Consider the following 453,984-nt stretch of genomic DNA (forward strand, 5'->3'; position numbering starts at 1 on the left):
CCCTTCACCACATGGCCACGCATCGACGGGCGGTCATACACATCGTCACCCGACAGGTCGGCCACGGTGCCGATGTCCTTGTCACCCCGGCCGGAGAGATTCACCAGTACCGATTGGTCCGGGCGCATGGTCTTGGCCAGCTTCATGCCGTAGGCCACGGCGTGGCTGGATTCGAGCGCGGGGATGATGCCCTCGGTCCGGCACAGGTAGTGGAAGGCCTCCAGTGCCTCCTTGTCGGTGATGCCCACGTACTCGGCACGGCCGATGTCGCCCAGGAACGCGTGCTCCGGGCCCACGCCGGGGTAGTCCAGGCCGGCGCTTATGCTGTGCGTCTCGGTCACCTGGCCGTTGTCATCCTGCAGCACATAGGTGCGGTTGCCGTGCAACACACCGGCGCTGCCGCGTTGAATAGAGGCAGAGTGCTTGCCAGAGTCCAGACCTTCACCGGCCGCTTCCACGCCAATCAGGCGGGTCTTCTCGTGCTGGATGTAGGGGTAGAAGATGCCCATGGCATTCGACCCACCGCCCACACAGGCGATCACCGCGTCGGGCTGCTCGGTCTTGCAACCGGCGGCTGCCAGCATCTCGGGCATCTGCACCAGGCATTCGTTGCCGATGACGCTCTGGAAGTCGCGCACCATCATCGGGTAGGGGTGCGGGCCGGCCACGGTGCCGATGATGTAGAAGGTGTTGTCCACATTGGCAACCCAGTCGCGCATGGCTTCGTTCAGGGCGTCCTTGAGCGTCTTGCTGCCGCTGGTCACGGGCACCACGGTGGCGCCCAGCAGCTTCATGCGGTAGACGTTGGGGCTCTGGCGTTTGACATCTTCGCTGCCCATGTAGACCACGCATTCCAGCCCGTATCGGGCGCAGATGGTGGCCGTGGCCACGCCGTGCTGGCCGGCGCCGGTCTCGGCAATGATGCGCGGCTTGCCCATGCGCTTGGCAAGCATGGCCTGGCCGATGGTGTTGTTCACCTTGTGCGCGCCGGTGTGGTTCAGGTCTTCGCGCTTCAGGAAGATTTGCGCGCCGCCCATCTCGCGGCTCATGCGGTCCGCGTGGTAGATGGGGGAGGGGCGGCCCACATAGTGGGCCAGCTCGGACTTGAATTCGGCGAGGAAGGCCGGGTCGTGCTGGTACTTGGCGTAGGCGTCTTTGAGCTCATTGATCGCGTGGGTCAGTGTCTCGGAGACAAAGCTGCCGCCGTATTTGCCAAAGTGGCCAGTGGCATCGGGTTGTTGGTAGTCGTACATGGTGGTCCATCCGTGGGGACGGAGCGGGCGCTAAAGGCCGTTCCGTACCGGGTTATTGAAGTTGCAGGTCCGCAGCGCGCACGGCGGCTACGAACTCGAAAATCTTTGCGGGGTCTTTGATGCCCTTGAGGGGCTTGCCCTGAGCGTCTGCGGCTTCTACGCCGGAGCTCACGTCGACGGCCAGCGTCTTACAGCGCGGCCGCAGCTGCGCGATCCCATCGCCCACGTTTACAGGTGTGAGTCCACCACTCAAGACGAGGTGAGCGTCGACGCTTGGAGGAAGAAGTGACCAATTGAATGTTTTGCCCCCACCACCGTACCCGTCCACATGGGCGTCCAGCAAAATGGCCTGGGCTTTTGAAAAGTCCTGCGCAAATTGTACGAGGTCGAAGCGGGGTGCGTCATCCCCCAGCGGAATGCGGGCGGCACGCAGGTAGGGGCGGGTGCCGTGGCCGGTCGCATCCAGGCAGTCCTGTGGCATCTCATCACCATGAAATTGGACGGTAGCCCCCGGAATCATTGCGCAAGCAGCTCCTATTTCTGTAGCAGATGCGTTGACGAAGAGCAGCACGGGGGTGATGAAGGGGGGCAGACGTTTGGCCAGTTCGGCCGCGCGCTGCGCAGTTACCGCGCGTGGGCTCTTGGGGTACAGCACGAATCCCACCGCATCCGCACCGGCTGCCACGACGGCATCCACATCCTGCTCACGGGTCAGGCCGCAGATCTTGATTCGGGTTCTAGTGAGCGTGCCCAATCCGCCGCTGGGCCGTCCCAAGGCGGATTGCGCCCCCTCGGGGGGCAGCGCGGCAGACGAAGTCGCAAGCGTGGGGGTAGTCATCATGGCAGCGAATCATACGCAGCCGTGCGGTCCGGCATGCCCCAGTGGGCGTCGTAGCGCGGGCCCAGAAAGTACAGGCCGTCGGGCGAGAAGGTGGGGGCGGCCGCGCGGCGGTCCCGGGCGGCCAGTACCTCTGCCATCCACTCAGCGGGCTTTTTGCCCTGGCCAATCTGTACCAGGCAGCCCATGATGTTGCGGATCATGTGGTGCAGGAAGGCATTGGCCTCGAACTCGATACGCCAGTAGGCGCCACGCTGGTGCAGCGCAATTTCCAGTAGGTTTTTTACCGGCGTCAGGGATTGGCACTGCGACGCGCGGAACGAGGTGAAGTCGTGCTCACCGATCAGAATGTCGGCGGCCTGGCGCATGGCGGCGAAGTCGAGGTTGCCGAAGGTCCAGCCCACACGGCCATATTCCACGCTGGGGCGGATCTGGGATTCCAGCAGCACATAGGCGTAGCGGCGCGAGACAGCCGATGCGCGGCAATGGAATCCTTCGGGGGTTTTCATGGCCCACTGCACGGCAATGTCGCGCGGCAGGTTGGCGTTGGTGCCGCGCACCCAGGAGTAGGTGTCGCGTTCCAGCTCGGTGTCAAAGTGCACCACCTGCATGAGGCCGTGTACACCGGCATCGGTGCGGCCGGCGCACAAAGTGGAAACGCGCTGGGCGGTGAACTTGCCCAGCGCGGTTTCTAACTTGTCTTGGATGGTGAGGCCGGAGGGCTGGCTTTGCCAGCCCTGGTAGGCCCCGCCGTTGTAGCTAACGCCTAAGGCAATCCGCACAAACTCAGAATCCTGCGATAGGCCAAGCTCCCCAGAACGAGGGCTTAGCTCAGTTTGGCCAAGGCACGTTGGGCCTTGGCGCGTACTTCACCGCTGGCTTCGGACACGACTTCCTCGATCAGTGCGCGGGCACCGTCCTCGTCACCAATGGAGATGAATTCTTCGGCCAGTGCCAGCTTGGTTTCCAGGGGGTCTTCGCTCAGGCTGGCGGGAGCTTCAGCCGGGGTTTCTGCGGGACCGTCCAAATCCATGGACAGCGAGCCCAAGTCAAACTCCATCAGACCGGTGCTCGCCGCCTGGGACGCTGAGAGTTCGGGCGTCACAGGCAGGGGGCCAGTGGCTTCGAACTTCAGCGCCGATCCTGCCGCGTCTTCGGGCATGGGCGTTTCCAAGTCGTCCAGGGACAGGGAGATTTCCGGCATGGACGCCGCGATGGGCTCCATGGCTGGCTTGGCCGCAGGCGTTTCCTCCGGCAGGGGCAGGTCGAAATCCATGTCCATGGAGTTGTCGTCCTGCGCCGGTTGCGCGTCCAGCTTGACCGTCCGGTCGCTGGTGCTCACCGTGCCGCCGGTGACATCGCTGATCGCACTGGCTGCGGGCTCGTCGTCCAGAGAGAAGTCTAGATCCAGATCCAGGTCTACGCCAGAGCCGCCTCCATCGGCCAGTTCTGCATGGGCAGGCTGGGCCACGGTGCTGTTACCAAAGCTCGATTGGGGTGCCGCAGCAGCCGAACCGCCGGCAGGGGCGCCGCCGGGCTGATACAGGGGGTTGCTGGGGTCAATCGCCTGGCCCATTTCGCAGATGCGTGTCCAGTCGGGGCTGGCGGCGCCTGTCAGTTTGTAGGCTTGCGAGGCCGTGCTCTCGAAGCTGCGCGTGTCGCGGCGCTTGCTGAAGATTTCCAGCAGCTTGGTGTGGATGGCCAAGCGTCCGGGGTTGGTGCGCACGGCCTCTTTGAGGATTTCCTCGGCCTGCAGGTCGCGGCCATAGGCCAGATACACATCCGCCTCGGCCACCGGATCCACGTCGTCTGCGGCATCCAATTGGCTGGCGGAATACACCATCGAGGACGCGCTGGACGGACCGTTCTGGTTGGTGTCAACGCGCTGACCACCACTGGCGCCAAAGAAGGAATCGGGTTGCAGTCGGCTTTCCAGGAAAGCGCTGTCCACCTGGGCGGAGTTCTTCTTGCGCTGGCGCACACGGTAGGCGGCATAGCCACCCAGCAGAACCAGCAGGCCAGCCGCGCCGGCGGGCACCAGCGGATCAGCCAGCAGTTCGTCCAGCAGGCCCGGTTCTTCAGGCGCGGGCATGGGCACAGGTGCCGCAGCCTTGGGCTTGGGGGCGGGCGATGCGGCAGGTTCGGAGGCGGCGACGGCGGGAGTGGGCGCCGGAACTGCAGCGGGTGTCGACGCGGCGGCGGCCGGTGCGGGGGCTGGCGCCGCAGGGGCAGGAACGCCGGCAACAGCCACAGCGGGAGCAGGGGTTGCAGCAGGCTTGGGTGCAGAGCTGGCAGCAGCAGGTGTTGCCGCGCCAATCTTGCTCAGCTCGCTGATGTTCTTGGTGATTTCCGCGGCGCGGGCGGCAGCATCCTTCGCTTCGCGTTCCTTGGCGAGCTTGGCGTCGTCGGCCTTGCCTTGCACCGATCCCTTGGACAGCGTGAGCTTGTCGGGCGCGGGTGCACTGGGCTTCTTGTCTTCAACCTTGGCTTCCACGGAGCCGCTGGCCTTGCGGTCTGCAGCAGTGACGGCGGCAGTGGGGGCGTTGGTGGCCAGGTTGCGACGGAAGTCGTTGAAGTCCTTGCTCTGCGCGACCACGATCTTGGAGGCTTCGGCCGGAGACACGCTTTGTGCGGCCTCAGCCTTGGGAACCTGCAGCACGGCACCAGCGCGGATGCGGTTGAGGTTGTCGTGCACAAAGGCGTCGGGGTTGCTGCGCAGCATGGCGACCAGCATCTGGTCCAGCGAGACGCCGGCAGGCTTGATGCTGTTGGCAATCTTGCTGGCGGTGTCACCCTTCTTGACGGTCAACTGGTCGCCAGTGACTTCCACGGCAGCTGGTTTGGCAGCCGCTGCGACAGCAGCGGGAGCTGTGGCACGCGCGGTGGCGGGTTTGGCATTGCCAGCCGGTTTGGCCGCAGGTTCAGAGGGAGCTGGTGCTGGCGCGGGGGCTGCGGCCTTGGGGGGCAGATTCGTCACCACGGGTGCCGTGCTGGACGTCTGGGGCAGCGTCGGCGCGGGCGGGGCCTTGCGCAGTGTTGGGGGGTCGAACAGCAGCGTGTAGTCGCGCACGATGCGGCCCTGGGCCCAGGTGGCTTCCAGGATCAGGTCGACAAAGGGGTCGTTGACGGTGCGGTCGCTGCTCAGGCGCAGGTAGGCACGGCCATCAGGGCGGCGTTGCAGCGTGGCTTGCAGCGTCGACAGGGCCGCGCTGTATTCCAGGCCGGCCGCTGTGAAGGCATCAGGCAGTGCGACGCCGGCCTTGAACGAGGCGGCTTCTTCGGCACTGATTTCGGGGACTTCGATCTCGGCACGCAGAGGCTCTCCCAGCGCTGACTGAACCGTGAGCCGACCGAGCGAAAGCGCGTATGCCCCGGTTCCCGATAAGCCGAGTAGCGCCATGGCTGCAGCCGCCAAAGCGGTCCTCTGCCAACGATGTGACTTTGCGATCAATTTATTAGCCTCCGGTGCTCACGCGAGCGGCAATTTACTTGTCTGTTTTCGGACGATAAAGCCCGACTATCAAAACGTAAAAAGTACCATAACATCAATGTCTTAGGCTGACAAGCTAAGAAAGCTTTTAACTTTCAAAGCCTGCCCCGATCGCGTTCCACCCACGGCGGATATGTTGCCTTGCGGCAACGACCTGTAACGGTCTGTTACGCGTCCAGCAGGATGCGCAACATGCGGCGCAGCGGCTCGGCCGCGCCCCACAGAAGCTGGTCGCCAATGGTGAAGGCGCCCACGTATTCTGGGCCCATGGCGAGCTTGCGGATGCGACCCACGGGGATGCTCATCGTGCCGGTCACGGCCACGGGAGTCAGGTCCTTGACGGTGGCTTCGCGCGTGTTGGGCACGACCTTGACCCATTCGTTGTCGGCGGCGATCAGGGCCTCGATGTCGGCCACGGGCACGTCCTTCTTGAGCTTGAGGGTCAAGGCTTGGCTGTGGCAGCGCATTGCGCCCACGCGCACGCAGAAACCGTCCACGGGAATGGCGCTGGAGCCAAAGCCCTCGCCCATGCCCAGGATCTTGTTGGTCTCGGCCATGCCCTTCCATTCTTCCTTGGACATGCCGTTGCCCAGGTCCTTGTCGATCCAGGGGATCAGGCTACCGCCCAGGGGCACGCCAAAGTTTGCCGTTTCAGCACCGGTCAGGGCGCGTTGTTTGGCGATGACCTTGCGGTCGATTTCCAGGATAGCGCTCTTGGGGTCGTCCAGCAGGGCCTTCACTTCGGCGTTGAGCGTGCCGTACTGGGTCAGCAGCTCGCGCATGTGCTGGGCACCACCGCCGGAGGCTGCCTGATAGGTCTGGGTGCTCATCCACTCGACCAAGCCGGCCTTGTAAAGCGCGCCCACGCCCATGAGCATGCAGCTCACGGTGCAGTTACCGCCCACCCAGTTCTTGCCGCCCTTGGCCAACGCATCCTTGATGACGGGCAGGTTGACCGGGTCCAGGATGATGACGGCGTCCTTGTCCATGCGCAGGGTGGAGGCGGCATCGATCCAGTGGCCGTTCCAGCCGGCAGCGCGTAGCTTGGGGAAAACTTCGCTGGTGTAGTCGCCGCCCTGGGCGGTGATGATGATGTCGCAGCGCTTGAGGGCGTCAATATTGAAGGCGTCTTGCAGCGTTGTTTCGTTCTTGGCCTCGGCCGGGGCCTTGCCGCCGGCGTTGCTGGTCGAGAAGAACAGGGGTTCGATCAGGTCGAAATCCTTCTCCTGCACCATGCGGTCCATCAACACCGAGCCGACCATGCCGCGCCAGCCGACCAAACCTACCAACTTGCTCATATCAACGCCCTTTCAATGTAAACAAACAATGCTTGACCAAGACTGTTTGCCCGGCTCGTCTGGCCGGGGAGGGCGCACGACGAACCAGGCGGAATCAGCCTTTAATGGTCGTGGTTTTGGTGATGGTTGCGCGCACAGCCTTGCCTGCCGTGGCGGCAGAAGCAATGGTCAGGGAGACGGGGATGGCGGCAAACATGAAGGTATTGTAGCCCAAAAGCGGAAATTTTTTACTCCGCGCGGACTGAAATGATTTTCGGAAGTCGGGCCGTGGCAATGCCGCCACAGCCCGTTCTTCCTGGTCAGCCGAGGGCTTTGAGCACGGCGTCGCCCATCTGGGCGGTGCCGACCTTGGTCGTGCCTTCGCTGTAGATGTCGGGCGTGCGGTAGCCCTGGGCCAGCACCTTTTGCACGGCGGCCTCGATGCGTTGTGCAGCGGCTTCCTGGTTCAAGCTGAAGCGCAACATCATGGCCGCGGACAGGATGGTGGCCAGGGGGTTGGCCACGCCCTTGCCGGCGATGTCGGGTGCGCTGCCGTGGCTGGGCTCGTAGAGGCCCTGGTTGGCGCTGTTGAGGCTGGCCGAGGGCAGCATGCCGATGGAGCCGGTCAGCATGGAGGCTTCATCGCTCAAGATGTCGCCAAACATGTTGCCGGTCACCAGCACGTCGAACTTCTTGGGTGCCTTGACGAGCTGCATGGCGGCGTTGTCCACCAGCATGTGGTCGAGTTCCACATCGGGGTATTGCTGGCCGATCTCGACCATGACGTCCTTCCACAACTGCGAGGTTTCCAGCACATTGTTCTTGTCCACGCTGGTCACGCGCTTGCTGCGCTTTTGCGCGGCCTGGAAGGCCACGTGGGCGATGCGCTCGATTTCGGGGCGGCTGTAGCGCATGGTGTCGAACGCTTCCTCCGCACCGGGGAAGTGGCCGTCGGTGGCCACACGGCGGCCGCGGGGCTGGCCGAAGTAGATGTCGCCGGTCAGCTCGCGGATGATAAGGATGTCCAGGCCGGCAATCAGCTCGGGCTTCAGGCTGGAGGCACCGACCAGTTGTTCGTAGCAGATGGCGGGGCGGAAGTTGGCGAACAGGCCCAGGTTCTTGCGCAGGCCCAGGATGGCCTGTTCGGGGCGGAACTGGCGCTCCAGCTTGTCGTACTTCCAGTCCCCCACGGCGCCGAACAGCACGGCATCGGCTTCCTTGGCGAGCTTCAGCGTGGCTTCGGGCAGGGGGTGGCCGTGCGCGTCGTAGGCCACGCCGCCGACCAGCGCGGTCTCCATCTCCAGGGGGAGGTCCAGGGCCTTGAGTACCTTGACGGCCTCGGCCACGATTTCAGTGCCAATGCCGTCACCCGGCAAAACTGCAATCTTCATGATGTCCTTGAAATACTATGAATTTGGTAGCTGCTCACGCAGACATGGTGCGGGCTAGCCACGGTTTTTGCTTCAAACGTTCGGTTTCGAAGGCGCGGATCTTGTCGGCATGGCACAGGGTCAGGCCGATGTCGTCAAAGCCGTTGAGCAGGCAGTACTTGCGGAAGGCCTGTACATCGAACGGAATCTCTTCACTCTGGGGCTTGACGATGACCTGGCGCTCCAGATCAATGGTCAGGCTGTAGCCGGGGAAGGCCAGGGCTTCGTTGAACAACTGGTCGACCAATGCTTCACTGAGCACGATGGGCAGCAGGCCGTTCTTGAAGCAGTTGTTGAAGAAGATGTCGGCAAAGCTGGGCGCGATGACGGCGCGGAAGCCGTACTGGTCGATGGCCCAGGGTGCGTGCTCGCGGCTGGAGCCGCAGCCGAAATTCTTGCGGGCCAGCAGGATGCTGGCGCCCGCATAGCGCGGCTGGTTGAGCACGAAGTCCGGGTTGGGCTTGCGGCTGGCCGGATCCTGGCCGGGGTAGCCCGCGTCCAGGTAGCGCCATTCGTCGAACAGGTTGGGGCCGAAGCCCGTCTTGCGGATGGACTTGAGGAATTGCTTGGGGATGATGGCGTCGGTGTCGACGTTCTCACGGTCCATGGGCGCAACCAGGCCCTGGTGGATGGTGAACTGTCTCATTTCTTGGCAGCGTCTTCGAGTTTCTCACCAGCCTTCTGGATGTCCTGGCCCACACCCTTGACGGTGTTGCAGGCGCTGAGCATCAGCAGGGCGGCGGTGCAGGCGGCGCAAATGATGGTTTTCATGACGGAGTCCTTATGGTTGTGGTGGGTTAACAGAACTTGCGGATATCGACAAAGTGGCCGTGGATGGCGGCGGCAGCGGCCATGGCCGGGCTGACCAGGTGGGTGCGGCCACCGGCGCCCTGGCGGCCTTCGAAGTTGCGGTTGCTGGTGGAGGCGCAGCGTTCGCCGGGCTCCAGGCGGTCGGCGTTCATGGCCAGGCACATGGAGCAGCCGGGCTCGCGCCACTCAAAGCCGGCGGCCTTGAAGATTTCGTGCAGGCCTTCGCGCTCGGCCTGTTCCTTCACCAGGCCGGAGCCGGGTACCACCATGGCGAGCTTGATGTTCTTGGCGACTTTCTGCCCCAGGTTTTTGACCACGGCGGCAGCTTCGCGCATGTCTTCGATGCGGCTATTGGTACAGGAGCCGATGAAGACCTTGTCCACGAACAAATCGTCCAGCGCCTTGCCGGGCTCCAGTGCCATGTAGGTGAGTGCGCGCTCAATCGCGCCGCGCTTGTTGGCGTCTTTTTCCTTGTCGGGATCGGGCACGCGGGCGTCAATGCCCAGCACCATCTCCGGCGAGGTGCCCCAAGTGACTTGCGGCACGATCTGGGTCGCGTCCAGTTCCACCACGGCGTCGAAATGGGCGCCAGCGTCGGAGTGCAGGGTCTTCCAGAAGGTGACGGCCTGGTCCCATTCCACGGCTGCCGCTGCGGCGTTGGCAGCATCAAAGCCGGGCGCCAGAGGGCGGCCCTTGACGTAGTCGATGGTTTTCTCGTCCACGGCCACCAGGCCCGCGCGGGCGCCGGCTTCGATGGCCATGTTACAGACCGTCATGCGGCCTTCCATGGAGAGCGCGCGGATGGCCGAACCACCGAACTCGATGGTGTAGCCGGTGCCGCCGGCCGTGCCGATCTTGCCGATGATGGCCAGCACAATGTCCTTGGCCGTGATGCCCTTCGCCGCGGTGCCTTCCACCTTGACCAGCATGTTCTTGGCTTTCTTGGCCAAGAGCGTTTGTGTGGCCATCACATGCTCCACCTCGCTGGTGCCAATGCCATGGGCCAGCGCGCCAAAAGCGCCATGGGTGGAGGTGTGGCTGTCGCCGCAGACCACGGTCATGCCGGGCAGCGTGGCGCCGTTTTCGGGCCCGATGACGTGCACGATGCCCTGGCGCTTGCTCATGAAGGGGAAGAAGGCGGCCGAGCCGAACTCCTTGATATTGGTGTCCAGCGTGGTGATCTGTTCCTTACTGATCGGGTCGGCAATGCCGTCGTAGCCCTGTTCCCAGCCGGTGGTGGGCGTGTTGTGGTCGGCGGTGGCCACGATGGAGCTGATGCGCCAGACCTTGCGGCCCGCTTCGCGCAGGCCTTCAAAGGCCTGGGGACTGGTGACTTCGTGCACCAGGTGGCGGTCGATATAGAGGATGGCGGTGCCGTCCTCTTCGGTGTGGACGACGTGGTCGTCCCAGAGTTTGTCGTAAAGCGTGCGGGCTGCAGCGGTCATGGGGGTCTTCCTTCCGAAATTCAATTCTAGGCCTTGGTCCCTTGTGGGGCCATCGCGGCGAGGTGGTCTACGAGAAGCCGCGCGCTGCGCGGCAGGGTGGAGAAATCGCGCGCCACCAGCTCGATCTGGCGGCTGGCCCAGGCGTCGCTGAGCGCCACTGCGCGCAGCGGGCCAGCGCTGTGCATGAGGGTGAAGGCGCGCAGCGGCATCACGCCCACCCCCAGCCCGTTGTGGATCATGCGGCCCATGGCGTCCAGGCCCGAGACCTGGATGCGCAGCCGAATGTTCTGTCCCAGCGTGGCAGCGGCCTGGCGCATGGCCACATAGATGGAGCTGTTGGACTGCAGGCCCACGTGGTCAAAGGCCAGGGTGTCTTCAAACGCCACCGTTGTCTGGGCGGCCAGTGCATGGTCGGCGGGCACCACCAATACCAGCTGGTCTTGCCGGTAGGGCCGGGTTTGCAGTTCGCCCACGCCGTCGGCCGTGTTGCAGACGCCGAGGTCTGCCGCGCCCTCTTGCACCGCGCGGATCACTTCGCTGCTGAGGTGTTCTTCCAGGTCGATCTTGATGCCCTGGTGGGTGCGGATGAATGCTCCAAGGTCTTCAGGCAGGAACTGCACTGTGGCCGAGATGCTGGCATGCATGCGCACTTGGCCACGCTGGCCGTCGGCATATTCGCTGAGTTCGGCCTGCATGCGCTCCAGGCTGAACAGCACGCTGCGCGCGTGGTGCAGCAGGTTTTGTCCGGCTGGGGTGAGGTGCACGCCGCGGGAATGCCGGTGCAGCAGAGCGCTGCCCAGGGTGGCTTCGAGGTCGCTGAGGCGTTTGCTCAGGGCCGAGGGAGCGATGAATTCACGCTGGGCCGCCTTGCCGATGCTGCCGAGCTCGCAGACGGCCACGAAGAGCTGCAGGGAGCTCAGATCGAGGCGGCGGGCGAGGTTGGGGGTGGAGGGCAGCATGGGGCGAAGGCCATCGCATTTTGCGATTGCGTTCGCTATTTTCCTACCTATTTGATGGTTTTGACATCGTGCTTTGCGATGACTGACCTCGATTCATGCCAAGAGGTGCTTGCTATGAAAAAAGTAGCTGCTTGCGCACTTTCCACCGGGGCTGGATGGTTATTTGGTATGAAAAAAGCCCCGGACTCTTGACGAGTGCGGGGCTTTGGCGCTTGGCGGCCCGTGCGGCCGCAGCGAATCAACGTTGGCCGATGGGCTTGACGTCGCGCTTGACCGAGCCGGTGAACAGCTGACGGGGACGGCCGATCTTGTACTCGGGGTCACCAATCATTTCGTTCAGCTGGGCGATCCAGCCCACGGTACGGGCCAGGGCGAAGATGCCGGTGAACAGGTTTACCGGGATGCCCATGGCGCGCTGGACGATGCCAGAGTAGAAGTCCACGTTGGGGTAGAGCTTGCGCTGCACGAAGTAGTCGTCTTCCAGAGCAATCTTTTCGAGCGACTTGGCGAGCTTGAACAGGGGGTCGTTTTCCAGGCCCAGTTCGGCCAGAACTTCGTTGCAAGTCTCTTGCATGAGCTTGGCGCGGGGATCGTAGTTCTTGTAGACGCGGTGGCCAAAGCCCATAAGCTTGACGCCGGAGGACTTGTCCTTGACCTTTTCCATGAACTCGCCGACCTTGGCCACGCCGCCCATGGCCTGGATTTCTTCCAGCATGTTCAGGCAGGCTTCGTTGGCGCCGCCGTGGGCAGGGCCCCAGAGGCAGGCCACGCCAGCCGAGATGGCGGCGAAGGGGTTGGTACCGGAGGAGCCGCACAGACGCACGGTGGAGGTGGAGGCGTTTTGCTCGTGGTCAGCGTGCAGGATGAAGATGCGATCCAGCGCGCGTTCCAGCACGGGGTTGACCTTGTACTCTTCGCAGGGCGTACCGAACATCATGCGCAGGAAGTTGCCTGCGTAGCTCAGATCATTCTTGGGGTACATGAAGGGCTGGCCGACACCGTACTTGTAGGCCATGGCGACCAGCGTGGGCAGCTTGGCGATCAGGCGGATGGCCGAAATGTCGCGGTGCTCGGGGTTATTGATATCGGTGCTGTCGTGGTAGAAGGCCGACAGAGCACCCACCAGACCGGTCAGCACGGCCATGGGGTGGGCGTCACGGCGGAAGCCGCGCAGGAAAAATTGCATCTGCTCGTTGACCATGGTGTGGTTAGTCACGCGCGAAGTGAAGTCCACCTTTTGGGCGGCGTTGGGCAGCTCACCGTACAGCAGCAGGTGGCAGGTTTCCAGGAAGTCGCAGTTGGTGGCGAGTTGCTCGATGGGGTAGCCGCGGTACAGCAGCTCGCCCTTGTCGCCGTCGATATAGGTGATGGCGGACTGGCAGGAAGCGGTGGAGAGGAAACCCGGGTCGTAGGTGAACATGCCGGTTTGTGCGTAGAGCTTGCGGATGTCCACGACGTCCGGGCCCACATTGCCGTGGTACACCGGCAGCTCAACGCTGGGACTGCCGTTACTGAACGACAGGGTGGCTTTGTTGTCAGCTAGTTTCATCTTTCACCTTTCAGAGAGGGTCTCTCAACATTTTCAAAACTTCATGCACGTCCGCATGGTCCAGCGTCGCGTCCACCTGGGCCAGCGACTTGCGCGCCAGATGCAAGTCCAGCAGATCGTTGTCGCTCAGGTTCATGAGTGCGGTCAGTGCGTCCGCCTGACGCATGGTCAGACTGGCGCTGAAACGCTGGAAGAAACGCTGGATGAACAGGTCGTTTTCCAGCAGGCCGCGGCGGCAACGCCACTGCAGCTTGCTCATGCTACGTTCGTCGATCAGCGCCTCGCTCATGCTCCTGCTCTTTCGCTCGTTCAGACGGTGCGCAGCACCATCATTTCCTTGATCTTGCCGATAGCCTTGGTGGGGTTCAGCCCCTTGGGACAGACATCGACGCAGTTCATGATGGTGTGGCAGCGGAACAGGCGGTAGGGGTCTTCCAAGTTGTCCAGGCGCTGTGAGGTGGCGTCATCGCGGCTGTCGGCAATGAAGCGGTAGGCCTGCAGCAGACCGGCGGGGCCGACGAACTTGTCGGGGTTCCACCAGAAGCTGGGGCAGGAGGTGGAGCAGCTCGCGCACAGAATGCACTCGTAGAGGCCGTTGAGCTCTTCGCGCTCTTCGGGGCTCTGCAGACGCTCGCGCTCGGGCGCGGGGGTGTCGCTGATCAGGTAGGGCTTGATCGAGTGGTACTGCTTGAAGAAGTCCGTCATGTCCACGATCAGGTCGCGCACCACGGGCAGGCCGGGCAGCGGCTTGAGGACGATGGGGTCCTTCAGGGTCTTGAGGTTGGTCAGGCAGGCCAGGCCGTTCTTGCCGTTGATGTTCATCGCGTCGGAGCCGCACACGCCTTCACGGCAGGAGCGGCGGTAGGACAGCGTGGGGTCCACGGCCTTGAGCTTGACCAGCGCGTCCAGCAGCATGCGCTCGGAGCCGTCGAGTTCGACCTCGATGGTCTGCATATAGGGCTTGGCGTCCTTGTCCGGATCGTAGCGGTAGATGGAGAAAGTGCGTTTTGCCATGTTCGGATTCCTTGGGTCTCTCGCTATCGATCAGAAAGTGCGGGGCTTGGGTGGCACGGTTTCGGCCGTGAGCGGCTTCATGCGCACCGGCTTGTAAGCCAGGTTGTTGCCTTCGCTGTACCAGAGGGTGTGCTTCATCCACTCGGCATCGTTGCGGCCCAGCGGGCAGGTGGGGTGGTTCACATCGTGTTCGTAGTCACGCACCAGGTGGGCGCCACGGCATTCGGTGCGGGCGGCGGCACTGGTCATGGTGGCCTGGGCGGCTTCCATCAGGTTTTCAACTTCCAGCGCTTCGATGCGGGCGGTGTTGAAAACCTTGGAGTTGTCCTTCAGGCCAATCTTGCCCACGCGCTCGCGCAGGGCGTTGATCTTCGCCACGCCTTCGTTCATGGTTTCCTGGCTGCGGAACACGCCGGCGTGGGCCTGCATGATGGCGCGCATGTCGTTGGCCACGTCCTGGCAGTACTCGCCGTCCTTCTGGTTGTCCAGGCGTTCCAAACGTGCGATGGTGGCCGCAGCTGCGTCAGCGGGCAGGGGCTTGTGGGCCGCCCCCGGCTTGACGTTGGCGATGATGTGGTCACCGGCGGCCTTGCCGAAGACCAGCAAGTCCAGCAGGGAGTTGGTACCCAGGCGGTTGGCGCCGTGCACCGACACGCAGGAGCATTCACCCACGGCGTACAGACCGTTGATGGGCTTGTCCTGGCCGTTGACCTGTTGCACCACCTGGCCATTGATGTTGGTCGGGATGCCGCCCATCTGGTAGTGGATGGTGGGCACCACAGGGATGGGTTCCTTGGTGATGTCGACGTTGGCGAAGTTGTGGCCGATTTCTTCCACCGAGGGCAGGCGCTTGCGGATGGTGTCGGCGCCCAGGTGGTCCAGCTTCATGTGGATGTAATCCTTGTTCGGGCCGCAGCCGCGGCCTTCGAGGATTTCCTGGCCCATGCAGCGGGACACGAAGTCACGCGGTGCCAAGTCCTTCAGCGTGGGTGCATAGCGCTCCATGAAGCGCTCGCCATTGCTGTTGAGCAAGATGGCGCCTTCGCCGCGGCAGCCTTCGGTCAGCAGCACGCCAGCGCCGGCCACGCCCGTGGGGTGGAACTGCCAGAACTCCATGTCCTGCAGCGGGATGCCGGCGCGTGCGGCCATGCCCAGGCCATCACCAGTGTTGATGAAGGCATTGGTAGAGGACTGGAAGATACGGCCGGCGCCGCCAGTGGCCAGCAGCACGGTCTTGGCTTCCAGGGTGTAGAGGTCGCCGGTTTCCATTTCGAGGGCGGTCACGCCGACCACATCACCTTCGTCGTCACGGATCAGGTCCAGCGCCATCCATTCGACGAAGAAGCTGGTCTTGGCCGAGACGTTGGCCTGGTACAGCGTGTGCAGCATGGCATGGCCGGTACGGTCGGCTGCGGCGCAGGCACGTTGCACGGGTTTTTCACCGTAGTTGGCAGTGTGGCCGCCAAAGGGGCGCTGGTAAATGGTGCCGTCCGCGTTGCGGTCAAAGGGCATGCCCATGTGTTCCAGGTCGTACACGACCTTGGGGGCTTCACGGCACATGAACTCGATGGCGTCCTGGTCGCCGAGCCAGTCGGAGCCCTTGACGGTGTCGTAGAAGTGGAATTCCCAGCTGTCTTCGCTCATGTTGCCCAGCGAGGCAGACACGCCGCCTTGGGCTGCCACGGTGTGGGAGCGGGTGGGGAAGACTTTGGAGAGCACGGCCACATTGAGGCCGGCGCGGGCCAGTTGCAGCGAGGCGCGCATGCCGGAGCCACCGGCGCCGACGATGACAACGTCGAATTTGCGTTTGGAAACAGGGTAGGACATGGTGAGAGTTTGTTCGTTGGGTGGGATCAGAGACGCCACAGGACCTGGATGGCCCAGCCGGCGCAGCCGACCAGCCAGACAATGGAGAACACCTGCAGGGACAGGCGGACGGAGACGGGCTTGACGTAGTCCATCCAGATGTCACGCACGCCCACCCACACGTGGTAGAGCATGGCGACGATGACCGAGAAGGTCAGGACCTTCATCCATTGCGAGGAAAAAATGCCAGCCCATTTGTCATAGCCAATGGGGCCTTTGGAGAAGATCACCTGGGCCAGCACCACCAGGGTGAACAAAGCCATCAGCACGGCGGTCACGCGTTGGGCCAGCCAGTCGCGCAGACCATAGTGCGCGCCAACGACGACACGCTTGGAACCGTAATTCACTGCCATTTTGATTTCCTTTTTCTTGTTTAGTACAGGCCAAACAGCTTGGCAGCCAGCACCAGCGTGAGGGCGGTGCCCAGGCTCAGCGTGACGATGGCGGACGAGCGGCCGAACTCTTTGCTGACGGCGTGGTTGATGTCCATCCAGAGGTGGCGCACGCCGGCAATGAAGTGGTGCAAATAGGCCCAGATGATGGCCAGTGCCACCAGCTTGAAGAACCAGCCGGGCACGAAGCCCACACCAGCATTGAATGAGCTGGCGAACTTTGCAAATGAGATTTCCGAGGATACGGAGGTGTCGAACATCCAGATAATGAAAGGCATCAGGATGAACATGATGGCGCCGCTGATGCGGTGCAGGATGGACACCCAGCCGGCCGGGGGCAGACGGTAGGTGGGCAGGTCCTTGAGGGCGTTGATGTTGCGGAATTCAGGCCGAGGGCGTTTGCTAGCTTGGGCGAGCTCAGTCATGGATGGGCTTTCTCTTTTGGTAACTGGTTTGTAATTTTGGCGCAGCCAGCCAAAATTCTATTGCACCGCACCAATCTGACATTGGTCTTGCGCGGGCAAGTTGATCAATTTAGCTCATTTCGATAGTAGTGTGTATCGGTCAGGTACAGGCCGCGGCGCAGTTCCATGGGCGTGTCGTTGTATGTGTAGGCAGTGCGTTCCACGCTGAGCAACGGCGTCTGCGGCGGCGTGTTCAGCAGCACGCATTGCTCGGTATCGGGCAGCACGGCGCGGATCTTTTCTTCGGCACGCACCATGCGCACGCCGAACTCGGTTTCAAACAGCGCGTACATGGGGCCGCTGTACTCGGCCAGGCGCTCGGCCGTCAGGCCTTTGAAAGGCGCGCCGGGGAGCCACAGGTCTTCAAGAATGGTGGGCACGCCGGCGAAGGACAGCACGCGGCGCACCTGCAGCACGGCATCAGCCGGGCGCAGTGCGAGCGCGCGGGCCACGTCGGCGGTGGCGCGCAGGCGCTTGCAGTCGATGATCTGGCGTTGGGCCGGGCCCTCGCTCTTGGGCGTGCCGCTGTCGGGGAAGAGGCGCAGAAAGCGGTACTGCACATGGCGCTCGGCATGGGTGGCCACAAAGGTGCCCTTGCCTTGGCGGCGAACCAGCAGATTCTCGGCGGCGAGTTCGTCAATCGCCTTGCGGACCGTACCTTGGCTGACCTTGAAGCGGCCTGCGAGTTCCTGTTCGCTGGGAATGGCTGCGCTGGGCTTCCATTCGCCGCTTTGCAGGCTCTGCAGCATCAGTACCTTGATCTGCTGGTAAAGCGGACTGAAGGCTGGCGTGACGCTGGGGCTGCTGGCCGCGCCAGAGTCCACGTCCGCAGCTGCGGTGGTGTCGCTGGAGGAGGGGGTGTGGGCAGCCATGGCGTGGGCGGAGTGCGCGTCGGATTGGTAATGAAAACTGGTGCAATCATATCTTATATAAGACATAAGACAAATTGACGCGGCGCGGGATTCGAGAGTAAACTCCAAGTCGTTTTGCAGCGCAGCGGAAATGCCCGTTTGTGCTCCTCTCTCGCCGCTTTCACAACCTTCCTGGAGTTTTTACCATGAGCAAGAAACCCGTCCGCGTTGCCGTTACCGGCGCTGCTGGCCAAATCGGTTACGCCATTCTGTTCCGCATCGCTTCCGGCGAAATGCTGGGCAAGGACCAGCCCGTGGTGCTGAGCCTGCTCGAAGTTCCCGTGGAAAAAGCCCAGCAAGCACTGCAAGGCGTGATCATGGAGCTGCAAGACTGCGCATTCCCCCTGCTGGTGGGCATCGAAGCGCACAGCGACCCCATGGCGGCGTTCAAGGACGTGGACTACGCACTGCTGATTGGCTCTCGCCCCCGCGGCCCCGGCATGGAGCGTGCCGAACTGCTGGCCGTCAACGCCGAAATCTTCACTGCCCAAGGCAAGGCGCTCAACGCCGTGGCCAGCCGCAACGTGAAGGTGCTGGTGGTGGGTAACCCTGCCAACACCAACGCCTACATCGCCATGAAGAGCGCACCCGATCTGCCGCGCAAGAACTTCACCGCCATGCTGCGTCTGGACCACAACCGCGCCCTGAGCCAGCTGGCTGCCAAGACCGGCAAGGCCGTGGCAGACATTGAGAAGATGACCGTGTGGGGCAACCACTCGCCCACCATGTACGCCGACTACCGCTTCGCCACCGTCAACGGTCAGAGCGTCAAGACCCTGATCAACGACGAAGTCTGGAACAAGGATACCTTCCTGCCCACCGTGGGCAAGCGCGGCGCGGCCATCATCGCTGCACGCGGCGTGTCCTCCGCTGCTTCCGCCGCCAACGCGGCCATTGACCACATGCGCGACTGGGCCCTGGGCACCAACGGCAAGTGGGTCACCATGGGTATTCCTTCGGATGGCCAGTACGGCATCCCCAAGGACACCATGTTCGGCTTTGCCGTGACCTGCGAAGGCGGCGAATACAAGCTGGTCGAAGGCCTGGAAGTGGACGCGTTCTCGCAAGAGCGCATCAACATCACGCTGAAAGAACTGCAAGACGAGCAGGCTGGTGTTGCCCACCTGCTGAAGTAAAAAGCGAAGGGGCCATGCATCCGCGCGACGTACTCCTAGGCGCCCAGGGCGCGGCAGGTTTGTTGCCTGTCTGCGACCACTACAGCGGCGTGGAGGCGCGGATGGTCAAGAGCCTACAACTGCAGGCCGAGATGACTCAGGAGTTCGGGGCTTGCGTTTTTGACGTGACCCTGGACTGCGAGGATGGTGCCCCTGTGGGCGGAGAGCTGGACCATGCAAATATGGTCGCAGCCCTCGCCAATACTGCGCAAAAAGCTCCTGAATTAATAGCAAAAGGCTTGCACCGCCGTGTTGGCGTGCGCGTGCACGCGGCGGACCATCTGGCCTTTGCGCAGGATGTGGAACTGCTGCTGGGCCAAGCCGCTGGTGCCTTGAGCTACGTGATGCTCCCGAAGGTGGAGTCGCTAGCCGATGTGCAGCGCGCCGTTGCTGCCATGGATGCTGCAACCCCCGCTGGCGTCGCTCCGGTTCCCCTGCATGTGCTCATTGAATCTCCGGCTGCGGTGCAACAGGCCTTTGCGATTGCGGCACACCCGCGCGTGCAGTCGCTGAGCTTTGGCCTGATGGACTTTGTCTCGGCGCATGGCGGGGCGATCCCCGCTTCGGCCATGGGTGTGTGTGCTGCTGGTGACATCAGCACGCTGGACCAGTTTCACCACCCGCTGGTGCTGCGCGCCAAGACCGAGATTGCCAGTGCCTGCCATGCCTTCGGCAAGGTGCCTTCGCATTGCGTGGTGACCGAGTTCAAGGATACGGCAGCCCTGCAGCGCGCGGCGCGCACAGCGTCCCGCGCGTTGGGCTACACCCGCATGTGGAGCATCCATCCCGACCAGATCCGTCCCATCCTTGAAGCTATGGCGCCCGAGGCGCAGGAAGTGGCCTTGGCTGCGCACATCGTGCAGGAAGCGCAGCGGCAGGAGTGGGCGCCCATTTCGGTAGAAGGGCGCTTGCATGACCGCGCCAGCTACCGCTATTTCTGGCAGGTCCTGGAGCGTGCGCACCAGACCGGCCGTGCGTTGCCGCCCTCGGCAGCGCCGTATTTTTCTCCAACCGTGCATTGATGCAGGAGCACCGTATGTGGAAGCCATTGGTCATCGGATTCTCGGCAGCTTGTGTGTGCTTGGCCGCGCAGGCGCAGACCCCGTCCAAGGGCGTCAAGGCCTCCAAGGCGCGTCTTGCGCCTGTGGTGGCTCCGGTCGAAGAAGCCCCGTTGCCCCTGTCGGACGCGCACTTGGCTCTGGCCCAACGCGTGGTGCTGGGTCAAGTGCCCTGCGAGCTGGGTGCACATGTGCTGGTTTCCGCCCACCCCACGGCGCCGGGCTACTTTGTGCTGGAGCTGGGCAAGCAGAAATTCCGCATGGCGCCGGTGCCGACCAGCACGGGTGCCATTCGCCTGGAAGACGCAGCGGGCGGCGCCACCTGGCTGCAACTTGCCAACAAATCCATGCTGTTGGACCAGAAGCAGGGCCGTCGCTTGGCCGATGCCTGCATGAACGCTGACCAGGTGGTGGTGGCAGACAACCTAGCGCGCAACCCGGCACCGCATTTGCTTGAACCCTTGCCGACCCCGGCGCCTGCCCCGGTGGTTGCCACACCCCCTGTGGCTGCGACCGTGGCTGCTACAAATTAAAGAGCTAGTCGCGCATATTCCATGAGGCTTTGCGCGGCATTTGATTGTTATTGAAGGAGAAGATGATGTTGCAAGCCTACCGAGACCATGTGGCCGAACGCGCCGCGTTGGGCATCCCCCCGCTGCCCCTGGACGCCAAGCAGGTGGCCGCGCTGATCGAACTGATCAAGAACCCGCCCGCCGGCGAAGACGCGTTCCTGCTGGACCTGCTGACGCATCGCGTGCCCCCGGGCGTGGATGACGCCGCCAAGGTCAAGGCCAGCTTCCTGGCGGCTGTGGCCCATGGTGATATCGCGGTCGGCCTGATCTCCAAGGCCAAGGCGACCGAACTGCTGGGCACTATGGTGGGTGGCTACAACGTACACCCCCTGATCGAGCTGCTCGATGACGCCGAAGTGGCCGGTGTGGCCGCTGCTGCGCTGAAGAAGACGCTGCTGATGTTCGACTTCTTCAATGATGTGGCCGACAAGGCCAAGGCTGGCAACGCCCATGCCAAGGACGTGATGCAAAGCTGGGCCGATGCCGAGTGGTTCACCAGCCGCCCCGAAGTCGAGAAGAAGATCACTGTCACCGTGTTCAAGGTGCCCGGTGAAACCAATACCGATGACCTGTCGCCCGCGCCCGATGCCTGGAGCCGTCCCGACATCCCGCTGCACTACCTGGCCATGCTCAAGAACACCCGTCCTGACGCGGCGTTCAAGCCCGAGGAAGATGGCAAGCGCGGCCCCATGCAGTTCATCGACGACCTGAAGAAGAAGGGCCATCTGGTCGCCTACGTGGGCGACGTGGTGGGCACTGGTTCTTCGCGCAAGTCGGCCACCAACAGCATCGTCTGGGCCACTGGCCAGGACATCCCCTTTGTGCCCAACAAGCGCTTTGGTGGCGTGACCCTGGGCGGCAAGATTGCCCCCATCTTCTTCAACACGCAGGAAGACTCCGGTTCCCTGCCCATCGAAGTGGACGTGTCCAAGCTCGAAATGGGCGATGTGATCGACGTGCTGCCCTACGACGGCAAGATCGTCAAGAACGGCGCCACGGTGGCGGAGTTCCAACTCAAGAGCGATGTGCTGTTCGACGAAGTGCGTGCCGGCGGCCGTATCAACCTGATCATTGGCCGCTCGCTTACCAGCAAGGCGCGTGAGTTCCTGGGCCTGGCTGCGTCCACCGTGTTCCGCTTGCCCACGGCGCCCGCCGCAAGCAAGGCCGGCTTCACGCTGGCGCAGAAGATGGTCGGCCGTGCCGTCGGTTTGCCCGAAGGCCAGGGCGTGCGCCCCGGTACCTACTGCGAACCCAAGATGACCACTGTGGGCTCGCAAGACACCACCGGTCCGATGACGCGCGACGAACTGAAGGATCTGGCCTGCCTGGGTTTCAGCGCTGACATGGTGATGCAGTCCTTCTGCCACACTGCGGCCTACCCCAAGCCCGTGGACGTGAAGACGCACCGCGAACTGCCTGCCTTCATCAGCAACCGCGGTGGCGTGGCTCTGCGTCCCGGTGACGGTGTGATCCACAGCTGGCTCAACCGCCTGCTGCTGCCTGACACCGTGGGTACTGGCGGCGACAGTCACACGCGCTTCCCCATCGGTATCTCCTTCCCCGCAGGCTCCGGTCTGGTGGCCTTCGGCGCTGCTACGGGCGTGATGCCGCTGGACATGCCCGAATCCATCCTGGTGCGCTTCAAGGGTGAAATGCAGCCCGGCGTGACGCTGCGTGACCTGGTGCACGCCATCCCCCTGTACGCCATCAAGCAGGGCCTGCTGACGGTGGCCAAGGCCGGCAAGATCAACGCCTTCTCGGGCCGCATTCTGGAAATCGAAGGTCTGCCAGACCTCAAGGTCGAGCAAGCGTTCGAGCTGTCCGACGCCTCGGCGGAGCGCTCTGCCGCCGGTTGCACGATCAAGCTCAACCCCGAGCCGATCAAGGAGTACCTGACTTCCAACATCGTTCTGATGAAGAACATGATTGCAGACGGTTACGCCGACGCCAAGACGCTGGCTCGCCGTATCGAGAAGGTCGAAGCCTGGCTGGCCAAGCCCGAACTGCTCGAAGCCGACAAGGACGCCGAGTACGCTGCCGTGATCGAGATCGATCTGGCCGATATCAAGGAGCCCATCGTCTGCTGCCCCAACGACCCGGATGACGCCAAGTTCATGTCCGAAGTCGCTGGCACCAAGATTGACGAAGCCTTCATCGGTTCGTGCATGACCAACATCGGTCACTTCCGCGCCGCAGCCAAGCTGCTGGGCGGCCAGCGCGACATCCCTGTCAAGCTCTGGGTGGCACCGCCCACCAAGATGGACGAGAGCGAGCTGATCAAGGAAGGCCATTACGCCGCATTCGGTACCGCCGGTGCGCGTACGGAAATGCCGGGCTGTTCGCTGTGCATGGGCAACCAGGCCCAGGTGCGCGAAGGTGCGACGGTGATCTCCACCTCGACCCGCAACTTCCCCAACCGTCTGGGCAAGAACACCAATGTGTTCCTGGGCTCGGCCGAGCTGGCGGCCATCGCGTCCAAGCTGGGCAAGATCCCCACCGTGGCCGAATACCACGAAGCTATGGGCGTGGTGAACAAGGATGGTGCATCGATCTACAAGTACATGAACTTCGACCAGATCGAGGAGTACGCGGACGTGGCCAAGGGCGTGACTGCCTGAGTTCCGTCCTCGGACATGGAGAGCGGCCTGCGGGCCGCTTTTTTTATGCCCGGATAATCCGGGCATGACTTTTCTCTCGTCCATCCCCCTGTCCTGGCAGACCATTCTGCTGCTGGTCGCCAGCAATGTGTTCATGACCTTTGCCTGGTACGGCCACCTCAAGAGCCTGGCCACCGTGCCCTGGTATACCGCCGCCCTCATCAGCTGGGGCATTGCCTTGTTCGAGTACCTGCTGCAGGTGCCGGCCAACCGCATCGGCTTTCAGCAGGCCGGCTTCTCGGTGGCGCAGCTCAAAATCATCCAGGAGGTGATCACGCTGACCGTGTTCCTGCCCTTTGCCATGGTCTACCTCAAGCAGCCCTTCAAGATGGATTTCGTCTGGGCAGGCCTGTGCATGGTGGGGGCGGTGTACTTTATTTTCCGCAGCCCCTGATGACCGGAATTACCGTCCGATAACGGGCGGTTACACTCCGCGCAGTTCAAAACTGTCATACGACTGTCATATTTTCGTTAGGAGCCCGCCATGCTGTTTGGTAAGTTGTTGCCCCGTGAAGGCAATTTTTTCGAGATGTTCAACCAGCATGCAGACCGCATCGTCGAGGCGGCCCAGGCCTTCTCCAAGTTGGTGGCCAATTACAACGACCTGGATCTTCGCGCCAAGTACAACCAGGAAGTGGACGATGCCGAGCGCGCCGCCGACCGTGTCACCCACGAGTGCAACAAGGCCATCCACATCACCTTCATCACGCCCATCGACCGTGAGCAGATTCACTCCTTGATCAACACCATGGACGACGTGGCCGACCTGATCCAGGACTCGGCCGAAACCATGGCGCTCTACGACGTGCGCCACATGACGGAAGAAATCTCCCGCCTGACCGATCTGAGCGTACGCTGCTGCGAACGCCTGCGCGACGCCGTCAAGCTGCTGGGCAATATCGCCGACCAGCACACCGCCGAAGCTGCACTCAAGACCTGCGAAGAAATCGACAAGCTCGAGTCCGATGCCGACCGCGTGATGCGCACCGCCATGAGCAAGCTGTTCCGTGAGGAGCCCGATGTGCGCGAAGTTATCAAGCTCAAGGCCATCTACGAGTTGCTCGAAACCATTACCGACAAGTGCGAAGACGTGGCCAATGTGATCGAGGGCATCATCCTCGAGAACTCCTGATCAGCGCGCGGGTAGCAGGATATGGAACACGTACAGGCAGCCCTGTGGGTGGTGGTGGTGCTGGTGGCGCTGGCACTGCTGTTCGACTTCATGAATGGCTTTCATGACGCCGCCAACTCGATCGCCACGGTGGTTTCCACCGGGGTGCTCAAGCCCGGTCAGGCTGTCATTTTTGCGGCCTTCTTCAACTTCATTGCCATCTTCATCTTCCACCTCAGCGTGGCCGCCACCGTGGGCAAGGGCATCGTTCAGCCCGGTGTGGTGGATGTGCATGTGGTATTTGGTGCACTGGTGGGTGCTATTACCTGGAACGTCATCACCTGGTTCTACGGCATTCCGAGCAGCTCCTCGCACGCCCTGATTGGCGGCATCGTGGGTGCGGTGATTGCCAAGGCCGGTGCCAGTGCTCTGGTTTCGGCCGGTATTCTCAAGACCGTGGCCTTCATCTTCGTCTCGCCACTACTGGGCTTTACGCTGGGTTCGGTGATGATGGTTATCGTGGCCTGGCTGTTCCGCCGTACCCGGCCCTCGCGCGTGGACAAATGGTTCCGTCGCTTGCAGTTGCTCTCGGCCGGTGCCTACAGCCTGGGCCACGGCGGCAATGACGCTCAAAAGACCATCGGCATCATCTGGATGCTGCTGATCGCGACTGGTTATGTGTCTGCCAGCGAAACCGCGCCCCCGACCTGGACCATCGTCTCCTGCTACATGGCCATTGGCGCGGGCACCATGTTTGGCGGCTGGCGTATCGTCAAGACCATGGGCCAGAAGATCACCAAACTCAAGCCCGTGGGCGGCTTCTGTGCCGAAACTGGTGGGGCCATGACCCTGTTCATTGCCACTGCCTTGGGCGTGCCGGTTTCCACCACCCACACCATCACCGGCGCCATCGTCGGCGTGGGCTCCACACAGCGCGCCAGCGCAGTGCGCTGGGGCGTGGCGGGCAATATCGTCTGGGCCTGGGTGCTGACCATTCCGGCGGCCGCTTTTGTGGCCGCCATTGCCTATTGGGTCAGCCTCCAGATTTTCTGAGCGGGATGGATTGGGACAGGCTGCGCGCCTGTTCCACTTGGTACTCGAAATAGTGCTGAATGCTGAAGGCCAGGCTGGCCATCAGCATCGTGGTGCCCAGCATCAGCGCTGTACCCAGGCCCAGCACCGTGAGCCAGTTGCTCGCGCCTGCCTGGGCTTCAGCGGGCGCGCCGGGGTTGAAGCGCTGGTTCCAGCGCTCTGCTGGCATGAGTCCGTAGACAATGGCCGTGAGTGCACAGCCCGCCAGCGTAAAGCCCAGCAGAGGCATCAACACCCAGCTCAGCATATCGTCCACACCCAGGCTGAGCGCGCGCAACACACCGTAGAAACCCAGCATCGTGGGGATGGGTAGAGCCAGGGCGAGCGCATCAAAGCGGCCTAGCAGGTAGCGCCGATGCAGGCCCAGTGGGCCTAGCACCAGCGTGAGCCAGACCGCCAGCGTCTTGTTCTTCATGCTGTGACGTCCGTCGCTGGCGTGCTGTTGCCTGCGCCGATGGCACACTCCATGAGCACCACATCGAGCCAGCGCTCGAACTTCCAGCCGCAGGAGGCGAGCACGCCGACCTGCTGGAAGCCGCAGCTCCGGTGCACGCCGATGGAGCCCTTGTTGCCCGAGTCGCCGATCACGGCGATAAGCTTGCGCACGCCCACGCGTTCGGCTTGGGCCATGAGCTCCTGCATCAGCAGGCGCCCCAGGCCGCGGCCGGCTGCGCTGGGTGCCAGGTAAATGGAGTCCTCGGCCGAGAAACGGTAGGCCGGGCGCGGCTTGAACCAGTTGCAATAGGCAAAGCCCAGCACGCCGGAGTCGTCTTCCAGCACCAGATAGGGCAGGTTCTTGGACACTACATCGGCGCGGCGGGTCGCCATATCGGCTTCGGTGGGGGGCGTGATCTCGAAAGTTCCGGTGCCGTGCAGCACGTGGTGGGTGTAAATCGCGGTGATGGCGGGGAGGTCTGCGTCTGTGCTGGGACGAATTTTTGTCATTGGAGCGGAAAACGTTATAATGGAAGGCTATTTAGCGTGTCACTGGCCGGGTGGCCAGTTGCGTGTCTCAACGCTGAATTTCTTGGCTGAATTGATTTCAGTCACCCAAAGGATAAATCATGGTCGTCATTCGACTCGCTCGCGGTGGTGCAAAAGCACGCCCGTTTTTCAATATTGTTGTGGCCGACAAGCGCACCCGTCGTGACGGCCGCTTCATCGAGCGCATCGGGTTCTACAACCCCATCGCTACTGCCAACGAAGAAAGCATCCGCATTGCGCAGGATCGCCTGACCTACTGGAAGGGCGTTGGCGCCCAGGCTTCCCCCACCGTGGAACGCCTGATCAACCAAGCCGCCAAGAAGGCCGCTTAATGGCCTAGCCGGAGTGGCGGATTGCCCGCGACCCCGGCTTCTCTTGCATACCATGCTGCCCGGTCTTGACGTTGCTGAATTGCCAGAGGACGCCATAGAGGTCGGGCGCATCGCGGATGCATGGGGTATCAAGGGCTGGTTCAAAGTCCTGCCCTACAGCGCCTCGCCCGAGGCGCTGTTTGCTTCCAAGCGCTGGTTTCTGCAGCCCTCTGAAAAAGGTGCGAAAACCTTTGCCGGAACAGCGTCGCTTTCCATCAAGGAAGCCAAGGAACATTCCGACTCCATCGTCGCCTGCGCCACTGGCGTGGCCGATCGTAACGCCGCCGAGGCCTTGCGCGGCGCGCGCATCTTTGTCTCCCGTGCCAGCTTCCCCGCCGCCGCCGAAGGCGAGTACTACTGGGTAGACCTGTTGGGTCTGGCTGTGCGCAACCGCGAAGACCAGCTGCTGGGTACGGTGCGTGAGCTCATGTCCACCGGCCCGCAGACCGTGCTGGTGCTCGAATACGAGGAAGAGGGTAAGACGAAGGAACGCATGATTCCCTTTGTCTCGGCCTATGTCGACTCCGTGGATGTGGCGGGCAAAAGCATCCGCGTGGACTGGCAAGCTGACTACTAGAAAGATTTGGCGTCCATGCGCTTTGACGTCATCACGCTGTTCCCCGAACTGTTCGAACCCTTTCTAAAGGTGGGCATCACGCGTCGCGCCTATGAGTCCGGCCAGGTCGAAGTGCAGCTCACCAACCCGCGTGACTTTGCCAGCGGCAACTATCGCCGCGTCGACGACCGCCCCTTTGGCGGTGGCCCTGGAATGGTCATGATGGCCGAGCCGCTGGAACAGGCCGTGCTGGCCGTGCGCTCACGTCGCCCCGACCCAGACGCCCCCGTCGTCCTGTTCTCCCCCATAGGCCAAGCGCTCACCCATGCAGCGGTCGAGCGCTGGTCGGCCAGCCAGGGTGCCATCCTGCTCTGTGGCCGCTATGAGGGGTTGGATCAGCGTTTCATCGACCGCTATGTGGACGTGCAGATCAGCCTGGGTGACTTCATCCTCTCGGGCGGCGAACTGGCCGCCATGGCGCTGCTGGACTCCGTGGCGCGCCTGCAACCCGGCGTGCTGTCTGACGCCGACAGCCACCACCAGGACAGTTTCAACCCCGCGCTGGACGGCCTGCTGGACTGCCCGCACTACACGCGCCCCGAGACCTGGGCTGGAGAGGGCGTGCCTGAAGTGCTGCTGTCGGGGCATCATGAAAACATTCAGCGCTGGCGGCGCGAGCAGCGCCTGGCGCTGACCGCACAGCACCGTCCCGACCTGCTGCAGGCCGCGCGCAGTCTGGGGCTGCTCGACAAGCGCGATGAGCAGTATTTGGCTGGCAAGGCCTAGCCTGCTATAATGGCGGGCTAACCGATCCTCTGCCTGGCCAGGCCAAGCTTCTCGTGAAGCCCTTGGTTGGCGCCAATTCCGGTGCCGGCGCTTGCATGATCACGAAGGAAATCATGAACCTGATCCAAACTCTTGAGCAAGAAGAAATTGCTCGTCTGGGCAAGACCATCCCCGAGTTCGCTCCGGGCGACACCGTGGTGGTGAACGTCAACGTCGTTGAAGGCAACCGCAAGCGCGTGCAGGCCTACGAAGGCGTGGTGATTGCCAAGCGTAACCGTGGACTCAACAGCGGCTTCATCGTGCGCAAGATCTCCAGTGGCGAAGGCGTGGAACGTACGTTCCAGACCTACAGCCCTCTGATCGCCAGCATCGAAGTCAAGCGCCGTGGTGACGTGCGCCGTGCCAAGCTGTACTACCTGCGTGACCGCAGCGGCAAGTCGGCACGTATCAAGGAAAAGCTGCCCGCAAAGAAAACAGCCGCGTAATCCAACGCCCTGTTTTTCGCAAGAAAGCCGCCCCAGCATCTGCCTGAGGCGGCTTTTTTCATGGGCCCGCGTTTTGGGCTACGCTGTCACGGTTTTTCTGATCGCCAACACTGTGAGCAATCCCCCCCTCTTTGACCCGCGCCAGGTACCCGTGACGGGTACGGATGGACATCTGCCCGCCGTGCCACAGGCGACCCTGGAGGCCCAAGCCTTGCGCCAGCGCTTTGCCGCACCGCCGCGATGGAAGCCCGAGCTGCGCACTGAGCCCGCCTTCTCCAGCCGCGCGCCGACCCAGGCCTCGGTGCTGGTGCCGCTGGTGATGCGTGAGGTGCTGACCGTGTTGCTGACGCACCGTACCAGCCACCTCTCTAGCCATTCAGGCCAGGTGGCCTTTCCCGGTGGCAAGGCCGATCCTGAGGATATGGATGCAGTGGACACCGCTTTGCGTGAGGCTCAGGAAGAAGTTGGTTTAGAGCGCGACTATGTGGAGGTGCTGGGTAGTTTGCCCACTTACACGACCGGCAGCGCCTTTGTGGTGACGCCGGTGGTGGCGCTGGTGCAGCCCGGCATGCAAATCGAGGCCAACCCGCACGAGGTGGCGCAGGTATTCGAGGTGCCGCTGCATTTCCTCATGGACCCGGCCCACCACCGCCGCCACCAGGTGCAGTGGGAGGGCCACACGCGCGAGTGGCTGTCCATGCCCTTTCACGATGGGCAACAGGAACACTTCATCTGGGGCGCCACCGCGGGCATGCTGCGCAACCTCTACCGCTTTCTGTCAGCGCACTGATTATGATTGCCGCATGAGTTTTATCTCCATTCTTCTGGCGCTGCTGTTGGAGCAGGCTAAGCCCCTGCCGCAGATAAACCCTGTGCACAACCTGGTGCGCAACTGGGTGCGTTGGGTGGTGCGCAATTTCGACGCCGGCAAGCCCCGCCATGGCTGGCTGACCTGGTCGCTGGCGGTGCTGGTGCCCAGCCTGCTGGTGTTGGCCGTGCACTGGTTGCTGGTGTGGCAGCTCGGTTGGGCGGCGGCGGTGCTGTGGAACGTGGCCATCCTCTACGCGACGCTGGGCTTTCGCCAGTTCAGCCACCACTTCACGCTGGTGCGTGATGCGCTGCACGCGGGCGACGAAGCCGCCGCGCGCACAGCGCTGGCGCAATGGATGCGCATAGACACCAGTGACCTGCCGCGCAGTGACGTGGTGCGCCATGTGATCGAGCACTCAGTGCTGAGCGCGCACCGCCATGTGTTTGGCGTGTTTGCCTGGTACTCGCTATTGACCGCGCTGGGCCTAGGCCCAGCCGGCGCGGTGTTCTACCGCGTCAGCGAGTATGTGGCGGTGTTTGCCAAACGCACACCCCGGCCCGAGGCTGCACCTGTGAGCGACGCTGTGCGCAGCCGAGCCCAGCACGCGTGGGCGGTCATCGACTGGCTACCCGCGCGCGTGACCGCGCTGAGCTTTGCCTTTGTGGGCAGCTTTGAGGAGGCCGTGGACAGCTGGCGCCGCCACGAGGCGATCCACCCGCTGGACAATGACGGTGTAGTGCTGGCCGCTACAGCCGGCGCCGTCAATGTGCGCTTGGGCGAGAACGACCCGGCGGCCAGTGGTCAGATGCCCGAACCAGCCCACTTGCGTGCCGTGGTGGGGCTGGTCTGGCGCACTGTCGTGATGTGGATGGTATTCCTCGCGCTACTTTCCGTGGCGCGCTTGATTGGCTAGCCTAGTAGCGGCGCTGTGATAGCTCTTCAAACAGGTCGCTATATATTTTGTAGCGGTTTGCGCTTATTCCATGGGGGCTGGAGCCCAATTTTGCCGTCGATATGACCCCGCAGCCTGGCTCGTGCAGATGGCTGCAGTTGTAGAACTTGCAGTCCTGTGCGTGGGCGCGGATGTCGGGCATGAGGCTGGCCAGGTGCATGGGGTCAATGTGGTTGAGGCCGAATTCCTGGAACCCTGGTGAATCGATCACTGCCGTGGTTTTGGCCGCGTCCACCCAGTACAGACTCGTGCTCGTGGTGGTGTGCTTGCCCGAGTTCAGCGCAGTGGAGATTTCATTGGTGAGCACCTGGGCCTCGGGGATGAGGCGGTTGATCAGCGTGCTCTTGCCCGAACCCGAGGGGCCCAGCACCAGCGTGGTCTTACCCTGCATCAGGGGCATGAGCACATCCAGGTCGGTGGCGACCACGTCCTCAGCTTTTGGTTTGAGTGCGAGTGGCACCACCGCATAGCCCATGGCGCGGTACACGCCCATGCGCTCCCAGGCGCGGCCAAAGGGCTCGGTCAGATCACTCTTGTTGAGCGCAATGACGGGGCGGATTTTCTCGGCCTCGGCAGCGATCAGGGCGCGGCTGAGCTGGCTTTCCGAAAACTCTGGCTCTGCGGCGATGAGGATGAGCACCTGGTCCAGATTCGCCGCGAAGGACTTGGTGCGGATCTCATCCTGGCGGTAGAACAGATTGCGCCGGGGCTGCACTTTCTCAATCGTGCCCTCGTCCTGGCTGGCCTGCCATAGCACTTGGTCGCCCACTACGGTCTGGCTTTTCTTGCCGCGCGGGTGGCAGATCAGGCGGTGGCCGTCGGGTGTTTCCACCCAGACGTGGCGGCCGTGGCCTGCGACCACGAGTCCGGGTTGCAACGCTTTGTCCAAGGGCTCAGGCTCCAACGGTCAACATGCGGCCCAAGCGTTCGGTGGCGGGAGGGTGCGAGTAGTAGAACTTCACGTAGATCGGGTCGGGCGTGAGAGTGGATGCATTGTCCTTATAGAGCTTGAGCAGGGCTGAGGACAGGTCGGCGCCACTGGTCTGGGCCACGGCGTAAGCGTCGGCTTCAAACTCATGCTTTCTGGACAGTTGCGAGAACAGCGGTCCCACAAAGGCGCCCGGCAGCGGCAGCACCATCATGAACAGCAGCAGGGCCAGGGCGTCGTTGGCGCCCGTCATGCTGGGCATCACGCCCAGGCCGGTGTAGAACCAGACCTGCTGGCTGAGCCAGCCCAGCAGCGCAAAGCCCAGCAGGCTCAGGGCAAACAGACTGACCATGCGCTTGGCAATGTGCTTGTGCTTGAAGTGGCCCAGCTCGTGGGCCAACACTGCGTCTACCTCTGCCGGGCTTAGCTGGGCCAGAAGTGTGTCGTAGAAGACTACGCGTTTGCTCGCGCCAAAGCCGGTGAAGTAGGCATTCGCATGGGCGCTGCGGCGGCTGCCATCCATCACGTAAAAGCCTTTGGAGGTGAAACCGCAGCGCGCCATCAGGGCGCTCACGCGGTCCTTGAGTTGGGCATCGTCCAGCGGCTTGAACTGGTTGAACAGCGGCGCGATCCAGGTCGGGTAGACCAGCATCATGAGCAGGTTGAAGCCCATCCATACGGCCCAAGTCCACAGCCACCAGTAGCTGCCGGTGGCGCCCATCATCCACAGCACCAGGGCTGCCAGCGGCAGGCCCAGCAGGGCGCCCACCAGGATGGACTTGAGCAGGTCCTGCAGCCACAGCGCCGGCGTGGTCTTGTTGAAGCCAAAGCGTTGCTCCAGCACAAAGGTGCGGTACAGCGTGAAGGGCAGGTCCAGCACCGAGCCGATGACGACAAAGGCGACCAGCAGCGCCACCTGTTGCCAGACGCCGGGCGTGAGCCATTGCAGCAGCAGTTGGTCCAGCCAGGACAGGCCGCCCAGCAGCGTCCAGCCCAGCAGCACGGCCGTGCCGAAGGCCAGCTCCAGTAGGCCCAGGCGGCCCTGGGCGACGGCGTAGTCGGCCGCCTTCTGGTGGGCCTCCAGGCTGATCTGTTCGGTAAAGGCGGCGGGCACGGCATGGCGGTGTTGCGCCACGTGGCGGATCTGGCGTGTGGAGAGCCAAAGCTTGAGCAGCACGCTGGCGACGAGGGTGAGCGCAAAGGCAGCCGTCATCAGCAGGGAAGGGGAGAGCACGAAAGCGGCATCGGTCATGGCGCGAGAGTGTAGGCCATCGGCGACAATGGCGGCATGGCTGAATCCAACACCCCCGCTGCGCCCGCATTGGCAAAATCCGACAAAAACCTGGTCTGGCTGGACTGCGAGATGACGGGGCTTAACCCTGAGGATGACCGCCTCATCGAGATCGCCGTCATCGTGACCGACCCGCATCTGGGCAACCGCATCGAAGGCCCGGTCTTCGTGATCCACCAGACCGACGCCCAGCTCGACAAGATGGACGCCTGGAACAAGGGCACGCATGGCAAGAGCGGGCTGATCGACAAGGTCAAGGCGTCCACGACGACTGAAGCCGAAGCCGAAGCGGCGTTGATCGCCTTCTTGAGCCAGTACGTGCCCGCCAACGGCTCGCCCATGTGTGGCAACAGCATTGGCCAGGACCGCCGCTTCCTCGTGAAGTACATGCCCAAGCTCGAAGCCTTCTTCCACTACCGCAACCTGGACGTCAGTACGCTCAAGGAACTGGCCAAGCGCTGGAAACCGGGTGTGGCCGAGTCGTTCAAGAAGCAGCAAAAGCACACGGCGCTGGCCGATGTGCACGAGTCCATCGACGAGCTGGCACACTACCGCGCCCACTTTTTGAAATTGGATTAGGTAGAAACCCGAATTCGTGTCATAATTGAGGGCTTCGCAGGTAACGCCATGTGGCGGCCAGCGATTTTGTACATCTCCCTTCATTCACCGGGCTCGCTTTTTCAAGCGATATACGCCCCCAGCACTGAGACCCCCACGGCGGGGCAGAGCAGGTTCCGTTTGATGGTTGATGTTTTTTAACCATTGACGGAGCAGCCGCACACCCTGCGGCGCTCGCGTGTGAGAAAAAATATGACTGACGCTTTTGAAGTGACAGGCGAATTCGCGCCTGCCGAAAACATTTCCATGCCCGCAAACACCGTGGATTCCATCGGTGAAACCGCCGGGCTGGATGCTGCCGACGCTGCAGAGACCATCGAGGCCCCCAACGGCTTCGTCGAGCTGGGCTTGGCCCCTGAACTGGTGCAAGCCTGTAAAGACCTGGGTTACACCCAACCCACCGTGGTGCAACAGAAGGCTATCCCTTTGGCCATGGGTTCCGGTGCGACCAAAGACCAAGCCGCCAAGTACATCGACCTGATGGTGTCCAGCCAGACCGGCTCCGGCAAGACCGCAGCCTTCCTGCTGCCTGTGTTGCACACCCTGTTGACGCAAATCGCCCAAGCTGAAGCCGACGAACGCGCCGAGTTTGAGCGCCTGACTGCTGAAGCCTTGGCCAAGGGCGAACCCGCCCCCAAGCGTCCCAAGCGCAAGGACCCCACCAATGCCCGCAACTTCAAGGCCCCGTCTCCTGGCGCCCTGATCGTTTGCCCCACCCGCGAACTGGCCCAGCAAGTGGCGCACGACGCGATTGACCTGGTGCAGCACTGCCGTGGTCTGCGCGTGGCCAATATCGTCGGTGGCATGCCTTACCAGTTACAAATCGCCAAGTTGCAAAACGCCAATTTGGTCGTGGCAACGCCTGGCCGCCTGCTGGACCTGCAACGCTCCATGCAAATCAAGCTGGATCAGGTGCAGTTCCTCGTGGTGGACGAAGCCGACCGCATGCTGGACCTGGGCTTCTCCGATGACCTGGCTGAAATCAACCAGCTGACCATCGCCCGCAAACAGACCATGATGTTCAGCGCCACCTTCGCACCCCGCATCCAGCAGCTGGCTGCCCGCGTGATGCGCGAACCCCAGCGTGTGACCATCGATAGCCCGCAGGAAAAGCACGCCAATATCAAGCAAGTGCTGTTCTGGGCTGACAACATGGTGCACAAGCGCAAGCTGCTGGACCACTGGCTGCGTGACACCACCATCAACCAGGCCGTGGTCTTTGCCAGCACCCAGATCGAGTGCGACGGCTTGGCTAACGACCTGCAACAGGATGGTTTCTCCGCCGTGGCTCTGCATGGCGCCCTGAGCCAGGGCCTGCGCAACCGCCGCCTCATGGCGCTGCGCAACGGCCAGGTGCAGATCCTGGTAGCCACCGATGTGGCCGCACGCGGCATCGACGTGCCTACCATCACCCACGTGTTCAACTTCGGCCTGCCCATGAAGGCCGAGGACTACACCCACCGCATTGGCCGCACCGGCCGTGCCGGTCGCGACGGTATCGCCGTGACCTTTGCCGAATTCCGCGACCGCCGCAAGATCTTCGACATCGAAGCCTACAGCCGTCAGCCGATCAAAGCTGAGACTGTGCCCGGTCTGGAGCCTCAGCAGCGCGCGCCTGAATCGCGCCCCAGCTTCGGCGGCCGTGGCCGCGGTGGCGACTTCCAGCAGCGCGATCGCAAGTTTGGCGGTCCGCGTGAAGGTGGCTTTGGCGGTGGCAACCGCGAAGGCTACGGCCCCGCACGTGGTTTCGGTGGTCGCCCTGAAGGCGGCAACCGTGACTTCGGCCATAACTCCCGCGACTTCAGCCCCGCAGCGCGCGAAGGTTTCAGCTACGAGCGCAAGGGTGGTTTCAATGACCGTTTTGCCGGTCAGGGCGCTCCGCGTGGTGACCGTCCCCAACGCGGTGACTTCCAACCGCGTGGCGACTTTCAGCCTCGCGGCGATTTCCAGGCCCCGCGCGGTGACTTCGGTGCTCCGCGTGGCGACTTCGGCGCTCGCAAGCCTGGCTTTGCTGGCAAGCCCAGCGGTTTTGCCAAGCCTGGCAACGGCGGCAAGGTGTTTGTGCCGCGCGACGCCAAGAAGCGTCCCTCGCGTAACGCGGACTAAGTTCGCTTCGCCCCATCAAAAAAGGCCTCGCAAGAGGCCTTTTTTTCGTCTGTGCGAGAAGTAGGGGCTCAGGCCATGCCGTTGCGGCTGGCCAACTCCACAAACAGGCCGGCGTGGTCCAGGTCGGCCAGGCCATGGTCTATGCCTTGGGCGTAGAGCTGCTCGAAGAGGGCGGTGATAGGGGCGTCAAAGCCGACCTCGCTGGCTGTTGCCAGCGCGTTGCGCAGGTCCTTGATCTGCACTGTCATGCGCGCGCGCGGAGCAAAGTCGCGCTCCACCATGCGCTGGCCGTGCACCTGCAGGATGCGGCTGTCGGCAAAGCCGCCAGTGATCGCCTCCTTGGCCTTGCCCATGTCGGCACCGCCGCGCTCGCACAGTAGCAGGGCCTCGGCAATCACGCCGATGGTGGCGCCCACGATCATCTGGTTGGCCAGCTTGGTGAGCTGGCCGGAGCCGATCGGGCCCACATGGGTGGGTCGACCAAAGACCTTGAAGATGGGCACGGCGCGTTCGAAATTGCTGGCCTTGCCGCCCACCATGATGGCCAGCGTGCCATGCTCGGCGCCCACTGTGCCGCCCGAGACGGGCGCATCCAGATAGTCCACACCGAGCTCGCTCAGGCGTGCTGCATGGTCTTTGGCTTCAATGGGTTTGATGGAGGACATGTCCACCAGCAGCGTGCCGGGGGCGATGCCGGCGGCCGCGCCCAGTTCGAACAGCACATGGCCAACCACACCTCCGTGGTCCAGCATGAGGATGACGATGTCTGCGTCTTTGACAGCCAGGGCTGGCGTGGTGTGCACGGTGGCGCCCAGGGGAATGAGTTGCTCTGCCTTGTGCCGGGTGCGGTTCCAGACATGGACCGTGTGGCCGGCCTCGCAGAGCCGGCGCCCCATGGGCAGGCCCATCAGGCCTATGCCAAGTAGTGCAATTTTCATGGTCATTCTTGTGCTCCTCTGCACAAGAATAGCGCCGCCCATGGGGCGGCGCATGACAGGGGGCCTTCAAAGGCTGTCGAAAGGCTGACAGCCCCGCAGCGCCTGATTTACATCAAGAGGTGTTCGCCCGCGTTGTCGCCGCCCAGGGTCACGTAGTTGACCTTGCGAATGTCCATGAGTTTCTTGCCGCCCGCGTAGCTGATGGAGCTTTGCACGTCCTGCTCCATCTCGACCAGCGTGTCGGCCAGCTTGCCCTTGACGGGTTCGAGGATGCGCTTACCCTCGACGTGCTTGTACTCGCCCTTGTTGAAGTCGCTGGCCGAGCCGTAGTACTCCTTGTAGAGCGCGCCATCGACTTCCACGGTCTTGCCGGGCGATTCTTCGTGGCCTGCGAATAGCGAGCCGATCATCACCATGCTGGCGCCGAAGCGGATGCTTTTGGCGATGTCGCCGTGGCTGCGGATGCCGCCATCGGCAATGATGGGTTTGGTCGCCACACGGGCACACCATTTCACGGCGCTGAGCTGCCAGCCGCCGGTGCCAAAACCGGTCTTGAGTTTGGTGATGCACACCTTGCCCGGGCCTACACCTACCTTGGTCGCGTCCGCACCCCAGTTTTCCAGGTCGATCACGGCCTCGGGCGTGGCCACGTTGCCGGCGATGACGAAGCTGCCGGGCAGGTGCTTCTTCAAGTAAATGATCATGTCGCGCACGCTGTCGGCGTGACCGTGGGCGATATCGATGGTGATGTACTCGGGCGTCACGCCCAGGGCCACCAGCTTGTCCACAGTCGCGTAATCGGGCTGCTTGACGCCCAGCGAGATGGAGGCAAACAGGCCCTTGGCGTGCATGGCCTGAGTGAACTTCACGTTGTCCAAGTCAAAGCGGTGCATGACGTAGAAGTAGTTGTTCTTCGCCAGCCATTCGCAGATGGACTCATCCACCACGGTTTTCATGTTGGCGGGGACGACGGGAAGGCGGAATTTGCGGCTGCCCAGCTCCACGCCGGCATCGCATTCAGAACGGCTCTCCACCCGGCATTTGCGGGGCAGCAAGAGGATGTTGTCGTAGTCAAAAATTTCCATGGCCCAAGCTCCTATCCAAAGTTTTCAGGTTCAAAAACACTGGGCGCTTGGACTGACACCGGCCATAAAAAAACCGGGTGCCAATTGCTTGGGCCCGGTGATTGATTCTAGGCGGGTTGGCGGGGGGGCGGTATATGGTTTTTTATATGGCCCCCAAACAGTGCAGGTCTTGGGCCTTTCTACAATCGGGGCATGCATTCCCCCGCCGCCGCTGGCACCTCTTCCCCTTTGCTACACAACCTGAACCCCGAGCAGCTCGCTGCCGTCACACTGCCGGCCGAGCACGCGCTGATTCTGGCCGGTGCAGGCTCGGGCAAGACGCGGGTGCTGACCACGCGCATCGCCTGGTTGCTGCAGAACGGCTACGTCTCGCCCGGCGGCATTCTCGCGGTTACCTTCACCAACAAGGCGGCCAAGGAGATGATGACGCGTCTCTCCGCCATGCTGCCGGTCAATGTGCGCGGCATGTGGATTGGTACCTTCCACGGCCTGTGCAACCGTTTTCTGCGCGCGCACTACAAGAATGCCGGCCTGCCGCAGGCCTTCCAGATTCTGGACACGCAGGACCAGCTCAGCGCCATCAAGCGCTTGTGCAAGCAGTACAACATCGACAGTGAGCGCTTCCCGCCCAAGCAGCTGGGGTGGTTCATCGGCAACTGCAAGGAAGAGGGGCTGCGCCCCAAGGACGTGGTGGCCAGCGATCCGGACACGCGCAAGAAAATCGAGATCTACCAGCTCTACGAGGAGCAATGCCAGCGCGAAGGCGTGGTGGACTTTGGCGAACTCATGCTGCGCAGCTACGAGCTCTTGCGTGACAACAAGCCGATCCGGGAGCATTACCAGCGCCGCTTCCGCCACATCCTGATCGACGAGTTCCAGGACACCAACAAGCTGCAGTACGCCTGGATCAAGATGATTGCGGGGCAGGGCAACGACGGCCTGCTGGGCCGTGACGGCGGTGGCGCCGTGCTGGCCGTGGGCGATGATGACCAGAGCATCTACGCCTTCCGCGGCGCGCGCGTGGGCAATATGACGGACTTCGTGCGCGAGTTCGAGGTGCGCCAGCAGATCAAGCTGGAAGAAAACTACCGCAGCTTCAGCAACATCCTGGACAGCGCCAACGCGCTGATCAGCCACAACAGCCGGCGCTTGGGCAAGAACCTGCGCACCGCGCAGGGGGCGGGTGAGCCAGTGCGCGTCTACGAGGCGCCCAGCGATTTTGCCGAAGCCACGTGGATGGTGGACGAGATCAAGCAATTGATCCGCGATGACGTGGAGCGCAAGGAAATCGCCGTGCTCTACCGCAGCAATGCACAAAGCCGGGTGATTGAAACCGGCCTGTTCAACGCAGCCATTCCTTACCGCGTGTACGGCGGTCTGCGCTTTTTCGAGCGTGCCGAGATCAAGCACGCACTGGCCTACCTGCGCCTGCTGGAGAACCCCAACGACGACACCAGCTTTCTGCGCGTCGTGAATTTTCCTGCGCGCGGCATAGGTGCGCGCAGCATTGAGCAACTGCAGGACCAGGCCAAGGCTACGGGCTGCTCGTTGCACGATGCGGTGAGCCTGTTGCCGGGCCGCCCGGGTGCGCTTATTGGTGGCTTTGTGGCCAAGATCGACGTGTTGCGGGAGCAGACCGCAGACAAAAACCTCAAAGACATCGTCAAGCTCATGCTCGACAGCAGCGGCCTGCTGGAGTACTACCGCAATGACCGCGAGGGCGAAGACCGCATCGAGAACTTGGACGAACTCGTCAATGCAGCCGAGAGCTTTGTGATGCAGGAAGGCTTTGGTCGCGAGGCACCGGGCATGACGCCTCTGGTCAGCTCGGCCGCCGCGCTGAGCCAGAGTCCGGCCAGCCAAGGTTTGAGTGGCGAGGCCCTGGCTGCGGCCGCGGACGAGTTCGGTGAAACCGGCGAGACCTTGTCACCCCTGCAGGCCTTTCTGAGCCATGCTGCACTGGAAGCTGGCGACAACATGGCTGCCGCCGGGCAGGACGCCATCCAGCTCATGACGGTGCACAGCGCCAAGGGGCTGGAGTTTGACTGCGTGTTCATCACCGGCATGGAGGAGGGCCTGTTCCCGCACGAGAACTCCATGAGCGACCACGAGGGCCTGGAGGAAGAACGACGCCTTGCCTATGTGGCCATTACGCGTGCACGCAAGCGCCTGTACCTGAGCCACTCGCAGACGCGCATGCTGCACGGGCAGACACGCTACAACCTCAAGAGCCGCTTCTTTGACGAGCTGCCTGAGGAGTGCCTCAAATACCTTACGCCCAAGCAGCAACCCATGCCGGCTGGCGGTGGTTTTGGCGGGAGCTGGGGCGGCGGCGGATATGCTACTAATTCAGGAGCTGCTCGCGCATATTTCACGGGGGCTGGAAGCGGATTTGGCTCTTATCCTGCGCCCCAGAAAGAAGTACCCCGCAAGGAAGAGCCTACGGGGCTGCGCAAGGGCCAGAAAGTGTTCCACGCCAAGTTTGGCGAGGGCACGGTGCTCACACTGGAAGGTGCGGGCGACGATGCGCGCGCGCAGATCAATTTCCCCCGCCACGGCACCAAGTGGCTGGCCCTCAGCGTGGCCAAACTGACCCCTGTACCCTGACCCGATTTGGAGACACGCCATGAGCCTGGACATTGCCAACACCCCACCCGCCCCGTACTACGCGGTCATCTTCACCAGCCTGCGCACCGCCGTCGATGAAGGCTATGGCGAGATGGCTGAAAAAATGCTGGCCCTGGCGGCCCAGCAACCCGGCTACCTGGGCGTGGAGTCGGCCCGTGACGGCTTGGGCATCACCGTTTCCTACTGGAAAGACCTGGAGTCCATCCGCGCCTGGAAGGCGAATGCCGAGCACCAGGTGGCGCAGCAACTCGGTCACGCCAAGTGGTATGCGGCGTTCAAGACGCGTATTGCCAAGGTGGAGCGCGATTACAGCCTCTGAAAGCAAAAAGGCCTGTTCGAGAGAACAGGCCTTTTTTCTGGAGGACGGGAAGCTTACGCTGCCTTGTTCTGCTTGCGGCGACGTGCCACCGTAGCCATCAGGCCCAGGCCGGCGAGCATCAGGGCGTAGGTTTCGGGTTCGGGCACAGCGGTCACCGAGATGTTGTCCAAGGCCACGCCGGCCGGGCCGTTTACTGTGCTGGTGAAGCTCAGCACGGTCTGCGTGCTTTGCGCCACAAACTGGCCGCTGTAATGGGTCCAACCCATGTTGAGGTTGGAGTGGCCGGTGGGGTCAGCCTTGTAGATGTTGGGAGTGATCAGGCTGACAGACACACCTTTCAAGGCAGTGCCCGCATTGGTGTTGGCTGCCAGATCAAAGGACAGGGTATAGAGCTGACCGACCACGGTACTCAATACTTGGCTGATCTTTCCCTTGTTCAGGCCATTCAAGTCCAGACTATTGTTGCCAGAGGCTGCGGTCCAGTAGGCATTGCTGACCAGATCCACGGAGGCATTGGGCAAGCTGACAGTCCAGCCCACGAGGCCTTGGGAGACGGTGCTGAAGGTGTCAAATTTCTTAACTGTGTCCTGCACGGTTTGGGCTTCAAAGCCGCCGTTCACCACCAGATTGGTGGCTGCGCCAGCTTGGCTTGCACCCGCTGCCAAGGCAGCAGCGAGGGCGATTGCGTGAATGGTTTTCATTGTGAGATTCCCTGCTTTAGTTCATTGCGCGGCGGTCTTGCGCTTGCGGCGTGCCAGCGCACCCACCACACCCAGGCCAGCCAGGAGCATGGCGTAGGTTTCGGGTTCGGGTACGGCAGTCACGGAGATGTTGTCCAGTGCCACGCCATAGGGGGAGCTTTGCCATCCGGTGAAGCTCAGTTGGGTTTGGCTGGTGACTGCCTGGTATACAAAGCTCTTGGTGATCCAGCCCATATTGCTGTGGCTCTTCCCAGTTGTGTCGAAGCTGTAGTCGACATCCTGATTCAGACCTACTATCAAGTACTTTGCGGGATCAACATTCCGGTCATCAGGGTTGCCTGCGATATCGAAAGACACCAAATACTTCTGACCAATCACTGTCGCAAAAGTTTGGGAAATCACACCATCCTCGTTGCCGCTCAGGTCCAGGCTGTAGTTCCCTTGGGATGGCTGCCAGTAGTGGTTGATCAGGTCTACGCTGCCGAAATCGATGGTCCAGCCGGTCAGGCCGGTGGAACCAGCGCCGAAGGTCGTGAAGCTGCCGTTGAAGGTCGAGCTTTCAAAGCTGCCGTTCACGATCAGGTTGGGGGTGGCGTTGGCCAGTGGGGCGAGGGCTGCGAAAGCCAGGCCGGCGAGCCATTTTTTGGAAATTTTCATAGTGATCCCTGAAGAATATGCGCGCGCCAAGGTACCTTGGTGCAGATGTAACGAATTGTGAAGGGTTTGCCCTCGTAGCGCGATAGTCTGGTCGGACTAGTTTGGCGGCGGTCTATAGTCCTGCCAGCCCATGTTCAGCCGTCCCGACCCCTCCACCCGCACCGCCTCCCGCCCCTCGCTGCAGCTCGTGGCTGGGCGTTACCAGCTGCTCCGCAAGATCGGCAGTGGCGGCATGGGGGCGGTCTACCTGGCCAAGCAGCTGGGTGTGGGCAAGCAGGTGGCGCTGAAGTTCCTGCCAGCCCATCTCTCGGACGATCCGCAGCTGCGCAAGCGTTTTGAGCGCGAGGCGGCCATGACGCTGGAGGTGAGCCACCCCGGCGCGGCCCAGCTGCTGGACACGGGTGTGGACGAAGACGGTCACCTGTTTCTGGCGTTTGAGTATGTGGAAGGTGAGGATCTGTCCTCCCTGCTGGACCGCGAGGGCGCGCTGCCATTTGCCGATGCGCAGGCGATTATCTGCAAGGTGGCGGAGACACTGGCCTTTGCCCATGCGCGGGGTGTGGTGCACCGGGACATCAAGCCCGAGAACATCCGCGTGCGCCGGGACATTGCAGGCTGGCATGTGAAGGTGCTGGACTTTGGCATTGCCCGCGTGACCGACGAGATGGCCACACGCCTGACCATGGAGGGCGGCGTGGCCGGCACGCCGCGCTACATGGCGCCCGAGCAGATCAGCGCCGGCACCATCGACGCGCGGGCCGACATCTATGCGCTGGGGCTGGTGCTGTTCGAGACGTTGAGCGGGCGGGAGGCTTTCGACCGGGAGAACACCTCGCAATTGCTGTGGGCCCAGCTCAATGACCCGGTGCCCGCGCTGGTCGATGTGCAGCCGTTGCGTGATTACCCCGCACTGGACACCCTGATTGCCCAGGCCAGCGCCAAGGACCCGGCTGCGCGCCTGCAGACCATGCAGGCGTTGGTGACCGAGTTGCAGGCGCTGCAGTCGCCGCCCTGGTGGGGCCAGCCGGTGCCGGTACGCCGGCGCCCCCGGCCCAGCGGTGCGGGTTCGCTGGAGGAATCCACGGGCCGCGACCCGGTGCAACTGCCGCGCCCGCCGGGGCGCAAGACGTTTTTGCAGATGCGCAGCAGCGTCTGGTTGGCAGGTGCCGCCGGCGTTCTGGCGCTGGGGCTGGCGGCTACGGCGCTGTGGGTGGCGCTGGACCTGCGCCCGCAGGTGGCGCAGCTGCCTGCTGCGGCGCCTGTGGCTCCCCCGACGGCTGTGCCTGCTGCGCCACCGGCGGCGCAGCCCGCCAGCAGCGTGGTGGTGGCCGTCGCGCCAACAGTTGTGCCCCCGGTGGTACCGGCGAAACCCGTGCAGGCACAGCCTGCCCAAGCTGCGGCTTCTTCGACGCAGCCCAAACCCATTGCCGTCGCACCCGCCGAGCCCACGGGAGAAATGCCCGAGTGCGTGCAGCTCTCGGTTTACGAGCCGCCCATGACCCGCATGACGGTGGCTCAGCTGGAGCAGCGCGCGCGCGCCGTGAAGTACATGGCGCCCTCGGCGATTGCCAACCAGCTGCAGTCGATCAAGGCCAGCGCCGATTCCTTCCATCCCGATTCGCGGGAGTGCCTGTACCGCTCTATGCTGATCCGCATGGTGCTCAACGAGAAAGTGGTGTTGGCCTCCACGCCGGCGCTGTGGGGCCATACGCGCGATGTGCCCGAACTGGAACGTCTGTTTCTGGAGCAGCCCTTGCAGCAGGACTGGACGCTGGCCCAGCGCAAGGATGTGCTGCGCCAGGTGGAGACGCTGTTCATCGCCAACCTGCAGAAGGACGCACCGGGCGACGATGTCTACTGGCGCCGCATGTACTACGGCATGCTGTTCGCGTGCGAAGCCACGGATGAAGCCCGTAGCAAGGCAGGCGCCAAGCGCATTCCCGAGAACAACTGCCTCAAGCTCAAGCCCTCCATCTGATTTCAGCACTAGATTGGTTTCCAGCCCCCGTGGAATGTGCGCAAGCAGCTATCAAAAAAATAGCGGGCTGCATTGCTGCAGCCCGCCATCAGTTCAGCCCAAGGGGACTCAGGTTCCGATCACGCCGCCGTCGGCCTTGCGGATGACGACTGTGGCCGAGCGTGGACGGCCGGTAGCCTTCTTCTCGGGCCAGTTGGACACCGCGCGCGGGTTCTTGGGGTCGCTGGTTTCGTCCGCGGGCTCACCCGGGTGCTGGATGTTGATGAACATGGTCTTGCCGTCCGGGGTGCCGGTGGCGCCAGTGATTTCGCAACCCGCGGGGCCAACCAGGAAGCGGCGTGCTTCGCCTGTGCGGGTGTCGGCGGCCAGCATCATGTTGTTGCCGAAGTTCTTCAGGTCACCCTTGCCCATGGCAGAGGTGGACATGTCGCACTGGATCCACAGAACGCCACGGCCATCCACCCAGAGGCCATCCGGGCAGGAGAACATGTCGCCCTTGATGCTGCCCTTGGCGTCGGCACGTTCCAGCGAGGGGTCGCCAGCCATGATGAAGTGGTTCCAGGCGAAGGTGGTGGCGCCATGGTCGCCGTCTTCCTTCCAGCGGATGATGTTGCCCTGCGTGTTGTTCACACGCGGGTTGGCTGCGTCCACGCCAGGTTGCTTGGCGGCACCGCGGTTGCTGTTGTTGGTTAGCGTGGTGTAGACCCAGCCTTGCTGGTCCACGGCAATCCACTCGGGGCGGTCCATCTTGGTGGCTCCCAGCAGGTCGCTGGCCTGGCGGGATTTGATCAACACCTCGCCCTGATCCGCAAAGCCGTTGGCCGCCGTCAGCGGGCCCTGGCCGTGGGTCAGCGCAATCCAGCGGCCCTTGCCGTCAGCATTGAACTGGGCCACATACAGCGTGCCGTGGTCCAGGAGCGTGGCATTGGCGGCAGCGCCACCTTCTTTGATCGCGTCGCGGCTGACGAACTTGTAGATGTACTCAAAACGCGAGTCTTCACCCATGTAGACCACGGCGCGCTTGTCCTTGGTCACGGCAACCGTGGCGCCTTCGTGAGCGGCACGGCCCATCGCGGTGCGCTTGATGGGGGTGGAGCTGGGGTTAAAGGGGTCGATTTCCACAATCCAGCCAAAGCGGTTGGGTTCGTTGGGGTTCTTGGCCGCATCAAAGCGTGCGTCATGCTCATGCCAGCGGTAGCCGGCGCCACCCTTCTTCAGGCCCCAGCGCTTGTCGTGTTCGCTGAGGTTGTCGCTGCCGCTGAAGTAGTTGATGAAGTTTTCTTCCGAGGTCAGGTAGGTGCCCCAGGGCGTGATGCCGCTGGCGCAGTTGTTGACCGTGCCCAGCACCACGCGCCCGGATGGGTCGGCAGCGGTCTTGAGCAGGGCGTGACCGGCGGCGGGGCCGCTGAGCTCCATGCGGGTGTTGGAGGTGATGCGGCGGGCCCAGGGGGAGGGCTTGACCACTTCCCACTTGCCGCCTTTTTCTTCCACTTCGAAGATGGACACGCCGTGGGCCGCCTGCGACTTGCGCACCTTCTCCAGGCTCCAGTTGTCCACGCCGTCCGTGAACAGCAGGCCATTGTCCACGTACTCGTGGTTCATCGCCAGCAGACCACTCTTGGATCCGTTCTGGGCAAAGTAGTGGATGCCGTCGTGGTGCATGCCGAACTGGGTTTCCTGCTGGGCGGCGGTGTTGCTGGCGTCGTCCTTGAAGGCGTTGTTTTCGCCGGACATGCCGACCGGGTCACCCCAGGGGGCAATGACCTGCACGGTGTAGCCCTCGGGTACGGTCACGGTGTCGGCGGTGGAGATGGCCACGCTCTTGAAACCCAGCAGCGCGCCAGTGTGCGTCATGGTGGAGGCGCAGCCGGTCAGCGTCGTGGCCGCACCGGCAGCACCCAGGGCGCCCAGGGGCGACAGCAGGCTGCTGGCGAGGCCACCCAGGCCACCACGCAGCACGGTGCGGCGCGAGGGGAGGGAGACGTCATGAATGCTGGGGTTGGAAGAGCGGTTGCTGTCTTCCATCTGGGAAAAGTCTTTTGCCATCGTGGTGCTCGCTGAAAGGGGAGTGAACGGCTCTGCCGGGTGGCAGGCTTAGCCCGAGTTTTTAGCTTTTGTATGTGACAGATGAGTGACAAAACCTTGACCCCAACGGCAGGCTACATCCGCTAACCTGTGGGGAGCGTTGGAGAATTCACCATGAAACCTGCCGTTCTTGTGCTGGCCTGCAGCCTGGCCCTTCCGGCTCTGGCTGTCGACCTGCCCGCCGTCATTCCGTCCAGTGTCAGTGAGCGCATGGCCTCGGCCCGCGAGGCGATCGGGCGCAAGGGCTGGAGCCGTGCGCAGTACGACCTGAAAGCGGCCCTGCACGACGATCCGGGCAACGCCGATGCCCACAACCTGCTGGCCTACACCTACCGCAAGCAGGACAAGCCGGATCTGCCCAAGGCCTTTGAACACTACAGCATGGCGCTGCAGCTGGACCCGCGCCACAAGGGCGCACACGAGTACATCGGCGAGGCGTATCTGATGGTCCGCAAACCGGAGATGGCCGAGCGCCACCTGGCGGAACTGGAAAAGATCTGCGGCAACCGGGAGTGTGAGGAGTACGAGGACCTGGCCAAGGCGATTGCGGCATTCCGCAAGGCCAGCCCGAAATAAAAAAGGGAGGCCGTGTGGCCTCCCTGTCCGGGTGATATCGCAGCGCCGCAACGGGTGGCGCTGCCGCTGGCTATGGCTCAGGAATTGGGCTTCGCCGCCGGGTGCGGCTGGTCCGGTTTTTCTTCCATGTAGCCCTTGCCGTCCTTCACACCCTTCTTGCCCAGGATTTGCCAGGCCGTACGCTGGTCGACCAGCGCGGCCAAGTACTCCAGCTCCTCGTCGGTGTGGTTGATGGCCTTGGCTGGTGTCAGCAGGCGGCCTTCTTTGGGCTGCACTTCGCCCCAAAAGGCTTGGTGGTAGTCGGAGCGGCTTACGGTCTTGTCGCGGCCGGCGGCCATGTCCACCGTGCCGTAGCAGTTGCAGAAGTAACTGCGCCCGCCCTGGTTCTCAAAGATTTCGGTGTACACGCCGGTGCCACGGATGCCAGCGGTCAGCGTGGGGGTGACGATCTGGCGGCTGCTGCCTTTGCCCCAGACGCTGACCACCGCGCCGGTGACCAAGCGCAGCAGACTGACCGCATTGAGGGTGGCGCCGCGCTCTACTGTCATGCGCGAGTTTTGGCGCACATGGAAGGCCGAGTTGCCGATCACGAAAACCAGGCGCGAGTCCGGGCCGGTGACGATCTCATCGCCGGTCTGGATGGGCTGCTGTGTCAGCAGGCGGCGGCCGTTGACGGTGGCGTCGCCCACGAGTTCGACCACATTGCTGCGCGACTGGGCGTGCGCGGTGGCAAAGCCCCCCATGCTGGTCCACGCGGCAGCGGCCTGCAAGAAGCCGCGGCGCTGGAACCACAGAACTTCATTGTCGCTGCGGCCTTCAAGGGTGTGCTGTGTCATTCGTGTCTCCTGGAGGGGCTTCAAAACAGTCGTCGAACGAGAAATACAGGGAGGCAAAAAACATGGCCGCAGAGATCATGCCGAATGGCATGAGCACCACGCCCAGCATCTGCGGGCTGCCCAGCAGGATGGCTACGCTGCTGACCGCCAGGCCCGCAGTGATCATGAGCAATGCCCAGCTGACTCCGAAGACGGTAAAGGCCCAAAAGTTCCGCATGCAGGCCACCAGGCTGAAAAACAGGCTTTTGACCGGAGGGACCTGGTGCCAGTGCACCAGGGCCGGCGCATGCCAGAACAGCAGCGACACGGGGATATAGAGCACGGTCGCCAGCATGAAGGCGTTTTGGAACGCCTGCTGTTGCACCATCTCTTCGCTCAGGCCGCCGCCGCCCAGGTAGAGGCGGGCAAATTGGCCGCCATCCACCGCTGCGGAAAGGCCCAGCACGACAAACAGCGCCACGGCATAGAGCAGGCCTAGCAGCAGCATCGCGCGCAATTGCTGGCGTCCGGCCCGAAAGGCGGCGAGCAGCACCGTGGGCATGGGAAAGTTGCCTTTGTTGATTTCGCGGGTTGCAGCCATCAACCCCAATGTGGCGGCGGGCAGCAGGGTGAGTGCCACGATGCTGCCCAGTACGGGCAGCAGGCTCAACAGCGTCATGCTCCCCATGAAGAGAAACAGCAGGCCGAGCAGGGCCAGGGGTTGCTTGAAGAAGGCAGCAATGCCCTGTTTGACCCAGGTGGCGCCCTGGCGGGCGGGAACCAGACGCAGCTTCATGCGAGCACCGCCTCTCCGGCTTCCAGCGGGGCCATGCCCAGCGGATGGTTGGCACGTTCGCGCAGCACGCGTTCGAAATGGGTGGGGTCGTGGGGTTTGAGCATGCTGGCTTCGCGCGGCAGGTACCAGTCCCACAAGCGTGAGATCCAGAAGCGCAGGGCGCCGGCGCGCAGCAGGGCGGGCAACAGTTCGCGCTCCTGCGCCGTGAGCGGGCGCACGCTGGCGTAGGCCTGCACAAAGGCGCGCGAGCGCTCCAGGTCAGCCACGCCGGTGGGAAGGTCGATGCACCAGTCGTTGAGGCAGACGGCCAGGTCGAACAACCAGGTGTCCACGCCGGCGAAATAGAAGTCGAAGAAACCACTCAGTTGCGGCGCACCGTCTACCGTTTCGAACATCACGTTGTCGCGGAACAGGTCGGCATGGATGGCGCCGCGCGGCAGGCCGGTGTAGGCGCTGCTGGCGGCCACATGGTTCTGGTACGCCAGTTCGGTTTGCAGCAGCTGGGCTTGGGCGGCTTCCAGGTGCGGCAGTACCACGGGTACGGTTTCGTTCCACCAGGGCAGGCCGCGCAGATTGGGTTGCTGCATGCCAAAGTCGCGCCCGGCCAGGTGCATGCGCGCCAGCATGGCGCCCACCTGGCGGCAGTGTTCCACGCCCGGGGCCAGTTCGCTGCGGCCCTTGAGGCGGTTGACCACGGCGGCGGGCTTGCCGTTCAGGCTGTGCAGCACATCGCCGTCGCGGTTGGCGGCCGGGTCGGGCACTGGCACGCCGTGAAAGGCCAGGTGCTTCATGAGCCGCAGGTAGAACGGCAACTGCTCAAAGCTCAGGCGCTCGAACAGGGTCAGCACATAGGGCGCCTGGTCGGTGGTGACGAAGTAGTTGGTGTTCTCAATGCCGCCGGAGCAACCTTCCAGGGTCTGAAGGTCGCCGAGCTTGAGGGATGCAAGGAATGTGCTGGCCTCGTCGAAGGAGACCTCTGTGTATACAGCCATGTGGTAATTGTAGGGGCGGCTTCCTCGCAGCGACGCAGCGTGGGGGCACAATACCTTTTATGACCGAACCCCGTAAAACCCTGCTGCTGGTCGATGGCTCCAGCTACCTGTACCGCGCCTTTTTTGCCGGTGGCGAGACCATGAGCATCACGCTGCCCGATGGTACGGTGCAGAAGACTGGCGCCATCCGCATCATGATCAACATGATGAACAGTCTGCGCAAGGAGTACCCGGCTGCTTACGTGGCCTGCGTGTTCGATGCCAAGGGCCCGACCTTCCGCGACACCATCTACCCCGAGTACAAGGCGCACCGCGACCCCATGCCCGACGATCTGCGCAGCCAGATTGCGCCCATCCACGAGGTGGTGCGCCACCTGGGCTGGGCCGTGCTGGACGTGCCCGGCGTGGAAGCGGATGACGTGATCGGCACCCTGGCGGTCACCGCAGCAAAGCAGGGCATTGAGGTCATTGTGAGCAGCGGCGACAAGGACCTGGCGCAACTGGTCAACGAACACATCACCATCATCGACACCATGAACGGCAAGCGCCGCGATCTGGCAGGCGTGGAGGCTGAGTTTGGCGTGCCCGCGCACCTGATGCTGGACTACCAGACTCTGGTGGGCGACGCCGTGGACAACGTGCCCGGTGTGCCCAAGGTGGGGCCCAAGACGGCCGTGAAGTGGCTGCAGCAATATGGTTCGCTGCAGGGCGTGGTGGACAACGCGGCCAACATCACCGGCGTGGTGGGCGAGAACCTGCGCAAGTCGCTGGACTGGCTGCCCACGGGGCGCAGCCTGCTCACCATCAAGACAGATTGCGATCTGGCCGGATGGGTGGATGGCCTGCCTGCTATGGATTCGATAGCTGTTCGCGCACAGGATACGGGGGCTCTGCGCACTTTTTACGAAAAATATGGCTTCAAGGGCCTGGCCAAGTCGCTGGGCTCCGATGCGGGTGATACCGCGCCCGCAGCGGCTCCGGCCGCTGCTTCAGCGGCGAGTCCGGGCCTGTTTGATGAACCTGCAGCCGATGCGGCTCCGGCACGCAGAAGCGTGGCCTACGACACGGTGCTGACCTGGGAGGCCTTTGACAGCTGGCTGGCCCGTGTGGAGGCGGCCGATCTGGTGGCGCTGGATACGGAAACCACCTCCATCGATGAAATGGTGGCCGAGGTGGTGGGCGTGTCCTTCAGCGTGGCGCCGGGTGCCGCGGCCTATATTCCGCTGGCGCACCGCTACCCCGGCGCGCCCGACCAGCTGCCGCGCGACGAGGTGCTGGCCCGGCTCAAGCCCTGGCTGGAAAACCCGGCAGCGAAGAAGCTGGGGCAGCACGTCAAGTACGACCGCCATGTGCTGGCCAACCACGGCATTGAAGTGCAGGGCTATGTGCACGACACCATGCTGCAAAGCTATGTGCTGGAGGCGCACAAGCCGCATAACCTCTCCAGCCTGGCGGAACGCCACCTGGGGCGTAGCGGCATCAGCTACGAAGACCTGTGCGGCAAGGGTGCCAACCAGATTCCGTTTGACCAGGTCGACATCGAGAAGGCGGCCGAGTATTCCTGTGAGGATTCGGACCAGACGCTGGATGTGCACCTGGCCCTGTGGCCCCAGATCGAGTCCGACGCCAAGCTGCGCACCATCTACGAGCTGGAGATCGCCAGCAGCGAAACCCTGTACCGCATCGAACGCAACGGCGTGCTGATCGACGCGCCCACGCTGGCCGCGCAAAGCCACGAACTCGGCCAGCGCATCCTGCAGCTGGAGACTGAGGCCTACGAGATCGCCGGCCAACCCTTCAACCTCAGCAGCCCCAAGCAGCTGGGCGAAATCTTCTTCGACAAGCTGGGCATGCCCGTGGTCAAGAAAACGGCCACCGGTGCGCGCAGTACGGACGAAGAGGTGCTGGAAAAGCTGGCCGAGGACTATCCCCTGCCGGCCAAGTTGCTGGAGCACCGCAGCCTCTCCAAGCTCAAAGGAACCTACACCGACAAGCTGGCCCAGCTGGCGCTGCCGCGCACGGGCCGGGTGCACACGCATTACTCGCAGGCAGTGGCGGTGACCGGGCGCCTGTCGAGCAACGACCCCAACCTGCAGAACATCCCGATCCGCACGGCAGAAGGCCGCCGCGTGCGTGAGGCCTTTGTGGCGGCGCCGGGCTGCGTGATCGCCAGCGCCGACTACTCGCAGATCGAGCTGCGCATCATGGCCCACATCAGCGACGATGCGGCCCTGCTCAAGGCCTTCCACGACGGCCTGGACGTGCACCGGGCCACGGCTGCCGAGGTGTTTGGCGTGGCGGTGGACCAGGTGAGCAGCGAGCAGCGCCGCTATGCCAAGGTCATCAACTTCGGCCTGATCTACGGCATGAGCGCCTTCGGCCTGGCGCGCAACCTGGGCATCGACAACACGGCGGCCAAGAACTACATCGCGCGCTATTTCGAGCGCTACCCCGGTGTGAAGCAGTACATGGAGAGCACGCGGGCGATTGCACGGGAAAAAGGCTATGTGGAGACCGTGTTTGGCCGCCGCCTGCAGCTCGCCGGCATCCAGACGGCCAAGGGAGCACTACTGGCAGGGCTGGAGCGTGCGGCCATCAACGCGCCCATGCAGGGCACGGCAGCAGACCTCATCAAGTTCAGCATGAACGCGGTGCAGGCGGTGCTGGACAAGGAGAAAAAAGCCACCAAAATGATCATGCAGGTGCATGATGAACTGGTGTTTGAAGTGCCCGAAGCCGAGGTGGACTGGCTGCGCACCGAGATTCCCCGCCTCATGGCCGGTGTGGCTGCGCTCAAGGTGCCGCTACTGGCAGAAGTTGGGGTTGGCCCTAATTGGGACAAGGCGCATTAAGGTAGACGATGCACTGCTGAACGCAGTGCAGCATAACTAGAAAAGGAGTCAAGCCATGGGACTCAACGGACTCAAGATCGCTACCAAGTTGTGGGCATTTATTGTGCTGGTCATCGCGGCTATCTGCGCGGTGGCGATTGTGGGATTGCTGCGCAGCGCCAGCATCCTCGCGGAAGGGCGGGAACACCAGGCGCTGGTCGAGGAGCTGGTGCAGATCAGCACGGAATGGAATGGTCTGACCATGACCAATGCCGCCCGCAACCAGGCCATCCTGCTGGCCGAGGGCAACGCGGTCAACGACTCCTTCAAGGAACCCATCAACGCCACCAGTGCCCAGATTGGCGAGCTGCAGAAGAAGATCGAGGCCATGCCGCTGACCGATGCGGACAAGGCGCAGATGAAGAAGATCGGCGACCTGCGTAAGGCCGTGATTGACCTGCGCACCAAGGCGCGTGATGCCAAGGCGGGTGGCAATGTCGAGCAGGCCATGCAGATCATGAATGCGCAGTACCTGCCTACCATGGCGGCCTATATCGCGGCCCAGAAGGAAATGGTGGAGCTGCAGAAGAAGCAGCTTGTCGAGGTCAAGACGCAGACCGAAGCCCGCCGCATGGGCAACACCATGGGCATTCTGGTGGGGCTGGCGGTCATCATTGCCGCCATTTTTGCAGGCACGGCCTGGCTGGTCCGTTCCATCCGCGAACCGCTGGCCCAGGCCAACGATCTGGCGGCCCGTATCGCACAGGGGGACTTGAGTTCGGTCATCTCCACCGACCGGGCGGACGAATTTGGAACCCTGCTGGTGTCGCTGCGCGCCATGAACGAATCATTGGCCAGCATGGTGGCGCAGGTGCGCAGCAGCACAGACAGCATCGCCACTGCCAGCGCCGAGATAGCCACTGGCAACAACGACCTGGCCCAGCGCACCGAGCAGACGTCCAGCAACCTGCAGGCTACCGCCTCCAGTATGGACAACCTCACCAATACCGTGCAGCAAAGCGCGGACAACGCACGTCAGGCCAGCTCCCTTGCGGCCAGCGCTTCCAGCGTGGCGCAGCGTGGCGGTGAAGTGGTGACCCAAGTGGTCAGCACCATGCAGGAAATCGACGCCAGCAGCAAGAAGATCAACGACATCATCAGCGTGATCGACGGCATCGCCTTCCAGACCAACATCCTGGCGCTGAATGCCGCGGTGGAAGCCGCCCGTGCGGGCGAGCAGGGCCGTGGTTTCGCCGTGGTGGCCTCTGAGGTCCGTTCACTGGCGGGCCGGTCTGCCGAGGCGGCCAAGGAGATCAAGGGCTTGATCGGTACCTCGGTGGAAAAGGTCGAGTCCGGTACGAAGCTGGTGACGGACGCAGGCGCCACCATGCAGGAGATCGTGCAGAGCGTGCGCCGCGTGGCCGACGTGATTGGTGAAATCACGGCGGCAGCCAATGAACAAAGCTCGGGCATTGCCGGTGTCAACACTGCCATCGCCAATCTGGACCAGATGACGCAGCAGAACGCTGCGTTGGTGGAAGAAAGCGCCGCCGCCGCAGAGAGCCTGCGCGAACAGGCCGACCGCATGAAGCAGGCTGTTGCCGTATTCAAGGTGGCGCCCCGTACAGAGCCCGGCGTGGCGCTGGCCGCTGCGCCGGTGCGTTCGGCAGCACCCAAGGCACCGCCCTTCAAGGGCACGGAGCGCCGCACCGGGCCGGACAACGGCCCCGGCGCGCGTACCTCACCCCCGCCAAAACCAACCACCAAGCCCGCAGCTGCCAAGGCTGCAGCCACTGCGTCCACCGTCAAGCCCGCCGCTCCAAAAACTACCCCCAGACCCCCCACGCCCGCAGGCGGCGATGAGGACTGGGAAACCTTCTAATCAGTCAATAACAAACCGGAGGCTCTATGGGCTCTTTCCTTAATAATCTCTCAATCCGCAAGCGCCTCGGTCTGGCTTTTGCCTTGATTCTGGCGCTCTCCTTGGTCGTCATTTTGGTCAGCATTGCGCGTCTGAATTCGGTGGCTGATGCCACAGAGCTGATGGTCCAGGACCCGATCAAGACGGAGCGTCTGGTGGGCGACTGGTACCGCAACATCCATACGGGTGTGCGCCGTACTGCAGCGATTGCCCGTAGTGCCGACCCCGCGCTGGCCGAGTACTTTGCCGAAGACCAGGCGGCGTCCAGCAAATCTTCGTCCGAGTTCCAGAAAGCCCTGGAGCCGCTGATGACTTCCGACGAGGAGAAGACGCTGTACAAGGAAATCGCTGAGCAGCGCAAGATCTATATCGCGGCCCGGGACGAGACAGTGGCTTTGAAGAAAGAAGGCAAGGCCGAGGAGGCCAACAAGGTGCTGGACGAGAAATTCACGCCGGCTTCCAAGGTGTACCTGGCCAAGATGGATGCGATGCTGCAAAGCCAGCGCAATGCCATAGACCAACTGGCCAAAGAGATTCAGGACAACCACACCAGCAGCCGTCGCCTCTTGATTGCGCTGGGTGCTGTGAGTTTGCTGTTAAGCGTGGTGCTGGCCTGGCTGCTATCGGCCTCCATCACCGGTCCGTTGGGCGAGGCCACGGTGGTGGCGCGCAAAGTGGCTGATGGAGACCTGACCGGGGAAATCCGCCACGGTCGCACCGACGAAGTGGGCCAACTGCTCACCACGCTGCACGACATGCAGAGCAACCTGGTGAACGTGGTGAGCAATGTGCGCCGCGGCTCCGAATCGGTGGCGACTGCCAGCTCCGAAATCGCCCAAGGCAACCATGATTTAAGCGCCCGCACCGAACAGCAGGCCAGCGCACTGGAAGAAACCGCTGCGTCCATGGAGGAGCTTAGCTCCACCGTGAAACAGAACGCGGACAACGCCCGCCAGGCCAACCAGCTGGCGATGAATGCTTCTACGGTAGCCGTGCAGGGCGGCGAGGTGGTCGGCCAGGTGGTCGAAACCATGAAAGGCATCAACGAGTCCAGCCGCAAGATTGCCGACATCATTAGCGTCATCGACGGGATCGCCTTCCAGACCAACATCCTGGCCCTCAATGCGGCGGTGGAAGCCGCGCGTGCGGGCGAGCAAGGCCGTGGCTTTGCGGTGGTGGCTTCTGAAGTGCGCAGCCTGGCGGGCCGCTCCGCCGAAGCCGCCAAGGAAATCAAGGCCCTGATTGGCGCCAGCGTAGAACGTGTGGAGCAGGGCACCACGCTGGTCGACAAGGCCGGCGCCACCATGACCGAAGTGGTGAGCAGCATCCGCCGGGTGACTGACATCATGGGCGAAATCAGTGCGGCCAGTGCCGAACAGAGTACCGGTGTGGGCCAGGTGGGCGAGGCTGTGACCCAGATGGACCAGGCTACGCAGCAAAACGCGGCGTTGGTGGAAGAGATGGCCGCAGCCGCCAGCAGCCTCAAGAGCCAGGCGCAGGACCTGGTGCAGGTGGTGGCCGTGTTCAAGCTGGGCAACGAGTCTGCGGGCCATGCTCCGGTGGCGCATCTGCCCGCCAAGGTGCGTTCCAGCGCCCCGGTCGCCCAGCCCTTCAAGGGCACCGAACGGCGCCTGGGCGCCAGCCCGGCCAAACCGGCAGCGCCCAAGCCAGCCGCCGCATCTGCCGCTGCTGCTCCCAAGAAGCCCGTCCCGGCGGCGACCCCCGTGGCGCACGCCAAGCCGGCCGCTGCACCCCAGACTTCCAAGGTGAATACCCCTGCGGGTGGCGACGACGACTGGGAAACTTTCTGAACCCCGGCGGGTCTTTCAAAGCCCCGCCCCAACCGGCAGGAATGTGTTGTGCATACACTTCCTGCTGTTTTTGTTTTCAACCCAGATTCAACCAAGGAGATGGATGTGCTTGATGCCCTGAAAAACGAAGTCAATTCCCTGTTGCCCGGCAAGACCACCGAAGACGGCGCCACCCGCCGCACTGCGCTCAAAGCCGCGCTGGGTGTGGGCTATGCGGCTACGGCCATGCCCATCATGGCCCAGACGGCCATCAAGACGCCGGACACCGGCCTGATCACCGGCACCCCGGTCTACGAGGTCGACAACTACCCCGTGCCTTTCTACTACGCGGCCCCGGCTGGCAAGAAGAACCTGCCTGTGGTCATCGTGGTGCAGGAAATCTTTGGCGTGCACGAGTACATCGCCGACACCTGCCGCCGCTTTGCCAAGGCCGGCTACCTCGCCATCGCGCCCGACCTCTACGCGCGCCAGGGCGATGCCAGCAAGTACACCGACATTGGCAAGCTCATGGCCGAAGTGGTTTCCAAGGTGCCCGATGCCCAGGTGTTGGCCGATATCGACGGCGCCGTGCAATGGGCCAAGGCCAATGGTGGCAACACCCACAAGCTCGCCATCACCGGCTTTTGCTGGGGTGGTCGCATCACCTGGCTGTACGCCGCCCATAACAAGGCGGTCAAGGCCGGTGTGGCTTGGTATGGACGCCTGGTCGGCGCCACCAATGCGCTCACACCCAAGCAGCCCATCGAACTCGCGGCTTCGCTCAAGGCGCCCGTGCTGGGCCTTTACGGCGGACAGGACGGCGGCATTCCGCTGACCACCGTCAACGAGATGAAGGACGCGCTGGCTGCGGCTAAAGGCAATGCGGCAGCGCAGGCTTCCGAGTTTGTGGTCTACCCGCAGGCCCCCCATGCCTTCCACGCGGATTACCGCCCCAGCTACCGCAAGGACGCGGCCGAAGACGGCTTTGCGCGCGCGCTGGCCTGGTTCAAAGCGAAGGGTGTGGCTTGATTCTGGTTGCGATCCTGATTGGAACCCTGGCGGCCGGCATTGGAAGCGTCTGGCTGGCCGCCGCCCTGAGTTTTGGTGCGCTGGGGCGCTACACCCAGCACATGCTGAGTTTGGCAGCCGGGGCCTTGCTGGCTACGGCCTTCATGCACCTGTTGCCCGAGGCCTTTGAGAGCCAGGCTGGCGCACGCGAGCTGTTTTTGCTGCTGCTGCTGGGCTTGGTGTTTTTCTTTCTGCTGGACAAGGCCGAGCTCTGGCACCACGGCCATGAGCACCACCATGGAGAAGATGCGCATGACCATGGCCATGCACACCACCACCATGGTCACGCCCACCATGACCACGCGCATGGCCACGCACCCAGCCGCCCGGCCGGCGCATGGGCCGTTCTGGCCGGTGACAGCGTGCATTGCTTTGGCGATGGCGTGCTGATTGCCTCGGCCTTCATGGCCGATATGCGCCTGGGCGTCATTGCGTCCCTGGCTGTGCTGGCGCACGAGGTGCCGCACCACATGGGTGACCTGGTGGTACTGCGTGCCGGTACGGCCAGCCGTCGCGCGGCGCTCACCAAGGTGTCTTTGGCCGGCGCCGTCACGGCGCTGGGCGGCCTGATGGGCTTCTGGCTGGTGGAGCAGCTGGAGGAATACCTGCCCTTCTTCCTGGTCGTGGCCTCCAGCAGCTTCATCTATGTGGCGCTGGCCGATCTGATTCCGCAACTGCAAAAACGCCTGAGCGCGCGCGAGACCGCCGCCCAAGTGGCTTGGCTGGTTGCGGGCATGGCTTTGGTCACGGCCGTCAGCGGCCTGGCCCACGCGCACTGATGTGGGAATGCCAGCTCGCCGATAGCGAGGTGGCAGTGCTGCAGGCGCAGGGCGTGCAGTTCACGCTGCGCTTTTCGGCCTTGAGCGCGCGAGCCGTGGCAGCGGGGCAGCCCGCGTCGGACTGGGGCTATGCGCTGGGCGTCCTTTTGTGCCTCGAAGGGGCGGAGCTGACGCAGCAAGACCCGCATGCACTGGGCCGGATTGCAAAAGGGCGGCTGGAGCAGGGCGGCGTTGTCGTCCCTGCCTGGGCCTTGCCGGCGCAGCACACCGGGCCGGTTGCGCTGCAGCTGCGTTTTGCCAACGGCGGTCGGCTGGTGGTGCAGGCCCGCAGCTGGCGCAGCGACTTTGTGGATGGCCCCCGTTTTCGCGAGTCCTACGCCTGCTGACTGCCTGAAAACCCCCGCCGCGCGCAAGGTTTCGCACCTTAGTTAAATCAAACGTTTGATTTAACTAGCTAGAATGCGCGGCATGTCCTATGCCCTGAATTCGCCTTCCCCCGTGCCCGTGGCGCCCAAGCCCCTGCGCAGCGACGGGCTGGAAGCCCGCACCCGCCTGCTGGATGCTGCGCTGGTGCTGTTTGCCGACAAGGGCTACGCCAAGACCTCCACGCGCGAGATTGCGCTGGCAGCGCAGGTCAATGTGGCCTCCATCAGCTACTACTTTGGCGACAAGGCCGGCCTGTACCGCGCCGTGTTTTCCGATCCGCGCAGCAACCCTCGCATCGAACCGAACGACATTTGCCGGCCCGACCAGGCGTTGCAAGAGTCCCTGCGGGTGCTACTGTCCGGCTTTACCGAGCCGCTCAAGCAGGGCGCGCAGATGCAGAGCTGCATGAAGCTGCATTTCCGTGAGCTGCTGGAGCCCACCGGCTTGTGGGAGGCGGAAATTGACGACAACATCCGCCCGGCCCATATGGCGTTGGTCGACGTGCTGTGCCGTGAACTGGGCATTGCTGTACCGGACGACGCCGTCCACCGGCTGGCGTTTTCCATCTCTGGCTTGGCCATGATCCTGCACGTCGGAACCGACGTGGTGCAGGCGATTCGCCCAGCGTTGATCGACGGTCCCGCTGCGATTGACACCTATACCGACCATTTGGTGGCCATGGCCATGGCCATGGTGGAGGCTGAAGGCCGCCGCCGCAAGGAATCCCCCTCAGCAACCCTCTGAGTTTTCACTTTGTATTTGTCTATCCACACCATGCATTTGCCAACTTCCCGCCGCATTTCCGGGCTGGCCACGCTGTCGGTCCTGTCCCTGGCGCTTACGGGCTGCGCCATCACCATGCCCGCCACCAAAGTGGATGCCCCGGTTACACCGCAATGGCAGGCGCCCCTGCCGCACCAGGGCACTATCAGCAGCCTCACCCAGTGGTGGCAGCAGCAGGGCGATCCGCTGCTGGTGGAGTTGATTGAAGCGGCGCAGGCCGTCAGCCCCTCCGTGGCGCAGGCGGTGGCCCGTGTCGAATCTGTGCGTGCCCAGCGCACCACGGCCAACGCGGCGCTCTTGCCCAAGGTGGATGCGTCCATCGCCGCCAGCCGCGGCGTGAGCCAGCCGGCCGTGCCGGTGGCGACCACGCAGACCGTGGGCCTGCAGGCCAGCTGGGAGCTGGACCTGGTGGGCGCCAATCGCGCCGTGAGCAAAGCGGCCGATGCGCAGTTCCAGGGCTCGCAGGCCCAGTGGCACGACGCACGCGTCTCTGTGGCGGCCGAAGTGGCCAGCACCTACTACAGCCTCTCCACCTGCCAGCAACTGCTGGACGTGGCGCGCAAGGACTCGGCCTCTCGCCAGGAAACGGCGCGTCTGGCCGATATCAGCACCAGGGCCGGCTTTGCTGCGCCATCGGTGGCCGCATTGGCCCGTGCCAGCGCGGCCGACGGCAGCAGCCGCGTCACCCAGCAAGCCGCCGCTTGCGAGATTGACACCAAGGCCCTGGTGGCCCTGACCGGCCTGGCTGAAGCAGAGTTGAAGCAAAAACTGGCGGTAGCCCTCGCCAAACCTGCGCAAGCAGCTCCTTTTTCTGTAGCGGCCGTGCCGGCCCAGACGCTGACCCAGCGCCCCGATGTGTTTGCTGCGGAGCGCGATGTGGTGGTGGCCAGCGCCCAGGTGGGCAGCGCCAAGGCCCAGCGTTACCCGCGCCTGACCTTGAGCGGCAACGTGGGCGCCATGCGTTACAGCAGCATGGGCACTGAAACGAACCTGGACACCTGGTCCTTCGGCCCGCTGGCCTTGACCCTGCCCATCTTTGACGGCGGTGTGCGCAAGGCCAATGTGGTGGCGGCCGAAGCGGCCTATACCCAGGCCGTGGCCGTGTACCGCGCCAAGGTGCGCCAAGCCGTGCGCGAGGTGGAAGAGGCCCTGGTCAACCTGCAGAGCACGGACGCCCGCAAGCAGGACGCCGAAGTCTCCACCCAGGGCTACGCCGAATCGCTGGCAGCCACGCAGTCGCGCTATGCGCAAGGGTTGGCCAGCCTGGTGGAATTGGAAGATGCCCGCCGCACGGCGCTGGCTTCGCAGTCGGCCCAGCTTTCTTTGGCCCTGGAGCGCAACCGCGCCTGGGTCTCCCTGTACCGCGCCTTGGGTGGCGGCTTCGAGCCCAGCCAGGAATGACGCAGCCCACTCTGTCTGATTGATTTTTAGCGAGATCCTCACCATGAACCGTCTTTTGAACCGCCTTCCCTTTCAGCCCCTGACACTGGGCCTCATGGCCGCCGGCCTGCTGACTCTGGCCGGCCTGGGCCTGCTGGCCACGCGCAGCGAGGCCGCTGATGCGCCCAAGGCTGCCGCCAGTGCCGCAGGCAAGCCCTCGCTCACCGTGACCACCACCACCGCCCAAAGCGGCATGCTGCCCATCAAGCTGGCTGCCAACGGCAGCGTGGCCGCCTGGCAGGAAGCCAGCGTGGGCACCGAGGTGAGCGGCCTGCGTGTGCAGGAGCTGCATGCCGCCGTGGGTGACCATGTGGTGCGCGGCCAGGTGCTGGCCACCTTTGCGGCCGAGAGCGTGCAGGCCGATGTGGCCCTGGCCCGCGCCGCTGTGGCCGAGGCCCAGGCCAATGCCGCCGAAGCCCTGGCCAACGCTGACCGCGCCCGCGCCGTACAGGGCACCGGCGCCCTGAGTGCGCAACAGATCAACCAGTACCTGACTCAGGAGCAGACCGCCAAGGCCCGCGTCGAATCCGCCAAGGCCCAGCTCGATTCGCAGCTGCTGCGCCTCAAGCACACCCAGCTGCTGGCACCTGACAGCGGCACCATCTCGGCGCGTAGCGCCTCGGTGGGTTCGGTGGTGGGCGCCGGGACCGAGATGTTCAAGCTGATCCGCCAGGGACGCCTGGAGTGGCGCGGTGAAGTGACCTCGGCCGAGCTGGGCCGCATCACCGTGGGCACCAATGTGTTGGTGACTTCGCCCACCGGCGCTCAGCTCAAGGGTCGCGTGCGCATGCTGGCCCCCACGGTGGACGCCGCCACGCGCAATGGCCTGGTCTATGTGGACCTGACCGGTGCGGCCACGGGTGGCAAGGCTGCCGCTGGCGCCTTCAAGCCCGGCATGTATGCGCGCGGCGAATTCGAGCTGGGTAGCTCGGGTGCGCTGACGGTGCCGCAAACCGCCGTGGTGGTGCGCGATGGCTTCAGCTATGTGTACCGCGTGGGTGCGGACAACCGCATCGCCCAGCTCAAGGTGCAGACCGGCCGCGTGGTGGGTGACCAGATCGAAGTGCAGAGCGGCGTGAAGCCCGAGGACAAGCTGGTCGCCGTGGGCGGCAGCTTCCTGAGCGAGGGTGACCTCGTCAAGGTGGTGGATGCACCCAAGGCAGATTCCAAGCAAAAACCGACTGCAGCCCCCGCCAAAGCTGCGCAAGAAGCTACGAAATAAGGAGCAAGCCAGATGAATGTTTCTGCTTGGTCAATCAAGAACCCGATACCGGCGGTCATGCTGTTTGTGCTGCTGACGCTGGCGGGCATCATGTCCTTCAACGCCATGAAGGTGCAGCAGTTCCCTGACCTGGAACTGCCCACCGTCTCGGTGTCTGCCAGCCTGCCCGGTGCCGCGCCGGCGCAGCTGGAGACCGAGGTGGCACGCAAGCTGGAGAACGCCATTGCGCCACTGCAAGGCCTGAAGAACATCTACACGCGCGTCTATGACGGCAACGTGTCGGTGACCGCCGAGTTCCGCCTGGAAAAGCCCACGCAGGAAGCGGTGGACGATGTGCGCAGTGCGGTGCAAAGCGTGCGCAGCGATTTGCCCAGCGATGTGCGTGACCCCATTGTCAGCAAGATGAACCTCTCGGGTGCGCCCATCCTGGCGTTCACCATACGCTCCAGCAATATGGACGACGAAGCCCTGAGCTGGTACGTGGACAACACCATCTCGCGCGCCCTGCTGGGTGTACGCGGCGTAGGCTCTGTAGCCCGCGTGGGTGGGGTGACGCGTGAAGTGCAAGTAGCATTGGACCCGCTCAAGCTGCAGGCGCTGGGCGCCACGGCGGCGGACATCTCGCGCCAGCTCAAGCAGGTGCAGACCGAAAGCGCCGGCGGCCGTGCCGACCTGGGTGGCTCCGAGCAACCCATGCGCACCCTGGCCACGGTGGCCACGGTGGAAGAGCTGTCGCGCCTGGAGTTGAGCCTGTCCAGCGGCAAGCGCGTGCGCCTGGACGAGGTCGCCACCGTCAAGGACACGGTGGCCGAGCAACGCAGCATGGCCTTGCTCAATGGCAAGTCCGTGGTGGGCTTTGAAATTACCCGCAGCAAGGGCGCCAGTGAAGTGGAAGTGGGCGCGGCCGTGCACAAGGCGCTGGAAGACCTGAAGGCCCAGCACCCCGACCTGGAACTGACCCAGGCCTTTGACTTTGTGACGCCGGTGCAGGAGGAGTTCGATGCCTCCATGACCATGCTGTACGAAGGCGCGGTGCTGGCCGTGATCGTGGTGTGGTTCTTCCTGCGCAGCTGGCGTGCCACGCTGGTGTCTGCCGTGGCACTGCCGCTGTCGGCCATACCGGCCTTTATTGGCATGAACTACATGGGCTTCACGACCAACATTGTGACGCTGCTGGCGCTCTCGCTGGTGATCGGCATTCTGGTTGACGACGCGATTGTGGAAGTGGAAAACATCGAGCGTCACTTGCGCATGGGCAAGACGCCGTACCAGGCCGCCATGGAAGCGGCGGACGAGATCGGCCTGGCGGTGATCGCCACCACCTTTGCGCTGATCGCCGTGTTCCTGCCCACCGCCTTCATGAGCGGCGTGGTCGGCAAGTTCTTCAAGCAGTTCGGCTGGACCGCCGTGTTCGCGGTGTTCGCCTCACTGGTGGTAGCGCGGGTGCTTACGCCCATGATGGCTGCCTACATCATGAAGCCGTCCACCCATGTCCACGAAGAGCCGACCTGGATGCCGCTGTACCTGCGCATCACGCGCTGGACGCTGAACCACCGCTGGATCACCATGCTCTCGGCCGTAGCCTTCTTTATCGGCTCGCTGATGTTGGTGCCCCTGATTCCGAGTGGCTTCATTCCGCCCGATGACAACTCGCAAACCCAGGTCTATGTGGAACTGCCCCCGGGCAGCACGCTGAGCCAGACCCATGTGGCCGCGGAGCGGGCACGCGAGCTGATCGGCAAGGTGCCCCATGTGAAGAGCGTCTACACCACCATTGGCGGTGGCGCTGTGGGCTCCGACCCCTTCCAGGGGGGTGCCACGGCCGAAGTGCGCAAGGCCACGCTGACGGTGCTGTTGGACGAGCGTGGTGCACGCCCGGTCAAACAGGTGATTGAAGGCGAAATGCGCAGTGCGCTGGCGGAGTTGCCGGGTGCCCGCTTCAAGGTGGGCCTGGGTGGTTCGGGTGAGAAGTACCAGTTGGCTCTGAAGGGTGAAGACCCCGTAGCGCTGGCGCAAGCCGCCGCCGCGGTGGAACGCGACCTGCGCAAGATCCCGGGCCTGGGCAATATCTCGTCCAGCGCCAGCCTGACGCGTGCCGAGATCGCCATTCGCCCAGACTTTGCCAAGGCTGCCGACATGGGCGTGACCAGCAATGCGATTGCCGAAACGCTGCGCATTGCCACCGTGGGTGACTACGAGTCGGCCCTCTCCAAGCTGAACCTGAGCCAGCGCCAGGTACCCATCGTCGTCAAGCTCGACACCGATGCGCGCCAGGACCTGGAGCTGCTGGGCCGCCTGATGGTGCCCGGCGTGAAGGGCCCGGTCATGCTGAGCCAGGTGGCCGCGCTGGAAATGTCGGGTGGCCCCGCCGTGATCAGCCGCCTCAACCGCGTGCGCAACGTGAACTTTGAAGTGGAGCTTTCCGGCGTGCCGCTGGGCGAGGTGACCGAGGCCGTGGCCAAGCTGCCCAGCATCGTGAACATGCCCGCTGGCGTGCAGCAGCTTGAAGTGGGTGATGCCGAAGTGCAGGCTGAAATGGTGGCCGGCTTTGGCTTGGCCATGTTGACCGGCGTGCTGTGTATCTACATCGTGCTGGTGTTGCTGTTCAAGGACTTCCTGCACCCCATCTCCATCATCCCGGCGGTGATCCTGTCCTTTGGTGGTGCCTTCCTGGGCCTGCTGATCACCGGCAAGATGCTGTCCATGCCATCTTTCATCGGGCTGGTGATGCTGATTGGCGTGTCTACCAAGAACTCGATCCTGCTGGTGGAGTACGCCATCATGGCGCAGCGTGAGCATGGCCTGAGTCGTTTTGATGCGCTGATAGACGCCTGCCACAAGCGTGCGCGCCCGATCATCATGACCACCATCGCCATGGTGGCCGGCATGCTGCCGCTGGTGATTGGCCTGGGCCATGCTGACAACAGCTTCCGCGCGCCCATGGCGGCAGCGGTGATCGGCGGACTCATCACCTCCACCGTGTTGAGCCTGCTGGTGACACCGAGCTTCTTCACCATCGTGGACGATATCGAGCACTTCTGGGGCCGCATCAAGGCCAAGGTGTTGCGCCGGCCGCCGGCGGCAACTGCCGTGACCGAGGCACACTGAGCGACATGTTGAAACGGGGCCACAAGGCACCGTTTTTTCAATCGTCGCTGCTGCGTGCCGGCTCCGGCGCCACGCGTGGCAGGGTGATAGTGATGGTGGTGCCTTCGCCAAGCACCGAAGCCACGCTGAGGCGTCCGCCCAGCGTGCGCTTGACCAGGTTGTCCACGATGGACATGCCTAGCCCGGTGCCTCCGCTGCCGATGCGGGTGCTGAAGAAGGGCTGGAACATCTTCTCCAGAATGTCCGGCGCAATGCCGCGCCCGTTGTCACGGCAGACCAGGGTGATTTCCTGTTCGCTGGCTTGCACCTGCAGTTCCACCGTGCCCTGCGCCATGCCTTCAAAGGCGTGCAGGTAGGCGTTGTTCACCAGATTGATGACCACCTGGCCCAGCGGGCCGGGGTAGCTGTCCATGGCAATGCCTTCGGGCACATCCAGCGTGACGTTGTGCGTCTCGCGCTTGAGGCTGGGCGCCAGCGTGTGCAGCACTTCGGCCAGCACCTGGCGCAGGTCGAACTGGCGGCGCTGCTCGCTGGCCTGGTCGGCCGCGACCTGGCGGAAGTTCTTGAGCAGGGCCACGGCGCGCTCCAGGTTGCGCATCAGTAGCGCATTGCCATCGCGCACCTGTTCCACAAACTGTTGCAACGCTGACTTTCGCAGCGTGCCGCTTTCCAGTTGCTGCTGGAAATGGCGGGCCTGGTCGGCCAGGGTGCTGGCCGTCATCAGGCTGTTGCCCATGGGCGTGCCCATCTCGTGGGAGACGCTGGCAATCAGCGTGCCCAGCGTGGCACGGGCCTCACTGCGCGCGGCCTCTTCCTGCATGCGCTGCGAGAGCGAGGCGTTGAGTTCGAGGATGCGGGCCTCGGCTTCTTTGCGCGCGGTGATTTCCAGGTTGGTGCCGGCGAGCAGCCGGGGCTTGCCATCGGCGCTGCGCTCCATGAGGCGGCCACGCGCGCCTATCCAGATCCAGTGGCCATCGCGGTGGCGCAGGCGGTATTCATACTCGACGTGGCTGGTTTTGCCGTCGAAGTGGTCTTGCAGCGCAGCGAAGAAGCCCCGCAGGTCTTCGGGGTGGGTCAGCTCCAGCCAGCGCTCATAAGTGTTGCGCTGCAGCTCGTCCTGAGAGAAGCCCGAGAGGGTGCCCCAGCGCTCGCTGACCTTGAGCGTGCGCTGCTGGTAATCGAACTCCCAGGTGGCCACGCCGGTGCCGTCGATCACGCTTTGCAACTGTTTTTGCTCGCGATAGAGCTGTTCGCGCGCGGCGCGCTCGCGCCGCTGCGAGGCCTCGATGCGCCGGCGGTAGCGCTGCGCGCGCCACAGCGCGGCGGTAATCATCAGCGTGAGTGTGCAACCCGCCAGCAGCAGATAGAGCGCGTAGCTGGCGGCCAGCTCGCGGTAGAAGCTGGGGTGTGGGTGCATCACCAGTTGCCAGGGGCGGGTGGCCATGTCCACTTCCAGCGCCATGTCGTCATGCTCGGCATTGGGCTGGTGTGCTGCCATGGGGTGGTCGCTGCTTTCCATCTGTGCAAACAGCAGGGGCGCGGGCTTGAGTGGTTCGCCGCCCAGGTCAAACACCATGAGGTCCACGCCCAGTGCCTCAGCACGCTGGGCTGCCTCCTGCAGCAGGCGTGGCAGCAACACCGTGGCCTCCACAAAGCCAAGATGGCGCTGCGCCGTATCCACACCGGCCTGGCGTTCGAACACCGGCGCATAGATACGCACCGCCGGTATGTCCCCCTCGTTTTGCGCGGGCAGCAAGCCTGAGGCAACCGGCTTGCCGATCACGCGCGCCTGCAGCTCTTCGGTCGATTCGGACACCTGGGCCGGTTGCCAGCGTAGCTCACCCAGCAGGGGCAGATCGGCCAGCACGCGGCGGCGCAAGCCCTCGAACTGCGGGCTGCGCAGCTGGGGCTGACTTTCCAGCACCAGACTCAACGTGTGGGCGGCTTCGACGGCGCGGCGTATGTCCTGGCGGAGCACATCCTGCACCGTGCGCGCGCTGCTGGCGTGCACGTTCTGCAGGCGCAGCGACTCGGTGGCGCGCAGTGTCAGAAAGGCCAGGGTGCTGCACAGCCCCCCCGCCAGCAGCACGCTGGCCAGCACCAAGCCGTCGCGCAGTGACTTGCTCTGCGCGGGGGCTGCGGGGTCGGTGGGGGTGGGCATCGCAGCGCAGTGTAGCCGCGCTGCGATGCTATGGGGATGGGGGAATCAGCCTTGCGCGACGGGGCGCGAACTGTCGCTGCACCACTCGCTCCAGCTGCCGGCAAACAGGGCCGCGCGGCCCAGGCCGGCAATCTCCATGGCCAGCACATTGGGCACCGCCGTCACGCCGCTGCCGCAGTGGTGCACCACGGCTTGCGCTTCGCGCTGGCCCAGCAGCGCCTCGAACTCGGCGCGCAGCTGGGCAGCGGGCTTGAACTTGCCGTCCGCACCCAGGTTGTTGGTGAACGGGCGGTTCAGCGCGCCGGGAATATGGCCAGCCACCGGGTCCAGCGTCTCCACCTCGCCCTTGAAGCGCGGCAGCGCGCGCGCGTCGATGATGTGCTGGGCCTTACCCAGTTGCTGTTGGACTTCTGTCACGGTGACCAGCCGCGCCGCGGGCGCACCCAGCGCAAAGCTGGTGGCAGCGCGTGGCGTAGGCGCCTCGGTCTGCACCGCACCACCCGCGGCCTGCCATGCCGGAAAGCCGCCATCCAGCACGGCTACGGCTTCATGCCCCAGCCACTTCAGCATCCACCACAGCCGGCCGCAGTAGTGCGCACCCTGGCGGTCATAGACCACCGCTTGCATGCCATTGGCAAACCCCACGCTGCCCAGCCAGGCGGCAAAGGTCTCCCGCGAAGGCAGCGGGTGGCGGCCACCAGATGCCGCAGTCGGGTCACCCTTGGCGCTCAGGTGCTTGTCCAGATGCGCATAGACCGCACCAGGGATGTGCCCCTGGTCGTAGAGGCCAGAGCCCGCAGCCGGGTTGCCCAGGTCAAAGCTGCAGTCAAACACCATCAGGGGCGCGGCGCTGGCCTGGAGGGACTGGAGTTGTTCTACGGAGATGAGGGTGGTATAGGTCATGGTGGTGAGATTATCCATTTGCCTCTGTTGTTTCGTTCGCCGGTTCGTGTAGCCGTGTTCGGCGGCCTCATCGTTCCACCAGACGGTCATCAAATTGGCTGGCGACTACGCATGTAAAGTACGTGCGAAATACCAATGCCACTAGAGGAAAAGCCGCATGCCAATTCGACAAATATTCTCTTTTGCGCTCATCTTGTCCGCTCTCTTGCACTCCGTTGTCTCTCAAGCGCAAAGCACCCCACAGTCGCTGTTAAATGGGGCTTGGCGTCACACAGTTTTGATCCGAAAAATCGGCGATCAATCGCTGGAGCCGCAACAGGTAGCCACTGGTGCGGTACTCGAGTTCAAGTCCGATGGAACATGGGTACTTACGTCGTCACGTTACAAGTCAGCGGGCACGTACATATGGCTGGACAAGGAAAGAATCGAATCTACGGTAGTAGCGTCTGACTTTCTGATGCAAGTCGGTCTTGTCTCCGTCAAGCAAGTTCGAGTGGATGAGAATAGATTGAACTTGATAACGGTTCAGACTGCCGACGATTCAGCAAAATACTTGCCTCCGCTGAAACCAGGATCACCACCATTTCCGAACGTTACTCTGACATCAGTTTTCACACGAGTTGTTGACTGACGTTTGGAAAGATCGACTGATTTGCGCCTGTAGAGAATTTAGCCTTGGCATTTTTCAATAAGCTGAATGTCGAATGTTTTCTGCCCTTGGCTATTCAATGCTCTTCCGCCGGCGTACCCGGCAGCGCCCTGGCCCGCAGAATGGTCGCGATGACTCCGCTGACGACGATCACGCCGATGCCGGCCCAGCCCATGGGGGCGATGTGGTCGCCGAACAGCAGCAGGCTGAAGACGGCGGCAAATACGATGCCCGAGTACTGCATGCTGGCCACGACCAGGGTGGCGCCCTGGCGGTAGGCGCGGGTCATGCACCATTGGCCCAGTGAGGCGAGGATGCCGATGGGGATGACCCAGATGGCGTCTTGCCAGGCCACCTCGCTCCAGGGGGTGACCTGGGTAAACAGCATGCCGGTGCCGCCGACGATGGCGGTGCCGACCGAGAAATAGAACACCGTGCGCTCCTCGGGCTCACCCACCTTGCCCAGCGCCGTGACCTGCATATAGGCCAGCGCCGCGCCCATGCCCGAGAGCAGGCCGACCACGCCGGCAAACAGCTGGTTTTGGTCCATGGTGGGACGCAGCGTCATGATGACGCCGACAAAGCCCATGAGCACCGAGCCGATGAGTGCGCCCTGGGGCTGGTCCTTGCCATAGAGCAGGGCGCCGCCCACCACAAACGCTGCCACCCAGACGCCGCTCATGTAGTTCAGCGTCATGGCGGTGGCCAGGGGCAGGTGGGCGATGGCGTAGAACCACGAGCTCAGCGAGATGACGCCGATGAAGCTGCGCCATACGTGCATCAATGGCACCGGCGTGCTCAGCGTGGCACCGCGCGCGCGCACCACGATGGCCATGAAGATGATGCTGACGATGCCGCGGTAGAACACCAACTCAAAGGTGCCAAAGCTGCTGGATGCGTACTTGATGCCCACGGCCATGAGCGCAAACCAGAACGAGGCCAGAACCATCCAGAGAGCTTGCATCGTTTTTACCTGTCAAATGGGGCTCCAGCCCCCGTCAATACTGCGCAAGCAGCTATGAATTGTATAGCGGTCAGAGGCCGAGCCTGGAGAAGTCGACCTTGCCGCGGTACCACTCATGGAAGTGCTGCATGCCGTCTTCCATGGGGCTTTGGTAGGGGCCAACCTCGTTGTCGCCGCGCGCCAGCAGGGCGGCGCGGCCGGCGTCCATGCGTTCGGCGATCTCGTCATCCTCGATGCAGGTTTCCATATAGGCAGCCTGCTGGGCTTCGACGAATTCGCGCTCGAAGGCGGCGATCTCTTCGGGGTAATAGAACTCCACCATGTTCATGGTCTTGTCCGGTCCCATGGGGTGCAGGGTGGACACGGTCAGCACATGCGGGTACCACTCCACCATGATGTGGGGGTAGTAGGTGAGCCAGATGGCGCCGTACTGCGGGGGCACGCCGCTGCGGTAGTCCAGCAGGGCCTTGTGCCAGCGTTCGTACACCGGGCTGCCGGCCTTGCCCAAGCGGTTGGCCACGCCCACGGTCTGCACCGAGTAGTTGTCCTTGAACTCCCAGCGCAGGTCGTCGCAGGTGACGAACTGGCCCAGCCCGGGGTGGAAGGGGCCAACGTGGTAGTCCTCCAAATAGACCTCAATAAAGGTCTTCCAGTTGTAGTTGCACTCGTGCATCTCGACTTTGTCGAGCACATAACCTTCAAAGCTCAGGTCCGTGCGCGGGCCCATGTGGGCCAGTTGGGCCGCCACATCGATGCCATTGCGTTCGAACAGCAGGCCGTTCCATTCCTGCAGCTTGTAGTTGTTGAGGTTGAGGCAGGGGTCTTGCGCAAAGTGGGGCGCACCGATCAGGGTGCCGCTTTGCGTGCCATTGCCACCCGCGTGGGCGCCGCTGTAGGTCCAGCGGTGCAGGGGGCAGACGATGTTGCCGCTTTGCATGCCCTTGTCATCGTGCGTGAGCGAGCCGCGGCCCTTGAGCATGACGGCCTGGCGGTGGCGGCAGACGTTGGAGATGAGTTCGATGCCGGCGGCGTTGCGCACCAGCGCGCGGCCCTCGTTTTCCTGGGGCAGGGCGTAGTAGTCCCCCACGTTGGGGACGCTCAGGGAGTGCCCCACGTAGCGGGGCCCTTGCTGAAAGATACTTTGCATTTCAAGCGCGTAAAGCGCCGGGTCAAAGTAGCTCGAAACTGGTAGTTGGCTGTTCGCCTGCTGCAGTTGAAGACTTAAATCAGACATGGGTGACCTGACCTAAAGACTCCCCACAGGGGGATGCACCAAAGTGCGCGGTAAAAGGGGGCCGTCCATCCCAGAAGCGGGAGGCCGGAAGCGGGAGGGGCGATTGTACCCGTTTGGGGGCAGATGCCCACATGGCAGGTCGGGGCTTGGGCCTAAAATCGCGGTTTGCTTTTTGAACCCCAGTTCAACCCTACCCATGCCCAAGGCCACCCCCCCGTCCCCCAGCCCAGCTCCCTTGCCCACCAGCTACGAGGCGGCCATGCAGGAGCTCGAAGGTTTGGTCGGGCGTCTGGAGTCGGGCGAGATGCCGCTGGAGCAGCTGCTGGGCGGATACCAGCGCGGTGCGGCGCTGCTGCAGTACTGCCGCGAGCAGCTGCAGGCGGTGGAAGACCAAATCAAGGTGCTGGACGACGGTGCCCTCAAAGCCTGGAAAGCCTGATGCACGCAGCCCTCGCCCCCGAACCCGTGACTTCGTTTGACTTGGACCGCTGGAGCCGCGAACGCCTGAGCCAAGTGGAGCGCGCTCTGGAAACCTGGATCACCGCCGACGCCCCCCAGGGTGCCGACCATGGCGCGCCTGCTGCGCTGGTGGAGGCCATGCGCTACTCCGTGCTCGATGGTGGCAAGCGCCTGCGTCCGCTGCTGGTGCTGGCGGCACACGAGGCGGTGGCCACGGCCGGCCATGGCTGCCCGGCTGCCGCCCTGCGCGCGGCCTGCGCGGTAGAGCTGATCCACGCCTACTCGCTGGTGCACGACGACATGCCCTGCATGGACAACGACGTGCTGCGCCGCGGCAAGCCCACCGTGCATGTGAAGTTTGGCGAAGCCAGTGCCCTGCTGGCCGGTGATGCCCTGCAGGCCCTGGCCTTTGAATTCCTTACGCCCGAGGACGGCTCCGTGCCCGCCGCCGTGCAGGCCCGGCTCTGCGGCCTGCTGGCCCGCGCCGCGGGCAGCGCTGGCATGGCCGGCGGCCAGGCGATTGACCTGGCCAGCGTGGGCCTGCCGCTCACCGAGAGCCAGCTGCGCGAGATGCACCAGCGCAAGACGGGTGCCTTGTTGCAGGGCAGCGTGGTCATGGGCGCCCACTGTGCCCAGCCCGGCCCGCAGGTGCTGGCTGCGCTGGAAGCCTACGGCGCCGCCATCGGCCTGGCCTTCCAGGTGGTGGACGACATCCTCGATGTGACCGCCGACTCGGCCACCCTGGGCAAGACCGCTGGCAAGGACGCCGACAACGACAAGCCCACCTATGTGTCCCTCATGGGGCTGGATGCGAGCAAGGCCTACGCCCAACGCCTGTTGGCCGAAGCCCTGGCCGCTTTGCGGTCCAGCGGTTTGCCAGACACCGCCGCGCTGGAAGCGCTGGCCGGCATGGTGGTGAATCGCGCCAGCTAGTTTTATGGCGAAAAGGCCCCCTAGCCCCCGAATACTATGCGCAAGCAGCTACTAAAAAGATAGCATATGGCTTCCAACGATATCTCCACCACGTCACTGCTTTTCACCATTGACGACCCCGCGGCCCTGCGCCAGTTGCCACGCGCGCAGTTGCGTACGTTGGCCGACGAGCTGCGCCAGTTCCTGCTGCACAGCGTGGCACGCACGGGCGGCCACTTGAGCTCCAACCTGGGCACGGTGGAGCTGACTGTGGCGCTGCACTATGTGTTCAACACGCCCGAAGACCGCGTGGTCTGGGACGTGGGCCACCAGACCTACCCGCACAAGATCCTGACCGGCCGTCGCGACCGCATGGACACGCTGCGCCAGTTCGGCGGCCTCTCCGGCTTCCCGCGCCGCGACGAAAGCGAATACGACACCTTCGGCACCGCCCACTCCAGCACTTCCATCTCGGCCGCGCTGGGCATGGCGTTGGGCGCGCGCATCAAGGGCGAGGACCGCTATTCTGTCGCCGTGATCGGCGATGGCGCCATGACGGCCGGCATGGCCTTTGAGGCGCTGAATAATGCCGGTGTGGAAGACTGCAAGCTGCTGGTCATCCTCAACGACAACGACATGAGCATCAGCCCGCCCGTGGGCGCGCTGAACCGCTACCTGGCCCAGCTGATGAGCGGCCAGTTCTACGCCGCGGCCAAGAACGTGGGCAAGACCGTGCTCAAGGGCGCGCCCCCGCTGTTTGCGCTGGCCAAGCGCATCGAAGAGCAGGCCAAGGGCATGGTGGTGCCGGCGACGCTGTTCGAGAAATTCGGCTTCAACTACATCGGCCCCATCGACGGTCACGACCTCGATTCGCTGATTCCCACGCTGGAGAACATCAAGCAGCTCAAGGGCCCGCAGTTCCTGCACGTGGTCACCAAGAAGGGCCAGGGCTACAAGCTGGCTGAAGCTGACCCCGTGGCCTACCATGGCCCCGGCAAGTTCGATCCGGCCGTGGGCCTGGTCAAGCCCAGCGCGCCTGCCAAGCAGACCTTCACCCAGGTGTTCGGCCAGTGGCTGTGCGACCAGGCGGCCGCTGACGAGCGTTTGGTAGGCATTACGCCTGCCATGCGCGAGGGTTCGGGCATGGTGGAGTTTGAAAAGCGCTTTCCTGCGCGCTATTTCGATGTGGGCATTGCCGAGCAGCATGCGGTTACCTTCGCCGGTGGCCTGGCCTGCGAGGGCCTCAAGCCTGTGGTGGCCATTTACTCCACCTTCCTGCAGCGCGCCTACGACCAGCTCATCCACGACGTGGCATTGCAAAACCTGCCTGTGGTGTTTGCGCTGGACCGCGCGGGTCTGGTGGGCGCAGACGGCGCCACGCATGCGGGTGCGTACGACATTCCCTTCTTGCGTTGCATCCCGAACATGAGCGTGGCCTGCCCGGCGGACGAAAACGAATGCCGCCAGCTGCTGAGTACTGCGTTTGCGCAAAACCACCCGGTGGCCGTGCGCTACCCGCGGGGCAGTGGCGCTGGTGTGGCGGTGCAAAGCAGCCTGGAAGGCTTGCCCTTTGGCAAGGGCGAGATTCGCCGCCAGGGCCGTGGCATTGCCATTCTGGCCTTTGGCACGCTGCTGCAGCCTGCGCTGGTGGCTGCGGAGGCCCTGGGCGCCACCGTGGTCAACATGCGCTGGGCCAAGCCGTTGGATACCGAGCTGTTACAGCAGATGGCGCGCAGCCACCAGGCGCTGGTGACGGTGGAAGAGGGCGCCTTGCAGGGCGGCGCGGGCAGTGCCGTGCTGGAAGCGCTGCAGGCGGCCAACCTCACGCTGCCGGTGTTGCAGCTGGGTCTGAGCGATACCTTCATCGAGCATGGTGACCCTGCCTATCTGCTCAAGCTGCAGGGGCTGGATGCGCAAGGCATTCAGGCTTCCATCACGCAACGTTTTGGTGCATTGCTGGCACCTGCGGCGCGGGCGGCCTGAGCCGCTTTTTTGCTGGCTGGCGGCGACTTCGGGCGCTGGCTTGCAGAATCCTGAACGTCCCGGTTTGTGACGCCCGTGTCGAGGGAAAACCCGCACGGTAGCGGTGTTGTGCGTTCCTACAATCGCGCTTGACTCAATGCAGTCCTTGCGGCTTGGGAGCTCTGTGCCGCGAGATGGTTACAACACAATTACCGGAGTACACCGAATGGATCGTCGTTCAATCATCAAAAACGCGGGTATCGCTGGCGTCCTGGCTGCAGGTGCCGCACCTGCTGTGCATGCACAGGCTGCTGTGCGCTGGCGTCTGGCTTCCAGCTTCCCCAAAGCGCTGGACACCATCTTTGGCGCGGCCGAAACGTTTGCCAAGCACGTGAAGGAAATGTCGGGCGGCAAGTTCGAAATCTCCGTCCACGCTGCTGGTGAAATCGCCCCGGCCTTCGGTGTGGTGGATGCCGTGCAACAGGGTTCCCTGGAATGCGCGCACACCGCTCCCTACTACTTCTTCGGCAAGAACGAAACCTTCGCTCTGGGCTGCGCCATCCCCTTCGGCCTGAACAGCCGCCAGATGACCGCCTGGATGTACCAAGGCAACGGCCTCAAGCTGATGCGCGAGTTCTACGCCAAGTACAACATCGTCAACTTCCCCATGGGCAACACCGGTGCGCAAATGGGCGGCTGGTATCGCAAGGAGATCAAGACCCTGAAGGATCTGCAAGGCCTGAAGTTCCGCACCGGCGGCTTCCCCGGCAAGGTGATGGAAAAGCTGGGTGTTGTGCCCCAGAACATCCCCGGCGGTGAAATCTACACCGCCCTGGAAAAAGGCACCATCGACGCGGCCGAATGGATCGGACCGTATGACGACCAGAAGCTGGGCTTCAACAAGGTTGCTCCCTTCTACTACTACCCCGGCTGGTGGGAAGGCGGCCCGCAACTGGACCTGTTCGTCAACAACAAGGCGTATGACGCCCTGTCGCCCGAGAACAAGGCCATCCTGGAAAACGCTGCGGCCTACGCCCACGTCGACATGCAAGCCAAGTACGATGCCCGTAACCCCGCTGCGCTGAAGCAGCTGGTGGGCAGCGGCACCAAGCTGCGTCCCTTCCCCAACGACGTGCTGGCTGCCGCTTTCAAGGCCGCAGAACAGACCTATGCCGAACTGAACGACAAGAACGAAGACTGGAAGAAGATTTACGCGGACTACGCCAAGTTCCGCGCCGAGTCCAACCTCTGGTTCCGTTTCACCGAAGCCAAGTTCGACAGCTTCATGCAATCGCAAAAGCTGTAAGCCTCGCGCTTGCTGCACAAAAAACCGCGCCTCGGCGCGGTTTTTTTATGGATGTTTCACATCTGCCTTACGAAGGATTGCGCAAAGCTGCCAGCGTCTGTTCCAGTCGCTTGAACTCATCCAGCATGGCCGGGCTGGCTGCGTAGAAGACGAAGATCTTGTTGCTGAAGGTGCGGGTGTACAGGCGTGGCGCAATCAGCCATTCCAGCCCACGGATGCGGATGAGCTTGGCGTAGGCCAGGTCCTTGTAGTCCACACGCTTGCGCCACATCCAGGACTGCTCAATGCCTTGTGCATTGAAGCGCGTGACGCCCAGCACCACAAAGCCCACGGTGTAGGCCATCAAGCCCCAGGGTGCCCACAGCCAGAAGGGGTGTTGGGCCTCGGCCTGCTGCAAGTTCCAGCGGTGCATCTGCCAGGCCCAGAGGCCGGCCGCCGCCAACAGCGCCAGAGCCAGGGCCTTGAAGGCCATGCTGTAGGCTGGACTAACCTGTTCACCACCTTCTGGTGTGAATTCCAGGGCGGCAGTCTTGGGTGGGGAGTTGGACGTGCTGGCTTCAGTGGGAGATTCGGTACTCATGCGAGGGTTCCTGAAAACAAAAAAGGCCCCGTCCGGTAAGGCGGGGCCTGGGGCGGGCAGTGGCTGGGCCACCGCCTGCGGGCTTACTTCTTGAACAGTTCGTCGATTTTCTTCTGTTCGTCTTCGGCTGCCTTGTCGGCGGCGGCATTGGCGTCGGCAGGGGCCTCGCCAGCCTTGAGTTCGGTAGGCACTTGGGGTGGTGCGTCTTCGGGCGGCATTTCGATGACCACCTTGTCGATGTCGACCTTCACCTCTTCGTCCAGGAACATGGTGACCGACTGGGGCAAGAAGATCACGACGACCACCAGAATGATCTGCATCACCACCCAAGGGATGGAGCCGAGGTAAATGTCATTGGAGAGCACGGGCTTGGCGATGCGCTTGTCCTTGAACAGGGTGTCGGCAATGCCGCGCAGGTAGAACAGTGCAAAGCCGAAGGGCGGGTGCATGAAGCTGGTCTGCAGGTTCACGCACAGCAGCACGCCGAACCAGATCAGGTTGATGCCCATCTTGTCAGCCACGGGGGCGAGCATGGGCACGATGATGAAGGCGATCTCGAAGAAGTCCAGGAAGAAGGCCAGGAAGAACACGAAGATGTTCACCACCACCAGGAAGCCGATCTGGCCGCCGGGCAGGCCGGTCAGCAGATGCTCCACCCACTTGGCGCCGTCCACGCCCTGGAAGACCTGGCTGAATACGCGGGAGCCGATCAGGATGAACACCACCATGGCGGTCAGGCGCATGGTGCCGGCCATGGCGTCCCAGATCAGGGCGGGGGTGAGGCGCTTGGACATGGCGGCCAGGATCAGCGCACCGACAACGCCCATGGCACCGGCTTCGGTGGGGGTGGCTATGGCACTGTTCTGGAAAGGCAGGCCGCCCATGGAGCCCAGCACGGCGAAGATCAGGATGGCCGAGGGAATGATGCCGCGCAGGCACTTGGACCACAGAGCCCAACCGTCCAGCGTGCGTTCGCTGCGGGGGATGCCGGGCAGGTAGTCGGGCTTGATGCGGGCAAGCATGAAGGTATAGGCCGCGAACATCAGCACTTGCAGGATGGAAGGTCCCCAGGCGCCCTTGTACATGTCGCCCACGGGCTTGCCGAGCTGGTCGGCCAGCACCACCAGCACCAGCGAAGGCGGCACCAGCTGCGTGATGGTGCCCGAGGCCGCCAGCACGCCGGTGGCGTAGCGCATGTTGTAGTTGTACTTCATCATCACGGGCAGCGAGATGAGGGCCATGGCGATCACCTGGCCAGCCACGGTGCCGGTGATGGCGCCGAGGATGAAGCCCACGATGATGACCGAGTAGCCCACGCCGCCGCGCACCGGGCCAAACAGCTGGCCCATGGAGTCCAGCATGTCCTCAGCCAGGCCACACTTCTCCAGGATGGTGCCCATGAAGGTGAAGAAGGGGATGGCCAGCAGCAGCTCGTTGTTCAGGATGGAGAACAGCGAGATGGGCAGGTTGCCCATGAAGGCGGCGGGGAACCAACCCATTTCAATGGCGTAGAAGCCGCTGGCCAGGCCGAGCGCGGCCAGCGAAAAGGCGACCGGAAAACCGATCAGCATGATGATGACCAAGCCCGCGAACATCAGCGGGGGGAAATGTTCCATTTGCATAGGGAATCCTGGGTATCGGGAGTAGGGTGGGCCGGTGTGTGCAGCGAGGCGTTTACTGCAGGGGCTTCTCGTAGTGCGTGTCCATCTGGTACTTGCCTTGCAGGTAGGCCACGCGCTTGATGATTTCAGCCACGCCCTGGAGCCAGACCATGGCGAATCCCAGGGGCATGGCCAGCACCACGGGCCAGCGGATCAGGCCACCGGCGTTCTGCGACATTTCCTTGGAGACATAGATGCCCCAGAAGTACTGCGAGCACAGGTAGGTCAGCAGGGTGATGACGGGCAGCAGGAAGAACACCAGGCCGAACAGGTCCACATAAACCGGCTTGTTGCCCTTGAGCTTGCCATAGATTAGGTCCACGCGTACGTGTTCGTTGAGTTTGAGCACGATGGGGGCACCCACCATCACGGTGTAGGCAAACAGGTACCACTGGATCTCGATCCAGCCGTTGGACGTGATGTCGAATCCGTAGCGGATAAAGGCATTGCCCGCGCTGATGAGCGCTGCCAGTAGCACCGTCCAGGAGGCGAAGGTGCCCAGCTTGGCGCTGATCCAGTCCACGCCAGCGGCGAGTTTCAATAAAGCATTCACAGGGAGTCTCCAGTAGTCTTGTAGGAAAACGCGGGCGCAGCAAAGGCGCTGGATTCAAGACGTGGATGGTGCCCCAAAACCCCTGTAGAAAGCCTGACGCAATGGCCTAGTGTTTACCCTTAAGTCGTCATGACGGCGTCACGTGGGGCCGCGAACATCCGCGGCACTAGGAGGGAAAACATGGCATGGCTGACAGGGTTGCAGATTCGGTTCCGTTTGGTCTTGTTGCTGCTGTTCGCGGTACTGGCTCTGGCGGGGGTCGGCGGGTTTGCGGCCTGGACAATTGACCGGGAGGCAGACCGCTCCACCGCCTTCATCGATACCGAGTTCGAATCCCTGCAGCTGCTGGGGGCCCTGCGGGCCCATGTGGGGGACGCCAGGCGCCATGAAAAGGACCTGATGCTGAACTTGGGGGATGAGGCCCAGACCGAGCATTTCCAGCAGCAGTGGACCCGCTCCCTGCAGGCCACGCGGCAAACCTTGCAGGAGGTGCAAGCGATTGCCCAGGGCCCCGAAGCACAAACCCTGCAGACGGTGCAGCAGCGCCTGCAGGCCTACGAGGCGGGCTTTAGCGATGTCTTGGGCAAGCTGGCGCGCGGCGAGCTGCACGACCCCTGGGCTGCCAATGCCGCCATGGCGCCGGCTGCGGCTGACATGGGCGCTGCCGAGCAGGCGCTGGCACAGGTCTCACAGGCGATTGCGGGGCGCGCCATACAGCGCCGTGCAGCCCTGGCCCAGACGGCTGGGCAGGCGCCCTGGGTGGTACTGGCGGCGACCGCTGCGGTGGCCGTGGTGGCTGCGGTCCTGGCGCTGGCCATTGTGCGCTCCATTCTCCGGCCCATGCAGGCCCTGCAACGCACGGCGCGGGCCTGGGCCCAGGGTGATTTGCGCCACACAGTGCAGGCCACAGGGCGCGACGAGATCGCCCAGGTGCAGCAGGATCTGGGCCGCATGCACAGTGCGCTATCCGGCTTGCTGCAGCAGGTGCGCTCGGGTGTTGAAGTGGTGAGTGACAACACGGCTGAAATTGCCGGTGCCAATGGCGAGTTGTCGGAGCGTACCGAGCGCGCGGCGGCGGCGCTGCAGCGCACGGCGGTGTCCATTGAGCAGCTCACCCTGTCCGTGCGCCGCACCGCAGACTCGGCCACCCATGCCAGCGGTGCAGCCGATGCCGCCCAGCAGGTAGCCCACCGCGGTGGTGTGGTGGTGGGGCAGGTGGTGCAGACCATGCAGGACATCCATGGTGCCTCGCGCCAGATCGCCGAAATCATTGCCGTCATCGACAGCATTGCCTTCCAGACGAACATTCTCGCGCTCAACGCTGCGGTGGAGGCAGCCCGCGCGGGCGAGCAGGGGCGGGGTTTTGCCGTGGTGGCTAGCGAGGTGCGCAGCCTGGCCGGGCGCTCGGCCCGTGCAGCCCAAGAGATCAAGGCCATCATCCACGCCTCGGTGGAGTCCATCGACCGCGGCGCCACGCTGGTGAACCAGGCAGGACTGACCATGCGCGAGATCGTCGATGGTGTGGGGCACGTGGCACAGGGCATGGAGGCGATCCGCGTTGCGGCGCAGACGCAGCTGGAGGGTATTGGTGCGATTCACACGGCCATGGGCGGCATTGACCAAGCCACGCAGCACAACGCGGCGATGGTGGAAGAGTCGGCGGCTGGCGCCTTGAGCCTGGCGCAGGAAACACAGCACTTGCGCGCAGCGCTGCAGGTGTTTCAGCTGGAGCTCGTGCCCCCGGGTTTGATGAAAAACAAGCCCTTAGCCCTGATAAATTAAGCGCGAGCAGCTATAAAAAGGCTAGCAGACCACATGCCGGCCATGGTCAGAAGCAATGAGCCCAGTAGATGGATGGCCGAGGTTCCCAGCGCCAGTGCATAGCGCTGCTGGCCCAGCATGGTGACCACCTCGGCGGAGAAGCTGGAGAAGGTGGTGAGCGCGCCCAGAAAACCGGTGACCAGTGCCAGCCGCCATGCCGGGTCCAGCTGGGGCAGCGCCTGGAACACTGCCACGCACACGCCGACGAGGTAGCCCCCAATCAGGTTGGCCGCCAGTGTGCCCAGGGGCAGTGTGGTGCCCGCTGCGGCGTTCGCCGGGTTGAGCCACAAGGCCAACTGCCAGCGCGCCAGTGCGCCAGCGGAAGCCCCTGCACAAATGGCCAGGACCGGCAGCATCAGGGTACCGTCCCGAGGTACGCCGCGCCGCTTACGGTCAGCCCTTGGGCTGATAGTTTGGTTGCGGTGGGGGCCTTGATGCGTTTGACGCGGGCCATGAAATCGGCCCAGTCCTTGAACGGCCCGGCCTCGCGCGCCTGCAGGATGCGCGCGGTTTGGCTGGGGCCCAGGCCGCGCAGGCCGTCGAGCTGCGCCTCGGTCGCGTTGTTCACCTCCAGCGCCCAGCCGGACAGGCTCAGCAACAGACCGCTGGTCAGCAGGAACAGGGCGCGTGCGCGGCGCATGGCGTTCAGGCCTTGCGCTTGGCCAGCCACTGCACGTACTTGCCCACGCCTGTTTGCACGTCCACAAACTGGTGGTCGCAGCCGGTGGCGCGCAGGGCCGTCAGGTCGGCCTGGGTGTAGCACTGGTACTTGCCGCGTAGCGCATCGGGGAAGGGCACGTACTCCACCAGGCCCTGGCTGGCAATGTCGGCCAGCGGCAGCGGGGCTTCGCCCTTGAGGCCGCGCATGGCGTTGACCACTGAGCTGGCGACGTCGTTGAAGGGCTGGGCGCGGCCCGAGCCCAGGTTGAAAATGCCGCTCTGGCCGGGGTGGTCAAAGAACCAGAGGTTCACGGCGACCACGTCGTCAATGAAAACGAAGTCGCGCATCTGGCCGCCTTGGGGGTAGCCGCCGTATTCACCAAACAGCTTGACCTTGCCTTCAGCGTTGAACTGGTGGTACTGGTGGAAGGCCACGCTGGCCATGCGGCCCTTGTGCTGCTCGCGCGGGCCATAGACGTTGAAGTAACGGAAGCCCACCACCTGCATGGTCTTGCCGGCCTTGGTGCGTTGGAAGTCGTTGCCGCACTCGCGGCGCATGCGCTGGTCGAACAACAGCTTGGAGTAGCCGTAGACGTTGAGCGGGGCTTCGAAGGCCGGATCCTCGCTGAAGGTGTCGGAGCCGCCATAGGTGGCTGCGCTGGAGGCGTACAGCAGGCGCGCGCCGCGCTTCTGGCAGGCCTGGAACAGGTGCCAGGACAGCGTGTAGTTGTTGGCCATCATGTACTTGCCGTCCTGCTCCATGGTGTCACTGCAGGCGCCTTCGTGGAACACGGCTTCGATCTGGCCGTAGTGACCGCCGGCGAACTCGTCGTAGAAGGTGTCGGCGTCTACATAGTCGGCAATCTGCAGGTCGGCCAGGTTGCGGAACTTGTCGCCCTGCTTGAGGTCGTCCACCGCAATGATGTCGGAGAGGCCGCGGGCGTTGAGGCCGGCGATGATGTTGCTGCCAATGAAACCGGCGGCGCCGGTGACCACAATGCGTGTCATGCAAATAGCTCCTCGTAAGACACCGTAGCGGTGCCGAATTTGCCAACCACCAGGCCACCGGCGCGGTTGGCCAAGGGGACGGCTTCGCGCAGGCTCAGGCCCGCGCCCACCAGGGCGGCCATGGTGGCAATGACGGTGTCGCCTGCGCCGGTCACATCAAACACTTCGCGTGCCTGCGCGCTGACGTGCAGTTGGCCCTCTGCGTCAAACAGGGTCATGCCTTCCTCGCTGCGGGTCAGCAGCACGGCGTCCAATTGCAGCTCGGCGCGCAGGGCTTGCACCTTGGTACGCAGATCATCCTCGCTGCTCCAGCCGCCAATCACCTGTTGCAGTTCTGCGCGGTTGGGCGTGATGACGGTGGCCTGCTGGTAGCGCGAATAGTCGCTGCCCTTGGGGTCGATCAGGATGGGTTTGCCTGCCGCACGGGCACGGGCAATCATGTCGCTCACATGGGCCAGACCGCCCTTGCCGTAGTCGGAGAACAGGACCGCTTCGTGTTGTTCCAGCAGTTGGGCAAAGGTGGCAGTCTGTGTAGCCAGTACTTCGTTCTTGGGGGTGTTCTCGAAGTCCAGGCGAATCAGTTGCTGCTGGCGGCCGATGACGCGCAGCTTCACAGTGGTCTTGAGGTCCGCATCACGGCCAAAGTGGGTGCGGATACCGGTGGTGGCCACCAGCGCTTCGAGCTTGTGGCTGGCTTCATCGTCGCCCACCACGGTCAGCAGCGAAGCCTGGGCACCCAGTGTGGCGGCGTTGAAAGCCACGTTGGCCGCGCCACCGCAGCGTTCTTCCTCGCGCGTAATGCGCACCACGGGCACGGGTGCCTCGGGGCTGATGCGGTCCACGGCGCCGTACCAGTAGCGGTCCAGCATCACATCGCCGACCACCAGCACACGGGCCTGGGCCAATCGTTCTTTTGCAATCGTCATCGTTGTCATCTTAGCGGGCGGTGTTCAGAGTTCTTCGACCCGGCGTGCGGGGTAGCTGTCCCAGGCCTGGCAGCCGGGGCATTGCCAGAAGTGCTGCTTGGCCTCAAAGCCGCAGGCGGCGCAGCGGTAGCGTGTAAGCGGTTTGACGGCATGGTCCAGCGCTCGCTGCACCTGCGGATGGAAAGCCTCGTGTTCGAGCTTCTCGCCGGCAATCCATTTGGCGGCTGCCACCAGCGAGGGTTCGGCCTCCAGATGGCGCGCATACCATTCGCGCGCGGTAGGGCCGGGCTGGGTGCCTGCAGCCTCCAGCGCCACGATGGCGTCCAGCACATCCAGCGAGCGGTTGCCGGCATACACCTCTTGCAGCAGGTGCAAGACCGCTTCGCCCTGGCCGCAGGCCAAGGCCTGCTTGGCCAGCAGCGGGGCAATCAAGCCTACGGCGCCGGGTGCCGCATGCAGGGCAGTGATCAGTGTGGCGCAGGCTTTGGCCGGCTGGCCGGTGCCCGCTTGCAGCGAGGCCAGGTCCATGCGCGGGCGCGGGGCCTCGGGCGCAGTCTCCATGGCCTCGTCCAGCAAGGCATGGGCCTGCTCGGTCTGGCCAGCCGCTTGCAGGGTGGCGGCCTGTTCGCAGAGGTAATGCGCCAGCCGACCCTTGAAGCTGCCCTGGCCGCTGTTTTCCAGCTTTTCGGCCACCAGTGCTGCATGCTCCCAGTCGCGCGAGCGTTCGTAGTTGGCCAGTAGAGCCAGGCGGGCTTGGGCTTCGAAGCGCGTGCCTTCGAGTTTCAGCAGCGCCTCTTCGGCGCGGTCCAGCAGGCCGGCCTTGAGGTAGTCCAGCGCCAAGGCATGTTGGGCCCGGTGGCGGTCGTCTTCGCTGAGATCGCCGCGGGACAGCAGGTGTTCGTGCACGCGCACGGCACGCTCGTACTCGCCGCGGCGGCGGAACAGATTGCCCAGTGCGAAGTGCAGTTCGGAGGTGTCGGGGTCGTTCTGTACGGCTTCGATGAAGGCATCAATCGCCTGGTCCTGCTGTTCGTTCAGCAGGAAGTTCAGGCCCTTGAAGTAGGCCTTGGGCGCCTGGCGGTTTTCCAGGCGCAGCTGGCGCAGGTCCAGGCGCGATGCCAGCCACCCCAGTACAAAGGCCACGGGCAGGCCCATGAGGATGAGGGTGATGTCAAAGTCCATGCGGTGGGGGAGTGGGGGTTTTGTCGATCTCTGCGGCCACAGTGGCCAGCGCGTTGGCGGCCTGGTGGCGCGCTTGCTTGGCGGCGCGGCGGTGGCGCCACCAGCGCGGCACCATGCCTAGCACACCGATGGCCACGCCAGCGGCAAAAGTGATCAGCACGATCAGCACCATGGGAGCGGTCCAGCGCGTGCCAAAGAAAAAGTGGACTGTCACGTCACCCTGGTTGTTCAGGGCAAAGGCGAACAGGGTAAAAAAAATGGCCGCTTTAAGTAGCCACTTAAAGAGCCATGCGAGCTGTTTCATTGATCTCCTCGGTGGCGAGGAATTCTAAATCTATTAGTAGCCCCTCACGCAGGGCCGCACCCATGGTGCTCAATCAGCCTTGGGAGTGGATTCCAGCTCGGCGGTGCGTTGGTCTACGGCTTCCCGCAAAGCCTTGCCGGGTTTGAAATGGGGGACACGCTTTTCGGGGATGGCTACGCTTTCGCCGCTGCGCGGATTGCGGCCCATGCGGGGCGGGCGGCGGTTGATGGAGAAGCTGCCAAAGCCGCGAATTTCAATGCGATGGCCTCGGACCAAGGCGTCGTTCATCGCGTCCAAGATGGCCTTCACGGCGAACTCGGCGTCGCGGTGGGTCAGTTGGCTGAAACGGTTGGCCAGTTCTTCAACGAGGTCGGAGCGGGTCATGGCATCAAAAGGTAAGAGAGAAGAAAAAACGACCGGCGCAAGGCTGCAGCCGGTCGTTCGTTCAGGTCAGCAACAACAGATTAGTTGTTGTTGTCCAGCTTGGCGCGCAGCAGGGCGCCCAGGCTGGTGGTGCCTGCATTGCCGGTGCTTTGGTTCAGGCTGGCCATGGCTTCGTTTTGGTCTGCCATGTCCTTGGCCTTGATGGACAACTGGATATTGCGGGTCTTGCGATCCACGTTCACCACTACGGCAGTCACTTCGTCGCCTTCCTTCAGCACGTTGCGTGCGTCTTCGACGCGGTCACGGCTGATTTCGGAGGCGCGCAGGTAGCCAATCACGTCTTCGCCCAGGTCGATTTCAGCGCCCTTGGCATCCACGGTCTTGACCTTGCCGGTCACGGTCTGGCCCTTGTCGTTCACGGACACGAAGGTCGTGAAGGGGTCGGAGTCCAGTTGCTTGATGCCCAGGGAGATGCGCTCGCGGTCCACGTCCACGGCCAGCACGATGGCTTCCACTTCCTGGCCCTTCTTGAACTCGCGCACCGCGGTTTCGCCGGATTCGTTCCAGGACAGGTCGGACAGGTGCACCAAGCCGTCGATACCGGCAGCCAGACCCACGAACACGCCGAAGTCGGTGATGCTCTTGATCGGGCCCTTCACGCGGTCGCCGCGCTTGGTGTTCTGGGCGAATTCTTGCCAGGGGTTGGCCTTGCACTGCTTCATGCCCAGGGAGATACGACGCTTGTCTTCGTCGATTTCCAGAACCATGACTTCGACTTCGTCACCCAGGGCAACGATCTTCGAGGGAGCCACGTTCTTGTTGGTCCAGTCCATTTCGGACACGTGCACCAGACCTTCGATACCGGGTTCCAGTTCCACAAACGCGCCGTAGTCGGCGATGTTGGTGATCTTGCCGAACATGCGGGTACCTTGGGGGTAGCGGCGGTTGACGCCCATCCAGGGGTCGTCGCCCATTTGCTTCAGACCCAGGGACACGCGGTTCTTTTCGGTGTCGAACTTCAGGATCTTGGCAGTGATTTCCTGACCAGCGGTCACCACTTCAGAGGGGTGACGGACGCGGCGCCATGCCATGTCGGTGATGTGCAGCAGGCCGTCGATACCGCCCAGGTCCACGAACGCACCGTATTCGGTGATGTTCTTGACCACGCCTTGCACCACAGAACCTTCTTTCAGGGTGTGCATCAGCTTGGCGCGTTCTTCGCCCATGGAGGCTTCCACCACAGCGCGGCGGCTCAGCACCACGTTGTTGCGCTTGCGGTCCAGCTTGATTACCTTGAATTCCAGGGTCTTGTTTTCATAGGGAGACAGGTCCTTGGTAGGACGTGTGTCGACCAGCGAACCGGGCAGGAAGGCACGGATGCCGTTGACCAGAACGGTCAGGCCGCCCTTGACCTTGCCGGAAGTGGTACCGGTCACGAATTCGCCGGATTCCAGGGCCTTTTCCAGGCTCATCCAGGAAGCCAGACGCTTGGCCTTGTCGCGGGACAGGATGGTGTCGCCATAGCCGTTTTCCACGGAGTCAATGGCCACGGACACGAAGTCACCCACTTGGACTTCGATTTCGCCCTTGTCGCTCTTGAATTCTTCGATTGGCACGTAGGCTTCGGACTTGAGGCCGGCGTTGACAACGACGAAGCTGTGCTCGATGCGGACGACTTCAGCGGTGATGACTTCACCGGTGCGCATTTCCGAGCGTTGTAGCGATTCTTCAAATAGGGCTGCGAAAGATTCAGACATGAGGTTTGCGATTTGCATCGCGGGTTAAGTTATTGAACCCCACCACCAGTGCGCAGACGCGCGAGAGGAGCGATGGGGACCAGTTTGCCCAGCTAGCCGGGGCTAGAAAGGCTGTTTGCCTTGCCACCAGGCCAGCACGGTGTCGACCGACGAAGCGACGGTCAAATCCGAGTTGTCCAGCAGCTGGGCATCTTCTGCAGGCTTCAAGGGCGCAACGGGTCGGGACGAGTCCCGAGCGTCGCGCGCCTCCAAATCGGCACGAAGACTGTCGAGTGTAGCGGGAATTTCCTTTGAAATCAACTGCTTATGGCGCCGTTCGGCGCGGCAGGCGGCGCTGGCCGTCAAATAGACCTTGAGCGGAGCGTCCGGAAAGATCACCGTGCCCATGTCGCGTCCGTCGGCCACCAGGCCGGGCAGCTTGCGAAAACCGCGCTGCAGGTCGATCAGGGCGGCACGCACGGCCGGGAAGGCCGATACCTTGGAGGCGTTCATGCCTGCTTCTTCCGTGCGGATGGCATCGCTCACGTCCTCGTTGGCCAGCCAGATATGGCTGCCTTCGAAGTGGATGGGCAGGCTTTGCAGCAGGCGGACGATGGCGGCTTCATTCGCCACGTCCAGCGCGATGCCGGCGCGGGTCGCGGCCAGCCCGGTGATGCGGTAGAGCGAGCCGGAATCCAGGAAGTGGTAGCCCAATTGCTCTGCCAGCACGGCCGCCAGAGTGCCCTTGCCGGAAGCGGTGGGTCCGTCCACACAGATCACGGGGATGGCATTGGCGGGGGCGGTGGCGACCGAAAACAGGGTTTCGAAGTAGTCCGGGAAGGTCTTGGCCACACACTTGGGATCTTCGATGCGGATGGGCAGGCCGGCCGGATTGAAGGTGGCCAGCGAAAAGCACATGGCGACGCGGTGGTCGTCGTAGGTGTGGATGCTGCCGGTCGTCCAGGCCTCGACGGAGGCGGGCGGTGTCACGCTGATGAAGTCTGTGCCCTCAATCACTGTGGCGCCCAGCTTGCGCAGCTCGGTGGCCATGGCGACGATGCGGTCGGTTTCCTTGACGCGCCAGCTGGCGATGTTGCGCAGCGTGGTGGTGCCCTCGGCGTACAGGGCCATCACGGCCAGCGTCATGGCCGCGTCGGGGATGTGGTTGCAGTCCAGGTCGATGGCCTTGAGCGGCCAGGCACCGCGTTGCACCTGCAACCAGTTGGGGCCGCTCTCGATCTGGGCGCCCATGGCTTGGGCGGCCTCCATGAAGCGGATATCGCCCTGGATGGAGTCGGCGCCCACGCCCTGAATTTTTATGCCATTCTGGCCACTAGCCCCCGTGGAAATTGCGCCAAGCGCTATGAAATAGCTAGCGCTGGAGGCGTCGGCCTCGACATGGATGTCGCCGGGCGACTGCAGCCGCGAGCCTGCGGGAATGGTGAAGCGCTGCCAGCCGTCGCGCTGCACCTGCACGCCAAAGCGCGCCAGCAGGTTCAGCGTGATTTCGATGTAGGGCTTGGAGATCAGCTCACCCACTACCTCGATCACGATGTCCTTGGCGGCCACCAAGGGCAGGGCCATGAGCAGGGCGGTGAGGAACTGGCTGGAGACATCGCCGCGCACCTGGATGGGGGTATCCAGCTTGGGCTGGGCCGTGCCGATGCGCAGGGGCGGGTAGCCCTCATTGCCCAAGTAGTCAATGCCGCAGCCCAATTGGCGCAGCGCGTCCACCAGGTCGCCGATGGGGCGCTCATGCATGCGGGGCACGCCGCTGAGCTCGAAGTCGCCACCCAACACGGCTAGCGCCGCGGTCAGTGGGCGCATCGCGGTGCCCGCGTTGCCCAGGAAGAGCTTGGCCGACGGGTTAGGCAGTTGGCCGCCCAGACCGGTGATGCGCACGACGGCGCCGGATTCTTCCACGCCACAGCCCAAGGTGCGCAGGGCCACCAGCATCACGCGGGTGTCGTCCGAATCCAGCAGGTCGTGGATGGTGGTGGTGCCGGCGCTCATGGCGGCCAGCAGCAGCACGCGGTTGGAAATGCTCTTGGAGCCAGGGAGGGTGACTGCGCCCGCAGCGTGGGCGAGTGGCGGGAGGTCCAGGAAGGCGGTGGAGAACATTATTTGTTGTGCTTGGACGCCATGGTCCAGTTGGCGCGGGTGTTGCTGGCCTGCTCGATGAGGCCCTCGAGGGCATCGCCGTTGCCGCTGGAAATCATCAGCTCCATGGCCTGCAGGGTGCGCTGGAAGACTTTGCTTTGCTCCAGCAGCTCTTCGCGGTTGGAGATCATGATGTCGCGCCAGATCTTGGGGTCGCCGGCTGCAATGCGTGTGAAATCGCGAAAGCCCGGGCCGGCCAGCGAGAGGTAGTCCTTGCCCTGGGGTTGGCTGGAGATGGCGTTCATCAGCGCAAACGCAATCAGGTGCGGCAAGTGGCTGACGGCGGCGAAGGCCGCGTCGTGCTGCTCGGGCGACATCTTGAGCACGCGGCAGCCCAGCGCGGTCCAGACGTCCACGGCCTTTTGCAGCTGGGCGGTCAGGGTGCGCTCGATGGGGGTCAGGATGATCTGCTTGCCGGTGTAGAGGTCGGCGTCAGCGTGCTCCACGCCGGCCAGCTCCTTGCCGGCGATGGGGTGCGCCGGCACAAAGGAGCCAATGTGCTCGCGCAGGCCGCGCCGGCCTGCGTCGATGACGTCACGCTTGGTCGATCCCACATCCATGATCAGCATATTGGGCGTGACCAGGTGTTTGATAGCCTTGAACGTGGATTCTGTGGCGGACACGGGCACGGCCACCAGCACGATGTCGGCACCGGAGACGGCCAGCAGGGCTGAAGGGGCTTCGATGTCAATAACACCCAGCTGGCGTGCGCGTTCGGTGGTGGAGGGCGACTTGCTGTAGCCCACCACGCGCTTGACGAGACCGGCCCGTTTGAGGGCCAGGGCGAACGAGCCGCCCATCAAGCCGCATCCAATCAAGCCAAGCTGTTCAAACATAAGGTGTCCTGGTGTGCATCAATCAGTCGGCCAGCGGGTAGGTACCCAGCACCTTGTAGAAGGCGCAGAGGCTGGACAAGTCCTTGAGGGCCGCCGCCACATGGGGCTGCGACGGGTGGCCCTGCAGGTCGATGTAGAAATAGTATTCCCATTGGCCAGAGCGTGCCGGGCGGGATTCAAAACGGGTCATGGAGACGCCGTGCTGTTTGAGCGGCACCAGCATGTCGTGCACGGCGCCGGGCTTGTTGGGCACGGAGACCACCAGGCTGGTGCAATCCTTGCCCGAAGCCTCGGGGGCGGGCAGCACGCTGGGCAGGCAGACCACCACAAACCGGGTGCGGTTGAAGGCCTCGTCCTGGATGGCGTGCGACGCAATGTGCAGGCCGAATTCGGAGCCTGCACGTTCGCTGGCAATGCCGGCCCAGGCTGGGTTGCTGGCCGCGAGGCGCGCGCCTTCGGCGTTGCTGGAGACCGCGCGGCGTTCGGCGTGGGGCAGGTGGGTGGTGAGCCACTGCTGGCACTGGGCCAGCGCCTGCGGGTGGGCCAGTACCACTTCAATGCCGTCCAGCGAGGCGCTGCTGCGCAGCAAGTGGTGGCGCACCAGCAGGCTGATCTCGCCCACGATGTGCAGCGGAGAGTTGAGCAGCAGGTCCAGCGAGCGGGTCACCACGCCCTCGGTGCTGTTCTCCACGGGAATCACGCCAAATTCGGCGGATCCGGCGGTGGCGGCGTGGAATACCTCGTCGAAGTTGGCGCAAGGCACATGGGTGATGCTGGAGCCAAAGAAGCGCAAGGAGGCTTCTTCGCTGAAGGTGCCTTTGGGGCCCAGGTAGGCCACGCGTTGCGGCGCTTCCAGGGCTCGGCAGGCGGACATGATTTCACGCCAGATGACGGCCACGCTCTCGCTTTTCAGTGCGCCCTGGTTGGCCTGTTGCAGGTTGGAGATGACCTGGGCTTCACGCTCGGGGCGGAAGACAGCCGAGCCTTCTACCTTCTTGATTTCGCCCACCTCGTTGGCGAGCGCCGCGCGGCGGGAGAGCAGGGTCAGCAATTCCTGGTCGACGGCGTCGATCAGGACTCGGAGTTCAGGGAGTGTGCGTGCCATGTGCGAAATAGGGGGTCAGCCGTTGGTGCGCTCAAACTCTTGCATGTAGGCCACCAGGGCCTGCACGCCTTCGAGGGGGATGGCGTTGTAGATGCTGGCGCGCATGCCGCCTACCGACTTGTGGCCCTTGAGCTGCAGCAGTCCGGCGGCCTTGGCGCCCGCAAGGAAGGCGTCGTTGAGCGATTCGTCGCGCAGGTAAAAGGGCACGTTCATGCGCGAGCGCGCGCCGCGGGCGACGCCGTTCATGTAGAAGCCGGTGGAGTCAATCGCTTCGTACAGCAACTCGGCCTTGGCGATGTTGCGCGCTTCCATGGCTGCCACGCCGCCTTGGCGCTTGAGCCACTGGAACACGAGGCCGGCCATGTAGATACTGTAGGTGGGCGGGGTGTTGTACATGGAGCCGTTGTCGGCTACGGTCTTGTAGTCAAAGGCGCTGGGGCAGATCGGCAGGGCGTGGCCCAGCAAGTCTTCGCGCACCACCACCAGCGTCACGCCAGCCGGGCCCAGGTTCTTCTGGGCGCCGCCAAAGGCCAGGCCCACCTTGCTCCAGTCGACCGTGCGCGAAGCGACGTGGGAGGAGAAGTCGATCACCAGCGCGGCGTCGGAGCCCAGTGCCTTGAGGTCGGGCAGGCTCTGGAACTCCACGCCGTTGATGGTTTCGTTGGTGCAAATGTGCACATAGCTGGCCCGGTCGCTGAGTTGCCACGAGGCTGGCGCTGGAATGGCCGTGTAGTTGTCGGCCTTGCCTGAGGCTGCGGTGTGGATCTGGCAGTACTTGCCGGCTTCCTTCAGCGACTTTTCGCTCCAGCTCCCGGTGAGCACAAAGTCCGCCGTGCCGTTGCCACCCGCTGGCGCACGCAGGGCGCTGAGGTTGAGCGGAACGATGGCGTTTTCAGCAAGACCGCCGCCCTGCATGAACAGGATCTTGAAGTTGGCGGGCACCGCCAGCAGCTCGCGCAGATCGGCCTCTGCCTGTTCATAGATGGACAGAAACTCCTTGCCGCGGTGGCTCATCTCCATCACGCCCATGCCACTGCCATGCCAGTCCAGCATCTCGGCGGCGGCTTGTTCCAGCACTTCAGCGGGCATGGCGGCCGGTCCGGCCGAGAAGTTGTAGGGGCGTTGCATGGAGCAGTTTATGTATGAAATATGGCTGTAGCCCTCGTGGAATATGCGCGAGCAGCTATCAAATCAGTAGTAATCAGGCCTTTCCGTCGGCGCTGTCGTCGGCGGCATCGGCTTCGCCTTCGGTCGCATTGGCATCGTTTTCCACGATGCGCTGCAGGCCGCTGAGCTTGGAGCCTTCGTCCAGACCGATCAGCGTCACGCCCTGGGTCGCACGGCCGAGTTCGCGGATCTCGGACACGCGGGTACGCACCAGCACGCCCTTGTCGGTGATCAGCATGATCTCGTCGTCGGCATGTACCAGGGTGGCCGCCACGACCTTGCCGTTGCGCTCGGATTGCTGGATGGCAATCATGCCCTTGGTGCCGCGGCCGTGGCGCGTGTATTCGACGATGGAGGTGCGCTTGCCGTAGCCGTTTTCGGTGGCGGTCAGCACGCTTTGCTGCTCGTCTTCGGCCACCAGCATGGCGATCACGCCCTGGCCTTCGTCGAGCATCATGCCGCGCACACCGCGGGCATTGCGGCCCATGGGGCGCACGTCGTTTTCGTCAAAGCGCACAGCCTTGCCGCCATCGCTGAACAGCATCACATCGTGCTTGCCATCTGTCAGCGCGGCGCCTATCAGGTAGTCGCCCTCGTCCAGGTCCACGGCAATGATGCCGGCCTTGCGCGGGTTGCTGAATTCGTCCAGTGCAGTCTTCTTGACGGTGCCCATGCTGGTCGCCATGAACACGTATTGGTCGGCCGGGAAGGTGCGCTTCTCTCCGGTGAGTGCCAGCACGACGGTGATCTTCTCGCCCTCTTGCAAGGGGAACATGTTGACGATGGGGCGGCCGCGCGAACCGCGCGAACCTGCAGGCACTTCCCAGACTTTGAGCCAGTACAGGCGGCCGCGGTTGGAGAAGCACAAGAGGTAATCGTGGGTGTTGGCCACGAAGAGCTGGTCGACCCAGTCGTCTTCCTTGGTGGCCGTGGCCTGCTTGCCGCGTCCGCCACGCTTCTGCGCGCGGTATTCGTTGAGGGGCTGGCTCTTGATGTAGCCGCTGTGGCTCATGGTCACCACCATGTCGGTGGGGGTGATCAGGTCCTCGGTGGACAGGTCGAAGGAGGAGTGTTCCACCAGGCTGCGGCGCGCACCGATCTTGTTCTGGCCGAACTCCTGCTTCACATGGCCCAGCTCTTCGCCAATGATGGTGGCCACGCGGGCGGGCTTGGCCAGGATATCGAGCAGGTCCTCGATCTCGGCCATCACGTCCTTGTACTCGGCGACGATCTTGTCCTGCTCCAGTCCGGTCAGGCGTTGCAGGCGCATCTGCAGGATTTCCTGGGCCTGGGTCTCGGACAGGCGGTACAGGCCGTCGTTGCCCATGCCGAATTCCTTCTCCAGGCCTTCGGGGCGGTAATCGTCCGCGTTGACCACGCCACCGTCGGCGCGGGTACGGGTGAGCATCTCGCGCACCAGCTTGCTGTCCCAGGGGCGGTTCATCAGCTCCAGCTTGGCCACAGGGGGCGTGGGCGACTCGCGGATGATGCGGATGAAGTCGTCGATATTGGCCAACGCCACAGCCAGGCCTTCCAGTACATGGCCGCGCTCGCGGGCCTTGCGCAGGTTGAAGATGGTGCGGCGGGTCACCACTTCGCGGCGGTGGTCCAGGAAGACCTCGATCAGGTCCTTCAGGTTGCACAGCTTGGGCTGGCCGTTGACCAGCGCCACCATGTTGATGCCGAAGGTGTCCTGCAGCTGGGTCTGCTTGTACAGGTTGTTGAGCACCACCTCGGGCACTTCGCCGCGCTTGAGCTCGATCACCAGACGCATGCCGGACTTGTCCGACTCGTCCTGGATGTGGCTGATGCCTTCGATCTTCTTTTCGTGCACCAGCTCGGCCATGCGCTCCTGCAAGGTCTTCTTGTTCACCTGGTAGGGCAGCTCGTCGACGATGATGGCTTGGCGCTGGCCCTTGTCGATGTCTTCGAAATGGCATTTGGCGCGCATCACCACGCGGCCACGACCGGTGCGGTAGCCATCCTTGACGCCATTGATGCCGTAGATGATGCCGGCGGTGGGGAAGTCGGGTGCCGGAATGATCTCCATGAGATCGTCAATCGACGCCTCCGGGTGTTTGAGCAGGTGCAGGCAGGCGTCCACCACTTCATTCAGGTTGTGTGGCGGAATGTTGGTGGCCATACCCACGGCGATACCGCCCGAGCCGTTGACCAGCAGGTTGGGGATGCGTGTAGGCAGGACCAGCGGTTCTTTTTCGGAACCGTCGTAGTTGGGGCCGAAATCGACGGTTTCCTTGTCCAGATCGGCCAGCAGCTCGTGGGCGATCTTGGCCAGGCGGATTTCGGTGTAACGCATCGCGGCCGCGTTGTCGCCGTCGACCGAGCCGAAGTTGCCCTGGCCGTCCACCAGCATGTGGCGCATGGAGAAATCCTGCGCCATGCGCACGATGGTGTCGTAGACCGACTGGTCACCGTGTGGGTGGTACTTACCGATCACATCCCCTACGATACGTGCGGACTTTTTGTACGCGCGATTCCAGTCGTTGTTGAGTTCGTGCATCGCGAACAGCACGCGGCGGTGCACCGGCTTCAAGCCGTCCCGCGCATCGGGCAGCGCACGCCCGACGATCACGCTCATGGCGTAGTCCAGGTAGCTGCGGCGCATCTCCTCTTCGAGGCTGATGGGCAGGGTTTCTTTGGCGAACTGGGTCATGGGTAGGACAGGGCTATGTCAGGGACAACCTTTGATTCTACGGCTGCCTTGCTGTGGCTTGAGAGCAACAGAGCAAATGCGGCAGAAAGTCACAGTTTTAAGAACGTATATAGATGTTTGAGAAGTGTTGTCCCGCTCTGTGGCACAATCATGTGAACGTCTTTGGTGCGCAAGACTTAGGCGTCACACAATTAGTCGCAGCTTGGCTGCTTGTCCCGATAAAGGAAGGTCTCATGAAGCAATTGAACAAAGTAGCAATCCTGATCGCTACAGCCGCTCTGGCTACCGCCGCTGGTGCCCAAGAAATCCATAACTGGCGCAGTGCTGCCGGCGACGTCTGGAAGAACGCTTCCGGCGAATGCTGGCGTGATGCTAGCTGGACGCCCGCTACGGCCGCTGCCGGCTGCGACGGCGCTCTGGCTGCCAAGCCCGCTGCTGCCGCGCCCGCCGCTGCTCCCGCGCCCGCCGCTGCTCCCGCACCCGCCGCCGCTCCCGCAGCTGCTGCCCCCGCCGCCGCCGCTGCCAGCAAGGTGACCTACGCTGCCGACGCCTTCTTCGACTTCGACAAGTCTGTGCTGAAGCCCGAAGGCAAGGCCAAGCTGGACGACCTGGTGAGCAAGGTCAAGGGAATCAACCTGGAAGTCATCATTGCTGTGGGTCACACCGACGCAACTGGCGCTGACGCTTACAACCAGAAGTTGTCTGTGGCACGTTCCGAAGCCGTCAAGGCTTACCTGGTGTCCAAGGGCATCGAAAAGAACCGCGTCTACACTGAAGGCAAGGGCGAAAAGCAACCCGTTGCTGACAACAAGACCAAGGAAGGCCGCGCCAAGAACCGTCGCGTTGAAATCGAAGTGGTTGGCACACGCGCCAACTAATCTGACGATTTAACGTCTTCGAAAAAACCCGCTTCGGCGGGTTTTTTCATGCCTACGGTTGCCATTGACCATGACTCACACCACAAACGTTGACCCTTCCGAAATCGCGAAATTCTCTGAACTGGCCCACCGCTGGTGGGACGAGGACAGCGAATTTCGCCCCTTGCACCAGATCAACCCCCTGCGCTTGGGCTGGATTCAGTCCTTTGTGCCTCTGCAGGGCCTGCGTGCGCTCGATGTGGGTTGCGGTGGTGGCATCCTGGCTGACTCCATGGCACGTCAGGGCGCTGATGTGACCGGGATAGACCTCTCCGCCAAGGCCTTGCGTGTGGCGCAACTCCATGCGATGGAGGCGGAAACACCACGCATTGCCTACCGTGAAATCAGCGCCGAAGCGTTGGCGGAGGAGTCGCCTGCAGTCTTTGATGTGGTGACTTGCATGGAAATGCTGGAGCATGTGCCAGATCCGGCCTCTGTGGTGCAGGCCTGTTCCACCCTGGTCAAGCCCGGCGGCTGGGTGTTCTTTTCCACGATTAACCGCAATGCCATGGCTTTTTTGCAAGCCATTGTGGGCGCGGAGTATGTGTTGGGCATGCTGCCGCGCGGCACCCATGAGTACGCGAAGATGATCCGCCCCAGCGAGCTCGCCAGTTTCTGCCGCAGTGCCGGGCTGGACCTCTGTGGCAGCAGCGGTCTGGGCTACAACCCGCTGACCCGATACTACGCCCTCAACAACAGTACCCAGGTCAACTACCTCATCGCAACCCGCAAACCGCCAATCCAAGCCTGATGCCTACATTCACCAATATTCAGGCGGTACTGTTCGATCTGGATGGCACGCTGATTGACAGCGCTCCGGACTTGGGCGCTGCCGCCGACAGGATGCGTGTGGACCGGGGCATGCCCTCGCTGCCTGCGGAGCTCTATCGCCCCATGGCTGGGGCTGGTGCGCGTGGCATGTTGCAGATCGCCTTTGGCATGACGCCGCAGGATCCTGATTTTTCCGTCATGCGCGAGGAGTTTTTTGTCAATTATGAGCGCTGCATGACGCAGAGCACCTATGCCTTTGAGGGCGTACCGGCCCTGTTGCAGACCCTGGAGCAGCGTGGTTTGCCCTGGGGCGTGGTCACCAACAAGTCCGAGCGCTTTACCTTGCCACTGACGCGTTCCATGCCTTTGTTTGCGCGTGCGGGCGCAGTGGTCAGCGGTGATACCACCCCGCACGCCAAACCCCACCCGGAACCATTGCTGGAGGCGGCGCGGCGCATGGGTGTGGATCCGGAGGCCTGTGTCTATGTCGGTGATGACGAGCGCGACATCGTGGCCGGACGGGCAGCCGGCATGCGCACGGTCGCTGCGGTGTATGGCTATCTGGGGGCCCAGCACGACACGGCGGCCTGGCAGGCCGATGCAGAAATTAAATCCCCGGCGGCACTCTTGCAATTGCTGGCAGACGCCTAAAATAGAGGGTCTGGGGCTGCACTGGTTTCGACGTGGATTCGGACGCGCAGCAGGGCATGTCGAGCTGAATGCGCTCGTAAAACAGATTCAAACAAACTAACTGCAAACGACGAACGTTTCGCACTCGCTGCTTAATTGCTAGTGAGGCTCACAACAGCAAGCCGATAGGCTGGGCAAGGGCAACGCAAGTTGTCCCGGCTGTGGGCTAATTTCATTCGGCTGGGCCTGCCTTGGGTGACTTAGGGCAGGTCGAGAAAATAGGTTGCTGGCGTCTTGCATAGCGTGCCACTGCGCGATGTAGGAAGCGAGACTCAAATCAGATGGCTACACATGTAGAACTGTTCGAAGAAGGTTTGCGGACGGGGGTTCAAATCCCCCCAGCTCCACCACCATAAAAGGCAAAAGCCGCCCACTAGCAATAGTGGGCGGCTTTTTTCTCGCCTGCTTGGCCCTGATTAGGCTGCCGCGAGGACTTCGCTGTACCGCGGGGGCTGGCAACCGGCACGTTCGCAGTTGATGGCGGCGGCCCTCATGGCATGTTGCAGGGTTTGGGCAACGCGCTTGTCTGAGTCTTCAGGGTGGAGTACCCAGTCGCCCAGGCAGTTGCCCCAGAAGGTATCACCTGCGCCCACCGTATCCACCACCTTGGTAGGTGGGACGTCGGCTTGCGCCGTGCTGCCGTCGACGCTGAGCCAAGCGCCTTCTGCGCCAAAAGTCAGGGCAATGCGGCGCGTACCCTGCGCAACAAAGTGGGCCGCGATAGTGCTGCCGTTGGCGCGGCTGGGATTGGCAAAACCGAGCAACTCCAGGTCTTCGTCGCTGGCTTTGAGCCAGTCTGCATGCTTGGCAACCTCTTGTACGGCTTGTACATAGTGCGCCAGATTGGCGGCAAGCTTGGGACGCAAGTTGATATCCACACTGATGGTCCACCCCAAGGCCTTGGCGCCCTGCAGTACGCCTAGCACTTTGTCATGTTCTGGGGGTACCAGCAGCAGGGAGCCGGTGTGGAGCACGCCCGGTGCGTGACCTTGCAGTCTTTGCAGGACCGCGTCCACGGTGTAATCGCGGTCTGCAATGCCTTCGCGATAAAAGCCGTAACTGGGCTGCCCCTGGTGGATTTGTACGACTGCCAGTGAGGTGGGCAGGGGGGACGCGGGTGCCAATGGGGTGACGCCATCGCGCTGCAGTTGCTGCTGCATGGCTTGCCCGAACTGGTCGGTGGACAAGGGGTTGACGTAGCCTACAGGGGCTCCGCGCAGAGCTGCAGCCCGCGCCATATTGAAGGGGCTGCCGCCCATGAAGGGGCGCAGAGATCCGTCAGGCTGCGCGACGCAGTCCATCAAGGCTTCGCCCAATACCCATATAGATGCTGTCATATCTCTCTCGTTATCTGGTTTTCGCAGCTTAAACCAGCCTGCCTGGCAGAAGTGTGCACGCTGGGGCGAATGTTGATACCTGCTTGCGCCGCCAGGGTATATGGGCCGCGCCGCATTCTGCAAACGTGTATTACATCAGAAAAATTTTTATTAAATCAAGTGGTTTTACTAATATGGTTGGGACGCGAATTCTGGCATGCTCACCGTATCGCTCCAAAGTTCATTCCATGCTTTCATCCTGTTTATCACGCAACTTCTGCTTACCACTGTTATTTCTGTTTCTATTTAATTCTTTGGAGCTTATCGCATGCTAAAAGGTATTGATCCCCTGTTGACGCCAGAGCTGCTCATGCATCTTTCGGCGATGGGGCATGGGGAATGGGTTGCCGTGGTGGATGCCAATTTCACGGCAGACTATTTGAGCGCAGGCAAGCCCTTGGTGCGCCTGCCCGGCAATTCACTGGAGCGGGTAAGTCGCGCCGTGCTCTCGGTTATCCCTCTGGCGGAAGATGTGCAGCGTCCCGCTGCGTACATGCAGGTGTGCCACCAGCCAGAAAGCCACCGGACCGATGCGCAACTGGCGGTTTTGCGCCAGCTGGCGGCTGACGGCTTGCCGGCTGAACGGGTAGAGCCGATTGAGCGCTTTGCTTTTTACGACAAGGTGCGTGGCGCCAGTGTCATTGTGCAGAGTGGTGAGGCCACGGCCTACGGCAACGCCATGTTCTGTAAGGGCGTGATCCTGTGAAGGTAGCGGCATGAAGATTTATCTGGATTCCGCCCAGGTCGGTGCTTGGAAGCTGCCAGCCGGCTGCCCCAAGGTGGCGGGGGTGACCACCAACCCCAGCCTGGTTCATCAGGCCGGGCTGCCAGTCAGTCTCGCCGCGTACCAGGACCTTGTGCGTGCAGCCGCCGACCACGGCTTTGCCGAACTCATGCTGCAGCTACCCAGCTCCGATGTGACGCAGGCAAAAGAGTGGGTGGAGCCCTTGCGGGCGCTGTCGCAACAGCTGTCGGTGCAGCTCACCATCAAGCTGCCATGCATGCCGGACTGGGAAGCGTGCATTCGCTGGCTGCGTTCACAGGATCAGGACATCTTGCTCACCGGCCTGTCCAACCCTGTGCAACTGCTGTGGGCGCGTGACATGCAGGCCCAGTATGTGGCGCCGTACGTGGGGCGCCTTGTCAATGACGGGCGCAATGTCTGGGCTCTGATGCAAGCCTGTGTGGCCCAGCAGGCGCAGGGGCCTCAGCTGCTGGCGGCCAGCATCAAGTCGGCGGATGTGCTGGCGCAACTGATGGCGATGGGGGCTGCGGCGGTGACCCTGCCACCTGCCAGCCTGATTGCCTGGAGCGAAGATGCCTTGACGCAGGCGGCTGTCCAGCAATTCGAGAGAGATATTCAAGCCAGCCTGCGTAGCGCCTGAACGGATTGCCTCAGTCGTTGCGGCTGTCCAGGGGCGTTACGAAAGAGTTCAGCTCCCAGCCCGAGGCCAGCCGGCTCTCGGGGAATTCCGAGGCGAGTGGCGTGAGCCCGGAGGGTGTTGTGCCCTCGGCTTCCTTGCTTTGACGTCGGCGGGTGACCACGGCGTGCAGGTGTTCACGCATGTCCTGGAAGCGCGAGTCCAGCGGTTGGCTGGCGGTGGTGTGGGCGGCTTGCTCGCCCAGAAAGGCTGCGCGAATCTGGCTCAGGTGGGGCAGGTTGGCGGGGTCCACCACCCAGTAGCGGATGCTGCATTGGTCCAGCAGGCTGTGTTTGAGGGTCTGGTTACCGAGGGACAGGCCGTTGGGGCCGGGGACATCCACGCAGCCGATGACTTTGCCATCCAGGCTGCAGATGGTGAATGTGCAATAGACACCGTTGAGCAGCTTGTACCAGTGCGTGGCTTCAGCCTGGTTGGAGGGAGCGGTGAAGCGGGTGACGGGGAGCTTGATCAGGATCTGCTGGTCAAACATGACCTTGGTCAGCCAGATCCAGACTTTGCGCTCCTGGGTGTTGACCAGTGGGCGGGTTTTCAGGGGCCAGCTTGCCGGGATGCGGCGGCGTTGTCGTTCCATGTAGCGGTTGCGCCAGAAGAGCAGGGCGGCACCCAGCAACACCCCCAGTACAAAAGAAAGGAACAGCATCGACACCACCCTGTAAATGAGGCCATCTTTGCGTGGCTTCGTTATTCCAAGGCAGTTTACATGTCGGTGCGCTTTGCGTATATAGCCTCAATGGCCTCCTTGCGCGTCTGCAGCAGTGCAATAAGCTGGGGGTCGAAATGGGTGCCGGCGCCAGCTTGCAGGTAGTCCAGCGCCGCCTCCACGGTCCAGGCCACAGGCTTGTAGCTGCTGGTGTTAACCAGGGCATCGAGCACATCGGCTACCGCAGCGATGCGCCCGGGCAGGCTGATGGCTGTGCCTGCCAGGCCTTGGGGGTAGCCGCTGCCATCCCAGCGCTCATGGTGCTCCAGCGCCATCTGGGCGCCCAAGGTGTGGATGCGGAAGCGCGAGGGTGCCAGCAGGTCATGGCCCGAGCGGGCGTGGGTTTTCATGACGTCCCACTCCTGAGGCGTAAGCGAGCCAGGTTTGGTGAGGATGGCGTCAGGAGTGCTGACCTTGCCCACGTCGTGCAAGGTGGCGGCCACGCGCATCAGCTCGGCATCTTCTTCGCTGCTACCCATGCCAGCAGCCAGCAGCGCGACCACATCGCCCACGCGTTGCAGCGTGAGGGAAGGTTCGCCACTGCGCTGCTCGATGGCGTGCCCCAGCATACCAATGGTGGCGCGCAGGGCCTGCTCGGTGTCCTCGCGCAGCAGCAGGCCGTCGTAGGTGATGGCCACGTTGCGTGCAAATAGCTCCAGCAGCTCATGTGCCTGGCTGCTGACCGCTTCGGCAAACTCCATATAGATCAGGCTTTCACTGCCGGCTTTGGTGCGGAAGTAGCCCGCGTAGTAGCGCTCGCCGTGGTGGCTGGTTTTTTCCTGCAGCGCGCGGGTAATGGCCTCCTGCACGCTATCGGGCAGCTTGCTGACCTCATCATCCACCATGAGCTTGGAGTAGGCCTCGGTGGCAGCCAGCACCTTGAGCTGGCCTTGCGAGGAGGTGTTGGCGGTGTAGGCGGAGACGCGGCTGGCGCACAGGCCCTCGCCATTGAGATCCAGCAGGTAGTTGACCTGCTCCAGCACGGCCGAGGCAAAGCTGCGCAGGTTGCGCGAGTCGCAGACCTCGCTGATGGCTTCGATGGAGCGGCGCAGGCCCTGGCTGGCCTGCTCGATGCGCATGAGGTCGCGGTAGGCGCGCAGCCCAGCGTAGAACACGGTGATGAGCTTGCGCCGTGTGAGGTCGGTCTTTTCCTTGTAGTCGTTGATGTCGTAGTCGCGGATGACCTGTTCTTCGGGGGCTTGGCCGGGTTGGCCGGTGCGCAGGATGATGCGCACATTGAGGTTGCCCAGCTCTTCGCGGATGTGGCGGGCCAGGTCCAGCCCGGCATGTTCGGACTCCATCACCACGTCCAGCAGGATCAGCGCAATGTCATCGCGCTCGGCCAGTACGGTGCGCGCCTCGGCTGCGCTGTAGCAGTGGGTGAAGTGCAGGCTGCGCCCGTCCATCTCGAAGTCCGACATGACCAGCTTGGTGACTTCGTGCACGGCAGGCTCGTCATCCACTACCAGGATCTGCCATGGCGGCAGCGCCTTGCGGTGGCTGGGTTCAACTTGCTCGTCACTAAACACCAAATCATCAGACATGAGGCGGTCTTTCGTTGGGCGGGAACGATTGACAGTCTATCGGATTGTGGCTGCGATACTAGGGCCCATGCAGCTCCAGGAAATACTCTATTCGCAAGGCTTTGGCACACGCCGCGTGTGTGCCGGACTCATCCAGCAGGGCCACGTTCACGTTTATATGCCGGATGGCGATCCAGCCCCCGTGGTTGTTGCGCAAGCAGCTACTGAATTTGTAGCGGAAGGCCTGCGTTTCCGGGTCCAGGGCGTGGAGTGGCAGTACTTCGAAAAGGCCTATCTGGTGTTGCACAAACCCGCGGGCACCGAATGCTCGCAAAAGCCGTCCACCTACCCCAGCATCTACACGCTGTTGCCCTCGCCCTTGCGCATGCGGCCACAGAAGGCTGCCGTGCAGGGTGTGCAGGCGGTGGGGCGGCTGGACCAGGACACGACGGGCATGCTGCTGCTCACTGATGACGGCAAGTTCATCCACAAGATGAGCTCGCCGCGCCACCATGTGCCCAAGGTGTACGAGGTCACTGTCAAGCACGCGCTGGACGACAAGCAGGTGCAGAAGCTGCTGGCCGGTGTGGTGCTGGACGACGACCCGGCGCCCGTGCGTGCTGCGGCCTGCGAGGCGGTGAGCGAGTTCCACCTGCGCCTGACGCTGACGGAAGGCAAGTACCACCAGGTCAAGCGCATGCTGGCCGCCGTGGGCAACCGCGTCGAAGGGCTGCACCGCTCCCGCATCGGTGGCGTGTCATTGCCCTCGGATCTGGCGCCCGGGCAATGGCGCTGGTTGAGTGCGGCCGAGCTGGCCGCGGTACAAGCCAAGGAGTGACCCCATGAATGCCATGCTCGACGCCTTCTGGCGCTCCGTCGCCTATTGCCTGCACCCCAAGGTCATCGGCCTCTCGCTGCTGCCTCTGCTGCTGGTCATCGGCCTGATAGCGGGCTTGGGCTACTTCTATATGGACCCGGCGCTGGCCGCGGTGCAGCGCCTGCTGGAGGCGTCGGACGTGCTCAACCAGATCTGGGCCTGGCTCGAATCGGTGGGCGCCGGCAAGCTCAAGACCGTGCTGGTGCCGCTCATCGTGATCGCGTTGGCCACGCCCGTCATCGTGGTGGCCAGCCTGCTGGTGGTCGCCACGCTGATGACGCCCATGATTGTTCGTCTGGTCACACAGCGCCGCTTTCCTGCCCTGGAGCGTACTGGCGGTGCTTCTTACCTGGTCAGCGTGGTCTGGGGGCTGGTATCCAGTGTTGGCGCCCTGTTCCTGCTGTTGCTGTCCATGCCGCTGTGGCTGTTGCCGCCCCTGGTGCTGGTGCTGCCGCCGCTGATCTGGGGTTGGCTGACCTACCGCGTGCTGGCCTTTGACGCGCTGGCAGACCACGCCACAGCCGATGAGCGTCACGCCCTGATGCGCCGCCATCGCTGGTGGCTGCTTGGCATGGGGGTGTTCACTGGCTACCTGGGCGCGGCGCCCAGCCTGATCTGGTCGGTGGGCTTTGTGGCGGTGGCGCTGGCACCGGTGCTGGTGCCGCTCTCCATCTGGCTCTACACCCTGATCTTCGCTTTCTCTTCCCTGTGGTTCACCCACTACTGCCTGGCGGCCTTGCAGCAAATGCGCTGCGAGCAGGCCACGGCTGCCACCCCCGATCCCGTGGAGCCGGCCATGCTGGAGCCTTCTGCCGAACACCTGGAGCTGCCATGAACTTTGGTCTGCTCATCATCGGAGACGAAATCCTCTCCGGCAAGCGCGCCGACAAGCACCTTGCCAAGGCCATCGAACTACTGGGGGAGCGTGGCCTGCAGGTCGCCTACGCTGACTATGTGGGAGACGACCCGGCGCGCATCACGCAAACCCTGAAGCGAGCCTTTGACTCCGGTGATGTGGTGTTTTCTTTTGGCGGCATAGGTGCGACGCCCGATGACCACACCCGCCAGTGTGCTGCGAGGGCGCTGGGCTTGCCCCTAGTGCTGCACCCGCAGGCCGAAGCCCTGATCTACGAACGCATGCAGGACGTGGCGCGCGAGCAGGGCTTGCCTTATGAGCCCAACCGCGCAGACAACCAGCACCGGCTCAATATGGGCGTGTTTCCGCAGGGGGCCGAGATCATTGCCAACCCGTACAACAAGATTCCCGGTTTCAGCTGCGTGGGCGAGGGAGGAGGGCATGTGCACTTTGTGCCGGGCTTCCCCGTCATGGCCTGGCCCATGGTGGCCTCGGTGCTGGATCGCCGCTATTCCCACCTGTTTGTGCGCGAGGCGCATCTGGAGCGTTCCGTGATCATCTTTGGTGCCATTGAGTCCGCGCTCACGCCCTTGATGGAAGCACTGGAGCGCGAGCACCCGATCAAGGTCTTCAGCCTCCCCAGTGTGGACCACCCCGAATGGGGGCGCCATATTGAGCTGGGCGTCAAGGGGGCGCCGGCGGCGGTGGAGGCGGCTTTCGGGGCGCTGCGCGCGGCTCTTGCAGGTATGGACTTGTCGTTGGGCCCGAACTTGGTGCGCTCTTGAAATTGCATCAATTTGGTGCGTCATTGGATTGCACTTGTTTGGTGCATTCTGGGTGTGTGGCGGGTTACCAGTGCGCTTCTTTACGGTGCGCACCGGAAAATGCCGGCTTTATCGGGGCAAAATAGCCCCGTTTGCCGAAACGCCAGAGCCCTGTGCTTTGGCACAAAAGCTGCATTGTGAGCAGGGCAATTCTTTTTACAACCGTGCAACAGGAGTATTTGATGGCCAAGACCGTCGCAGACGTGATGAAACTGGTGAAAGAGAATGAAGTCAAGTTCGTTGACTTCCGTTTCACCGATACCCGCGGTAAAGAACAGCACGTGACCGTGCCGATTTCCGCTTTCGACGAAGACAAGTTCACATCCGGCCATGCCTTCGACGGTTCCTCCATCGCTGGCTGGAAGGGCATTGAAGCCTCCGACATGCAGTTGATGCCTGACCCCAACACGGCCAACATTGACCCCTTCTTCGAAGAAACCACTCTGTTCCTGCAGTGCGACGTGGTTGAGCCTTCCGACGGCAAGGCCTACGATCGTGACCCCCGCTCCATTGCCAAGCGCGCTGAAGCCTACCTGAAGGCCTCCGGCATGGGTGACACCGCCTACTTCGGACCCGAGCCTGAGTTCTTCCTGTTCGACGGTGTGCGCTGGTCCAACGAACCCGGCAAGGTTGGCTTCGAAATCGAAGAATACGAAGCACCCTGGAACTCCGGCAAACAGCTCGAAGGCGGCAACCGCGGCCACCGTCCCACCACCAAGGGCGGCTACTTCCCCGTTCCTCCCGTCGACAGCACGCAAGACATGCGCGCCGAAATGTCCCTGATCCTCGAATCCCTGGGCATTCCGGTTGAAGTGTTCCACCACGAAGTGGCGGGCGCTGGCCAGAACGAAATCGGCACCAAGTTCTCCACCCTGGTGGAGCGCGCCGACTGGACCCAGAACCTGAAGTACGTGGTCTGGAACGTGGCCAATGCCTACGGCAAGACCGCCACCTTTATGCCCAAGCCCTACGCTGGCGACAACGGTTCCGGCATGCACGTGCACCAATCCATCTGGAAAGACGGCAAGAACCTGTTCGCAGGCGACGGCTACGCTGGCCTGTCTGATTTCGCCCTGTACTACATCGGCGGCATCATCAAGCACGCCCGTGCCCTGAATGCCATCACCAACCCCGGCACCAACAGCTACAAGCGCCTGGTTCCCGGTTTCGAAGCGCCCGTGAAGCTGGCTTACTCTGCCCGCAACCGCTCCGCCTCCATCCGTATTCCCTTTGTGGCAAACCCCAAGGGCCGTCGTATCGAAGCGCGCTTCCCCGATCCATCTGCCAACCCCTACCTCGCTTTCTCTGCACTGATGATGGCCGGTCTGGATGGCGTGGAAAACAAGATCCACCCCGGCGAAGCTGCCACCAAGGACCTCTACCATCTGCCTCCCGAGGAAGATGCAAAGGTGCCGACCGTGTGCCACAGCCTCGACCAGGCCCTGGAATATCTCGACAAGGACCGCGGCTTCCTGACCAAGGGTGGCGTATTCACTGACTCCATGCTCGATGCCTACATCGAACTGAAGATGTCTGAAGTGACCCGTTTCCGCATGGCTCCCCACCCTGTCGAATACGATATGTACTACTCCCTGTAATGTCTGCTGCCTACCCGGCAGCGCTACAGGCAAAAAGGACGGCGCAAGCCGTCCTTTTTTTTGCAAACAAAGTGACACAGATTCCGGTCCAATGCGAATGGATACTGGGGCACTTTTTGTTTTTGGGCACTTTTTGGCGCATACTGAAACAGGCGCCTAGGCTCTGTTGGCGCGGACACTGCATGAAAACCTCTCTTCTCTTTTCCCTGATGGCCTTGGCGTGCGCCGGCAATGCGCTGGCGCAGGACCGCATTTACCGTTGCGGCAACGAGTACACCAACACCGTCAGTGAAGCCCAGGCCAAGAACTGCAAGCTGGTGTCGGGAGGGAACGTGACCGTGGTGCAGGGGACCAAGCCTGCAGCCAATACCGGTGTCAAGGTGGCGTCTAGCGGGAGCACTTCCAGCGCGCCCCGCATTGACTCCGCCGACCAGCGCGCAAAAGACTCCGATGCCCGCCTGATTCTTGAAGCTGAGCTCAAGAAGGCCGAGGCCAAACAGATCGAGTTGCTCAAGGAATACAACAACGGTGAGCCCGAAAAACTGGGCCCCGAAACCCGCAACCACCAGAAATACCTTGACCGTGTTGCTGAACTCAAGGCGGCGATTGCCCGCAACGAGAGCGACATCGCAGGCATTCGCCGTGAGCTGGGCCGTGTGCCTGCCGCAACGACGCCGGTGTCTGTGGCCAAGTAAGCCCACCGCAGCGCGCCTATGGCGCGCCATCCAATCAAGTAGTCACCAGCCGTGAACCGAGCCGAACCTGTTTCTGAACGTTTTGCCAGCTTTGATCTGCTGGCGACACTTGTGGCAGTCGTCCAGGCTGATGCCAGCGTGCTGTTCTCCAATGCCGCGCTCGAAGATGCGCTGGGCACTTCGCGCCGGACCATCATGGGCTCCAGCTTTGCCGAGATGTTCACCGAACCGGCCGTGCTGCAAAGTGCGTTGGAAGGCGCTTCCGAGAATGCCTTTGCCGCGCTGCGTTACGACGCTTGGCTCAAGCGTGCGGGGCTGGAGCCGATGCCGGTCCACGTGATCGTGACGCGTACCGAATTTTCCGAAGACATCATCGTCGAGATGGTGCCGCTGGAGCAGCAGACCCGGCAGGACCGCGAAGAGCGCCTGGCCGAACAGGCCCAGACCAACAAGGAGCTGATCCGCAATCTGGCGCATGAGATTAAGAACCCGCTGGGCGGCATTCGCGGTGCGGCACAGTTGCTTGAGATGGAGATGGAGTCCCCCGAGCTGACCGAGTACACGCAGGTCATCATCCACGAGGCCGACCGCCTGCAAAGTCTGGTGGACCGCCTGCTCGCGCCACACCGTCGCCCGCACCTGGTGGGTGACGTGAACATCCACGAAGTCTGCGAGCGTGTGCGCTCCCTCATCTTGGCGGAGTTCCCCAAGGGACTTCGCGTCGTGCGCGATTACGACATCTCCATTCCCGAGTTCCGTGGCGATCGCGAGCAGTTGATCCAGACCGTGCTCAACATTGCCCACAACGCCTGCCAGGCCCTGGCCGAACGCATCGCGGCAGGGGATGCGAATCTGACATTCCGTACACGTGTGACGCGGCAGGTTACCTTTGGTAAACAGCGCTATCGGTTGGCATTGGAATTGCATGTGATCGACAACGGACCTGGCGTGCCAGATTCGATCAGAGACCGCATTTTTTATCCGCTGGTGTCGGGCAGAGAGGGCGGTTCGGGGCTGGGGCTGACATTGGCGCAAACCTTTGTTCAACAACACCACGGACTGATCGAAGTGGACAGCGTGCCGGGCCGTACGGACTTCAAGATCCTGATTCCGTTACCGTAAACACAAGAACACAAGGGTGCGCCACGACATGAAGCCGATTTGGATCGTAGATGATGACCAGTCCATCCGCTTCGTGCTGGAGAAGGCGCTGTTGCGCGAGCATTTGCCCACGCGCAGCTTTTCCAATCCACGCGATGTATTGAGTGCGCTGGCTACGGCCGCGGACGATGAAGGCCCGCAGATCCTGGTCAGCGACATTCGCATGCCCGGTGGTTCGGGTCTGGACCTGCTCGAAAAAGTCAAAGCCAAACACCCCGGCCTGCCTGTCATCATCATGACGGCCTTCTCGGATCTGGACAGTGCGGTCAGCGCCTTCCAGGGCGGCGCGTTCGAGTACCTGCCCAAGCCCTTCGATCTGCCCAAGGCGGTGGAGCTGATCCGCCGCGCGGTGGAAGAAAGCCAGCGCGAAGAGGTGAGCGAAGAGCGCATGGCCGAGTCGCCCGAGATGCTGGGCCAGGCGCCCGCCATGCAGGACGTATTCCGTGCCATTGGCCGCCTCAGCCAGAGCAATGTCACCGTCATGATCACCGGCGAGTCCGGCTCCGGCAAAGAGCTGGTCGCCCGTGCGCTGCACAAGCACTCGCCGCGCTCCGATGGCCCCTTTGTGGCGATCAACACCGCCGCCATCCCGAAAGACCTGCTGGAGAGCGAGCTGTTCGGCCATGAGCGCGGCGCCTTCACCGGTGCGCAGACCATGCGTCGCGGCCGCTTTGAGCAGGCCGATGGCGGCACGCTGTTTCTCGACGAAATTGGCGACATGCCGTTTGAGTTGCAAACGCGCCTGCTGCGCGTGCTGTCTGACGGGCACTTCTACCGTGTGGGCGGCCACAGTGCCGTCAAGTCGAATGTGCGTGTCATCGCGGCCACCCACCAGAACCTTGAGCAGCGCGTCAAGGACGGGGTCTTCCGTGAAGACTTGTTCCATCGCCTCAACGTGATCCGTCTGCGTCTGCCGGCCCTGCGTGAGCGCAAGGAAGACGTGGCCATGCTGACACGCCATTTCCTGCAACAAAGCGCCAAGCAGCTCGGCGTGGAGCCCAAGCGCATTTCCGACCCGGCCTTGGCCTGGCTGGAAGGCTTTGGCTTCCCTGGCAATGTGCGCCAGCTGGAAAACATCTGCCACTGGCTCACCGTCATGGCACCAGCCCAGGTGATCGAGCGCAAGGACTTGCCGCCCGAAGTCAGCACCGGCCGCGCGGAAAACGGAGAGTCCATTCCGGCCAAGCCTGTGCTTACGGCGGCGCCCGAAGCCCAGCTCAAGGACGTGCCGCTGGAAGCCCACCCGTTGGTCGCTGGCGCTGGCGAACCGGAAGACCTGTCACATGTGCTGGCCCGCGCTGCGGCAGCCCATGGCCCGCTGGAAGGTTGGGAGGCCGAGCTGGAGACCGAAGCGGTCGCCTTGCTGGGTTCCGGCCAGCCCGAGGTGTGGGATACGCTCACGCGCCGTTTCGAGTCGCGCCTGATTCTGGCGGCGCTGGCCAATACCAAGGGCCGCCGCATTGAGGCCGCGCACAAGCTGGGTATTGGTCGCAACACCATTACCCGCAAGATCCAGGAGCTGGGCCTGGAGTAGTTGTTGGTTTTTTTGGCCCTAGCCCCCGTGGAATCTGCGCAAGCAGCTTCTGAAACCATAGCAAAAAGCCGACGCATGCGTCGGCTTTTTTGTGTCAGTTGGCGGGGGCTATTTCCACCACCACCGGCGCGTGGTCACTGGGGCGTTCGTTCTTGCGCGGGGTCTTGTCGATTTCGCAGGAAGTGACACGCGGGCGCAGGGCTTCGCTCACCAGGATGTGGTCGATGCGCAAACCGCGGTTGCGCCGGAAGCCTGCGTCACGGTAGTCCCACCAGCTGAAGCTTTTGGGCGGATGCTCAAACAGGCGGTGGCTGTCGTGCAGGCCCAAGGCGATGAGGGCGCGCAGGTGGTAGCGCTCCTCTTCCGTGCAGTGGATGGTCTCGAACAGGCCTTCGGGGTCCCACACGTCGTCGTCATCAAAGGTGATGTTGTAGTCGCCCATGATGACCAGTTGGGGATGCCGCGTCAGTTCGTCCTTGACCCAGCGGCGCAAGGCAGCCAGCCACTCCATCTTGTACTCAAACTTGTCGCTGCCGGGCTCCTGCCCGTTGGGGAAGTAGGCGCCTATGACGCGAACGCCGTCTACCGTGCCGGTGATGACTCGGGCCATTTCGTCGTCAAAACCGGGGATGTTCTTGAGTACGTCGGTGGCTGGCGTGCGGGTGAGCAGGGCTACGCCGTTGTAGGTTTTCTGGCCAAACCATTGGGCCTGGTAGCCGGCGGCGGCAAAGGCATCTGCGGGGAACTTGTCGTCGGTGAGCTTGAGTTCCTGCAGCGCCAGCACGTCCACCGGATTGGTGGCCAGCCAGTCCAGCACCTGTGGCAGGCGCACGCCCAAAGAGTTCACGTTCCAGGTGGCAAGTTTCATGGGGAGGATGGTGTTAGGCGGGTGGGGCGCACCCGTGGCGAATGCCACAATGGGTGTCCGATACGGTTGCGGCGCATTTTCGCATCTTGCGCCGCAGCCACCGCCTGACTGGTCTTCGTTTTTCCGGATTCCTTTCCCCATGCAAGCCATGTCTCCCGCTTTGTCCCAGTGCCCCGGCTGCCAGCAGGCGTTGCACCATGCTGTTCTGGAAGGACATTACGGCAAGTCGGTGGAGGTGGACTTGTGCACCACCTGCCATCTGGTCTGGTTCGATGTGTTTGAGTCGGTGCGACTGTCCGGCCTTGGCTGGCTGCAGTTGCTGCGGGACATGCTGGATCCAGCGAGCACCTCGGCGGTTTTGCCTGCCCGCATGGCCTGTGTGCGCTGCAGCGCCGCGCTGGTGCCCGTGCGCAACCAGACGCGCTTTGGCCGCACGGCAGCGCTGGAGTGCCGCGTGGGGCATGGGCAGTTGCAAACCCTGACCCACCTGCTGGCGGAGCGTGGCCTGTTGCGCGCCGTGCTGCCTGCGGATCGCAGTGCCCTGGCCCGGCAGGGTCGGTCGCTGGTGTGCATGCAATGCGGCGCTGGCGACCATGCTGCTGGCGCCGAACAGTGCGCGTATTGCACCAGTCCGCTGTTGATGGTGGATCTGCCCCGGCTGGTCTCGGCCTTGCTGGTGCGCCACGGCAGCACGGTGGTGGGTGTTGAGGGCGTCAAGCCGCTGGCGCTGGCCTGCCAGGGCTGCGGCCAGCCGCTGGACCCTGCGGGGCAGGCCCACTGTCCGCGCTGCCACCACGCCGTGGTGTGGACCGAGCTGCGCAGCATTCGGCCCCTGCTGGATGCGGTAGAGCCCTTGTTGCGGGCGACGCCTGCCCGCAAGCCGCTGGGGCCCTGGATGGGGCGTAAATCGGGGGATTACCGCGCCACCCAATTCCACCGCACGCTGGGGCTTTTCAAATCCGCGTTTGGCAAGGCAGACAGCACGCCGGAAGACGACTTGCCGGAAAGCTTGCCGAGGCATCTGGCCAAGCTGGTGTTTGGGCTGGTGCTGATGTGGCTGCTGTTTGGAGGCTGGCGCTAGCCTCGGGGCCGGACAGTGTTGCGCGCCAGGTAACTGGCATGCCAGGCCAGAAAGTCTTCTGCCGGCATGGGCTTGGCAATGAGGTAACCCTGCGCGATGTCGCAGCCCAGCGCGACCAACTGGTCCCACTGGGCCTGGGTTTCCACACCCTCGGCCACGGTCTTGCGGCCCAGGTCGTGGGCTAGGTCGATGGTGGAGCGCACGATCAGTGCAGAGTCCTTGTCGTGGTCGAGATGGCGCACAAAGGACTGGTCAATCTTGATGTACTCCACCGGCAGTTTCTGCAGGTAACTCAGCGAGGAGTAGCCGGTGCCGAAGTCGTCGATGTAGAGGGATATGCCGCTTTCGCGCAGGCTGTGCAGCACGCGCAGCGCCAGCTCGGCGTCTGCCATGACGGCGCTTTCGGTGATCTCCAGCTCCAGCCAACTGGCCTGGGTACCCAGGGTGGTTTGCCAGTCGCGAATCTTGCCCAACAGGCTTTCGTCGTGCAGATTGCGGGCCGAGAGGTTCACCGCGATCGGTAGCGGGTGATTCTGGCGCTCCCACTCCTGCGTCTGGCGCATGGCGGTTTCGATCACCCATTCGGTCAGCGGCTGGATCAGGCCGGTGTGTTCGGCCAGCTCGATGAACTCGCCCGGGGGTACCAGGCCGCGCGTAGGGTGCTGCCAGCGCACCAGGCCTTCGGCGCCGCAGACCTCGCCGCTGTGGAAGGAGACCTTGGGCTGCACGTACAGGCGCAGCTCGCCCGACCGGATGGCGTGCTGCAGCTCGCCGGCCATGTTCAGGCGGTAGGAGCGGTTGGGGTTGTTCACCGGGTCGAAGACGACCAGCGCCACGCCACGTTTCTTGGCCTGGTGCATGGCGATGTCCGTGTGGCGGTACAGATCGTGCGTGGTACGCCCGTGGTCGGGGAACAGGCTCAGCCCCATCTTGGCCGACACCTGCAATGAAATGCCGGCTACCGGGAAGGGCTGTGACAGCTGGGTCTCCAGCTGCTGGGCGGTCTCCAGTGCGGCAGCCAGGTCGCAGCCGGGCAGCAGCATGGCGAACTCATCGCCGCGCAGGCGTGCCACCTGGGCTTGCAGAGGGGCAGCGGCCACCACGCGCGCGCCAAAGTCGCGCAGGATCTGGTCTCCCTGGCTGAAGCCCAGCGCGTCGTTGATCTCGCTCAAGCGCTCCACATTCGCCTGTATCACGGCAAAACGCCGGGGCTGGTGCGTACTGGCCTCGATGGCGGCATTGAGCAGCTCGGTGAAATGGAATTCGTTGGGCAGGCCGGTTAGCGCGTCGGAGCGCGTCATGCGGTACATGGTGTCCTGGAACTCCTGCTGCGCTGCGCGGGCGCGCAGCGTGGCGATGCCGAAGGCCAGATCATCGGCCGACTCACCCAGCAGCGCGATTTCTTCCTTCTCGAAGTCCAGCGCCCGCGCGTCATGGATGAACAGTGCACCAGTCAGAACGCCATCGATGCGTATGGGGCAGGCAATGCCGGCCTGGTGGACGCCGGGCAGGGCAGATATGGTGCAGTGCCCGCGCATGCGCAGTTCGTCCATACGCTGGCTGGCCTCGGCGCTGTCGGCGCTCCAGTGCACTTGCAGCGCCGATAGGGCGGTCTCCAGGCCGCTGTGGGCCATGGCGCGCAGGGAGCGGCCGGCGTCGTCCAGATAGGCGACCACTGCCGCGCTGTAGCCTCCGGTATTGACGATGGCATCGCACATGCTTTGCAGCAGCCCGTGTTCATGCGTGGCACGCAACATGGTGCGGTTGCCGGCGCTCAGGGTGCGCAGGCCGCGCGTGGCCTGTTCCAGCTCTTCCACGCGCTGGGCCAGTTCCCGGTTCAGGCCCTGGATCTGTTCTTCGTTGCGCTTGCGCTCGGTGATGTCGGTCCCCAGCATGTAGTAACCGACCACGGTGCCTGCCGCGTCGCGCTTGGGGGTGTATTCGATGGCCTGCCAGACCTCGGGCGAAGGGTGCCAGTCGTAGCTCTGTTTTTCGCCCTTCAGCGCCTGGGTGATCAGCGGTGCAGCGACGGCATAGCGCTCGTCGCCCAGAATCTCCTGCACCGTGCAGCCCACGATGTCGTTGCGTCCTGGGGCAAAGCGTGCGTGGTACTGCTGGTTGACGTACACATAGCGCTGCTGCGCGTTTACGTAGGCAATCATGGCTGGCATGGTGCTGATCACGCCTTGCAGGTGCTCCTGCGTTTCGCGCAATTGGCTAGTGCGCTGCTGCACGCGCAACTCCAGTTCGGCATTCTGCTGCTGCACGGCCCGCCGCGCCTGACGCGGCAGGGTTTCATCGCGAAACACCAGCACCACCCCGGTGATGGTGCCGTCGGCATCGCGGATAGGGGCGGCACTGTCGGCAATCGGGCATTGCGAGCCATCGCGGTGCAGCAGCGCGGTGTGGTTGGCCAGCTCCTGCACCTGGCCCGTGGCGAGGGCGCGCGCCACAGGTAGCTCCATAGGCATGTGGGTACCCTCGTGCACGATGCGGAACACCTCTTCGATCAGGCGCCCCCGGGCTTCGGCCAGCGGCCAGCCGGTGAGCTGCTCGGCCACCATGTTCATGCGGGTGACGCGCCCCTCGGTGTCGGTGGCCAGCACGCCGTCGCCAATCGAGTGCAGGGTGGTGGCCAGGCTTTGCTCGCTCAGCGCCAGTGCGCGTTGGCTGGCCTGAGTCAGTTGCAGTTGGCGGCGGATGAGGATATAGGTGGTGGATAGCAGGGCCAGCAGTAGGAGTGCCACCACGGCGCCCACGCCAATCAGGGTGCTGCGGGTATGGGCCTGGGCCAGGTCGCGTTCGGTGAGTAGCCGGTTTTCCTCCCTCTCCATGTCCGCCAGCAGCCTGTAGGTGCGTTCGCGGGTTGCCTGGATAGGCGCGGCAGCGACGTAGGCGTTGGCAGCCTCTGCCCCCTGTGTCTTGCGCAGGGCTTCCACCTCGCGCGAGATGCGCATGCGTTCATTGAGCACTTCGCGCAGTTGGGCCCAGTTGTGCTGCTGCAGCGGGTTGTCGCTGGTCAGCCGCAGCAGCTCGCGCATCTGTTCTTCGCGCATGGCGGTGCGGGTGTTGCGATCCACCAGGAAGTTGTTGTTCCCGGTGACGCGGTAGTTCTGGGTGCTGATTTCGATCTGCAGGGTGTCGCCCCGGACCTGGGCCAGCCGGCTGATCACCTCATGGGTGTGGCCGACCATGTGGGCGGCCTCGCCAGCATCGCCGGCCAGTTTCCAGGTCGCACTGAACAACCCGGCCACCACCACAGCGGCAGCCACGAAAGCCGCCAGCACCTTGGTTTCGAAGCTGGAATATGTGCGCACAGAGTCCCTGGGTCCCTGACATGTGACGCATCAATTCTGCACCAGTCGGCGTGAATGTTCTACTGCTGCATTCCTGGCGGCAAGAGGTCCAAAAAAAGCCCCGCATGCGGGGACGCGTGCGGGGCGGGGCGTGGGAGGACATCAAGGTCCCTGGGTCGCTCAAGGGCGGACGGCGATCTCATTCTTCACCGCTTTGACGCCCTTCACACCGCGAGCAATCGTTTCGGCAGTGGACTTCTCATTGGCGTTCTTGGCAAAGCCCGAAAGCATCACCGTACCGTTGAGCGTCTCGACGCTTATCGCTGCGGCGTCCACGGACTTGTTCTCGACAAAACGGCTCTTAACCGTGGTGGTGATGGCCGCATCGTCCACATAGGCGCCCACGGTTTGCTGGTCGCGGGTGACGGCGCAGCCTGCCGTGAAGAGCAGGGCGAGGGTGGTGAAAATAATGGCAAGGGTTGCGCGCATGTCCATGGTGAATCTCCGGTTGAAGTGGAAGAAATGGGAAAAACAGAAGCAGTGACGAGCCCCACTGCCGGTGGGCGGAACGGTGGCACTTCGCCGCGCTACAGCGTTACGAGGCAAGGCCCCGCGTCATTTGAGAATGCCAAACAGGGCACTGACGACGGCCAGGACCAGAAAGATGAAGAACAGGATTTTTGCGATGCCAATGGCACTGGCGGCAATACCGCCAAAACCAAACAGGGCCGCAATCAGGGCGATGACAAAAAAGACGACGGCGTAGTGCAACATATGCAGCTCCTCCAGGGGGCGCACCCGGTGTGGATGCGATGGAGCCAGTGTCGTGCGCCGGGCTGCTGAAGGCGATAGGGCAGCTTGCCGTATGCCTGTGGGGAAAGTGCGCGAGTGCGTGTAGGACTGTGCTGACAGCCCGGCATGAATGGCCGAGGGACTACTCCGCGGCTGGTGACGACTCCGGAATGCGGGCCTGGATGCGCGTACCTTGGCCCGGTGCGGACACCAGCCGCAGGGTGCCACCTTCGGCTTCCACGCGGAAACGCATGCCAACCAGGCCGTGCGCCGACAGAGGTTGTTGGCGGGTATCAAAACCCACGCCATCGTCGCGCACGGTGATCTCCACCATGCCGTCCTGGCCCCGCAGGCTGACCCACACATGGCTGGCGCGCGCGTACTTCGTGATGTTGGTAATGGCCTCCTGGACCAGGCGATACACCGTTAGCTCGGCCGCGGCCGACAGCTCTACGGGTTCCAGGTCGGCATGCACTTCCACCCCCGACCGCTCCGCGTACTCGCGCACCAGGATGTCGAGCGCAGCCACCAGTCCCAAGTTGCTCAGGGAGGAGGGGCGCAGGTCTTCAATGATGCGGCGACCCAGTGCGATGCCGCTGTTGAGCGTGTCCACCAGATGGGCCAGCAGCGCCAGCGTTTCTGCCGGTGCTTGCGACAGCCGGGAGCGGATGCGCGCGGCGTCCAGCTTGGCGGAGGTGAGCAGGGATCCCAGGTCGTCGTGCAGGTCGCGTGCCAGCCGGTGGCGTTCATCTTCGCGGGCCGTTTGCAGGTGGCGCGTCAGCCGGGTCAGGTCGTTGGTGCGCTGCATCACTTCCACCTCCAGCCGGTCGCGCTCCTGCTGCACGGCGCGCTGGTGCTCCTGTTGCTGGAGTTTCAGGGCCATCAGCTGGCGCAGGTAAAAGATCAGCCCGATCAGGCTCAGGGCACTCAGCAGGGCCACGCCAATGCGCCCCAGCATCAGGGTCTGGAACAGCTCGGCGCGCCGCGCGACCACCGTTTGGGTCTGGTAGGCCAACAGCTCGGTGCTGACGGCGCGTACGGCATCCATCTTCTCCCGGCCAATGTCGGTGAGCAGGATTTCCTTGCCTGCCTGGCCATTGCCTTTCTCGAACAGCTCCAGGGTCAGTGCCAGTTCCGACAGTTTGGTGTCAGTCAGCTCGTGCAGGCGCTTGAGCAGCGCGCGCGATTCGGTGTCGGCGCCGTAGTAGCTGTCGAGCTGGTGGTAGGCCTCGTCAATGCGCACCAGTGCTTTTTCATAGGGCTGCAGGTATTCCTTGCGGCGCGTCAGCAGGTAGCCGCGCTGGCCTGTTTCGGCATCCAGCATGCTGCGCTCCAGATTCTGGATCTGGGTACGCGCAGCGCCCATGGCGTTCAGGCTTTCCAGGGTGGCGATGGACTGGGAGTACGAACCCTCGCTGACAAAGATCATGGCCGCCGCCGCTGCGCAGGCAAGCGCGAGCACCACGGGGTGGCGTTGGAGGATGGCGAGGGCTCTCATGCGGTAGGTGCTTGGTAAATTATGGGATCATTCAGCATGAAACTTCGTTGCACCCCATGATCCGAATCGCCATTGTGGATGACCATGCCATGGTCCGTGCCGGGCTGCGGCAGTTCTTTGCGGATGAGCAGGACTTTTCCGTGGTGGCCGAGGCCGCCAACGGCCGCGAGGCGCTGGACGTGGTGCGCCAAGGCGAACTGGACGTGATGGTGATGGATATTTCCATGCCCGATCAAAGCGGGGTTGACGCCCTGGTAGCGATCAAGGCCCGCGCGCCGGACTTGCCGGTGCTGATCCTGAGCGGCTTTTCCGAGGTGCATTACGCCACAACCATGTTGCGCCACGGTGCCAGTGGCTACCTGAACAAGGACTGCGACCCGGCTGACATCATCACGGCCATCCGCACCGTGTACCGGGGGCGCAAATACATCACTCCGGGCGTGGCCGAACTGCTGGCCGAGGGGTTGGGCGGCAACAGCGACAAGCTGCCGCACGAGCAACTGTCGGAGCGCGAGCTGCAGGTCTTCCTGCGGCTGGCCCGCGGAGAAACCGTGGGGAATATTGCCGAGAGCATGTCACTGAGCATGAAGACGGTGAGCACCTACCGCACCCGGGTCATGGAGAAAATGGGGCTGGAGTCCAACAGCGACCTGACTTACTACGGGCTGAAGAACGGGCTGATCCAATAGGGCGCCCATCAGCGCGCTCACGTGCCCAGTGCGGCAGGGCCCGTGGTGCCATGCCCCATCGCCAGGTCACTGCAATACTGGATCAGCGCATCGATCTCGGTGGATTTGTCAAACACCCGCTTGGCGCCCAAGGCCAGGCATTTGGCGCGCATGTCCTTGGTCGCGTAATTGCTCAGTACCACCATGGCGCAGTCCGGCTCCAGCTGTTGCGCAGCCTGCAATACGCCCAGGCCCGATCCGCGTTTGAGGAAGAGGTCAACGATGACCAACTGCACGGCATGGTCCGGCTGCGCGAGCCATTGCTTGGCGTGCCACTCGTCCTCAGCCATTCCAACCACCTGTACCGGCGTGAGTTCCTCCAGCGTGGCGACCAGGTTTTGCTGGATTACCGGGCTGTCTTCGACGAGAAAAGTCCTGAGCGCGGGCATGGATGGATTGTGTGGTGGCAGATTGATAGCTAGTGTGCACGCAAGTGCCCGTACTTGCTATGGGTGGGGAGCGCGATTTGGTGTCGGACCAATCCTACAAAAAGTGGCGGCCTCGTCCGCTAGTACCCTGGCGCCGCATTTCTGATACTGGAGCCATCAGACATCGCCGATGTCGATCACACGAGGTGCTTCCATGAAACATTCCACAACATCCACGCTTTCCACTGCGGTGCTCGCTCTGGTCCTGTTGGGCCTGGGCGGCTGCTCGGGCATGACAGCCCGTGAAAGAAGCACGGCCACCGGTGCCGTGATTGGCGGTGCCGTCGGCGCTGTCACGGGCGGTGGTGCCCTGGGCACGGCCGCCGGCGCTGCGGCCGGCGGCGTGATCGGTCATGAACTGGGCAAGAAGTAAACCGGAGGCTGGCTCTGGCGGCGCATGCGCCGCTAGGGTCAGATGTGGAGTACGGCGAGGGCGCCCACCAGCACCCCAAGGCCGCCTGCGCCAAACATGGCGTATTCCAGCCACTTCTTCTTGGTCAGCAGGGCAATTGCCGCCAGCGCGATGGCGATCTGCAGCACCGTGGTGGCCTGGGCCCAACGGTGGTGCAGATGCATCTGTGCTTCGCTCTGGTGGTCCCACTCGCTGGCCTCTGCTTCCAGAGCGTCAGCCTTGTCCTTGATCTCGCCTTTTTCCTTTTCGTAGCGGTCTACCTTGGCTTGGTACTTGGTCTTGTCCTCTTCCTTGGGGGCCAGGTCGCGGGCCAGTTCGGCCAGGGACTGCTTGGTGCTCTTGGCCTGGAAGAAATTCCATTGGTTGGAGGCTTCGGTCTTCTTGATGGCCGCGTTGTTCTTGTAAAGGCCCGCATTGGCCTGGGTGGCGCCGCCCATGTAGCCAAACAGGGCGCCTACGGTGGCGATGATGGCGGTGAACAGCGCGATCTGGTTGATCATCCCGCCGTTGCCATGGCCACCATGCGAGTCACCATGGCCGCCGCCTTGCGTGGCGTGCTCCAGCTCATGGTCGTGGGGGCCGTGGACGTGAAAACCTGCACCTGACATGTCTCAAACTTCTCCTGTACGTGTATAGGTCACAAAACTGAAGGGCAGGCCACTGGCCGCCACATGCGATTCGCGGGCAGTCTCCTGCCACGCAGTCCCCAAGGTGGGGGCGAAGGCATCGCCTTCAAAGTCTTTGTCAATTTCCGTGACGACTGCGCTGTGGGCCAAGGGCTCGGCCAGTGTGTAGAGCTGGGCGCCTCCAATCACCCACACATCGGGCGATTGCTCGCAAAGTTGTAGCGCCTCGCTCAGATTCTGAGCGGGCTGGGCCCCATTTTCTTGCCAATCTGTCTGGCGTGTGACGACGATGTTGGCGCGTCCGGGCAGGGGGCGAAATTTGGGTGGGAGCGAGTCCCAGGTCTTGCGCCCCATGATGACGGGGCAGCCCAGCGTGGTCCGCTTGAAGTGCGCCAGGTCTTCGGGCAAATGCCAGGGCAGGGTGCCGTTGATGCCAATGACACCATTGGCCGCACGGGCGTAGATGAGGTGCAGGCGTGGGCTGGTGGTCGTGGACATAGGTTGAGGATTATCGGTGCTGGACGGGCGCGGTCTGCACCTGGCTGGCAGACAGCGCAAACTCTTCCAGCAGCCAGCTACGCAGTGTCTCCAGCGCTGGCCAATCGCGCAATTCGCTGGGGTGTACCAACCACAGTGCGCGGCGCGAGTTCTCCACCAATTCCACGGGTGACAGTTGAATCAATCGGCCGGCCCGCAGCGCGTCCGCGGCCATGAGCTGGCGCCCCAGGGCGATGCCCATGCCTTGCTCTGCTGCTTGCAGCATCATGCCCATGTCGTTGAACGAGGCGACTGGCGTGGCATGGCAGGGATGCCCAGCCTGTGCAAACCACTGCTCCCAAGTTTCACTGTCACCCAGCAGAGGTTCTTGCAGCAAGGCTTCAGGGGCGCAGTTGAGCAGACGCTGGGCAAAGGTCGGGGCTGCCACCACCACCACGGGCGATTGCACCAGCCGGATGCTCTCCAGTCCGGGCCAGGGTCCGGGGCCTTGGCGCAGGGCAGCGTGAAAGCCTTCGCGTTTCAAATCGACCAATTGCAGGGAGGTGTGTAGATCGAGGGTGATGTCGGGATGCCGGGCTTGCCAGCGTGCCATGCGCGGCAGCAACCAACGCTGGGCAAACGAAGGCAGAACGGTGATGCGCAACTGCTGTGCTGTGCCTTGGGCAAGAGTGGCTGCCACGCGTGCCCCCTCGGCAATTTGTGCCAGCGCGGGTTCGACAGCGCGCAGGAAGCCGGTACCTGCCGCATTCAGAACCAGTCGGCGTCCGCGCCGCTCAAAGAGAGAAAACCCGAGTTGCTCCTCCAAGAGCTTGATCTGCTGGCTCACGGCGCTGTGCGTCAGGTGCAGTTGTTCGGCGGTGGCGCGCAGGCTGGGCAATTGGGCTGCAGCCTGGAAAGTGGGCAGCAGTTGCAGAGAAATGCGACTCATATTGGTAAGTATATCTTTCCAATATGGTCGGAAACTATCGCTTTTTGACCTTGGTATGGATGGTTAGGCTTACCAGTTATCTGATGCTGGAGTTAGGCCATGGAAAAAACGTCTGTTCCCTTTGTTGTGCAAGTTCCGCCCTACCGGGCTGCTACCAATCCCGCCCTGGGTCTCCGTGGGTTGGCCGCCATGTTGGGCGGGCTGCTCGCCAAACTCAGCCAGCGGTGGCGCGCACAGCCGCTGGACGTGTCCACCCTAGGTACCCATATGCAGCGCGATTTGAACTTGCATGACGCCTGTGACGGCGGGCTGCAGGCGCAAAAAGCATGGCAGACGTACGAGCACTACCGTGATTCCCGCTCTTGGCGGAATCCCTTGTAGACGAGATCAGCGAACGGTTGGGCGCGTGGCAGGGGCAATCACACGGCCACTGGCGCTTTGATGGCGGCGTGGCTCTCGTAGCCCAGCACCTCAAAGTCCTCAAACTGGTAGTCGAAGATGCTTTCGGGTTTGCGTTTGATATGCAGCGTGGGGTAGGCCAGCGGCGCGCGGCTCAGTTGCAGCTCCACCTGCTCGTGGTGGTTGCTGTAGATGTGGCAGTCGCCACCGGTCCAGATGAAGTCACCCACGTCCAGGTCGCATTGTTGCGCGACCATGTGAGTGAGCAGGGCGTAGCTGGCGATGTTGAAGGGCACACCCAGGAAAATGTCGGCACTGCGCTGATACAGCTGGCAGCTAAGCTTGCCGCGTCCGCCCTCTGTCTCGGCCGGGGCCACATAAAACTGGAAGAAGGCATGGCAGGGCATGAGCGCCATTTTGGAGAGCTCGGCCACGTTCCAGGCGCTGACGATGATGCGGCGGCTGTCGGGGTTGGACTTGAGCGTCTTGATGACGTCGGCGATCTGGTCAATATGGCCGCCGTCCGGCGTGGGCCAGCTGCGCCACTGCACGCCATACACCGGGCCCAGGTCGCCGGTTTCGGGATTGGCCCACTCGTCCCAAATGGAGACATTGCGTTCCTTGAGCCAGTTGTTGTTGCTGGAACCGGTCAGGAACCACAGAAGCTCCTGGATGATGGAGCGCAGGTGCACCTTCTTGGTGGTCACCAGCGGGAAGCCCTCGTTGAGGTCAAATCGCATCTGGTAGCCAAACACGCTCTTGGTGCCGGTACCCGTGCGGTCGGATTTGGTCACGCCTGTGGTGTACACGTGGCGCATGAAGTCTTCGTACTGGCTGCGCACGGGGCGCGGTGCGGTGGCTTGGGTCATGCCGCCATTTTAGGGACTCAGGTGAGGCGATCCAGCCAGCCGGTAATCAGCAGCAAACCGATCAGCAGAACCACCACTACCGGCATCACGGCGGACAGGCCCGCCCAGGTGGCCAGCAGGCCAAAGGCCGCGGGAATGATGGAGCCACCCACGTAGGAGAAGGTCATCTGCCGTCCGATCACGGTGCGGGCCACATCGTCGGGGAAGCGGCGTGCTGTTTCATGCATCAGGGAGGGGAAGATGGGCGCGCAGCCCAGGCCCATGAGCACCAGACCGATTTGCGAGACGGCGCCCAGCAGGCTGTGCGCGGCAAACACCGCGGCACCCACGGTCGCCAGGCCCAGCCCCAAGCGCACCAGGCGGCGGTTGCCCAAGCGGTTGGCAATCAGGCCTACGCCAAAGCGGCCTGCGGTGATGGAGCCAAAGTAGACCGACACCCAGACCCCGGCCTCGGCCTGCGCCACGCCCCGGCTGTTGACCAGAATGCTGGCGGCCCACAGGCCGGTGCCCATTTCAGCGGCGACGTAAAACAGAAAGCTTACCGGCGCCAGCCACAGGGCCAGGGTGCTTTGCGGCTTGAAGGTGGCCGCGCCGTGCTCGCCATCTTCCTTGGGCGGGGTGGCGTGTTCCTTGGCCCAGAGCGACAGGGTGCACCACAGCACCACGGCCAGGCTCAGCTGCATGAAGCCGATGGTCTGCACGCCAGCCGCCCAGCCGCTGGTGGCCAGGGCCAGGCCCATGATGAGCGGGCCGGTGGTGGCGCCAACGCCCCAGAAACCGTGCAGCCAGTTCATGTGGCGCGAGGAATAGTGGGCGGCGACAAAGTGGTTCAGGCTGGCGTCCACTGCGCCGGCGCCCAGGCCCAGCGGAATGCCCAGGGCCACCAGCCAACCAAAGCTGGGCGCATGGGCAAAGCCCAGCAGTGCCAGCGCGGTCATCAGGCAGCTGGTGGCCACCACGGCCCCGGTTCCAATGCGCTTGGCAATGGCGCCCGCAAAAAAGCTGGCGGTGGCCGAGCACACCGTCATGGTGATGGTGATGGCGCCCACCGCGGCCAGGGGCTGGCCCATGTCGGTGCGGATGGCCGGCCAGGCCACGCCCAGGATGCCGTCGGGCAGGCCCAGGCTGATGAAGGACACGTAGACGATGCCCAGAAGGATGAGGTGTGCCACGACGGGATCCTGAAAATTGAAGGGTGAAGGATGGCCTCAGTTTATATAAATGGGGCCTCTATCCGGCGTGGGATATGTGCAAGCAGCTACTCAATTGATAGCACTCTGCCTGGATTCATCAGATTTTTCGGGTCTAACGCCCCCTTGATGGCGCGCATGACGTTCAGGGCCACAGGCGATTTGTGGTGTGTCAGCTTCTCGCGCTTGAGGCTGCCAATGCCGTGTTCGGCCGAGATGGAGCCGCGGTAGCGGTCCACCACCTCGTACACCAAGGTGTTGATGGGGCCTTCCTGATCGCGCAGAAAGGTCTCGGCATCGGTGCCGGCCGGGGCCTGCACGTTGTAGTGCAGGTTGCCGTCGCCCAAGTGGCCGTAGTTGACCAAGCGTGCGCCGGGGAAGTGTTGCTCCAGCAGGGCATCGGTCTCGCGCACAAAGGCGGGAATGCGCGACACCGCAATCGAGATGTCGTGCTTGATGTTGAGCCCTTCTTGCGCCTGCGCCAGCGGAATGCTCTCGCGGATGTGCCATAGCGCGCGGGCCTGAGCGATGTTTTCTGCCACCACGGTGTCGAGCACGCAGCCCTGTTCCAGCGCGGCTTCCAGCAGGCGCTCGAACTGCTCACGGGCATGGCTTTCGGATTCGTGGTCGGAGTTCTCCAAAACAACGCAGTAGGGCGACATGCCGCCAAAGGGCACGTTCTGCTGCGGGAAGTGCTTGCGCACCAGGCCCAGTGCAAAGTCCCCCATGACCTCAAAACCGGTCAGCCCCGCGTTGAGGTGCTGGTGTGCCAGGCCCAGCAGTTCCACGGCCGCTTCCAGCGAGGGCACGGCGGCAAAGGCGGTGAGCTGGGCGGCGGGCAGGGGGTAGATGCGCAGCGTGGCTGCCGTGATCACGCCCAGCGTACCTTCCGAGCCGATGAACAGGTGTCGCAGGTCGTAGCCGGTGTTGTCCTTGCGCAGGCCGCTCAGGCCGTCCCACACCTCGCCTTGTGCCGTCACCACTTCCAGGCCCAGGCACAGCTCGCGGGTGTTGCCGTAGCGGACGACCTGGGTGCCGCCCGCATTGGTAGCCAGGTTGCCGCCTATGGTGCAGCTGCCTTCGGCGGCCAGGCTCAGGGGGAAGAGAAAGCCTTCCTTCTCGCAGGCCTCCTGCAGGGTTTGTAGCACGCAGCCGGCTTCCACGGTGACGGTGAGGTTGGCAGCGTCGATGGTGCGGATGCGATTGAGGCGCTGCAGGCTCAGCAGCACCTGGGTGCCGCTGGCATCGGGGATGGAACCCACCACCATGCCGGTGTTGCCACCTTGGGGCACCAGGCTCACGCCCGCAGAGGCGCAGGCCTGCACCACGGCGGCGACTTCGGCGGTGGTGCCGGGGCGCACCACGGCCAGGGCGCGGCCGCGTTCGCGCTTGCGCCAGTCTTGTTCGTAGGCGGTGAGGTCGCCTTCGGTGAGCACATGGGCATCGCCCACGATGGCGCGCAGCGCATCGCGCAAAGTGTCGTGTGAGGTCATGGGGTGTCGGTCGCGGGTTGGGCCTTGGCGTGCTTGAGCCGCAGGCGGATGTGGACAGTGCAGGCCACAAACAGCAGCAGGCACAGCAGAATTTCAAGCAATGCCAGCCAGTTGCCGGGCGCGCGGTCGCTCCAGGCGCGCACCACACCTTCGGTGAAGTACAGCCACACCATCAGGCTGAGCCAGCGGTAGGTGTACATGCGGTTTTTGAGCAAACCGGCCAGCGGCAAGCACAGGGGCAGCACTTTGAGGGCCAGCGTGCCGCTGCCGGTAGGGGCCAGCCAGAGCTCCCAGGCCAAGCCCAGAAGGATGAGGGCCAGGGTGCTGGCCACTGCGATCTGGCGGCTGTAGCGGACGGCGAAGAGGGGGTGTGGAGAAGGAGATGCGGACATGGTCAGCCATGGAGCTTAAAACAAAAGGCCATCGCGCCGGTATTCGCCCTCTTGCGGTACCAAGGCCATGAGGATAGATTGCCTCAATATTGCTATTACTACTGTCGACACGGAGGTCTTGCCATGGCATGGAACCGGTCTGGTCGTTGGATGGTGGTCGGCGCCTGCATGGCGCTGGCAGCCTTGGGTGTGCGGGCAGAGTGTTCGCGCGTGGTCATATCCTCAGACCCTGCGTACCCGCCGCTGCACTGGTATGACGGTGAAACCCTGCAGGGCGCCAGCATCGAAATCGCCAAGCGCGTTCTGAGCGATCTGAAAATTCCCTACGAGGTGCGCTACCTGGGGCCTTTCCCGCGCGTGATGGCCCTGGCCGAGCGCGGAGAGGTGGATATGGTGGTCACCCTGAAGAAAACGCCCGAGCGCGAGGCCTTTCTGCTCTATCCCAAGACCCCGGCGCTTTCCAACCCGGTGGCGGTGTTTGGCTTCCGCGAGCGGCCGTTCGTGTTCAGGGAGCGCAGTGACCTGGTCGGCTTGCGCGGAGGCATCACACGCGGCAATGTGTTTGGCAATGGTTTGGACGAGTACATCCGCGAATGGCTGAAGGTGGAGGAGTCCAGCAGCCCTGAGAGCAATTTCGACAAGCTGGCCTTGGGCCGGTTGGACTACTTCATCACCGGCTTTTATACGGGCATGGCCCTGCTGCTCAAGCGGGGGGACGAGGAACGCTTCGCGGTCAAGGAGCCATTTCTGAGCGACTCGCCCAACTTTGTGGCCCTGACACGCAATGGCAAGTGCGCTGGAAAGATTGAACAGGTGGATGCCCAACTGGCGATGATGAAGAAGAACGGCGTGCTGGAAGACCTGATCCGCAAGAGCTTCCAGCTCTGGAAGGCGCGTCCCCAGATGGTGGACAGGTAGCGCCCCGCCGCTGGTGACGGTGGCATGATGGCGGGATGCAATGGATTGACCGTATCAAGCCTTGGCTGCAGGATGTAGCGAGCTTCCCCTGGCGGGATGCCGCCGTCATTCTGCGCGAGCGCTTCCGCGAAGACCGGTTGGGGCTGACGGCCAGCAGCCTGACCTTCACCACCACCATCGCGCTGGTGCCCCTGATCACCGTAGCGCTGGCCATCTTCACGGCCTTCCCGATGTTCGCCAAGTTCCAGGATGTGCTGCAGAAGTGGTTGATCGAGAGCCTGGTGCCGGACAACATCGCCCGACAAGTGCTGGGCTATCTCAACCAGTTTGCCGGCAAGGCAAGTCGCCTGGGTGTGGCGGGTTTAGCCATCCTGCTGGGCACGGCGTTGGCGCTGATCTTCACGATCGACCGCACGCTCAACAGCATCTGGCGCGTGCGCAAGCCGCGGCCCTTTGCCCAGCGCGTGCTGATCTACTGGGCAGCCATGACGCTGGGTCCGCTGCTGCTGGGCGCCAGCCTGTCCATGACCTCTTATGCCATCAGCGCGTCCAAGGGCGTGGTGGGGGGCTTGCCTGGCGGCGTGAGCCTGCTGCTGGACAGCCTGCAGTTCGTGCTGGTGGCGGCGGGCATGGCCGCCATGTTCCACTTCGTCCCCAACACGCAGGTGCGCTGGGGCCATGCCTGGATGGGCGGGGTGTTTGTGGCCGCCGGCATGGAGCTGGCGCGCAAGGGGCTGGCGCTGTACCTGAGCAAGGTGCCCACTTACTCGGTCGTGTACGGCGCCTTTGCCACGGTGCCCATCCTGCTGGTCTGGATCTACGTGGCTTGGGTCATCGTGCTGCTAGGGGCCGCGCTGACGGCCTATGTGCCCAGCCTGCTGGCCGGCGTGCCGCGGCGTAAATTGGCACATGGCTGGCAATTCCAGCTCGCGTTGGAGGCGCTGCAACAGCTGGATCGGGCGCGCGGGCGCGGGGACAAGGGCCTGACGCTGACCCAGTTGCGGATTGCGCTGGAGGTGGACCCTTTGCGGCTGGAGCCGGTGCTGCGCAAGCTGGTGGAGCTGGACTGGCTGGGGCAGCTCGACGAAGCCAATGGCCCCTACGCCCAGGCGCGCTATGTGCTGCTGGCCGACCCGGAGACCGCCACGCTGGAGCCGGTCATGCGGGCCCTGTTGCTGAGCCCGGATGCCGTGACCGAGAATTTATGGCGAATCGGCCGCTGGCCCTCTACAACACTGCGCGAGGCACTACAAAAAGCCTAGCGTTGGGTGCGTGTTTGGGGGCTCGCTATTTTGGGGAGCTGTCCCTGCTTGCTGTCTGGCCTGTCCAGGTATTACGCACTTTCATCCCATCTCAGGTGGGTCATCGGCTCATAGGCTTATCGTTTTGAATTGAGCATCAGCTGTCGCAGTAAAGAACTCTTTAGTGAGAGCTTCTTCAGCGTTCCGATCTATGGCAGGCGCAGTTGGCGTCGCCCAGCCCTTGCACATTGCCTCTGGCAACGTGCTCTTGCGCTGGATTAGATCGTGCTTGGCAAACAACTCTGCAATCCAGTCTACAAATACGCGCACTTTGTTGCTCAAGTGCCGGTTGGGGGGATAGACAACGTACATGGGCTTGGCTTCAGTGCACCAACCTGTAAAGAGCGGCTCCAGCCTGCCATTGCTGATGTGGTCTTGAATCAGGAAGGTCGCGGTGTACAACACACCCAAGCCCGCAAGCGCCGCCGTCACGCCCGCGTTCGAGTCGTTGACCGAGAGTTGGTGTTTGCCGTGGATCTCGATCGAGCCGCCTTCGCTGTGCAGCGTGAAGGCGTACAGCTTGCCGTCGCGCGGCGACGCATAGCGGATCATCGTGTGCTGGGTTTCCAGCTCGCTGGGGTGCTGGGGTACACCTGCGCGCTTCAGGTACTCCGGTGATGCGCAGGTCATCATGTAGAACTCGCCGATGCGGCGCGCCACCAGCGACTGGTCGGTGATCTCGCCGCCGCGCACGACGCAGTCCACGTTCTCGGCAATGAGGTCGATCGGCCTGTCACTCACTCCCAGGTCGAGCTGGATGTCGGGGTAGCGCGCATAGAAATCTGGCAGCGCCGGAATGATGATGGCCAAGCCCAGCGACGAGGGAACATCCACCTTCAACTTGCCGCGCGGGCTGGCCTTGGCGCGCGACATGCTCGACTCCAGCTCCTCCACCTCACCGAGCAAACGGCTGGCCTGTTCGTAATACGCCGCGCCGTCCACCGTCACCGTGACCATGCGGGTTGTGCGGTTCAGCAGCTTGGTGTCCAGCTCCTTTTCCAGGTCCTGGATCAGGCGGGTCACGGAGGCTTTGGGCACGCCCATCGAGTCCGCAGCCTTGGTAAAGGTGCCAGCTTCGACGACGCGCACAAAGGCCTGCATGGCGGAAAACTTGTCCATAGGAATCCTGTGAAATAGGGGTGATGCCGGCTCATTGTTTCACTGGTGAAATAAAGTTTATCGAAAAACGCTATTTATTGCTGAAGCAATGATCCCTACATTCTGCTGCATCGCAACAAAGTGGAGCCGATTTCCGGCCCGGCAAGATGCAAAGCCCCCAACAACCCACCGCTACTGCAGGCCATTCCGCCGCGGCATGGGTTGAAAAACAGATCCCGACCGGCCTGGTCCCGCCGGCCAGCCCACTGTTGAGAGTGCGGTTTTACGGCCAGCATGACCCTTCGGCCACCGGTCCCGCGCCCTTGGTGGTGCACTTCCACGCCGGGGCGTTTGTCGCCGGCTCGCTGGAAGAGGGCGGTTGCGTGCCCCGTTTGCTGGCGGCGTCTGGTGCGGTCGTCATGTCGCTGGACTATCCGCTGGCCCCGACCAACCCGTTTCCCCAGGCGATTGAGACCGGTTACGCCGCGCTGGCCTGGGCCTTCAAATCCCGGCAACGGTTGGCCGGCAAGGGCGCTCCCGTGTTTCTCGCGGGCGAAGAGGCCGGCGGCAATCTGGCTGCGGCGGTGGCGCTGATGGCGCGGGATCGGCATGGCCCCGAGCTGGCCGGGCAGATTCTGCTGTCGCCGATGTTGGACCCATGCATGGCAACCGCATCCCTGCGCGATGCCGATGCCGGCCCGGTCGGGTGCGTCTGGACCGATGGCTGGAACCAGTACCTCGCCCGTGTCGACAACGCAGGCCACCCCTACGCCGCGCCCGGCAATGCGATGCGCCTGAACGGCCTGCCTCCAACCCTGTTGCTGACCGCACAAGATGATCCGCTGCGCGACGAAGCGCTGGCCTACGCCGATCGCCTGCGCGTGTTTGGTCGCCTGGTGCATGCGGCCGTGCTGCCCGGCCCCACAAGTTGGCCCAGCAGCTATCTGGAGCCCGCCGATGAGGCCCGCGAACAGTGCGCGTGGTCGGCGGGCGTGCAACAGCAGTTCCAGGGCTTCTTTGCCGCGTTCAGCGAAGGCAGCGCAGCCATCGCAGCAGACGCGCCAATGCACTAGCCCACCGCATTTCACCGCTCCCAATTTCATTCGTTATTTTTTGAAGGACTGACCACCATGCAAACCATCCGTCTCCACACCCCCCGCCGCCGCCTGCTGGCGATTGCCGCCGCCGTACTGGCCTTGGGCGGTGGTGCCGCTGGCATCCTGGGCGCTAGCAGTTCGCGCGCACAAGCTCCTGCCGCAGAGGCGCCTGCCACGCCGGTATCGGTCGCCACCGTGGTGCAAAGCGAGGTCGCTGCGTGGGAAGAGTTCTCCGGGCGTCTCGAAGCCGTCGAGCGTGTGGATATTCGCCCGCGTGTCGCCGGCACGCTGCAGGCCGTGCACTTCCGCGAAGGCGCCCTCGTCAAGAAGGGGGACCTGCTGCTGACGATTGATCCCGCACCCTATGCTGCGGATGTGCAGCGTGCCGAAGCGCAAGTCGCCGCCGCACAAGCCAAGGCCGCGCAGGCCAAGGGCGAGCAGGAACGCGCGCAGCGCCTGTGGAGCGAGCAGGCCATCTCCCGACGCGATTTCGAAGAGCGCGGCAATGGCCAGCGCGAGGCCGATGCCAACCTGCGCGCCGCCCAAGCCGCGCTGCAATCTGCGCAGCTCAACCTGGACTACACCCAAGTCCGTGCGCCGGTCTCCGGTCGCGTTGGCAAGCTGGAGTTGACCGTGGGCAACCTGGTCGCTGCAGGCCCGGGCGCGCCGGTGTTGACGACGCTGGTATCCGTCAGCCCGATCTACGCCAGTTTCGATGCTGATGAGCAAGTTGTTGCCAAGGCCCTGAAAGACGTCAACGCTGGCGGTGACCGCAAGCTGGAGCGCATCCCCGTGCAGATGGGCACCTCCGCCAGCAGCGATACACCGTTCAACGGCAAGCTGCAATTGGTCGACAACCAGGTCGATGCCAAGAGCGGCACCGTGCGCGCACGCGCTGTGTTCGACAACAAAGATGGGCAACTGATGCCCGGCCAGTTCGCGCGTATCCGGATGGGGCAGGCGACGAAGGCCATGGCACTGCTGATCAACGAGCGCGCGGTGGGCACTGACCAGAACAAGAAATTCGTGATGGTTGTGGGTGCAGACAACAAGGCGCAGTACCGTGAAGTCACGTTGGGTGCATCGGTAAATGGCTTGCGCGTCATCAAGAGTGGACTGGCTGCCAATGAGCGCATCGTCGTCAACGGTTTGCAGCGCATTCGCCCCGGCGCGCTGGTCGCACCCCAGGTGGTCGAAATGGCGGCCAAGGGTGAGCTCGCAAACGGCGACAAGGTCATAAAAGTCGCGCAGCAGTAAGTCTGGACCCGTTCCTTCTCGTCCCATCGAACAAAAAGAACTGCCATGAATCTTTCCAAATTTTTCATTGACCGGCCGATCTTTGCCGGCGTGCTGTCACTGCTGATGCTGATAGCTGGTCTGGTCGCGTTGCGCGGCCTGCCGATTTCCGAATACCCGGAAGTCGCGCCGCCCACCATCGTCGTGCGGGCCCAGTACCCCGGCGCCAACCCCAAGGTGATCGCCGAGACGGTGGCTACGCCGCTGGAGGAATCCATCAACGGCGTCGAAGGCATGCTCTACATGAACAGCCAGGCCACGACCGATGGCGTGATGACACTGTCTGTGACCTTCAAGCTGGGAACCGACCCCGACAAGGCGCAACAGATGGTGCAAAACCGCGTCTCGCAAGCCGAGCCGCGTCTGCCCGAAGAAGTGCGCCGCTTGGGTGTCAACACCGTCAAGAGCTCGCCCAACATCACGATGGTGGTGCACCTGGTGTCGCCCAATGACCGCTACGACATCAACTACCTGCGCAACTACGCAGTGCTGAACGTCAAAGACCGCCTCGCCCGCATCCAGGGCGTGGGTCAGGTGCAAGTCTTCGGTGGTGGCGACTATTCCATGCGCGTCTGGCTCGATCCGCAAAAGGTCGCGCAGCGCGGTCTGTCGGCGAGCGACGTAGTGGCTGCCATCCGCGGTCAAAATGTGCAGGCCGCTGCCGGCGTGGTTGGCGCATCGCCTGGCTTGGCCGGTGTGGACATGCAGTTGTCCATCAACGCGCAAGGCCGTTTGCAAAATGAAGAAGAGTTTGGCGACATCATCGTCAAGACCGGTGCGGATGGTGCCATCACCCGCCTGCGCGACATCGGTCGCCTGGAGCTGGGCGCTGCTGACTACGCACTGCGCTCACTGCTGAACAACAAGCCTGCGGTTGGCATGGGCGTGTTTCAGGCGCCCGGCTCCAACTCGCTTGAAATCTCCAGCGCAGTGCGCAAGACCATGGACGAGTTGTCGAAGAGCATGCCTGAAGGCGTGGAGTACCGCATTGCGTATGACCCGACGCAGTTTGTACGGGCCTCCATCAGCTCGGTGATCCACACCCTGTTGGAAGCGATCGCGCTGGTGGTGCTGGTGGTTATCTTGTTCCTGCAGACTTGGCGCGCCTCCATCATCCCGCTTCTGGCAGTTCCGGTGTCCGTCGTCGGTACCTTTGCGGTGTTGCATCTGCTGGGCTTCTCCATCAATGCCTTGAGTCTCTTTGGCCTGGTGCTGGCGATTGGTATCGTCGTCGATGACGCCATCGTCGTGGTCGAAAACGTCGAGCGCAATATCGGCGACGGCCTGAGCCCGCGTGAGGCGACCTACCGCGCGATGCGCGAAGTCTCTGGTCCCATCATCGCCATTGCACTGGTGCTGGTGGCCGTGTTTGTGCCGCTGGCCTTCATCAGCGGCCTCACCGGTCAGTTCTACCGCCAGTTCGCGGTGACGATTGCGATCTCGACCGTGATCTCGGCCATCAACTCGCTGACGCTGTCGCCCGCATTGGCTGCTTTGCTGCTCAAGGGCCACGACGCGCCGAAAGACGCGCTGACACGCGGCATGGACAAGGTCTTCGGTCGCTTCTTCGCCGCTTTTAACCGCATGTTCAGCCGCGGTGCCAATGGCTACAGCAACGGCGTCAAAACCGCCATCTCGCGCAAAACTGCCATGCTGGCTGTCTACCTGATGCTGGCCGCTGCGACGGTGGGCTTGTTCAAGATGGTGCCGGGTGGCTTTGTGCCATCGCAAGACAAGCAATACCTGATCGGTTTTGCGCAGCTGCCCGACGGCGCCACGCTGGACCGCACCGAAGACGTGATCCAGCGCATGGGCGACATCATGAAGAAGAACCCCAACGTCGAAGACGCGATCGCCTTCCCGGGCCTGTCGATCAACGGCTTCACCAACAGCTCCAACTCGGGCATCGTGTTTGCCACGCTCAAGCCGTTTGCCGAACGTACGCACAAGGATCAGAGCGGCGGCGCTGTCGCTGGCCAGCTGAACCAGGCCTTTGGTGGCATCCAGGACGCCTTCATCGTGATGTTCCCGCCGCCACCGGTAGAGGGCTTGGGTACGACGGGCGGCTTCAAGCTCCAACTGGAAGACCGTGCATCGCTGGGCTACGACGCCATGGACGTGGCCGTGAAGGCCTTCATGGGCAAGGTGTACCAGTCGCCTGAACTGGCGGGCGCCTTCACCAGTTGGCAGGTCAATGTGCCGCAGCTGTATGCCGACATCGACCGCGCCAAGGCACGCCAGCTCAATGTGCCGGTGACGGACATTTTCGACACCATGCAGATTTACCTCGGCAGCCTGTACGCCAACGACTTCAACAAGTTTGGTCGCACCTACAGCGTTCGGGTGCAAGCCGATGCAGCCTATCGCGCACGGGCTGAAGACGTAGGTCTGCTCAAAGTACGTTCGACGACCGGCGAGATGGTCCCCCTGTCGGCGCTGATGAAGGTGCAGTCCAGCTTTGGCCCCGAGCGTGCCATGCGCTACAACGGTTACCTCTCTGCTGATGTGAGCGGTGGTCCCGCTCCTGGCTATTCTTCCGGCCAGGCCCAGGCAGCGATCGAGCGCATCGCTGCGGAGACCTTGCCCAAAGGCATCAGCTTCGAATGGACTGAACTGACCTACCAGGAAATATTGGCAGGTAACTCCGCGGTGCTCGTGTTTCCATTGGCAATTTTGCTGGTCTTCCTGGTGCTGGCTGCACAGTATGAGAGCCTGACGCTGCCCATCGCCATCATCCTGATCGTGCCCATGGGTCTGCTCGCTGCGATGACTGGCGTATGGATCTCTGGCGGTGAGAACAACGTCTTTACACAGATAGGACTCATGGTTTTGGTGGGCTTGTCAGCAAAGAACGCGATTCTCATCGTTGAATTTGCACGGGAACTGGAGTTTGCCGGTCGCACACCGCTACAAGCGGCTGTTGAAGCCAGTCGCCTGCGACTGCGCCCCATTCTGATGACCTCTTTGGCTTTTGTGATGGGGGTACTGCCGCTGGTGCTGTCGACTGGCGCAGGTGCCGAAATGCGCTCCGCCATGGGTGTGGCGGTGTTCTCGGGAATGATTGGTGTGACGGCCTTTGGTCTCTTTCTGACACCGGTGTTCTACGTTGCCCTGCGCGCCATGGCGGGTAACCGTCCACTTAAGTTGCACGGCGAAGTGCCCCACATCGCAGAAGCGATCGGCTCTGGTGGTGGTACCAGCGGTACCTTGCACCCGCTGCCCGCAGCACCGCTCAAGCTGCATGAATAACAAAAGCAGTCGAATTGAAAGCCAAAAGAGTTCCTTATGACCCACACCTACAAAAAATTGCGCACGTCGCTGGCACCGCTTGCCATGTCCTTGGTTCTGGCCGGTTGCGCAAGTTCTGCCAAAGTCGATACATCGAGAGTGCTTGCCGCACCTGCTGCTTTCAAGGAAAGCGCTAGTGTGGTGACGACCACCAGGGCTACCCCTCAAGTTGAGGGGCAGTGGTGGCTGGTCTTTGCCGATCCGGTGCTCGACGGCTTGATCGCCAAGGCCAACGGCAACAACAGCAGCATTCAAGTGGCCGCAGGGAGGCTGTCGCAGGCGCGGGCGCTAGCGGGCCAAGTGGATTCCAATCGCTCACCGCAAATTGGTGTTGGCGTTGGGGCCACCCGTCAAAGCGACTTAACGACGAAAAACCTGCCGCAGACCGCAGTGAGCGTTGGAGCCAATCTGTCGTACGAGGTGGATTTATTAGGCAAACTCTCAGGTAGCGCGAATGCCGCGTCGCTGGACGCGGCTTCGCGTGAGGCACTGCTGCGTAGCACGCAGCTGTTGGTCCAGGCCGACGTTGCGCAGACCTACCTGAGCCTGCGTGCGCTGGATACCGAACGTGAGTTGGTACGCAGCACCTTGCAGGCCTACCAAAACACTGTGCGCCTGACGGAAGTGCGCTTCAAGGAGGGGGATGTGTCCGAACTGGACCTCGCCCGCGTGCGTAGCGAAGCCGCATCAACAGAATCCGAGGCACTGACGCTGGACCAGCGTCGCGCAGTTCTCGAACATGCGCTTGCCGTACTGGTAGGAGAAGTCGCGTCGAGTTTTGAGCTCGCGCCTACCACCTGGTCTAGCGCCTTGCCCGAGATACCTGCTGGCGTACCCAGCACTGTGCTGACGCGCAGGCCCGATATTGTCGCCGCACAAAAAGGCCTTGAGGCCGCGCAAGCCCGGGTAGGTGTGGCCGAGGCGGCATGGTTTCCGACATTCTCGTTAACGGCCAACGCTGGCTCCGCGTCGCCCGAAATCCAGGACCTTTTCAAACTCTCTACCCAAGCCTGGGGAGTGGGAGCGCTGCTATCGTTACCCATCTTCGACGGTGGTAAACGCAAGGCCGTCGTGCAGGGCGCCAATGCAGACCTGACCATCGCACTCTCAAACTACCGTGAGCAAGTACTTGTAGCCTTCCGAGATGTCGAAGACCAACTCGCGACGCTGCGTCTGCTGGCGGACCAGTTCGATGCCCAATCTCGCTCGGTCGCATCCAGCAGTCGAGCCACTTTGCTTTCTGGCTCCCGCTATCGCAATGGCCTTACCAGCCAGCTCGATCTGCTGGATGCGCAACGCAGTGAATTGCGCAACCGCCGGCAGGCTTTACAGGTGAAAGCGGCGCAATACATGGCGACTGTCGGCCTGATACGGGCTATGGGTGGGGGGTGGGTTTAGGGCTCAACACGTGACTGACCAGCCAGGGGACAACAAGTCCGTGACTTTTTTAACCTAATGCCGTCGCCGGCTTTTGAAGCGGACCGGCTCGCATTCTTCACTATTGGCTGGTGTGTTTGCGCTGCATCTTTTGGATGCGACTCCCCTTTAGACCTCAGCTATCAAGTCAACGAAAAAATCGAGAACGAGACGTTTGCGCGCACCATGGGTTGCAGCGCGAAATAGGCGCCTCAAGCGACCACGACCTTATTGCGCCCTCCCGCTTTAGCTGCATACAGGGCCGCGTCGGCCCGCAGCAGCACGGTTTGCCAGTCTGCGTCCAGCTCCGAGGCCATGGCCAGCCCCAAGCTTGCGGTGACAGGGATGGCCTGGCCTTGGTCTTTGCATTCCAGTGTTTCAACGCCCCGGCGGAGTCGGTTTGCCACCGCCAGTGCTTCTGGTGCAGAGGTTTCGGGCAGTAAAAGTGCAAATTCCTCGCCACCGTAGCGCGCAAAAACGTCGTGCTCACGCAGCATGCCCTGGATGTATTGCGCGCAGGTCACCAAGACTTCATCGCCCATGGCGTGACCGTGGCGGTCGTTGATGCTTTTGAAGTGGTCCAGGTCGATGAGTACCAAGGCTGCCCGCGGTCCAGGGTGTCGGGGCAACTCCGACAAGAACCAGCGCCGGTTGCCTATCCCCGTGAGCGGATCGGTCTGAGCCTGGCGCTGCAGCCGCCGCTGTGCGCGTTCGTTTACCAGCGTGACAGTGAGTAGGGCGATCCCGAAATTGCTCAGTATTTCCAGAAAGAATACGTCTGCCACGCTGAATAGCAAATCACTACCGTTCAGCAGGCTGGCGAGACGCACGGCAAAGAAAAGCGCACCCAACAATATGCAAAAGGCCAGTGGCTTGCGCGAAGGCAGGTACTCGACGCGTGCATTGCGCTGCACCTTGTAGGCTGTGAGAGCCAAGCCCATGGTGGCGTATGCGTAATAGACGAGTCCACGCATTTTTGCCTCATACGGGAAGCCCGTGGCCAGCCCTGTTAATGCCAGACCCAAAGGCAGTATCAGTAGCCAGCGCGTCTGTCGCCATCGCCAGCGCCCGGCAAGCTCGGAGAATCCGGCCCACAGTAGGGTGTACCCCAGAGTAGCGCAGAGGAGGCTGATGTGTGGACGGATTGGTGCTGGCAACTGGATCTGGCCAGGGTGTGTGCCAGTCGGCGTGAAGGTATATCCGCCCGCCAGGAAGACGAAGGCTAACGCCAGCATGCCAATGCCACGTGTGCCGAAGGATTGCCTGCGCAATTGCACAAATACCAGAGCACCCAGGACGAAGGATATCTGGTGCAGGAACAAAACCGTGGGGAGGTGAATGTTTGCCGCCATCTACCTAGGCCTTTGCGGTTTGCGCGTTGCCATGCAACTGCACGCCATTGCGTCCAGCCGCTTTAGCGGCATACATTGCTTGGTCGGCGTTTTGCAACAAAGCCTGCCAGGTGCAGCCTGTTTCTGGCGTTATTGCCACACCCATGCTGGCCGTCACGGTGATGCGCTGGCCCTCATGCGCACATTCCAGCTCGGTGATGCGCAGGCGCAAGCGTTCTGCGGTCTCCACTGCCTCTTTACGCTGAACATCTGGCAGGTAGAGGACGAATTCCTCACCACCAAAGCGCGCAAAAACTGCGTCGGTTGGGGCCTCGGCTTGCACCAACTGCGCACTGGCGACGAGAACAGTATCGCCCCCAGCATGGCCGAATTCGTCGTTAATGCGTTTGAAATGGTCGAGATCAATCAGTACCACTGCAGCGTTCGGCGGAGGAAGCGAGGGCAATTGGGCAAGAAAGCCGCGACGGTTGCCAACACCGGTCAGGGGATCGGTGTCGGCAATCAGCCGCAGGTGGCGCTGGGCCCTGTCGTTAACCAGCGCGATGGTCAGGAGGCTGATTGCAAAGTGACAAATGATTCCGAAAAAGAAAGCATTGGCTACCTTGCGCACAGTGTCTGTGTCCTGGTGCAGGTTGACCAGGTTCAGCAGATAGATGGCCGCGCTAAGCACTAGGCTGCACGCCAGCAGGGGGCGCGTCGGCAAGGGTTCTGCGCGGCTTTGTCGCTGAATGGCGTGCGCGGCCGACAACAGCGCTGCGATCGCGTAGCTGTGAAAAACAGTGGCTCTGACCTGGTTATCCAGTGGAAAACCGGTTGCCAGACCTAGCAACGCAATGACCGCCGGCAGAAGCAGCGTCCACCGACTCTGGTGCCAGTCCATCGTGCCGGCCAGTGCGTTGAAGCCGGTCCATAACAGGGTGTAGCCCAACGTGCCCAGCAGCAGGCTGAGATGGGGCCACAGCCCAAGATTTGCGGGAAGGTGGTCCGTCAGGCTCGCGATCGTGCTGCCTCCCGCCAAGCAGGCAAAGCTCAGCGCCAGCAGACCCAAGCCCATTGGTTTCTCGGATTGATGGCGCACATGCAGGAATACCAGCGCGCCGATGATCAGGCCAGTGGTATTGAGCAGCAAGACCGTCGGTAATTCAATTTCAAACGCCATGTCGTCGTGTTGACCCCTGCTGGGCAGGTTGGTCTTGTGTGCTGCAAAGTTTGAATGGGGTGAATCCGGCCGGTGGGTCTGATGCAACCGATTCTAGAAGTTGATTGTGAAATGCCTTGAACTGGTGTCACTCCCCCCGCGCCCTATGTGGTGCCGATGCAGCCTGGCCGAAATGCAAGACTGACTGATGCATCGGTGGCTCCTGCTGTCTTCACCATCCCAGACGTTCAATGACAGCTTTGAATAGTTCACTTCAAAAGGACTTTGGCTAAAACTTTATGGACTTTAGGGCGTATTGCATCCGGTTTGGTCTGCGTATCGTTCACCCCATCGCAACCAACCTACTGGAATTTCCATGAAAACTGTCCTCATCACCGGCGCCTCGTCTGGCTACGGCCTGCAAACCGCCTTGCATTTCCACGCCAAGGGCTGGAACGTCATTGCCACCATGCGCAAGCCACAAGCAGGCATCTTGCCCGCATCGGACCGCATGCACGTCCTGGCACTCGATGTCACACAAGCCGAGAGCATTGCCGCAACGGTACAGGCCACCGGCCCGATCGACCTGCTGGTCAATAACGCCGGCATCGGCGCCATGGGCGCACTGGAGGCCACGCCCCTGTCGACGGTCCGCGAGCTGTTCGAGACCAACACCTTTGGCGTCATCGCCATGATGCAGGCAGTCATTCCCCAGTTCCGGCAACGCCAGGCTGGTGCCATCGTGAATGTGACATCAAGCACCACGCTGGCATCGTTCCCTTTGGCAAGTGCGTACACCGCCAGCAAAACGGCGATCGATGGGCTCACTGGCTCCGTGGCGCACGAGCTCGCCGCCTTCAATATCCGGATCAAGCTGGTCGAGCCGGGCTACGGCCCCGGCACCCGCTTCACCGAAAACGGCGGTGACCGCATGCAGGGCCTCATTCCTGCGGCATACCAATCGTTTGCGGCGTCCATCTTTGCTGCATTCGCCAAGCCGGGCCCGGTCACCACGGCACAAGATGTGGCGAAAGTCGTTTGGGAGGCCGCGCACGACACATCGCCACGGCTGCATTTTGCCGCTGGCGCAGACGCCATCGCGCTTGCCAACGCCCAGCGTAAATAAGTACAGAGGCCGCCATGAACCGCTTCAACACCCTGCACCTGCGCGCCGTCTGCTTGGCTCTGCTGACACCGTTGGGTCTGGCTGGCTGTGCCGGCAGCGCCACACACGCCGACCTGGCGCCTCGCACCCTTGCAGACGTCCAGCGCAGTGTGTCCCGCAAGCCAGTGGCAACGGGCAAGCCCAGTATCTCCCTCGTACTGGGTGGCGGCGGTTTGCGCGGCTTTGCACATCTGGGTGTGCTTCGTGCCCTTGACGAAGCGGGCATAGAACCCGATATCGTGGTGGGTACCTCGGCAGGCGCGGTGGTCGGTGCGGCCTATGCCAGCGGCATACCGGTTCGGCAGATTGAGTCCATTGCACGTGAAGTGAAGCTCTCTTCATTGATCGACTTCACATTCAGCAAAAGCGGACTCATGCGCGGCGACAACATTGCGAGTTGGGTCAATACCATGACCTCCAACGTGCCCATAGAAAAGTTTCCACGACGGTTTGCCGCCGTGGCCACTGACCTGGACAGCGGCCAAGCGATGCTGTTGGACCGGGGGCAGGCTGGCATCGCCGTGCAGGCTTCCGCAGCGGTACCAGGGCCCACGGTTCCCATTGCGTACAAAAATGGCCATTTGGTGGATGGCGGTATCAGCAGCCTTGTTCCAGTGCGGTTCGCACGCGCTATGGGCGCAGATTTCGTGATCGCCGTGGACATCTACTGCACAGGCCCTGCCAGCAACGGCCTGGCAGTGCCGTCGATTCTGCTGCGCGTCACGCGCGTGCAGAGCTGCGCGGTGGCTGCGCCGGAAATGGCTGAGGCCGACATCCTCATTGCACCGCCTGTCAGTGTGCCTGGCATGTCTGCCAAAGACGATCAGGAGCAGGCTATCGCGGCTGGGTACAAGGCTACGGTAAAGGCACTTGCGGGCATGAAGTCGGCACAACTCGGTGCGTACTAACCTAAAGCGCCATCCCGGTTTTCCTGCGTGATAGAGTGATTTTTTGTTCAGCAAACGACCGGACACCACGATGAGCGACCCATTGACCGAAGTCGTCAGGCTGCTGCAGCCCCATGCCGTGTTTGCCAACCCCATCAGTGGCAAGGGAGACTGGGCCATTCGGTATTCCGAGTACGGCCAGCCCAGTTTTTGCATCATGCTGGAAGGCAACTGCCTCCTTGCGGTAGACGGTCATGAGCCCATCACCATCTGCGCGGGCGACTTCGTGCTGCTGCCGAGCACGCCGGCCTTCACGATCTCAAGCGCCAATCCTGCCCCCTGCGTGCACATTGATCCGAAGACCATGCCGGCCGGCGCGGAAGAGAAACGCTACGGTGCGCAAGGTGGCCAAGCTGACATGCGTTCACTGGGCGGAGCCTTCTTGTTCGACAACGCGGACCCCAAGCTGCTGGTCTCCTTGCTGCCCGGGGTGGTGCATGTTCAAAACTCGCCTCGCTTGGCGCAGCTGGTGCAGATGTTGGGCGAGGAGTACATGGGCCAGAAACCGGGCTGTGAATTCATGCTCTCGCGGCTCATTGGGATGATGCTGGTGGAAGCAATGCGCTCTACCACCACAGGCAGCGCACCACCCGGGCTGTTGCGCGGCTTGGGGGACGTACGGCTGGCACCCGCCCTGAAACAGCTGCATGCCCGGGTGGACCATGGGTGGACGGTGGGTGAGCTCGCGCATGCCGCGGCGCTATCCAGGTCTGCTTTCTTCGACCGCTTTACCAGGGCAGTCGGTGTCGCACCGATGGAGTACCTGCTTTCGTGGCGTATGGAAATTGCCAAGGACCTGCTGCGTAGGGAGGGACTGGGTGTATCTGCCGTGGCCGAGCGCGTGGGCTACGGGTCCACCAGCACATTCAGCGTGGCCTTCAGCCGCCATGTCGGGCAATCGCCGAGTCGCTACGCCTTACATCGTGACCTGACAGCAGCCACTTTCCAATGACTTATCCTGGTCCCAAGTGAATCTTGTTCGCCAATCGCTGAAGCAGCTGCGCACGCTTTGAAGAAAAAGTCAATTGGCCCTCATGAAATATCCGCGAGCAGCTACTAAATAGATAGCGCTTCTCGGTTTCAAGCCTGCTCAGGCTACCGTCTCAAAATCGGATCTTCCCCGTCCATAGGTCTTTGTACATGCACCAGTCGCCCATGAAGCTGTAGAGCGGACGCTTGAAGCTGGCGGGCTTGTTCTTCTCGAAGCCGAAGTGGCCCACCCAGGCAAAACCGTAGCCGCAGAGCAGGCCGTAGAGCAGGTACTGCGGCTTGCCGGTGGCTAGCAGCATGGCCAGGCACACCAGCGTGAGCGTGGAGCCCACAAAGTGCAGGCGTCGGCAGGTGCGGTTGCTATGTTCGCCCAGGTAGAAGGGGTAGAACTCCGCGAAGCTGTGGAAGCTGCGCGGGTCAACGGTGGCCGGCGCGGAGGCAGGGTTGCTGGCGTTCATGGACACTCTCCTGATGGGGAATGCGCCATGGTCAGGCTGTGGACCCGCGCTGGCAAGCGCGTTTGCCCTAGGGCCTTGCCAGAAACTGTCGCATGGCGGACAGGGTCTGCTCCGGCGCCTCCGTCATCTGGTGGTGGCCCACGGGCAGGGTTTGCAGCTCGGTACGGGTCGGCCGCTGGCGTGCGGCGGTCAGCAGGGTCTGCGCGGCCTTGGGCGTGGTCATCTGGTCCTGTGCGCCCAACACAAACAGCACGGGGCACTGCACCTGCGCCATGGCCTCTTCACCATGGGCGTAGCGGTCGCAGGCGGCAAAGCCGCGGTGGAACACATTGACTGCCGGGTTGCTGGCCAGCACACGCCGGCCCAGCGCCATGCCGCTGCCAAAGACCCAGGTGCCCGGCCCCAATGCGGAGGGAGGGGCCGCCAGCGTGCTGCGCGAGAACACATTGATCATGGTCAGCGCCTTCTCGGGTTCGTTCAGCGAACTCTCCAGCAGTGCGGGCGACACCTTCATGGGATAGGCCGTGCCCACCAGGATCAGGTGGGTGGCGCGTTCCTTCAAACGCGAGGCGGCCTCCAGCGCGATTAGCGAGCCCCAGCTATGGCCCACCAGTGCAGCTTTTTCTATGCCCGCTGCATCCAGCAACGCGACGATGAAGTCTGCGGCCTGCTCCACGGTGTCGGGCGCCTCACCGCCGCTACGGCAGTGGCCGGGCAGGTCCACGGCCAGCACGTTGTAGCCGTGGTGGGCCAGGTAGCGGCTCTGCAGAATCCACACGCTGTGGTCGTTGAGCACGCCGTGGATAAAGACGACGGTGGGCTTGGCGGCATCGAAGGGCTTGCCACCGGTGTAGCAGTAGGCGGTGGTGCCGTTGACGGTGACGTTCATGCTGCTTTCTCCGCCGCCTTGAGGGCACGCTTGAGGTCGTCAATCAGGTCGTCTGCGTCTTCCAACCCGATGGACAGGCGAATGGTGCCCTGGGTGATGCCTGCGCCGGCCAGGGCCTCGTCGGTCATGCGGAAGTGGGTGGTGCTGGCCGGGTGGATCACCAGGCTGCGGCAGTCCCCCACATTGGCCAGGTGGCTGAACACCTTCAGGGTTTCGATGAACTTCTTGCCTTGCTCGCGGTTGCCCTTCAGGTCAAAGCTGAACACCGAACCCGCGCCTTTGGGCAAGAGTTTTTGCGCCAGCGCATGGCTAGGGTGGCTCTCCAGCAGTGGGTGGCCCACGCGGCCCACAAACGGCTGGCTGGCCAAAAATTGCACTACTTTTTCGGTGTTGCGCATGTGGCGCTCCATGCGCAGGCTCAGGGTTTCGATGCCTTGCAGGATCAGCCAAGCCGTGTGCGGGCTCATGCAGGCGCCAAAGTCGCGCAGGCCCTCGCGCCGCGCGCGCAGCAGGAAGGCACCCACGGTGCTTTCCTCGCTGAAATTCATGTTGTGAAAGCCCTCATAGGGCGCGGCCAGCTCGGCAAACTTGCCACTGGTCTCAAACGCGCGTGCCCAATCAAAGCTGCCGCTGTCCACCACCACGCCGCCAATGACGGTGCCGTGGCCGCTGAGGAACTTGGTGGCCGAGTGGTAAACCAGATCGGCACCTTGCGAGAGCGGCTGCACCAGCCAAGGCGAGGTGAGGGTGGAGTCCACCAGCAGCGGTACGCCGGCCTCGTGCGCAATCTGCGCGATGGTGGGCGTGTCCAGCACGTCCAGTCCGGGGTTGCCCACGGTCTCGCCAAAGAAAAGGCGCGTGTTGGGCCGCACGGCGGCGCGCCAGCCATCCACATCGCCGGGTTTCACAAAGGTGGTGTCGATGCCGAAGCGGCGCAGCGTGTAGTGCAGCAGGTTTTGCGATCCGCCGTAGAGCGCGGTGCTGGCGACGATGTGGCCGCCCGCGCCCATGAGCGTGGCCACGGCCAGGTGCAGCGCGGCCTGGCCGCTGGCCGTGGCAATGGCACCTATGCCACCTTCCAGCGCGGCCATGCGCTGCTCGAACACCGCGTTGGTGGGGTTGCTGATGCGGCTGTAGACATGGCCCGCGCGCTCCAGATTGAACAGCGACTGCGCATGCTCGCTGGACTCGAACACAAACGAGGTGGTGAGGTGGATGGGCACCGCACGGGCGCCCGTGGTGGGGTCGGGCGCGGCACCGGCGTGCAGGGCCAGGGTGTCAAAGCCGGGGTCAGCGTAACCAGGCATGGGGTTCTCCGGTGAAAGTCACTTGGTAATCGGGATGAAACTGCGGCATTGTGGGCTATATTTGATGTTCAGTTTCAACCCCAGTGTCACGAGGAAGTCCCCATGAAAGTCAGCGATATCCTGCGCGTTAAAGGCGGTACGCTTTTCACCACCACGCCGGAAGACACTCTGGCCGATGCCGCCCAGCTCATGGCCGAAAAGGACATTGGCTCACTGGTCGTGATTTCCCACGGGTTGGTGGTGGGCATGCTGACCTTCCGCGAAGTGATCCAGGCCGTGGTCAAGAACGGTGGCAGCTTTGGCACCACCACCGTCTACCGTGCCATGGACCCCGGCCCGCTGACCTGCACCATGGAAACCGAAATGGACGAGGTGCGCCGCATGATGCTGGACCGCCACGCGCGCTACATGCCCGTCATCGACAATCGCATGCTCATGGGCGTGATCAGCTTCTACGACGTGGCCCGCGCCGTGGTGGACAGCCAGAACTTCGAGAACAAGATGCTCAAGGCCTACATCCGCGATTGGCCCGAAGGCGAAAACGAGAAGCCCGAGGCTGAGAACACTTAGCCTTCGCTAGAGTGGATCATGTCCCGCACCCGCGGGTAGATCTGCTGGTTCCACTTGCGCCCGCTGAACACACCATAGTGCCCCACACCGGTTTGCACATGGTGTGTTTTTCTATAGGGGCGTACGCTGCTGCAGAGGTCTTGCGCAGCTACCGTCTGGCCGACTGAACAGATATCGTCGCGTTCGCCTTCCACCGTCATCAGCGCGGTGCGGCGGATGGCGGCCGGATTTACGGTGCGGCCCCGGTACTGCAGCTTGCCCAGCGGCAGGTCGTAGGTCTGAAACACCTTCTCCACGGTCTCCAGGTAGAACTCGGCGGGCAGGTCGTTCACCGCCAGGTACTCGTCGTAGAACACGCGGATCACGTTCGCTTTTTCCAGCTCACCGTTGACCAGGTGTTCGTACAGATCCTTGAAGGATTGCTTGTGCCGGTCCAGGTTCATGCTAAGAAAGGCGCTGAGCTGTACAAAGCCCGGATACACGCGACGCATGTAGCCCGCATGCGGCAGCGGCACATGGCTGATGAGGTTTTTCTCAAACCAGTCGATCGGTTTGCTGGTAGCCAGCTTGTTCACTTCGGTGGGGTTGACGCGGCAGTCCACCGGCCCAGCCATGAGTGTGAGGCTGCGGGGCTGGGCTGGGTCGTCATCCTCGGCCATGATGGCCGTGGCCGCCAGCGCCGCCACGCAGGGCTGGCAGACCGCCATCACATGCGTGCCAAGCCCAATGGTCTGGGTGAAGCGGATCATGTGGTCGATGTAGTCGTCCAGCCCGAAGGGGCCGTGACGCAGCGCCACGTCGCGGGCGTTGTGCCAGTCGGTGATGTACACGTCATGGTCTTGCAGCAGGGTGCGCGCGGTTTCGCGCAACAGGGTGGCAAAGTGGCCCGAGAGCGGCGCCACGAGCAGCACGCGCGGCTGCGGCTCGCCTCCTTCCTTGCGAAAGTGCAGCAGCGTGCCAAAGGGCAGGCTCAGCACTGCTTCCTCAGTGACAGGCACCTCTTGTGCGCCCACCGTGACGCTGTGGATGCCGTAGGCCGGGCGCGTGTGGGTCAGGCGCATGCGTGAGAACACCTCCATGCCAGCGGCCATCTTGCGCAACATGCTGCCTTCGGTCTGGTTCATCCACAGGGAGGCGCCCAGACTTTGCGCGATCAGGCGCAGCGGGGAGCTCAGGTCGGACTGGGTTTGGTAGGCCTGGTACAGCATGGTGGTCCTGCAGTGGGGCGGCTTGTGGCCGGATGGACTAATGCAGGCAAGTTACGGGCCAGGCTTGTTGGCACAAGGCTTGCAGCGTTGCGGCTCTTACGTCCCCTGCAGGAGCACCTTCCATGGCCACCAAAGCGGTTTTGACCATTAGCAGCAAAAACTACGGCGCCTGGGCGCTGCGCGGTTGGTTGATGGCCAAGCTGGCGGGGCTGGACTTCACTGAAAAGGTGATCTCCCCGGAAGATCCGGCCATGCGGGCCGAAATGCTGCTGCTCTCCAGCAGCATGCTGGTGCCTTTTCTGCAGCACAACGGCGTCACCGTCTGGGACACGCTGGCGATTGGCGAGTACCTCAACGAGATCAAGCCCAAGGCCCAGTTGCTGCCAGCCGACGTCAAAGCCCGCGCCCACTGCCGCGCGGTGTGTGGCGAGATGCATTCTGGCTTTGCGTCCATGCGCGGCTCGCTGCCCATGAACATCAAGGCGCATTTTCCCAAGTTCAAGGTCTGGTCGCGCGCCCAGGCCGATATCGATCGTGTGCTCGCCATCTGGAAGGACTGCCTGCAGCACTATGGTGGCCCCTACCTTTTTGGCAAACAGCCCTGCCTGGCCGACGCCATGTACGCGCCGGTGGTGACGCGTTTCATGACCTACGACGTCGCCATTGACAAGGAGGCGGCCGCCTATTGCAAACGCATCCTAGCGCTGCCTGCCATGCAGGAGTGGATTGCCGCTGCGAAGGCCGAGCCCGAGGAAATCGACGAGCTCGACGCTGAATTCTGACAACTATTTCCAGGGTGTAGGCGCCGGTACGGCGCAGACCGGGTCTACATCAATGGACTTGAAGTCCGCTGGCGAGACGATTTCCAGGTACTCCATGTCGGGTGAGTAGTCGAACAGAAAGTGGCGTATGCCTGGCCGTTGGTGCACCACGTCGCCGGCCTGGACCAGGGTTTCCTTATCCTCGTACATGAACTTGGCCCAGCCCTTGGTCATGATCACGATCTGGAAGTCCGCCTCATGACGGTGCCAGCCGGTGCCTGTTTCTGGTGCCATGTTGGCCTTGACAAGGTGTGCAATCACCTTGCCGTGCGTGGCCTCGGCCACGCCGAGGTCGCGGTACAAGAAAAAATCGCGCAGTCCGCCGGAGACAAATTCGGTGTCAGTGGGCTTGACGTGGGAAAACTGCGTGCTGGTGCGGTCTAGCATGGCTCACTCCTGTTCAAAACGGGCGGTTCACACTGAAATGGTGCGCTGCAGCATCATGCATAAACCATTCCAGTTACCACCCGGGCACAGAGTGGGCCGTGCCCGTCTGGGATAATCTGGTTCCATGAGCGGCAACACCTTCGGACACACCTTCACCGTCACCAACTTTGGTGAATCCCACGGCCCGGCCATTGGCTGCATCATTGACGGCTGTCCCCCCGGCATGGAGCTGTCCGAAGCCGACATCCAGATCGACCTGGACCGTCGTCGCCCTGGCACCAGCCGCCATGTGACGCAGCGCAACGAGCCCGATGCGGTGCAAATCCTCAGTGGCGTGTATGAAGGCAAGACCACGGGCACGCCGATTGCGCTGCTGATCCAGAACACCGACCAGCGCAGCAAGGACTACGGCAACATACTGCAGAGCTTCCGCCCCGGCCACGCCGACTACAGCTACTTCCAGAAATACGGCATCCGCGACCCACGTGGCGGTGGCCGCTCCAGCGCCCGCTTGACCGCCCCCATGGTGGCAGCTGGCGCGGTGGCCAAGAAGTGGCTCAAGGAAAAGTTTGGTACCGAGTTCCGCGGCTGCATGACCCAAGTTGGCGAGCTGCCGATTGCCTTCGAGAGCTGGGACCACGTGCCTAACAACCCCTTCTTCGCCCCAGTGGCCGACGTGCAGGCCCTGGAGGACTATATGGACGCGCTGCGCAAGGCGGGAGACTCCTGCGGCGCCAAGGTGCGCGTGACCGCGACCAACGTGCCCGTGGGGCTGGGTGAGCCGCTGTTTGACAAGATGGACGCCGACATTGCCTACGCCATGATGGGTATCAACGCCGTGAAAGGCGTGGAAATTGGCGCCGGCTTTGCCAGCGTGGCCCAGCGCGGCACGACGCATGGCGACAGCCTGACCCCTAACGGTTTTGCCAGCAATAACGCCGGCGGCGTGCTGGGTGGCATCACCACCGGGCAAGACCTGGAGGTGAGCATTGCCATCAAGCCCACCAGCTCCATCATCACGCCGCGCGCCTCGATTGATGTGGAGGGCAACCCCACCGAAGTCATCACCAAGGGCCGCCACGACCCTTGCGTGGGCATTCGTGCTACCCCCATTGCCGAGGCCATGCTGGCCCTGGTGGTGATGGACCATGCCTTGCGCCACCGTGCGCAGTGCGGGGACGTGGTGCCCGCGCTCACACCTATCTCAAGCAGCGTGTGAGCGCTGCGGCGCAAGCCGCGGCCCCGGTCAGCGGGCGCCGCAACATCCTGCCCTACGCCGCGTTGACGGCGGCCTACAGCACGCATGCGGGCTTCTTCACGCCGTTTCTGCCGCTGTGGCTCAAGAGCCTGGGCCTGAGCATCGCCATCATCAGCGTGCTCACCTCCATCCAGGCCGCCACGCGCATGTTTGCGCCCTATGCCTGGGGCGCGCTCAGCGACCGTACCGGTGAACGTGCCAGGTTGCTGCGCTGGGGTTCCCTGATCGCACTGATCGCCTCCGCCGGGCTCTGGTTTCCTGGTGGTGGTGTGGCTTGGCTGGCAGTGGTGATGCTGGTGATGTTTGCGCAGACCAGCGGCATGATGCCCATGACGGAGGCCGCAGTGGCGCAGGTGGTGAGCCAGGGCGGGGTGTTTGATACCAAACTCTATGGCCGGGTGCGCCTGTGGGGCTCGCTGGGTTTCATGCTGGCCGTATTGGGTGCGGGTGCGCTGTTCGAGCGTGTGGGCATGGGTAGTTTTCCGCTGATCGTGACCATCAGCCTCGTGGTGCTGGTGGTGTTTACCCACCGCCTGCCGGACGTGAAGGAAGCCCACCACGCAAGCGCGGCGCGTGAGTCTGCCCCCATAGGCCCCGTGCTGGCACAGCCGGCGGTGCGCTGGTTCTTTGCCTCGGCCTTCTTCCACGTGCTCTCCCACATGGGCATCTACACCTTCTTCTCGCTCTATATGGACTCGCTGGGTTACAGCAAGACCATGATCGGGCTGCTGTGGGCCGTATCGGTCACGGTGGAGATTGGCTGGTTCTTCACCCAGAGCCGCTGGATGCCGCGCCTGAGTCTGCCGGGCTGGCTGGTGCTGTGCGCGGGCGTCATGATTGCGCGCATGGGCGTAACAGCCTCGCTGGCTTCCACGCTGTGGGTGCTGGTGATTGCGCAGGCCTTTCACGCACTGACTTTTGCCGCCCACCACAGCACCTGTATCGCGCTGGTGTCACAGCATTTCCCTGGTAGCCTGCGCGGCCGTGGGCAGGCGCTGTACATCATCATCGGTTACGGCATTCCCGGCGTGCTCGGTGGTCTGCTGGGCGGGCAGTTGAGCCAGCACCTGGGGCTGGCCAGCGTGTTCTGGGGCACCTCTGCCATGGCGGTGCTGGCCATGGCCTGCGCCTGGCAGGTCTGGCGCCTGCATGCTGTGGGTGATCATGTTGCAAGCCCCGAAGCCGGATAGTTTTTTGACAAGGACATACCCATGAAAACCGCTTTCATCCTGAACGGCCCCAACCTCAACCTGCTGGGTACCCGCGAGCCCCAGGTCTACGGCTCGGCCACGCTGGCCGATGTGCAGGTGCTGTGCGAGCGCGCCTGCCTGGAACAGGGCTTCAAGCTCGACTTCCGCCAAAGCAACCACGAAGGCACGCTGGTGGACTGGCTGCAGGAAGCCGGTCGCCTGCACGCCAAGGGTGAGCTGGCGGGCGTGATCCTGAACGCCGGCGCCTACACCCACACCAGCGTCGCGCTGCATGACGCCATCAAGGGCACCGGCATCACGCTGATCGAGCTGCACATCAGCAATGTGCACGCCCGCGAAGCCTTCCGCCACCACTCCTACATCTCGCCTGCGGCCAAGGCGGTGATGGCGGGTTTTGGGGTGAACGGTTACCCCTTGGCAGTAGCTGCGCTGGCTGGCATGCAATAAGGGTGGGTTGCAGGCCTTTCAGGCCTCCAGCCCCCATGAAATATGCGCGAGAAGCTATAAAAACAATAGTGTCTGACGCGCGCTGAAGCGCTAAATCGTGGATCTTTCTACGGCGCCGTGAGCACCGAAACCCCCAGGTTCCGAAACCCGCGCACGGTTGCCGCAGCCGTTCCTGCTGGCACCACCAGCGCCGCCAGTGTGGTCACTGGTGCAATCACAAAGGCAGACGCTGCCATCAGCTTCTCACTGGATGCCAGCACCACGGTCTCCGCAGCGCGCGCACTCAGCGCGCGTTTCACATCCGCTTCTTCCCCGTCTCCCGTGCTCAAGCCCGCTTCCGGGTGCACGCCGGTCACGCCCATGAAAAACAGGTCGGCGCGGTAGCGTGCCGCGGCTTCCATGACCGCAGTGCCCATGTTGACCATGGAGTGGCGGTACAGCCGCCCGCCTAGCATGATGATGTCCACGTGGGCGTGTTGCGCCAGTGCCACGGCCACCGTGGGGCTGTGGGTGACGATGGTGGCGCGCAGGTCTGGCGCCAGGTGGCGTGCCACCTGCAGGGCGGTGGTACCGCCGTCCAGCAGCACCAGTTGCCCGGGCTTGACCATGGCGGCCCCGGCGCGGCCCAACGCCACCTTGTCGGCGGGGGATACGGCGCTGCGCGTGTTCAGGTCGGCCACTGCGGCGGAGGCGGGCAGGGCGCCGCCGTGCACGCGTAGCAGCTTGCCTTCCTGTGCCAGTTCGCGCAGGTCACGCCGGATGGTGTCTTCCGAGGTGCCCAGTTCGGTGGCGAGTGTCTTGGCCAGGATTTGTCCTTCTGCGGCGAGGCGCGAGAGGATCAGTTGCTTGCGTTGGGTGGTCAGCATCGGGGCATTGTAATTGCATGAAATTACTTGATAATGCACGATATTGCATATTCGGGAAGTAAACATGAGCACAGCAGATTTACAGCTCGCCGCTGCACCGGCGGTGCGCATCGTCGGGAGCGAGCTGCTTTCGGACAACTGGTACACGCTGAAGAAAACCACTTTCGACTTCCAGCGCCGCGACGGCAGCTGGCAGCGCCTGAGCCGCGAAACCTATGACCGTGGCAATGGAGCGGTGCTGTTGCTGTTCAACGCCGAGCGCGGCACAGTCATCCTCACGCGCCAGTTCCGCTTGCCGGCCTTTGTGAATGGCTGCGCGGACGGAATGCTGATCGAGGCCTGCGCCGGTTTACTCGATGGCGATGACCCGGAGGCCTGCATACGGCGTGAGGTGGAAGAGGAGACGGGCTTTCGCATCGAATCCCCGCGTAAGCTGTTTGCGGCGTACATGAGCCCTGGCTCGGTGACCGAGAAGCTGCACTTCTTCGTCGCGCACTACGAGCCGCACCAGCAGACCGGGGAAGGCGGTGGTCTGGCGCAGGAGGGGGAGGACATTGAGGTGCTGGAACTCCCGCTGGCGCAGGCGCTGGCCATGGTGCGGAGTGGTGCCATCGAGGATGGCAAGACCATCATGCTGCTGCAGCACGCAGCGCTGACGGGGCTGGAAAGCTTGGGCTAGTGCCAGGCCGGCGTGGCGAAGGCCTGCGCCAGAAAGTCCACCATGGCGCGCACCTTGCCCGGCAGGTGCTTGCGGCTGGGGTAGACCGCATGCACGCCCAGTGTGGGGCCGCGCAGCTCGGGCAGCACGCGCACCAGTCGGCCGGTGCGCAGGTCGGCACCGACCAGAAAGCCGGGCTGGAAGATCAGGCCCTGATCGGCCAGTGCCGTAGCGCGGCAGGTGTCGCCGCTGTTGGCGCGCAGGCGCGGGTGAGTGTGCACGCTGTGCGCCTGGCCCTGGGCGTCCTGCAAGGTCCAGACATCACCGCCCGACCACCAGGAATAGGCCATGACACTGTGTTGGGCCACATCGTCCAGCGTCTGGATGGGCGGGGCCTTGCGCAGATAGGCTGGTGATGCGCACATCACAACCTCATCCTGCGCCAGCGTGCGCGAGACCAGAGAGGAGTTGGCCATGAGCGCAATGCGCACGGCCATGTCATAGCCTTCGTCGACCAGGTCGACCACGCGGTCGGTGAGCGTGATGTCCAGCTCCACCTGCGGGTGCAGTTTCAGGAATTCACCCCACAACGGCGCCAGATGCAGATTGCCAAAGGTCAGCGGCGCGTTGATCTTGAGCCGGCCACTGGCCACGCCCGCGCCTGCGCTCACCGCGGCATTGGCATCACCCAGGTCTTCGAGGATCTGGCGGCAGCGCTCCACATAGTCGCTGCCCGCGTCGGTCAGCGAAAGGCGGCGTGTGGTGCGGTTGAGCAGGCGGGTGCCCAGGCTGGCTTCCAGCTCCAGCACCAGGCGGGAGACCACGGCCTTGGAGGTGTCGAGCCGCTGCGCCGCCTGCACAAAGCTGCCGGCCTGCACCACAGCCACAAAGGCCTGCATCTGTCGGAACTGGTCCATGGCGGCAGGCCTTGTGCGTCAGGGCACGACGGTGGTGAACAGATAAGTCGCCAGCAGCACCAGGTGCACCGTGCCCTGCAGCACGGTGGTTCGCCCGGTACTGAGCGACAGCGTGCTCACGAACAAGGAGAGCAGCAACAGCACGCTGGCTTTGATGTCCAGGCCCAGCGTCAGCGTCCAGCCGGTGGCGAGCGACACGATGGCCACGGCCGGGATGGTCAGGCCGATGCTGGCCAGGGCCGAACCCAGCGCCAGGTTTAGGCTGGTCTGCAGGCGGTTGGCGCGCGCCGCGCGGAAGGCGGCCAGCCCTTCGGGCAACAGCACGACCATGGCGATGATGATCCCGACTACCGCCTTGGGCGCGCCGGCGCTGGCGACTGCGCCTTCGATGGTAGGGGCCAGGGCCTTCGCCAACAGCACCACGGCCACCAGCGCCAGCAGCAGCAGGCCCGCGCTGGCAGCCGCCAGCTTGCCTTGCGGCGGCGCGGCATGGGCGTCTTCGTCGGCCTTGGCCTCGGGGGGTAAAAAGTAGTCGCGGTGGCGCACCGCCTGCACCAGCACAAAGGTGCCATAGAGCACCAGCGAAACCACGGCCACAAAGGCCAGCTGGCTGGGGCTGTACATGGGGCCGGGCGTGGTGGTGGTGTAGTTCGGCAGCACCAGCGTCAGCACCGCAATGGCGGCCAGCGTGGTCAGCGAGGCGCTCACACCGAGCTGGCCAAAGGTCTGCTCCCGGTAGCGGCTGCCGCCCACCAGCAGGCACATGCCCACGATGCCGTTGAGGATGAGCATGACGGCGGCAAACACGGTGTCGCGCGCCAGTGCCGTGGTCTCGGGGCCGCCGGCCAGCATCATGGAAACGATGAGCGCCACCTCAATGACGGTGATGGCCAGCGCCAGCACCAGCGTACCGTAGGGCTCGCCCACCTTGTGCGCCACCACCTCCGCATGGTGCACGGCGGAGAGCACGGTACCCACCAGTGTGGCTGCCAGCAGCAGCACCCACCAGCCGCCAGTGGGACCTAGCAGGCTGGCGCCCAGCAAGGCCCAACCCGCCAGGGGCCAGGCAACGGACCAGAGGGGCAGGGGAGCGTGTTGGGCCATGGGCAGCTTTCTGAAGTCAATGAACAAGGGCTTAGGGGCCTATTGTCAACAAAACAGAGACATTGAATCAATGTCTTCCTTATTTATCTTTGAATTGTGGGCTTTTACAGTGAAGCCATTGTGATTCACCCTTGAGAAATTAGCCATGACATCCTTGCCCAGCCTTTTTGTTTCCCATGGTGCGCCCTTGTTTGCGGTGGAGCCCGGCACAACCGGCCCGGCCCTGCAAGCCTGGGGCACCACGCTGCCCACAGCGCTGCGCGGCATCGTCATCATGTCCCCGCACTGGATGGCGCGCAGCCCAGCCGTCATGACCACGGCCCAGCCCGAGACCTGGCACGACTTCGGCGGCTTTCCGCCTGCGCTTTATGCCTTGCAGTACCCGGCACCGGGCAACCCGGCTTTGGGGCAGGAAGTAATGGGCCTGCTGCAGGCGGCCGGCATCACCGCCAAGGCGGATGACACCCGCCCGCTGGACCACGGCACCTGGGTGCCGCTGATGCACATGCTGCCGCAGGCCCAGGTGCCCGTGGTGCAGGTCGCGTTGCCGCTGGGCTGGGGGCCGCGCGAGGTGTATGCCATGGGTGCCGCCCTGGCGGGCCTGCGCGAGCAGGGCGTGCTGGTCATGGGCTCCGGCTCCATGACGCACAACCTTTCCGAGTTCTTTGGCGGGGAACGCGCCGTGGCGCCCTACGTGACCGAGTTCAGCCGCTGGATCGAGGCGCGCCTCAGTGCGGGCGATCTGGAATCCCTGTTCCAGTACCGCAGCCTGGCGCCACATGCCAGCCGCGCCCACCCGACGGAAGACCACTTCCTGCCCCTGTTCTTTGCGCTGGGCGCGGCGGGCAAGGAGGCGCGGCCGGACTACCTGAGTCGCGAGGTGATGTACAGCATGCTGGCCATGGATAGCTTTACTTTGCAATAACGGAAAAATCGAAAAATAGCGTTTTATTTTCGATTATTTCGATTATTGGAGGTTTTTTGGCGACAATGGAGGCCTGACCACTTGTGAGCAGCCCTGCGCTGAATCGCCATGCTTGCCTCTGTTGCCACCCCCGCCGCGCCCTACCGGCTGCCCGCACTGGACGGCCTGTTTGAACAGTTCAAAACCACGTTCGCGCAGCATGTGGAGGTGGAAGACGGTGCGCAGGGCCGGGTGCTCCGGGTGGCGGGGCAGGAGTTGTGGGTGCGCGAGCCCGACGGGAGCGCCCAGGCCTTGCAGACCACGGTGTGCGAGCGCCTGGCCGAGGTCGCGGCCTACGGCATGGCCACCGCCCTGAGCGATGCCTCTGCCCAGGGCCGCAGCCAGCGCATGGAGTTGATCAGCGCCCTGGCCATGCTGGAGGTGACGGCAGGCGGCGCACAGGCGCAGGCTGCTCATCGCCGGGGCGAACATGCAGGCGATTTGCTTACCACTGCCGAAGTGGCCGCCCAACTGGGCATGAGCCGGCCCTATGTCTCCATGCTCTGTGACCAGGGCAAGCTGGGTGAGGTCACCCGTTCCGAGGGCGGCCACCGCCGCATTACCAAACTGGCGGTGGAAGAGTATGTACGCCAGCACGGCACTCCCGCTCGCCCCCGCGCCGCGCCCTGAGACAGGAGTCCTGCCGTGCACCACTCGATTAGTTTGATTACCACCTTGGCCGCCGGTTTCGGGCTGGCGCTGGTGCTGGGTTTTGTGGCTGCCCGCCTCAAGCTGCCGGCCCTGGTGGGCTACCTGCTGGCCGGCATCGTGATCGGTCCGGCCACGCCGGGCTTTGTGGCCGACGCGCAGATTGCTTCGCAACTGGCCGAGGTGGGCGTGATGTTGCTGATGTTCGGTGTGGGCCTGCACTTCTCCATCGACGACCTCATGGCCGTGCGCAAGATCGCGCTGCCCGGCGCCATCGTGCAGATTCTGGTCGCCACGGCGCTGGGTGCGGGCGTGGCGCTGTTCTGGGGCTGGTCCATCGGAGCGGCGCTGGTGTTTGGCATTTCGCTGTCGGTGGCCAGTACGGTGGTGCTGCTCAAGGCGCTGGAAAGCCAAGGCCTGACCGACGCAGCCGATGGCCGCATCGCCATCGGCTGGCTGGTGGTGGAAGACCTGGCCATGGTGCTGGTGCTGGTGCTCTTGCCAGCGCTGGCCCCTTCGCTGGGCGGTGCCGCATCCACCTCCGAACGTAGCACCACCATGACCATCCTGATTACCCTGGCCCAGGTGGGTGGTTTTGTCGCCTTCATGCTGGTGGTGGGGCGGCGCCTGTTCCCGTGGATCCTCTGGCAGGTGACCAAGACCGGTTCGCGCGAGCTGTTCACGCTGTGCGTGGTGGCGGCTGCGGTGAGCATTGCCTATGGCTCGGCAGCATTGTTCGGCGTGTCCTTCGCGCTGGGGGCTTTCTTTGCCGGCATGGTGATGCGCGAGTCGGAATTCAGTGCGCGCGCGGCCGAGCAGACGCTGCCGTTGCAAGACGCGTTTGCGGTGTTGTTCTTCGTGTCGGTGGGCATGTTGTTCGACCCCATGGTGCTGGTCGAAGAACCGCTGCATGTATTGGCCACCGTGGCCGTCATCGTGTTTGGCAAGACGCTGGCGGCCGCGCTGCTGGTACTGGCCCTGGGGTACCCGGCGCGCACGGCGTTGGTGGTGGCGGCCAGCCTGGCGCAGGTGGGGGAGTTCTCCTTCATCCTGGCCGGCCTGGGCATGGCGTTGGACCTGCTGCCCAAGGAGGGCAACAGCCTGATCCTGGCCGGCGCGCTGATCTCCATTGCGCTCAACCCCGTGGTGTTTGGCACGGTGCAGCCCTTGTTGCAATGGTTGCAACGCCACCCGAAGCTGGCGGCGCGGTTGGAGCTGGCTTCCAACCCGCTGGCCGAGCTGCCCATGAGTACCGAGGCCAAGTACCTGGCCAACCAGGTGGTCATCGTCGGTTGGGGCCGCGTGGGCAAGCTAATTGCCCGCGCCCTGACCAAGCAAGGCGTGCCCTTTGTGGTGGCCGAGTCCAACCGCGAGTCGGTCGAGTCCCTGCGGACCAAGGGCATTCCCGCTGTTTGGGGCGACGCCACCGAGCCCGCAGTGCTCATCCAGGCCCATATCCGCGACGCGCACGCACTGGTCATCGCCACGCCCGACACGGTGCAAGTGCGCGGCATGGTGGAGACGGCCCGTGCGCTGAACCCCGACATCCATGTCGTGGTGCGCAGCCACAACGCCGAAGAAGCCGAGCGCCTGGAGCAGGACGGAGCGGGTACGGTGTTCGTGGGGGAAACCGAGCTGGCCAAGTCCATGACGGCGCATGTGATGGAGCTGGTGGTGCCGGCGGCGTCAGCTTCGCGTCACTAAATTGCAGGGGCTTTGTTTTTCAAGTGCGTTTTAGGCCTTTAGCCCCCATGGAATATGCGCAAGTAGCTATTATTTTGATAGCTATCTGCGTCGGAAAAGAGCCGGGTAGCCGGGGTTATTGAGGGTTTGTCCCGAGGGCGGGCTGGGCTACACTGGTTCGGGCCAGCGTACCAGCGCTCCATCAATCTCTACCCCGGGATGCGTATGCAGTTCTTCAAATCCATGTCGGTCGCCACGCGTTTGTGTCTGACCTCTTCCATCGTTCTCCTGCTGCTGCTGGGGGTGTTGTTCACGGGGCATAGTGCCCTGGGCCGGGTCGCCGCGCAGGCTCGCCAGTTCGAGACGGTCGTGTCGGAAGCCCAGACCACCATGGTGGTGCTGGCCGTGGCGGCGGTGGTGGTGGGTATCGTGTCCACGCTCAACCAGGTGCGCAGCATTTCAGCGCCGCTGGCCGATGCCATCCTGATTGCGGAGACTGTGGCCTCGGGCGATTTGAGCCACGATTTCGAGAACTCCCGTGGTGGCGAATTCGGGCGATTGCTCGACGCCATGGGCACCATGGAAGACACCTTGACCGATCTGGTCACCCAGATCAAGGAGAGTACGGAGCCGCTAGGGGCGTCGTCCCAGGACATTGTGCAGAGCAGCAACGACTTGCTGCAACACACCCGTATGCAGTCGGACGCCCTGAGCTCCACCGCCACCAGCATGTCGGAACTCACCTCCACCGTGCAGGAAAATGCCCAGCGCGCCCAAAGCGCCAGCACCCTGGCCGTCAATGCGTCCGACATCGCTCAGCGTGGCGGCCAGGTGGTGGATGAGGTGGTGCACACCATGCACGCCATTACCGACAGTTCGCGCAAGGTGGTGGATATCATTGCCGTGATCGAAGGCATCTCGTTCCAGACCAACATCCTGGCGCTGAACGCGGCCGTGGAAGCGGCCCGTGCTGGCGAGCAGGGCCGCGGCTTTGCCGTGGTGGCCAGCGAAGTGCGCAGCCTGGCCGGGCGCAGCGCCGAGGCCGCCAAGGAAATCCGCGAACTCATCAGCCATTCCGCCCAGCAGGTGGAGAGCGGCTCGCAGTTGGTGGGCCGTGCCGGCAACACCATGCAGGACATCGTGGGCGCGGTGCGCCAGGTGACGGACATCCTGGGTGAAATCTCTGCCGCTTCGCTGCAGCAAAGCCAGAGCGTGCAGCAGGTCGCGCAGGCCGTGGTGCAGATGCAGGCCGAAACCAGCCACAACACGCAGCAAGTGGGCCACGCGGCCTCTGCCGCCACGGCCATGAGCGAGCGCGTCAGCGACTTGCAGAAGGCTGTGGATCAGTTCAAGGTTTGAGGGCGGATTCCGGCGCGTTCAGCAGCTTCTGAAAGCGCCCGTCGGCCTTCATGGCTTTGAGCACCGCGTCAAAGCGAGGCGCCAGCTCTGCGTTGCGCCGGTGCAGTACATGGTAGGAATAGCTGTTTGTAAGCACCGGCCCCACGCGCTCCACGCCCTCCAGTTGCAGCCCGTTTTGCGGCAGCAGCTGGGTACTGGTGACCAGGGCCACCTCAAAGCGGTCTGCAGCCAGCATCTTGAGCAGGGTGTCCGCAGAGTTGGCCGCCGTGGCCTGCCAGCCACGTGCCTGCACGAATTCCTCCGCCAGCTTGGAGCCCCGCGTGAAACCCAAGGCACGCTGCTTGAGTTCGTCCACGCCTTTGAAGCCCAGGCCTGAGCCCCGCTTCACATAGGCAAAGAGTTCGGTACGGCGTATGGGCTCGGTGGTGCAGAGCAGATTGGGGTACATCTTCTCCACCCCCTCGACGCGCATCACGTCGGCATCAAAGCGGCCCGCATTGGCCTCCACAATCGCCCGTTCGGACGGCAACAACTCAAAGACGGGTGTGATTCCCAGCTCGGCATAGACAGCGCGCACCAGTGGCACCAAGGACGCGGTGGCCTCGTTGCAGGCGATGCGGTAAACCGCTTGCGCATGCACACGCGGGACCAGACAGGTCACAGACAGCGCAGTGAACAGGCGTCTTTTCATGGCATGCAGCCCTCCATCCCTGAAGAAAGCGCATGGTAGCGCTTGTGTGCAGGAATGGTTGTAACAAAGCTACAGCGATGCAGCCACCAGGTAGCGCTGCCCACCGGCCTGTTTGGCCTGGTACATGGCATGGTCGGCGGCCAGTTGCAGGGGGTGGGGCGACGCCGTGCCATCACCGAGCGCAATGCCAATGGAGGCACCCAGTATGTGGGTCTGCCCCTCCAGGGTCATGGGCAGTGCAATGGTGGCCAGGCATTTCGTAGCGACCGAGATGGCCGCTTGTCGCGCGATTTCCGGGTCCGCATCCAGGTCTGCCAGCAGTACCGCAAATTCATCGCCACCGATGCGTGCCAGGGTATCGGACTCCCGCACCGTCGCGTTCAGGCGCCGTGCCACTTCCACCAATGCCTGGTCGCCTGCGGCGTGCCCCTGTTGGTCATTGATGGGCTTGAAACGGTCCAGGTCAATACACAAAAATGCCACGCGGCCGCCATTGCGGTGCGCACGGGCCAAGGCCTGGACAAGCCTGTCGGCCAGGAGCGCGCGGTTGGGCAAGTCGGTCAGCACATCGTGGTGGGCCATGTGCACCATGTGAGACTGGCTGCTCTGCAACTTGGCCAGCAGGCGGTTGAAGGCCTCTGTCAAATGCCCCACCTCGTCATGTCGCGCCACCGCAAGCGGGGCCAGCGGCACCTCACCGCGGGTCATGCGGTCGGCTTCCTGGGCTGCCCGCAGCAGGGGCCGCAGGGCGTAGTACAGCAAAGTGCTGGCAACCGCAATGAAGAGTAGAAGCGCCAGACCACCGTGCAATGCCATGAATTGCTTGGTACGCGCAAGGACGGACAGGGCCTCCGTGGTGGGCAGGCGGGCCACCACAAACCAGCCGGTGCTGGGCACGGAGGCTATGGCCGATATTTCTTCCACCCCAAACGCGTTGACGGTCGTGCCCGTGCCCCGGTAGCCCTGCATGGCCCGGTCATGCAAAAGGTTGGCGCCGGTCTGTGGCGTGGGCTTGAGCACCATGCCGGGCACGGTGGACGCGATGAACTGCTTGTCGCGCGGGGAGATCAACAAAAAGCCTCCCTGTTTGCCAATACGGTCCTGATCCGTGAACGAGAGAAACCCCGGAGCCGCCAGCGCAGTCACACCCATCAGCACGGCGCGTACCTTGCCCGAGGCGTCCTTGACCGGGGCCGACATCGGGAGGACGGCATCTTGGTCGCCGGCGTTGCGTATGGGGTGTCCCACGGTCCAAGCGCCGAATCGCACGGCCTCGAACAGATCCGTCTTTCCACTGCCTTGCAGCATCGTGTTGTCGGGGGCAGTTGAACTGGCCAGTACCTTGCCGCCAGGCGTGTAGGCGACAAAACCATGCGAGAACAGCGGCTGATACTGCTGACGCATTGCCAGCCAGGCTTGCAGGGCCGCAGGGCGCTGCAGCAAGTCCAGTGGCAGCGTACTGGCCATCTGGATCAACATGTTCCGTCGTTCAAGCACCTTCTGGTCCACTTCGCGGGCCACATAGTTGGCCAGGGTGAGCTGCTGCGTGGACATCACTGCGGTGATGTCTTCCCGCAGGTAGCTGGTCAGGGCCAGGTAACGCGCCAGATTGCCAACGACCAGAAGACAAATGCCAAAGAAAATAATGCGAGTCGCAATGCTGTTGGCGAAGCGGGGGAAGGTCATGCGGCCATGATAATTGGCTCAGCACTCCACAATGTTGACCGCCAGCCCGCCGCGCGCCGTTTCCTTGTACTTGGTCTTCATGTCGGCGCCGGTTTCGCGCATGGTCTTGATGACCTTGTCCAGGCTGACGAAGTGGCTGCCGTCGCCGCGCAGGGCCATGCGGGCGGCGTTGATGGCCTTGACGGAGGCGATGGCGTTGCGTTCGATGCAGGGGATCTGCACCAAGCCGCCCACCGGGTCGCAGGTCAGGCCCAGGTGGTGCTCCATGCCGATCTCGGCCGCGTTTTCCACCTGTTGCGGCGTGCCGCCCATCACAGCGCATAGCGCGGCAGCGGCCATGCTGCAGGCCACGCCCACCTCGCCCTGGCAGCCGACCTCGGCGCCGCTGATACTGGCGTTCTCCTTGTAGAGGATGCCGATGGCAGCGGCGGTGAGCAGGAAGTCGATGACGCCCGCGTCGTTGGCTCCCGGAACAAAGCGCGTGTAGTAGTGCAGCACGGCGGGGATGATGCCGGCCGCGCCATTGGTGGGCGCGGTGACCACGCGGCCGCCAGCGGCGTTTTCCTCGTTCACCGCCAGGGCGTAGAGGTTGACCCAGTCCAGCACCTGCAGCGGGTCGCGCAGGGCTTCCTCGGGCTTGGCGACGAGCGCATCGCGCAGCGCCTTGGCGCGGCGCTTGACCTTGAAACCACCGGGCAGCACGCCCTCGGTGGCGCAGCCGCGCTGTACGCAGGCCTGCATCACCTGCCAGATGCGTAGCAGGCCTGCGTCGATCTCGGCGTCGCTGCGCCAGTGCTGTTCGTTGCGGCGCATCACTTGCGCAATGCTGAGGCCATGCTGCCCGGTGAGCTGCAGCAGTTGCTCGCCGCTGGTGAAGGGCAGGGGCAGCACGGTGGCATCGGGCGCAATCACTTTCTGCCGCGTGCCATCGGCCGCCACCTCGTCACTGACGATGAAACCGCCGCCCACCGAGTAGTAGATGCGCTCGGACAGTTGATTGCCCGCCGCGTCCAGCGCCACAAAGCGCATGCCATTGGCGTGGAAGGGCAGGGGCGCGCGCATGAAGAGCAGGTCGTCCTTCTCTTGGAAGTCAATCGCATGCTCGCCGCCCAGCGTAATGCGCTTGCCGGCGCGGATCTGTGCCAGCGTGGGCGCAATCTGTTCCACCTCTACCGTGTCGGGTTCGTGTCCGCACAGACCTAGCAGCACCGCCACATCGCTGGCGTGGCCCTTGCCGGTGGCGCCCAGCGAGCCATGCAGCCAGCATCGCACCGTGGTGGTCTGCGCCAGCAGCCCGCTGTGCTGCAGACGCCCCACAAACTGCCGCGCCGCCCGCATGGGCCCCACGGTGTGGGAGCTGCTGGGGCCGATGCCGATCTTGAACAGGTCAAATACAGAGACTGCCATGGGGGCTCCTATTGCGGTGAGTGTGAAACGATTGCGTCAGGCTGCCAAGTGCTGTTGCACATGGCCCGCCAGCTGGTGTGCGGTGATGGCGGAGAGCGTCCAGCCCAGGTGGCCGTGGCCGGTGTTGTAGAACACGTTGGCGCGGCGGCCGCGGCCCACGCGTGGCAGCATGTTGGGCATCATGGGGCGCAGGCCGGCCCAGGGCTCAGCGCGGCGCGTGCTCACGCCAGGGAAGCACTGGTTCACCCAGTTCACCAGCGGGCGGATGCGGTCGGCGCGGATGTCGTGGTTGATGCCGTTGAACTCGGCCGTGCCCGCCACGCGGAAACGGTCTTGCCCCAAGCGGCTGGTGACCAGCTTGGTTTCGTCGTCCAACAGGCTCACCTGTGGCGCGGCTTGCTGGCTGGCCTCGTCCGTCATGTGCACGGTGATCGAGTAGCCCTTGACCGGGTAGACGTTCAGGCTGTCCCCCAGTTGCGCGGCAATGCCACGTCCATACACCCCGGCGCAGACCACCAGGCCGTCGAACACGCGGGTCTCCACGCCATCGGCGTGACGCAGCGTGAGCTGGGCGCTGTGGCCATCGGCATAGGCGCTTTGCACTTCATGGCCGTAAAGGAACTTCACGCCATGCCGCACGCAGGCCTGGGCCAGCCCCTGGGTGTACTTGTGAATGTCGCCAGTGGAATCGCTCTCGGTGTAGTAGCCGCCAAAGTACTGGCCTTGCAGCGTGGGCTCGATGGTGCGCATTTCCTCGGGTGTAACGGCACGGCGCGTGAGGCCGCCTGCGGCCAGCAGCGTGGAGACCTTGCCCGCGTGTTCGAAGCTCGCCTTGTTGCGGTAAATGTGCAGGATGCCTTTGCGCTTGTGGTCGAAGTCAATGCCTTCCTTCTCCGCCCAGCCAAACAGGTGCTCACGCGCTGCAATGGCCAGGCGTGTAGTGGCCTCGGTGTTGTCGCGGTACTTGGGTATGGCGGCCACAAACTCGGCCATCCAGCGCAGCTTGTGCCAGCTGGGCTTGGGGTTCATGAGCAGGGGCGCGTCGTTCTTGAACATCCACTTCAGCCCTTTGACCAGGGTGCTGGGGTGGGTCCAGACCTCGGCGTTGGAGGCCGACAGCTGGCCGCCGTTGGCATAGGACGTTTCCATGCCCGCATAGCGGTTCTTCTCGATCAGGGTGACCTGGTAGCCGGCCTGGGCCAGGGTGTAGGCGCTGGTGACGCCGGTGATGCCGCCGCCGATGATGGCTATGTGTTTCATAAAGCACTCTCTTCAAGAACAGTCGCAAACAAAGAAGTCGCCGACCCACACACCGTGTGCAGGTGACGACCCCCTCTGTTTGAGACCTGAGAGATTCGCCGCAGGCCTTTTGGGCCCGTGGCTTGCTCCTGCGGTGTGCCGCGGGACTGTCCGCAGCAGCTCTTCAGAGTGCTCAGGGATTCGAGATCCCTACCGCAGCGGTCCTGGGTGCCTGAGAGTTTCCGGGGTGGTTGCTCCTTCGGCGCTGGTGCTTTTGACGGCACCAGGCTCTCCCGCTACGGTGCCAGGTCTGGCCTGGCCAGGGTGGCTGCACGCAATGCAGTGCCGCCCTGATATTTCCAACTTAGCTTTCCGCGTATTCCGTCAACGGCACGCAGCTGCAGAACAGGTTGCGGTCACCATAGACGTTGTCCACACGGCCCACGCTGGGCCAGTACTTGCCGGCCTTGAGGCTGGCCACCGGGAAGGCGCCCACTTCGCGGCTGTAGGGGCGGTTCCATTCGGCGCCCATCAAGCTGGCGGCGGTATGGGGAGCATGCTTCAAGGGGTTGTTGTCTTGTGGCCAGCTTCCGGCTTCGACTTGTGCAATTTCGCCACGGATGGCGATCATGGCGCTGATAAAGCGGTCCAGCTCGGCCAGGGTCTCGCTCTCGGTGGGCTCCACCATCAGCGTGTTGGGCACCGGGAAGCTCAGTGTCGGCGCGTGGAAGCCATAGTCCATCAAACGCTTGGCCACGTCTTCGGCCATCACGCCGCAGGTGTCCTTGAAGCCGCGCAGGTCCAAGATGCATTCGTGCGCCACATGGCCGTTGGCCGATGCGTACAGCGTGGGGTAGTGGTCCGCCAGGCGTGCGCTGATGTAGTTGGCGGCCAGGATGGCGGCTTCGGTGGCGTGCTGCAGGCCGTCCGGGCCCATCATGCGGCAGTACATCCAGCTGATGGGCAGCACGGCCGCATTGCCCAGGGGCGCCGCGGATACCGCGCCGGTGCCAGGCACACCGCCGGTGGCGTGACCGGGCAGGAAGGGCACCAGATCTTCAACCACGCACACGGGGCCGACACCGGGGCCGCCACCGCCATGGGGAATGCAGAAGGTCTTGTGCAGGTTCAGGTGGCTCACGTCGCCGCCAAACTCGCCGGGCGCAGCCACACCCACCAGGGCGTTCATGTTGGCGCCGTCCACATAGACGCGGCCGCCATGCTGGTGCACCAGGGCGCACAGGTCTTTCACCTGCGTTTCGAACACGCCGTGCGTGCTGGGGTAGGTGATCATCACGCAGGCCAGGTTGGCGCTGTGCTGCTCGCATTTGGCGCGCAGGTCGTCCAGGTCCACATTGCCCATGTCGTCGCACTTGGTCACCACCACGGTCATGCCCACCATCTGCGCGCTGGCCGGGTTGGTGCCATGCGCGCTGCTGGGGATCAGGCAGATGTTGCGGTGCGCGTTGCCCTTGCTGGCGTGGAAAGCCTGGATGGCCAGCAGGCCGGCATATTCACCTTGCGAACCCGCATTGGGCTGCAGGCTGATGCCGGCGTAGCCCGTGGCGGCGCACAGCCAGGCGCGCAGTTGTGCGTCCAGCTCGGTGTAGCCCAGGCGCTGGTCGGCGGGGGCAAAGGGATGGATGTTCGCAAACTCGGGCCAGGTGATGGGGATCATCTCGCTGGTCGCGTTGAGCTTCATGGTGCAGGAACCCAGCGGGATCATGCTGCGGTCCAGCGCCAGGTCCTTGTCGCTCAGTGCGCGGATGTAGCGCAGCATGCCGGTCTCACTGTGGTGGGTGTTGAACACCGGGTGGGTCAGGAACTTGGATTTGCGGCGCAGCGCTGCGGGGATCAGCGAGTCCACGCTGCCTTCCAACGCTTCCACGCTGGGCAGGGCCTGGCCGTCTTTGGCAAACAGGCTCCAGACCAGAGCCAGATCGTCACGCGTGGTGGTTTCGTCCAGGCTGATGCAGAGGTAGTCTTCAAAGTAAATCCGCAGGTTAGCCCCCGCAGAAACTGCGCGAGCAGCTATGGTTTTGGTAGCGCCGTCAGTCTTCAGTGTGACCGTGTCAAAGGTGGCCTGGGCGCGCACCGGGGCTCCCAGTTGCTCCAGACCCTTGGCCAGAATGGCGGTGAACTTGGCCACACGCTGGGCGATGCGTGTCAGGCCTTCGGGGCCGTGGTACACGGCGTACATGCTGGCGATGACGGCCGGCAACACCTGCGCGGTACAGATGTTGGAGGTGGCTTTTTCGCGGCGGATGTGCTGCTCGCGCGTCTGTAGCGCCAGACGGTAGGCGGGATTGCCGTGGGTGTCGATGCTGACACCGACGATGCGGCCGGGCAGGGAGCGCTTGTATTCGTCGCGGCAAGCCATGTAGGCGGCGTGCGGGCCACCGTTGCACAGCGGCATGCCAAAGCGTTGGGTGGTGCCGACCACAATGTCGGCGTCAAATTCGCCGGGCGGTGTCAGCAGTGTGAGCGCCAGCAGGTCGGCCGCCACGATGAAGGCGGCTTGCTTGCCGTGCACCAGTGCCACATCGGCGCGCAGGTCGTCGATGCGGCCGCTGGTGGCGGGGTACTGGGCCAGCACGGCGAAGTAGTCGCCAGCCAGCGCAGCTTCCCACTCGGCGGCCGAGTTGGCCAGTTGCACGGTGATGCCCAGCGGCTTGGCGCGGGTCTGGATCACTTCAATGGTTTGCGGGTGGCAGTCGCCAGCCACCACAAAGATGTTGCTCTTGCTTTTGACCGAGCGCTTGGCCAGCGTCATGGCTTCGGCGGCGGCGGTGGCTTCGTCCAACATGGAGGCGTTGGCCATGGGCATGCCGGTCAGGTCGCAGACCATGGTCTGGAAGTTGACCAGCGCTTCCATGCGGCCCTGCGAAATCTCGGCCTGGTAGGGCGTGTAGGCCGTGTACCAGGCGGGGTTTTCCAGGATGTTGCGCAGGATCACGCCGGGTGTGTGCGTGCCGTAGTAGCCCTGGCCGATAAAGCTCTTGAGCACCTTGTTCTTGCCTGCCAGCACCTTGATCTCGGCCAGCGCTTGCGCCTCGGTGATGGCCGCGGGAATGGCCATTTGGCTGGAGCGCGCAATCGCACGCGGCACGATGCTGTCGATCAGCGTACGGCGAGAGGTCTCGCCGATGGCCTTGAGCATCAGCGCTTCGTCGGTCGCGTCGATGCCGATGTGGCGTGCGTGGAATTCGCTGGCGTTTTCCAGCTGGGCGAGAGTGGGGGCAGAGGTCGTGGGCATGGTGTTCAGCTTCGGTAGGGCAGGCGGGGCAATCGAAACCGGGGCCGCTGAGGTTGCGGCCCCGTACAAGTCTTAACTTGCAGAGAATGCGTTGTAGCTGGTCTCGTCCATCAGAGCGTCCAGCTCGGAGGCGTTGGACAGCTTGACCTTGAAGAACCAGCCGGCGCCCAGCGGGTCGGTGTTGGCCAGAGCAGGGTCGGCGCGCAGGGCTTCGTTGACTTCGGTGATCTCGCCAGTCACGGGCATGTAGACGTCGGCGGCGGCCTTGACGGACTCCACCACGCCGGCCACGGCCTTGGCGTCGATGGCGGCGCCCACTTCGGGCAGGTCCACAAACACCACGTCGCCCAGCGCGTCCTGCGCGTGGTGGGTGATGCCGACGGTGGCGATGTCGCCGTCAATCTTGAGCCATTCGTGGTCGGGGGTGTATTTGATGGTCATGGGGAACTCCTGAAAACGTGAAATGCGGTGAATAAAAACCAAAAACTGACACTGCCAACAGCGACTGTAGCCGCTGCCGGCGACGGATTAGCCGTGTTTAGCCACGGTAGTAGCGCGTGGGCACAAAGGGCATGGCGCTGACTTCCATGGGAACGGGCTTGCCGCGCACGATGGCCACCACCTTGCTGCCTATAGCCGCCCAGGCAGCGTCCACATAGCCCATGGCGACGGGTTTGTCGATGGTGGGGCCCAGCAGGCCGCTGGTGACTTCGCCAATTTTGTTGCCTGCACCGTCTTGCAGCTCGGTGTGGTCCCGCACGGGAATGCGCTCCAAGGCGATCAGTCCTACGCGCTTTCTCGTTCCTTTTTGGGTTGTAGCCCCCGTGGAATCTGCGAGAGCAGCTAGTATTTTTGTAGCACCCGGGAAGCCACCCTCGCGTGCACCACCGGCGCGTCGCACCTTCTGCATAGCCCACAGCAGGCTGGCCTCCACTGGATTGGTGGTGGTGTCGATGTCATTGCCATAGAGGCACAGCCCGGCTTCCAGACGCAGGGAATTGCGTGCGCCCAAGCCGATGGGCTTGACTTCGGGTTGGGCCAGCAGGGCGCGGGCCAGCGCCTCGGCGTGATCGTTGTGGACGGAGATCTCGAACCCGTCTTCGCCGGTGTAGCCGCTGCGGGTCAAAAACACGTCAATCTTCTGGGTACCGGTGTCGACCGTGAAGTTGCCGCCGGTCATGAACACCAGCTTTTCCACACCCGGCGCCAGGCGGGAGAGGGCGGTGACGGCTTGCGGGCCTTGCAGCGCCAGCAGCGCGTAGTCGGGCAGGGGGACGACCTGGCAACGGTTGCCGATTTTGGCCTGGATGTGGGCAATGTCGCCCACCTTGCAGGCGCCGTTGACGATGACGAAGAGCTCGTTGTTGCCCTTGTTGAAAAACATCAAGTCGTCAATGATGGTGCCTTCGTCGGTCAGTAGCAGGCCGTAGCGTTGCTTGCCAACGGGCAGATCGATCACGTCCACTGGCATCAGGGTTTCGAAGGCTGCCGCAGCGTCCGGGCCGACCAGGCGCAGCTGGCCCATGTGCGAGACGTCGAACAGACCGGCGGCATTGCGCGTGTGGTGATGCTCGGCCATCAGGCCGACGGGGTATTGCACGGGCATGGAGTAGCCGGCAAAGGGCACCATGCGGGCGCCGAGTTCGATGTGCAGGGCGTTGAGCGGGGTGGTCAGCAAAGAGGTGTCGGTGGCGGACATGCAATTCCTTGGGGGCAACTGGGTTTCCGGGGCTGATGCAAATTCCGCACCCGTGCCCTGGGCTGCCCCTACTGTCCGCTTTACCTGAGAGATTCGCCGGGCCTGCGTGCAAGGTGTTGCGAAACACGGTGCACCGACTGCGGTTTGCTCCTTCGGTGGACTGCAAAGCCTGCAGCCTCTCTCCAGTGGGGTGTCGCTGGTGGCCAAGCCGCCAGCGGATGTCAGTCCTTTTGCCTGAGCGTTCTGACCGCTGCAATCAGCCGTCCTGCGCCTTCGGCGGCTTCCGCGCGGGAAGCTCTCTCCTGACTAGGCGGAATTCTAAACCACGCCGTGTCCAGAAGGCTTGAAACCGGTGCCTAGGGAGCGTCGCGCAGCTTGTAGGGCACCCGTTTTGCGTGGCGCGTATAGAGCAGTGCGATGGCTTGCTGCACCTGTGGCACGGTGCGCGCAATCGCTTCCAGCTCCTGCGCCAGCGCGGGGTCGGCGGCACAGCCCTCCAAGTAGACCACCCGGCCTTGCACCGTGACCCACAGCGTGGATCTGTCAGTGATGCTCGGCCGTTGCAAGGCGGTCTTCAGGGCCTCAGCGATGGCCGGATCGTTGGCGTAGGCATTGGGTTGGTCGCACTGGCCCGACAGCCAGCAGGTGGTACCGCGCTCTGCGCGGTGATGGCTTTGTGCGCGCTTTTCTGCCTCGGTGATGAAGGGGCCGGCGGGCAAGGGGCAATGCGGGACGGCGCTGGACACCTGGAAGAACGGGTCCTCGAACCAATTCTGGCGGTCTTGCGCGCTGCAGATCTGCCAATTGGCGGCCAAGAGCAGCAAGGCCCAGAGATGCCTGGGGCGGGCGGGATGGAAAAGGGGCTGGGACAACATGGCCGGTGCTTGCGGATTACCGGTTGACCCACCGCAAGAGCGCCATGCCTTGTGCTCCTCTACACTGCCCTGCTTCATTGCTGGATTTTGTCTGCGACATGCTTCTTGTGCTCCGACTCGCCGTGCTGGGTGGGTATTTTCTGGTGGCTTCGGCCATCAACTTCGTCATCTGTCTGGCCCGCCCCTTCAACCCAGACAACTCGCGGCTGTGCGGCTGGCTGTATTCCGCGCCGGCGCTGCGCATTCTGGGGCTTGAGGTCAGGCTGGACACGGCGGATATGTTGGCGCAACCGAACCCTTTCGTCATCGTGGCCAACCACCAGTCCAACTGGGACCTGTTTGTGCTGGGCTGCGCCGTTCCGCGACGCACTGTTTCGCTGGGCAAGAAGAGCCTCAAATGGATTCCCATCTTCGGGCAGATCTACTGGCAGGCCGGCAACATTCTCATTGACCGGGGCAATGCTTTCAAGGCCAAGCAGGCGATGCTGAGAACTACGGACGTGATGCTGAACGAAGACACCTCCATCTGGGTGTTCCCGGAAGGCACGCGCAACCTGGGGCGGGGGCTGCTGCCCTTCAAAAAAGGGGCTTTCCAGATGGCCATCAATGCGGGTGTGCCCATCGTCCCTTTGTGCTGTAGCAACTACAAGGCCGGCATGCGTCTGAACCGCTGGCGCAGTGGCCGAATCGTCATCAAGACCCTGCCACCCATCCCCACTGCAGGGCTCACGCTGGCTGATATGCCTGCCCTTATGGAGCGTTGCCGCGCCGGCATGCTGGCCTGTTTGGAAACACTGGACACCGCTACACAGAACTGAGTGCTGCAATAGCGGCACGATCCCCTGTCTTTTTGCGGCCTGTGCGCAACGTGTCAGCCCGGAACTAACTGGACTGCGTTGTATCCCAAGGCATATACTGAATTTGAGTGAGTGCAGGTTAGTTGGTTTGTAGGTTCCTGTGTCGTTATCACTAGCAGGGGGTCTTATGGACGCGATTGGTAACTATGTAGCCCGCTACGCGTGCAGCCGCGAAGAGGAGCTCAGCCTGGACGAGTATCTGGCGGAGTGCAAACGCAATCCGCTGGCCTACGCCACTGCGGCAGAGCGCATGCTGCACGCCATCGGCGAGCCCGAGCTGGTGGACACACGCAAGGAGCCGCGCCTCTCGCGCATCTTTGCCAACAAACTCATCAAGGTCTATCCGGCTTTCTCGGAGTTCTACGGCATGGAGGACGCCATCGAGCAGGTGGTGAGCTACTTCCGCCACGCTGCGCAAGGTCTGGAAGAACGCAAACAGATTCTGTATCTGCTGGGCCCGGTGGGCGGCGGCAAGAGCTCTCTGGCTGAGCGGCTCAAATACCTCATGCAGCAGGTGCCTTTCTATGCGATCAAGGGATCGCCCGTGAACGAAAGCCCGCTGGGCCTGTTTGATGCGGGTGAAGACGGCCCCGTGCTGCGTGACAACTTCGGCATTCCCATCCGCTACCTGCAGCGCATTCTGTCGCCCTGGGCGGTCAAGCGTCTGGACGAGTTTGGCGGCGACATCCGCAAATTCCGCGTAGTCAAGCGCTACCCCAGCACGCTCAAGCAGATTGGTGTGGCCAAGACCGAGCCCGGGGACGAAAACAACCAGGACATTTCTTCGCTGGTCGGCAAGGTCGATATCCGCAAGCTGGAAAATTTTTCGCAGGACGACCCCGACGCCTACAGCTTCTCCGGCGGCCTGTGCTTGGCCAACCAGGGTTTGCTGGAGTTTGTGGAAATGTTCAAGGCGCCCATCAAGGTACTGCACCCGCTGCTGACGGCCACGCAAGAAGGTAATTTCAAGGGTACCGAGGGCTTTGGTGCGATCCCGTTCGACGGCGTGGTGCTGGCGCACAGCAACGAGAGCGAATGGAAAGCCTTTCGCAACAACAAGCACAACGAGGCTTTTCTGGACCGCATCTACATCGTCAAGGTGCCGTATTGCCTGCGCGTGAGCGAGGAAGTGAAGATCTATGAAAAGCTGATCCGCGAGTCGTCCTTGGGTGAGGCCAAGTGCGCACCCGGAACGCTCAAGATGATGAGCCAGTTCGCCGTGCTCACGCGCCTGAAGGAACCGGAGAACTCCAGCCTGTTCAGCAAGATGGAGGTCTACGACGGCGAAAGCCTCAAGGACACCGACCCACGCGCCAAGAGCTACCATGAGTACCGGGACTACGCGGGCATGGACGAGGGCATGACAGGCGTGTCCACGCGCTTTGCGTTCAAGATCCTCTCCAAGGTCTTCAACTTCGACAGCGCCGAGGTCGCCGCCAATCCGGTGCACCTTATGTATGTGCTGGAGCAGCAGATCGAGCGCGAGCAGTTTCCCGGCGAGCTGGAGCAGAAATACACAGGCTTCATCAAGGAGCTGCTGGCGCCACGGTATGCGGAGTTCATCGGGAAGGAGATTCAGACTGCCTATCTGGAGAGCTACAGCGAGTACGGTCAGAACATCTTTGACCGCTACGTGATCTACGCCGACTACTGGATCCAGGACAACGAGTACCGCGACTCCGACACCGGCGAGGTGTTTGACCGCGCCGCTCTCAACGCCGAGCTGGAGAAGATCGAAAAGCCCGCGGGCATTGCCAACCCCAAGGACTTTCGCAACGAGATTGTCAACTTCGTGCTTCGCGCACGCGCCAACAACCAGGGCAAGAACCCGGCCTGGACCAGCTACGAGAAGCTGCGCCAGGTGATAGAGAAGAAGATGTTCTCCAACACCGAGGAGCTGCTGCCCGTCATCAGCTTCAACGCCAAGGCCAGTGCCGAAGACGCCAAGAAGCACGAAGATTTTGTGACCCGCATGGTTGAGAAGGGCTACACGGCCAAACAGGTCCGCCTGCTGTGCGAGTGGTACCTGCGCGTGCGCAAGAGTTCCTAAGGAGTCTGTGACGAACGCCTGATCAGAAAGGTTGTATGGCCCTGCACATCGTTGACCGCCGGCTGGCGGGCAAGAACAAGTCCATTGGCAACCGGGAGCGCTTTTTGCGTCGCCACCAGGACCAGATCCGCGAGGCGGTGCGCAAGGCAGTCACCGGGCGCGGCATCCGCGACATGGAGCAGGCCGAGAACGTCAGTATTCCCAAGAAGGACATCAACGAGCCCTTCTTTCACCATGGCCAGGGAGGCGTGCACGACACGGTGCACCCGGGCAACACCGACTACCTGCGCGGCGACCGCATCCAGCGCCCGCAGGGCGGCGGCCAGGGCCGTGGCAAGGGCCAGGCGAGTGACAGCGGGGAGGGCGAAGACGACTTTGTCTTCACGCTGAGCAAGGAAGAGTTCATGCAGGTCTTCTTCGAAGGCCTGGCGCTGCCCCATCTGTTGCGCACCCAGCTTGGTGAAACGCCCGAGTGGAAGACCCACCGCGCCGGCTACACGCGTGACGGTACACCCAACAACCTTCACATCGTGCGCTCCATGCGTGGCGCACTGGGCCGGCGCCTAGCCCTGGGGGCAGGCGTGCGGCGCGAGCTGGCCGACAAGCGCGCCCAGCTGCAGGCGCTGGAGCGCGCACCCGATGGCCATGTGGTGGAGATACGCACGATGCGTGCGGAGATTTTGGCGCTGGAGTTGCGCTTGCGCAGCATTCCCTATCTGGACCCGCTGGATTTGCGTTTCCGGGGCCGCGTGAAGACGCCCGTGCCCACGGCCAAAGCGGTGATGTTTTGCCTCATGGATGTGTCGGGTTCCATGGACGAGGAACGCAAGGGCTTGTCCAAGCAGTTCTTCATCCTGCTTTACCTGTTTCTCACGCGGCATTACGAACGCATTGACATCGTCTTCATCCGCCACCACACCCAGGCGCAGGAAGTGGATGAAGACACCTTCTTCCACGCCACCGAGAGCGGTGGCACTGTGGTCAGCAGCGCGCTGGAGCTGATGCAGAAGATCCAGGAGCAACGCTACCCGCCCGGCGAGTGGAACATCTATGGCGCCCAGGCCAGCGACGGCGACAACTTCACCAATGACAGCGGACGCTGCCGCGAGCTGCTGGAAGACGGCTTGCTCTCCAAGTGCCGCTACTTTGCCTATGTGCAGGTGGCCGAGATTGAGCAAAACTTGTGGGAAGAATATGCTGAGGTGGCCGAGCGCCATGCCAACTTCGCCATGCGCAAGGTGATCACGCCGTCGGATATTTATCCCGTGTTCCGCGACCTGTTCAAGAAGGAAGGAGCCACGGCATGAGCGATTCCTTGCCCATCCTGGCGCCGCGCACCGTGGAGCACCGTCATCTGGACAACCCTGCGCGCATTCCACCCGGTGGTGAGCGGCGCGCACGCACCGTGCTGCAGCAGCCCGGGCCCGCACCCGCGCGCCCGGAGCGGCCCTTGCCCGACCCCAGCGACTGGACCTTCGAGCTGCTGGAGCGCTACCACGACGTGATCCGCGATACGGCGGCGCGCTTTGGCCTGGATACCTATGCCAACCAGCTCGAAATCATCACCGCCGAGCAGATGATGGATGCCTATGCCAGCGTGGGCATGCCCATCCACTACCGGCACTGGAGCTATGGCAAGGAATTCATTGCGACGGACAAGCGTTACCGGCGCGGCCACATGGGGCTGGCCTACGAGATCGTCATCAATTCCGACCCTTGCATCAGTTATCTGATGGAAGAGAACACCACGGCGATGCAGGCCCTGGTGATTGCGCATGCGGCTTATGGGCACAACAGCTTCTTCAAGGGCAACTACCTGTTCCGCATGTGGACCGATGCCTCCAGCATCATCGACTACCTGGTGTTTGCGCGCCGCTTCATTAGCGAATGCGAGGAGCGTCACGGGTTGGAGACGGTGGAGCTGTTCCTGGATTCCTGCCACGCGCTGGCCGGCTTTGGCGTGGACCACTATCGTCGGCCCAGCAAGAAAAGCCTGGCCCAGGAGCTCAGCGAGCGGCGCGCGCGCGAGGCCTACGCGCAGCAGCAGGTCAACGACCTCTGGCGCACGCTGCCCAAGGCCGCCGACAAGCCCGGCGATGCACCGGAGAATCAGCGCTTCCCGGCCGAGCCGCAGGAGAACCTGCTTTATTTCATTGAGAAAAACGCGCCGCTGCTGGAGCCCTGGCAGCGCGAGGTGATACGGCTGGTGCGCAAGATCGCGCAGTATTTCTATCCGCAGCGCCAGACCCAGGTGATGAACGAGGGCTGGGCCACCTTCTGGCACCACAAGCTGCTCAACACCATGTACGACGACGGTTTCCTGTCAGACGGCATCATGATGGAGTGGCTGAGCTCGCACACCAATGTGATCTACCAGCCACCCGTGGGCCACCGTGCCTACAGCGGTATCAACCCCTATGCGCTGGGCTTTGCGATGTACACCGACATTCAGCGCATCTGTGTGGCACCCACCGACGAAGACCGCCACTGGTTCCCCGACATTGCGGGCCGCCCCTGGTTGCCCACGCTGGACCATGCCATGCGCAACTTCAAGGACGAGAGCTTCATCGGCCAGTACCTCAGCCCCAAGCTCATGCGCGACCTGCGCCTGTTTGCCATCCACGATGACGAAAAAGCCAGCGAGCTGCAGGTCGCCGCCATCCACGACGACACGGGTTACCAGGCACTGCGCCAGACCCTGTCGCAGCAGTACGACCGCGGCACGCGTGAGCCCAATATCCAGGTCTGGAACGTGAACCTGCGCGGCGACCGCACGCTGACTCTGCGTCACACCCAGTTCCAGAACCGGCCGCTGAGCGATGGCACCCTGGAGGTGCTCAAGCACGCGGCGCGGCTGTGGGGCTTTGGCGTGGCGCTGGAGAGCGTGAATGCGGCGGGTAACGTCACGCAGCAATGGAGCGTGGCTGCGCCAGCGTGAGGGAACGGTGGGGCTCAAAAGAAAACGGGGCCGATGGCCCCGCTTTCTTTTTACATCCCCGCGTAGTTGGGGCCGCCGCCACCTTCCGGTGTGACCCAGACGATGTTCTGGGTCGGATCCTTGATGTCACAGGTCTTGCAGTGCACGCAGTTCTGCGCGTTGATCTGCAGGCGGTCGGTGTTGTCCTCATTCTTCACGAACTCGTAGACGCCGGCCGGGCAGTAGCGGGCTTCGGGGCCAGCGTACTTGGCGAGGTTGATGCTCACGGGCACCGAGGCGTCCTTGAGTGTCAAATGGGCAGGTTGTTGTTCCTCGTGGTTGGTGTTGCTGATGAACACGCTGGAGAGGCGGTCGAAGGTCAGCTTGCCATCGGGCTTGGGGTAGACGATGGGCTTGCATTCGACAGCTGGCTTGAGGTACTGGTGATCGGCTTTGTCCCGGCGCAGGGTCCAGGGAATGTGGCCGCGCAGGATCAGCTGTTCGAAGCCGTTCATGACGGTGGCCACGGTCAGGCCGTACTTGAACCAGTTCTTGAAGTTGCGGTCCTTGTTCAGCTCGGTGTGCAGCCAGCTCTTCTCGAAGGCTTCGGGGTAGGCGCCCAGCTCGTCGTGCTGGCGGCCGCCGACTACAGCTTCATAGGCTGCCTCTGCGGCCAGCATGCCGGTCTTGATGGCGGCATGGCTGCCTTTGATGCGGCCCACGTTCAGATAGCCCGCGTTGCAACCCACCAGGCAGCCACCCGGGAACACGGTCTTGGGCAGGGCGTTGATGCCGCTGGCATTGATGGCCCGTGCGCCGTAGGAGAGGCGCTTGGCGGTGATCTCGCCCTTCTCGTTTTCGAAGTAGTAGCGGATGTTGGGATGGGTCTTCCAGCGCTGGAATTCTTCGAACGGGCTCAGGTAGGGGTTGGAATAGCCCAGGCCGGTGACAAAGCCCAGCGCGACCTTGTTGCCCTCCAGGTGGTAGAGAAAGGCGCCGCCGTAGGTGTCGGACTCCATGGGCCAGCCGGCCGTGTGCATCACAAAGCCGGGCTTGTGGCGGCTGGGATCGATTTCCCAGAGTTCCTTGATGCCGATACCGAAGCTTTGCGGATCACGGCCCTCGTCGAGCTTGAACTTGGCGATGAGCTGCTTGCCCAGGTGGCCGCGCGCGCCTTCGGCAAAGACGGTGTACTTGCCCAGCAATTCCATGCCGAGTTGGAAGTTGTCGGTCGGCTCGCCGTCCTTGCCTACGCCCATATTGCCGGTGGCCACGCCTTTGACCGAGCCGTCGTCGTTGTAGAGCACTTCGGCGCCAGTAAAGCCGGGGAAGATTTCCACGCCCAAGGCTTCAGCCTGCTCGGCGAGCCATTTGGTCACGGCACCCAGGCTCACGATGTAGTTGCCGTGGTTTTGCGCAAACGGGGGCAGGAACAGATTGGGGGCGCGGAAGGATGCTTTCTCGCCCAAGAAGATGTAGGCGTCATCGGTGACGGGCTGGTTCAGCGGTGCGCCGCGTTCCTTCCAGTCGGGGAACAATTCGCTCAGGGCCTTGGGATCCATGATGGCGCCCGAGAGAATGTGCGCGCCGGGCTCGGAACCCTTCTCCAGCACCACCACGGACACATCGGTGCCCTTCTCGGCGGCGAGCTGTTTGAGGCGTATCGCCGTGGCCAGACCACCGGGGCCGCCGCCGACGATGACGACGTCGTACTCCATGGATTCACGGGGGCCGAACTGGGCCAGAATTTCCTGGTTTGTCATGGGTTGTCTCGCTTGATAATGGGTGGTGTGCGAAGCCTTCGGTGCTTGCAGGGGCGTACCGCCTCGGTGCCCGATTTTATTCGCGGAATTTACAAAAAAGAACGATCGTTCTTTTTATTTCGAGGAGGCACTCTAAATGGCATACAGCATTGATCTTTCAGGGCGTGTGGCGTTCATCACGGGCGCTTCCAGCGGATTGGGCGCGCAGTTTGCCAAAACGCTGGCGGCAGCGGGCGCTGCTGTGGTGCTGGCCAGCCGCCGGGTGGACAGACTCAAGGATCTGCGCGCGCAGATTGAAGGCGCGGGCGGAGACGCCCACGTGGTGGAGCTGGACGTTACCGACCAGGATTCCATCAAGGCTGCCGTGGCGCGGGCGGAAACAGAAGTCGGGTCCATCGACATCCTCGTCAACAACTCCGGTGTCAGCACCACCCAGCGCTTGCAGGATGTGTCGTCGGAAGATTACGACTTCATGTTCAACACCAATGTGAAGGGCGCGTTCTTTGTGGCGCAGGAGGTTGGCAAGCGCATGCTGGCCCGCGCCAAGGGCGCAGCGCCCGGCACCTACACGGGCGGGCGCATCGTCAACGTGGCATCCATGGCGGGATTGCGGGTGTTGCCGCAAATCGGCGTCTACTGCATGAGCAAGGCAGCGGTCATCCAGATGACCAAGGCCCAGGCACTGGAGTGGGGCAAGTTCGGCATTAATGTGAATGCCTTGTGCCCGGGCTATATCGACACCGAGATCAATCACCATCACTGGCAGACGGACGCGGGGCAGAAGCTGGTGCAGATGCTGCCGCGCAAGCGCATCGGCCAGCCCAGGGATCTGGATGCGATCCTCGTCACCCTGTGTTCCGACCAGAGCCATTTCATCAATGGCGCGGTGATTGCGGCGGATGACGGATTCGGCATTTGAACTGGCTTTGCGGTTGGCATAGAGGTAAAAGCCGCCTCTAGCCCCCGCCAAATGTGCGCAAGCAGCTATGGTTTCAATAGCGGGCCAAGGCGAGGCTGTGTGCACCGCCTTGGCGATGATGCTTACTTCGGTGCCAAGCGAATGGCGCCATCCAGACGAATCACTTCGCCGTTGAGCATGTCATTCTCGAAAATGTGCACCGCCAGCTTGGCGTAGTCCTGCGGCGTGCCCAGGCGGGAAGGGAAGGGCACACCGGCGGCCAGCGCGTCTTGTACTTCCTGCGGCATGGAGAACAGCATGGGGGTACCGAAGATGCCGGGGGCGATGGTCATGTTGCGGATGCCGTTGCGCGCCAGGTCGCGGGCAATCGGCAGGGTCATGCCCACCACACCACCCTTGGAGGCGCTGTACGCTGCCTGGCCGATCTGGCCGTCGTAGGCGGCAACGGAGGCCGTGGAAATCATGGCGCCGCGTTCGCCCGTCGCTTCCGGTTCGTTCTTGCTCATGGCTTCGGCAGCCAGTCGGATCATGTTGAAGCTGCCGATCAGGTTCACCGTGATGGTCTTGCTGAAGGAGGCGAGGGCGTGCGCGCCGTTCTTGCCTACCGTCTTTTCTGCAGGGGCAATGCCGGCGCAGTTCACCAGGCCCATGAGCTTGCCCATGGACACGGCCTTGGCCACCACGGCTTGGCCGTCGGCTTCATTGCTGACGTCGCATTTCACAAAGGCGCCGCCAATGTCCTTGGCAATGGCCTCACCCTTTTCGGCCTGCATGTCGGCGATGACCACCTTGCCGCCCTTGGCCGCCAGCATGCGTGCCGTGCCTTCGCCCAAACCCGATGCGCCACCGGTCACGATGAAGACTTTGCCTGCGATGTCCATGGATAACTCCTTGTGTTGATGAGTGTGTTTACGTTTACGTAAACGTCAATTATGGCGCAGCAATTGCACGTTTTGTGTTTGCGAAGATCGGGGGGCCTCAGATTGCTGCTATACTTCGGCCTCTCGAATACTGTAGGCGCATAGCTCAGCTGGTTAGAGCACCACCTTGACATGGTGGGGGTCGTTGGTTCGAGTCCAATTGCGCCTACCAATTTTCTCAGTATCGAAGACTGCAAGCACCTCACGGCAACGTCAGGTGCTTTTTTCTTGCCCGTTCTTTATATCCCCGCTGCGCCGCCCATACTTCTAGAATCGCGCGCATGGCCGCATTCACCATCTTCTTCTGTGGGACCGGGTCGAACAGCTACGACTTTGCGAACACGAACTACCACCAGGGGGAGTTGATCTCCACACTTGCGAAGAACCATGCGGGCCATGAGTTTGTCGACTGGATCATTGTGGACGGCCCCGGTAGCGGCAATATTCAGGAGGCCGAAAAATGGGTCCCTGCGGGCAACTACTCAGGCATCCGCGGTGCCTTGCAGGGCAAGGGCTGGGAAGAAAACGTCAAGCACGCAGTTGCGGTACTGATCGGCACGAACTACGAAGAGCGCGCCACCCACACTCGCACGGAGAAGCGCATTCTGCGAGAAGCGGGTGTTGGCGTGGACACGGTGGAGCGCACGGGCAAGCTGGGGCGTGCGCTTTTGGGCACTACCAAAACAGTGCAATACGACCTGCATGCGCGCATTTCGCCGCAAGCCCTGCAGCAGCGCAAGATCCAGATCATGCGCAAGAACAAGCTGGTGGATTGCGTCAATGTGGTGGGCTGGAGCCGTGGTGGAGTGACTTGCCACATGTTCGCCAATGCGTTGGCGGAAACCGAAGGCTGGTCACACATACCGGTCAACATCTTTGCTTGTGATCCTGTGCCGGGTTCGGGCAACTTTGACGCCCACCGCATCCGTTTGGGCAGCAATGTCAAACGCTACGTGGCGATCTACGCCGCTGATGAACGGTCCCGCGGTTTCTCGCCCGTTTTGCCTGCGCTGGCGCCCAATACGGAGTTTTTCATCACCACCATGCCGGGCCGGCATGCAACGCTGGTAGGCAATGCCAGTAATGACGGTGGCAAGGGCGTCAACACGCTTTTCGGACCTGGCCGGGTAACGCGTGATCTGGCGGAGCGGTTTCTGCAAGTCTGGGGTGCCAAACTCCACAACACGCTCAGGCTGAGCGAATTCGAAATACTTGCCAGCTACGAAGAGATGCTAGCCCAGGGTGATGTCTACAGCGCGATGCGCGATGTGTCGTACACGGGATTGACCCAATCGGATCGGGCGGTTGGCGTGGGAGATGGCACTTGGCGGACCTTTGGCAGCTCGCACACGCTGTCCCGGGAAACGGTGTTTGCCAATTTGCACCACCGTTGGGTATTCGAGCGCAATTTCTCTCGGCTTTACGCTGCGCTGTTTGGCAACCAGAAGCTCACGGCCGAGCAGGTAACCTTGGAGCTCAAGCGTATTGCCTTCCAGTACCCGAATCTCCACAAACGGCTCAAGAGCATTCCCATCCAATTGCGTTGATGGCCATGCCCTGCGCTAGGGTTATCCTAGGTCAGTCACACTGAAGTCCACCCCTAGAATGTGTTGCAGTGCAACACTTCTTTGACCTTCTTTCCTAGCAGCGGCGATCTCAATGCAAAAATCCAGTCCCAAAGATTCCAAGACGTCGCAACGGGTTATCAAGAAATACCCCAACCGCCGCCTCTACGACACTGATACCTCCACCTACATCACGCTGGCCGAGATCAAGCGCTTGGTGATGGACAGCGAGGTCTTCACCGTGGTGGATGCCAAGTCGGGTGAAGACATCACGCGCAGCATCCTGCTGCAAATCATCCTAGAAGAAGAGGCCAGTGGCTCCCCCATGTTCACCACATCGGTACTCTCCAACATCATTCGTTTCTACGGTCATGCCATGCAGGGGCTGATGGGTGGGTACCTGGAGAAAAACATGCAGGCGCTGATGGACATGCAAGCACCCATGGTGCAGGGCGTGATGGGCAACAACATGTTCCAGCAGATGCAGGAGCAAATGCAGAAGCAGGCCGAGCAGTTCTTGGGCTCTTTCGGCATCAAGCGCTGACCCAAGGGGCTGTACCACGCCTGTCTGGGCGTCAGGGCCGATTGCTGGGACAATACGGGGATGAGCGAAGTTTTATCCCCTGTCAGTACCACTCCCGCCCCCAAAGTGGGCTTTGTAAGCCTTGGCTGCCCCAAAGCGCTTACCGATTCTGAGCTGATCCTCACGCAACTGAGCGCCGAGGGTTACCAAACCTCCAAAACCTTCCAGGGCGCTGACCTGGTCATCGTCAACACCTGCGGCTTTATTGACGACGCCGTCAAGGAGAGTCTGGACACGATTGGCGAGGCGCTGGCCGAGAACGGCCGCGTCATCGTCACGGGTTGCCTGGGCGCCAAGACCACCGAAGGTGGCGAAAACATGGTGCTCCAGATGCATCCCAAGGTGCTGGCTGTCACAGGACCGCATGCCACCCAGGAGGTGATGGATGCGGTGCACACCAATCTGCCCAAGCCGCACGATCCTTTCCTGGATCTGGTTCCGCAATCGTTTGGGGCCGCAGGCATCAAGCTCACGCCGCGTCACTACGCCTACCTGAAGATCAGTGAAGGCTGTAACCACCGCTGCACCTTCTGCATCATTCCCAGCATGCGTGGTGATCTGGTGTCACGCCCGATCGGCGACGTGCTCAAAGAGGCCAAGGCCTTGTTTGAAGGCGGTGTGAAGGAGTTGCTGGTGATCAGCCAGGACACTTCGGCCTATGGTGTGGATGTGAAATACCGCACCGGCTTCTGGGAAGGTAAGCCGGTCAAGACTCGCATGCTGGAGCTGGTGCAGACCTTGGGTGAGCTGGCCCAGCCCTACGGCGCCTGGGTGCGCTTGCACTATGTCTACCCGTATCCAAGCGTGGATGCGGTGCTGCCGCTGATGGCCAGCGGCCTCGTGCTGCCGTACCTGGATGTCCCGCTGCAGCACAGCCATCCCGATGTGTTGCGCCGCATGAAGCGACCGGCCAGTGGCGAGAAAAATCTCGAACGCATTCAGCAATGGCGCGAGGTCTGCCCCGAGCTGGTGATTCGCAGCACCTTCATCGCCGGCTTCCCCGGTGAGACCGAAGAAGAGTTTCAGCATTTGCTGGACTTTCTGGAAGAGGCGCAGATTGACCGTGCCGGTTGCTTTGCCTACAGCCCGGTGGATGGAGCGACAGCGAATGAGTTGCCCGGCATGTTGCCAGCAGAGGTGCGTGAAGAACGGCGTGCGCGTTTCATGGAAGTGGCCGAACGGGTGTCGGCTGCACGTCTGCGCCGTCGCATCGGTGCCACCATGCAAGTGCTGGTCGATTCGGCGCCGGGCCTGGGTAAAAAGGGTGGAGTAGGCCGCAGCTATGCGGATGCGCCGGAGATTGATGGCGTGGTGCGCTTGCTGCCGCCAGAAAAAATCAGCAAGACCCTGAAGGTGGGTGAATTCACCAAGGCCCGCATCGTCGCAACCGAAGGCCACGACCTGGTGGCTCAGCCGATCTAAAAGATGGATAAAGCAAAGGGCTTCTGAGTGAAGCCCTTTGCATGGGAAAGTACAAAAGAAAAAGGCCTGTGATTTTCATCACAGGCCTGATCTATTAGGTGGTGCCCAGGAGAAGACTCGAACTTCCACGGTCTTGCAACCGCTAGCACCTGAAGCTAGTGCGTCTACCAATTTCGCCACCTGGGCAACGAATCGAAGTATAGCACTGAAAAAATGCCGTTTTGGTTTTGCCCCAGATTTTTTGAAAATTGTGTGACACGTAAGACGCCAGCCGCGCGCGCTATGTGCAGTCTTGTTTCTGACGCATACTTATATCCACGAGCAAAATTCTGAACCGGCCCGGGCTTCTCATGAAAGCGAGAGATTTCATTAAAAACGTTAGCCAAACCAGCGGCCTGCTGGACGAAGTAGAAGGGATTGTTCAGGGTCACCGCGACGGGCACGGTTTTGTGTCCCGTGACGACGGCGCACCGGACATCTATTTGCCCCCCAATGAAATGCGTGCGGTGCTGCACAAGGACCGCGTCAAGGTACGCATCGTTCGCAGCGATCGCAAGGGCCGGCCCGAGGGCCGTGTGGTGGAGATCATGGAGCGATCTACCCAGCCCATCATTGGTCGCCTGCTGCAGGAAAGCGGCGTCTGGCTGGTGGCCCCCGAAGACAAGCGCTACGGACAGGATGTGCTGATTCCCAAGGGGGCCACCAGTGTGGCCAAGCCTGGTCAGGTGGTGGTGGTCGAGTTGATCGAGCCGCCGGCCCTGTTCGGCCAGCCCGTGGGGCGCATCAAGGAAGTGCTGGGCGAGGTGGACGACCCCGGCATGGAAATCGAGATCGCGGTGCGCAAATACAGCGTGCCGCATGAGTTCTCGGATGCCTGCGTGGCCTTGGCGCGCACGCTGCCTGACAAAGTGCGCCCACAGGACAAGGCCCAGCGCATCGATCTGACGGATGTGCCGCTGGTCACCATTGACGGTGAGGATGCGCGCGATTTCGACGATGCCGTGTATTGCGAGCCGGCCACCAAGGGCCGCGGCAAAACGGCCTTGAAAGGCTGGCGCCTGCTGGTGGCGATTGCCGATGTGAGCCACTACGTGGAAACCGGCTCGGCCATCGATGTGGACGCCTACGACCGTGCCACCAGTGTGTATTTCCCGCGCCGCGTGATTCCCATGCTGCCCGAGAAGCTCTCCAACGGCCTGTGCTCGCTGAACCCCGAGGTCGACCGTCTTTGCATGGTCTGCGACATGTTTGTCACGGCCGATGGCGAGGTAGACGCGTACCAGTTTTACCCTGCGGTAATGTGGAGCCATGCGCGCTTTACCTACACCGAGGTGGCCGCTATCCTGGGCAACACGCGCGGCCCCGAGGCCAGTAAGCGGCGCGAGTTGGTACCGCACCTGCTCAATCTGCATGGCGTGTACCAGGCCCTGCTCAAGTCGCGCCAGAAGCGCGGCGCGGTGGACTTTGAGACCACCGAGACGCAAATCGTCTGCGACGAGAACGGCCGCATCGAAAAAATCGTGCCGCGCACGCGCAACACGGCGCACCGCCTGATTGAAGAGGCCATGCTGGCGGCCAACGTCTGCAGCGCCGACTTCATCGCCCAGAACAAGCACCCCGGATTGTTTCGTGTGCATGAAGGCCCCACGCCCGAGAAGCAGGAAATCCTGCGCAACTACCTCAAGGCAACCGGTGTGGGCATGACGATTGGCGAGAACCCCAAGCCCGGCGAGTTCCAGGCCATTGCCACGGCCACCAAGGACCGGCCCGACGCGCAGCAGATCCATTCCATGCTGCTGCGCTCCATGTCGCAGGCCATTTACACGCCGATCAATAGCGGCCACTTTGGTCTGGCTTTTGATGCCTATACCCACTTCACGAGCCCGATCCGTCGCTACCCGGATCTGCTGGTGCACCGCGTCATCAAGGCGATTCTGGCTAAGGTCAAGTACCAGCTCCCGGCGCTGCCCACGCCCGGCGAGGCGCATGCCAAGCTGGCGCGTCGTCTGGAAAAGAATCTGGCAAGCCGGGTGGCCCAACCTGCGACCAAGCCCAAGAAGCCCAATGCTGAGGGCATGGCTTGGCAGGCAGCAGGTTTGCATTGCAGCGCCAACGAGCGCCGCGCTGACGAGGCCAGCCGCGATGTGGAAGCCTGGCTCAAGTGCAAATACATGCGCGAGCATTTGGGCGAGGAGTACTCCGGTGTGGTCAGTTCTGCCACCACGTTCGGCCTGTTTGTCACGCTGGACGCGATGTATGTGGAAGGGTTGGTGCACATCACCGAGTTGGGCGGAGAGTACTTCCGCTTCGACGAGGCGCGCCAGGAGCTGCGCGGTGAGCGTACGGGCATTCGCTATGCCATTGGCACGCGCGTGCGCATCCAGGTGAGCCGGGTAGACCTCGATGGCCGCAAAATCGATTTCCGTCTGGTGCAGGAAGGCCAGAGCCTGCAGCCGCGGGCCAGTGCGGACAAGGGAGGCGCACGCGATGCCAAGGCGCGCCCCGAGTTTGGCGACCGGAGTGAGTCCGACGGCGGCGCGGCGTTCAAGGGCAAGGCGCGTCAGCGCTCGGGCGCCAAGTCGTCGCGCAATGCCCGCGCGGGTGAGAAGACTACGGGAGCATCCAAGAAAGCCTCCAAGAAGCGCCGCTGAGGTTTCGAGACTGCGCGTTTGCTATCGAATTGGTAGCTGCTCGCGCAGTTTTTACAGGGGCTAGATCCGTATTTCTCTTATAAGGCTTCAGCCAAGCGATCGGCAGATAGTGTGCTGCTTGCCGGCCAGCTGTCGGCCACTGCGCCATGCCGGTAGCAGGCTTGCTGCGCGGCCATGGGGGCGCTCAGGCCCTGCGCCATCAAACTTCCCGTCAGTCCGGCCAAAACGTCGCCGGTGCCTGCACTGGCCAGACGCGCGTTGCCGGTGGGGTTGATGTGGGGTGGTATGCCCGGGCTGGCAATGATGCTGCCAGAGCCTTTGAGTACCACGGTGCAGCGGAGTCGTTCTGCCAGGGCTTGGGCTTGGGCAAGACGGTCTGCCTGAACTTTGGCGGTGCTGCAGCCGAGCAAGCGAGCTGCTTCCAAGGGGTGTGGCGTGATCACTGTGCTGCCGCTGGTGCGCTGGGCCAGCAGGGTCTGCCAGTCTGGTTGGGTGGCCAGCGCATTCAGTGCGTCCGCATCCAGCACCAGCTGTTGGGCCTGCTCGATCAGCATGGGCAGGTACCGGCCGATGACCATGCCACCACCGCAGCCGGCCACCACTGCCAATGTGTTCAATGGGAGTTGTTCTACCGCCCGCTGCATCAGCACCGGATGGATGGCAAAAAGGGCCTGGTGTTGTGCCCCATCCAGCAGCGCGAGGTACACCCGCCCCGCGCCCCCGTGCAAGGCAGCCGAGCCCGCCAGCACCGCCGCGCCCACCATGCCCTGATCACCGCCCACCACGGCCACATCGCCAAAGCTGCCCTTGTGGCTGCCATGCGGGCGCGGCAGGGCGGCAGGCGCAGCACTCAGCCAGGCGCTGGGGAGCTGCGGGGCCGCGCTTCCGAGTGTGTGCAACCAGATGTCGCCGCAGGCATCGCGCCCCTGTGCAGTGAACAGGCCTGGCTTGAGCGCGAGCAGGGACAGGGTGGCCCGGGCCTGAACGCATGCACCCGGGGTGGCGCCGGTATCGGCTTGCAGGCCGCTGGGCAAGTCTGCGGCGATGATGTTCCCCTTGCCGGCCCCCATGGCTTGGATGGCCGCCAGTGTGGCTCCGCGGGGCGCCTCGCGCAGGCCGATGCCGAGCAGGGCGTCGATGCAGCAATCCCACTGGGCTGGTGGGGCAGGGTGGATGGGGACGCCTGCCGCCTGGGCGCGTTGCAGGGCTTGCCCTGCGTCGACTGGCAGCGGTGTGTTGCCCTCCGGCAGCGAGACGTACACGGTTTTTCCCCAGCGCTGCAGGTGGATGGCGGCCTCCAGGCCGTCTCCTCCGTTGTTGCCCCGGCCGCAGGCGATCCACACGGTTGTTGCATGTGGGTAGTAGGCTAGGGTGAGTTGCGCCAGTGCCAAGCCTGCGCGCTGCATGAGCTGCTGTGGCGCCAGGGCGCGGGCAGTTTCGGTTTCCAGTGTGCGCAGCGGGGCTACCCTTATCAGTGGGTAGCTGCGGGCGTGGCGCGGGCCCTCGGGGCCCAGCACCCATTCAAAATTCGTAGACATCGCCCTCTCGGGCCAGACGGATATCCATGCCCTGCGTCAGCGCGGCATTGCTGCTGAGGGCTTCGGCAAAGGCGGCCTCCAGTGCGTCGTCGCTGCGCGTGGGCTCGTGGTGGGTGCAGAACAGCAGCTTGGCGCCGGCCGCATGGGCGCTGGCGATGCTGCTGCTGAAGGTGCCGTGGCCCCAGCCCTTCTTGGACGGGTACTCGGCATCGGTGTAGGAGCTGTCGGCGATGTAGACATCCACGCCGCGGATCGCATCCTGGATTGAGCGCTCCTTCTCGTCCACAAATACCTGGTACTCGGCGTAGGCCTCGTCACCGGGTTCGTAGATGTTGTAGGGCGGCTCATGGTCGCCCGTGAAGAAGACGGACTTGCCATTGCACTCGATGCGGTAGCCGAAGTCGATGACGGGGTGGTTGAGCAGGCAGGGTGTGACGGTGGCCGAGCCGATCTGGATGGGCTGGTCGGGCATCAGCGTGACGTACTCGATGCGCGCCTTCATCTCGGCTTCGCGCACCGGGAAGTAGCTGTATTGCAGTTGCACCGCCATGACCTGTTCAATACCCTTGCCAGAGACCGGGTCGAAGCAGCCGTGCAGGCGCAGCGTGTTGCCGGGAATGAAGTTGGGAATGAAGAAGGGCAGGCCCTGGATATGGTCCCAGTGCGAGTGGGTGATCAGCACATTGGCCGTGACCGGCATCTCGGCCAGCAGGGTTTGCGAGAGCGGAAAGATGCCGGTGCCGGCGTCCAGGATGATGAGTTCGTTGTTGTCGGTGCGAATCTCGATACAGGTGGTGTTGCCACCGTAGCGCACGGTCTTGGGGCCCGGCGAGGCAATGGACCCACGAACTCCCCAGAACTTCACCTTCATGCGGTTTCCTTCACAACTTGGCAAACACCTGGGCTTCCTGGAACAGCGCGTCCAGATTGCCCATGGACGCGATGACCGCATCCAGGTCACCTCCCAGCCGTTTCTGCAGAAAGGGTGGCAGCTCCTCAATTTTGTGGTTGCCACCAAAGCCGTAGTGCAGCTTCTTGCTGATCTGATTGGCGGCGAACACGCAGGCAATCATGTCCGTGTCCTTGAGGTCGTCCACGCGCTGGTGGCGAATGGTTGCAATCAGGTGGGGCGCGAAACGCCATTTCTCGACCAGCATGGCGCCCACCACGGCGTGGTCGGCACCGATGGTGGTTTGCAGTGCGGTGTGCAGCGAACTCTGGTCGGCAGCGCTCATTTCCAGCGCGGCGCGGAACTCCTCGGGCATGAACTGGGCGAATACCACCTTGCCGAAATCGTGCAGCAGGCCGGCAATGAAGCAGTCCATGGGGTCGGCATCGTCGACCTTGAGGGCCAGCTGTTTGGCGATGCCGGCTGTGGCCAGGGAGTGCAGCAGGTACTGCTGCACGTCGAATCCGGCCGCATTGTCTTTGGGCAGCATACCGATGGCGGCAATGCTCAGCGCCAAGTTCTTGATGGTGTTAAAGCCCAAGTAGACGACGGCATGGCCGATCGATGTCACCTGCTTGGGCAGGCTGTAGTAGGAGGAATTGACGACCTTGAGCACCTTGACGGTGACAACCGGGTCCTTGTCGATCACCTCCACCAGGTCCTTGGGCTTGCTGTTGACGTCGCGCGTCAGCTCCAGAATGCGTTGCACGCTTTTGGGAAAAGCGGGCATGCCATCCACGGCGGCGGTGAGTTTTTGCGAAAGTTCAGGACTCATGGTGAAAGCATCTCTCTCGTTCCATTGTGTCAGCACCGCGCGCCGCCAGACAATAGTTTTTTAGCGGGCAAAGCGGCTTGGCAGCAACGGTGCAGCGTCTATCGTGGTGTTGAGCCCACCAATCTGGTCGGCCAGCAGGCGCGCCGAGCCACACGCCCAGGTCCAGCCGCAGGCGCCGTGGCTCAGGTTGAGCGAAAGATGCTGCAGTCCGCTGGGACCCACGGCAGGCAGGCCATCGCGCGTGAGGTGGCGGCTGCCGTGCCAGACCTGGGTGCCTGCGGGGTAGTTGGCTGCGCCGGGGAAGTACTGCTCCAGCGCGCGGTACATGGCGTTGACAGTCTTGCTGTCTTTGGCGGCAGGCTTGGAGCCCAGTTCGGCGCCCGCGCTTACACGGATCCGATTGCCCAGGCGGTTGATGAGCAGGTCGTCGTGCAAATCGTGGATGGCACTGCGGGGTGCATTGAGTGGCTCGCGCACCGCCACGCTGAGCGCATAGCCATGCAGTTCCTGGGTGGGGATGTGCAGGGAGAAGCGGGCCAGCAAAGCCTTGGGGACCTGATGGGTGCAGAGCACGACGTGCTCGGTACGGGCGGTTTCGGTGCCGCGCGGCGTGGCTAGGGTCAGCAAGGGCTGGGGCTGGAGTGTGATGTCCTGTACCTCCACGCCTAGTTGGTACTGCACGCCCATTTTTTGGGTCTCATTTTTGAGCTCCAGCGCGAACTGGCGGCAGTTCATGACCAGATCGCCCGTGAGCCAGAGTGCGGCGTGCAGCAGTGCATCGCTGTGCAAGGCTGGTTCCTGGGCGCGCGCTTCGTCTGGCGTCAGCACTTTGCAGGCAATGCCCTCGGCTTTGAGTGTTTCCAGTGCGGGCTGCAGTCGCTGCAGGGCCTGCTCGGAGCGAAGCAACACCATGTGGCCATCACTGCGCTCGATCTCCATCTGGTGGCGTTCGACAATGCCCAGCAGTTGCTCGGTGCTGTAGCGCGCGAGCTGACGGCCGGTGGTTTGCAGCTGGGTCGCTACCTCGGGTCGGTGGGCCTGGGTCCAGCGCCACAGGGACTGCATCTGCTGCCAGGACCGCCAGGGGCGGCGCGAGAGGCGCCGTCCAGTGTCCAGAAAGCGCATGAAACCGTTGCCCCGGCTACTGGGCGCAGCAAAGGGCATGAGCAGGCTGGGCGCGATCAGGCCGCTGTTGGCAAAACTGGCTTCTTCACAGGCAGCCGCGGATTTGTCAAAAACTGTGACATGGTGGCCGTCCTGGGCCAGTTCATAGGCTGTGGCAATGCCGATGACACCGGCGCCCACTACTGCAATTTTCATTGTTGCTTTCAGATACTTTTTCGCAAACCCGGGGCTTGCATTGCAGGGTATTTTTTCACAAGCGCGCCCCGATTTTGAGCCGCCGCCGGATTTGCTCCAGAAAAACGGCAATCCGGCGGTCTTTTTCGTGCAGCCCCCGCGTGGTATACTCGATGGGCTTTGCCAAGCGTGCATTCGCACACGGCATAAGCAATCACAAACCGGCCCAGCCAAGGTGTTGTGCCTGCCAGACCTTTGAAGTTGAGCAGGCGCGATGAGCGGGCCGGATTTAAGACCTAACCTTTGGAGTTAATCATGGCAGTTACTATGCGCGAAATGCTGGAAGCCGGCGTTCACTTTGGACACCAAACCCGCTTCTGGAACCCCAAGATGGCCCCCTTCATCTTCGGCCATCGCAACAAGATTCACATCATCAACCTGGAAAAATCCCTGCCGATGTTCCAGGAGGCCGCCAAGTTCGTGCGCCAACTGTCCGCCAAGCGCGGCACCATCCTGATGGTGGGTACCAAGCGCCAAGCCCGCGAAATCGTCGCCGCTGAAGCCCAGCGTGCTGGCGTTCCCTTTGTTGACCAGCGTTGGCTGGGCGGCATGCTGACCAACTTTAAAACGGTCAAGACCTCCATCAAGCGCCTCAAGGACATGAAGGTTCAGCAAGAAGCCGGTCTGGACAGCATGAGCAAGAAGGAGCAGCTGATGTTCGCCCGTGAACTGGAAAAGCTGGAAAAAGACATCGGCGGCATTCAGGACATGAACACCCTGCCTGACGCGATCTTCGTGATCGACGTGGGTTACCACAAGATCGCCGTGGCCGAAGCCCGCAAGCTGGGCATTCCCCTGATCGGCGTGGTCGACTCCAACCACTCTCCCGAAGGCATCGACTACGTGATCCCCGGTAATGATGACTCCTCCAAGGCTGTGACGCTGTACGCCCGTGGCATCGCCGACGCGATTCTGGAAGGCCGCGCCAACGCCGTGGACGACGTGGTCAAGGCAGTCTCTGCTGAAAGCGAAGACGAATTCGTCGAAGTGAGCGAAGCCTCCGCCTAAGGCGAGCCCGCACCCTTCAAAAGGGGGCTTTGTTGCCCCCTTTTTTTAGCTCTTACTTAAACTACTGAATTACGGAGAATCTAAATGGCAGCAATTACAGCAAGCTTGGTGGCAGAACTGCGCGGCAAGACCGACGCCCCCATGATGGAATGCAAAAAGGCCTTGACCGAAGCCGAAGGCGATATGGTCAAAGCCGAAGAGATCCTGCGTGTCAAGCTCGGCAGCAAAGCCGGCAAGGCCGCTGCCCGCGTGACCGCTGAAGGTGTGGTCGCCGTCGCTACCCACGGTGCCGCTGGCGCCCTGCTGGAAGTGAACTGCGAAACCGACTTCGTCACCAAGAACGACAGCTTCCTGGGCCTGGCCAATGCCGCCGCCGCCCTGATCGCTGAGTACAACCCCGCTGACGTGGCCGCCCTGGGCGCCTTGGCTTATACGCAAGATGGCTTCGGCCCCACGCTGGAAGACGTGCGCAAGGGGTTGATCGGCAAGATCGGCGAAAACATGTCTTTCCGCCGCTTCAAGCGCTTCGATGGCGCCACCAAGCTGGCCTCGTACCTGCACGGCACCCGCATTGGCGTGGTGGTCGAGTTCGATGGCGAAGAAGTCGCTGCCAAGGACGTCGCCATGCACGTGGCCGCCATGAAGCCCGTCTCCCTGTCGGCTGACCAAGTGCCCGCCGAGCTGGTGGAGCGTGAGCGTTCCGTTGCAGCTGCCAAGGCGGCCGAAGACGCTGCTGTGGCAACCGCTGCCGGCAAGCCCGTGCAATCCGCAGAAATCGTTGCCAAGCGCATCGAAGGTGGCGTGCAGAAGTTCCTGAAGGAAGTTTCGCTGTTCAACCAGCCCTTCGTGAAGAACGACAAGCAGACCGTGGAACAAATGCTCAAGGCCGCCGGCACTACCGTCAAGGGCTTCACGCTCTACGTGGTGGGCGAAGGCATTGAGAAGAAGGTGGACGACTTCGCTGCTGAAGTGGCCGCCCAGGTTGCTGCTGCCAAGCAAGCGGCCTGATTTTCGTCTCGACCTGTTTTCATCACCACTTTCAAGGAGTCGCCCATGAGCCAAGACCGCCCCGCCTACAAACGCATTTTGCTGAAGTTGTCGGGTGAGGCGCTCATGGGGGACGACCAGTTCGGTATCAACCGCGACACGATCGTCCGTATGGTCGACGAGGTGGCCGAGGTGACCCGTCTGGGCGTGGAAGTGGCGGTGGTGATTGGTGGCGGCAACATTTTCCGCGGCGTGGCTGGTGGCTCCGTGGGCATGGATCGTGCCACGGCCGACTACATGGGCATGCTGGCCACGGTGATGAACGCCTTGGCGCTGGGCGACACCATGAACAAGGCAGGCCTGACGGCACGCGTGATGTCGGCCATCGGCATCGAGCAGGTGGTGGAACCCTATGTGCGTCCCAAGGCCTTGCAGTACCTCGAAGAGGGCAAGGTCGTGATCTTTGCCGCAGGCACTGGCAACCCCTTCTTCACGACGGACACCGCCGCCGCCTTGCGTGGTGCCGAGATCGGTGCCGAGATCGTGCTCAAGGCGACCAAGGTGGATGGCGTGTATACCGCCGATCCGAAGAAAGACCCATCTGCCACGCGCTATTCGACACTCACGTTCGATGCCGCCATGTCCCAGAATCTGGGCATCATGGATGCTGCCGCGTTCGCCCTGTGCCGTGACCAGAAGCTGCCTATCAAGGTATTCTCCATTTTCAAGCACGGCGCATTGAAGCGTGTGGTTCTGGGCGAGGATGAAGGCACCCTGGTGCATGTTTGAGCCCGCAGGCTGTTAAGCAAAGGAAGACACCATGTCGATTGCAGACATCAAAAAGAGCCTTGAAAACAAGATGGATCAGTCCATCGCGGCGCTCAAGAACAATCTGACCAAGATTCGCACCGGCCGCGCTAACCCGGCGTTGCTCGACACCGTGCAGGTGGACTACTACGGCTCTATGGTGCCGCTCAGCCAGGTGGCCAACCTGTCGCTGATCGACGCGCGCACCATCAGCGTGCAGCCTTGGGAGAAGAACATGGCTCCCAAGATTGAGAAAGCCATCCGCGACAGCGACCTGGGTCTGAACCCTTCCAGCATCGGTGAATTGATCCGCGTGCCCATGCCGGCCATGACCGAAGAGCGCCGCCGCGAGCTGACCAAGGTGGTGCGTTCCGAAGGTGAGGGCGCCAAGGTGGCGGTGCGCAATCTGCGCCGCGATGCCAACGAAGCCGTGAAAAAGCTGGTCAAGGACAAGCTGGCTTCCGAGGATGACCAGAAGCGTTGCGAGGCCGATGTGCAAAAGCTCACCGACAAGCACATTGCTGAAGTCGACAAGCTGGTGGCAGGTAAAGAACAGGACATCATGGCCGTCTGACGGCCGGGTCTGCTATGGCACTCCCTGAGGCCGGGCCACACCATGTGGCCATTGTCATGGATGGCAATGGGCGCTGGGCCTCCAAGCGCTTTCTGCCGCGTATCGCTGGCCACAAGCAGGGCGTAGACGCCCTCAAGCGCATCGTGCGCGCATGTGCGCAGCGCCACATCGCGGTGCTTACGGTGTTTGCCTTTTCTTCCGAAAACTGGAACCGCCCGCAGGAGGAGGTCTCCGGCCTCATGGATCTGCTGGCCGGTGCGCTGGCGCGTGAGGTTTCGCAGCTCAAGAGCGACGGCGTCTGCTTGCGCTTTGTGGGTGATCGTTCCGGCTTGTCCGAGCGTGTGCGCGAAGGGCTGGAGCGCGCCGAGCAGGACACCGTGGGCAACCAGTTGCTCACGCTGAATGTCTGCTTCAATTACGGTGGCCGCTGGGATATTGCCCAGGCTGCGGCGCAACTGGCCGCACGCGGCGAGGCCATCACCGAAGATGCCTTGTCGCAGGCCATGGCGCTGGCCCATGTGCCCGACCCTGATCTGCTGATACGTACTGGTGGTGAATTCCGCATCAGTAACTTCTTGCTCTGGCAGTCGGCCTATACCGAGCTGTATTTCAGTCCGGCCTTCTGGCCTGACTTTGATGAAGCGGCGCTGGACTTGGCGCTGGCCGAATACCGTGCGCGCGAGCGCCGTTTCGGCAAGACATCGGCCCAGGTCACGCCTACAAACCACGCTTAAAAAGGAGTGCCCATGCTGTGGCAAAGAGTCATTACTGCGGTGCTGCTGTTGGCGGTGCTGTTGCCGGCGGTTTTCTATCCCGCGCCCTGGGTTTTTTCCTTGGTGGCCACCGTGTTGATCGCCGCAGGTGGCTGGGAGTGGGCACGGCTCAACCAGATCGGTGGCGCCGGGGCCTGGGTCACGGGCGCGGTCTGCGCGGTGGTCTGTCTGCTTTCGTTGGCTGGGCTGACTGCCCCGGTGCAAGGGGAGGCGCTGTGGCTGCTGGTGGCGGCCATCTGGGTGCTGGGCGGCAGCTGGATGCTGCTGCGTGGCGTGGGTTACTGGGTGCAGGTGCCGAAGGTCTTGCGCTGGGTGCTGGGCGTGGCCTGCCTGTGTGCGGCCTGGCTGGCAGTGACGCAGGCTCGGGTGGTCGGCATCAACTTTCTTTTCTCGGTGTTGGTGTTGGTCTGGGCTGCGGATATTGGCGCCTACTTCGCCGGGCGCGGCCTCGGCGGCAAGCTGTTCGTTCGGAAGTTGGCCCCCTCCATTAGTCCGGGGAAGACTTGGGAAGGTGTGCTTGGCGGACTGATGGCGGTTTTAGTGGTGGGTTTTCTTTGGATGCTGGCAGATCAACATTGGGTGCTGGATAGCCTGAGCATCTACAGCCGTCTGTGGCAGCGGGGGGGCGGGTTGATGGTGTTGGCTTTGGTCTGGTTGGCTGCTTGGAGCGTAGTCGGTGACTTGCTCGAGTCGCTTATCAAACGCAGCGCCGGCGTGAAAGACAGCAGCGGCCTGCTGCCCGGCCACGGTGGTGTACTGGACCGTCTGGACGCACTCTTGCCTGTGCTGCCCATGGCGATGATGCTGCAGGCCGTATGAGCACCCTCCGTCGTCGTGTGGTGGTGCTGGGCTCCACCGGCTCCATTGGCGTGAACACCTTGGATGTGATGGCGCGCCACCCGGATCAGTTTGAAGCGTTTGCCCTCACCGCATCTACCAATGTGAAAGTCATGCTGGAGCAATGCGTGCGTCACCGGCCGCAGTTTGCGGTTATGGTCAATGCGGCCCAGGCGCACGAACTCCGGTCGGGTCTAGCGGCGGCGCAACTGCGTACGGAGGTGCTGGAAGGTCCGGCGGCGCTGGAATGGGTTTCCGAGCACCCTGATGCCGATACCGTGATGGCGGCCATCGTGGGCGCGGCTGGTCTGCCGGCCTGTATGGCGGCGGCGCGCGCGGGCAAGCGCCTGCTGCTGGCCAACAAGGAGGCCCTGGTAGTAGGCGGGCAACTCTTCATGGACGCGGTGCAGGCCGGCGGCGCCACGCTGTTGCCCATAGACAGCGAGCACTCGGCCATCTTCCAGTCTCTGCCCGATGACAGAGCACTCTGGGCTAGCACGGTGGACAAGATCATCCTCACCGCCTCGGGCGGACCTTTCCGCACACGGGCACCCGAGTCGCTGGCTGAGGTCACGCCCGAGCAGGCCTGTGCACACCCTAACTGGGTCATGGGGCGCAAGATTTCGGTGGATTCGGCCACCATGATGAACAAGGCGCTGGAGGTGATAGAGGCGCGCTATCTGTTTGGTGTGTCACCCGAACGTATCGAGGTGGTGATTCATCCGCAAAGCGTAATCCATTCCATGGTGCAATTTGTCGACCACTCGGTCGTGGCCCAGCTGGGTACGCCCGACATGCGCGGCCCTATCGCCTATGGCCTGTCGTGGCCGCAGCGCGTGGTCTCAGGTTCGGCTGCGATTGACTTCTCCACCTTGGCCGGCCTGAGCTTTGAGGCGGTGCACGCCCATGATCACCCGCAGCGCTTCCCGGGCCTGCAACTGGCCTGGGATGCCATGGCGGGCCCGCAGGGCAGCACGGCGGTCCTCAATGCGGCCAATGAGGTGGCGGTGGCGGCTTTTCTGGAGGGCCAGATTCGCTTCGATCACATTCACACAGTCAATGCGCAGGTGCTGGAGACCTGCCGCTTCGCGGCGCCCGCGTCGATTGGTGATCTGCTGGAGATTGACCGCGCGGCCCGGGAACTTGCCCGACAGCAGGTGCATCAACTGGCACACTGAGTCCAGAGGATGTCATGCTGACCATTGCCGCCTTTCTTTTTGCAATTGCCATACTGATTGCTGTACATGAGTGGGGGCACTACCGCGTAGCCGTGGCCTGCGGTGTCAAGGTGCTGCGTTTTTCCATCGGCTTTGGCCCACGCCTGTGGGGTTGGACTTCACCACGCAGCGGCACCGAGTTTGTGCTCTGCGCTTTGCCGCTGGGTGGCTATGTCAAGATGCTCGACGAGCGCGAAGGCGAGGTGGCGCCCGAAGAACGGTACCGCGCCTTCAATACCCAGCGCGTGCGCGTGCGCGCCGCTATCGTGGCGGCCGGGCCCCTGGCCAACCTCCTGTTGGCCATCTTGTTGTACAGCGCCGTCCATTGGACCGGCTCCACCCAATTGGAAGCCCAGCTGTCCCAGCCTTTGTCAGGCTCGGTGGCGGCGCAGGCTGGCTTTGTGGGCGAAGAGCGCGTGCTGGCGGCGGGCTTTGCTGAAGAGGCGCTGGAGCCGGTGCGCTCCTACGAGGATTTCCGTTGGTGGTTGATGCAGGCCGCGCTGGCCCAGGGCACGCTGTGGCTGGAGTTTGAGCGGGCGGGCACGGTCCAGCGGCAGCCGCTGAACCTGAGTGGGCTCGATGCTGGCAATGCCGATGCGCGTCTGTTTCGTGCGATTGGCTGGCAGGCGCCCTATGCGCCGCCTCAGATTGGTGAACTCACGCCTGGGGCCGCAGCCGAGGTCGCCGGCCTGCAGCCCGGCGACCTGGTGCTGCGCGTGAACGGCGCACCTGTTGTCGACGCGGCCCAGTTGCGCGAGCAGATCCGTGTTTCTGGCCAGCAGGGCCCAGCGTCGCCCCAGCAATGGGAGGTACAGCGCGAGGGCCGGACTGTGCTGCTGACGGTCACACCACGTCAGAAGACGGTGGGGGGGCTGACAGTGGGGCGTATCGGCGCCGTGGTGGGTACCGCGCCGGCCACCGTGGTGGTGCGTTACGGTCCTTGGGAAGGCCTGAGTAAGGCGCTGGACCGCACGTGGGAAGTGTCCGCCCTGTCGCTCAAGATGATGGGCAAGATGCTGGTCGGCCAGGCCTCGCTCAAAAACCTCAGCGGGCCGATCACGATTGCGGACTATGCGGGCAAGTCGGCGGCCGTGGGCTGGTCGCAATACTTGGTCTTTCTGGCCCTCATCAGCATCAGTCTGGGGGTACTCAACTTGCTGCCGGTGCCGGTCCTCGATGGGGGGCACCTGATGTATTATCTTTGGGAGTCGCTGACGGGTAGGCCAGTGTCTGAGGCATGGATGGGCTACCTCCAGCGTGCCGGCGTCGGGCTACTCATGGCAATGATGGTCATTGCGGTATTCAACGATGTGGCGCAACTTCTGAGTTAACTCGCGAGTTGGGCGCAGGCCCTCTGGCCGCGTGGTCCACCCTATTACAACTGGCAACTATGCATTTCAAACGATCTTCTTTGCGCGCCCTAGCCTGTTCGTTGGCAGTTGGGCTTGCAGCCCAAGCGGCGCTGGCCTTGGAGCCTTTTTCGGTGCGCGATATCCGCGTGGAGGGTTTGCAGCGTGTGGAAGCCGGGACAATTTTTGCTTCGATTCCGGTGCGCGTGGGCGATACCTATACCGATGAGAAGGCCGCGGCCTCGATCCGTGCGCTGTTCGGGTTGGGCCTGTTCAAGGACGTGCGCATCGAAGCCAACAACGGCGTGCTGGTGGTTGTCGTCGAAGAGCGCCCGACCATTGCCGATGTGGACTTCACCGGTACGCGGGAGTTCGACAAGGATGTACTGAAGAAGGCGCTGCGGGAGACTGGCCTCACAGAGGGGCGTCCCTTTGACAAAGCCCTAGTGGACCGTGCCGAGCAGGAACTCAAGCGCCAATACATCAATAAGAGTATGTATGCCACCGAGGTGGTGACCACGGTGACACCGATCGAGCGCAACCGCGTCAACCTGAGCTTTGCGGTGGTGGAGGGTGAGACCGCCAAGATCAGCGATATCAAGATCATAGGTGCCAAGGCGTTTTCCCAAAGCACTTTGCGTGACTTGTTTGACTCTGATACCGGCAGTTGGCTGAGCTGGTACACCAAATCCAATCGCTATTCGCGGACCAAGCTCAATGCGGATATCGAGACGATGCGCTCCTATTACCTGTCCCGGGGGTATCTAGAGTTCAAGGTGGATTCGACGCAGGTGGCCATTTCTCCCAACAAGCAAGATATCGATATCACCATCAACGTCACGGAAGGTGAGCGCTTTGCGGTGTCTGGCATCAAGTTGGCAGGCAATTACCTGGGCAAGGATGAGGAGTTTCAGTCCTTGGTGGCCATCAAGGCGGGTGAAGCATACAACGCGAATGAGGTGACGCAAACCACCAAGGCCTTCAACGACTACTTTGCCAATTTTGGCTATGCCTTTGCCCGTACGGAGGCTCGCACGGACATTGACCGCAGTACCAACCGCGTAGCCATCACACTGGCAGCAGAACCATCCCGCCGTGTCTATGTGCGTCGCATCAACGTCGCTGGCAACGATAGAACACGTGATGAGGTTATTCGTCGTGAGTTCCGTCAGTTGGAGGCGGCTTGGTATGACGGTGAAAAGATTCGTCAATCGCGTAATCGGGTAGACCGTCTGGGGTACTTCACGGAAGTGGGCATTGATACTCAGGAGGTTTCCGGTGCGCCTGATCAGGTAGACCTGACTGTCAATGTGACGGAAAAGCCTACTGGTAGCATCAGTTTGGGAGCGGGTCTTTCGAGCGCAGATGGCTTGGGTTTGTCTTTTGGCTTCAAGCAGGAGAATGCTTTCGGCTCAGGCAACTCGCTGGGTGTTGAGCTCAATACCAGCAAGACCAATCGCACTGTGGTGTTCAGCACCACAAATCCCTATTTCACCGAAGATGGTGTGTCGCGCACCATCGATGTGTACCAGCGTACCTCGCGTCCTTACGACGATGTGGATACCTATGCCATTGAAAGCACCGGTGCCTCCATACGTTTTGGCATTCCCTTTACCGATTCTGATACGGTGTTTTTGGGCGTAGGCGTGGACCGTACCCGCATCATTCCGGGTACGCTGTTACCCGCCGTGTATCAAGACTTTGCCAATGAGTTTGGTTACAGCGCCAATGCGATTCCGCTGACTTTGGGTTGGTCGCGTGATACGCGAGACAGCGCACTGGTTCCCAGTACTGGCAAGGTCATGCGTACCAGCGCGGAGTGGAGCGTCGGCGGCGACTTGCGCTATGCGCGTGGAACTGCCCAGTACCAGCAATTCTTCCCTCTGAGCCGCAAGGTGACTGCAGCGTTTAACACCGAAGTCTCGCTCGGTGCAGCCACAGGTAGCGGGACCTATCCGGTGTTCAAGAATTATTATGCGGGCGGCTTGGGTTCTGTCCGCGGCTTTGAGCAAGGCAGCCTGACGACAGGAGCCCAGCGTGCCGGCTCTTTGACGGCCACCGGTGGTACCAAGCGTTTTACGGTGAGTGGTGAAGTTTTGGCGCCTTTGCCTGGCGGGGGTAACGACCGCACTTTGCGCATGTATGGGTTTGTCGATGCTGGCGGTATTTATGGTGCAGACGAATCCATCCAGTTAGGTGATATGCGTTCTTCTTACGGTGTGGGTATTAGCTGGATCTCTCCGGTTGGGCCCCTTCGTCTTGCTTTTGCCCGTCCCATCACCAAGTTTGATGGCGATAAAATCCAAACTCTTCAATTCCAGATCGGAACCACTTTCTAATGAAACACGTTACAGCAATGTGGGCTATCGCCTTGGCCATGGCATTGGCCACAGTGGGTGCCCATGCGCAAGATTCCAAAATCGGGTACATCAACACGCAGCGTATTACCACCGAGTCTGCGCCTGCCAAAGCAGCGCAGGCCAAGCTGGAGCAGGAGTTCTCCAAGCGCCAGAAAGAGCTGGCTGACCAGCAGCAGTCGCTCAAGACCATGAGCGAACGTTTTGAGCGTGATGCGCCTACGTTGACGGAAACGCAACGTGCGACCCGTCAAAAAGAATTTGCAGAACAAAGCCGAGACTTTCAGCGCAAGCAGCGCGAGTTCCAGGAAGACCTCAATGGTCGCCGCAATGAAGAGCTGCAGCAGGTGCTGGACAAAGCCAACAAGGCCGTCAAACAAGTTGCGGAAGCTGAAAAATACGATCTGGTGATTCAGGAGGTGGTGTACAGCAATACGCGCCACGACATCACTGATAAGGTTCTCAAGATTCTCAATTCCGGCGCCAAGTAAATCTTGGTCGGCCGCTCGCGGGGGGAACGCATGGACCTCGCTTCCATCGTGAATGCGCTAGGTGGTGAGCTGCACGGTGATGCAGCTGCCGTCATCACGGGCTTGGCCCCGTTAGAGGCCGCCACCTCAAGCCAGCTTAGCTTTCTTAGCAATCCCAAATACCAGCTACAGCTGGCGGCTTCTGAGGCCGCCTGTGTGATTGTGGCGCCTGCCATGCAGGACGCTGCAATGGCGCGCGGCGCCTGCATCGTCACGCCCAATCCCTATCTGTACTTTGCCAAGGCCACGCAGCTCTGGAAGCAGTACCTCGACCGGTTGCGTGCCGTTGCGACACCTGCAGGCATTCACCCCAGTGCTGCGGTGGATCCCCGTGCCGTGGTAGATGCCTCGGCCCGCATCGGTCCCTTGTGTGTGGTGGAGGCGGGTGCGCGCATTGGGGCGGGTACCGTGCTCAAATCCCGTGTCACGGTTGGTGAGGACTGTGTGGTGGGTGAGCGTTGCCTGCTGCATCCCGGCGTGGTGATTGGCGCAGACGGTTTCGGTTTTGCCCCTGATGGGGAGCGCTGGGAGAAAATTGAGCAGCTTGGTGCTGTTCAGATCGGCAACGATGTGGAGATTGGTGCCAACACCTGTATTGACCGTGGCGCGCTGCAGGACACCGTGATCGAAGATGGCGTGAAGCTGGACAATTTGATCCAGATTGGCCACAACGTCCGCGTAGGTCGCAACACGGCCATGGCCGGCTGTGTGGGCGTGGCGGGCTCTGCCACGATCGGCCCCAACTGCACCATTGGTGGCGGCGCTATCGTGCTGGGCCACTTGACCATCGGCGCCAATGTGCATATCTCTGCGGCCACTGTGGTCAGCAAATCCATTCTCAAGCCCGGTCAGTACACCGGCATCTTCCCGATTGATGAAAACGCTTCGTGGGAGCGCAATGCTGTAACTCTCAAGCAGTTGCACAGCCTGCGCGACCGTATCAAAACCCTGGAAAAAGAGTTACAAAAATCATGATGGACATCCACAAAATTCTCAAGCAGCTGCCCCACCGTTACCCCTTTCTGCTGGTGGATCGGGTGGTGGAGCTGGACAAGGGCAAGACCATCAAGGCCTTGAAGAACGTCACGATCAACGAGCCTTTCTTTGAAGGCCACTTCCCGCATCGTCCCGTGATGCCTGGCGTGCTGATGCTGGAAGCCCTAGCACAGGCCGCGGCCCTGTTGGCCTTTGACGCACTGGACACCTCGCCCAACGAAAACACGGTGTATTACTTTGCCGGCATCGATGGTGCGCGTTTCAAGCGTCCCGTGGAGCCGGGGGACCAGCTCATTCTGAATGTGGAAATGCTGCGCATGAAGGCTGGTATCTTCAAGTTCAAGGCCAGCGCCACCGTGGGTGACGAACTGGCTTGCGAAGCCGAGCTGACCTGCGCCATGCGCAGCATTGCCTGAGGAGCGTTCGCGTGAGCAACATCCACGCTACCGCCATCATCGACCCCAAGGCCGAGCTCGACAGCTCGGTGACCGTGGGGCCTTACACCGTCATCGGCCCCCATGTGCGCATTGGTGCCGGCACCACGGTGGGGCCGCACTGCGTGATCGAAGGCCACACCACGATCGGGCAAGATAACCGTATTTTCCAGTTCAACTCGCTGGGCGCAATTCCGCAGGACAAGAAGTACGCGGGCGAGCCCTGCGAGCTGATCATTGGTGACCGCAACACCATCCGCGAGTTTTGCACCTTCAACATCGGCTCGCCCGGTGACATCGGCAAGACGGTGCTGGGCAATGACAACTGGGTCATGGCCTATGTGCATCTGGCGCACGACTGCGTGGTCGGCAACAACACTATTTTTGCCAACAACTCGCAGCTGGCGGGCCATGTGCAGGTGGACGACTGGGTGATCCTGGGCGGCTTTACTGTGGTGCACCAGTTCGTGCGCATTGGCGCGCATGCGATGACGGCCATGTGCTCCTTGCTGTTTGCCGATGTGCCGCCTTTCGTGATGTGCCAGGGCCAGCCCGCCGCCGCACGCTCCATGAACTTCGAAGGCCTGCGCCGCCGTGGTTTCTCGGCCGAGCGCATCAGCGGCGTCAAGGCCATGCACAAGGCCCTGTACCGTGACGACCTGACGCTGGAGCAGGCCCGGCTGCGCATTGCCGAGCTGGAAGCTGCCAACCCCGCAACCGTCCCCGACGTGGCCATGATGAATGGCTTCCTGGACGGCGTGTCGGCCCAGCGCGGCATCGTGCGCTAAGCCTGCCGCGCGCGCAGTATGGAGCCTTCACGCGCCCCCGCGGCGGCCCCTATGCTGGCCATGGTGGCCGGAGAGGCTTCGGGCGACCTGCTGGCCGGTCTGCTGCTGCAGGGCGTGCGCCGGCGCTGGCCTGACCTGAGTGCCGAGGGCATCGGCGGCCCGCAGATGGCCAAACAGGGTTTTGCTGCCTGGTGGCCGCACCACAAGCTGGCCGTGCACGGCTTCAGCTGGGAGCTGCTCAAGCGTTACCGCGAGATCGTGGGCATACGCCGGCAACTGGGCGACCGTTTGCTCGGCGCCAGGCCCGATGTCTTCATCGGCGTGGATGCCCCGGATTTCAATCTGGATCTGGAAGCCCGCCTCAAGGGGCAGGGCGTCAAGACGGTGCACTTTGTCTGTCCCTCCATCTGGGCCTGGCGCCCGGAGCGGGTCGAAAAGATCCACCGCAGTGCGGACCACGTACTGTGCCTGTTCCCCTTTGAGCCCGCTTTGCTGGCCGCCCATGGCATCGCCGCCACCTATGTGGGGCACCCACTGGCCAACGTCATTCCTATGGAGCCGGACAAGGCGGCCGCGCGTCACGCGCTGGGTTTGGCGGATGAGGACAAGGTGGTCGCCATCCTGCCGGGCAGCCGCCAGTCCGAGATCCGTCACCTGGCTTTGCGCTTCTTTCGGGCTGCAGCCCTCGTCCAATCTGCGCAAGCAGCTACGAAATTCATAGTGCCCTGTGTGCCGGGTCTGCTGCCGGAGATTGAAAAGCTGGCGCAGCAAAGCGGCATGAAGGGCCGCCTGCAACTGCTCAGCGGACAGTCGCACACCGCGCTGGCAGCCTGCGACGTGACGCTGATTGCCAGCGGCACCGCCACGCTGGAGGCTGCGCTGTTCAAGCGCCCCATGGTCATTGGCTACCACATGGCCTGGTTGTCCTGGCAGATCATGCGGCGCAAACGCCTGCAGCCCTGGGTGGGCCTGCCCAACATCCTGTGCGAGCGCTTTGTGGTGCCCGAGCTGCTGCAAGACGCTGCCACGCCCGAGGCGCTGGCGCGGGAAGTCCTGGCCTGGCTGGATGCCCCCCGCAACAACCCTGCGAAAATGGCGGACCTGTATTCCACCTTCTCCGCCCTGCACACCAGCCTGCAGCGCGACACCGCTACCCTTGCCGCCGATGCCATCGAAAAAGTTCTCCAAGCCTGAGCCTGCCCGTCAGGTCGCTTTTACCTGGGACCTGCCGGGTCTGGTGGCAGGTGTGGACGAAGCGGGCAGGGGCCCGCTGGCCGGGCCTGTGGTGGCGGCCGCCGTCATCTTGGACGACTTGAACCCGATTGCCGGTCTCAATGATTCCAAGAAGCTCACCGCGCTCAAACGCGAGAAGCTGTTTGACGAAATTCGCGCCAAGGCCCTGTGCTGTTCCATCGCCCAGGCGAGCGTGGAAGAGATTGACCAGATCAACATCCTGCAAGCCACCATGCTGGCCATGCGCCGCGCCGTGGAGGGCCTGCGCCTCAAGCCCGCCAAAGTGCTGGTGGACGGCAATCGTCTGCCGGTGCTGGATGTGCTGGCCGAAGCTATTGTGCGTGGTGATGCCACCGTGCCCGCTATCTCCGCTGCCTCTATCCTGGCCAAGGTCACGCGCGACCGCTGGTGTGCCACGCTGGATCAGCAGTACCCACAATACGGCTTTGCCGGCCACAAGGGTTATGGCACGGCAGAGCACCTGGCCGCGCTCCAGGCCCACGGCGCATGCCCCGAACACCGCAAGACCTTCGCGCCCGTCACTCAGGTGCTGCATATTTCCCCATGAGTGAACCTGTCTTCATCACCTCGCGCGAGAACGCGCTGCTCAAGGAGTTGCGCAAGCTCAGCACGGACAACACTGCCTACCGCAAGGCCGGGCGCTTCTGGGTGGAGGGCGACCACTTGTGCGGCGCGGCGTTGCACCGTGGCCTGAAACCTGCCGTGCTGGTGGTTTCAGAGTCATTTCTACCGCTAGCCCCCGTGGAATATGCGCGAGCAGCTACAAAAATCATAGTGATTCCCGATGCGCTGTTCCGCGAACTGAGCGGGCTGGAGTCGCCCGCCAAGGTCGGCTTTGTGCTGGAGTTGTCGCTGGATACCGCGCTGCAGCCCGGCGCCGCCACTGTGATCCTAGACCGCGTGCAGGATGCCGGCAATGTGGGTTCCATTCTGCGCAGCGCGGGTGCCTTTGGTTTCCGCCAAGTGCTGGCGCTCAAGGGCACCGCAGCGCTCTGGAGTCCCAAGGTGCTGCGCGCTGGCATGGGCGCGCACTTTGGCCTGCAGCTGGTCGAAGGCCTGGAGCTGTCTGATCTGGACGCCTTGAAGGTTCCCCTGGTGGTCACGAGCTCCCACCAGGGCGATCTGGTGCAGAAGCTGGACTTGCCGCACCCCTGCGCCTGGGCCATGGGCCACGAAGGGCAGGGCGTCTCGGCCGAATTGATGGCGCGCGCCCGCGTGTTCGCCCGCATTGGCCAGCCAGGGGGCGAGGAGTCGCTCAATGTAGCGGCGGCGGCGGCGATTTGCCTGCATGCCAGCAGCCTGAAACTTGCGCCCAACTGACCCGGGCCTGCCAGCCTCCGCTATAATGGGAGGCTTTCCAGAAAACAGCCGTCCCAAGCGCAGTTCAAGCAACATTCCCTCATAAAAAGCACCCGCCAGGAGCCATTCTTGGTGTGGCACTCGCCAAGAGATCTTCTTGAGCGCGTTTGGGCGTACCCGTAACCCATTCGGAGAAACCAGTGCTTTTGTCTCTCAAGGGAATCACCCCACCCGCCATCCTGGCGCTCGCAGACGGCACGGTCTATATTGGCAATTCCATCGGAGCCGCCGGCTCCACCGTCGGTGAGGTGGTGTTCAACACCTCCATGACCGGCTACCAGGAGATCCTCACAGATCCCAGCTATTGCCAGCAGATCGTCACCCTGACCTACCCCCACATCGGCAACTACGGCATCAACCCCGAGGACGTGGAGTCCAACAAGGTCTATGCCGCTGGTCTCATCATCAAAGACCTGCCCTTGGTCGCCAGCAACTTCCGCAAGACCCAGACGCTGACCGAATACCTGGTCGCCGAAGGCACCGTGGCAATTGCTAACCTCGACACCCGCCAACTGACCCGCCAACTGCGCACCCAGGGCGCGCAAAACGGCTGCATCCTGGCGCTGGCCGCCGGTGAGTCCGTCACCAAGGAAGTCATCGAAAAGGCGGTGGCTGCTGCCAAGGGCGCGCCCAGCATGGCTGGTCTGGACTTGGCCAAGGTGGTCTCCAGCAAGGTCAGCTACGGCTGGACCGAGGCTGAGTGGACACTGGGTGAAGGCTATGGCCAGCAAACCGCTCCCAAGTTCCACGTGGTGGCTTACGACTTCGGTGTGAAGAAAAACATCCTGCGCATGTTGGCCGAACGTGGCTGCAAGGTCACTGTGGTGCCCGCACAGACCTCTGCCGCGGAGGTGCTCAAGCTCAGCCCCAACGGCATCTTCCTGTCCAACGGCCCTGGCGACCCGGAGCCTTGCGACTACGCGATTGCTGCGGCCAAGGAGCTCATAGAGACCGGTACGCCCACCTTCGGCATCTGCCTGGGCCACCAGATCATGGCCCTGGCCAGCGGGGCAAAGACCTTCAAGATGAAGTTCGGCCACCACGGCGCCAACCATCCGGTCAAGGACCTGGATAGTGGCCGCGTCTCCATCACCAGCCAGAACCACGGTTTTGCGGTGGACGAGAAGAGCTTGCCGGCCAACCTGCGCCCCACGCACATCAGCCTGTTCGACAACACGCTGCAGGGCCTGGAGCGCACCGACAAGCCGGCCTTCTGCTTCCAGGGGCACCCCGAAGCATCGCCCGGCCCGCACGACATCGGCTACCTGTTTGACCGCTTTATCAGCGAGATGAAAAAACGCGCATGAGCTTCTACGGTGTCACCGACCTCTGGACCTACGTGATAGGCGCTATCGGCATCATTTTGTTGCCAGGCCCGAACTCGCTCTATGTTCTGTCGGTAGCCACCGTACGCGGCGTGAAAGCGGGCTACCAGGGCGCTTGTGGCGTGTTTGTGGGCGACACCATTTTGCTGGTGTTCACCGCGCTGGGCGCTGCCAGCCTCCTGCGTACCTACCCGCCGTTGTTCATGGTGGTGAAGTACGCGGGCGCGGCCTACCTGACCTGGGTGGGCGTGAACCTGCTGATCGCCGCTTTCAAGAAGTGGCGCAGTGCGGATGTGGCGGACCTGTCGGCGCAGACGGCCGTGGCCGAAGCGGCAGCCAATATGCAGCAGCCCTTCAAGCGCGCCCTGGTCATCAGCCTGCTCAACCCCAAGGCCATCCTGTTCCTGCTGTCCTTCTTCGTGCAGTTCATTGACCCGAACTACGACACGCCCGCGATTCCCTTCCTGATCCTGGGCTCCATCATCATGGTCTTCAGCGCGCTGTACCTGTCCGCCCTGATTTTTGCCGGCGCCCGCCTGGCCCAGGGCTTTGGTCGCCGCAAGCGCCTCTCCGCCAGCCTGTCCAGTGCCGTGGGCGGCCTGTTCATGTGGTTTGGCGCCAAGCTGGCCACCGCCAGTCTGAATTAATTTGAAAAGCAAAGAGCACCCGAAATGCCAAAACGTACTGACATCAAGAGCATCCTGATCATTGGCGCTGGCCCCATCATCATTGGCCAAGCCTGCGAGTTCGACTACTCCGGCGTGCAAGCGTGCAAGGCCCTGCGTGAAGAGGGCTACAAGGTCATCCTGATCAACAGCAACCCCGCCACGATCATGACCGACCCGGCCACGGCCGACGTCACCTACATTGAACCCATCACCTGGCAAACTGTCGAGAAGATCATCGCCAAGGAAAAGCCCGACGCCATCCTGCCCACCATGGGCGGCCAGACCGCGCTGAACTGCGCGCTGGACCTCTGGCACCACGGCGTGCTGGACAAATACAAGGTCGAGCTGATCGGCGCTACGCCCGAAGCCATTGACAAGGCCGAAGACCGCCTCAAGTTCAAGGACGCCATGACCAAGATCGGTCTGGGTTCTGCACGTTCGGGCATCGCCCACAGCATGGATGAAGCCTGGGCGGTGCAGAAGTCGGTCGGCTTCCCTACGGTCATCCGCCCCAGCTTCACGCTGGGCGGCACGGGCGGCGGCATTGCCTACAACTCTGAAGAATTCGAGACCATCTGCAAGCGCGGCCTGGAAGCCTCGCCTACTAACGAGTTATTGATTGAAGAGTCCCTGCTCGGCTGGAAAGAGTACGAGATGGAAGTGGTGCGCGACAAGGCGGACAACTGCATCATCGTCTGCTCGATTGAAAACCTGGACCCCATGGGCGTGCACACCGGTGACTCCATCACCGTGGCCCCTGCACAAACGCTGACCGACAAGGAATACCAGATCCTGCGCAACGCCTCGCTGGCCGTGCTGCGCGAGATCGGGGTGGACACCGGTGGGTCGAACGTGCAGTTCTCCATCAACCCCAAGGACGGCCGCATGGTCGTCATCGAGATGAACCCGCGCGTCTCGCGCTCCTCGGCGCTGGCCTCCAAGGCCACCGGCTTTCCCATTGCCAAGGTGGCGGCCAAACTGGCCGTCGGCTTCACGCTGGACGAGCTGCGCAACGACATCACGGGTGGCGCCACGCCCGCGTCCTTCGAGCCCAGCATTGACTACGTGGTCACCAAGATCCCGCGCTTTGCGTTCGAAAAATTCCCCGCTGCCGACAGCCGCCTGACCACCCAGATGAAGTCGGTCGGTGAAGTGATGGCAATGGGTCGTACCTTCCAGGAGTCCTTCCAGAAAGCCCTGCGTGGCCTGGAAGTCGGCGTGGACGGCATGAACGAGAAGACCCAGGACCGAGAAGTACTGGAGAAGGAGCTGGGCGAACCCGGCCCCGAGCGCATCTGGTACGTGGGTGACGCCTTTGCCCAGGGCATGAGCGTGGACGAAGTGTTTGCGCTGACCAAGATCGACCCCTGGTTCCTGGTGCAGATCGAACAGATCGTGAAGCTGGAGCTCGAAATCGAGCGCCTGCCCCAGCCCGCCAGCGGCTCTGCGCTGGACAAAATTGACGCGGCTACGCTGCGCGGCCTCAAGCAAAAAGGTTTCTCGGACCGCCGCCTGGCCAAGCAGTTCAAGACAACTGACAAGGCTGTGCGTGAAAAGCGCCGCGCCCTGGGCGTGCGCCCCGTCTACAAACGTGTGGACACGTGTGCGGCCGAGTTTGCGACCAACACCGCATACATGTACTCCACCTACGAGGCCGAAGGCTCCGAGTGCGAAGCCGCGCCGACCGACAAGAAAAAAATCATGGTGCTGGGCGGTGGCCCCAACCGCATCGGCCAAGGCATCGAATTTGACTATTGCTGCGTGCACGCGGCGCTGGCCATGCGCGAAGACGGCTACGAGACCATCATGGTCAACTGCAATCCCGAAACCGTGTCCACCGACTACGACACTTCCGACCGCCTGTACTTCGAGCCCCTGACGCTGGAAGACGTGCTGGAAATCGTGGACAAGGAAAAGCCTGTGGGCGTGATCGTGCAGTACGGTGGCCAGACACCCCTGAAGCTTGCGCTGGATTTGGAAGCCAATGGAGTGCCCATCATCGGCACCACGCCCGACATGATTGATGCGGCCGAAGACCGTGAGCGCTTCCAGAAGCTGTTGCACGAACTCAAGCTGCGCCAGCCGCCCAACGCCACGGCCCGTACCGAGCCCGAAGCGCTGGAAAAGGCCGCTGCCCTGGGCTACCCCCTGGTGGTACGCCCCAGCTATGTGCTGGGTGGCCGCGCCATGGAAATCGTGCACGAGCAGCGCGACCTGGAACGCTACATGCGCGAAGCCGTCAAGGTCAGCAACGATTCGCCCGTGCTGCTGGACCGTTTCCTGAACGACGCCATCGAGTGCGACGTGGACTGCATCCGTGACAGTTCTGGCGCCACCTTCATCGGCGGCGTGATGGAACATATCGAGCAGGCCGGCGTGCACAGCGGTGACTCCGCCTGCTCGCTGCCTCCTTACAGCCTGGCTTCCGACACCGTGGCCGAACTCAAGCGCCAGTCTGCCGCCATGGCTGGTGCACTGAATGTGGTGGGTCTGATGAACGTGCAGTTCGCCATCCAGCAGGTCGACGGCAAGGACGTGATCTACGTGCTGGAAGTGAACCCCCGCGCCAGCCGCACCGTGCCCTATGTCTCCAAGGCCACGGGCATTCAGCTGGCCAAGGTGGCCGCTCGCTGCATGGCCGGCCAGACCCTGGCCAGCCAGGGCATCACCAAGGAAGTGACACCGCCATACTTCAGCGTCAAGGAAGCTGTGTTCCCCTTCGTCAAGTTCCCCGGTGTGGACACCATCCTCGGCCCCGAGATGAAGTCCACTGGTGAGGTGATGGGCGTGGGCGCCACCTTTGGCGAGGCCTTTGTGAAGAGCCAGTTGGGTGCTGGCGCCAAGCTGCCGCGCGGTGGCAAGGCCTTCATTTCCGTCAAGCAGGCTGACAAGCCGCGCGCCGTGGAAGTGGCGCGCAAGCTCGCCGCCCAGGGCTTCGAGATCGTGGCCACCAAGGGCACCGCAGCGGCCATCACGGCAGCGGGCGTGGCCTGCGGCGTGGTGAACAAGGTGGCCGAAGGCCGCCCGCACATCGTGGACATGATCAAGAACGAGGAAATCTCCATGGTCGTCAACACCGTGGAAGAGCGCCGCAACGCGATCGCCGATTCCCGCCAGATCCGCACCTCGGCGCTGCTGGCCCGCGTGACGACGTACACCACCATCGCCGGTGCCGAAGCCGCAGTGGAAGGCATGAAGTACCTGGACAGCCTGGGCGTGATTTCGGTGCAGGAGATGCACGCCGAACTTCAGGCCTGAATGCTTGGATAAGTTGGCATAATCCTGCCAACTGCATGGGACAGTGCCGCGCGCAAGCGCCGCACTGTCCTTGTACTTTGAGGCCCCCAAAAACCCAGCAAGAGACACCATGGCAACCTATCCCATTACCAAGCGCGGCGCAGAAATGCTCAAGGCCGAGCTGCACAAACTCAAGACCGTGGAGCGTCCCTCGGTCATCCAGGCGATCGCCGAAGCGCGGGCGCAGGGCGACCTGAGCGAGAACGCCGACTACGACGCGGCCAAGGAACGCCAAGGCTTCATCGAAGGCCGTATCCAGGAAGTGGAGGGCAAGCTGTCCGCTGCCCAGGTAATCGATCCCTCCGGCATCCAGGCCGATGGCCGCGTGGTGTTTGGCGCCACGGTGGAACTGGAAGACGAGGACACGGGCGACCGCGTCAAGTACCAGATCGTGGGCGAAGACGAGGCCGACCTCAAGCAGGGGCTCATTAACATCAATTCCCCGATCGCGCGCGCACTGATCGGCAAGGAAGAGGGTGACACCGCCGTGGTGCAGGCCCCGGGCGGCGAACGCGCCTACGAAGTCGTGGCCGTCCACTACATCTGAGATGCGCCAGCTCCCGCTCTGGATTGCCGCAGCCTGGGCCATGAGCCTGAGCATGCTGGGCTTTCTGGTGGTGCCCATGCTGTTTGTGCACCTGCCAACGCCCGCGATGGCCGGGCAGATGGCGGCCAAGCTGTTCACGGCACAGACCTGGGTGTCGGTGGCCTGTGGCGTCCTGCTGCTTCTCACTTTCAGGTCTCACAAGGCGCTAGCCCCTGTGGATACTGCGCAAGCAGCTACGCTTTTTGTAGTGGCCGGCGTGCTGCTGGCCCTGCTGGTGGAACTGGCGGTCGCTCCGCGCATCGTGGCCCACGAAAACCTGGCGCTGTGGCACAAGGTTGGCACCGCCATGTACTTTGGCCAATGGGTGTGTGCATTGCTGGTGTTTGGCAAGCTGGTCCGAGCGGCATCGCTGCCACCCGTGGTGGAGCAGACATAAAAAAACGGAGCCTTCGGGCTCCGTTTTCATTGGGGGGGTCAGCAGTTCAGGTCTGGCTGCGTTTCTTCACGCTGGTCTGGGGCTTGGGTTTGGCGCGTTTGATGTTGCCGCCGGGCGTCAGGCGCTGGTTGCCCAGCACGCGCAGGGTCTTCACTTCGGGGCGCTGGCCGGCCTTGCCGAATTTGAGCACCTTGAAGTCGCGCGGACCGGGCTTGCGGTCCTCATCCACGGTCTTTTCCTTGACGGGCTTGGGGCGCCACAGCACAAGCAGCTTGCCAATGTGCTGAATGGGGGCGGCATTGAGCTCGTCGGCCAGGGTCTTGAGCATCTCATCGCGGGCCAGGCGGTCGTCGGAGAACACCCGCACCTTGATCAGGCCATGGGCGTTGAGGGCGGCATCGATTTCTTTTTTGACGTTGGCTGTCAGGCCATCGCCGCCCACCAGGACCACGGGGTCCAGGTGGTGGGCCTCAGCGCGATGGTCTTTGCGCTGGGCAGGAGTCAGTTGAATTTGGGGCATACCCGTATTATCGGCGCAATGCTGCTTGGGCGATATGGACTCTTGCGTCCATCAGCTTGGCGACAGGTCCGTGACCCGCTGGACCTGGCATTTGTCCAGCATGCGCTGTGCCACGGCATCCTGCGGGAAGCGCGCCAGAATGGCGGCATAGGCTTCCGCTGCACCCACAAAGTCGTTGTCCGCATAGCGGGCATAGGCTTCCACCGTCAGATTGCAGAGGCGGACTTCCTCGGGCGTGGCGGCGGTTTCTGCATCGCCATCACGGATGGCTAGCAGCTCGTAGACCAGCAGTTCGCCCTTGCGGCCTTTGACCGTGACCGTATCGATGGGGCGTAGCCACAGGCGCTCGCCCGCCGCCCGGTAGACCGCGTGGCTCACGCAGACCCAGGTGCCCAGTTCCTTGTTCATGCCTTCCAGGCGTGCGGCCACGTTCACGCCGTCGCCCATCACGGTGTAGCTCACCCGTTCGGCTGAACCTACGTTGCCGACCAGCACCGAGTCGCTGTGGATGCCTATGCGCACCCTGAGGGGGGACATGGACTGCGATGCCCACTCCTGGTTGCGCAGTGCCATGCGGCGCTGTGAGCGCACCGCAGCCACGCAGGCCAGGTAGGCGTGGTTCTCCAGCGGGTTGGGCGCGCCCCAGAACGCCATCACCGCATCGCCAATGTATTTGTCCACCGTGCCGTGTTCCTGTTCGATGGATTCGGTCACGCTTGCAAAATAGTCCGACACGCGGGACAGCAACTGCTGCGAGGGTTCGGACTCCGACAGGGTGGAGAAGCCTTCCAGGTCGGTAAAGAACAGCGTGAGGTAGCGGCTCTCCACGCCCAGGCGCGTACCTTGGCCCGAGTCGATCAATTGCTTGACCAGTCCGCGGGGCACGTAGGAAGTGAACGACTCCAAGCCCCGTGTCAGCGTGAACACGGCCTTGGCCAGATGGCTGATTTCGGCAATGCGTGACTCCACCATGGGGGCCTGCAGGAACTCGAAATTACGGACATGCACCACCTCATCGGCCAGCTGCTCGATGGGACGGGACAGCGCGCGGGACAGGCGGTAAATCAGCGCCAGTTGCAGGCAGAACACCAGGGCTCCAAAGATCAGCAGCCGGCGGTTGGTTTCCTTGATGCCGCCCACAAAGTCGTCGGTGGGCGCGATGATGAGCAGCTCCCAGGGCTTCTTGAAGTCCTTGGGGAAGGGCGAGAAGATGCCGATGTACTCGGTGTTGTCCGGCCCGGCGGTGAAGTGAAAGCGATCGGTGCCGCTGCGGATGCGCTCGGCCAGGGCGGCTGTCACCCGCACATCGCCCAGCTTGCTGAGCTGGTTCTGCACCAGTTCCTTGTCCTTGAGCGTGAGGCCTCGTTCAAACTCGGGGTGGGCGATCACGCCGCCATGGTCGTCGGCGACGATGGTGACGCTGTTGGGGCTGACGCGGTTGTCCGACAGAAAGCGCGACAGGGTCTTGAGCGTGAGGTCGATGGAGAACACGCCGGTAGTCTGCGTACTGGAGACGATGGGTGCGGTGACCGTGATCCCCAGCTCGCCCGAACTCGCAAAAGGGTAGACGTCGGAGACCGTGAGCGTTTGCAGGCGCACGGCCTCCTTGTAGTAGCCGCGTGTGCGCGGGTCATAGGTCACCGGGCCGGCATCCTGGCCCAGCACGTTGCCCCAGGCGCCATGGAAGCGGTAGTGGTCTTGCGCCTCGGTGCCGGTGGGGATGTTGCGCTTGTCGATGAAGCGCTCGACGATCTGCGTGCCTTCGGGTACCGGCTTGTCCAGCACCGGGCGGCCCGGCACCACGCGGCGCACCTGGCGGAAGCTGCCGTCGTCAAAGGCCGCGTAGGCGGCGTAGACAGCCTCATTGGAGGCGACGATTTCGTGCAGGTAGTCCGAGGCGTTGGGCTCGCGGAAATAGTCGGGCTTGTCGCGCATCAGCGTGCCGGCGGCGCGTGCATTGCTGATGAAGGGGTTGAGTAGGCGTTCGGCGTTGTGGAAGTTCTCGCGTACCGACTTTTCGATGAACTTGTTCGAGTAGTCCTCAATGAGCAGCGCGTTGGCCCGGTAGCTCACCACCAAAAAAGCAATGATGACGGGCAGCGTCAGCACGACAAACAGCCAACTGATAGTGACGTGAAGTTTGACGTTGCGTTGGAACAGGGGCATGCCTTCCTCTCGATGGGGCGCCTTGCTGCAGCGAAGGCAAACGCTCAACTATAGAGGAGAAGGGTGACAACTTGTAAGCGAAAAGCCGGAAAAGCCGGACAATCAGGGCCTTCCTGGAAAACCTGCATGAAAACACCTGCCAAGGGCAAAAAGGTCAACAAGGCCTGGCTGCACGACCACATCAACGATCCCTACGTCAAGCTGGCGAACAAGGAGGGCTACCGCGCCCGTGCCGCCTACAAACTCAAGGAAATTGATGAAACCCTGCAACTAGTGCGTCCCGGCCAGTTGGTGGTGGACCTGGGTTGCACCCCGGGTGCCTGGAGCCAGTACCTGCGCCGGCGTCTCTCGCCACAGGGGGCGGCCGTGGGCGCGCTGGATGGTGCCATCATCGGTCTGGACCTGTTGCCCATGGATCCTATCGAAGGCGTCACCTTTATCCAAGGCGACTTCCGCGAAGAGGCCACGCTGGCCCAACTGCAGGAGGCTCTGGGCGGCCAGCAGGCCGATCTGGTGGTGTCGGACATGGCGCCCAACCTCTCGGGCATCTCGTCGGCCGACGCGGCGCGCGTGGAATATCTGATCGAGCTGGCCATCGATTTTGCCCAGAGCCACATGAAGCCGCAGGGTGCGCTGGTGGCCAAAGTATTCCATGGAGCGAGCTACAACGAAGTGGTGCAGCGCTTCAAGGCCGCCTTTGTCACCGTCAAGACGCTCAAACCCAAGGCCTCGCGCGACCGTTCATCGGAAACCTTCCTGATCGGCCTGGGCCTCAAAAGCCGTTAAATACTTGTCATATTCCCATGCTCTTTCTATGGCTGTAGGCGGCGAAAAAGGCGCTTTCACGGCTTGAAACGCCTAAAATGGGTCCCAAGTACGCAAGGTCCGTCTACTTGCGGCAGTATTGGAGCTTCGCTTGAACAATCAATGGTTTTCTAAAGTTGCAGTGTGGTTGGTGGTGGCCTTCGTGCTGTTCGCCGTCTTCAAGCAGTTTGACTCCCGCAATGCGGCCTCCGGTTCCGTGGCCTATTCCGATTTCCTGGAACAGGTCCGCAGCAAGCAAATCAAGTCCGCCGTTATTCCCGAAGGCGTGGGTGGTGGCGAGATCGTGGCTGAAACCACCGATGGCCGCCGCATTCGCACCAACGCCACCAATCTGGACCGCGGTCTGGTCAGCGACCTGATCGCCAACAACGTCAAGTTCGACGTCAAGCAGCGCGAAGAGCAATCCCTCCTGATGACCCTGCTGATCAGCTACGGGCCCATCCTGCTGCTGATCGGTGCCTGGCTGTATTTCATGCGCCAGATGCAAGGCGGTGGCAAGGGCGGCGCGTTCAGCTTCGGCAAGAGCAAGGCCCGCCTGCTCGATGAGAACACCAACACCGTGACCTTTGCTGACGTGGCTGGCTGTGACGAAGCGAAGGAAGAAGTGAAGGAGGTCGTGGACTTCCTGAAAGATCCCTCCAAGTTCCAGAAGCTGGGTGGTCGTATTCCGCGCGGCTTGCTGCTGGTCGGCCCTCCCGGTACCGGCAAGACGCTGCTGGCCAAGTCCATTGCGGGTGAAGCCAAGGTGCCGTTCTTCAGCATTTCGGGTTCCGACTTTGTGGAAATGTTTGTCGGCGTGGGTGCCTCCCGCGTGCGCGATATGTTCGAAAACGCGAAGAAGAACGCGCCCTGCATCATCTTCATCGACGAAATCGACGCCGTGGGCCGCCAGCGTGGCGCGGGCCTAGGCGGTGGCAATGACGAACGCGAGCAGACCCTCAACCAGATGCTGGTGGAGATGGACGGCTTTGAGACCAACGTCGGTGTGATCGTGGTGGCTGCCACCAACCGCCCTGACATTCTGGACGCCGCTTTGCTGCGCCCCGGTCGTTTCGACCGCCAGGTCTATGTGACCTTGCCCGACATCCGTGGCCGCGAGCAGATCCTGAACGTGCACATGCGCAAGGTGCCGCTGGGCCAGGACGTGAGCGCCATGACCATTGCCCGCGGCACGCCCGGCATGAGCGGTGCTGATCTGGCCAACCTGTGCAACGAAGCTGCCTTGATGGCAGCCCGTCGCAATGCGCGCCTGGTCGAGATGCAGGACTTCGAGAAGGCCAAGGACAAGATCATCATGGGCCCCGAGCGCAAGACCATGGTCATGCCCGAAGAAGAGCGCAAGAACACGGCTTACCACGAGTCTGGCCACGCCCTGATCGGCAAGCTGCTGCCCAAGTGCGACCCGGTGCACAAGGTCACCATCATTCCCCGTGGCCGTGCCCTGGGTGTGACCATGAGCCTGCCCGCGCAAGACCGCTACAGCTACGACAGCGAATTCATGCTGAACCAGATCAGCATGCTGTTTGGTGGCCGTATTGCCGAAGAAGTGTTCATGAACCAGATGACCACCGGCGCCAGTAACGACTTTGAACGTGCCACCTCCATCGCCCGCGACATGGTGACCCGCTACGGCATGACCGATGCGCTGGGCCCCATGGTCTACGCCGAGAATGAGGGTGAAGTGTTCCTGGGCCGCAGTGTGACCAAGACCACCAGCATGAGCGAACAGACCATGCAGAAGGTGGACTCCGAGGTGCGTCGCATCATCGACCAGCAGTACGCCCTGGCGCGCAAGCTGATCGAGGATAACAAGGACAAGATGCACGCCATGGCCAAGGCCCTGCTGGAGTGGGAAACCATAGACACTGAGCAATTGGACGACATCATGGCCGGCAAGGAGCCTCGTCCGCCCAAGGACTGGACACCGCGCAGCCCCAACAATGGTGGCGGCGGCAGCGGTGGCGCTCCGGCGGTGGCGGCGGATCCCGCACCCAGCGCAGCCTGAGGCTGCTTTACCTGATTCACAGGGCCTTCGGGCCCTGTGTTCTTTTAGGGGCAGCAGCCCCGGTTTTTCGCACGGCGAAAGCAGATAATTCCGCCCATGTTCTGGCAAACCTCCCGATTCGCCATCGACCTCAGCACCCCCAAGGTGATGGGCATCGTCAACGTCACGCCCGACTCGTTCTCGGACGGCGGCCAGTTTGCCGCGCGTGATTCAGCCCAGGCCCATTGCGAGCGCATGCTCAAGGATGGCGCCCATATTCTGGACATAGGCGGCGAATCCACCCGGCCCGGCGCACTGCCTGTGCCGCTGGAGGAAGAGCTTGCGCGCGTGCTGCCGGTCATCCGCCATGCGGTGACGCTGGGCGTGCCAGTTTCGATCGACACCTACAAGCCTGCGGTGATGCAGGCCGCGCTGGATCTGGGTGCCGACATCGTCAACGACATCTGGGCCCTGCGCTGGCGCGACGGGCAGGGTGGCCCCACGGGCGAATCCGTGGTGGCGGCACATCCGAACTGCGGCGTCTGCCTGATGCATATGCACCGCGACCCGCAGTCCATGCAGGTGGCGCCCATGGAGGGCGATGTGGTACCGCAGGTGCTATCGTTTTTGGAGCTGCTCGCGCAGAATCTACGGGGGCTGGGAGTCAATCAGGCCCGTATTTGCCTGGACCCGGGCATTGGCTTTGGCAAGACCGTGCAACAGAATTTTGCGTTGCTGGCGCGCCAGGCTCAGGCAGTACCCGCGGGCTACCCGGTGCTGGCCGGCTGGTCGCGCAAATCCTCGCTGGCGGCAGTGACGCAGACCTCGCTGAGCAATGCGGCCAGCATGGACGTGGACCAGCGCCGCGCGCCCAGCATCACGGCCGCCGTACTGGCCGTGCAGAACGGCGCCCACGTGGTGCGCGTGCACGATGTGCGCGACACCGTGGCCGCGCTCAAGGTATTGGCCGCAGCCCAGTCTGCAGCCTGAGCCACCCCGACATAGACAACAACACACAACAGGAATTTCAATGGGACGACAGTATTTCGGTACCGACGGCATTCGCGGTACCGTGGGGCAGGCCCCTATCACCCCCGACTTTGTGCTGCGCCTGGCGCATGCCGTAGGCCATGTGCTCAAGGAAACCGAGGCACGCCCCACGGTGCTGATTGGCAAGGACACCCGTATCTCGGGTTACATGCTGGAGAGCGCGCTGGAGAGTGGCTTCAATTCGGCTGGTGTGGATGTGGTTCTGCTCGGCCCGCTGCCCACACCGGGCGTGGCCTACCTGACGCGGGCGCAGCGCGCCTCGCTGGGGGTTGTCATCAGCGCCAGCCACAACCCCTTTGCCGACAACGGCATCAAGTTCTTCAGTGCCAAGGGCAGCAAGCTGTCTGACGCCTGGGAACTTGCGGTGGAAGCCGAGCTGGAAAAGCCGCCCGTCTGGGTGGACTCGGCCAGCCTGGGCAAGAGCCGCCGCCTGGACGATGCCGCCGGCCGCTACATCGAGTTCTGCAAGAGCACCTTTGACAAGGAACTCACGCTCAAGGGTCTGAAGATCGTGGTGGACGCCGCGCATGGCGCTGCCTATCACATTGCCCCCAAGGTGTTCCATGAGCTGGGCGCCGAAGTCATTGCGATTGGCTGCTCGCCCGATGGCCTGAACATCAACAAGGGCGTGGGTGCGACCCACCCCGAGGCGTTGGTCGCCGCCGTGAAAGAGCACAAAGCCGACTTTGGTGTGGCGCTAGACGGTGATGCCGACCGCCTGCAACTGGTGGATGCCGATGGACGCCTCTACAACGGCGACGAGCTGCTCTATCTGATGGCCGACGACCGCCTGGGCCGCGACGAGCATGTGCCCGGCGTGGTGGGCACGCTGATGACCAACATGGCCGTGGAAGTGGCGCTAAAGCAGCGCGGCGTGCAGTTTGTGCGTGCCAAGGTGGGCGACCGCTATGTGCTGGAGGATCTGGAGAAACACAAGTGGCTGTTGGGAGGCGAAGGCTCGGGCCACCTGCTGGCGCTGGACAAGCACACCACGGGTGACGGTCTGGTATCGGCCCTGCAGGTGCTGCAGGCCTGTGTGCGCAGCGAGAAAACCCTGGCCCAGTTGCTGCAGGGCGTGACCCTGTTCCCGCAGACCCTGATCAATGTGCGCCTGACCCCGGGTCAGGACTGGAAGAGCAATGCGCGCATGACCGAAGAGACCCAGGCGGCCGAAGCTGCGCTGGGCGACACCGGCCGCGTGCTCATCCGTGCCAGCGGCACCGAGCCCCTGGTGCGCGTGATGGTGGAAGCCCGCGAAGCTGCCCAAGCCCAGAGTTGGGCTCAGCGCATTGCCGACACCCTGAAAGCCTGACTCCATGACGAACGCCATCCGCGTGGTCCGTGCCGACTACGCCAACCCCGTGCACGCTGCGGCCCTGGTCATGCTGCTCGATGCCTATGCGATTGACCCCATGGGTGGTGGTGAGGGCCTGAGCGACTTTGCCAAAGCCAATCTGGTGCCCTCGCTGGCAGCGCGTCCGCATGCTTTCAGCGTGTTGGCTTTTGCATCCAACGACGACTCCACGCCCGTGGGGCTGGTGAACTGCATCGAAGGACTGTCCACCTTCATGTGCAAGCCGCTGGTGAATGTGCACGACGTGGCGGTGCTGCCCGGCTACCGCGGCCAGCGCATTGGCGAGCAGATGCTGGCGCTGGTGGAGCAGATCGCCGTGGAGCGCGGCGCCTGCAAGATGACGCTGGAAGTGCTGTCCGGCAACAAGGGCGCCGAGAAGTTGTACCAGCGCGTGGGCTTTGCCTACTACCAGCTGGACCCGGCCATGGGCCAGGCGGGCTTCATGCAGAAGTGGTTGGGTTGAACGGAGCACGCCATGTTCAAGATCTACTGGACTGACCACGCGCAACAGGCCCACGGCTGCGAGACCGATGACCTGTCGCAGGCGCTGCAGATCACCAAGGAGAAGCGTGACGCCGGCTTCAGCTTTGTGACCATGGCTAGCGAGAACCCACAGAGCGTGGGCAAGCCCGGGGTGGACGCCGTGGTCGACGGAAAGACCCCTGACGGGCACGACTACGACTGGTCCAAGGCGGGTCGCGCGGGCAAGCCGCGCAAAGGCGATCAGGTCATTACGAAAAAAGACTTCTGACCGGCGTATCCGGGCCGGGTACACAGAAAATACGCCTCTAGCCCCCGTGGATGTTGCGTAAGAAGCTATGTTTTTCGTAGCACATTGAACGGGCTGCCGCACGTGGTGGCATCGGTATCCTGTTCACATGACTGCAAGTCTGGGACCCACATCACTGGAGCAAAACCACCGCCAGCCGTGCGGAAGTTGGTGGTCTGCCCGCTGTAGGTGCGGGCGGCCAGCAGTTGCACGCGTCCCGCATAGGTGTAAGCGCGCAGGTCAAACTTCAGCTCGGTGGCTGTATCACCCACCTGCATGGCGCGCAGGGGTGGCGGTACCAGTGCCTGGGCAATGTAGTCGCCTTGCAGAATCTGCTCCCAGACTTTTTTGATGAGCTTGTCGCCGCGGTAGACCGCACGGGCGCCAAAACCATCCAGTGGTTTGAAGAACAGGTGTTTGCGTTGCTCCCAAAGCGCCGCCGCGTTCTCGGCACTGACGCGTTCGCAGGCAGGTACCGTGGCCAGCAGGGTGTGCTGGTCCGCAGGCGGCACGCCCAAGGACTGCAGCGCAGCAGCTTGGCCCAGCGTGACCAGGTGCTGTTTGTTGGCACGCAAGGCATGGGCACGCGGGTGGGGCGTCACCGCCACTGCGGTGTCCCGGTAGGCCTGGGCCAGTGCGGCGTGGGCGGGGTCTGACAGGTCAAAGTCGGTCAGGCGGTTGTAGACCAGGTCCAAGGCCAGTGCACCGGCGTAGAGCACACCGTCGCGCAGTTGCAGACGGGTAGGATCAATGACCACGGCCTGCATGCCGTGGCGCTGGAACAGCTCGGCAAACAAGGCGAACTCGGGCGCGAGGTACTGGCTCTGCGGCGCTTCGTCCACGATGGCGATGCTGCGCAAGGGGCGCGGTGCCTGCCCGCGCACGTGGTTGAACAAGTTCCACTCGGCTTGGAACATGGCCACGAACTCGTCCTCCAGCGTGGCCATGTTGCGGTAGGCGTTGAGTGCCGGGTTCATCAGCCCGCAGCAGACGGCCTGCGCGCGCAGCAACACCGCGTTGAGCATGGCACCGCCCGCGTTGGTGTTGATCTCAATGAGTTGGGGGCCTTGGGGTGTGAGGTGAAAGTCGTAGCCCATGAACACGCCCAGCGGGCCGTGGTCTGCATGGGCGATAGCGCTGGCGCCCGGCAGCACGTGCTGCGCCCAGGCGGGCAGAGACAAGGTGCGCTCCAGCGCTGCCACTGCCGCTTGCACCGCCTGCACCGTGGCGTGGGAGGCAAACACTGCCGTGTTGGCAAACAGGTGCGGGTGGGTGTGGGCCAAGGTGGCGGCTACATCGCGCAGGCCCGCATCGCGGCTCAGCTCCTGGCGCAGTTGCTCCGCGTCCAGGGTCTGGCATCGGCAGCCGTGGTTCAGTGCATCGGCCAGGGCGGTGGGTGGGTTGTGCATGGTAGATGGTGAATGGCTACAGGCTGCGTTGATTGACCCGTTGCATCAGTTGCTCCGCGCTTTCTTTGCGCTCGCTGTAGCGGTCCACGAGGTAGGGTGAGGCATCGCGGGTAAGCAGGGTGAACTTCATCAGCTCCTCCATCACATCGACCACACGGTCAAAGTAGGCAGAGGGCTTCATGCGATCGTCGTCGCCGAATTCCATGAACGCCTTGGCCACCGAGCTTTGGTTGGGGATGGTGAGCATGCGCATCCAGCGGCCCAGCACGCGCATCTGGTTGACGGCGTTAAAGCTTTGCGAGCCGCCGCTCACCTGCATCACCGCCAGCGTTTTGCCCTGGGTGGGACGCACCGCGCCGCTATTGAGCGGTATCCAGTCGATCTGCGCTTTCATGATGCCGGTCATGGCGCCGTGCCGTTCGGGCGAGGTCCAGACCATACCCTCAGACCACTGCGTCAGCTCGCGCAGCTCTTGCACCTTGGGGTGGGTGTCAGGCGCGTCGTCGGGCAGGGGCAGGCCGCCGGGGTTGAAGATGCGGGTTTCGGCGCCCATGGCCTGCAGCAGGCGGGCGGCCTCTTCGGTCAGCAACCGGCTGAAGGACCGGGGTCGCAGCGAACCGTAGAGCAGCGCTATGCGCGGGGCGTGGCTGGACGGCGTTGGCCGCAGCGCGGTGGCATCCGGCAGGCGAAAGTGCGCAGCCTCCAGTTGGGGTAGGGAGCTCAGCAACTCAGACACGTTCGCCCTTGGCATTGACCACTGCTTCGCCGTCCTCTTTGGTGAACGCTGCTTGTTGTGCGTTGGGCAGGATGTCCAGCACCAGCTCGGACGGTCTGCACAGACGGGTGCTCAGGGGCGTTTCCACCACGGGGCGGTTGATGAGGATGGGGTGGGCCAGCATGAAATCCAGCAACTCGTCGTCGGTCCACTTGGGGTTGCCCAAGTCCAGCTCTGCATAGGGCGTACCTTTTTCGCGCAGCAGCGGGCGTGGGCCGGTGCCCATAGCAGTCAGCAACTCTTGCAGGCGGGCCTTGGTGGGTGGGGTCTTGAGGTATTCAATAACAGTGGGCTCCACGCCACTGTTGCGGATCATGGCCAGTGTGTTGCGCGAGGTGCCGCAGGCAGGGTTGTGAAAAATGGTGATGGTCATACAGAAGTATTCTTGGGAGAAAGTGCTTGGGCCAAGGCTACGCCGAGAGCAGCGCCTACGGCTTGCACCAGCACAAAGCCGATGGCGCTGGCCGGTGCAATGCCGGCAAAGGTGTCGCTGAACATGCGGCCCATGACGGCCGCCGGGTTGGCAAACGAGGTGCTGGCGGTGAACCAGTAGGCCGCGCCGATGTAGCAGGCCACCAGCGCCGGGGCTTTGCCCTTGGGTGCCCGCAGGATGGTGAACAGCAGCCCGCCGGTAGCCACCGCTTCCGCCACCCACTGGCCCCAGCCGGTGAACTGGCCCGCAGCGTCCCAGCCGCCGCGCAGGTGTTGGCTGAAGTGCAGCAGCGGCAGCTCGAACATGGCGTTGGCCAGGGCTGCACCGGCCACCGCACCAGAGAGTTGAGCTGCTATAAAAAGCGTAGCTGCTCGCGCACTATTCTCAGGCGTTAGTTGCCCTTTTGACCACATTACGAGAGTGACCAGCGGGTTGAAGTGGGCGCCGCTCACGGGGCCCAGGCTTTCAATCAGCACGTACAGCGCAAACACCGTGGCCAGGGTGTTGGCCAGCAGGGCGACGCCGTCGTTGCCGCCACTGATGCGCTGGGCCATGATGCCTGAGCCGATGACGGCGCAGAGCAGGGCGGCGGTGCCAGCGAACTCTGCAAGTAGTTGCTTGGGCAGTGGAGTCGGTTCGCTCATCTTGATGCCAGCTCCTTGGCCGTTTGCTGGAGCACCATGACACTGAGCTTTTCTTCCGGCAGGTTGACCAGCAGGTCCAAGCGGCGGCGGATGGCGTGCAAGGTGTGCTTGAAAGCTTCTGCCTTCTGTTCGTCGCTGCCGTCGCCTGCAGACGGGTCTGCGTAGCCCCAGTGGGCGGTGGCGGGTTTGCCGGGCCAGAAGGGGCAGACTTCGCCGGCGGCGTTATCGCATACGGTGATGATCAGGTCCATGTGGGGGGCGTCGGGCAGGGCGAACTCGTCCCAGCTTTTGCTGCGCAGGCCTTCCACGCTGATGCCGGCATTGCGCAGGGTTTGCAGGCCGATGGGGTTGGGTTGCTGATTTTCGCGCGGGCTGCTGCCAGCGGAGAAGCCCTTGAAGCGACCGCCGCCGATGTGGTTGAGCGTGGCCTCAGCCAGGATGCTGCGGGCAGAGTTGTGGGTACACAAGAAGAGGACGTTGAGGGGCAATGTGGACATATTGGCTCCTGGTTTGATGGGAAAAAGGGATGTTTGCTATGAATTCAGTAGTTGCTTGCGCATGATCTATAAGGGCTGGGGGCTATTTGGTTTGTAAATGCGGGGCGGAGCTAACAGCTGGTGCAGCCTGCTGCGCCTGTGCCCTCGGTTACCTCGCAGCTTTCGCCCTGGCAGCAATGCATGGTCATGTAGGCCAGCAGGCCGTTCATATGTGCAAAGTTGGCGCGGTAAATCAGGTTGCGGCCACGCTGTTCGATGTCTACCAGCCCCGAGTGGGCCAGCTCCTTGAGGTGAAAGGACAGGGCGCTGGGCGCACTGTCGAGCTGCTGGGCCAGAGTGCCGGGCGTCAGGCCCTCCGGGCCTGCCACCACCAGCGCCTTGAAGGCACGCAGGCGCTGGGCCTGGGCCAGGGCGGTCAGGGCTTTGAGGGCCTGGGGTTCGTCAAAGGCTGTGGTGTTCATATTTCAATAATACTTGAAATATTGAATCGTTCAATACATCGCTGCGCAATGTCATAAAAGCTTCATGCAACTGCCATGTATGGGTCACAGGCGCTCTTCACACTTCCCGGTCAGTGCAATCACGCTCAAGGAAGGGGACAAGAATGCCAACAACATCCGCCGCAGCCGTGCCTACGCTGGCCTCGCCCACACTGCATCCGATCGCGGTGCAGACCGCAACCACCACCTCCGCGCGCAGCGGCATCGAAGTCTCCTGGGCCAAGCACCAGGATGAAGTCCGCGCCGCCCAGCGCCTGCGCCACGATGTCTTCGCTGGCGAAATGGGTGCCCGCCTGAGCACCAACATTCCCGGTCACGACGTGGACCTGTTCGACAACTTCTGCGAACACCTGCTGGTGCGCGACCAGGCCAGCGGCCAGGTCATCGGCACCTACCGCGTGCTCACGCCTACCCAGGCCAAGCGCGTGGGCAGTTTCTACAGCGACACCGAATTTGACCTGACCCGCCTGCGCAGCCTGCGCGAACGCATGGTGGAGCTGGGCCGCAGCTGCGTGCACCCGGACCACCGCCACGGCGGCGTCATCATGGCGCTGTGGGGCGCGTTGGCTGAATTCATGGTGCGCAATCAGCTCGACACCATGATTGGTTGCGCCAGCATCCCCATGCTGCACAACGGCGTGGTCAGCGGCGACGTGGCGGCCAGCATTTGGCGCCAGGTTGAAGCCACGCACCTCGCCCCCATCGAATACCACGTGCGGCCACGCCTGCCGCTCCCCATTGAGCAGTTGGACAGCACTCTGGACGTGGAGCCACCCGCGCTGATCAAAGGCTACCTGCGCTTGGGTGCCAAGGTGCTGGGGGCTCCGGCTTGGGACCCGGACTTCAACACGGCCGACTTGCCGATGCTCATGCGCATCGCCGATCTGCCTTCCCGCTACCGCAAGCACTTCCTGGGGGCCTGATGCGCACCGCCTTCGACGCTCTGGGAGCCAACTGGCAGGGTTTGGCGCCAGGCGCCGAAGCCGATGACGACGAAGCGGGCCACCGCCGCTACCGCGCGGTGTTTGTGTCCGACATCCACCTGGGCACCGCCGGTTGCCAGGCCAAGCCGCTGTTGGACTTTCTGAAGCACCATCCCAGTGACCACCTCTATCTGGTGGGCGACATCGTGGACGGTTGGCAGCTGCGCCGCCGCTGGTTCTGGCCGCAGGCGCACAACGATGTGGTGCAAAAGCTGTTGCGCCGTGCACGCAAGGGCTGCCGCGTGGTCTTCATCCCTGGCAACCATGACGAGTTTGCCCGCGGCTTCGTGGGCCACCAGTTTGGCGGTATCGAGGTACACGAAGACACGGTGCACACCACCGCTGATGGCCGCACGCTGTGGGTCACGCATGGCGACTACTTCGATGGCGTGATCCAGTGCGCCAAGTGGCTGGCTTACCTGGGTGACAACGCCTACGAGTTCACCCTCAAGCTCAACCGCTACCTCAACACCCTGCGCGCACGCATGGGCCTGCCGTACTGGTCGCTGTCGGCCTACCTCAAGCACAAGGTCAAGAAGGCCCTGAACTACGTGACCGACTTCGAGAAGGCCGTGGCCCAGGAGGCGCGCCGCCGCGGCCACGATGGCGTGGTCTGCGGCCACATCCACCATGCCGAGATGCGCACCATCGACGGCACGCTGTACTGCAACGATGGCGACTGGGTGGAAAGCCGCACCGCCCTGGTGGAGCACATGGACGGCCAGCTCGAACTCATTTATTGGGCCGGCACTGCTAGCCCGCCGGCCACCGCCGTGGCCACCCCCGCCCTGCAGGAAACCCACGCATGAAACTCGCCCTGATTACCGACGCATGGCAGCCCCAGGTCAACGGGGTGGTGACCACCCTGGTGGAACTGGTGCGCGAACTCGAAGGCCTGGGCCATGTGGTGGAAGTGATTCACCCTGGCCTGTTCAAGACCCGGCCTTGTCCGGGCTACGCGGGCATTGACCTCGCAGTGCGCCCCGGCAAGGCGCTGGCGCAGATGCTGGATGCCGGCGCACACGACGCCATTCACCTCGCTACCGAAGGCCCGCTGGGTTGGGCTGCGCGCAGCTACTGCCGAAAGCACAAGCTGGCTTTCACCACGGCCTACCACACGCGTTTTCCCGAGATCCTGCAGGCTGCGCTCAAGATTCCGCTGTGGATGGGCTACGCCTTGTTCCGCCACTTCCACAAGCCCTCGTCGGGCGTGATGGTGCCCACGCCCAGCGTGCTGCGCATGCTGGATGCACAGGGCTTTCGCAAGCTGCGCAGTTGGACGCACGGGGTGGATGTGCAGCTCTTCCCCTACCAGGAGGAGCCGCGCGTGTATGCGCCGCTGGGCCTGCTGGCGCGGCCGGTGTCGCTGTTTGTGGGCCGCGTGTCCTACGAGAAGAATATTGACGCCTTCCTGCAAATGGACGTGCCTGGCACCAAGATCGTCTGCGGCGTGGGCCCGCTGGAAGCGGACCTGAAGGCGCGTTACCCCCATGTGCGCTGGCTGGGCGTGTTGCCGCGTGACGAGCTGGCCAAGGTCTATGCCGCAGCCGATGTGTTTGTCATGCCAAGCCGGTCTGAGACCTTCGGCCTGGTGATGCTGGAGGCCATGGCCTGCGGCACGCCCGTGGCAGCCTACCCGGTGGAGGGGCCCAACGAGGTGGTGGGTTCCCCAACACAGGGCGGGGTGTTGCAGGAAGACCTGACCCAGGCCTGGTATGGCGCGCTCTCGGTGCCGCGCCATGAGGCACGCGCCCGGGCGCTGCACTTTGGCTGGGCCTATGCGGCCTTGCTGTTTGCGGGCCATCTGGTGCCGGCGCGGGCCAGTACGGCGGTGTCCCCGGCGGCTGTGCGGGATGTCACATCACTGTCATCTTAGGCGTCAACAATTCTTCACCGTTGTGTCATAAATGGGTGAATCTCCATGTTGTCCGCTCTTAGCAAGCGCCTGGTCAAGCCTGCGCTCGCCGCCCCCGATCTGCTGGATAGGGACCACAGCCTCCTCGCGTTCAATGAGCGTGTGCTGGACTGGGCAATACGTTCCGATGTCCCGCTGCTGGAGCGCCTGAGGTACCTCTGCATCGTCTCCAGCAACCTGGACGAGTTTTTTGAGGTGCGCGCCGAGCCGCATCTTTCGGCCAAGCAGACGAATGACCACAAGGGCCAGTTCACAGTCGCTTCATTCGAGCGACTGGCCGATGCGCTGCACACGCTGGTAGCCCGCCAGTACACGCTCTACAACGAGCAGCTGATGCCCGCCTTTGCTAAGGCTGGCATCCGAATCGTCTCGCATGGTGAGCGCACGGCGGCGCAGCGTGCCTGGGTGAAGCAATATTTTGAGCGCGAAGTGCGCCCGCTGCTGATTCCCGTGGGGCTGGACCCCTCGCACCCGTTTCCGCAGGTAGCCAACAAGTCACTCAACTTCATTGTGCGCCTGGGCGGCAAGGACGCCTTCGGGCGTGAGAATGAGATCGCCATCGTCAAGGTGCCGCGCGTGCTGCCGCGCCTGATCCGCATGCCTGACAAGGGTGCCGGCAAGCAGGCGCTGTTTGTTTCGTTGTCCAGCGTGATCCGCGCGCATTTGGCGGAGCTGTTTCCGGGCCGTGTGGTGGGGCAGTTTTCACAATTCCGCGTGACGCGCCATTCCGACCTTGCGGTGGACGAGGACGATGTGCAGAACCTGCGTACCGCACTGCGGCAGGGCTTGGTGCACCGGCACTACGGCCAGGCCGTGCGCCTGGAAGTTTCGGCCGGGTGCTCCGAGCATCTGGCGAGCTTTCTGCTCAAGCAGTTTTCGCTTCCGGCCCAAGCTTTGTTCCGCGTGCATGGCCCGGTCAATCTGGCCCGACTCACCCAGCTGATTGATCTGGTGCAGCGGCCCGACCTTTGTTTCCCGGGCTACCGGGCGTCCTACCCGGCCCAGTTGCAGAGCGGGCAGTCCATCTTTGCCCAGCTGCGCCAGGGTGACATCCTCATGCACCAGCCCTTCGAGAGCTTCGACGGGGTGCTGGCCTTTTTGCGCGAGGCGGTCAATGACCCGCAGGTACTGGCCATCAAGCAGACCATTTACCGCACGGGTGCCGACTCCGAGCTCATGGACCTGCTGCGCGAAGCAGTGCGCCGCGGCAAGGAAGTGACCGTGGTGGTGGAGCTCAAGGCGCGGTTTGACGAAGAAGCCAACATCAACTGGGCCGAGATGCTGGAATCCATCGGGGCGCAGGTGGTGTACGGCGTGGTGGGCCTGAAGACGCACGCCAAGATGATGCTGATCACACGGCGCGAGGGCAAATCACTCAAGCGCTACGGCCATCTCTCCACCGGCAACTACAACCCGCGCACGGCGCGCCTGTACACCGACATCAGCCATCTCACGGCCGATGCCGCCATCACAACCGACATGGAACACGTGTTCGTGCATCTGGCTGGCCAAAGCAAGCTGCCGCCGCTCTCCCGACTCTGGATGGCGCCGTTTCATCTGCACCGCAAGCTAATCGCGCGTATTGATGCCTTGGGGGAGGCTGCGCGCAAGGGCGAGTCCACCCGCATCGTGGCCAAGATGAATTCGCTGACCGACGAAGACCTGATCCGCAGCCTGATGCGTGCGGGCGAGGCCGGCGTGAAGATCGACCTCGTCGTGCGTGGCGCCTGCATGCTGCCCGCCCAGGTGCCGGGGCGTACCGAGAACATCCGGGTGCGCTCGGTGATCGGCCGCTTTCTGGAGCACTCGCGGGTGTTTTACTTCCGCCAGGGCGAGGGGGAAGAGCTCTACCTGTCCAGCGCCGACTGGATGAACCGCAACATGGTGCGGCGTGTGGAGCTGGCCTGGCCGGTGACGGATGCTGCTTTGCGCCAGCGCATTGTGGACGAGTGCCTGGTGGCCTATTTGCATGACGGCGTGGACGCCTGGGAGCTGGGGGGCGATGGCCGGTACCAGCGGGTGCAGGCGGGGGCGCACGCCCATGGTGCCCAGGCCGCACTCATGGCCCGCTACGGACGCAACGACAAGGCCTGAACAACAAGGGAGAGGGAGCGATGGATTTGATTCTCTGGCGCCACGCGGAAGCCATAGACCTGGATCTGGTAGGCGACGACATGCTGCGTACCCTGAGCAGCAAGGGTGACAAGCAGGCAGCCCGCATGGCGGCCTGGTTGGATAGGCAATTACCGGATGGCGCCAAGATCTGGGCCAGCCCGGCGGCGCGTACCGAGCAGACCGCACAGGCCCTGGGCCGCAAGTTCAAGACCCATGCAGCGCTGGCCCCCTTGGGCAATGTGGATGGCCTGCTGGACTTGGTGCAGTGGCCCCATGCCAAGGGCTGCGTGGTGGTGGTCGGCCACCAGCCTACGCTGGGCCAGACGATCTCCCGCCTTCTGGGTCTCAACGAGGCGGAATGTGCGATCAAGAAAGGCGCGGTCTGGTGGTTGCGCCACCGGGAGCGCGAGGGCAGCGGCCAAACCGTGGTCGTGACCGTGCAGTCCCCCGAGCTGCTCTAAAGGCCTCAGGCCTTCTTGGTCTTGGCCGGGCGGCCGGTCTTCAGGCTGGGCACTGCCAGCAGGGCCTGCTTGAAGGCGGCATCCGACAGGGCGGCGATGGCCTTGACGCCGGCGCGGATCAGTTCGGTCTTCTTGACCGGGTTGCCCAGTTTGGCGGCGCGCAGCTTGAGCACGTCCAGCACGTCGTATTCGGGCTTGGGAATGGTGAAGCTGTCGCGCACCATCTTGGGCTTCTTGACCTTGGCAACCTTGGGTGCTGCAACCGGTTTGGCGGCTGCGGGCTTGGCAACGGCTTTCTTGGTGACGCTGGCCGCAGCCTTCTTGGCGGCAGGTGTCTTGGCCTTCACGGCAGCCTTGGGTTTGGCTTTGGCAGCAGGGCGGGCAACAGGCTTGGCCGCAGCTTTGGGTGCTGCCGCGGGGGCAGTCTTTTTGCTGGCAGCGGCCTTGACGGGCGCGGGTGTTGCGGTGGTGGGGGCAGCGGGCTTGTCGGTCGAAGTCACGTGAAAAATCCTTTGAAAAGTAAAACGGTATATACAGTTTATACCGTTTATAAAATTCTCAAAAATGCAGTGTCACACCACTGTCATCGGGGCTTCATACGATGGGCGGCCCTATGTGTTCTGGAGATTGCGCCATGCACTCACAGCCTCTGCGTTTGGTGTCCAGCAATGCACCGGCGAACGCCGTGCCCGGGCCTTTGCAATCGGTGTTGCAGGCCGGTAGCCTGTACCCGGTGTTCCAACCCATCGTGAATCTCGCCGATGCCTCGATCCATGCCCACGAGGCCTTGATCCGTGGCCCTGCCGGCACCCCACTCCACACGCCAGACGCACTGCTGCGTGCAGCAGCAGAGGAGGACCTGCGCTACGAGTTCGAGAACGCCTGCGTGGTGGCCACCCTGCCGACCTGGGGGCAGTTGCGCGGTGGAGGCCGGCTGTTTGTGAATATCAGCGCCAACGCGCTGACCCGCATCTTCAACCTGCGCGGGCGTGAGGGCTTGCTGCGCTGGATTCTCGATCTGCGCGTGATGCCGCGTACCCTGGTCCTGGAGATCACGGAGCACGAGCGGGTGGACAGCATGGACCGTCTGGCCGAGGTGGTGCAGGAGATCCGCTCGGCCGGCGTGTCACTGGCGCTGGATGACTTTGGCGATGGCCATTCCAGCCTGCGCCTGTGGTCCCAGCTCAAGCCCGAGGTGGTGAAGATCGACAAGTACTTCACGCGCAACATCAGCGCCCATGGGGACAAGCTGCGCACCATCCAGGCCCTGCAGCAGATTGCCACCGTGTTTGGCAGTTCGCTGGTGGCCGAGGGGATAGAGACCGCGGAAGACCTGCGCGTGCTGCGCGACTTGGGTATCGAGTACGGGCAGGGCTATTTTCTGGGTCACCCGGACCGCAAGCCGATGAAGTACCTGGGGGCTGAGCCCCAGCGCGTGCTCAGCGAACGGCAGGTGGCGGTGTTTCCCGAACTGGGCCGCATGTCCCAGGGGGGGCACCTGCGCAGCCTGTCTCTGTTGCGCGCGCCCACAGTGACGCCGGAGACGCACAACGATGCCCTGGCCGAGATTTTCCTGGAGCACCCCACGTTGCATGCCGTGGCCATGCTGGAGGGCGAGCGGCCGGTGGGCATCATCAACCGCGCCCTGTTCATGAATGAGTACAGCAAGCTCTACTACCGCGAAGTGTGGGGCCGCAAGCCCTGCGCGGTGCATGCCAACCGGGAGCCACGCCTGATCGAACGCGAGCACAGCGTGGACGAGCTGGTCGGTATCCTGACCTCGCAGGACCAGCGCTACCTGAACGATGGCTTCATCGCCACCGAGAATGGCCACTACATGGGCCTGGGCACCGGCGACCAGCTGGTGCGCTCCGTGACGGAGACGCGCATCGAAGCGGCACGCCACGCCAATCCGCTGACCTTTTTGCCCGGCAACATTCCCATCAGCCAGCACATGGAACGCCTGCTCAAAAAGCAGGTGCGCTTCGTGGCTTGCTATGCCGATCTCAACAACTTCAAGCCATTCAACGACTACTACGGCTACTGGCGCGGCGACGAGATGATCCGCTTGCTGGCACGCGTGGCCATGGAGCAGTGCGATTCGCAGCGTGACTTCCTGGGCCATGTGGGGGGTGACGATTTCATCCTGCTCTTCCAGAGTCCCGACTGGAAAGTGCGTTGCGAGCGTCTGGTGGAGGAGTTTGCAGAGCGTGCGCTGGCCATGTTTGATGACGAGGCGCGGGAGCGGGGTGGCATCGAGGCCGAAGACCGCCACGGCGTGATGCGCTTCTTTCCCTGCACCACGCTGTCGGTAGGGGCAGTGGTGATTGATGGTGCGCAGTTCACACGGGTGGAGGATGTGGCCAATCTGGCGGCCATGGCCAAGCATGCGGCCAAGCAGGCGGGGGTGGGGCTGTTTGAGCGGGATGCTGTGGTTTAAGTCTTCGGTGTGTTTAAAAAACGAAGACCCCAAAAAACTTAAACCCCCACCAACTCCAGACTCCAAGGCGTCTTCAGCCAAAGCTGCACTTCCTCCTGCAGCAAATGTGCGCTCTGCGGGAAAGCCGCTGCCCAGCCATTCCGACACCGCAAGCGGAAGCTATGGTCTTCCCCGCGCGCCAGCACCATGCCCTGCAGATCCGGGGCACGCCGTGCATGGCACAGGATCACGGCCAGGCGCAGGCACATCAGTTGCAGCACCAAGTCGTCCTGCTGCAGGGACGCTTCCAGCTTGCGCAGTTTGCCGCGGTGGCCCAGCACCAGCAGGCTCAGGCGGTGCATTTCCGACAGTGAGAAGCCGGCCGCATCGGCATTGTCCAGGATGTAGGCGCCGTGCTTGTGGTAGTCACTGTGCGAGATGTGGCTGCCGATCTCGTGCAGGCGGGCGGCCCAGTTGAGTTTGCGGTAGGTGCGGCCGTGTTCGGGGTGCTGTTCGTCCAGCGGGCCGCCCAGCACCTGCTGCAGCAGGTGGGTGGCCACGCTGCCCACGCGCTCGCCGTGGGCGGTATCCACATTGAATTTGCTGGCCAAGCGCTGCACGCTTTTGGCGCGCAGGTCGCCATAGGTATTGGTCGTGCCCAGCAGGTCGCAGATCAGGCCGTGGCGCAGGCCGCCCGCGGCATGCTGCATTTCGGTGATACCCAGCAGGCTGAAAACGGCGCGCATGACGCTGACGCCACCGCCAATGATGGCTTTGCGGTCTTCGCGCATGCCCGCGATGCGCAGGCGTTCGGCGCTTTGCGCGGCGATCAGGCGGTCCAGCAACCAGTCCAGTCCATCCTGCGAGACGATGCCGGCGGGCCAGCCTGCGGCCACGAGCACATCGCCAATGGCGCCCACGGTACCGGCGGAGCCGTAGGCGGTATCCCAGCGGTCGGGTGGGTAGGCGTCCAGCGCCTCATCCAGCACGGCCTTGGCGGCAATCTCAGCCATCTCGAACGACTTTCTGCTGAACTGGCCATCGCCAAAGTAGCGTTTGGACCAGGCAATACTGCCCACGCGGTAGGACTCCATGACCGTGGGGGTGAGGCCGGTGCCCAGGATGAGTTCGGTGGAGCGGCCGCCGATGTCCACGACCAGGCGGCGCTCGTCGGTCTCGGGCAGCATGTGGGCCACGCCTTGGTAGATCAGGCGGGCCTCTTCGCGGCCGGAGATGACGTCGATGGGAAAGCCCAGCACGGCGTTGGCGCGTTCCAGGAAGGCATCGCGGTTGCGCGCTTCGCGCAAGGTCTGGGTCGCTACAGCCTTGACTTCACCGGGCTTGAAGCCAGCCAAGCGCTCGCCAAAACGGGCCAGACATTCCCAGCCGGCCTGCATGGCGGCGGGGGTGAGGTTGCGGTCTTCATCCAGACCGCCGCCCTGGCGCACGGTCTCTTTCAGGTATTCGGTCCGTCGAAATTCACCGTGGTCTACACGCCCGATTTCCAGGCGGAAGCTGTTGGAGCCCAGGTCCACGGCGGCCAGGCGATTTCCGTTTTGCATCGACGTTCTGTCAGTAAGTGGTTAAGTGGCTGCGGGAGCATAGCACCGGCCCGCAGCCAAGGCGCCGGCCTCAGCCGATCAGGCGGCCTTCGGCGGAGATCATGCTTTGGGTTACGAAGGCAGGGCTCTTGCGCTGCTTGTCCGGGTCGATGCGGAAGCCGCCCAGGTCCATGGGGGTGCGGCGGGCAAAGGCCTGCATCACGTTGGCACGGCGCAGGCTGCCTTCCACACCCGCCATCACCTCCTGGGCATAACGCGCAGAGAGGTAGCCGGCCAGGCTTTGCGGGGTAGGGGGTTCGTCGTAGAGGCGGTTCAGCGTTTCGCGGTAGCTGCGCACGATGGGCTGGTTGCCATTGACCAGAGGTACAGCCTGGGTGGCGATGACCGGTGTGAAACGCGACACACCCAGCTGTTGCAGGGCCTGCAGGTTGACGTCGGACATGGCCACGATGTAGCGCTGGGCTGCCTGCTTTTCGATGCCTTGGGAAAACTGCGCCAGCTCGGGCGTGCCGCCCAGGAAAATCAGGATGCGCGGGCTGTCCGCCCGCAGCTCGGTAGCCAGGGCCTGCAGTGTGCTGCTAGGCACATAGCTGCGAAGCTTGAGCTTCAGGCTGGCGGCCGCCAGCTCCAAGTCCTGCTGGTAGCTGCTGCGCTCGGCGGCGCTGGCAAATACGGCACCCACTTCGGTCACGCCCATGATGGACAGCGATTTCACCGCGTGTGCGATTTGCTCCTGCCGGGTGGCGAAGATGCCAATGGTGGTGTCCTGCCCCTCGGCGGCCACGCTGTGCAGCCAGGGGGCCACATGGGGAACGTCTGCCACCTCGCGTTGCAGCAGCGACGCCAGCTGGCTGGCGGCCCGGTGGCCCGTGCTGCCGACCACCGCCACGCACTCGGGCTGTGCCTTGAGCGTGTCGACGGCGGCGCGCAGCGATTGCGGGCTGCCGTCCACTTCCACCACGATGTGCTTGACCGGCTTGCCGCGCAGGCCGCCCCGGGTATTGAGGTCCTGCCAGGCCGCGCGGGCCCCGATCAGGAAATCCCGGGACACATCGATCTGGCTGGCCGACATGTCCACCACCTGCAGCACGGAGGGGCCGGTGGCGGTGGCACGGGGGGCCTGGGCCCAAGCGGGGGCACACAGGGCGCTGCCTGCCAGGGCACCCAGCAGGGTTCGGCGGCGCAGGGAGTGGGTGGGGGCGAGGTGCATGGCGTGGTCTGTGGTGAGGTTTGCTATGGATTCAGGAGCTGCTCGCGCATATTCCATGGGGCTACAGGCCAATTTCAATAAAAAATGGCCCGTCGCCGGGCCATTGCTGCCAAGAGGCTGGTTTATTTGCCTGCGGGTGCGGGCAGCACGGTGTCCACCACGTGCACCACGCCGTTGGTGGCGACGATGTCGGCCTGGGTAACGGCGGCGGTTTCCACCGTCACGAAGTCGCCGGCCTTGGACACGGCCAGGGGCGTGCCCTGCAGGGATTTCACGTTGCTGTTCTTTACGTCGGCGGCCATCAGCTTGGCGGGAACCACGTGGTAAGCCAGCAGGGCCTTGAGCTTCTCGGGGTTCTGGGTCAGCTCGTCCAGGGCCTTGGCTGGTACGGCCTTGAAAGCGGCATTGCTGGGTGCAAATACAGTGTAGGGGCCACCGGTCTTGAGGGTGTCGCTCAGGCCGGCTTTGGCGACCAGAGAGGACAGGGTGCTCAGTTCAGGGGTCTTGGCCAGCGTCTGGGCCACGTCGGTAGGGGCCGGGCGGGTGGCGCAGCCCACCATGCTGGTGAGCAGGGCGACGACCAACAGAGTGCGGCGGGCAGGGAAGGTGTTGAATGTCATGGGGGCTCCGGTTTGAAAGCGCGAAGCGTAGGAATTTTTCGTGACAGTGGTGTGACAAATAGTTGAAAACGGGATGACCCTGACCTCGCCATGGATGCTCTGGCGGAAAAGCGGTTTATGTCACATCGTTGTCACAAAAGGTTCTTAAATTCACACCGTTCGCAGTTTTCTCAACCAACCGACTGAGGCTTTCTCCATGACTATTTCCTTCCAACGCGCACTGCTGGTCTCCGCAATGACCGCTGCTGTGGGCTTTGCCGGCGCCGCTGGTGCCCAAGAAATTACCGGTGCAGGCGCTTCCTTCCCCGCACCCGTCTACTCCAAGTGGGCCTCTGACTACAACAAAGCCACTGGCGTCAAGGTGAACTACCAGTCCATCGGCTCCGGCGGCGGCATCAAGCAGATCGATTCCAAGACTGTGGACTTCGGCGCTTCCGACATGCCCCTGAAGGACGACGAACTGGCCAAGAAGGGCCAAGTGCAGTTCCCCACCGTGATCGGCGGCGTGGTGCCGGTGATCAACGTCAAGGGCATCGAACCCGGCCAACTGAAGCTGAATGGCCAAGTTCTGGGCGACATCTACCTGGGCAAGATCTCCAAGTGGAATGACCCCGCCCTGAAGGCCCTGAACCCCAGCCTGAACCTGCCTGACGCTGCCATCGCCCAAGTGCGCCGCGCTGACGGCTCCGGCACCACCTTCATCTTCACGAACTACCTGAGCAAGGTGAACGCCGAGTGGAAGGCCAAGATCGGCGAAGGTACAGCCGTGAACTGGACCGTGGGTGCTGGTGGCAAGGGCAACGAAGGCGTGGCTGCTTTCGTAAGCCGCCTGCCCAACTCCATCGGTTACGTGGAGTATTCCTACGCCAAGCAAAACAAGCTGAGCTATACCCTGATGCAAAACGCCTCCGGTGCCTTCGTGCGCCCCGAGGACGACACCTTCAAGGCAGCCGCAGCCGGTGCTGACTGGAACAAGACCTTCTACCAAATCCTGACCAACCAGCCTGGCAAGGATTCCTGGCCCATCACCAACGCCACCTACATCCTGATGCACAAGTTGCAGGACAAGCCCGCCAATGGTTCTGAGTCGCTCAAGTTCTTCTCCTGGGCTTACGCCAACGGTGGCAAGTCTGCGGAAGATCTGGACTACGTGCCTATGCCCGCTGCTGTGGTCGCCGCCATCCAGAAGTCCTGGGGCGAGATCAAGGACGGCGCTGGCAAGCCCATCGCTTTCAAGTAATCGGTCACCGCTACTGAACTGACGGAGAACACCCCCATGTCCTCTACACTCGTGCATGGGGATTCCCCGTCCAGCTTGTCTGCCACTACGCCTGCCCGTGCCATGACCCAACCGCCTCCCGTGAAACGTGCCCGCTCCGGCCCCTTGGCCGACCGTGTTTTTGGCTGGCTCGCCAAGGGCTCTGCCCTGTTGACGCTGGGGCTGTTGCTGGCCATCCTGGCATCGCTCACCATCAGTGCCTGGCCGGCCATCCATAAGTATGGGTTGTCCTTCCTGCTCAGCACCTCCTGGGACCCGGTCCAGGACGAGTACGGCGGCCTGGTCATGATCTACGGCACCTTGGCCACCTCCCTGATTGCCTTGTTGATTGCAGTGCCGGTGAGCTTCGGCATCGCCCTGTTCCTGACCGAACTGTCGCCCGCCTGGCTCAAGCGCCCGCTGGGCACCGCCATCGAACTGCTGGCTGCGGTGCCCTCCATCGTCTACGGCATGTGGGGTTTGCTGGTGTTCGGCCCGGTGCTGGCCACCTATGTGCAGCAGCCACTTCAAAGCCTGACCAACGGCATTCCCTACCTCGGTGCCTTCTTCTCCGGCCCTCCGGTCGGTATCGGCATCCTGTCGGCCGGCATCATCCTGGCCATCATGATCATTCCCTTCATCGCTTCGGTGATGCGGGACGTGTTTGAAGTCACGCCCCCCATGCTCAAGGAATCGGCCTATGGCTTGGGGGCAACCACCTGGGAAGTGGTGTCCAAGGTGGTACTGCCATACACCAAGACCGGTGTGATCGGCGGCATCATGCTCGGTCTGGGTCGTGCCATCGGCGAGACCATGGCCGTGACTTTCGTCATCGGCAACTTCAACCAGCTCGATTCGCTGAGTCTGTTTCAGGCCGCCAACAGCATCACCTCCGCCTTGGCCAACGAATTCGCCGAAGCCGGCGAAGGCCTGCACCAAGCTGCGTTGATGTACCTGGGGCTGGTGCTGTTCTTCATTACCTTCGTGATCCTGTCGCTCTCCAAACTCTTGCTGTCGCGTCTGCGCAAAGCTGAAGGAACCAAAACATGAGCGCCACCCTCGCACAAGTCCGCGCGGCACGCTTCGCCCAGCGCAAGCGCGTCAACTACATCGCCACGGGCCTTGCCCTGGGCGCCATGGCCTTCGGCCTGTTCTGGCTGTTCTGGATTCTGGTGGAGACCTTCCGCCTGGGCATCGGTGGCCTGAATCTGGCCACCCTGACCCAGATGACGCCGCCCCCCAATGAAGAGGGTGGTCTGGCCAACGCCATCTACGGCTCCTTCCTCATGGTGTTGCTGGCCACCTGCGTGGGTACCCCCATCGGTGTGATGGCCGGCATCTACCTGGCCGAGTACAACCCCCGGGGTTGGCTGGCTGCGGTGACCCGCTTCGTCAACGACATCCTGCTGTCGGCCCCGTCCATCGTGATTGGCCTGTTTGTCTACGCCGTGGTGGTATCGCGCTTCAAGTCCTTCTCGGGCTACGCCGGCATCATGGCCTTGTCGCTGATCGTGATTCCGGTGGTGATCCGCACCACGGAAAACATGCTGCAGCTGGTGCCTGCCGGCCTGCGTGAAGCGGCCTATGCCCTGGGTGCTCCCAAGTGGAAAGTGATCCTGAGCATCACCCTGAAGGCTGCCCGTGCCGGCGTCATCACGGGTGTGTTGCTGGCAGTGGCCCGCATTGCCGGTGAAACCGCCCCCCTGCTGTTCACGGCACTGAGCAACCAGTTCTGGACATCTAGCTTGAGCGAGCCCATGGCCAGCTTGCCGGTCACGATCTTCAAGTTCGCCATGAGTCCCTACGAAAACTGGCAGCAGCTGGCATGGGCCGGTGTCTTCCTGATCACCATCGCCGTGCTGGGCCTGAACATTCTTGCCCGGGTGCTGACCCGCAACAAATCCTGAGGCCGCTGAGGCCCGCATAGAACGGAAACCAAGCCATGTTGAATACGCCTGCTGCACCGACCAAGTCCAAGATCTCGGTCAAGGACCTGAACTTCTACTACGGTAAATTCCACGCCCTCAAGGGCATTAACCTGGAGATCCCCGAGAAGCGCGTGACTGCCTTCATCGGCCCCTCCGGCTGCGGCAAGTCCACTTTGCTGCGCATCTTCAACCGCATGTTCGAGCTTTATCCCGAGCAGCGCGCTGAAGGCCAGATTCTGCTGGACGGCGAGAACCTGCTGACCAGCAAGGAAGATGTGGCCCTGCTGCGCGCCAAGGTGGGCATGGTGTTCCAGAAGCCCACGCCGTTTCCCATGTCCATCTACGACAACATCGCCTTTGGCGTGAAGTTGTTCGAGAACCTCAACGCCACCGACATGGAAGAGCGTGTGGAGTGGGCGCTGCGCAAATCGGCCCTGTGGTCCGAAGTGAAGGACAAGTTGCACCAGAGCGGCTCCAGCCTCTCCGGTGGTCAGCAACAACGCCTGTGCATTGCACGCGGCATTGCCATCAAGCCCGAAGTGCTGCTGCTCGACGAGCCCTGCTCCGCGCTGGACCCCATTTCCACAGCCAAGGTGGAAGAGCTGATCGTGGAACTGAAGAACGACTACACCGTGGTCATCGTGACCCACAACATGCAGCAGGCTGCCCGCTGCAGCGACTACACGGCCTACATGTACCTGGGTGACTTGGTGGAGTTTGGCCCGACAGAGCAAATGTTCTTCAAGCCCACACGCAAAGAAACAGAAGACTACATTACCGGCCGTTTTGGCTAAAAGCCAGAGAGGAAAACATGTCCGATAAGCATCTATCCACCCAGTTCGATAGCGAACTGACCTCCGTGTCCACCCAAGTCATGGAGTTGGGCGGGCTGGTTGAATCCCAGATCCGCCAGGCCATTTACGCGCTGTCGCAGTTCAGCGTTGAGGTCGCCAACGAAGTGACGACCCGCGAGGCCCGCGTCAATGCCATGGAAATCGAGATCGACCGTGATCTGTCTTCCATCATCGCGCGCCGCCAGCCCACTGCACGCGATCTGCGCCTGCTGATCGCCATCTCCAAGACCACTGCCAACCTGGAACGTGTGGGTGATGAAGCCGAAAAGATCGCTCGCATGGTGCGCTCCATCATCGAAAGTGGGGCGCCGCGCGCCTTGCCTTCCCTGGAGCTGCGCGTTGCGGCTGATCTGGCGTCCGGCCTGCTGAACAAGGCGCTGGATGCATTTGCCCGCCTGGATGTGAATGCGGCCGTGGCCATCCTGAAAGAGGATGACCTGATCGACGCCGAATTCGACGGTTTCGTGCGCAAGCTGGTGACCTACATGATGGAAGACCCGCGCATGATTTCCCCCAGCCTGGACCTGCTGTTCCTGGCCAAGGCCATCGAGCGCATTGGCGACCATGCCAAGAACATCGCCGAGTTCATCATCTACGTGGTCAAGGGCGAAGATATCCGCCACTCCACCATGGAAAAAATTGAGTCCCTCGTCAAATGAGAAACATGCCTGCCGTGCTGGTGGTGGAGGATGAGTCGGCCATCGCTGAGCTGATCGCCGTCAACCTGCGGCACAACGGTTTTCGCCCGCGCTGGGCCATGGACAGCGAATCCGCCCAGCGAGAGATCGACGCGGCCGTGCCCGACCTCATCCTGCTGGACTGGATGCTGCCTGGCGAGAGCGGTCTCACGCTGGCCAAGCGCTGGCGCGCGGATGCCCGTACCAAAGACACGCCCATCATCATGCTCACTGCGCGCGGTGATGAGGCGGATCGTGTGGCCGGTCTGGATGCGGGTGCGGACGACTACATCGCCAAGCCCTTCTCGACCAAGGAGCTGCTCGCGCGCGTGCGCGCCGTGCTGCGCCGCCGCGCGCCCGAAGAAGTGGGCGAGGTGATCACGATTGCGGGTTTGAGCCTGGATCCTTCGACCCATCGGGTGAGCTTTGAGGGTGCGGCCCTGAAGCTGGGCCCCACGGAGTTCAAGCTCCTGCATTACCTCATGGGCCATGCCGAGCGCGTGCACAGCCGTGCGCAGCTGCTCGACAAGGTTTGGGGCGACCATGTCTACATTGAAGAGCGCACAGTCGATGTGCATGTGAAACGCCTGCGTGAGGCGTTGACCCTGGCCGGTCCCATGGTGGAAACCGTGCGTGGCGCTGGCTACCGCCTGACGGCCAAGCCCGCCGTGGCCTTGACCACCGACAAAGCCAGCGCGTGAACCAGGGCGGATCGGGCATGGTCTGGCGCCTGCTCTCTTTTGTGGCCTTGCAGGGCATTGGTGCTGCATTGGGCTGGTTTCTGCTGGAGCCAGCGCACCGCCTGCCGGGCGCCTTGATTGCTGCGATTGTTGCGGGTTATCTCTGGTTGCTGATGGATGCCGTGCGCGGCATACGCCTGCTGAACTGGCTGCGCCGTGGCGAACCGACCGAAATTGCCTTGGGCCAAGGTCTGTGGGGCGAGGCGGCAGATCGCATGCGGCGCTTGCTGCGCACCCGTGAACGCCAGGTGGTTGATGGCGAAGGCAAACTGCAGGACTTTCTGGCCGCGTTGCAGGCCTCGCCCAATGGGGTGGTGCTGCTTGATGTTCAGGGGCGTATCGAGTGGTTTAACCAGATGGCGGGGGTGCATTTCGGCTTTGATGCCCGGCGCGATCTGCTGCAACACTTTGGGAACTTGGTGCGTGACCCCGAGTTCGCCGCCTACTTTGCCGAACGCAATTTCAGCCATGATGTGGTGATGCCCGGGCGGGACAGTACCAGCGCCAAGCCGGTGCGCCTTTCGGTGCACCTGCATCCTTATGGCGAAGGGCGCAGCCTGCTCCTTTCGCGTGACATTACGGCCGTTGAACAGGCCGAGGCCATGCGGCGCGATTTTGTCGCCAATGTCTCGCATGAAATCCGTACCCCCTTGACGGTGCTGGCTGGCTTTGTGGAAACCCTGCAGGCGCTTCCCCTCAATGAGGAGGAGCGCCAGCGTTACCTGGGTTTGATGGCCCAACAGGCTCAGCGCATGCAGAGTCTGGTCAACGACCTGCTGACGCTTTCTCGCCTGGAAGGTAGTCCCTTGCCGTCGGCACACGACTGGGTGTCGCTGTGCGGCATTCTGCAGGCTTGCGAGTCGGAAGCGCGTGAGCTTTCCCGCTTGCTTTGGGGGCGCGGGCAGGACATTGAATTTGAAATGGACACGCCGGCCGAGTTGGCCGGCTCTCAGGCAGAGCTGCACAGTGCCATCTTCAATCTCGTTGGCAATGCGGTGCGCTACACCCCGGCGGACAAAAGCATACGGGTGCGCTGGCAGAGTCAGCCCCATGGCGGTGCCGTTCTCTCGGTGGAAGATACCGGCCCAGGCATTGCGCCAGAGCATCTGCCACGCCTGACCGAGCGCTTCTACCGTGTGGACCGCAGCCGTTCACGCGATACAGGCGGTACGGGTTTGGGGCTGGCCATCGTCAAGCATGTGGCCCAGCGCCACGGTGCCGAGCTGCGCGTGGAAAGCACGCCCGGCAAAGGCTCTGTGTTTTCGCTGGTGTTTTCCGCGAGTCGGGTGCGGAGCCTCTCGGAGCAGGCCTTCATGCTGGCCCACGCCGAGGCCTGAAGCAGATCGAAGCTCAGCGCCGGCGCAGCAGCCAGACGGCTTCTGTGCGGTCGACAGGATGGCGCACCAAGGTGTGGGGTGTCCACTGGGTGCTGTCTACTGCAGGGCGTACCTCCAGCGCTTCGCCGGCTTCGCTCAGCCGCCAGGCGCAAGTGCTGTTTGATGCACTGGAGACCAGGCGCAAGGGGCTGTACCACTGGAAGGCAGCGAGATGCACCGGTTGCAGGCTGCCGGTTTCCACACAGGCTTCTGAACCGACCAGAGGCGCAACCTGTTCTACCAGCGCACGATAGCTTTGCGCATAGTTGAGCAATGGCATCCACAGTGTCATGAGCAACAACCAGCACAGAGCGGCACCGCCGGCAGGCAGGACCAGGCTCTTCCAGATGGCAGCGCGGTGCCGGCCCACACGCCATTTCACCAACCAGGCCCATGCCAGCGTAGCCGCTAGCGCCGCTGCCAATGTCAGCAGCGAGAAGCTGGCCTGAAAGCCTGGTGCCAGGCGCGCCACATTGGCCGCAGGCTGGCTCGGTACGCCAGTTTGCATGGCGATCCACACCACCCAGATGGTGATGCCACAGCCTGAGAAGAACAGCAGTGTGAACCAGTCGATCAGTGCTGCCACGCGGCGTGTGAGCGTGGGCAGCGCAAAGGCCGCCAGTGCCGCCAGCGCAGGCAGGGCCAGCAGCAGCGTGCGATCGGGATCACTGCCCAATGGCGTGGCAACCACCGTAACCAAGGCATACCAAGCGGGCCAGACCAAATGCCGGTGAACCCGGCGGCTTAGCAATTGCCAGCGCCAGCGCCACAGTGTCCACAGTGCCAGTGGCCAGGCGGGCCAGATAAACCAGATCAGCAACTGTGCAAAACCGTCCACGGAACGCCAGGACAGCGGGGGGATTTCGATCTTCCACCGCCAGAGTTGCAAACCATACGCAGCCGCTGCAGCCAGGGCCGCATACCCTAGCAATATGGCCAAGGTGGTGAAACGTGGCGTTTCACCGTTCTCCCGGTCTAGCCCGTGGATGAGTGCGCCGCCGATCAGGTAAAGGGTGGCCAGCACCGGCGCGCCAGACAGGCTCAGGCCCAACACGCCCGCAGCGATGGCCAGATGCGGCCCCCATTGGTGGTAGGGCAGCGCTGCGATGCCGTAGAACAGCAACGCGCCGCAGGCCAGTTGTGTCAGTGCGGGTGTGGTTTCGTGGGAGAGCTGGGCCAAGCCCAGGCAGGCGATAAACGCCAGCACGCCGCCGTCGGCCATGGCGCGCGCGTAATCGGTGGGCTGGGCCTCGCCGCCAAAGGCAAAGGCCACGGGTTGGGCGGCCGGGTTGCGTGCGAGGTAGTAGGTGCCATACCAGCTCGCCAGCAGGGCCAGACCCAGTAGCAAGCCGAACGGGATACGCACTACGAAGTCAGCCGGCCAGCCGGCAGGTGCCCATTGCAACGCCCAGGCGCCCAGCCAGTAAGGCAACACAGCGGGCATTTCGGGCGACCAGCCCAGCAGCGTAGGCGCCCACCAGGACGACTCGCCGCGTGCCAGCGCACCCATAAAGCCCAGGGCGGTCACATCGGCGCTGCGCCAGGCATCGCGCCCTATGAATCCGGCACACACATAGCTAAGGCACAACAGCAGCAAGGCCCAGCGGGGCAGACGGCGTACGGCGGATTGGGCGACGATGGCGGGATTGGGGTGTTTCACGGGTGGGCGGTGCAGGTGAAAAAAAAGGCAGCCCGGAGGTCCGGCTGCCTTTTTGCAGAGAATTCAGGCGCTGGCCTGATTCCACATTACTTGGCGGCAGTCTTGCCGAAGCGGTTGCGGAACTTCTCGACGCGACCACCCATGTTGTCCACGGACTTTTGGGTTCCCGTGTAGAAGGGGTGGGATTCGCTGGTGGTATCCAGCTTGAAGAGCGGCAGTTCGCGGCCGTCTTCCATCTTGATCATTTCCTTGGTGTTGGCGCAGGAACGTGTCACGAACTTGAAGCCGTTGGACATGTCCTGGAAGCACACTTCGCGGTAGTTGGGGTGAATGCCTTCTTTCATCGTTCTTCCTCAATGTGCGGGAGCCGGCTCAGCCAATCTGAACTACTTTCCGCAGAAAACCGTAGATTATACAAATAAATCAATGACTTAACCACCACGGCGCATCATGTCGAAGAACTCGCTGTTGTTCTTCGTCGCCTTCATCTGCTTGAGCACCATTTCCATGGCCTCGATTTCGTCCATGTTGTAGAGGAACTGGCGCAGGATGCGGGTCTTCTGCAGCACTTCGGGGCTGAGCAGCAGCTCCTCGCGGCGGGTGCCGGAGCGGTTGAGCTGGATGGAGGGGAACACGCGCTTCTCGTAGAGACGGCGGTCCAGGTGGATTTCGGAGTTGCCGGTGCCCTTGAATTCTTCAAAGATCACTTCGTCCATGCGGCTGCCGGTATCGACCAGGGCGGTGGCGATGATGGTCAGCGAGCCGCCTTCTTCCACATTGCGGGCTGCACCCAGGAAACGCTTGGGACGTTGCAGCGCGTTGGAGTCCACACCGCCGGTCAGGACCTTGCCGGAGGAAGGGACCACGTTGTTGTAGGCGCGGGCCAGGCGGGTGATGGAGTCCAGCAGGATCACCACGTCCTTCTTGAGTTCGACCAGGCGCTTGGCGCGTTCGATCACCATTTCAGCCACGTGGACGTGGCGGGCAGCGGGCTCGTCGAAGGTGGAGGCGATCACCTCAGCCTTCACGGTGCGCTGCATTTCGGTCACTTCTTCGGGGCGCTCGTCGACCAGCAGCACCATCATGTGGCTGTTGGGGTAGTTGGCGCTGATGGCGTGTGCGATGTGCTGCATCATCATGGTCTTGCCGCTCTTGGGCGGGGCCACGAGCAGGGCGCGCTGGCCTTTGCCGATGGGAGCGATCAGGTCGATGATGCGACTGGTGATGTTTTCTTCGCTCTTGATGTCCCGTTCCAGGCGCATCTGCTCCTTGGGGAACAGGGGCGTCAGGTTTTCAAACATCACCTTGTGCTTGTTGCCTTCGGGTGGGCCTTCGTTGACCTTGTCGAGCTTGTTCAGCGCGAAGTAGCGTTCGCCGTCCTTGGGCGTACGCACTTCGCCTTCAATCATGTCGCCGGTGTGCAGGTTGAAGCGGCGCACCTGGCTGGGGCTGATGTAGATGTCGTCGGTGCTGGCCGTATAGCTGGTGTCAGGGCTGCGCAGGAAGCCGAAACCGTCGGGCAGGATTTCCAGCACGCCGTCGGCAATGATCTGCTCACCGGCCCGGGCTCGCTTCTTGATGATGGCGAACATCAGCTCCTGCTTGCGCATGCGGCCTGTGTTTTCAATCTCGAGTTCTTCGGCTTGCTTGAGGACTTCAGACACGTGCAGTGCCTTGAGTTCGTTTAAGTGCATGGAGTGGGTCCCGGTAAGGGCGTTAACCGATCTTCGGCGAATTACAAAATCTGGGGGAGGGGAGAGGCAAAACTGGGTAGGCGCCTCTGCGTTCTGTGCCGGGAATCGGCGCCTGCCTTGGGTTGGGCAGGTGAACGGAAATGATTATGACAGGAAAATACGGCTGTGCTGAATTTTGCGTTGCCGCTCTGCCGTTGAGCGGGGCGCTGGTGTCGGTAGCTGCACAAACCGCCCCGGTTTACGGGACGATTTGTGCGAACCAGGCTCAGGCCAGTTGTTGGTCAATAAATGCGGTCAGTTGTGCCTTGCTCAGGGCGCCGACCTTGGTGGCAGCCAGTTGGCCGCCCTTGAACAGCATCAGGGTGGGGATGCCGCGGATGCCGAACTTGGCGGGGATGTCGCGGTTTTCGTCCACATTCATCTTGGCGATTTGCAGCTTGCCTTCGTAGGCGGCCGACACTTCGTCCAGGATGGGGGCGATCATCTTGCAAGGACCGCACCACTCAGCCCAGTAGTCCACCAGAATGGGTTGTGCCGCGCCGAGCACATCGGCTTCGAAAGTGGCATCGGTGACGTGTTTGATGAGCTCGCTGGCCATGGTGTTTCCTTTTGGGGTGTTGCTATAAGAGCTAAAGTTGCGGCATTGTGACAGAAACCAAGTCCCACCCCGATGCCGTAAAACCTATAGCCAGCATAGCCAAAAGCGATGGCACTGCGGGGCTCAGGGCCTTCAATTATGCGGACTCTCACCCCGCCATGGCTCTCTGGGTAGATCCGGTATCCGGGCTCTTGCCGCGCCTGTTTGCTGCGCTGCAGGTGCGTCGGGCCCATCCTGCGCGTACCTTGGTGCTTCTGCCTTATGCGCAGTTGCTGCCTTTGGCCAATCGCCTCTGGGCGCGCCTGTACCACGACGGCTTTGCGCCCCGTTTTGAAACGACCCTGAATTGGGTGAGCGCCACCGGCCAGCGCCGCCAAGACGCGCAGGACATCAGCATGGACCCGGCCGTGGACACGCTCAGTGCCCAGGCCCTGCTGGCCGCCAGCGGTGCCCAGGACCCGGATGCGCTAGCGCCCTTGTTGGTGCAGGCGGCCTACCAACTGGCGCCCTTGGCCGCTGCGGTAGAACCCGCGCAACGGACCGCCTGGGCCCGCAGCGCACGGTTGCACGCAGGCTTGGGCATGGACAGCCAGGCGTTGGCTTGGGAGGCTCGGGTGGCGCGCCTGGCGGTGGAGTGGGCGGCCGTGTCGTCTTATGCCAGTGACGCCTTGTTTGATGCACGCTGGCCGCAGGCGCTCGATTGCCTGGTGCTGGTTCAGGGGGCGAACCAGGACCCGCTGCCTGCAGGGCTGGAATCCCTCTGGAGTGACAAGCTGCTGTGCCTGCCGCTGACGGATGCACAGGATGCGCCTGTACCGGCTGAGGCACTGGCCCTGCACGCTTGCGAAGACGCCGAGGACGAGGCCCAGCGGACGACGGCTTGCCTGTTGCAGCACATCGCGGCCGACCGTTACCCGGTAGCGCTGGTCAGTGCTGACCGTGCCCTGACCCGGCGTGTGCGCGCCTTGTTGGACAACGCCGGCGTTGCAGTGCGAGACGAAAACGGCTGGAAACTCTCAACCAGCCATGCCGCTGCCGGCGTGATGGCGCTGTTGCGCGCCGCCACCTGGAATGCCAGCAGCGACGCCGTGCTGGCCTGCCTGAAGCTGGCCCCTGCCAGTGCTGCTGTCCGCGACGCACTGGAGGCCGCGGTGCGCCGGGACCAGGTGCGTGACTGGCGTGATGTGGCCCGCAGCCCTGCGGTGCTCAAACATGCCGAGGCTCTGGCCCTGTGTGCCGAGGTGGAGCAGTGGCGCAGCGCCTTGACCGGGCGCAAGCCCCTGGCTGGCTGGCTGGCGGCCTTGCAACAGACCTTGCAGCGTACCGGGCAGTGGGCCGATTTGCAGGAGGACCCTGCAGGCGGCAAATTGCTGACGGTGTTGCGGCTCACCCCAGCAGATTCAACGCAGTGGGCCCAATGGCTGGAGCAGGCCTTGTGGGCCGGGCAGCGCCTGGATTTGGCCGAGTTCACGCGCTGGGTCAACCAGGCGCTGGAGGGCGCGAGTTTCCAGCCCGCTTATCCGGAGCAGGAGCAGGTGGTGATCCTGCCGCTGAGCCAGATGCTGGGCCGCCCGTTTGCTGCCGTCGTGATGGCGGGGTGTGACGAGGTGCGCCTAAGCCCGTCCCCCGAACCGCCGGGCGGCTGGACACCCGCGCAGCGTGCGGCACTGGGTTTGCCGGCGCGTGAAGCATTGGAATCCCAGTTGCGCCTCGTCTGGCAGCACGCGCTGGCCAGCCCGGCCTGTGATGTGCTCTGGCGCAGCAGTGACGATACGGGTGAATCCTTGCAAGCCAGTGCGCTGGTGCAGCAGCTGCGTCTCACGCGGCCGGACTTGGCTGCGGACCCGCGGCCCGTGCGCGTGGTGCAAGCCGCGCCCGGTCTGCCGCCCCAGCCGGCGGCACCAGCGCTGACGGTGAAGACTCTGTCGGCCAGCGCCTATGAAGACCTGCGCCATTGCCCCTACCGCTTTTTCGCCCAGCGCATGTTGGGCCTGCGTGGGGCTGACGAACTGGATGCCGATGTGGACAAGCGCGACTTCGGCCTGTGGTTGCATGCAGTGCTGCAGCAGTTCCACGCGACATTGGCGCAGCAGCCCCTTGCCGAACTGGCGCCCCGCCGTGCCTTGCTGGACCAGATCGCGCAGGACGTGACCGAGGGCATGGCGCTGCCCAAAGGCGAGTTCCTGCCCTTTGCGGCGGCCTGGCCGGCGGTGCGCGATGGGTATCTGGACTGGCTGACGGACCATGAGGCGCAAGGCGCCGTGTTTGCGACGGGCGAAAGTCCGCAGCGCCAGCCCTTGGGCGACGTGACCCTGGTGGGGCGGCTGGATCGCACCGACCGCCTGCCCGACGGCACGGTGATGTTGTTGGACTACAAGACCGAGCCCCTCGGCAAGACGCGGGACCGTGTGCGCGACCCGCTGGATGACACGCAGATGGCTTTCTACGCCGCCCTGCTGCCCGAGGACACGCTGCGTGCTGCCTATGTGAATGTGGGGGAGCGCGACGGCACCGTGCCGGTGGAGCAGACCGAGGTGGTGTGGGCGCGCGACGCCCTGCTGGAAGGGCTGCAGGCCGACCTGCAGCACATCGCCGCCGGAGCCGCCATGCCCGCATTGGGCGAGGGGGCGGTGTGCGACTTTTGCCAGGTGCGTGGCCTGTGCCGCAAAGACTTTTGGGAGGCTGCATGAGCACCAACGTGCAAGCCGCCTACGAGCACAACGGCCGCCATGTGGAGGCCCAGCGCTTCTACGAGATTGCCTGCGACCCGCGCCGCAGCGTGGCGGTGGAAGCCTGTGCCGGTGCGGGCAAGACATGGATGCTGGTCTCGCGCATGCTGCGCGCGCTGCTGGAGGGCGCGCGGCCGCACGAGATTCTGGCCATCACCTTCACCAAGAAGGCCGCCGGCGAGATGCGCCAGCGCCTGCAGGAATGGCTGGAAGACTTTGCCCACCAGGACGATGCGGTATTGCAACAGGAGCTGCGCCTGCGCGGCGTGAGCCAGGAGGTGGATGCCGCCCAGCTGCAAACCCTGCGTGGGCTGCATGCCCAGTTGCTGGCGGGTGGCCGACCGGTGCAGATTCGCACCTTCCACAGCTGGTTTGCCGCGCTGCTGGGCAGTGCGCCGCTGGGCGTGCTGCACAGCCTGGGCCTGCCCACGCAGTACGAGCTGCTGGAAAACGATGCCATGGCGATCGCCCAGGTCTGGCGCCGCTTCCAGACCCGCGTGGCGCAGGACGCCACGGCGCTGGTGGACTACCGCGATGCGGTGCGCCTCTATGGCCGCCACCAGACCCACAAGGCGCTGGAGGCTGCGCTCAACAAGCGCACAGAGTTCGATCTGGCCGATGCACAGGGAGTGGTTGATGCCTCGGTGCAGCACTTCACCACACAGTTTCCCGCCTTTGCCGGCTTAGCGCAGCCGGCTGACCGGCTGGCGCAGGACAGCGTGCAGACCCTGCTGTGGGACAGCGCCAAGGCGCTGGGCCAATGCAGCGGCAAGACCTGCCAGACCGCAGCCAGCACGCTGGAGCGCGCGCTGACGGCGGGCGATTCTGCAGGCGTGGTGGACGCGTTGTTTACCAAGGCTGGTGGTGCGCGCAAGCTGACCGACAAGCTGGTGGACTTGAGTAGCGTGCAGGCCGCGCAAGCGCTGCTGCAGGAAGTGCAACAGGCCCAATTGCAACACCAGGCCTGGGAGCACCAGCAGCGCATGGCCCGCCTGGCGCGTGGCCTGCTGCAGGACTATGCCGCCCTCAAGCGCGAGCGCGGCTGGCTGGACATGGGCGATCTGGAGCGGACGGCGCTGGTGTTGCTGTCAGACGGCGAGCTCAGCGGCTGGGTGCAGGAGCGGCTGGACGCACGCGTGCGCCATTTGCTGATCGACGAATTTCAGGACACCAACCCGCTGCAGTGGCAGGCACTGCACAGCTGGCTTTCCGGCTACACGGGCGCTGGCAACGCGCCCAGCGTGTTCATCGTGGGCGATCCCAAGCAGAGCATTTACCGCTTCCGCCGCGCCGAGCCGCAGGTGTTCCGCGCGGCCAAGGCCTTTGTGGCCGAAGGGCTGGGGGGTGACCTGCTGAGCTGCGACCACACGCGGCGCAACGCGCCCGACGTCATTGCCGTGGTCAACCAGACCATGGGGCGGGCCCAGGAGGAGGGTGCCTACCAGGACTTTCGCGCCCACAGCACGGCGTCGGAGGCGGCCGGCCAGGTGCTGCGCCTGCCGCGCATCGAGCGCGAGGCCAAGCCGGAAAAGGATGCGCCGGTGCCCGAAGCCGTGTGGCGCGATTCGCTGACCCAGCCGCGCGTGGAGGCGGAAGACACCCGCAAGACGCTGGAGTGCCGCCAGGCCGCCCAGTGGCTTGCCGGCTGGATGGCGCAGAGCGCCTGCAGCCCCAAGGACATCATGGTGCTGGCGCGCAAGCGCGAGCGCCTGGCGCTGATGGAGCAGGAGCTGTCTGCCCTGGGCGTGCCCACCCAACAGCCCGAGAAGGCCGAGTTGGGCGACTTTGCCGAGGTGCAGGACATCGTGGCCCTGCTCGATGTGCTGGTCTCGCCGCGCCACGACCTGGCGCTGGCGCGCGTGCTCAAGTCGCCGCTGTTTGGCGCAGGTGATGACGATTTGGTGGCCCTGGTGCTGCGCCAGCGCGCGCTGCAGGCGGTGGACAATGAAGAAGCCCCGCATGCCAGTTGGTGGCACACATTGCAAAGCACGGATCAGGGCGCCTTGCCGCCCGTGCTGGCGCAGGCCGCGCCCACGCTCCTGCGCTGGCAGCAGTGGGTGGCCCAGCTGCCGCCACACGATGCGCTGAGCGCCATTTACGACGATGGCGATGTGCTGGCCCTCTATGCCGCCGCCGCACCCGTGGTGCAGCGCAGCCGCGTGCTGGCCAATGTGCGCGCCTTGCTCAATGCTGCGTTGCAGGTGGATGGCGGGCGCTACACCTCCGCGTATGGCCTGGTGCGTGCCTTGCGCGCGGGTGGTCTGCCTGCGCCGGTGCGCGCGCAGGCCGACGCGGTGCGCCTGCTCACCGTGCACGGGGCCAAGGGGCTGGAGGCGCCGCTGGTGCTGATGCTGGACACCGACGGCGAAGCCGCCCGCACAGAGACCATGGGCGTGCTGGTGGATTGGCCGGGCGAGGAGGCGCATCCGCTGCGCTTTGTGTTCCTGGCCAGCGAGTCGCGCCCGCCCGCCTGCGTGGCCGATGCGCTGGCCCGCGAGCAGACCGAGCGTTCGCGCGAGGAGCTCAACGCCCTGTACGTGGCGCTCACCCGTGCGCGGCAGACGCTGGTGTTCTCCAGTCTGGCCCCACACCGCGAAAACCCCGGCAGCTGGTGGCGCCGCCTGGAAGCGCAGGCACAGGACGCCCCGGCGCTGGCACCTGCCGCACCGGTGGCCGCAGTCGTGGACCCGGATTCCGGCGCCTGCGAACTGAAAATATTGCAAAAACTGCCTCTGACCCCCGTCAATAGTGCGCAAGCAGCTCCTGAAACCATAGCATCCACGTTGCCCGCCGCAGCCCCGGCGGCGCAGGACAGCCTGGACTCCCGGTTGGGCCAGGCCCTGCACCGTTTGCTGGAATGGGTGCCCGGCGCGCCCGGTGGCTATGCCGCCCAGCCCTACACTTGGGCCCCCGCCGCATTGCAGCGGGTGGCGCAGGAGTTTGAGCTGGACGCCGCGCAGGCCCAGACCGCCGCCCACTGGGCCCAGGCCATGCTGCAAGGCGAGGGCGCCTGGGCCTGGGACAACACGGCGCTGGCCTGGCAGGCCAACGAAGTACCCATCACCCAGCGCGGCCGCGCATTGCGCATGGACCGCCTGGTGCAGCAGCAGGGCGGCGCCTGGTGGGTGCTGGACTACAAATCGAGCGCACAACCGCAGCGGGATGCCGCCTTGTGCGCCCAACTGCGCGGCTACCGCGAGGCGGTGGCCCTGGCCAACCCCGGGCAGGCTGTGCGCGCCGCCTTTTTAACGCCGCAAGGCCAACTGATTGAATTGACGACTGAATGAGCACAGAGATTTCCCCGAACCCCAGCGCCGCCTTGGTGCGCGTGGTGGATGTGGCCGTGGTGGGCGGTGGCCCGGCCGGGCTGATGGCGGCCCAGGTGCTGGCCGATGCCGGCGTGGCCGTGCAGCTGTTTGACGCCATGCCCAGCGTGGGGCGCAAGTTTCTGCTGGCGGGCAAGGGCGGGCTCAACCTTACCCATTCGGAAGAGGTCGACCGCTTTGCCGGGCGCTACGGCGCGCGCCGCAGTGCCATTGAGGCGTTGCTAAAGGGGCTGGACGCCACGGCCCTGCGTGCCTGGGCCCAGAGCCTCGGCATTGAGACCTTTGTGGGTTCTTCGGGCCGTGTGTTTCCCAAGGACATGAAGGCTGCGCCGCTCTTGCGCGCCTGGCTGCAGCGCCTGCGCGGTGCGAGTGTGCAGTTTCACATGCGCCACCGCTGGACGGGCTGGGGCACGCCAGCGGCAGACGGCGCAGGCCAGGTGCTGTGTTTTGACACCCCGGGCGGCCCGCTGCAGGTGCAGGCCCGCGCCGTGGTGCTGGCGCTGGGCGGTGGCAGCTGGGCGCGCTTGGGCTCCAACGGAGCCTGGGTGCCCTTGCTGGCCGAGCGCGGTGTGGCGGTAGCCCCCTTGTTGCCAGCAAACTGCGGCTTCGATGTGCAGGGCGGCTGGAGTCCGTTCTTTGCCGACAAGTTTGCCGGCCAGCCCTTCAAGTCGGTAGCCATTGCCGTCACCACGGCGCAGGGCCAGAGCTTTGCGCGCAAGGGCGAATTCGTGGCCACGGCCACGGGCGTGGAGGGCAGCCTGATCTATGCGGCGTCCAGCCTGCTGCGCGACGAAATCATCCGCACGGGCGAGGCCACGTTCACCCTGGATTTGCTGCCCGACGTGCCGGCCGAGAAGGTGTTGGCGGAGGTCAGCCATCCGCGCGGCAGCCGTTCCCTCTCCAGCCACCTCAAGAGCCGCCTGCACCTGGAGGGCATCAAGTCCGCCATCCTGCATGAGCGGCTGGGCAAGGAAGCCTTCAACGACCCTGCCCAACTGGCCGCGGCCATCAAGGCGCTGCCCATCACGCTGCAGGCGGCGCGCCCCCTGGACGAGGCCATCAGCACGGCCGGTGGCGTGCTGTTCGAGGTACTCACGTCACAGCTGATGTTGGAGCAATTGCCCGGCGTGTTCTGCGCGGGCGAGATGCTGGATTGGGAGGCGCCTACGGGCGGTTACCTGCTGCAGGCCTGCTTTGCCAGCGGCGCGGCAGCCGGGCAGGGTGTTTTGGGTCATTTGCGGGGCTAGCCCCCGTGGAATTTGCGCAAGCAGCTACGCTATTGATAGCGGATCAGGCATCCTGCTGGCTGCCAATCCGGGGTGCGGCAGCGCGCACGCAGTTGCGGCCGTGGTGCTTGGCCTCGTAGAGGGCCTTGTCGGCGTCGGCCACCAGGGCTTCGGGCGTGCTTTGGCTGGCCGGGATGGCACTGGCCACGCCAAAGCTGGCGGTGATGCGCAGGGTGCGGCCCTCGATGGGCACTTCCAGCGTGGCAATCTCGGCGCGCAGCTCTTCGGCCACGTCCAGTGCGTCGCCCAGCGTGCTGTTGATGAGCAGCACCACAAACTCTTCACCACCATAGCGGGCCAGCACGTCGCCCGCGCGCAGTACCTTGCTGCGAAGGTATTCCGCCAGGTAGCGCAGGCAGGCGTCGCCAGCGGGATGGCCCCAGCTGTCGTTGATGGACTTGAAATGGTCGATGTCAAAGAGCAGCAGGGCCAGCGGCTGGCGCTGGCGGCTGGCGCGCTTGTGTTCGCTGAGCAGGGCCTGGTCGAAATAGGCGCGGTTGCCCACCTGCGTCAGGGCGTCCGTGTTGGAGAGGCGCTGCAGCTCGGCGTTGACGGTCTGCAGCTCCTCCAGTGCCTCGTTGAGCTCATTGGTACGGGCCTGTACGCGGCTTTCCAGCTCGCGGTTGGCCTGGGCGGTGGAGTCGATCAGGGCTTTTTGTGAGGCGCGGGCCTTTTGTGCGTGCGCCAGGGCCACGGCTTGGGCGTTGATGCGCAGGCTGCGGTCGGTGTTGATGCGGTCGGCCAGCGTGAAGGACAGCAGCACCACCAGCATCAGCACGCCGATTTGCGAGGCGTTGTCGGTCCAGAAGTTGGAGGGCAGCAGGCCGAACTTGCCGATGGTGAGCACGCTCACCCCCACAAACACCGAAGTCCAGGACAGGCAGTAAAAGCGCGCAAAGCGGGCCCCAGCCCACCAGCGCCAGTAGCCGCAGACCAGCGCCGCCACGGAGACCAGCAGGATCATGGCCGAGTTGACCCGGATGATGTGGTGGTAGGGCAGCACAAAGCTGCCGACCAGCAGTAGGGTGCTGAAGGCGGCCAGGCCCAGCATGGCCCAGTGCGCCGTGCGCGAGAAGCGGCGCAGCTTGAGGAAGTTGTCGGCAAACAGGCAGGCCGCCACGCAGGCCGAGGCAATGAACACCGGCACCGCAATGCTGTTCCAGCGGATCTCGTTGGGCCAGAGATAGGCGAAGGTGTAGCCCCACAGCGTGCTCCAGAACATCAGATAGCTGGCCACAAAGGCGATGTAGTAGAGGTAATTGATGTCGCGCGTGGAGAGGTAGACGAAGAGGTTGTAGATGATCATCACCACCAGCATGCCCAGCACGGCGCCGGCCAGCAGGTGCTCCTGCGCGGCGGCCACGTAGAAGGCCGCCGGCTCCCACAGGCGCAGCGGGGCCTCGATGGTGCCGCTGGAGGCCATGCGCAGGTAAATGTGGTGCACGCCGGGCGCCAGCGTCAGCGGCATCACCAGGTTCTGGTGCTGGACCACGCGCTGGGCGAAGGGCTGTTCGTCCCCCAGCGCATATTTGGTGACGACCTCGCCTTCGTAGAGGTGGAAGAGGCGCACGTCGTCAATGAAGGCGCGTGGCAGCTCCAGGAGGCGCTGCATGGGTTTGCCGGTACGGTTGTCCAGCGCAAAGCGGAACCAGTAGGCCTTGTCGGTGAAACCGAAGTTGGGGGTGGTGCGGTCCATGTCCGCCCAGGGCGGGTGCGAAGTGCTGACAGATTCCAGCGTCATGGAGCGCGTGGCGTCTTCCAGGTAAGCCAGATGCGCGCCCAGCTCCAGCCGCGTGGGGCTGCGGTCTGTCAGTTCGAGCAGGGGGAAATGGGGGGGATGTTCCTCAGGCGCAGCCCACGCGGACAGGGCTGCCCCACATGCCAGCAGCACTGCACCAACCCAACGGGAACATGCGTTGAGAGCCATTCCCGAATTCCTCAGGGTGAGCTAGCAATGAAATGGGGGTTGACGAGCCTCGCCCCGGCACTGACTCCACAGTTAGGGCTGCTTGGTTCCCCACCTGACCCGGTTGGCCGCTTCACCATGCGGGAAGGCCCGTCAGCCTGCATTGTACCCAAAGCGGTGGGCCTTTCGGGTTCACAGCAGGTTGGGCTGTGTGTTGGTGTCGGAGGTGAAGCGGTAGCCGTTGCGGCCGCCCGCCTTGGTGCGGTACATGGCGCGGTCCGCATTGTTGATCACCTCCTCGGCCGTGGCGCCATCATCGGGGAACTGGCTGATACCGATGCTGAACTCCACGAACAGGGGGTTGCCCTCGAAGTCCATCGGAGCTTTCAGCGCGGCCAGCAGCTTCTCGGTAAAGGCGCTGATCAGGTTGCGTTCGGAAAAGTTGTCCAGCATCACCACAAACTCGTCACCGCCCAGGCGGGCCACTGTGTCCACCTTGCGCGTGTGGCTCGCCAGGCGCTGCGCCACGGTCTTGAGAACGGCGTCGCCCGCGGCGTGGCCCAGGGTGTCGTTGAAGTTCTTGAAGTTGTCCACGTCGATGAAGAGCAGGGCAAAGCCTTCTTCGGTGCGCTGCGAGCGGGCTATGGCTTGGGCCAGCCGGTCCATGAACATGCGGCGGTTGGGCAGCTCGGTCAGCATGTCGTGCTGGGCCAGATGCTCCAACTCTTCGCGGCTGTCGTGCAGGTCTTCCATCTGCCGGCGGATCTGGCCCTGCATGCGGGCAAAGCTGCGCGCCAGGGTACCGATCTCGTCACTGCGCTCTACAGGCAAAGGCATGGGCTGGTTGTCGTTGGAGAAGCGGTGTACCGCGGCAATCATGCTGTTGATGGGGCGGGTCAGGGCGCGGGCCAGCAGCACCGCGAGCAGCCCGCAGACCAGGCTCACCAGCACCACGATCTGCACCACGGTCTGCCCGAGCTGGTCGGTCTGCTTGAGCACATCGTCCAGCGGCCGCGCCAGCCCGAGGATGAGGCGGTTCTCCTCGCTGCTGACCAGCACACTTCGACCCACAAAGGCGGCAAGTTGCGGTGCGTAGGCGTGGATGCCTTCGTCGGCCTGCAGCACCACGTTGTCGGTCTGGCGCTCAACCAGGCCAGCCGTTTGCGGGAACTCCTCCTGCACCAGCACCCGGCGGCCTTTGTCGAAGCCAAAGGTCTTGCTGCTGTCGGGGTGGATCAGGTAGTCCCCCTCGTGGTTGGCCAGATAGAGGGAAAACTTCTCTGGTAGATCGGCCGAGAGCAGGGCGAACATGCCGTCCAGGTCCAGGTTGATGACCAGCACGCCCAGGGGCGCGCCTTTGGGGTCGCTGACCGGCGTGGCCAGTTGCAGGGTGGGGCGCTCCTGGCCAGAGTGGGAGCCGTGCTCGTGGTTGATGACGATGGGGGAGAGATAGGTCTCGCCAAACGCGAGTTTCAGGGTCTCGGACACATAGGCAAAGTGGCCTTTTTCCTGCAGGTCGTCGCCAGTCACCTCCTGTAGTGTGCCGCTGTCGCGGTCCACGCGCACACGCTCCAGGCCATGGTCCTGGGCGCCGATGAGCCGGACCTGCAGGTAGGCCGGGTTGGCATCCATCAGCACCTTGAACAGCACGGCCATCTGCGCCTGGTCGCTGGCGGACTTGCCCTGGGCGGCGGCCTGCGCGGCCGGGTGGGTGGCCAGCACCATGAGGTTACGCGAGACCTCCTGGCGCGTCAGCGCAATGCGGCGGGCCAGCACCTGGGTGGAGATCAGCAGCTCGTTTTGCGAGGATTGCACCAGCAGGTTGCGGCTGACGTGGTAGGCATAAAAGCCGGTGAACCCGGCCACCAGCAGGCCTACCAGGGCGAGCACCAGTGTCAGGCGGGCGCTGATGCCGAACTTCACGGGGTGAGCACCTTGCTGGCGCGGTCGCCGGAGAGAATGCGGCTCCACAACAGGTTGCGGCGGTCCACGTTTTCCACCGGCTCCAGCCAGATCAGCTTGTCCTCGGGGCCCAGGTAGGGCGAGGGCGTGGTGGTGTTGGCCAGGCCCTGGCGGTTGAGCAGTACCTTGCCGGGCTCATCTTCCAGGGTGTAATTGATCCAGGCCAGCGCCAGTGCCATGTCCTTGGCGCCGCGGGTGATGACCCAGCAGTCCAGCCAGGCCAACGCACCTTCCTGCGGGATGGCGTAGCCCACGTCGAGTCCGGCGGCCTGCAGTTGCTTGAACTGTTGGGAGCCGTAGTTGGCAAACAGCAGTGCGGCCTTGCGGCTCTGGAACCAGTGCACCGAGTCGTCCAACTGGGTATAGAAGCCCATGGCATTGCGCCGCAGGGCGATGAGCTCCTGTACGGCGCCTTCCCAATGCTGGGCCTGCAGCGCAAACGGCGGCCGGCCCAGGGACTGCGCGGCCAGTGCAAAGTTGTGCGAACCGCCGTTGTAGAGCATCACTTTGCCCTGGTACTTTGGATCCCACAGCGCCTTGATGGAGTCGGGAGGCGTCTTGACCTGCTTGCGGTCGTAGATCAGGCCCATCTCGGAATAGGTGTAGGGGATGGCGTAGGCCTTGCCACCATGCACGAGGCCAGGAATACGCTCGCGCGCCTGGAAGCGTGGCAACTGCTGCCGCGTGTTGGGCACGGCAGTGATGTCGATCGGCACGACGAGGGATTTCTTGATGTAACGCTGCAGCTCGGCCGTATTGACGGCGAAGACATCGAAGTCGGCACCGCCAGTGCGGGCGATGCGTGCCCAAAGGGCCTCGTCGGTGTCGATGTAGCTGACTTCGACCTTGGCGCCGGTGCGCCGTTCGAAGGCCTGGACGACGTCGGGGTCTGCATAGCCGGACCAGGCCAGGATGCGCAGGGTTCCAGCCGCCTGTGCTGCCGTAGCCCCCAGGCTGAGGGCCAGCACACAAGCCAACCATGAAAAGCGGCGTCTCGACAAAGTGGACACGGTCGTGGGTGTGTGGTCTCTTCGGGCTTCCAGTCTACCTGAGAGTGGGAAGCTTGGGACACTAGAATCGGGGCATGTCCTACCTCGTGCTCGCCCGCAAGTACCGTCCGCGCAACTTCACCGAAATGGTGGGGCAGGACCATGTGGTGCAAGCCTTGGGCAATGCCTTGACTACCCAGCGCCTGCACCACGCCTACCTGTTCACCGGCACGCGCGGCGTGGGCAAGACCACGGTGTCGCGCATTCTGGCCAAGTCACTCAACTGCCAGGGCCCCGATGGCACGGGTGGTATCACGGCCACGCCCTGCGGGGTGTGCCAGGCTTGCACGGATATCGACAGCGGCCGTTTTGTGGATTACACCGAACTCGATGCTGCCTCCAACCGCGGCGTGGACGAAGTGCAGGCCCTGCTGGAGCAGGCGGTCTACAAGCCGGTACAGGGCCGCTTCAAGGTCTTCATGATCGATGAAGTCCACATGCTGACCAACACGGCCTTCAACGCCATGCTGAAGACGCTGGAGGAGCCGCCTGAATATTTGAAGTTCGTGCTGGCCACGACGGACCCGCAAAAAGTGCCCGTCACCGTGCTCAGCCGTTGCCTGCAGTTCAACCTGCGGCCCATGGCGCCCGAAACCATCCGCGAACACCTCACCAAAGTGCTGGAGGTGGAAAGCGTGCCGGCCGACGCCCAGGCCCTGCGCCTGCTGGCCCGCGCCGCGCGCGGCTCCATGCGCGATGCGCTGAGTCTGACGGACCAGGCCATCGCCTTTGGCTCTGGCCAGTTGCAGGAAGCTGCGGTCCGCCAGATGCTGGGCAGCGTGGACCGCTCCTATGTGTTCCGCCTGATTGAGGCGCTGGCGCTGGGCGATGGCAAGACAGTGGTGGAGACCTCGGAAGCCCTGCGCCACAACGGCCTGAGCGCGGGGTCCACGCTGGAAGAGATGTCCACCGTGCTGCAGCGCATGGCGGTATTGCAGGCCATGGGCGGTGCCGCTGCTGCGGATGACAGCGATCCCGAAGCCGCCGACACATCCCGTCTCGCAGCGCTGCTGCCGGCGGACGAAACCCAGCTGCTCTACAGCATTTGCCTGCATGGGCGTGCCGATCTGGGCTTGGCGCCCGATGAATACGCCGCGCTGACCATGGTGCTGTTGCGCCTGCTGGCTTTCAAGCCGCAGGACGCAGGCCTCGCGCCACCGGCTGAAAAAAAAACTCTAGCTGACGCCCCTGTGCCGATGCGGGCGGCGCCTGTTGCCGCTCCGGCCGTGGCGCCTGCCCTGCAGGCTGCAACCGTTGCCGTACCTCCGATTCCCGCCGCACGGCCCGTGCCGACGCCTGTACAGTCGGTGGCCGTAGCGCCTGCTGCGACTGTCGCGCCCGCCGCCGCGCCGCACCCGGCCGCCGTCAAACCCTGGGAAGACGCCCCGGTGTCGGCGCCTGCTGTTACGGAGGTTTCGCCAGCGGCTATTCCGCCGGGCCAGGTGCTACCGGTACGTGACAGTGGGCCCCATGTCGAGGAGCCCGCTGACCTGTACGAAGACCAACCTTCAGTGCAAAAAGTGCCACTAGCCCCCGTGGAATCTGCGCAAGCAGCTACCAAAGTTGTAGCGGTTCCGGTGCGTGCCCTGGCCGAAAGCCGATCGGATTTGGCGACCCCGCAGGCCTTGCCGGTGCTGATTCCCACGGAAGAGGGGGATTTCTGGCATGCTACGGTGCAGCAGTTGATCCAGGCAGAAGCGATTACCGCCTTGGTGCGCCAACTGGCGCTTCAGTCGCAGTTGGTGGCGCGTGACACCGACCAGTGGCTGCTGCGTGTGGAAAGTGAATCCCTGAACCAGCCCGGTACGCGAGATCGGCTCACGGCCGCGCTGGCGGGTGCCGGTTTCCCGGTCAAGCTGGTCGTGGAGATCGGCCGCGTGACCGACAGCCCCGGCCGCCGCAATGCGGCAGCGTCGGCGGAGAAGCAACTGGCGGCCGAGAAGATAATCTTTGACCATCCCTATGTGCAGGGCCTGATGCAGGACTTTGGCGCGAAAATCGTGCCCGGCTCCATTCGTCCCCTGTGAGGGGTGCCCCCGATTCATTTTTATTTTTTATTACCCAAGGACACCCATGTTCAATAAAGGACAACTTGCAGGCCTGATGAAACAAGCCCAGGCGATGCAGGACAACATGAAGAAAGCCCAGGACGAGCTGGGCAACATCGAAGTCACTGGTGAGTCCGGCGCCGGCTTGGTCAAGGTCACCATGACCTGCAAGCACGATGTCAAGCGCATCACCATCGACCCCAGCCTGCTGGCGGATGACAAGGACATGCTGGAAGACCTGGTGGCCGCTGCGTTCAACGCCGCCGTGCGCAAGGCTGAGGAGACCTCGGCCGAGAAAATGGGCAAGATCACTGCCGGCATGCCAGGCTTGCCTGGCGGCATGAAGTTCCCTTTCTAAGCGCCACCTTTTTCGTGTCCGATACCAATGCACTGGACGCCCTGGTGCAGGCGCTCAGGCGCCTGCCCGGTGTGGGGGTGAAGTCGGCCCAGCGCATGGCCTTTCACCTGCTGCAGCATGACCGCCCCGGCGCACAGTTGCTGGCACAGGCCTTGCAAGAAGCCAGCACCCAGGTCCAGCACTGCGAACGTTGCCACACCTTTACCGAGCAGGGCGTCTGTGCCACCTGCCTGGATAACCGGCGGGACCACAGCCAGCTGTGCGTGGTGGAAACACCGGCCGACCAGGCCGCCATGGAGCGTACTGGTGCCTACCGAGGCCTCTACTTTGTGCTGATGGGCAAGCTCAGTCCGCTGGACGGCGTAGGGCCGCATGACTTGGGGCTGAAGAAGCTGTTCGAGCGTGCCTGTGATGGCATGGTGCAGGAGGTCATCCTTGCCACCAACTTCACGGCCGAGGGTGAGGCGACGGCCTATGTGATTGCCGAAGGGCTCAAGGCGCGCGGGCTCAAGCCTACGCGCCTTGCGCGTGGCGTGCCTGTGGGCAGCGAGCTGGAGTATGTGGACCTGGGCACGATTGCCCATGCCCTGGTGGACCGGCGCTAGTAGCGCGGGGCCGGATTTTTTGAAAGTAGTTTGTTCATGCAATACCCCCATTTCACCGTTGCCTACTGGTGTGTACTGATTGCCGCGCTACTGCCCATCGCCTGCGCCGGGCTGGCCAAGTCCGGCCGCCTGGGCAAGCCGCGCCGTGAGGGTGGTTATGACAACGTGAACCCGCGCGAATGGCTGGCCCGCCAGACCGACTGGCGCGCCCGCGCCAACGGCGCGCAGGCGAACAGCTTTGAAGCGCTGCCCTTTTTCATTGGTGCCGTGATCATTGCGCACCAGTTGGGCGCCCATCAGGCGTGGCTGGACGTGCTGGCCTTCGTCTTCATCGTGCTGCGCATGCTCTACATCATGATGTATGTAGCCGGCATGGGCTCCGCCCGCTCGGCCGTCTGGTGCCTGGGCTTTGCCGTCAATATTGCGATTCTGCTGATCGGCTATCGCTGAACCGGGGCGGCCCCTGGCAGGGCCGGACTCCCCGACTTGCCGCCCTTAGCGCTTGGCGACCTTGGTGTTGTTGCTGCGGGCCTTGGCACTTATCGTTTTGGATTTTGCCGGGACCTTGGCGATGGCCGTTTTGCCATGACGGCTTTTGCCGGCGCTGGCCGTGCTGCTGGCTTTGCCGCGAGCCTTGGTGGGCAGGAAGAGCACGACTTGCTGACCAGCCTTGAAGCTGGCACTGGCACTCACTTTGTTCCATTCGGCCACTGACGCCGCACTGACCTTGTACTTGCGCGCGATGCTGGCCACGTTCTCGCCCTTGCCTGCCCGCACGCTGGAGCGACGCAGGGTGATTTCGGGCGCTAGCGAGAGCTGCCCGTTGTCCGCCACCTTTTCGGTCACGTCCGTCATGTGCGCAGTACGGGGTACCAGCAGGGTAGAGCCTGCGCGAATCAGTACTTTGGGCGGGATGTTGTTGATACTGCGCAGATCGCTTTCCGACATGCCGACACGCTTGGCAACATCGGCCGGGCGCTGTGTGGTGGGTGCGATCCAGGCAGTCCAACTGGCCAGACGGTTGCCGCCATAGGCCTCCAGGTTGGTCTGGAAGACTTCCGCGTTGTCCCAGGGGAGAAGGATCTGTGGCGTACCGGCCGCCAGGATGACGGGACGGTTGATGGAGGGGTTCAGCGCCTTGAAGTCCGCCAGCTCCACGCCCGCCAGTTTGGCCGCCAGCGCCACGTCGATATCGCGCTGGATGGTGACAGTCTGGAAGTAGGGGTGGTTTTCAATCAGCGGCAGCTTGGAGCTGTATTGCGCCGGGTTGGAGACGATGTTCTTGACGGCCTGCAGCTTGGGCACGTAGAAACGTGTCTCCATCGGCATGTTCAGGTCCTGATAGGTGGTGGCTTGGCCGTTGCGCTTGTTCTTCGCAATGGCGCGCCCCACGCTGCCTTCGCCCCAGTTGTAGGCGGCCAGGGCCAGGTGCCAGTCACCAAACATGCCATACAGCTTTTGCAGGTAGTCCAGCGCAGCCCGTGTGGAGGCCAGCACGTCACGGCGGTCGTCGCGGAAGGCGTTTTGCTTGAGTTCGAAGTACTTGCCGGTGGCGGGCATGAACTGCCACATGCCGGCGGCCTTGGCGGTGGAGACGGCTTGCGGGTTGAAGGCGCTCTCGATGAAAGGCAGCAGCGCCAGTTCGGTGGGCATGCCGCGCAGTTCCAGTTCCTCCACGATGTGGAAGAGGTATTTCCGGGAGCGCTCTGTCATGCGGAAGATGTAGTCCGGGCGGCTGCTGTACCACTGCTCGCGGTCGCGCACCAGTTCGTTGTCCAGGTCGGCCATGCCGTAGCCGCGGCGTATGCGCTCCCACAGGTCCGCAGGCGGCGCCAGTGCCACCACCGCGCGGGAAGACGGCAGGCTCTGCACGTCGATGTTGCTCAACTGGGCGGAGTTGGCAATCGCATTCTGGACTGCCGGGGGGGTGGCGGCTGGGGGCTTGCGGTGCAGCTCACGGCTGGTTTGCAGGCTCAGGCTGTCGGCTGGGGTGGTCGCGGGCGTTGCGTGGGTAGCGGTACTTGCTGGCGCATCCTGGGCGGCCTGCGGGGGCAGCGTGCTGGCGCAGGCGCCGAGCAGGAGCACGGCCAGCGCGCTGGTGATTTTCAGACAATTCATCGGTATTCGTTCTTCCATCGCCGTAGCGTGGCAAATGCGCCGTCCCGGGTGACCCCTTGGTCATCAAACCGGCGCAGGGCGCGCAGGATGGGCGGGGTGGAAGAGCGCAGAAAGGGGTTGATACGCCGCTCCAAGTCTATCGAAGACGGCAGGGTGGGTTGCTGGCGCTCCCGCAACGCCAGGCACTGGGCCTGGTAGGCCTGCAGGTCGGCATTGTCCGGGTCCACGGCCAGTGCAAAGCGCAGGTTGCTGAGCGTGTATTCATGGGTGCAGCATACCCGCGTGTCACCCGGCAGCGCTGCCAGCTGCGCCAGCGAATGCTCCATTTGTGCTGGGGTACCCTCAAACAGCCGGCCGCAGCCGGCACTGAAAAGCGTATCCCCACAAAACAGGAGGGGGCTTCCATCCATCCCCGGGCAGTAGTAGGCAATGTGGCCCGCCGTGTGGCCGGGGATGTCCCGCACCTGAAAGTCCAGGCCCAGGCTGTGCACTTCCTGGCCTTGCTGCAGTGGCTGGAAAGGTTGGGGAATGTCTTCCCGGGCTGGGCCGTACACCACCGCTCCGGTGGCCTGCCGCAGGGCGTCCACGCCGCCAGTGTGGTCGCCGTGGTGGTGGGTGACTAGAATGCTGCGCAGTTTCAGTCCCTGGTCCTGCAGTGCATGCAGTACTGGCGCGGCATCGCCCGGGTCTACCACCAGAGCTTCTCGTCCATCGTGCAACATCCAGACATAGTTGTCTGTCAACGCGGGTAGCGGTATTAACTTCATGAGCGAACAAATTATAGGTTTGCAGGACTGGTTTCAGACCCCCGCCGGGCAGTATCTGCTGGCGTGGGAGGATGCCCAGTTGCGCTCTACCGTGGTGGACATTTTTGGATACCACGCCTTGCAGCTGGGGGTGCCGCAGTTGCACGGCTTGCAGGCCAACCGCATGCCCTACCAATGGCTGGGCATGCCGCAGCCGCAGGGTGACACCGAAGGCCTGCGTGCGGCCCTCGTGACCGACTTTGCGGCCTTGCCTTTTCCAGCTTGCAGTCTGGATCTGGTGGTTCTGCCCCACACCTTGGAGCTCAGCGTCGACCCCCATGCCACTTTGCGCGAAGTGGAGCGTGTGCTGGTACCTGAGGGGCGTGTGGTCATTTGCGGCCTGAATCCGGCCAGCCTATGGGGCTTGCGCCAGCGGCGTGCACGCCTGTTGAAGGGCTTGGGACTGGGAGAACTTTTTTTACCCGAATGCGGCGAGTTCATTGGGTATTGGCGTTTGCGCGACTGGCTGCGCCTGTTGGGCTTCGAGGTGGAAGAGGGGCGATTTGGCTGCTACCGGCCAGCCGTGCAAAGCGAGGCCTGGCTGGAGCGCTGGGCATGGATGGACCGCGCGGGCCCACGGTGGTGGCCCATTGTGGGGGCCGCCTATTTTTTGGTGGCAGTGAAGCGGGTGCGCGGTATGCGCCTTCTGGGGCCTGCTTGGAAGACCGGGGCCGCCCGCGGCACTGCTCCGGTGCCTGTGGTGCAGCGTCGCCAGCCCCCGGAACTGACACGGGATTGAAAGTACAAGGACGATGACACAGACAATGAATTCAGTGGTGATTTACACGGACGGAGCCTGCAAGGGCAATCCGGGCCCAGGCGGTTGGGGCGTGTTGCTGCGCGCACCGGACGGCAGCGAGAAAGAACTGTTTGGGGGCGAGTTGGGCACCACCAACAACCGCATGGAAATGATGGCGGTGATTCAGGCGTTGTCGGCTCTCAAGCGCCCGTGCAGCGTGGTCTTGCATCTCGACAGCCAGTATGTGCTCAAGGGCATTACGGAATGGCTGACAGGCTGGAAAGCCAAGGGGTGGAAGACGGCAGGCAAACAGCCCGTCAAGAATGTGGATCTTTGGCAACAGCTGGATGCGCTGGCCCACGGCGCTGGCCACACGATCGACTGGCGCTGGGTCAAGGGGCACGCGGGTGACCCGGGCAACGAGAGGGCCGATGCATTGGCCAATTGCGGGGTGGAGCAGGCGCTGGGACGGCGATAGCCCGCAAGGGGTGGTGCGCGGGGTGCAATACCCCCAGGTAATCTGGGGTTTGCTCCTATGAAAACATGTAACAAGTGTCACATGGCGGCGCTACTATTGCAGCTTTGTCCCAATTTCACCCCCTCTGACTTCCCATGGCATCTAAAGCTGTTTACCCCGCGCTGGCCCTCTTGGGCATTGCAACCCTTTCCGGTGCGGCATGGTGGTACCAATCCCGACCCCAAGGTCCGAAGGAAGTTGTTGCGGCCAGTGGCGGGGCTCAGGCTGCTGTCAAGCCATCCTCTTCGGGGGGCGCTGCGCCACGGGCAGCAGGGGTGGAAGTGGCCAAGGTCGTGCAAACCAGTCTGCAGGACGATGCCCAGTCGGTCGGTACCTTGCGGTCCCGCCAGAGTGTGATGCTGCGCCCCGAAGTGGCGGGGCGCGTCAAGAGCCTGGGGTTTCAGGACGGTTCCATGGTGCGCAAGGGCCAGGTGCTGGTGCAGCTGGATGACACACTGCAGCGTGCAGAACTGAGTCAGGCGCAAGCCCAAGTCTCCATCGCGGAGGCCAACTTCAAGCGTAACCAGGAGTTGGTCGCACAGAATTTTGTGGCCCAGCGTGTGCTGGATGAAAGCGCTGCCAACCTGCAGGTGGTACAGGCCCAGCTGGCGCTGGCGCAGGCACGGCTGGGTCGCATGGCCATCACGGCACCCTTTGATGGCACCGTTGGTTTGCGCAATGTGAATCTGGGCGACTATGTCAAGGACGGTGCTGACTTGGTGAATCTGGAAGATACGGGTAGCATGCTGGTGGACTTCCGCCTGCCAGAGCGTTACCAGCGCAAGATTCGCCAGGGCCAGACAGTGGAGATGGCGCTCGAAGCCTTTCCCGGGCGTTTGTTCAAGGCCCGCATCGAGGCTGTGGATCCTTTGCTGGACGTGAATGGCCGTTCCATTGGAGTGCGTGCTGTGCTGCCGAATACGGGGGGAGAGGCAGCGGTTGCTGCATCGCCTGCGCCATCGGCCGCGACCGAGAAAAAACCTGCTGAAGGCAAAGCGGCTGGCAAGCCTGCAGGTGCAGGCAAGGGCGGCACCGGCGGTGGTGGGCCACTGCGTCCCGGCATGTTTGCCCGGGTAACGGCCGTTTTTGGTGTGAATGATGCCGCGCTGATCGTGCCCGAGGAAGCGATCGTTCCCCAGGGGGGCAAGCAGTTTGTGATTCGCGTGGTCGAACCTTCCGAGGTACCGGCTGCGACCAGCTTGCCGCCGGATACGCAATGGGTGTCCCTGCGCCAGGAAGTCAAGCTTGGCGTACGCCGGCAGGGCAAAGTGGAGATTCAGGAAGGGCTGAGCGAAGGACAGACGATTGTGGTGGCCGGTCAGCAACGCCTGCAAAAGGATGGTACGCCGCTGCGTATTGTGGAGTTGGGACGACCTGCATCCGGGCCTGCCGGCGCCGCTTCGGCACCGACAGCGTCCGCTTCGGCCACCGCTTCTCGCTGATTCCGCAAAGGCACGACCATGCAATTGGCGGAAACATCCATTCGTCGCCCGGTTTTTGCGACCGTGCTGTCCTTGCTGATCATGCTGATCGGCGCGGTGTCGTTCAACCGGCTGTCGGTACGCGAATACCCCAAGATTGATGAGCCCGTGGTGACGGTGACCACGGTTTTCTCCGGTGCCTCCAGCGAGGTGGTGGAAGCCCAGGTGACCAAGGTGCTGGAGGACTCGCTCGCTGGCATTGAGGGGGTCGACGTGATCACCTCCAACAGCCGTCCTGAACGAAGCCAGATTTCCATCCGTTTCGCATTGACGCGCGATGCAGACTCGGCTGCTGCCGATGTGCGCGACAAGACGTCTCGTGTGCGCCAGCGTCTGCCGCAGGGCATCGATGAGCCGGTGATTGCCAAGGTGGAGGCAGATGCTTTTCCGGTGATTTTTCTCTCGTTGAGCTCGGATACCCATACGGCGCTGCAGCTTTCGGAAATGGCCAACACCCTGGTCAAGCCGGTGTTGCAAACGGCCCCGGGTGCAGCCGATGTCACGGTGCAGGGGGAGCGCAAGTTCTCCATGCAGATCGCTCTGGATCCGGCCAAGCTGGCAGCGTATCGCCTGACGATCCAGGATGTGGAGGACACCCTGCGCCGTTCCAATCTGGAAGTGCCGGCAGGGCGTATTGAAAGCAGTTTGCGCGAATTCAACGTCACAGCAGCGACCGATCTGCGCCGACCGCAGGAGTTTGCGCAGGTCGTCATCAAGACGGTGAATGGGTTCCCGGTGCGTATCAGCGACGTAGCGCGCGTGCAGCAGGGGCCCGCCAGCGAGCGCACCAGCGTGCGACTCAATGGCCGTGACGCCATCGGCGTGGGCGTGATTCGCCAGGCCACGGCCAACCCCCTGGATCTGTCGGCCGGCGTGCGTGAGCTGATGGTCAAGATCCAGAAAGATTTGCCGCCCGGCGTTTCGGTGGACATCGCCAATGACAACTCGGTCTTCATCGATCGCTCCATCAAGGCCGTCTACCACACCATCATCGAGGCCTCGGTGCTGGTGGCGCTGGTGATTTTCCTGTTCTTGCGTACGTTGCGGGCTGCGATCATTCCGCTGGTCACCATTCCTGTGGCCCTGATTGGTGCGTTTGCATTGATGGCCCTCGCAGGCTTCAGTATCAACACTCTGACCCTGCTGGCCCTGGTGCTCGCCATCGGCCTGGTGGTGGATGACGCCATCGTCATGCTGGAAAACATTTATCGCCACATTGAGGATGGCATGCCTCCATTCCAGGCGGCCATTCAGGGCGCCCGGGAGGTGGGTTTTGCCATTGTGGCCATGACCCTGACGCTGGTGGCTGTATATGTGCCGTTGGCGTTTGCGCCGGGACGTACCGGGCGGTTGTTCACCGAGTTTGCACTGGCGCTGGCCGGCGCCGTCATGGTCTCGGGCGTAGTGGCCCTGACGCTCTCGCCCATGATGTCTTCGGTACTGCTGCGCCACAACCCCAAGCCGAGTTGGTTCGACAGCCATATGGAAGCTGTGCTCGAAGCCTTCACGCGTGGCTATGGCCGCGTGCTGGGCTGGACGCTGAAGGCGCGCTGGCTGGTGGTCTTGGTCATGTTGGGCAGTGGTGTGGTGTCCTGGCTTGTGTTGGGAGACATCAAGCGCGAACTTTCGCCCATGGAAGATCGGGGCGTGGTGCTGGCACAGGTCAACGCGCCCGATGGTTCGACACTGGATTTCACCAACCGCTATGCGCGTGCCATTGAAAAGGTAGGAGAGAACTACCCCGAATTTGATCGCGTATTCTCGACGATTGGCAACCCCACGGTCGCGCAAGGCAATATCTTCTTCCGTGCCGTGCCTTGGGAGGAGCGAAAGCGCACCACCATCGAGATGGCGCGTGAGATGACTCCGCGTGTCTCAGGCATGTCGGGTGTGACCGCCTTTCCCATCACGCCACCGTCCCTAGGGCAGGGCTTTACCCAGCGCCCGGTGAACTTCGTGATCATCACCTCCGAGAGCTACCAGAACCTGTCCCAGACGGTGCGCGCGTTCCAGGACGAACTGGCCAAGAATCCCGGTTTTCTGCAGGTGGACACGGATTTGCGTTTGAACAAGCCCGAGTTCCGTATGGAGGTAGACCGCGAGCGTGCGGCGGATCTGGGCGTCGGTGTGGACACCATTGCCCGTTCAGTGGAGACGATTCTGGGCGGACGCAACGTCACACGTTACAAGCGTGAAGGTGAGCAGTACGACGTGGTGGTGCAAACCCTCGCCAGCGGCCGCGATGCACCGGAGGACATCGAGAAGATTTTCGTGCGTGCCAAGGGCGACACCATGGTGCCGCTGTCTGCCTTGGTCAAGATTCGTGAAGTGGTGGTTCCGCGTGAGCTCAACCACTTTGGACAGCGGCGCTCGGCGACCATCACGGCCAACGTGGCACCCGATTATTCGCTGGGTGAAGCGCTCAACTACCTGGATGAAACCGCCAAGAAGGTGCTCAAGCCCGGCTACGCAACAGACGTGAACGGCTCCAGCCGCGAGTTCCGGAAATCCTCGGACTCGTTGACACTGGTGTTTTTGCTGGCGCTGGTGTTCATCTTTTTGGTGCTGTCCGCCCAGTTCGAGAGCTTTATCGACCCCTTGGTCATCATGTTGAGCGTGCCACTGTCCATGGCAGGGGCGCTGCTGGCCCTGAAATGGTCCGGCGGGACGCTCAATGTGTTCAGCCAGATCGGCCTGATCACGCTGGTCGGCCTGATCACCAAGCACGGCATTTTGATCGTGGAGTTTGCCAACCAGCTGCGTGAGCAGGGCATGTCCACGTTGGAGGCCATCCAGCAATCAGCCTCGCAGCGTATCCGTCCCATCCTGATGACCACCGGTGCCATGGTGCTGGGGGCCATTCCGCTGGCACTGGCAAGCGGCGCTGGTGCAGAAAGCCGTCAGCAGATTGGCTGGGTCATCGTGGGAGGTATGTCGCTGGGAACATTGCTGACCGTGTTCGTGGTGCCCACCATGTACACCCTCTTGGCACGCAAGCACGCGCCGGGCGCCAAGAAAGACGCCGTCTGAACTAAGCCCCGCCGGCCTGCAGGTCGGGGAGGGTATTGAAGTTGCCAAAGGCCGCCGGGGTCTCAAAATCCAGCCACTGCACGCCACAGCTTTCCAGCCAGGTCTGCAGTTTGCGTTGGCCTTGCGCCAGATACGCCTCAAGAGAGGCCTCCACTCCGCGCTGCAGCATGCAGGGCAGAGGGTGCGTACGGTCCCGCACGCGCACGGCCGCAGCCCGGTTGCCTTTCAGCGCCGCCTGCAGGCGTTGCACCAGGTCCAGCGGAAGATGCGGCGTGTCGCAGGCGACAAATAACAGGGTGGCAGCCGACGGCGCCACCCGCAGCGAAGCCAACATGCCTTGCAATGGTCCGCCATAGCCTTCCTGCCCATCGCTCCAGACCGGGTAACCCCATGCGGCGTACTGGTCCAGATGGCGATTGGCGTTGATGGCGATAGACAGGGGAGGAACACCCTGTTGTTGGTGCAGGCGTTCCAGCACATGGGTGATGAGAGGGCGGCCCTGGTAGGGTTGCAGTCCCTTGTCGAAGCCTCCCATGCGCTGGCCCTGGCCGCCCGCCAGCACCACGCACAGGGGCGTGTCGTCAGCCACCGATATAGCTCATCTCCACGCGGCGTGGCGTGGGTGTTGCATTCCCGGGCTGGGCAGCGCGCAGGGCCGAGTACTGGTCGCTGCGGGCAAGCCAGATCTGGCGCAGGGCCGCACCCAGCAGCGCATCGTCACCGCCACTGCGCAGGATGCTGCGCAGGTCATGGCCCTGGTGGGCAAACAGGCAGGTATAGAGCTGGCCTTCGGTGGAGAGGCGGGCACGGTTGCAGTCGCCGCAAAAAGCCTCGGTGACGCTGCTGATCAGGCCCAGCTCGCCGGCTTGGGTGTCGTGTTGACCTGCCGCATTGGCGTAGCCCCAGCGCTGTGCAGTCTCACCCGGGCGCTGTGGCAGGGGGATCAGAGGGAACTCGCTTTGTAACAGACTCATCACTTCGGCCGATGGCAATACCTCGTCCATTTGCCAGCCATTGGTGGCGCCCACGTCCATGTACTCAATAAACCGCAGCGCGATACCGCTGCCGCGGAAGTGCCGCGCCATGGGCAGGATTTCATGCTCATTGGTGCCGCGCTTGACCACCATGTTGACCTTGAGCGGGCCCAGGCCCACGGCTTGGGCGGCGTCCAAGCCTTCGAGCACTTTGGCGACAGGAAAGGCCACATCGTTCATGCGTTGGAACACGGCGTCGTCCAGTCCGTCCAGGCTGACGGTAACGCGCTGCAGGCCGGCGTCCTTGAGAGCGCGGGCTTTCTTGGCGAGCAGGGAGCCGTTGGTCGTGAGTGTGAGGTCCAGCGGCAGGCCTTCGGGCGTACGCAGGGCAGCGAGCTGTTCAATGAGGCGTTCGATGTTCTTGCGCAACAGGGGCTCCCCCCCGGTCAGCCGAATCTTGCGCACACCCAGTGCTACAAACTGGCGCGCCAGACGCGTGATTTCCTCGAAACTCAGCAGTGCGCTCTGGGGCAGGTAGGCGTAGTCCTGGTTAAAGACTTCCTTGGGCATGCAGTAGCTACACCGAAAATTACAGCGGTCGGTGACGCTGATGCGCAGGTCGTGTAGCGGGCGGCCGAGCCGGTCTGCAAGCGGGCCCTGGGCATCGAAAAATGGCGCACCCACCGGCAACTTGCGGGAACGCAGGTCCAGCAAGGGTAGGATGCGGGTGTCAGGGACGGCCATGTGCATATTGTCCACGCTTCGCCGTAGACAGCGTGATTCACAGGGCAAAATCGGGACCATATAAAAACATAGTCCGTCGTTGGAGAGAGACCATGCACTCCAAGCTCATACCCGCACTGTTAATACTTGCCTGCGCGACGGCTAGGGCCCAAAGTGGCTCTGCCGCGAGTGCGGTGAGCGAGAACGATTTTCTGGGCGAGGTTCCTGTAGTCTTGTCGGTGTCCCGTCTGGCACAGCCATTGGATGAGGCACCTGGCGCCGTGACCATTCTGGACCGCCAGTTCATTCGCATGTCGGGCGCGCGCGATGTCGCCGATTTGTTGCGCATGGTGCCTGGCTTCCAGACCACAACTTCGTTTGAAACGGATGCTCCCCTGGCCTCTTACCACGGGCGCAGCGACGACTGGGCCAACCGCATCCAGGTGCTGGTGGATGGCCGATCGGTTTATTCGGGGCATCTGCAGGGGTCTGCAGGCCTGGGTTTGCAGACCCTGGCACTTGACGATATTGCCCGTATTGAGGTGCTACGCGGCTCCAATTCGGCGACCTATGGCGCCCGTGCTTTCCTTGGGGTAATCAACATTGTGTCGCGCGATGTGCGCGACACCATCGGGGGCAGTGCCTCTATCTCGGCCGGTGACAGCGGTATTGCAGATGCCGGTGCACGCTTGGGCTGGGGGCAGCCGGCAGCGGCATACCGCGTCAGCGTGGACAGCCGGGGTGATCAGGGATTGCGGGGCGCCTTTGGTCGCAACCGGGTCTCGCGTTTCAACGCCGCTGCGACGTTTGATCTTGGGGCTGGCGCGGAGTTGGACCTGCGCGCGGGGGCTTTGGGCATTGATGCCGGGCGTGGCACCGAGGGAGATGCTGGCAATGCCGCACGCATGCGTTTCTTTGGATCGCAGTTTTTGCAGGCCGACTGGCACGCCCCGCTGAGCGAAAACGATGATCTGCTGCTGAGTTATTCCCATACAGAGAATAGCCATAGGGATACCTTCCCCTATCTCTCCAATGCCGCCGGAGTGAATTACTTTGGCATTCCGATCGACTTCAGCGCGCGGGAGGTCAACGATGCCTTCACCCTGCAGCACACCTGGCGGGCATCAGACGCGGTGCGCTCGGTTTGGGGTGTGGAGTTGCGCAGGGAAGCTGTTAGTTCGGATTCCAGCTTTGACCAATTGGGCAAAGTCACATCGGACTTCTCCCGCTTGTTTGGCAATGTGGAATGGCGCCTGCTGCCCGCTTGGGTGCTCAATGCCGGGGCCATGGCCGAAAACAGCAACATTGCCGGTAGTAGCCTGTCTCCTCGCCTGATGTTCAACTGGCATGCCCTGGAAGGGCACACCTTGCGTGCCGGGGTGAGCACCGCATTCCGGCCTCCCAGTGCCTATGAGCGCTACGCTGCCGTGCGCTATTACGACCTCAATGGACAAAACCCCATCACCACGGTGCTGGGCAACGGCACGGTGCGGCCGGAGAAGATTTTTATCCGGGAACTGGGCTACAACTTCTCTCTGGCGCACAACGTGTGGTCGGGCGATGTTCGGTTCTTCGATGAGCGGATCACCGATGGCATAGAGCGCCCTGCGAACGTCAGCCCGGAGGAATACCAGAACATCGAAAACTTTGACATCACCGGTGTGGAGTACCAGGTGCAATGGAAGCCTGCGCAGGAAACGCAGGTGTATTTCAGCCAGACCTGGACGGATATCGCTGGGGCCCCGCGGTTCAAAACCTCCCACGGTGCAGCGCGATATGCCGCTTCCCTGGCGGTAATGCACACGCTGTCCCGGGGTTACGCCGTTTCGCTGATGCACCAGCAGTCGGAAGACATCGGCCTGATGTCAGGCAACGGCCTGCGCTACTCGCTGGCGCGCACCGATGTGCGGGTGGCCAAGGCGTTCCGCATGGGGCAGCACAAGGCCGAACTGGCCCTGACGGTACAAAACCTGGACCAGCCCTACCGCGACGGTGACCGGAAGTTCTTCTTTGATCGCCGGGCTTTTGTTTCCCTGCGGATGGATTACTGAGGCATGGGATTGGCGGGCATTTTCAGCAGCTTGTTGTTTACCGGGGCGCTACTGAGCGCCGGTATGGCATCCGCTGCTGATGTGCTGGTCCTGAGCAGTGATCGCAGCGCCAGTTACGCCGACGCCAGCCAGGCAGTGGTTTCCGAGCTGGTACGCCAAGGGGTTCGTCGCACCGATATCACCCAACTGGCGGTGCCTGATGTGATGCCTGCCGATCTGGCCGCAGCGCAGGGTGCCAAGGTGTGGGTCACCCTGGGCTCCGAGGCGCTGATGCGTGCCTTGCAGCGTGATGGACACCCACCGCTGGTGTCTGCCCTGATTCCCCGGCAGGGGTTTGAGCGCCTGGTGCGTGACAACCCGGGCAAAGCCGCGACGGTGGCCGTCTACCTGGACCAACCATTTACACGCCAGCTGGAGCTGATCCACCAGGCCCTGCCGGATGTGAAGCGCATCGGGGTCTTGTGGGGCCAGGACTCCTTGCAGCAGCAGGCCAGCCTGCAGGCTGCGGTCCAAGCGCGGGGCATGGAGATTGTGTCCGGCCCCGTGGTGAGTACATCCAGCCTGTTTTCGGGGCTGAAAACCGTGTTGGACGACGCCGGCGTCCTGCTGGCGGTGGCAGACCCGCAGGTCTACAACGGTGGCAGCATTGCCAACATTCTGTTGGCGACCTACCGGGTGCGGGTGCCCGTGGTGGCGTTCTCTCCGGCCTACGTCAAGGCGGGGGCTCTTTTGGCGGTTTATAGCACCCCGCGCCAGATCGGTGTGCAGGCCGGTGCGCTGGCCCGCACGGTGCTGCAGGGTGGGCCCATGCCAGCGTCGCAATACCCACAGGACTTTGATGTGGCGGTCAACGAGCATGTGGCGCGTTCTTTGGGTTTGACGCTGGATGAGGCGGCCCTGAATGAGCGCATGCGCCGTCTGGAGAAGCGACCATGATGTTTCCGGGCATTCGCGCACGCATGCTGGCGGCCGCCCTGGTGCCGGTGGCCCTGGTGGTCATGGCACTAGTTGCCGTATTCTGGAACAGCCGTTTGTCGGACCTGGATGAATCCCATGGTTTGCGCACGCGCCTGATGGCACGGCAGGTGGCGCTGGCCAGCGAATACGGCATCTTCTCGGGCAATGTGCCGGCGCTGCAGGCGGTGCTTGCGGGCCTGCAGCGTGAGCCAGACGTCAAGTCGGTAGCCATTTTTGATGCTGAAGGTCGCATGCTGGTGAGCTCCGGCGCTCTGCACTACAGCGGCTTCAAGGAGGCCAGCAGCCCGACCTATGCGCAGTACCAGTCCGGCCAGAACGCCGATGTGATGGTGGAGGCCATCACCTCCGGCAATGTACCGGTGGATGATCTGTTCTCGCCATCGCCCGGCGCTCAGGGGGCGGCCCCGGAGGTGCTGGGCCATGTGGTGCTGGAAGTGTCGCGGGCCCGTCTGCTAGCCCGTGAGCGCGAGTTGCTGGTGCTCGCGATGGGCATCGGGTTTGCCGGACTGGTGCTGGGAGGCATTCTGGCTACCCAGATGGGAGAGGGCGTGGTGCGCCCGGTGTTGCGTGTGTCGCGCATGATCGAGCGCATAGGGCAGGGCGATCTCTCGCCCAGCTCGGAGTCGCCACCCTCCGACCCACTCTACGACCTGCAAACCCGCCTGAACCAGATGGCACAGCGCCTGGCCTGGGGGCGGGAGGAGATGGAATTCCGGGTGGAGTCTGCCACGCGCGAACTGCGTCTGAAGAAGGAAGAGGCCGAGACCGCCACCCTGGCCAAATCCCGCTTTCTGGCGGCTGCCAGCCATGACCTGCGCCAGCCTACCCATGCCTTGGGCATGTTCGTCGCCCGACTGGGTCAGTTGCCACTGGACGCGTCCACACGACAACTGGTAGCCAGCTTGGAGGCTTCGGTGCTATCCATGCAGGATTTGCTGGACGGCTTGCTGGACGTGTCGCGGCTGGACGCCGGGGCGGTGCAGGTGCAAGCCGGGCCGGTCAATATGGGCGAGTTCTTCAATGGCTTGCGCAAGGCGCTGCAGCCCTTGGCCGAGAGCAAGGGCCTGCGCCTGCGCATCCGGCCCAGCCCATACTGGGCCTTGAGCGATCCGGTGCTACTGCAGCGCATGGTGATGAACCTCGCCAACAACGCCATTCGCTATACCGAGCGCGGTACGGTCCTGATTTCGTGCCGCCGTATCGAGGGTGGACGCCGGCTGCGGCTGGACGTGGCAGACAGCGGCATCGGTATCTCTCCGGCCCACCAGGAAGACATCTTCCGCGAGTTCTACCAGGTGGGTAACGCGGGACGCGATCGCACCCAGGGGTTGGGGCTGGGGCTCAACATCGTGGAGCGCACGGCCCAGCTCCTGGGTCACGGCATCACGCTGCGCTCTGCGCTGGGCTGTGGCACGCGTTTCTCCATCCACATGCCCATGGCGCATGCGGTGGAGTTGTCATCGGTCATGCTGCCCGCCGATCCGCAGGGTCTGGGCGGTGTGGAAGGCATGCGGGTGCTGGTGATCGAGGACGACGGCTTCGCGCTGGAGGCCATCCGCGACTTGCTGATTTCTTGGGGTTGCGTGGTCAATGCCGCGGCCACCGTGTCGCAGGCGCTGGACTACGTGAATGCCTATGCTCCACCAGATGTGGTGCTCAGTGATTTCCGCCTGGGCGAGGCGCGTACTGGCCTGGATGTGATTGCCATGGTACGGGCCCATGCGCGGCGTGAGATACCGGCTTGTCTGATGAGCGGGGATACGGATGCCGGCCTGATCCAGGCCGCCAAGGATGCGGGCCTGACCCTGTTGCACAAGCCGGTGCGCCCGGCCAAGCTGCGCAGCTTCCTGCGGCGCTCGGCCATGGCTGCCGAGCTAGACGATCCTGCAGGTTTTTAGGCTGCCGAGGTGGGGCGGTAGCCGCAGCGTGCCGCAGCCACCACCGCCTGCGTGCGGTTCTGCACATCGAAATAACGCAGGATGGACGCCACGTGCGTCTTCACGGTTTCTTCTGACACATTGAGGGAGACGCCGATTTCGCGGTTGGATCGGCCATCGAGCAATTCGCGAAGCACCAGCTCCTGGCGCTGGGTCAGGGGTGGTTTGGCATTGCCGGTGTCGTAGGGGACAGCGCCCAAGTCGCTGCCCAGTTCCGAGGGGGAGTAGACATCGCCATTGAGCACCAGACGCACTGCATGCAGCAGTTCGTCGCTGAGGCTGGATTTGGTGACAAAACCCGATGCACCTGACTGGAGCACCTGGCGCATGATCTGCACATTGGCCGAGCCGGAGAGCATCACGATGGGCAGCTCGGGGTGCTTCTTGCCGAAAATGTCGAGCGCTTGCAGGCCCGTCATATCGGGCAGGTGGTAGTCCAGCAGGACCAGATCGATGTCCACATGGCTTTGCGCCAGTGCAAAGGCCTGTTCGCAGGTACCGGCCTGCAGCACGGAGACGTTCTCGTCCAGGCCCTTGAGCACCTGGTGCAGGCCTTCACGCACCAGAGCGTGGTCGTCAATCACGAGTATTTTCACGGCTTCGATTCAAAGTGGGCGGCAGGTTCACCGATGGCGCCATGGTAGCGCAAAGCAGGCGCGCGCAGCCCCATGAAAAAGGCCCGCTTGGGCGGGCCTTGCAGAAGGAGTGGTGCGGGGTCAGCCGCCGTGCAGCTTCATCATCAGCGGCACGATCAGCAGCGCCACGATGTTGATGATCTTGATCAGAGGGTTGACGGCGGGGCCGGCGGTGTCCTTGTAGGGGTCGCCCACGGTATCGCCGGTCACGGCAGCCTTGTGCGTCTCCGAGCCCTTGCCGCCGTGGTGGCCATCTTCGATGTATTTCTTGGCGTTGTCCCAAGCGCCGCCGCCGGTGCACATGGAGATGGCCACAAACAGGCCGGTGACGATGGTGCCCATGAGCAGGCCTCCCAGGGCAGCCGGGCCCAGGGCCAGGCCGACCACGATGGGAACGACCACCGGCAGCAGGCTGGGAATCATCATTTCCTTGATGGCCGCCGTGGTCAGCATGTCCACAGCCGTGTCGTACTCGGGCTTGCCGCTGCCGTCCATGATGCCCTTGATCTCCTTGAACTGTCGGCGCACTTCCACCACCACGCTGCCGGCAGCGCGGCCCACCGCTTCCATGGCCATGGCGCCGAACAGGTAGGGAATCAGCCCGCCGATGAACAGGCCAATGATGACCATGGGGTTGCTCAGGTCGAAGCTGATGACCTTGCCATAGGCTTCCAGCTTGTGGGTGTAGTCGGCAAACAGCACCAGCGCGGCCAGGCCAGCGGAGCCGATGGCGTAGCCCTTGGTCACGGCCTTGGTAGTGTTGCCCACGGCGTCCAGCGGGTCGGTGATGTCGCGCACGCTGGCGGGCAGCTCGGCCATTTCGGCAATGCCGCCCGCGTTGTCGGTGATGGGGCCATAGGCGTCCAGCGCCACCACGATGCCGGCCATGCTCAGCATGGAGGTGGCGGCAATGGCGATGCCGTAGAGGCCGGCCAGCGCGTAGGCCGTGTAGATGGCCACGCAGACAAAGATCACGGGCCAGGCGGTGGAGCGCATGGAGACACCCAAGCCGGCAATGATGTTGGTGCCGTGGCCGGTGGTGGAGGCTTGGGCGATGTGCTGCACCGGTGCGTATTGCGTGCCGGTGTAGTACTCGGTGATCCAGACCAGTGCACCGGTCAGCACCAGGCCCACGGCGCAGGCGCCAAATAGCTTGCCGGCAGCGCCGGTGCCGCCCAGGGCGTTGTCGGCAATCATGCTTTGCGTGACAAAGTAGAAGGCGATCAGCGAGAGCACGCCGGCAATCGCCAGGCCCTTGTAGAGGGCCGGCATCACGTTCTTCATGCCGGGCGAGGCCTTGACGAAGAAGCAGCCGATGATGGATGCGACGATGGACACCGCGCCCAGTGCCAGGGGATACAACACCGTGCTGGCCCCCGCTGCGCTTGCGAGAAGTGCTCCCAAAACCATAGTGGCGATCAGGGTCACCGCGTAGGTCTCGAACAGGTCGGCGGCCATGCCGGCGCAGTCGCCCACGTTGTCGCCGACGTTGTCGGCAATCACGGCCGGGTTGCGCGGGTCATCTTCGGGAATGCCGGCTTCCACCTTGCCCACCAGGTCGGCGCCCACGTCGGCGCCCTTGGTGAAAATGCCACCGCCCAGGCGGGCGAAGATGGAGATCAGCGAGGAGCCAAAGGCAAAACCGATCAGCGGGTTGAGCTTGGCGGCGGTCACGGCGCCATCGGGCACCAGGAACCAGTAGAACGCTGTCACGCCCAGCAGGCCCAAGCCCACTACCAGCATGCCGGTGATGGCGCCGCCACGGAAGGCCACGTCCAGCGCCGGGCCAATGCCCTTGGTGGCGGCTTGGGCGGTACGCACATTGGCGCGCACCGAGACATTCATGCCGATAAAGCCGCAGGCCCCGGAGAGTACTGCGCCGACGACGAAGCCGGCTGCGCTCAGGGGATCGAGAAAAATGCCAATCAGGATGGTCAGGATCACACCGACGATGGCGATGGTCTTGTACTGCCGTGCGAGGTAAGCCGCTGCGCCGGTCTGGATGGCGGCTGCAATCTCTTGCATGCGCGCATTGCCGGCGTCCTGGGAAAGAATCCAGCTGCGGGCCCAAAAACCGTACACCACGGCAATGAGACCACAGCCAAGCGCCAGAAACAGCGCTGTGTTGCCCGTCATAGAAATACTCCTCTATGGTTGTTTCGCAAAGGTGGGAAGCAACGCCAGCGTTGATTCCCGCTGCGTTGCTTCCTCAATGCGCCACACCACCAAGGGCAGGGCGTTGATTGGCCAACAGACCCAATGTAGCCTGCTTTGATGACAGTACCGGGAAAACGCAAGTGCCAAGTCAGTAAAATCCGGGTTAATCCCTAGGTTTCCGTTTTAACTTCACATCAAGAGAACAAGCATGTCCCTCGACAACGTCACCCCCGGTAGCAAGGCCCCCGAAGCGTTCAACGTCATCATCGAAATCCCCATGAACGCCGACCCCGTCAAGTACGAGGTGGACAAGGCCACGGGCGCCATCTTCGTGGACCGTTTCATGAGCACCGCCATGCACTACCCCACCAACTACGGCTATGTGCCCAAGACCATCTCCGGCGACGGTGACCCGGTCGACGTGCTGGTGATCACCCCCGTGCCCCTGATTCCCGGCGTCGTGGTGCCCTGCCGCGCCATCGGCATCCTGAAGATGACCGACGAAGCCGGTGAAGACGGCAAGGTGCTGGCTGTGCCCGTGGACAAGATCCTGTCCCTGTACACCCAATGGCAAAAGCCCGAAGACCTGAACCCCTTCCGCCTCAAGACCATCGCCCACTTCTTCGAGCACTACAAGGATCTGGAAGAAGGCAAGTGGGTCAAGGTGCAGGGCTGGGAAGGCCCCGAAGCCGCCAAGAAGGAAATCATGGACGGCATCGCCAACTACAACAAGCAACAGGCTTGATTGGCGGTTAGGAGGCGAAAAGGCCTCTAGTCCTCGTAGATACTGCGCAAGCAGCTATCAAAAGAAGAGCGATCCCCGCAAGGTGGTCGCTCTTTTTTCATTCCCGTTCCGGATCGGGGAAGACCCACTGCTGCAGCCGGCCCTCGCGCTCAAACGGTTTCCACTGCCCCGGCGCCTGCGCCAGCCGGTCGGCCACCACCCACCAGACGCTGGGGTTCACCCCCAGGCCGATGTGGCTGGCGAACACCTCCACGTTCTCGGTGCGCGGATTGCTTGTGCTGGCGGCCTGCAGGCTGGCGGACCAGGCCACCACACCGTCGGTGCGCGAGTAGATGGACGTGGTGGGCACGGGCGGCGCGGCTGGCAGGTCAAAGTTTTCCACCTCCTGCGCAATGCTGCGGCCGCTGGTGAGCTCGTAGAGGCGCCAGGCGTTGGTGCTCTTGTGCGAGCCGGCAAAGGGCGTGCCCAGGGTGATGACGCTGCGCACATGCTGGGGCAGCTCCTTGGCCAGCTCGCGGGCGTAGATGCCGCCCAGGCTCCAGCCCACTAGGCTTACCGGCTCGCCGCTGGCTTCGGCCGTTTCCTGTACTTGGCGCTTGGCGGTTTCCAGTACACCGGCGCGTGGGCCGAAGTTGTAGCCCTGGTTCCAGCCCGAAATGTCGTAGCCCAGATTGCCCAGGTAGCCGCGCAGGGGCAGGGTGGAGCCGTCGCTGGCCGAGAGCCCGGGGAACACGATGACCGGATGGCCATCCCCCGCGGGGGCCTTGGCCAGGGCCGGCCAGCTGGGTAGCACCGCCCACAGCTCCCAGGGTGCGCGCAGCTCCAGTGCCATCAGCCAGGCATTGGGCGGCGGTGCGTGTTCCGGGGTGCTGGTCTTGCGGGCTGCGCGGGTGCGCGAGGAGGATGCGGAAGAGGCTTTGGCCATGGGCAGGGTCAGGCGGCGCGGGCCGCTCGTTTGCGGGGAGAGGACTTCGCTGGCACGGTAGCAGCTTTTGCCCGTTGGGCCCCTGTGCGTGGTGTGGCTTTAGGCGTGGCTCCCTCTTTTTTCGTCGCCTTGGCGACTGGGGCGGGCGCCTGGGCTGCTGCCAGCAGGGCCCGGCCTTCCTCAAATGCGTCCACCAGGGCCTGGGTAAGGTCTTGCACTTGCGGCACGGCCGCCTGGTCGGCGATGACGCCAAAGTCCACGCTGCCCGCGTAGGTCTGGATGGTGATGTTGAGTGCAATGCCGTGGACCACGATGGACATGGGGTGGAAGGTGAGCATGCGGGCACCAGCCAGGTACAGGGGTACACGCGGCCCGGGCACATTGCTGATGACCAGGTTGGCCATCATGGGCAGGCGCTTGGACAAACCGGTGACGCTGTAGGTCTTGAACGCCGCCTTGGCCACGCCGCCCACGATCCACGGCGCCAGCAGCGACGGGTAGTCCGTGGGCAGCATGCTCTTGAGGTTGCCCATGGCGGTCTTCACCTTGGCGGTGGATTCCATGATGGCCTGCAGGCGTTTGAGCGGGTGCGCCAGGTGCGTGCCCAGGCTCACCACGGTCATGGAGGCTTGGGTGGCGTACTCGGTGTTGCCTTCCTCGCGCAGGCTCACCGGCATGGCCGCCAGCAGGGGCTTGCGCGGAATGCTGCCGTGCTGCGCCAGATAGCGGCGCAAGGCGGTGGCGCAGATCCACAGCACGATGTCATTGAAGGAGCCGCCCACGGCCTGGGCCATGGCGCGGCAATCCTCGAAGGACACGCTGGCGGTGGCAAAGCTGCGCGCGGTGCCGACGGCGACGTTGAAGTCCGTCAGCGGCGCCAGCGCAATGGGCGACTTGGCGCGCAGGCCCCGGCCGCTGCCTTGCAGGCTTTGCTGGGCCACGGTGCCGCCCAGGGCCTGGGCCGCCTGCGGCAGGGTGCGCACCAGCTTGGCGTACTGCGCCAGCGAGTTGGAAAACACTGCCCCCAGCATCTGGCCCACACCGGGGCGCGCGGCCCGTGCGCTTTTGCTGCTGGGTGGTGGCACTGTGCGTGGTACGGGGCCTATATCCAGCATGGCCTGGGCCAGTACCGTGCCCGCTTTGCCGTCCAGCGTGGCGTGGTGGATCTTGGAGTACATGGCGCCGCAGACGGTGCCGTCCGGGCAGCGCACGCGGTCAAACACATGGAATTCCCACAGCGGGCGGCTGCGGTCGATCAGGCCGGTGTGCAGCTCGGCCGCGTGTGCCTGCGCCTGGGCCAGCGTCAGGGTGCGGCCCTTGACCTTGCGGATGTGGAAGTCCAGGTCCACCTCCGGGTCCGGCAGCCAGACCGGGTGGCCCAGGTCCAGCGGCATGAAGCCCAGCTTGCGCGTGAACACGGGGGCCAAGTGCATGCGCTGGCCAATGTGGGCGTGGATGGCCTTGTGCAGGCTGAAGCGCGGGGTCTCGGGCAGGGCGTAGAGGCAGAACGATCCCACGTGCATGGGGGTTTGCGGGGTTTCCAGGTAGAGGAAGGTGGCGTCCAGGCCGCTCAGTGTTTGCATGGTGGGCTCTCCTGCGTGCAGCGTAGCAGTGCCCGGTGTCGCGCAGGGCTAGGGTTTGCCAAGGGCGCAATTCTGGTCCCCGGGGCTGCAGGGCGTGTGTATGATGAATTGCAAGGCCCCACGGCTCGGGTGCCCCCAACTTCACAGGAGCGCGACGATGGCGATTGGTGTGATGACGTCCCTGCGCGGGAAAATCGTGGCCGTGGTCGGCCTGCTGGTGGCAGCGGGGCTGCTGGGCCTGTCGGCCACCAATGTCTACACGGCCCGCAGCCACGCGCTGCAGTCGCTGGAAGACCAGACCAAGGCGCTGTCCCGGGCGCACGCGGCCGGGGTGGGAGACTGGGTGGCCGCGCGCAAGCAGGTGGTCAAGTCCTTTGCTGGCGCCGTGCCCGAGGCCGATCCCCTCAAGTTCCTGCAGCAGGCCAAGATCGCTGGCGATGTGGACACGGCCTACATTGGCTACGCCGACAAACGCACCGCCTTCTCCAGCCCGCAGACCCTGCCCCCCGACTACGACCCCACCTCCCGCCCTTGGTACCAACTGGCCGCCAAGGCCTCAGAGCCGGTGGTGACGGAGCCCTATTTGGACGCGGGCACCAAGAAGTTGGTCATCACCTTTGCCTCTGCCGTCAAGGATGGCGCCCAGGTGTCGGCCGTGACGGCGCTGGATGTGTTCATGGATGGCGTGGTGCGCAATGTGGCTTCCATCCGCCCCACGCCGGGCACCTACGGCCTCATCGTCGGCAAGGACGGCAAGATCGTCGTGCATGAAGACACCTCGCTGGCCATGAAGCCGGTGACGGACATTGCGCCCGACTTGGGCGCCGCCGCCGTGGAGGCGCTGGCCAGCGCCGGCACACTGCGCGACGTCACCATGGGTGGCGAGTCGCGGCTGGTGTACGCGCAGGCGATTCCGGGGACGAGCTGGACCCTGCTGGTGGCGCTGAACCGTACCGAGGCTATGAGCGGTGTGACGGCGCTGGTCTGGTCGTCTGCCGCGTGGAGCGTGGTGATTGCCGTGATTGCGGTGCTGGTGATTGGCGGCGTGCTCACCCAGGTGCTGGGCCGGCTTGTCGTGCTGCGCAATGCCATGCAGGACATTGGTTCGGGCGAGGGAGATTTGACCCAGCGCATTCCCACCGCGGGCAGTGACGAGTTGGCCGAGATTGCCGCAGGCTTCAACCAGTTTGTCGAGAAGACGCAGGGCGTGCTGCGCCAGGTGCGCACCAGCGCCGACAGCGTGGCCAATGCCAGTGCCGAGATCGCCCAGGGCAATAACGACCTCAGTGCCCGCACCGAGCAGCAGGCCAGCGCGCTGGAGGAGACCGCCGCCTCCATGGAGGAGTTGGGCTCCACCGTGAAGCAGAACGCCGATTCCGCCCGCGAAGCCAACCAGCTCGCCATGAGCGCCTCCACGGTGGCCGTGCAAGGCGGCGATGTGGTGGGCCAGGTGGTCGAAACCATGAAGGGCATCAACGAGAGCAGCCGCAAGATCGCCGACATCATCAGCGTGATCGATGGCATTGCCTTCCAGACCAACATCCTGGCGCTCAACGCTGCAGTGGAAGCTGCACGTGCGGGCGAGCAAGGCCGCGGCTTTGCCGTTGTTGCCTCTGAAGTCCGGTCTCTGGCCGGTCGTAGCGCCGAGGCAGCCAAGGAAATCAAGGCCCTGATTGGTGCCAGTGTGGAGCGCGTGGAGCAGGGCACCACGCTGGTCGACAAGGCCGGCACCACGATGACGGAAGTGGTGACCAGCATCCGTCGAGTGACGGACATCATGGGTGAGATCAGCGCCGCCAGCAGCGAACAAAGTGCGGGCGTGGCCCAGGTGGGTGAAGCGGTGACCTCCATGGACCAGACCACGCAGCAAAACGCGGCGCTGGTCGAACAGATGGCTGCGGCCGCATCGAGCCTGAAGGCCCAGGCGCAGGACCTGGTGCAGGTGGTGGCCGTGTTCAAGCTGGGCAACGAGCCTGCGGGCCATGCCCCGGTGGCACACCTGCCGGCCAAGGTGCGCTCCAGCGCGCCCAAGCCCGTGGCCTTCAAGGGGCCGGAGCGCCGTGGGGACGTGAAGCCGGCGCCGACCGCAGCGGCGCGGGCACCGGCTGGCAAGACCCCCACAACCAAGGCCAAGGCGCCGCCCGCGCCGGCGGCAGCGGCCCATCCGCCCACCACCGTGGTGCCCAAGACCAGCACCAAGGTTACCCCCAAGGGCGGGGACGACGATTGGGAAACCTTCTGACAGCGCTTAGGCCGGCTGCCTGAATGGGGAGCGCTGGCCCAGGTCGTCCAGGTAATGGCCGATTCCCTGGCCCTCGCGCTCCAGAAAGCGGGCCACGGCGTCGGCAAAGGCCGGGTGCGCCAGCCAGTGCGTGCTGGTGGTCTTGACCGGCATCAGCGCCCGCGCCATCTTGTGCTCGCCCTGCGCACCACCCTCAAAGCGCTGGTAGCCATTCGCCATGCACCATTGCAGGGGCTGGTAGTAGCAGGCCTCGAAGTGCAGGCAGTCCACCGGCTCCAGTGCGCCCCAGTAGCGGCCGTAGGCCACCCTAGTCCCCGTGGAATGTGCGCTAACAGCTATCAAACTGCTAGCAATGGGGCGGCCGTTGCGCTCTGCCACAAACAGCAGCCAGTTCTCCGGCATGGCGCGGGCCATGCGCGCAAAAAAGTCGCGGTTCAGGTAGGGCGGGTTGCCGTGTTCCAGGTAGGTGCGCTCGTAGCAGCGGTAGAAAAAATCCCAGTCGGTCTCTGAAATCCCGGCGCCCTGCGCGTGGCGAAACGTCACGCCGGCCTCAGCCACCTTGCGGCGCTCCTGGCGGATCTTCTTGCGCTTGTCCTGTGCCAGGCTGGCGAGGAAGCTGTTGAAGTCCGCGTAGCCAGGGGCAGTGTTCTGCCAGTGGAATTGCACAGTGTGGCGCTCCATGAGTTTGGCGGACGCGCTGGCCTGGACATCGTCATCGCTCGCAAACAGCGTGTGCAGCGACGAGGCGCCTACGTCTTCGCACCAGTCCACCACCGCCCGCAGCAGCGCGGCGCGCGCCTGAGCGTCCCGCGCCAGCAGGCGCGCACCCGGCACGGGCGTAAACGGCACCGCAATCACCGCCTTGGGGTAATAGGGCAGGCCGTGCTGCTCGTAGGCGCTGGCCCAGGCCCAGTCGAACACGTATTCACCGTAGGAGTGGTGCTTCAGGTAGACCATGCAGGCCGCCTGCAGCGCGCCGTCGGCGTGGAGGGTGATGCACTGCGGCGTCCAGCCCGTGGCGGGGCTGGCGCTGCCGCTGTCTTCCATGGCCGCTAGGTAGGCGTGGCGCATGAAGGGGCTGGGCTGGGCCTGCGCGGCCAGCAGCGCGTCCCAGGCGACAGCGTCCACGCCGTGCACCGAGGGGTGGACCCCGATGACATAATCGACTTCATCCATGGCGCGCACCCTGCGCGATGACCGCGCCCGCGGCGCGGCCCTGAACAACTGTTGGCTGGTTCATGACTCTTTCACTGTGCGTGGCACAACTCAATTTCATCGTCGGCGATCTGGACGGCAACGTCAAAAAAATCGTCGATGCGGCGCACCAGGCTTACGCCGACGGCGCCCGTCTGCTGCTGACCCCCGAACTTTCCATCTGCGGCTATGCCGCTGAAGACCTGTTTCTGCGTCCCGCCTTCATCGCCGCCTGCGATGATGCCGTGAAAGCTGTGGCCCAGCAGCTCGCCGGGTTAAAAGGCCTCAGCGTGGTCGTGGGCCACCCCACGGGCGGCGACAGCCGCACACGCTCCACGGCGGTGCAACAGCGCCACAATGCCGCCAGCGTGCTGCGCGAGGGCCAGGTGGTCGCCACCTATGCCAAGCGCGAGCTGCCCAATTACCAGGTGTTTGACGAGCGTCGCTACTTCACACCTGGCAACGGCGTCTGCGTGTTCACGGCGGGCGAGGGCGCCGATGCGGTCAAAGTCGGCCTGCTGATCTGCGAAGACGCATGGTTTGAAGAACCCGCGCGCCTGGCCAAGGAGGCTGGCGCCGAACTGCTGGCCGTCATCAACGCCTCGCCCTTCCACGTGGGCAAGGGCTATGAGCGCGAGGCCATGATGGCCCAGCGCTGCCAAGCCACGGGCCTGCCCCTAGTCTACGCCCACCTGGTGGGCGGGCAGGACGAGGTGGTGTTTGAAGGCCATTCGTTTGCGCTCAATGCTGACGGTTCGGTGGCTGGCCGTGCCCCGAGTTTCAAGGAAAATCTGTTTCCAGCCCAGGTGGAGCGTGCGCCAGCAGCTATAAAAATCGTAGCGACTGTGGAGCCCGAGCGCAGTCCCGAGGCGGACCTGTGGGATGCCCTGGTGCTGGGCGTGCGCGACTACATTGGTAAAAACGGCTTCCCCGGCGCCTTGCTGGGCCTGTCCGGCGGTATCGATTCGGCCCTGGTGCTGGCGGTGGCGGTGGACGCGATTGGCAAGGACAAGGTACGCGCCGTGATGATGCCCTCGCCCTACACGGCCGACATCAGCTGGATCGACGCGCGCGACATGGCGGCCCGTCTGGGCGTGTGTTACGACGAAATTTCCATCGTTCCCGAATTCGAGGCCTTCAAGGCGTCGCTGGCGCCGCACTTTGTCGGTCGGGCGGAAGACACGACGGAAGAGAACATCCAGGCCCGCATCCGCGGCACGCTGCTGATGGCGCTGAGCAACAAGTTCGGCAGCATTGTGCTGACCACCGGCAACAAGAGCGAAATGGCCACGGGCTACTGCACGCTGTATGGCGACATGGCTGGCGGCTTTGCCGTCATCAAGGATCTGGCCAAGACCACGGTGTTCAAGCTGTGCCGCTGGCGCAATCTGCATGACCCGTATGGCACTAGCGCGGAACCCATCCCCGAGCGCATCATCACGCGCCCGCCCAGTGCCGAGCTGCGCCCCGACCAGAAGGACCAGGACAGCCTGCCGCCCTACGAGGTGCTGGACGGCATTCTGGAGCGCTACATGGAGAACGACGAAAGCATCGAATCCATCATTGCGGCCGGGTTCGAGCGGGCTGATGTGGAAAAGGTGACCCGCCTCATCAAGATCAACGAGTACAAACGCCGCCAGGCGCCCGTGGGCATTCGCGTCACGCACCGCAGCTTTGGCAAGGATTGGCGTTATCCTATAACCAGCAAGTTCCGGGCGTGAGTCCGCAGCCTTCGCCCGTTCATTCCCTTACCGAGACAAGACCATGAAACAGATCACCGCCGTCGTCAAACCGTTCAAACTCGAAGAAGTCCGCGAAGCGCTGGCAGATTGCGGCGTGACCGGCCTGACTGTGACTGAAGTGAAGGGCTTCGGGCGCCAGAAGGGCCATACCGAGCTCTACCGCGGTGCCGAGTACGTGGTGGACTTTCTGCCCAAGGTGAAGGTGGAAGTGGTCGTGAAGACCGAAGACGTGGACCGCTGCGTGGACGCCATCGTCAAGGCCGCCCACACCGGCAAGATCGGTGACGGCAAGATTTTCGTGACTGCCGTGGAACGCGTGATCCGCATCCGCACCGGCGAGCAGGACGAGTCTGCCGTTTAAGGCCAGATCCTCGGCCTAGATATTTTCTAGCCGCGGCGCCAAGCTCAGGCCCGCAGCCTGTACCAGTTCAGGCAACAGCACCTTTGGCGTGTTGCCCACCCGCACCAGCCCCATCTGCCACTCGCCCAGAAAGCCCTGGGTGATGGTGGTGCCCATGAAATCCATCAGCCCCTGGTAATAGCCTGCCGTATTGAGCAGGCCGATGGGCTTGTCGTGGTAGGCCAGCTGGCGCCAAGTCCAGACCTCGAACAACTCTTCCAGCGTGCCGATGCCGCCGGGCAAGGCCAGAAACGCGTCGGCGCGCTCGGCCATCATGCGTTTGCGGTCATGCATGGTGTCCACCACGTGCAGTTCGGTGCAGCCCCGGTGCGCCCATTCCTTGTCCACCAGCGCCTGCGGGATGATGCCCACCACGCGGCCACCGGCCTGCAGCGTGGCATCAGCCACCGCGCCCATGAGGCCGTTGTGGCCACCGCCATAGACGAGCTGGCCGCCGTGTGCCGCAATCCAGCGGCCCACTTCGCGTGCCACCTCCATATAGGCGGGGTCTGCTCCGGGGCGCGAGCCGCAGTAGACGCAGAGGGAGAAGGCGGGCGCGCTCATGCGAAAAAGCGCTGGCCCAGTGCTGCCAACCAGATACCCGCGCAGACCAGCAGGCTCAACAGCACCGCGGCACTACCCATATCCTTGGCGCGTTTGGAGAGGTCATGCCACTCGGGACCCACGCGGTCGATGGCGGTCTCGATGGCGGTGTTGAGCAGTTCCACCACCATGAGCAGCAGCACGCTGCCGGCCAGCAGCGCGACCTCCACCCAGCTGCGGCCCAGCCAGAAGGCCAACGGCACCAGTACAAAGGCGGCGATGCATTCCTGGCGAAAGGCGGTTTCGCCCCAGCCGGCGCGGAGTCCGGCCAGCGAGTACCCAAAGGCGTGCCACACGCGGTTCAAGCCGGTGCGTTCTTTTTGCGGATTGACCGGAGTGTCAGCAGACGACAAGGTAGGTTCCATGAAGAAGAGGGGGCCGCTTAGCGGCTCAGGGGCGGGGAGGTGACTAGCCGGGTACCCGCCAGAGCGTCGTGCCAGAACTGGCGTTGGGGGTGAAAGCGGCTCAGCAGGGCCCAGACGGCAATCCAGCCCAGGGTGATGACGGTCATCTCCGCCGCGTTGAGGTGAAACGGGGCCACGGCAGCCAGCGGCGGTAGAAACCAGACCCAGCTCAGCACATAGCGGCCCAGGGCCCGCAGTTGTGTCACGCGCTGGCCTTGGCGGTCCACCAGGCGGATGTTCCAGGTTTTCATGGCCAGAGTTTGTCCATGGGCCCAGAACCAGGCGAAATAGATGCCAAAGATGACGAAAACAAAGGCCTGCAAGCCATGGCGGTTGTCCATCGCGTTGCGCGTCTGGCTGAGCGTGCCAAACAGGTAGCCGGCCAGAAATACCACGCCAAACAGCAGAATGCCTTCGTACAGCCAGCAGGCCATGCGGCGGCGCAGGCTGGGTGCATTCAGGGGCAGGGGAGGCGGCGAAGCGGGCAGGGTGGGGTCAGACGACATGGGCCCCGATTGTAGAGAGGGGCCTGTGGGGCCCAAGCTTGCCGGCGCTTATTAATTAGAGGGCGCCATGACCGGCAGCAGCGTATTGGGGTCAATCGCTTGCTGGGCGGTGAAGCGGGCCCGGTCTGCCTCGGGCGACAGCCGGGTAACGGGGACCGGTGTGAGCTTGCTGGGCGGGACGAGTTTGGCGCTGACGGCCGCACCGGCCGGCTTTCCCGGCGTCTTCTTGGCCAGGCGGCTCTTTTCTTCCGGAGTCAGGGCCTTGTAGGCCTCCCAGTTGGCGGCGCGCTGCTCGGGCGTGACTTTCTTGACTTCGGCAAAGTTCAGGCGCGCCATTTCGCGGTCGCGTGGCTTGAGCGCAGCCCACTCGGCCATGCGGCCATGCATCTTGGTTTGTTCTGCGGGGCCCAGCTGTGGGTAGTTTTTGGCTAGCGCAATCCATTTGCGGCGCTGGCCGTTGCTCAGGTTGGGCCATGCCGCCTCAAGCGGTTGCAGGGATTGGCGCTGTACGGTGCTCAGATCCTTCCAGTCCAGCGCCACGATAGGGGTGCTGAGACTGGTTGCAGGTGGTGGAGTTACGGCTGCGGCTTGCGCCCAAGCGCCCAGCGGTGCCAGCGCAGTGATCAGGCATGCCACAAGCCCGGCAGCGAAGGCAGGGCGGGAGAAGGGTGGCAGCGTGTGCAGGGGCATGGAAGGCTGTGGCGGCGCAGAGAGGTAACGATTATTCAGAACGGTTGACGCGCAGATACTGGGCAAAACCCGGATCGGTGAAAGCGTCTGGGGGCAGGTCGTCGGTCAGCAGTTCCACATCCACGTCCGCGATTTCCTGTGCGCGGAAGTCGTCCTGCACAAAGTCGATGGTGACCAAGCCGGCGACCAGGGCCAGCAGGGGAAGCCAGGCACCCAGCATGCGCCATACGCCGCGCAGCTCGCCACCCATTTGCAGCGCAGCCGTGCTGCCACCGCTGTGGACCACGGCTGAAGCCAGACGCACATGGGCCTGGCGGCGCTTTTCCAGCGCCAGCATGCGTGCCGCCTTGAGCCGCTCGCTGACTTCGTGGGGAAGTTGCTGGCTGGCGTCGTTCAGACGAGACGCAATGGCGCGTCCCAGGTCGTCCTGACCAGAGAAAGGGGGCTTGGCGTGTCGAATGCTTGTCATAGTCGTATTCCCTTGGCCTTGAGGGCGGCACCCAAGGCATGAACCGCTCGTGAGCAGTGTGTTTTGACACTTCCCTGGGAGCATCCCATGGCGGCGGCCGTCTCCGCAACGTCCATATCCTCCCAGTAACGCATGAGAAAGGCTTCTCGTTGACGTGCCGGGAGCTCCAGAATCTCGGTTTCTATCGCCCGCAAGGTCTGTGCCCGCTCCAACTGAGTTTCCGAACTCTCGTTTTGTTCCGGAACACTCTCCGAATGCAGGGTTTCCAGCAGGTCAAAGTCGCCTTCTTCGCCCGCGGTTTCGAAGTCGCCCATGTTCGAAAACAGGGCGTTATGGGTTTTTTGGCGGCGAAACCAGTCCAGTGTGCAGTTGGAAAGGATGCGCTGAAACAGCATGGGCAGCTCTTCTACGGGCTTGTGGCCGTAGTGCTCGGCCAGTTTCATCATGCTGTCCTGCACGATGTCCAGGGCTGCCTGGTCGTTGCGTACGTGGTAGACCGAGCGCTTGAAGGCCCGTCCTTCGACGCTTTTCAGGAAATCGGACAGCTCTTGTTCGGTAGCCAAGCGGTGGGTCTTTTGATGCTGAAAGTAGGCTTGCGCCAGTGCGCAAGCGCCCGGATTATGGCATTGCAAATGCCCGCAGCGGACCGCTGGCTGCGGGGCGGGTCAAAAGCAGTGCGATAATGCGGTCTGCAAATCAAAAGGCAAACGGGTCCCGGTCCGGCGCAATATTCGATGCGTCCATGGCTTGGATCTCAAGTTCCGACACGACTTCACAAGAGTTTGCGTAGGGGCACCCAAGGTTTTTCGTTAGAGAAATTCACAAAGGTTCATCATGGAAATTACAAAAGCTGAAATCGCTTCGGCATCTTCTGCGTCCAAATCTTCTGCTGTGCCCGAACTGCGTGGCGCCGAGGTTTTGGTCAAATCCCTGCAAGCCGAGAACGTGAAATACATCTGGGGCTACCCCGGTGGTGCGGTTTTGCACATTTACGACGCGTTTTACAAACAAGACACGATTCAGCACGTGCTGGTGCGCCACGAGCAGGCTGCGGTGCACGCCGCTGACGGCTACGCACGCGCCACGGGTGACGTGGGCGTGGCCCTGGTCACCTCCGGCCCCGGCCTGACGAATGCGGTGACCGGTATCGCCACGGCGTACATGGACAGCATTCCCATGGTGATCATCAGCGGACAGGTCCCCACGCACGCCATCGGTCTGGACGCCTTCCAAGAATGCGATACCGTGGGTATTACCCGCCCCATCGTGAAGCACAACTTCCTGGTCAAGGACGCCAAGGACATGGCCGAGGTCATGAAAAAGGCGTTCCACATTGCGCGCAGCGGCCGCCCCGGCCCCGTGGTGGTGGATATCCCGAAGGACGTGTCCTTCAAGAAGGTTCCGTACCACGGCTACCCCGAGACCGTGGAAATGCGCTCCTACAACCCGGTGCGCAAGGGCCATGGCGGCCAGATCCGCAAGGCCCTGCAGCTGTTGCTGGCAGCCAAGCGTCCCTACATCTACACCGGCGGTGGCGTACTGCTGAGTAATGCTTCGCAAGAGTTGCGCACGCTGGTGGACATGCTGGGCTACCCCTGCACCAACACGCTGATGGGCCTGGGCGCTTATCCGGCCAGCTCGTCCAAGTTCCTGGGTATGCTGGGCATGCACGGTACGGTGGAAGCCAATAACGCCATGCAGAACTGCGATGTGCTGCTGGCCGTAGGCGCGCGTTTTGACGATCGCGTGATTGGCAATCCCAAGCACTTTGCGCAAAACGAACGCAAGATCATTCATATCGACATCGATCCTTCGAGCATTTCCAAGCGCGTGAAGGTTGATATCCCGATCGTGGGCGACGTGAAGGATGTGCTGACCGAGATGATCAGCATGATCCGTGAAGGCAGTGTCAAGCCCGACGCCAACGCGCTGGGCGCCTGGTGGGACACGATTGAAGGCTGGCGCAAGCGCGACTGCATGAAGTACAGCCGTGGCAATGGCGACGTCATCAAGCCCCAGTACGTGGTGGAAACGCTGTGGAATATGACCAAGGATGGCGACACCTACATCACATCCGACGTGGGGCAGCACCAGATGTGGGCTGCGCAGTACTACAAGTTTGACGAGCCACGCCGCTGGATCAATTCCGGTGGTCTGGGCACCATGGGTGTGGGCATTCCCTATGCCATGGGCATCAAACTGGCCAAGCCGCAGGCCGAAGTGTTCTGTATCACTGGCGAAGGCTCGGTGCAGATGAACATCCAGGAACTGTCCACCTGCCTGCAGTACAACACGCCAATCAAGATCTGCTCCCTGAATAACCGCTATCTGGGCATGGTGCGCCAGTGGCAAGAAGTGGAGTACGAAGGCCGTTACAGCCACAGCTACATGGACGCGCTGCCCAATTTTGTGAAACTGGCAGAGGCTTATGGCCACGTCGGCATGCTGATCGAACGTCCAGAAGACGTCGAGCCGGCATTGCGCGAGGCCCGCAAGCTCAAGGACCGCACGGTGTTCATGGACTTCCGGACCGACCCCACGGAGAACGTGTTCCCCATGGTGCAGGCCGGCAAGGGCATCACCGAGATGCTGCTGGGCGCGGAGGATCTTTAAGCCCGTTCTGAACGTTTTGATGACCTAGCCCGCATGAACATTGCGCGAGCTGCTATCATTTTTGAATGAATCTATTGTCTGCCGAGCTGTACGGTTACCGCCGTACGGGGAGGGCAGCGAAAAGAGGAATCACTTTTCATGAAACACATCATTGCAGTTTTGCTGGAGAACGAGCCCGGCGCTCTCTCCCGCGTGGTGGGCCTGTTCTCGGCCCGTGGCTACAACATTGAATCGCTGACCGTGGCACCCACGGAAGATGCCAGCCTGTCGCGCATGACCATCCAGACCACGGGTTCGGATGACGTCATCGAGCAGATCACCAAGCACCTGAACCGTCTCATTGAGGTGGTGAAGGTGGTGGACCTGACCGAAGGCGCCTACATCGAGCGAGAGCTCATGATGGTCAAGGTGCGTGCGGTGGGCAAGGAGCGTGAGGAGATGAAGCGCATGGCGGATATCTTCCGCGGACGCATCATCGACGTCACGGAGAAGAGCTACACCATTGAACTCACGGGCGATCAGTCCAAGAACGACGCATTCCTCGAAGCCATCGAGCGTGCGGCGATCCTGGAGACGGTGCGTACCGGCTCCAGTGGCATCGGCCGTGGCGAGCGCATTCTGCGGGTTTGATTTCGGTTTTCCTGTGTGTGCTTCGGCTGGCTCACCACACAGGAATTGTTTGGCGACAGTGTTTACCGTTCGCCCTGAGCTTGGGTAATTTTTGCAACCGGGCGCTTTCGCCAATATTTAATTTCGGAGAGAAAAATGAAAGTTTTTTACGACAAGGATTGTGACCTCAGCCTGATCAAGGGCAAGACTGTGGCCATCATCGGTTACGGCTCCCAAGGCCACGCCCACGCACAAAACCTGAATGACAGCGGCGTGAAGGTCGTGGTCGGTCTGCGCAAGGGTGGCGCTTCCTGGGACAAGGTTGGCAAGGCCGGCCTGAACGTTCTGGAAGTGAACGATGCCGTGAAGGCTGCTGACGTGGTCATGATTCTGTTGCCTGACGAGCAAATCGCCGAGGTCTATAACAACAACGTAGCCCCCAACATCAAGCAAGGCGCTTCGCTGGCCTTTGCCCACGGCTTCAATGTGCACTACAACCAAGTCGTGCCCCGCGCCGATCTGGACGTGTGGATGGTCGCCCCCAAGGCACCCGGCCACACCGTGCGTTCCACCTATGCCCAAGGCGGCGGCGTGCCCCACCTGGTGGCCGTGCACCAGGACAAATCCGGCAAGGCCCGTGACCTCGCCCTGTCCTACGCCATGGCCAACGGTGGCGGTAAGGCCGGCATCATCGAAACCAACTTCAAGGAAGAAACCGAGACTGACCTGTTCGGCGAACAAGCCGTGCTGTGCGGCGGCGCTGTCGAACTGATCAAGATGGGTTACGAAACCCTGGTTGAAGCTGGCTACGCTCCCGAAATGGCCTACTTCGAGTGCCTGCACGAGCTCAAGCTCATCGTGGACCTGATCTACGAAGGCGGCATTGCCAACATGAACTACTCCATCTCCAACAACGCGGAGTTCGGCGAGTACGTGACTGGTCCTGAAGTCATCAACGAAGAATCCCGCAAGGCCATGCGCAACGCACTGAAGCGCATCCAGAACGGTGACTACGCCAAGATGTTCATCCAGGAAGGTCGTCTGAACTACCCGAGCATGACCGCCCGCCGTCGCAACACTGCCGACCACAGCATCGAAGTGGTGGGTGGCAAGCTGCGCGCCATGATGCCCTGGATCGCCAAGAACAAGCTGGTGGACCAAAGCCGCAACTGATACCCTGCGTATCGAGCGAAAGGGCCACTTCGGTGGCCCTTTTTTATGCGTGGCCCCAACCAGGTGGCGGCCTGCCACTGCTTTACACTGCGTGGAGTTGGTGCCCCCTGAAACGCAGGCCGTTGCGGCGTGTGCGGGCACGCAAGGAGAGACTATGCATGACGGTTCGGATTCGAAAGCGGTAGCCCCCGACGCGGTGGTGACGATCAAGCGGCGCAAGGGCATTTATGTGTTGCCCAACCTGTTTACGCTCGCGGCCCTGTTTGGTGGCTTCTACGGCATTGTGATGGCCATGAATGGCCGTTTTGACCTGGCCTGCGTGGGCATTTTTCTGGCCATGGTGCTCGATAGCCTGGACGGACGTGTGGCCCGCATGACCAACACGCAAAGTGCGTTTGGTGAGCAGATGGATTCGCTGTCGGACATGGTGTCCTTTGGTGCTGCGCCAGCGCTGATCTCCTACGTCTGGGCCTTGCAGGGGCTGGGCCGCTGGGGCTGGATTGCTGCCTTTGTCTATTGCGCCTGCGCCGCGCTGCGCCTGGCGCGTTTCAACGTGAATACCGGCGTGGTCGACAAGCGCTACTTCCAGGGCCTGCCATCTCCCGCCGCCGCGGCGCTCGTTATTGGTTTCATCTGGCTGATGACCGAGACCGGTATCAAGGGAACTGAAGTGCTATGGGGCATCTCCATTCCCTGGGTTACCTTTGGCTTCGCGCTCTATGCAGGCCTGACCATGGTGACCAATGTGCCTTTCTACAGCTTCAAGGATGTGAGCATGAAGAAGAGCGTGCCCTTTGCCGTGATCGTGCTGATTGCCCTGGGCATTGCGATCATCAATATCGACCCACCGACAGTGATTTTTGGTGTGTTTGTGGTGTACGGCCTGAGCGGCTATGTGATTTATGGTGTGCGGCGCGCACGTGGTGTGCGCACCAGTGTGATCAGCACATCCACGGACGAGCCCGAAGAGCGTGGCCTGCACATGTAATGGATGCGTGAGGAGAACAAGATGAGCGACAAACTGATTATTTTTGATACCACCTTGCGTGATGGCGAACAATCGCCTGGCGCGTCCATGACACGCGATGAGAAGCTGCGCATTGCGCGCCAGCTCGAACGCCTCAAGGTGGATGTGATCGAGGCCGGTTTTGCGGCCAGCTCCAACGGTGATTTCGAGGCCGTGCAGCTGATTGCCAACACGATCAAGGACTCCACCATTTGCTCGCTCTCGCGGGCCAATGACCGTGACATTGCGCGCGCTGCCGAGGCCCTGAAGGGGGCCAATCGTGCGCGTATTCACACCTTCATTGCGACCTCTGCGCTGCACATGGAGAAGAAGCTGCGCATGACGCCCGAGCAGGTGCTGGAGCAGGCCAAGCAATCGGTCCGCTTTGCGCGCAATCTCGTGGCCGACATCGAGTTCAGCCCCGAAGATGGCTACCGTAGCGATGTGGATTTTCTGTGCCGCGTGCTGGAGGCCGTGATCCACGAAGGTGCGACCACCATCAACGTGCCGGATACCGTGGGTTACGCCATTCCTGAGCTGTATGGCAACTTTATCAAGACCCTGCGGGAGCGCATTCCCAATTCGGACAAGGCGATCTGGTCCGTGCACTGCCACAACGACCTGGGCATGGCCGTGGCCAATTCCCTCGCTGGCGTGAAGATTGGCGGTGCGCGCCAGGTGGAGTGCACCATCAACGGCCTGGGCGAGCGCGCGGGCAACTGCAGTTTGGAAGAAATCGTCATGGCGGTGAAGACACGCCGCGACTACTTTGGCCTGGAGCTGGGTGTGGACGCGACGCACATTCTGGCCGCAAGCCGCATGGTCAGCCAGACCACGGGCTTCGTTGTGCAGCCCAACAAGGCCGTGGTGGGCGCCAACGCCTTCGCGCACGCCTCGGGCATTCATCAGGATGGTGTGCTGAAAGCGCGTGACACCTACGAGATCATGCGTGCCGAGGACGTGGGCTGGACAGCCAACAAGATCGTGCTGGGCAAGCTCAGCGGGCGCAATGCCTTCAAGCAGCGCCTGCAGGAGTTGGGTGTGCAGCTCGAGAGCGAGGCGGAGATCAACGCCGCTTTTGCGCGCTTCAAGGAACTGGCCGACCGCAAGAGCGATATCTTCGACGAGGACATCCTAGCTTTGGTCAGCGATGACAGCGTGACACAGGATAACGAGCAGTATAGCTTTGTCTCCCTCTCGCAACACAGCGAAACCGGTGAGCGTCCGCATGCTGCTGTGGTCTTCACGGTCGGCGGGAAGGAGGTCAAGGGTGCCTCAGATGGCAATGGCCCGGTCGACGCGTCGCTCAAGGCCATTGAGTCCCATGTGCAGAGCGGGGCTGAGATGGTGCTGTACTCGGTGAACGCGATCAGCGGCTCCACCGAGAGCCAAGGGGAGGTGACCGTACGCCTGCAAAACAGCGGGCGGGTGGTCAATGGTGTGGGCGCGGATCCCGACATCGTGGTCGCCTCTGCCAAGGCCTATCTGAGCGCCTTGAACAAGCTGCAGAGCAAATCTGACCGGGTTGCTGCCCAGGGTTGAGGTCTGACGTCAAAATATTCTTGAGGTTTGGCCTGCAAGTTGTTGATAACGCATGGGTTTTCTGTTTAAACTCCAGCCCGTATCAATTGGCTGTGTAGGGGAATTGCAATTTCCCTGCCCCTGGAAGGACTTATGCTGAAACGCGGACTCATGCAACTCTGTGTTGGCGGCCTGGTGGCTGCTTTCATATTCCTGCCCCAGGCTGGTGCAGCTGCCCAACACAAGAAGCACCGCGCGGCGCAAACTGCTGTGAAGCAGGCCCAAGTCAAGAAGACGGCGTTGAAGAAAGTCGCCGCGAAGACCTCCGTCAAGAAGCTGGCCCGTGCCAAGGCGACCCACAAGGTGGTGGCCGTGGTGCCTCCGCGGCCCTCTTTTGGCCAATTGGCGGGCTTGCATGGTATGCAGGACGATCTGGATCTGAAATCCAGCGTTGCCTTGGTGGTGGACCAGGATACCAATGAAATTCTGTTCAGCAAGAATGAATCGGCTGTTCTGCCGATTGCCTCCATCACCAAGCTGATGACCGGGGTTCTGATCAGTGAATCCCAGTTGCCCATGGACGAGGTCATCACCATCACCCAGGCGGATGTGGACACGGAAAAGGGCAGTTCCTCGCGTCTGCGTGTTGGCACGGAGCTGAGCCGTGGCGAGTTGCTGCATCTGGCCCTCATGGCCAGCGAAAACCGCGCAGCCCACGCACTGGGCCGCACCTACCCCGGTGGCGTCCAGGTGTTTGTGAACCAGATGAATCTGAAAGCCAAGCTCATGGGCATGCAGGACACCCGCTATGTTGAGCCTACCGGCCTGTCGAGCAAGAACCAGTCAAGCGCCAAGGACCTGGCAACGCTGGTCAACTATGCCCACAGTGACCCGGTTCTGCGTGAGTTGTCGACCTCTACTGGCTACCAGGTTGCCGTTGGCAACCGTACCCTGCAGTACAACAATACCAACCGACTGGTGAAAAACCCGTCCTGGGATATTGGCTTGCAGAAGACCGGTTACATCACCGAAGCTGGCCAGTGCCTGGTCATGCAAGCCAAAGTGGCCGGCCGCAAGCTGATCATGGTGTTCCTTGATTCGGCTGGCAAGCTCAGTCGTATTGGCGATGCAGAACGCGTGCGCAAATGGGTGGAGAGCAATCACGCTCCGGTGTCTCGCGTTGCCCCTCTGGCAAGTCGCGAACACGCCCGTCGCGGGTAATTCTTCTCTTCTCTGGCCGCGGCGTGTGCATGCGGCTGTCTTAACTACCTTTTAGCGCCCCGGTAACCCAGCGTTTCGGAGATCTGTTGGGCAGTTTCTTTCAGCTTGGGTAGCCAGTCATCTTCCAGACGGCCAGAAGGTGCAGAGATTGACAGGCCTGCAACCAGCTTCCCCTGGTCGTCATAAATGCCTGCTGCCATGCAGCGCACGCCCAATTCCAGCTCTTCGTTGTCACCGGCTTGGCCGTACTGGCGAACTTTGGAGAGTTCGCGTTCCAGAGTGTCCAGATCTGTAATGCTGTTCTTGGTATGGCCTTGCAGGCCGGTGCGGGTGGCGTAGGCGCGGGTGCGCAGGGGGTCGTCCGCAGCGAGAAAAAGCTTTCCGACGGAGGTGAGGTGCAGAGGAGCCCGACCACCAATGGCACGCACTACCTGCATGCCTGAGCGCTCACTGTAGGCGCGCTCCACATAGATGATCTCGTCACCCTGGCGCATGCTGAGGTTGACCGGTTGTTGCGTCAACTTGTGCAGTTCGCGCATGGGAATGAGTGCCGCGTCGCGCACATTCAGCCGGCCCTTGACCAGATTGCCCAACTCCAGAAGGCGCATGCCCAAGCGGTAACTGCCCGATTGCGGGCGGTCCACAAAGCGGCCTGCAACCAGATCGTTGAGGATGCGGTGGGTGGTGGACGGGTGCAGGCCCGCCCGTTCACTGATCTCCTTGAGGGGAATGGCATCCTCGCGCGAGGCCAGCACGTCGATGAGGGTGAACATGCGTTCAATCACTTGCACCGTGGGGGTGCTGGGCGGGTCGAGGTCTTTTTTGGTCATGGTCGGTCAGTCACCCGATGTTAACCCTGCGCCGGCCCATCGCCTGCGGCGGTGTGGTGCGGGGCCGACGAATCAGGCTCCAGAGGGGTGGTGACGGTACGCCATTGCCCGTTTTGCAGCAGTTCATAGGGGCGAAACAGGGACTTGTAGCGCATCTTGGGGCTTTGTTCGATCCAGTAGCCCAGGTATACATAACGCAGGCCCAGGCGTTTGGCCTGGGCGAGCTGCCACAGGACATTGAAGGTACCGTAGCTCGCCTGTGGTTCCGGATCAAAGAAGGTATAGACCGCAGAAATGCCGTCATCCAGCACGTCGAGGATGGACACCATCTTCAGCGCGCCAGGGATGCCGTCCCGCGCGGGCTCCCGGAACTCCACCAGCCGCGAGTTGACCCGGCTTTGCAGCAGGAACTGGATGTACTGGTCCACGCTGTCCTCATCCATGCCGCCACCCGCGTGGCGGCTGGTCTGGTAGCGCAGGTAGAGGGCGTAATGTTCTGCCACGTAGCCTAGACGGAGTACACGAACCTCCAGTGCTTCGTGTTGCTTCCAGGCCCTGCGCTGGCTGCGGTTAGGCGTGAAAGTCTGTGCATCGACCCGCAGGGGGGTGCAGGCCTGGCAGCCATCGCAGTAGGGGCGGTAGGTGAACATGCCGCTGCGCCGGAACCCCTTGGCAACCAGACCGGAATAGGCGGTGTTGTCGATCAGGTGGCTGGGTGTGGCCACTTGGGATCGGGCCTGGCGGTCTGGCAGATAGCTGCAGTCATACGGTGCCGTTGCGTAGAACTGCAGCGTCTGGAGCGGGAGGTCTGTCAGGTCGGTCATCGTGCCATGGCATCAGGCAGGCAAAAGTTCGCTCCAGTATAGAGGGCTGAACTGCCATGTGGGCGCAGGGGCGTGTCTGGCCTGTTCTACGTGTTTGGCGAACGCAGCCCGTGGCATTTCGCGAGCCCCCATGGACGCCAGGTGCGGCGTGTTCTGCTGGCAGTCAATCATGGCAATGCCATGGTGACGGCAAAAAGCCACCAAGCCCGCGAGTGCGATCTTGGAGGCATCGGTCTCGCGCATGAACATGGATTCACCAAAGACGGCCTGCCCCAGTGCCACGCAGTACAGCCCACCGACCAGTTTGCCATCTGCCCAGGTCTCCACACTGTGGGCCAGCCTTTGCGCGTGCAGTGCGCAATAGGCGTCCACCATGTCATCCACGATCCAGGTGCCAGACTGGCCCCTGCGCGCACTTTGGGCGCAGGCGTGTATGACTTCGCCAAAGGCGGTGTCCATGCGCACTTCGCAGCCCGGCGTGCGTGTGAAGGCTTTCAGGGTTTTGCGCAGGGAGGGGTGCAGACGGAAATCCCGGGTCTGCAACACCATGCGCGGATCGGTACTCCACCAAAGGATGGGCTGCCCTTCACTGAACCACGGAAACACGGCCTGGCTGTAGGCGGCCTGCAATGTGGCGGGGGAGAGATCCGCGCCCGCTGCGAGCAAGCCCGGTGCATCCGTGTGGGCGCCCCAGGCTTCGCGGGGGTCGGGAAATGGCATGCCGGGTTCCAGCCAGGGCAGGGAGGGCGTTCGGTGGGACACGGCGCAGAAAACGGGAATTAATTGGAATGGCGGGCCAAAGGCCCCAAGCTTCGCGGGTTAGAATACCAGTTGTCGGGGCGTAGCGCAGCCTGGTAGCGCATCTGCTTTGGGAGCAGAGGGTCGCGAGTTCGAATCCCGCCGCCCCGACCACCATTCAATTACAAAGGCCCTTTCAGGGCCTTTGTTCTTTGTGCCCGTAGCTCAGTTGGATAGAGCAACAGCCTTCTAAGCTGTGGGTCGGGGGTTCGATCCCCTCCGGGCACGCCAAATCCCTTGTCAGATATCCAGATCCACCCATAAGGCCGCATGGTCCGACGCCGCCTCGTCCGGGTGGCTCACCTCCGGGAAATGGGGCCATAGGGTGCCCTTGGTGCCGCCCCACATGCCGCGCCGCTCCACACCGGCGGCTTTGACCTTGGCGTAGAGCGCGGGCGAGAGCAATATGTAGTCCAGCTTGGCCGAAGGGCCGCAGTTGCCATGGGTGCCGGCCCTGCCGCCGCTGCTGTACTTGGGGTGGCTGGAGATGTCTTTCAGGGTGCTGCCTTGCCGCAGCAGCGGGTCCAGCGGGCCGTTGGCGGGGATTTCGTTCAGGTCGCCCACCACGGCCACCAATGCGTCGCCTGCGGTGATGTGGGCGTCGTAGATGTCGCGCACGCGTTGGGCCTGGCGCTTGCGCTTGGCGTCGTTCACGGCCTGGCTGCCGTAGCCCTTGCTCTTGAAGTGGTTCACCAGCACCCAGAGGCGCAGGTCTTTAGGCAGGGCGATTTCGTACTCCGCGCAGTCGCGGCTGAAGATGGAGCCTTTGGCGTCGGTGTCATCCACATGGGAGCGGATGGACACGATGGGGTATTTGGCGCGGGTCATCAGCCCGACGTCGATACCGCGCTCGTCGTTGCCGTCCACCAGCATGACATGGTCAAAGGGCTTGCCGCCCACGTCTTTGAGTACCTGCTCGTTGAACAGGCGCAGCGTGGTGCGGTCCTCCGCCTCAATCACCGCTTGCACATCAGCTCCGATGGCGTCCAGCACCCGCGCCGTGTTGAGGGTGGCGGTTTCGTTGACGGGTTCCGTCTTCAGCTCCACCCAGCCAATCCAGCTGCTGCGCCCGGTGGCCACGATTTCAGCTTCGCCCACGCGCGGACGCTTGATGAGCTGGCCGCGAATTTTCCGCAGGACGAGCAGGGGGCTGTCGTCCGTTTTGAGCAGGCCGTTGTCAGCCAGCAGCTTGAGCATGCGCTTCTTGTCGGCGGCGCTGTAGCTGGGCTTCTGGAACAGGGTGTTGAGCTCTTTCTGGGCTTCCAGGGCGGGCTTGCCCTCGGTCCAGTTCTGGCTGTTCAGGGCCTTGGCCCTGTCAAACATGTTTTCGACGTTGAACGTGGCAATGCGCATGGACGACTCCCTTCAGGTGGTGATGACCTATCGACCGCGCAGGATGGAAAGCATCGCGCCCTATGCTGGGCGCTGATGCGGGCTGCGCTGGCGCGCATTATTCGGGGAGTGGGAGTATTTGTCCATGCACCGAATGGACTGGGGAGGTGAAGGCTTAGGGCCGTTGCGTGGCTGGGGATTCGGCGACCAGCGGCTGCACCCGGGCGTCCCAATCCAGCCAGCGCGCCGCCGCCTGGGCTAGCGCGTTCGTGTCTCCGGTGCTGAAGAAGAGGGTTGAGGCGTTGGTGCGAGCGGTATCGCTGGCCAGCAGGCCGGCTGCCTCCAGCAGGCGGCGGGTTTGCCGGGCGACGGGGGCGCCGCCTTCGAGCAGGCGCACGTCCGGGCCGATGTGCTGGCGCAGCACGGATTCCACAAAGGGGTAGTGTGTGCAGCCCAGCACCAGGGTGTCCATTTCTCCGGGTTCAAGGCCAAATGAGCCCATAGCCCGCGTGTAGTCTGCGCAAAGTACTCCTATTTTTGTAGCGTCGTTGCGCTCGATTGCAATCGCCAGCCCGTCGCAGGGCTGCAGCACAAAGCGCGCCTGGCCTTCCAGGCTGGCCAGCAGGGTCTGGAACTTGCTGCTCTGCAGGGTGCCGCGCGTGGCCATCACGCCGACCACCTTGGTCTCGCTCGCTGCAGCTGCGGGCTTGAGTGCGGGTTCTATGCCGACCAGGGGCAGGGTCGGTTTGGCTGCGCGTATGCCTTTGATGGCTGCCGCCGTGGCCGTGTTGCAGGCCACTACCAGCGCCTTGATCTGGTGGTGTTCCAGCAGGTAGTCGGCGATGGTGTGCGAACGCAGGGTCACAAAGGCATCGTCCCGCTCGCCATACGGCGCGTAGCCGCTATCGGCCACGTAGACGAAGCGCTCATGCGGCAGCTCGGCGCGCAGCGCGCGCAGCACGCTGAGGCCTCCCACGCCGCTGTCAAACACCCCGATGGGGCGATTTGCGCCGTCTGCCATGGCCGCTACTCGGTCAGGCGCTGGTAACGGGAATGCTCTTGAATTCGCCCGTGGCGATCTTCTTTTGCCACTCGGCGGGGCCGGTGATGTGGGCGCTGGTGCCGCCCGAATCCACTGCCACGGTGACCGGCATGTCGACCACGTCGAACTCATAAATCGCTTCCATGCCCAGGTCTTCAAACCCCACCACCTTGGCGGTCTTGATGGCCTTGGACACCAGGTAGGCGGCGCCGCCCACGGCCATCAGGTAAGCGCTCTTGTGCTTCTTGATGGCTTCGATGGCGACCGGGCCGCGCTCGGACTTGCCGATCATGGAGATCAGGCCGGTTTCGGCCAGCATCATCTCGGTGAAACCGTCCATGCGAGTGGCGGTGGTGGGGCCGGCGGGGCCCACGGCCTCGTCACGCACCGGGTCCACCGGGCCCACGTAGTAGATGACGCGGTTGGTGAAGTCCACAGGCAGCTTCTCGCCCTTGGCCAGCATGCCCTGGATGCGCTTGTGCGCGGCGTCGCGGCCGGTCAGCATCTTGCCGTTGAGCAGCAGGGTCTGGCCCGGTGTCCAGCTGGCCACTTCATCGCGGGTCAGGGTGTTCAGGTCTACGCGCTTGCTCTTCTTGGTGTCGGGTGTCCAGTTCACGTTGGGCCACAGGTCCAGGCTGGGTGGGGTGATGTAGACCGGGCCGCTGCCGTCCAGCACAAAGTGGGCATGGCGCGTGGCGGCGCAGTTGGGAATCATAGCCACGGGCTTGCTGGCGGCGTGGGTGGGGTACATCTTGATCTTGACGTCCAGCACGGTGGTCAGGCCGCCGAGACCCTGCGCGCCAATGCCCAGGGCGTTGACCTTCTCGTACAGCTCCAGGCGCATCTCTTCCACCTTGTCCAGCGCTTCACCGCGCGAGGACTTGGCCTGCAGTTCGTACATGTCCAGGTCGTCCATCAGGCTTTCCTTGGCCATCAGCACGGCTTTCTCGGCGGTGCCACCAATGCCGATGCCCAACATGCCGGGCGGACACCAGCCTGCACCCATGGTGGGCACGGTCTTCAGGACCCAGTCCACGACGGAGTCACCGGGGTTGAGCATGACCATCTTGGATTTGTTCTCGGAGCCGCCGCCCTTGGCGGCCACGGTCACGTCGATCGTGTTGCCGGGCACCAGCTCGGTGAAGATGACGGCGGGCGTGTTGTCCTTGGTGTTCTTGCGCAGGAATTGCGGGTCGGCCACGACGGAAGCGCGCAGCGTGTTGTCGGGGTGGTTGTAGCCCTGGCGCACGCCTTCGTTGATGGCGTCGTCCAGGCTGCCGGTGAAGCCTTCCCAGCGCACGTCCATGCCCACTTTCAGGAATACATTGACGATGCCGGTGTCCTGGCAGATGGGGCGATGGCCGGTGGCGCTCATTTTGCTGTTGGTCAGGATCTGCGCAATCGCGTCCTTGGCCGCGGCGCTCTGCTCGCGCTCGTAGGCGCGGGCCAGATGGGCGATGTAGTCGGCGGGGTGGTAGTAGCTGATGTACTGCAGGGCGGCGGAGACCGATTCGATGAGGTCGGCTTGGCGGATGGTGGTCATGGAGGGCCTGGCTGGGGTAGGTTGAAACGGAACGCCCTCAATTATCCCTTGGCCGCGCAGGGGGGGTACAGCCCGGCTACGGGAAACCTCTTGCTACATTAACCATAGCTGCTCGCGCAATATTGACGGGGGATAGAGGCCTGTTTCGCTTGAAAGCACGCTCAGGGCAGCTGGAAGTACTGGTTGGGCGTGGTGCCGGGCTGCGCCGCCTGGTCGATGCCCATTGATGCAAAGCGGTCTTGGTGCGGGAGACAGAATGCGTCCATGACCACCACGAGCCCTCCCTCCACGCGCACCGAGCGCGACACCTTTGGCCCCATCGAGGTCCCCGCTCACCGCCTGTGGGGTGCGCAGACGCAGCGCTCGCTGCAGAACTTCGATATCTCGGGCGAGCGCCAGCCCGTGGAGATCATCAAGGCCCTGGCCCAGGCCAAGCGCAGCGCGGCCCGGGTGAACTTGGCACTGGGCTTGCAGGATGAGAAAAAAACGCAGGCCATCGTGGCCGCGGCCGACGAGGTGATTGCCGGGCAGCACCCGGACGAGTTTCCGCTGGTGGTGTGGCAAACCGGCTCGGGCACGCAGACGAACATGAACGTTAACGAGGTGTTGGCCAACCGTGCCAGCGAGCTGATGGGCGGCGAGCGCGGGGAAGGGCGGCTGGTGCATCCCAATGACGACGTGAACCGCAGCCAGTCCAGCAACGACGTTTACCCCACGGCCATGCATGTGGCGGCGGTGGATGCCATCACCCACAAGCTGCTGCCCGCCATTGCCACCCTGCGCGCCACGCTGGCGCAGAAGTCGGCCGCATTTGACGACATCGTGAAGATAGGCCGCACCCACCTGCAGGATGCCACGCCGCTGACCCTGGGGCAGGAGTTTTCGGGCTACGTGGCGCAGTTGGCCCATGGGGAAGCCCATGTGCGCGCCGCGCTGCCGCACCTGTGCGAGCTGGCGCTGGGCGGCACCGCCGTGGGCACAGGGCTGAATGCACCCAAGGGGTATGCGGAGGCAGTGGCGGCTGAGCTGGCCGCGCTGACCGGGCTGCCGTTTGTGACCGCACCCAACAAGTTCGAGGCGTTGGCCAGCGTGGACGCGCTGGTGCATGCCCACGGCGCGCTCAAGACGCTGGCGGCCAGCCTCATGAAGATTGCCAACGATGTGCGCTGGCTGGCCAGCGGCCCGCGCAGCGGCATTGGCGAACTCACCATCCCCGAAAACGAACCCGGCTCCAGCATCATGCCGGGCAAGGTCAACCCCACGCAGAGCGAGGCGCTGACCATGCTGGCGGCGCAGGTGTTCGGCAATGACGTGGCGATCAACTTTGGCGGTGCTTCGGGCAATTTCGAACTCAATGTGTTCCGCCCCCTGGTGGCGCACAACTTTTTGCAAAGCGTGCGCCTGCTGGCCGATGGCATGCGCAGCTTTAACGACCATTGCGCCGTGGGCATAGAGCCCAACCACCCGCGCATTGCCGAGCTGGTGGGCCGATCGCTGATGCTGGTGACAGCGCTGAACCCGCACATCGGCTACGACAAGGCCGCCTTCATTGCCAAGAAGGCGCACAAGGAGGGCAGCAGCCTGCGCGAGGCGGCCATCGCCAGTGGCTACCTGAGCGCGGAACAGTTCGACCAGTGGGTGGTTCCCGCCAAAATGACGGGACGGTAGTGCTATGAATTTGCTAGCTGCTTGCGCACTGTCCATGGGGGCTATGGGTCAAAATGGCTTGAATATCCCTTCAGTCAGTGAGGTGTAAGTGGCTGGGCCGACCATTCCGCCAGTTTTTCAATAATTACGAGGAGACAACCCGTGAGTGCACCGTCATCTGCCATTGAATCCATGCTGGTTGAAAACCGCGTATTTCCGCCCAGCGAGGCCACCGTCAAGGCCGCTCGCATTTCCGGCATGGATGGATACAACGCCCTCTGCGCCGAAGCCGAGAAAGACTTCGAAGGCTTCTGGGCCCGCCTGGCCCGCGAGAACGTGGTGTGGAACCAACCCTTCACCCGTACCCTGGACGAATCCAACGCTCCTTTTTACAAGTGGTTCGACGATGGCGAGCTGAACGCATCGGCCAACTGCCTGGACAAGCACATCGGCACGCCCACTGAGAACAAGGTAGCCGTGATCTTTGAAGCCGACGACGGCACGGTCACCAAGACCACCTACAAGGAACTGCTGGCCCGTGTGAGCCAGTTTGCCAATGCGCTCAAGGCCGATGGCATCAAAAAGGGCGACCGTGTGCTGGTCTACATGCCCATGACCCTCGAAGGCGTGATTGCCATGCAGGCCTGCGCCCGCATTGGCGCCACCCACAGCGTGGTGTTCGGCGGCTTCTCGGCCAAGGCCTTGCAGGAGCGCATCATCGACGCCGGCGCCGTGGCCGTGATCACCGCCAACTATCAGATGCGCGGCGGCAAGGAACTCCCGCTCAAAGCCATCGTGGATGAAGGCCTGGGCATGGGCGGCTGCGACACCATCAAGACGGTTTACGTCTTCCAGCGCACCAAGACCGCCTGCAACATGGTGGCCGGCCGCGACAAGACCTTTGACGAAGCCCTGGCCGGCAAGAGCACCGAATGCGCACCCGTGCCCGTGGGCGCGGAGCACCCGCTGTTCATCCTTTACACCTCCGGCTCCACCGGTAAACCCAAGGGCGTGCAGCATTCCACCGGCGGCTACCTGCTGTGGGCCAAGCTCACCATGGACTGGACTTTCGACCTGAAGCCAACCGATGTCTTCTGGTGCACTGCAGACATCGGCTGGATCACCGGCCACACCTATGTGGCCTACGGCCCGCTGGCAGCGGGTGCTACGCAGATCATCTTTGAAGGCGTCCCCACCTTCCCCAATGCGGGCCGCTTCTGGCAGATGATCGAACGCCACAAGTGCACGATCTTCTACACCGCGCCCACCGCCATCCGCTCGCTCATCAAGGCGGCCGAAGGCGATGCCTCGGTGCACCCGGACCGCTCGGACCTGAGCAGCCTGCGCATCCTGGGTTCGGTGGGCGAGCCCATCAACCCCGAGGCCTGGATGTGGTACTACAAGAACGTGGGCCACGAGAACTGCCCCATCGTCGACACCTTCTGGCAGACCGAAACCGGTGGCCACATGATGACCCCGCTGCCCGGCGCCACACCGCTGGTGCCCGGCAGCTGCACGCTGCCGCTTCCCGGCATCATGGCCGCCATCGTGGACGAGGTGGGCAACGACATTGCCAACGGCACCGGTGGCATCCTAGTCGTCAAGCGCCCCTGGCCGTCCATGATCCGCACCATCTGGAATGACCCCGAGCGCTTCAAAAAAGCCTACTTCCCCGAAGAGATGGGCGGCAAGCTGTATCTGGCCGGCGACGGCGCGGTGCGCAGCGCCGACCGCGGCTACTTCCGTATCACCGGTCGTATCGATGACGTGCTCAACGTGTCCGGCCACCGCATGGGCACCATGGAGATTGAGTCCGCCTTGGTATCCAAGACCGACCTGGTGGCCGAGGCCGCCGTCGTCGGCCGCCCGGATGACCTGACTGGTGAAGCCATCTGCGCCTTCGTCGTCTTGAAGCGAGCCCGCCCCACGGGCGACGAGGCCAAGGCGATTGCCAAGGAACTGCGCGACTGGGTGGCCAAAGAAATCGGCCCCATTGCCAAGCCCAAGGACATCCGCTTTGGCGAAAACCTGCCCAAGACCCGCTCCGGCAAGATCATGCGCCGCCTGCTGCGCTCGCTGGCCAAGGGCGAGTCCATCACCCAGGACACCAGCACTCTGGAAAACCCCGCCATCCTGGACCAGCTCGGCCAAGCCTACTGAGCACCTTCCGGCTTCCTGAATAGGCCCGCAGATTGCGGGCCTTTTTTATGGCCATGTTTCCCCGGCACGCCCGGCGACACAATCTCGACACAATTCAGGAAAAGGGTCATGGCCCAATGCCCGGTGGCAATCCAGCTGCGTAAGGGGTAGCATGTCCGAAAACAAGAACCTAGACGATGTCGCTTGGGCCATTGGAAAAGGGCAGGACATGGGGGTGGACTACAAACGCTGGGTGCAGAGCGTGCAGCGCGCGCGGTTGGCGCCACTGCTGACCCTGGCGGCGTGTGCGCTTATCTTGCTGGGGATGGCGGCACTGGACCGCTTTCACGGCTACCACTTCGAGCAAAGCATGCGCCTGGTGCGCGACTTTGAGCAGACGCGCACGCGCTTGCTTGCCGGCTTTCAGCGTCTCGGTACGGATTCACAGCTCATCAGCCTCTCTGAACTGGAGATAGACCGCGACGCCCTGGTGCGGGACTTGCGTCAGCTGCAGGCGACTGCAAAGACCTTGCAAGTTGAGGCCCAGGGCACCCCCGCCGCGTTGAGCGAACATGCGGGCTCGTTGGCCACCCAATTGGAGGAGTTGCCATCCGCCGCCATTGAGCCAAGGGACCGCCCGGCATTGCAAAAGGCGTTCCTGGAGCTGGACGCCGAGATGATGCGCCTGGAATCCTCCAGCGCTGATGCGATGGACCAGCTGCTGCGCCGCCAGCAGATCCAGTACAGCGTGGGCTGGCTGCTGGCATTGGTGGCCATGGCCCTGTTGGGTGTGGCGGTGGCGCGCAATAACCGCGAAGTGACGGCGGCGCAATCCGCCTTGCGCGAGAGTGAGGCCCATTTCCAGCGCCTGCTCAATATGCTGCCGCAACTGGTCTGGACCGCGGATGCAGATGGGTCGGTGGAATACCTCAACCAACGCTGGGCCGAATTCAGTGGCATCTCTACCGCCGACATTCAGGGCCTTGGCTGGACACAGTTGGTGCACCCCGATGACCTGCAACTGCTGCTTGCGCAGTGGGCCGACGTGGGCAAGACAGGCGAAGGCGCGCTGTCTGAGTTCCGCATGCGCAGGCGCGACGGCACCTACCGCTGGTTCAGCGTGCACTTTGGCGTCAGTCGCAATGAGCACGGGCAACCCGTGCGCTGGTTTGGCAGCACCATTGACGTGGACGACGTGCGCACCACGCGAGCGGCGCTGGAGCAGAGCGAACGGTTTTACCGCGACGCACTCAATAGCCTGAACGAGGGCGTCATCATCTTTGATGCGGCTCGCCGCGTGACGGGCTGCAACCCGTCGGCCGAACGAATTTGGGGCCTCTCGCGCACTGCGCTGATGAACTTGGGCTACCAGTTCTGGGATGTGTCGCTGAAGTACGAGGACGGTCGCGACTTGCCGTGGACGGACACCCCGGTGGCCCGGGTGCTTGCTACGGATACGCCTTGCCGCGATATGGTGATCCAGCTGCTGCAACGCAGTGGCAAGGAGTACTGGCTGCTGGTGTCTGCTGAGCCGATACGGGCGAATGACGGCCAAATCACGGCGGTGGTGGCAACCTACCGCGATGTGACAGAGCGCAAGCGCACCCAGCTCGAACTGCGCCAACATCAGGAACGCCTGGAAGCTACCGTTGCCGAGCGGACGCGGGCGTTGACGGCGGAGGTCGGCGCGCGTTCCCTGGTGGAGCAGCAACTGCAAGCCCTGAACGCGCAGCTACTGGAAACCGAGCGTTTCAGCCGATTGGTCGCAGACAACATCCCCGGGCGCATTGCCTACTGGGACCGGGAAGTGCGCTGCCGTTTCGTGAATAAAACCTACTGCGCATGGTTTGACAACACGCCCGAACAAATCCTGGGGCGGACCATGCGCGAGTCGCGCGGTGACGCCTATTACGAGAAGCTGCAAACCTATATCGCGGCGGCCTTGCGTGGCGAGCCCCAACAGTTTGACTGGACGGAAAGCCCGCGGAACGGGGTGTCCCCAGTATCGCGTGTGCAGTACGTTCCGGATTTCCGCAAGGGGGAGGTGCTGGGTTTCTTTGTGCTGGCCGTGGATGTGACACAGCAGAAAAAGGCCGAGCAGATGCTGCAGCTGGCCAATGACGAGCTGGGCAAGTCACGCGACCGGGCCACCTCGGACAGTAAGGCCAAGAGCGCCTTCCTGGCCAACATGAGCCATGAAATCCGTACGCCCATGAACGCCATCATCGGCTTCACCTACATGCTGCGCCGCGACGTGCAGGATGTCCTGCAGCAGCAGCGCCTGCAGAAGATCAGTACGGCTGCCAACCACCTGTTGCAAGTGGTCAACGACATTCTGGATTTGTCCAAGATTGAGGCGGGCCAACTGGTCTTGGAGACGGTGGATTTTTCACTGGACGCCTTGCTGACACGGTCCTGCTCCATGGTGGTGGAGATGGCGCGCGAGAAGGGGCTGGAGTTGGTGGTGGATATTGAGCCACTGCCAGACCGCCTGCATGGGGACCCCACCCGGCTGATGCAGGCCCTGCTCAATTTGCTGAGCAATGCGGTCAAGTTCACGGAGGCTGGCTCAGTCACGCTGCGCGTGGTGCTGCTGGAGCGCGATGGCGAGACGGTGCTGATCCGGTTTGAGGTAGTGGACACCGGCATCGGCATTGCGCCGGCCGAGTTCGCACGCTTGTTCAATCCCTTTGCCCAGGCTGAAAGTACCAGCACGCGTCTGCATGTGGGAACGGGTCTCGGGCTGGCGATCACACGGCATATTGCCGAGCAAATGGGCGGGCAAGCCGGAGGCGAGAGCAAGCTGGAACACGGAAGCCGTTTCTGGTTCACGGCCAGGTTGCGGCATGCTGCCCATCAGGATGCGGCGCCGGCACCCGTGCTGCGCGGGCTGCGCGCCCTGGTGGCGGATGACCTGGCAGAGGCCCGCCACGCGCTGAGCACCATGCTGGAAGGGCTGGGCATGCGGGTGGACAGTGTGCCCAATGGCACGCTGGCGCTGGAGGCCGTGGCCAATGCGCAGGGCGAGCAGGACCCGTACAGCGTGGTCTTGCTGGACTGGGCCATGCCGGGGCTGGACGGGCTGGAGATTGGTGTGCGCCTGAGCGACAGCCTGAATCCGCCGCAGGCCATGGTGCTGGTGTCGACCCGGGACCACGTGTCCATGCACCAGCTGGCGCGGGATGCGGGCTTCGGTGCGGTGCTGATGAAGCCAGTGACCTCCTCCATGCTGGTGGATTGCCTGATGCGCCTGCTCAAGGGTGGAGCCCGCATGAATGGTATGCCCGATGTGGTGGAGCCCGATGATTACCGCCTGCCCGAGCACTACGGGAGCACCACGGTGCTCTTGGTGGAGGACAACCCGGTCAACCAGGAGGTCGCCAGCCAGTTGCTGCGGGCAGCGGGTCTGAATGTGGACGTGGCCGGGGACGGGCAGCAGGCGGTGCAGATGGTGCGGCGCAATACCTACGACCTCGTGCTCATGGATGTGCAGATGCCCCGTATGGACGGCTTGCAGGCGACGCGCCTGTTGCGGCAGGACCCTATGTTTGCAGACCTGCCCATCATTGCCATGACGGCCAACGCCATGCAGGAAGATCGGCTGGCCTGCATGGACGCGGGCATGAACGACCACCTGGCCAAACCGGTCGAGCCGCGCCAGCTGCATCTGGCATTGCTGCGCTGGTTGCCGGCGCAGAAGTCGCCGTTGCCGGTCGTCACAGCGTCTGTAGCTGCATCAGAGGGAGAGGCGGAAGCATCGCACCGCAGCCCGGAGCAGAAACTGGCGCAGATGGCGCATCTGTTAGACCTGAACCAAGCCTACGAGTACTGTGCCGGGCAGGCCGGAATTCTGCTCGGCGTGATGGTCAAGTTCACAGAGCACTATGAAGACGCCGGGAACCGGTTGACGGCGCATCTGGATGCCGGGCAGATGGATGAGGCATCGCGCCTCTTGCATTCACTGCGGGGCGTGAGTGCAACGATTGGCGCCACCGACATCCTCGCGCAAACCAAGCGGCTGGAGCAGGCCATCAAGGAGGGCAACACACCCGAAGGGCTAGTGCCCCTGGCCGCGCCTTTGTGCCGTGCGCTCGATACGCTGGTGGCCGCGATTTCCGCGCAGTTGGCGGATTGAGCGCTGCGGCTCAGGCCTATGTGGCTGGTGCCGCTTCGCCGGGCTCAATGCGTTCAAAGCGGTAGCCAAATCCGTAGATGGGTACCAGCTTCCAGCCATGGGTGCCGTTGAGCAGCAGCTTGCGCCGTACGCGGCTGACATGGGTGTCCACGGTGCGTACATCCACATCGGCGGTAACTCCCCAAACCTTGTTGAGCAGGTAGTCGCGCGAGAGCAGCTTGCCCATGTTCTGGAACAGGCAGACGGACAGGTCGAACTCCCTTTGGGTGAGTTCCACTGTGCTCCCCGCCATGGACAGGCGCTGGCGCTCGATGTCGATTTCGTAGTCTCCGGCGCGCAGCACGGGCAGGCTGCCAGGGCGGGCGCGGCGCGAGGCAGCCGAGACGCGCGCAAGCAATTCCAGTGACTTGGCGGGCTTGACCACATAGTCATCTGCACCGGCTTCCAGTGCCGCCACTACGGCTTCCTCTTCGTCACGCGCAGTGATCACGATGCAGGGCAGTTGCCAGCCGATGTTTTTCCGGATCCAGCGCAGCACCTCTCCGCCATCGCTGTCGGGCAAGACCCAGTCAATGAGCAGCAGATCAAAGCTTTCGCGGCCGAGAATGGCCAGAAACTCAGCCGCAGACTCGAATGCCCGGCAGCTGTGCTGTCCCTGCTTCACCACTACTTCCAGCAGCTCCCGCTGTACCGGATCGTCTTCCAGTATGCCTATATGCATGCTCTCTCCCCCTGTCCTCGATGTCCGGTAGTGTGCACAACCGGATGCCGCAGATCGATTCTTTCCGCGTCCCACATTGTGCAGGGCCTTTGCGGCCCTATCAACAGCTTGCTGTTGCGGCCTCAAAAACTGACATCCACTGTCACGCTGTCTGTATAGGTTGCGGCATTGGGAGCCGCCTGGTCTTGGTAGATGCGTGCGGTGTAGGGAATGGATTGCGGGGTGAGCCCCCATTCTGGGCGTGCAAGCCCGAAAAATCGTGGCAGAACTGTGAACGTGAAAGTGTGAATTCACGCCACACTTTGGCCACAGTTTTGGCGCTGTGCTGAGTCCCAATCGGGAGGCGGACGAACTGTCGTCGCTCTTACTGGAGTCGCTTTCCCATGCAAGCCAAGGACCACTTTCCCTCTCTGGATACCGATGCCCCCAATGGTGTGCAGCAGGCCGTGCTGGACGCGCTGGCCGTGGGTGCCTGTGTTGTCAACGAGGAGCACCTGCTGTTCGCCAACATTACGCTGGAGGCCTTGCTGGGCCATTCGTCGCAAAGCATGCGCGACCTGCGCTTCATCGATTTCATTGCACCCGAGTCCCTGCGTCTCTGGAGCGAATTGCTGCATAGCGCACAGGCTTTGCAAGGCGCTCAATCATTGCGTGTGGCCCTGCGCCACCACCAGGCAGACAACGTTATCTGGGTGGAAGCACGCGCGAAACCGTTGGAGCACGGGGTGCTGCTGGTGACGCTTAGCGACATCACGGAACAGTGGCGCCTGGAGCAGTGTGGACATTTGCGTGACCACGTGCTGGAGCGTCTGGCGCGCGGTGCTGTGCTTGAAAGCGTGCTGCATTCCATCGTCTTCGCCACCGAGGAGCTCATACCGGGACTGCATTGCGCGGTGATGTTGAAAGCGGAGGCGGATGCAGGGCTCGTCCGTGGTGCTGCGCCCAACGTGCCCGAGCTCATGCTGGAGACGCTGGAGTCTGCGCCCCTTGACCAGATCGGCGCCCGCTATGGCCTCGCATTGCAAGCGGGCGAGGTACGCACGGTCAAGAATGTGGGTGTCCTGCCTGTAGACGGCTTTACGGCTTTGGCGGCACTGGCAGGCTTCAAGGCCTGCTGGTCCGAGTCCATCGTCAATGCAGGGGGGCAGGTGACTGCCGTATTTGTGGCCTACTGCGCCGACGTGCGCCTGCTTTCACGCAGTGCCGTGGAGTTGTTGCAGCAGGCCGTCAAGCTCTCGGGCTTGGCCATAGAGCGCAAGCATTCTGAAGAAGAGTTGCAGCTGGCCGCCTTGGTCTACCGCACCAGTGCGGAAGGCATGATGGTGGTGGACACGAAGGCGCGCGTTCTCGCAGTCAACCCGGCGCTGGTGCGCATGACCGGCTATGGTGCCGATGAACTGGTGGGCCAGAGCGTGCATGCCCTGCGCATTCTGCGGGACATGCCAGAGCTCATGCAGTCGCTGTGCGACAGCTTGCTGGCGCAGACCCATTGGGAGGGCGAGGTCTGGAGTGAACGCAAGAATGGCGAATCTTTTGTCTGCTGGGTCAGCATCAACGCGGGTTTGGATGAGGCGGGCGATGTACAACGTCGTGTGTTGCTGTTCTCTGACATCACCAACCGAAAGCAATCTGAGGCTCTCATCTGGCGCCAGGCCAATTACGACCTGCTGACCCAGCTGCCCAACCGCAACATGCTGCAGGACCGTCTGGCGCAGGAAATGAAAGCGGCAGCCTACCGCGGTAGCAGTCTTGCGCTGTTGTCCATCGATCTGGATAACTTCAAGGAAGTCAACGCCACCCAGGGGCAAAGCCAGGGGGACCGTGTGTTGCGCGAGGTGGCGCGCCGCATCACGCAGGGTGTGGGCGATAGGCACACGGTCGCACGCATGGGCAGCAATGAATTTGTGGTGTTGCTGGCGGTGCTCGACGGTGACGAGGACGTTGAATGCCTATTGATGCGCCTGCTGAGCAGTCTGCGCGAGCCCTATGTACTGGAGTCGGTGGAGACGGTGGTCAGCGCCAGCATAGGCCTGGCCTACGCCCAGGTGGACATGAGCGCACAGGAGCTCCTGAATAACGCCAGCCAGGCCATGCGTCTGGCGAAGAGCCGGGGCGGTAGCCAGTATTGCCATTTCACGGCCGATTTGCGCCAGGCTGCACTGGAGCGGCACCTGCTCACCAAGGACCTTCGCTTGGCCGTGGAGCTGCAGCAACTGGAGCTTTACTTCCAGCCCATCGTGGATCTGCGTACCGGCAGAGTGCACAAGGCAGAGGCCCTGTTGCGCTGGAACCATCCCACGCGTGGTCTGGTAGGGCCGTCGGACTTCATCGGACTGGCGGAGCAGACTGGACTGATTGTGGAGATCGGCAACTGGGTATTTGAATCGGCGCTGCGCTGCGTGCGTTACTGGCGCCAGTTGTATGACCCGGACTTTCAGCTCAGCATCAACAAGTCACCGGCCCAGTTTGACCGCAGCGGCAATGTGGCGAAGACCTGGGTGCGGCAACTGCGCGCAATGGATTTGCCGCCACAGGCCGTTGTGGTGGAGATCACCGAGGGCTTGATGCTGAACTCCGAGCCCCATATTGAGCAAGCCATGGCCAGTTACCGCGAGGCCGGCATCCCGCTGGCGATTGATGACTTTGGCACGGGTTACTCCGCCATGTCCTACCTGAAAAAGTTCCAAGCCAATTGCCTCAAGATCGACCAGTCGTTTGTCCGCTGTCTCGGAGCCGATCCCCGTGACCTGGCCTTGCCCGAAGCGATTGTCGTGATGGCCCAACGCCTGGGGCTGGAAGTGGTTGCCGAGGGCGTGGAAACCGAGCTGCAGCGCCAACTGCTGGTTGCCATGGGGTGTGACTATGGGCAGGGCTATCTGTTTGCCAGACCCATGCCTGCGGCAGAGTTTGAACACGTCTTGGCCAGCCAGTCGGAACTGCCCAACCGTGCGGCGCTCATTGAAGCCAGCGCAGCAGCGTGGCGTACAGATCCTGAGGAATCACGGGTTTGCTGACAAAGTCATTCATGCCCGCCGCCAGGCATTCGCGCCGGTCTTCGTCGAAGGCATTGGCTGTCATGGCCAGAATGGGAAGCCCCTGCATGCTGGGCATGGTGCGGATGATGCGGGTGGTTTCGAGTCCGTCCATACCCGCCATCTGGATGTCCATGAGCACCAGCCGGTACGGTTGCTCGCGTATTTTCTCCAGCGCAATCAGGCCGTTCTCGGCGGTGTCCACGCTGAGCCCCACACGGCGCAGCAGTTCAGTGGCCACCTCCCGGTTTACCGGGTTGTCTTCGGTGAGCAGGATGCGCGCGCCGGCATGGCGCGTGCGCAACTCCAGGTCGGTGGGGATACCTGCCTTTTGAGGCTTTTCTTCCGCATGGCCTTGGCCCGCCTGGAGGCGGGCGGTAAACCAGAACATGCTGCCTACGCCCTCCTGGCTTTCTGCGCCGGCCTCGCCGCCCATCATGTGTGCCAGGTGGCGCGTGATGGACAGGCCCAGCCCGGTGCCCCCAAAGCGTCGGCTGGTGGTGACATCGGCCTGGGTGAACGAGTCAAAGAGCTGCGGCAGCTTGTCTGCCGGAATCCCGATGCCGGTATCACGCACTTCGAAACGGACCAGCGTGCCCTGCGGGCCTTCATGGACGATGCGGCCGCTGATGGTCACCGTGCCGCGTGCGGTGAACTTGATGGCGTTGCTGGCGTAGTTCAGCAGGGCCTGGCGTAGTCGTGTCGGGTCGCCGCGCAGCCACTGGTGTGATTGGTCGCCTTCGATTTGCAGTGTCAGGCCCTTGCTTTGAACCTGGGCTGCAACGAGGGAGCGGACATTGTCGAGAATGCCGCCCAGGGCGAAGTCCGTATGCTCCAGCTCCAGGCGCCCCGCTTCGATCTTGGACAGGTCCAGTATGTCGTTGATGATGTGCAGCAGGTGGTGCGCAGCGCCATCGATCTTGTCCAGGCGATCGGCCTGCACGGCGGTGGTCTTGTCGGCGCGCAGCAGCCAGATCAGGCCCAGGATGGCGTTCATGGGCGTGCGGATTTCGTGGCTCATATTGGCCAGGAAGGCGCTCTTGGCGCGGTTGGCCGCATCAGCCTCCGCGCGGGCGGCGCGGAGTTCCGTGGTGCGCTGGTCGACCAGGCTCTCCAGGTGGTGGCGGTGCTGGTCCAGCTCCTGGCCCAGGCGCTTTTTCTCGGAAATGTCTTCCCGCACAGCGACGAAGTGGGTAATGCGTCCATCCTCTTGACGCAGCGGGCTGATGCTGGCCTGCTCCACGTAGCTGCTGCCGTCCTTGCGGCGGCTGTTGAGCTCGCCTTTCCAGACTTCCCCCCGGGCCAGCATGGAGTGGAAGCCCGCCCGTTCGCTGATTGACAAGGCCTCCAGCAGCGCCGGCATGGCGTTGTGTCCCAGCACCTCCTCGCGCTGGTAGCCGGAGGCTCCCAGATAAGCTGTATTCACATACTCCACGGTGCCGTCCAGCGCGCAAATGATGATGCTCTCTGCGCTCTGCTCCACGGCCAGCGACAGTTCGCGCAGGGACGCGTTCGCCGCTTCAGTGCGGGCCCGGGCCTGCACGGCTTCGTTCATCAGAGCCAGCGCTTCCTCTCGCGCGGCTTTCTGTTCGGCCAGCGCTGCGGCCTGGCTGGCCAGCAAGGCGAGTTCGGCATTTTTTTGCTCTGCAATGTCCATGCTGAAAATGGCAATGCCTTCGGCCACAGGCAGTACGTTCAGCGCAAACCAGCCCAAGCTGCCGTCCGGGAACTCGAACTTGTTCTCCGTGTGCTGTGCCGTGCGCTCCTTCATGCAACGCTTCAGGACGGCGAAGGTCGGCGTGTTCTCTATACCTGGGTAGACCTGCATCATGGTGCGGCCCACAATCGCTTCCACGGTCTGGCGGCCCTGCTGGGCGCCGGTCCGGTTGATGTAGCGGTAGCGCCAGTTGAAGTCGATGATCTGGCAGCCTTCGAGCATGTTGTCCAGGGTGTGCTGGTACAGGTCCACACTCTCCCTGAGTGCTGCCTCGGTTCGTGCACGCGTCAAGGCGCTGTGCTCCAGCAACTCCCGCACCGTGGCAATCTCGCTGATCTCCCCCTCCGGGGGCACTGGCTCGCCGGGTTGTGTAAGGGAAACCAGCGAGTCCGTCAGGCGCCGACTTGCCGCCAGGGCTCCAATCACACCGAGCAGCGTGGCGCCCATGATGGACAGCCCCAAGCGCGTGGCGGCCTCCACCATCGGGGCCTGGTAAATGCTGGAAGGAATCTCCAGGGCCACCGTCCACGGTGCGAGTGTGGTGGCGCTGGTGAAGTGGCGTTCCTCGTCGTTCGCGGTGGCCATGTCCGGTCGGGCGGGGCCGCGGTGGGCGATTTCCTGGCCCGTGCTGTCAAGCAAGGCAATCGTCCAGCCGTCGGGCAGCGGCTGGGTGGACAAGCGGGTTTCAAACTGCCGGGTCTCGAAGGTCGCCAGCAACAGGGCCTGCGGCATGCCGCCGCGCAGCACGGGCAATGCGATTGCCACCATTGGTTCTTGGTTGACGGAACCCGAGAAGACGTCGCCCACGGCCGGCTTGCCGGACTTCAGGGCCGAGATGGTAGCGGCGCGGCCTTTGGGCGGGGGTAGGGCAGGGAGCTTGGTGCCCAGCGGCTCACGGGTGTTGAACAGCACTTCCCGCTGCAGGTCGGCCAGGATCACGTGGCCGCCAAAACTCTTGCGGAAGGACTGCGCATGCAGATACAGATCCTCCATATGGCCGGTATCGCCAATCGGCATGCTGTCAGCCAGCATCTGCAGGCCGTTGATCCGTGCGCGCAAAAAACCGTCCACCAGCGCGCTGGCATTCTGGGCCATGCCCTGGGCCCCTTCGCTGCGGGACTGGCTGACATCCTGCACATTGTCAAAAGCCAGGTAGCCAGACAGCACAACCATAGGGGCCACGCACAGCCAGATCAGCCGCGTGAGGAAGGCATGCAGCGAACGTCCCTTGGTCTTTCTGACAGGCGCTAGTGAGGGCTCCATGGCTTGCCCTCGTGGCCTGTTGTTGGGGTGGTGACGGTACAGGAGGTTGCACGCCTCCCTCCCCGCTCGGGAATGGTGGCCGCGTGGTGCACCACAAGGGCGCCATTCAGTAGGGGCATGAAGCCAATTTCCTCATTACCGGTAGAAGCAAGGCATGCTGTAACACTGGCCTGCTCGACCCCAGTCTAGAGAATCCATTTCCTACCGTCCATCCCCCGAATGGGGGATTTTTAGGAATGTTTTATGTATGCAATGGGCGTAAAAAAGCCCGCATTAGCGGGCTTTGATTGCGGAATGGCCTGGGCAGGCCGGGCGCAGGTCTATTTGAGGCCCAGAACCCAGGTGGCCAGTTTTTTGGCTTCCGCTTCGTTGACCTGGGCGTTGGCTGGCATGGGCACGGCGCCCCAGGAGCCGCTGCCACCCTTGATGATCTTGGTGGCCAGCTTGTCCACCGCCGTTTTGTCACCTTTGTATTTGGCGGCCACGTCCTTGTAGGCGGGGCCAACCAGCTTTTTGTCGACTGCATGGCAGGCCATGCAGTTCTTGGAGGTGGCCAGCGCCAGGTCCGCGAATGCCGGTGCCGCCGACAGCAGGGCGGTGGTGCTCAATGCCAGGGTAATCAGGGTTTTTTTCATCGAGGCCTCGTGGGTTGGTTTACAGTGTTCCAACGCCATTGTAGTGACGCGGGTTGACGAGTTGTTTGCGTTGGCGCAACCCCGAAGGAGTGAGAAATGTATTTTTTGGGTATCGGTTTGGTGTTGCTGGCACTGAAGTATCTGGAGGTGGCTCCTGTGGTCGCCTGGTCCTGGTGGGTCGTTCTGTCGCCTTTTGGCTTGGCTGTGGCTTGGTGGGCCTGGGCGGACAGCAGCGGCTACACCAAGCGCAAGGCCATGGAGAAGGAAAATGCGCGCAAGCAGGCGCGTATTGATAAGAACCGCCAGGCCATTGGTACCCTGGGTAGCAAGAAACGCCGCTGAGGTTTCTCTCCGCCTGTCCCCCGAAAGCGCCGCCCCAGCGGCGCTTTTTCTTTGCTTCTGTCCGGGCATTGGCCTGCGGGCACAATGCAGCCCATGCTGATCCACCCCGAAATCAACCCGATCGCCCTGAAGCTGGGCCCCGTCGCTGTGCACTGGTACGGCCTGACCTATCTGGCGGCCTTTGCGCTATTCATGTTCCTGGGGAGCCGGCGTTTGCGCCAGGCTCCGTTCAACACAGCCTTGGCGGGCCAGGCGCCTTGGCGTTTCAAGGATGTGGAAGACATCCTCTTTCTGGGGGTGCTGGGTGTGGTGCTCGGCGGGCGCCTGGGCTACTGCCTGTTCTACAAGCCGCTGTACTACGCGATGAACCCGCTGGAGGTGTTCTTTGTCTGGCAGGGTGGCATGAGCTTCCATGGCGGCATGCTGGGCGTGATTGCCTCCATGGCCTGGTACGCGCACTCGCGCAAGCGTTCCTTCTGGGAAGTGGCCGACTTTGTTGCGCCCTGCGTGCCTACGGGCCTGGCGGCCGGGCGGGTGGGCAACTTCATCAATGGTGAGCTGTGGGGGCGGGTGGCCGATCCCTCGCTGCCCTGGGCTATGGTGTTCCGTGGCGCGGGCGACGTGCCGCGTCACCCCTCGCAGGTTTACCAGTTCCTTATGGAGGGGCTGCTGCTGTTCGTGCTGCTGTGGTGGTACGCCAGCACACCGCGCAAGCAGGGGCAGGTGGCCTCCGTTTTCTTGTTCGGCTACGGCGTGTTCCGCTTCATCGCCGAATTCTTCCGTGAACCGGACGCACATCTGGGCCTGCTGAGCCTGGGCATGAGCATGGGGCAGTGGCTCTGCGTGCCCATGATTGTGGGCGGCGCCTTGCTCTGGCGCTGGCACGGCGGTCGCGCCACGGCATCCTGATTTAGGGTAAACACCGGCCTGGCAAGGCTTGACCGGTACGCGGTGCAGGTATGTAATTACGTGTAATTACAGAAAATTATGCCCATGCGCCTGGTCCACAACTCCCTGCACGACGAAGTCGCTGACCGCCTGCGCGAGCGCATATTTGCGGGCCAGCTTACGCCGGGCAGCTTTGTGGACGAGGTGGCGTTGTGCGCCGAGCTGGCCATCTCGCGCACGCCGCTGCGCGAGGCGCTCAAGGTGCTGGCGGCCGAGGGGCTGGTGCGGCACGAGCCACGCCGCGGCAGTTTTGTGAACCAGGTGACGGAGCAGGACCTAGACGATATCTTCCCCGTGATTGCGTTGCTGGAAGGCCGTTGCGCGCTGGAGGCCACGCGCAACGCCACCGACGCCGACATTGCCGCGCTGGACACCCTGCACACCCAGTTGCAGCAGCACGCCGCCGCCAAGCGCATCACCGACTACTACGCCGCCAACTACGCCATCCACGAGGCCATCATCACCCTGGCCAACAACCGCTGGCTGGCGCAAAGCATTGCCGACCTGCGCAAGATCCTCAAGCTGGCGCGCCTGCAGCAGTTGCATGCGCCGGGTCGGCTGGAGCAAAGCTTGAGCGAGCACCTGGCCGTGTTCGCCGCCATCAAGGCGCGCGACGCCGACGCGGCGGACGCCGCCATGCGCACCCATTTGCTGCGCCAGCGCGAGGCCCTGCGCGAGCTGGCCCGCAGCCAGAAAAGCAGGTTGCTGGCATGAACCAGGACTCCTGGATCAACCGCAGCGTGGCGCGGCTGCTGCCCAAGGGTTCCAAGCCCAATGAGGGTGTAGCCCCCGTGGAATCTGCGCGAGCAGCTCCTAAAACAGGAGCGACCTCGTCGCCCGCTGCGGCGGCAGCCAAACCCACCGGGCCCCAGCGCAGCACGCGCGACCGTTTGGCCGCCACGCTGCGCCATGCCGGAGAGGCCTTGTCGCCCCGCATGCTGCGCCGTACGTTGCAGGAGTTGCAGGCTGTCATTGACGAGCGCGTGAGCGAGGTGGAGGGCGGTCGCCGTGCGGCCGAGCTGATGGTCTGGTACGCCGGTGCCACCCCGGAGCGCCGGCGGGACATGTGGCTGCTGATGAGCGAGATGTTTGTGGCCGACCCGCGCAAGGCCAAGGCCGCGCAGGCCCAGTTTGCCGCCGCCCTGGGAACACCCGACGAGGCCGCCGCCGAGGTGCTGTACCGCCGCGCCACGGTGTCGCCGCGCCGCCGCCTGCTGCAGCGTTTCAGTGCCGACGCCACGGGCATCCGCTTTCTGGTGAACTTGCGCGCAGAGATGCAGCCAGCGCTCAAGTCCGACAAGCGCCTGCAGGCGCTGGACGTGGAGATGGAGTACATGTTCTCCACCTGGTTCGACGTGGGCTTTCTGGAGCTGCGCCGCATCAGCTGGGACTCACCCGCCTCGCTGGTGGAAAAGCTCATCAAGTACGAGGCGGTGCACGATATCAAGAGCTGGGCCGATGTGAAGAACCGGCTGGATTCGGACCGCCGCTGCTACGGCTTCTTCCACCCGCGCCTGCCCGACGAGCCGCTGATCTTTGTGGAGGTGGCGCTGGTGGATGCGCTGGCTGACAGCATTACGCCGCTGCTCGATGAGTCGGCCGACGCCGCAGACCTGAACGCAGCCACCACGGCCATCTTCTATTCCATCAGCAACACGCAGGACGGCCTGCGCGGCGTGAGCTTTGGCGACTCGCTCATTAAGCGTGTGGTGGAAACGCTCAAGGCCGAGTTTCCCAAGCTCAGGACCTTTGCCACGCTCTCGCCCATTCCGGGTTTCCGATCCTGGCTGGGCAAACACGCTGCCACCATGCTGGAGCAGCTGGATGCCAATGCGCGCGAGGAGCTGGGCCGGGCCGTGGGCTTTGAGCCGGTGACGGCGGCGCATTTTCTGGCGGCTGCCGAGACGGCGCCTACGCTCAAGCCTGGGTCTGCCGTATCGCAGATGCTGTTGCGCTGTGCCGCGCACTACCTGGGGCGCGAGATGGCGCAGGGCAAGCCGTTGGACCCGGTGGCGCGCTTTCATCTGGGCAACGGTGCACGCGTGGAGCGGCTCAACTGGGGCGGCGATCCGTCGCCCAAGGGGCTCAAGCAGTCCTATGGCCTGATGGTGAACTACCTCTACGACCTCAAGCGCCTGGACAAGCACCGCGAGCTGCTGTCCCAGGGCAAGGTGCCGGTGGCGCCCGCCACCAGCGCGCTCTTCTTTTCGTGACGGTATGCGTTTTTGATAGACAACAACAGGAGACAAGCATGACCCGTATAACCCCCGCCGGTACGCACCGGCGCCACTTTCTGCAGACCGGTGCTGCGGCGGCCGCTGCCTGGGCCCTGGCCCCCGGAGCCGTGCTGGCCCAGGGCCGCTGGCCGGCCAAGCCGGTGACGCTGGTCGTGCCGTTCCCGGCCGGTGGTGGCACCGACGCCTTTGCGCGCCCGCTCTCGGCCCAGTTCGCCAAGCTGACCGGCACCCAGCTGGTGATCGACAACCGTGGCGGCGCAGGAGGCACGCTGGGCGCCAGCATTGCGTCCAAGGCCGCGCCCGATGGCTACACCCTGTTCATGGGCGCCGTGCACCACGCCATCGCCCCCAGCATGTACCCCAAGCTGGACTACGACATCCAGAAAGACTTTGTGCCGCTGGCGCTGGTGGCCAATGTGCCGCAGGTGCTGGTGGTCAATCCCAAGAACGTGCAGGGTGACTTCAAGGCCTTCCTGGCCCAGGTCAAGGCCAACCCTGGCAAGATGAACTACGGCTCCGCCGGTGGCGGCACCTCGCACCACCTGGCCGGCGAGCTGTTCAAGCAGCAGACCAAGACCTTCATCACCCACATCCCCTACCGCGGCGCGGGCCCGGCCCTGCAGGATTTGATGGCTGGCAGTGTGGACATGATGTTTGACGGCCTGGGTTCCTCGGCCGGCCACATCAAGGGCGGGCGCATCAAGGCCCTGATGGTCTCGGGCAACAAGCGCAGCCCGGCCTTCCCCGACGTGCCCTGCGCGGCCGAGCTGGGCCTGCCTGACTACACCGTCACCACCTGGTACGGCCTGTGGGCGCCCAAGGGCACGCCAGCCGACGTGCAGGCCCGCATCGTGGAAGAGGTGAACCGCCTGGCTGCGGCCGACGAGATCAAGACCAGTTGGGCCAACAACGGCGCCGAGTTTGGCAAACTCACGCCCCAGCAGTTCGGCACTTTTGTGGCGGGCGAGGTGAAGCGCTGGGCCGAGGTGGTCAAAGCCTCCGGTGCCAAGCTGGACTGATCTTCAACACGGAGCGACACGGCAGGCATGGCGGGACAGATTCAGACAGTGCAGGGCAGCGGTGCCATGCAGGGCGTGACCACTGTCACGCTTTCGCACCCGGGCAAGTTCAACGCCATGTCGCGTGCCATGTGGCGCGAACTCAAAACCGTGTTCACCGCCATCCAGGCCGACCCACAGGTGCGCTGCGTGCTGCTGCGCGGGGAGGGTGGTCACTTCTGCGCCGGGGGTGACATTGCCGAGTACCCCAGCTTCCGCTTCAACGAAGCCGAACTGCGCCAGTTTCACGAGAACGAGGTGTGGGGCGGCCTGCAGGCCCTGCTGGACTGTGATGTGCCCATCGTGGCGCAGATCGAGGGCAATTGCATGGGCGCGGGCGTGGAGATTGCCAGCTGCTGCGACCTGCGCGTGGCGGCTGTCTCGGCCCGCTTTGGCGCACCCATTGCACGCCTGGGATTTCCCATGGCGCCGCGTGAGGCGGCGCTGGTCGCGCAAGCAGCGGGAGACTCCGTGGCGCGCGCCATGCTGCTGGCGGCCGAGGTGTTCGATGCGCAGTCCCTGCTGGCGCGTGGTTTTCTGCTGCAGGTGCTGGACGACGCCGAGGTAGCCTCCCACAGCGAGGCACTTGCCCAAAGTGTGGCCAGCCTTGCACCGCAGGCGGCGCGCATGAACAAGCAGACGTTGCGGGCGCTTTATGCGTCAAATCAACCTCCAGCCCTCGTGGAATATGCGCAAGCAGCTCCTGATTCCATAGCGAATCTGGTGGCGACAGCTTACGCCTATGCCGACAGCGCCGAGCACCGCGAAGGCATTGCTGCCTTTCTGGCCAAGCGCAAGCCGCAGTTTTAATTTTCTATTCGAGACTTCACCATGCCCCCCACCCCCGTGACCGACAACGCCAACCTCTTCGCCGCGCTGCGCGCTGCCTTTCCCAAGGACCTGGATGCTTGTGCGGTGGAAACCGACAGTGGCCTGCAGTACAGCTGGCGCGACCTGGATGAAGCCACCGCCATGGTGGCCAACCTGCTGGAGTTTCTGGAGTTGCCCAAGGGTGCGCGCATCGCGGTGCAGGTGGAAAAGTCGGTAGAGGCGCTGGTGCTCTACCTGGCCACGCTGCGCGCCGGCCTGGTCTACCTGCCGCTCAATACCGCCTACCAGAGTGCTGAGATGGAGTATTTCATCGGCGACGCCAAGCCTTCCGTCGTGGTCTGCAGCGGGCGCAACTTTGGCTGGATCAGCAAGATGGCCTTTATGGCCGATACCGCGCATGTGTTCACGCTGAACGAGGACCGCACCGGTACGCTGCTGGACCGCGCTTCGCAGTTCCCCAAGACGCACACCATTGCGCAACGCAAAGCCGACGACCTGGCCGCCATCATCTACACCAGCGGCACCACGGGCCGCAGCAAGGGAGCCATGCTGAGCCACGGCAACCTGCTGAGCAATGCGCGCGTGCTGCAGAACTACTGGGACTGGAAGCCGGGCGACGTGCTGATCCACGCGCTGCCCATTTTCCACGTGCATGGCCTGTTCGTCGCCATCCACGGCGCGCTCATCAACGGCAGCAAGATGGTCTGGTGCGCCAAATTCGACCCCAAGGTGGTGCTGCAGCACTTCCCGCGCGCCACCGTGTTCATGGGCGTGCCCACGCTCTACGTGCGCCTGCTGGCCGAGGCCGGACTCACAGCGCAGGTGACGAAGAACATGCGCCTCTTCGTATCCGGCTCCGCGCCCATGCTGGTGGACACGCACCACCAGTGGCAGGCCCGCACCGGCCACACGATTCTGGAGCGCTACGGCATGTCCGAAACCGTGATGCTCACCTCCAACCCCGGCCGCGCGGCGGACGGAGAACGCAAGGTGGGTACCGTGGGCCGGCCGCTGCCCGGCGTGCAGCTGCGCGTGCGTGACGAAGCGGGCAAAGACTTGCCGCAGGGTGAGACCGGGGGCATCGAGGTGCGCGGGCCCAACGTGTTCCAGGGCTACTGGCAGATGCCGGAGAAGACGGCGCAGGAGTTCACGGCGGACGGCTTCTTCAAGACCGGCGATGTGGGCCGCGTGGACGCCCAGGGCTATGTGACCATCGTGGGCCGCAGCAAGGACCTCATCATCAGCGGCGGCTACAACGTCTACCCGGCCGAGATCGAGGGCTACATCAACAATCTGCCCGGCGTGGCCGAGAGCGCGGTGGTGGGCGTGCCGGATGCCGACTTTGGCGAGGTCGGCGTGGCCGTCATCGTGCCCTTGGCCGGTGCCACGGTGGACCCGGCACAGGTGATTGCCACGCTCAAATCCACGCTGGCCAACTTCAAGGTGCCCAAGCGCTGTGTGGTGGTGCCCGAGTTGCCGCGCAACGCCATGGGCAAGGTGCAGAAAAACCTGTTGCGCGAGCAATACCGCACAGTCTGAGCGTTTTGCCGGAGTGCCACGCTGCGGGCGCTCCGCTACAGTAGGCCGGAAACTGTCATATTCCCGTCATGCAGCACGTACTCATCGTTGACGACAACCCGGCCATTCTGGTGCTCCTGAGCGAGCTGGTGGAAAAACTGGGGGGGTGTCGGGCTGCTCCCTTTTCCAGTACCAACGAGGCCTTGGCCTGGGCCGCCAGAACCCGCAGCGACCTGGTCGTCGTGGACTACCAGATGCAGGGCATGGATGGACTGGAGTTCATCCGCCGCTTTCGCGAGATTCAGGGCTGCGACATTGCGCCGGTGATGATGGTCACCGCCCACGACCAGAAGCCGGTGCGCTACCGCGCGCTGGATGCGGGCGCCAACGACTTCATGGCCAAACCGGTGGACAAGGTTGAGTTTCTGGCGCGGGCGCGCAACCTGCTCAGCCTTAGCGAGGCGCGGAACCAGCTGGCCGACCGCGCCGCCTGGCTGGCCGGGGAAGTGCAAAAGGCCACAGCTGAAATCCTGGCGCGCGAGCGGGACACGGTGATGCGCCTGTCCCGTGCAGCTGAATTCCGCGACCCCGAAACCGGTGCCCACATCTCGCGCATGGCGCACTACTCGCGCCTGATTGCCAAGGGCCTGGGCTTGCCCGAGGCTGAGCAGGGCCTGCTGCTGGAAGCCGCGCCCATGCACGACATCGGCAAGGTGGGCATTGCCGACCACATCCTGCTCAAGCCGGGGCGCCTGAACGAGGCCGAGTTCCAGATCATGAAGCAGCACGCCCAATACGGCTACGAGCTGCTCAAGGACAGTGCTTCCCGCGTGCTGCAGGCGGGCGCTGAGATTGCGCTGGGCCACCACGAGAAGTTCGATGGCAGCGGCTATCCGCAGGGGCTCAAGGGCGAAGCCATTCCGCTGTTCAGCCGCATCGTCGCGGTGGCGGATGTGTTCGATGCGTTGACCTCCGAGCGCCCCTACAAAAAAGCGTGGACGCTGGAGGCTGCGGTGGACTTTCTCAACGATGGCGCGGGCAAGCATTTCGACCCGCGCTGCGTGCAATGCTTTCTGGAGTCGTGGGAGGATGTGATGGCCATCCGCGAGCTGCACGTGGACGACGGCGAATCGAAATTGCTATCGATTATGTAGCTGCCCGCGCACTATCGACGGGGACTGATGCCCTCAATGGCACCCAAACCCTCAGTCCCCCATCACCACGCCTTCGCGCCGCGGGTCGGCACCACCGGTCAGCACTTTCTTGCCATTGGCCTTGCCCACGGTGATGGCTTGCAGGCCGCTGGTCAGGTTCATCTCGCGTACCTCGGCACCGCGTGTGCGCAGGGCCTCTACGGTGGCGACGGGGAAGCGCTTTTCCTCCAGCAGCGAGGGGCCGTTGAGCGAGGCGAAGTTGGGCAGGTTGATCGCCTGCTGCGGCGTCAGCCCCCAGTTGAGGACGCCGTACAGCGTCTTGGCTGTGTAGTGGATGATGACTGCGCCACCGGGGCTGCCACCGCTCATCAGCAGCTCACCCGTGGCCTTGTCAAATACCAGCGTGGGTGACATGGACGAGCGGGGCCGCTTGCCTGGCTGCACCCGGTTGGCAATCGGCAGGCCCTGCGCGTCTGCGGGGGCGAAGCTGAAGTCGGTCAGCTCGTTGTTCAGCAGAAAGCCTTTGACCATCTGGCGTGCGCCAAACTGGTCTTCGATGGTGGTGGTCAGGGCCACGGCGTTGCCCGCCGCATCGACGATGCTGATATGGCTGGTGCCGTACTCGGGCTGGTCGGGCATGGGGGCGTAACTGGTGCGGATGGCGCCCGGGGTGCCTGGCTGGGCGACCTTCATGCTCTGGGGGCCAATCAGCCTGGAGCGGTCCGCCAGGTAGTCGGGCGCGAGCAGGTTGCTCCAGCTGCCGCCGGGGGGCTGCACAAAATCGGGATCGGCCACATACTGGCCGCGGTCGGCAAAGGCCAGGCGCGAGGCTTCGGTATAGAGATGCAGCCAGTCGGCAGAGGGCAGGCCGTCCTGCAGGGGCTTGGTGGCGGCGTCGGTATGGTTCAGGATGCCCAGGATCTGCCCAATGGCAATCGCGCCAGAGCTGGGCGGTGGAAAGCCGCACATGCGGTAGGCGCGGCTGACGGCCTCATAGTCGTAGCACAGGGCCTCACGCTTCTTGGGCTGGTAGTTGGCCATGTCGGCCATGCTGAGCTTGCCGGGGTTGGTGGGGTGCTTTTGCACCTTGTCCACGATGGCCTGGGCAATCTCGCCTTCGTGCAAGGCTTTGCTGCCCTCCGTGGCAATGCGGCGCAGCACGGCGGCCAGCTCCAGGTTGCGGAGGTTGAAGCCCACGTCGCGCGCATCGCCATCCGGCTTGTAGAAGTAGGCGGCGGCCACCGGGTCTTTCTTCAGGTGCGCGTCGGCCTTGACCAGGGTGTTGAGCCGCGCGCTGACCTTGAAGCCACCTTCGGCCAGCTGGATGGCGGGCTGGAACAGCGTGGCCCAGGGCAGCTTGCCGTGTTGCTTGTGCGCCATCTCCAGCATGCGCACGGTGCCGGGAACGCCAACCGAGCGGCCGCCCACCACCCCGTCGTAGAAGGGCAAGGGTTTGCCGTCAGTGCCCAGGAATAGGTTTTCATCGGCAGCAGCGGGCGCAGTTTCGCGGCCGTCAAAGGCCTCTACCGTTTTGCCAGTGCTGTAGAGCAGGAAGGCGCCCCCGCCGATGCCGCTGGACTGCGGCTCCACCAGGGCCAGCACCATCTGCACGGCAATGGCCGCGTCGATGGCGGAGCCACCGGCCTTGAGGATCTGGTAGCCCGCGTCGGTCGCCAGCGGGTTGGCGGCCGCTACCGCAAACTTCTCAGTAGTCCAGCCGGGTTTTTCGGTGTAGCCAGAAGACCCCTCGGGCTGGGCGGGGACGGTGTAGGTGAAGTCTTTGGGCGTACCCGCGCAGCCGGCCAGTGCCATCAGGGCGGCGAATGCGGCGCCGGCTACCAAGCTGCGGTTGACACGGTGCGTGGGCGTGTGGGTGGGTGTCATGTCTTCCTCCTCGCTGTGGTTCAGAAGATGACATGGTAGGACGCAAGCGCACCCTGGTGCCTCGGCGTTACCTCGGGTTACACCCGCTTACTTCAATACCAGAACGGGCGTGCTGCCGTGGGTCAGCACGTGCTGCGTTTCGCTGCCCAGCAGCAGGCGCTTGATGCCTTTGCGGCCATGCGAGGCCATGACGATGAGGTCGCATTGCTGCTTCTTCGCGGTGGCCTGGATGGCGTCGGCTACCAGATCGGAGCGCACCACCACGGCCTTGGCTTTTACGCCCTTGGCCTGCGCCGATTTCTTGACGGCGTCGACCACCAGTTGTGCGGCATCGCTCCAGGCTTTCTCCACCTGCTTGATGTCTTCGGGCACCAGGGCAACCCCGCCGTCAAAGTAGGACTGCGGGTAACGCGGCACCACTTGCAGGGCGACCAGCTCTGCATGGCAGATGTGGGCCAGGCTGATGGCGGTGTTGATGGCTTTTTTGGACAGCGCGCTGCCATCGGTGGGGACAAGAATGCGTTGGTACATAGGGACTCCTTGGTATGAGCCTTCAGCCTACGCCTCCGGCAGGCGTTTGGCTTGATCTACGTCAAGATGTGTAACGGCTTGCCTCGGCAAACTTGCCGCCATGACCGCCGCCAGCTTTGCGTCCCCCTCAGCGCCTGCGCCGCATCCGGTTGCGGCTTTGGCCTTGCTGGACGACCCGCAAGAGTGGAGTGCCTTCAGCCGCGCGAGTGTGCAACTGCCCACGCAGTGGGAGTCCAGTGTGCTCATCGAAGGCATGCACTGCGCGGCCTGCGCGCTGACGGTGGAAGACGCGCTGCGCCGCGTGCCGGGTGTGCTCAGTGCCCGCGTGAGCGCGGCCAGCCAGCGCGCACGGGTAGTCTGGTCGTCCGATGCGGTGATGCCCTCGCGCTGGATGCAGGCCGTGCAGCAGGCGGGCTACCGCGCGGTGCCCGCCAATGACCTGTTCGCCAGCGAGCGCCGCCGCCTGGAAGCTCGCCAGGCCCTGTGGCGCTGGGCGGTGGCCGGCCTGTGCATGATGCAGGTGATGATGTATGCGTGGCCCGCCTATGTGGCCACGCCCGGGGACCTGAGCGCCGAAATGGAGCAGCTGTTGCGCTGGGCCTCCTGGGTACTGAGCCTGCCGGTGCTGCTGTTTTCATGCGGGCCGTTCTTTCGCAATGCCCTGCGCGACCTGGTGCAGCGCCGCGTCAGCATGGACCTGCCCGTGGCCCTGGGCATGCTGATTACCTTTGCCGTGAGCACGGCGGGCACCTTTGACCCGCAAGGCCTGTTTGGCCGCGAGGTGTTCTTCGACTCCTTCACCATGTTTGTGTTCTTCCTGCTCTCGGGCCGCTGGCTGGAGCTGCGCCTGCGCGACCGCACGGCCGGCGCACTGGAGGCGCTGATGAACCGCCTGCCTGACAGCGTGGAACGCCGTACACCCACTGGCGACTATGAGCGCGTGGCTGTGCGCCGCCTGGTGGTGGGCGACTTGCTGCGCGTGCAGCCCGGCGAGGCTTTTGCGGCCGATGGCGTGGTGGAGCAGGGCAGCACCTTGGTGGACGAAGCGCTGCTTACGGGCGAATCGCGCCCGCTGCCCCGTGCCACAGGCGCTGCTGTGGTGGCGGGCAGCCACAACCTGCTGGCCACCGTGCTGGTACGTGTCAGCCAGGTGGGGCAGGCCACGCGCTTCGCGCAGATCGTGGCGCTCATGGAAAGCGCCGCGACCAGCAAACCACATGCGGCAATGCTGGCCGACCGACTGGCCAAGCCCTTCTTGCTGGCTGTGCTGGCCGCCGCAGCGCTGGCGTGCGCCTGGTGGTGGCCGCAAGACCCTGGCCACGCGCTCATGGTGGCGGTGGCCGTGCTGGTGGTGACCTGCCCCTGCGCACTGTCGCTGGCCACGCCCGCCGCCATGTTGGCGGCCGCTGGCAGCCTGGCACGGGCCGGTGTACTGGTGCGCAAGCTGCCCAGCCTGGAGGTGCTGGCTTGCGTGGACACGGTGGTGTTTGACAAGACCGGAACACTCACGCGCGATGCCATGGTGCTGCGCTCGGTGCAGGTGCGCGCAGGTCTTGGTGAGCAGGATGCACTGGCCATGGCAGCAGCCCTGGCGCAACACTCGCTGCACCCGGCTTCGCGGGCGCTGGCACAGGCGGCGGTGCAGGGTGGTGCGTCAGGCTGGCGCTGTGCTGCCGTGCAGGAATCAGCGGGGCAAGGGGTGGAGGGTGGCTTGCAGCTGGGCACTTCGGCGGCGCAGACCATGCGCCTGGGCTCTGCTGCGTTCTGTGGCTTCACTCCCCCTGCGCCCGCGGCTTCGGGCCTGTGTGTGTATCTGACCGACGCCCAGGGCTGGCTGGCCAGCTTTGTGCTGCAGGAGGATGTGCGTGCCGAAGCGCGGGCTGCTGTTGCGGCGCTGCAGGCGCTTGGCGTGCAAGTGCATATGCTTTCTGGCGACCAGCCCGCTGCGGTGCTGCAGGTGGCAGAGCGCGCTGGCATTGCGGACGCCCTGGGGGGGTGTGCGCCCGCCGACAAGCTGGCCTATCTGCAGCGGTTGCAGGCCCAAGGCCGAACTGTAGCCATGGTAGGCGACGGGCTCAACGATGGCCCGGTGCTGGCCGGCGCCCATGTTTCCTTTGCCTTTGGCCAGGCGGTACCGCTGGCGCAAGCCCAATCCGACCTCGTGGTGCTGGCTGGCAGTCTTGATGCCGTGCCCACCGCCCTGGCGCTGGCGCGCAGGACGGCCGCCGTGGTGCGGCAAAACCTTTGGTGGGCACTGGCCTACAACGCGGCCTGTGTGCCGCTGGCCATCGCGGGGTACCTGCCGGCGTGGCTTGCTGGCTTGGGTATGGCTGGCAGCTCTTTGCTGGTGGTACTCAACGCCCTGCGCTTGGCGCGCGCGCCACATGCACCTTCCTTCACCCTTGCGGAGGCCTGATGGACATCCTTTATTTACTGATCCCGCTGTCGGTGGTGCTGGTGTTTTTCATCCTCGGGGGCCTCTGGTGGGCCATAGACCGCGGGCAGTTCGAGGACATCGAGTCCGAGGGGCAGCGCATTTTGCGGGATGACCCCTGAAGAAAGTTCCGGGTTTTTCTGTAGGGGTTGACCCATGTCAACCTGCAAAAGGTGAGGGCGCAAGACACTCAATTGCAGTAATCCAAGAAGAGGTAACTATGGCATTTCCAAATCAACAGGCGACGGTCTACAACGACACCGTTGTGCGCCAGTTCGCCATCATGACCGTGGTCTGGGGCGTGGTGGGCATGCTGGTGGGCGTGATCATTGCGGCCCAGCTCGCCTGGCCCGAACTGAATTTCGGCATTCCGTGGCTCAGTTATGGCCGCTTGCGACCCCTGCATACCAATGCGGTGATCTTCGCCTTCGGCGGTTGTGGTTTGTTTGCCGCAGCCTATTACGTGGTGCAGCGCACCTGCCAGGTGCGCCTGTTTGGCGACAAGCTGGCGGCGTTCACGTTCTGGGGCTGGCAACTTGTCATCCTGGCCGCTGCCATCTCGCTGCCGCTGGGCTACACATCGGGCAAGGAATACGCCGAGCTGGAGTGGCCCATCGACATTCTGATCACCTTGGTCTGGGTGTCGTTTGCGGTGGTGTTCTTCGGCACTGTGGGGACCCGCAAGGTACGCCACATCTACGTGGCCAACTGGTTCTTCGGCGCCTTCATCATCGCTGTGGCCATCCTTCACCTGGTCAACAGCGCCGCCATTCCGGCCGGCTGGATGAAGAGCTACTCGGCTTACGCCGGCGTGCAGGACGCCATGGTGCAGTGGTGGTACGGCCACAACGCGGTGGGCTTCTTCCTGACTGCGGGCTTCCTGGGCATGATGTACTACTTCATCCCCAAGCAGGCCGAGCGCCCCGTCTACAGCTACCGCCTCTCCATCGTCCACTTCTGGGCGCTGATCTTCACCTACATGTGGGCTGGCCCCCACCACCTGCACTACACCGCACTGCCGGACTGGACGCAATCGGTCGGCATGGTGTTCTCGCTGATCCTGCTGGCGCCCAGCTGGGGCGGCATGATCAACGGCATCATGACGCTCAGCGGTGCCTGGCACAAGCTGCGTGACGACCCCATCCTGCGCTTCCTGATCGTGTCCCTGTCCTTCTACGGCATGAGCACGTTCGAGGGCCCGATGATGTCCATCAAGACCGTCAACGCCCTGAGCCACTACACCGACTGGACCGTGGGCCACGTGCACTCCGGCGCCCTGGGCTGGGTCGGTCTGGTGACCATGGGCTCCATGTACTACCTGATTCCCCGCCTGTTTGGCCGCAAACAGATGTACAGCGTCAAGGCCATCGAACTGCACTTCTGGACGGCCACCATTGGCATCGTGATCTACATCGCAGCCATGTGGATTGCCGGCGTGATGCAAGGCCTGATGTGGCGCGCCATCAACCCCGACGGCACGCTGACCTACACCTTCGTCGAATCGGTGAAGGCCACCTATCCCTTCTATGTGCTGCGCCTGCTGGGCGGCCTGCTGTACCTCGGCGGCATGCTCATCATGTTGTGGAACACGATCAAGACCGCCACGGCGGGCCGCGCCAGCCGCGTGACCATTCCTGCCGCTGCAGCCCACGCCTGAGGAGAACCAGAACATGGCACAAGAGAACCAAGGCTCCGGCCTCTCACACGAGAAGATCGAGACAAACAACTTCCTCATGATCGTGCTCATCCTGCTGGTGCTGCTGGTAGGGGGCATGGTGGAGATCGTTCCGCTCTTCTTCCAGAAGTCCACCACCGAGCCCATCACCGGTGTGCAGCCCTACACCGCATTGCAACTGGCCGGGCGCGATGTCTACATCCGCGAGGGTTGCTACAACTGCCACTCGCAGATGATCCGTCCCTTCCGCGCCGAGACACTGCGCTACGGCCACTACTCGGTGGCGGGCGAGTCGGTCTATGACCACCCCTTCCAGTGGGGCAGCAAGCGCACCGGGCCCGACCTGGCCCGCGTGGGTGGCCGATACAGCGATGAGTGGCACCGCATCCACCTGGGCAACCCGCGCGATGTGGTGCCCGAGTCCAATATGCCGGCCTACCCCTGGCTGGAGAAGACCCCGGTGGACGCCGAGAGCATGCCCACTCACATGCGGGCCCTGCGCAAGGTAGGCGTTCCTTATACCGACGAACAAATCGCCAAGGCTGCGGAAGAGCTCAAGGGCAAGACCGAGCTGGAAGCCACCATCGCCTACCTGCAATCCCTGGGCCTGGCCCTCAAGTAAGCCCCACAGGAGCACACCATGGATATCAACACCCTGCGTTCCCTGACCACTGTCGTTAGCTTCGTCGTGTTCATCGGCATCGTCTGGTGGTCCTGGTCCAAGCGGCGCACTGCCGACTTTGACGAGGCCGCCCAGCTCCCCTTCGAGCAGGACTGAAGCCCAACAAAGGAAGAGACATGAGCGACTTTACAAACAACTTCTGGTCGGTCTTTGTGACCGCCATCACCGTGGGCGGCATCGTGGCCTGTCTGTTGCTGCTCTGGTTCAGTGGCAAGGCCAAGGCCATGACGGCCCATGACAACACGACCGGCCACGTCTGGGACGGTGACCTGCGCGAGATGAACAACCCGCTGCCGCGCTGGTGGGTGTGGCTGTTCGTCATCACCATCGTGTTTGCCGGCATTTACCTTGCGCTGTACCCGGGCCTGGGCACTGCAGCTGGCAAGCTGGGCTGGACGCAGCAGGGCCAGTACCAGGCCGAAATGGCCAAGGGCCAGCAGGAAGTGGCACCGCTGTATGCCCGGTTCGAAGCCATGCCGCCCGAGGAAATTGCCAAGGACCCGCAGGCCCATGCCATTGGTGAACGCCTGTTCATGAACAACTGCGCCCAATGCCACGGCTCGGATGCACGCGGCTCCAAGGGCTTTCCCAACCTGACCGATGCAGACTGGCTGCATGGCGGCGCCCCGGACAAGATTGTGGAAACCCTGACCAAGGGCCGCATAGGTCAAATGCCCCCCATGGCAGCGGCTGTGGGCAGCGCGGACGATGTGAAAAACGTGGCCAACTATGTGCTCAGCCTCTCGGGCAGCCCGCATGACTCGGTGCGCGCCGCATTGGGCAAGCCCAAGTTTGCAGCCTGTGCCGCCTGCCACGGTGGCGACGGCAAGGGCAACACGGCTCTGGGTGCCCCCAACCTGACCGATGACATCTGGCTGCACGGCTACGGCGAGAACGCCATCGTGGCCATGATCAACAACGGCAAGACCAACCAGATGCCCGCGCAGGCCGACAAGCTCAGTCCGGCCCAGATCAAGGTGCTGGCCTCGTATGTTTGGGGCTTCTCCAACGGCGCAGTGGCAGCCAAGCAATAAGGTCTCTGCATGTCGGAGTCGTCACGGCCCATCATTCCCATCGCTGTGTCGAGCGACCGCGGCCCCATAGAGGCCCCGCCCGGTGCAGACGCGGAGATGGTGGCGCTGTACGAAGCCCACAAGAAGATATACCCGCGCAGCGTCTCCGGGGTTTTCTCCCGCTGGCGCTGGGCGCTCGTATTTCTGACCCAGTTGGTCTTCTATGGCCTGCCCTGGTTGCCCTGGGGTGATCGGCAGGCTGTGTTGTTTGACTTGGTCGCCAAGCGCTTCTACATCTTCAAGTTGGTGCTTTACCCGCAGGACTTTGTGTATCTCACAGGCCTGCTGGTGATTTCTGCGCTGTCGTTATTCCTGTTTACCGCGGTGGCGGGCCGCCTCTGGTGCGGATATGCCTGCCCGCAGACGGTCTATACCGAAATCTTTCTGTGGCTGGAGAAGTTTGCCGAAGGCGATCGATCCGCCCGCATGCGCCGCGATGCCGGGCGCTGGACGCTGGACAAGCTGTGGCGCAAGTCGGCCAAGCACGGGTTGTGGCTGACAGTTTCCCTGTGGACGGGCTTTACTTTTGTGGGCTACTTCACGCCCATCCGTACCTTGGCTGCCGAAGTGTTGGCGCTGGGCCTGGGGTCGTGGGAAATCTTCTGGGTGCTGTTCTACGGCTTTGCCACCTATGGCAATGCGGGCTACCTGCGTGAGCAGGTCTGCAAGTACATGTGCCCGTATGCGCGCTTCCAGAGCGCCATGTTTGACAAGGACACGCTGGTTGTCACCTACGACGCCGAGCGTGGTGAGCCGCGCGGCGCGCGCTCGCGCAAGGCTGACCTCAGCTCCCTGAATCTGGGCTCGTGTGTGGACTGCAGCCTATGCGTGCAAGTCTGCCCCACGGGCATTGATATCCGTAACGGCCTGCAGTACGAGTGCATAGGCTGCGGCGCCTGCGCGGATGTCTGCGACACGGTCATGGACAAGATGGGCTACGCCCCTGGCCTGGTGCGTTACTCCACCGAACACGCCGTGAGCGAACACTGGAGCCGGCGCGAGATCCTGCGCCATGTGGTGCGCCCGCGGGTGCTGGTCTATGGCGGCATCCTGCTGGCCGTAGTGGTGACCATGCTGGTGAGCTTGGGCCTGCGCACGCCCTTCAAGGTCGATGTGGTGCGTGACCGGGGCACGCTGGCGCGCATCGTGCAGGGCGGGCGCATTGAGAACGTATACCGCCTGCAGATCATGAACGCCACTGAACAGGATCTGGATTTCCGCATCACGGCCACTGGTCTGGAGGGCATCAGTACCTTGCTGGACACGCCCACTGTGGCGGTTGGTGCCACGGAGTCACGCTGGGTGGCGGTGCGGGTGCAGATTCCGTATGAGGGGGCCGTAGCCGGTTCCCATTCCATCCAGTTCCAATTGGACAGCACCGGCGTTGCCGACCAGGTTCACGAGAAGTCGGTATTTATCGTTCCCCGCTAGGTTTCTACCAGGAGTTTTTATGACCAGCACCGCTACACCCGAAGCCCAGCCCTGGTGGCGTTTTGGCCACGTCTGGCTGGTCCTGTCCGGCCCTGCCATTGTGGTGGTGGCCGGCTTTGTCACGATGTACCTTGCAGTGTCCGGCGCCGATCCGGTGGTGGACGAAAACTATTACCAGAAGGGGCTGGAAATCAATCGCACGCTGAGTACGCAAACGGTAGCGCCGGAGAGCCTGGCACCGTCCATGCAGGCGCGCAACCATGCAGCGACAGGCCTGCGCCCGGTGTCGCCAGGGGCCAAGCCCTGATGTAGGGGATGGGCGGAGAAAGAGGGGGAGCTGCCCGAGGGAGGGGGCCTCAGTTGCAGACCTTGGGGTTGACGATGTCCTTGAGCGCTTCGGTGTTGACGATGCGCACGTGGCGTTGCTTGACCTCGACAATGCCATCGTCCACGAACTTGGAGAAGGTGCGGCTCACGGTTTCGAGCTTGAGGCCCAGGTAGCTGCCGATCTCTTCGCGTGTCATGCGCAGCACCAGTTCATGTTGCGAGAAGCCACGTGCGTGCAGGCGCTGCACCAGGTTGAGCAGAAAAGCGGCCAGACGCTCCTCGGCCCGCATGCTGCCTAACAGCAGCATGACGCCGTTTTCGCGCACGATCTCGCGGCTCATGATCTTGTGCACATGGCGCTGCAGGGCGTTCACCTCGCGCGAGAGTTCCTCGATGCGGTCAAAGGGCATGACGCAGACTTCAGCGTCTTCCAGCGCGATCGCGTCGCAGGTGTGGTGGTCGTGGACGATGCCATCCAGGCCCATGACCTCGCCCGCCATCTGGAAACCAGTGACCTGGTCGCGCCCGTCTTCGGAGGCCACGCAGGTTTTGAAGAAGCCGGTGCGGATGGCGTACAGGTTGGTGAAACGGTCACCATTGCGGAACAGGTTGCCACCGCGCTTGATCTTGCGCCGGCTGGCTACCACCTCGTCGATCTTGTCGAGTTCGCTGCTGTTCAGGCCCAGGGGCATGCACAACTCGCGTAGGTTGCAATTGGAACAGGCCACCTTGATTGCTTGAGCGCTCAAGCCCACCGGCGTGATCGGAATGGACGCGTGTGTGTCGGCAGCTTTGTTGGACGGGTTGGCGTGTTCAAGCATGGTGTTCCCCTGATGCAAATCAATTATCCGCCCAAGCATCGGCGATCTCCTTGATGTAGGTCAAGTGGGTGCAGTCCCGCTTACGGCACATTGGAGCTGCCAGTTTGGAGTATTCATGAACGCAGCCGCCCATGCAACCGTGCCCGTATCCGAAAGTCTGCTGACCCGCTACGATATTTCCGGGCCGCGCTACACCTCTTACCCCACGGCGGATCGCTTTGTGGAGGCCTTCTCGGCCGATGACTACGCCCAGGCCCTGGCCCAGCGGCGCAGTGGCGCGGCCGCGCTGGCGCTGCCCCTGTCTTTGTATGTGCACATTCCGTTTTGCGAGTCGCTGTGCTACTACTGCGCCTGCAACAAGATCATTACCAAGCACCATGACAAGGCCGCCACCTACCTGCGCTATCTGAGCCGCGAGGTGGATCTGCACACCGAGCGCATGGGCATGGGCCAGATGGTGAGCCAGTTGCACCTGGGTGGTGGTACGCCCACCTTCCTGAGCGATACCGAATTGCGCGAGCTTATGGCCATGCTGCGGCGCAGCTTCAACTTTGCGCCCGGGGGGGAGTATTCCATCGAGGTGGACCCGCGCACCATCGATACGACACGCCTGGACACCCTGGCCGAGCTGGGCTTCAACCGTCTGAGCTTTGGCGTGCAGGACTTTGACCCTGCTGTACAGAAGGCCGTGCACCGCATCCAGCCAGCCGAGCAGGTGTTTGCGCTGGTGGAGGCGGCGCGCGCGCGCGGCTTCGAGTCCATCAACGTGGACCTGATCTACGGCCTGCCCCAGCAAAGCCCCGAATCCTTTGACCGCACGCTGGCCCAGGTGACCACGCTCAAACCCGACCGTATTGCGCTCTATGCCTATGCCCACCTGCCTGAGCGCTTCAAGCCGCAGCGCCGCATTGCCACCGTGGCCCTGCCGGGTGCGGCCTCCAAGGTGTCCATGCTGTCGCGCTCGCTCGCGGCGTTCATGGGGGCTGGCTATGTCTATGTGGGCATGGACCACTTTGCATTGCCCGGCGATGCGCTGGCCGTGGCCAAGCGCCAGGGCCGGTTGCACCGCAATTTTCAGGGCTACAGCACCCAGCCCGATTGCGACCTGATCGCGCTGGGTGTCTCCGCCATTGGCCGCATTGGTGCAACCTACAGCCAGAACGCCAAGACCTTGGACGAGTACTACGACTACCTGGACCAGGGCCGCTTTCCTACCGTGCGCGGCCTGGCCGTCACGCGGGACGACCTGGTGCGCCGCGCCGTCATCATGGCGCTAATGTGCCAAGGACAGCTGCAGTTCGAGTCCATCAACCTGGCCTATCTGATCGACTTCAAGAGCTACTTTGCCCCGGAGCTTGAGGCGTTGGCGTCGCTGCAGGCCCAGGGCATGGTGCTGGTGGACGACAGCGGCATCCAGGTCACGGCTCAGGGCTGGTTCTTTGTGCGCGCCGTGGCCATGGTGTTTGACAAGTACCTGCAGACCGATCGCACACGGGCACGCTTTTCCAAGATCATCTAGCATGGCCTGATGCAATCCTCCCTGGCACTCACGGCTCTGGTGATGGGGCTGGTTGGCGGCCCGCACTGTGTGGTCATGTGCGGTGCTGCCTGCGCCGGCATCGGGCAGGCGGCCGGCACTCGCCAGGGCGCGGCCCTGCTGCTGTTCCAACTGGGCCGGGTACTGGGCTACGCCCTGATGGGCGGCTTGGCCGCAGCATCCATGCAGGGCTTGGGTTGGCTTACGGTGTACAGCGCGGCGCTGCGGCCGGTCTGGTCCATGGTGCATGTGGCGGCTCTGGTGCTGGGCCTGCTGTTGCTGTGGCAGGCACGCCAGCCGCTATGGCTGCAGGCGGGCGCGCGCACCGTCTGGGCCCGGACGCGCAACCTGGGCTTGCGCTGGGGGCGCGGTGCGCCGCTGCTGCTGGGCGTGGCCTGGGCGCTGTTGCCATGCGGACTGCTGTATTCCGCGCTGTTGGTGGCCGCTCTGGCAGGCGATGTACTTAGTGGTGCAGCTGTCATGGCCCTGTTTGCGCTGGGCACGGCGGTCACCATGCTCGCAGGGCCGTGGTTGTGGCTCCGCTTGAAAGCGGGGCGGGCGGGGGATGGGCAATGGGGGGTACGTCTGGCCGGGGCGGCGCTGGCAGGCAGTTCGGGCTGGGCATTGTGGATGGGGCTGGTGCACAATGAGGCGCCATGGTGCATCACGCCGTGATACACCGTCGCTTGTGCCATTTGTCCCACCCCTTGTTGGAGGGTGCCCGCCATGGATCCAGACGCCCGTGTGACCGAAGCCCTGCGCCTGGAAGAGCTGCGTAGCCTCAACGTACTGGACACCACGGCCGAGCAGGCCTATGACGACGTCGTCAAGCTTGCCGCTTTCATCTGCGATACCCCCATAGCCATGGTCTCCCTGGTGGACGAAGACCGCCAGTGGTTCAAGGCCCGGCACGGCATTAATGACATGGAGACACCGCGCGGCCAAGCCTTCTGTGCCCACGCCATCACGGAGCCGGACTCCCTGATGGAGGTGCCCAATGCGCTGCAGGACCAGCGCTTTGTCGACAACCCCTTGGTGACTGGCGATATGGGGCTCCGCTTTTATGCGGGCGTACCGCTGCTCATGCCTTCAGGTGCCGCCTTGGGTACGGTGTGCGTGATTGACCGTGTGCCCCGCAAGCTCACCGAAGCCCAGGCCGATGCGCTCAAAGCATTGTCACGCCAAGTAGTTCAACTGCTGGCCTTGCGCAGGGCCAATGCCGAGCTGCAATTGCTCACCCAGGCCCAGAGCCAGCGCCAGCGTGAGCTGGAGGCCATGCAGGCCGAGCTCAAGCTGCTCAATGAAGAACTGGCAGAGCAAACCCTCACCGATGCACTGACCAGCCTGAAAAATCGCCGTGCCTTTGACCGCCTGCTGGCGAGTGAGCATGCCCGCGCGCAGCGCAACCGCTCCACCCTGGGCGTACTGATGGTGGATGTGGACCACTTCAAGGCCTATAACGACCAGTACGGCCACCAGGCCGGCGACCAGGCCCTGCGCGCCGTGGCCGGGGCCATTCAGTCTGAGGCCCGCACTTACGACCATGTCACCCGTTACGGTGGCGAGGAGTTCTCGGTGATCCTGCCCGATACCCAGGTGGCGGATGCGCGGGCCGTGGCCGAGCGCATCCGTTTGGCGGTGCAGGCGCTCAAGGGTCTACACCGCCCCGTGACTGTCAGCGTGGGCATTGCCATGTCCACCGCCCAGTCCACGCCTGCGGAGCTGGTCAGCCGTGCCGACCAGGCGCTGTACCAGGCCAAGCAGGCCGGGCGTAACCGGGTGCACACACTGCTCTGAACCGCCTCGGGTCTCAGCGGCGCACGACGCCGGGCATCACGCACAGCAGCTCATAGGCCAGGTTGGCACCCAGCAGCGCGGTGGTGCCTTGCGGGTCGTAAGGGGGTGAGACTTCCACCACGTCGGCGCCAATCAGGTCCAGGCCCCAGGCGCCGCGGATGATTTCCAGCGTTTGCGGCACGGTGAGGCCGGCGATCTCGGGCGTGCCGGTGCCGGGGGCGTAGGCGGGGTCAATGCCGTCAATGTCCAGCGAGAAGTACACCGGGCCGACGCCCAAGCGCTCGCGCACTTCGACCATCAGGGGCGTAAGCGACTTGCCCCAGCATTCCTCCACCTGCACCACGCGAAAGCCCTGCTGGCGGCACCAGTCAAAGTCTTCGGCGGTGTAGCCGGTGCCGCGCAGGCCAATTTGTACCGTGCGGTGCGGGTCAATCAGCCCTTCTTCGACAGCACGGCGAAACGTGGTGCCGTGGGCGATCTTCTCGCCAAACATGTCGTCGTTCACATCGGCATGGGCGTCGATGTGGATCAGACCCACCGGGCCGTGGCGCTTGTGCATCGCGCGCAGTATGGGCAGGGTGATGGTGTGGTCGCCGCCCAGGGTGACGGGCTTGCAGCCGGCTGCCACGATGGAGTCAAAGCCCGCTTCGATGCGCGCTACCGAGTCCAGCAGGTTGTAGGGGTTGGTGGCGATGTCGCCCAGGTCCGCCACGCGCAGCGTGTCAAAGGGCGCGGCGCGGGTCGCCATGTTGTAGGGGCGAAGCAGCACCGATTCGCTGCGGATCTGGCGCGGGCCAAAGCGCGTACCCGAGCGGTTGGAGGTGCCCGTGTCCAGCGGCACGCCCACAAAGCCCACGTCCAGCAGGGCCGGGTCTGTCACCAGGGGCAAGCGCATCATGGTGGCGATGCCGGCAAACCGTGGCATCTCGTTGCCACCCAGGGGGTGGTAGATTTCACTTTGTTGCATGTCGAAGTATCAGTGCGTGCAGATTGGCAGGAAAAAATAGCCTCATGAGAGGAGGTGGCTGGATGCTACGAACGCTTGCCACTTCCATCCATGCCAACTTTCTTCTTTAAACATTGATAAAAACTGATGTAAAAATGGGGGAAACCCTGAACCACTTTGCAAGGCGCCCTGCATGCTCACCAATGTTTCCGATCTGGACCTGCGCCTGATCCGTGTCTTTCTGGCTATCGTGGATGCGGGCGGTCTCTCGGCCGCCCAGACCACGCTCAACGTGGGCCAGTCCACCCTGAGCAGCCAGCTCGCCACGCTGGAGACGCGCCTGGGCTTTGGCCTGTGCCAGCGCGGGCGCGGGGGCTTTCGGCTCACGGCCAAGGGCGAGCGTTTTGTGCAGCTGGCGCGTCGCCTGGTCTACGCCCTCAACGACTTCAGCGCCGAGGCGCGCAATATGGACCGCCAATTGGTGGGCACGCTGGCCGTGGGCATGATCGGCCAGGCACCCATGAACCAGAACCTGCGCATGGGCCAGGCGATTGCCCGCTTTCGCGAGCGCGATGAGGCAGTGCGCCTCTCGTTGCTGGTGCGCGCGCCGGGCGAGCTGGAGCAATTGCTGGTGGGCGGGCAGATCCAGGTGGCGGTGGGCTACTTCTGGCACCGCGTGCCCACGCTGGACTACACGCCGCTGTTTGTGGAGCGACAGATTGCTTACTGCAGCCCCTCGCACAGCCTGGCGTCGCGCGCTGGCCAGGTCACGCTGGAGGAATTGGTGGATACCGACTGGGCCTGGCGCAGCTACCCGCTGCCCGAGGCGCGGCTATCCGTGCCAAGCCAGCGCGTCACCGCGGTGGCGGACAACATGGAGGCCGTGACTGTGCTGATCCTCTCCGGCCAGCACTTGGGCTATTTGCCTGAGCACTACGCCGCGCCCTATGTGGAGACCGGCCTGCTGTGCGCCCTCAACAGCAAGACGCTGCACTACAACGTCACCTTCCACATGGCCAGCAAGAAGCGCGCGTACCAAGACGACATCACCCGTGCCTTTGTCGAAGACATGCGCGCGGTGCACCTGGGGTTGATGGAGGAGGGCGGCGACCCGGCGGGTGCGCAGGCCTGAGGCCGGCGCAAGCCCCTCGCCAGCGCCCGGTTGGCCCCGGGCTGGGATAATCCGGCCCATGTCGTCTGCCTCTCCCCAGCCCGTTTTCAGCCCTTGGCGCCTGTCCGTTGCGCCCATGATGGACTGGACGGATCGCCATTGCCGCTATTTCCACCGCCTGCTGAGCCGCCACGCGCTGCTCTACACGGAGATGGTGACCACCGGCGCGCTCATCCATGGTGATGTGCCGCGCCACCTGCGGTTCAATGCCGAAGAGCACCCCGTAGCCCTGCAACTGGGTGGCAGCGAGCCGGCTGATCTGGCGAGGGCTGCCAAGCTGGGGCAGGACTGGGGCTATGACGAAATCAACATCAACTGCGGCTGCCCTTCTGAACGCGTCCAGCGCGGTGCCTTTGGCGCCTGCCTGATGAAGGAGGCGCCGCTAGTGGCCGACTGTGTGAAGGCCATGGTGGATGCGGTGGACGTTCCGGTGACGGTGAAACACCGCATCGGCATCGACAAGGAAGAGAGCTACGGCTTTGTGCGCGACTTTGTGGGCACCGTGGCAGACGCCGGGTGCACGGTGTTCATTGCGCATGCGCGCAATGCCTGGCTCAAGGGCCTGAGCCCCAAAGAAAACCGCGAAATCCCGCCTCTGCGCTACGAGCTGGTGCACCAGCTCAAGAAAGATTTTCCGCACCTCACCATCGCCATCAACGGCGGACTGACTACCAGCGCGCAGCTGGCGGAGCAACTGGAGCATGTGGACGGCGTGATGCTGGGCCGCGAGGCCTACCACAACCCCTGGTGGCTGGCGGAGTGGGATGCTATGTTTTTCGGAGCTGCTCGCGCAGATTTGACGAGGGATAGCGTCGAATTGGCCATGGTGGAGTACATGGAGCGCGAAGCGGCGGAACACGGCACGTCCTGGTACAGCATTGCCCGCCACATGCTGGGCCTGCGCCATGGCATGCCCGGCGCGCGCAAGTGGCGCCAGGTGTGGAGCGACCACCGCCTCAAGACCTTGCCGGCGCGCGAGGTCATGGCCATTGCCAACGGTTCCGCTGGCGAGATGCTGGCCGCGGCCTGAGTCTGTGCACGCCGCCCACAAGGAACGCCTGGCGCTGCTGGGCCTGTGGCTGATCCCCTCGCTCTGGGCGGTGAACGTCATCGTCGCCCGCATGGCGCCCGGCACCATTGCGCCCTATGCACTCGCGTTGGGGCGTTGGGCTTTGGCCGGGGCCTTGCTGGGTGTGGTGGCCCGCCGCGAACTCTGGGCCCAGCGCCGGGCCATTCTGGCGGACTGGCACCACTACGTCGTGCTGGGCTTCTGCGGCATGCTGGTGTGCGGCGCCTGGGTGTACCTGGGCGCCCGTACCACCGGGGCCATGAATATCGCACTGATTTACGCGGCCTCGCCCGTGCTGATTGCCGTGGGCTCGGTGCTCTGGCTGGGGGAGCGCATTCGCCCCGCGCAAATATTGGGCGTTGTGGTGGCGCTGGCAGGCGTGGTGCATGTGATCGTGCAGGGCCAATGGCTGGCGCTGGCGAAGGTGCAATGGGTGGTGGGCGACCTCTGGATCGTGGCGGCCATGGTGTCCTGGGCCGCCTATGCGCTGCTGCAAAAGCTGTGGCCCAGCCCGCTGGGTTCCACGGCGCGGCTGGCGGCGATTTGTGGCGGCGGTGTGCTGGTGCTGTTGCCATGCGCGCTCTGGGAGTATTGGCAACCCGGTACGCCGGTCTGGGGCCCGCGCGCGCTGGGGCTGGTGGTGGCTGCGGCGCTGGCCCCCGGTGTGGCGGCCTACTGGATGTATGGCGCGGCGCAAAAGGTGCTGGGGGCCAGCCGCGTGGCGGTGACGCTGTACCTGGGCCCGCTGTACGCGGCGCTTGCAGCCTGGGGTGTGCTGGGTGAGCCGCTGGGTCTGCACCATCTGGTGGGTGCGGCGCTCATCCTGCCGGGCGTGTATTTAGTCTCGCGCGCGCCGGGCCGCTGAGTCCCATAAAAAAGCCCCGGAGGCGCCGTCTTAGCAGCGCGCTCCGGGGCCAAGTGCGATAAGCCCGGATTTAGAAGTTTTCCCAGTCGTGGGTGCCCGTGCGTTGGGCGTTGTTTGCAACTGCTGTCACAGTGGCGGGGGCTTGGCGTTGGGTGCCGGGTTGCAGGCGGGTCACGTTGCTGGCGCGGTTCGGGCCACGGCGTTCCGGGCCGGTGTAGCCGCTGCTGGAGACTTCGGTGCGCACGGCCAGGGGCTTGGCGTGCACGGCTTGTGCGATTTGCGCTTCGGCGTTGATGCGGAACACGGCCACGGCTTGCACCAGTTGGGCGGCCTGGTCGCTCAGGCTGCTGGCAGCGGCGGCGCTTTCTTCCACCAGGGCAGCGTTTTGCTGGGTGGCCTGGTCCATCTGCGTCACAGCCTCGCCGACCTGGGCAACGCCCTGGCTTTGCTCGGTGCTGGCGGCGCTGATCTCGGCCATGATGTCGGAGACACGTTGTACCGATGTCACGATCTCCTGCATGGTGCTACCGGCTTGGTCGACCAGGGTGGTGCCTTGTTCCACGCGTTCCACGCTGGTGGTGATCAGGGTCTTGATTTCCTTGGCGGCCTGGGCGCTGCGTTGGGCCAGGTTGCGGACTTCGGCAGCCACGACGGAGAAGCCACGGCCCTGGTCACCGGCACGGGCAGCTTCTACAGCGGCGTTGAGCGCCAGGATGTTGGTCTGGAAGGCAATGCCGTCGATCACGCTGATGATTTCGGCGATCTGGCGGGAGCTTTCGTTGATGTCCTTCATGGTCTTCACCACTTGGCCCACCACATTGCCGCCCTTGGTGGCGACGCCAGAGGCCGCCACGGCCAGCTGACCGGCCTGGTGGGCGTTTTCGGCATTGGTGCGCACAGTGGCGCCCAGCTGTTCCATGGAGGCGGCGGTTTCCTGCAGGGCCGAGGCTTGCTGCTCGGTGCGCATGCTCAGGTCGTTATTGCCCTGGGCAATCTGGGCACTGGCGAGCGACACGCTTTCAGCATTGCTGCGCACGCTGCCCACGGTGTCGACCAGGCTTTGCTGCATGCGTTGCAGGCTGTCCAGCAGGCGGCCGGTTTCGTCGGTGGAGGTCACCTGGATTGCACTGCCTAAGTCGCCCAGGGCGATGCGGTCGGCGGCTTCCACGGCGCGGTTCAGGGGACGGGTGATGCTGCGGGTAATGATCCAGCCAGCCACCATGGCGGCAGCCACAGCCATCAGGCACAGGCCCACCATGGCGTTGCGCTGGCTTTCGTAGTCCGCAGCGGCCGCCTGCAGCAGCTCCTGGGTGCGGGCATCGGTGAACTTGGCGTATTCCTTGGTGGCCTTGATCAGGGCAGCTAGCAGGGGGCGGCAGTCTTCGTTCATGCGGGCAATGGCCTGCTCGCGCTTGCCTTCTTGGATCAGACCCACAATTGCCACGGCCACCTTGCCGTAGGCTGTTTCAATGCGTTCCATCTCGCTCACCAACTTTCGGGCCTGTTCGGGCACGTCTTGGCTGGCGGCGACCATTTTGTTTAGGCGTTCCATGCTGTCCTGCACGTCTTGGTGTGCTCGTGTCACGGCAGCTTTTTCCAGTACCAGGTCAGACTCCTTGGTTACGAGAACGAGGTTGCGTGCGGCGATTGCACGGTCATCCACCGCCTCACGCACATGCGCTGCCATGGAGGCGCGGGCGTTCAGGCCTGAGGTGTAGCTGGTGAAGCGGGCGTTGGCATTGGCCAGCGCCACCAGCGCCATGGCACTGACCAGCAGCACCAACACAGCCAGTCCACCAAAAGCCAGGCTGAGCCTGGAACGGATACTCATGTTGCGGATGTTCATCTCGTTCTCCCTGAAGTGTTGAGGTTGGGGTGAAGACTTACTGGCGAGTGCTGTTGGTGGCTTGCAGGTTGTTGAAATTCATCAGGATCAGCGTGCGTTCGCCGTCCTCGCCGGTGCAACCCAGGCCGTGGAAGAGGCGGGCATTGGGCGTGTCGGTGGAGATGTGCACGGGGTGGATCTGTTCCAGTTCGAACTCAACCACGTCGGAGACGGCATCGACGATCAGGCCCACGGTGCCGCAGCAAAGGTTGAGCACGATGGTGACGGTGTTCTCGTCAATCGCGCAGGGCAGACCGAAGCGGGCGCGCAGGTCCAGCACGGTGATGATTTCGCCACGCAGGCTCAGCAGGCCGGGTGTGCTGGCCGTTGCGCCGGACATGCGCACCGGGGCTTCGTAGTTGCGGATCTCTTGCACCTGCATGATGTCCACGCCGTATTCCTGTGTACCCAGGCGGAAGGCCAGGTACTCGGTGGTCGTGTCAAATTCGGGGGCAGCCTGGTGCTGGGTAGCAAACAGCGGGGCTGGCATGGTGACGGCGTCTTGGAGGTACATGGTGGACTCCTGGGTTCAAGGTTGAATCGGTCTTGCTTGTTGGTGTCATGACCGGGACTGGTCTATGACTGCCATGGGAGAGAATGTAGTTACGCCGACCCGAAAAGGTGTGGCACAACTGTGAAAAAACAAGAAAATGGCAGCTAGCCCCCGTGGATATTGCGCGAGAAGCTACTAAAAAGGAGCGAATGTGAGCCAGTCCGACGCCGAAAATGCCTCTCCTTCCGCCGCTTTTGTGCCGCTGGGCGGCCCGTTGTTCCGCGCCAGCCGCCTCACGCGCGGGCCATGGCACCCGCAGCAGCAGCACGCCGGCCCGCCCATCGCGCTGGTAAGCCATGCGCTGGAGGCTGCGGCCCAGGCGCACGGGCTGCTGCACCAGGCGCGCCTGACCGCCAACCTGCTGCGTCCGGTGCCGATTGCCGACATCGAAGTGCGCGTGCAGGAAGACTATGTGGGCCGCAACGCCGGCCACTTCTCGGCCGTGACCTTGGCCGACGGCAAGGAGCTGATCCGCGCCACCGCGCTGTTCCAGCGCGAGGGCGAGGTGGGCATTCCCCAGGGCCTGCCCGGACACCCCCTGCCGCTGGCGCCCAAGACACCAGCGGGTTCCCCGGTGCAGCGCTTCCCGTTTGCCCGCGGCGAGATTGGCTACCCCGATCTGGTGGAGACCCGCATTGCGTATGGCACCATGTTCCGCGGCCCCAGTGCCGTCTGGTTCCGCCTGCAGCACCCGCTGGTGCAGGGTGAGTTGCCCAGCCCATACCAGCGCGTGGCGGTGGCGGCGGATTCCGGTAATGGCATCAGCGCCATCCTCGACCTGTCCACCCACGTCTTCGTCAACTCCGACCTCACCATCAACCTGCTGCGCCGCCCGGTGGGTGAATGGATCTGCCTGGATGCGCGTACCCACCTGTCCAGCCACGGCGGCGGGCTGGCGGAGTCGGCGCTGTATGACGAGGCGGGGCTGATCGGGCGGGCGACGCAAAGCTTGTTTGTGCGCAAGCGGGAGTGAACGGCGTGTCGCCCATGCGTGAAGAGGCGGAAAGCCAAAGCCCCGAACTCTTGCGGCGCCTGCTGCGCGCCAAAGACCGCATGGATGCCGCCTCGCACGAGGACTGGTCGGTGCCGCGGCTGGCGCAGGTGAGCTATGTGTCCGAAGCGTATTTCTCGCGCTCCTTCAAGGAAGCCTTTGGCGTGCCGCCGCACCGCTATCTGCTCACGCGGCGCATTGAGCGGGCTGTTGCACTGCTGCGCGACACCGAGCTGGGCATTACTGACATCGCGTTTCAGACGGGCTGGAAAAGCCTGGGCACCTTTGGTCGCATCTTCCGCGACGTCACTGGCGAGACGCCCAGCGCCGCACGCGCCCGCGCGCGTGCCGCAGCAGCGGGTTTGCAAAGCGTGCCCGCCTGCATCGTCAGTGCCGCGCATCGCCCCGACCTCAGGACAGCAGTTTTGGAGAAGCGCCGACAAGAAGGCAGCGATATAAAAACGGCTTCACACAACTGAGGGGAAATCTGATGGGCCAAACGGTACAGGTGGTGGGCATTTATGTGCGCGACCAGGACGAGGCGCTCGCCTTTTACAAAGACAAGCTCGGCTTTGAGGTGCACACCGATGTGCGCAATGGTGACTACCGCTGGTTGACGGTGCAATCCCTGGGAAGGGCGCCGTTCCAGCTCGGCCTGTTCCGGCCCGGCCCGCCGCTGCACGATCCGGCCACGGCGCAAACCCTGCAGGCCATGGTGGCCAAGGGTGCCATGCCGCCCCTGGTGATGGAGGTGGACGACTGCCGCGCCGCCTACAGCCGCATGCAGGCTGCCGGCGTGGAATTCACGCAGGAGCCCATAGACCGCTACGGCGCCGTGGACGCGGGTTTTCGCGATCCGTCGGGCAACGGCTGGAAGATGATCCAGGCGCGACGCCAGGCCTGAAAGAAGGCACGGGCATGAACACCTCTTTCAACCACTGGATCCGGCAGTCGCACCGCTGGCTGTCCATCGTCTTCACCCTGACCGTCATCGCCAATTTCGCCGCCCGGGCGGGTGGGGGAGAGCCTGCGGCCTGGATCACCTATTCGCCGCTGCCGCCCTTATTTCTGATGCTGGTGACGGGGTTGTATCTGTTTGCCTTGCCGTATCTGGGCAAGGGGCGGCGTGGGTAAGCCCCTGTCCCAGGACGGAATGTCTCCCAGCTTGCCTGCCAGAAAGTCCACAAACGCCCGCACGCGCGGCGGTACCAACCGCCTCTGGGGCATCACGGCCCAGATGCCGGTCGCGGCCAGCGGGTAGTCGGGCAAGACGACCTGCAGGCGCCCCGCCTTCAGGTCATCTGCCACATGCCAGGTGGAATGCAGCGCAATGCCGCTGCCCGCGACCGCAGCGTCGCGCAGCAGCTCGCCGAAGTTGCTTTCCAGCCGGCCTTGCACTTGCACCGTGGTCTCTCCGCCCTGGCCATCGCCCAGGGTCCAGCGGTCCTGCCGCCCCTGGGCGCCGGTCAGTACCAGGCAATCATGCTGGGCCAGGTCGGCCGGCAACTGCGGGGTGCCGCGCCGCACCAGGTAATGCGGTGAGGCGACCAGCACGCGTTGGTTGGGCGCCAGGCGCCGCGCCACCAGCGTGGAGTCGGCCAACGCCCCCACGCGGATGGCCAGGTCGAAGCCGGCGGTCACCAGGTCCACCACGCGGTCGTTCAGGTCCACATGGACGCGCACCTTGGGGTGCATGTCCATGAACTCCATCAGCAGTGGTGACAGGTGCAGGCGCCCGAAGGTGGCGGAGGTGGTGACGGTCAATGTGCCACTGACCTGTTCGCCGGACTGGCGCAGGCTGCCGACCAGCGCGTCCAGATCTTCCAGCAGGCCGCGGCCCTGTTCGGCCAGCGCCAGACCCTCGGGCGTGGGGTGCAGGCGGCGGGTAGTGCGATGTATCAGGCGCACCCCCATCTCCTTTTCCAGGCGCACCAGCCGTTGGCTGGCGACGGCCGGACTCAGGTCCAGGCTGCGGGCGGCGGCGCTGATGGAGCCCTGGTCCAGCACGCGCAGGAACAGGGCCAAGTCGTCTAAGCGCTCCATTCAGGTTCCATTGATAAAAATTTATTGAAAGTGACTCAACATTTTGCTGATTTATTTAAAAGATGCAAAGCGGGACCATAGCGTCACTCTCTACTGGAACCCCTCATGAAACCCTCTGCATCCTCCAACCGCTTGCCACCAGCGCTGTTCGCGCTGACCGTAGGTGCCTTCGGCATAGGCACCACCGAATTCGTCATCATGGGCTTGCTGATGCAGGTCTCCGCTGACCTGGGCGTCTCCATTGCCGCCGCCGGCCTGCTGATCTCCGGTTACGCGCTGGGCGTGTTTGCCGGCGCGCCGCTGCTGACGGCGCTGACCGGCCGCTGGCCGCGCAAGACGGTGCTGTTGGCACTGATGGCCGTGTTCACGCTGGGTAACCTGGCCTGTGCACTGGCGCCCAGCTACGAGGTGCTGATGGCTGCGCGCGTGTTGACCTCGCTCGCGCATGGCACCTTCTTCGGTGTCGGCTCCGTGGTGGCCACCAGCCTGGTGGCGCCGGAGCGCAAGGCCAGTGCGATCTCCATTATGTTCACCGGCCTGACCGCAGCCACGCTGCTGGGTGTCCCGGCGGGTGCCTGGCTGGGCCTGCACTTTGGCTGGCGCGCCACCTTCTGGGCCGTGGCAGCGCTGGGTGTGTTGGCGCTGGCAGTCATTGCCGTGCTGGTGCCCAAGGACGAGGCCGCAGGGCAGGGCACGTCGTTCAGCGAAGAAATCAGGGTGCTGGCCCGCCCGCAGGTCTTGCTGGGGCTGGCGATGACTGTGTTTGGCTTTGCTGGCGTGTTCGCGCTGTTCACCTACATCCAGCCGCTGCTGACGCAAATCAGCGGTTTCAGTGCGGCGGCGGTGTCGCCCATCCTCTTGGTATTTGGCGCTGGCTTCATTGGCGGAAACCTGCTGGGCGGCAAGCTGGCCGACAAGCACCTGGTGCGCACGCTGATGGGAACGCTGGTGGCGCTGGCTGCCGTGCTGGGCGCGATGACGTTTGCGCTGCACACGCCTTGGGCCGCGATCCTGTTCACCGGCCTGCTGGGCGCGGCGGGCTTTGCCACCGTGGCACCGCTGCAGATGCGGGTGTTGCAGCAGGCCGAAGGTGCGGGGCAAAACCTGGCCTCCAGCCTCAACATCGCCGCCTTCAACCTCGGCAATGCGCTGGGCGCCTGGCTGGGTGCCAAGGTGGTGGCCAGCACCCTGGGCCTGGAGGCACTGGGCTGGGTTGGGGCATTGCTGACGCTGGTGGGCCTGCTCTTGGCCGGTGTGAGCGTGTGGCTGGAGCGGCGCCAGCCGGTGTGGGGCGTAGCTACCGCCTGCTAAGAGGAAGGCAGTCACGCCAGCCTTGGCTGGCGGTTTCATGCATGCGGCCCCTTAACATGGGGCATGCTCTCCAGCCAATTCATCAGCCGTGTCACGCTGCTGCGCGACAAGGTCGCGTCCTTTGACACCTATCCCTTCAACCTGCCCGCCGTGCGCACGCTGGAGTCGCTGGAGCCGCACCCCAAGGTGACCTTTCTGGTGGGGGAAAACGGTTCGGGCAAGTCCACGCTGCTGGAGGCGATTGCGGTGTCCATGGGCTTCAACCCCGAGGGCGGTACGAAGAACTTCAACTTCGGCACGCGGGCCTCGCATTCCAATCTGAACGAGTATCTACGCATTGCCAAGGGCTACAAGCGGCCGCGTACCGGCTTCTTCCTGCGGGCAGAGAGCTTCTTCAATGTGGCCACGGAAATTGAAAACCTGGACGCGGAGCCCGGCTTTGGCCCGCCAGTGATCGACTCGTACGGCGGGCAGTCATTGCACGAGCAGTCCCATGGCGAATCGTTCATGGCGCTGTTGCAACACCGCTTCGGCGACAACGGCCTCTACCTGCTGGACGAACCCGAAGCCGCGCTGTCTCCGCAACGCCAGTTGGAAGCCCTGTCCAGAATCCACGCGCTCGCCTCCCTGCAATCCCAATTCATCATCGCCACCCACTCGCCCATCCTGATGGCTTACCCCGACGCCTGGATCTACCAGTTCACGAAGAACGGTGTGGCCAGGGTGGCGTATGAAGATACGGAACACTACCGGGTGACCCGTGCGTTCATGATGAATCCGGGGGGAATGATCGAAGACCTGATGAGCCGGGCGTTGCAGTACCCGGAGCCGTCGCCGCTGGAGGACGAGGAGGACTAGCGCCCCGGCTCAGTTCGCTGCTTCCAGCCCATTCGCAAAATGCTCGCGCATGCGCTGCGCGGTCAGTGCCGCATCGCGGGCGCTGAGGGCGTCCATGATGGCCTGGTGTTCTGCCAGTGACTCCTCGATGCGCCCGGTCTTGAGCAGGGAGTTGTGGCGGTTGAGCTTCATCACCTTGCGCAGGTCGGCCACCATCTGGTCGCGCCAGCGGTTGTTGGCGATCTCCAGCAGGCGCATGTGGAACTTCTCGTTCACGGCAAAGAACTGGTCGGTATTGGCCTTGCCCGGCTTGGCGGCCGTCTCCAGCGCCTTGTGCAGGGTCTGCAGTTCCTTCAGTTCCGCGTCGGTGGCCTTGGTGGCCACCACGCCGGCGGCATCGCTCTCCAGCAGACTGAGCAGGTGGTACACATCGGCCAGGTCCTGCTGCGACACCTCGGTCACATAGGCGCCGCGGCGTACTTTCATCGTCACCAGGCCTTCGGCCGCCAGCACTTTCAGCGCCTCGCGCAGGGGGGTGCGGCTGATGCCGAATTCTTCGGCAATCTTGAGTTCGTCAATCCAGCTTCCCGGTTCCAGCTCGCGCTTGAAGATGCGCTGGCGCAGCAGCTCGGCCACTTCCTCATACAGAGGGCGGGGGGCCAGCGAGACGGCAGGGCGGGTGTCGGACATGAGGGCGGACATGCGGGGTTAGAGCGGCCAGTTCAGAAAGTTGGCTGATTGTAAGCTGTCGCCAATATTCTGAATCAATAATTATGAATAATGTAAACTTGCTTTCGCGCCAGGGCGCCCGGGATTACCCTTCCGGCTGCACCTGATCGGAGTTTTTGTACGACCTGCGGACCACGCCATGACCGACTCGACCCCTGAATTCAAAACCGCCACGCTGGAGGCCTGGGCCAAGGCTGCGGCCAAGTCCGCCCCCGGCGGCAATGTGGACGCGCTGAACTGGATCACCCCCGACGGCATCGCCGTCAAGCCGCTGTACACCGCGGCGGACACGGCGGACCTGAAGCACGCCGACACGCTGCCCGGCTTTGAGCCCTATCTGCGCGGCCCGCAGGCGACGATGTATGCGGTGCGCCCCTGGACGATCCGCCAATACGCAGGTTTTTCGACGGCCGAGGAGAGCAATGCCTTCTACAGAAAGGCACTGGCGGCAGGTGGTCAGGGCGTGAGCGTTGCCTTCGACCTGGCCACCCACCGTGGTTACGACTCGGACCATCCGCGCGTGACCGGCGATGTGGGCAAGGCCGGTGTGGCGATTGATTCGGTCGAGGACATGAAGATCCTGTTCGACCAGATTCCGCTGGACAAGGTGTCGGTGTCGATGACGATGAACGGCGCGGTGCTGCCGGTGTTGGCGGGCTATGTGGTGGCGGCCGAAGAGCAGGGCGTGAGCCAGGACCAGTTGAGCGGGACGATTCAGAACGACATTCTGAAAGAGTTCATGGTGCGCAACACCTACATCTACCCGCCCGCGCCCAGCATGCGCATCATCGGCGACATCATTGGCTACACGGCCAAAAACATGCCCAAGTTCAACTCGATCAGCATCTCGGGTTACCACATGCAGGAAGCCGGGGCCAACCAGGCGCTGGAGCTGGCCTTCACGCTGGCCGACGGCAAGGAGTATGTGAAGACCGCCATTGCCACCGGGCTGGATGTAGACGACTTTGCCGGGCGCCTGTCGTTCTTCTGGGCGATTGGCATGAACTTCTATCTGGAGGTTGCCAAGATGCGCGCTGCGCGCCTGCTGTGGTGCCGCATCATGAAGGGCTTTGACGCCAAGAACCCCAAGAGCCTGATGCTGCGCACGCACTGCCAGACCAGCGGCTGGAGCCTGACCGAGCAGGACCCGTACAACAACGTGGTGCGCACCACCATCGAGGCCATGGCCGCAGTGTTTGGCGGCACGCAGAGCTTGCACACCAACAGCTTTGACGAAGCCATCGCGCTGCCCACCGAGTTCAGCGCGCGCATCGCCCGCAACACCCAGCTCATCATCCAGGAAGAGACCCACATCACCAATGTGATCGACCCCTGGGCCGGCTCCTACATGATGGAAAAGCTGACGCAGGACATGGCCGATGCCGCCTGGAAGATCATCGAAGAAGTCGAAGCCATGGGCGGCATGACCAAGGCTGTAGACAGCGGCTGGGCCAAGCTGAAGATCGAAGCCGCCGCCGCCGACAAACAGGCGCGCATCGACAGCGGGCAGGACGTCATTGTGGGCGTCAACAAGTACAAGCTCAAAAGCGAAGACGTGGTCGAAGCTCGCGACATCGACAACGTGGCCGTGCGCGAATCGCAAGTGGCCCGCCTCAAGGAAATTCGATCAAAACGCGATACAGCCCGCGTGAATGCTGCGCTAGCTGCTATCACTTCCGCAGCAGAGAGCGGCACCGGCAACCTGCTGGACCTGAGCATTCAGGCGATCCGCCTGCGCGCAACCGTGGGCGAAGTGAGCGACGCTTTGGAGAAAGCCTTTGGCCGCCACCGCGCCGATACCAACAAGGTCTCGGGCGTGTACGCTGCGGCTTACGATTCGGCAAACGGAGACACCATGGAATACTGGAACGCCCTGAAGGCCGACATTGCAGGCTTTGCCGAAAAGCAGGGGCGCCGCCCGCGCGTGATGATCAGCAAGCTGGGCCAGGACGGCCACGACCGCGGCGCCAAGGTGGTAGCCACCGCGTTTGCCGACCTGGGCTTTGACGTGGACATGGGCCCTCTGTTCCAGACCCCCGAAGAATGTGCCCGCCAGGCGATTGAAAACGATGTGCACGCAGTGGGCGTGTCCACCTTGGCCGCAGGCCACAAGACGCTGGTACCCGCCATCATTGCCGAGCTCAAAAAGCAGGGCGCCGACGACATCATCGTCTTCGTCGGCGGCGTGATACCGCGGCAAGACTACGACTTCTTGTACGCCGCTGGCGTCAAAGGCATCTACGGCCCGGGCACGCCGATTCCTGTGTCGGCGCGCGACGTGCTGAGTCAAATCGAAAAGGCCCTCGGGTGACCCCTGAAGCCGTGCAGGCCGGTCTGCTGGGGGGAGAGTCCCTCTTGCAGCGCCGTGCCATCGCCAAAGCCATTACGCTGCTGGAGTCCACACGCGCGGATCACCGCGCCCAGGGCGATGCGCTACTGACGGCGTTGCTGCCACATACCGGCAAGTCCCTGCGCCTGGGCATCAGCGGTGTGCCGGGCGTGGGCAAATCCACCTTCATCGAGGCGCTGGGCCTGTACCTGATCGAGCACGGCCACCGCGTGGCGGTGCTCACCATCGATCCGTCTTCCAGTGTGTCTGGTGGCTCCATCCTGGGCGACAAGACGCGCATGGAGAAGCTCTCCATGCACGAGAAAGCTTTTATCCGCCCCAGCCCTTCTAGCGGAACGCTGGGTGGCGTGGCCGAGAAAACGCGCGAGGCCATGCTGGTCTGCGAGGCGGCGGGTTACGACATCGTGATCGTGGAAACCGTGGGTGTGGGCCAGAGCGAGACGGCAGTGCAAGGCATGACCGACATGTTTGTGTTGATGCAGCTGCCCAATGCGGGCGACGACCTGCAGGCGATCAAGAAGGGCGTGATGGAACTGGCGGACCTCGTAGTCATCAACAAGGCGGACATTGATGCCGATGCGGCCACGCGTGCGCAGGCCATGATCACCTCCAGCCTGCGGCTGCTGGGCATGCATGGCAACCCGAACGATCCGCACGATGACAAGCATTGGCAGCCCAAAGTTATTTCCCTGAGTGCATTGCTGGGCCAGGGTGTAGACACGTTCTGGAAAGCCGTGTCTGAATTCCAGACCTTGCAAACGGCCAATGGCCTGTTCCAGTCCCGCCGCCAGCAGCAGTCGCTGGCCTGGATGTGGGAACGCATTGACGCGGGCCTCAAGCAGGCCTTCAAGCAGTCGGTGGCGGTGCAGGCTGTCCTGCCGGCACATGTGCAGGCCGTGCTGTCGGGCCAGATGGCGGCCAGTACGGCGGCGCGCGATCTTCTGTCGCGCTGGGGCGGGCAATGATGGATAGTGCACGCCGCTGGTGGGCCGTGACTCTGCTGTGGGTGGCGGGGCTGGGCGGGGCGCTGGCCGGCACGCTGGGGACAGGCGTGCCGCAGAGTTTTGTGTTCACCGACACGGGCTACTTCGCAGACCGGCCGGTGACCGTGTATTACTACAAGGCGAGCAACGCGGGGCCTGCGGCCAAGGTGCTGATCGCCATCCACGGTGTGGAGCGCGATGGTGCGAAGGCGCGCAACCATTGGGTGCAATGGGCGGAGCAAAACCAAGGCATCGTGCTGGCACCGGAGTTCACGGCGCAGGAGTTTCCGATGCGGAACTTTCAGTGGGGCGGCATGGAAGACGCAGACCCGCGGCACTGGACCTTCCTGCTCATCGAGCACCTGTTTGACAAGGTGCGGCGCGAGGAGGGCCTGCAGGCCGAGCGCTACTTTCTGTTCGGCCACTCCGCCGGCGCGCAGTTTGTGCACCGCTTCATGCTGATGCAGGATGTGCCGCGCGTGGCCCAGGCGGTGGCCGCCAATGCGGGCAGCTACACCATGCCGGTGTACCCCGACAGCATTCTTGGTACGGGCTTTCCGTGGACGGCTTCGGAACGCCGGCTGCCACCGGCCAAACTGGCCGCAGCCTTTGGCCGCCCGCTGCTGGTGCTGCTGGGCGAGGCCGATACGAAGACCGATGGCGACTTGCCGCGCCAGCCCGAGGCCATGGCCCAGGGCCCCTACCGCCTGGCGCGCGGGCAGGCCTTTTTCAAGGCAGCGCAGGAACAGGCGCAGAAGCAAAACGTGGCCTTGCAATGGAAGTTGCAGACGGTGCCCGGCGTGGGTCACAACTCCAGCGCCATGAGCAAGGCCGCCGCCCCGGCTTTCACAGGCCGTACTGATTGATTGAACAGAAGGAAGACAAGCATGCAAGACATCCTCGAACAACTGGAAGCCAAGCGTGAGTTGGCCCGCATGGGCGGCGGACAGAAGCGCATTGACGCGCAGCACAAGAAGGGCAAGCTCACCGCGCGCGAGCGGCTGGAAGTGCTGCTGGATGAAGGCACGTTTGAAGAGTGGGACATGTTTGTCGAACACCGCTGTGTGGACTTCGGCATGCAGGACCAGAAGATTCCGGGCGACGGTGTGGTTACCGGCTACGGAATGATCAATGGCCGCCTGGTGTTCGTCTTCAGCCAGGACTTCACGGTGTTTGGTGGTGCGCTGTCCGAGGCCCATGCAGAGAAGATCTGCAAGGTCATGGACCAGGCCATGAAGGTCGGTGCGCCAGTGATTGGTCTGAACGACTCGGGCGGTGCCCGCATTCAAGAGGGTGTGGCTTCGCTGGGTGGCTATGCCGATGTGTTTCAGCGCAATGTGATGGCCAGCGGCGTGATTCCGCAGATCAGCATGATCATGGGGCCATCCGCCGGCGGCGCAGTGTACAGCCCCGCGATGACGGACTTCATCTTCATGGTGAAGGACTCCAGCTACATGTTCGTCACCGGCCCCGAGGTGGTGAAGACGGTGACGCACGAGGAGGTGACAGCCGAAGAGCTGGGCGGCGCCATCACCCACACCACCAAGAGCGGCGTGGCCGATCTGGCATTTGAGAATGATGTGGAGGCGCTGTTGATGCTGCGCCGGCTCTACAACTACCTGCCGCTGAATAACCGCGAGAAAGCGCCGGTGCGCAAGAGCGGTGACCCCATCGACCGCATGGACGCGAGCCTGGACACGCTGGTGCCGGACAACCCCAACAAGCCGTATGACATGAAGGAGCTGATCGTCAAGACGGTGGACGACGGTGACTTTTTCGAGATCCAGCCCGAGTACGCCAAGAACATCATCATCGGCTTCGCCCGCATGGACGGCCAGACCATTGGCATCGTGGCCAACCAGCCGCTGGTGCTGGCGGGCTGTCTGGACATCAAGAGCAGCATCAAGGCCGCGCGTTTTGTGCGCTTCTGCGATGCGTTCAGCATTCCCGTGGTCACCTTTGTGGACGTTCCCGGCTTCATGCCCGGTACCAGCCAAGAGTACGGCGGCATCATCAAGCATGGTGCCAAGCTGCTCTACGCGTATGCCGAGTGCACGGTACCCAAGATCACGGTCATTACGCGCAAGGCCTATGGCGGCGCGTATGACGTGATGGCGTCCAAGCACTTGCGCGGTGACGTCAACTTCGCCTGGCCCAACGCCGAGATTGCGGTGATGGGCGCCAAGGGCGCGGTGGAGATCATCTTCCGTGAAGACAAGGGTGACCCTGCCAAGCTGGCCGCCAAGGAAGCTGAATACAAGGCCCGCTTTGCAAACCCGTTTGTGGCGGGCGCACGCGGCTTTATCGATGACGTGATCCTGCCGCACGAAACCCGCAAGCGCATTTGCCGTTCGCTGGTCATGCTCAAGGACAAGAAGCTGGAAAACCCGTGGCGCAAGCACGGGAACATTCCGCTCTGAGTTTTCGTATGGGAAGCCTTTCACTCAAATGCGTGTGGGAGCGCGGGCTGTCTGGGCGTTTTGCTCCGTGTCCCCCGCGCTGCGCGCTCCTCCTTTACCTGCGCAAAACGCCCAGCCAGCCCGCGCCTGAAGGGAAGCTGTTGGCACGCGAACGCAAGAAAACGCACTTCGCAGCAGCGGGCAGGGTGTGTCCGCCGCAGCGAAGTAAAGGAGGAGCCCGAAGGGCGGAGGACATGAGCGGAGGCGGATACACCCTGGCCGTTGCGGGTCCAGTGATCCGTCATGGAGAAAGGTAGTCGCACCATGCCCAAAGCTGCAACCGTATCCCAAGCCCGTGTGCTGACCGACATCCCCAACATTGGCAAGTCCATCGCCCAAGACCTGCGTGGTCTGGGCATTCAGACGCCGGCGCAGGTCAAGACCATGGACCCGGTGGCCGTGTTTGAAGCGCTGCGCACCCCCATGGGCCAGCGCCATGACCCCTGTGTCCTCGACACCTTTCTGGCTGCCAAGGATTTCATGAACGGCGGACCCGCGCAGCCCTGGTGGCATTTCACGCCGCTGCGCAAGGCACAAAAACTGATTCCCGAATAGGAGACATTGATGTTCACCAAAATCCTGATCGCCAACCGCGGAGAGATTGCCTGCCGCGTCATCGCGACGGCCCGCAAGATGGGTATCAAAACCGTGGCGGTGTATTCCGACGCCGACAAGGAAGCCCGCCACGTGGCGCTGGCCGACGAGGCCGTGCACATCGGCCCGGCGCCCAGCCGCGAGAGTTATCTGCAAGCCGAAAAGATCATCGCCGCCTGCAAGCAGACCGGCGCACAGGCGGTGCACCCTGGCTATGGCTTCCTCAGTGAGAACGAGGCCTTCGCCAAGCGCTGCGAGGACGAGGGCATTGCCTTCATCGGCCCCAAGGCGCATTCCATTGCCGCCATGGGCGACAAGATCGCGTCCAAGAAGCTGGCGAACGAGGCCAAGGTCAACACCATCCCTGGCTACAACGACGCGATCAGCGGCCCCGAGCAGGCGGTGGAAATTGCCAAGGGCATTGGCTACCCCGTGATGATCAAGGCCTCGGCAGGCGGCGGTGGCAAGGGCCTGCGCGTGGCCTTCAACGACAAGGAAGCGTTTGAAGGCTTTGCCAGCTGCCAGAACGAAGCCCGCAACAGCTTTGGTGATGACCGCATCTTCATCGAAAAGTTTGTGCAGGAGCCTCGCCACATCGAAATCCAGGTGCTGGGCGACAGCCACGGCAATGTGATTTACCTGAACGAGCGTGAGTGTTCCATCCAGCGCCGCCACCAGAAGGTGATTGAAGAAGCGCCAAGCCCCTTCATCAGCGACGCCACCCGCAAAGCCATGGGCGAGCAGGCCGTGCAGCTGGCCAAGGCCGTGAAGTACCAGTCTGCCGGTACGGTGGAGTTTGTGGTTGGCAAGGACCAGGACTTTTACTTCCTGGAGATGAACACCCGCCTGCAGGTGGAGCACCCGGTGACCGAGTGCATCACTGGCCTGGACCTGGTGGAGCTGATGATCCGCGTGGCGGCCGGCGAAAAGCTGCCCCTCACGCAAGCCGACGTGCAGCGCGATGGCTGGGCCATCGAGTGCCGTATCAATGCCGAAGACCCGTTCCGCAACTTCTTGCCATCCACTGGCCGCTTGGTGCGCTTTGCGCCGCCTGAGCAGACCATGTGGCAGGGCAACACGGCGGATCTGAACGGCGTGCGCGTGGACACGGGCGTGCAGGACGGCGGCGAGATCCCCATGTTCTACGACTCGATGATTGCCAAGCTCATCGTGCACGGCAAGGACCGCTTTGATGCGATTGCCAAGATGCGCGAGGCGCTCAACGGTTTTGTGATTCGCGGCGTGTCCAGCAACATCCCGTTTCAGGCCGCGCTGCTTGCGCACCCGAAGTTTGTGACGGGCGAGTTCAACACCGGCTTCATTGCCGAGCATTACGGCAAGGGTTTCTTTGCGGAAGACGTGCCGCACGATGACCCGGACTTTCTCGCCGCGCTGGCGGCCTTTGTGCGCCGCAAGTCGCGCGAGCGTGCAGCCGGCATCAGTGGCCAGCTACCGGGCTATGCGGTGAACGCGGGCAAGGACTATGTGGTGGTGACGTTGGACGCCGCCGGCCAGCACCGCTACACGCCGGTGCATGTGGACGAGTTTGAAGGCGAAACCGGCTCCGCGTCCGTCAAAGTCGGCGTGAGCCGCTATGTAATTCGTAGCAAATCGCGCCTCAACGACGTCGCTATCACCGGCACAGTGAACGGCAAGGCCTTCACTGCACAGGTGGAACGCGGCACGCCCAAGAACCCGCTGGCCCTGCGCGTGCAGCACAACGGCACGCGCATCGATGCGTTGGTCATGTCACCGCGCATGGCCCAGCTGCACCAGCTCATGCCCCACAAGGCGCCGCCCGACATGAGCCGCTACGTGCTCTCGCCCATGCCCGGCCTGCTGGTGGACGTGGCCGTGGTGCCCGGCCAGAAGGTGCAGGCCGGTGAGCGCGTGGCAGTGATTGAAGCCATGAAGATGGAGAACGTGTTGTTTGCTGCGGCCGATGGTGTGGTGGGCAAGGTGCTGGCGGCCAAGGGCGAATCCTTGAGCGTGGACCAAGCCATTGTGGAGTTCGTATGACATACGTGGTATCCAAGCGCCCGTTCAAGGTGCTGGGCATCCAGCAGATTGCCATCGGTGGCCCCGATAAAAAGCGCCTGCAGACCCTGTGGGTGGACATGCTGGGCTTGCAGGTCACGGGCACTTTCCGCAGCGAACGCGAGAACGTGGATGAGGACATCTGCGCCATGGGCAATGGGGTACATGCGGTGGAGGTGGACCTGATGCAGCCGCTAGATCCGGACAAGAAGCCGGCCGTGCACACCACCCCGCTCAATCACGTAGGCCTGTGGATCGACGATCTTCCCGTGGCGGTGGAGTGGCTTACCGCGAAGGGCGTGCGCTTTGCGCCAGGCGGCATCCGCAAGGGAGCGGCGGGCCATGACATCTGCTTTCTGCACCCCAAGAGCAATGAGGAGTTCCCTATCGCGGGCGAAGGCGTGTTGATCGAGCTGGTGCAGGCGCCGCCGGACGTGGTGGCCGCCTTGTCCTGAGTCAGGGGCCATGGGCCCGCCTCAATAGGCCCGGTTTCTACGGGTTTCTTGGTGTTTGAGGCCAAAACGGTAGGGTTACAGTCAGCTTACGGTGGTGGAATCGCAGTTTCGCGCTGCCTTGCCGGACCCAGCACACACGATGCGGGCCGGCTTGTGCAAGAGGCGCCTATGAGGAGACCTGAATGAAGCTGGGCAAGTTTTTTTCCGCGGGCATCTGGCTCATGCGACGCATGCGCTTTGGTGTGAAGCTGGGTTTGGTCACTGCGGTCGTGCTGGTTCCCCTGGTGTTCATCGTGGCGGAACTGATCAACCGGGAGCGTACGGACATTGCAGTGGCGCGTGATGAACTCCAGGGCATCGCCATGGTGGAAGACGCCAGCAGCCTTGTCCGCCAGTTGCAGACCCATCGCGGCCAGACCAATATGGTGCTCTCTGGCAACACCGGAGCGGAGGCCGCCCGCGAGAAAACCCGTGCCGCGATCAAGACCATTCGTGACAAGTTGGACGCCCAAGTTAGTGACCAGGGTGGGCCGGTGAGCCAGCGCGAGTGGAAGCCACTGCGTGAACGCGTGGATGCATTGTTGCCAGCACTGGAGGGAAAGGACGCGCCGGCCAGCTTCGCTCTGCACACCGCATTGGTGAATGATTTGGCCCGCTTTGTGTATGGCGTGGCCAATGAATCCAGCCTGTTGTTCGACCCTGATCCCCTGACGTACTCCCTCATGGACATGGCGGTCTCCCGCCTGATTCCTTGGACTGAGCAGGTGGGGCGCCTGCGTGGGCAGGGCGCTGGTCTGCTGAGCCAGCCGACACTGGATGAAACGGCTTCTGTACGCATCCGGGCCCAGCTCGATACGTTGGAGGCTTGGGCGCGTGATGTGCAGTACGCGCACGGCCTCATGCTGGCCACGGAGCTGAAGGACCCACTGGCGCAAAAGGCCTTTGACGCCAGCGCGGCATTTGCCAAGCTGGCGCGGGAACGTTTTGCGGCGGGGGCCGCTCCGGGGGATTCGCAAGGCTACTTTGAAGCTGGAACCCTGTCCATCGATGCGATTGCGGCCTACCAGCACTCCGCGGTGGATGGTGTACGCGACCTGCTGCAACAGCGCCTGGAGCGCAGCCTGAGCATGCTGTGGTTGACGATGGGCCTGAGCGCGCTGACTGTACTGGCGCTGCTGTATTTCATGCTGTCCTTCAACATCAGCTTTCTGCACGACCTGCGCGAGGTATTGCGATTCATGGAGGAAACCGCGGGTGGCAACCTGCGGCACAAGGTGCAGATTCGGGGCAAGGATGAGCTCTCCGCGATCTCGCAGTCCATGGAGACCATGGTCAACAATATTTCCATCATGGTGGCCAGCGTGCGCAGCAATTCGGCGTTGGTGGCCAACTCGGGTGAGGTGCTGGTGACGGGCAATGAGGCCCTCTCCAGTCGTACCGAGCAGCAGGCCGCCAATCTGGAGCAGACTTCGGCCAGCGTGCAGGAGTTGTCGTCCACGGTGCAGGACAACGCCAGCACGGCCCAGCAGTCCGACCAGGCCGCGCAGGCCGTGCGCGAGGTGGCCGAGCAGGGCGCACGCGGCATGGCTGAGGCGATTGCCTCGGTGGAGGCCATCGAGGCCAGCACCAAGCGCATGGACGAAATCGTGGGCGTGATCGACGGGCTGGCCTTCCAGACCAATATCCTCGCGCTCAACGCGGCGGTGGAAGCGGCGCGTGCCGGGGAGTCGGGCCGCGGTTTTGCGGTGGTGGCCGCCGAAGTGCGTTCCCTGGCGCAGCGCTCGGCCGCATCCGCCAAGGAAATCCGCGAGCTCATCAGCACCTCCAGCGCCCAAGTGGCCAGCGGGGTGTCGCAGATTCGGGCAGCCGGCGAGAACATCACCCGCATCGTGGACGGCGTGCGCAGCGTGGCGGCCAATATGTCGCACATTTCCACCTCCAGTGCCGAGCAGAGCAACAGCCTGTCCGAAATCACCACCGCCATCCGCCAGCTCGACGAGATCACTCAGCAAAACGCCGCCATGGTGGAACAGGCCGTCAGCCAGGCCACGGCGCTGCAGGAGCGCGCCAGCGTGCTGGCCGATGCGGTCTCCGTGTTCCAGCTGCAGCAGGGCTCAGCTGATGAGGCCCGTGCGCTGGTGGAGCGCGCCTTGCAGTTGCGTCGCGGTGCGGGTAGCCGCGATGCCTTTGTGCGCGCGGTCACCCCCAAGGAAAGCGGCCTGTTCGACCGCGACATGTATGTGTTTGTGCTGGACCGCAGCGGCCAGTACCTTGGCTTTGGCGGCAACCCGGCCAAGGTGGGCACGCGCGTGCAGGACGTGGCCGGTATTGACGGCAACGCGCTGATTGCCTCCATTGTGGGGCAGGCCTCGGTGGCACCGGGCTGGGTGCAGTACGACATCACCAACCCGACCACGGGCAAGGTGCAGACCAAGATGTCCTATGTGGTGCAGGTCGACGACGTGTTTGTCGGCTGCGGTGTCTACAAGAACCTGGCGGCCTAGTCGTCTTCAGCTTTTGGGCTGGGCACGCGCCCGCGCGCGCGCCAGCGCTGCCTCAATGACCGCGCGCTTCTGGTCCAGCACGGCCGGGTCAGTGTGTTGGGAGTGGGCGGGCAGGTCGGCTAGCTTCATCTCGGCCTTGGCCTGCAGGCGCTGGGCGTGTTCCCCGGCCTCTCGCGCAACGCGCACCTGGCGCTTGGCGTAGCGCTGTCGCGCTTGGTCCGCCTGGGCAGGCGACCAGGCATTCCAGCCCGTGCGCTGCTCGCTGGCGTTCTCGGTCAGGATGCAGTCCACCGGGCAGACTGGGATGCAGAGCTCGCAGCCGGTGCAGTGCTCTTCCAGCACCGTGTGCATGCGCTTGTTGCTGCCCATGATGGCGTCGGTCGGGCAGGCGTCCAGACACAGGGTGCAGCCTATGCACCAGTTCTCGTCGATCCAGACCACGCTGCGCGGCCCTTCGGTACCAAAGGCCGGGTCCAACGGCTGCATCGGCTGTCCGGTGAGCGCTGCTAAGCGCGCAATGCCCTCGGCACCGCCGGGCGGACACTGGTTGATGCCGGCTTCGCCCGCCACCATGGCTTGGGCATAGGCGGCGCAGTCGGGGTAGCCACAGCGGGTGCACTGGGTCTGAGGCAGCGCGTCCAGCAGGCGTTGCGCCAGCGCGGGCGCAGCCGTGGTGGCGCTGGTCACTTCCGTGTCGTGCGCTTGGTTGCTACCTTTTTGGTAGCTGCTTGCGCAGATTTTACGGGGGCTGCAGCCACTTTCTTTGCTGGAGCGGCCTTGCGGGCCACTTTGGCGGCGACCGGGGTAGCTGCGGGGAGCTGGTTGTGTGCCTTGATGAAGGCCTTGACCTGGGGGTAGACCAGATCGCGCCAGCGGCGGCCGGAGAAGATGCCGTAGTGGCCGGCACCCTTGGCCTCGTAGTGGCGCTGCTGGCTCTTGGGCACGCCGCTGCAGATGTCATGCACCGCCTCGGTCTGGCCGGCGCCGGAGATGTCGTCGAGTTCGCCTTCCACCGACATCAGGGCCGTGGTCTTGATGTCCGCGGGCTTCACGCGCTCCAGCTTGCCGCCCGGGTTGCGCACATCCCAGGTACCGTTGACCAGCGCAAAGTCCTGGAACACCACCTTGATGGTTTCCAGGTAGTAGTCTGCGTCCATGTCCAGCACGGCGTTGTACTCGTCGTAGAACTTGCGGTGCGCCTCGGCGCTGGTGTCGTCGCCCTTGATGAGGTGCTCGAAGTAGTCGTAGTGGCTCTTGGCGTGGTGGTCCGGGTTCATGGCGACGAAGCCGGTGTGCTGCAGGAAGCCGGGGTAGACGCGGCGGCCTGCGCCGGGGAAGTTGCTGGGCACGCGGTAAATCACGTTGTTCTCGAACCAGCTATAACTCTTGTTCATGGCCAGGTTGTTCACCGCCGTGGGCGACTTGCGCGCGTCGATGGGGCCGCCCATCATGGTCATGGTTAGCGGCGTGGTTTCGCCACGGCTGGCCATCAGCGACACGGCGGCCAGCACCGGCACGGTGGGCTGGCACACGCTCATCACGTGGCAGTTGCCGTACTTGCCTTGCACATGGCGGATGAACTCCTGCACGTAGTTCACGTAGTCGTCCAGGTGGAACTCACCGTCTTCCAGCGGCACCAGACGCGCGTTTTTCCAGTCGGTGATGTAGACCTTGTGGTCCTTGAGCATGGTCTTGACGGTGTCGCGCAGCAGCGTGGCGTAGTGGCCCGAGAGCGGCGCCACGATCAGCACCACAGGCTGGCCCTTGATCTTGGCCAGGGTGGCGGGGTCGTCGGTAAAGCGCTTGAAGCGGCGCAGCTCGCAGAAGGGTTTGCTGATCTCCACGCGCTCGTGGATGGCGATGTCCACGCCGTCCACATCCACTGTGCGCAGGCCGAATTCGGGCTTTTCGTAGTCCTTGCCCAGGCGGTGCATCAGGTCGTAGCTGGCGGAAATGCGCTGGGCAAACGGGTTTTGGCCGACCACCGACAGGGGGTTGCTGTAGAGCTTGGCAGCAGCCAGTGCCAGATCGGAAAACGGCTCCATCAAGGAGCGTTGGGTTTCATACAACTGGTACAGCATGACGGGACCTCAAGGGGAAATGTTGCGGTGCAATATATCAGCAATCGATTTAGTTGCGGTTGCCGGATTTGACAATGGAGCGCAGGGCATTGCGGCTGTGTGCGCCGAAGTTGGCCATGAGTTCGGCCGCCAGCGCGTGCAGCCGGGCGCGCCGGGTCGGGTCCTGGGCCAGCAGCTCTGGCAACTGGCGCAGGGCCGCATCCTGCGATTGCAGGTCGATTGTCGGGTCTGCCACCCAATCAGCGGGCAGGGTTTCCAGCAGGGTGCGTTGGGCGTTGTCAGCCAAGGCTGCGGTCTGGGCCGCCACCACATTGCGCAGGTAACGGTCGTTCCATTCGGGGTAGCTGCTGTCCATGTCCTGCGTTTGCAGGGCCTTGGCACTCTTGGACAGTGGTAGCGCCAGCAGCGCGTCCAGCACCACGCGCTGGTTGGTGATGGCGCGGATGCGCGCATTGCGCGGGCCGGACATGCCCATGCGGTTGAGCGCGTTGTAGACCACCAGCCTGGTGTTGGATTCGCCAGGTGCCAGCCGGGCGTGGTAGGGCTGGGTGAGGCTCTGCAGATAGTGCAGGGCGAGGCCGGCAAAGCGCCAACCCCAGTAGTCATGCCCGGTGCGCAGCGCCAGCGAGGCCAGACTGGCGTACTGGTAATAGCGCACCTGCACCAGCGAGCGTTTCGCCCAAGGCGCCACGCTGTAGAGCATGCGGTCTTCAAAAAAGAAGCCCATGCCAAAGGGCAGCTGCGAGGCGGCTGCGGAGTTGGTGCTGCCAAAGGGTTGTGGTCCCAAGCCCAGACTCTTGCCCCAGAAGCCGGGGCTGTCTTCCCAAAGGAAGGCGTCCAGCCCGTAGTCCGGTTCGTCCGTGGCCGTGGCCAGCACTGCCAGCGGGCTGACCAGCTCGCCGGGCTTGAGGGGGATGAAGCGCTTGTCGCTCTGGGCCACGCTGGTGGGCGCCGTCAGGCTGCTCACATCACCCAGGCCCAGAGTCGCGCTGCCCGCTGAGGCGTCGGCAGACTTGGCGTCCGGCTCCAGGAAGAGGGCGAATTTGCTGTTGGGGGCAATGCGCAAGGCCCCCAGAAAGGCCTGGCGACGTACTTCGTCGCTGCGCTGCGGGTTGGCCACAAAGGCCAGGGACTCAGGCAAGGCCGGGTAGGCCTCGACGGTGGCCATGGCCCAGGCCTCTTGGCTGGCCAGCAGGGCTTCCAGGGTTTTCTCCTGGGCCCGCAAAAAGGAATCGAGCGACTCCACCACGGCCTTCTGGGCCTGGCTGAGTTCGGTCAAGCCCTCCAGCGCGCGGTAGCTTGCCTGGGCGTGGTGTCCACCGGCCCAGGCCTGCGCGCTGACCACGCACCATGCCAGTCCCAGGCAGAGGGTGCGCAGGCGGCTGGCGTGCGGAGTGCTATGCATTGAATAGCTGCTTGCGCATGTTCTATGCGGGTTGGCAGCGTATTTCGTTCAGATCAGATGACCTTGGCAATCGCCTGGCAGACGTAGTCGATGTTCTTGCTGTTAAGCGCCGCCACGCACATGCGGCCGGTGTCGGTGCCGTACACGCCAAACTCGGAGCGCAGGCGAACCATCTGATCTCTGGACAGGCCGGAGTAGCTGAACATGCCGATCTGGGTGGTGATGAAGGACATGTCCTGCTTCACGCCGGCAGCCTTCAGGCCGTCCACCAGCTTCTGGCGCATGGCCTTGATGCGCACGCGCATTTCGCCCAGTTCCTTTTCCCACAAATCACGCAGCTCGGGATTGTTCAGAACAGCTGCCACCACAGCGCCGCCGTGTGTCGGCGGGTTGGAGTAGTTGGTGCGGATCACGATCTTCAGTTGCGACAGCACGCGGCCGGCTTCTTCCTTGTCCTTGCACAGCACGGACAGGCCGCCCACGCGCTCGCCGTACAGGCTGAAGCTCTTGGAGAAGGAAGTGGAGACAAAGAAGTTCAGGCCAGCGGCGACGAACTTGTTGATGACCGCACCATCTTCGGCAATGCCGTAGCCAAAGCCCTGGTAGGCCATATCCAGGAAAGGCGTCAGGTTCTTGGCCTTCACCACGGCAATCACCTGGTCCCACTGCTCGGCGCTGATGTCGTAGCCGGTGGGGTTGTGGCAGCAGGCGTGCAGCACGACGATGGTGCCGGCAGCTGCAGCGTTCAGGCTGGCCAGGAAGCCTTCAAAGTTCACGCCGCGCTTGGCTGCATCGTAGTACGCATAAGTGTCAACTTCGAAGCCAGCGTTGGTGAACAGGGCGCGGTGGTTTTCCCAGCTGGGGTCGGAGATCAGGACCTTGGCGTTGGGGCTGACTTTCTTCAGGAAGTCTGCACCAATCTTCAGGCCGCCAGTGCCGCCAATGGCCTGCACCGTGGCCACGCGGCCGGAGGTCAGGGGTTCACTGTCAGCTCCAAACACCAGGCTCTTGACCGCGTTGTCGTAGGCCACGATGCCGTCGATGGGCAGGTAGCCACGGGCGGTGGGCTTGTCCATCATGGTCTTTTCTGCGGCCTGCACGCACTGCAGCAGGGGCAGCTTGCCGTTGTCGTCGAAGTACACGCCCACGCCCAGGTTCACTTTGTTGGGGTTGGTGTCAGCGTTGAATTGTTCGTTCAGACCCAGGATAGGGTCACGGGGTGCCATTTCGACTGCAGAGAAAAGAGACATGGAAAAGTCCTGTGAATGGAATGTCGGGGATGGCCCGCAGCCACCGTCAGCGGTACGGGTTATCCCTATTTTACCGGGCACTGCACTGGTGCAGTTTTAGGCCCTCATTTAACGCGCAAAGCCCTTTGCCAGTGCACGCGTGATGTCGGCCGCCGGTGCATTGCGGCACTGCGAGGCATTCTGGCCGCTCCACAAAGGGGAGAAGTCGCTGCTGCCCAGGCTTTCTGCCTTGGCACGCAGCGGGCCGATGGCCGCAGTGGCCAGCGGGAATGCCGGGGCGGCAGCGTTCAGTGGCCCCAGCTCGCGCATCAAGCGGTTCATGATGCCGCGCGCTGGGCGGCCGGTAAACAGGGTGGTGAGCGCAGTGTGTCGCGCGGCCGGGCTTTGCAGGACCGCACGGTGCAGGGCGGAGGTGGTCGCTTCGGGGCTGCACATATAGGCGGTGCCGATCTGCACCGCAGACGCTCCCAGCGCCATGGCTGCGGCCACACCTGCGGCATCGGCAATGCCGCCGGCGGCAATCACCGGCAGCTTCACCGCCTGAACGACTTGCGGCAGCAGCGCCATGGTGCCGACCTGGTTGCTCAAGTCGTCTCCAAGAAAGATGCCACGGTGGCCACCGGCCTCCAGGCCCTGCGCAATGATGGCGTCGGCTCCGTGCTCCTGCAACCAAAGGGCTTCGTCCACGGTGGTGGCGGATGCCAGTACCAGGCTGCCCCAGCTTTTGACACGCGCCAGGAGGTCCGCAGGCGGCAGGCCGAAGTGAAAGCTCATGACGGCGGGCTTGAAGGCCTCCACCACATCGGCGACTTGTGCGCTGAAGGGCGCACGGCCGGCGCCGGGTTGGATATCTGCGAGTGAAAGGCCCAGCTCCGCATAAAAAGGCGCCAGGGCCTCTTGCCAGCCAGCCTCACGCACAGCATCGGGCGCGGGCGGTGTATGGCAGAAGAAGTTGACGTTGTAGGGCTTGTCGGTCAGCGCGGTGAGCTGGGTCAGTTCGGCGCGCAACGCGTCCGGGCTCAGCATCGCAGCCGGGATGGAGCCCAGCCCGCCGGCATTGCAGACGGCAGCGGCCAGCGCGTGGCCCTGCACGCCGGCCATGGGCGCCTGGATCAGGGGGAGGGCGATGCCCAGAAAAGAGGGGTTTGGCATGGGGCGCTCCTGTTCGTTGCCGGTCTAGTCTACAGTTCCACCTTTGCCCCTTTCTCTGCCGCTGCCATGCCCGCACCCCAGTCCGCTCCCGCCCCTGTTGACGAGGCCGCCGTCCCACGGGAAGGCACGTTTGTGCACTACCCGGACTCGCCCTACGAGCTGTTCCAGCCGTACCCCCCGGCGGGCGACCAGCCCGAAGCGATTAACCAACTGGTGGAGGGCGTGAGCGATGGCGAGGTGTTCCAGACCCTGCTGGGCGTGACGGGCTCGGGCAAGACCTTCACCATGGCCAATGTGATCGCGCGCCTGGGGCGCCCGGCCATTGTGTTTGCGCCCAACAAGACGCTGGCAGCCCAGCTCTATAGCGAATTCCGCGAGTTCTTCCCCAAGAACGCCGTGGAGTATTTCGTCAGCTATTACGACTACTACCAGCCCGAGGCCTATGTGCCGCAGCGCGACCTGTTCATTGAGAAGGACAGCGCCATCAACGAGCACATCGAGCAGATGCGCTTGAGCTGCACCAAAAGCCTGCTGGAGCGGCGCGATGTGGTGATCGTGGCCACCGTATCGGCCATCTACGGTATCGGCAAGCCCGAGAGCTACCACCAGATGGTGATGACGCTGCGCACGGGCGACAAGCTGGGCCAGCGCGACATGATTGCCCAGCTGGTGCGCATGCAGTACCAGCGCAATGACATGGACTTCAGCCGTGGCGCCTTCCGGGTGCGCGGCGACACCATCGACATCTTCCCGGCGGAAAACTCCGAAATGGCCATCCGCGTGGAGCTATTTGACGACGAAATTGAGAGCCTTCAGCTGTTTGACCCGCTGACCGGCCGCATTCGCCAGAAGATTCCGCGCTTCACCGTCTACCCTAGCAGCCACTATGTGACGCCGCGCGACCAGGTGCTGGCCGCCGTGGAGACCATCAAAACCGAGTTGTCGGATCGGCTCAAAGAGCTGGTGGGCGCGGGCAAGCTGGTGGAAGCCCAGCGCCTGGAGCAGCGCACGCGGTTTGACCTAGAAATGCTGTCAGAGGTGGGGCACTGCAAGGGCATTGAGAACTACTCGCGCCACCTGGCCGGCACGGCTCCGGGCGAGCCACCGTCCACACTGACTGACTACCTGCCCAAGGACGCGGTGATGTTCCTGGACGAGTCGCACGTGCTCATCGGCCAGTTTGGCGGCATGTACAACGGCGACCGGGCGCGCAAGACCACGCTGGTGGAGTACGGCTTTCGCCTGCCCAGTGCGCTGGACAACCGGCCGCTCAAGTTTGAGGAATTCGAGACCAAGATGCGCCAGGTCATCTTTGTGTCGGCCACGCCAGCCGAATGGGAAAAGCAGCACGCGGGCCAGGTGGTGGAGCAGCTGGTGCGGCCCACCGGCCTGGTGGACCCCGAGGTGGAGGTGCGGCCGGCCGGCAGCCAGGTGGACGATGTGCTTCAGGAAATCCGCATTCGGGTGGAGAAGAACGAGCGCGTGCTGATCACTACGCTGACCAAGAAGATGGCAGAGCAGCTCACCGAGTACCTGACCGAGAACGGCGTCAAGGTGCGTTATCTGCACAGCGATGTGGACACCGTGGAGCGTGTGGAAATCCTGCGCGATCTGCGCCTGGGCACCTTTGACGTGCTGGTGGGTATCAACCTGCTGCGCGAGGGGCTGGACATTCCCGAGGTCTCGCTGGTCGCCATTCTGGACGCCGACAAGGAGGGCTTTTTGCGTTCCGAGCGCTCACTGATCCAGACCATAGGCCGGGCGGCGCGCAATCTGGAGGGCAAGGCCATCTTGTATGCAGACAAGATCACCGACTCCATGGAGCGCGCCATTGGAGAGACCGAGCGTCGCCGCAAAAAGCAGATTGCCCACAACGTCGAGCGGGGCATTACGCCCAAGGCCATCGTCAAGAAGGTGCGTGACCTGATCGACGGCGTCTACAGCGAAAAGGCTGGCAAGGAGGCCGAGCGCCTGGAGCGCGACGCACAGCAGCGTGCCCAGGTCGAGGACATGAGCGAGAAGGATATTTCCCGTGAAATCAAGCGCTTGGAGAAGCTCATGATGGAGCACGCACGGAATCTGGAGTTCGAAAAAGCAGCCCGCGTGCGCGATCAATTGCACATCCTGAAGGAGCAGGCCTTCGGTGCACCCGGGTCGGACAATGTGGTGAATCTGGGGTGAACAGGGTCGCACCAGTTTGGGTACGGGTTTTCCCGTGATTACCCGAGCGAAGTTCGGGGTTTCTTGGTATACTTGAGTCCGTTAGTCAACCAACCTGACTCAAGGAGCTTGCCATGCGTCTTACCACCAAGGGCCGTTTTGCGGTCACCGCGATGATCGATCTGGGTCTGCGCCAGAGCTCCGGCCCCGTGACCCTGGCAGCTATCAGCCAACGCCAGCAAATTTCCCTGTCTTATTTGGAACAACTGTTCGGCAAGCTGCGTCGTCACGAGCTTGTCGAATCCACCCGCGGTCCCGGCGGCGGCTACACCCTGGCCCGCAAGGCAAGCGACATCACCGTTGCAGAAATTATCGTGTCCGTGGATGAGCCTATCGATGCCACCCAGTGCGGCGGCAAGGAAAACTGCTTGGGCGAGGGCACGCGCTGCATGACCCACGACCTCTGGGCTTCCCTGAACACCCGCATGGTGGAATTTTTGGACTCTGTCACGCTGCAAAAGCTGGTGGATGACCAACTGGCCAAGGGCCTGCAGGTGGAAGACAAGCCCACCATCAAGCGCGCCATCTCCGCCATGCCCGTCGTCAAGCCGATCCGAGTGAACGCGCCCAATTCGGTGTTCGCCTTGGGCAACGCCTTCTCCAAGTCCTGATTCTCGTTTCATTTATTAGCCAGCACCGAGCCTGCCATGGATACCACGCCCCACTTCCCCATCTACATGGACTACAGCGCCACCAACCCCTGCGACGAGCGGGTGGTGGATGCCATGGTTCCCTGGCTGCGCAACCACTTTGGCAACCCCGCCTCGCGTAGTCACGCCTGGGGCTGGGAAGCCGAGGCCGCCGTTGAAAAGGCCCGCGAGCAGGTTGCGGCCCTGATTGGTGCCGATCCGCGCGAAATCGTCTGGACTTCGGGTGCCACCGAGTCCAACAACCTGGCTTTGAAGGGCGCTGCGCATTTCTACCAGTCCAAGGGAAAGCACCTGATCACGGTCAAGACCGAGCACAAGGCGGTGCTGGACACCTGCCGCGAGCTGGAGCGCCAGGGCTTTGAAGTCACCTATCTGGACGTGCAAGCCGATGGCCTGGTGGACTTGGAGGTCTTCAAGGCCGCCATCCGCCCCGACACCATTCTGGCCAGCGTGATGTTCGTGAACAACGAGATCGGCGTGATCCAGGACATCGCTGCCATTGGCACCATTTGCCGCGAAAAGGGTGTGATCTTCCATGTGGACGCCGCCCAGGCTACCGGCCGTGTGGACATCGATCTGGCCAAACTGCCAGTGGACCTGATGAGCCTGACGTCCCATAAGACCTATGGTCCCAAGGGCATTGGTGCGCTGTTCGTCCGCCGCAAGCCCCGTATCCGTCTGGAAGCGCAGATGCACGGCGGCGGCCACGAGCGTGGCATGCGTAGCGGCACACTGCCCACGCACCAGATCGTGGGCATGGGCGAGGCCTACCGCATCGCCAAGGAAGAAATGCACACGGAGAACGTGCGCATCAAGGCCCTGCACGACCGCATGCTGGCGGGCCTGCAAGGCATTGAGCAGGTCTTCATCAACGGCCACGAAACCAAGCGTGTGCCCCACAACCTGAACATGAGCTTCAACTATGTGGAAGGCGAGTCGCTGATCATGGGCATCAAGGGCTTGGCGGTGTCGTCCGGCTCGGCTTGCACCTCGGCCTCTCTGGAGCCCAGCTATGTGCTGCGTGCCCTGGGGCGTAGCGATGAACTGGCCCATAGCAGCCTGCGCATGACGATTGGTCGCTGGACGACTGAAGAAGACATCGATTACGCCGTGGACACGATCAAGAAGAACGTGGCCAAGCTCCGCGACCTGAGCCCGCTGTGGGACATGTACAAGGAAGGCATCGATATCAGCACCATCCAGTGGGCAGCACACTAAGCAAAATAAGAGGTAAACAACATGGCATATTCAGACAAAGTCGTTGATCACTACGAAAACCCCCGCAACGTCGGCAGCTTTGAAAAAGGCGACGACAGCGTTGGCACCGGCATGGTGGGCGCGCCCGCCTGCGGTGACGTGATGAAGCTGCAGATCAAGGTCAACCCGCAGACGGGTGTGATTGAGGACGCACGTTTCAAGACCTATGGCTGCGGTTCCGCCATCGCTTCCAGCTCGCTGGTGACCGAATGGGTCAAGGGCAAGACGTTGGACGAAGCTGCAGCACTGAAAAACAGCCAGATCGCCGAAGAGCTGGCCCTGCCGCCCGTGAAGATTCACTGCTCCATCCTGGCCGAAGACGCCATCAAGGCGGCCGTGGATGACTACAAGAAAAAACACCTGAATTGATATGTCCGTCACCCTGACCGAAGCCGCAGCACGGCACGTCACCCGCTACCTGACCAAGCGCGGCAAGGGTGTCGGCGTTCGTCTGGGCGTCAAAACCACGGGCTGCTCCGGCCTGGCCTACCAACTGGAGTATGTGGACGAGTTGTCCCCTGAAGACATTGTGTTTGAAGGCCATGGCGTCAAGGTGTTGGTCGATCCCAAGAGCCTGGCCTACATCGACGGTACGCAGCTGGACTTTGTGCGCGAAGGGTTGAACGAAGGTTTTCGTTTCAACAACCCCAACGAGCGCGACAAGTGTGGCTGCGGTGAGTCCTTCCGCGTGTGAACCTGCAGGCGGATGATTTCGAACTCTTTGGCCTGACCAAGCAGTTCGCCCAGCAACGCGCCGAACTCGACGCCCGCTGGAAGGCGCTGCAGCGCGAAGCCCACCCGGACAAGTTTGCCGCCCAGGGGGCAGCCGCGCAGCGCGTGGCCATGCAGTGGTCGGTGCGCATCAACGAGGCCTACCAGCGCCTCAAGGATCCGCTCAAGCGCGCTGCCTATTTGTGCGAGCTGGCGGGTGCGCCCGTCAACGCGCACAGCAACACCGCCATGCCCGCGGCCTTTCTGATGCAGCAGATGGAGTGGCGCGAGGCACTGGATGATGCCGATGGCTTGCCCGCGCTGGAGGACCTGCTGGAGGAAGTGGACGGCGCGCGCCGGCAATTACTGCAACAATGCGAGTCGTTGTTGGATCAGCAGCACGATGCGGCGGCGGCTGTAGGGCCGGTGCGGGCCCTGATGTTTATCGAAAAATTCACCCAAGACCTGCACCAACGCTTGGACCAATTGGCATAGTGTTTCATGGCGCTTCTACAAATTTCTGAACCCGGGCAGTCGCCCAATCCGCATGAGCGGCGCATTGCCGTGGGCATCGATCTGGGCACCACGCATTCGCTGGTGGCTGCGGTGCGCAATGGCACGGCCGAGTGCCTGCCCGATGCGCAAGGCCAAGTGATTCTGCCCAGCGTGGTGCGCTATCTGGATGCGCAGCGCCGCGAGATTGGCTTTGCCGCACTGGAGCACCAAGCCAGCGACCCTGGCAACACGATTGCTTCGGTGAAGCGCCTCATGGGGCGGGGCATCAAGGACATCGCCCACGCCGACAAACTGCCCTATGCGCTGATGGATGCACCCGGCATGGTCAAGGTGCGCACCATCGCGGGTGAGAAGAGCCCGGTGGAGGTGAGTGCCGAGATTCTGGCAACCTTGCGCTTCCGCGCCGAAGACACCTTCAACGACGATATCTATGGCGCGGTGGTCACCGTGCCGGCCTACTTTGACGACGCCCAGCGCCAGGCAACCAAGGACGCCGCGCATTTGGCTGGCCTCAACGTGCTGCGCCTCATCAACGAGCCCACGGCAGCGGCGATTGCCTATGGTTTGGACCACGCCGCAGAGGGCGTATACGCGGTGTACGACCTGGGTGGCGGTACTTTTGATATTTCCATCCTGCGCCTATCGGCTGGCGTGTTCGAGGTGTTAGCCACGGGCGGTGATTCAGCCTTGGGCGGTGACGACTACGACCGCGCCCTGGCTGACTGGATGCTGCAGCAAGCCGGATTGCGGGCCCAGACGCCCGAAGACCAAGCCCTGCTGATAGCCGAGGCGCGCCGTTGCAAGGAGGCCCTGTCTTCGGAAGACATTGCCACGGCTGAGCTGGACCTTTCCAGCGGTGGTGTCGATCTCTCGCTGAACCGCGAGCAGTTCGAACAGGTGACGGCGGCCCTGAGCGCACGCACGCTGCAGGCGGTGCGCAAGGCCTTGCGCGATGCCGGCTTGCAGAAGGATGACATCCAGGGTGTGGTGATGGTGGGCGGCTCTACCCGCATGCCGCAGGTGCGCCGTCTGGTCGGGGAGTTTTTTGGCCAAGAACCTCTGACCAATCTGAACCCCGATGAGGTGGTGGCACTTGGTGCCGCCATCCAGGCCAACCAGTTGGCCGGCAACAACCCCGGCGGAGACCTACTGCTGTTGGACGTGATCCCGCTGTCGCTGGGTATTGAGACCATGGGTGGCCTGGTGGAGCGCATTGTTCCGCGCAACCAGACCATCCCGACCGCCATGGCGCAGGACTTCACCACCTACAAGGATGGCCAGACGGCCCTGGCCCTGCATGTGGTGCAGGGCGAGCGTGACCTCGTGACCGACTGCCGCAGCCTTGCGCGCTTTGAGCTGCGCGGCATACCGCCCATGGCGGCCGGCGCGGCGCGAATCCGCGTGACCTTCACCGTCGACGCGGATGGCTTGCTCAATGTATCGGCCAAGGAGCAGGTGAGCGGGGTGGAGGCGCGCATCGATGTGAAGCCGTCCTACGGCCTCAGCGACGAGCAGATTGCCCAGATGCTCAAGGACAGCTTCAGCACCGCCGAGGCCGACATGCGCGCCCGCGCGCTGGTCGAGGCCCGCGTGGATGCGGATCGCCTGCTGCTGGCTACACGCAGCGCGCTTGCGGTGGACGGTGATTTGCTCGGTGCAGAAGAGCGCGTTGCTGTGGATGCTGCGATGCAGGCGCTGGAGGCAGCGCGTAGCAGCGACGACGCAGCCGTGGTCGAAGCCCAGTCCAAGGCGCTGGCCGAGGCCACTGAAGCCTTTGCGGCCCTGCGCATGAACCGCGGCATTGCCCAGGCCTTGGCCGGCAAGAATATCGAAACCCTTTGACCCTGCGTTGATTCCGCGCAGCAACACCATGCCCATCATCAAAATCCTGCCGCACGCCGAGTACTGTCCTGAAGGGGCTGAAGTCTCTGCGCCTGCCGGGACCTCCATTTGCGAAGCCCTGCTGGAAAACGGCATCAAGATCGAGCACGCCTGCGACATGAGCTGCGCCTGCACCACTTGCCATGTGGTGGTGCGCGAAGGCTTTGCCTCGCTCAATGAGCTGGAGGAAACCGAGGAAGACCTGCTGGACCGCGCCTGGGGCTTGCAGCCGCAGTCGCGCCTGAGCTGCCAGGCTTTTCTGGCCCAGAAGGATTTGGTGGTTGAGATTCCCAAATACTCTTTGAATCACGCCAAAGAGAATCACTGAGGTCAGGTATGCGCCAAATTATTCTCGACACCGAAACCACGGGCTTCTACGCCAACCATCCGGACAATCCGGACCGGATGGTGGAAATCGGTTGTGTGGAGATGGTTAACCGCAAGCTCACGGGCAACAACCTGCACTTCTACCTGAACCCCGGGCGCGATAGCGACGAGGGCGCACTGCGTGTGCACGGCTTGACCACCCAGTTCCTCAGCGACAAGCCGCGCTTTGAAGAGATTGCACAGCAGCTGGTGGACTATGTGGCTGGTGCGGAAATCATCATCCACAACGCGCCCTTCGACATCGGCTTTCTGGACATGGAGCTCGCGCGCACCGGTCGCAAGAATTTCAAGAGCTATGTGGGCAGTGTGCTCGACACCCTGGTCATGGCCAAGGAGATGTTCCCGGGCAAGCGCAACAGCCTGGATGCGCTCTGCGACCGCCTCGAAGTAGACAATTCGGGCCGTACGCTGCACGGCGCCTTGCTGGATGCCGAGTTGCTGGCCGATGTGTATATCAACATGACGCGCGGACAGGATGCGCTGATCATGGAGAGTGTGGCGGCCGACACTTCGGGTCCTGTGCTGGTGGACGTGGATCTGCGCGGCATTGCCTTGCCCACCTTGCAGGCCAATGCGCAAGAGCTGGCGGCGCATGAGGAGGTGCTGATGCAACTCGACAAGTCGAGCGGAGGAAGAACGCTCTGGCGCCAGATGGCCTGAAAAATTGGTATATAATCTGCGTCTTACCTGATTTGATCAAGTATCAGGGCGATTAGCTCAGCGGTAGAGCACTGCATTCACACTGCAGGGGTCACATGTTCGATCCATGTATCGCCCACCAAATGTCAAAAAAGCCAGCTCCTGCAGCTGGCTTTTTTCATTTCTGCGCCATTTTCGCTGGCTTTCAGGTGCCTGCTGTCTGGGTCAGGTAGTTGAGTACCAGCTTGTCGTTGGCACTGGGGTTCTGGAATGCCAGGCCTGCAAAGAAATGGGCTTGCCCCGCAGGGCGGTTGTGGTGGCAGATTTTGCCGGTGAGCTGCAAGTGCATGGGCGCGTTGTCTACCGTCACATCCATGGCCAACTCCACCAGTTCACCAATGCCTCCCAAGGCCTCCGCGGTGCTGACCATGGCGCCGTCGGGGCTGAGGTCTACCAGATCCACCAAGCGCGGGGCTAGCCCCGCAGCTGCTGTGGGTCGCGCTGTGGTGGGCCAGGACACCTTGGTCCGCATGGACTGCCGCACCCGCCGGGCATCCACCTGCGAAGGGTAGGCCAGCAGGGCGTAGGCAAAGGGCTTCTCGAAGGTTTGCAGCACCTTGCTCAAAAAGGAGAACTCGTACTGCCCGGTGAAGCCGCGCACCACACAGACTTCGCCTTCTTCCATGCCGGTCTGTGTGGCATCGGCGCTTTGCGGGCCGACCATCACCCCCTTGCCTTCGATGGCGCCGAAGAACTGCGCTTCCTTCTTGGTGGTGCCTTCCACCAGACGGCGTGTCTGCAGGGCCATGCCCGAGCGTAGGCCCAGGGTCTTGAGGGGGATGCGCTGGATGGCGTCGTCGTTCTCGGTCGTCATGGTGGTGTGGGCGGGTCAGGGGGAGGGCAGGGCCTGGGCCCAGCGGATGATGGCCTCGGCCATGGGGGCGGTGGCCTTGGGCGCGCGCAGATCGCCAGCCAGTACGTGCTGGCCCCGGGCCTCGCTGTAGTCCACCACGCGCAGGGTTTTGTTGGTAGCGCCCAGGCGGGCAAAGGCGGCCTTGGTCTGGTCGGGGTCCACGGTCTGGTCCTGCTCGCTGTAGAGCACCAGCACCGGGCTGCGGAAAGCGCCCAGATCGCTCTCGCGCACGCCTTTGACAAGCGCCATGACGGGGAAGAGGGCGCGTGTGGGGTAGCTGGTGGTCCAGGCCCCCTGGTCGGCGGCCGAGGTGGTAGGGAAGCTGCGTGTGTCGCCTTGGATGGCGTAGGCGATCTGTCGGCCCCAGGGGCCGTTGATGATTTCGGCGCGCGAGTCTTTGGCGGCGAAGTTGGGGGAGATAAAGACGTGGCCCGCGACCTGCGCACTCTGGCCGTTTACGCCCAGCCAGGTGGCCAGTGTGGAGCCGGTGGAGCAGCTGATGACCAGAACTTTGTCGCCTAGGGTCTGGCCGATACGCAGGGCTTCCCGGGCGTCGGCCAGCCAGTCCTGCACCGTGGCATCGCCCAGCGCCGCGCCGGGGCGCCCGTGGCCGGTGAGCCGGGTGTGGAAGGCGTTGGCCCCGAGTGCTTTGGCCACCAGATCGGTCAGTGGTGCGGTTTCCAGGCGGCTCGATGAGAAACCGTGGATGTAGACCACGGCCCAGCGGGTACGCTGGCCGGGCGTGCCGGCCCAGGTGATGTGCTTTTCGTTCTGGGGCTTGATGTCGGCTACCGCGGCTTCTGACTGGCGCAGCCAGCCTTCGAGCTGGGTAATGTCTTGCGGGGCTTGTGCGCGGGCAGTGGGCACATTGGAGCCAAACGCATTGCGCGGGCCTGCCAGGAACACCAGCACGGCCAGCAGCAGGAGTGCAGCAATGACGGCAAGAACACGGAACCAGCGGGTCTGCAGAAGGCGGCGGTTGGTCATTGGCGCGGGAGGCATGCGGACGGTGTTTCCCAGTGGTGGAGTCGATAAGATGGTACACCGGCCCATGTCCGGTTTGGAACCTCCTGAAAGCAGCGCAATGATCCTTGGTCCGTCCTTCGCAAACCGTTTTTCCTCCTTGTCTGCGTGCCCCGTACGTACCACAAGGGTGTGCGCATGAACGCGGTTGTGGAATCGGTCGATTGCGTGGTGATCGGGGCCGGGGTGGTGGGGCTGGCAGTGGCCCGCGCGCTGGCGCAGAGCGGGCGTGAGGTCCTGGTACTGGAGGCCTGCGATGCCTTTGGGACGCAGACCAGTGCGCGCAATAGCGAGGTGATCCATGCCGGCATCTACTACCCCGTAGGTTCGCTGAAGGCGCAGCTCTGTGTGCGCGGCAAAGAGCTGCTGTACGACTACTGCGCCAGCCACGCGGTGCCGCACCAGCGCTGTGGCAAATTCATCGTGGCCACGCGCGAAGACCAGCTTGCGCAGTTGCAGGCCATCCAGGCCAAGGCAGCGGCCAATGGCGTGACGGATCTGGTGCTGCTGGACCGGGAGCAGGCCCTGGCTGCCGAACCGCAGCTGCAATGTGTAGCGGCCCTGCATTCACCATCCACCGGCATCGTGGACAGCCATGCCTTCATGCTCGCACTGCTGGGAGACCTGGAGCACGCTGGCGGTGTTTTGGCATTGAATTCGCCTCTGGACCGCGCAAATATTGCGCAAGAAGCTATTGATTTGATAGCGGAAGATGGCACCCGACTGCGTGCGAAAACGGTAGTGAACGCCGCCGGTCTGCAGGCGCCGGCACTAGCCGCCCGCTTTGCTGGCCTGGCCCCGCAGCATGTGCCGCAGGCCCGCTATGCCAAGGGCAATTACTTCACGCTATCCGGCCGCAGCCCGTTTTCGCGGCTGATCTATCCGGTGCCCGAGGTAGCCGGTCTGGGGGTGCACTTGACCATCGACCTCGGCGGCCAGGCCCGCTTTGGTCCCGATGTGCAGTGGGTGGACGACCCGCAGGATCTGGAGGTGGACCCGGCACGGGGCGATGCGTTTTACGCCGAGGTGCGCAAGTACTGGCCCGCGCTGCCCGATGGCGCGCTGTTGCCGGCCTATGCCGGCATACGCCCCAAGATTCACGGCCCGGGAGAGGCCGCCCAGGATTTTTGCATCCAGGGGCCGGCTGTGCATGGTGTGCCGGGTCTAGTGAATCTGTTTGGCATTGAATCGCCCGGCTTAACCAGTGCGCTGGCCGTCGCCGAACATGTGGTGCGGTTGTTGCGTGTATCCTGAACTGAATGTGAAGGAGAACTGAGATGAGCCTGATGAATTCTGTGGCCCTGCGTATGGGCGTTTGTGCCTCCGCATTGCTGGTGTTGGCGGCCTGCGCAGCCGGACCCGAAGCGCGGTCTCCCGTGCACAAGGAAACCTTGCAGGTGCTGACCCAGAACATGGAGCTGCTGACGGTCAGCCCCAGCCAACCCGGCAAGGTGTTGCGCCGTACGCCTGTGGTGGGCTTGCCAGCCGGTGAAACGCTGGTGGGCATGGACTACCGCATTGCCAAGGGTGTGCTGTATACGCTGAGCAGTGCAGGGCGCCTGTACACGCTCGACGCCCCGACCGGCGTGCTGACCGTGGTGGGCAGTGGTCCCGGCGTGGCACTGCATGGCGAAGCGTTTGGCGTGGACTTCAACCCGGTGGCGGACCGTGTGCGCGTAGTGAGCAACACAGGCCAGAACATCCGCCTGCACCCGGATACGGGTGCGGTGGCAGCGACCGACCCCGCGCCCGCTTACGCCCCGGGCGACGCGCGCGCGGGCACCAAGCCTGAGCTGGTGGCGGCCGGCTACACCTACAACAAGACCGACGAGAAGCTGACCACCAACTACGCCATCGATCGCAACGGCGGCTACCTGGTGACGCAGGGTTCGCTGGAGGGCGTGCAGCCCGTGGTGTCCTTCAACACCGGCTTGCTCTTCAGCGTGGGCGCGCTGGGCATTGCCGACATCACCGATGCCAACCTGGACATTGCCGACGTGACCGGCGCCGCCTTTGCCACCGTGGCAACCAAGGGCCAGCCCGGCGCGCGTCTCTATTCCGTGGACCTGAAGACCGGCAAGGCCACCTTGCTGGGCCCGGTGGCCGACGGAGTCAAGGCCATCGGCATCGCCGTGGAGCCCTGATTGCTATGAAATAAGGAGCTGCCCGCGCACTATTCACGAGGGCTGGAGTCTTATTTCTTCATGTTCTTGATCGCCAGGGCCGCATCCTTTACCAGCGCGGGGCCTTGGTAGATGAGGCCGGTGTAGATCTGCACCACATCGGCCCCTGCCTTGATTTTGTTCACCGCATCGGCCGCGCTCATGATGCCGCCCACGCCGATGATGGGGAAGTCCTTGCCCAGCGCTGCGCGCAGTTGTGCGATCACTGCATTGCTCTTTTCCAGCACCGGAGCGCCCGACAGGCCACCGGTTTCTTCCGCATGCGGCAGGCCTTTGACGGCCTCGCGTGACAGCGTGGTGTTGGTGCCGATCACGCCCCAGGCGTTATTGATCTGGCCCGTGCTGTCGGTGCCGTAGCGCTTGAGCGTGGCGGCGATGACGGCGACCTGGTCAGCTTCCAGATCGGGTGCGATTTTCAGGAAGATGGGTTTGCGCTGGCCGTGCTTTTGCGCCAGCTGCTCGCGGCGTTCTGCAATCGCGCCCAGCAGCGCGTCGAGCGCTTCGTCGCTCTGCAGGCTGCGCAGGTTCTTGGTGTTGGGGCTGGAGATGTTGACGGTGATGTAGTCCGCATGCGGATACACGCCGTCCAGGCAGATCAGGTAGTCGTCGGTGGCCTTTTCGATGGGCGTGGCGGCGTTCTTGCCGATGTTCAGGCCCAGCAGCAGGGACGGATTTTTGCTCTGACGCAGGGCGGAGCGCTGTACGTTGGCAATGAAGGCGTCCAGCCCGCCGTTGTTGAAGCCCAGGCGGTTGATGAGTGCGTTGGCGGCCGGCAGGCGGAACATGCGCGGCTTGGGGTTGCCGGGCTGGGCCAGCGGGGTGACGGTGCCCACCTCCACAAAACCAAAGCCCATGGCGCCCAGGCCGTCGATGCACCGGGCATTTTTGTCCAGGCCGGCGGCCATGCCCACGCGGTTGGGAAACTTCAGTCCCGCCAGGGTGACAGGATCGTCCACGCGGCTGTTGCAGTAGGCCAGCTTGAGCGGGTTGCCCTGGGTGGCGGCCAGGCCGGTCATGGTGATGTCGTGGGCGACTTCGGGGTCCAGATTGAACAAAACGCTGCGGGCGAGGGCGTAGGGCACCAGAGACATCGGATAATTCCTGCTTTCAGATTTCAACTCCTTCGATTGTCCCTTATGAGCACACCCGCACTGACCCAAGACGAACTCAAAACCCTGGTGGGCCAGGCTGCGCTGCAGTACGTGGTGCCCGGCGAGATTGTGGGCGTGGGCACCGGCTCCACGGTCAACAAGTTCATCGACGCGCTGGCCACCATGAAGGACCAGATCAAGGGCGCCGTCTCCAGCTCCGTGGCCAGCACCGAGCGCCTGCATGCGCTGGGTATCCCGGTGTTTGACAGCAACGAGGTGGACAAGCTCTCCGTCTACATCGACGGCGCTGACGAGATCGACGGCGGCGGCAATATGGTCAAGGGCGGCGGCGCGGCCCTGACGCGCGAGAAGATCGTGGCGGCGCAAAGCGCCAAGTTCGTCTGCATTGCGGATGAGTCCAAGCTGGTGAAGACCCTGGGCGCCTTCCCGCTGCCGGTAGAAGTGATCCCCATGGCTACGCAGCGTGTGATTGCCCAGTTTGCCGCCAAGGGCGGCGTGGGCAAGGTGCGCCAGAAAGACGGCAAGCCGCTGGTGACAGACAACGGCCAGTGGATTGTGGACGTGACGGGCCTGCAGATCACCGATCCGCTGGCCTTTGAAGCCGAGGTGAGCCAGTGGCCCGGCGTGGTGACGGTGGGCGTGTTTGCCTACCAGCGCGCGCAGGTCTGCCTGCTGGGTACCGCCAGCGGCGTGAAGACGCTGAGCTTCTAAACCGCTGTCAAGCGAGGAGGGCGGGGCATGGCGATGACCCATCTGGCCGAGGTGCTGACGCTCTCCAACACCCATGTCGCCATCGAGGCGGCCGCCACGGTGGCCTTTGCCTTGTCCGGCCTCATGGAGGCAGCGCGCAAGCGGCTGGATGCCGTGGGAGTCTGCATGGTGGCGGGGCTTACCGCATTTGGCGGCGGTACGCTGCGCGATGTGCTGCTGGACCGGCGCCCTTTCTTCTGGGTGGAGCATGCTAACTGGCTGTGGGCGCTGCTAGCCCTGTGTGTTGCGGCCATGCTGTTCCTGCGCGCCCGCCACTTTGAGCCGACCGAGCGCGCCATGCAGTGGCCCGATGCGCTGGGGCTGGGCCTGTTCACTGCCGGTGGCACCCATATTGCGCTGGAGATGGGCATGCCTGCCATCGTGGCGGTGCTCATGGGCATGGTGACCGCCGTGTTTGGCGGTGTGATGCGCGACGTGGTGTGCAACGAGATTCCGCGTGCGTTCCGCGACCACCAGCCCTATGCGGTGTGCTCCTTTGCCGGGGGCTGGGTGATGGTGGCGGCTTATGCGCTGACCTGGCCACTGTGGCTGGCGACGCTGGCGGCGGCCGGCATGGCCACGGTCTTGCGCCTGCTGGCGCTGTTGCGCGGCTGGAGTTTGCCGGAGTGGCGCTCCGGCGTGGGGCGCTGATCAGCCCTGGGCGGCAGGCGCGGTCATCATGCGCTCCACATAGCGCGCAATCAGGTCAATCTCGAGGTTCACCTTTTTGCCCACGGCCAGCGTGTGCAGCGCGGTGTTCTGCACGGTGTGGGGGATCAGGTTGATGCTGACCTCGCAGCCGCCCGCCACATCGCCAATGCGGTTCACCGTCAGGCTCACGCCATTGATGGTGATGGAACCCTTGTAGGCCAAATACTTGCCCAGCGCAACGGGCGCCAGCACCCGCAGTTCCCAGCTCTCGCCCACCTGGGCAAAGTGGCTCACGGTGCCCATGCCATCCACGTGGCCAGAGACTAGGTGGCCGCCCAGGCGGTCATGCGCGCGCAGCGCTTTTTCCAGGTTGATAGGGCCCAGGGCGTCCAGCCCGGCGGTCTTGTCCAGCGATTCGGCGGAGATGTCGATGGTGAACTGGCCTTGGGCCGCGTCGAAGGTGGTGACGGTCATGCAGGCGCCGTTGAGCGCGATGCTGTCACCCAGGCCCACATCGTCCAGGTAGCCAGCTGGCGCCTGGATGGTGAGGCGTTTACCATGGGTTGCGGATTCGCCCAGAGCCTGGACGTCGGAAATACGGCCTACGCCGGTGATGATGCCTGTGAACATGGCCGCATTTTCGCAGGGAAAGGGCAGGGCGCATGGGCCCCGGGTGGCATAACCCTAGAAGGCGTCCCGCCCCTGCACACGCGCAACAATGCGCAGATCGGGCCCCACCATCTCGGTGGATTTGAAGTCCAGCGCTACGCCTTGCGCCAGTTCGGTCAGCGGGCCAATGTTGAACATGCCCGCGCCCTGGCCGAGCAGCTTGGGCGCCAGGTAGACCACAAACTCGTCCACCAGGCCTTGCCGCACCAGCGAGCCATTGAGTTTGAAGCCTGCCTCCACATGCAGCTCGTTGATTTCGCGCTGGCCCAGATCCTTGACCATGACCGCCAAGTCCACCTTGCCCGTGGGCTGGCCCTGGGCGTTGTAGCCAGGCAGGTAAATCACCTTGGCGCCCAAAGCCTCCAACGCCGCCTGCTTGGTGGGGTTTTGGGCTGCAGCGTAGATAAATACTGCGCGACCAGCTATGAAAAAAGGAGCGTCCAGCGGCGTTTGCAAGTCGCTGTCCACTACCACCAGATGCGGTTGGCGCGGGGTATCGACCAAGCGCACATCCAGCCGCGGCCTGTCCGCCAGCACCGTGCCTATGCCGGTCAGGATGGCGCAGGACCGCGCCCGCCAGGCATGGCCATCGGCACGCGCTTCGGGTGACGTAATCCATTGGCTGGCACCGTTGTCCAGCGCCGTGGTGCCGTCCAGCGACGCCGCCACTTTCATGCGTACCCAAGGTGTCTTGCGGATCATGCGGCTGAAAAAGCCGATGTTGAGCTCGCGGGACTGGATGGCGAGCGGATCGGCGGGGTCCAGCACCTCCACCTCAACTCCCGCTGCACGCAGGCGCGCGAAGCCTTCACCAGTAACCAGCGGATTGGGATCCTCATTCGTTGCCACAACCTTGGCAATGCCGGCTGCAATCAGTGCATCGCAGCATGGCCCTGTGCGCCCATGGTGGGAGCAGGGCTCTAAGGTTACATAGGCGGTTGCCCCAACAAGCGAATTTCCTTGTGCTGCCGCGTCCCGCAAGGCCATAACCTCCGCGTGCGGGCCGCCAGCTTTCTGGGTGTACCCCTGACCAATTACCTCTCCAAGGGGGGAGATAAGGATGCAGCCGACATGGGGGTTGGGGGAAGTTATGCGTATTCCATCTCTGGCGAAAGAGATGGCGCGTTGCAGAGTATGGGCATCAATAACCAAAACTTAGTTCCAGAGTCATCACACAAGGGACGGGTACATCTTTGATGGTTGCAGGCGCCATGACCGTGCTCCGCATAGACGATAGGGCATTTTTTACCGAGCTAGGAATAGCCTCAGAATTCAATAGCTCTGCATAGTCTATGACACCCCGCTCCGAAACCCAAATGGTGTACTCTACGGTTAGCCCACGTAGTTCCTTACCATTCAATGCAGACAGATCGATACTCCATTCGCCAATAGGGGCCGGGCGAGTATCCACCATGCTGCTATCGAGATAGCGTGTAGGATAAAACGCGTTGACATATTGCTGCACCGCAACTTGAGCTGACTCTTTTTCGTGTACTCTTTCGCTACCTATTTTTTTAGTTGTCCCAGAGGAATGGCTTTTTGAATTCAAGCCCGATGTTTTGAGAAGAATGGTCGTCTGAAAATTATAAGTTCTATTCAATGAGGCAGGATGAAACGAAGCAAGCAACAAATATCCCAAGCCATGAGCAGCTATGCTAAATACGATAAAAAAAAATATCTTTCTAGTGTGCAAATTATTTTAGACAATTAGTTCCAGTCGAAATACTGTTCGTAAGACTTCCACTATTGGTTTTCGAGTAATCTCCACAGCCATCTGTACTCATGCTGCCAGTGCGCGTGGCTGTGACTGTATAGGTCGAGCTTGCAACAGTAAGTGAAATATTGTAGTAAGCACTACCTGTTCGAGGGACAGTTGAGAATGCATTGCCGAAAGCAGCATTTGTTGTGGTTGTAGGTGCATCTGAGTATCGATTATTTTCATTGTAATAACGCTCCAGCCATCCTTCCGCCTTCAGGATTTCTGCTCTAGCTTCTGCACGCTTGGCTCTTGCTATATATTGGCTATAGCTAGGATAGGCAATTCGGGCAAGGATTGCCAAAATAGCGACAGTAATCATTAGCTCAATGAGCGTAAATCCTTTTTGGTGAAGTATTGTGTTCATGGCATTAACGATTACGTTGAACTTCCCGCCAAGTAAGCCGGCCGTCAGTACAGGCTCCGAAGCGCTGGCTGGTTGCGACACCACCACTGCCCAATGCTGAGATGGTTCTGAACATGCATTGATTGGCACCTTTTGAAACCCAAGGTCTATCGCAGGTAGCGCCATTAGTGCAGACCACACATTGCGTGGGGGTCGCCGGATTGCAGGAGCAACTAGCTGTACCTGCGGTGCAGGCCAATGTTCCATCATCCCAAGGTAGTTTACATGTCGCTGGATCTGCACATAATAAGCATGCACCACTTGCAGGGTTGCACATGCAGTTTGTCGTCCCCGCAGTACAAGATGTTGTACTAGTTGTTGGAGGCGGAACCTTGAATACACCACCTTTCGAATATTCAAATGTGTTTGCATTTGCAGCGCCGGCGGCAGCATAGCCATTTACTAATGGCGCATTGGGTAATAAGTTTGGTATAGGTGTTCCGTTAATGGGATTTAAGCCGAAGTCATAAGTAGTTGCATCATATCTGCATCCGTCAGATGAAGCCTCTGGTGCCAAAGATCTTACATTCACGCGATATTCATCTTCCGCAATTGAATTAAAAATAACGCCCTCAGAAGACTCGGGAAGATTAACATACCAGCCTTTATTGGATGGATAACTAACAATGTTTGTAGATACATATGTTGTTCCACCAGATCTGAGGATACTCTGTTGAATCAAGTTTGTTTTGCCTGTCGTTATAGTACCAGTAACACCAGGTTGATCATATATGCCATAGAGAGTTTGAGGGTAAACTAAGCTCATTGGATAGTCAGTGGATTCAAGCGCCTTTCCCGTGGCAAAAAACAATTGATATCCACCCTGTGGATGCACAAAAGGCACGATCGCAGTTGTGATTGGCTGATTTACCGTAGCGCTTGTGCTGGGAACAACAGCCGTTGCTTGGTAAGTAGGAACACTGCCACTAGTTGCAACTCCCCAATTTGTAGGGTCAGCATCGGAAACATTAAATTTCCATACATTTCCCTTAAGATCCCCTGCATATATATAGTCAATAACGCCATCATTATCCTTGTCAATGGCGGTCGGGGCAGCAAGGCCATTATTGGGTCCTTGACCCGCTGTGCCAGTCATCAATTTCACATATCGCGGGCCTGTCGTAGCATCGACCGGCCATGTTGTACTTTGTGGGGTTGCTGGGCCATCCGCAAAGATAATGAAAAGCGCAGCATTGCCACTGCCACTGTTGTAGCCATTCCCGTATATGACTGCCCATTTGCCATTCGCCATTTTCCCGACTTGGTATGGCTGGCCATTACCTCTAGTGTTTGTTCGTCCTGTGATATATCCCATATCACTATCTGCTGTTTCTGTAAATTCCCATTTAACTAAGTTTCCTGCATTAGTTGCATTTTCTGTAGTTATTGAAGCCGGATTCGTAACATCCAGAGCGTACACCCCTCTGGCTCCTCGACCAAAAGACCCAAAAAGATAAGTGCGCCAATTGGGCGTGCTTGTGCTTCCCAAATTAATATCCGCGGCCATGACGCTACCGTCGGTAGTGATTCGGTTTGTTCCCGTATTGAGCGAAAAATCCTTGGCTGTCAAAGCCGATAACTTTGAGTATGGGGCAGTTGCAGAAATTGCGTACATTGCTCTTGGAACGTAAGCAAATTGTTCCAATCCCGTATCTCCATCAAAGGCATGCAGCATTCCATCATTGGCAGCAACGAACACAGAGTTGCGGTTCGTGTATGTAGTACGAAATGTTCCATAGCCGCCACCATACTCAATGTTGCTATATCCAGCCGATGGTGGGCCTACGAACCAGGGCGTGGAGTTGATAATCGCCCCGAGTTTTGTCTTTGTTCTCTTTCTCAGTCCGCCTGCCGTAGTCTCATTCACAGCGCTTCCACGAAGCCACTCTAGGCGTTCTTGACCGCGGGCATCTGAATCATAGGTATTCAGATCCGGATTGAGCTTCAAAGCATTCTTCTGAGCTGCAGAGAGGTTGGCAAACCGGAAGGCGGCTGCTCCTGTATCGGTAAGGGTGAAAATTTTTCTATTGGTATCCCATCCACTTGCATCTGATTGCACGGTTAACTTAGTACCTGCATCCCAGTCAGCTGTTCCGGAAATTGTCCCATTTGCTAGAAAACTATAGCGTAAAAATTCACCACTGGCGTCTGAGTCGTTGCCTGGGCTGGCTGCCTTGATACTATGCGTGCTAACGTATACATAACCACCAGCCGCTGTCCGGGATGATGTTGCCGCCGCCGGAGCTGCTCCACCGGCTTTCAGAATAGTTGCAAAAATCTGCTCCAGAGATTTCTCTAGCTGACCTGGATCAATGGCATAAAAGTAGTTATCAGGAATTCCATCTGAACCAGTATTTCCATCGGTATTTTTTGAGTCCCAAGCTGCTGTACCCAAACTATCTCCAGCAATAGCACTCGCGCCAGTATAAGTTGCTGCAATGTCACGATCAAAGCCACCATATTTTGCTGCATACCACATGGGTTCGCGCAAAACATCGCCGCTTGTGCCTGTCATGGAATAGGTTGCCGTGGTTTTAACATTATTAACGTTGCAGTTATTGCATCCACCGCTCGCATTCAGGTTTGTGGCTGGTGTGACCGCAATGTTGGCAGGATCGTTGTAAGTAAAGTTCAAAATACCAGAGTGGAAGTGAACCCCATCCTTGCCATTGGTGCCAGAAATCACATAACCGAAACCTTGCGGATTAGCGGTGGCTTGTGCAATGGTTTGTGTTGAAACAGAGATCGTCGGTGGGGTTGTTGTGCTGTCGACGCTGTATTCCAATGTGCCCCAAACGTCTTGGTCATAGTCCCCACCTTGTTCAGAATCTTCCCATTGCACAACATACTTTCCACTTGTTGCAGTTTGAGACACGATCCGGAAGTCGACCAGAGTTCCTCCGCCAATTCCACCCGCGAGTTTGAGCTGATAGGCTGGCTGAATAACAACATACTTTCCTGCTTGACCAGGGACGCTTACTTTAATACGTGGAGATCCGGTCGCCAAAGCTACACCATAGGTATCTACCTTAAATGCTCGCTTATTAGTTGTTGGAATTGTAAAGTCCGAACGGATGGGGCGTGTATGTGCATGCAATGCCGCGCCGGCTATCTTATAGCCGCCGGCATATGTGGGTGCTTCAGGGCATATGCCAACAGCAGTAGCCAATGTTGTCATGGATTTGTCGTTGCAAATCTCATTGCTGCTGCTGTCTGTAATCCCTACAGCCCATTTTTTTCCAGTTGCATATAAACCTTCCGCACGCCCAACTCCATTTGTTAGATCATCAATGGTTTGTCCACTTGGCAGGTTGATATCACTTTGGCCTGTCCATTGATCATTGTCGTAGGATGTGACACTGGCATTAAAGTTAACAATGCTGCTACGGCGGCAAAGTTGATCCCCGAAGTTGGCAACCGTGTTACTGGCAAATGGATCGCTCCATGTTGCAACGGTCAAACCAATCGCGGCATCCTTGCTGCCACTCGTATTAAAAGCAGCTGTGGCAGATTTTCCCGCGAGATATCGGAGAGCCTCAAGGTACATCTCACCCATGGGATTACCCCAACTGGTGCATTTACCTTCAACCAAACCTATGAGCTGATAGTTGCAATCGTCAGCATTGATGTACGACCCATCATCGTAGTCATACCCATAAATGCGGAGTTTGTTCAAATTTTTGATAATTCCATCATTCAGCGTGAATTGACCATCATCCAAATCCACCTCATCGGTAAACGTAGCAACGTTCTTTCTTAAAACTCCGCCTGAAATATTTTTATTGAAGCTCCCTGTAATCAAGCCAAAAGCGGCTTCATTTTTTTCCCCATATTTTTGAAGCAATCCGGCTGGTTTGTAGTTGCCACGAGGATAGTATTTGCATCTGGCCTCTTCGTCATCGGTAAATCCAGTCGCACCAGTCGCTGCGCCATCAAGCCCCGTTTTGCACACTTCAACACGTACTGTATACGTGCCAGTCGCGGAGCCACTACCAAGACCAACACTGGCACGCGAAGGGTTGTTCGCCGAGGCATTGAGTCCGGAACTGGCGGGAATATTGCCATTGCTTGCGTTTTTTTCTTCACTCCAATAGCACTGCCAGCGCTCATTGGAGTTCCAGAGCGCGAAGTTTCCGTCGGCAACCAATATCTGAGGAACACCAATATTCTGGTGGCTATATTGGCTATTCTTGGGACTTCTATTGCAAATGCTGATGTCGGTTGTGGAAAATGGAGTGAGCCCACGAATAATGGCTGCTGTACTACTGAAATATTTTACGAAAGAGTGAGCGTCTGTAGGTAAATGAGCGCGTTCCAATACTGTAAGTGAGGTTCCGCTTACAACACTATCATCGGTGCTACGGTAGCCCCCATACAGTATGCGCCGAACCACATCCATGCGGGTCATACTTGCCCAGTTCAGAAAGTTCCCGTGCCACTCACCTGTTCCTCCACAGTATGTAGGTGTTGCAGTGGATGTGCCATTTTCTTTTCTTGCTGGGGTAAAGCGATTATTGGTAGTGTCGTACGTGTAGCAGCGCTTATTGTCAAAGTAACCGTAATATTTGTAGGTATGTAGATACTGTGTTTCTGGCGATCCATCGCCATCAAGATCTGAATACTCATTGTAAGCTTTATAAAAAAGCTGATGGTCACGCGATAGATTCAGCATGACCATTGGCGCGCCCTTCGTTTCCGATAGATACGGAGGTAGTGGTGTGAAATTAACAGCCCAAGCAGAACTCAGTGTAAAAAAGTAAAACAATCCAAAGCATGCAGGCGCAAAAAAATCTTGCAAAAATTTCTTGACCAAGGAATATCGATTTTTCATACTGGTTTTGCTTTCACAGCAGTTTGCAAGTAAGCACGTGTTGTATCATTGACGCCGAAACCCACAGCAGTAACTCTGTAAACAGCAAAGTCACCTTGCTTGAAATACTCCAGCATATAGCGAGGTTGCCGACTTACTACGGGTATTGCAGTTGCTCCGGTATATGTTCCATAGGCCACACTTTTTGTGCTGGAAGCATCCCAGTTTGCTGCAACCTCCCATACAGGGGTGGTGGTATTAGGTATGCAGCGTCCTAGTGGACATGTCGTATCAAAACCATTGCCACGATAAATTGGATCAGTTCGGCAAACTGGAGTGGCACTTGAGCAAGAAGTTACTCCATCAGCAATGACATTAAAAATGTCATATTCAGCATCGCGCAAAGCGGCCTCTGCTGCTTGAAATGCCATGGTTCTATCTGCCTCATTGCCAGCAATTCGAGACGAAAATGATGAACTCTGAATTGCTGTAATGGCTAAGCCACTCAAAATCATTAAGAAAATTAAAACCATGACCAGAGAAATACCATTTTCATGGTGTCTCTGTTGCGGTATTCTTCTGCAAATATCGATGTTCATATAGAACTCTTGTTGCGTAATCTAACGGTGGTTCGAAATACTCTGTATATCTCTCCAGGGCGAGTTGATACTGAGTTCCCATAGCAGTCGTTGTAGGCTGTACCCGAATCGTTGCCGGCAGCTTGTATAGACTTCGCCAGCACGCATACATCTACGGCGAGCACTTGTGGCCATTGCGCTGCGGTAAGTGCGGAGGCTGCATAACCAGTTTGGGCAACATCTGGGTCGGCGCTGGAGGGGAGCATGTAGTTGAATGCTATTTGCTCAATCCCTGGAATCAATGGTTGAACTTGATAAGTCGGTGTGACTGCTGCGAGAGGGGTGCGATCAGATAAGCATGAAAGCTGACCCATATTGACAGTTCCATTCACTGTTTGCACAGTTGTATTGGCGACAAAAAAGTAGGATCGAACTATGTTTGAGACTCCACCTTGTGCGATGGAAGATAGTCCCAAGCAATCATAGCCTTGGTATGTTGCTCCACTGCTGTTGTAAGCATCTGTCTCTGCAAACATCGCAATTGCTTCTGATGGCAGGCTTCCTGCTGGAGTCGATGTTCTGCAAGCGATATCTGCAGTTGTACTTGGCGTCACTCCGTTTACAAGTCCAAGACGGCATCCAAAAATCTTGTTGTCAATAGGGCCTTGCGGTCTTGGGGAGGCTGGGTCAATCATCACAAAGCCAGCTGTTTTTATGTATTGCGTTAATAGATTTAGTGCAAACCGGCCATTTTCTTCAATTTGTGTCGTTTCTGAAGAGGTGTTGTAGTTTTGTTTTGAGTATAAGTAAATAGAAGAAGCTGCAATAACAAGAATCAGTCCGATGACCAATGCAATCATCAACTCAATTAATGTCACCCCTTTTTGGAGGAGCGATTTCTTGAGGGTTATGTGTTTCATATCACAGTTTGACAAAGTAATTTCGGCAACGAACCCCGGCAGGAGCAGACGCCGCAGTAGGGCAGCAGTTCCTCCAGTCAATGCCAGAGGTACCGCTTGCACAAGTCGTTGAGCTTTGTGCGACGCCCGTTGTGGGATTCACAAAATCCTTGTCAAAATACATAACCGTCACTGTGTATCCGGCGGCACTACTTCCGGTAATCTGTGCGGCCCCTCTGGGCAGAAGCTGTTGCGTTTTTGTGACGAAGTTCGAAATATCATCAGCTGCAATCTGCGATAAACTACAAAATGAACTCCCGGTATGGCAATTATTTAATGTAAAAGTAGCGCCAGAACCGGTGTTGTAGTTTGACGTGTAGTTGTAATTCCCCGCTTTCGCCGCTGACGGATTCGCCCGAATTTTCTCTGTAATGTCATTGACAATTTCGGCGACTCTATGGGAGGACCAGGCGGACTTCTGGTAGGACAAAGCACTTAACTGTAGTCCTGCTATTCCAAGCAGACCTAGTGACATAACTAAAATGGAGATCAATGCTTCAATCAGCGTTGCTCCAGTTTGATAAGAGATGCGTTTCATGGCTTAGAAGTTATTGCATATGTTGGCTGTATACGGTGCAACCCGAGTTCGACCAGATAAGCTGATGCAAAGGGAGCGACCATATTGGGTTTCGTAGCTTGCGTCCGTACTATTCACTTCATAGATATTGAATCCGTGAGCGATTGTGGATAATCCTGAAGAGCGGAATGAGATAGCGCCCGCAGCTGACTGTCTTGTAATACGTGTAGTGTTTCCGGTCGAATCGATAGCTGCAACTGTCTTTAAAAGAATATCTGAACCGCCAAAGTTATTGTTGCCATCTACATCTACAAATACTTGGATGTCATATTGGCTCCACATTTGGGAGTTTTGACATCCAGTGCCCGAGCTGCTTTTGGGGCAAATGACTACAGGTTGATTTCTAACAATGGCTTCGCTGCGCGCATAATTAATAAGTCCAATCATCGTGTTAACGTTGGAACTAAGTCGGTTTGATGCGACAAAGGTTTTAAGGCTTGGAATGCCAATTGCCATTAATACACCAGCAATTACCAGCGTAATCAATAGTTCAATAAGAGTAAATCCACGATTGATGAGGCCGGTTGATTGCATGCCTTCAGTGTAGGCCCATGCCCTCTGAATGGTTGTACCGTTTGCGCGCGGCGTCTGGCCACTTGTCGGGAAGCTACCGACTCACCTCATCCACCAGTGTCTTGAACTCATCAATGTCCTCAAAGCTCCGGTACACGCTGGCAAAGCGCACGTAAGCGACCTTGTCGAGCTTTTTGAGTTCGCGCATGACGAGTTCGCCGATGCGGGTGGACTGGACTTCGCGCAGGCCCAGGTTGAGGAGTTTTTCTTCGATGCGCTCGATGGCGCTGTCGATTTGCTCGGTGCTCACGGGCCGTTTGCGCAGGGCCAGGTTCATGGAGGCGAGCAGTTTGGCGCGTTCAAACTCGATTCGGCGCCCGTCTTTCTTGACGATGGCCGGGAAGTTGACGTCCGGGCGCTCATAGGTGGTGAAGCGCTTTTCGCACGATCCGCATTGGCGGCGACGGCGGATGAAGTCCCCGTCCTCAGAAATCCGGGTCTCCACCACCTGGGTTTCCGAATGACTACAGAACGGGCACTTCATCGAGGACTGGCCTGACTTACTTGTAGACCGGGAAGCGCGAGGTCAGGGCGTGCACCTTGGCGCGCACGGCCGCAATGTTGGCTTCGTCGCGTGGGTTGTCCAGCACGTCGGCAATCAGGTTGGCCGTGGCACGGGCTTCCTCATCCTTGAAGCCGCGGGTGGTCATGGCAGGTGTACCGACGCGGATGCCGCTGGTGACCATGGGCTTTTCCGGGTCATTCGGAATGGCATTTTTGTTGATGGTCATGTGGGCAGCGCCCAGCACAGCCTCAGCTTCCTTGCCTGTAATGCCCTTGGAACGCAGGTCCACCAGCATCACATGGCTGTCCGTGCCGCCGCTGACGATGCGCAGGCCGCGTGCGGTCAGCGTTTCAGCCACGATCTTGGCATTGCGGGCCACTTGCTGCTGGTACGTCTTGAACTCGGGGCTCAGTGCTTCCTTGAAAGCCACGGCCTTGGCTGCGATGACGTGCATCAGCGGGCCGCCTTGCAGGCCGGGGAAGATGGCGCTGTTGATGGCCTTCTCGTGCTCGGCCTTCATCAGGATGATGCCGCCGCGGGGGCCACGCAGGCTCTTGTGGGTGGTGGAGGTCACCACGTCGGCGTGGGGCACGGGGTTGGGGTACACGCCTGCGGCGATTAGTCCGGCGTAGTGGGCCATGTCCACCATGAAGATGGCGCCGATTTCCTTGGCGATCTTGGCGAAGCGCTCGAAGTCAATGGCGAGCGAGTAAGCGGAGGCGCCAGCAATGATCAGCTTGGGCTTGGTTTCGCGCGCCTTGCGTTCCATGGCTTCGTAATCAATGGCTTCGTTGGCGTCCAGGCCGTAGCTCACCACGTTGAACCACTTGCCCGACATGTTCAGCGGCATACCGTGGGTCAAGTGGCCGCCTTCGGCCAGGCTCATGCCCATGATGGTGTCGCCGGGCTTCAGGAACGCCAGGAAGACGGCTTCGTTGGCAGATGCGCCGCAGTGGGGCTGCACGTTGGCGGCTTCGGCGCCGAAGATTTGCTTGATGCGGTCGATGGCCAGTTGCTCGGCCACGTCCACATGCTCGCAACCACCATAGTAGCGGCGACCGGGGTAGCCTTCGGCGTACTTGTTGGTCAGCTGGCTGCCCTGGGCGGCCATGACGGCCGGGGAGGCATAGTTTTCGCTGGCGATCAGCTCGATGTGGTGTTCCTGGCGGGCGTTCTCGGCCTGGATGGCGGCCCACAGTTCGGGGTCAGCTTGTTCTACGAGGATGTTGCGGTCGTACATGGCAGTCCTAAAAGACAAATGGCCTGTGGGTCAAAAAGACACAGGGCTGCCCAGGCGAACGGCTGATCGCAGAACCTTAAGGCACTGCGGCACGCTTCCCAGTGGTATCCCACGTCAGTGCCGGCGGCCTCAGAAGGCCGGGCACCTATCGCCAGTCGCGTGCAGTGCGGAGTTTAACCGAGCGGGCTCAGGAGTTGGCCAGTCGGGCCACGTTTTCCACACCCACGGCCTGGGGGGCTTCCGGTGCGGGCAGCTTGACGGGCACTGCCGTAGCGGGTGCCGACGGCATGGGCATGGGGCGGCCCGATGCGACAGCCTGCAGGCGGCCGTGTTCGGCCAGGACCTTGGCGACGTAGCCGCCGTCCTCTTCCATATTGGCTGCGCCCACGTAGTACTTGAGTCCGCCTTCGATGGAACCGGCACGGCTGATGCATTCCTGCAGCACCTTGACGCCCACGCGCAGGTTGGAAACTGGGTCAAACGCGGCCAGCTTGCCGCCAAAGCCCTCGTACTTGTCACTGTGCACCTTGGTCATGACCTGCATCAGGCCCTGAGCACCCACATGGCTTTGGGCAAAGGGGTTGAAGCCCGATTCCACGGCCATGACGGCCAGGATCAGGGTCGGATCCAGCTTGGTACGCTGGCCGATGTTGTAGGCCTCGGCCACCAAAGCACTCAGAGGCTCGGGGGCCACGCTGTACTTCTTGCTCAGCCAGAACGCCACGGCAGCCTGCTGCTTGGGCAGGGACTGCGGGTTGGCGGCCGTGGCACGGTCTACGGCGTCGGGTTCGGACGCAATGTCGTTCGCCACGATGTGGCGGTTTTGAAGCCAGCCCATGAGCTGGATTTCGCCTGCCTGGCGGATTTCGGGGCGGGCGGTCAGGGTGATGATGGCAAACATGACGGCCAAGCCCAGCAGGGCGAAACCGTTGTGTGTGATGGCAAAGAAACCTTGGGCGATGTCGGTCGCAACGATGCGAAGGCCCTTGGTGAATTGTTGAGTCGCTGTCATAGCTCTTCCTTCTTAGGCGGGGGCATTCTTGTGTCCGTAGCCGTATGGGCCACATGACAACGTCCTGCTTCCTCGTTTGGGTTGGTACGCTATCAATATCCTGCGGCGTCGTCTCGACTTGTGCAGCGATTTGAATATGCCGGGGTCGGCAGCGGGCTGGGTTATCCCTGATGAATTTTGGGATGGCGGATTCTAGGGGGCTTTTATATAACAAGTCAACCATAAGGAATTTGATTGTTATTTCTGAATGTTTTTATTTTGTGTGATTTCGGGGGTGAAGCGCCTCCTTTGGGCAGTTTGAGGGCAACTCCCTAGTCGGCCAATCGAGTGCCGGCTTTTCATTGAAACTTTGATTTGAATCCGGGGGAGCTGCCATCTAGACTGCTTGTGCCTGAGCATTCAGGCGTCTTGCCGGCAGTAGCCAGTCCGTGCTTCAGGCATCTGTGATAAAGCGGCCCCGGCAACCCCAAGGAGGCAATCTATTGCTTCAAGTTCGCGACGGGACAACACGCTCCCCCGCGACAACCCCTGATGGCATGGACCTCTGGTCAGCCATCGAGCCCGACAGCGGCCAGCATGGTCTCTGCCGGGCTTTCTTTTGCACGGCGTTTTCCTTGGGAAATGTGTGTGACCCTCTATATATATAGATGCAGTCGTCTTGGCCTGTGGGTCTCCAGGAAGCCGAGTGCGTGTTCAGCGCGGACACGGACAGCGTCACGCTATTAAATTCGTAGCTGCTTGCGCATATTCCATGAGGGCTTGAGGCGTATTCTGAACGGACTAGGTGTTCGACCGATGGGCTGAGTGAGGCGCTGTTGTGCGCGCCACGGAAAAAACGGATGGAGCAGGGCATTTGCGGCGAAAATACCCGGCTGTATTTTTGTAGTTCAACCCTGATTGCGATCCACTGTGACCTCGTCCCATCCTGCCAAACATCTCGACTCTGCCCAACTCGACAGCCTGACCGGTGGTGCCTTTTCGGCTGCCACGGCGGGGGACCGGGCTGCCCGCATCCGGGAGTGGCTGCAGGGCAACCCTGGTGCAGACCTGCTGGCCGAGGTCTTCCGCGAACTCAGCGTCAAGGACAAGGGCGCCGCCAAGCTGGTGCGTGAGCGCCTGGACGAAGCCAAGCGTGCCAAGGGGCAGGAGCTGCTGGCCGCCGAATGGGCCGCCCGCGCCCAGACGCTGATCGACACCCCCAAACTCAATATGGCCGACGCCCTGGCCTGGCAGCGCGATGCGGCCAAGGCTGGCGCGCCCCTGAGCAAAGAGCCTCTGGCCAGCCTCAAGACCCAACTGGCCGAACGTGTGCGCGACATTGAAGACCTGCAACACCAGGTGCAGGTGCAGCGTGAGGCCGCCGTGTTGCTGGCCCAGCGCATCGAGGTGCTGTCCACCAAGCCCTGGAGCGATGCCCAGGCTGCGCTGGATGCCCTGCGTGTCGACGTGGAACACTGGCAAAGCCAGGCCTCCACGCTGGTGGCGCACGCAAGCTGGCCCAGCGTGGACCTGAAATTCCCGCCCCTGCTGGAGGCCTCCCGCGCCCAGTTGCTGGTGGTGTGGGACGCCTTCCAGGCGGCTCTGACCCAGACCTTGGCCGCGGTTGCCGATGCCAATGCCCCCTTGCCCCCCGTGCCCGTGTGGGCGGATGAGCTGCGCGCCGCGCGTGGCATTCCGGCTGAGGCGCCTGCCAAGCCGGCCAAGCCTAAGGTGGACCCCGAGGCTCGCGCCCAGGCGACGGCTGCCGTGCGCGCTGCGCTGACGACGCTGGAGCAGGAAGTGGCCGAAGGCCACGGCAAGGCCAGCACGGGCGCGGCCAATGCCCTGCGCAACGCGCTCAAGGAATTTGGCAAGCTCATCGACGGCAAGCTCGACAACCAGGCCCACGCTGCGCTGGCCGCTGCAGGTGAGCTGGAAGGCTGGCAGCGCTGGCGTGCCGACCAGATCCGCGAAGAGCTGGTAGGCAAAGCCGAGGGCCTGCTCAAGCGCCCCGAAGGCCAGGCCATTGGCGGACGCAAGATGCAGGAAACCCTGCGTGCCCTGCGCGACCAGTGGAAGCAGACCGACCAGGGCGGCACCCCGAACCACGCCCTGTGGAAGCGCTTTGATGAAGCTTGCAACGAAGCCTACAAGGTGGTCGAGGGCTGGCTGGAGAAGGTCAAAGCCGAATCCGCAGAGCACAAGGCCCAGCGTCTGGCTCTGATTGCCGAGGTCAAGGCCTGGGCCGAAGCCAACCGCACCGCGTTGGACGATGACTGGAAGGGCTTCAACCGCATCCTCCACCAGTTTGCCGACCGTTGGCGTGATGCAGGCCATGTGGGTGAAAAGACCTTTGCCGAACTGCAACCGCTGTGGAAGGCTGCGATCGGCGAGGCGGCCGCCCCGCTGGAGGCCGTCCAGGCCCAGGCGCTGGCGGCCCGCCACGCCATGATTGAAGAGGCCAAGGTACTGGGCGCTGCTGCCGTGTTGCGCATTGACGCCGTCAAGGCGCTGCAACAGCGCTGGCAAGCCCAGGCGCATGCCGTGCCGGTGGATCGCCGCCAGGAGCAGAAGCTGTGGGATGCCTTCCGCAAACCGATTGACGATGCTTTCAACCGCAAGACGGCCGAGCGCGAAAAGGCGGAAACCGCCATGGGTGCACGCGACCGCGCCGTGCTGGAGGCAGCCAAGGCGCTGGAGGCAGCCAATGCAGCAGGGGATGTGCAGGCTATTCGCAGCGCGGTGGCCGCTCTGGAGGCGGCCCTGCAGGGACAGGCCGCTGCCGCAGCACGAGAAGAAAAAGTGGCTGTAGCCCCCGTGGATAGTGCGCAAGCAGCTACGGAAACTATAGCGGCTGACGCAACTGCTGAAGAGTCGCCTCTATCCGATGCGCCCGCCGCAGAGGCCGAAGCGCCTGTTGTGCCCAAGGCACCTGCCAAACCGGTCGTGGCCGTGCGTGGCGATGACCGCCCGGGCATGAAGAAAGAGGCTCCAGTCGCACCCCAGGCGCGTCCCGGCAAGTGGGGTGACCGCAAGGAGGTGGGCGGTCGTCCAGGTCGTGATGGCGATCGTGGCTCCCGCCGGGATGACCGCGGTGACCGGGGTGTTGGCCGCCCGGACCGTGCCGCCATGGCGCCGCGTTTGGGCGATGCCGCCTTCCGCGCCCAGCGTGATGCGATGGACCATGCCCAGATGGCCCTGAAGAAGTTGGCCGCCCAGGCCCATGGCGAAGCCCTGACCCAGTTGTTGAGCGCTTGGGAAAAGCGCGACCCCAGCCTGGTGCCTGCCGCGCAAGATCTGGGCAGCCGGGCCGCAGCACAGAACCGCGCGACTTGGGTGAAGGCGATCGAAGCGGGTGCCAAGCCCCAGGCCAGCCAGGCGTTGTTGCGCCTGGAAATGGCGGCCGAAGTGCCCACGCCCGCAGAGCACCTGGATGCGCGCCGTGGCCTGCAACTGCAGTTGCTGACCCGCCGCAATGATCCCGCCCCGGCCGAGACCTGGGGTCAGGACGCCGCAGCAGTATTGGCCGGCGATTTCAATGCGGCCGATGCACGCCGCCTGCAGGCCGTGCTCAAGGTGCTGCTCAAGCGGTAACGGACTGCCGCGCGGGCGGCCAATGTGGAACAATGGCGCAGCCCGGGTACGGGTGTTTTGACCGGAAGGGGAGACCGTGGACTCTGTGGATGATCTGCTGCGCAGACTGGAGCAGCTCAACGAGATTGGCTCGGCCCTCTCCAAGGAACGCGACATCACGCGTTTGTTGGAGAGCATCCTCGTCGCGGCCAAGACCATTACCCAGGCTGACGGCGGCACTTTGTACCGGGTGACTGACGACCAGAAGTCCCTGCGCTTCGAGATCCTGCGCACCGACTCCCTGCACATCGCCATGGGTGGTACCTCGGGTAATCCCATCAATTTTCCCGAGCTGCCCCTCTATGACGCAGAGGGCGGGCGCAATGACTCGCTGGTGGCGGCCTACTCTGTGCTGCACAACCAGACGGTGAATATCGCAGACGCCTACACCGAGCCCAACTTCGACTTTTCCGGGACGCGCCAGTTTGACGAGCGCACTGGCTACCGTTCCCAGTCCTTCCTGGCGGTGCCCATGAAGGATCATGAGGGCGACATCATCGGGGTGCTGCAGCTCATCAATGCCCAGGACCCCAGGACCGGTAGGGTGCAGTCTTTCTCCGGCGCAGACCAGAGCCTGGCCGAATCGCTGGCCTCGCAGGCTGCCATTGCCATCACCAATCGCAACCTGATGAGCCAGCTCGAAGACCTGTTCGAGTCCTTCATCAGCCTGATTAACCTGGCCATTGACGAAAAGTCGCACTACACGGGTGGCCATTGCCAGCGCGTGCCTGCGCTGACCATGATGTTGGCTGAGGCGGTGAATGCCACGCAAACAGGTCCCCTGGCCGGTTTCCGCATGGATGACCGGGACCGTTATGAGCTCAAGATTGCCGGTCTGCTGCATGATTGCGGCAAGGTGACCACGCCTGTGCATGTGGTGGACAAGGCGAGCAAGCTGCAAACCCTGTTCGACCGCATTCAACTGGTGGACACGCGCTATGAGGTGCTCAAGCGCGATGTGGAAATCGCCGCTCTGCGTGAGCAACTGGCCTTGCGCGATCAGAAGGACGCGCAGGCGGAGGCGGACATTTCGGTGAAATCTCGCGCCAGCATCGACGCACTGGATGCAGACCGTGAATTCCTGCGCCATGCCAATCTGGGTGCGGAGTTCATGAAGGAAGAGGACGTGGATCGCGTGCGGCGCATTGGTACCGGCGCACGTTGGCGCAACACCGATGGCGTGGAGTCGGACTTCCTCAGCGCGGACGAGATCGAGAATCTCACCATCCGCGGCGGAACGCTCACGGCTGCCGAGCGCGACATCATCAATTACCACATCGTCGCCACCATCAAGATGCTGGAGCAACTGCCTTGGCCCAAGCACCTGCGCAATGTCCCGGAGTACGCCGGTGGCCACCACGAGCGCATGGACGGCAAGGGCTACCCCAAGGGGCTGACGCGGGAGCAGATGTCCGTGCAGGCCCGCGTCATGGGCATCGCCGATATCTTTGAGGCGCTCACCGCGCGGGATCGTCCCTACAAGCAGGGCATGAAGCTGTCACAGGCGATGGGCATCATGCACAAGTTCCGCGTGGGCGGGCACATTGATCCGGACCTGTTCGATGTGTTTGTGAGCGAGAAGGTCTACTTGCGCTATGCCGAGGAGTTTCTGGACCCTTGGCAGATCGACGAAGTCAACCCGCAGGCTTGGGCGCACTGATTTCCGGCGCGTCCAGCGGCAGGCGACGCAATGCCGGACCGCTGCTTGGGGCGCAGCTAAGGCGCAGCACCTCGCCACGTGGCGGCTTGGCGGCCAAATCCCAGTCGGTCAATACGGTTCGGCCATGCGTGGCGTCGAGTTGGTGGACACCGGGCTTGTGTGTGTGACCGTGGATGAGGTGGTTCGCGCCGTGCCGGTTCAGCCAGTCCAGCGCGGCTGAGGTATCCAAGTCTGCGTACTCCAGCTCTTCGCGTTTGCGGGCTTCACTGCGAGCCCGCAGTCCGCGCGCAATCTCCAACCGTTGGGTCAGCGGCTGGGCCAAAAAATCGGTTTGCCATGCGGCGCTGCGCACCCGCTGGCGGAATGCCTGGTAATCCACATCATCCACGCACAGTGCGTCTCCATGCGAGAGCAGCCAGCGTCCGCTGGCGGTGTGGAGCAGGGTAGGGTCTGGGAGGGGGGTGCTGGCGCAGTGTTTCATCAGGGCCGGGCCCATCAGGAAGTCTCGGTTGCCATGCTGGATGTAGACGGGGAGGCGCTGGGCGGTGGAGCGCAGAATGTCTGCGCAGCGGTATTCAAAGGACTGGGTGTCTTGCAGCACATCGTCGCCTACCCAGACTTCAAACAGATCGCCCAAGATGAAAACTGCATCTGCCGCAGTGCGGCCCATGTAGTCCTGCCAGGCCTCGAATGTGGTGTTTTCTGACGCCTGCAGGTGCAGGTCGGAAATGAAATCCACCACCTGCCAGCGGGATGGTGCAACGAGGTCCATCCCGGGCAGGGCGGGCATCAGAGTACGACAGCCTTTTCGATGACCACGTCTTCCTTGGGCACATCGTCGTGGAAGCCCTTGCGGCCTGTCTTCACAGCCTTGATCTTGTCCACCACCTCGGAGCCGGACACCACTTTGCCAAACACGGCATAGCCCCAGCCTTGCGTGGAGGGGGCGGTGTGGTTCAGGAAGCCGTTGTCAGCCACGTTGATGAAAAACTGGGCGGTAGCGGAGTGCGGGTCGCCGGTACGGGCCATGGCCACGGTGTAGATGGCGTTCTTCAGGCCGTTGTTGGCTTCGTTTTCGATGGGGGCATCGGTGGGCTTCTGGCTCATGCCGGGCTCCATGCCGCCGCCTTGCACCATGAAGCCGGGGATCACGCGGTGGAAGATGGTGCCGTTGTAGTGGCCCTTGTTCACATAGGCCAGGAAGTTGGCGGTGGACTTGGGAGCTTTGTCGGCGTCCAGCTCCAGCGTGATGACGCCGTAGCCGGTGATGTGGAGTTCAACTTGGGGATTGCTCATGGTTTTATTTCGCCACAGTGGCGGAGTTGATGATGATGGGAGTTTGCGGAACGTCACTGCGGAAAGGGCCGCCCGCGCCAGTGGGGGTGGACTTGATCTTCATCACCACGTCCAGCCCCTTGATGACCTTGCCGAAAACGGTGTAGCCAAACAATTGGGGGGAGTTCAGGAGCGCCGCACGTGGCGTGTCCTTGTAGACCTGGCCCTGGTACTCGAACCGGGGCACCGGGTCACCCGGTGGAATCAATACCGGGTCGAGGAAAGCATTGTCCTGCACGTTGATAAAGAACTGTGCAGTGGCAGATTGTGGGTCATTGGTGCGTGCCATGGCAAGCGTGCCCACGACGTTGCGCGGACCACCGGCAGCCAGGGCTTCACGGCCCTCGTGCACCACAGGTGCGCGTGTGGGCTTCTCCACGTACTTGCTGTCGTAGCCACCACCTTGCACCATGAAGTTAGGGATCACGCGGTGGAAGATCGTGCCGTTGTAGTGCTTGTCCTTGACATACTGGAGGAAGTTCTCCACCGTCTTGGGGGCCTTGTCGGGGTAGAGCTCAACCACGAAATCGCCCGCGCTGGTCTGGAATTTCACTTGTGGATTTTCTGCTGCGATAGCCAAACCGGCCGCAAGAAGCAGGCAGGCTGCCAAAGCGCCGCGCAGCGGCTTTGCCATCCATGGGCGCATCAGAGCACTCCCTCGTAAAAGATTTTCCATTGGTTGTCCTGGCGTATCCAGTACTGGCGCTTGGTCACCCCGGTGCGTACCCCGTCCGCTACTTCGCCAAAGGTGGCCACCATGGTGTCGACCGTGTCGGTCCAGCGCAGGTAAGACACGTCCTTAAGCTGGATGGTGCGGCCCTGGGTTTTCTGCATTTCGGAGCGCAGTGTGGGAGCCCATTGGGCCAGCGTCTTGCCATTGCTGTTGAAGTCGCTTGTGTAGAAGGACAGCACCTGGTTCACGTCGCCCGCCGTCTTGGCGTTGCGCCAGGCCAGCAAGGCGTCTTCGAAAGGCTTTCCTTCGCTGCGCGAGGTGTTGGCGTTGACCCAGCGCAGCTGTGGCGCAATCAGCACGGGCGTGGCACGCACCTCCACGGTACGGATGATGTGCTCGAGATCCGGGTTGGCCAGCACCACGCAGCCATCGGTGGCCAGCGGCGCCCGCGAAAACTGGTTGGGTGGCGTGCCATGCAGCCAGATGCCGCTGCCGGTCTTGCCGCGCTTGGCGTCCAGCACATTGGGGTAGTTGATGGGCAGGGCGCCTGAACCGTAGAAGTCCTTGAGCGTCTTGGGGTCCAGGTTGCTGGTGATGTAGTAGACGCCCAGCGGGGTGCGTTGGTCGCCCTCCACATCCTTGGAGGTACCGGCCTTGCCCACCGAGATGTAGTAGTCACCAATCAGGTTCAGGCCTTCGGCCGTATTGGCAAACAGATACAGGCGCGAGCGCGAGGCGTCCACCGCAATCGCGTGCCGGGTGCGCGGGGACAGCTGCAAAAACTGGGCAGGTACCATGCCGGCAGGCGGGCGCTCCTTCAGCGCGCGCACGCGGCGCATGGATTCCTCTCGCAACTCATTGAGTGCGGAGGGCGCGGCCTTGGCCATGGGTTCGGGCACGTCGCCGATCTTGCCCACGGGGCGGGTGCGGGCCGCGAGCAGGTCGCCATAGACCAATTGCGCGAGTTGGAAATGCGGCAGGTCCTGAGCCAGTTTCTCTGCCTTGTTCAGGGCTTCGCGGGTCTGCCCCTTGCCAATGAGGGCGTACACCTCGATCAGGCGCGCTTCTGCGACGCCCTCGGCGGCAGGTGGGGGGGCTTGTACGCTAGTCCGCTGAATGCCGCTTTTCTCCGCGCGTTTGTTGGCTTGTGCTGGCGCGGTAGCCGCCAAGCTCAGTGCCAGCGCACAGATGGGCAGGGTAATCAGGCGTTGCAGGGGACGGCGAGGGCGCAGTTGCGCGTGGGTTCTGTTCATGGGCACCGGTAGAGGCCGTGCGGGCGTATTAGTTCACCGCTTCGCGCACGATCAGCCAGCGCTCGCCCGACTTGGCCAGTTCCAGTGTCTTGCGGCTGGAAACAGCCACGGCATCTGCGCGGTAGTCCTGGCGGAACTTGACCACGGCCTTGTCACCGCTTGTGCTGACGTGGAGATTGTCCAGTTTCACGGTGATCTTGGATTTTTCGCCAATGCGCTGACGGCGTTCGGACTCCCAGGCGCTGCGGCTTGCGTTGCCCGGCGGATCAAAGTCCTTGCCATAGGCAGCCAGGTAGCCTTTGACGTCCTTGGCGGACCAGGCGCGAGCCCAGGCGCGCACTGCGGCCTCCGCGTCTTTGCTGGCGTTGCTTGTCGTATTGCTGGCGGCAACTGCGGGTTCTGGTTTTGCGGGAGGCGCGGCAGGCGTTGTGGTGGCTGCTGGTGTCGCAGGTGCGGTGGCGGTTGCCGTGGGTGTTGCCGGGGCCGCTGCGGCTTGCGCTGCGGGCTTGGTATTGGTCGGGGCGGCGGGCAGAGTCGGAGGCGACTTGACCGGAGGGGCCGTAACGGCGGCAGCTACCTGAGGCGGCGACGTGACAGCGGGCGTGCTGACCGGGCGCTGGCCCTTGGCCATTGCGGGGTTGAACAGCTCGCGGATCAGGGCTAGCTTGGGTGGGACTGCCGTGTTGGAGGCATCCAGTTGCAGGGCCTTGCCATAGGCTTGGCTGGCCAGCTTGGCGTACACATCTCCCAGGTTTTCATGGGCGGTGGTGTAGCTGGGGTTGGTGCGGATGGCCATTTCCAGCGCTGTGCGGGCCTTGTCGAACTGGCTTTGGCCGGCATACAGCACGGCCAGGTTGTTATAGGGCTCGGGCAGCTCGGGGTAGTCTTCGGTCAGGCGTGTGAAGGTGGCAATGGCTTCCGATGTCTTGCCAGAGTCGCGCTGGATGACGCCCTTGATGAAGCGCATTTGGGGGTCGCGGGGCTTGCTGCTCAGATATTCATCGGCCTTGGCAAGTGCCTCACTGTATTTGCCGTTGCGGGCGATCTGGGAAACATCGGAGTAGTCATCCGCATGGGCTGCGGTAAAGGCCAATGTGCCTGCGATAGCCGCCAAGCGCAGCGACATGCATACAAATGAGAGGGCTTGCTTCATAGTGCCTTTGAATCTAGCGCGTCGGAGGACCCCTCTTCAGGGGGCTTATACTGCGCTGCATTGTAGCTGAGGGGGTAGCCTGCTAACCCCTTGCAAAACCCTGATTGGATACCAAGCGAGCCCCGTAACCGAGTCTTCGGTTGCCATGGGCTCGCTGCTTTTGTGAGTTGGTTTCGAGATACCCATGAGTTTGCGCATTTACAACACGCTGTCGCGTGCCCTGCAGCCGTTTTCACCGATCGAGCCCGGCCATGTGCGCATGTATGTATGCGGCATGACGATTTACGACCTGTGCCACATCGGCCACGCCCGCATGATGATGGCCTTCGACGTGGTGCAGCGCTGGCTCAAGGCCAGTGGCCTGCGCGTCACCTATGTACGCAACATCACTGATATCGACGACAAGATCATCAAGCGCGCCCTGGAGCGTGGCATCACCATCCGCCAACTGACGGACGAAATGATTGCGGCCATGCACCAGGACATCGGTCTTCTGGGCATCGAGCCCCCGTCTGTAGAGCCCCGGGCGACAGAGTACGTGCCCCAGATGCTGTCACTGATTGGCCAGCTGGAAGGCAAGGGCTTGGCCTACCGCGCCAGCAACGGCGACGTGAACTACTCGGTGCGCAAGTTTGAGGGCTACGGCAAGCTCTCCGGCAAGTCGCTGGACGAACTGCGTGCCGGCGAGCGCGTAGCGGTACTGGATGGCAAGGAAGATCCTCTGGACTTTGTGCTGTGGAAGTCCGCCAAACCTGAAGAGCCATCCGATGCCAAGTGGGATAGCAGCTTCGGCACAGGGCGCCCGGGCTGGCATATCGAATGCTCGGCCATGAGTTGCGCCACGCTGGGGGAGACCTTTGACATCCATGGCGGCGGCGCTGACCTGCAGTTCCCTCACCATGAGAACGAAATCGCGCAAAGCGAAGGTGCCAATGGCAAGCCGCTGGCCGCGTTCTGGGTGCACAACGGTTTTGTGCGCGTGGACAACGAGAAGATGAGCAAGTCGCTCGGCAACTTCTTCACCATCCGCGACGTTCTCAAACAGTACGACGCTGAAACTGTCCGCTTCTTCATCGTTCGCGCCCACTACCGAAGCGCCCTGAACTACAGCGATGCGCATCTGGACGATGCCCGCCAGTCGCTCAAGCGCCTGTATACCGCGCTGGACCAGGTCGTACCCGAGGCCGTGGACATTGATTGGGCCCAGCCCTATGCCCAGCGCTTCAAGGCGGCCATGGATGAAGACTTTGGCACGCCCGAGGCTGTAGCCGTATTGTTTGACTTGGCTTCCGAGGTCAATCGCAGCAAGTCTGCGCCTCTGGCGGGCTTACTCAAGGCCCTGGCCGGCTGCCTGGGCTTGTTGCAGGGCGACCCGAAGGCCTTTTTGCAATCGGGCGCAGGTTTGGACGAAGCGGCGATTCAAGCCCGTATCGCCGAGCGGGCTGCCGCCAAGGCTGCCAAGGACTTTGCACTGGCCGACAGCATCCGCAAGGACTTGCTTGCGCAGGGCGTGGTGCTCAAGGATTCGCCCACCGGCACCACCTGGGAAGCCGTGCAGTAATGGTCACCTCCAGCAAAAAGGCTGCTGAGCCAGCTCCGGTACTCGCTACGCCCCATTTCTGGGAGGAGGCCTGCAAGCACTTGGTCAAGAAGGACCGGGTGATGAAGCGCCTGATCCCCCAGTTTGGCGACGCCTGCCTGCAGACGCGTGGCGATGCCTTTGTGACGCTGGCGCGCAGCATCGTGGGGCAGCAGGTGTCCGTGAAGGCGGCCCAAACAGTCTGGGACCGCTTTGTGCTGTTGCCGCGCAAGTTGACGCCGGCCAATGTGCTCAAGCTGAAGGTGGACGACATGCGCGCTGCCGGGCTAAGTGCCCGCAAGGTGGAGTACCTGGTCGATCTGGCGCTGCACTTTGACAACGGCGCGTTGCACGTCAAGGACTGGGGCAGCATGGACGACGAGGCCATCATTGCCGAGCTGGTGGCTATCCGTGGCATTGGCCGCTGGACGGCCGAGATGTTCCTGATCTTCCATCTGATGCGGCCCAACGTGCTGCCGCTGGACGATGAGGGCCTCATCAACGGCATCAGCCACAATTATTTTTCCGGTGAAGTGGTCAGCCGCAGTGATGCGCGCGAGGTGGCTGCCGCCTGGGCGCCGTACTGCAGTGTGGCAACTTGGTATATTTGGCGGTCGCTCGACCCGCTACCGGTAGCGTACTAGAAGGAGAATCGCGTTGGCTAAGAAGACATTTCTCGATTTCGAACAGCCCATTGCCGAACTGGAAGGCAAGATCGAAGAACTGCGCTATGTGCAGACCGAGTCTGCGGTGGACATCTCTGCCGAAATCGACCAACTGAGCAAGAAGAGCCTGCAGCTCACCAAGGATATCTACAGTGATCTGACCCCCTGGCAGATCACCAAGATTGCGCGCCATGCCGAGCGCCCCTATACGCTGGACTACGTCAACGAAATCTTCACGCATTTCGTGGAACTGCATGGCGACCGCCACTTTGCCGACGATCTGAGCATCGTGGGCGGCCTGGCCCGCTTCAACGGCACGCCCTGCATGGTGATTGGCCAGCAAAAAGGCCGCGACACGAAGGAACGCGGTTTGCGCAACTTTGGCATGAGCAAGCCAGAGGGTTATCGCAAGGCCCTGCGCTTGATGAAACTGGCCGAGAAGTTCAAGCTGCCGGTATTCACCTTTGTGGATACGCCTGGCGCCTACCCCGGCATCGATGCCGAAGAGCGCGGCCAGTCCGAGGCCATAGGCCGCAACATCTTCGAGATGGCGCAGCTGGAGGTGCCCATCATCACCACCATCATCGGCGAAGGCGGCTCCGGTGGCGCATTGGCTATTTCCGTGGCCGACCAGGTCATCATGATGCAGTACGCGGTGTACTCCGTGATCAGCCCGGAAGGCTGCGCCTCCATCCTTTGGAAGACTTCCGACAAGGCGCAGGATGCCGCCGACGCGCTGGGCATCACCGCCCACCGCCTCAAGGCCTTGGGTCTGGTGGACAAGATTGTCAACGAACCCGTGGGCGGAGCCCACCGCGATGCCAAACAGGCTGCGGCCTTCCTCAAGCGCGCACTGGGCGATGCCTATCGCCAGATCAGCGACCTCAAGGTCAAGGAATTGCTGGACCGCCGCTACGAGCGCCTGCAAAGCTACGGCCGTTTCACTGACACCAAGGCCACTGGCAAGTAAGCCGGGGAGGCCGTTCCGGGCGGCCCGCCATGACACAGTCTTTTGACACGGCAATGCGGGCCTTTGCGCCCGCTTTGCCTTTAGGGGTGGCCCTCAGCGGTGGCGCAGACTCGTGCGCATTGCTCGTGGCCTGTGCCCGCCAATGGCCGGGGCAGGTGGTGGCTCTGCACGTAAACCATGGTCTGCAGGTGGCGGCGGCAGATTTTGAGGCGCATTGTGTAGCGCTGTGCGCAAGCATGGATGTGCCGCTGCGGGTGCTCAAGGTGCACGCCGGGCATGCGCAGGGGCAGAGTCCGGAGGATGCGGCCCGCGTCGCACGGTACAAGGCATTTTCGCAGCTATCCCTCATGGATAGTGCGCAAGCAGCTATTGAATCCATAGCAATTGCTCAGCACGCCGATGATCAGGTGGAGACCCTGTTGCTAGCCCTGAGCCGGGGTGCCGGCTTGCGGGGGCTCAGTGCCATGCCACAGCAATGGCAGCGTGACGGACTTTCGTTTTATCGGCCTCTGCTTCAGGTGGCAGGGCGCGATATCCGCGCTTGGCTCCTTCAGCAAGGCATCAGCTGGGTGGAGGATCCCAGCAATGCGGACACCCGCTTCACCCGCAACCGCATTCGCTGTGAACTGTTGCCAGTGCTGGACGAAGCCTTTCCGCAGTTTCGTGACACCTTTGCACGCAGCGCCGGGCATGCGGCCCAAGCGCAGTCCCTGCTGGAGGCCATGGCAGAAGAAGACCTGCAAGGTGTATGTCGCCCCGAGGATGGTCTGCCGCGCATCAAGTCTTTGCAGGCCCTGGGACACGCACGTCAGGCCAATCTGTTGCGCCACTGGCTGGACAAAGCCTATGGCGTTATTCCCAGCACGGCCCAATTGGCGGAGCTTCAATCGCAGATACTGGCCTGCGCCACACGCGGCCATCGTATCCACATCAAGGTGGCGCAGGGTTTTGTGGAGCGACGCGGAGTCGTGTTGGTCTGGTATCAGCCCTAGCGCCAGGCTTTTAGTCCGCGGCGAGGCGCAGTTTTCAAAAAACGGCTACGAGTCATGCGATAATGCTGGCTGACTGGAAACGTGACCGAGTGGCCGAAGGTGCTCCCCTGCTAAGGGAGTATGGGGTGTAGAGCCTCATCGAGGGTTCGAATCCCTCCGTTTCCGCCAAAACCCGAAAATCCCGATCATTGATCGGGATTTTTTTTGCCGGTACGTGACACAGTTCACAAGCCGATGGTGGTCGGCCTGTCTGCCATCGCTATCATGCCCCCACGCCGCCATATTGGTCTGCGGCTTTCTTATCCATCAGCGGAGGGCATGCACATGAACACCGAGGTCATCTGGACATTTCTTACCACGCAGGGTGCCGATTTCGGCCTGAAACTCCTGGGGGCCTTGGGCGCATGGATTGTGGGGCGCTGGCTGATTGCCCTGGCTCTGCGCTTGCTGGGGGCGGCCCTGCAGCGCGGTGGCAAGGTGGACCAGACGCTGGCCAACTACCTCAATTCCATTTTGTCGGTCATCCTGAATGTTGTCCTGATATTGGCCATCCTGGACATTTTTGGCGTGCAGACCACCTCGTTTGCTGCCATGCTCGCGGGTGCCGGTCTGGCCATCGGAACGGCCTGGGGCGGCCTGCTGACGCACTTTGCGGCGGGTGTCTTCATGCAGGTGCTGCGCCCTTACAAGGTTGGAGATTTTGTGACGGCGGGCGGGGTCACGGGTACCGTCAAGGAACTGGGCCTGTTCGGTACGACCCTGGTGACGCCGGACAACGTGGCCACCATTGTGGGCAACAACACGGTGTTTTCAGGCGCCATCCAGAACTTCAGCACGCTGGCACATCGTCGCGTGGACTGTGTGGCGAAGGTGGCGAATGGTGTGGATGTGCTTGATGCGATTGCGCGCCTGCGTGCGGCGGTGGCGGCGATTCCCAACGTGGCCAGCACGCCGGCTCCCGATATCGAAATTCTGCAGTTCACGCCCGAAGGCCCCTTGTTGTGCGTGCGCCCCTACACGCACACCGATCACTACTGGCAGGTCTACTTCGACACGCACAAGGCGGTGGTAAATACATTTGGCGCTGCAGGCTACCCTGTGCCTGAGACACCGATAGCCCACCGGTCTGTGTGAGTGGCAGGTACATGAAAAAACCGCCCAAGGGCGGTTTTTTCATGTCAGAAGGTGATGCCTGCCGGGTTGGAGGGCGAGGTTGCTGATGGGGATGTCGGTTCGGGTACAGTTTCCACGGGCTTAGCCGGGGGGGGGGCTGTGGACGCGGCAGGCTTTTGCACGGTGACCAGAGGCGTAGCGTTGGGGTAGCGGTAGCTTTTCGGCAGTGTGGATGTGGTGGGGTACCCGGCGGCGTCCAAGTATTGCGACCACTCCATGTCCGAGAAGCCTTTGAGGCGTTGGCTGCCAATTGTGGCGTAGGGCAGGTTGTTGTCGCCCGCCAGACGGTTAAGCGCTTCTTGGTCTTCAGGCGTAGTAATGGTGCGCTCAGTGAAAGGGACTCCGCGGCTTTTGAGCAAGCCACGGCCAGCATCGCAAGGGGCACAGCCCACAGCGGAATACAGGGTGACGGGATACTTGTTGACGACCTGGCGCAGCTCATAAGGCAGATCGCCGCTGGCCGCTCCACCTGTAGCTGGGCCAGCCGGCGTTGCAACCTTGCCCTTGTCGTTTGACGGTGGCGGTTTATCGGAGAAAGTGACCTTGCCGTCTGGTCCCACGATCTTATAGACCGGCTGTGCTTGGGCGACCTGGCCCAGCAATGCCAAGCTCAGCGCAGTGAGAAGGTGGATTCGGGTCGGCGAAGTCATTGGTGTGCGTCCTATCTGCAAGTCTGCAATGTACAGCCTCAGGCGGCCATGCCCTGGTGCCTGAGCAGCGCATCCAGAGAGGGTTCACGGCCGCGAAAGGCCTTGAACGATTCCATGGCCGGGCGGCTGCCGCCAGCTTCCAGGATCGCGGTGCGGTATTGTCTGCCGGTTTCGGGGTTGGGGGTGCCGCTGGCGTCGGCCGTTTCCTCGAATGCGGCATAGGCGTCGGCGCTGAGCACTTCGGCCCATTTATAGCTGTAATAGCCCGCTGCGTAGCCACCCGCAAAGATGTGGCTGAAGGTGTGGGCGGTGCGGCTCCAGACTGGGGGCTGAAGCACCGCCACTTCCTGTCGTACTTGATTCAGCAGGGGCATGAAGTCGTCGGTTGGGTTGTGCTCGGTGTGCAGCAGCATGTCGAACAGTGCAAACTCGATCTGGCGCAGGGTCTGCATGCCACTCTGGAAGTTCTTCGCGGCCAGCATCTTGTCAAACAGCGCGCGAGGCAGCGCCGCCCCGGTGTCCACATGGGCGGTCATGTGCTGCAGCACGCTCCATTCCCAGCAGAAGTTCTCCATGAACTGGCTGGGCAGCTCCACAGCGTCCCACTCCACGCCACTGATGCCCGAGACATCGCGCTCGTTGACCTGGGTGAGCATGTGGTGCAGGCCGTGGCCGAACTCATGGAACAGGGTGGTCACGTCATCGTGGGTCAGCAGTGCCGGTTTGCCATCCACGCCCTCTGCAAAGTTGCAGACCAGATGTGCCACCGGGGTTTGCAGCTGGCCGTTGTCGGGGCGCAGCCAGCGAGTGCGCACATCGTCCATCCAGGCGCCGCCGCGCTTGCCAGCGCGGGCTGTAGGGTCCAGGTAGAACTGGCCGACTAGCTGCAGGCCTTGCGCGTTGCGGCGTTCGATGCGATAGAACTTCACGCCTGTATTCCAGACCGGGGCGCTGTCTTCGCGGATTTCGACGTCGAACAGGGTTTCCACAATCTTGAACAGGCCAGCCAGCACCTTGGGCGCCGTGAAGTACTGTTTGACTTCCTGCTCGCTGAAGGCGTAGCGCGCCTCCTTGAGTTTCTCGGAAATGTAGGGCCAGTCCCAGGCCTGCGGGTCGTTCAGCCCCAAGTGGTCTTTGGCAAAGGCACGCAGGTCTGCAATGTCCTGCTCTGCAAAGGGCTTGGCCTTGTGCGCGAGGTCGCGCAGGAAATGAATGACGGTGGCGGGGGAGTCGGCCATCTTGGGTACCACTGATAAGGCACCAAAGTTGGGGTAGCCCAATAGCTGAGCTTCTTCCTGGCGCAAGGCCAGGATCTGTTGGATGACCTCGGTGTTGTCGAACTTCTGGAACTCCGCCTCGGCCTCTGTGGAAGCACGTGTCACATAGGCGCGGTAGAGCACGGCGCGCAGGGCGCTGCTGGTGGCGAACTGCATGACGGGCAGGTAGCAGGGCATCTTGAGCGTGAGCTTGTAGCCATCTTTGCCTTCTGCCTGGGCAGTGGTGCGTGCCGCCTGTACCACGTCGGCGGGTACGCCGGCGAGTTCGGCCTCTGTGGCGTAGTAGGCAAAGGCGTCGGTAGCGTCCAGCGTGTTTTCGCTGAACTTCTGGCCCAGCTCGGCCTGTTTCTCCTGGATGGCGGCAAAACGCTCACGCTCGGCACCCTGCAGTTCGGCACCGCCCAGCACGAAGTTGCGCACGGCGTTTTTGTGGGCCTGCAGTTGCTCGACATTGAGCGTGTCAGTGTCGATGGCCTTGTACTTGGCGTAAAGGCGTTCGTCAGCGCCCAGGCGGGTCCAGAACTCGGTGACTTTGGGCAGGGCTGCGTTGTAGGCGGCGCGCAGCTCGGGGGTGTCGGCCACGCTGTTGAGGTGGCTGACAGCGCCCCATGCCGTGCCCAGGCGTTCGGTGGCTACGTCCAGTTCCTTGGCAATGGCACTCCACTGCGCGGGGAAGTCCGCTTTTGTGACGGTCTCCAGGGCTCGCTCGGCCTGGGCCAGCAGTTGGTCCAGGGCAGGTTCCACATGGTCGGGCTGGATCTGGTCAAACAGTGGCAGGCCGGTGGCGTTCAGCAGAGGATTCATGGTGCGCAGGGAATGCAGTGGATCTGGAAGGCAGATGAGGGCAGGCCGGGCTTATGCAAGACCGCGCTGGGTGGCATCGCGCTCGGCGGCTTCCAGCGTGTTGACCAGCAGCATGGTGATGGTCATGGGGCCCACGCCACCGGGTACGGGGGTGATGTGGCTGGCGACCTGGCTCACGCCCGGAAAGTCCACGTCACCGCAGAGTTTGCCGGCGTCGTCCCGGTTCATGCCCACGTCGATGACCACGGCGCCAGGCTTGACCATGTCGGCGGTCAGCACATTGCGCTTGCCCACGGCGGCGACGATGACGTCAGCCTGCAGGGTCATGGCCTTGAGGTCCTTGGTGCCGCTGTGGCAGATGGTGACGGTGGCGTTCTGTTGCAGCAGCATCATGGCCATGGGTTTGCCCACGATGTTGGAGCGACCGATGACCACCGCATGCTTGCCCTTGAGGCTGTAGCCAATGCTTTCCAGCATCTTCATGCAGCCATAGGGTGTGCAGGGCCAGAAGCCTGGTTGGCCCACCATGAGGGCGCCGGCGCTTGCCACGTGGAAGCCATCGACGTCCTTGGCGGGAGAGATGGCTTCGATGACCTTGTGCGCGTCAATGTGGGCGGGCAGGGGCAGTTGCACCAGGATGCCGTGGATGCTGGGGTCATTGTTGAGTGCGTCCACGCGAGCCAGCAGCTCGGCCTCGGTCATGGTCGCTTCGTATTTTTCCAGCACGGAATGCAGGCCGGCATCGGTGCAGGCCTTGACCTTGTTGCGCACATAGACCTGGCTGGCCTGGTTGTCGCCCACCAGCACCACGGCCAGGCCGGGGGTGAGGCCACGGGCCTTGAGGGCGGTGGTGCGCTTGGCAACATCGCCACGGAGTTGGGCCGCCAGGGCGTTGCCATCGATGATCTGTGCGGAAGCGGTCATGGTTGTGTCTTCAAGTAAAAACGCCCGCAGCGGAGGCAGAGCGGGCGCAAGGTGCTATAAAAAGTGAAGCGTCAGGTTTTTGGTGCGTTCTGGCCCAAGGCAATCTTGAGCAGATCGGCCACGGTGTTGGCGCTGAGCTTTTCCATGATGTTGGCGCGGTGCGCCTCCACCGTCTTGATGCTGATGCCCAGGTCGTCGGCGATCTGCTTGTTCAGGCGACCGGCCACGATGCGTTCCAGCACCTGGCTTTCGCGCAGCGTGAGCTTGGAAAGCAGGGCGTCGCGGCTGACGGCGAGCTGGTAGTCGGCAAAAGTGTCCTTGGCGTGTTCCAGCATGCGCTCCACCAGGCTGACCAGCTGGTCTTCCTTGAAGGGCTTCTGGATGAAGTCCATGGCACCCTTCTTCATGCTGTCCACGGCCATGGGCACATCGCCATGGCCAGTGATGAAGACGATGGGCAGGGGGGACTTGGCTTCGATGAGGCGGCTTTGCAGCTCCAGGCCGGTCATGCCGCCCATGCGGATGTCGACGATCAGGCAGGCCACCTCGCGCGCATCGTAGCGGCTCAGAAAGGATTCGGCGGAATCAAAGCAGCGGACCCGGTACCCCTTGCCCTCCAGCAGCCATTGCAGGGAATCCCGCACTGCTTCATCGTCATCAACTACGTAAACCGTTCCTTTTTTGGGGATCAAGCTCATTCCGTTATCCGAGGTTGGGTTGGGGCGCCGGCGGCTCTGCATAGGTCAGAGCACCACTTTCGTTCAGGGGCACCCAGAAGGAGAAGCGGCACCCCGATACATCCGTTCCATTGTAGATGTTCTCCGCCGTCATTCTGCCCAGGTGCGACTCGACGATGGAGCGGCACAAACTCAGGCCGATGCCCATGCCGTCGGCCTTGGTGGAATAGAAGGCTTCGTAGAGGCGGGCCATGACTTCGGGGGCCAAGCCCTTGCCCGTGTCCTGCACCGAAAACTCGATCACCGGCTTGCCATCGATCTGACGCGGCAGCACCCGCAGTTCGACGATGCGATCGGCCGTCTGGCGCAATGCGGAGTCGATGGATTCGGCGGCGTTGCGCAGCAGGTTGACCAGCACCTGCTCGATCAGGATGGGGTCCACCATCACCAGCGGCAGGCGGGCGGCTACATAGTGGTTCAGGCGCACGTTGAAGCGGCGCAGCTCGATTTCGGCCAGCTCCACCGCCTCGGCCACCATGACGCTTACCTCGGACGGCGTGCGGTTGGGCTCGCTGCGCTTCACGAAGGAGCGGATGCGCTGAATGATCTGGCCGGCGCGCTGGGCCTGCTTGGCAGTCTTCTCCAGGGCCCCGAGCAGGTCTTCCTCGGAGATCTGCTTGCCCTTGATGCGCGAGACCATGCCGTTGCAGTAATTGTTGATGGCGGTTAACGGCTGGTTGAGTTCGTGCGCCACGCTGGAGGCCATTTCGCCCATGGTGATCAGCCGGCTGGAGGTCTGAGCCCGCTCGGCCTGGATGGCCGCCTGCTCTTCAGCCAGGCGGCGGGTGGTGATGTCGGTGGCAATCACCATCTGCGCCAGACGGCCGTCCACCCAGCTCAGGTAACGGGTGCGCACTTCCAGCCATTTGCCTAGCGCGCTGATGAAGATTTCGGCGCTTTCCGAATCGCTGTCGGGTAGGGCAGACGTGGGTAGTCCGGCAAAGGAGTCCACACTGTCGTCGGCCTCGTCGTTGGTGGGATTGCCGGGCACGCCAGCCTCGGCCACCAGCTGCAGGTGGCCACCCGCCTGCACACCAAACCATTGGCGATAGAGCTTGTTGGCAAACAGCAGTTCGTCGCTGCCCAGCGGGGCGACCGAAATGGACGCGTCCAGCGCTTCAAGCACCGTGGTGAAGCGTTGGTGCGAAGCGGAGAGCTGTTCGCGCACGCGGTTGGGCTCGGTGATGTCGGTCATGGAGGTGACCCAACCGGTCTGGGTGCCCATGGCATCAATCAGCGGAGAGACGTAGAGGCGAGCGTCAAACAGCGTGTTGTCACGCCGCTTGACCCGGACCTGGATGCCGCCTGGGGCGGTGTTGCTGTGCATTTCCTCTTCCAGGCGGGAGGCCATGTTGTCGCGGTCGTTGTCCGGCCAGTAGGGGAAGGGGGCGGTGCGGCCCACCAGGTCGGACTCGCTCCAGCCTGTCATCTGGCAGAACGCCGCGTTCACATAGGTAATGCGGCCCTGCAGGTCCATGGCGCGCATGCCGGTCAGCATGGAGTTCTCCATGGCACGGCGAAAGTTGGTTTCCGACATCAGGGCTTGTTGCGCCTGCAGTCGGCGGCGCGTGTGGCGCCAGTTGGCAATTAGCATCCACGCGGTCATCACGCTCAGCGCGCTGACCAGCCAGAACAGGCCGCTGCCGATCACGCCCAGCGAGGCCCGGTAGGCCTGGGCGCGGATGACCAGTCCGGCGCCCACGGGGGAGACGGGCATGGAGTATTCGTTGGCCGGGTTGTTCCAGGGGAGCACGCGGCTGACCAATTTGCGGTCTGGAATGCTGGTGCCGGCCAGCAGCTTGCCGTTGGCATCTTGCAGGGAGATGGCATAGCGGGCCGATACCTCGGAGGGCACACCATAGCGGTACAGACCGTCCACCGAGTACTCAGTCAGCAGCACGCCGGAAAAGCGCCCGCGCTCGCTCAGCGGCACAAACATCTGCAGCATGGGCAACTCATCCGCAGCGCGGGGGGGCTGGATATAGAGCGGCTGGTTGACCTCGCGGGTCAGGGCATAGCCAGCGTCCCGCGAGCCGTGAGCCAGAACGTCATTGCTGGAAACCGGGATGCTGGAAAAACTGCCTCCCAGCCCCAGGCTGGCGCGGGTTCGGCGCTTGTCATCTACCCATGCCATGCCCTGGACTTCGGGATATTGGTCCAGCATGGCGGCAGCGCGCTGGCGGAAATCCTCCAGGTCCAACTCGCGGTTGGAGATCTCGCGGGCCAGCCGCATGATTTGTTCCTGCCGCTCCAGCAGGCGCAGGCGCAGGCGCTGCTGGGTGTATTCCACATCCCGCTGGACGGCTTCCTGCTCTCGGTCCATTTCCTCCACGCGCAGATAGCCCAGGGCCGAAACAATGGCTGCAAAAAACAGCAGCACGGCCGCCAACGGGGCCAGCATGGCCACGCGGTCTTGGCGGTGCGGCGTCAGCCGATGCCACCAGCGGCGGGCGCCTCCCACCGTGGGCAGCGCCAGGGGTTTGGGCAGGGAAATCACTTTGGAAAAAGGCATGGCCCAAGTGTAGGTGAGCGGGTTCGGTAGAGAGGTCTTGTCAGTGGCCATCATGCACTCGTAATTTCACAATAAGAAATCATAAGGCATGATTTGAAATTTGGAAATAAATATGAGAAACTAGGTGGATCGCACTAAATTACGCCAAAGTACCAAAAGGAGACATCAATGGCAGCAGTTCCCCAGAATCCCATGGGCGCGTCCGACGTGGACAGCCAGGAAACCCGCGAATGGATGGACGCTCTCAGCGCCGTCATCGAGTCCGAAGGACCGGAGCGTGCCCACTTTCTGCTGGAGCAACTGCTGGAGCATGCCCGCCAGAGCAGCATTGACATGCCGTTCTCGGCCAATACGGGTTACGTCAACACCATCGAGGCTGACAAGGAAGCCCATTGCCCCGGCAACATTGCCATTGAAAAGCGCCTGCGCGCCTACATGCGCTGGAACGCCATGGCCATGGTTGTGCGTGCCAACCGCCTGAACCCCGCCGACGGCGGCGACCTGGGCGGCCATATCGGCTCCTTTGCCTCGGTGGCCAGCATGTTTGGCGCCGGTTTCAACCATTTCTGGCACGCCGCGAGTGAAAACCACGGCGGTGACCTGCTGTACATCCAGGGCCACAGCTCGCCCGGTATCTATGCGCGTGCCTACCTCGAAGGCCGTTTGACCGAAGAGCAACTCGACAGCTTCCGCCAGGAAGTGGACGGCAAGGGCCTGTCCAGCTACCCGCACCCCAAGCTGATGCCCGAGTTCTGGCAGTTCCCCACGGTGTCCATGGGGCTTGGACCGCTGATGGCCATCTACCAGGCGCGTTTCCTCAAATATCTGCACGCCCGTGGCATTGCCAACACCGAGAACCGCAAGGTCTGGGTGTTCTGCGGTGACGGTGAAATGGACGAACCCGAGTCCCTGGGCGCGATCGGTCTGGCCGCGCGTGAAAACCTGGACAACCTGGTCTTCGTCATCAACTGCAACCTGCAGCGCCTGGATGGCCCGGTGCGCGGCAACGGCAAGATCGTGCAGGAGCTCGAAGGCGAGTTCCGCGGCGCGGGCTGGAACGTGATCAAGCTGCTGTGGGGCAAGGGCTGGGACGAATTGCTGGCGCGCGACAAGAGCGGCAAGCTCAAGCAGCTCATGATGGAGACGCTGGACGGCGACTACCAGGCCATGAAGGCCAACGACGGCGCTTTTGTGCGCAAGAACTTCTTCGGCAAGTACCCCGAAACCGCCAAGCTTGTCGAGCACATGACCGACGAGGAAATCTTCGAGCTGCGCCGTGGTGGCCACGAGCCCACCAAGGTGTACGCCGCCTTCCACGCCGCCAATGAACACAAGGGCCAGCCCACCGTCTTGCTGGTCAAGACCGTCAAGGGCTATGGCATGGGCAAGGCCGGTGAAGGCAAGAACACCGTGCACCAGACCAAGAAGCTGAGCGACGAGGACATCAAGTACATCCGCGACCGCTTCAGCATCCCAATCCCGGACAGCCAACTGGCCGACATCCCCTATTACAAGCCGGCCGATGACACGCCGGAAATGCGCTACCTGCACGAGCGCCGCGCGGCCCTGGGCGGCTACCTGCCCAAGCGTCTGCCCAAGGCCGACGAGCACTTCACCGTGCCCGCGCTGGACACCTTCAAGTCTGTCCTGGAGCCCACCGCCGAAGGCCGTGAAATCTCCACCACCCAGGCCTATGTGCGCTTCCTGACCCAACTGCTGCGTGATCAGGCCATTGGTCCCCGCGTGGTGCCCATCCTGGTGGACGAGGCCCGTACCTTCGGTATGGAAGGCCTGTTCCGCCAGATCGGTATCTACAACCCCAAGGGCCAGCTCTACACCCCGGTCGACAAGGACCAGGTGATGTACTACCGCGAGGACAAGGCTGGTCAGATCCTGCAGGAAGGCATCAACGAAGCCGGCGGCATGGCCAGCTGGATCGCTGCGGCCACCAGCTACAGCACGAACAACCGGATCATGATCCCGTTCTACGTGTACTACTCGATGTTCGGCTTCCAGCGCATTGGCGATCTGGCCTGGGCAGCGGGTGACATGCAGGCGCGCGGCTTCCTGCTGGGCGGTACCTCGGGGCGCACCACGCTGAACGGCGAAGGCCTGCAGCACGAAGACGGTCACAGCCACATCCTGGCCAACACCATCCCCAACTGCGTGAGCTACGACCCCACCTTCGCCCACGAAGTCGCGGTCATCATGCAGCACGGCTTGAAGCGCATGGTGGAGAAGCAGGAAAACGTCTTCTACTACCTGACGCTGCTGAACGAAAACTACCCCATGCCCGGCCTGATTGCCGGCACGGAAGAGCAGATCATCAAGGGCATGTACCTGTGCAAGCCCGGTGCAGATGGTAAGCAGCGCGTGCAGTTGCTGGGTTCCGGCACCATCCTGCGTGAATCGCTGGAAGCGCAAAAGCTGCTGGCCGCTGACTGGGGTGTGCAGGCCGATGTGTGGAGCTGCCCGAGCTTCAACGAACTGACCCGCGACGGCCAGGACGCCGACCGCTGGAATCTGCTGCACCCGCTGGAAAAGGCCCGCGTGCCTTTCGTGACGCAGCAGCTTGCCAGTCGCACCGGCCCGGTGGTCGCATCGACCGACTACATGAAGGCCTACGCCGAGCAGATCCGTCCCTTCGTGCCCGCCGGCCGTGTCTACAAGGTACTGGGTACCGACGGCTTTGGCCGCTCCGACTTCCGCAGCAAGCTGCGTGAGCACTTCGAGGTGAACCGCCACTACATCGTGGTCGCCGCCCTGAAGGCCCTGAGCGAAGAGGGCAGCGTGCCCGTCGCCAAGGTGGCTGAAGCGATCAAGAAGTACGGCATCAACGCCGACAAGGTCAACCCCCTGTACGCCTAAGAACACCGGAGACAAAACATGGCATTGGTAGAAGTAAAAGTCCCGGACATCGGCGACTTCGATGAAGTCGCGGTCATTGAGCTGCTGGTCAAGGTGGGTGACACCGTGAAGGTGGAGCAAAGCCTGATCACCGTCGAGAGCGACAAGGCCTCCATGGAGATTCCCTCCAGCACCGCCGGTGTGGTCAAGGAGATCAAGGTCGCCCTGGGCGACAAGGTCAAGGAAGGTTCTGTGGTGGTGATGGTGGAAGCCGCGGGTGCCGTTGCCGCCCCAGCTGCAGAGTCAAAACCGGCCCCAACCCCCGCAGCTGCTGCGCCAGCAGCTCCTGTTTCTGTAGCGACCCCTGCGGCTGCACCCGCCGCGTCCGGCCCCGTGGAAGTGCGCGTGCCCGACATTGGCGACTTCAAGGACGTGGCCGTCATTGAGCTGCTGGTCAAGGTGGGCGACACCATCAAGGTGGAACAGAGCCTGATCACCGTGGAGTCTGACAAGGCCTCCATGGAGATTCCCTCCAGCACCGCGGGTGTGGTGAAGGAGATCAAGGTCAAGATTGGTGACACCGTGAACATCGGTGACCTGGTTGTGGTGCTTGACGGTGTTGCAAGTGCTGTGCCGGTCGCTACGGCTGTTCCTGCTGCACCCGCTGCAGCTCCGGCAGCTGTTGCTGCGCCCGCAGCTGTGGCAGCCCCTGTGGCTGCGGCGCCTGCCGCTGCAGTGCCGGCGCATGCTCCCGGTGGCAGCACCGTGGGCTTGCCCCACGCGTCGCCATCGGTGCGCAAGTTCGCGCGCACGCTGGGCGTGCCGCTGAATGAGGTCAAGGGCTCCGGCCCCAAGGGCCGTATCACCGAGCTGGACGTTCAAGGCTTCACACGCTCCGTGATGAGCGGCGCGGTGCAGACGGCTGCCATTGCCGCACAGGCCAAGGCCAGCGGTGGTGGCAGTGGTGTGGGGCTGGACCTCTTGCCCTGGCCCAAGGTGGACTTTGCCAAGTTCGGCCCCATCGAGCGCAAGGAGCTGTCGCGCATCAAGAAGATCAGCGGCGCCAACCTGACGCGCAACGCAATCGTGATTCCCGCCGTTACCAACCATGACGACGCCGACATCACCGACCTGGAAGCCTTCCGCGTGGCGACCAACAAGGAAAACGAGAAGGCTGGTATCAAGGTCACCATGCTCGCCTTCCTGATCAAGGCCAGCGTGGCCGCGCTCAAGAAGTTCCCCGAGTTCAACAGCTCGCTGGACGGTGACGCGCTGATCTACAAGCAGTACTACCACATCGGTTTTGCGGCCGACACGCCCAATGGCCTGGTGGTGCCCGTGATCAAGGACGCGGACAAGAAGGGCATCTTCCAGATCAGCCAGGAAATGGGCGATCTGGCCAAGAAGGCCCGCGACGGCAAGCTCGGCCCGGCCGACATGAGCGGTGCGACCTTCACCATCTCCTCGCTGGGTGGCATTGGTGGCCGCTACTTCACGCCCATCATCAACGCGCCTGAAGTCGCCATTCTGGGCGTCTGCAAGAGCCAGATGGAGCCGGTGTGGGACGGCAAGGCCTTCCAGCCGCGCCTGATGCTGCCGCTGTCCCTCACCTGGGACCACCGCGTCATCGATGGTGCCGCCGCTGCACGCTTCAACGTGTACCTGGGCCAGATCCTGGCTGACTTCCGCCGCGTGCTGCTGTAAGGAACCGGACCATGGCAATCGTAGAAATCAAGGTTCCCGACATTGGCGACTTCGACGAAGTGGCCGTCATCGAGCTGCTGGTCAAGGTGGGTGACACCATCAAGCCCGAGCAAAGCCTGATCACCGTGGAGTCTGACAAGGCCTCCATGGAAATCCCGTCCAGTGCGGGCGGCGTGGTCAAGGAGCTCAAGGTCAAGCTCGGTGACAAGGTCAAGCAGGGTTCGGTGGTGGTTCTGCTGGAAGCGGCCGGTGCGGCAGTTTCTGATTCAAAACCGGCTCCAGCCCCCGCAGCTGCTGCGCAAGCAGCTCCTGTTTCTGTAGCTCCTGCAGCTCCGGCTCCCGTCGCTGCCAGCTTCAGCGGCACGGCCGATCTGGACTGCGACGTGGTCGTGCTGGGCGGTGGCCCTGGCGGCTACTCCGCAGCCTTCCGTGCGGCGGACCTGGGCCTCAAGGTCATGCTGGTGGAGCGCTACGCCACGCTGGGTGGCGTCTGCCTGAACGTGGGTTGCATTCCCTCCAAGGCGTTGCTGCACGTGGCGGCCGTGATGGACGAGGTCAGCCACATGGCCGACCTGGGCGTGGACTTCGGCAAGCCCGTAGTCAACATTGACAAGCTGCGCGGCCACAAGGAAAAGGTCATCAGCAAGCTGACTGGCGGCCTCTCCGCCATGGCCAAGATGCGCAAGGTCGGTGTGGTGCGCGGTGTGGGTTCTTTCGTGGGTGCCAACCACCTGCAGATCGAAGAGACCAGCGGTGCCGAAGGCCAGGAAAAGACCGGCCGCACGTTCACCATCGCGTTCAAAAATGCCATCATCGCCGCCGGCTCCCAAGCCGTGCACCTGCCCTTCATGCCCAAGGACCCGCGCGTGGTGGACTCCACCGGCGCGCTGGCGCTGAGCAGCGTGCCCAAGCGCATGCTGATCCTGGGCGGCGGCATCATCGGCCTGGAAATGGGCACCGTCTACAGCACGCTGGGTGCGCGCCTGGACGTGGTAGAAATGATGGACGGCCTGATGCAGGGCGCGGACCGCGACCTGGTGAAGATCTGGCAGAAGATGAACGCCAAGCGCTTCGACAACATCATGTTGAAGACCAAGACGGTGGGCGCCGAAGCCACGCCCGAGGGCATCAAGGTGACCTTTGCGCCGGCGGAGGAGGGCGTGACGGTGCCCGAGCCACAGGTTTACGACCTGGTGTTGCAAGCCGTGGGCCGCACGCCCAACGGCAAGAAGATTGGCGCCGAGAAGGCCGGTGTGGCCGTGACCGACCGCGGCTTCATCAACGTCGACATCCAGATGCGCACCAATGTGCCGCACATCTTTGCCATCGGCGACATCGTGGGCCAGCCCATGCTGGCGCACAAGGCGGTGCACGAGGCGCACGTGGCGGCCGAAGTGATTGCCGGTGAACTGCAGGGCAACAAGGAATTGGCATCTGCCGCCTTCAACGCCCGCGTGATCCCCAGCGTCGCCTACACCGACCCCGAAGTGGCCTGGGTGGGCCTTACCGAAGACCAAGCCAAGGCCCAAGGCATCAAGGTCAAGAAAGGCCTTTTCCCCTGGACCGCTTCCGGCCGCGCCATTGCCAACGGCCGCGACGAAGGCGTCACCAAGCTGCTGTTTGATGACTCCCCCGAAGCGCACGGCCACGGCAAGATTCTGGGCGGCGGCATGGTCGGCACCCATGCCGGCGACATGATCGGCGAAATCGCACTGGCCATCGAGATGGGTGCAGATGCCGTGGACATCGGCAAGACCATCCACCCCCACCCCACGCTGGGCGAGAGCATCGGCATGGCGGCGGAGATTGCGCACGGCAGCTGCACGGATGTGCCGCCGCAGAAAAAGTAAACCAGCGCTGCGGCCAATCTGAAAAGCCCGAGCAGGGAGCTGCTCGGGCTTTTTGCCATTCTGGCGTTCACTGTTCGCTATCAAGGCGATGACGCGGGTTTTGCCACTGTTGGTTTCATGCCTTCTTTCGTATGATGTGCGTCGACTTCCATCAGAAGACGCCATGAATATCGACACAGCATCGTGGGTTCGCGACATGGGAATGAACGCGGGGCTGCTGTCGTTTCTTGCAGCGCTCTACGGCCTTGCACACAACAGTGCGCGCCATCCGGACTTGTCCACACGGCGCAAGAGGCAGCGTTGGCTGCCGGGCGTGACTGGCTTGCTATTTGGTGTTACGGGCATCCTTACCATGCTTGCGCCATTGCGCCTGAGCGAAGGCGTGATCGTGGACGCCAGACTGGTGGTGGCAGGCCTTGCAGGCGCGTATCTGGCCCCCCTTGGTGCTCTGCTGTGTGCGCTCGTGTTGGCGGCTTACCGCATCGCCTTGGGTGGCATTGGCACAGGGCCCGCCATGGTGGGCATCGTGTTGTGCACCGGAATCGGCTGGCTGTGGCGGCGATATCGCCCGCCATTCCCTGCGGATGGCCGTGCAGCCATGGCGGACGGCTTGTGGCTGATTGGCTTGGGTCTGAGTCTCGCCGCCGGTGGCATGTTGGCCATACAAACCCTGCCGTCGGACATCGCCCGCATGGTGACGCAAAAAACATGGGTGGCGGTGTCGCTGGTATATCCCGTTGGGGCGTGTTTGCTTGGCTACCTGCTGGACAACGTGCACAAGCTGCACCTTCGCGAAGATGCCTTGGAGCGTACGGCCGAAAAGCTGAAAGATATGCTGGCCGAGGCCAGACAAGCGGCCAGCGTCTTCATCAACAGCAAAGATGCGATAGCGATCGTGCAGCCCGACGGAACGGTGCTGGATGTGAATCCGACCTACTGCTCTGTGCTGGGATACTCCCGCGATGAATTGATTGGAAAGTCTTCGGCCGTGTTGCGTGTTGACGAGGGTGGGGAGTCGACGTTTCTGCGGCGGGTGTCACAGGGTATCGCGCGCGACGGCCGATGGCATGGTGAGGTGGTCCGCCGCCGCAAGAATGGTGAAGCGTTCGTCGCAGAAGTCACGATAGAAGGCATTCGGGACGCGGACGGCGTGATTCGCAGTTGGGTGTCTGTTGGCAAGGATGTGACGGAACAACGGCGGTTGGAGCTGGCTTTGCAGCAGTTCGGCAATTACGACGCTTTGACGGGGCTCCCAAGCCGGCGACTCTTTACCAAAGAGCTCAACGCCACCTTGCATGACGGCGGCGATGCCAACAACCTGCTGGCACTCTGTGTCTTGGATATCGACCAGTTCAAGGGGCTCAACGAGATGTGGGGTTTGCCCGTTGCAGACCGATTTCTCCGAATGTTTGCACAGCGCCTCAAAAAAGAGGTGCGAGTCGACGACCTCATCGGGCGTATCGGTGGCGATGAATTCGTGGTGGTACTTCAGCATTGCCAAAGCCCTGAGGCCGCCCTGCAGCGTTTGGAGGCATTGCGCCAGGCGCTGGCGCAGATGGCGAACCTGGACGGAAACGAGGTTTGCCTGACGTGCAGCGCGGGGGTCACTTTCTATCCCGACGACAGTGCAGATGCTGACGGCTTGCTGCGGCATGCAGATCTTGCGCTGTATGCCGCCAAGGAGCAGGGCAAGGACCGCACGGTGGTTTTCGACGTGCAACAGGGGCAACGGCGGCAAGCGCGCAGACAGTCTGCCAAGCTGGTGGAGGACGCGCTCCAGCGGGGGGAAATGGAGCTGTTTTTCCAGCCCAAGGTCAGAATCAGCGACGGGCAAATCATCGGGGCCGAGTCTTTGATCCGGTGGCGCCACCCTGAGCGTGGGCTATTGGCACCGGGCGCATTTCTTGAAGATATTGCTGGAACTCCGGTCACCAACCGGTTGGACTATTGGGTGCTCGATGCAGCCTTCAAGGCAGGACATAGCCTGGCATCCCAGGGGCAGCCACTGTCTTTGAGTGTCAATCTGACGGTGCCGACCTTGATTGACAGTCATTTCCAGCTCAAAGTCTCCCAGTTGTTGGCCCAGTATCCCGCGCTGCCTTCGCGCTTTCTGGAGGTGGAGCTCCTGGAGACAGAGACCTTCAATGATTTGTCGGCAGTCGCGTACGTGATCCAGGGGCTGGATACGCTTGGCATCCAGTGTGCCATTGACGACTTTGGCACAGGCTACTCCTCCCTGACCTATTTGCAGCGTTTGCCCGCGCAGATCGTGAAGATCGATCAGTCTTTCGTGCGCGATATGCTGGACAACGAGCGTGATCGCACGCTGGTGCGTGGCATCGTCAGTCTCGCGCGGGCCTTCGAACGGCAGGTGGTTGCGGAAGGCGTCGAAACGCTGGCGCATGCAGAGGCCTTGTGCGGCATGGGGTGCGACATCCTGCAGGGCTACGGGATCGCCAGGCCCATGCCCCTGGACGACTTGAAAGTGTGGATAAAGAACTGGAAGCCACCGCCTGAGCTGGGGCGTGCAAGAGCCCACGGGACTTAGAGGGCAAGCCTTTGATCGAAGGCCCGGAGGGCTGTAGCGTCCTTGCCGTACAGGCACTGCCACAGGCTATGGGTTCCTCATGCACCTCCCCCAGCTCCACGACCGAACGCCTGGACGACGGCGGCACCTTTGTGTTCACCGGCGACGAGGCGGTGCACACCGTAGCTTCCGCACGGGGCTGATGCTCGAGGGTTTCCACCCCGACCGGACAGAGGAATTCACCCGCCCCCCGGTTTTCGAGACCTGTAGGTTGGAGCTGTCGTGAACGCCGCCCTGGGTACAGGAGCGATGTTTTTTCCGCCCATCTGGCCCGAGCAGAGCGGCGGATTTTCGTCCCGGCCGGGCGTTGTTCAAACTGGTGGAAAATAGCGGGTTTCCTGACTCAGCCACTCTGGGCAGGAAATGATCCGGCCTTCCAACCCTTTTGCTCACTTGAGCTTGTTCATGTCAGACGTTCAATCCTCCAAGATCTCTGTCGAGAAAATCGGCGGCACTTCCATGACCGCCTTTGGCGATGTGCTGCGCCACATCATGCTGCACGACCCCAAGCGCATCTATGGCCGCATTTACGTCGTGTCGGCCTATTCGGGCGTGACCAACCAGTTGCTGGAGCACAAGAAGACCGGCGAGCGCGGCATTTACGCGCTGTTTGCCGAAGGCAAGGGCTACCAGGATGCGCTGACCGGCCTGGCCACCAGCCTGAAAAAGATCAACGCCAGCTATGCCGACCTGGGGCTGCCGCTGGCCGTGGCCGACGCCTTCATCGATCAGCGCATCGCGCAGGCACGCGAGTACCTGGGCGCCATGCAGCATGTGCTGGCCAGCGGCTACCTGAGCCGCCACGACGTGCTGCTGGCCGCGCGCGAGGTGCTGGCCTCCATCGGTGAGTCGCACAGCGCGTTCAACTCGGTGGAAATCCTCAAGGCCAACGGCGTCAAGGCCGTGCTGATGGACCTGGCTGGTTTTGATGACAACGAGGCCTGGACCATCGACGAGCGCATTGCGCAAAGCTTCAAGGACCTGGACCTCGCCAACAGCGTGATCGTGGCCACGGGCTACACCAAGGGCACCGAAGGCATCATGCGCGAGTTCGACCGCGGCTACTCCGAAGTCACCTTCAGCAAGATCGCCGTGGAAGTGCGTCCCGCCGAGGCCGTGATCCACAAGGAATTCCATCTGTCGTCCGCCGACCCCAACCTGGTGGGCCTGGAAAACGCCATCGTGGTGGGCGCCACCAATTACGACGTGGCCGACCAACTGGCCGACGTGGGCATGGAAGCCATCCACCCCAAGGCCTCCAAGCCCATGGAGCTGGCCGGCATCCCGATCCGCCTCAAGAACACCTTCGAGCCCGACCACCCCGGCACGCTGATCACCAAAGATTTCGTGGGTGAGCGCGCGCGCGTGGAGATCGTCACCGGCACCGACAAGGTGACGCTCATCGAAATCCACGATCCGATGATGGTCGGCACCGTGGGCTTTGATGCGGGGCTGATGAACGTGTTCTGCAAGCACGACATCAGCTACATCCTCAAAGCCACCAATGCCAACTCCATAGCCCACCTGGTGTGGGACAACCAGGTGACCGCCGAACTGGTGGCTGAACTCGAAACCCTGTACCAGGTAGTCACGGTCAAGCCCAGCGCCATCGTCTGCACTATCGGCTCCAACATCGGCATCCCCGGCGTGCTGGCCAAGGCCGCACAGGCGCTGGCCGATGCCGAGGTCAACGTCAACTGTGTGTCGCAGACGCTGCGCCAGGTGAACATGCAGTTCGTGATCGAGCGCGAAGACTACAAGACCGCCATCAAGGCATTGAACATGGCGCTGTGTGTCAACTCCGGGACACCGGTGCCACGCGTCTGAGTCTGGCAAGCGCTAAAGAAAAAGGCCCGCGATGCGGGCCTTTTTTTCGTCGGTTTGGCTTGCTCAGCGGGCCGCTGCGGCGCTGTCACTCATGTCCAGATCGCGCGTTTCACGCGAAAGGTAGAGCGCCAGCATGGTGATCACACCGTTGGCCGCCATGTACAGGCCCACGCCCCACAGGCCATAGCTCTTGTTCAGCTCCATGGCCACCAGCGTGGGGATGGACGCCCCCACGATGGAGGAGAGGTTGTAGGCCAGCGAAGCGCCGGAGTAGCGCACTTCCGTGGGAAACAGCTCGGGTAACAGCGCGGCCATGGGGCCGAAGGTCATGCCCATGACAGCCATGCCCACGACGATGAAAGCGGCTACCGACAGCACGGTGCCTTGGTTGAGGAAGGCAGGCATGAACAGGCCCAGCACCACGATGCCGGCCGTTACCCACAACAGCCAGGTGCGGCGGCCCAGCTTGTCGGCCCAGATGCCGCCCAGCGTGGTGAAGATGCCGAACACGACGGCGCCCAGCAACAACAGGCCTGTGAAGGTGTTGGCCGGAATGCCCAGGCCCATGGCGTGGCCCGCGGGCGACAGGGCGGCGGGGCTCTTGGAATACACCTGCACAAAGGCCGTCATCAGGTAGAACAGCACATAGGTGGTGGACATGCAGAAGATGCCGCGCACCAGGGCGCCTGCGTGCTGCTTGAACACTGCGCTCACCGGCGCTTGCAGTTTGCGGCCTTCGCGCTCGACCTTCTGGAAGGCGGCGCTCTCGTGCAGATTGAGTCGCACGTAGAGGCCCACGGCTACCAGCACGATGGACATCATGAAGGGGATGCGCCAAGCCCAGGCTACCATGGCCTCGGAGCCCAGCAGGGAAGTCACCATGAAGAACACGCCGTTGGCCACAAACAGGCCGATGGGCGCGCCCAGCTGTGGGAAGCTGCCAAACAGGCCGCGCTTGCCCTTGGGTGCGTTCTCGGTGGCCACCAGGGCGGCACCGCCCCATTCACCACCCAGGCCAATACCTTGGCCGATGCGGCAAATGCACAGCAGCACCGGCGCCCACAGGCCAATGCTCTCGTAGGTGGGCAGCAGGCCGATGGCCACGGTGGACAGGCCCATGGTCAGCAGCGAGGCCACCAGCGTGGTCTTGCGGCCGATCTTGTCGCCAAAGTGGCCAAACAGGGCCGATCCGACGGGGCGGGCCAGAAAGGCCAGCGCCAGCGTGGACAGGGAGAGCAGGGTGGCCGCCGAAGGATCGCCCTTGGGGAAAAACTGGCTGTTGAACACCAGCACTGCGGCGGCAGCATAGATGTAGTAATCGTAAAACTCGATCGCGGTGCCGACGAGGGACGCGATGGCTACTTTGCGGGGCGAATTGCCCTGCACAGCAGTGGATGCAGACATGGAAACCTTTCAGAACGTGCGGGGAGACGCGTACCGGCAAGCCCTTTGCAGGTGCGGTACGGTGGCAGACGGTGCGGGTAGGTGTCTGCGCGGCAGACTGGGGGTAACCAGTCGCAAAGCCGAGGTGAACGGTACCGGGTGTGGCGCCGCTCAAGCCTCATTCATTATCCTGAATGAGGCGTGAATTATGCCCGTCCCGCTGTGCGGGCACGCCCTTGTCTAATGCCCCCCTGATGGGGGCATGGTCATGGTGCTGCGTAGGCAGCCAACTGCGGTTCGCCCTTCGCCGCCGAGCGCACCTGGTTGCGCCCACCGTGTTTGGCGCTGTAGAGCTGCGCGTCTGCCGCTTCCACCATGGCGTGAAAGCTGGGCAACTGCGTGTCGCCGCACAGGCCCATGCTGATGGTGACGCGCAGCTCGGGGTGCACCTCATGCCAAGGGTAGGCCTGCACGCGCTGGCGCAGGGCTTCGCAGGCCTCGTGGGCGTGGGTGAGGTCGGTTTCCGGGAAGGCGACTACGAACTCCTCACCGCCGTAGCGCGCCACCAGGTCGGAGCTGCGCATGCCTTGCTGCAGGATTTCACCCAGGCGGCGCAGCACCTCGTCGCCCGTGGCATGGGCGAAGCGGTCGTTGACGCTCTTGAAATGATCGATGTCACACAGCATCACACTGAAGGGGCGTTGGTAGCGCTGGGCACTGGCAAAGAACTGCGCGCCCTGCGCATCGAAGTGGCGGCGGTTGTGCAGCCCGGTCAGCGCGTCGCGCAGGCTCAATTCGCGCATCTGCTGGGCCATGGCTTCGATCTGTGCGTGCGATTGGCGCAGGTCTTCGTATTGCCGCGCAATCTCATCGCTCATGCGGTTGAAGGCCTTGGCCAGCACGCCCACCTCGTTGTCCGACTCCACCGGCACCTGCTGGCGCAGCGCGCCTTCGCCCATGGCCTGGACGGCACCCGTCAGCTTGCGCAGGGAGCGGCTCAGCCGGTTGCCCAGAAACACGCCCAGCAGCAGCGTGAGCGTGAGACCTACCGCAGTCCCCAGCACCAGCGATTCGCGCATGGCGGCGAGGTAGCCCAAGTCCAGGTCAGAGTAGTTGGGTTCGCCTTGGGGCGAGGAGTAGGCAATCAGTTGCCCTTCCAGCAGGATGGGGAACATGCGGGCCCGGTCTTCCTCGCGGATGGGGTCACCGGGCCGGTAGGGCGCCAGCGAGAACAGCGAGCGGTACTCTGCATCAAACAGGTAGAAGCGAAATGGCGGCTTGTGCAGGCCGCTGCCACCACCGGGCGGCGGTCCCGGAGGGCCGGAGCGGGCCACGAGACCGGGGCCCACATGCTCAGGGTTGGGCTGGGGGCGGTCCGTGGGCGGTGGCAGCACGCCGCCGCCCGCATCGGGTCGGGGCGGGCGGCGCAGGCGCTCGGAAAAAGCGCGAAAGCCCTCCACCTTCTGGCCCTCGGCCCAACTGCCGTAGGTCTTGAAGTAGTTCTGCACATCGTTGGTGAAGTTCTTGCTGGACTCCTGCATGACCAGGGCGTTGAACTTCTTGGTTAGCCGCTGGTAGGCCAGGCCGCCCACGATGGCGGTGGACGCCAGGCTGGTGATCAGCAGGCAGGCAATGAGTTCGGTGCGCAGCGACAGCTTCCAGCGCGGGAGCAAGGTGGCCATGTTCGGGGACTCAATCAGTGAATTAACGGGCAGCACTCAGGGCGGACTGCAGTGCATCCACGCTGATACCCAGCTTGGCGGCTGCAGCACGCAGGTCCGGCGGGGGCGGGCCCAGGGCTTCACGCAATTTCTGTGCACTGATGCCCAGCGTGCTGGCAGCCTTGTTCAAGTCGGGCGGCGCACCGCCGGGGCCACTGGGGCCGCCAGGGCCGGGTGGAGGGCCACCCATGCCCCCTTCGGACGATCGCCCTCCGGGACCGCCCATGCTCCGGTTGGGGCGCGGGCCGCTGATGGTGGATACATCCGCCTGCCGGTAACTGCCGCGCAGGCAGCCCGCCGTATAGGGGAAATCGGGTGTGGCGTGGTAGTGGTACATGGCCACTTGCTTGCCTTCCCAGGTGATGGTGTGGGTGTGGCCGTGGCATTCGTCCAGGTCCTTGCTGGCCAGGGACTGGCCGGCCTCACCGTAGGAGCCGTAGATGCCGAAGCCATCCAGCAGATAGCCGACCAGGGCCGAGTGGCCGCCGGGCTCGCGCTTGTCGGCCACGCAGCTGCTGAGGTTGTGGTAGTGGTAGACGCCCGACTCCTGGGGGTGGCCCTGGCAGGCGTCTTGGGTTTCGTGGGCCACGGCGTCGCGTCCCGGTGCATCCAGCGCATTGAACAGCACGGCTCCGCTCAGCAGAAAGCCGATGGCGCCGGGCACGCAGCTGGGCTGCGCGGCCAGAGTGGGCCACAGCGGCAGCGTCACCTGCATGGTTTGCGCAGAGATGCTGTTGGGGTTGCGATCGTAGCGGTAGGCGTCGCTATTGCTGGGGATAGGGAAGCTGCCGGTGGAGTGGTTGGGCAGGTCGTTGCTGGTGAACACGCGCTGCTCGTTCTGCACGCTGAGCTTGAACTGCGAAGGCCAGCTCACCTGCCCGGGCACCACCGGTTTGGCAGTCAGGTCGTAGGTACCCTTGGCGGTATTGATCCAGGGCCCGACGCGCTGGGCACCGCCCGCCTGAGGGTCGACGCGGCAAGCCCAGATCCAGCCCGCCTTGGGTAACTGCGACAGCTTGCCATCACCCAGGGGCAGGGCGGTCAGGTCATGGGCATACCCCACAGTACAGGCCATGGCAGAAACTATCGCTGTAGCTGCTGTTCTCATTAATTGCTCCTATAGCCATGGCTACGTGGATCGAAGGATAAGTCAACAGAAAGTGCGCGTTACGGTGATTTCCGATGGCGATGCGTTTCGACTTTGGGGTATTCGCAGATATCGGCAATGTATCGAATCGGTGTAAAAAGGAACAAACATCTCTCTAAATCCATGAATCTGAATAGCGCACGCAACCGCTTCATTGCAACCGCCACGGGGGTCTACTTGGTTTTCGCCTTGGCTTGGGTATTTTTGTCCGATCAGTTACTGGCTCGTTTTACCGATATGTCATCACTGATCTGGCTATCTACGGCCAAGGGCCTGTTTTTTGTGGTGGGCACTGCGGCGCTGTTTTTTCTTGCGTTGCATGCCGTTCCGTCGAAGCACGGAAAAGAAGAGGTCAGCCTGATCAGAGGTCTGGAGCATGGAGTGAGCATATTCCGTCTTCCCAGCTGGATTGTGTACGTATTTACTTTGTTGATTACCTTGTTGATGGTTGCGGTACGCGAGGGTATTGCCAATGGCGCCTCAGATAGGCCCATGCTGATCCTATTCATGATGCCCATCATTCTGAGTGCATTGGCTGGTGGATTGGGTCCAGGGCTGCTGTCGACTCTCATCGCAACGATAGGTGCTTATTGGGTGATCGTGGTACCACACTCAACAGTGGATAGCCTGAGCCAGGTGCAGTTTTTCGCACTGGTAGCCAATGGCGTAGCCGTAAGTGTGTTGAGTGCTCTCCTGCGGCATGCGCTAAGCCATGCGGACAGTCAGCGTCGTTTGCTCGACAGCGTGGTATCCGGGACATCAGATGCGGTTTTTGTGAAAGATCGAGATGGCCGCTACTTATTGGGGAATCAGGCGGCAGCCCATTTCGTTGGCAAGCCGCTGTCCGAAATCTTGGGAAAGAACGACGTAGCACTGTTTGAGCGAGCAACAGGGGAGCGGTTGATGGCCCTTGATAAAGCCATCATGGATGGCGGAGCTACTCAGACCCATCAGGAAATTTTGAAGACGCTGGATGGGAAGGAGCTGGTGTTTTTGGTGACCAAAGGGCCAGTAAGAGATGCCAATGGAGATGTAGTCGGCCTTTTTGGCGTATCGCATGACATTACCGAGCGCGAAGCTGCCAAGGAATTGCTGCGTGCGCGTGAGCAGCAATTGGCTCGAGTAATTGAAGGTTCAGACCAAGGCTTTTGGGATTGGAATCTGAAGACCAATTCGTTTCGGGTCAGCGCGCGTTGGGAGACCATGCTTGGTTACGAGCCGGGTGAAATGCACATCGACGTTGAGCATTGGGGCCAGTATGTGCACCCGGAGGATTTGGCGGCCTCAATGAGCTCAATTCAACAGCATCTGGCGGGCCACATTGACCGACACGAACTGGATTTGCGTTGCAAGGCAAAAAACGGCGAGTGGCGCTGGATCCACACGCGAGGGCGCATTGTCGAATGGGACGAGGAAGGTGCGCCGCTGACTATGGCTGGCACGCACACGGATGTGACTCAGAAAAAAGCATATGAGCTTGCACAGCGTGAGGCAAGCACTGTCTTTGAGAGTAGCTATGAAGGGCTGATGGTGGTGCATGCGGACGGTCTCATAGCAAAAGTCAATCCTGCGTTTGTGCGAATCACTGGTTATGCCCCGGAGGAGGTCATAGGTAAATCCCCCCGCATCTTGTCTTCGGGCAGACAGGACGCAGAGTTTTATCGAAAAATGTGGGTTGCGATCAACACCCAGAATTTCTGGCAGGGTGAAATCTGGAATCGGCGCAAGAGTGGCGAAATTTATGCTGAATTGTTGTCTATCTCAGTTGTGCGGAGCAATTCAGGTGATGTGGAGCACTACATTGCGGTGTTTTCTGACATCAGTAGACTCAAGGCACACGAGGCTGAGCTCGATCGCATCGCTCACTACGACACGCTGACCGGTGTTCCGAACAGAAGGTTGCTGGCTGATCGCATGTCCCAAGCCATTGCCCGCACGGCGCGCAGTGATATGTCACTCGCCGTCTGTTATCTGGATTTGGATGGATTCAAGCAGGTCAATGACACCTACGGTCACCCGGGGGGAGACGAGTTGTTGATCGGAGTGGCTGAGTGTTTAAAAAAAGTGCTTCGCGCTGAAGACACTCTGGCTCGCTTGGGTGGCGATGAGTTTGTCTTGTTATTGGCAGATATCGCTTCACCCGAAGAGTGTTCCATAGTGTTGGAGCGGGTATTGGCGGCAGCTTGCAGCCCTGTGCAGATTGACGGTCAAGCAGTTAGCGTTTCCGCCAGTATTGGTGTGAGCTTATACCCGCAAGACCATGCAGATGCCGACACTTTGTTGCGGCATGCCGATCAAGCCATGTATATGGCCAAGAACTCCGGTAAGAACCGATTTCACTTGTTTGATCCGGAAAGCGATCGCAAAGCGCAGCAACACCGGAGCTATGTCAATCGGATTCATCTAGCAATGGAGCGGGATGAGTTGGTATTGCACTATCAGCCCAAAGTGGATTTACGCGACGGGCGATTAGTGGGGGTCGAAGCGTTGGTCCGCTGGCAACATCCAGAGCAAGGATTGTTGTCGCCTGCTGCATTTCTACCTCAGATTCAAGGTACAAATCTTGAACAGATGCTGGGCGATTGGGTAATCCAAACGGCACTGACGCAAGCAGCGTTGTGGCAGCAGGATAGTTTTGAGTTACAGATGGGAGTCAATATCTCGGCAGCCCATCTAGTTCAGCCGGACTTCTACGACAAACTAGTTGCCAATTTGACGAAGTTTCCCCATGTTTCGCCATCCTCCCTGGAGTTGGAGGTGTTGGAGACAGCGGCATTTGATGATGTGAATGTGGCGGGGGCTGCTCTGCGCCGCTGCCAAGCGCTTGGCGTCCGCTTCGCACTTGATGACTTTGGTACCGGCTACTCATCTCTTACATATCTGCGCAAGCTGCCGGTAAATATCTTGAAAATAGATCAAAGCTTTGTGCGTGACATGCTCATTGATGCCGATGACCGCGGCATTGTGGAAAGTGTGATCCGGTTGGCTGGGGCATTCAACCGCGAGGTGATTGCTGAAGGGGTTGAGAGTTTGGAGATTGGCGGAGCACTGTTGCGTCTGGGCTGCCATCTTGTGCAGGGGTATGGTGTCGCAAAGCCGATGCCGGCAGCTGAGCTCAGTGAATGGGCAAAGCAGTGGTACGGGCAAGCAAACTGGAAGGATCTCAATCTTGTTGCGTCAAGTGCTTCAAGCTGAGTTGTCTGTCCGAAAGTCGCGTCATGTGGGCGACCATGCAAGAGTCCACGACCTTACACCCGCTGTTTGTCCAGCTTGCGGCTCAGGGTGCGGCGGTGCATGCCCAGGCGGCGGGCGGCTTCGGAGATGTTGAAGTCACTCTCGGCCAGCACTTGGTGGATGCGCTCCCATTCCAGCGTCTTGATGGAGCTGGAGCGGTTGGTCAGCGCCACCTCGGTGTTGCCTTCCTGCTGGCCGAAGGCGGCCTCGATGTCATCGGTGTTGGAGGGTTTGGCCAGGTACTGGCAGGCGCCCAGCTTGATGGCTTCCACTGCCGTGGCAATGCTGGCAAAGCCGGTCAGCACCACGATGCGCGTCGCAGGGCTGCGTGCGTGCAGCGCACGCACGCAGGCGAGGCCAGTGGCCTCGCCCTTGAGCTTGAGATCCACCACGGCGTACTGTGGCGTGTGTTCCGCCAACAGGCTTTCCACCGCGGCCATGCCGTCGGCATGCAGCACCCGGTAACCCCGTCGCTCGAAAGAGCGAGCCAAGGTGCGGGCAAAAGCCTCGTCGTCTTCGACGATGAGCAGCAGGCGTTCAGAGTCCATGGTCTTCCAGGCTGGCATCTTGCAGGGTAATGGCCGACAGCGACAGGGTGATGGTCACCTCCGCACCACCTTCGGGCCGGTTGCGCGCTTCCACGCTGCCGCCCAGGGTGCGTGCCACGTTGAGCGACAGGAACAGGCCCAGACCACCGCCGGGGCGTCCTTTGGTGGATTGGTAGGGCGTACCGATGTGTGCCAGTATGCCGGGCGAAAAGCCCGGCCCCCGGTCGCTCACCACAATGCGCAGCGCATCGGCATCGCGCTCGGCCAGCAGTTGCACCCAATGCGGTGAGGCATCGCGCGCGTTGTCCAGCACATTGAAGACCATCTGCTGCAGCGTGGTGTCGGCCACCATGGGGCTGTCGTGCAGGATGTGGTTGTCGTAAGTGAAGTGGTCCACGGATCGGGTAGCGCGCCAGTCCTGCACCAGGCTGTCCAAAAACTGGCGCACCGTGGTTTGTACCGACGATTCACCCCGCGTCTCACCCGCCGACAACAGGATGCCGCTGACAATGCTTTTGCAGCGCTTGACCTGGGCTTCCATCTCGGCGATTTCTTCCTGCAACACGCTGTCGGCCGCCAGCGCGGGAATGCGTTTCCAGTCGCCCAGGATTACTGCCATCGTGGCCAGGGGCGTACCCAGCTCGTGGGCCGCGCCCGAGGCCAGCAGGCCCATGCGCACGATGTGTTCTTCTTCCGCCGCACGCTGGCGGGCCGTGGCCAGCCGCGCGTCCTGGCGGCGCAGGTTCTGGTTGATGCGGGTGATGAAGATGACTACCAGGATGGCGTTCAGCGCAAAGCACACCAGCAGGCCCGCCACATAGGGGCTGCTCCAACCCTCTTGCAAATTGGGCGCCAGGGGCAGCGGGAGGCTGTGCTCGGCCAGCAGCACCACGCACGACGATGCTGCCAGCACGATGGACCAGAGGTAACCCCCTCGGAGCAGCATGGCACCTACGGCAATCTGCAATAAGTAAAGGAAGACAAAGGGGTTGCTGATGCCCCCGCTCAGGTAGAGCTGGGCCGTCAGTGCGGCCACGTCCACCAGCAGGGCGATGAAGAGCTCTACCTCATGCACGCGGCGGCGCACCCGCCAGCGCAGCAAGCTGGCGAGATTGAATACCACCATGCAACCCACGATGGCCAGCATGGCCCGCAAGGGCAGGTCTAGGCGCAGGCTGTAGTGGGTGACCTCGATGGTGAGTAGTTGCCCGACCACGGCAATCCAGCGCAGCTGGATCAGCTGCTGCAGGTTTTTGCGCCCGGCCGAGGCGCTGGCCGGACGGATCTTGCGCAGGGGAAGGGGAGGATTCTCAGTGGGGCTGGTCATGGGCGGGGTGGTGGGCTGCGACGCGCAGCCGACGCTCATAGCGTGCCACAAGCACGGCGGCCCCCGCAACCATGAGCGCCAGCCCGAACCAGGTGAGGGCGTAAACCAGATGGCTGTTGGCAAAGCGCACCACGGTCAGGCCAGGCTGCGGCCAAGTATCAGTACTGGGGGGCGGTAGTTCGCTGGTGGCTCCGTTTTGCAGGCGCGGAATGCCGGCATCTACAAAGAACGGCGCTGCCCGGGTGAGCTGCTGGGCCTGGGCAATGGCTGCCACGTCGCGCGAATGCCAGCGTTGTTGGGTCGGGTCATTGCGGCGCAGAAAGCCGCCGCCTGGCTCGCTCATCCGCAGCAGGCCTTCCACCACAACGGTGCCTGCCGGTTGCGTGGCGGCGTTCGCGTCGGGCGCCAGCCATTGCGCGCGCTGCTTGTCTGGCACAAAGCCGCGGTTCACGAGCACCTGGGTGCCGTCGGTCTGTTGGAGCGGGGTTAGCACCCAGTAGCCTGCGCCCAGCACGGTGCTGGCCTGGGTGAGTACGGTTTTGTCGGTCAGCCACTGGCCCTGCAGGCGCACGGCTTGGTATTCAAACCCGGCGGCGTTCACGGCGGGCCAATGTGCCGCGGGCGGTGCTGCCACGGGCGCGGCCTGGATGCGCTGGGTGACGCGTTCGATCAGGGCCAGCTTCCATTGGAGGCGCTGTACCTGCCACACGCCCAGGGCGATAAAGCCCAGAAACAACGCCATGCCCAGTGCCCCAAGCCCGGCCAGCATCCAGCGCGGATGCGGGCGCGGCGAGTGGGTGTCGGCGTCCGGCATGGTGTCCCGGGTCAGGGTGAGCTGTGGTGGGGTGCTGCGGGCGCGGCAGGGGCCGTTGCCGCTGCGGGAGCTGAGGGTGCAGCAGCAGGGTGCTCGGGCATCATGTTGCTGTTCATGTGGAACATGACCCACAGCGTGCCTGTGATGGCGATGGCCACGAACACCACGGTGAAGATGGTGGACAGCAGGGTCCAGCCGCCTTCAACCTTGCCGTTCATGTGCAGGAAGCAGACCATGTGCACCAGGATCTGCACCACGGCAAAGCCACCCAGCACCAGCACGGCCGTGCTGCGCTCGGAGATCACCTTGGACATCACCAACCAGAAGGGGATTGCAGTGAGGATGATGGAGAGCACAAAGCCCGTCATATAGCCCGAGAAGCTGCTGTGCGGGCCCACGTCGCCATGGTGGTCATCGTGGTGGTCGTGTCCGGCGTGTGCCGTGTGTTGTGCGGCGCTCATTTACAGCACTCCCATCAGGTAGACAAAGGTAAACACGCCGATCCAGACCACGTCCAGAAAGTGCCAGAACATGGACAGGCACATCAGGCGGCGCTTGTTCTCGTGGATCAGTCCGTGCTTGCTGATCTGGACCATCAGCACCACCAGCCAGATCAGGCCAAAGGTGACGTGCAGGCCGTGGGTGCCCACCAAGGTGAAGAAGGCCGACAGGAAGGCGCTGCGCTGCGGGCCCGCGCCTTCGTGGATCAGGTGCGAGAACTCATACAGCTCCAGGCCCAGGAAGCACAGGCCCAGCAAACCGGTCACTGCCAGCCAGGCCAGCGTGCCCTTCACATCGCCCAGCTGCTTGCGCAGCATGGCAAAGCCGAAGGTGATGGAGGACAGCAGCAGGAAGGCCGTGTTCAGCGCGACCAGGGGCAGGTCGAACAGCTCGGCGCCGCTGGGGCCGGCGGCATAGCTGCGGCCCAGCACGCCGTAGGTGGCAAACAGGGCGGCGAAGATCAGGCAGTCGCTCATCAGGTAGAGCCAGAAGCCCAAGGCGGTGCCGTTTTCGGGATGGGGCTCGTGGGCGAGGTGGTACTCGCGCACGGCGGTTGCGCCAGCGGCGCTTGCGTGCAGGGTGGTATCAGACATGGCGGGCCAGTTGCAGTGTGCGGGCTTCTTCGGTGGCGATCACGTCAGCCGCCGGAATGTAGAAATCACGCTTGTAGTTGAAGGTGTGGACGATGGAGGCGATGAGCAGCGCGGCAAACGACACGCCGGCCAGCAGCCACATGTGCCAGATCAGTGCGAAGCCAAATACCAGCGACAGGGCCGAGATCACCGCGCCGGAGCCGGTGTTGGCTGGCATGTGGATGGGCTGGAAGCCGGTGGCCGGACGCTGGTAGCCGTGCTTCTTCATGTCCCACCAGGCGTCGATGCTGTGCACCACGGGGGTGAAGGCGAAGTTGTAGTCTGGCGGGGGCGAGGAGGTGGCCCATTCCAGCGTGCGCGCGTCCCAGGGGTCGCCAGTCCAGTCGCGCAGCTGTTCGCGCTTGAGGTAGCTCACGATGATCTGGATCAGGAAGCAGGCAATGCCGGCGGCGATCATCGCGGCGCCAATGGCTGCCACCACGAAGTAGGGCTGCAGGGAGGTATCTTCAAAGTGGTTGGCGCGGCGGGTCACGCCCATCAGGCCCAGCACATAGAGCGGGCCAAAGGCCACCCAGAAGCCCACCACCCACAGCCAGAAGGAGCGCACGCCCCAGGTGCGGTCGAGCTTGTAGCCAAAGGCCTTGGGGTACCAGTAGTTGATGCCGGCAAACAGGCCAAACAGCACGCCGCCAATGATCACGTTGTGGAAGTGGGCGATCAGGAACAGGCTGTTGTGCAGCACGAAGTCGGCTGGGGGCACGGCCAGCAGCACGCCGGTCATGCCGCCGATGGCAAAGGTCACCATGAAGGCCACGGTCCACATCATGGGTAGCTCGAAGCGGATGCGGCCCTTGTACATGGTGAACAGCCAGTTGAAGATCTTCGCGCCCGTGGGGATCGAGATGATCATCGTCGTGATGCCGAAGAAGGTGTTCACGCTCGCGCCCGAGCCCATGGTGAAGAAGTGGTGCAGCCAGACCAGGTAGGACAGGATGGTGATCACCACTGTGGCATAGACCATGGAGGTGTAGCCGAACAGGCGCTTCTTGCAGAAGGTGGCGACCACCTCAGAGAAGATGCCGAAGCAGGGCAGGATCAGGATGTAGACCTCGGGGTGACCCCAGATCCAGATCAGGTTCACGTAGAGCATGGGGTTGCCGCCCAGGTCGTTCGTGAAGAAATTGGTGCCTACGTAGCGGTCCAGCGACATCAGCACCAGGGCTGCGGTCAGTACCGGGAAAGACGCAACGATCAGCGCGTTGGTGCACAGGGCGGTCCATGTGAAGACGGGCATCTTCATCAGGCTCATGCCGGGCGCGCGCATCTTGATGATGGTCACGATCAGGTTGATGCCCGAGAGCGTGGTACCCACCCCGGCAATCTGCAGCGCCCAGATGTAGTAGTCCAGCCCGGTGCTGGGACTCTGCGCGCCCAGGTTGGACAGCGCCAGCCAGCCGGAGGTGGAAAACTCGCCCAGAAACAGCGACACCATCACCAGCACGGCGCCGGCCGTGGTCATCCAGAAGCTGAAGTTGTTGAGGAAGGGGAAGGACACATCGCGCGCGCCGATTTGCAGCGGGATGAGGTAGTTCATCAGCCCGGTGACCAGCGGCATGGCCACGAAGAAGATCATGATCACGCCGTGGGCAGTGAAGATCTGGTCGTAGTGGTGCGGCGGCAGGTAGCCCATGTTGTCGCCAAAGGCCATGGCCTGCTGCAGGCGCATCATCACCGCGTCGGCAAAGCCGCGCAGCAGCATGACGATACCCAGGATCATGTACATGATGCCGATCTTCTTGTGGTCGATGCTGCAGATCCAGTCGCGCCACAGCGTGCCCCAGAGGCGGAGCTTGGTAATGGCGGCCAGCACGGCCAGGCCGCCCAGCATCACGGCGATGAAGGTCCACAGCACGATGGGTTCGTGCGCCATGGGCACGACATCCCAGTTCAGTCGGCCCAGGGCCCAATGCGATTCGGTTACTACGGGTGAGTTGGACATGTTCATCAGTCTCTTATGCGCGGATCATTGGCTGGAGAGGTTACGGTCATATGCCGTGGCGTGGCGCGCTTCAAGGGCGGCCACCACTTGGGTCGCGTTCTGCGGGGTGCAGACGTCCTGGGGCAGGTTCAGGCCGGCCGAGCGCATGTAGGCTTGGCCGCCCTTGGCGTCGACGGACATCATGTGGTGCATGCACATCTTGCCGTCTTCGACGCAGCGGTTGAGCACCTTGTCATACAGGCCGTCTTCCACACGGGCAAAGCGCTGCACGGGATCGCGCTCGCTGGGCTTCACCAGGTTCAAGTAGGTGGCGCTGTCCAGGGCCTTGCCTTCGGTCTTGGCCTGCTTGACCCACTTGTCAAAGTCGTCTTCGCTCAGGCCATGGAACTTGAAGGTCATGCCCGAAAAGCCCGAGCCGCTGTAGTGCGAGGACATGCCGGGGAACACGCCGGGGCGGTTGATCACGGCGTTGAGCTCGGTCTGCATGCCGGGCATGGCGTAGATCATGCCGGCCAGGTCGGGCACGTAGAAAGCGTTCATGGTCGACGTGGCCGTCAGCTTGAACAGGATGGGGCGGTCCACCGGGGCGGCCAGTTCGTTGACGGTGGCAATGCCCTGTTCGGGGTAGAAGAACAGCCATTTCCAGTCCATGGCCACGACCTGCACCTCCAGCGGCTTGATGTCGTCGGGCAAGGCGCGCTGCGCGTCGATGCGGTCCAGCGGGCGGTAGGGGTCGAGCTTGTGGGTGCCGATCCAGGTCAGCGCGCCCAGGGCGATGATGATGAACAGCGGCACCGTCCAGATCACCAGCTCCAGCGTGGTGGAGTGGTGCCACTCGGGGTCGTAGTCGGCTTCGGTGTTGGCGGTGTTGCCCTGGCGGTACTTCCAGGCAAAGAACAGGGTGAGGGCGATGACCGGCACGATGATGATGAGCATCAGCAGCGTGGCGGTGATCACCATCTGGCCCTGCTGGGCGGCGATGTCACCGGCCGGATTGAGGACGACGGCCTTGCTGCAACCGGCCAGAAGGGCGGTCATGGCCAGGGCGGCCAGGCAGGCGGGCCTGCGGAGTTGCTTGGTTTTTAGCATGCTGAAGGCGCAACAAAATGCGCTTAGGTGTAAACGCGGGTTGACGTAATGCCTGCAATGTAGCTGGACTAGCAAATTTGTCGATTGGACATTTTGTCCAAGATCAAGCGCGCGGCAAAGCCGGGTTGACCCGCGGCAAGGGACCGCAGGAACCCAGAAGCCGGTCTTTTTTGCCACGATGTGGAAAATCTTCTCCATATCGCAGGAAATCAGGGTTTCCCTGTGGCCTTGGCGGGTCCAAACGGGGCTGTGCGGGTGTAGAAAGGAGCCATGGCCCGTCAGTGGCCTTTTACCCAGTATTCAGGAGCGAGAGATATGGTGAGCCAAGGTTCTGCGGCATTGTCCGCACCCGGCATTGAGAGTTCGGTATCGTTGGCAAACGCCCATACCGACGAGGATGTGACCCCGAATGAAATCGCCGTGGGGGTGATCATCGGGCGGTCTTCCGAATACTTCGACTTTTTTGTCTTCGGCATTGCCAGCGTGCTGGTGTTCCCGTCGCTGCTGTTTCCCTTCCTCTCCAAGCTGGATGGCACGCTCATGGCGTTTGCCATCTTTTCGCTGGCCTTTGTGGCGCGCCCCATCGGTACCGCGCTGTCCATGGCTGTGCAGCGGCGCTGGGGGCGCGGCACCAAGTTGACCATCTCGCTGTTCCTGCTGGGCGCCAGCACGGCCGGCATCTCCTTTCTGCCCAGCTACGCCTCGGTCGGCACTACCGCCATCGTGGCGCTGGTGGTGCTGCGCATCGGCCAGGGCTTGGCCCTGGGCGGTACTTGGGACGGCCTGCCCTCGCTGCTGGCCATGAGCGCTCCTGAAGACCGGCGTGGTCGTTACGCCATGATTGGCCAGCTGGGCGCACCGGTGGGCTTTGTGCTGGCAGCCAGCCTGTTTGCCTACCTGCTCAGCAGCCTGAGCACCACCGAATTTCTGGCCTGGGGCTGGCGCTATCCCTTCTTTGTAGCCTTTGCCATCAACGTGGTGGCCCTGTTTGCGCGCCTGCGTTTGGTGGTGGGCCAGTCCTACGCCGAGCTGCTGCAGCAGCGCGAGCTGCAGCCCGTGCCGGTGACCCAAGTGCTGCGTGACGAAGGCCACAACGTGCTGTTGGGCGCTTTTGCCGCGCTGGCCAGTTTTGCGCTGTTCCACCTGGCCACGGTGTTCCCCCTGTCCTGGATTGCCATGTACTCCGACCAGCCGCTGACCGACGTGCTGGGCGTACAGATCGTGGGTGCGGTGCTGGCCGCGGGGGCCATCTGGCTCTCCGGCTGGCTGGCCGACCGCGTGGGGCGCCGGCGCCTGCTGGGCGCCATGGCCGTGCTGATCGGTCTGTTCAGCCTGGTGACGCCCTGGCTGCTGGGCGCGGGCGTGGTGGGCAACAACGTCTTTCTGCTGCTGGGCTTTGTGTTGCTGGGCCTGTCCTACGGCCAGGCTTCGGGCACGGTGACGGCCAATTTCTCCACCCAGTACCGCTACACCGGTGCGGCTCTCTCGGCCGATCTGGCCTGGCTGCTCGGCGCAGGCTTTGCGCCGTTGGTGGCGCTGGGCCTGTCGTCCCGCTACGGCCTGGGTGCAGTGTCGCTGTACCTGCTGTCAGGCGTAGTCTGCACGCTGGCGGCCCTGCGCATCAACCGGCTGATCGAGAGCAAGCAGTAAGCCTCTCCTTGTCTGCTACTGAATCAGTAGCTGGCCGCGCAGATTCCACGGGGGCTGCGCGGCTTTTCTTTGCCTGAATCTGGCGATACTACGGGCTGGTGGCCTCTGGCAAGCCCACGAGCTCGAAGCGGATGGTCACCGCGTCCTGCACTTGCAGCGCGCCCATGGCCAGGCTCAAGGGCGTGATGCCAAAGTCGCTTTGCCGCAGCACAAAGCTGCCTCGCACGCGCAGGCCATTGGCGCCGGCCACCAGGCTGACCGGCAGGCGGACTTCGCGCGTCTGGTCACGGATGCGCAGCGCCGCCACGACCACCGGGGCCTGCAGCGTGCCTTCCACGGCAACCGATCGGATCAGCACCTCCGGGTAGTGGGCGCTGTCGAGTAGGGTCTCGCGCAGCATGTTGGCTTTGGTGCCTTCCTTGGCGTCCTCGCTCAGGTTGAGCGGGAAGTCGGCGCCCTCGGCAGTGCGGGCGGCGTTGTCGTCCACGATGAGGGTGTTGACCGGCACGTGGATCTCAAAGCCGCTGGTTTGCGCGGTGGCGCCTAGCCAGACGCGGCCCTGCAGTTCGTGGGAGCTGATGACGTGGTTATGCCCCAGGCGTGCCAACGTGCCGCCGCGATAGACCAGGATGCGCAGGCTGGAGGCGTCCGCCGCAATGGCGTAGTTGCGGGCGGCCTGCGCGCTGACATCTGACGCGGTGCCGGGCGGGGGCGCAGCTGGTGTACCAGCGGGGGCTGCAGCACTGGGCGGCGGTGGTTGTAGCCCGGATGGCGGCAGGCTGCATGCACCCAGCAAGGCCAGGCTGGCCAACAGGGTCGCGGTGGTACGAAAGTGTTTCATGGAGCGGAGCGCGAGGCTGTGTGCCACGAGTCTAGCGCCCGTGCAGACCGCGTCGGCTTCAGGGAAATTCAGGTGTTGCCCCCCATTGGGCGTGCCATACTCACTCGCATGCGGCTGAATGTTCTTGCTACTGGCGCAGGTGTGGTGATTGTGGTGCTGGCCCAGCTTGGCATCGTGGTGACTACCTTGTTGGCGCTGGCGCATGCAGGGGCTGCTTTCATGCCCTGGGCGGTGGCCATTGCGCTGTGTCTGGTGCTGGCCAATGTGGGGTTGGTGCTGGTGCGCAGGCGCTTTCTGGAGTTGCAGGAAAACGCGCGTCGCCTGCACCTGCTGGCCGACATGAATGTGCGGGTGAACCGCGAGATCCTGCTCAACGAAGACATCGAGCTGATCTACCGCACCATCCTCAACTACCTCTTCAACGTCTTCAACACTGCCAGCACAGGCTCGGTCCTTATCCTGGGGGAGGACGGGCACCTGACCTTTGCGGCTTCGCGCGGGTTTACCGAAGAATTCGTCAGCAATTTCCACCTCAAGCTGGAAGACAGTTTTCTCTACCAGCTCACCGGCGGGGCCATCAAGGAGGCCCGACTCATCACATTCAAGGACTTCGGACACATCGAAACCGTGTTCAAACCCGGTGATTGGGAATACAAGTCCGTCATCAGCGCGCCCATTTTTGTGGGGGACCGCCTGTTCGGCCTGCTCAACCTGGACTCGGCCGTGTCCGACACCTACGGTCCGCACGATGTGGAGATCGTGGAACGCTTCCGCACCCAGATCGAAATCGGCCTGCTCGCGCGCGAGCGCTACACCGCCAACATCAAGCGCTACCAGGTGGATGCGCTGACCGGCCTGCTTACGCGCCGCTACTTTGAAGATCTGTTCAAACTCTCGCTGGACCGGGCTTTGCGCCACCATGAGGTGTTTGTGGTGGCCCTGTTCGACATGGATGGCCTCAAGCTGGTGAACGACACCCGTGGCCACCTGGCCGGCGACCAGTTGCTGCTCTCCGTAGCGCGTGTGCTGCAGGGCTCCTGCCGTACCTCGGACATCATGGGCCGGCTGGGTGGTGACGAATTCATGGCCATTTACCACCATACCGAGGCGGCTGCCATGGAGCGTTCGCTGGCGGCCATACGCGCCAAGCTGCGCAGCAAGCCCATGCGCCTGGGCGAGGGGGTGGAATACCGCGCCTCCTTCAGCTACGGCGTGGCCAGTTTCCCGCACGACGGCACCGACCAGGAATCCCTGTTCGCCGCCGCCGATGCGCGTCTCTACGAGATGAAATCCTCCAGCAAGTAATCCGCTCCTAAATCAGGAGCTGCTCGCGCAGACTGGACGGGGGCTGGAGGCCGGAAAGACTTACAAGTCCAGCACCAGGCGCGCACTGCTGGCGCGCGAGCAGCAGGGCAGGAACTGGTCGTTCGCCGCCTGTTCGTCGGGCTCCAGGTACTGGTCGCGGTGGTCGGGCGTGCCGGCCTTGATGCGCGTGAGGCAGGTGCCGCACACGCCCTGTTCGCAGGACATGGGAATGTCGATACCCGCTGCGTGTAACGCGGCCAGCGCGGTCTGGTCGGGCAGCACCTTGATGACCTTGCCAGTACTGGCAATCTCCAGCTCAAAGCTGCCATCGTTCGTGTGGTCCACCGGGGCGGCGGCAAAGTACTCGCGGTGCAGGCGCTCTTCGGGCCAACCGGCAGCGCGTCCGGCGTTGAGCACTGCGTCCATGAAGCCTTGCGGGCCGCAGACATAGAGGTGGGTGCCGGTCGGCGCGCGGGCCAGCGTGGCGGCAATGTCCAGCTTTTGCGCGGCGTCGCCATCGTCAAAGTGGTGTTGCACCTTGCCGGTAAACCGGGCTGTACCCAGGCGTTCCACAAAGGCGGTGCGTTCGCGCGAGCGGCTGCAGTGGTGCAGCGCGAAAGACTGTCCCGTGGTGGCCAGGTGCTCGGCCATGGCCAGCATGGGCGTGATGCCAATGCCGCCGGCCAGCAGCAGGTGGTGCGGCGCCGCGGGCTCCAGGGCAAACAGGTTGCGCGGCGTGCTGATGGTCAGCGTGTCGCCCTCGGCCACCTGCTCGTGCACGGCGGCCGAGCCACCACGCGAAGCCGCATCGCGCAGCACGCCAATCACATAGCGTTGCGTCTCGCCAGGCGCGTTGCACAGTGAATACTGGCGCTGCAGCCCGTTGGGCAGGTGCACATCAATATGCGCACCGGCCGTGAAGGCGGGCAGGGCTGCGCCGTCCAGCGCCACGAGCTCCAGGCTGCAGATGTCCTGCGCCTCGGCGCGCTTGCGCGCCACGCGCACCTGCAGGGTGGGGTGCGCACTCATGCCGGTGCACCTTGTGCCGCAGGAGCCGCGGCGGCGGCAGGCGCAGGGTTGCGCTCGGCCTGGAGGACGCGCTCAATCACCTTGCGCGACTGCACGCCGCCCGCGTCGATATTGAGCATGAGCAGCTTGCGCTCCGGGTAGGCCAGCAGGTTCTTCTGCTGGCGCTCCAGCATCTCCTGGTCTTCCGCAAAAATCTTGCCTTGGCCTTCGCGGATCTGCGCAGTCAGCGCCTCGTCCTGCGGCTTGAACTTGCGCGCCATGCCCCAGAAGTAGTGGATGCTGGTGGCCGTTTCGGGCGTGATGAAGTCCACCACCCAACTCGCCGCCTTGAATTCGTCGGGCGCGTGGTAGCCACCGTGGCCCTGCAGCGCCACGCCCACCTCGATCATGATGTGGCTGGGCGGCGTGAAATGGCAGATCTGCCAGCGGTCCACCGGCTGGTCGTCGGGCAGGCCGTTCATGCGCAGCGCCATCTTCCAGAACGGGGGCGCCTCAATGCCTTCCATGAAGCGCTCGGTGATCACATGGTCGCCGTCCACGCGGGTCTGGCAGGGTACTTCGTCAATTTCCTTCTGGCCGATGCTGGTGCTGTGCACATAGGTTTCGTGCGTCAGGTCCATCAGGTTGTCGACCATGAGGCGGTAGTCGCAGGCGATCTGGTAGAGCCCGCCGCCGTAGCCGAACTGTGGGTTGCTCAGCCATTCAAACTTCGGAATGCTGGCCACATCGGCCTGCGCTGCATCGCCGGGCCAGACCCAGACGAAACCGTGTTCCTCATGGATGGGAAAGCTGCGGATGGCGGGAAAGCCGCGCGTGCGCTGGCAAGGCATGGAGACCGTCTTGCCATCGCAGCCCATGGCCAGGCCGTGGTAGCCGCAGACCAGGGTGTCGCCCACCACCTTGCCCAGCGAGAGCGGGGCGCCGCGGTGCGGGCAGAAGTCTTCCACCGCTGCCACCACGCCCGCGCTGTTGCGGAACAGGGCCATGGGCAGATCGCAAATGCGGCGGCACATTGGGCGGTCGGATGGGATCTCTTCGCTGCGGGCGGCAACGTACCAGGTGTTGAGAGGGAACATGGCGCGGCTCCTTTAAAAGTATTTCATTCAGTATGCTGAATGACGTAAATCATAGACACAAGTCAAATCCCCGGCTAGGGGGTACAGATGAGGGTTTTCCCTTGCCAGGGATCAGTCGGTGCTGTCGGCCGGTGCGTCGGGCGCTGCCGTATTGAGGTGCACGAACTTGCGCAGCAGGCGCAAAAACTCGTCCCGCTCGGTCGGCTCCAGCGCGTCGAGCAACTGCGCGTACATGGGCGCCACGCGCGGCAGCATTTCAGCCAGCACCGCCTCGCCCTCCGGCGTCAGGTGCAGGGCGCGCTGGCGCCGCGGCAGCAATTCGCGCACGATCCAGCCTTTGGCGTCCAGCCGGGCGGCGATGTCGGCGGTGGTGGAGGTGTCCAGGGCCACCCGGTCCGCCAGCGTCACCTGGTCAATGCCCGGTGTGTCCTGCAGCGCTCGCAGGATCGCGTACTGCACCGGCGTGATCTGGCGGCCGTGGGTTTCGTGGAAGATGCCCACGGCCAGCTGGTGCGCCCGCCGTATCAGATGCCCCGGCTCGGCCTGCAGGGCAATGTGGGCATCAGCGGCAGGGCGGGCGGACGAATCAGGTGTGCTGGACATGGTGGAAGTTTGCTATGGATTTGCTAGCTGCTTGCGCATATTCTATGGGGGCTGGGTTGGTATTTTGCTTGTCAATGGAGCCTTGCTATGCTGGAACAGCTTAGTCTCCCGGGTCTGGAGCCGGGCGGCCCGCAGCCTCCCAGGCCGCGGGCCAAGCCGGCTGCGCGGCCGCCCCGCAAGCCCTTCAACCTGTTTTTCGCGCTACGCCCCGCGCCCGCGGATGCGCTGAGGCTGGCTGCTCTGGGCGAGGAGCTTGCGCGGGCGCACGCCCTGCGGGGCGACCCATTGGCGGCGGAGCGCCTGCACATGAGCCTGCACAACCTGGGCGAATACGACGCCTTGCCCGCAGGGTTGGTGCCACTGGCCAGCCACGTGGCCGATGGGCTGGCCATGGCCGCCTTCGACGTGGTGTTCGACCATGCCCTGGTCTACCGCAACAGCGGCTTGACCTATGTGCTGTCGGGCGGCCAGGGGCTGGATGCCCTGCGGCAGTTCCGGCTGCGGTTGGGCATTGCCATGGCGGACGCGCACCTGCCGGTGCAGCGCAGTTTCAGTCCCCACATGACCCTGGCCTACAAAGGCCGTCTGGGTTTGGAGCACCCCATCGTGCCAGTGCGCTGGCCCGCCCATGAGCTGGTGCTGATCAACAGCCACCAGGGCAAGACCGTGCATGAGGTGCTGGGCCGTTGGTTGTTGCCCAGGACCTAGGGGCGCCGGCGGCTGGTACTGCCCCAGCGCCGCGCGGCTTCTTCGGCCGTCTGGTCTTTGGGCATGAGTGCGCCCAGTGGCGCCAGCAAAGCCTGCAGGTCGGCCTCGTCAAATTTTGCGGCGCCTTCCTGGTCATGGCCCAGCACGCCATCGGCCAGGGCCTGCTTGCGGGCCTGCAGTTCCAGCATGCGTTCCTCGATGCTGCCTTCCACCACCAGCTTGTAGACGAAGACCGGCTGGTCCTGCCCGATGCGGTGGGCGCGGGCGGTAGCCTGCTCCTCCACGGCGGGGTTCCACCACGGATCCATGTGGATGACGGTGTCAGCAGCGGTCAGGTTCAGGCCCACGCCACCCGCCTTCAGGCTCAGCAGCAGGATGGGGACTTCCTGCGCCTGGAAGCGCTGCACCACGCCGCTGCGTGCCTTGGGGCTGGTCTGGCCGGTCAGGCTGAGGAAGGGCAGATCCAGCGCCGAGAGCGCATCGGCCACCAGCTCCAGCAGCTCGGTGAACTGCGAGAACACCAGTACGCGGCGGCCTTCGTCCAGCAGCGGGACTAACAAGCCGGTGAGCGCGTGGAGCTTGGCCCGTTCCATCTCGTGCGGT

397 protein-coding genes, 6 tRNA genes, 2 other RNA genes and 5 riboswitches (2 of these 410 cut by a window edge) are annotated in these 453,984 nt (G+C 62.8%); of the genes, 216 read left to right on the plus strand and 189 right to left on the minus strand.

Annotation, left to right across the window (positions count from 1 at the left end; genetic code table 11):
* The 17 genes from trpB to AC1RNN_RS02250 all read right to left on the minus strand — a co-directional run.
* Positions 1–1,253, minus strand: partial view of a tryptophan synthase subunit beta gene (gene trpB, locus AC1RNN_RS02170; protein ID WP_493086379.1) — the 5' portion only. The gene continues 7 nt to the left of window position 1, outside the view; the window shows 1,253 of its 1,260 coding nt (coding positions 1–1,253); it begins with the start codon at positions 1,251–1,253; its stop codon lies off the left edge, out of view.
* Positions 1,254–1,305: 52 nt separating this feature from the next.
* The gene (locus AC1RNN_RS02175) at positions 1,306–2,091 is read right to left on the minus strand and encodes a phosphoribosylanthranilate isomerase (protein WP_493086378.1); all 786 of its coding nucleotides are present in this window, start codon (positions 2,089–2,091) and stop codon (positions 1,306–1,308) included.
* Positions 2,091–2,873, minus strand: a complete 783-nt coding sequence (truA, locus tag AC1RNN_RS02180) for a tRNA pseudouridine(38-40) synthase TruA (RefSeq protein ID WP_493086377.1) — start codon at positions 2,871–2,873, stop codon at positions 2,091–2,093. Before truA ends, AC1RNN_RS02175 begins: the two co-directional genes overlap by 1 nt.
* A 44-nt stretch (positions 2,874–2,917) precedes the next feature.
* Complete coding sequence (locus tag AC1RNN_RS02185) at positions 2,918–5,506, minus strand: motility hub landmark protein FimV (RefSeq protein WP_493086376.1); 2,589 nt, start codon at positions 5,504–5,506, stop codon at positions 2,918–2,920.
* A 242-nt stretch (positions 5,507–5,748) separates the two neighbouring features.
* Complete coding sequence (gene asd / locus AC1RNN_RS02190; RefSeq protein ID WP_493086375.1) at positions 5,749–6,879, minus strand: aspartate-semialdehyde dehydrogenase; 1,131 nt, start codon at positions 6,877–6,879, stop codon at positions 5,749–5,751.
* 299 nt (positions 6,880–7,178) lie between these two features.
* Positions 7,179–8,249, minus strand: a complete 1,071-nt coding sequence (gene leuB, locus AC1RNN_RS02195) for a 3-isopropylmalate dehydrogenase (protein ID WP_493086374.1) — start codon at positions 8,247–8,249, stop codon at positions 7,179–7,181.
* Positions 8,250–8,283: 34 nt separating this feature from the next.
* A complete protein-coding gene (gene leuD, locus AC1RNN_RS02200; protein ID WP_493086372.1) occupies positions 8,284–8,934 on the minus strand; it encodes a 3-isopropylmalate dehydratase small subunit in 651 nt (216 codons plus the stop codon).
* Positions 8,931–9,059, minus strand: a complete 129-nt coding sequence (locus AC1RNN_RS02205) for an entericidin A/B family lipoprotein (protein WP_493086370.1) — start codon at positions 9,057–9,059, stop codon at positions 8,931–8,933. The genes leuD and AC1RNN_RS02205 overlap by 4 nt, the downstream gene beginning before the upstream one ends.
* Before the next feature lie 26 nt (positions 9,060–9,085).
* Complete coding sequence (gene leuC / locus AC1RNN_RS02210) at positions 9,086–10,543, minus strand: 3-isopropylmalate dehydratase large subunit (RefSeq protein WP_493086368.1); 1,458 nt, start codon at positions 10,541–10,543, stop codon at positions 9,086–9,088.
* Positions 10,544–10,569: 26 nt separating this feature from the next.
* Entirely contained in the window at positions 10,570–11,502 is a 933-nt protein-coding gene (locus AC1RNN_RS02215) for a LysR family transcriptional regulator (RefSeq protein WP_493086366.1), read from the minus strand.
* Positions 11,503–11,740: 238 nt separating this feature from the next.
* On the minus strand, positions 11,741–13,051 hold the full coding sequence (locus tag AC1RNN_RS02220; RefSeq protein ID WP_493086365.1) for a citrate synthase: 1,311 nt from the start codon (positions 13,049–13,051) through the stop codon (positions 11,741–11,743).
* A gap of 10 nt (positions 13,052–13,061) precedes the next feature.
* Complete coding sequence (locus AC1RNN_RS02225; protein ID WP_493086364.1) at positions 13,062–13,340, minus strand: FAD assembly factor SdhE; 279 nt, start codon at positions 13,338–13,340, stop codon at positions 13,062–13,064.
* 20 nt (positions 13,341–13,360) lie between these two features.
* The gene (locus tag AC1RNN_RS02230; RefSeq protein ID WP_493086362.1) at positions 13,361–14,065 is read right to left on the minus strand and encodes a succinate dehydrogenase iron-sulfur subunit; all 705 of its coding nucleotides are present in this window, start codon (positions 14,063–14,065) and stop codon (positions 13,361–13,363) included.
* Positions 14,066–14,095: 30 nt separating this feature from the next.
* Complete coding sequence (gene sdhA / locus AC1RNN_RS02235) at positions 14,096–15,892, minus strand: succinate dehydrogenase flavoprotein subunit (RefSeq protein ID WP_493086360.1); 1,797 nt, start codon at positions 15,890–15,892, stop codon at positions 14,096–14,098.
* A gap of 26 nt (positions 15,893–15,918) precedes the next feature.
* A complete protein-coding gene (gene sdhD / locus AC1RNN_RS02240) occupies positions 15,919–16,284 on the minus strand; it encodes a succinate dehydrogenase, hydrophobic membrane anchor protein (RefSeq protein ID WP_493086358.1) in 366 nt (121 codons plus the stop codon).
* Between the two features lie 20 nt (positions 16,285–16,304).
* Positions 16,305–16,748 (minus strand): succinate dehydrogenase, cytochrome b556 subunit, encoded by a 444-nt coding sequence (gene sdhC, locus AC1RNN_RS02245; protein WP_493086357.1) that lies wholly within the window; start codon positions 16,746–16,748, stop codon positions 16,305–16,307.
* Positions 16,749–16,852: 104 nt separating this feature from the next.
* On the minus strand, positions 16,853–17,659 hold the full coding sequence (locus tag AC1RNN_RS02250; protein WP_493086355.1) for a GntR family transcriptional regulator: 807 nt from the start codon (positions 17,657–17,659) through the stop codon (positions 16,853–16,855).
* A gap of 185 nt (positions 17,660–17,844) precedes the next feature.
* Here AC1RNN_RS02250 and AC1RNN_RS02255 point away from each other — a divergent pair, with 185 nt between their 5' ends.
* The 7 genes from AC1RNN_RS02255 to AC1RNN_RS02285 all read left to right on the plus strand — a co-directional run bounded on the left by AC1RNN_RS02255 (position 17,845) and on the right by AC1RNN_RS02285 (position 25,324).
* Positions 17,845–18,834 carry a malate dehydrogenase gene (locus tag AC1RNN_RS02255; protein ID WP_493086354.1) on the plus strand — a complete coding sequence of 330 codons (990 nt, stop codon included), beginning with the start codon at positions 17,845–17,847 and terminating at the stop codon, positions 18,832–18,834.
* Between the two features lie 14 nt (positions 18,835–18,848).
* On the plus strand, positions 18,849–19,895 hold the full coding sequence (locus AC1RNN_RS02260; RefSeq protein ID WP_493086352.1) for an HpcH/HpaI aldolase/citrate lyase family protein: 1,047 nt from the start codon (positions 18,849–18,851) through the stop codon (positions 19,893–19,895).
* Between the two features lie 14 nt (positions 19,896–19,909).
* Positions 19,910–20,464 carry a hypothetical protein gene (locus AC1RNN_RS02265; protein ID WP_493086350.1) on the plus strand — a complete coding sequence of 185 codons (555 nt, stop codon included), beginning with the start codon at positions 19,910–19,912 and terminating at the stop codon, positions 20,462–20,464.
* Positions 20,465–20,529: 65 nt separating this feature from the next.
* Complete coding sequence (acnB, locus tag AC1RNN_RS02270) at positions 20,530–23,121, plus strand: bifunctional aconitate hydratase 2/2-methylisocitrate dehydratase (RefSeq protein ID WP_493086348.1); 2,592 nt, start codon at positions 20,530–20,532, stop codon at positions 23,119–23,121.
* 64 nt (positions 23,122–23,185) lie between these two features.
* The gene (locus tag AC1RNN_RS02275) at positions 23,186–23,554 is read left to right on the plus strand and encodes a DMT family protein (RefSeq protein WP_493086347.1); all 369 of its coding nucleotides are present in this window, start codon (positions 23,186–23,188) and stop codon (positions 23,552–23,554) included.
* Between the two features lie 90 nt (positions 23,555–23,644).
* Entirely contained in the window at positions 23,645–24,292 is a 648-nt protein-coding gene (locus tag AC1RNN_RS02280) for a DUF47 domain-containing protein (RefSeq protein WP_493086345.1), read from the plus strand.
* Positions 24,293–24,313: 21 nt separating this feature from the next.
* A complete protein-coding gene (locus AC1RNN_RS02285; RefSeq protein WP_493086343.1) occupies positions 24,314–25,324 on the plus strand; it encodes an inorganic phosphate transporter in 1,011 nt (336 codons plus the stop codon).
* Here the strand turns inward: AC1RNN_RS02285 and AC1RNN_RS02290 are convergent.
* Together AC1RNN_RS02290 and AC1RNN_RS02295 are read right to left on the minus strand one after the other, a co-directional pair.
* Positions 25,305–25,778, minus strand: a complete 474-nt coding sequence (locus tag AC1RNN_RS02290) for a TM2 domain-containing protein (RefSeq protein WP_493086341.1) — start codon at positions 25,776–25,778, stop codon at positions 25,305–25,307. The genes AC1RNN_RS02285 and AC1RNN_RS02290 overlap by 20 nt on opposite strands.
* Positions 25,775–26,308, minus strand: coding sequence for a GNAT family N-acetyltransferase (locus tag AC1RNN_RS02295; protein ID WP_493086339.1), 534 nt, complete (start codon positions 26,306–26,308; stop codon positions 25,775–25,777). Before AC1RNN_RS02295 ends, AC1RNN_RS02290 begins: the two co-directional genes overlap by 4 nt.
* 119 nt (positions 26,309–26,427) lie before the next feature.
* On the opposite strand from AC1RNN_RS02295, the gene rpsP reads away from it, so the two are divergent.
* From rpsP to AC1RNN_RS02325, 6 genes are all read left to right on the plus strand, one after another.
* Positions 26,428–26,679, plus strand: coding sequence for a 30S ribosomal protein S16 (rpsP, locus tag AC1RNN_RS02300; protein WP_310341612.1), 252 nt, complete (start codon positions 26,428–26,430; stop codon positions 26,677–26,679).
* 52 nt (positions 26,680–26,731) lie between these two features.
* Positions 26,732–27,295 carry a ribosome maturation factor RimM gene (rimM, locus tag AC1RNN_RS02305; RefSeq protein ID WP_493086337.1) on the plus strand — a complete coding sequence of 188 codons (564 nt, stop codon included), beginning with the start codon at positions 26,732–26,734 and terminating at the stop codon, positions 27,293–27,295.
* A 15-nt stretch (positions 27,296–27,310) separates the two neighbouring features.
* Complete coding sequence (trmD, locus tag AC1RNN_RS02310) at positions 27,311–28,060, plus strand: tRNA (guanosine(37)-N1)-methyltransferase TrmD (RefSeq protein WP_493086335.1); 750 nt, start codon at positions 27,311–27,313, stop codon at positions 28,058–28,060.
* Between the two features lie 113 nt (positions 28,061–28,173).
* The gene (gene rplS / locus AC1RNN_RS02315; protein WP_493086333.1) at positions 28,174–28,545 is read left to right on the plus strand and encodes a 50S ribosomal protein L19; all 372 of its coding nucleotides are present in this window, start codon (positions 28,174–28,176) and stop codon (positions 28,543–28,545) included.
* 112 nt (positions 28,546–28,657) lie between these two features.
* Positions 28,658–29,335 (plus strand): CoA pyrophosphatase, encoded by a 678-nt coding sequence (locus tag AC1RNN_RS02320; RefSeq protein ID WP_493086331.1) that lies wholly within the window; start codon positions 28,658–28,660, stop codon positions 29,333–29,335.
* A gap of 13 nt (positions 29,336–29,348) precedes the next feature.
* Positions 29,349–30,269, plus strand: coding sequence for a CobD/CbiB family protein (locus AC1RNN_RS02325; protein ID WP_493086329.1), 921 nt, complete (start codon positions 29,349–29,351; stop codon positions 30,267–30,269).
* 1 nt (position 30,270) lies between these two features.
* Here AC1RNN_RS02325 and rsgA read toward each other — a convergent pair whose 3' ends face one another.
* Together rsgA and AC1RNN_RS02335 are read right to left on the minus strand one after the other, a co-directional pair.
* Positions 30,271–31,197, minus strand: coding sequence for a ribosome small subunit-dependent GTPase A (gene rsgA, locus AC1RNN_RS02330; RefSeq protein WP_493086327.1), 927 nt, complete (start codon positions 31,195–31,197; stop codon positions 30,271–30,273).
* Positions 31,198–31,201: 4 nt separating this feature from the next.
* Positions 31,202–32,488: a M48 family metallopeptidase gene (locus tag AC1RNN_RS02335; protein WP_493086325.1), complete on the minus strand. Its 1,287-nt coding sequence runs from the start codon at positions 32,486–32,488 to the stop codon at positions 31,202–31,204.
* 36 nt (positions 32,489–32,524) lie between these two features.
* Here AC1RNN_RS02335 and orn point away from each other — a divergent pair, with 36 nt between their 5' ends.
* Complete coding sequence (orn, locus tag AC1RNN_RS02340; protein WP_493086323.1) at positions 32,525–33,106, plus strand: oligoribonuclease; 582 nt, start codon at positions 32,525–32,527, stop codon at positions 33,104–33,106.
* A gap of 231 nt (positions 33,107–33,337) precedes the next feature.
* The gene (locus tag AC1RNN_RS02345) at positions 33,338–35,251 is read left to right on the plus strand and encodes a DEAD/DEAH box helicase (RefSeq protein ID WP_493086321.1); all 1,914 of its coding nucleotides are present in this window, start codon (positions 33,338–33,340) and stop codon (positions 35,249–35,251) included.
* A 68-nt stretch (positions 35,252–35,319) separates the two neighbouring features.
* Here the strand turns inward: AC1RNN_RS02345 and AC1RNN_RS02350 are convergent, their stop codons facing one another.
* Both AC1RNN_RS02350 and AC1RNN_RS02355 read right to left on the minus strand, forming a co-directional pair.
* Positions 35,320–36,189 carry an NAD(P)-dependent oxidoreductase gene (locus AC1RNN_RS02350; RefSeq protein WP_493086319.1) on the minus strand — a complete coding sequence of 290 codons (870 nt, stop codon included), beginning with the start codon at positions 36,187–36,189 and terminating at the stop codon, positions 35,320–35,322.
* 107 nt (positions 36,190–36,296) lie between these two features.
* Positions 36,297–37,274: a GMP reductase gene (locus AC1RNN_RS02355; RefSeq protein ID WP_493086317.1), complete on the minus strand. Its 978-nt coding sequence runs from the start codon at positions 37,272–37,274 to the stop codon at positions 36,297–36,299.
* A 192-nt stretch (positions 37,275–37,466) separates the two neighbouring features.
* Between AC1RNN_RS02355 and AC1RNN_RS02360 the strand changes: the two genes are divergently transcribed.
* Complete coding sequence (locus AC1RNN_RS02360; protein WP_493086315.1) at positions 37,467–39,881, plus strand: UvrD-helicase domain-containing protein; 2,415 nt, start codon at positions 37,467–37,469, stop codon at positions 39,879–39,881.
* A 19-nt stretch (positions 39,882–39,900) separates the two neighbouring features.
* A complete protein-coding gene (locus AC1RNN_RS02365; protein ID WP_493086313.1) occupies positions 39,901–40,221 on the plus strand; it encodes an antibiotic biosynthesis monooxygenase family protein in 321 nt (106 codons plus the stop codon).
* A gap of 53 nt (positions 40,222–40,274) precedes the next feature.
* Here AC1RNN_RS02365 and AC1RNN_RS02370 read toward each other — a convergent pair whose 3' ends face one another.
* Entirely contained in the window at positions 40,275–40,922 is a 648-nt protein-coding gene (locus tag AC1RNN_RS02370) for a choice-of-anchor C family protein (protein WP_493086311.1), read from the minus strand.
* Positions 40,923–40,943: 21 nt separating this feature from the next.
* Positions 40,944–41,579: a choice-of-anchor C family protein gene (locus tag AC1RNN_RS02375; RefSeq protein WP_493086309.1), complete on the minus strand. Its 636-nt coding sequence runs from the start codon at positions 41,577–41,579 to the stop codon at positions 40,944–40,946.
* A 130-nt stretch (positions 41,580–41,709) separates the two neighbouring features.
* Between AC1RNN_RS02375 and AC1RNN_RS02380 the strand changes: the two genes are divergently transcribed.
* Positions 41,710–43,557, plus strand: coding sequence for a serine/threonine-protein kinase (locus AC1RNN_RS02380; RefSeq protein ID WP_493086307.1), 1,848 nt, complete (start codon positions 41,710–41,712; stop codon positions 43,555–43,557).
* A 108-nt stretch (positions 43,558–43,665) separates the two neighbouring features.
* Here the strand turns inward: AC1RNN_RS02380 and AC1RNN_RS02385 are convergent, their stop codons facing one another.
* The gene (locus AC1RNN_RS02385; protein ID WP_493086305.1) at positions 43,666–45,603 is read right to left on the minus strand and encodes a PhoX family protein; all 1,938 of its coding nucleotides are present in this window, start codon (positions 45,601–45,603) and stop codon (positions 43,666–43,668) included.
* 153 nt (positions 45,604–45,756) lie between these two features.
* Between AC1RNN_RS02385 and AC1RNN_RS02390 the strand changes: the two genes are divergently transcribed.
* A complete protein-coding gene (locus AC1RNN_RS02390; protein WP_493086303.1) occupies positions 45,757–46,218 on the plus strand; it encodes a tetratricopeptide repeat protein in 462 nt (153 codons plus the stop codon).
* Between the two features lie 77 nt (positions 46,219–46,295).
* On the opposite strand, the gene AC1RNN_RS02395 is transcribed toward AC1RNN_RS02390, so the two are convergent.
* Genes AC1RNN_RS02395 through AC1RNN_RS02405 form a run of 3 tightly spaced genes read right to left on the minus strand, consistent with a single transcriptional unit; the run spans position 46,296 to position 48,821 of the window.
* Positions 46,296–47,054, minus strand: a complete 759-nt coding sequence (locus AC1RNN_RS02395; protein WP_493086302.1) for a FecR family protein — start codon at positions 47,052–47,054, stop codon at positions 46,296–46,298.
* Complete coding sequence (locus AC1RNN_RS02400) at positions 47,035–47,829, minus strand: BPSS1780 family membrane protein (protein WP_493086300.1); 795 nt, start codon at positions 47,827–47,829, stop codon at positions 47,035–47,037. Before AC1RNN_RS02400 ends, AC1RNN_RS02395 begins: the two co-directional genes overlap by 20 nt.
* Positions 47,826–48,821, minus strand: coding sequence for a homoserine kinase (locus tag AC1RNN_RS02405; RefSeq protein ID WP_493086298.1), 996 nt, complete (start codon positions 48,819–48,821; stop codon positions 47,826–47,828). The genes AC1RNN_RS02400 and AC1RNN_RS02405 overlap by 4 nt, the downstream gene beginning before the upstream one ends.
* 59 nt (positions 48,822–48,880) lie before the next feature.
* On the opposite strand from AC1RNN_RS02405, the gene polA reads away from it, so the two are divergent.
* From polA to AC1RNN_RS02455, 10 genes are all read left to right on the plus strand, one after another.
* Positions 48,881–51,673, plus strand: a complete 2,793-nt coding sequence (gene polA / locus AC1RNN_RS02410; RefSeq protein WP_493086296.1) for a DNA polymerase I — start codon at positions 48,881–48,883, stop codon at positions 51,671–51,673.
* A gap of 55 nt (positions 51,674–51,728) precedes the next feature.
* Positions 51,729–53,534 carry a methyl-accepting chemotaxis protein gene (locus AC1RNN_RS02415; RefSeq protein WP_493086294.1) on the plus strand — a complete coding sequence of 602 codons (1,806 nt, stop codon included), beginning with the start codon at positions 51,729–51,731 and terminating at the stop codon, positions 53,532–53,534.
* Between the two features lie 26 nt (positions 53,535–53,560).
* A complete protein-coding gene (locus tag AC1RNN_RS02420; RefSeq protein WP_493086292.1) occupies positions 53,561–55,384 on the plus strand; it encodes a methyl-accepting chemotaxis protein in 1,824 nt (607 codons plus the stop codon).
* Positions 55,385–55,483: 99 nt separating this feature from the next.
* Positions 55,484–56,392 (plus strand): dienelactone hydrolase family protein, encoded by a 909-nt coding sequence (locus AC1RNN_RS02425; protein WP_493086291.1) that lies wholly within the window; start codon positions 55,484–55,486, stop codon positions 56,390–56,392.
* The gene (locus AC1RNN_RS02430) at positions 56,389–57,210 is read left to right on the plus strand and encodes a ZIP family metal transporter (RefSeq protein ID WP_493086289.1); all 822 of its coding nucleotides are present in this window, start codon (positions 56,389–56,391) and stop codon (positions 57,208–57,210) included. The genes AC1RNN_RS02425 and AC1RNN_RS02430 overlap by 4 nt, the downstream gene beginning before the upstream one ends.
* Entirely contained in the window at positions 57,210–57,596 is a 387-nt protein-coding gene (locus AC1RNN_RS02435) for a hypothetical protein (RefSeq protein WP_493086287.1), read from the plus strand. Before AC1RNN_RS02430 ends, AC1RNN_RS02435 begins: the two co-directional genes overlap by 1 nt.
* An 82-nt stretch (positions 57,597–57,678) precedes the next feature.
* Positions 57,679–58,380, plus strand: a complete 702-nt coding sequence (locus AC1RNN_RS02440) for a CerR family C-terminal domain-containing protein (protein WP_493086285.1) — start codon at positions 57,679–57,681, stop codon at positions 58,378–58,380.
* A gap of 30 nt (positions 58,381–58,410) precedes the next feature.
* Entirely contained in the window at positions 58,411–59,820 is a 1,410-nt protein-coding gene (locus tag AC1RNN_RS02445; RefSeq protein WP_493086284.1) for an efflux transporter outer membrane subunit, read from the plus strand.
* Between the two features lie 43 nt (positions 59,821–59,863).
* Positions 59,864–61,081 (plus strand): efflux RND transporter periplasmic adaptor subunit, encoded by a 1,218-nt coding sequence (locus AC1RNN_RS02450; protein ID WP_493086282.1) that lies wholly within the window; start codon positions 59,864–59,866, stop codon positions 61,079–61,081.
* A gap of 12 nt (positions 61,082–61,093) precedes the next feature.
* Positions 61,094–64,189 (plus strand): efflux RND transporter permease subunit, encoded by a 3,096-nt coding sequence (locus tag AC1RNN_RS02455; protein ID WP_493086280.1) that lies wholly within the window; start codon positions 61,094–61,096, stop codon positions 64,187–64,189.
* A gap of 37 nt (positions 64,190–64,226) precedes the next feature.
* Here the strand turns inward: AC1RNN_RS02455 and AC1RNN_RS02460 are convergent, their stop codons facing one another.
* From AC1RNN_RS02460 to AC1RNN_RS02475, 4 genes are all read right to left on the minus strand, one after another.
* Positions 64,227–66,350 (minus strand): ATP-binding protein, encoded by a 2,124-nt coding sequence (locus AC1RNN_RS02460; protein ID WP_493086279.1) that lies wholly within the window; start codon positions 66,348–66,350, stop codon positions 64,227–64,229.
* A gap of 45 nt (positions 66,351–66,395) precedes the next feature.
* Positions 66,396–67,253 carry a sulfurtransferase gene (locus AC1RNN_RS02465; RefSeq protein ID WP_493086278.1) on the minus strand — a complete coding sequence of 286 codons (858 nt, stop codon included), beginning with the start codon at positions 67,251–67,253 and terminating at the stop codon, positions 66,396–66,398.
* Positions 67,254–67,978: 725 nt separating this feature from the next.
* Positions 67,979–68,866, minus strand: coding sequence for a DMT family transporter (locus AC1RNN_RS02470; protein WP_493086276.1), 888 nt, complete (start codon positions 68,864–68,866; stop codon positions 67,979–67,981).
* 70 nt (positions 68,867–68,936) lie between these two features.
* Positions 68,937–70,100 carry an aromatic ring-hydroxylating oxygenase subunit alpha gene (locus AC1RNN_RS02475; protein ID WP_493086274.1) on the minus strand — a complete coding sequence of 388 codons (1,164 nt, stop codon included), beginning with the start codon at positions 70,098–70,100 and terminating at the stop codon, positions 68,937–68,939.
* A 196-nt stretch (positions 70,101–70,296) separates the two neighbouring features.
* Between AC1RNN_RS02475 and AC1RNN_RS02480 the strand changes: the two genes are divergently transcribed.
* The 4 genes from AC1RNN_RS02480 to AC1RNN_RS02495 all read left to right on the plus strand — a co-directional run bounded on the left by AC1RNN_RS02480 (position 70,297) and on the right by AC1RNN_RS02495 (position 74,739).
* Positions 70,297–70,539 (plus strand): exodeoxyribonuclease VII small subunit, encoded by a 243-nt coding sequence (locus tag AC1RNN_RS02480; RefSeq protein WP_493086272.1) that lies wholly within the window; start codon positions 70,297–70,299, stop codon positions 70,537–70,539.
* Positions 70,539–71,492, plus strand: a complete 954-nt coding sequence (locus AC1RNN_RS02485; RefSeq protein WP_493086271.1) for a polyprenyl synthetase family protein — start codon at positions 70,539–70,541, stop codon at positions 71,490–71,492. The genes AC1RNN_RS02480 and AC1RNN_RS02485 overlap by 1 nt, the downstream gene beginning before the upstream one ends.
* 81 nt (positions 71,493–71,573) lie before the next feature.
* On the plus strand, positions 71,574–73,454 hold the full coding sequence (gene dxs / locus AC1RNN_RS02490; RefSeq protein WP_493087077.1) for a 1-deoxy-D-xylulose-5-phosphate synthase: 1,881 nt from the start codon (positions 71,574–71,576) through the stop codon (positions 73,452–73,454).
* Positions 73,455–73,659: 205 nt separating this feature from the next.
* Positions 73,660–74,739 (plus strand): TRAP transporter substrate-binding protein, encoded by a 1,080-nt coding sequence (locus AC1RNN_RS02495; protein ID WP_493086269.1) that lies wholly within the window; start codon positions 73,660–73,662, stop codon positions 74,737–74,739.
* Positions 74,740–74,806: 67 nt separating this feature from the next.
* Here the strand turns inward: AC1RNN_RS02495 and AC1RNN_RS02500 are convergent, their stop codons facing one another.
* The 3 genes from AC1RNN_RS02500 to AC1RNN_RS02510 form a co-directional block, all read right to left on the minus strand.
* A complete protein-coding gene (locus AC1RNN_RS02500) occupies positions 74,807–75,319 on the minus strand; it encodes a hypothetical protein (protein WP_493086268.1) in 513 nt (170 codons plus the stop codon).
* 83 nt (positions 75,320–75,402) lie between these two features.
* Entirely contained in the window at positions 75,403–76,941 is a 1,539-nt protein-coding gene (locus AC1RNN_RS02505) for a TRAP transporter large permease (protein ID WP_493086266.1), read from the minus strand.
* A gap of 52 nt (positions 76,942–76,993) precedes the next feature.
* The gene (locus AC1RNN_RS02510) at positions 76,994–77,533 is read right to left on the minus strand and encodes a TRAP transporter small permease subunit (RefSeq protein ID WP_493086264.1); all 540 of its coding nucleotides are present in this window, start codon (positions 77,531–77,533) and stop codon (positions 76,994–76,996) included.
* A gap of 180 nt (positions 77,534–77,713) precedes the next feature.
* Between AC1RNN_RS02510 and AC1RNN_RS02515 the strand changes: the two genes are divergently transcribed.
* Positions 77,714–79,315 carry a methyl-accepting chemotaxis protein gene (locus AC1RNN_RS02515; RefSeq protein WP_493086262.1) on the plus strand — a complete coding sequence of 534 codons (1,602 nt, stop codon included), beginning with the start codon at positions 77,714–77,716 and terminating at the stop codon, positions 79,313–79,315.
* Here AC1RNN_RS02515 and crcB read toward each other — a convergent pair.
* The 13 genes from crcB to gyrA all read right to left on the minus strand — a co-directional run bounded on the left by crcB (position 79,312) and on the right by gyrA (position 93,496).
* The gene (crcB, locus tag AC1RNN_RS02520) at positions 79,312–79,710 is read right to left on the minus strand and encodes a fluoride efflux transporter CrcB (RefSeq protein WP_493086260.1); all 399 of its coding nucleotides are present in this window, start codon (positions 79,708–79,710) and stop codon (positions 79,312–79,314) included. The genes AC1RNN_RS02515 and crcB overlap by 4 nt on opposite strands.
* Positions 79,710–79,994, minus strand: coding sequence for a ComEA family DNA-binding protein (locus tag AC1RNN_RS02525; protein WP_493086258.1), 285 nt, complete (start codon positions 79,992–79,994; stop codon positions 79,710–79,712). Before AC1RNN_RS02525 ends, crcB begins: the two co-directional genes overlap by 1 nt.
* Positions 79,995–79,999: 5 nt before the next feature.
* Positions 80,000–81,022, minus strand: a complete 1,023-nt coding sequence (gene rfaD / locus AC1RNN_RS02530; protein WP_493086256.1) for an ADP-glyceromanno-heptose 6-epimerase — start codon at positions 81,020–81,022, stop codon at positions 80,000–80,002.
* Positions 81,019–81,948 carry a D-glycero-beta-D-manno-heptose-7-phosphate kinase gene (gene rfaE1 / locus AC1RNN_RS02535; RefSeq protein ID WP_493086254.1) on the minus strand — a complete coding sequence of 310 codons (930 nt, stop codon included), beginning with the start codon at positions 81,946–81,948 and terminating at the stop codon, positions 81,019–81,021. Before rfaE1 ends, rfaD begins: the two co-directional genes overlap by 4 nt.
* A gap of 24 nt (positions 81,949–81,972) precedes the next feature.
* Positions 81,973–83,130, minus strand: coding sequence for a lipopolysaccharide assembly protein LapB (lapB, locus tag AC1RNN_RS02540; protein ID WP_493086253.1), 1,158 nt, complete (start codon positions 83,128–83,130; stop codon positions 81,973–81,975).
* Positions 83,120–83,434: a LapA family protein gene (locus AC1RNN_RS02545; RefSeq protein ID WP_493086251.1), complete on the minus strand. Its 315-nt coding sequence runs from the start codon at positions 83,432–83,434 to the stop codon at positions 83,120–83,122. Before AC1RNN_RS02545 ends, lapB begins: the two co-directional genes overlap by 11 nt.
* A gap of 69 nt (positions 83,435–83,503) precedes the next feature.
* Positions 83,504–83,818: an integration host factor subunit beta gene (locus AC1RNN_RS02550; protein WP_493086250.1), complete on the minus strand. Its 315-nt coding sequence runs from the start codon at positions 83,816–83,818 to the stop codon at positions 83,504–83,506.
* Positions 83,819–83,898: 80 nt separating this feature from the next.
* Complete coding sequence (gene rpsA, locus AC1RNN_RS02555; protein WP_493086248.1) at positions 83,899–85,575, minus strand: 30S ribosomal protein S1; 1,677 nt, start codon at positions 85,573–85,575, stop codon at positions 83,899–83,901.
* A gap of 102 nt (positions 85,576–85,677) precedes the next feature.
* Positions 85,678–87,675, minus strand: a complete 1,998-nt coding sequence (locus AC1RNN_RS02560) for a bifunctional 3-phosphoshikimate 1-carboxyvinyltransferase/cytidylate kinase (protein WP_493086247.1) — start codon at positions 87,673–87,675, stop codon at positions 85,678–85,680.
* Entirely contained in the window at positions 87,675–88,550 is an 876-nt protein-coding gene (locus AC1RNN_RS02565; RefSeq protein WP_493086245.1) for a prephenate dehydrogenase, read from the minus strand. Before AC1RNN_RS02565 ends, AC1RNN_RS02560 begins: the two co-directional genes overlap by 1 nt.
* 22 nt (positions 88,551–88,572) lie before the next feature.
* Positions 88,573–89,655: a prephenate dehydratase gene (gene pheA / locus AC1RNN_RS02570; protein ID WP_493086244.1), complete on the minus strand. Its 1,083-nt coding sequence runs from the start codon at positions 89,653–89,655 to the stop codon at positions 88,573–88,575.
* Between the two features lie 15 nt (positions 89,656–89,670).
* Positions 89,671–90,783, minus strand: a complete 1,113-nt coding sequence (gene serC, locus AC1RNN_RS02575) for a 3-phosphoserine/phosphohydroxythreonine transaminase (protein WP_493086242.1) — start codon at positions 90,781–90,783, stop codon at positions 89,671–89,673.
* A 73-nt stretch (positions 90,784–90,856) separates the two neighbouring features.
* Entirely contained in the window at positions 90,857–93,496 is a 2,640-nt protein-coding gene (gene gyrA, locus AC1RNN_RS02580; RefSeq protein WP_493086240.1) for a DNA gyrase subunit A, read from the minus strand.
* 233 nt (positions 93,497–93,729) lie between these two features.
* Between gyrA and ompA the strand changes: the two genes are divergently transcribed.
* The 4 genes from ompA (at position 93,730) to ssrA (ending at position 96,224) form a co-directional block, all read left to right on the plus strand.
* Positions 93,730–94,374, plus strand: a complete 645-nt coding sequence (gene ompA / locus AC1RNN_RS02585; protein WP_493086238.1) for an outer membrane protein OmpA — start codon at positions 93,730–93,732, stop codon at positions 94,372–94,374.
* Positions 94,375–94,444: 70 nt separating this feature from the next.
* On the plus strand, positions 94,445–95,164 hold the full coding sequence (gene ubiG, locus AC1RNN_RS02590; protein WP_493086236.1) for a bifunctional 2-polyprenyl-6-hydroxyphenol methylase/3-demethylubiquinol 3-O-methyltransferase UbiG: 720 nt from the start codon (positions 94,445–94,447) through the stop codon (positions 95,162–95,164).
* A complete protein-coding gene (gph, locus tag AC1RNN_RS02595) occupies positions 95,164–95,835 on the plus strand; it encodes a phosphoglycolate phosphatase (protein ID WP_493086234.1) in 672 nt (223 codons plus the stop codon). Before ubiG ends, gph begins: the two co-directional genes overlap by 1 nt.
* Positions 95,836–95,847: 12 nt before the next feature.
* Positions 95,848–96,224: a transfer-messenger RNA gene (gene ssrA, locus AC1RNN_RS02600) on the plus strand.
* A 66-nt stretch (positions 96,225–96,290) separates the two neighbouring features.
* On the opposite strand, the gene AC1RNN_RS02605 is transcribed toward ssrA, so the two are convergent.
* Entirely contained in the window at positions 96,291–97,211 is a 921-nt protein-coding gene (locus AC1RNN_RS02605) for a PfkB family carbohydrate kinase (protein ID WP_493086232.1), read from the minus strand.
* A 307-nt stretch (positions 97,212–97,518) separates the two neighbouring features.
* Here AC1RNN_RS02605 and AC1RNN_RS02610 point away from each other — a divergent pair, with 307 nt between their 5' ends.
* Both AC1RNN_RS02610 and AC1RNN_RS02615 read left to right on the plus strand, forming a co-directional pair.
* Positions 97,519–97,956 carry an RbsD/FucU family protein gene (locus AC1RNN_RS02610; RefSeq protein WP_493086231.1) on the plus strand — a complete coding sequence of 146 codons (438 nt, stop codon included), beginning with the start codon at positions 97,519–97,521 and terminating at the stop codon, positions 97,954–97,956.
* Positions 97,957–97,966: 10 nt separating this feature from the next.
* A complete protein-coding gene (locus AC1RNN_RS02615) occupies positions 97,967–98,635 on the plus strand; it encodes a transaldolase family protein (RefSeq protein ID WP_493086229.1) in 669 nt (222 codons plus the stop codon).
* 10 nt (positions 98,636–98,645) lie between these two features.
* Here the strand turns inward: AC1RNN_RS02615 and AC1RNN_RS02620 are convergent, their stop codons facing one another.
* Positions 98,646–99,335 carry a hypothetical protein gene (locus AC1RNN_RS02620; RefSeq protein WP_493086228.1) on the minus strand — a complete coding sequence of 230 codons (690 nt, stop codon included), beginning with the start codon at positions 99,333–99,335 and terminating at the stop codon, positions 98,646–98,648.
* 56 nt (positions 99,336–99,391) lie between these two features.
* Entirely contained in the window at positions 99,392–100,939 is a 1,548-nt protein-coding gene (locus tag AC1RNN_RS02625) for a DUF3369 domain-containing protein (RefSeq protein WP_493086227.1), read from the minus strand.
* 67 nt (positions 100,940–101,006) lie between these two features.
* Here AC1RNN_RS02625 and AC1RNN_RS02630 point away from each other — a divergent pair, with 67 nt between their 5' ends.
* The 7 genes from AC1RNN_RS02630 (at position 101,007) to ntrC (ending at position 108,463) form a co-directional block, all read left to right on the plus strand.
* Entirely contained in the window at positions 101,007–101,756 is a 750-nt protein-coding gene (locus tag AC1RNN_RS02630) for a pseudouridine synthase (protein WP_493086226.1), read from the plus strand.
* Between the two features lie 4 nt (positions 101,757–101,760).
* The gene (locus AC1RNN_RS02635) at positions 101,761–102,630 is read left to right on the plus strand and encodes an EI24 domain-containing protein (protein WP_493086225.1); all 870 of its coding nucleotides are present in this window, start codon (positions 101,761–101,763) and stop codon (positions 102,628–102,630) included.
* Positions 102,627–103,436: a competence/damage-inducible protein A gene (locus AC1RNN_RS02640; protein ID WP_493086224.1), complete on the plus strand. Its 810-nt coding sequence runs from the start codon at positions 102,627–102,629 to the stop codon at positions 103,434–103,436. The genes AC1RNN_RS02635 and AC1RNN_RS02640 overlap by 4 nt, the downstream gene beginning before the upstream one ends.
* 221 nt (positions 103,437–103,657) lie before the next feature.
* Positions 103,658–105,073, plus strand: coding sequence for a type I glutamate--ammonia ligase (glnA, locus tag AC1RNN_RS02645; RefSeq protein WP_493086222.1), 1,416 nt, complete (start codon positions 103,658–103,660; stop codon positions 105,071–105,073).
* A gap of 182 nt (positions 105,074–105,255) precedes the next feature.
* Positions 105,256–105,768, plus strand: coding sequence for a hypothetical protein (locus AC1RNN_RS02650; RefSeq protein WP_493086221.1), 513 nt, complete (start codon positions 105,256–105,258; stop codon positions 105,766–105,768).
* 51 nt (positions 105,769–105,819) lie between these two features.
* Positions 105,820–106,890 carry a nitrogen regulation protein NR(II) gene (gene glnL / locus AC1RNN_RS02655; RefSeq protein WP_493086219.1) on the plus strand — a complete coding sequence of 357 codons (1,071 nt, stop codon included), beginning with the start codon at positions 105,820–105,822 and terminating at the stop codon, positions 106,888–106,890.
* Between the two features lie 28 nt (positions 106,891–106,918).
* Complete coding sequence (gene ntrC / locus AC1RNN_RS02660) at positions 106,919–108,463, plus strand: nitrogen regulation protein NR(I) (RefSeq protein WP_493086217.1); 1,545 nt, start codon at positions 106,919–106,921, stop codon at positions 108,461–108,463.
* A 94-nt stretch (positions 108,464–108,557) separates the two neighbouring features.
* Here ntrC and AC1RNN_RS02665 read toward each other — a convergent pair whose 3' ends face one another.
* Positions 108,558–109,331 carry an exodeoxyribonuclease III gene (locus AC1RNN_RS02665; RefSeq protein WP_493086215.1) on the minus strand — a complete coding sequence of 258 codons (774 nt, stop codon included), beginning with the start codon at positions 109,329–109,331 and terminating at the stop codon, positions 108,558–108,560.
* A 139-nt stretch (positions 109,332–109,470) separates the two neighbouring features.
* On the opposite strand from AC1RNN_RS02665, the gene AC1RNN_RS02670 reads away from it, so the two are divergent.
* A complete protein-coding gene (locus AC1RNN_RS02670; protein WP_493086213.1) occupies positions 109,471–110,412 on the plus strand; it encodes a TFIIB-type zinc ribbon-containing protein in 942 nt (313 codons plus the stop codon).
* Here AC1RNN_RS02670 and AC1RNN_RS02675 read toward each other — a convergent pair.
* From AC1RNN_RS02675 to AC1RNN_RS02690, 4 genes are all read right to left on the minus strand, one after another.
* Positions 110,409–113,729, minus strand: coding sequence for an EAL domain-containing protein (locus tag AC1RNN_RS02675; protein ID WP_493086211.1), 3,321 nt, complete (start codon positions 113,727–113,729; stop codon positions 110,409–110,411). The genes AC1RNN_RS02670 and AC1RNN_RS02675 overlap by 4 nt on opposite strands.
* Positions 113,730–113,888: 159 nt before the next feature.
* Positions 113,889–114,197: a BON domain-containing protein gene (locus AC1RNN_RS02680; RefSeq protein ID WP_493087075.1), complete on the minus strand. Its 309-nt coding sequence runs from the start codon at positions 114,195–114,197 to the stop codon at positions 113,889–113,891.
* A gap of 126 nt (positions 114,198–114,323) precedes the next feature.
* Positions 114,324–114,482 carry a DUF1328 domain-containing protein gene (locus AC1RNN_RS02685; protein ID WP_493086209.1) on the minus strand — a complete coding sequence of 53 codons (159 nt, stop codon included), beginning with the start codon at positions 114,480–114,482 and terminating at the stop codon, positions 114,324–114,326.
* Between the two features lie 160 nt (positions 114,483–114,642).
* Positions 114,643–115,998, minus strand: coding sequence for a CHASE3 domain-containing protein (locus AC1RNN_RS02690; protein ID WP_493086208.1), 1,356 nt, complete (start codon positions 115,996–115,998; stop codon positions 114,643–114,645).
* Positions 115,999–116,054: 56 nt separating this feature from the next.
* On the opposite strand from AC1RNN_RS02690, the gene AC1RNN_RS02695 reads away from it, so the two are divergent.
* A complete protein-coding gene (locus AC1RNN_RS02695; RefSeq protein ID WP_493086206.1) occupies positions 116,055–116,687 on the plus strand; it encodes a response regulator in 633 nt (210 codons plus the stop codon).
* 17 nt (positions 116,688–116,704) lie between these two features.
* On the opposite strand, the gene AC1RNN_RS02700 is transcribed toward AC1RNN_RS02695, so the two are convergent.
* Positions 116,705–117,115, minus strand: coding sequence for a response regulator transcription factor (locus tag AC1RNN_RS02700; RefSeq protein ID WP_493086204.1), 411 nt, complete (start codon positions 117,113–117,115; stop codon positions 116,705–116,707).
* A 193-nt stretch (positions 117,116–117,308) separates the two neighbouring features.
* Between AC1RNN_RS02700 and AC1RNN_RS02705 the strand changes: the two genes are divergently transcribed.
* Positions 117,309–117,527 (plus strand): YMGG-like glycine zipper-containing protein, encoded by a 219-nt coding sequence (locus tag AC1RNN_RS02705; RefSeq protein WP_493086203.1) that lies wholly within the window; start codon positions 117,309–117,311, stop codon positions 117,525–117,527.
* Between the two features lie 38 nt (positions 117,528–117,565).
* On the opposite strand, the gene AC1RNN_RS02710 is transcribed toward AC1RNN_RS02705, so the two are convergent.
* The 7 genes from AC1RNN_RS02710 to AC1RNN_RS02740 form a co-directional block, all read right to left on the minus strand.
* The gene (locus AC1RNN_RS02710; RefSeq protein ID WP_493137303.1) at positions 117,566–118,174 is read right to left on the minus strand and encodes a DUF4337 domain-containing protein; all 609 of its coding nucleotides are present in this window, start codon (positions 118,172–118,174) and stop codon (positions 117,566–117,568) included.
* Between the two features lie 3 nt (positions 118,175–118,177).
* Positions 118,178–118,690: a dihydrofolate reductase gene (locus AC1RNN_RS02715; protein WP_493086199.1), complete on the minus strand. Its 513-nt coding sequence runs from the start codon at positions 118,688–118,690 to the stop codon at positions 118,178–118,180.
* Positions 118,691–118,700: 10 nt separating this feature from the next.
* On the minus strand, positions 118,701–119,630 hold the full coding sequence (locus tag AC1RNN_RS02720; RefSeq protein ID WP_493087073.1) for a LysR substrate-binding domain-containing protein: 930 nt from the start codon (positions 119,628–119,630) through the stop codon (positions 118,701–118,703).
* Positions 119,631–120,037: 407 nt separating this feature from the next.
* Positions 120,038–120,886: a thymidylate synthase gene (locus tag AC1RNN_RS02725; protein ID WP_493086197.1), complete on the minus strand. Its 849-nt coding sequence runs from the start codon at positions 120,884–120,886 to the stop codon at positions 120,038–120,040.
* 17 nt (positions 120,887–120,903) lie between these two features.
* The gene (locus tag AC1RNN_RS02730) at positions 120,904–122,058 is read right to left on the minus strand and encodes an MFS transporter (protein ID WP_493086195.1); all 1,155 of its coding nucleotides are present in this window, start codon (positions 122,056–122,058) and stop codon (positions 120,904–120,906) included.
* A gap of 86 nt (positions 122,059–122,144) precedes the next feature.
* Positions 122,145–123,569 (minus strand): FAD-binding oxidoreductase, encoded by a 1,425-nt coding sequence (locus AC1RNN_RS02735; RefSeq protein WP_493086193.1) that lies wholly within the window; start codon positions 123,567–123,569, stop codon positions 122,145–122,147.
* Positions 123,566–123,961: a DUF2069 domain-containing protein gene (locus AC1RNN_RS02740; RefSeq protein WP_493086191.1), complete on the minus strand. Its 396-nt coding sequence runs from the start codon at positions 123,959–123,961 to the stop codon at positions 123,566–123,568. Before AC1RNN_RS02740 ends, AC1RNN_RS02735 begins: the two co-directional genes overlap by 4 nt.
* Before the next feature lie 123 nt (positions 123,962–124,084).
* On the opposite strand from AC1RNN_RS02740, the gene AC1RNN_RS02745 reads away from it, so the two are divergent.
* Together AC1RNN_RS02745 and AC1RNN_RS02750 are read left to right on the plus strand one after the other, a co-directional pair.
* Entirely contained in the window at positions 124,085–124,879 is a 795-nt protein-coding gene (locus AC1RNN_RS02745; RefSeq protein ID WP_493086189.1) for a substrate-binding periplasmic protein, read from the plus strand.
* Between the two features lie 35 nt (positions 124,880–124,914).
* Positions 124,915–126,141, plus strand: coding sequence for a YihY family inner membrane protein (locus tag AC1RNN_RS02750; protein ID WP_493086187.1), 1,227 nt, complete (start codon positions 124,915–124,917; stop codon positions 126,139–126,141).
* A 108-nt stretch (positions 126,142–126,249) separates the two neighbouring features.
* Here the strand turns inward: AC1RNN_RS02750 and AC1RNN_RS02755 are convergent, their stop codons facing one another.
* Positions 126,250–127,299, minus strand: coding sequence for a LysR family transcriptional regulator (locus tag AC1RNN_RS02755; protein WP_493086185.1), 1,050 nt, complete (start codon positions 127,297–127,299; stop codon positions 126,250–126,252).
* Positions 127,300–127,445: 146 nt separating this feature from the next.
* Here AC1RNN_RS02755 and AC1RNN_RS02760 point away from each other — a divergent pair, with 146 nt between their 5' ends.
* From AC1RNN_RS02760 to AC1RNN_RS02775, 4 genes are read left to right on the plus strand one after another with little or no spacing between them, the layout of a single operon-like run.
* A complete protein-coding gene (locus tag AC1RNN_RS02760; RefSeq protein WP_493086183.1) occupies positions 127,446–128,351 on the plus strand; it encodes an alpha/beta hydrolase in 906 nt (301 codons plus the stop codon).
* Between the two features lie 57 nt (positions 128,352–128,408).
* Positions 128,409–129,632, plus strand: coding sequence for an efflux RND transporter periplasmic adaptor subunit (locus AC1RNN_RS02765; protein ID WP_493086181.1), 1,224 nt, complete (start codon positions 128,409–128,411; stop codon positions 129,630–129,632).
* Between the two features lie 45 nt (positions 129,633–129,677).
* Positions 129,678–132,920: an efflux RND transporter permease subunit gene (locus AC1RNN_RS02770; protein WP_493086179.1), complete on the plus strand. Its 3,243-nt coding sequence runs from the start codon at positions 129,678–129,680 to the stop codon at positions 132,918–132,920.
* Between the two features lie 36 nt (positions 132,921–132,956).
* On the plus strand, positions 132,957–134,357 hold the full coding sequence (locus AC1RNN_RS02775; protein ID WP_493086177.1) for an efflux transporter outer membrane subunit: 1,401 nt from the start codon (positions 132,957–132,959) through the stop codon (positions 134,355–134,357).
* Between the two features lie 230 nt (positions 134,358–134,587).
* On the opposite strand, the gene AC1RNN_RS02780 is transcribed toward AC1RNN_RS02775, so the two are convergent.
* Positions 134,588–135,727: a GGDEF domain-containing protein gene (locus tag AC1RNN_RS02780; protein WP_493086175.1), complete on the minus strand. Its 1,140-nt coding sequence runs from the start codon at positions 135,725–135,727 to the stop codon at positions 134,588–134,590.
* A gap of 4 nt (positions 135,728–135,731) precedes the next feature.
* On the minus strand, positions 135,732–136,886 hold the full coding sequence (locus AC1RNN_RS02785; protein WP_493086173.1) for a GGDEF domain-containing protein: 1,155 nt from the start codon (positions 136,884–136,886) through the stop codon (positions 135,732–135,734).
* Between the two features lie 355 nt (positions 136,887–137,241).
* On the opposite strand from AC1RNN_RS02785, the gene AC1RNN_RS02790 reads away from it, so the two are divergent.
* The 3 genes from AC1RNN_RS02790 to AC1RNN_RS02800 all read left to right on the plus strand — a co-directional run bounded on the left by AC1RNN_RS02790 (position 137,242) and on the right by AC1RNN_RS02800 (position 139,929).
* A complete protein-coding gene (locus AC1RNN_RS02790; RefSeq protein ID WP_493086171.1) occupies positions 137,242–137,991 on the plus strand; it encodes an SDR family oxidoreductase in 750 nt (249 codons plus the stop codon).
* A gap of 14 nt (positions 137,992–138,005) precedes the next feature.
* Positions 138,006–138,938, plus strand: a complete 933-nt coding sequence (locus AC1RNN_RS02795) for a patatin-like phospholipase family protein (protein ID WP_493086169.1) — start codon at positions 138,006–138,008, stop codon at positions 138,936–138,938.
* A gap of 70 nt (positions 138,939–139,008) precedes the next feature.
* Complete coding sequence (locus AC1RNN_RS02800; protein ID WP_493086167.1) at positions 139,009–139,929, plus strand: AraC family transcriptional regulator; 921 nt, start codon at positions 139,009–139,011, stop codon at positions 139,927–139,929.
* A 151-nt stretch (positions 139,930–140,080) separates the two neighbouring features.
* On the opposite strand, the gene AC1RNN_RS02805 is transcribed toward AC1RNN_RS02800, so the two are convergent.
* From AC1RNN_RS02805 to AC1RNN_RS02815, 3 genes are all read right to left on the minus strand, one after another.
* Positions 140,081–140,425, minus strand: a complete 345-nt coding sequence (locus AC1RNN_RS02805) for an Mpo1-like protein (protein WP_493086165.1) — start codon at positions 140,423–140,425, stop codon at positions 140,081–140,083.
* A gap of 67 nt (positions 140,426–140,492) precedes the next feature.
* Positions 140,493–141,314, minus strand: coding sequence for an alpha/beta fold hydrolase (locus AC1RNN_RS02810; RefSeq protein ID WP_493086163.1), 822 nt, complete (start codon positions 141,312–141,314; stop codon positions 140,493–140,495).
* A complete protein-coding gene (locus AC1RNN_RS02815) occupies positions 141,311–142,621 on the minus strand; it encodes an O-acetylhomoserine aminocarboxypropyltransferase (RefSeq protein WP_493086161.1) in 1,311 nt (436 codons plus the stop codon). Before AC1RNN_RS02815 ends, AC1RNN_RS02810 begins: the two co-directional genes overlap by 4 nt.
* Positions 142,622–142,723: 102 nt before the next feature.
* On the opposite strand from AC1RNN_RS02815, the gene AC1RNN_RS02820 reads away from it, so the two are divergent.
* Positions 142,724–143,191 carry a CBS domain-containing protein gene (locus AC1RNN_RS02820; RefSeq protein WP_493086159.1) on the plus strand — a complete coding sequence of 156 codons (468 nt, stop codon included), beginning with the start codon at positions 142,724–142,726 and terminating at the stop codon, positions 143,189–143,191.
* Here AC1RNN_RS02820 and AC1RNN_RS02825 read toward each other — a convergent pair.
* The gene (locus tag AC1RNN_RS02825) at positions 143,188–144,399 is read right to left on the minus strand and encodes a polyhydroxyalkanoate depolymerase (RefSeq protein ID WP_493086157.1); all 1,212 of its coding nucleotides are present in this window, start codon (positions 144,397–144,399) and stop codon (positions 143,188–143,190) included. The two genes, AC1RNN_RS02820 and AC1RNN_RS02825, sit on opposite strands and share 4 nt — an antisense overlap.
* A gap of 122 nt (positions 144,400–144,521) precedes the next feature.
* Between AC1RNN_RS02825 and AC1RNN_RS02830 the strand changes: the two genes are divergently transcribed.
* Complete coding sequence (locus tag AC1RNN_RS02830; protein ID WP_493086155.1) at positions 144,522–145,181, plus strand: glutathione S-transferase; 660 nt, start codon at positions 144,522–144,524, stop codon at positions 145,179–145,181.
* 3 nt (positions 145,182–145,184) lie between these two features.
* Here AC1RNN_RS02830 and AC1RNN_RS02835 read toward each other — a convergent pair whose 3' ends face one another.
* On the minus strand, positions 145,185–145,607 hold the full coding sequence (locus tag AC1RNN_RS02835) for a cupin domain-containing protein (protein ID WP_493086153.1): 423 nt from the start codon (positions 145,605–145,607) through the stop codon (positions 145,185–145,187).
* 124 nt (positions 145,608–145,731) lie between these two features.
* Here AC1RNN_RS02835 and aroC point away from each other — a divergent pair, with 124 nt between their 5' ends.
* Genes aroC through aroQ form a run of 3 tightly spaced genes read left to right on the plus strand, consistent with a single transcriptional unit; the run spans position 145,732 to position 148,523 of the window.
* Complete coding sequence (gene aroC / locus AC1RNN_RS02840; RefSeq protein ID WP_493086151.1) at positions 145,732–146,826, plus strand: chorismate synthase; 1,095 nt, start codon at positions 145,732–145,734, stop codon at positions 146,824–146,826.
* Positions 146,823–148,055: an MFS transporter gene (locus AC1RNN_RS02845; RefSeq protein ID WP_493086150.1), complete on the plus strand. Its 1,233-nt coding sequence runs from the start codon at positions 146,823–146,825 to the stop codon at positions 148,053–148,055. Before aroC ends, AC1RNN_RS02845 begins: the two co-directional genes overlap by 4 nt.
* A gap of 21 nt (positions 148,056–148,076) precedes the next feature.
* Complete coding sequence (gene aroQ, locus AC1RNN_RS02850) at positions 148,077–148,523, plus strand: type II 3-dehydroquinate dehydratase (RefSeq protein WP_493086149.1); 447 nt, start codon at positions 148,077–148,079, stop codon at positions 148,521–148,523.
* Between the two features lie 107 nt (positions 148,524–148,630).
* On the opposite strand, the gene AC1RNN_RS02855 is transcribed toward aroQ, so the two are convergent.
* Complete coding sequence (locus tag AC1RNN_RS02855; RefSeq protein ID WP_493086148.1) at positions 148,631–149,389, minus strand: DeoR/GlpR family DNA-binding transcription regulator; 759 nt, start codon at positions 149,387–149,389, stop codon at positions 148,631–148,633.
* 64 nt (positions 149,390–149,453) lie between these two features.
* On the opposite strand from AC1RNN_RS02855, the gene AC1RNN_RS02860 reads away from it, so the two are divergent.
* A complete protein-coding gene (locus AC1RNN_RS02860; protein ID WP_493086147.1) occupies positions 149,454–150,068 on the plus strand; it encodes an NUDIX domain-containing protein in 615 nt (204 codons plus the stop codon).
* Here the strand turns inward: AC1RNN_RS02860 and AC1RNN_RS02865 are convergent.
* Together AC1RNN_RS02865 and AC1RNN_RS02870 are read right to left on the minus strand one after the other, a co-directional pair.
* Positions 150,065–150,964: a LysR family transcriptional regulator gene (locus AC1RNN_RS02865; protein ID WP_493086145.1), complete on the minus strand. Its 900-nt coding sequence runs from the start codon at positions 150,962–150,964 to the stop codon at positions 150,065–150,067. The genes AC1RNN_RS02860 and AC1RNN_RS02865 overlap by 4 nt on opposite strands.
* Positions 150,965–150,982: 18 nt before the next feature.
* On the minus strand, positions 150,983–152,068 hold the full coding sequence (locus tag AC1RNN_RS02870; RefSeq protein WP_493086144.1) for a calcium:cation antiporter: 1,086 nt from the start codon (positions 152,066–152,068) through the stop codon (positions 150,983–150,985).
* A gap of 145 nt (positions 152,069–152,213) precedes the next feature.
* Between AC1RNN_RS02870 and AC1RNN_RS02875 the strand changes: the two genes are divergently transcribed.
* The 4 genes from AC1RNN_RS02875 (at position 152,214) to AC1RNN_RS02890 (ending at position 156,722) form a co-directional block, all read left to right on the plus strand.
* Complete coding sequence (locus tag AC1RNN_RS02875; protein WP_493086142.1) at positions 152,214–152,993, plus strand: DODA-type extradiol aromatic ring-opening family dioxygenase; 780 nt, start codon at positions 152,214–152,216, stop codon at positions 152,991–152,993.
* Positions 152,994–153,101: 108 nt separating this feature from the next.
* Positions 153,102–153,662 carry a helix-turn-helix domain-containing protein gene (locus AC1RNN_RS02880; protein ID WP_493086140.1) on the plus strand — a complete coding sequence of 187 codons (561 nt, stop codon included), beginning with the start codon at positions 153,102–153,104 and terminating at the stop codon, positions 153,660–153,662.
* Between the two features lie 15 nt (positions 153,663–153,677).
* Positions 153,678–155,384, plus strand: coding sequence for a cation:proton antiporter domain-containing protein (locus tag AC1RNN_RS02885; RefSeq protein ID WP_493086138.1), 1,707 nt, complete (start codon positions 153,678–153,680; stop codon positions 155,382–155,384).
* Between the two features lie 204 nt (positions 155,385–155,588).
* Positions 155,589–156,722 (plus strand): methyl-accepting chemotaxis protein, encoded by a 1,134-nt coding sequence (locus AC1RNN_RS02890; RefSeq protein ID WP_493086136.1) that lies wholly within the window; start codon positions 155,589–155,591, stop codon positions 156,720–156,722.
* Here the strand turns inward: AC1RNN_RS02890 and AC1RNN_RS02895 are convergent.
* From AC1RNN_RS02895 to AC1RNN_RS02930, 8 genes are all read right to left on the minus strand, one after another.
* Complete coding sequence (locus AC1RNN_RS02895) at positions 156,712–157,413, minus strand: substrate-binding periplasmic protein (protein ID WP_493086134.1); 702 nt, start codon at positions 157,411–157,413, stop codon at positions 156,712–156,714. The two genes, AC1RNN_RS02890 and AC1RNN_RS02895, sit on opposite strands and share 11 nt — an antisense overlap.
* A gap of 69 nt (positions 157,414–157,482) precedes the next feature.
* The gene (locus AC1RNN_RS02900; RefSeq protein ID WP_493086132.1) at positions 157,483–159,099 is read right to left on the minus strand and encodes a bifunctional diguanylate cyclase/phosphodiesterase; all 1,617 of its coding nucleotides are present in this window, start codon (positions 159,097–159,099) and stop codon (positions 157,483–157,485) included.
* 18 nt (positions 159,100–159,117) lie between these two features.
* Entirely contained in the window at positions 159,118–160,506 is a 1,389-nt protein-coding gene (locus AC1RNN_RS02905; RefSeq protein WP_493086130.1) for an L-serine ammonia-lyase, read from the minus strand.
* Between the two features lie 36 nt (positions 160,507–160,542).
* Positions 160,543–161,766, minus strand: coding sequence for a D-amino acid dehydrogenase (locus AC1RNN_RS02910; protein ID WP_493086129.1), 1,224 nt, complete (start codon positions 161,764–161,766; stop codon positions 160,543–160,545).
* A 65-nt stretch (positions 161,767–161,831) separates the two neighbouring features.
* A riboswitch (glycine riboswitch) is annotated at positions 161,832–161,943 on the minus strand.
* A gap of 11 nt (positions 161,944–161,954) precedes the next feature.
* Positions 161,955–162,051: riboswitch (glycine riboswitch) on the minus strand.
* A gap of 58 nt (positions 162,052–162,109) precedes the next feature.
* A complete protein-coding gene (gcvP, locus tag AC1RNN_RS02915; protein ID WP_493086127.1) occupies positions 162,110–165,001 on the minus strand; it encodes an aminomethyl-transferring glycine dehydrogenase in 2,892 nt (963 codons plus the stop codon).
* Positions 165,002–165,073: 72 nt separating this feature from the next.
* Positions 165,074–165,442 (minus strand): glycine cleavage system protein GcvH, encoded by a 369-nt coding sequence (gene gcvH / locus AC1RNN_RS02920; protein ID WP_493086125.1) that lies wholly within the window; start codon positions 165,440–165,442, stop codon positions 165,074–165,076.
* A 97-nt stretch (positions 165,443–165,539) separates the two neighbouring features.
* The gene (gcvT, locus tag AC1RNN_RS02925) at positions 165,540–166,700 is read right to left on the minus strand and encodes a glycine cleavage system aminomethyltransferase GcvT (RefSeq protein WP_493086123.1); all 1,161 of its coding nucleotides are present in this window, start codon (positions 166,698–166,700) and stop codon (positions 165,540–165,542) included.
* Positions 166,701–166,761: 61 nt separating this feature from the next.
* A riboswitch (glycine riboswitch) is annotated at positions 166,762–166,896 on the minus strand.
* Between the two features lie 16 nt (positions 166,897–166,912).
* Positions 166,913–167,015: riboswitch (glycine riboswitch) on the minus strand.
* A gap of 41 nt (positions 167,016–167,056) precedes the next feature.
* A complete protein-coding gene (locus AC1RNN_RS02930; protein WP_493086121.1) occupies positions 167,057–167,575 on the minus strand; it encodes a BON domain-containing protein in 519 nt (172 codons plus the stop codon).
* Between the two features lie 98 nt (positions 167,576–167,673).
* On the opposite strand from AC1RNN_RS02930, the gene AC1RNN_RS02935 reads away from it, so the two are divergent.
* The 4 genes from AC1RNN_RS02935 to AC1RNN_RS02950 all read left to right on the plus strand — a co-directional run bounded on the left by AC1RNN_RS02935 (position 167,674) and on the right by AC1RNN_RS02950 (position 173,420).
* The gene (locus tag AC1RNN_RS02935) at positions 167,674–168,393 is read left to right on the plus strand and encodes a lysophospholipid acyltransferase family protein (protein WP_493086119.1); all 720 of its coding nucleotides are present in this window, start codon (positions 167,674–167,676) and stop codon (positions 168,391–168,393) included.
* 166 nt (positions 168,394–168,559) lie between these two features.
* A complete protein-coding gene (locus AC1RNN_RS02940) occupies positions 168,560–170,482 on the plus strand; it encodes a PrkA family serine protein kinase (RefSeq protein WP_493086118.1) in 1,923 nt (640 codons plus the stop codon).
* Positions 170,483–170,517: 35 nt separating this feature from the next.
* Positions 170,518–171,789: a YeaH/YhbH family protein gene (locus AC1RNN_RS02945; protein WP_493086116.1), complete on the plus strand. Its 1,272-nt coding sequence runs from the start codon at positions 170,518–170,520 to the stop codon at positions 171,787–171,789.
* Positions 171,786–173,420: a SpoVR family protein gene (locus tag AC1RNN_RS02950; protein WP_493086115.1), complete on the plus strand. Its 1,635-nt coding sequence runs from the start codon at positions 171,786–171,788 to the stop codon at positions 173,418–173,420. Before AC1RNN_RS02945 ends, AC1RNN_RS02950 begins: the two co-directional genes overlap by 4 nt.
* A 50-nt stretch (positions 173,421–173,470) precedes the next feature.
* Here AC1RNN_RS02950 and AC1RNN_RS02955 read toward each other — a convergent pair whose 3' ends face one another.
* Positions 173,471–175,162 carry an electron transfer flavoprotein-ubiquinone oxidoreductase gene (locus tag AC1RNN_RS02955; RefSeq protein WP_493086113.1) on the minus strand — a complete coding sequence of 564 codons (1,692 nt, stop codon included), beginning with the start codon at positions 175,160–175,162 and terminating at the stop codon, positions 173,471–173,473.
* Between the two features lie 136 nt (positions 175,163–175,298).
* Here AC1RNN_RS02955 and AC1RNN_RS02960 point away from each other — a divergent pair, with 136 nt between their 5' ends.
* A complete protein-coding gene (locus AC1RNN_RS02960) occupies positions 175,299–176,081 on the plus strand; it encodes an SDR family oxidoreductase (protein ID WP_493086111.1) in 783 nt (260 codons plus the stop codon).
* Positions 176,082–176,203: 122 nt separating this feature from the next.
* Here the strand turns inward: AC1RNN_RS02960 and AC1RNN_RS02965 are convergent, their stop codons facing one another.
* Positions 176,204–176,962: a 3-hydroxyacyl-CoA dehydrogenase gene (locus AC1RNN_RS02965; protein WP_493086109.1), complete on the minus strand. Its 759-nt coding sequence runs from the start codon at positions 176,960–176,962 to the stop codon at positions 176,204–176,206.
* 134 nt (positions 176,963–177,096) lie between these two features.
* On the opposite strand from AC1RNN_RS02965, the gene AC1RNN_RS02970 reads away from it, so the two are divergent.
* The 4 genes from AC1RNN_RS02970 to rimO all read left to right on the plus strand — a co-directional run bounded on the left by AC1RNN_RS02970 (position 177,097) and on the right by rimO (position 180,571).
* A tRNA-Val gene (locus tag AC1RNN_RS02970) sits at positions 177,097–177,173 on the plus strand.
* A gap of 109 nt (positions 177,174–177,282) precedes the next feature.
* Positions 177,283–178,548: a hypothetical protein gene (locus tag AC1RNN_RS02975; RefSeq protein WP_493086107.1), complete on the plus strand. Its 1,266-nt coding sequence runs from the start codon at positions 177,283–177,285 to the stop codon at positions 178,546–178,548.
* Positions 178,549–178,660: 112 nt separating this feature from the next.
* Positions 178,661–179,110: a polyhydroxyalkanoate synthesis repressor PhaR gene (phaR, locus tag AC1RNN_RS02980; protein ID WP_493086105.1), complete on the plus strand. Its 450-nt coding sequence runs from the start codon at positions 178,661–178,663 to the stop codon at positions 179,108–179,110.
* Between the two features lie 60 nt (positions 179,111–179,170).
* Positions 179,171–180,571: a 30S ribosomal protein S12 methylthiotransferase RimO gene (rimO, locus tag AC1RNN_RS02985; RefSeq protein ID WP_493086103.1), complete on the plus strand. Its 1,401-nt coding sequence runs from the start codon at positions 179,171–179,173 to the stop codon at positions 180,569–180,571.
* Between the two features lie 99 nt (positions 180,572–180,670).
* On the opposite strand, the gene AC1RNN_RS02990 is transcribed toward rimO, so the two are convergent.
* A tRNA-Leu gene (locus AC1RNN_RS02990) sits at positions 180,671–180,757 on the minus strand.
* Positions 180,758–180,921: 164 nt separating this feature from the next.
* Between AC1RNN_RS02990 and rnr the strand changes: the two genes are divergently transcribed.
* Positions 180,922–183,222, plus strand: a complete 2,301-nt coding sequence (gene rnr, locus AC1RNN_RS02995) for a ribonuclease R (RefSeq protein ID WP_493086101.1) — start codon at positions 180,922–180,924, stop codon at positions 183,220–183,222.
* Positions 183,223–183,299: 77 nt separating this feature from the next.
* Here rnr and AC1RNN_RS03000 read toward each other — a convergent pair whose 3' ends face one another.
* Genes AC1RNN_RS03000 through AC1RNN_RS03015 form a run of 4 tightly spaced genes read right to left on the minus strand, consistent with a single transcriptional unit; the run spans position 183,300 to position 187,804 of the window.
* A complete protein-coding gene (locus tag AC1RNN_RS03000) occupies positions 183,300–184,760 on the minus strand; it encodes an NAD(P)H-hydrate dehydratase (RefSeq protein ID WP_493086099.1) in 1,461 nt (486 codons plus the stop codon).
* Positions 184,744–185,631, minus strand: coding sequence for an MBL fold metallo-hydrolase (locus AC1RNN_RS03005; protein ID WP_493086098.1), 888 nt, complete (start codon positions 185,629–185,631; stop codon positions 184,744–184,746). The genes AC1RNN_RS03000 and AC1RNN_RS03005 overlap by 17 nt, the downstream gene beginning before the upstream one ends.
* Before the next feature lie 10 nt (positions 185,632–185,641).
* A complete protein-coding gene (locus AC1RNN_RS03010) occupies positions 185,642–186,484 on the minus strand; it encodes an HDOD domain-containing protein (protein WP_493086097.1) in 843 nt (280 codons plus the stop codon).
* Positions 186,485–186,544: 60 nt separating this feature from the next.
* Complete coding sequence (locus AC1RNN_RS03015) at positions 186,545–187,804, minus strand: FAD-dependent oxidoreductase (RefSeq protein ID WP_493086096.1); 1,260 nt, start codon at positions 187,802–187,804, stop codon at positions 186,545–186,547.
* A gap of 294 nt (positions 187,805–188,098) precedes the next feature.
* Here AC1RNN_RS03015 and rpsB point away from each other — a divergent pair, with 294 nt between their 5' ends.
* The 21 genes from rpsB to AC1RNN_RS03120 all read left to right on the plus strand — a co-directional run bounded on the left by rpsB (position 188,099) and on the right by AC1RNN_RS03120 (position 209,386).
* Positions 188,099–188,851: a 30S ribosomal protein S2 gene (gene rpsB / locus AC1RNN_RS03020; RefSeq protein ID WP_493086094.1), complete on the plus strand. Its 753-nt coding sequence runs from the start codon at positions 188,099–188,101 to the stop codon at positions 188,849–188,851.
* 84 nt (positions 188,852–188,935) lie between these two features.
* On the plus strand, positions 188,936–189,859 hold the full coding sequence (tsf, locus tag AC1RNN_RS03025; RefSeq protein ID WP_493086093.1) for a translation elongation factor Ts: 924 nt from the start codon (positions 188,936–188,938) through the stop codon (positions 189,857–189,859).
* A gap of 45 nt (positions 189,860–189,904) precedes the next feature.
* Positions 189,905–190,627, plus strand: coding sequence for a UMP kinase (gene pyrH / locus AC1RNN_RS03030; protein ID WP_493086092.1), 723 nt, complete (start codon positions 189,905–189,907; stop codon positions 190,625–190,627).
* A 31-nt stretch (positions 190,628–190,658) separates the two neighbouring features.
* Positions 190,659–191,219: a ribosome recycling factor gene (gene frr, locus AC1RNN_RS03035; protein ID WP_493086091.1), complete on the plus strand. Its 561-nt coding sequence runs from the start codon at positions 190,659–190,661 to the stop codon at positions 191,217–191,219.
* Between the two features lie 14 nt (positions 191,220–191,233).
* The gene (gene uppS, locus AC1RNN_RS03040; RefSeq protein WP_493086089.1) at positions 191,234–191,953 is read left to right on the plus strand and encodes a polyprenyl diphosphate synthase; all 720 of its coding nucleotides are present in this window, start codon (positions 191,234–191,236) and stop codon (positions 191,951–191,953) included.
* A gap of 12 nt (positions 191,954–191,965) precedes the next feature.
* Complete coding sequence (locus tag AC1RNN_RS03045) at positions 191,966–192,811, plus strand: phosphatidate cytidylyltransferase (RefSeq protein ID WP_493086088.1); 846 nt, start codon at positions 191,966–191,968, stop codon at positions 192,809–192,811.
* On the plus strand, positions 192,808–194,007 hold the full coding sequence (gene ispC / locus AC1RNN_RS03050; protein WP_493086087.1) for a 1-deoxy-D-xylulose-5-phosphate reductoisomerase: 1,200 nt from the start codon (positions 192,808–192,810) through the stop codon (positions 194,005–194,007). Before AC1RNN_RS03045 ends, ispC begins: the two co-directional genes overlap by 4 nt.
* A 14-nt stretch (positions 194,008–194,021) precedes the next feature.
* Positions 194,022–195,377 (plus strand): RIP metalloprotease RseP, encoded by a 1,356-nt coding sequence (gene rseP, locus AC1RNN_RS03055; protein ID WP_493086085.1) that lies wholly within the window; start codon positions 194,022–194,024, stop codon positions 195,375–195,377.
* 59 nt (positions 195,378–195,436) lie between these two features.
* Positions 195,437–197,734 (plus strand): outer membrane protein assembly factor BamA, encoded by a 2,298-nt coding sequence (gene bamA, locus AC1RNN_RS03060; RefSeq protein WP_493086083.1) that lies wholly within the window; start codon positions 195,437–195,439, stop codon positions 197,732–197,734.
* Positions 197,734–198,243 (plus strand): OmpH/Skp family outer membrane protein, encoded by a 510-nt coding sequence (locus AC1RNN_RS03065; RefSeq protein ID WP_493086082.1) that lies wholly within the window; start codon positions 197,734–197,736, stop codon positions 198,241–198,243. The genes bamA and AC1RNN_RS03065 overlap by 1 nt, the downstream gene beginning before the upstream one ends.
* A 30-nt stretch (positions 198,244–198,273) precedes the next feature.
* Complete coding sequence (gene lpxD / locus AC1RNN_RS03070; protein ID WP_493086080.1) at positions 198,274–199,257, plus strand: UDP-3-O-(3-hydroxymyristoyl)glucosamine N-acyltransferase; 984 nt, start codon at positions 198,274–198,276, stop codon at positions 199,255–199,257.
* The gene (gene fabZ / locus AC1RNN_RS03075; protein ID WP_493086078.1) at positions 199,254–199,694 is read left to right on the plus strand and encodes a 3-hydroxyacyl-ACP dehydratase FabZ; all 441 of its coding nucleotides are present in this window, start codon (positions 199,254–199,256) and stop codon (positions 199,692–199,694) included. Before lpxD ends, fabZ begins: the two co-directional genes overlap by 4 nt.
* A gap of 11 nt (positions 199,695–199,705) precedes the next feature.
* Complete coding sequence (gene lpxA / locus AC1RNN_RS03080; protein ID WP_493086076.1) at positions 199,706–200,500, plus strand: acyl-ACP--UDP-N-acetylglucosamine O-acyltransferase; 795 nt, start codon at positions 199,706–199,708, stop codon at positions 200,498–200,500.
* Positions 200,501–200,560: 60 nt separating this feature from the next.
* Positions 200,561–201,694 (plus strand): lipid-A-disaccharide synthase, encoded by a 1,134-nt coding sequence (lpxB, locus tag AC1RNN_RS03085; RefSeq protein WP_493087071.1) that lies wholly within the window; start codon positions 200,561–200,563, stop codon positions 201,692–201,694.
* A complete protein-coding gene (gene rnhB / locus AC1RNN_RS03090) occupies positions 201,666–202,301 on the plus strand; it encodes a ribonuclease HII (protein WP_493086074.1) in 636 nt (211 codons plus the stop codon). The genes lpxB and rnhB overlap by 29 nt, the downstream gene beginning before the upstream one ends.
* Positions 202,298–203,074: a TrmH family RNA methyltransferase gene (locus AC1RNN_RS03095; RefSeq protein ID WP_493086073.1), complete on the plus strand. Its 777-nt coding sequence runs from the start codon at positions 202,298–202,300 to the stop codon at positions 203,072–203,074. The genes rnhB and AC1RNN_RS03095 overlap by 4 nt, the downstream gene beginning before the upstream one ends.
* A gap of 179 nt (positions 203,075–203,253) precedes the next feature.
* Entirely contained in the window at positions 203,254–204,420 is a 1,167-nt protein-coding gene (carA, locus tag AC1RNN_RS03100) for a glutamine-hydrolyzing carbamoyl-phosphate synthase small subunit (protein ID WP_493086071.1), read from the plus strand.
* A complete protein-coding gene (gene leuE, locus AC1RNN_RS03105) occupies positions 204,417–205,085 on the plus strand; it encodes a leucine efflux protein LeuE (RefSeq protein ID WP_493086069.1) in 669 nt (222 codons plus the stop codon). The genes carA and leuE overlap by 4 nt, the downstream gene beginning before the upstream one ends.
* Positions 205,086–205,109: 24 nt before the next feature.
* Positions 205,110–208,364: a carbamoyl-phosphate synthase large subunit gene (carB, locus tag AC1RNN_RS03110; RefSeq protein WP_493086067.1), complete on the plus strand. Its 3,255-nt coding sequence runs from the start codon at positions 205,110–205,112 to the stop codon at positions 208,362–208,364.
* Positions 208,365–208,473: 109 nt separating this feature from the next.
* Complete coding sequence (greA, locus tag AC1RNN_RS03115; RefSeq protein WP_493086065.1) at positions 208,474–208,950, plus strand: transcription elongation factor GreA; 477 nt, start codon at positions 208,474–208,476, stop codon at positions 208,948–208,950.
* Position 208,951: 1 nt separating this feature from the next.
* Positions 208,952–209,386 carry a DUF4149 domain-containing protein gene (locus AC1RNN_RS03120; protein WP_493086064.1) on the plus strand — a complete coding sequence of 145 codons (435 nt, stop codon included), beginning with the start codon at positions 208,952–208,954 and terminating at the stop codon, positions 209,384–209,386.
* Positions 209,387–209,432: 46 nt separating this feature from the next.
* Here AC1RNN_RS03120 and AC1RNN_RS03125 read toward each other — a convergent pair whose 3' ends face one another.
* Positions 209,433–209,906, minus strand: coding sequence for a YhbY family RNA-binding protein (locus tag AC1RNN_RS03125; protein WP_493086063.1), 474 nt, complete (start codon positions 209,904–209,906; stop codon positions 209,433–209,435).
* Between the two features lie 51 nt (positions 209,907–209,957).
* Entirely contained in the window at positions 209,958–212,072 is a 2,115-nt protein-coding gene (locus tag AC1RNN_RS03130) for an adenylate/guanylate cyclase domain-containing protein (protein WP_493086061.1), read from the minus strand.
* 126 nt (positions 212,073–212,198) lie between these two features.
* On the opposite strand from AC1RNN_RS03130, the gene AC1RNN_RS03135 reads away from it, so the two are divergent.
* The 6 genes from AC1RNN_RS03135 to AC1RNN_RS03160 all read left to right on the plus strand — a co-directional run bounded on the left by AC1RNN_RS03135 (position 212,199) and on the right by AC1RNN_RS03160 (position 218,036).
* Complete coding sequence (locus AC1RNN_RS03135; RefSeq protein ID WP_493086060.1) at positions 212,199–212,858, plus strand: RlmE family RNA methyltransferase; 660 nt, start codon at positions 212,199–212,201, stop codon at positions 212,856–212,858.
* A gap of 130 nt (positions 212,859–212,988) precedes the next feature.
* Positions 212,989–214,902, plus strand: a complete 1,914-nt coding sequence (gene ftsH, locus AC1RNN_RS03140) for an ATP-dependent zinc metalloprotease FtsH (protein WP_493086058.1) — start codon at positions 212,989–212,991, stop codon at positions 214,900–214,902.
* Between the two features lie 96 nt (positions 214,903–214,998).
* Positions 214,999–215,871 carry a dihydropteroate synthase gene (gene folP, locus AC1RNN_RS03145; RefSeq protein ID WP_493086057.1) on the plus strand — a complete coding sequence of 291 codons (873 nt, stop codon included), beginning with the start codon at positions 214,999–215,001 and terminating at the stop codon, positions 215,869–215,871.
* Positions 215,872–215,911: 40 nt separating this feature from the next.
* Positions 215,912–217,243, plus strand: a complete 1,332-nt coding sequence (gene glmM / locus AC1RNN_RS03150) for a phosphoglucosamine mutase (RefSeq protein ID WP_493086055.1) — start codon at positions 215,912–215,914, stop codon at positions 217,241–217,243.
* Positions 217,244–217,247: 4 nt separating this feature from the next.
* Positions 217,248–217,748, plus strand: coding sequence for a GNAT family N-acetyltransferase (locus AC1RNN_RS03155; protein ID WP_493086054.1), 501 nt, complete (start codon positions 217,248–217,250; stop codon positions 217,746–217,748).
* A gap of 12 nt (positions 217,749–217,760) precedes the next feature.
* Positions 217,761–218,036 carry a hypothetical protein gene (locus AC1RNN_RS03160; RefSeq protein WP_493086053.1) on the plus strand — a complete coding sequence of 92 codons (276 nt, stop codon included), beginning with the start codon at positions 217,761–217,763 and terminating at the stop codon, positions 218,034–218,036.
* Positions 218,037–218,101: 65 nt separating this feature from the next.
* Here AC1RNN_RS03160 and AC1RNN_RS03165 read toward each other — a convergent pair whose 3' ends face one another.
* The 6 genes from AC1RNN_RS03165 to AC1RNN_RS03190 all read right to left on the minus strand — a co-directional run bounded on the left by AC1RNN_RS03165 (position 218,102) and on the right by AC1RNN_RS03190 (position 222,273).
* Positions 218,102–219,463: an ATP-grasp domain-containing protein gene (locus tag AC1RNN_RS03165; RefSeq protein WP_493086051.1), complete on the minus strand. Its 1,362-nt coding sequence runs from the start codon at positions 219,461–219,463 to the stop codon at positions 218,102–218,104.
* 16 nt (positions 219,464–219,479) lie between these two features.
* Entirely contained in the window at positions 219,480–220,214 is a 735-nt protein-coding gene (gene arsH, locus AC1RNN_RS03170; RefSeq protein WP_493086049.1) for an arsenical resistance protein ArsH, read from the minus strand.
* Positions 220,192–220,611, minus strand: coding sequence for an arsenate reductase (glutaredoxin) (arsC, locus tag AC1RNN_RS03175; RefSeq protein ID WP_493086048.1), 420 nt, complete (start codon positions 220,609–220,611; stop codon positions 220,192–220,194). The genes arsH and arsC overlap by 23 nt, the downstream gene beginning before the upstream one ends.
* Positions 220,608–221,315 (minus strand): aquaporin, encoded by a 708-nt coding sequence (locus AC1RNN_RS03180; protein WP_493086046.1) that lies wholly within the window; start codon positions 221,313–221,315, stop codon positions 220,608–220,610. The genes arsC and AC1RNN_RS03180 overlap by 4 nt, the downstream gene beginning before the upstream one ends.
* Positions 221,312–221,812 carry an arsenate reductase ArsC gene (locus tag AC1RNN_RS03185; RefSeq protein WP_493086044.1) on the minus strand — a complete coding sequence of 167 codons (501 nt, stop codon included), beginning with the start codon at positions 221,810–221,812 and terminating at the stop codon, positions 221,312–221,314. Before AC1RNN_RS03185 ends, AC1RNN_RS03180 begins: the two co-directional genes overlap by 4 nt.
* Before the next feature lie 110 nt (positions 221,813–221,922).
* On the minus strand, positions 221,923–222,273 hold the full coding sequence (locus AC1RNN_RS03190; protein ID WP_493086042.1) for an ArsR/SmtB family transcription factor: 351 nt from the start codon (positions 222,271–222,273) through the stop codon (positions 221,923–221,925).
* A 143-nt stretch (positions 222,274–222,416) separates the two neighbouring features.
* Here AC1RNN_RS03190 and AC1RNN_RS03195 point away from each other — a divergent pair, with 143 nt between their 5' ends.
* The 5 genes from AC1RNN_RS03195 to AC1RNN_RS03215 are packed head-to-tail and all read left to right on the plus strand — an operon-like array spanning position 222,417 to position 227,786.
* Positions 222,417–223,235, plus strand: coding sequence for a GNAT family N-acetyltransferase (locus AC1RNN_RS03195; protein ID WP_493086040.1), 819 nt, complete (start codon positions 222,417–222,419; stop codon positions 223,233–223,235).
* On the plus strand, positions 223,235–224,104 hold the full coding sequence (locus AC1RNN_RS03200) for a UDP-2,3-diacylglucosamine diphosphatase (protein WP_493086038.1): 870 nt from the start codon (positions 223,235–223,237) through the stop codon (positions 224,102–224,104). The genes AC1RNN_RS03195 and AC1RNN_RS03200 overlap by 1 nt, the downstream gene beginning before the upstream one ends.
* The gene (locus AC1RNN_RS03205) at positions 224,101–225,171 is read left to right on the plus strand and encodes a glycosyltransferase family 4 protein (RefSeq protein WP_493086036.1); all 1,071 of its coding nucleotides are present in this window, start codon (positions 224,101–224,103) and stop codon (positions 225,169–225,171) included. The genes AC1RNN_RS03200 and AC1RNN_RS03205 overlap by 4 nt, the downstream gene beginning before the upstream one ends.
* A gap of 45 nt (positions 225,172–225,216) precedes the next feature.
* Positions 225,217–227,304: a polyphosphate kinase 1 gene (gene ppk1, locus AC1RNN_RS03210; protein ID WP_493086035.1), complete on the plus strand. Its 2,088-nt coding sequence runs from the start codon at positions 225,217–225,219 to the stop codon at positions 227,302–227,304.
* 20 nt (positions 227,305–227,324) lie between these two features.
* Positions 227,325–227,786 (plus strand): SixA phosphatase family protein, encoded by a 462-nt coding sequence (locus tag AC1RNN_RS03215; protein WP_493086033.1) that lies wholly within the window; start codon positions 227,325–227,327, stop codon positions 227,784–227,786.
* A gap of 5 nt (positions 227,787–227,791) precedes the next feature.
* Here the strand turns inward: AC1RNN_RS03215 and AC1RNN_RS03220 are convergent, their stop codons facing one another.
* Positions 227,792–228,286, minus strand: coding sequence for a hypothetical protein (locus AC1RNN_RS03220; RefSeq protein ID WP_493086031.1), 495 nt, complete (start codon positions 228,284–228,286; stop codon positions 227,792–227,794).
* 134 nt (positions 228,287–228,420) lie between these two features.
* Between AC1RNN_RS03220 and AC1RNN_RS03225 the strand changes: the two genes are divergently transcribed.
* A complete protein-coding gene (locus AC1RNN_RS03225; protein WP_493086029.1) occupies positions 228,421–230,226 on the plus strand; it encodes an EAL domain-containing protein in 1,806 nt (601 codons plus the stop codon).
* A gap of 38 nt (positions 230,227–230,264) precedes the next feature.
* On the opposite strand, the gene AC1RNN_RS03230 is transcribed toward AC1RNN_RS03225, so the two are convergent.
* The 3 genes from AC1RNN_RS03230 to AC1RNN_RS03240 all read right to left on the minus strand — a co-directional run bounded on the left by AC1RNN_RS03230 (position 230,265) and on the right by AC1RNN_RS03240 (position 233,597).
* On the minus strand, positions 230,265–231,767 hold the full coding sequence (locus tag AC1RNN_RS03230; RefSeq protein ID WP_493086028.1) for a Ppx/GppA phosphatase family protein: 1,503 nt from the start codon (positions 231,765–231,767) through the stop codon (positions 230,265–230,267).
* Between the two features lie 70 nt (positions 231,768–231,837).
* Positions 231,838–232,977, minus strand: coding sequence for an ABC transporter substrate-binding protein (locus tag AC1RNN_RS03235; protein ID WP_493086026.1), 1,140 nt, complete (start codon positions 232,975–232,977; stop codon positions 231,838–231,840).
* A 122-nt stretch (positions 232,978–233,099) separates the two neighbouring features.
* Positions 233,100–233,597 (minus strand): fasciclin domain-containing protein, encoded by a 498-nt coding sequence (locus tag AC1RNN_RS03240; protein ID WP_493086024.1) that lies wholly within the window; start codon positions 233,595–233,597, stop codon positions 233,100–233,102.
* A 196-nt stretch (positions 233,598–233,793) separates the two neighbouring features.
* Here AC1RNN_RS03240 and pstS point away from each other — a divergent pair, with 196 nt between their 5' ends.
* From pstS to phoR, 7 genes are read left to right on the plus strand one after another with little or no spacing between them, the layout of a single operon-like run.
* A complete protein-coding gene (pstS, locus tag AC1RNN_RS03245) occupies positions 233,794–234,837 on the plus strand; it encodes a phosphate ABC transporter substrate-binding protein PstS (protein ID WP_493086022.1) in 1,044 nt (347 codons plus the stop codon).
* Between the two features lie 36 nt (positions 234,838–234,873).
* Positions 234,874–235,905: a phosphate ABC transporter permease PstC gene (pstC, locus tag AC1RNN_RS03250; RefSeq protein ID WP_493086020.1), complete on the plus strand. Its 1,032-nt coding sequence runs from the start codon at positions 234,874–234,876 to the stop codon at positions 235,903–235,905.
* Positions 235,902–236,762, plus strand: coding sequence for a phosphate ABC transporter permease PstA (pstA, locus tag AC1RNN_RS03255; protein ID WP_493086019.1), 861 nt, complete (start codon positions 235,902–235,904; stop codon positions 236,760–236,762). The genes pstC and pstA overlap by 4 nt, the downstream gene beginning before the upstream one ends.
* Positions 236,763–236,797: 35 nt before the next feature.
* Positions 236,798–237,577 (plus strand): phosphate ABC transporter ATP-binding protein PstB, encoded by a 780-nt coding sequence (gene pstB, locus AC1RNN_RS03260; protein WP_493086017.1) that lies wholly within the window; start codon positions 236,798–236,800, stop codon positions 237,575–237,577.
* A gap of 17 nt (positions 237,578–237,594) precedes the next feature.
* The gene (gene phoU / locus AC1RNN_RS03265; RefSeq protein ID WP_493086016.1) at positions 237,595–238,296 is read left to right on the plus strand and encodes a phosphate signaling complex protein PhoU; all 702 of its coding nucleotides are present in this window, start codon (positions 237,595–237,597) and stop codon (positions 238,294–238,296) included.
* On the plus strand, positions 238,293–239,015 hold the full coding sequence (gene phoB, locus AC1RNN_RS03270; protein WP_493086014.1) for a phosphate regulon transcriptional regulator PhoB: 723 nt from the start codon (positions 238,293–238,295) through the stop codon (positions 239,013–239,015). Before phoU ends, phoB begins: the two co-directional genes overlap by 4 nt.
* A 17-nt stretch (positions 239,016–239,032) precedes the next feature.
* Positions 239,033–240,391, plus strand: coding sequence for a phosphate regulon sensor histidine kinase PhoR (phoR, locus tag AC1RNN_RS03275; RefSeq protein WP_493087069.1), 1,359 nt, complete (start codon positions 239,033–239,035; stop codon positions 240,389–240,391).
* A gap of 13 nt (positions 240,392–240,404) precedes the next feature.
* On the opposite strand, the gene AC1RNN_RS03280 is transcribed toward phoR, so the two are convergent.
* The 4 genes from AC1RNN_RS03280 to trxA form a co-directional block, all read right to left on the minus strand.
* Positions 240,405–242,090 carry a hypothetical protein gene (locus AC1RNN_RS03280; protein WP_493086012.1) on the minus strand — a complete coding sequence of 562 codons (1,686 nt, stop codon included), beginning with the start codon at positions 242,088–242,090 and terminating at the stop codon, positions 240,405–240,407.
* 86 nt (positions 242,091–242,176) lie between these two features.
* On the minus strand, positions 242,177–242,434 hold the full coding sequence (locus AC1RNN_RS03285) for a type B 50S ribosomal protein L31 (protein WP_066705893.1): 258 nt from the start codon (positions 242,432–242,434) through the stop codon (positions 242,177–242,179).
* Between the two features lie 87 nt (positions 242,435–242,521).
* Positions 242,522–243,784 (minus strand): transcription termination factor Rho, encoded by a 1,263-nt coding sequence (gene rho, locus AC1RNN_RS03290; RefSeq protein ID WP_493086009.1) that lies wholly within the window; start codon positions 243,782–243,784, stop codon positions 242,522–242,524.
* Positions 243,785–244,049: 265 nt separating this feature from the next.
* Positions 244,050–244,382, minus strand: coding sequence for a thioredoxin TrxA (gene trxA / locus AC1RNN_RS03295; protein WP_493086008.1), 333 nt, complete (start codon positions 244,380–244,382; stop codon positions 244,050–244,052).
* A 158-nt stretch (positions 244,383–244,540) separates the two neighbouring features.
* Here trxA and AC1RNN_RS03300 point away from each other — a divergent pair, with 158 nt between their 5' ends.
* Genes AC1RNN_RS03300 through AC1RNN_RS03310 form a run of 3 tightly spaced genes read left to right on the plus strand, consistent with a single transcriptional unit; the run spans position 244,541 to position 251,684 of the window.
* On the plus strand, positions 244,541–247,072 hold the full coding sequence (locus AC1RNN_RS03300; protein ID WP_493086006.1) for a PD-(D/E)XK nuclease family protein: 2,532 nt from the start codon (positions 244,541–244,543) through the stop codon (positions 247,070–247,072).
* Positions 247,069–250,398, plus strand: a complete 3,330-nt coding sequence (locus tag AC1RNN_RS03305) for a UvrD-helicase domain-containing protein (protein WP_493086004.1) — start codon at positions 247,069–247,071, stop codon at positions 250,396–250,398. Before AC1RNN_RS03300 ends, AC1RNN_RS03305 begins: the two co-directional genes overlap by 4 nt.
* Positions 250,395–251,684, plus strand: coding sequence for a TIGR03862 family flavoprotein (locus AC1RNN_RS03310; protein ID WP_493086002.1), 1,290 nt, complete (start codon positions 250,395–250,397; stop codon positions 251,682–251,684). Before AC1RNN_RS03305 ends, AC1RNN_RS03310 begins: the two co-directional genes overlap by 4 nt.
* A gap of 43 nt (positions 251,685–251,727) precedes the next feature.
* Here AC1RNN_RS03310 and AC1RNN_RS03315 read toward each other — a convergent pair whose 3' ends face one another.
* The 4 genes from AC1RNN_RS03315 to AC1RNN_RS03330 all read right to left on the minus strand — a co-directional run bounded on the left by AC1RNN_RS03315 (position 251,728) and on the right by AC1RNN_RS03330 (position 256,559).
* Positions 251,728–253,650: a sensor domain-containing diguanylate cyclase gene (locus tag AC1RNN_RS03315; protein ID WP_493086000.1), complete on the minus strand. Its 1,923-nt coding sequence runs from the start codon at positions 253,648–253,650 to the stop codon at positions 251,728–251,730.
* Between the two features lie 38 nt (positions 253,651–253,688).
* An RNA gene (gene ffs, locus AC1RNN_RS03320) (signal recognition particle sRNA small type) lies at positions 253,689–253,784 on the minus strand.
* 37 nt (positions 253,785–253,821) lie between these two features.
* On the minus strand, positions 253,822–255,552 hold the full coding sequence (locus AC1RNN_RS03325) for a diguanylate cyclase domain-containing protein (RefSeq protein ID WP_493085999.1): 1,731 nt from the start codon (positions 255,550–255,552) through the stop codon (positions 253,822–253,824).
* Entirely contained in the window at positions 255,549–256,559 is a 1,011-nt protein-coding gene (locus AC1RNN_RS03330; RefSeq protein WP_493085997.1) for an extracellular solute-binding protein, read from the minus strand. The genes AC1RNN_RS03325 and AC1RNN_RS03330 overlap by 4 nt, the downstream gene beginning before the upstream one ends.
* A gap of 116 nt (positions 256,560–256,675) precedes the next feature.
* Between AC1RNN_RS03330 and dnaX the strand changes: the two genes are divergently transcribed.
* Genes dnaX through AC1RNN_RS03350 form a run of 4 tightly spaced genes read left to right on the plus strand, consistent with a single transcriptional unit; the run spans position 256,676 to position 260,101 of the window.
* Positions 256,676–258,667: a DNA polymerase III subunit gamma/tau gene (dnaX, locus tag AC1RNN_RS03335; RefSeq protein WP_493085995.1), complete on the plus strand. Its 1,992-nt coding sequence runs from the start codon at positions 256,676–256,678 to the stop codon at positions 258,665–258,667.
* Between the two features lie 46 nt (positions 258,668–258,713).
* Positions 258,714–259,046: a YbaB/EbfC family nucleoid-associated protein gene (locus tag AC1RNN_RS03340; protein WP_493085994.1), complete on the plus strand. Its 333-nt coding sequence runs from the start codon at positions 258,714–258,716 to the stop codon at positions 259,044–259,046.
* A gap of 14 nt (positions 259,047–259,060) precedes the next feature.
* The gene (recR, locus tag AC1RNN_RS03345; RefSeq protein ID WP_493085992.1) at positions 259,061–259,651 is read left to right on the plus strand and encodes a recombination mediator RecR; all 591 of its coding nucleotides are present in this window, start codon (positions 259,061–259,063) and stop codon (positions 259,649–259,651) included.
* Positions 259,652–259,687: 36 nt separating this feature from the next.
* Positions 259,688–260,101, plus strand: coding sequence for an MAPEG family protein (locus tag AC1RNN_RS03350; protein WP_493085990.1), 414 nt, complete (start codon positions 259,688–259,690; stop codon positions 260,099–260,101).
* Between the two features lie 45 nt (positions 260,102–260,146).
* Here AC1RNN_RS03350 and AC1RNN_RS03355 read toward each other — a convergent pair whose 3' ends face one another.
* Both AC1RNN_RS03355 and gloB read right to left on the minus strand, forming a co-directional pair.
* Positions 260,147–261,769, minus strand: a complete 1,623-nt coding sequence (locus AC1RNN_RS03355; protein ID WP_493085988.1) for a transglycosylase SLT domain-containing protein — start codon at positions 261,767–261,769, stop codon at positions 260,147–260,149.
* The gene (gene gloB, locus AC1RNN_RS03360) at positions 261,766–262,536 is read right to left on the minus strand and encodes a hydroxyacylglutathione hydrolase (RefSeq protein ID WP_493085986.1); all 771 of its coding nucleotides are present in this window, start codon (positions 262,534–262,536) and stop codon (positions 261,766–261,768) included. The genes AC1RNN_RS03355 and gloB overlap by 4 nt, the downstream gene beginning before the upstream one ends.
* On the opposite strand from gloB, the gene AC1RNN_RS03365 reads away from it, so the two are divergent.
* From AC1RNN_RS03365 to AC1RNN_RS03380, 4 genes are all read left to right on the plus strand, one after another.
* Positions 262,535–263,314: a class I SAM-dependent methyltransferase gene (locus AC1RNN_RS03365; protein WP_493085984.1), complete on the plus strand. Its 780-nt coding sequence runs from the start codon at positions 262,535–262,537 to the stop codon at positions 263,312–263,314. The two genes, gloB and AC1RNN_RS03365, sit on opposite strands and share 2 nt — an antisense overlap.
* 25 nt (positions 263,315–263,339) lie before the next feature.
* Complete coding sequence (rnhA, locus tag AC1RNN_RS03370; RefSeq protein WP_493087067.1) at positions 263,340–263,792, plus strand: ribonuclease HI; 453 nt, start codon at positions 263,340–263,342, stop codon at positions 263,790–263,792.
* Positions 263,793–263,926: 134 nt separating this feature from the next.
* Positions 263,927–265,273: an efflux RND transporter periplasmic adaptor subunit gene (locus AC1RNN_RS03375; RefSeq protein ID WP_493085982.1), complete on the plus strand. Its 1,347-nt coding sequence runs from the start codon at positions 263,927–263,929 to the stop codon at positions 265,271–265,273.
* An 18-nt stretch (positions 265,274–265,291) separates the two neighbouring features.
* Positions 265,292–268,342, plus strand: a complete 3,051-nt coding sequence (locus AC1RNN_RS03380) for an efflux RND transporter permease subunit (protein WP_493085980.1) — start codon at positions 265,292–265,294, stop codon at positions 268,340–268,342.
* A gap of 1 nt (position 268,343) precedes the next feature.
* Here the strand turns inward: AC1RNN_RS03380 and mobA are convergent, their stop codons facing one another.
* On the minus strand, positions 268,344–268,931 hold the full coding sequence (gene mobA, locus AC1RNN_RS03385) for a molybdenum cofactor guanylyltransferase MobA (protein WP_493085978.1): 588 nt from the start codon (positions 268,929–268,931) through the stop codon (positions 268,344–268,346).
* Positions 268,924–270,060, minus strand: a complete 1,137-nt coding sequence (gene moaA, locus AC1RNN_RS03390) for a GTP 3',8-cyclase MoaA (protein ID WP_493085976.1) — start codon at positions 270,058–270,060, stop codon at positions 268,924–268,926. Before moaA ends, mobA begins: the two co-directional genes overlap by 8 nt.
* A 92-nt stretch (positions 270,061–270,152) precedes the next feature.
* Here moaA and AC1RNN_RS03395 point away from each other — a divergent pair, with 92 nt between their 5' ends.
* The 3 genes from AC1RNN_RS03395 (at position 270,153) to AC1RNN_RS03405 (ending at position 274,966) form a co-directional block, all read left to right on the plus strand.
* On the plus strand, positions 270,153–272,090 hold the full coding sequence (locus AC1RNN_RS03395) for a TonB-dependent receptor plug domain-containing protein (protein ID WP_493085975.1): 1,938 nt from the start codon (positions 270,153–270,155) through the stop codon (positions 272,088–272,090).
* 63 nt (positions 272,091–272,153) lie between these two features.
* Entirely contained in the window at positions 272,154–273,026 is an 873-nt protein-coding gene (locus AC1RNN_RS03400; protein ID WP_493085974.1) for an ABC transporter substrate-binding protein, read from the plus strand.
* The gene (locus tag AC1RNN_RS03405; RefSeq protein WP_493085972.1) at positions 273,023–274,966 is read left to right on the plus strand and encodes a hybrid sensor histidine kinase/response regulator; all 1,944 of its coding nucleotides are present in this window, start codon (positions 273,023–273,025) and stop codon (positions 274,964–274,966) included. The genes AC1RNN_RS03400 and AC1RNN_RS03405 overlap by 4 nt, the downstream gene beginning before the upstream one ends.
* On the opposite strand, the gene AC1RNN_RS03410 is transcribed toward AC1RNN_RS03405, so the two are convergent.
* Complete coding sequence (locus AC1RNN_RS03410) at positions 274,963–275,601, minus strand: response regulator transcription factor (RefSeq protein ID WP_493085971.1); 639 nt, start codon at positions 275,599–275,601, stop codon at positions 274,963–274,965. The genes AC1RNN_RS03405 and AC1RNN_RS03410 overlap by 4 nt on opposite strands.
* Before the next feature lie 120 nt (positions 275,602–275,721).
* Complete coding sequence (locus AC1RNN_RS03415) at positions 275,722–277,776, minus strand: sodium-translocating pyrophosphatase (protein ID WP_493085969.1); 2,055 nt, start codon at positions 277,774–277,776, stop codon at positions 275,722–275,724.
* A gap of 229 nt (positions 277,777–278,005) precedes the next feature.
* On the opposite strand from AC1RNN_RS03415, the gene ppa reads away from it, so the two are divergent.
* On the plus strand, positions 278,006–278,542 hold the full coding sequence (ppa, locus tag AC1RNN_RS03420) for an inorganic diphosphatase (protein WP_493085967.1): 537 nt from the start codon (positions 278,006–278,008) through the stop codon (positions 278,540–278,542).
* Positions 278,543–278,639: 97 nt separating this feature from the next.
* Here ppa and AC1RNN_RS03425 read toward each other — a convergent pair whose 3' ends face one another.
* Both AC1RNN_RS03425 and AC1RNN_RS03430 read right to left on the minus strand, forming a co-directional pair.
* Positions 278,640–279,467: an esterase/lipase family protein gene (locus AC1RNN_RS03425; RefSeq protein WP_493085966.1), complete on the minus strand. Its 828-nt coding sequence runs from the start codon at positions 279,465–279,467 to the stop codon at positions 278,640–278,642.
* Positions 279,468–279,475: 8 nt separating this feature from the next.
* Positions 279,476–281,050, minus strand: coding sequence for a wax ester/triacylglycerol synthase family O-acyltransferase (locus AC1RNN_RS03430; protein WP_493085964.1), 1,575 nt, complete (start codon positions 281,048–281,050; stop codon positions 279,476–279,478).
* Between the two features lie 157 nt (positions 281,051–281,207).
* Here AC1RNN_RS03430 and AC1RNN_RS03435 point away from each other — a divergent pair, with 157 nt between their 5' ends.
* Positions 281,208–283,292, plus strand: a complete 2,085-nt coding sequence (locus AC1RNN_RS03435; RefSeq protein ID WP_493085962.1) for a methyl-accepting chemotaxis protein — start codon at positions 281,208–281,210, stop codon at positions 283,290–283,292.
* Between the two features lie 6 nt (positions 283,293–283,298).
* On the opposite strand, the gene AC1RNN_RS03440 is transcribed toward AC1RNN_RS03435, so the two are convergent.
* The gene (locus AC1RNN_RS03440) at positions 283,299–284,468 is read right to left on the minus strand and encodes a GNAT family N-acetyltransferase (RefSeq protein WP_493085961.1); all 1,170 of its coding nucleotides are present in this window, start codon (positions 284,466–284,468) and stop codon (positions 283,299–283,301) included.
* A 62-nt stretch (positions 284,469–284,530) separates the two neighbouring features.
* On the opposite strand from AC1RNN_RS03440, the gene AC1RNN_RS03445 reads away from it, so the two are divergent.
* Both AC1RNN_RS03445 and AC1RNN_RS03450 read left to right on the plus strand, forming a co-directional pair.
* Positions 284,531–286,207 (plus strand): NAD+ synthase, encoded by a 1,677-nt coding sequence (locus AC1RNN_RS03445; RefSeq protein WP_493085960.1) that lies wholly within the window; start codon positions 284,531–284,533, stop codon positions 286,205–286,207.
* Between the two features lie 43 nt (positions 286,208–286,250).
* Positions 286,251–286,589 (plus strand): P-II family nitrogen regulator, encoded by a 339-nt coding sequence (locus AC1RNN_RS03450; protein WP_294768676.1) that lies wholly within the window; start codon positions 286,251–286,253, stop codon positions 286,587–286,589.
* A gap of 15 nt (positions 286,590–286,604) precedes the next feature.
* On the opposite strand, the gene AC1RNN_RS03455 is transcribed toward AC1RNN_RS03450, so the two are convergent.
* Genes AC1RNN_RS03455 through AC1RNN_RS03480 form a run of 6 tightly spaced genes read right to left on the minus strand, consistent with a single transcriptional unit; the run spans position 286,605 to position 289,902 of the window.
* A complete protein-coding gene (locus AC1RNN_RS03455; RefSeq protein WP_493085958.1) occupies positions 286,605–287,192 on the minus strand; it encodes an LOG family protein in 588 nt (195 codons plus the stop codon).
* Positions 287,189–287,596: a diacylglycerol kinase gene (locus AC1RNN_RS03460; RefSeq protein ID WP_493085956.1), complete on the minus strand. Its 408-nt coding sequence runs from the start codon at positions 287,594–287,596 to the stop codon at positions 287,189–287,191. Before AC1RNN_RS03460 ends, AC1RNN_RS03455 begins: the two co-directional genes overlap by 4 nt.
* Before the next feature lie 17 nt (positions 287,597–287,613).
* Positions 287,614–288,141 carry an RDD family protein gene (locus AC1RNN_RS03465; RefSeq protein WP_493085954.1) on the minus strand — a complete coding sequence of 176 codons (528 nt, stop codon included), beginning with the start codon at positions 288,139–288,141 and terminating at the stop codon, positions 287,614–287,616.
* A 51-nt stretch (positions 288,142–288,192) separates the two neighbouring features.
* Positions 288,193–288,831, minus strand: a complete 639-nt coding sequence (locus tag AC1RNN_RS03470; protein WP_493085952.1) for a DUF3106 domain-containing protein — start codon at positions 288,829–288,831, stop codon at positions 288,193–288,195.
* Positions 288,832–288,862: 31 nt separating this feature from the next.
* Positions 288,863–289,300 (minus strand): DUF3619 family protein, encoded by a 438-nt coding sequence (locus AC1RNN_RS03475; RefSeq protein ID WP_493085950.1) that lies wholly within the window; start codon positions 289,298–289,300, stop codon positions 288,863–288,865.
* A complete protein-coding gene (locus tag AC1RNN_RS03480; protein ID WP_493087065.1) occupies positions 289,297–289,902 on the minus strand; it encodes an RNA polymerase sigma factor in 606 nt (201 codons plus the stop codon). The genes AC1RNN_RS03475 and AC1RNN_RS03480 overlap by 4 nt, the downstream gene beginning before the upstream one ends.
* 232 nt (positions 289,903–290,134) lie before the next feature.
* Here AC1RNN_RS03480 and AC1RNN_RS03485 point away from each other — a divergent pair, with 232 nt between their 5' ends.
* The 6 genes from AC1RNN_RS03485 (at position 290,135) to AC1RNN_RS03510 (ending at position 297,443) form a co-directional block, all read left to right on the plus strand.
* Entirely contained in the window at positions 290,135–291,913 is a 1,779-nt protein-coding gene (locus AC1RNN_RS03485) for an acetolactate synthase 3 catalytic subunit (RefSeq protein WP_493085948.1), read from the plus strand.
* A gap of 138 nt (positions 291,914–292,051) precedes the next feature.
* On the plus strand, positions 292,052–292,543 hold the full coding sequence (gene ilvN, locus AC1RNN_RS03490) for an acetolactate synthase small subunit (RefSeq protein ID WP_094478519.1): 492 nt from the start codon (positions 292,052–292,054) through the stop codon (positions 292,541–292,543).
* 135 nt (positions 292,544–292,678) lie between these two features.
* Positions 292,679–293,695 carry a ketol-acid reductoisomerase gene (ilvC, locus tag AC1RNN_RS03495; RefSeq protein WP_493085946.1) on the plus strand — a complete coding sequence of 339 codons (1,017 nt, stop codon included), beginning with the start codon at positions 292,679–292,681 and terminating at the stop codon, positions 293,693–293,695.
* 154 nt (positions 293,696–293,849) lie between these two features.
* Positions 293,850–294,683 carry a CDP-diacylglycerol--serine O-phosphatidyltransferase gene (gene pssA / locus AC1RNN_RS03500; protein WP_493085944.1) on the plus strand — a complete coding sequence of 278 codons (834 nt, stop codon included), beginning with the start codon at positions 293,850–293,852 and terminating at the stop codon, positions 294,681–294,683.
* Positions 294,684–294,704: 21 nt separating this feature from the next.
* A complete protein-coding gene (locus tag AC1RNN_RS03505; RefSeq protein WP_493085943.1) occupies positions 294,705–296,243 on the plus strand; it encodes a 2-isopropylmalate synthase in 1,539 nt (512 codons plus the stop codon).
* Positions 296,244–296,375: 132 nt separating this feature from the next.
* Positions 296,376–297,443 carry a serine hydrolase gene (locus tag AC1RNN_RS03510; RefSeq protein WP_493085941.1) on the plus strand — a complete coding sequence of 356 codons (1,068 nt, stop codon included), beginning with the start codon at positions 296,376–296,378 and terminating at the stop codon, positions 297,441–297,443.
* 44 nt (positions 297,444–297,487) lie between these two features.
* Here the strand turns inward: AC1RNN_RS03510 and AC1RNN_RS03515 are convergent, their stop codons facing one another.
* Genes AC1RNN_RS03515 through aat form a run of 3 tightly spaced genes read right to left on the minus strand, consistent with a single transcriptional unit; the run spans position 297,488 to position 299,817 of the window.
* Positions 297,488–298,273 carry an IclR family transcriptional regulator gene (locus tag AC1RNN_RS03515; RefSeq protein ID WP_493085939.1) on the minus strand — a complete coding sequence of 262 codons (786 nt, stop codon included), beginning with the start codon at positions 298,271–298,273 and terminating at the stop codon, positions 297,488–297,490.
* Between the two features lie 20 nt (positions 298,274–298,293).
* A complete protein-coding gene (locus tag AC1RNN_RS03520; protein ID WP_493085937.1) occupies positions 298,294–299,097 on the minus strand; it encodes an arginyltransferase in 804 nt (267 codons plus the stop codon).
* A 12-nt stretch (positions 299,098–299,109) separates the two neighbouring features.
* Complete coding sequence (gene aat / locus AC1RNN_RS03525) at positions 299,110–299,817, minus strand: leucyl/phenylalanyl-tRNA--protein transferase (protein WP_493085936.1); 708 nt, start codon at positions 299,815–299,817, stop codon at positions 299,110–299,112.
* 115 nt (positions 299,818–299,932) lie between these two features.
* Between aat and AC1RNN_RS03530 the strand changes: the two genes are divergently transcribed.
* Positions 299,933–300,009 (plus strand) — tRNA-Pro (locus tag AC1RNN_RS03530).
* A gap of 40 nt (positions 300,010–300,049) precedes the next feature.
* A tRNA-Arg gene (locus AC1RNN_RS03535) sits at positions 300,050–300,126 on the plus strand.
* 9 nt (positions 300,127–300,135) lie between these two features.
* Here the strand turns inward: AC1RNN_RS03535 and AC1RNN_RS03540 are convergent.
* The 3 genes from AC1RNN_RS03540 to AC1RNN_RS03550 form a co-directional block, all read right to left on the minus strand.
* Positions 300,136–301,248 carry an endonuclease/exonuclease/phosphatase family protein gene (locus AC1RNN_RS03540; protein WP_493085934.1) on the minus strand — a complete coding sequence of 371 codons (1,113 nt, stop codon included), beginning with the start codon at positions 301,246–301,248 and terminating at the stop codon, positions 300,136–300,138.
* 154 nt (positions 301,249–301,402) lie between these two features.
* Entirely contained in the window at positions 301,403–302,248 is an 846-nt protein-coding gene (gene murI / locus AC1RNN_RS03545; RefSeq protein ID WP_493085933.1) for a glutamate racemase, read from the minus strand.
* A gap of 13 nt (positions 302,249–302,261) precedes the next feature.
* Positions 302,262–303,812: a fumarate hydratase gene (locus tag AC1RNN_RS03550; protein WP_493085931.1), complete on the minus strand. Its 1,551-nt coding sequence runs from the start codon at positions 303,810–303,812 to the stop codon at positions 302,262–302,264.
* Positions 303,813–304,076: 264 nt separating this feature from the next.
* Between AC1RNN_RS03550 and fumC the strand changes: the two genes are divergently transcribed.
* The 3 genes from fumC (at position 304,077) to AC1RNN_RS03565 (ending at position 311,733) form a co-directional block, all read left to right on the plus strand.
* Positions 304,077–305,480: a class II fumarate hydratase gene (gene fumC, locus AC1RNN_RS03555; RefSeq protein WP_493085929.1), complete on the plus strand. Its 1,404-nt coding sequence runs from the start codon at positions 304,077–304,079 to the stop codon at positions 305,478–305,480.
* 141 nt (positions 305,481–305,621) lie between these two features.
* A complete protein-coding gene (gene acs, locus AC1RNN_RS03560) occupies positions 305,622–307,619 on the plus strand; it encodes an acetate--CoA ligase (protein WP_493085927.1) in 1,998 nt (665 codons plus the stop codon).
* A gap of 151 nt (positions 307,620–307,770) precedes the next feature.
* Positions 307,771–311,733: a PAS domain-containing hybrid sensor histidine kinase/response regulator gene (locus AC1RNN_RS03565; RefSeq protein ID WP_493085926.1), complete on the plus strand. Its 3,963-nt coding sequence runs from the start codon at positions 307,771–307,773 to the stop codon at positions 311,731–311,733.
* Positions 311,734–311,749: 16 nt separating this feature from the next.
* On the opposite strand, the gene AC1RNN_RS03570 is transcribed toward AC1RNN_RS03565, so the two are convergent.
* Positions 311,750–312,454, minus strand: coding sequence for a response regulator transcription factor (locus AC1RNN_RS03570; protein WP_493085924.1), 705 nt, complete (start codon positions 312,452–312,454; stop codon positions 311,750–311,752).
* A 122-nt stretch (positions 312,455–312,576) separates the two neighbouring features.
* Positions 312,577–312,744 carry a spore coat protein U domain-containing protein gene (locus AC1RNN_RS03575; protein ID WP_493137320.1) on the minus strand — a complete coding sequence of 56 codons (168 nt, stop codon included), beginning with the start codon at positions 312,742–312,744 and terminating at the stop codon, positions 312,577–312,579.
* A 93-nt stretch (positions 312,745–312,837) separates the two neighbouring features.
* Here AC1RNN_RS03575 and AC1RNN_RS03580 point away from each other — a divergent pair, with 93 nt between their 5' ends.
* Entirely contained in the window at positions 312,838–315,468 is a 2,631-nt protein-coding gene (locus tag AC1RNN_RS03580; protein ID WP_493085922.1) for a putative bifunctional diguanylate cyclase/phosphodiesterase, read from the plus strand.
* Here AC1RNN_RS03580 and AC1RNN_RS03585 read toward each other — a convergent pair.
* Positions 315,410–318,466, minus strand: coding sequence for a response regulator (locus AC1RNN_RS03585; RefSeq protein WP_493085920.1), 3,057 nt, complete (start codon positions 318,464–318,466; stop codon positions 315,410–315,412). The two genes, AC1RNN_RS03580 and AC1RNN_RS03585, sit on opposite strands and share 59 nt — an antisense overlap.
* 320 nt (positions 318,467–318,786) lie before the next feature.
* On the minus strand, positions 318,787–319,101 hold the full coding sequence (locus AC1RNN_RS03590; RefSeq protein ID WP_493085919.1) for a c-type cytochrome: 315 nt from the start codon (positions 319,099–319,101) through the stop codon (positions 318,787–318,789).
* Between the two features lie 96 nt (positions 319,102–319,197).
* Between AC1RNN_RS03590 and AC1RNN_RS03595 the strand changes: the two genes are divergently transcribed.
* The 8 genes from AC1RNN_RS03595 to AC1RNN_RS03630 all read left to right on the plus strand — a co-directional run bounded on the left by AC1RNN_RS03595 (position 319,198) and on the right by AC1RNN_RS03630 (position 327,189).
* Positions 319,198–319,443 (plus strand): TIGR04438 family Trp-rich protein, encoded by a 246-nt coding sequence (locus AC1RNN_RS03595; RefSeq protein ID WP_493085917.1) that lies wholly within the window; start codon positions 319,198–319,200, stop codon positions 319,441–319,443.
* A gap of 93 nt (positions 319,444–319,536) precedes the next feature.
* The gene (lgt, locus tag AC1RNN_RS03600) at positions 319,537–320,352 is read left to right on the plus strand and encodes a prolipoprotein diacylglyceryl transferase (protein ID WP_493085916.1); all 816 of its coding nucleotides are present in this window, start codon (positions 319,537–319,539) and stop codon (positions 320,350–320,352) included.
* A gap of 84 nt (positions 320,353–320,436) precedes the next feature.
* Positions 320,437–321,105: a GntR family transcriptional regulator gene (locus tag AC1RNN_RS03605; RefSeq protein WP_493085914.1), complete on the plus strand. Its 669-nt coding sequence runs from the start codon at positions 320,437–320,439 to the stop codon at positions 321,103–321,105.
* On the plus strand, positions 321,102–322,604 hold the full coding sequence (locus AC1RNN_RS03610; RefSeq protein WP_493085913.1) for a malonyl-CoA decarboxylase domain-containing protein: 1,503 nt from the start codon (positions 321,102–321,104) through the stop codon (positions 322,602–322,604). The genes AC1RNN_RS03605 and AC1RNN_RS03610 overlap by 4 nt, the downstream gene beginning before the upstream one ends.
* A gap of 38 nt (positions 322,605–322,642) precedes the next feature.
* Positions 322,643–323,647 carry a Bug family tripartite tricarboxylate transporter substrate binding protein gene (locus AC1RNN_RS03615; RefSeq protein ID WP_493085911.1) on the plus strand — a complete coding sequence of 335 codons (1,005 nt, stop codon included), beginning with the start codon at positions 322,643–322,645 and terminating at the stop codon, positions 323,645–323,647.
* 27 nt (positions 323,648–323,674) lie between these two features.
* Entirely contained in the window at positions 323,675–324,496 is an 822-nt protein-coding gene (locus tag AC1RNN_RS03620; RefSeq protein WP_493085910.1) for an enoyl-CoA hydratase/isomerase family protein, read from the plus strand.
* A 21-nt stretch (positions 324,497–324,517) separates the two neighbouring features.
* Positions 324,518–326,056, plus strand: a complete 1,539-nt coding sequence (locus AC1RNN_RS03625) for a malonate--CoA ligase (protein WP_493085909.1) — start codon at positions 324,518–324,520, stop codon at positions 326,054–326,056.
* A gap of 68 nt (positions 326,057–326,124) precedes the next feature.
* Positions 326,125–327,189 (plus strand): response regulator, encoded by a 1,065-nt coding sequence (locus AC1RNN_RS03630; RefSeq protein WP_493085907.1) that lies wholly within the window; start codon positions 326,125–326,127, stop codon positions 327,187–327,189.
* A gap of 51 nt (positions 327,190–327,240) precedes the next feature.
* Here AC1RNN_RS03630 and AC1RNN_RS03635 read toward each other — a convergent pair whose 3' ends face one another.
* Positions 327,241–329,073 carry a gamma-glutamyltransferase family protein gene (locus tag AC1RNN_RS03635; RefSeq protein ID WP_493085905.1) on the minus strand — a complete coding sequence of 611 codons (1,833 nt, stop codon included), beginning with the start codon at positions 329,071–329,073 and terminating at the stop codon, positions 327,241–327,243.
* A gap of 87 nt (positions 329,074–329,160) precedes the next feature.
* On the minus strand, positions 329,161–329,604 hold the full coding sequence (locus AC1RNN_RS03640; RefSeq protein WP_493085904.1) for a universal stress protein: 444 nt from the start codon (positions 329,602–329,604) through the stop codon (positions 329,161–329,163).
* 100 nt (positions 329,605–329,704) lie between these two features.
* Here AC1RNN_RS03640 and AC1RNN_RS03645 point away from each other — a divergent pair, with 100 nt between their 5' ends.
* From AC1RNN_RS03645 to AC1RNN_RS03680, 8 genes are all read left to right on the plus strand, one after another.
* Entirely contained in the window at positions 329,705–332,020 is a 2,316-nt protein-coding gene (locus AC1RNN_RS03645; RefSeq protein ID WP_493085903.1) for a heavy metal translocating P-type ATPase, read from the plus strand.
* Entirely contained in the window at positions 332,020–332,160 is a 141-nt protein-coding gene (ccoS, locus tag AC1RNN_RS03650; protein WP_493085901.1) for a cbb3-type cytochrome oxidase assembly protein CcoS, read from the plus strand. The genes AC1RNN_RS03645 and ccoS overlap by 1 nt, the downstream gene beginning before the upstream one ends.
* 98 nt (positions 332,161–332,258) lie before the next feature.
* Positions 332,259–333,695: a cytochrome-c oxidase, cbb3-type subunit I gene (gene ccoN / locus AC1RNN_RS03655; protein ID WP_493085899.1), complete on the plus strand. Its 1,437-nt coding sequence runs from the start codon at positions 332,259–332,261 to the stop codon at positions 333,693–333,695.
* A 13-nt stretch (positions 333,696–333,708) separates the two neighbouring features.
* A complete protein-coding gene (gene ccoO, locus AC1RNN_RS03660) occupies positions 333,709–334,335 on the plus strand; it encodes a cytochrome-c oxidase, cbb3-type subunit II (RefSeq protein ID WP_493085897.1) in 627 nt (208 codons plus the stop codon).
* Positions 334,336–334,353: 18 nt separating this feature from the next.
* Positions 334,354–334,491 carry a cbb3-type cytochrome oxidase subunit 3 gene (locus AC1RNN_RS03665; protein ID WP_493085895.1) on the plus strand — a complete coding sequence of 46 codons (138 nt, stop codon included), beginning with the start codon at positions 334,354–334,356 and terminating at the stop codon, positions 334,489–334,491.
* A gap of 20 nt (positions 334,492–334,511) precedes the next feature.
* A complete protein-coding gene (gene ccoP / locus AC1RNN_RS03670) occupies positions 334,512–335,429 on the plus strand; it encodes a cytochrome-c oxidase, cbb3-type subunit III (protein WP_493085893.1) in 918 nt (305 codons plus the stop codon).
* 9 nt (positions 335,430–335,438) lie between these two features.
* Positions 335,439–336,899 carry a cytochrome c oxidase accessory protein CcoG gene (ccoG, locus tag AC1RNN_RS03675; RefSeq protein WP_493085891.1) on the plus strand — a complete coding sequence of 487 codons (1,461 nt, stop codon included), beginning with the start codon at positions 335,439–335,441 and terminating at the stop codon, positions 336,897–336,899.
* 19 nt (positions 336,900–336,918) lie between these two features.
* Positions 336,919–337,206, plus strand: a complete 288-nt coding sequence (locus AC1RNN_RS03680; protein WP_493085890.1) for a FixH family protein — start codon at positions 336,919–336,921, stop codon at positions 337,204–337,206.
* Positions 337,207–337,255: 49 nt separating this feature from the next.
* Here AC1RNN_RS03680 and fnr read toward each other — a convergent pair whose 3' ends face one another.
* Complete coding sequence (gene fnr / locus AC1RNN_RS03685; RefSeq protein ID WP_493087061.1) at positions 337,256–337,975, minus strand: fumarate/nitrate reduction transcriptional regulator Fnr; 720 nt, start codon at positions 337,973–337,975, stop codon at positions 337,256–337,258.
* A gap of 187 nt (positions 337,976–338,162) precedes the next feature.
* On the opposite strand from fnr, the gene hemN reads away from it, so the two are divergent.
* The 3 genes from hemN to AC1RNN_RS03700 are packed head-to-tail and all read left to right on the plus strand — an operon-like array spanning position 338,163 to position 341,381.
* The gene (gene hemN, locus AC1RNN_RS03690) at positions 338,163–339,566 is read left to right on the plus strand and encodes an oxygen-independent coproporphyrinogen III oxidase (RefSeq protein ID WP_493085889.1); all 1,404 of its coding nucleotides are present in this window, start codon (positions 338,163–338,165) and stop codon (positions 339,564–339,566) included.
* 9 nt (positions 339,567–339,575) lie between these two features.
* Positions 339,576–340,259, plus strand: a complete 684-nt coding sequence (locus AC1RNN_RS03695) for a sulfite exporter TauE/SafE family protein (protein ID WP_493085887.1) — start codon at positions 339,576–339,578, stop codon at positions 340,257–340,259.
* A gap of 51 nt (positions 340,260–340,310) precedes the next feature.
* Positions 340,311–341,381, plus strand: coding sequence for a sensor domain-containing diguanylate cyclase (locus AC1RNN_RS03700; protein ID WP_493085886.1), 1,071 nt, complete (start codon positions 340,311–340,313; stop codon positions 341,379–341,381).
* A gap of 13 nt (positions 341,382–341,394) precedes the next feature.
* On the opposite strand, the gene speB is transcribed toward AC1RNN_RS03700, so the two are convergent.
* A complete protein-coding gene (gene speB, locus AC1RNN_RS03705) occupies positions 341,395–342,348 on the minus strand; it encodes an agmatinase (protein ID WP_493085884.1) in 954 nt (317 codons plus the stop codon).
* A 172-nt stretch (positions 342,349–342,520) separates the two neighbouring features.
* Between speB and AC1RNN_RS03710 the strand changes: the two genes are divergently transcribed.
* The 3 genes from AC1RNN_RS03710 to AC1RNN_RS03720 are packed head-to-tail and all read left to right on the plus strand — an operon-like array spanning position 342,521 to position 345,432.
* Positions 342,521–343,459 (plus strand): LysR family transcriptional regulator, encoded by a 939-nt coding sequence (locus AC1RNN_RS03710; RefSeq protein ID WP_493085882.1) that lies wholly within the window; start codon positions 342,521–342,523, stop codon positions 343,457–343,459.
* Between the two features lie 58 nt (positions 343,460–343,517).
* Positions 343,518–344,528: a tRNA dihydrouridine(20/20a) synthase DusA gene (gene dusA, locus AC1RNN_RS03715; RefSeq protein ID WP_493085881.1), complete on the plus strand. Its 1,011-nt coding sequence runs from the start codon at positions 343,518–343,520 to the stop codon at positions 344,526–344,528.
* A 4-nt stretch (positions 344,529–344,532) separates the two neighbouring features.
* Positions 344,533–345,432 (plus strand): DMT family transporter, encoded by a 900-nt coding sequence (locus AC1RNN_RS03720; protein WP_493085879.1) that lies wholly within the window; start codon positions 344,533–344,535, stop codon positions 345,430–345,432.
* Positions 345,433–345,502: 70 nt separating this feature from the next.
* Here the strand turns inward: AC1RNN_RS03720 and AC1RNN_RS03725 are convergent, their stop codons facing one another.
* Positions 345,503–347,278: a methyl-accepting chemotaxis protein gene (locus AC1RNN_RS03725; RefSeq protein ID WP_493085877.1), complete on the minus strand. Its 1,776-nt coding sequence runs from the start codon at positions 347,276–347,278 to the stop codon at positions 345,503–345,505.
* Between the two features lie 37 nt (positions 347,279–347,315).
* Entirely contained in the window at positions 347,316–347,831 is a 516-nt protein-coding gene (locus AC1RNN_RS03730) for a chemotaxis protein CheW (protein ID WP_493085875.1), read from the minus strand.
* Between the two features lie 190 nt (positions 347,832–348,021).
* Between AC1RNN_RS03730 and AC1RNN_RS03735 the strand changes: the two genes are divergently transcribed.
* The 4 genes from AC1RNN_RS03735 to AC1RNN_RS03750 are packed head-to-tail and all read left to right on the plus strand — an operon-like array spanning position 348,022 to position 349,995.
* Complete coding sequence (locus AC1RNN_RS03735) at positions 348,022–348,843, plus strand: thioesterase family protein (protein ID WP_493085873.1); 822 nt, start codon at positions 348,022–348,024, stop codon at positions 348,841–348,843.
* 14 nt (positions 348,844–348,857) lie between these two features.
* On the plus strand, positions 348,858–349,340 hold the full coding sequence (locus AC1RNN_RS03740; RefSeq protein WP_493087059.1) for a helix-turn-helix transcriptional regulator: 483 nt from the start codon (positions 348,858–348,860) through the stop codon (positions 349,338–349,340).
* An 11-nt stretch (positions 349,341–349,351) separates the two neighbouring features.
* The gene (locus tag AC1RNN_RS03745; protein ID WP_493085872.1) at positions 349,352–349,765 is read left to right on the plus strand and encodes a VOC family protein; all 414 of its coding nucleotides are present in this window, start codon (positions 349,352–349,354) and stop codon (positions 349,763–349,765) included.
* Positions 349,766–349,779: 14 nt separating this feature from the next.
* The gene (locus AC1RNN_RS03750) at positions 349,780–349,995 is read left to right on the plus strand and encodes a hypothetical protein (protein ID WP_493085870.1); all 216 of its coding nucleotides are present in this window, start codon (positions 349,780–349,782) and stop codon (positions 349,993–349,995) included.
* Here the strand turns inward: AC1RNN_RS03750 and AC1RNN_RS03755 are convergent.
* A complete protein-coding gene (locus AC1RNN_RS03755) occupies positions 349,924–350,904 on the minus strand; it encodes a LysR family transcriptional regulator (RefSeq protein WP_493085868.1) in 981 nt (326 codons plus the stop codon). The two genes, AC1RNN_RS03750 and AC1RNN_RS03755, sit on opposite strands and share 72 nt — an antisense overlap.
* Positions 350,905–351,009: 105 nt before the next feature.
* Here AC1RNN_RS03755 and AC1RNN_RS03760 point away from each other — a divergent pair, with 105 nt between their 5' ends.
* A complete protein-coding gene (locus AC1RNN_RS03760) occupies positions 351,010–352,215 on the plus strand; it encodes an MFS transporter (RefSeq protein WP_493085866.1) in 1,206 nt (401 codons plus the stop codon).
* A 63-nt stretch (positions 352,216–352,278) separates the two neighbouring features.
* Positions 352,279–353,073 (plus strand): AAA family ATPase, encoded by a 795-nt coding sequence (locus tag AC1RNN_RS03765; RefSeq protein ID WP_493085864.1) that lies wholly within the window; start codon positions 352,279–352,281, stop codon positions 353,071–353,073.
* A gap of 9 nt (positions 353,074–353,082) precedes the next feature.
* On the opposite strand, the gene AC1RNN_RS03770 is transcribed toward AC1RNN_RS03765, so the two are convergent.
* Positions 353,083–353,754, minus strand: coding sequence for a GntR family transcriptional regulator (locus AC1RNN_RS03770; RefSeq protein WP_493085862.1), 672 nt, complete (start codon positions 353,752–353,754; stop codon positions 353,083–353,085).
* A gap of 166 nt (positions 353,755–353,920) precedes the next feature.
* On the opposite strand from AC1RNN_RS03770, the gene scpA reads away from it, so the two are divergent.
* From scpA to AC1RNN_RS03810, 8 genes are all read left to right on the plus strand, one after another.
* The gene (scpA, locus tag AC1RNN_RS03775) at positions 353,921–356,092 is read left to right on the plus strand and encodes a methylmalonyl-CoA mutase (protein ID WP_493085860.1); all 2,172 of its coding nucleotides are present in this window, start codon (positions 353,921–353,923) and stop codon (positions 356,090–356,092) included.
* Positions 356,089–357,096, plus strand: a complete 1,008-nt coding sequence (gene meaB, locus AC1RNN_RS03780; protein ID WP_493085858.1) for a methylmalonyl Co-A mutase-associated GTPase MeaB — start codon at positions 356,089–356,091, stop codon at positions 357,094–357,096. The genes scpA and meaB overlap by 4 nt, the downstream gene beginning before the upstream one ends.
* Complete coding sequence (locus AC1RNN_RS03785) at positions 357,096–357,980, plus strand: alpha/beta hydrolase family protein (RefSeq protein ID WP_493085856.1); 885 nt, start codon at positions 357,096–357,098, stop codon at positions 357,978–357,980. The genes meaB and AC1RNN_RS03785 overlap by 1 nt, the downstream gene beginning before the upstream one ends.
* 21 nt (positions 357,981–358,001) lie before the next feature.
* The gene (locus AC1RNN_RS03790; protein WP_493085855.1) at positions 358,002–359,534 is read left to right on the plus strand and encodes an acyl-CoA carboxylase subunit beta; all 1,533 of its coding nucleotides are present in this window, start codon (positions 358,002–358,004) and stop codon (positions 359,532–359,534) included.
* Between the two features lie 303 nt (positions 359,535–359,837).
* Positions 359,838–360,128, plus strand: a complete 291-nt coding sequence (locus AC1RNN_RS03795) for a helix-hairpin-helix domain-containing protein (protein WP_493085854.1) — start codon at positions 359,838–359,840, stop codon at positions 360,126–360,128.
* A 9-nt stretch (positions 360,129–360,137) separates the two neighbouring features.
* Positions 360,138–362,186: an acetyl-CoA carboxylase biotin carboxylase subunit gene (locus AC1RNN_RS03800; RefSeq protein WP_493085852.1), complete on the plus strand. Its 2,049-nt coding sequence runs from the start codon at positions 360,138–360,140 to the stop codon at positions 362,184–362,186.
* Entirely contained in the window at positions 362,183–362,659 is a 477-nt protein-coding gene (locus tag AC1RNN_RS03805; RefSeq protein WP_493085850.1) for a VOC family protein, read from the plus strand. The genes AC1RNN_RS03800 and AC1RNN_RS03805 overlap by 4 nt, the downstream gene beginning before the upstream one ends.
* A gap of 182 nt (positions 362,660–362,841) precedes the next feature.
* Positions 362,842–365,163 carry a methyl-accepting chemotaxis protein gene (locus AC1RNN_RS03810; RefSeq protein ID WP_493085849.1) on the plus strand — a complete coding sequence of 774 codons (2,322 nt, stop codon included), beginning with the start codon at positions 362,842–362,844 and terminating at the stop codon, positions 365,161–365,163.
* A 6-nt stretch (positions 365,164–365,169) separates the two neighbouring features.
* Here the strand turns inward: AC1RNN_RS03810 and rsxB are convergent, their stop codons facing one another.
* From rsxB to AC1RNN_RS03835, 5 genes are all read right to left on the minus strand, one after another.
* Positions 365,170–365,850, minus strand: coding sequence for an electron transport complex subunit RsxB (gene rsxB, locus AC1RNN_RS03815; protein WP_493085847.1), 681 nt, complete (start codon positions 365,848–365,850; stop codon positions 365,170–365,172).
* On the minus strand, positions 365,847–367,244 hold the full coding sequence (locus tag AC1RNN_RS03820; protein ID WP_493085845.1) for a polyhydroxyalkanoate depolymerase: 1,398 nt from the start codon (positions 367,242–367,244) through the stop codon (positions 365,847–365,849). Before AC1RNN_RS03820 ends, rsxB begins: the two co-directional genes overlap by 4 nt.
* 49 nt (positions 367,245–367,293) lie before the next feature.
* Entirely contained in the window at positions 367,294–368,649 is a 1,356-nt protein-coding gene (locus AC1RNN_RS03825; RefSeq protein ID WP_493085843.1) for a hypothetical protein, read from the minus strand.
* 53 nt (positions 368,650–368,702) lie between these two features.
* Positions 368,703–369,899, minus strand: coding sequence for an amino acid aminotransferase (locus tag AC1RNN_RS03830; RefSeq protein ID WP_493085841.1), 1,197 nt, complete (start codon positions 369,897–369,899; stop codon positions 368,703–368,705).
* A gap of 108 nt (positions 369,900–370,007) precedes the next feature.
* Positions 370,008–371,051 carry an NAD(P)H-dependent flavin oxidoreductase gene (locus AC1RNN_RS03835; protein WP_493085839.1) on the minus strand — a complete coding sequence of 348 codons (1,044 nt, stop codon included), beginning with the start codon at positions 371,049–371,051 and terminating at the stop codon, positions 370,008–370,010.
* 66 nt (positions 371,052–371,117) lie between these two features.
* Between AC1RNN_RS03835 and uvrB the strand changes: the two genes are divergently transcribed.
* From uvrB to AC1RNN_RS03885, 10 genes are all read left to right on the plus strand, one after another.
* Positions 371,118–373,232, plus strand: a complete 2,115-nt coding sequence (gene uvrB / locus AC1RNN_RS03840; RefSeq protein ID WP_493085837.1) for an excinuclease ABC subunit UvrB — start codon at positions 371,118–371,120, stop codon at positions 373,230–373,232.
* A gap of 113 nt (positions 373,233–373,345) precedes the next feature.
* Positions 373,346–373,882, plus strand: coding sequence for a Fe-S cluster assembly transcriptional regulator IscR (iscR, locus tag AC1RNN_RS03845; RefSeq protein ID WP_493085836.1), 537 nt, complete (start codon positions 373,346–373,348; stop codon positions 373,880–373,882).
* Between the two features lie 36 nt (positions 373,883–373,918).
* Complete coding sequence (locus AC1RNN_RS03850; RefSeq protein WP_493085834.1) at positions 373,919–375,139, plus strand: IscS subfamily cysteine desulfurase; 1,221 nt, start codon at positions 373,919–373,921, stop codon at positions 375,137–375,139.
* Positions 375,140–375,160: 21 nt separating this feature from the next.
* Positions 375,161–375,547 (plus strand): Fe-S cluster assembly scaffold IscU, encoded by a 387-nt coding sequence (gene iscU, locus AC1RNN_RS03855; protein WP_094478757.1) that lies wholly within the window; start codon positions 375,161–375,163, stop codon positions 375,545–375,547.
* A gap of 1 nt (position 375,548) precedes the next feature.
* The gene (gene iscA, locus AC1RNN_RS03860; protein WP_094478759.1) at positions 375,549–375,872 is read left to right on the plus strand and encodes an iron-sulfur cluster assembly protein IscA; all 324 of its coding nucleotides are present in this window, start codon (positions 375,549–375,551) and stop codon (positions 375,870–375,872) included.
* Entirely contained in the window at positions 375,869–376,384 is a 516-nt protein-coding gene (gene hscB / locus AC1RNN_RS03865) for a Fe-S protein assembly co-chaperone HscB (protein ID WP_493085831.1), read from the plus strand. Before iscA ends, hscB begins: the two co-directional genes overlap by 4 nt.
* Positions 376,385–376,390: 6 nt before the next feature.
* Positions 376,391–378,247 carry a Fe-S protein assembly chaperone HscA gene (gene hscA, locus AC1RNN_RS03870; RefSeq protein WP_493085829.1) on the plus strand — a complete coding sequence of 619 codons (1,857 nt, stop codon included), beginning with the start codon at positions 376,391–376,393 and terminating at the stop codon, positions 378,245–378,247.
* Positions 378,248–378,275: 28 nt separating this feature from the next.
* Positions 378,276–378,614 (plus strand): ISC system 2Fe-2S type ferredoxin, encoded by a 339-nt coding sequence (fdx, locus tag AC1RNN_RS03875; RefSeq protein ID WP_493085827.1) that lies wholly within the window; start codon positions 378,276–378,278, stop codon positions 378,612–378,614.
* Between the two features lie 8 nt (positions 378,615–378,622).
* Complete coding sequence (gene dnaQ, locus AC1RNN_RS03880) at positions 378,623–379,333, plus strand: DNA polymerase III subunit epsilon (protein ID WP_493085825.1); 711 nt, start codon at positions 378,623–378,625, stop codon at positions 379,331–379,333.
* Positions 379,334–379,379: 46 nt separating this feature from the next.
* Positions 379,380–379,454 (plus strand) — tRNA-Val (locus AC1RNN_RS03885).
* 63 nt (positions 379,455–379,517) lie between these two features.
* Here AC1RNN_RS03885 and AC1RNN_RS03890 read toward each other — a convergent pair.
* Both AC1RNN_RS03890 and AC1RNN_RS03895 read right to left on the minus strand, forming a co-directional pair.
* Positions 379,518–380,186 (minus strand): PilZ domain-containing protein, encoded by a 669-nt coding sequence (locus AC1RNN_RS03890; protein WP_493085823.1) that lies wholly within the window; start codon positions 380,184–380,186, stop codon positions 379,518–379,520.
* A gap of 15 nt (positions 380,187–380,201) precedes the next feature.
* A complete protein-coding gene (locus AC1RNN_RS03895) occupies positions 380,202–381,212 on the minus strand; it encodes an alpha/beta hydrolase (protein WP_493085821.1) in 1,011 nt (336 codons plus the stop codon).
* 174 nt (positions 381,213–381,386) lie between these two features.
* On the opposite strand from AC1RNN_RS03895, the gene AC1RNN_RS03900 reads away from it, so the two are divergent.
* Both AC1RNN_RS03900 and AC1RNN_RS03905 read left to right on the plus strand, forming a co-directional pair.
* Positions 381,387–382,502: an NAD(P)/FAD-dependent oxidoreductase gene (locus AC1RNN_RS03900; protein WP_493085819.1), complete on the plus strand. Its 1,116-nt coding sequence runs from the start codon at positions 381,387–381,389 to the stop codon at positions 382,500–382,502.
* 23 nt (positions 382,503–382,525) lie between these two features.
* Positions 382,526–383,392: a DUF4394 domain-containing protein gene (locus tag AC1RNN_RS03905; protein ID WP_493085817.1), complete on the plus strand. Its 867-nt coding sequence runs from the start codon at positions 382,526–382,528 to the stop codon at positions 383,390–383,392.
* A 50-nt stretch (positions 383,393–383,442) separates the two neighbouring features.
* On the opposite strand, the gene AC1RNN_RS03910 is transcribed toward AC1RNN_RS03905, so the two are convergent.
* The gene (locus tag AC1RNN_RS03910) at positions 383,443–384,522 is read right to left on the minus strand and encodes a quinone-dependent dihydroorotate dehydrogenase (RefSeq protein ID WP_493085815.1); all 1,080 of its coding nucleotides are present in this window, start codon (positions 384,520–384,522) and stop codon (positions 383,443–383,445) included.
* 45 nt (positions 384,523–384,567) lie between these two features.
* On the opposite strand from AC1RNN_RS03910, the gene rpiA reads away from it, so the two are divergent.
* Positions 384,568–385,254, plus strand: a complete 687-nt coding sequence (gene rpiA, locus AC1RNN_RS03915) for a ribose-5-phosphate isomerase RpiA (protein ID WP_493085813.1) — start codon at positions 384,568–384,570, stop codon at positions 385,252–385,254.
* A 33-nt stretch (positions 385,255–385,287) separates the two neighbouring features.
* Positions 385,288–385,944, plus strand: a complete 657-nt coding sequence (locus AC1RNN_RS03920) for a trimeric intracellular cation channel family protein (RefSeq protein ID WP_493087057.1) — start codon at positions 385,288–385,290, stop codon at positions 385,942–385,944.
* On the opposite strand, the gene AC1RNN_RS03925 is transcribed toward AC1RNN_RS03920, so the two are convergent.
* The 12 genes from AC1RNN_RS03925 to AC1RNN_RS03980 form a co-directional block, all read right to left on the minus strand.
* Positions 385,945–386,574 carry a riboflavin synthase gene (locus AC1RNN_RS03925; protein ID WP_493085812.1) on the minus strand — a complete coding sequence of 210 codons (630 nt, stop codon included), beginning with the start codon at positions 386,572–386,574 and terminating at the stop codon, positions 385,945–385,947.
* A gap of 54 nt (positions 386,575–386,628) precedes the next feature.
* Positions 386,629–387,759, minus strand: a complete 1,131-nt coding sequence (gene ribD, locus AC1RNN_RS03930; RefSeq protein WP_493087055.1) for a bifunctional diaminohydroxyphosphoribosylaminopyrimidine deaminase/5-amino-6-(5-phosphoribosylamino)uracil reductase RibD — start codon at positions 387,757–387,759, stop codon at positions 386,629–386,631.
* Positions 387,755–388,306, minus strand: a complete 552-nt coding sequence (locus AC1RNN_RS03935) for a hypothetical protein (RefSeq protein ID WP_493137312.1) — start codon at positions 388,304–388,306, stop codon at positions 387,755–387,757. The genes ribD and AC1RNN_RS03935 overlap by 5 nt, the downstream gene beginning before the upstream one ends.
* A gap of 1 nt (position 388,307) precedes the next feature.
* Positions 388,308–388,736 (minus strand): type IV pilin protein, encoded by a 429-nt coding sequence (locus AC1RNN_RS03940; protein WP_493085808.1) that lies wholly within the window; start codon positions 388,734–388,736, stop codon positions 388,308–388,310.
* Positions 388,737–388,740: 4 nt separating this feature from the next.
* Complete coding sequence (locus AC1RNN_RS03945; protein WP_493085806.1) at positions 388,741–393,606, minus strand: pilus assembly protein; 4,866 nt, start codon at positions 393,604–393,606, stop codon at positions 388,741–388,743.
* Entirely contained in the window at positions 393,603–394,184 is a 582-nt protein-coding gene (locus AC1RNN_RS03950) for a pilus assembly PilX family protein (RefSeq protein ID WP_493085804.1), read from the minus strand. The genes AC1RNN_RS03945 and AC1RNN_RS03950 overlap by 4 nt, the downstream gene beginning before the upstream one ends.
* Complete coding sequence (locus AC1RNN_RS03955; RefSeq protein WP_493085803.1) at positions 394,181–395,083, minus strand: PilW family protein; 903 nt, start codon at positions 395,081–395,083, stop codon at positions 394,181–394,183. Before AC1RNN_RS03955 ends, AC1RNN_RS03950 begins: the two co-directional genes overlap by 4 nt.
* A gap of 1 nt (position 395,084) precedes the next feature.
* Entirely contained in the window at positions 395,085–395,660 is a 576-nt protein-coding gene (pilV, locus tag AC1RNN_RS03960; protein ID WP_493085802.1) for a type IV pilus modification protein PilV, read from the minus strand.
* 3 nt (positions 395,661–395,663) lie between these two features.
* The gene (locus AC1RNN_RS03965) at positions 395,664–396,233 is read right to left on the minus strand and encodes a GspH/FimT family pseudopilin (RefSeq protein ID WP_493085800.1); all 570 of its coding nucleotides are present in this window, start codon (positions 396,231–396,233) and stop codon (positions 395,664–395,666) included.
* A gap of 73 nt (positions 396,234–396,306) precedes the next feature.
* Positions 396,307–396,756: a transcriptional regulator NrdR gene (gene nrdR, locus AC1RNN_RS03970; RefSeq protein ID WP_310345709.1), complete on the minus strand. Its 450-nt coding sequence runs from the start codon at positions 396,754–396,756 to the stop codon at positions 396,307–396,309.
* A 16-nt stretch (positions 396,757–396,772) separates the two neighbouring features.
* Positions 396,773–398,017, minus strand: coding sequence for a serine hydroxymethyltransferase (gene glyA / locus AC1RNN_RS03975; protein WP_493085798.1), 1,245 nt, complete (start codon positions 398,015–398,017; stop codon positions 396,773–396,775).
* A 41-nt stretch (positions 398,018–398,058) separates the two neighbouring features.
* Positions 398,059–398,186, minus strand: a riboswitch (ZMP/ZTP riboswitch).
* 18 nt (positions 398,187–398,204) lie between these two features.
* Positions 398,205–399,029: a lytic transglycosylase domain-containing protein gene (locus AC1RNN_RS03980; RefSeq protein WP_493085796.1), complete on the minus strand. Its 825-nt coding sequence runs from the start codon at positions 399,027–399,029 to the stop codon at positions 398,205–398,207.
* A 909-nt stretch (positions 399,030–399,938) separates the two neighbouring features.
* On the opposite strand from AC1RNN_RS03980, the gene AC1RNN_RS03985 reads away from it, so the two are divergent.
* Positions 399,939–402,602 (plus strand): DUF349 domain-containing protein, encoded by a 2,664-nt coding sequence (locus tag AC1RNN_RS03985; RefSeq protein WP_493085795.1) that lies wholly within the window; start codon positions 399,939–399,941, stop codon positions 402,600–402,602.
* A 76-nt stretch (positions 402,603–402,678) separates the two neighbouring features.
* Entirely contained in the window at positions 402,679–404,301 is a 1,623-nt protein-coding gene (locus tag AC1RNN_RS03990; RefSeq protein ID WP_493085793.1) for an HD domain-containing phosphohydrolase, read from the plus strand.
* On the opposite strand, the gene AC1RNN_RS03995 is transcribed toward AC1RNN_RS03990, so the two are convergent.
* Genes AC1RNN_RS03995 through AC1RNN_RS04015 form a run of 5 tightly spaced genes read right to left on the minus strand, consistent with a single transcriptional unit; the run spans position 404,276 to position 408,715 of the window.
* A complete protein-coding gene (locus AC1RNN_RS03995) occupies positions 404,276–405,091 on the minus strand; it encodes a UDP-2,3-diacylglucosamine diphosphatase (protein ID WP_493085792.1) in 816 nt (271 codons plus the stop codon). The two genes, AC1RNN_RS03990 and AC1RNN_RS03995, sit on opposite strands and share 26 nt — an antisense overlap.
* Complete coding sequence (locus AC1RNN_RS04000) at positions 405,091–405,597, minus strand: peptidylprolyl isomerase (RefSeq protein WP_493085790.1); 507 nt, start codon at positions 405,595–405,597, stop codon at positions 405,091–405,093. Before AC1RNN_RS04000 ends, AC1RNN_RS03995 begins: the two co-directional genes overlap by 1 nt.
* Before the next feature lie 4 nt (positions 405,598–405,601).
* Complete coding sequence (locus tag AC1RNN_RS04005; protein WP_493085788.1) at positions 405,602–406,282, minus strand: peptidylprolyl isomerase; 681 nt, start codon at positions 406,280–406,282, stop codon at positions 405,602–405,604.
* Entirely contained in the window at positions 406,282–407,562 is a 1,281-nt protein-coding gene (locus AC1RNN_RS04010; RefSeq protein WP_493085787.1) for a L,D-transpeptidase family protein, read from the minus strand. The genes AC1RNN_RS04005 and AC1RNN_RS04010 overlap by 1 nt, the downstream gene beginning before the upstream one ends.
* Before the next feature lie 28 nt (positions 407,563–407,590).
* On the minus strand, positions 407,591–408,715 hold the full coding sequence (locus tag AC1RNN_RS04015; protein ID WP_493085786.1) for a L,D-transpeptidase Cds6 family protein: 1,125 nt from the start codon (positions 408,713–408,715) through the stop codon (positions 407,591–407,593).
* A 184-nt stretch (positions 408,716–408,899) separates the two neighbouring features.
* Between AC1RNN_RS04015 and cysS the strand changes: the two genes are divergently transcribed.
* From cysS to AC1RNN_RS04045, 6 genes are all read left to right on the plus strand, one after another.
* Positions 408,900–410,276, plus strand: coding sequence for a cysteine--tRNA ligase (gene cysS, locus AC1RNN_RS04020; protein WP_493085785.1), 1,377 nt, complete (start codon positions 408,900–408,902; stop codon positions 410,274–410,276).
* Complete coding sequence (locus tag AC1RNN_RS04025) at positions 410,276–410,938, plus strand: DNA-3-methyladenine glycosylase family protein (protein WP_493085783.1); 663 nt, start codon at positions 410,276–410,278, stop codon at positions 410,936–410,938. Before cysS ends, AC1RNN_RS04025 begins: the two co-directional genes overlap by 1 nt.
* 13 nt (positions 410,939–410,951) lie before the next feature.
* Entirely contained in the window at positions 410,952–411,929 is a 978-nt protein-coding gene (locus AC1RNN_RS04030; RefSeq protein WP_493085782.1) for an acetyl-CoA carboxylase carboxyltransferase subunit alpha, read from the plus strand.
* Positions 411,930–411,958: 29 nt separating this feature from the next.
* On the plus strand, positions 411,959–412,921 hold the full coding sequence (gene tilS, locus AC1RNN_RS04035) for a tRNA lysidine(34) synthetase TilS (RefSeq protein ID WP_493085780.1): 963 nt from the start codon (positions 411,959–411,961) through the stop codon (positions 412,919–412,921).
* A 75-nt stretch (positions 412,922–412,996) separates the two neighbouring features.
* A tRNA-Ser gene (locus AC1RNN_RS04040) sits at positions 412,997–413,089 on the plus strand.
* 156 nt (positions 413,090–413,245) lie between these two features.
* Entirely contained in the window at positions 413,246–414,055 is an 810-nt protein-coding gene (locus AC1RNN_RS04045) for a mechanosensitive ion channel family protein (protein WP_493087053.1), read from the plus strand.
* Positions 414,056–414,099: 44 nt separating this feature from the next.
* On the opposite strand, the gene AC1RNN_RS04050 is transcribed toward AC1RNN_RS04045, so the two are convergent.
* The 5 genes from AC1RNN_RS04050 to AC1RNN_RS04070 all read right to left on the minus strand — a co-directional run bounded on the left by AC1RNN_RS04050 (position 414,100) and on the right by AC1RNN_RS04070 (position 420,998).
* A complete protein-coding gene (locus AC1RNN_RS04050) occupies positions 414,100–414,744 on the minus strand; it encodes a DUF4124 domain-containing protein (protein WP_493085778.1) in 645 nt (214 codons plus the stop codon).
* 38 nt (positions 414,745–414,782) lie between these two features.
* Positions 414,783–416,825, minus strand: coding sequence for a M3 family metallopeptidase (locus AC1RNN_RS04055; protein ID WP_493085776.1), 2,043 nt, complete (start codon positions 416,823–416,825; stop codon positions 414,783–414,785).
* A gap of 51 nt (positions 416,826–416,876) precedes the next feature.
* On the minus strand, positions 416,877–417,749 hold the full coding sequence (gene folD / locus AC1RNN_RS04060) for a bifunctional methylenetetrahydrofolate dehydrogenase/methenyltetrahydrofolate cyclohydrolase FolD (protein WP_493085775.1): 873 nt from the start codon (positions 417,747–417,749) through the stop codon (positions 416,877–416,879).
* Positions 417,750–417,820: 71 nt separating this feature from the next.
* Positions 417,821–418,447, minus strand: a complete 627-nt coding sequence (locus AC1RNN_RS04065; protein ID WP_094478892.1) for a response regulator transcription factor — start codon at positions 418,445–418,447, stop codon at positions 417,821–417,823.
* 4 nt (positions 418,448–418,451) lie between these two features.
* Positions 418,452–420,998 carry a PAS domain-containing sensor histidine kinase gene (locus AC1RNN_RS04070; protein WP_493085773.1) on the minus strand — a complete coding sequence of 849 codons (2,547 nt, stop codon included), beginning with the start codon at positions 420,996–420,998 and terminating at the stop codon, positions 418,452–418,454.
* A gap of 168 nt (positions 420,999–421,166) precedes the next feature.
* On the opposite strand from AC1RNN_RS04070, the gene aceE reads away from it, so the two are divergent.
* The 5 genes from aceE (at position 421,167) to AC1RNN_RS04095 (ending at position 431,813) form a co-directional block, all read left to right on the plus strand.
* Positions 421,167–423,866, plus strand: coding sequence for a pyruvate dehydrogenase (acetyl-transferring), homodimeric type (aceE, locus tag AC1RNN_RS04075; RefSeq protein WP_493085771.1), 2,700 nt, complete (start codon positions 421,167–421,169; stop codon positions 423,864–423,866).
* Positions 423,867–423,884: 18 nt separating this feature from the next.
* Positions 423,885–425,549 (plus strand): dihydrolipoyllysine-residue acetyltransferase, encoded by a 1,665-nt coding sequence (gene aceF, locus AC1RNN_RS04080; protein ID WP_493085769.1) that lies wholly within the window; start codon positions 423,885–423,887, stop codon positions 425,547–425,549.
* An 11-nt stretch (positions 425,550–425,560) separates the two neighbouring features.
* A complete protein-coding gene (gene lpdA, locus AC1RNN_RS04085) occupies positions 425,561–427,399 on the plus strand; it encodes a dihydrolipoyl dehydrogenase (protein ID WP_493085768.1) in 1,839 nt (612 codons plus the stop codon).
* Between the two features lie 163 nt (positions 427,400–427,562).
* Complete coding sequence (locus AC1RNN_RS04090; RefSeq protein WP_493085766.1) at positions 427,563–429,947, plus strand: putative bifunctional diguanylate cyclase/phosphodiesterase; 2,385 nt, start codon at positions 427,563–427,565, stop codon at positions 429,945–429,947.
* Positions 429,948–430,391: 444 nt separating this feature from the next.
* The gene (locus AC1RNN_RS04095; RefSeq protein ID WP_493085764.1) at positions 430,392–431,813 is read left to right on the plus strand and encodes an aspartate kinase; all 1,422 of its coding nucleotides are present in this window, start codon (positions 430,392–430,394) and stop codon (positions 431,811–431,813) included.
* Positions 431,814–431,876: 63 nt separating this feature from the next.
* On the opposite strand, the gene AC1RNN_RS04100 is transcribed toward AC1RNN_RS04095, so the two are convergent.
* From AC1RNN_RS04100 to AC1RNN_RS04110, 3 genes are all read right to left on the minus strand, one after another.
* Positions 431,877–433,217, minus strand: a complete 1,341-nt coding sequence (locus AC1RNN_RS04100; protein WP_493085762.1) for an MFS transporter — start codon at positions 433,215–433,217, stop codon at positions 431,877–431,879.
* A 245-nt stretch (positions 433,218–433,462) separates the two neighbouring features.
* Positions 433,463–434,878 (minus strand): GGDEF domain-containing protein, encoded by a 1,416-nt coding sequence (locus AC1RNN_RS04105; protein ID WP_493085761.1) that lies wholly within the window; start codon positions 434,876–434,878, stop codon positions 433,463–433,465.
* A gap of 22 nt (positions 434,879–434,900) precedes the next feature.
* Positions 434,901–435,992 carry a YHYH protein gene (locus AC1RNN_RS04110; protein ID WP_493085759.1) on the minus strand — a complete coding sequence of 364 codons (1,092 nt, stop codon included), beginning with the start codon at positions 435,990–435,992 and terminating at the stop codon, positions 434,901–434,903.
* A 195-nt stretch (positions 435,993–436,187) separates the two neighbouring features.
* Here AC1RNN_RS04110 and AC1RNN_RS04115 point away from each other — a divergent pair, with 195 nt between their 5' ends.
* Positions 436,188–439,259, plus strand: a complete 3,072-nt coding sequence (locus AC1RNN_RS04115) for a sensor domain-containing protein (protein ID WP_493085758.1) — start codon at positions 436,188–436,190, stop codon at positions 439,257–439,259.
* A gap of 53 nt (positions 439,260–439,312) precedes the next feature.
* Here AC1RNN_RS04115 and AC1RNN_RS04120 read toward each other — a convergent pair whose 3' ends face one another.
* Genes AC1RNN_RS04120 through cyoA form a run of 7 tightly spaced genes read right to left on the minus strand, consistent with a single transcriptional unit; the run spans position 439,313 to position 446,169 of the window.
* The gene (locus AC1RNN_RS04120) at positions 439,313–439,846 is read right to left on the minus strand and encodes a response regulator transcription factor (protein ID WP_493085756.1); all 534 of its coding nucleotides are present in this window, start codon (positions 439,844–439,846) and stop codon (positions 439,313–439,315) included.
* A complete protein-coding gene (locus AC1RNN_RS04125) occupies positions 439,836–441,173 on the minus strand; it encodes an ATP-binding protein (RefSeq protein WP_493085754.1) in 1,338 nt (445 codons plus the stop codon). Before AC1RNN_RS04125 ends, AC1RNN_RS04120 begins: the two co-directional genes overlap by 11 nt.
* On the minus strand, positions 441,157–441,987 hold the full coding sequence (locus AC1RNN_RS04130; RefSeq protein WP_493085752.1) for an SURF1 family protein: 831 nt from the start codon (positions 441,985–441,987) through the stop codon (positions 441,157–441,159). The genes AC1RNN_RS04125 and AC1RNN_RS04130 overlap by 17 nt, the downstream gene beginning before the upstream one ends.
* 11 nt (positions 441,988–441,998) lie before the next feature.
* Positions 441,999–442,448 carry a cytochrome o ubiquinol oxidase subunit IV gene (cyoD, locus tag AC1RNN_RS04135; RefSeq protein ID WP_493085751.1) on the minus strand — a complete coding sequence of 150 codons (450 nt, stop codon included), beginning with the start codon at positions 442,446–442,448 and terminating at the stop codon, positions 441,999–442,001.
* Positions 442,449–443,081, minus strand: a complete 633-nt coding sequence (cyoC, locus tag AC1RNN_RS04140) for a cytochrome o ubiquinol oxidase subunit III (RefSeq protein ID WP_493085749.1) — start codon at positions 443,079–443,081, stop codon at positions 442,449–442,451.
* Positions 443,074–445,086, minus strand: a complete 2,013-nt coding sequence (cyoB, locus tag AC1RNN_RS04145) for a cytochrome o ubiquinol oxidase subunit I (protein WP_493085747.1) — start codon at positions 445,084–445,086, stop codon at positions 443,074–443,076. The genes cyoC and cyoB overlap by 8 nt, the downstream gene beginning before the upstream one ends.
* Positions 445,087–445,104: 18 nt before the next feature.
* Positions 445,105–446,169 (minus strand): ubiquinol oxidase subunit II, encoded by a 1,065-nt coding sequence (gene cyoA, locus AC1RNN_RS04150; protein ID WP_493085746.1) that lies wholly within the window; start codon positions 446,167–446,169, stop codon positions 445,105–445,107.
* Between the two features lie 315 nt (positions 446,170–446,484).
* Here cyoA and AC1RNN_RS04155 point away from each other — a divergent pair, with 315 nt between their 5' ends.
* Positions 446,485–447,819, plus strand: coding sequence for an MFS transporter (locus AC1RNN_RS04155; RefSeq protein WP_493085745.1), 1,335 nt, complete (start codon positions 446,485–446,487; stop codon positions 447,817–447,819).
* Positions 447,820–447,907: 88 nt separating this feature from the next.
* Here AC1RNN_RS04155 and AC1RNN_RS04160 read toward each other — a convergent pair whose 3' ends face one another.
* The gene (locus AC1RNN_RS04160) at positions 447,908–448,660 is read right to left on the minus strand and encodes a YceI family protein (protein WP_493085743.1); all 753 of its coding nucleotides are present in this window, start codon (positions 448,658–448,660) and stop codon (positions 447,908–447,910) included.
* 108 nt (positions 448,661–448,768) lie between these two features.
* On the opposite strand from AC1RNN_RS04160, the gene AC1RNN_RS04165 reads away from it, so the two are divergent.
* Positions 448,769–449,965, plus strand: coding sequence for a sensor domain-containing diguanylate cyclase (locus AC1RNN_RS04165; RefSeq protein WP_493085741.1), 1,197 nt, complete (start codon positions 448,769–448,771; stop codon positions 449,963–449,965).
* A 60-nt stretch (positions 449,966–450,025) separates the two neighbouring features.
* Here the strand turns inward: AC1RNN_RS04165 and AC1RNN_RS04170 are convergent, their stop codons facing one another.
* From AC1RNN_RS04170 to AC1RNN_RS04180, 3 genes are all read right to left on the minus strand, one after another.
* Entirely contained in the window at positions 450,026–450,994 is a 969-nt protein-coding gene (locus AC1RNN_RS04170; RefSeq protein ID WP_493085739.1) for a PDR/VanB family oxidoreductase, read from the minus strand.
* Complete coding sequence (locus AC1RNN_RS04175) at positions 450,991–452,070, minus strand: Rieske 2Fe-2S domain-containing protein (protein ID WP_493085737.1); 1,080 nt, start codon at positions 452,068–452,070, stop codon at positions 450,991–450,993. Before AC1RNN_RS04175 ends, AC1RNN_RS04170 begins: the two co-directional genes overlap by 4 nt.
* Before the next feature lie 111 nt (positions 452,071–452,181).
* Positions 452,182–452,673 carry a MarR family winged helix-turn-helix transcriptional regulator gene (locus AC1RNN_RS04180; protein WP_493085735.1) on the minus strand — a complete coding sequence of 164 codons (492 nt, stop codon included), beginning with the start codon at positions 452,671–452,673 and terminating at the stop codon, positions 452,182–452,184.
* 87 nt (positions 452,674–452,760) lie between these two features.
* Between AC1RNN_RS04180 and AC1RNN_RS04185 the strand changes: the two genes are divergently transcribed.
* On the plus strand, positions 452,761–453,381 hold the full coding sequence (locus tag AC1RNN_RS04185) for a 2'-5' RNA ligase family protein (RefSeq protein WP_493085733.1): 621 nt from the start codon (positions 452,761–452,763) through the stop codon (positions 453,379–453,381).
* On the opposite strand, the gene AC1RNN_RS04190 is transcribed toward AC1RNN_RS04185, so the two are convergent.
* Positions 453,378–453,984, minus strand: partial view of a DEAD/DEAH box helicase gene (locus AC1RNN_RS04190; protein WP_493085732.1) — the 3' portion only. It continues 1,979 nt past the right edge of the window; 607 of the gene's 2,586 nt are visible here — the last part of the coding sequence; the start codon falls outside the window, past its right edge; its stop codon occupies positions 453,378–453,380. The genes AC1RNN_RS04185 and AC1RNN_RS04190 overlap by 4 nt on opposite strands.

The organism is Rhodoferax sp. GW822-FHT02D07 (assembly GCF_058802405.1).

What these genes read in the sequence shown, in the direction of transcription:
- AC1RNN_RS03095 (WP_493086073.1), top strand. Translation starts at nt 202,298, where the DNA reads ATGAGTGAACCTGTCTTCATCACCTCGCGCGAGAACGCGCTGCTCAAG.
- AC1RNN_RS04185 (WP_493085733.1), top strand. Translation starts at nt 452,761, where the DNA reads ATGCTGGAACAGCTTAGTCTCCCGGGTCTGGAGCCGGGCGGCCCGCAG.
- AC1RNN_RS03395 (WP_493085975.1), top strand. Translation starts at nt 270,153, where the DNA reads ATGCACTCCAAGCTCATACCCGCACTGTTAATACTTGCCTGCGCGACG.
- AC1RNN_RS02435 (WP_493086287.1), top strand. Translation starts at nt 57,210, where the DNA reads ATGTGGGAATGCCAGCTCGCCGATAGCGAGGTGGCAGTGCTGCAGGCG.
- glyA (WP_493085798.1), bottom strand. Translation starts at nt 398,017, where the DNA reads ATGTACGACCGCAACATCCTCGTAGAACAAGCTGACCCCGAACTGTGG.
- AC1RNN_RS03770 (WP_493085862.1), bottom strand. Translation starts at nt 353,754, where the DNA reads ATGTCCGCCCTCATGTCCGACACCCGCCCTGCCGTCTCGCTGGCCCCC.
- AC1RNN_RS02450 (WP_493086282.1), top strand. Translation starts at nt 59,864, where the DNA reads ATGAACCGTCTTTTGAACCGCCTTCCCTTTCAGCCCCTGACACTGGGC.
- bamA (WP_493086083.1), top strand. Translation starts at nt 195,437, where the DNA reads ATGCATTTCAAACGATCTTCTTTGCGCGCCCTAGCCTGTTCGTTGGCA.
- AC1RNN_RS03375 (WP_493085982.1), top strand. Translation starts at nt 263,927, where the DNA reads ATGGCATCTAAAGCTGTTTACCCCGCGCTGGCCCTCTTGGGCATTGCA.
- AC1RNN_RS03355 (WP_493085988.1), bottom strand. Translation starts at nt 261,769, where the DNA reads ATGAATTGTCTGAAAATCACCAGCGCGCTGGCCGTGCTCCTGCTCGGC.
- pssA (WP_493085944.1), top strand. Translation starts at nt 293,850, where the DNA reads ATGCATGACGGTTCGGATTCGAAAGCGGTAGCCCCCGACGCGGTGGTG.
- AC1RNN_RS03570 (WP_493085924.1), bottom strand. Translation starts at nt 312,454, where the DNA reads ATGCATATAGGCATACTGGAAGACGATCCGGTACAGCGGGAGCTGCTG.
- rho (WP_493086009.1), bottom strand. Translation starts at nt 243,784, where the DNA reads ATGCACTTAAACGAACTCAAGGCACTGCACGTGTCTGAAGTCCTCAAG.
- AC1RNN_RS03485 (WP_493085948.1), top strand. Translation starts at nt 290,135, where the DNA reads ATGGAAATTACAAAAGCTGAAATCGCTTCGGCATCTTCTGCGTCCAAA.
- AC1RNN_RS03790 (WP_493085855.1), top strand. Translation starts at nt 358,002, where the DNA reads ATGCAAGACATCCTCGAACAACTGGAAGCCAAGCGTGAGTTGGCCCGC.
- AC1RNN_RS03830 (WP_493085841.1), bottom strand. Translation starts at nt 369,899, where the DNA reads ATGTCTCTTTTCTCTGCAGTCGAAATGGCACCCCGTGACCCTATCCTG.
- AC1RNN_RS03435 (WP_493085962.1), top strand. Translation starts at nt 281,208, where the DNA reads ATGGCGATTGGTGTGATGACGTCCCTGCGCGGGAAAATCGTGGCCGTG.
- AC1RNN_RS02550 (WP_493086250.1), bottom strand. Translation starts at nt 83,818, where the DNA reads ATGACCCGCTCCGACCTCGTTGAAGAACTGGCCAACCGTTTCAGCCAA.
- AC1RNN_RS03045 (WP_493086088.1), top strand. Translation starts at nt 191,966, where the DNA reads ATGCTGTGGCAAAGAGTCATTACTGCGGTGCTGCTGTTGGCGGTGCTG.
- AC1RNN_RS03835 (WP_493085839.1), bottom strand. Translation starts at nt 371,051, where the DNA reads ATGCCAAACCCCTCTTTTCTGGGCATCGCCCTCCCCCTGATCCAGGCG.
- AC1RNN_RS02295 (WP_493086339.1), bottom strand. Translation starts at nt 26,308, where the DNA reads ATGACAAAAATTCGTCCCAGCACAGACGCAGACCTCCCCGCCATCACC.
- aceF (WP_493085769.1), top strand. Translation starts at nt 423,885, where the DNA reads ATGGCATTGGTAGAAGTAAAAGTCCCGGACATCGGCGACTTCGATGAA.
- AC1RNN_RS02385 (WP_493086305.1), bottom strand. Translation starts at nt 45,603, where the DNA reads ATGGCAAAAGACTTTTCCCAGATGGAAGACAGCAACCGCTCTTCCAAC.
- AC1RNN_RS03300 (WP_493086006.1), top strand. Translation starts at nt 244,541, where the DNA reads ATGGCTCTCTGGGTAGATCCGGTATCCGGGCTCTTGCCGCGCCTGTTT.
- AC1RNN_RS03950 (WP_493085804.1), bottom strand. Translation starts at nt 394,184, where the DNA reads ATGAACATCGATATTTGCAGAAGAATACCGCAACAGAGACACCATGAA.
- rpsA (WP_493086248.1), bottom strand. Translation starts at nt 85,575, where the DNA reads ATGTCTGAATCTTTCGCAGCCCTATTTGAAGAATCGCTACAACGCTCG.
- pstS (WP_493086022.1), top strand. Translation starts at nt 233,794, where the DNA reads ATGACTATTTCCTTCCAACGCGCACTGCTGGTCTCCGCAATGACCGCT.
- AC1RNN_RS02640 (WP_493086224.1), top strand. Translation starts at nt 102,627, where the DNA reads ATGAACTTTGGTCTGCTCATCATCGGAGACGAAATCCTCTCCGGCAAG.
- phoR (WP_493087069.1), top strand. Translation starts at nt 239,033, where the DNA reads ATGGTCTGGCGCCTGCTCTCTTTTGTGGCCTTGCAGGGCATTGGTGCT.
- AC1RNN_RS03725 (WP_493085877.1), bottom strand. Translation starts at nt 347,278, where the DNA reads ATGAACATCCGCAACATGAGTATCCGTTCCAGGCTCAGCCTGGCTTTT.
- AC1RNN_RS03425 (WP_493085966.1), bottom strand. Translation starts at nt 279,467, where the DNA reads ATGGCCAAAGCCTCTTCCGCATCCTCCTCGCGCACCCGCGCAGCCCGC.
- AC1RNN_RS03155 (WP_493086054.1), top strand. Translation starts at nt 217,248, where the DNA reads ATGACGAACGCCATCCGCGTGGTCCGTGCCGACTACGCCAACCCCGTG.
- AC1RNN_RS03010 (WP_493086097.1), bottom strand. Translation starts at nt 186,484, where the DNA reads ATGAGTCCTGAACTTTCGCAAAAACTCACCGCCGCCGTGGATGGCATG.
- AC1RNN_RS02465 (WP_493086278.1), bottom strand. Translation starts at nt 67,253, where the DNA reads ATGACCTATACCACCCTCATCTCCGTAGAACAACTCCAGTCCCTCCAG.
- glnA (WP_493086222.1), top strand. Translation starts at nt 103,658, where the DNA reads ATGGCCAAGACCGTCGCAGACGTGATGAAACTGGTGAAAGAGAATGAA.
- AC1RNN_RS04050 (WP_493085778.1), bottom strand. Translation starts at nt 414,744, where the DNA reads ATGACTTCGCCGACCCGAATCCACCTTCTCACTGCGCTGAGCTTGGCA.
- AC1RNN_RS03440 (WP_493085961.1), bottom strand. Translation starts at nt 284,468, where the DNA reads ATGGATGAAGTCGATTATGTCATCGGGGTCCACCCCTCGGTGCACGGC.
- polA (WP_493086296.1), top strand. Translation starts at nt 48,881, where the DNA reads ATGACCGAACCCCGTAAAACCCTGCTGCTGGTCGATGGCTCCAGCTAC.
- AC1RNN_RS03365 (WP_493085984.1), top strand. Translation starts at nt 262,535, where the DNA reads ATGAGCGAACAAATTATAGGTTTGCAGGACTGGTTTCAGACCCCCGCC.
- AC1RNN_RS02650 (WP_493086221.1), top strand. Translation starts at nt 105,256, where the DNA reads ATGAAAACCTCTCTTCTCTTTTCCCTGATGGCCTTGGCGTGCGCCGGC.
- AC1RNN_RS03305 (WP_493086004.1), top strand. Translation starts at nt 247,069, where the DNA reads ATGAGCACCAACGTGCAAGCCGCCTACGAGCACAACGGCCGCCATGTG.
- AC1RNN_RS03470 (WP_493085952.1), bottom strand. Translation starts at nt 288,831, where the DNA reads ATGCCCCTGCACACGCTGCCACCCTTCTCCCGCCCTGCCTTCGCTGCC.
- dnaX (WP_493085995.1), top strand. Translation starts at nt 256,676, where the DNA reads ATGTCCTACCTCGTGCTCGCCCGCAAGTACCGTCCGCGCAACTTCACC.
- AC1RNN_RS02945 (WP_493086116.1), top strand. Translation starts at nt 170,518, where the DNA reads ATGGCCCTGCACATCGTTGACCGCCGGCTGGCGGGCAAGAACAAGTCC.
- AC1RNN_RS03730 (WP_493085875.1), bottom strand. Translation starts at nt 347,831, where the DNA reads ATGTACCTCCAAGACGCCGTCACCATGCCAGCCCCGCTGTTTGCTACC.
- AC1RNN_RS03235 (WP_493086026.1), bottom strand. Translation starts at nt 232,977, where the DNA reads ATGCACCTCGCCCCCACCCACTCCCTGCGCCGCCGAACCCTGCTGGGT.
- AC1RNN_RS03640 (WP_493085904.1), bottom strand. Translation starts at nt 329,604, where the DNA reads ATGTACCAACGCATTCTTGTCCCCACCGATGGCAGCGCGCTGTCCAAA.
- lpxD (WP_493086080.1), top strand. Translation starts at nt 198,274, where the DNA reads ATGGACCTCGCTTCCATCGTGAATGCGCTAGGTGGTGAGCTGCACGGT.
- AC1RNN_RS04160 (WP_493085743.1), bottom strand. Translation starts at nt 448,660, where the DNA reads ATGAAACACTTTCGTACCACCGCGACCCTGTTGGCCAGCCTGGCCTTG.
- AC1RNN_RS03460 (WP_493085956.1), bottom strand. Translation starts at nt 287,596, where the DNA reads ATGGAACCTACCTTGTCGTCTGCTGACACTCCGGTCAATCCGCAAAAA.
- cyoB (WP_493085747.1), bottom strand. Translation starts at nt 445,086, where the DNA reads ATGAACATGTCCAACTCACCCGTAGTAACCGAATCGCATTGGGCCCTG.
- AC1RNN_RS04055 (WP_493085776.1), bottom strand. Translation starts at nt 416,825, where the DNA reads ATGAATCCTCTGCTGAACGCCACCGGCCTGCCACTGTTTGACCAGATC.
- sdhA (WP_493086360.1), bottom strand. Translation starts at nt 15,892, where the DNA reads ATGTCCTACCCTGTTTCCAAACGCAAATTCGACGTTGTCATCGTCGGC.
- AC1RNN_RS02380 (WP_493086307.1), top strand. Translation starts at nt 41,710, where the DNA reads ATGTTCAGCCGTCCCGACCCCTCCACCCGCACCGCCTCCCGCCCCTCG.
- AC1RNN_RS02750 (WP_493086187.1), top strand. Translation starts at nt 124,915, where the DNA reads ATGCAATGGATTGACCGTATCAAGCCTTGGCTGCAGGATGTAGCGAGC.
- AC1RNN_RS02545 (WP_493086251.1), bottom strand. Translation starts at nt 83,434, where the DNA reads ATGAAACAGCTCGCATGGCTCTTTAAGTGGCTACTTAAAGCGGCCATT.
- AC1RNN_RS02910 (WP_493086129.1), bottom strand. Translation starts at nt 161,766, where the DNA reads ATGAAACACATAGCCATCATCGGCGGCGGCATCACCGGCGTCACCAGC.
- AC1RNN_RS02360 (WP_493086315.1), top strand. Translation starts at nt 37,467, where the DNA reads ATGCATTCCCCCGCCGCCGCTGGCACCTCTTCCCCTTTGCTACACAAC.
- lpdA (WP_493085768.1), top strand. Translation starts at nt 425,561, where the DNA reads ATGGCAATCGTAGAAATCAAGGTTCCCGACATTGGCGACTTCGACGAA.
- AC1RNN_RS03225 (WP_493086029.1), top strand. Translation starts at nt 228,421, where the DNA reads ATGCACTCACAGCCTCTGCGTTTGGTGTCCAGCAATGCACCGGCGAAC.
- scpA (WP_493085860.1), top strand. Translation starts at nt 353,921, where the DNA reads ATGACCGACTCGACCCCTGAATTCAAAACCGCCACGCTGGAGGCCTGG.
- AC1RNN_RS03740 (WP_493087059.1), top strand. Translation starts at nt 348,858, where the DNA reads ATGCGTGAAGAGGCGGAAAGCCAAAGCCCCGAACTCTTGCGGCGCCTG.
- AC1RNN_RS02880 (WP_493086140.1), top strand. Translation starts at nt 153,102, where the DNA reads ATGCTTGCCTCTGTTGCCACCCCCGCCGCGCCCTACCGGCTGCCCGCA.
- aat (WP_493085936.1), bottom strand. Translation starts at nt 299,817, where the DNA reads ATGCCATTTCCCGACCCCCGCGAAGCCTGGGGCGCCCACACGGATGCA.
- AC1RNN_RS03215 (WP_493086033.1), top strand. Translation starts at nt 227,325, where the DNA reads ATGGATTTGATTCTCTGGCGCCACGCGGAAGCCATAGACCTGGATCTG.
- AC1RNN_RS03450 (WP_294768676.1), top strand. Translation starts at nt 286,251, where the DNA reads ATGAAACAGATCACCGCCGTCGTCAAACCGTTCAAACTCGAAGAAGTC.
- uppS (WP_493086089.1), top strand. Translation starts at nt 191,234, where the DNA reads ATGGCACTCCCTGAGGCCGGGCCACACCATGTGGCCATTGTCATGGAT.
- AC1RNN_RS03520 (WP_493085937.1), bottom strand. Translation starts at nt 299,097, where the DNA reads ATGACCGACCTGACAGACCTCCCGCTCCAGACGCTGCAGTTCTACGCA.
- AC1RNN_RS04155 (WP_493085745.1), top strand. Translation starts at nt 446,485, where the DNA reads ATGGTGAGCCAAGGTTCTGCGGCATTGTCCGCACCCGGCATTGAGAGT.
- ccoN (WP_493085899.1), top strand. Translation starts at nt 332,259, where the DNA reads ATGGCATTTCCAAATCAACAGGCGACGGTCTACAACGACACCGTTGTG.
- lpxB (WP_493087071.1), top strand. Translation starts at nt 200,561, where the DNA reads ATGGTGGCCGGAGAGGCTTCGGGCGACCTGCTGGCCGGTCTGCTGCTG.
- AC1RNN_RS02740 (WP_493086191.1), bottom strand. Translation starts at nt 123,961, where the DNA reads ATGTCCGCATCTCCTTCTCCACACCCCCTCTTCGCCGTCCGCTACAGC.
- AC1RNN_RS03820 (WP_493085845.1), bottom strand. Translation starts at nt 367,244, where the DNA reads ATGCTGTACCAGTTGTATGAAACCCAACGCTCCTTGATGGAGCCGTTT.
- iscU (WP_094478757.1), top strand. Translation starts at nt 375,161, where the DNA reads ATGGCATATTCAGACAAAGTCGTTGATCACTACGAAAACCCCCGCAAC.
- AC1RNN_RS02830 (WP_493086155.1), top strand. Translation starts at nt 144,522, where the DNA reads ATGGCCACCAAAGCGGTTTTGACCATTAGCAGCAAAAACTACGGCGCC.
- AC1RNN_RS03565 (WP_493085926.1), top strand. Translation starts at nt 307,771, where the DNA reads ATGTCCGAAAACAAGAACCTAGACGATGTCGCTTGGGCCATTGGAAAA.
- AC1RNN_RS02375 (WP_493086309.1), bottom strand. Translation starts at nt 41,579, where the DNA reads ATGAAAATTTCCAAAAAATGGCTCGCCGGCCTGGCTTTCGCAGCCCTC.
- AC1RNN_RS04065 (WP_094478892.1), bottom strand. Translation starts at nt 418,447, where the DNA reads ATGAGCTTGATCCCCAAAAAAGGAACGGTTTACGTAGTTGATGACGAT.
- AC1RNN_RS04025 (WP_493085783.1), top strand. Translation starts at nt 410,276, where the DNA reads ATGGTCACCTCCAGCAAAAAGGCTGCTGAGCCAGCTCCGGTACTCGCT.
- AC1RNN_RS03125 (WP_493086063.1), bottom strand. Translation starts at nt 209,906, where the DNA reads ATGCCCCAAATTCAACTGACTCCTGCCCAGCGCAAAGACCATCGCGCT.
- ilvC (WP_493085946.1), top strand. Translation starts at nt 292,679, where the DNA reads ATGAAAGTTTTTTACGACAAGGATTGTGACCTCAGCCTGATCAAGGGC.
- AC1RNN_RS02795 (WP_493086169.1), top strand. Translation starts at nt 138,006, where the DNA reads ATGAACCGCTTCAACACCCTGCACCTGCGCGCCGTCTGCTTGGCTCTG.
- pstC (WP_493086020.1), top strand. Translation starts at nt 234,874, where the DNA reads ATGTCCTCTACACTCGTGCATGGGGATTCCCCGTCCAGCTTGTCTGCC.
- AC1RNN_RS04010 (WP_493085787.1), bottom strand. Translation starts at nt 407,562, where the DNA reads ATGAACAGAACCCACGCGCAACTGCGCCCTCGCCGTCCCCTGCAACGC.
- AC1RNN_RS04115 (WP_493085758.1), top strand. Translation starts at nt 436,188, where the DNA reads ATGAATCTGAATAGCGCACGCAACCGCTTCATTGCAACCGCCACGGGG.
- AC1RNN_RS02470 (WP_493086276.1), bottom strand. Translation starts at nt 68,866, where the DNA reads ATGCAAGCTCTCTGGATGGTTCTGGCCTCGTTCTGGTTTGCGCTCATG.
- AC1RNN_RS03995 (WP_493085792.1), bottom strand. Translation starts at nt 405,091, where the DNA reads ATGCCCGCCCTGCCCGGGATGGACCTCGTTGCACCATCCCGCTGGCAG.
- AC1RNN_RS03120 (WP_493086064.1), top strand. Translation starts at nt 208,952, where the DNA reads ATGCGCCAGCTCCCGCTCTGGATTGCCGCAGCCTGGGCCATGAGCCTG.
- AC1RNN_RS02365 (WP_493086313.1), top strand. Translation starts at nt 39,901, where the DNA reads ATGAGCCTGGACATTGCCAACACCCCACCCGCCCCGTACTACGCGGTC.
- AC1RNN_RS02735 (WP_493086193.1), bottom strand. Translation starts at nt 123,569, where the DNA reads ATGACCTCACACGACACTTTGCGCGATGCGCTGCGCGCCATCGTGGGC.
- AC1RNN_RS02230 (WP_493086362.1), bottom strand. Translation starts at nt 14,065, where the DNA reads ATGGCAAAACGCACTTTCTCCATCTACCGCTACGATCCGGACAAGGAC.
- moaA (WP_493085976.1), bottom strand. Translation starts at nt 270,060, where the DNA reads ATGGCCGTCCCTGACACCCGCATCCTACCCTTGCTGGACCTGCGTTCC.
- AC1RNN_RS02525 (WP_493086258.1), bottom strand. Translation starts at nt 79,994, where the DNA reads ATGCGCCGCGCACGCGCCCTGTTCCTGCTGACCAGCGGTCTGTTGCTG.
- AC1RNN_RS03400 (WP_493085974.1), top strand. Translation starts at nt 272,154, where the DNA reads ATGGCATCCGCTGCTGATGTGCTGGTCCTGAGCAGTGATCGCAGCGCC.
- AC1RNN_RS03800 (WP_493085852.1), top strand. Translation starts at nt 360,138, where the DNA reads ATGTTCACCAAAATCCTGATCGCCAACCGCGGAGAGATTGCCTGCCGC.
- gcvH (WP_493086125.1), bottom strand. Translation starts at nt 165,442, where the DNA reads ATGACCATCAAATACACCCCCGACCACGAATGGCTCAAGATTGACGGC.
- AC1RNN_RS04070 (WP_493085773.1), bottom strand. Translation starts at nt 420,998, where the DNA reads ATGCCTTTTTCCAAAGTGATTTCCCTGCCCAAACCCCTGGCGCTGCCC.
- AC1RNN_RS02370 (WP_493086311.1), bottom strand. Translation starts at nt 40,922, where the DNA reads ATGAAAACCATTCACGCAATCGCCCTCGCTGCTGCCTTGGCAGCGGGT.
- AC1RNN_RS02765 (WP_493086181.1), top strand. Translation starts at nt 128,409, where the DNA reads ATGCAAACCATCCGTCTCCACACCCCCCGCCGCCGCCTGCTGGCGATT.
- rpsP (WP_310341612.1), top strand. Translation starts at nt 26,428, where the DNA reads ATGGTCGTCATTCGACTCGCTCGCGGTGGTGCAAAAGCACGCCCGTTT.
- AC1RNN_RS02815 (WP_493086161.1), bottom strand. Translation starts at nt 142,621, where the DNA reads ATGCCTGGTTACGCTGACCCCGGCTTTGACACCCTGGCCCTGCACGCC.
- AC1RNN_RS02875 (WP_493086142.1), top strand. Translation starts at nt 152,214, where the DNA reads ATGACATCCTTGCCCAGCCTTTTTGTTTCCCATGGTGCGCCCTTGTTT.
- AC1RNN_RS02860 (WP_493086147.1), top strand. Translation starts at nt 149,454, where the DNA reads ATGAGCACAGCAGATTTACAGCTCGCCGCTGCACCGGCGGTGCGCATC.
- AC1RNN_RS03910 (WP_493085815.1), bottom strand. Translation starts at nt 384,522, where the DNA reads ATGTCTCTGGTGCCCTACGCCCTCGCCCGCAGCGTTTTGTTCAATCTG.
- rpiA (WP_493085813.1), top strand. Translation starts at nt 384,568, where the DNA reads ATGAGCACACCCGCACTGACCCAAGACGAACTCAAAACCCTGGTGGGC.
- AC1RNN_RS03445 (WP_493085960.1), top strand. Translation starts at nt 284,531, where the DNA reads ATGACTCTTTCACTGTGCGTGGCACAACTCAATTTCATCGTCGGCGAT.
- AC1RNN_RS03230 (WP_493086028.1), bottom strand. Translation starts at nt 231,767, where the DNA reads ATGCAAAACGGAAATCGCCTGGCCGCCGTGGACCTGGGCTCCAACAGC.
- AC1RNN_RS02680 (WP_493087075.1), bottom strand. Translation starts at nt 114,197, where the DNA reads ATGCGCGCAACCCTTGCCATTATTTTCACCACCCTCGCCCTGCTCTTC.
- leuB (WP_493086374.1), bottom strand. Translation starts at nt 8,249, where the DNA reads ATGAAGATTGCAGTTTTGCCGGGTGACGGCATTGGCACTGAAATCGTG.
- AC1RNN_RS04015 (WP_493085786.1), bottom strand. Translation starts at nt 408,715, where the DNA reads ATGAAGCAAGCCCTCTCATTTGTATGCATGTCGCTGCGCTTGGCGGCT.
- AC1RNN_RS03795 (WP_493085854.1), top strand. Translation starts at nt 359,838, where the DNA reads ATGCCCAAAGCTGCAACCGTATCCCAAGCCCGTGTGCTGACCGACATC.
- AC1RNN_RS03455 (WP_493085958.1), bottom strand. Translation starts at nt 287,192, where the DNA reads ATGAGCGCGCCCGCCTTCTCCCTCTGCGTCTACTGCGGCTCGCGCCCC.
- AC1RNN_RS03595 (WP_493085917.1), top strand. Translation starts at nt 319,198, where the DNA reads ATGTATTTTTTGGGTATCGGTTTGGTGTTGCTGGCACTGAAGTATCTG.
- AC1RNN_RS02460 (WP_493086279.1), bottom strand. Translation starts at nt 66,350, where the DNA reads ATGCCCACCCCCACCGACCCCGCAGCCCCCGCGCAGAGCAAGTCACTG.
- rseP (WP_493086085.1), top strand. Translation starts at nt 194,022, where the DNA reads ATGCTGACCATTGCCGCCTTTCTTTTTGCAATTGCCATACTGATTGCT.
- AC1RNN_RS03195 (WP_493086040.1), top strand. Translation starts at nt 222,417, where the DNA reads ATGCCAACAACATCCGCCGCAGCCGTGCCTACGCTGGCCTCGCCCACA.
- AC1RNN_RS02695 (WP_493086206.1), top strand. Translation starts at nt 116,055, where the DNA reads ATGATCCGAATCGCCATTGTGGATGACCATGCCATGGTCCGTGCCGGG.
- acnB (WP_493086348.1), top strand. Translation starts at nt 20,530, where the DNA reads ATGTTGCAAGCCTACCGAGACCATGTGGCCGAACGCGCCGCGTTGGGC.
- ompA (WP_493086238.1), top strand. Translation starts at nt 93,730, where the DNA reads ATGAAGCAATTGAACAAAGTAGCAATCCTGATCGCTACAGCCGCTCTG.
- AC1RNN_RS02705 (WP_493086203.1), top strand. Translation starts at nt 117,309, where the DNA reads ATGAAACATTCCACAACATCCACGCTTTCCACTGCGGTGCTCGCTCTG.
- AC1RNN_RS03610 (WP_493085913.1), top strand. Translation starts at nt 321,102, where the DNA reads ATGAACCAGGACTCCTGGATCAACCGCAGCGTGGCGCGGCTGCTGCCC.
- AC1RNN_RS03890 (WP_493085823.1), bottom strand. Translation starts at nt 380,186, where the DNA reads ATGACGACCGAGAACGACGACGCCATCCAGCGCATCCCCCTCAAGACC.
- AC1RNN_RS03980 (WP_493085796.1), bottom strand. Translation starts at nt 399,029, where the DNA reads ATGACAGCGACTCAACAATTCACCAAGGGCCTTCGCATCGTTGCGACC.
- iscA (WP_094478759.1), top strand. Translation starts at nt 375,549, where the DNA reads ATGTCCGTCACCCTGACCGAAGCCGCAGCACGGCACGTCACCCGCTAC.
- AC1RNN_RS02265 (WP_493086350.1), top strand. Translation starts at nt 19,910, where the DNA reads ATGTGGAAGCCATTGGTCATCGGATTCTCGGCAGCTTGTGTGTGCTTG.
- cysS (WP_493085785.1), top strand. Translation starts at nt 408,900, where the DNA reads ATGAGTTTGCGCATTTACAACACGCTGTCGCGTGCCCTGCAGCCGTTT.
- AC1RNN_RS02870 (WP_493086144.1), bottom strand. Translation starts at nt 152,068, where the DNA reads ATGGCCCAACACGCTCCCCTGCCCCTCTGGTCCGTTGCCTGGCCCCTG.
- AC1RNN_RS02405 (WP_493086298.1), bottom strand. Translation starts at nt 48,821, where the DNA reads ATGGCTGTATACACAGAGGTCTCCTTCGACGAGGCCAGCACATTCCTT.
- AC1RNN_RS02790 (WP_493086171.1), top strand. Translation starts at nt 137,242, where the DNA reads ATGAAAACTGTCCTCATCACCGGCGCCTCGTCTGGCTACGGCCTGCAA.
- AC1RNN_RS02700 (WP_493086204.1), bottom strand. Translation starts at nt 117,115, where the DNA reads ATGCCCGCGCTCAGGACTTTTCTCGTCGAAGACAGCCCGGTAATCCAG.
- AC1RNN_RS03750 (WP_493085870.1), top strand. Translation starts at nt 349,780, where the DNA reads ATGAACACCTCTTTCAACCACTGGATCCGGCAGTCGCACCGCTGGCTG.
- speB (WP_493085884.1), bottom strand. Translation starts at nt 342,348, where the DNA reads ATGCAACAAAGTGAAATCTACCACCCCCTGGGTGGCAACGAGATGCCA.
- AC1RNN_RS04180 (WP_493085735.1), bottom strand. Translation starts at nt 452,673, where the DNA reads ATGTCCAGCACACCTGATTCGTCCGCCCGCCCTGCCGCTGATGCCCAC.
- nrdR (WP_310345709.1), bottom strand. Translation starts at nt 396,756, where the DNA reads ATGAAGTGCCCGTTCTGTAGTCATTCGGAAACCCAGGTGGTGGAGACC.
- AC1RNN_RS03350 (WP_493085990.1), top strand. Translation starts at nt 259,688, where the DNA reads ATGCAATACCCCCATTTCACCGTTGCCTACTGGTGTGTACTGATTGCC.
- AC1RNN_RS03135 (WP_493086060.1), top strand. Translation starts at nt 212,199, where the DNA reads ATGAAAACACCTGCCAAGGGCAAAAAGGTCAACAAGGCCTGGCTGCAC.
- AC1RNN_RS03180 (WP_493086046.1), bottom strand. Translation starts at nt 221,315, where the DNA reads ATGAGCGAACCGACTCCACTGCCCAAGCAACTACTTGCAGAGTTCGCT.
- greA (WP_493086065.1), top strand. Translation starts at nt 208,474, where the DNA reads ATGGCAACCTATCCCATTACCAAGCGCGGCGCAGAAATGCTCAAGGCC.
- AC1RNN_RS03805 (WP_493085850.1), top strand. Translation starts at nt 362,183, where the DNA reads ATGACATACGTGGTATCCAAGCGCCCGTTCAAGGTGCTGGGCATCCAG.
- AC1RNN_RS04045 (WP_493087053.1), top strand. Translation starts at nt 413,246, where the DNA reads ATGAACACCGAGGTCATCTGGACATTTCTTACCACGCAGGGTGCCGAT.
- AC1RNN_RS03240 (WP_493086024.1), bottom strand. Translation starts at nt 233,597, where the DNA reads ATGACATTCAACACCTTCCCTGCCCGCCGCACTCTGTTGGTCGTCGCC.
- AC1RNN_RS04165 (WP_493085741.1), top strand. Translation starts at nt 448,769, where the DNA reads ATGCGGCTGAATGTTCTTGCTACTGGCGCAGGTGTGGTGATTGTGGTG.
- AC1RNN_RS03700 (WP_493085886.1), top strand. Translation starts at nt 340,311, where the DNA reads ATGGATCCAGACGCCCGTGTGACCGAAGCCCTGCGCCTGGAAGAGCTG.
- AC1RNN_RS02420 (WP_493086292.1), top strand. Translation starts at nt 53,561, where the DNA reads ATGGGCTCTTTCCTTAATAATCTCTCAATCCGCAAGCGCCTCGGTCTG.
- AC1RNN_RS03945 (WP_493085806.1), bottom strand. Translation starts at nt 393,606, where the DNA reads ATGAAAAATCGATATTCCTTGGTCAAGAAATTTTTGCAAGATTTTTTT.
- AC1RNN_RS02515 (WP_493086262.1), top strand. Translation starts at nt 77,714, where the DNA reads ATGGCATGGCTGACAGGGTTGCAGATTCGGTTCCGTTTGGTCTTGTTG.
- cyoC (WP_493085749.1), bottom strand. Translation starts at nt 443,081, where the DNA reads ATGTCTGATACCACCCTGCACGCAAGCGCCGCTGGCGCAACCGCCGTG.
- AC1RNN_RS02565 (WP_493086245.1), bottom strand. Translation starts at nt 88,550, where the DNA reads ATGTTTGAACAGCTTGGCTTGATTGGATGCGGCTTGATGGGCGGCTCG.
- lgt (WP_493085916.1), top strand. Translation starts at nt 319,537, where the DNA reads ATGCTGATCCACCCCGAAATCAACCCGATCGCCCTGAAGCTGGGCCCC.
- AC1RNN_RS03590 (WP_493085919.1), bottom strand. Translation starts at nt 319,101, where the DNA reads ATGAAAAAAACCCTGATTACCCTGGCATTGAGCACCACCGCCCTGCTG.
- AC1RNN_RS02255 (WP_493086354.1), top strand. Translation starts at nt 17,845, where the DNA reads ATGAGCAAGAAACCCGTCCGCGTTGCCGTTACCGGCGCTGCTGGCCAA.
- AC1RNN_RS02855 (WP_493086148.1), bottom strand. Translation starts at nt 149,389, where the DNA reads ATGCTGACCACCCAACGCAAGCAACTGATCCTCTCGCGCCTCGCCGCA.
- AC1RNN_RS02715 (WP_493086199.1), bottom strand. Translation starts at nt 118,690, where the DNA reads ATGTCCACGACCACCAGCCCACGCCTGCACCTCATCTACGCCCGTGCG.
- rfaD (WP_493086256.1), bottom strand. Translation starts at nt 81,022, where the DNA reads ATGACACGCATTGTGGTCACCGGCGCCGCCGGTTTCATTGGCAGCAAC.
- iscR (WP_493085836.1), top strand. Translation starts at nt 373,346, where the DNA reads ATGCGTCTTACCACCAAGGGCCGTTTTGCGGTCACCGCGATGATCGAT.
- AC1RNN_RS03940 (WP_493085808.1), bottom strand. Translation starts at nt 388,736, where the DNA reads ATGAACACAATACTTCACCAAAAAGGATTTACGCTCATTGAGCTAATG.
- AC1RNN_RS02865 (WP_493086145.1), bottom strand. Translation starts at nt 150,964, where the DNA reads ATGGACCAGTTCCGACAGATGCAGGCCTTTGTGGCTGTGGTGCAGGCC.
- pstA (WP_493086019.1), top strand. Translation starts at nt 235,902, where the DNA reads ATGAGCGCCACCCTCGCACAAGTCCGCGCGGCACGCTTCGCCCAGCGC.
- AC1RNN_RS03810 (WP_493085849.1), top strand. Translation starts at nt 362,842, where the DNA reads ATGAAGCTGGGCAAGTTTTTTTCCGCGGGCATCTGGCTCATGCGACGC.
- rpsB (WP_493086094.1), top strand. Translation starts at nt 188,099, where the DNA reads ATGGCAGTTACTATGCGCGAAATGCTGGAAGCCGGCGTTCACTTTGGA.
- AC1RNN_RS02905 (WP_493086130.1), bottom strand. Translation starts at nt 160,506, where the DNA reads ATGGCAGTCTCTGTATTTGACCTGTTCAAGATCGGCATCGGCCCCAGC.
- ppk1 (WP_493086035.1), top strand. Translation starts at nt 225,217, where the DNA reads ATGTTGTCCGCTCTTAGCAAGCGCCTGGTCAAGCCTGCGCTCGCCGCC.
- AC1RNN_RS04175 (WP_493085737.1), bottom strand. Translation starts at nt 452,070, where the DNA reads ATGTTCCCTCTCAACACCTGGTACGTTGCCGCCCGCAGCGAAGAGATC.
- AC1RNN_RS03635 (WP_493085905.1), bottom strand. Translation starts at nt 329,073, where the DNA reads ATGACACCCACCCACACGCCCACGCACCGTGTCAACCGCAGCTTGGTA.
- phoB (WP_493086014.1), top strand. Translation starts at nt 238,293, where the DNA reads ATGAGAAACATGCCTGCCGTGCTGGTGGTGGAGGATGAGTCGGCCATC.
- ccoG (WP_493085891.1), top strand. Translation starts at nt 335,439, where the DNA reads ATGTCGGAGTCGTCACGGCCCATCATTCCCATCGCTGTGTCGAGCGAC.
- AC1RNN_RS03765 (WP_493085864.1), top strand. Translation starts at nt 352,279, where the DNA reads ATGCTCTCCAGCCAATTCATCAGCCGTGTCACGCTGCTGCGCGACAAG.
- AC1RNN_RS02615 (WP_493086229.1), top strand. Translation starts at nt 97,967, where the DNA reads ATGAAGATTTATCTGGATTCCGCCCAGGTCGGTGCTTGGAAGCTGCCA.
- AC1RNN_RS03850 (WP_493085834.1), top strand. Translation starts at nt 373,919, where the DNA reads ATGGATACCACGCCCCACTTCCCCATCTACATGGACTACAGCGCCACC.
- AC1RNN_RS03710 (WP_493085882.1), top strand. Translation starts at nt 342,521, where the DNA reads ATGCTCACCAATGTTTCCGATCTGGACCTGCGCCTGATCCGTGTCTTT.
- AC1RNN_RS04110 (WP_493085759.1), bottom strand. Translation starts at nt 435,992, where the DNA reads ATGGCCTGTACTGTGGGGTATGCCCATGACCTGACCGCCCTGCCCCTG.
- AC1RNN_RS03310 (WP_493086002.1), top strand. Translation starts at nt 250,395, where the DNA reads ATGAGCACAGAGATTTCCCCGAACCCCAGCGCCGCCTTGGTGCGCGTG.
- AC1RNN_RS03580 (WP_493085922.1), top strand. Translation starts at nt 312,838, where the DNA reads ATGCAAGCCAAGGACCACTTTCCCTCTCTGGATACCGATGCCCCCAAT.
- ilvN (WP_094478519.1), top strand. Translation starts at nt 292,052, where the DNA reads ATGAAACACATCATTGCAGTTTTGCTGGAGAACGAGCCCGGCGCTCTC.
- AC1RNN_RS03005 (WP_493086098.1), bottom strand. Translation starts at nt 185,631, where the DNA reads ATGAAGGTGAAGTTCTGGGGAGTTCGTGGGTCCATTGCCTCGCCGGGC.
- AC1RNN_RS02260 (WP_493086352.1), top strand. Translation starts at nt 18,849, where the DNA reads ATGCATCCGCGCGACGTACTCCTAGGCGCCCAGGGCGCGGCAGGTTTG.
- AC1RNN_RS03130 (WP_493086061.1), bottom strand. Translation starts at nt 212,072, where the DNA reads ATGCCCCTGTTCCAACGCAACGTCAAACTTCACGTCACTATCAGTTGG.
- AC1RNN_RS02935 (WP_493086119.1), top strand. Translation starts at nt 167,674, where the DNA reads ATGCTTCTTGTGCTCCGACTCGCCGTGCTGGGTGGGTATTTTCTGGTG.
- AC1RNN_RS03615 (WP_493085911.1), top strand. Translation starts at nt 322,643, where the DNA reads ATGACCCGTATAACCCCCGCCGGTACGCACCGGCGCCACTTTCTGCAG.
- dnaQ (WP_493085825.1), top strand. Translation starts at nt 378,623, where the DNA reads ATGCGCCAAATTATTCTCGACACCGAAACCACGGGCTTCTACGCCAAC.
- AC1RNN_RS03905 (WP_493085817.1), top strand. Translation starts at nt 382,526, where the DNA reads ATGAGCCTGATGAATTCTGTGGCCCTGCGTATGGGCGTTTGTGCCTCC.
- AC1RNN_RS02225 (WP_493086364.1), bottom strand. Translation starts at nt 13,340, where the DNA reads ATGAGCGAGGCGCTGATCGACGAACGTAGCATGAGCAAGCTGCAGTGG.
- folP (WP_493086057.1), top strand. Translation starts at nt 214,999, where the DNA reads ATGTTCTGGCAAACCTCCCGATTCGCCATCGACCTCAGCACCCCCAAG.
- AC1RNN_RS02505 (WP_493086266.1), bottom strand. Translation starts at nt 76,941, where the DNA reads ATGCAAATGGAACATTTCCCCCCGCTGATGTTCGCGGGCTTGGTCATC.
- AC1RNN_RS03745 (WP_493085872.1), top strand. Translation starts at nt 349,352, where the DNA reads ATGGGCCAAACGGTACAGGTGGTGGGCATTTATGTGCGCGACCAGGAC.
- AC1RNN_RS02205 (WP_493086370.1), bottom strand. Translation starts at nt 9,059, where the DNA reads ATGAAAACCATCATTTGCGCCGCCTGCACCGCCGCCCTGCTGATGCTC.
- AC1RNN_RS03065 (WP_493086082.1), top strand. Translation starts at nt 197,734, where the DNA reads ATGAAACACGTTACAGCAATGTGGGCTATCGCCTTGGCCATGGCATTG.
- AC1RNN_RS02625 (WP_493086227.1), bottom strand. Translation starts at nt 100,939, where the DNA reads ATGTCTGATGATTTGGTGTTTAGTGACGAGCAAGTTGAACCCAGCCAC.
- AC1RNN_RS03895 (WP_493085821.1), bottom strand. Translation starts at nt 381,212, where the DNA reads ATGACCAACCGCCGCCTTCTGCAGACCCGCTGGTTCCGTGTTCTTGCC.
- AC1RNN_RS03015 (WP_493086096.1), bottom strand. Translation starts at nt 187,804, where the DNA reads ATGAAAATTGCAGTAGTGGGCGCCGGTGTCATCGGCATTGCCACAGCC.
- AC1RNN_RS03190 (WP_493086042.1), bottom strand. Translation starts at nt 222,273, where the DNA reads ATGAACACCACAGCCTTTGACGAACCCCAGGCCCTCAAAGCCCTGACC.
- AC1RNN_RS02890 (WP_493086136.1), top strand. Translation starts at nt 155,589, where the DNA reads ATGCAGTTCTTCAAATCCATGTCGGTCGCCACGCGTTTGTGTCTGACC.
- AC1RNN_RS02895 (WP_493086134.1), bottom strand. Translation starts at nt 157,413, where the DNA reads ATGAAAAGACGCCTGTTCACTGCGCTGTCTGTGACCTGTCTGGTCCCG.
- rnhB (WP_493086074.1), top strand. Translation starts at nt 201,666, where the DNA reads ATGCCATCGAAAAAGTTCTCCAAGCCTGAGCCTGCCCGTCAGGTCGCT.
- aroQ (WP_493086149.1), top strand. Translation starts at nt 148,077, where the DNA reads ATGAAAACCGCTTTCATCCTGAACGGCCCCAACCTCAACCTGCTGGGT.
- hscA (WP_493085829.1), top strand. Translation starts at nt 376,391, where the DNA reads ATGGCGCTTCTACAAATTTCTGAACCCGGGCAGTCGCCCAATCCGCAT.
- cyoD (WP_493085751.1), bottom strand. Translation starts at nt 442,448, where the DNA reads ATGAGCGCCGCACAACACACGGCACACGCCGGACACGACCACCACGAT.
- AC1RNN_RS04100 (WP_493085762.1), bottom strand. Translation starts at nt 433,217, where the DNA reads ATGTCTGCATCCACTGCTGTGCAGGGCAATTCGCCCCGCAAAGTAGCC.
- fdx (WP_493085827.1), top strand. Translation starts at nt 378,276, where the DNA reads ATGCCCATCATCAAAATCCTGCCGCACGCCGAGTACTGTCCTGAAGGG.
- AC1RNN_RS02610 (WP_493086231.1), top strand. Translation starts at nt 97,519, where the DNA reads ATGCTAAAAGGTATTGATCCCCTGTTGACGCCAGAGCTGCTCATGCAT.
- pstB (WP_493086017.1), top strand. Translation starts at nt 236,798, where the DNA reads ATGTTGAATACGCCTGCTGCACCGACCAAGTCCAAGATCTCGGTCAAG.
- ccoO (WP_493085897.1), top strand. Translation starts at nt 333,709, where the DNA reads ATGGCACAAGAGAACCAAGGCTCCGGCCTCTCACACGAGAAGATCGAG.
- AC1RNN_RS02560 (WP_493086247.1), bottom strand. Translation starts at nt 87,675, where the DNA reads ATGTTCTCCACCGCCTTCCTGGACCTCCCGCCACTCGCCCACGCTGCG.
- AC1RNN_RS03515 (WP_493085939.1), bottom strand. Translation starts at nt 298,273, where the DNA reads ATGACCAAAAAAGACCTCGACCCGCCCAGCACCCCCACGGTGCAAGTG.
- AC1RNN_RS03920 (WP_493087057.1), top strand. Translation starts at nt 385,288, where the DNA reads ATGACCCATCTGGCCGAGGTGCTGACGCTCTCCAACACCCATGTCGCC.
- AC1RNN_RS02820 (WP_493086159.1), top strand. Translation starts at nt 142,724, where the DNA reads ATGAAAGTCAGCGATATCCTGCGCGTTAAAGGCGGTACGCTTTTCACC.
- AC1RNN_RS02215 (WP_493086366.1), bottom strand. Translation starts at nt 11,502, where the DNA reads ATGCTGCCCTCCACCCCCAACCTCGCCCGCCGCCTCGATCTGAGCTCC.
- gcvP (WP_493086127.1), bottom strand. Translation starts at nt 165,001, where the DNA reads ATGCCCACGACCTCTGCCCCCACTCTCGCCCAGCTGGAAAACGCCAGC.
- AC1RNN_RS02930 (WP_493086121.1), bottom strand. Translation starts at nt 167,575, where the DNA reads ATGTTGTCCCAGCCCCTTTTCCATCCCGCCCGCCCCAGGCATCTCTGG.
- pheA (WP_493086244.1), bottom strand. Translation starts at nt 89,655, where the DNA reads ATGGCACGCACACTCCCTGAACTCCGAGTCCTGATCGACGCCGTCGAC.
- ubiG (WP_493086236.1), top strand. Translation starts at nt 94,445, where the DNA reads ATGACTCACACCACAAACGTTGACCCTTCCGAAATCGCGAAATTCTCT.
- AC1RNN_RS03665 (WP_493085895.1), top strand. Translation starts at nt 334,354, where the DNA reads ATGGATATCAACACCCTGCGTTCCCTGACCACTGTCGTTAGCTTCGTC.
- AC1RNN_RS02725 (WP_493086197.1), bottom strand. Translation starts at nt 120,886, where the DNA reads ATGACCCAAGCCACCGCACCGCGCCCCGTGCGCAGCCAGTACGAAGAC.
- AC1RNN_RS03695 (WP_493085887.1), top strand. Translation starts at nt 339,576, where the DNA reads ATGCAATCCTCCCTGGCACTCACGGCTCTGGTGATGGGGCTGGTTGGC.
- sdhC (WP_493086357.1), bottom strand. Translation starts at nt 16,748, where the DNA reads ATGACTGAGCTCGCCCAAGCTAGCAAACGCCCTCGGCCTGAATTCCGC.
- trmD (WP_493086335.1), top strand. Translation starts at nt 27,311, where the DNA reads ATGCGCTTTGACGTCATCACGCTGTTCCCCGAACTGTTCGAACCCTTT.
- leuD (WP_493086372.1), bottom strand. Translation starts at nt 8,934, where the DNA reads ATGAGACAGTTCACCATCCACCAGGGCCTGGTTGCGCCCATGGACCGT.
- asd (WP_493086375.1), bottom strand. Translation starts at nt 6,879, where the DNA reads ATGAGCAAGTTGGTAGGTTTGGTCGGCTGGCGCGGCATGGTCGGCTCG.
- ccoP (WP_493085893.1), top strand. Translation starts at nt 334,512, where the DNA reads ATGAGCGACTTTACAAACAACTTCTGGTCGGTCTTTGTGACCGCCATC.
- tsf (WP_493086093.1), top strand. Translation starts at nt 188,936, where the DNA reads ATGGCAGCAATTACAGCAAGCTTGGTGGCAGAACTGCGCGGCAAGACC.
- AC1RNN_RS03000 (WP_493086099.1), bottom strand. Translation starts at nt 184,760, where the DNA reads ATGTCTACGAATTTTGAATGGGTGCTGGGCCCCGAGGGCCCGCGCCAC.
- hemN (WP_493085889.1), top strand. Translation starts at nt 338,163, where the DNA reads ATGAACGCAGCCGCCCATGCAACCGTGCCCGTATCCGAAAGTCTGCTG.
- aroC (WP_493086151.1), top strand. Translation starts at nt 145,732, where the DNA reads ATGAGCGGCAACACCTTCGGACACACCTTCACCGTCACCAACTTTGGT.
- AC1RNN_RS03465 (WP_493085954.1), bottom strand. Translation starts at nt 288,141, where the DNA reads ATGTCGTCTGACCCCACCCTGCCCGCTTCGCCGCCTCCCCTGCCCCTG.
- leuC (WP_493086368.1), bottom strand. Translation starts at nt 10,543, where the DNA reads ATGACCGCTGCAGCCCGCACGCTTTACGACAAACTCTGGGACGACCAC.
- AC1RNN_RS03925 (WP_493085812.1), bottom strand. Translation starts at nt 386,574, where the DNA reads ATGTTCACAGGCATCATCACCGGCGTAGGCCGTATTTCCGACGTCCAG.
- sdhD (WP_493086358.1), bottom strand. Translation starts at nt 16,284, where the DNA reads ATGGCAGTGAATTACGGTTCCAAGCGTGTCGTCGTTGGCGCGCACTAT.
- AC1RNN_RS02745 (WP_493086189.1), top strand. Translation starts at nt 124,085, where the DNA reads ATGGCATGGAACCGGTCTGGTCGTTGGATGGTGGTCGGCGCCTGCATG.
- AC1RNN_RS04125 (WP_493085754.1), bottom strand. Translation starts at nt 441,173, where the DNA reads ATGACCAGCCCCACTGAGAATCCTCCCCTTCCCCTGCGCAAGATCCGT.
- rplS (WP_493086333.1), top strand. Translation starts at nt 28,174, where the DNA reads ATGAACCTGATCCAAACTCTTGAGCAAGAAGAAATTGCTCGTCTGGGC.
- AC1RNN_RS03825 (WP_493085843.1), bottom strand. Translation starts at nt 368,649, where the DNA reads ATGCATAGCACTCCGCACGCCAGCCGCCTGCGCACCCTCTGCCTGGGA.
- murI (WP_493085933.1), bottom strand. Translation starts at nt 302,248, where the DNA reads ATGGCAGACGGCGCAAATCGCCCCATCGGGGTGTTTGACAGCGGCGTG.
- AC1RNN_RS02290 (WP_493086341.1), bottom strand. Translation starts at nt 25,778, where the DNA reads ATGAAGAACAAGACGCTGGCGGTCTGGCTCACGCTGGTGCTAGGCCCA.
- tilS (WP_493085780.1), top strand. Translation starts at nt 411,959, where the DNA reads ATGACACAGTCTTTTGACACGGCAATGCGGGCCTTTGCGCCCGCTTTG.
- AC1RNN_RS02635 (WP_493086225.1), top strand. Translation starts at nt 101,761, where the DNA reads ATGAATGCCATGCTCGACGCCTTCTGGCGCTCCGTCGCCTATTGCCTG.
- gph (WP_493086234.1), top strand. Translation starts at nt 95,164, where the DNA reads ATGCCTACATTCACCAATATTCAGGCGGTACTGTTCGATCTGGATGGC.
- rimM (WP_493086337.1), top strand. Translation starts at nt 26,732, where the DNA reads ATGCTGCCCGGTCTTGACGTTGCTGAATTGCCAGAGGACGCCATAGAG.
- fumC (WP_493085929.1), top strand. Translation starts at nt 304,077, where the DNA reads ATGACCACCACGAGCCCTCCCTCCACGCGCACCGAGCGCGACACCTTT.
- AC1RNN_RS02835 (WP_493086153.1), bottom strand. Translation starts at nt 145,607, where the DNA reads ATGCTAGACCGCACCAGCACGCAGTTTTCCCACGTCAAGCCCACTGAC.
- AC1RNN_RS02445 (WP_493086284.1), top strand. Translation starts at nt 58,411, where the DNA reads ATGCATTTGCCAACTTCCCGCCGCATTTCCGGGCTGGCCACGCTGTCG.
- glmM (WP_493086055.1), top strand. Translation starts at nt 215,912, where the DNA reads ATGGGACGACAGTATTTCGGTACCGACGGCATTCGCGGTACCGTGGGG.
- AC1RNN_RS03755 (WP_493085868.1), bottom strand. Translation starts at nt 350,904, where the DNA reads ATGGAGCGCTTAGACGACTTGGCCCTGTTCCTGCGCGTGCTGGACCAG.
- orn (WP_493086323.1), top strand. Translation starts at nt 32,525, where the DNA reads ATGGCTGAATCCAACACCCCCGCTGCGCCCGCATTGGCAAAATCCGAC.
- AC1RNN_RS02755 (WP_493086185.1), bottom strand. Translation starts at nt 127,299, where the DNA reads ATGGACAAGTTTTCCGCCATGCAGGCCTTTGTGCGCGTCGTCGAAGCT.
- rimO (WP_493086103.1), top strand. Translation starts at nt 179,171, where the DNA reads ATGAGCGAAGTTTTATCCCCTGTCAGTACCACTCCCGCCCCCAAAGTG.
- AC1RNN_RS02940 (WP_493086118.1), top strand. Translation starts at nt 168,560, where the DNA reads ATGGACGCGATTGGTAACTATGTAGCCCGCTACGCGTGCAGCCGCGAA.
- AC1RNN_RS03475 (WP_493085950.1), bottom strand. Translation starts at nt 289,300, where the DNA reads ATGACAAGCATTCGACACGCCAAGCCCCCTTTCTCTGGTCAGGACGAC.
- AC1RNN_RS03900 (WP_493085819.1), top strand. Translation starts at nt 381,387, where the DNA reads ATGAACGCGGTTGTGGAATCGGTCGATTGCGTGGTGATCGGGGCCGGG.
- AC1RNN_RS02395 (WP_493086302.1), bottom strand. Translation starts at nt 47,054, where the DNA reads ATGACACAGCACACCCTTGAAGGCCGCAGCGACAATGAAGTTCTGTGG.
- AC1RNN_RS02390 (WP_493086303.1), top strand. Translation starts at nt 45,757, where the DNA reads ATGAAACCTGCCGTTCTTGTGCTGGCCTGCAGCCTGGCCCTTCCGGCT.
- crcB (WP_493086260.1), bottom strand. Translation starts at nt 79,710, where the DNA reads ATGCTGCCGGTCCTGGCCATTTGTGCAGGGGCTTCCGCTGGCGCACTG.
- rnhA (WP_493087067.1), top strand. Translation starts at nt 263,340, where the DNA reads ATGAATTCAGTGGTGATTTACACGGACGGAGCCTGCAAGGGCAATCCG.
- AC1RNN_RS03550 (WP_493085931.1), bottom strand. Translation starts at nt 303,812, where the DNA reads ATGACCACCATCCGCCAAGCCGACCTCATCGAATCGGTCTCCGCCGCC.
- AC1RNN_RS02495 (WP_493086269.1), top strand. Translation starts at nt 73,660, where the DNA reads ATGGATCGTCGTTCAATCATCAAAAACGCGGGTATCGCTGGCGTCCTG.
- AC1RNN_RS03540 (WP_493085934.1), bottom strand. Translation starts at nt 301,248, where the DNA reads ATGCGCATTGCCACGTTCAACGTCGAAAACATGTTTGACAGGGCCAAG.
- AC1RNN_RS02800 (WP_493086167.1), top strand. Translation starts at nt 139,009, where the DNA reads ATGAGCGACCCATTGACCGAAGTCGTCAGGCTGCTGCAGCCCCATGCC.
- AC1RNN_RS02455 (WP_493086280.1), top strand. Translation starts at nt 61,094, where the DNA reads ATGAATGTTTCTGCTTGGTCAATCAAGAACCCGATACCGGCGGTCATG.
- AC1RNN_RS04005 (WP_493085788.1), bottom strand. Translation starts at nt 406,282, where the DNA reads ATGCGCCCATGGATGGCAAAGCCGCTGCGCGGCGCTTTGGCAGCCTGC.
- aceE (WP_493085771.1), top strand. Translation starts at nt 421,167, where the DNA reads ATGGCAGCAGTTCCCCAGAATCCCATGGGCGCGTCCGACGTGGACAGC.
- trxA (WP_493086008.1), bottom strand. Translation starts at nt 244,382, where the DNA reads ATGGCCAGCGAGCTCATCAAACACGTCACCGATGCCACTTTCGAAGCC.
- AC1RNN_RS02605 (WP_493086232.1), bottom strand. Translation starts at nt 97,211, where the DNA reads ATGACAGCATCTATATGGGTATTGGGCGAAGCCTTGATGGACTGCGTC.
- AC1RNN_RS03965 (WP_493085800.1), bottom strand. Translation starts at nt 396,233, where the DNA reads ATGCAATCAACCGGCCTCATCAATCGTGGATTTACTCTTATTGAACTA.
- AC1RNN_RS02960 (WP_493086111.1), top strand. Translation starts at nt 175,299, where the DNA reads ATGGCATACAGCATTGATCTTTCAGGGCGTGTGGCGTTCATCACGGGC.
- AC1RNN_RS02415 (WP_493086294.1), top strand. Translation starts at nt 51,729, where the DNA reads ATGGGACTCAACGGACTCAAGATCGCTACCAAGTTGTGGGCATTTATT.
- AC1RNN_RS03625 (WP_493085909.1), top strand. Translation starts at nt 324,518, where the DNA reads ATGCCCCCCACCCCCGTGACCGACAACGCCAACCTCTTCGCCGCGCTG.
- AC1RNN_RS02950 (WP_493086115.1), top strand. Translation starts at nt 171,786, where the DNA reads ATGAGCGATTCCTTGCCCATCCTGGCGCCGCGCACCGTGGAGCACCGT.
- AC1RNN_RS03205 (WP_493086036.1), top strand. Translation starts at nt 224,101, where the DNA reads ATGAAACTCGCCCTGATTACCGACGCATGGCAGCCCCAGGTCAACGGG.
- AC1RNN_RS02400 (WP_493086300.1), bottom strand. Translation starts at nt 47,829, where the DNA reads ATGAAGCTGCGTCTGGTTCCCGCCCGCCAGGGCGCCACCTGGGTCAAA.
- AC1RNN_RS03200 (WP_493086038.1), top strand. Translation starts at nt 223,235, where the DNA reads ATGCGCACCGCCTTCGACGCTCTGGGAGCCAACTGGCAGGGTTTGGCG.
- AC1RNN_RS02355 (WP_493086317.1), bottom strand. Translation starts at nt 37,274, where the DNA reads ATGGAAATTTTTGACTACGACAACATCCTCTTGCTGCCCCGCAAATGC.
- AC1RNN_RS02250 (WP_493086355.1), bottom strand. Translation starts at nt 17,659, where the DNA reads ATGGCTGCCCACACCCCCTCCTCCAGCGACACCACCGCAGCTGCGGAC.
- serC (WP_493086242.1), bottom strand. Translation starts at nt 90,783, where the DNA reads ATGCAACGCCCCTACAACTTCTCGGCCGGACCGGCCGCCATGCCCGCT.
- AC1RNN_RS03785 (WP_493085856.1), top strand. Translation starts at nt 357,096, where the DNA reads ATGGATAGTGCACGCCGCTGGTGGGCCGTGACTCTGCTGTGGGTGGCG.
- pilV (WP_493085802.1), bottom strand. Translation starts at nt 395,660, where the DNA reads ATGAAACGCATCTCTTATCAAACTGGAGCAACGCTGATTGAAGCATTG.
- AC1RNN_RS02780 (WP_493086175.1), bottom strand. Translation starts at nt 135,727, where the DNA reads ATGGCGGCAAACATTCACCTCCCCACGGTTTTGTTCCTGCACCAGATA.
- dusA (WP_493085881.1), top strand. Translation starts at nt 343,518, where the DNA reads ATGTCGTCTGCCTCTCCCCAGCCCGTTTTCAGCCCTTGGCGCCTGTCC.
- AC1RNN_RS02275 (WP_493086347.1), top strand. Translation starts at nt 23,186, where the DNA reads ATGACTTTTCTCTCGTCCATCCCCCTGTCCTGGCAGACCATTCTGCTG.
- AC1RNN_RS02955 (WP_493086113.1), bottom strand. Translation starts at nt 175,162, where the DNA reads ATGACAAACCAGGAAATTCTGGCCCAGTTCGGCCCCCGTGAATCCATG.
- AC1RNN_RS03165 (WP_493086051.1), bottom strand. Translation starts at nt 219,463, where the DNA reads ATGCACAACCCACCCACCGCCCTGGCCGATGCACTGAACCACGGCTGC.
- gyrA (WP_493086240.1), bottom strand. Translation starts at nt 93,496, where the DNA reads ATGACCCAGTTCGCCAAAGAAACCCTGCCCATCAGCCTCGAAGAGGAG.
- AC1RNN_RS03510 (WP_493085941.1), top strand. Translation starts at nt 296,376, where the DNA reads ATGCTGAAACGCGGACTCATGCAACTCTGTGTTGGCGGCCTGGTGGCT.
- AC1RNN_RS03630 (WP_493085907.1), top strand. Translation starts at nt 326,125, where the DNA reads ATGCAGCACGTACTCATCGTTGACGACAACCCGGCCATTCTGGTGCTC.
- AC1RNN_RS02335 (WP_493086325.1), bottom strand. Translation starts at nt 32,488, where the DNA reads ATGACCGATGCCGCTTTCGTGCTCTCCCCTTCCCTGCTGATGACGGCT.
- lapB (WP_493086253.1), bottom strand. Translation starts at nt 83,130, where the DNA reads ATGGACTTTGACATCACCCTCATCCTCATGGGCCTGCCCGTGGCCTTT.
- gloB (WP_493085986.1), bottom strand. Translation starts at nt 262,536, where the DNA reads ATGAAGTTAATACCGCTACCCGCGTTGACAGACAACTATGTCTGGATG.
- AC1RNN_RS04120 (WP_493085756.1), bottom strand. Translation starts at nt 439,846, where the DNA reads ATGGACTCTGAACGCCTGCTGCTCATCGTCGAAGACGACGAGGCTTTT.
- AC1RNN_RS02475 (WP_493086274.1), bottom strand. Translation starts at nt 70,100, where the DNA reads ATGTCTGATTTAAGTCTTCAACTGCAGCAGGCGAACAGCCAACTACCA.
- AC1RNN_RS03645 (WP_493085903.1), top strand. Translation starts at nt 329,705, where the DNA reads ATGACCGCCGCCAGCTTTGCGTCCCCCTCAGCGCCTGCGCCGCATCCG.
- AC1RNN_RS04090 (WP_493085766.1), top strand. Translation starts at nt 427,563, where the DNA reads ATGAATATCGACACAGCATCGTGGGTTCGCGACATGGGAATGAACGCG.
- arsC (WP_493086048.1), bottom strand. Translation starts at nt 220,611, where the DNA reads ATGACCATCACCATTTTTCACAACCCTGCCTGCGGCACCTCGCGCAAC.
- AC1RNN_RS02685 (WP_493086209.1), bottom strand. Translation starts at nt 114,482, where the DNA reads ATGTTGCACTACGCCGTCGTCTTTTTTGTCATCGCCCTGATTGCGGCC.
- folD (WP_493085775.1), bottom strand. Translation starts at nt 417,749, where the DNA reads ATGACCGCTTCCGCACAGATCATCGATGGCAACGCCCTGGCGGCCCAA.
- AC1RNN_RS02825 (WP_493086157.1), bottom strand. Translation starts at nt 144,399, where the DNA reads ATGCTGTACCAGGCCTACCAAACCCAGTCCGACCTGAGCTCCCCGCTG.
- gcvT (WP_493086123.1), bottom strand. Translation starts at nt 166,700, where the DNA reads ATGTCCGCCACCGACACCTCTTTGCTGACCACCCCGCTCAACGCCCTG.
- AC1RNN_RS02710 (WP_493137303.1), bottom strand. Translation starts at nt 118,174, where the DNA reads ATGTCAGGTGCAGGTTTTCACGTCCACGGCCCCCACGACCATGAGCTG.
- AC1RNN_RS02485 (WP_493086271.1), top strand. Translation starts at nt 70,539, where the DNA reads ATGCACGCAGCCCTCGCCCCCGAACCCGTGACTTCGTTTGACTTGGAC.
- AC1RNN_RS02805 (WP_493086165.1), bottom strand. Translation starts at nt 140,425, where the DNA reads ATGAACGCCAGCAACCCTGCCTCCGCGCCGGCCACCGTTGACCCGCGC.
- AC1RNN_RS02350 (WP_493086319.1), bottom strand. Translation starts at nt 36,189, where the DNA reads ATGAAAATTGCACTACTTGGCATAGGCCTGATGGGCCTGCCCATGGGG.
- AC1RNN_RS03585 (WP_493085920.1), bottom strand. Translation starts at nt 318,466, where the DNA reads ATGGAGCCCTCACTAGCGCCTGTCAGAAAGACCAAGGGACGTTCGCTG.
- AC1RNN_RS02785 (WP_493086173.1), bottom strand. Translation starts at nt 136,886, where the DNA reads ATGGCGTTTGAAATTGAATTACCGACGGTCTTGCTGCTCAATACCACT.
- AC1RNN_RS04000 (WP_493085790.1), bottom strand. Translation starts at nt 405,597, where the DNA reads ATGAGCAATCCCCAAGTTGAACTCCACATCACCGGCTACGGCGTCATC.
- AC1RNN_RS02775 (WP_493086177.1), top strand. Translation starts at nt 132,957, where the DNA reads ATGACCCACACCTACAAAAAATTGCGCACGTCGCTGGCACCGCTTGCC.
- AC1RNN_RS04130 (WP_493085752.1), bottom strand. Translation starts at nt 441,987, where the DNA reads ATGCCGGACGCCGACACCCACTCGCCGCGCCCGCATCCGCGCTGGATG.
- AC1RNN_RS02220 (WP_493086365.1), bottom strand. Translation starts at nt 13,051, where the DNA reads ATGAAACTAGCTGACAACAAAGCCACCCTGTCGTTCAGTAACGGCAGT.
- arsH (WP_493086049.1), bottom strand. Translation starts at nt 220,214, where the DNA reads ATGCCAAGGGCGAACGTGTCTGAGTTGCTGAGCTCCCTACCCCAACTG.
- AC1RNN_RS03185 (WP_493086044.1), bottom strand. Translation starts at nt 221,812, where the DNA reads ATGTCCACATTGCCCCTCAACGTCCTCTTCTTGTGTACCCACAACTCT.
- AC1RNN_RS02345 (WP_493086321.1), top strand. Translation starts at nt 33,338, where the DNA reads ATGACTGACGCTTTTGAAGTGACAGGCGAATTCGCGCCTGCCGAAAAC.
- AC1RNN_RS02975 (WP_493086107.1), top strand. Translation starts at nt 177,283, where the DNA reads ATGGCCGCATTCACCATCTTCTTCTGTGGGACCGGGTCGAACAGCTAC.
- leuE (WP_493086069.1), top strand. Translation starts at nt 204,417, where the DNA reads ATGAGCTTCTACGGTGTCACCGACCTCTGGACCTACGTGATAGGCGCT.
- ntrC (WP_493086217.1), top strand. Translation starts at nt 106,919, where the DNA reads ATGAAGCCGATTTGGATCGTAGATGATGACCAGTCCATCCGCTTCGTG.
- AC1RNN_RS03415 (WP_493085969.1), bottom strand. Translation starts at nt 277,776, where the DNA reads ATGACGGGCAACACAGCGCTGTTTCTGGCGCTTGGCTGTGGTCTCATT.
- AC1RNN_RS02900 (WP_493086132.1), bottom strand. Translation starts at nt 159,099, where the DNA reads ATGACCTTCCCCCGCTTCGCCAACAGCATTGCGACTCGCATTATTTTC.
- ppa (WP_493085967.1), top strand. Translation starts at nt 278,006, where the DNA reads ATGTCCCTCGACAACGTCACCCCCGGTAGCAAGGCCCCCGAAGCGTTC.
- AC1RNN_RS03620 (WP_493085910.1), top strand. Translation starts at nt 323,675, where the DNA reads ATGGCGGGACAGATTCAGACAGTGCAGGGCAGCGGTGCCATGCAGGGC.
- AC1RNN_RS02810 (WP_493086163.1), bottom strand. Translation starts at nt 141,314, where the DNA reads ATGAACGTCACCGTCAACGGCACCACCGCCTACTGCTACACCGGTGGC.
- AC1RNN_RS02620 (WP_493086228.1), bottom strand. Translation starts at nt 99,335, where the DNA reads ATGCTGTTCCTTTCTTTTGTACTGGGGGTGTTGCTGGGTGCCGCCCTG.
- AC1RNN_RS03760 (WP_493085866.1), top strand. Translation starts at nt 351,010, where the DNA reads ATGAAACCCTCTGCATCCTCCAACCGCTTGCCACCAGCGCTGTTCGCG.
- AC1RNN_RS02630 (WP_493086226.1), top strand. Translation starts at nt 101,007, where the DNA reads ATGCAGCTCCAGGAAATACTCTATTCGCAAGGCTTTGGCACACGCCGC.
- AC1RNN_RS03430 (WP_493085964.1), bottom strand. Translation starts at nt 281,050, where the DNA reads ATGCAAACACTGAGCGGCCTGGACGCCACCTTCCTCTACCTGGAAACC.
- AC1RNN_RS02480 (WP_493086272.1), top strand. Translation starts at nt 70,297, where the DNA reads ATGCCCAAGGCCACCCCCCCGTCCCCCAGCCCAGCTCCCTTGCCCACC.
- rfaE1 (WP_493086254.1), bottom strand. Translation starts at nt 81,948, where the DNA reads ATGACGATTGCAAAAGAACGATTGGCCCAGGCCCGTGTGCTGGTGGTC.
- AC1RNN_RS03605 (WP_493085914.1), top strand. Translation starts at nt 320,437, where the DNA reads ATGCGCCTGGTCCACAACTCCCTGCACGACGAAGTCGCTGACCGCCTG.
- AC1RNN_RS02440 (WP_493086285.1), top strand. Translation starts at nt 57,679, where the DNA reads ATGTCCTATGCCCTGAATTCGCCTTCCCCCGTGCCCGTGGCGCCCAAG.
- ccoS (WP_493085901.1), top strand. Translation starts at nt 332,020, where the DNA reads ATGGACATCCTTTATTTACTGATCCCGCTGTCGGTGGTGCTGGTGTTT.
- AC1RNN_RS03505 (WP_493085943.1), top strand. Translation starts at nt 294,705, where the DNA reads ATGAGCGACAAACTGATTATTTTTGATACCACCTTGCGTGATGGCGAA.
- AC1RNN_RS02175 (WP_493086378.1), bottom strand. Translation starts at nt 2,091, where the DNA reads ATGACTACCCCCACGCTTGCGACTTCGTCTGCCGCGCTGCCCCCCGAG.
- AC1RNN_RS04170 (WP_493085739.1), bottom strand. Translation starts at nt 450,994, where the DNA reads ATGAGTGCGCACCCCACCCTGCAGGTGCGCGTGGCGCGCAAGCGCGCC.
- carB (WP_493086067.1), top strand. Translation starts at nt 205,110, where the DNA reads ATGCCAAAACGTACTGACATCAAGAGCATCCTGATCATTGGCGCTGGC.
- AC1RNN_RS02770 (WP_493086179.1), top strand. Translation starts at nt 129,678, where the DNA reads ATGAATCTTTCCAAATTTTTCATTGACCGGCCGATCTTTGCCGGCGTG.
- cyoA (WP_493085746.1), bottom strand. Translation starts at nt 446,169, where the DNA reads ATGCTAAAAACCAAGCAACTCCGCAGGCCCGCCTGCCTGGCCGCCCTG.
- AC1RNN_RS03340 (WP_493085994.1), top strand. Translation starts at nt 258,714, where the DNA reads ATGTTCAATAAAGGACAACTTGCAGGCCTGATGAAACAAGCCCAGGCG.
- AC1RNN_RS02670 (WP_493086213.1), top strand. Translation starts at nt 109,471, where the DNA reads ATGCAAGCCATGTCTCCCGCTTTGTCCCAGTGCCCCGGCTGCCAGCAG.
- fabZ (WP_493086078.1), top strand. Translation starts at nt 199,254, where the DNA reads ATGATGGACATCCACAAAATTCTCAAGCAGCTGCCCCACCGTTACCCC.
- AC1RNN_RS04095 (WP_493085764.1), top strand. Translation starts at nt 430,392, where the DNA reads ATGTCAGACGTTCAATCCTCCAAGATCTCTGTCGAGAAAATCGGCGGC.
- AC1RNN_RS02760 (WP_493086183.1), top strand. Translation starts at nt 127,446, where the DNA reads ATGCAAAGCCCCCAACAACCCACCGCTACTGCAGGCCATTCCGCCGCG.
- phoU (WP_493086016.1), top strand. Translation starts at nt 237,595, where the DNA reads ATGTCCGATAAGCATCTATCCACCCAGTTCGATAGCGAACTGACCTCC.
- AC1RNN_RS02280 (WP_493086345.1), top strand. Translation starts at nt 23,645, where the DNA reads ATGCTGTTTGGTAAGTTGTTGCCCCGTGAAGGCAATTTTTTCGAGATG.
- AC1RNN_RS03380 (WP_493085980.1), top strand. Translation starts at nt 265,292, where the DNA reads ATGCAATTGGCGGAAACATCCATTCGTCGCCCGGTTTTTGCGACCGTG.
- AC1RNN_RS02325 (WP_493086329.1), top strand. Translation starts at nt 29,349, where the DNA reads ATGAGTTTTATCTCCATTCTTCTGGCGCTGCTGTTGGAGCAGGCTAAG.
- AC1RNN_RS02500 (WP_493086268.1), bottom strand. Translation starts at nt 75,319, where the DNA reads ATGAGTACCGAATCTCCCACTGAAGCCAGCACGTCCAACTCCCCACCC.
- AC1RNN_RS03680 (WP_493085890.1), top strand. Translation starts at nt 336,919, where the DNA reads ATGACCAGCACCGCTACACCCGAAGCCCAGCCCTGGTGGCGTTTTGGC.
- pyrH (WP_493086092.1), top strand. Translation starts at nt 189,905, where the DNA reads ATGAGCCAAGACCGCCCCGCCTACAAACGCATTTTGCTGAAGTTGTCG.
- AC1RNN_RS03285 (WP_066705893.1), bottom strand. Translation starts at nt 242,434, where the DNA reads ATGAAAGAAGGCATTCACCCCAACTACCGCGAAGTGTGCTTCCAGGAC.
- AC1RNN_RS03160 (WP_493086053.1), top strand. Translation starts at nt 217,761, where the DNA reads ATGTTCAAGATCTACTGGACTGACCACGCGCAACAGGCCCACGGCTGC.
- rnr (WP_493086101.1), top strand. Translation starts at nt 180,922, where the DNA reads ATGAAAGCGAGAGATTTCATTAAAAACGTTAGCCAAACCAGCGGCCTG.
- ispC (WP_493086087.1), top strand. Translation starts at nt 192,808, where the DNA reads ATGAGCACCCTCCGTCGTCGTGTGGTGGTGCTGGGCTCCACCGGCTCC.
- AC1RNN_RS03955 (WP_493085803.1), bottom strand. Translation starts at nt 395,083, where the DNA reads ATGAAACACATAACCCTCAAGAAATCGCTCCTCCAAAAAGGGGTGACA.
- uvrB (WP_493085837.1), top strand. Translation starts at nt 371,118, where the DNA reads ATGCCCGCACCCCAGTCCGCTCCCGCCCCTGTTGACGAGGCCGCCGTC.
- AC1RNN_RS02425 (WP_493086291.1), top strand. Translation starts at nt 55,484, where the DNA reads ATGGATGTGCTTGATGCCCTGAAAAACGAAGTCAATTCCCTGTTGCCC.
- phaR (WP_493086105.1), top strand. Translation starts at nt 178,661, where the DNA reads ATGCAAAAATCCAGTCCCAAAGATTCCAAGACGTCGCAACGGGTTATC.
- AC1RNN_RS02690 (WP_493086208.1), bottom strand. Translation starts at nt 115,998, where the DNA reads ATGAGAGCCCTCGCCATCCTCCAACGCCACCCCGTGGTGCTCGCGCTT.
- AC1RNN_RS03405 (WP_493085972.1), top strand. Translation starts at nt 273,023, where the DNA reads ATGATGTTTCCGGGCATTCGCGCACGCATGCTGGCGGCCGCCCTGGTG.
- AC1RNN_RS03315 (WP_493086000.1), bottom strand. Translation starts at nt 253,650, where the DNA reads ATGGCTCTCAACGCATGTTCCCGTTGGGTTGGTGCAGTGCTGCTGGCA.
- frr (WP_493086091.1), top strand. Translation starts at nt 190,659, where the DNA reads ATGTCGATTGCAGACATCAAAAAGAGCCTTGAAAACAAGATGGATCAG.
- AC1RNN_RS02285 (WP_493086343.1), top strand. Translation starts at nt 24,314, where the DNA reads ATGGAACACGTACAGGCAGCCCTGTGGGTGGTGGTGGTGCTGGTGGCG.
- AC1RNN_RS02965 (WP_493086109.1), bottom strand. Translation starts at nt 176,962, where the DNA reads ATGGACATCGCAGGCAAAGTCTTCATCGTGACCGGTGGCGCATCGGGT.
- AC1RNN_RS04105 (WP_493085761.1), bottom strand. Translation starts at nt 434,878, where the DNA reads ATGGCCACCTTGCTCCCGCGCTGGAAGCTGTCGCTGCGCACCGAACTC.
- AC1RNN_RS02665 (WP_493086215.1), bottom strand. Translation starts at nt 109,331, where the DNA reads ATGAAACTTGCCACCTGGAACGTGAACTCTTTGGGCGTGCGCCTGCCA.